The organism is Streptococcus infantis, from assembly GCF_018499575.1.
GTDB lineage: Bacteria > Bacillota > Bacilli > Lactobacillales > Streptococcaceae > Streptococcus > Streptococcus infantis_K.
The window spans coordinates 632,201-1,093,573 of sequence record NZ_JAHDAP010000001.1 but is presented as its reverse complement, the minus strand read 5'-3'; the positions used below and the strand labels follow the sequence as shown (position 1 = coordinate 1,093,573).

Here is a 461,373-nt window from a genome sequence, read left to right as displayed (position 1 = left end):
ATACAAGTAGACCTAGCCATCGCTACCTCTTGCGCCAATGCCAGTATATTATGGAAGAAATTAGTCTAGATGATATTGAAGCTCTACAGGCATTTCCCATGCACACACACCGCCAGTTTGGAAATCTGAAGGTAGGGATAAGCCATCATTTGCCGGATAAAAATTGGGGAAGAGAACTGATCCATCTTGGCAAGCAGGAGGATTTTGACCGTTTGGTAACCAATCCTGACTGTGATATTGCCATTTATGGGCATATTCATCAGCAATTTCTTCGCTATGGGAGTGGTGGTCAGCTTATCCTGAACCCAGGCTCAATTGGGCAACCATTCTTTTTATCAGCACATCTACGTGAGGATTTGCGGGCCCAGTATATGATTTTGGACTTTGATGAAAAAGGCTTGAAAGATATAGATTTTCGTCGTGTTGATTACGATGTTGAGTCAGAATTACAATTGGCTAGGGATTTGAAATTGCCCTACTATGAGGTATACTATGAAAGCTTAGTCAATGGAATCCACCATACCCACAATCAAGACTTGTTGCACGAAATCGCTCAAAGTCAAGGACATGATGTTGAATTGGATGACTGGCTTAGTCGTAACTCTTGACATTACAACTCTAGAAGGTATAATAAATATAAGAGAAGAATGAGCTTTGTTGATAATAAAGGAGGACTGCATGCAAATTTCAAGCCGATTTACCATTGCGACACATATGTTGGTAATCATTGCCCTAAAAGGGAAGGAAAGCAAGGTGACTAGTGATTTTCTAGCTAGTAGTGTTGGAGTCAATCCTGTTATTATCCGTAAAACCTTGTCCCAACTGAAAAAAGCAGACTTGATTTCCGTCGCGCGTGGAACTGGAGGGGCAGAGATTATCAAAAATCTTGAGGATATCAGTCTTTTGGATATTTATCAAGCGGTGGAATGCCTTGGAAAGACTGGTCAACTCTTTAGTTTCCATGATAATCCCAATCCTGACTGTCCTGTCGGAGCTAATATCCATGGGGTTTTGGATCAAAAACTAGATAAGATTCAGATGGCAATGGAGCAGGAATTGAGTCAAACAACTCTAGCTCAACTAGTAGCAGATGCAGAAATCAGAATACAAGAATAAATATGAAAATAATGAATACCTGAATGACTAAGCTCAAAAATCTAGTTATTTAGGTGTTTTTTGCTTTACTAAATATGCTAGACATCACCTAAAATAATCTGAAAATTTGGCAAGAATATGGTTTGAATATCAGGAGAAAAACATGAAATCATGTTATAATAAAACGATAGAATCGTAAGAAAGAGTGGATGAATTTTGATTATTCCAACTTATAATTGGCAATTTGCACCTCAAGTTGAGGATGCGGATTTTACAAAGATAGCCAAGAAAGCTGGGCTAGGGCCTGAAGCTGCTCGTTTATTATTTAGCCGCGGTATTAAGGATGAAGATCAGTTGTCTCGTTTTTTGACACCAACTCTAGATGATTTGCATGATCCTTATCTTCTCCACGATATGGACAAGGCAGTAAATCGTATTCGCCGTGCTATAGAGCAGGGTGAATTGATTCTCGTTTATGGAGACTACGATGCAGATGGGATGACATCAGCTTCAATCCTTAAAGAAACATTCGAACAATTAGGAGCCGAGTGCTTAGTCTATCTTCCTAATCGTTTTACAGATGGTTATGGTCCGAATGCCAGTGTCTACAAGTACTTCATTGAGCAACAAGGGATATCCTTGATTGTAACTGTTGATAATGGAGTTGCAGGTCATGAGGCTATTGACTTAGCTCAATCTATGGGTGTGGATGTTATAGTAACAGATCATCACTCCATGCCAGAAGTTTTACCAGATGCCTATGCAATTGTCCATCCTGAACATCCAGAAGCAGATTATCCCTTTAAACATTTGGCGGGTTGTGGAGTGGCTTTTAAACTAGCTTGTGCCCTCTTGGAGGAAGCGCAGGTTGAGTTGCTTGATTTGGTTGCTATTGGAACGATTGCTGATATGGTCAGTTTGACGGATGAAAATCGTATCATGGTTCAGTATGGTCTAGAGGTTTTACGCAATACCCAAAGAATTGGTCTTCAAGAATTATTTGAAATTGCAGGAATTTCTAGCAGAGATGTGACAGAAGAAACGGTTGGTTTTCAACTAGCACCGCGATTAAATGCCCTAGGACGCTTGGATGACCCCAATCCAGCCATTGAATTACTGACTGGTTTTGATGATGAAGAGGTGCATGAGATTGCCCTCATGATTCAAGAAAAAAATGAAGAACGTAAGGAAATCGTTCAAGCCATCTATGAAGAAGCTAAAAGCTTGGTAGACCCTAACAAAAGTGTTCAAGTTTTGGCCAAAGAAGGTTGGAATCCAGGAGTGCTTGGGATTGTAGCTGGACGCTTACTGGAAGAATTGGGACAAACGGTGATTGTTCTCAATATTGAAGATGGTCGTGCCAAGGGTAGTGCGCGGAGTATTGAAGCCGTCGATATCTTTGAAGCCTTGGACCCGCATCGGGAACTTTTTATCGCCTTTGGTGGGCATGCAGGCGCCGCAGGTATGACGCTCAAGGCTGAACAGCTAGACGCCTTATCGGAAATTTTAGAGACCTATGTAACAGACAAAGGAATAGATGCCAAAGGGAAGAGTACCTTATATCTAGATGAAGAATTAGATTTGGAAAATCTAAGTTTAGAAACGGTTAAAAGTTTTGAACGCTTAGCTCCTTTTGGAATGGACAACCAAAAACCTGTTTTTTATATTCGAGATTTTAAAGTTGAAAATGCTCGTTCTATGGGAGCAGGAGATAGTCATCTGAAATTGAAGATATCCAAAGGGACCGCAAGCTTTGAGGTAGTAGCATTTGGTCAAGGGCCAAAGGCTACAGAATTTTCTCAGGTAAAACAACTGGAATTGGCAGTTACCCTTTCTGTTAACCAATGGAATGGGCAAACAACCCTTCAGTTGATGATGGTTGATGCGCGTGTGGACGGTGTTCAACTCTTTAATATTCGTGGGAAGAGTGCAGCTCTACCAGATGGAGTATCGGTACTGGATTTTACAGGAAAATTGCCTGATATTTCCTTGAGTCCAGCAATCGTTGTCAAGAATCTCCCAGAAGATATCACTATTCTTAAAAACATTTTCCAACAGCATGATTTTTCAGCTGTTTATTTTAAAAATGATATTGATAAGCCCTACTATTTGACGGGCTATGGCACAAGAGAGCAATTCGCAAAGCTCTATAAGACGATCTATCAGTTCCCAGAATTCGATATTCGTTATAAACTCAAGGACTTATCAACCTATCTCAAAATTGAGCAAATCTTACTCGTCAAGATGATTCAAATTTTTGAAGAGCTTGGTTTTGTCACCATTGAAAATGGTGTGATGAGGGTTAATAAAGATGCGGCTAAACGGGATATTGCTGAAAGTCAGATTTATCAAAATCTCAAGAAAACTGTTAAAGACCAAGAAATGATGGCACTAGGTACAGTACAGGAAATCTATGATTTCTTGATGAAAGAATAAATACAAAGAGGCTGAAGTAACCTATTTCAGTCTCTTTTTGTAAGTGATTTTTAACTTTATGTAGTAAAAGTATACAGATTTGTAACATGACTACAACATAAATCTAAAACAACTGACATGTAAATCAGGTATGATTCTCTTATCAACATAAAAACTAAAAATTATCAATAAAATTTTAGGAGAAAATTGTTATGAAAAAAACAGTTGCTAAACTGACTCTTGGTTTAACATCTACAGCTATTTTAGCTACAGTTGGTGCTCAAACTGTTAGCGCAGACTCTTACGTTGTTCAAGACGGTGATTCATTTTTTGGTATTGCTGCTGCAAGTGGTATGGATCCTTATGAGTTGGCAGCTAATAATGGGAAAACCATTTTTGATACTATCCACCCAGGTGATGTGCTAGAAGTTAGCGGTCCAGCTCAACTTAGCTATTCATACCAAGCTCCTGCTTATGAAGTAACTAGCACTGTTAATGCAGTGGCAGGTGAGGATGTTGTTGTAAATACTCCTACAAACTATGGAAATTCTTATCCTGTTGGTCAGTGTACATGGGGCGTGAAAGAATTGGCTCCATGGGCGAGCAACTGGTGGGGAAATGCTAACACTTGGGCAATCTATGCTAGTGCACAAGGCTTTAAGACAGGAGATGTTCCTGTAGTAGGAGCAATCGCTGTTTGGGATGGCGGTGAATATGGCCACGTTGCTTATGTGACAGATGTACAAAGTGAAAGTTCTATCCAGGTATTGGAAGCAAACTATGATGGCAGTGGAACTCAACCAATCGGAAACTATCGTGGATGGTTTAATCCGACAGCATCAAGAGGTACTGTAAGATACATTTATCCAAACTAAAAATACTTTAAAAGATTTAGAGCTTCTAAATCTTTTTTTATGTACTCCGGCCTAGTTTTTAGGATTTTGGTCAGCTAGAAATTTCGGAGCTTCATTCGATTTAATCGTTTAATGATTTTAGACGAAATCTCAAAAAACCTATTTGATGATGAGTAGTGAATGATCTCTAGTTGAAATCCTATCTTCATTTTGAAAATTAGTAAAAAAATGGTATAATGAGAGGAAAAGATTCGGATAAAAGTATATTGAACTTTTAAAAAAAGAGAGTTGTGAAGGCTCTACAAACACGTTATAGTAATACTTCGGAGGGAAAATGACCAATATTAAATTAACAACTTTAGGCGGTGTTCGTGAAAATGGAAAAAACATGTACATCGCAGAAATTAACGACTCTATCTTCGTTTTAGATGCAGGTTTGAAATATCCTGAAAATGAACAGTTGGGTGTCGATGTCGTTATTCCAAATATGGAATATCTGTTTGAAAATAGCGACCGTATTGCAGGTGTCTTTTTAACGCACGGACATGCGGATGCGATTGGAGCTCTTCCTTATCTTTTGTCAGAAGTGAAAGTTCCTGTTTTTGGTTCAGAGTTGACCATCGAACTTGCTAAGCTTTTTGTTAAGGGAAATGATAGTGCTAAAAAATTCGATGATTTCCATGTTATTGATGAAAATACAGAAATCGACTTTGGCGGTACGGAGGTTTCCTTCTTCCGCACAACTCACTCTATCCCAGAAAGTCTGGGTGTCGTTTTAAAAACATCTGAAGGAAGTATCGTTTATACAGGGGACTTCAAATTTGACCAAACGGCTAGCGAATCTTATGCGACTGACTTTGGTCGTTTAGCAGAAATCGGTCGTGAAGGAGTTTTAGCTCTCCTAAGTGATTCAGCAAACGCAGACAGTAATATTCAAGTAGCCAGTGAAAGTGAAGTTGGTGATGAAATTACGCAAACCATTTCTGACTGGGATGGACGTATCATCGTAGCTGCCGTTGCAAGTAACCTTTCTCGTATTCAGCAGGTCTTTGACGCTGCTGCAGATACAGGTCGTCGCGTTGTTTTGACGGGATTTGATATTGAAAATATCGTTCGTACAGCTATTCGCTTGAAAAAATTGTCATTGGCTAACGAAAGTCTCTTGATTAAACCTAAAGATATGTCTCGTTTTGAAGACCACGAGTTAATCATCCTTGAAACTGGTCGTATGGGTGAACCGATTAATGGACTCCGTAAAATGTCAATCGGTCGTCACCGCTATGTTGAAATCAAAGATGGTGACTTGGTTTATATCGTTACAACACCATCAATCGCTAAAGAAGCTGTCATGGCACGGGTAGAAAACATGGTCTACCAAGCGGGTGGTATCGTAAAACCGATTACTCAAAGCTTGCGTGTATCAGGACATGGAAATGCGCGTGATCTGCAATTGATGATCAACCTTTTGCAACCCAAGTATCTTTTTCCTATCCAAGGGGAATACCGTGAATTGGATGCTCATGCCAAGGCTGCAATGGCTGTTGGTATGTTGCCAGAACGAATTTTTATCCCGAAAAAAGGTACAATCATGTCTTATGAACATGGAGATTTCGTTCCATCTGGTGCGGTTACTGCAGGAGATGTCTTGATTGACGGAAATGCCATTGGGGATGTTGGGAATGTCGTTCTTCGTGACCGTAAGGTCTTGTCAGAAGATGGTATTTTCATTGTGGCTATTACTGTTAACCGTCGCGAGAAGAAAATCATTGCCAAGGCTCGAGTGCATACACGTGGATTTGTCTACCTCAAGAAGAGTCGAGATATTCTGCGCGAAAGTACAGAGTTGGTGAATCAAACAGTTGAGGACTATCTCCAAGGTGAGGACTTTGACTGGGCTGACCTTAAAGGTAAGGTACGTGATCATTTGGCCAAGTTCCTCTTTGACCAAACCAAACGTCGTCCAGCCATTTTACCAGTAGTCATGGAAGCAAAATAAGGATTCAATAGCAAGAGAGAAAGTCGAGTTTCGGCTTTTTCTTATCTCAAACGAATAAGGAGCAAGTTATGGCAGTAATGAAGATTGAGTATTATTCAGAAGTTTTAGATATGGAGTGGGGTGTAAATGTTCTCTACCCTGATGCATCTCGGGTGACAGAACCAGACTCTACAGATATCCCTGTTCTCTATCTCCTTCATGGGATGTCAGGAAATCATAACAGTTGGCTTAAACGGACCAACGTAGAGCGCTTGGTGCGAGGAACCAATCTGATTGTTGTCCTGCCAAATACATGTAATGGCTGGTACACAGATACTCAGTATGGCTATAACTACTATACAGCTCTAGCGGAAGAACTACCTAAGGTGCTCAAACGCTTCTTTCCCAATATGACCAACAAACGAGAAAAGACCTTTATCGCTGGTTTATCAATGGGAGGCTACGGTTCCTTTAAGTTAGCACTGTCAACTGACCGTTTCTCACATGCAGCTAGTTTTTCTGGAGCACTTAGCTTCGAGGAGTTTTCTCCTGAGAGTCAAGATTTAGGAACGCGTGCTTACTGGAGAGGTGTGTTTGGCAAAGTTAATGATTGGGTGAATAGTCCTTACTCACTTGAAACCCTTGCTAAAAAGTCAGACAAGGAGACCAAACTTTGGTTTTGGTGTGGAGAACAAGATTATCTATATTCTGCTAATAATCTAGCAGTTAAAAATCTTAAGAAACTTGGTTTCGATGTGACCTATAGCCATAGTGCAGGAACTCATGAGTGGTATTATTGGGAAAAGCAATTGGAACGTTTTTTAACTACATTGCCAATCGATTTTGTTTTAGAAGAACGCTTGTCTTAATTTTAGCTTTCTTTCAGTTTGTTTTAGTAGAATAATAAACCTATCTTTAGAATGGAAATCCATGACTTAAAGATGGGTTCTTATTTTTTTGAGAAAGGTGGGCAAATTATGGGCTGGATTATTCGTGTTTTATATCGATTGTTACTAGGAATTTTGCGGATGTTTTGGCGCCTTGTATGGACGCTTATCTTCTTCATTCTCATCACTTTTGGGATTCTCTGGTATGTGACAGGTGATTTACCTGGGGCCTTCAATCAAATCAGTAAAATGGCTCAAGTCGGCCAAGCAGGCTGGGATCAATGGCAAGAAACTGGTAAATTGCAAGGTTTGTCTCAGACAGATCATCATCAAGATTCAGGCGCAAAATGGGCAAAAGCGCAAGCAAGGATCTATATTGATCCTCAAATGGATGCGACTTTTCAAAAGGCCTACGCAGAAGCTATTGCTAACTGGAATCAGACAGGAGCTTTTGACTTTGAGCTTGTAACAGAACCAGATCAGGCCACTATTTTCGCTACCGAAATGAATGATGGTTCGACAGCTGTAGCAGGTGAGGCGGAGAGTCAAACCAATCTCCTAACCAAACAATTCACTTCGGTGACTGTTCGCTTAAATCATTATTATCTATCCAATCCAAATTATGGCTATACCTATGAACGCATCTTGCATACGGCAGAACATGAGTTAGGACATGCTATTGGTTTGCAGCATACCAATGAAGTTTCAGTCATGCAACCGGCAGGGTCTTATTATGGTATTCAAGCTCAAGATGTAAAAGAGGTCCAAGAACTCTATGAGTCAGGAGATTAGGAAAACAGAGCTTCTTGATATGAGCAATGAGAGGTGCTTTTTGCTATAATGGAACTATGAATAACTTGATCAAATCAAAACTGGAGCTCTTGCCGAATAGCCCTGGTTGTTACATTCACAAAAATAAAAACGGTACGATCATCTATGTAGGGAAGGCCAAAAATCTGCGCAATCGGGTGCGGTCCTACTTTCGTGGAAGTCACGATACCAAGACAGAAGCCTTGGTGTCTGAAATTGTGGATTTTGAATTTATTGTTACAGAGTCTAATATTGAGGCTCTCCTTTTGGAGATTAATCTCATCAAGGAAAACAAGCCCAAATACAATATCATGCTCAAGGACGATAAGTCCTACCCTTTTATCAAAATCACCAATGAACGCTATCCTCGATTGATAATCACCCGTCAGGTTAAGAAGGACGGAGGCCTTTATTTTGGTCCTTATCCGGATGTGGGTGCGGCCAATGAAATCAAGCGACTTTTAGATCGGATTTTTCCTTTCCGCAAGTGTACTAATCCGCCTTCGAAGGTCTGTTTTTATTACCACATCGGCCAGTGTATGGCTCATACGGTTTGTCACAAGGATGAAGCTTATTTTAAAGTGATGTCCCAAGAAGTTTCTGATTTTCTCAAGGGGCAGGATGACAAAATCATTAACGAGCTCAAGGATAAGATGTCTTTGGCAGCCCAGAATATGGAGTTTGAGCGTGCAGCCGAATACCGTGATCTAATCCAGGCTATTGGGACTCTTCGTACCAAACAAAGAGTCATGACTAAGGACCTCCAGAACCGTGATGTCTTTGGTTATTATGTGGATAAGGGCTGGATGTGTGTACAGGTTTTCTTTGTCCGTCAGGGCAAATTGATTGAACGTGACGTCAATCTCTTTCCTTACTACAATGATCCAGATGAGGATTTTTTGACCTATGTGGGGCAGTTTTATCAAGAAAAATCTCACCTGATTCCCAATGAAATTTTGATTCCTCGGGACATTGATGAAGAGGCGGTTAAGGCCCTTGTCGATACCAAGGTCCTCAAACCCCAGCGAGGGGAGAAAAAGCAGCTTGTTAATCTAGCCATCAAAAACGCTCGTGTTAGTCTGGAGCAGAAATTTAATCTGCTGGAAAAATCAGTTGAGAAAACCCAGGGTGCTATTGAAAATCTTGGACGTCTTTTACAAATTCCGACCCCAGTTCGTATCGAGTCCTTTGATAACTCCAATATCATGGGGACCAGTCCTGTCTCTGCTATGGTTGTTTTTGTCAACGGAAAACCTAGCAAGAAAGATTATCGTAAGTACAAGATTAAGACAGTGGTCGGACCAGATGACTATGCTAGTATGCGAGAGGTTATTCGCAGACGTTATGGCCGAGTCCAACGAGATGGTCTGACACCGCCTGACTTAATCGTCATTGATGGGGGGCAAGGCCAGGTAAATATTGCTAAGCAAGTTATCCAAGAGGAACTAGGTTTGGATATTCCTATCGCAGGTCTTCAAAAGAATGACAAGCACCAAACTCATGAGTTGCTTTTTGGAGATCCGCTTGAAGTGGTAGAGTTGTCTCGGAATTCTCAGGAGTTTTTCCTCCTCCAACGCCTTCAAGATGAGGTGCACCGCTTTGCGATAACCTTCCACCGTCAATTGCGCTCCAAGAATTCTTTCTCCTCTCAATTAGATGGGATTGAAGGCTTGGGTCCAAAACGCAAGCAGAATTTAATGAAATATTTCAAATCTCTGACTAAAATTAAGGAAGCAAGCGTTGACGATATTGTCAATGTAGGAATACCAAGAACAGTTGCAGAGGCTGTTCATAGACAGTTAAATCCAGAAGCGAATTCAACACTGGCTCAAGTAGCTGAGAAGTCGGTTGAATATAAAGAATAAAGAAGCAGTGGAATGTTTTTGTTTTAGTGAGTGCAAGCTAGTCGGATTTGTGGTAAAATAGATAAGATATGACAAAAGAATTTCATCATGTAACAGTCATGCTCCATGAGACCATTGATATGCTAGATGTGAAGCCTGATGGCATTTACGTTGATGCAACCTTGGGTGGGGCAGGTCACAGCGAGTATTTGTTAAGTAAATTAAGCGAGAAAGGGCATTTGTATGCCTTTGACCAAGATCAAAACGCCATTGACAACGCGCAAAAACGTTTAGTGCCCTATATCGAAAAGGGAATGGTTACTTTTGTCAAGGATAATTTCCGTCATTTGAAGGAACGCTTAAATGACTTAGGCGTGACAGAGATTGATGGAATTTGTTATGACTTAGGGGTCTCTAGTCCGCAGTTAGATCAACGTGAACGTGGTTTTTCTTATAAAAAAGATGCACCACTAGATATGCGGATGAATCAGGAAGCTAGCTTGACCGCATATGAAGTTGTCAATCATTATGACTACCATGATTTGGTACGAATCTTTTTCAAATATGGAGAAGACAAGTTTTCTAAACAGATTGCGCGAAAAATCGAACAAGCACGTCAAGTAAAGCCAATCGAGACAACAACCGAATTGGCAGAGATTATCAAATCTGCCAAGCCTGCTAAGGAACTTAAGAAAAAAGGCCATCCGGCCAAGCAGATTTTCCAAGCCATTCGTATTGAAGTTAACGATGAGTTGGGAGCAGCTGATGAGTCTATTCAGCAAGCCATGGATATGCTGGCTCTAGATGGCAGAATATCAGTGATTACCTTCCATTCACTGGAAGATCGTTTGACGAAGCAACTATTTAAGGAAGCTTCGACGGTAGAGGTTCCAAAAGGATTACCTTTTATTCCAGATAATCTCAAACCTAAGATGGAATTAGTATCACGTAAACCAATCTTACCAAGCAAGGAAGAATTGGAAGCCAATAATCGTTCCCACTCAGCCAAGCTTCGAGTGGCAAGAAAAATTCACAAGTAAAGAGGAAAAAATGGCAGAAATCAGAGGAACAACGAGCCAATTGTTGCAAGCTCGTATAAAAAAATTTTCACGTGTTGAAAAGGCCTTTTACCTTTCAATTGCCATCACAGCCCTGGTCTTAGCAATTAGTATAGTCTATATGCAGACAAAACTTTTTCAAGTTCAGAGTGATTTGACAAAAGTCAATGCACAAATTGAAGAAAAAAAGACAGAGTTGGATGATGCCAAACAAGAAGTTAATGAATTGATCCGATCAGAACGTTTGACCGAAATTGCAAATTCTCAAGAGTTGCAATTGAATAATGAAAATATTCGATCAGCGGAGTAGTATATGAAATCCTGGAAAGAAAGAATCATACGCTTTGCCATTAAGAATCGTAAAACTCCAATGGAAAACCGCAGATTAGTAGGAAAAAATTTGAGCCTATTGGCTGTCTTTCTATTTGCTGTTTTTTTGGTTAATTTTGCGGTGATTATTGGTACAGGCACAAAATTTGGAGTCAATCTGGTTAAAGAAGCAAATAAAGTTCATCAAACGACTCTGACTGTTCCTGCTAAAAGAGGAACCATTTATGACCGTAATGGAACTCCCATCGCAGAAGATGCGACCTCTTATAATGTTTATGCTGTAATAGATAAAGACTATAAGTCAGCTAATGGTGATGTTCTTTATGTAGAAGAATCTCAGTACAATAAAGTGGCAGAAATTTTTCATAAATATTTAGATATGGAGGAGACTTACGTCAAAGACCAACTCTCTCAACCGAATCTCAAACAAGTTTCCTTTGGTTCTAAAGGAAATGGGATTACCTATGCTAATATGATGTCCATTAAACAGGACTTAGAATCTGCTAAGGTTGAGGGTATTAATTTTACGACTAGTCCAAATCGAAGTTATCCAAATGGGAAATTTGCCTCATCCTTTATTGGTTTAGCACAGTTACATGAAAATGAAGATGGCACGAAAAGTCTAATTGGGACATCTGGTATCGAGAGTTCCTTAAATAGTTTATTGGCAGGGACAGATGGTGTTATTACTTATGAAAAAGACCGTCTAGGTAATATTGTTCCTGGTACAGAACAAGTCACCCAACAGACCGTAAACGGGAAAGACGTCTATACGACCCTATCTAGTCCTTTGCAGTCCTTTATGGAAAGTCAAATGGATGCCTTCCAAGGAAAACTAAAAGGCAAGTATATGACTGCGACCTTGGTTAGTGCCAAGACAGGAGAAATTCTGGCCACGACTCAAAGACCGACCTTTGATGCTGATACCAAAGAAGGGATTACAGAGGACTTTGTCTGGCGTGATATCCTTTACCAAAGTAACTATGAACCAGGTTCAACCATGAAGGTCATGACCTTAGCAGCAGCTATAGATAACAACACCTTCCCTGGTGGAGAATACTTTAATAGTAGCGAATTAAAAATAGCAGATGCAACTATTAAGGACTGGGATGTGAATGATGGCTTATCAGCTGGAAGTATAATGACATACTCACAAGGTTTTGATCACTCGAGTAATGTCGGTATGACCTTGCTCCAGCAAAAAATGGGGGATGCCACTTGGTTGGATTATCTCAATCGCTTTAAGTTTGGGGTGCCGACGCGTTTTGGTATGCCTGATGAGTATGCTGGACAACTACCTGCAGATAATATTGTCGATATTGCCATGAGTTCTTTTGGTCAAGGGATTTCTGTTACTCAGACCCAGATGCTTCGTGCCTTTACAGCAATCGCTAATGATGGGGTCATGCTAGAGCCGAAGTTTATTAGTGCCCTCTATGATCCAAATGATCAGACTGTTCGTAAATCGCAGAGGGAGGTTGTAGGGAATCCTGTTTCTAAAGAAGCGGCTAGTCTGACTCGAGAAAATATGATTTTGGTTGGTACAGATCCTGTTTATGGTACAATGTACAATAAACTTACCGGTAAACCAATCGTTACTGTACCTGGTCAGACTGTTTCTGTAAAATCAGGAACAGCTCAAATTGCCGATGAGCAAAACGGAGGATATTTAGTTGGGAAAACCAATTATATCTTTTCTGTAGTAACCATGCATCCTTCTGAAAATCCTGATTTTATTCTTTACGTAACAGTTCAACAGCCAGAACACTTTTCTAACCCTTGGTTTGGAGAATTTGCTAATCCTATTCTTGAACGAGCTTCTGCCATGAAAGAATCTCTTAATCTTCAGTCTACAGCTAAAAATCTGGATCAAGTTACAACAACAACTAGTTATGCAATGCCAGCGACCAAGGACTATAGTCCGGGAGATATGGCAGAGGAACTGAGACGCAATCTTGTTCAACCAATCGTTATCGGTTCAGGAACAAAAATCAAGGACAGTTCAGTGGCAGAAGGAACCAATCTAGACGCTAATGAGCAAATCTTACTCCTTTCAGACAAGGTAGAAGAGATGCCTGACTTATATGGCTGGTCTAAGAAAAATGTTGAAACCTTTGCCAAATGGTTGAATCTTGAAGTTGAATTTGAAGGTACAGGAGAAATTGTTAAAAAACAAAGTGTTCGTTCTAATACAGCTTTAAAAAATATACAGAAAATAAAAATAACTTTAGGAGATTAGAATGCTAGTTTCTATCTTTCCTGGAATCCTTACTTTTGTTCTTACAGTGGTAGGAATTCCAGCTTTTATCCGTTTTTACCGTAAAGCACAGATTACTGGTCAACAGATGCATGAGGATGTTAAACAACACCAGGCAAAAGCTGGGACGCCGACAATGGGAGGGATTGTCTTCCTCGTAACAAGCGTTTTAGTTAGTTTAGTTCTTGCACTTTTAACTAATCAACTAACCAACAATGTTGGAATGATCCTCTTTATTCTCGTTTTGTATGGTTTGGTTGGCTTCTTAGATGATTTCCTCAAGGTTTTCCGTAAAATCAATGAAGGGCTCAATCCTAAACAAAAGCTCTTGCTTCAATTAGTAGGAGGAGTTATCTTCTATCTCTTTTATGAAAGAGGAGGGGATGTCTTAAATGTATTTGGATATCCATTGCACCTAGGCGTTCTTTACATTTTCTTTGCTCTCTTCTGGTTGGTTGGTTTTTCAAATGCTGTTAACTTGACTGACGGAATTGATGGCTTGGCAAGTATCTCAGTAGTGATTAGCCTATCTGCCTATGGAGTCATTGCTTATGTACAAAACCAATTGGATATTCTCCTAGTGATTCTTGCTATGATTGGTGGTCTTCTTGGTTTCTTTGTCTTTAACCATAAGCCTGCTAAAGTTTTTATGGGAGATGTCGGAAGTCTTGCTCTTGGAGGGATGTTGGCCGCTATTTCTATGGCATTGCACCAAGAATGGACGCTACTCCTGATTGGTATAGTCTATGTTTTTGAAACAACATCTGTCATGATGCAAGTTACCTACTTTAAGTTGTCTGGCGGGAAACGTATCTTTCGAATGACACCAGTTCATCACCATTTTGAGTTGGGTGGATTTTCTGGTAAAGGTCAGCCTTGGAGTGAGTGGAAAGTCGATTTCTTCTTCTGGGGAGTGGGCTTGCTTGCTAGTCTCGTCACCTTGGCTTTCATGTATTTATTCTAAAATAGAATATTGGAATATAAAAGAGAAGGATTTATACCCTTCTCTTTTTAGTTCCTATTTTCTTCAGTTGAGGAATCCTTTTCTCAAAAAAGTAAAATTATGATAAAATGGAAAAAAAGAAAGATGAAATGATGAGTTATTTTAAAAAGTATAGATTTGATAAAAGCAAGTTTAAGTTAGGGATGCGTACCTTTAAAACAGGAATCGCTGTTTTTTTGGTCCTCATGATTTTTGGTTTTTTTGGATGGAAGGGACTTCAGATTGGAGCTCTTACAGCCGTTTTTAGCTTGAGAGAAGACTTTGATAAGAGTGTCCACTTTGGGACATCACGTATTTTAGGGAATAGTATCGGTGGTTTTTATGCGCTGATGTTCTTTCTCTTGAACAACTTTTTTCATGGAGCCTTTTGGGTAACTCTCCTTGTGGTTCCGATATGTACCATGTTAACCATCATGACAAATGTTGCCATGAACAATAAGTCAGGGGTCATTGGGGGAGTTGCAGCCATGCTGATTATTACCCTATCAATTCCAAACGGAGAGACTGTTTTGTACGTGTTTGCTCGAGTTTTTGAGACTTTTATGGGAGTTTTTGTAGCAATTCTAGTAAATTATGATATTGATCGCTTGCGGAGTCTCATACAGAAAAAATAAAATAATGTCACAAAATATGACATAAACAATTGACGATTGATTTTTTTTAGACTATAATAGACAGAAAGAAGGAAGTGTACATGAAGGAAAAAGAATTTCGTCGCAATATGGCAGTTTTCCCCATTGGTAGTGTTATGAAGCTGACCGATCTTTCGGCGCGTCAAATTCGTTATTACGAAGATCAAGAGTTGATAAAACCTGATCGAAACGAAGGTAATCGCCGGATGTATTCTTTAAATGACATGGATCGGTTGCTTGAGATTAAGGATTATATCTCTGAAGGTCTGAACATTGCTGCTATCAAGAAAAAATATGCCGAACGTGAGGCGAAAGCCAAGAAACCAGTTAGTCAAACTGAGGTTCGTCGTGCCCTTCGGAATGAAGTTCTTCAACAAAGTCGCTTTGCTTCTCAACAATCACCTTTTGGTCGCGGTTAGGCAACCGCAAGTCGTCATATATAAGGAGAAAAACCATGCCAATCACAGCTGCAGATATTCGTCGTGAAGTTAAGGAAAAAAATGTAACCTTTATCCGTCTCATGTTTTCAGATATTTTGGGAACAATGAAAAACGTCGAAATTCCTGCTACAGATGAACAACTAGACAAGGTCTTGTCAAACAAGGCTATGTTTGATGGATCTTCTATTGAAGGGTTTGTTCGTATCAATGAATCAGATATGTACTTGTACCCTGACCTGGACACATGGACTGTCTTCCCTTGGGGAGATGAGAACGGTAGTGTCGCAGGATTGATCTGTGATGTCTATACAACAGAAGGAGAGCCATTTGCTGGAGATCCTCGAAGCAACCTTAAACGAGCTCTTCATCACATGGAGAAAGTTGGATTCAAATCTTTCAACCTTGGTCCGGAACCAGAATTCTTCCTATTCAAGCTTGATGAAAATGGAGACCCAACTCTTGAGGTGAATGACAAGGGTGGTTACTTTGATTTGGCACCTACAGACCTTGCTGATAACACTCGTCGTGAGATTGTAAATGTCTTGACTAAAATGGGATTTGAAGTAGAAGCCAGTCACCACGAAGTTGCCGTAGGTCAACATGAGATTGACTTTAAGTATGATGAAGTTCTTCGTGCTTGTGATAAGATTCAAATCTTTAAACTTGTTGTAAAGACAATTGCGCGTAAACATGGTTTGTATGCAACCTTTATGGCTAAACCAAAATTCGGTATCGCTGGTTCAGGAATGCACTGCAATATGTCCTTGTTTGATGATAAAGGGAACAACGCTTTCTTTGATCCAAATGATCCAAAAGGAATGCAATTGTCAGAAACAGCCTATCATTTCCTTGGTGGTTTGATCAAGCATGCCTACAACTACACAGCTATCATGAACCCGACCGTTAACTCATACAAACGTTTGGTTCCAGGGTATGAAGCACCTGTTTACATCGCTTGGGCTGGTCGTAACCGTTCACCGTTGGTGCGCGTTCCTGCTACTCGTGGAATGGGAACACGTTTGGAATTGCGCTCAGTAGACCCAATGGCAAACCCATATATCGCAATGGCTGTTCTTTTGGAAGTTGGTTTGCACGGTATTGAAAACAAAATCGAAGCACCAGCGCCAATCGAAGAAAACATCTATATCATGACTGCAGAAGAGCGTAAAGAGGCTGGTATCACAGACCTTCCATCAACTCTTCACAACGCTTTGAAGGCTTTGACAGAAGATGAAGTTGTTAAAGCAGCCCTAGGTGAACATATCTATACGAGCTTCCTTGAAGCTAAACGTATCGAGTGGGCGAGCTACGCAACCTTTGTCTCACAATGGGAAATTGACAACTACCTAGATCTTTATTAATGATGAATCAGAAAGATTGTCCGTTAGGACAATCTTTTTTTCTTGCAATTTATATCGAGGAGTGATATATTTTATATAACGAAGTGCGATATATCGAACTAAAGAGGAGGTCTGGTTAAATGGAATTAACTGATAAGATTAGACGGGTCTACCTTCCTATGACTGAAACGGGTTTTTATATTCTGTTCTGTCTGCAAAAGGAGAACCATGGCTATGGTATTAGCCAAAAGGTCAAGGAGATGACAGATTCACAGGTTTCCATTAGTCCTGGGACCATGTATGGAACCTTGTCAAAGATGGAAAAGGATGGTTTGATTTCCTTTGTTCGCGAAGAGGAAAAGAGAAAGATTTATCAGATAACTGACTTAGGCCGAAAAGTTTTAGAAATCGAAGTCAAACGTATTGAACGACTCTACAGAAACAGTCGGGAGGAAGGTTGATGGAAAAGAAAATTGTTTATCGGATTGTTACGATCGCTGATTATGAGAGGGAGGCAGTTTTTCTCGAAGAAATGCATGCTAAAGGCTGGAAGCTTAAGGAGTTAAGGTACTCTTACTTAGTAGTTGCGGTTAAGTATACTTTTGAAAAGTGCCAACCGGAGCAAGTGGCTTATCAGTTGGACTTTTATCCTATGAAAAAGTCAGAGAGAGCTTCCTATTTACAACTGTTTAAAGATTGTGGCTGGGAGCCAATTACAGACTTTAATGGTTTTTCCTACTTTAGAAAGCTTCGTTCTGGAATTGAGTCGGAGGCCGAGTTTGAAATTTATAATGACACGGCCGGGAAGTTAGCTATGGTCAAACGAATTTTAATAATGCGGATGCTTCCTATTTTGCTTCTCTTTTCAGCTCTACTACCGGTTTTCTTAAAATTCCTTAGTAGAGGTAGTGATTTCAGTTGGGAAATGTTGTTGATTGTCATAATAGATTGTGTTTTATTGATAGTTTTTGCGATTCAGATTTCTTATATTTTTTGGAGATTGTTTCAAAAGTGGAAAGAATTATCCGATATATAAAATCATGTATGTGTTCTAATTTGGAGGTCAGGCAATGAATAGCAAAGTACAATTTCGAATGTTTACCGTTTTTGATTTGGATAAGGTAGAAGATTATTTGCATGAGATGCATTTGCAAGGTTGGGAATTTAAATCAAATCGTTTTGGTTTGTTCCATTTTGAACAATGCCAACCAGATGATGTGATCTATCGTGTGTATAATACTAGCTACCTTAGAAAGAATGAGATGGTGTTGCAAAGTATTAAGGATAGAGGTTGGGAGTTTGTGGAGCGATGTCCTTATTCTGTTTTCCGAAAGGCAACTGGTGATATTGTTTCAAATGATCAATCTTTCATAGATAATCGACTTAGATGGGAAGGTGTGAAATCTGGACTTCGTTCATGTGTAGCTTCTATCTCTGGTGGTCTAGTTGTTTGTATGAGTCTGTTTCGTGAAAATCTTTCTCAGTCTTTCTTCATTATTTTTGCCCTATATGCTCTCATGATTTCTTATCTAATCTATAGTTTTTACAGACTTAAAAAGAAATATCTTAAGATTGTAAAATGATTTTCTAGGTCTCCAGACCGATTTTTAGCACTCTTGATAAAAGAGTGCTAATTTTTTGAGTTTTTGTCTTGACATTCTCTTTTAAGGGTGTATAATAGAATCATAAGTTAGCACTTGGATGTGTCGAGTGCTAAAAAGGATCTATCAGAGAGGAGTGGCGAGATGGTTACGGAACGTCAGCAGAATATTTTAAATCTGATTATTGACATCTTTACCAAAACGCATGAACCTGTTGGATCTAAAACCTTGCAAGAGTCTATCAACTCTAGTAGCGCTACCATTCGAAATGACATGGCAGCTCTAGAAAAGCAAGGTTTGCTTGAAAAGGCGCATACTTCCAGTGGTCGGATGCCGAGTGTGGCTGGTTTTCAATACTATGTCAAACACTCCCTATCCTTTGACCGTTTAGCTGAGAATCAAGTTTATGAGATTGTAAAAGCCTTTGATCAAGAGTTCTTCAAGCTTGAGGATATTCTTCAAGAGGCGACGAAAATCTTGTCAGACTTGAGTGGTTGTACGGTTGTAGCATTGGATGTAGAACCAAGTAGGCAGAAGCTGACGGCTTTTGATATCGTTGTTCTCGGGCAACATACAGCTCTTGCTGTTTTTACACTTGATGAGTCTAGAACAGTTACCAGTCAGTTTTTGATTCCGAGAAATTTCTTGCAGGAGGATTTAAATCGCCTTAAAACCATGATTCAAGAACGTTTCCTGGAACAGACTGTCTTGGATATTCACTACAAGATTCGGACAGAGATTCCGCAGATTATCCAACGTTACTTTACAACGACGGACAATGTTATGGATCTCGTCGAACATATTTTCAAAGAAATGTTCAATGAAAATATCGTAGTTTCTGGGAAAGTTAATCTCTTGAATTTTGCGAATCTAGCAGCCTATCAATTCTTTGATCATCCACAAAAGGTTGCTTTGGAGATTCGAGAAAATTTGATTGGCGATCAGATGCAAAGTGTCCGAGTTGCGGATAGCCAAGAATCCTGTTTAGCTGACTTAGCAGTGATTAGCAGTAAATTTCTAATCCCTTATCGTGGGTTGGGAATTCTGGCGATTATTGGTCCAGTTCATCTGGACTATCAACAATTGGTCAATCAACTCAATGTTGTCAATCGAGTTTTGACCATGAAGTTGACTGATTTTTACCGCTATCTCAGCAGTAATCACTATGAAGTGAATTAAGATTGAAATCATTAAAGGAGGCGAACATGTCCCAAGATATAAAAAATGAAGAAGTAAAAGAAGAGGAAGTTGTGGAAACAGTTGAAGAGGCAACTCCTGAGAAATCTGAATTGGACTTGGCTAATGAACGTGCCGAAGAATTCGAAAACAAATACCTTCGTGCCCATGCAGAAATGCAAAACATTCAGCGTCGTGCCAACGAAGAACGCCAACTCTTGCAACGCTATCGCAGCCAAGATTTGGCAAAAGCGATTCTGCCATCACTTGATAACCTTGAACGCGCCCTTGCAGTTGAAGGATTGACAGATGATGTTAAAAAAGGACTAGAAATGGTCCAAGAAAGCTTGATTCATGCTTTGAAAGAAGAAGGAATCGAAGAAATCGCAGCGGACGGAGAATTTGACCATAACTACCACATGGCCATTCAAACAGTGCCATCGGATGACGAGCATCCAGCAGACACCATCGCACAAGTCTTCCAAAAAGGCTACAAACTCCATGACCGCATCCTACGCCCAGCCATGGTAGTAGTATATAACTAGGCTAGAGAACTTTGAAAACCTTGTCCGAAACGACACTAAACTATGAAAGAAAGATAAGAAGCAAACCGGAGGCTTGCAAGGAAGATATTTCCCGCCGTGGTGAAAGTTTCAGTAGCATAAGCTACTGAAGCAGGGGATTTTTGAGACAATAGACTCAAAAATAAGTGATGAAATCCCGTAGGGAGTTGCTCACGTCCCCATCACTTAAGGGAAGTATCAAGAAAAATCAACATTAGAATTAAAATAACAAGGAGAAAAAACATATGTCTAAAATTATCGGTATTGACTTAGGTACAACAAACTCAGCAGTTGCAGTTCTTGAAGGAACTGAAAGCAAAATTATCGCAAACCCAGAAGGAAATCGTACAACTCCATCTGTAGTATCCTTCAAAAACGGTGAAATCATCGTTGGTGATGCTGCAAAACGTCAAGCAGTCACAAACCCAGATACAGTCATCTCTATCAAATCTAAGATGGGTACTTCTGAAAAAGTTTCTGCAAACGGTAAAGAATACACTCCACAAGAAATCTCAGCGATGATCCTTCAATACTTGAAAGGTTACGCTGAAGAATACCTTGGTGAAAAAGTAACCAAGGCTGTTATCACAGTTCCAGCTTACTTTAACGATGCCCAACGTCAAGCAACTAAAGACGCTGGGAAAATCGCTGGTCTTGAAGTAGAACGTATCGTCAACGAACCAACTGCAGCAGCTCTTGCTTACGGTTTGGATAAGACTGACAAAGAAGAAAAAATCTTGGTATTCGACCTTGGTGGTGGTACATTCGACGTATCTATCCTTGAATTGGGTGATGGTGTCTTTGATGTATTGGCAACTGCAGGGGATAACAAACTCGGTGGTGACGACTTTGACCAAAAAATCATCGACCACTTGGTTGCAGAATTCAAGAAAGAAAACGGCATCGACTTGTCAGCTGATAAGATGGCTCTTCAACGTTTGAAAGACGCAGCAGAAAAAGCCAAGAAAGACCTTTCTGGAGTGACTTCAACTCAAATTAGCTTGCCATTTATCACTGCTGGAGAAGCTGGACCTCTTCACTTGGAAATGACTTTGACTCGTGCCAAATTCGATGATTTGACTCGTGACCTTGTAGAACGTACTAAAACTCCAGTTCGCCAAGCCCTTTCAGATGCAGGTTTGAGCTTGTCAGAAATTGACGAAGTTATCCTTGTCGGTGGTTCAACTCGTATCCCAGCTGTTGTAGAAGCAGTTAAGGCTGAAACTGGTAAAGAACCAAACAAATCAGTGAACCCTGATGAAGTAGTTGCCATGGGTGCTGCTATCCAAGGTGGTGTGATCACTGGTGATGTGAAAGACGTTGTCCTTCTTGACGTAACGCCATTGTCACTTGGTATCGAAACAATGGGTGGTGTCTTCACAAAACTCATCGACCGCAACACAACAATTCCAACATCTAAATCACAAGTCTTCTCAACTGCAGCAGACAACCAACCAGCCGTTGATATCCACGTTCTTCAAGGTGAACGTCCAATGGCAGCAGATAACAAGACACTTGGACGTTTCCAATTAACTGATATCCCAGCTGCGCCTCGTGGTATCCCACAAATCGAAGTAACATTTGACATCGATAAGAACGGTATCGTATCTGTTAAGGCCAAAGATCTTGGAACTCAAAAAGAACAAACAATTGTTATCCAATCAAACTCAGGTTTGACAGACGAAGAAATCGACCGCATGATGAAAGATGCTGAAGCTAACGCTGAAGCAGATAAGAAACGTAAAGAAGAAGTTGACCTTCGTAACGAAGTAGACCAAGCAATCTTTGCGACTGAAAAGACTATCAAGGAAACTGAAGGTAAAGGCTTCGATGCAGAACGTGATGCTGCTCAAGCTGCCCTTGATGACCTTAAGAAAGCCCAAGAAGACAACAACTTGGAAGAAATGAAAGCAAAACTCGAAGCATTGAACGAAAAAGCTCAAGGACTTGCTGTTAAACTCTACGAACAAGCTGCAGCAGCCCAACAAGCTCAAGCAGGAGCAGAAGGCGCACAAGCAACAGGAAACGCAGGCGATGACGTCGTAGACGGAGAGTTTACGGAAAAATAAGATGTTGAGGCGTTTAAAAAACGAAAGAAAAATAGGAAGCCATCGCCTTGTGCGATGCACAAAAGATGGCTTATCTTTTTTCCGAAGTTTTTAGCCGAAACTCAGTTAAGCCTAACTCGTTAAGAATGACTAATCACTAAAGTGGTTGTTATTCTACGGCAATTGCTATGACGACTTGCCTGAACGTCGTAATGATAAAAAGAAATCCAGAGGTTGCAAACCAGCCTCTGTTTTTCGGTAAAATAGAGGATGTTGCGTATGAAAAAAGTACTTTGTATCATTTATCCTAATTTTTCTCTTTATGAGATAACCACTTTAACGAGTACTTTAGCTCTGTCTTTTGATATCACGATTGATTATGTAGCTTCTGAGCATTCAATGGTGGTTTCTGAGGATGGCTTGCCTTGTCAACCGACGAAAACATTGGATCAAATCTGTATAGAAGAGTATTCTTGTGTGATTTTGCCAGGAATGGTAAATATAGGTCCTGCTCTACAAGATGAGAAATTGATCTCGTTTTTGAGGGATCTTGGTGAGCAAGATATCCTAATTGCAGCCATTTCTTCAGCGCCCCTTTTATTGGCGAAAGCAGACTTGTTGAACGACACGAAATTTACAGGTGGAATTTGGCAAAACTTCTTTGATTATTTTGAATTTCTTCCACGTGAAAATTTCCAACCCAAACTGGTTGTGCAAGATAAACAAATCATTACGGCTATCGGTTTTGCACATCAAGAGTTTGCAAGAAAAGTGATTCTAAGCTTAGGATTGGCAGAGAACACGGACAACTATTTTAAAGAACAGAACGAGTATGCTGAAGAGGATTTAATATTTACTCTATCAGATGAAGAGTTTGATCAAGTGAAGCAGAATATAGAAAATAACCTCTAAAGATTTACATGAAAATTATAGAAAGGACAAAGAGTGTTCGCAACTGAACACGGGTTCCAAAATTTCTAATTTAATATAAAAGAAAGGGACAAAGAGCATTCGGGGAATTGAATCCGAGCTCTGAAGTTTCTTACTCAATAACAATGGAAAGGAACTGAACCCGACCTAAATTCTTGGAAAAAAGATAAATCTGTCTAGGAGCATCGCTCCTGCGTCAGATTTCCTATTTTTCAGTCGAATTTTACGGTCTTGGTATCTTAAATGAACAATACTGAATTTTATGACCGTTTGGGCGTTTCAAAGAATGCATCTCAAGATGAGATCAAGAAAGCCTATCGGAAATTATCTAAAAAATATCACCCAGATATCAACAAAGAGCCTGGTGCTGAGGAAAAGTACAAGGAAGTTCAAGAAGCCTATGAGACTTTGAGCGATGAACAGAAACGGGCTGCCTATGACCAATACGGTGCGGCTGGAGCCAACGGTGGCTTTGGTGGTGCAGGCGGTTTCGGTGGCTTCGATGGTGCAGGCGGTTTTGGTGGATTTGAAGATATCTTCTCAAGTTTTTTCGGCGGAGGCGGTTCTTCTCGCAATCCAAATGCTCCTCGTCAAGGTGATGACCTCCAGTATCGCGTCAATTTGACTTTTGAAGAGGCCATCTTTGGTACTGAAAAAGAAGTCAAATACAATCGTGAAGCCAGCTGTCGTACTTGTGATGGTTCAGGTGCTAAGCCTGGAACAAGTCCAGTTACTTGTGGACGTTGTCATGGTTCTGGTGTTATTAACGTTGATACTCAAACACCTCTTGGTATGATGCGCCGTCAAGTAACCTGTGATGTCTGTCATGGACGTGGAAAAGAAATCAAAGATCCATGTACAACCTGTCATGGAACAGGTCATGAAAAACAAGCCCACAGTGTCCACGTAAAAATTCCAGCAGGTGTCGAAACTGGTCAACAAATTCGTCTAGCTGGTCAAGGTGAGGCAGGCTTTAACGGCGGTCCTTATGGAGACTTGTATGTAGTAGTTTCTGTAGAAGCAAGCGATAAATTTGAACGTGAAGGAACAACTATTTTCTACAAGTTAAATCTCAATATTGTCCAAGCAGCCCTTGGAGATACAGTAGATATTCCAACAGTTCATGGGGATGTTGAGTTAGTCATCCCAGAAGGAACGCAGACTGGTAAAAAATTCCGCCTACGTGGCAAGGGAGCTCCAAGTCTTCGTGGTGGTGTTGTCGGTGACCAGTATGTGACTGTCAATGTCGTAACTCCAACAGGCTTGAACGAACGACAAAAAGCAGCCTTGAAAGAATTCGCAGCTGCAGGTGATTTGAAAGTCAATCCAAAGAAAAAAGGCTTCTTTGACCACATAAAAGATGCCTTTGAGGGTGAATAAAACATAAATTAAAAAGAGCCTTTAGGCTCTTTTTAGTTTTTTAACGTTGGGAAATGGAACTCCATTTAGTCTGCTACTCAGACGATTAATTGAGCAAGCCAGCTACATCCATCTCTTGAATGAGTTGTTTGAGTTCCGCTTCTTTACCAGGCTTCACGGTGACAGTATCGACATGCTTAATCGCAGAATTATCCTGAATATCCACCAAGGTCAAAGATTTTTCATAGAATGCGATACCCTTTTTTAGACTCTCTTGATCCTTCCAAGAGATTACGAGATAAGAATCCTTTGATTTCTTTCCGTTTTCTCGGAAATACTTCCCGCTTTCCTCCTCTAAAAATTGTATTAAACCATGATTGAACAAGTTGTCCTCTACTGTCCTATAGGAAATATCTCCTGTGTTTAAAACATAGACTTTGAGCCGGTTTTTAGTAAGATTTGGACTTTCTTTTAGGACAGGGTGACTATTGATAACCTCATCTGAGAAAGTCACATAAAAATCTAAGCCTCCCCCCTCGAATTGATAGCTTCCATTTGATTCTACTTTTTCAGGAGGCATGTCAAGGGAGATAAAGATTTGTTTTAAGGCTTCATTTCCTTCTCGAATGTCACTTGATGAGGCCTTGAAAAGATTAGCCACTAGTAGAAATGCTAGGGTTGCAAGAAGGCAGAGGCCACCAGAAATAATCAAGATGACTTTTAAAAACAGTTTCATTTTTAATCCCTCCCTTTTCTGTTAGGATTTGGTAATCCAAGGTGAATTTAAGGGGATATAAGAAAAGTTGGAAACTTTCTTTTTCTTAGTCTTCTTCAGTTTCTCGTAGTTCTTTTATCACAGCAAGTCTTGCTTGGAGGTCTTTTTCTAAGACTTTAAATTTGTAAGTGAGGTCTTCTTGATACTCCTTGATGACTTCTTTTTGTTGATTGATAATTTGTAAGCTATTTTGGATAACATCCAAATCACCATTGATTGCTTCAACGCGATCAGTTGTATCTAAAACTTCTTCAGTGATAACTTCACGATTTTTAACGAGGAGGTAAGATCCGACTGCAGATCCAGCAAAAAGTAGTAGATTTGATAGTTTCATAGGAACTCCTTAAGCGTTTTTGATAGTTTCAGCGACTTGAGCAAGCTTGTCAAAGTCAGGTTCATGGGCGATAAAGTCAATTTTTAGATCATCATCTGCACTATAACGAGGAACAAGGTGGACATGGGTATGAAAAACGGTTTGTCCAGCTACTTCTTCGCAGTTGGCGATGATATTCATACCCTTGGCTTTAGTAGCGGTCATGACTTTTTGTGCGACCAATGGAACCTTAGCAAACAGTTGGCTAGCGCTTGCTGCATCCATTTCTAAAAGATTGCGATGGTGTTCTTTGGGTACGACTAGGGTATGACCAGGGGTTACTTGAGAAATATCTAGGAAGGCAAGAACTTGTTCATCCTCATAAACCTTGGCTGCAGGTATTTCTCCTGCTAAAATCTTACAAAAAATACAATCTGACATAAAAACCACCTCTAGTGTATTGAATTTTGATATAATATAGCTACATTATACCAGATTCGGAGAAAATATGTTAGAAATTAAAAACCTGACAGGAGGCTATGTTCATGTACCTGTCTTGAAGGATGTATCTTTTACAGTAGAGAGTGGACAGTTGGTTGGTTTGATTGGCTTGAATGGTGCAGGTAAATCAACAACGATCAATGAGATTATCGGTCTCTTGACACCCTACAGTGGGGAGATTAAAATTGATGGTTTAACTCTGCGAGAGGATGCTACGAGCTATCGCAAGAAAATTGGTTATATCCCTGAAACTCCTAGCTTGTACGAGGAATTGACTCTCAGAGAACATATCGAGACAGTCGCTATGGCTTATGGTGTTGAACAGAGTATCGCTTTTGAACGTGTAGAGCCCCTTTTAAAAATGTTTCGTTTGGATCAAAAGTTGGATTGGTTCCCGGTTCATTTTTCAAAAGGGATGAAACAAAAGGTTATGATTATCTGTGTCTTTGTCGTTGATCCAAGTCTCTTTATCGTAGACGAACCTTTTCTTGGTCTGGATCCCTTGGCGATTTCAGACTTGATTCAACTTTTAGAAGCGGAAAAGAAAAAAGGAAAGTCGATCCTCATGAGTACCCATGTCCTTGATTCAGCTGAAAAAATGTGTGACTCTTTTGTCATTCTCCATAAAGGTCAAGTGAGGGCCAAAGGCAATCTCCAGCAACTTCGAGAAGCTTTTGCCATGCCAGATGCAAGTCTCAATGATATCTATTTGGCTCTGACCAAAGAGGAGGAACTATGAAGGACTTGTTTTTAAAACGAAAACAGGAATTTCGCAAGGAATGCTTGGGCTATCTCCGTTATGTGCTCAATGACCATTTTGTCTTGTTTTTGTTGGTTTTACTAGGATTTTTGGCTTATCAATACAACCAGTTACTGCAAGATTTTCCTGAAAATCATTTACCAATCTTATTTTTAATTGGAATTGTATCTGTTTTGCTCTTGTTTTGGGGTGGTATAGCGACCTATCTAGAAGCTCCTGACAAACTCTTCCTCTTGGTGGCTGAAGAGAAGGTAAAAGACCACATCAAAAAGCAATCTCTCCGATCGTTCATCTTTTGGCTTAGTGTTCAAACGATGCTCTTGCTATTGATTGCTCCCTTGTTCTTAGCCATGGGCTTAGGTCTACCGATTTTTGGAGTCTATCTCTTTGTCTTAGGGTTTGTAAAATATGTGATTTTTCGTCAAAAATCCAGTAAATTTTTTGTTGAAAATGGTCTTGATTGGGATTCTATCATTGCTCAAGAAAGTAAACGCAAGCAATTCTTGCTTCGCTTTTTTGCCCTCTTTACCCAGGTCAAGGGAATTTCAAACAGCGTTAAACGCCGAGCTTACCTGGACTTTATCCTTAAGGGCGTTCAGAAAGTACCAGGGAAAATCTGGCAGAACCTCTATCTTCGTTCCTATCTGAGAAATGGAGATTTATTCGCCCTTAGTCTGCGACTCATAATCCTATCTTTGACCGCTCTCATCTTCATTGAGCAATCTTGGATTGCAGTCGCAATTGTAATTTTATTCAATTATCTTTTGTTATTCCAGCTTCTAGCCCTCTATCATGCCTTTGACTATCAATATTTGACGCAATTATTTCCAGTAGGAAAGGGGCAAAAAGAACGAGGATTGAAGGAGATTTTGAGAGCGATTGGATTGTCTGTCTTGATCTTAGAAAGTCTTATAGGAATGCTTGTTTTTAAGGACAAAATCCTTATCTTCGTTCTTGTAGGAGCAGGTTTTGTATTGCAATTTCTTTATGTACCTTATCAACTGAGAAGATTGGTTGACGAATAGCATAAAAATTAGTAGAATAATAAGGAAACTTTATTCGGAGGAAAGAAATGGACTTGGGTGATATTGAGCTAACGCTAACCCCGATATCTGGGAAGAGCGGAAAAGCTTATATGGGAAGTTATCCTGATGGAAAACGTGTTTTTATAAAAATGAATACTTCTCCAATCCTGCCTGGTTTAGCTAGAGAGCAAATTGCACCACAATTGCTCTGGAGTCGTCGTTTACCAGACGGCCGTGATATGTCCGCTCAGGAATGGTTGACAGGAAAAATTTTGACGCCAAGTGATATGAACCGTAAACAAATTATCGATATTTTGACACGTTTACACTGTTCACGTCCCTTAATGACCCAGTTGACACGATTGGGATATGCAATGGAAACACCTTCGGATTTACTTCAGTCATGGGTAAACAAGGCTCCGGATGCTTTAAAAAACAACCAGTATCTACGTATGGTTTTAGGTGATTTGCGTGAGAATCTTCCTGGCTTTAGGGAAGACTATGCAACCATAGTCCATGGGGATGTCCGTCATAGCAACTGGTTTGAGACAGAGAGTGGCTTGATTTATTTAGTAGATTGGGATTCTGTTCGCTTGACTGATCGGATGTTTGATGTAGCCTATCTGCTCTGTCACTATATTCCAGAGTATCAGTGGCAAGAATGGCTTGCTAATTATGGCTATAAGTATAATCAAACTGTCTTGAATAAGTTATATTGGTATGCTCAACTGTCATTTTTGAGCCTCATTACCAAATACTATGAAAATCAAGATTTGGATAATGTCAATCGGGAGATCTATGCTTTGCGTACCTTCCGAGATAAGTATGGAAAGAAGAAATGAGAGTTAGAAATCGTAAAGGTGCAACAGAACTGTTAGAGGCTAATCCGCAGTATGTTGTTTTAAATCCCGCAGAAGCTAAAGGAAAGTGGCGAGATTTGTTTGGCAATGACAATCCAATCCATGTAGAGGTTGGTAGTGGCAAAGGAGCTTTCGTAACAGGAATGGCCAAACAAAATCCTGGCATCAACTATATCGGGATTGATATTCAGAAGTCTGTATTAAGCTATGCATTAGACAAGGTCTTAGAAGTTGGAGTTCCCAACATCAAACTTCTATGGGTTGATGGTTCAGAATTGACCAATTATTTTGAAGATGGTGAAATTGACCGCTTGTATTTGAATTTCTCGGATCCATGGCCTAAAAAACGCCATGAAAAGCGTCGTTTGACTTATAAGAGTTTCTTGGATACTTTCAAACGAATCTTGCCTGAACACGGTGAAATTCATTTCAAAACAGATAATCGTGGCTTGTTTGAATATAGCTTAGTGAGTTTTTCACAATATGGGATGAAACTTAATGGCGTTTGGCTAGATTTACATGCCAGCGACTTTGAAGGAAATGTCATGACTGAGTATGAACAAAAGTTCTCAAACAAGGGTCAAGTAATTTATAGAGTTGAAGCAGAATTTTAAGAAAAAGCTTGAAATCAGGCTATTTGAGTGCTTATGCTTTACATTAGTACTAAAAAGTGCTATACTATTATCAAGAATATAAGAAAGAGAGGCGGGGAGATATCTTCGCCTCTTGCTTATGAGGAGGTGGACGCAATCGCAACGATCGTTGAATTAGTCAGAGAAGTCGTAGAACCTGTTATTGAAGCTCCTTTTGAACTCGTAGATATCGAGTACGGAAAGATTGGCAGTGACATGATTCTTAGTATTTTTGTAGACAAGCCTGAAGGAATCACCTTGAATGATACAGCAGACTTGACTGAAATTATCAGTCCTGTTCTTGATACTATCAAGCCTGATCCCTTCCCAGAACAATATTTCCTAGAAATTACCAGTCCAGGATTGGAGCGTCCTTTGAAAACCAAGGAAGCAGTCGCTGGAGCGGTTGGGAAATACATCCATGTCGGGCTCTATCAAGCCATCGACAAGCAAAAGGTTTTTGAAGGAACCTTGTTGTCCTTTGAAGAGGACGAGTTGACTATGGAATATATGGATAAAACGCGCAAGAAAACAGTCCAAATTCCATATAACTTGGTATCAAAAGCACGTTTAGCAGTAAAATTATAGAAAAGAAAGGATAGCTTTTGAGAATTCAAAAGTAAAAAGAACATGAGTAAAGAAATGCTAGAGGCCTTCCGCATTTTGGAAGAAGACAAGGGAATCAAGAAAGAAGATATCATCGACGCAGTGGTAGAATCACTTCGTTCTGCTTACCGTAGACGCTATGGTCAATCAGATAGCGTAGCTATCGACTTCAACGAAAAAACAGGTGACTTTACAGTCTACACTGTCCGCGAAGTTGTTGATGAAGTATTTGATAGCCGTTTGGAAATTAGCTTGAAAGATGCTCTTGCCATTAATTCAGCCTATGAGCTTGGTGACAAAATCAAATTTGAAGAAGCACCAGGAGAGTTTGGTCGTGTAGCGGCTCAGTCTGCGAAACAAACCATTATGGAAAAAATGCGCAAGCAAACACGTGCCATTACCTACAATACTTACAAAGAGCATGAACAAGAAATTATGTCAGGTACAGTAGAACGTTTTGACAACCGTTTTATTTATGTCAACCTTGGCAGCATCGAAGCCCAATTGTCAAAACAAGACCAAATTCCTGGAGAAGTCTTTGCTTCCCACGATCGTATCGAAGTTTATGTCTACAAAGTCGAAGACAACCCTCGTGGAGTTAACGTCTTTGTAAGTCGTAGCCATCCAGAAATGATCAAACGTTTGATGGAACAAGAAATTCCAGAAGTATACGATGGAACTGTTGAAATCATGAGCGTAGCCCGTGAAGCAGGTGATCGTACAAAGGTTGCTGTTCGTAGTCACAATCCTAACGTGGATGCTATCGGAACAATCGTTGGACGCGGTGGTGCAAACATTAAGAAAATCACTAGCAAATTCCACCCAGCTCGCTACGATGCTAAGAGCGACCGCATGGTACCTGTAGAAGAAAACATCGATGTTATCGAATGGGTAGCAGATCCAGCTGAGTTTATTTACAATGCTATTGCTCCTGCTGAGGTTGACCAAGTTATCTTTGATGAAAATGACAGCAAACGTGCCTTGGTCGTTGTGCCAGATAACAAACTATCACTTGCAATCGGTCGTCGTGGACAAAACGTTCGCTTGGCAGCTCACTTGACTGGATACCGTATCGATATCAAGTCTGCAAGTGAATTTGAAGCTATGGAAGAAGCAGGTCAAGTTGATTTCGCTGACACAGAAGAATAAAAGCTGCAAGAGGAGGGAAAGATGAAAACAAGAAAAATCCCTTTGCGCAAGTCTGTTGTTTCTAATGAAGTGATCGATAAGCGAGATTTACTTCGTATTGTCAAGAACAAAGAAGGAGAGGTCTTTATCGACCCGACAGGCAAGGCTAATGGCCGTGGCGCTTATATCAAGCTAGACAATGCAGAAGCCTTAGAGGCTAAAAAGAAAAAAGTCTTTAACCGTAGCTTTAATATGGAAGTTGAAGAAAGCTTTTATGACGAGTTGATCGCCTATGTTGATCACAAAGTGAAAAGAAGAGAGTTAGGACTTGAATAAACAAAAAGTTAGTAATCTCTTGGGACTTGCTCAACGAGCAGGGAAAATTATCTCGGGTGAAGAAATGGTTGTCAAAGCCATTCAGGAACAGAAAGCCAAGCTGGTATTTCTAGCGCATGATGCTGCCCCCAACCTGACCAAGAAGATTCAAGATAAAAGTCACTATTATCAAGTAGAAGTTGTAACCGTGTTTTCAACACTGGAATTAAGCATAGCAGTTGGGAAATCAAGAAAGGTTTTAGCTGTGACAGATGCTGGATTTACAAAGAAAATGAGGTCTCTTATGGAATAGAAGAGGAGGACATGATTTGTCTAAGAAAAGATTGTACGAAATCGCAAAAGAACTTGGAAAAGAAAGTAAGGAAGTTGTAGCGCGTGCAAAAGAGTTGGGCTTGGAGGTGAAGAGCCACTCGTCAAGCGTTGAAGCTGATGCTGCTGAAAAAATCGTTGCTAGCTTTAAGCCTGCTGCCCCTAAAGCAGAAGCAAAACCTGTAGCACCAAAAGCAAGTGAAGCGAAGGTGGAAAAGAAATCTGAAACGCCAGCAACTCCAAAGGAAGAAAAAGTTGTAGCTGCAAGACCACAGAGTCGAAACTTTAAGGCGGAACGTGAAGCGCGTGCCAAAGAGCAAGCAGAACGACGCAAGCAAAATAAGGGTAACAACCGCGATCAACAACAAAACGGTAATCGTCAAAAGAACGATAACCGTAATGGTGGGAAACCTGGTCAAGGAAACCGTGACAATCGCCGTTTTAACGACCAAGGGAAGAAACCACAAGGCCAAGGAAATCGTGGCAATGATTATCGTCAACAAACTGATAATCGTCCAAACCAAGCTGGTCCTCGTATTGACTTTAAGGCTCGAGCAGCAGCTCTGAAGGCTGAGCAAAATGCAGAATACGCACGCTCAAGTGAGGAACGCTTCAAACAGTCTCAAGTTGCCAAAGAAGCCTTGGCTCAAGCTAATAAACGCAAGGAGCCAGAAGAAATCTTTGAGGAAGCTGCTAAACTAGCTGAACAAACTCAGCCAGTAGTTGAAGTAGCTCCTGTAGTCAAAGAGCCTGTAGTGGATACACGTCGTAAAAAGCAAGCTCGACCAGACAAAAATCGTGATGATTACGATCATGAAGAAGATGGTCCTAGAAAACAACAAAAGAATCGAAGTAGTCAGAATCAAGTGAGAAATCAAAGAAATAGTAACTGGAATAACAATAAGAAAAATAAAAAAGGCAACAAACAAAACAATCGTAATCAGGCTCCAAAACCTATTACAGAACGTAAATTCCATGAATTGCCAACAGAATTTGAGTATACAGATGGTATGACTGTTGCGGAAATCGCAAAACGTATCAAACGTGAACCAGCTGAGATTGTTAAGAAACTATTTATGATGGGCGTTATGGCCACTCAAAACCAATCTTTGGATGGGGAAACAATTGAACTCCTCATGGTTGATTACGGAATTGAAGCTAAACAAAAGGTTGAAGTGGACAATGCCGATATCGAACGTTTCTTCGTAGAAGATGATTATCTGAACGAGGATGAGTTGGTTGAACGTCCACCAGTTGTAACCATCATGGGACACGTTGACCATGGTAAAACAACTCTTTTGGATACTCTACGTAATTCACGTGTTGCGACAGGAGAAGCTGGTGGTATCACTCAGCATATCGGTGCCTATCAGATTGAGGAAAATGGTAAGAAGATTACCTTCCTTGATACACCAGGACACGCGGCCTTCACTTCCATGCGTGCACGTGGTGCTTCTGTTACCGACATTACTATCCTAGTCGTAGCGGCAGATGACGGGGTTATGCCTCAGACTATCGAAGCCATTAACCACTCAAAAGCAGCTAATGTTCCAATCATCGTTGCTATTAACAAGATTGATAAACCAGGTGCAAATCCAGAGCGCGTTATCGGTGAATTGGCTGAACACGGTGTTATGTCAACAGCTTGGGGTGGAGATTCTGAGTTTGTAGAGATCTCAGCTAAATTCAACCAAAATATCGATGAACTCTTGGAAACAGTTCTTCTTGTAGCTGAAATCCAAGAACTCAAAGCAGACCCAACCGTTCGTGCGATCGGTACCGTTATCGAAGCTCGTTTGGATAAAGGAAAAGGTGCGGTTGCGACCCTTCTTGTTCAACAAGGTACTTTGAATGTTCAAGACCCAATCGTTGTTGGTAATACTTTCGGACGTGTCCGTGCCATGACCAATGACCTTGGACGTCGTGTTAAGGTTGCGGGACCTTCAACACCAGTATCGATTACTGGTTTGAACGAAGCGCCAATGGCGGGTGACCACTTTGCTGTATACGAAGATGAAAAGTCTGCTCGTGCAGCTGGTGAAGAACGTGCCAAACGTGCTCTTATGAAGCAACGTCAAGCTACACAACGTGTTAGCCTTGAAAACCTCTTTGATACCCTTAAAGCTGGTGAACTTAAGTCTGTTAACGTCATCATCAAAGCTGACGTACAAGGTTCTGTTGAAGCCCTTTCTGCATCACTTCAAAAGATTGACGTGGAAGGTGTGAAAGTGACGATTGTTCACTCAGCAGTTGGTGCTATCAATGAATCTGACGTGACTCTTGCCGAAGCTTCAAATGCCTTTATCATTGGTTTCAACGTACGTCCTACACCGCAAGCTCGTCAACAAGCAGAAGCCGACGATGTAGAAATCCGTCTCCACAGCATTATCTACAAGGTTATCGAAGAGATGGAAGAAGCCATGAAAGGTATGCTTGATCCAGAATTTGAAGAAAAAGTTATCGGTGAAGCGATTATCCGTGAAACCTTCAAAGTATCTAAAGTCGGAACAATCGGTGGATTTATGGTTACGAGCGGTAAAGTTACCCGTGACTCTAAAGTCCGTGTTATTCGTGACGGTGTCGTTATTTACGATGGTGAACTTGCAAGCTTGAAACACTATAAAGATGACGTCAAAGAAGTTACAAACGGCCGTGAAGGTGGTCTTATGATTGATGGCTACAATGATATCAAGATGGATGATGTGATTGAAGCCTACGTCATGGAAGAAATTAAACGCTAATTATTTTTGCTCCTTTCTTAGGTGGTGTGGGACGCAAGCAAACCCAAGGTTTCATTGCTTATTTTTGAGCCTAGAGTCTCAAAAATCCCCAGTGATTGAACTGAATTATCAGCCCAATCACTTTCACCACGGCGAAAGAAGCAGATGATTTCAAATTGAACTTCGTTTCAATTTGAATTGAAAATCAATAAGTTTAAAAATAGCTAGGTCTGCTGGCCTAGCTTTTGATTCAATAGAGAGGAAGGAATAGCATGGGAAATCATTTCCGTACGGATCGTGTAGGCATGGAAATCAAACGTGAAGTCAATGAGATTTTACAAAAGAAAGTACGTGATCCACGTGTCCAAGGTGTGACCATCACAGATGTTCAGATGCTGGGAGACTTGTCAGTTGCCAAGGTTTATTACACCATTTTGAGTGATCTTGCTTCAGATAATCAAAAGGCCCAAATTGGCCTTGAAAAAGCAACCGGAACTATCAAACGTGAGCTTGGTCACAATTTGAAATTGTATAAAATTCCAGACTTGACCTTCGTCAAAGACGAATCCATCGAGTATGGAAACAAGATTGACGAAATGTTACGCAATCTGGATAAGAAATAAGAAAGAGGGGCAACCCTCTTTTTTGTTACTTTAAACATGATGATAGATTAATTAGTTGCCCTTCTTAAAAGTCGGTTAAAAAAATGTATAAATCTCTAATAGTATGATATGATAAAGCTTAACTTGAATATAAAATGGAGATATAGATGGCTAAACAAGATATAGCTATAAAAGTTTTGCAACAAGTTGTAAAGCTTCCTGTCGTGAAAGTAAATAGAGAAAAATTTTTAGTGGAGAAGTTCTCTAAAGAATTAGATAAGAAGGATATTGCCAAATTGTTAGAACAAGGTCCTCCTTCATTATTACCTCAGGAAACCTTAGATAGGGTAGCCAGGTCCTGCATAAAGGATAATGTTTTACGAGCAAGTGGAACATCTGTTCTAGCAGGTCTACCTGGAGGTATTCTAATGGCGCTTACTATTCCAACGGATGTAGCTCAGTTTTATGCTTTTTCCTTGAAATTAGCCCAAGAATTGGGATATATTTATGGATTTAATGATCTTTGGGCATCAAGAAATGACTTAGGTGAAGAAGCTAAAAACACACTATTACTTTATCTAGGGGTCATGCTTGGGGTAAACGGAGCAGGTGCCTTGCTTCGTTCTGGTGGTGTTACAGTCGCTAAACATGTAATGACCACAGTACCTCAGAAAGCCGTAGCCAAGGCTGGTTGGTACCCTATTTTAAAAAAGGTTATGAAAATTTTTGGGGTTACTCTTACAAGGAGAGGCTTGGCAAAGGGAATGGGAAAAGCGATTCCTATTCTAGGTGGGGTTATTTCAGGGGGATTAACCTATGCGACTATGAAACCCATGGGCGAAAGATTGCAAAAAGAATTATCCAAATTAGTTAACTATTCTGAAGTGCAATATCAAAATGATATGGCAATTATTCGAAAAGAGGCTGAGATAATCGAAGCTGACTGATATGAAGAAACTAGCAAGTCTTGTGTTGTTAGTTTTTTTAATCCCATTCCTTATGGTATAATAAAAGCAGTTAAATGATTAGAAATAGAGTCATGGAGGTTCTCATGGACAATATAATCGATGTATCAATTCCAGTTGCTGAAGTGGTAGACAAGCATCCAGAAGTTTTGGAAATCCTAGTAGAGCTTGGTTTCAAACCACTTGCAAATCCCTTGATGCGTAACACTGTTGGGCGAAAAGTCTCGCTCAAACAAGGTTCCAAGCTTGAGGGAACTCCTATGGATAAGATTGTGCGTACGCTTGAAGCAAATGGTTACGAAGTGATTGGGTTAGACTAATGGCAGATGAACGTATTCATATCCTGCGGGATATTTTATTAGAATTGCATAATGGAGCCTCTCCAGAGTCCGTTCAGGAACGTTTTGATGCAACCTTTACAGGTGTATCGGCCATCGAGATTTCCCTTATGGAGCATGAGTTGATGAACTCTGACTCAGGGGTTACATTTGAAGATGTCATGGAACTCTGTGATGTGCATGCTAATCTTTTTAAAAATGCTGTTAAGGGCGTAGAAGTTGAGGATACCGAGCATCCTGGTCACCCTGTGCGAATCTTTAAGGATGAAAATCTAGCTCTCCGTGCTGCTTTGATTCGAGTCCGTAGATTGTTAGATACTTATGAGTCTATGGAAGACGAGGAAATGCTGGCAGAGATGCGCAAGGGTTTGGTGCGTCAAATGGGGCTTGTTGGTCAATTTGACCGTCACTACCAGCGCAAGGAAGAACTCTTCTTTCCTATTATGGAGCGTTATGGACATGATTCGCCTCCAAAAGTCATGTGGGGAGTGGATGACCAAATCAGGGAACTCTTTCAAATAGCAATGGAGACAGTCAAATCCTTACCAGAGATACCAATTAGCACTGTAAAGGAAGCTTTTGAAGCTTTTGCGACAGAGTTTGAAAGTATGATTTTCAAGGAAGAATCTATCCTCCTCATGATTCTACTCGAATCCTTTACCCAGGATGACTGGATTCAGATTGCTGAGGAAAGTGATGCTTATGGCTATGCCATTATCCGTCCGTCTGAGAAATGGGTTCCTGAACGTCAAAGTTTTGTTGAGGAAAAGAGTGTAGAAGAACCAACTCAGCCAGAAACTGTAGATGGTCAAGTTCAACAAGTGATTGATACGCCAGAAGGTCAATTTACCATCACCTTCACACCTAAGGAAAAGGAAGCGGTAGTAGACCGCCATAGTCAACAGGCTTTTGGTAATGGCTATCTCTCAGTCGAACAGGCTAATCTTATTCTCAACCATCTGCCAATGGAAATTACCTTCGTTAATAAAGATGATATTTTCCAGTATTACAATGACAGTACGCCAGCAGACGAGATGATTTTCAAACGTACACCGTCTCAAGTTGGTCGCAATGTTGAGCTCTGTCATCCGCCCAAGTATTTGGACAAGGTAAAAACCATTATGAAAGGTCTTCGTGACGGGGTCAAGGACAAGTATGAGATGTGGTTCAAGTCCGAGTCACGAGGTAAGTTTGTCCATATCACCTATGCTGCGGTACACGATGAGAACGGGGAATTTCAAGGTGTGTTGGAATATGTTCAGGATATTCAACCCTACCGTGAGATTGATACAGACTACTATCGAGGAATAGAATAAGGAGAAACAATGAGTTACGAACAAGAATTTATGAAAGAATTTGAAGCCTGGGTCAATACCCAAATCATGATTAACGATATGGCACACAAGGAAAGTCAAAAGGTCTATGAAGAAGATCAAGATGAGCGCGCTAAAGATGCCATGATTCGCTACGAGAGTCGTTTGGATGCCTACCAGTTCTTACTAGGTAAATTTGAAAACTTCAAGGCAGGCAAGGGATTCCATGATTTACCAGAAGGCTTGTTTGGTGAGAGAAACTATTAATGTTTAGAAATTAGAAGGGGGAGTGGAACTCCCTTTTTCATTGTTCCTGGAGTCTTTTTGTGTTACAATGTTAGCATGAAAACGAAAAATATTATTAAAACAGGTTTGGTCGTGGCAGGTCTTGGAGCCCTTGCCTTTGGAGCTAAGAAAGTGGCTGATGACCACAAACTTATGAAGACGCAGGAAGAGTTAACTGCTATTGTACGTGACTACTTCTCAGAAATGGGTGAGATTGGGACTCTTTATGTCCAAGTGTACGAAAGTAGTCTAGAACGTCTTGTTGGTGGTGTTATTTTTGAAGATGGTCGTCACTATACCTTTGTCTACGAAGATGAAGATCTCATCTATGAGGAGGAAGTGTTATGATTTCTCCGAACAGTTTAGAAGAATTAGCGAATTTAGTAGAGCAGGATGGCAAGAAGGTCTTCCTTTTTGTTGCGGATTGGTGTGGTGACTGTCGCTATATCTACCCTGCCTTGCCAGAGATTGAAGAGAGCAATCCAGAGTTTACCTTTATACAGGTCGATCGTGATGACTACATGAAACTTGCGAAACTTTGGGATGTATACGGAATTCCAAGTCTGGTTGTTTTAGACAAGGACAAGGAGATTGGACGTTTTGTTAATCGAGACCGTAAAACAAAGGAAGAGATTAACCGCTTCTTAGCAGGATTAAAATAGGAGAAAAAATGATTTTTACATATAACAAAGAACATGTCGGTGATGTCCTTATGGTCATCGTGAAAAACAGTGGCGATGCCAAACTAGATGTTGAGCGTAAAGGCAATGTAGCACGTGTTTTCCTAAAGGAAACTGGTGAAACTGTTGCTTGGAATATTTTTGAAGTTTCTAGCTTGTTTGAGATTGAGAATCGTGGTCAAATTTTTTTGACTGACGACCAAGTAGCTCGTTTGAATCAAGAATTACAGGCGCAAGGATTTACTGAAGAAATCATCAACGACAAGGAACCAAAATTTGTGGTTGGTGAGATTGTAGAAATGGTTGCACATCCAGATAGTGACCACCTCAATATCTGTCAAGTTGCTGTTGGGAATGACAAGACAGTACAAATCGTTGCTGGTGCTCCCAATGCACGTGTTGGTTTGAAAACTATTGTTGCTCTTCCTGGAGCTATGATGCCAAAAGGCAATCTCATTTTCCCAGGGGAACTTCGTGGGGAAAAGAGTTTTGGAATGATGTGTAGTCCTCGTGAACTTGCCTTGCCAAATGCTCCACAAAGACGTGGGGTCATTGAATTGTCAGACGACCAAGTTGTTGGAACACCCTTTGACCCAGCTAAGCACTGGACTGCTTAATCAATGAAAGTTACCTATAATCTTTGACAGAGGGAAATAAGATGGCAAAAAATGTAGTCATTACAGGTGCAACATCAGGTATTGGTGAAGCCATTGCGCGTGCTTATCTAAAAGAAGGTGAGAATATCGTTCTTACAGGGCGTCGAACAGAAAGACTCAAAACTCTAAAAACTGAGTTCGCAGAAGCCTTTCCAAATCAAAAAGTCTGGACCTTTCCGTTAGATGTTACAGATATGAGCATGGTAAAGACTGTTTGTTCAGAAATTTTAGAGACTGTAGGTCAGATTGATATCTTGGTCAATAATGCTGGACTGGCTCTAGGTTTATCGCCTTATCAGGACTATGAAGAGTTGGATATGTTGACCATGCTGGATACCAATGTCAAGGGTTTAATGGCAGTTACACGCTGTCTCTTGCCTTCCATGGTAGCAGCTAATCAAGGGCATATCATCAATATGGGATCTACTGCAGGTATTTATGCCTATGCTGGAGCAGCGGTCTATTCAGCAACCAAGGCTGCAGTCAAAACTTTTTCAGACGGGCTTCGGATTGACACCATTGCGACAGATATCAAGGTGACCACTATTCAACCTGGTATTGTAGAAACTGATTTTTCAAAAGTCCGTTTCCATGGAGATGAGGCACGGGCGGCGACAGTCTATCAGGGACTCGAAGCTTTGCAGGCGCAAGATATCGCTGATACTGTAGTTTATGTGACCAGTCAACCACGACGAGTACAAATCACAGATATGACCATCATGGCTAATCAACAAGCAACTGGGTTTATGATTCATAGAGATTAATATTATTAAAAAAAGTTACAAATATTGTAACTTTTTTTATTTTCCTTCGAATAGATAAGTAGGAGGATGAAAAATGTATAATAAAGTTATCATGATTGGACGCTTGACGTCTACACCAGAATTGCACAAAACCAACAATGACAAGTCAGTTGCTCGTGCGACCATTGCCATTAACCGTCGTTTCAAGGATCAAAACGGGGAACGTGAAGCTGACTTCATCAATATCGTCGTCTGGGGCAAACTTGCTGAAACCTTGGCTAGCTATGCAAGCAAAGGCAGTCTTATTTCTGTAGATGGAGAGCTTCGTACCCGTAAGTTCGAGAAGAATGGTCAGACTAACTATGTGACCGAAGTTCTCGCCACAGGCTTCCAACTTTTAGAAAGTCGTGCCCAACGTGCTATGCGTGAAAATAATGCAGGCCAAGACTTAGCAGATCTGGTCTTGGAAGAGGAGGAACTTCCTTTCTAGGATCAATTATAGAAAAAAAGCTGGTTCGTTTATAGACCGGCTTTTTCTATTGTTTCTAGTTTTATTGTTCGGAAATTACTCCTTAAAATAGGTCAAAAAAATGTCCTTGTACAATAAAATCAAGCATTTTTTTTGAAAAAGTAGTAGAATAAAGTAATATATATTCAAAATTTTCAGAAAAGGAATGAAATTTGAAGGAAAATAAAGAGAAAAAAGAATTGTTGAAATGGATGATAAAGCGTATATTACTGCTGATTCCAGTGGTCTGTATTCTCTTTTGGATTTTTGGCCGTTGTCAAACAAGTGGCATCAAGGATCAGACTAAAATTGGTGTAACCTATATGACCATGAACAATGAGTTCTACAAAAGTATTCATTCGGAAATTAGTCGAATTTCCGATGAAAGAGGAGCTCTTGTTTGCGTCCGAGATCCAGAATTGGATGAAGAAAGGCAGAGCCAGCAGGTTGATGATTTTTGTGCTCAAAAGGTTGATGTGATTGTGATCAATCCGGTCAAGGGGGATAGCCAGTCCATTTTAACTGCTCTTGAAAAAGCTAGAAAACAAGGAATTAAAATCATTGCAGTCGATACCCAACTGAAAAATTTTAAGCCCGATGCAAGTATTGTATCCGATAACTACCAAGCGGGAGTATTGATTGCTAAAGAGCTCATGAAACGTTCCTCTAGCGCTCGGGTCCTCCTTTTGGAGCATAAAGGAACTGTCTCAGCAGATACGCGGATTCAGGGGTTTAAAGACACTATAGAGGGGCACAGTTCTTATCAGATTGTATCGGAACTAGAAACCAAGGGGCAAACGGAGATTGCCATGCCGGCTGTCCAGAATTTTTTACAATCAGGGGTTGAAATTGATACCTTGGTTGCCTTAAATGACCGCTCGGCTATAGGAGCTTTAGCTGCAATTAAGGAGCAAGGAAATAGCCAGTCCATTGCAATTTATGGAATCGATGGCTCACCAGATATGAAATCCTTGTTGCACTCGACGGATGATGTAGTGGGAACCGTTGCTCAATCTCCCTTGAAGATGGGAGACCGTGTTATGGAAGTTATCCAAGATATTTCTGAAGGGAAGAGCTATACCAAAGAGGTGATCATTCCAGTTGAAATGATGACAAAGGAAAACATTGATCAGTTTGATGTTAATGGGTGGCAGTAATGAGAAAGTTTAGAGGTGTTCGATACAGTTTGGCCATTCTTATGGTCGTGAATTTTATTGCTGTTATGCTCAACAGTATTATCTATCTTCAAGCAACCAACTATATCATCGCTCAACGCCAAGCCTCTCTATTATTGGAGCGCCTAGAGCGTATTCCTTTTGCTCCATCTACGACTTTTTGGTTGTCAGCAATCTTATTTGCTGGGATTGCCTTAATCTCAATGAGTCGTTATAGACCTCAAACAAGTCGATGGTCCATTTTTGATAAGAGGAATCTTCTGGAGATTTTCCTGATGCTACTGTTGATGTGGGTTCAGAACATAGCTTATAACGGGCTCATTCTCTTGGTTTTTGCGGATATCTTCTATGGTTCCAAAGAGTTGAATACCAAGAGAGATCGGAAGTATTGGTTTGCCTTTATCCTAGTGAGCTTCTTGATGCTCCTTGTAACCAATTCAGACGTCTTTTCGCTTTTCTTCCCGATTCCTTCTCTTGATACCTATATTCATTTTTATCCTGAATCTATCCGTATTTTGGCCTTTTTCTTAAAGAATTCCCTCTACGCCTTGAATATGGTACTCTTCATTATTTCACTTTTATTTTATATCATGAATGTCCTTGCGGAAAACCATGAAGTTGAACAAGAGCTGGCCATGGTGTTCAAGGTTAATACCGAGTTGAACAACTATATGGCCTTATCTGAGAAGATTGCAGAGGATCGGGAGCGCAAGCGGATTGCTCGGGAGATTCACGATACCTTGGGACACGCGTTAACAGGGATTTCAGCAGGTTTAGATGCTGTCGGGGTCTTGATTGATATCAATCCAAGTCGTGCCAAAGAGCAGGTAAAAAACGTATCAGAAGTCGTCCGTGAAGGAATCCAGGATGTGAGAGGCTCTCTCAATCGCCTTCGTCCAGGAGCCCTTGAGGGGCGAACTCTCAAAGATGCTTTAGAAAAGACAATCCGCGAGTACCAAATTCTTTCAAACTTGCAAGTTGATCTCAACTATGAATGGATTGATGTCGATATGGACGTCATGATTGAAGATACAATCTTTCGTGTGATACAAGAGTCCATGACTAATGCGGTTCGCCACGGTCATGCCAGCCACATGGACCTCCATTTTTTTGAGGACGAAGAAGATTACATGATTGAGTTGCAGGATAATGGAGTTGGGTTTGAAACCTTGACCTATGGCTACGGACTCAAACAGATGATGGAGCGTATTTCAATTCTAGGAGGCCAGCTTCAATTTGAAAGTCGCGATGGATTTTTCACACGTGTTAGTTTACCAAAATATAAAGAAGGGAGATAAGAGATGATGATAAAAGTAATGGTGGCGGATGACCAGTCCTTGATTCGAGAATCTCTAAAAATTATTTTGTCGGCCTACTCAGATATTGAAGTGGTAGCTACAGTGGAAGATGGGAATCATGTCTTGTCTAGCATTCCACACTCGCATCCGGATTTAATCTTAATGGATATTCGGATGCCAGGCATGGATGGGGTTTTGGCTACAAAAGAAGTAAAAGAGCACTATCCGGATATCAAAATTATTATTTTAACAACCTTTGACGATGATGAATTTATCTATAGTGCGCTCAAGTATGGTGCTTCAGGGTATCTCTTAAAAGGAGCCTCGACAGAGGAGCTTTATGAAGCTATTAAGGTGGTGCATCAGGGAGGAGCAATGATCAACCCTGATATCGCAAGCAAGGTCTTTCAAATTTTCTCACAAATGGCCAAATCAAATTTCTCTATTGCTGTGGATGAGGATAACGTTAAGGATTTGAGTACGACGGAATGGCGCATTATCCAAGAGATTGGCTATGGTGAGTCAAATAAAGAGATTGCGGCTAAACTCTTCTTATCAGAAGGAACTGTTCGTAATTACTTATCAACGATTTTGTCGAAATTAAACCTAAGAGATCGAACGCAATTAGCGATTTGGTCAGTCCAAACAGGAGTGACCCGACGTGATTTTTCAAAAGGAAATACGGAATGAAATTGAAGCGAAAGCAACTTTGTTTAGGGATTTGTCTCCTTTTTATGCTCTCTTTGAGTGCTGGTTTTTATTGGTGGAAACAGCAACCGACCGTCCTTCATATAGGAGTTTATGCAGGCTCTAGTTGGGATGTACCGACCAGTCAACGTTCCCATGCATTGGATCTTGCGATCCAAAAATTTGAAAAGTCCCATCCTAATGTCCGTGTGGAATATGAAAATGGAATTCCGCAGTCGGAATATTCAAACTGGCTCTCAGAAAAAATTGTATCAGGAAAGACCCCTGATGTGTTTATGGTTTCTGAGAAAGATTTGTCCTTATTGGCGGCACGTGGCGTTTTAGAAAAGTTAAACGGCTATATGAATAAAGAAGACCAAGTTGCTTTTTATCCTGTTGCATTTGAATCAGGTGTTTATCAGGGGCAAACCTATGCCTTGCCATATGAAAGTAATCCTATTTTGATGTGTGTCAATAAAGATTTGCTGGATAAAGAAGGCATTGAGGTTCCCAAAGAAGGTTGGAGCTTGGAAGAGTTCTATACAATTTGTAAAAAACTAACCAAAGATACCAATGGAGATGGTCAATTGGATCAGTTTGGGAGTACAGAATATACATGGAAAGAAGCTTTGGCAGCAAATGGGGGTAGTCTCTTTCAAGGTGGGATGCTCAAACTTACGGCTCCAGAAGTCAAAGAATCTTTGACTTTTTTACAAAAATTGGAAGAGCTGAATAAGAACTATAAGGTGAGTTCCAAGGATTTTGACCAAGGGAAAGTAGCGTTTTACCCCATGACCTTGGCTCAATATAGGACTTATAAACCTTATCCCTATCATGTTTCCAAATATTCCAACTTCACCTGGACCTGTATTCCTATGCCTGCTAAGTCAAAAACCACCAAGGCGACTTTGGTTACGACTACTTCTTTTGCCATGTCAGCTCGGACTCCTCATTCAAAGTTGGCTTGGGAATTGATGCAAGTGTTGACAGAGGATCCAGAAATCCAACAAACTCTTTTTGATGAATCTCAAGGGATTTCTGTCATGCCTGATGTAGTCAAGAGTCGTTCTAGTAAAGACCTTCTACAGGTAGATGATTTTGGCACGGACTCCTTAACCAATCAGACCTTGAATCGTATCATGGAACAAGCTGTTGAGAGTAGTCCCAAGAATGTATCCAAAGAAGTGTTAGAAAAGCTGGACTATTTGATTAGCAATGCTTTACGCAATCAGGATGTTGAGAATCGCCTGCCGCAAATTCAAAGGGAGATTGAAAGTAGTCTTCAGATAGGAGTTTAAAGAAAATAAGATGACATCGTGTCAAGTGACAGATGTCATTTTTTTGTTGCTAAATGTCATGTTTATAATGTGACATTTGACAATGTAAAAGCGCTTCCAAATAATCTACAATAGAGTCAAATAAAGGAGGCGTAGCAAAATGAAATACCTCATTTTAGTCAGTCATGGTGGATTGGCAGAAGGGCTAAAAACATCGCTAGCTATGTTTGCTGGTGACAAGATGAATCAGGTCATCGCAGTTGGACTTAAAGAAGGAAAATCCGTTGATGACTTTGCAGTTGATTTTAGAGAGAGCATTTCAGAATTGACAGCAGATGATTCTGTGCTGGTCTTGGCAGATATTGTAGGTGGTAGTCCATTAACCACGGCAGCCACTGTCCTAGAAGAAGCTGGAAAGCTAGATGGAGCTTTAATCCTTGGTGGGATGAACCTCACCATGGCCTTGACAGCAGTTGTGATGAAGGATGTGTTGGATGGAGACGATTTGTCAGCAACTATCTTATCAGAAGCACAATCTGCACTACAACCTTTTGAAGTTTCAGCCACTAGTGCTGAAGAAGATGATGACGATATTTAATAGGGAGGTACCTTATGGTAGTAACATTTGTACGGATTGATGACCGCATGATTCACGGTCAAACAGTCACACGCTGGGCAAAAGAAAAACCATGTGATGGTTTGATTGCCGTAAACGATGCAGCAGCATCAAACAAGGTTTTGATCCAAGCTTACAAAGGAGCATCAGACAAGAAAACCTTTGTATGGACAAAAGAAGCCTTTAAAGAAAAGTCAGCAAAAGTAACGGAATCTGACAGTCGGTATTTCTTGATTACCAAAAACCCAATCGATATGAAGGAAATTTTGGTGGATCAAGGTTTTGTCCCAGGAGATGTTAAAGAAATCATCGTTGGCCCTGCAAATGATCGACCTGGTGCAGTGAAATTGGGTAATAACCAATCTATCACACAGGAAGAAGCAGAAGCCTTTCAGGCTATCCAGGCAGCAGGATATAAGGTTAAATTCCAATTGTTGCCGGATGTCTCAATTGGTTACTGGGATGATTTCAAATCTAAATTTGGTTTTTAAACCTAACAGTTTTATTAGTTAGGTAAATAAATTTACAAACAAAAAGGAGCGTTTGTTATGACAATTTCATGGATTCAAGCAATCTTGCTTGCAGTTTTCGCCAGCTTGTCTTCAATGCCTGGTATGGGTGGTTCCAGTATCGGGAACTATACACTCGGTCGTCCCTTGATTGGTGGGTTGATCTCAGGTTTAATTCTTGGAGATGTGACAACCGGTATTATGGTCGGGGTTGCCCTTCAAGTCGTTTATATCGCCTTGGTAACACCTGGTGGAACCGTATCTGCCGACGTTCGTGCAATCTCTTATATCGGTGTTCCTCTTGCTATCTTGTTTGTGCATGCAAATCACATCACAGACGAAGCTGGAATTGCAGCAGCTGCAGCTCCAATCGGTGCAGCCGTTGGGACAATCGGTACTGTTCTTTTCTACGGTACAGCTACAATGAACTTGCTTTGGCAACATATTGGTTGGAAAGCCGTTGAAGAAGGAAACTTCAAAAAACTCTACGCAGTTGACTGGGTTTATCCTTGGATTTCTCACTTCCTCTTCTCTTTCCTTCCAACTATGATTATCACCAAATATGGTGAAAACATGGTTGATTTGATGAAACTTTACCTTCCTATGGATGGTTTCTGGATGAAAGCCCTCTTTACAGTTGGAGCCCTTCTCCCATGTGTCGGTATTGCTATATTGTTGAAACAAATTGTTACAAAAGCAACTGACTTCATTCCATTCTTTGTTGGATTTACTTTGGCTAAATCTCTAGGATTGAACTTGGTAGCTAGTGCTGTTGTTTCATTAATCTTTGCAGTAATCTACTATGAACTTGAAGTGATTAAATCTATGAAAGTAGCTCCGGCTGGAGTGGTGTACGTAGACGATGATGAGGAGGATATTTAAGATGGCTGATAGAAAGAAAATTTCAAAGAAAACATTAGCAAAAGCATTTCATCATTGGTATTATGGCCATTTGACTTGTTTCTCTCAAGAACACATGCAAACCTTCGGGTACTTAACTTCAATGCTTCCAATTGTAGAAGAGATGTATGATACAAAAGAAGAACAAAAAGATGCCATGCAAACCTATACCGCCTTCTTCAATACTGAACCACAACTTGGATCTCTTGTTGTAGGGATTACAGCTGGTTTGGAAGAAGCACGTGCAAATGGAGATGCAGTAGATGGTGAAACCATCAATGGGATGCGTGCTGGTTTGATGGGACCAATCGCTGGTATTGGTGACTCTTTGATCGTTGGTACCTTGATTCCAGTTCTTTTGGGGATTGCACTTGGTCTTTCAAAAGGTGGTAACGTCGCTGGTGCTATCTTCTACATCGTCGTGTGGAATTTCCTAGTCTACTTTGGTATGCGCTTTGCCTTCTTTAAAGGATATCAATTAGGGGATAAAGCCGTTGAATTTCTTGTAGGACCAAAAGGACAAGCTCTTCGTAAAGCGATCAGCGTTGTTGGTGGTATGGTTATTGGTGCCGTAGCAGCGACTTGGGTCTCTGTTACAACAGCACTCGAATTCAAAAATGCTAACGGAGAAGCCTTCCTTAAAATTCAAGAAAAGATTGATGGTGTTTATCCAGGTCTCTTGACAGCAACCTTCATCACTATTTGCTGGTGGTTGATGTCTAAGAAAAAAGTTTCACCAAACAAAGTCATGTTAATTCTAGTTGTTGTTGCCTTAATTGGTGTTGCTCTAGGTATCTTTGACCCACATCTTAATTACTAAGGTCAAGAGACCCCAATATTTACTAGTAAAAATTTTGAGAATGAAGTAGACTAATCTCCTTCTCTTACACTTCATTCTCAATTTTTATCAGGAGGATTTTCATGGTTACAAAACAAGAACTTGTTAATGGATATGAAACAGAAATTAAGTATCAACGCCACATGCTTGAAAATCTTGGTCGTTGGTTCAGTTTGCTCTTTATCACTGCTAGTATTGGTGTGGTATTGATTTATCTCTTTCATAGAAGTTTCCTCCCACTATTTATCTTCGGGATTTTTCTAGCCTTGGTTGGAATCTTGGGCATGGTTGTTTTTGGATATGGTATCTACCGCGGGCGGATCAATCTCCAAAAGGTTATCGATGATTTCAATCAAAAGTTGACGATTCTCAATTAATATTAAAGGAACATCTCTTTCATTTTTGAGGTGTTTTTTTCTTGACTATTTCTGACTAAGTGATACAATAGAACTATGGTTTAGCACTCGTGTGTAAAGAGTGCTAACAATATGATTATCTTATGGAGGAAAACAGATGTTGAAACCATTAGGAGACCGTGTGGTCTTGAAAATTGAAGAAAAAGAACAAACAGTTGGTGGCTTTGTCCTCGCAAAATCAGCCCAAGAAGAAACGAAAACAGCTAAAGTTGTAGCTACTGGGGAAGGTGTTCGCACCTTGAACGGTGATTTGGTCGCTCCAAGTGTAAAAGTTGGAGATCAGGTTTTGGTTGAAGCTCATGCAGGCATTGATGTCAAAGATGGGGATGAAAAATACATCATCGTAGGTGAAGCTAGCATCTTAGCAATTATCGAAGAATAGAAGGAGAAAGTAAGTATGGCAAAAGACATTAAATTTTCATCTGATGCACGTTCAGCAATGGTCCGTGGTGTTGATATCCTAGCTGATACAGTTAAAGTAACCTTGGGACCTAAAGGACGTAACGTTGTTCTTGAAAAATCATTCGGTTCACCATTGATTACCAATGATGGTGTAACAATCGCTAAAGAAATCGAACTAGAAGACCACTTTGAAAATATGGGTGCCAAATTGGTATCAGAAGTAGCTTCTAAAACCAATGATATTGCAGGTGACGGGACAACAACTGCAACTGTCTTGACTCAAGCAATTGTTCGTGAAGGGATTAAGAACGTTACTGCTGGAGCAAACCCAATTGGTATCCGCCGAGGGATTGAAGCAGCAGTTGCAACTGCTGTAGAAGCCTTGAAGAATAATGCCATTCCTGTTGCTAACAAAGAAGCGATTGCGCAGGTCGCTGCTGTATCATCTCGCTCTGAAAAAGTTGGTGAATACATCTCTGAAGCCATGGAAAAAGTTGGTAAAGATGGAGTTATCACTATTGAAGAATCACGTGGTATGGAAACAGAGCTTGAAGTTGTAGAAGGAATGCAATTTGACCGTGGTTATCTATCTCAGTACATGGTTACTGATAATGAAAAAATGGTTGCAGACCTTGAAAATCCATACATTTTAATTACTGACAAGAAAATTTCAAATATCCAAGAAATCTTGCCACTGCTAGAAAGTATTCTTCAAAGTAGCCGTCCGCTCTTGATTATTGCAGACGATGTTGATGGAGAAGCTCTACCAACTCTTGTCTTGAACAAGATTCGTGGGACTTTCAATGTCGTAGCTGTTAAGGCTCCTGGTTTCGGTGACCGTCGTAAAGCGATGTTGGAAGATATCGCCATCTTGACAGGTGGAACTGTTATCACAGAAGACCTTGGTCTTGAGTTGAAAGATGCTACTATTGAAGCGCTTGGTCAAGCAGCTAAAGTGTCTGTTGATAAAGATAGTACAGTCATTGTAGAAGGTGCAGGTAATCCTGAAGCAATTGCTAACCGTGTTGCTGTCATCAAATCACAAATTGAAACAACAACTTCAGAATTTGACCGTGAAAAACTCCAAGAACGCTTGGCTAAATTGTCAGGTGGAGTTGCTGTTATCAAGGTCGGTGCTGCAACAGAAACAGAATTGAAAGAAATGAAACTCCGCATCGAAGACGCCCTCAATGCGACTCGCGCAGCTGTTGAAGAAGGTATCGTTGCAGGTGGTGGTACTGCCCTTGTTAATGTTATCTCAGCTGTAGCTGCCTTGGAGTTAGAAGGTGATGAAGCAACAGGACGCAACATCGTGCTTCGTGCCTTAGAAGAGCCAGTTCGTCAAATTGCCTACAATGCAGGTTATGAAGGTTCAATTGTTATTGATCGTTTGAAAAATGCAGAGCTTGGAACAGGCTTCAATGCTGCAACAGGTGAATGGGTCAACATGATTGAAGCAGGAATTATCGATCCTGTTAAGGTTAGTCGTTCAGCCCTTCAGAACGCAGCTTCAGTAGCAAGTTTGATTCTAACGACAGAAGCAGTCGTAGCTAACAAACCAGAACCAGCTGCACCAGCGCCAGCTATGGATCCATCTATGATGGGTGGCTACTAAGAAATAAATAAAAACAGGTAGAATGAAAGATTTCTACCTGTTTCTTTTGAATTACTCAAAAAGAGGAAGCTCAGCCTCCTCTTTTTACATCTATTTAATTATGGTTTGATAACTTCAGCTCCACCCATATATGGACGAAGGACTTCAGGAATAGTAACAGAACCATCTTCGTTTTGATAGTTTTCAAGGATAGCAGCGACTGTACGTCCAACAGCAAGTCCAGAACCATTCAAAGTATGAAGAAGTTTAACCTTACCATCGGCTTCATCACGGTAACGAATTTGCGCACGACGTGCTTGGAAATCTTCTGTATTTGAACAGCTTGAGATTTCACGGTAGGTATTTTGCGCAGGGATCCATACTTCCAAGTCATAAGTCTTAGCAGCTGAGAAGCCCATGTCTCCTGTAGAAAGAGCCATGACACGGTATGGAAGGTTGAGTTTTTGAAGGATATTTTCAGCGTTAGCTGTCATCTTTTCAAGTTCTTCATATGATTCTTCAGGTTTAGCAAATTTCACCATTTCAACCTTGTGGAATTGGTGCAAACGGATCAATCCACGAGTATCGCGACCAGCTGAACCAGCTTCAGAACGGAATGATGGACTCATAGCAGTAAAGTAGATTGGCAAGTCTTTTCCGTCAAGGATTTCATCACGATAGTAGTTAGTCAAAGGGACTTCAGCAGTAGGAATGAGGACGTAGTTCGTATCTTTCAATTCAAACGTATCTTCTTTGAATTTTGGATATTGACCAGTACCGAACATAGAATCATGGTTGACCATGTAAGGTGTGATAACTTCCGTGTAACCTTCTTTTCCATGTTCATCCAACATAAAGTTATAGATGGCACGTTCCAAACGAGCTCCAAGTCCTTTATAGAAGAGGAAGCGAGCTCCAGTGACTTTTCCGCCACGTTCCCAGTCAAGAATACCAAGGTCTTCGCCAAGGTCCCAGTGAGCTTTTGGTTTGAAGCCAAACTCGCGAGGAGTGCCCCAACGGCGAACTTCTACGTTATCGTCTTCGTCTGCTCCAATAGGAACGCTATCAGCTGGGATGTTTGGAAGAGTAGTGGTAAATTCTGTCAATTTCGCATCAATTTCAGCTAATTCAGCGTCCAGAGCTTTTACTTCTGCAGAGAGGGTTTGCATGGCAGCAATCTTATCATCTGCATTTTCTTTATTGCGTTTAGCTTGGGCAATCTCAGCAGAAACTGTGTTACGGTCAGCCTTGAGCGTTTCAACCTTGACTAAGATATCACGACGTTTTGCATCGATTTCTTTCATCTCGTTCAAGATAGTAGCGTCTACACCACGTGTAGCGAGTTTTTTAGCGACAGCATCAAAGTCTGTACGAATTCGTTTAATATCTAGCATATAAACTCCTTTATGAAAAAACACACCTGACAAAGCGTTGGAGTGGCAGGGCCACGGTTCCATCCAACTTCACAGGTGTGCACTTGATTCTGTATTTGATTTAAAACAACGGTAGAATTTCAATTAAATCTTCTATCTGCTCGCAGCACCCGCAGACTTTCTGAAAGAAGGAAGTAACCTACTTATCCGTTTCTATGATTATACTAAACTTTCTATTTTTTTGCAAATAGATTTTTAATTTTTCGACCAATGATTTGGACTAAGGTAGGAAGCTTGACTACCTTGTCGTTTCCCAGTTTTTCACGAGCTATTTTAAGAATTTTTCCAGAGTCTTTTGAGGCGAAGAGGAATTTTCCTTGATCTGTAAAGATTTCAAAATGACGACTAACCTTGCGGCCTGAAACATTGGCTCCGATTTGATGAATGCTGGACCATGGGATTTGAATGTAATCTTCGACATTACGGTCCGCGTAAAATTCTAAAGCCTGATCTCCGACAAGAAATTTTCCAACCTTTCCTGAAATGGAAAGATAGGAAGTTCCAGTGGTTTGTATGTCAACGACTTTGTTGAGGGATTGTGCCATCTTTAGTCTTCCTTATTTTCGCCAAAAAATGCCTGATAAAGAGCCTTAATAGCTGCTTTCTCTTGATCTTTGTGGACAACGAACATGATAGAAACTTCGCTAGACCCTTGGGACATCATTTGGATGTTGATATTATTTTCAGACAAGGCGCGAGTAGCAGTAGCAGTTACCCCGATATGACGCTTCATCTTTTCACCAACAATCATAATGATAGAGAGGTCGTGTTCAATTTCAGCATGATCGACTTCTGCTTTTTGCACAAGTTGACGAAGGATTTCTTCTTCTTTAATAGGTGTCAATTCACGTGAACGCAAAATGACAGAAAGGTCATCGATACCAGTCGGCATATGTTCCCAACCGATATTTAAGTCTTCAAGAATTTGAAGTACCTTGCGACCAAAACCAATTTCGCGGTTCATAAGGTACTTAGACATATTGATGCTGACAAAGCCAGAGTCACCAGCAATTCCCACTACTGGGAATTTATCACTGCTATGTTGTAGTACGATACGAGTTCCTGGATGGTCAGGGTTATTGGTGTTCTTGATAACCAAAGGAATTTTCCCGCGGTAGGCTGGCAAGAGAGCTTCGTCATGGAGTACAGAAAATCCAGCATAAGCCAATTCGCGCATTTCACGGTAAGTCAATTCAGGGATTGAGTGTGGTTTATGAATAATACCAGGGTGTGCTGCAAAAATTCCGTCAACATCAGTAAAGTTCTCATAAAGATCTGCTTTAACCCCTGCAGCAATGATTGAACCTGTAATGTCAGATCCACCACGGGAGAAGGTACAAATTTGATTTTCTTTGGTGACACCGAAGAATCCAGGAATAACGAGGACTTCTGTGCCATTATTGAGTTCCTCGATTTTATCATAACTTGAAGGAATGATACGAGCATTTCCAGGTTCGCTTGTTACAACAATACCGGCTTCTCGCGGATGAACATAGCGTGCATCTAATCCATTTTGGTTGAAGTAAGCTGCGATTAGTTTAGCGTTATTATTTTCCCCTGCAGCGAGAAAAGTATCGTAAAGAAATTCGTTGTTTTCAATTGGAAGAGTAGCGAGAGCTCGGATACTTTTAGAAATTCGTTCTAAAACAGCAGGTTTAAGTCCTAGTTCACTAACCATTGCCGCATAACGATCGATAATCCAATTTTGGCTAGCACCGATATCGTTTCCTGCCACATAATCTCGATAATATTTAATCAAAGCATCCGTAACCTTGGTATCTTCGGCATCACGCTTTCCTGGTGCAGATACAACTACAAAACGACGCTCAGGGTCACTTTTTACAATGTCCAAAACCTTTTTCAACTGGCTTGCAGAGGCAAGTGAACTTCCTCCAAATTTTACAACCTTCATAAGAACTCCTCAGTTAGTATTTTATACGATTATAGCAGAAAGAAGGGCTTTTTTCAATCTGCAATAGGAAAGGATACATCTTATTAGACGCATAGACATGGTTAACTCAACCTAGCTATTTTAAGTATAGAAAATATTCTTTAAAAATCGGCTGATACACTTTTAATCGATTTTTGCTTGTGTAAATGGAAATAAAAAGATATACTTTGAAGATAAAATAATTTAATCAGCTTTTTAAATTAAAGGAGTGGCTATGAATCATATTATCTTTCAAATTCAAGACGATTTAGCGGTGATTACATTAAATCGTCCCGAGGTGGCAAATGGTTTCCATATTCCTATGTGTGAAGAAATTTTAGAAGCGCTGGAATTAGCTGAAAAGGACAATTCTGTATCATTTATTCTCATCAATGCAGCAGGCAAGGTATTTTCAGTCGGTGGAGACTTGGTTGAGATGAAACGTGCTGTCGATGAGGATGATATTGCTTCACTTGCACGAATTGCTGAATTAGTTAATACAATTTCTTATAAGATTAAACAGATTCCTAAGCCAGTTATCATGGAAGTTGACGGAGCAGTTGCTGGAGCCGCAGCAAATATGGCCTTAGCAGTTGATTTCTGTATTGCATCTGATAAAGCTAAATTCATCCAGGCTTTTGTAGGTGTGGGCTTAGCTCCTGATGCAGGTGGCTTATTCTTGCTTACACGATCTCTAGGTGCAACTCGAGCAACTCAATTAGCAATGACAGGCGAAGCTTTTACCGCTGAAAAAGCCTTTGAAGCAGGAGCTTTGTATCGCCTATGCACTAGTGAACAATTAGAAAAAACAAGAGAACAATTGTTGAAGAAGTTGAGACGTGGCTCTTCAAATTCCTATGCTGCGATTAAGAAACTTGTTTGGGAAAGTGAATTCAAGCAGTGGCATGAATATGCTCAACTTGAGTTGGAACTACAAAAATCACTATCCTATACGGAAGATTTTAAAGAAGGTGTTCGTGCACATTCTGAAAGAAGACGTCCAAAATTTATCGGGAAATAAAAAATACTTGCACTATTCTTTGAAGTTTGATATACTTTTTTTGTCAAATGTTTTGATTATTAAACTTTTTTTGATAAAGGAGGGAAGAGAAATGGACTACCAACAAGTCAATGACTATTTAACATCAATTTTTAACAACGTCCTAGTAATCGAGGAAGTAAGCTTGCGAGGTAGTCGTTTCAAGGATATCTCTATCAAAGAAATGCACACGATTGATGTGATTGGCAAGTATCCAGAAGTAACTCCAAGTCAAGTGTCCAAAGAATTGATGGTAACTCTAGGGACAGTGACAACAAGTTTAAACAATTTGGAGAGAAAAGGATACATCGAACGTATCCGTTCAGATAAAGATCGTCGTGTAGTTCATCTGCATTTGACAAAGAAAGGTCGACTCGTTCATCGTCTCCACAAACGTTTCCATAAGGCCATGGTCGAAAGAATTATCGAGGGCATGAGTCCTGAAGAAATTAGTGTTATGGGTAAAGGGTTGACGAATCTTTATCACTTTTTGGAGGATTTGAAGTAATGGCTTTTGCAAAAATAAGCCAGGTCGCTCATTATGCTCCAGAGCAGATTATCACTAACGAAGACTTGGCTCAGGTCATGGATACGAGTGATGAATGGATCTCAAGTCGGACAGGGATTAAAGAACGCCATATTTCCAAGACAGAATCAACAGGAGATTTGGCTACAGAGGTTGCAAAACAACTTCTAGAGAAGGCAGGGATTTCTGCTGAAGAATTAGATTTCATCATTCTAGCTACGATGACACCTGACTCCATGATGCCCTCAACCGCAGCTCGTGTTCAGGCAAGGATTGGCGCTCATAAGGCTTTTGCCTATGATTTAACAGCTGCTTGTAGTGGATTTGTTTTCGCCCTATCGACTGCAGAAAAGTTCATTTCTTCAGGAACATATCGTAAGGGTTTGGTTATCGGTAGTGAGACCATGTCAAAATCTTTGGATTGGTCTGACCGCTCAACAGCTGTCTTATTCGGAGATGGAGCTGGTGGAGTGCTACTTGAGGCAAGTGACCAAGAACATTTCTTAGCGGAAAGTCTCAATAGCGATGGTTCTCGCGGTGAGTGTCTCACTTATGGACAGACAGGATTGATTTCGCCATTTTCTATTCAAGAAGAACCAGATGCTTTCTTGAAGATGGATGGTAGAGCAGTTTTTGACTTTGCGATTCGAGACGTGGCTAAATCTATTAAAAAGACCATTGAAAAAAGTCCGATATCAGCAGAGGAATTAGATTTCCTCTTGCTTCATCAAGCCAATATTCGGATTTTAGATAAAATGGCTAGAAAAATTGGTGTAGACCGTGATAAGCTTCCTGCTAATATGATGAAGTATGGAAATACCAGTGCGGCAAGTATTCCGATTTTACTTTCTGAGTGTGTAGAAGAAGGGCTCATCCATTTGGATGGTAGCCAAAAAATTCTCTTGTCAGGTTTCGGTGGAGGTTTGACATGGGGCACACTTATTGTTACAATTTAGGTAATCATGTGGTGATCACATTGTTATAAAAAACTATTTATTTTAAAGGAGTCTATCATGGCAGTATTTGAAAAAGTACAAGAAATTATCGTTGAAGAACTTGGAAAAGATGCATCAGAAGTAACACTTGAATCTACTTTTGATGATTTGGATGCAGATTCATTGGACTTGTTCCAAGTAATCTCAGAAATCGAAGACGCTTTTGATATCCAAATCGAAGCTGAAGACAACTTGAAAACAGTTGGCGACTTGGTTGCTTACGTTGAAGAGCAAACAAAATAATTAGAATAAATAAAGAAGGAGTAGGGGAGACCCGCTCCCTCTTGTTTAGGTAATAGTTTGACCGTCAAATTATAATAAAGTCGAACTATTACGTAAGCAAGACTTATGGAGGCAATATGAAAACACGTATCACTGAACTATTAAATATTAAATATCCTATCTTCCAAGGTGGAATGGCCTGGGTGGCAGATGGCGATTTGGCTGGAGCTGTTTCAAAAGCTGGTGGTCTCGGAATCATTGGTGGAGGAAACGCACCTAAAGAAGTTGTTAAAGCTAATATCGATAAGATAAAATCTTTAACAGATAAACCTTTTGGTGTTAACATTATGCTTCTGTCTCCATTTGTAGATGATATTGTTGACCTCGTTATTGAAGAAGGGGTTAAGGTAGTCACAACTGGTGCAGGAAATCCAAGCAAATACATGGAGCGATTCCACGAAGCGGGGATTACCGTTATTCCTGTAGTCCCAAGTGTAGCTTTGGCGAAACGCATGGAAAAAATCGGTGCAGATGCCGTCATTGCTGAAGGTATGGAAGCCGGCGGACATATTGGTAAATTAACAACTATGACCTTGGTTCGCCAAGTTGCGGCGGCTGTTTCAATTCCTGTTATCGCTGCAGGTGGTATTGCAGACGGCGAGGGAGCTGCAGCTGGATTTATGCTTGGTGCGGAAGCTGTGCAAGTAGGAACTCGTTTTGTAGTTGCTAAAGAATCAAATGCTCATCCAAACTATAAAGCTAAGATTTTAAAAGCTCGTGATATCGATACAACTATTTCAGCACAACATTTTGGTCACGCAGTTCGTGCCATCAAAAATCAATTGACTCGTGATTTCGAGCAAGCTGAAAAAGATGCCTTTAAACAAGAAAATCCAGACTTAGAAATCTTTGAACAAATGGGCGCTGGAGCCTTAGCTAAGGCTGTTGTCCATGGTGACGTGGATGGTGGTTCAGTAATGGCCGGTCAGATTGCAGGTTTGGTATCGAAAGAAGAAACTGTTGAAGAAATCTTAAAAGATATCTACTATGGTGCAGCTGAGAAAATTCAAAAAGAAGCCGCTCGTTGGGCAGGAGTTACAAGAAATGACTAAAACAGCCTTTCTATTTGCAGGTCAAGGAGCTCAATACCTAGGAATGGGTCGCGAGCTCTATGACCAATATGCTATCGTCAAGGAAACAATCGATCAAGCTAGCCAAGTCTTGGGTTATGATCTCCGTGATTTGATTGATAATGATGAAACAAAGTTAAATCAGACTCGTTATACGCAACCAGCTATTTTAGCTACTTCAGTTGCAATTTACCGACTTCTAGAGGAAAAAGGTTACCAGCCTGATATGGTGGCAGGTTTGTCGCTTGGAGAATATTCAGCCCTTGTAGCTAGTGGCGCTTTGAATTTTGAAGATGCAGTGGCATTAGTTGCTAAACGTGGTGCTTATATGGAAGAAGCGGCACCCGCTGGTTCTGGTAAAATGGTAGCCGTACTCAATACTCCAGTTGAAGTTATTGAACAAGCTTGTAAAGAAGCTTCTCAACTTGGTGTTGTAACTCCAGCTAACTACAATACCCCAAGTCAAATTGTTATTGGTGGTGAGGTAGTTGCAGTAGATCGTGCAGTTGAACTTTTGCAGGAAGCGGGAGCAAAACGCTTGATTCCGCTAAATGTTTCTGGACCTTTCCATACAGCTTTATTGGAATCTGCTAGTCAAAAATTAGCTCAAGTCCTAGAAGATGTTGAGTTTAATGACTTTGCTTGTCCACTTGTTGGTAATACAGAAGCAAAGGTCATGGAAAAAGAACGAATTGCAGAACTCTTGACTCGTCAAGTTAAGGAACCTGTTCGTTTTTATGAAAGCATTGCAGTCATGCAAGAAGCTGGTGTAACTCGTTTTATCGAGATTGGCCCTGGGAAAGTCTTGTCAGGATTTGTCAAAAAAATTGATAAAACAGCTCAACTTGCTAATGTGGAAGATCAAGCGAGTCTACAAGCACTCTTAGAAAATTAGACTAATGTGGTAGAAGTTCTGAAAGGAGAAAAATGAAACTAAAACAGAAAAATGTCTTTATTACAGGCTCAAGTCGAGGAATTGGTCTTGCCATTGCTCATAAATTTGCTAGCTTGGGAGCTAACGTTGTCTTGAATAGTCGTGGTGAAATCTCCGAGGAGCTTCTAGACGAGTTTAAACCATACGGGGTGAAAGTTCTTACTATTTCTGGTGATGTATCTGACTTTGCAGACGCAAAACGCATGGTGGACCAAGCGATTGAAGAGTTAGGTTCAGTAGACGTCCTCGTTAATAATGCTGGGATTACTCAAGATACTCTCATGCTTAAGATGACAGAAGAAGATTTTGAAAAGGTCTTGAAAGTCAATCTAACGGGTGCTTTTAATATGACACAAGCGGTCTTGAAGCAGATGATAAAAGCTCGTGAAGGGGCCATTATCAATATGTCAAGTGTCGTTGGTTTGATGGGAAATATCGGTCAAGCGAACTACGCTGCATCTAAGGCTGGTCTAATTGGATTTACCAAATCGGTAGCACGTGAGGTGGCCAATCGTAATGTACGTGTCAATGCCATTGCACCAGGAATGATCGAATCAGATATGACTGCAGTCCTATCTGATAAGGTAAAAGATGCCATGCTGGCACAAATTCCGATGAAACAATTTGGTCAAGCTGAGCAAGTGGCAGAGGTCACAGCCTTTCTTGCAAGCCAAGATTATCTAACGGGACAAGTCATTGCAATTGATGGTGGACTTACCATGCAATAAGAGTTAAAATAGAGGTATGAAAATGAAACTAAATCGTGTAGTAGTAACAGGTTATGGATTAACATCTCCAATTGGGAATACGCCAGAAGAATTTTGGAACAGTTTAAAGAACGGAAAGATTGGGATTGGTGAAATCACCAAGTTTGATCACAGTGCTTTTGACGTCCATAATGCAGCAGAGATTAATGATTTTCCTTTTGACAAATATTTTGTAAAAAAAGATACTAATCGTTTTGATGATTATTCTTTGTATGCCTTGTATGCGGCCCAAGAAGCAGTAAACAATGCAAATCTTGACTTAGAGACGCTTGATAAAGACCGCTTCGGTGTCATCGTTGCATCAGGTATCGGTGGAATCAGAGAAATCGAAGATCAAGTGCTTCGACTTCACGAAAAAGGACCAAAACGTGTAAAACCATTGACACTTCCAAAAGCCTTGCCAAATATGGCAGCAGGGAATGTTGCTATGCGCTTTGGTGCCAATGGTATCTGTAAATCTATCAACACAGCTTGTGCTTCATCAAATGATGCTATCGGAGATGCCTTCCGTTCTATCAAATTTGGTTTCCAAGACATCATGCTCGTCGGTGGATCAGAATCTTCTATTACGCCATTTGCGATTGCTGGTTTCCAAGCCTTAACAGCTCTTTCAACAACAGAAGATCTAACTCGTGCTTCTATTCCATTTGACAAAGACCGTAATGGATTTGTTATGGGTGAAGGATCAGGTATGTTAGTCCTTGAAAGTTTAGAGCATGCTGAAAAACGCGGTGCAACTATCCTAGCTGAAGTTGTCGGTTACGGGAATACTTGTGATGCCTACCATATGACTTCACCGCATCCAGAAGGCCAAGGTGCTATTAAAGCTATCAAACTTGCTTTGGAGGAAGCTGAAATCACACCAGACCAAGTAGCTTATGTCAATGCTCACGGTACATCAACTCCTGCTAATGAAAAGGGAGAAAGTGGTGCTATCGTAGCAGTTCTTGGTAAGGAAGTACCTGTATCTTCAACCAAGTCATTTACAGGACACTTGCTCGGTGCAGCAGGTGCAGTTGAAGCTATTGCAACAATTGAAGCAATCCGTAACAACTATGTACCGATGACAGCTGGAACTACAGAATTGTCAGACTATATCGAAGCGAACGTTATCTATGGACAAGGCGTGGAACGTGAAATTCCTTATGCTATCTCAAACACCTTTGGATTTGGTGGGCATAATGCAGTTCTTGCTTTCAAACGTTGGGAGAATAAGTAAAGATGAATTTAAATGAAATCAAAGACTTGATGGCACAATTTGACCAGTCAAGCTTGAGAGAATTTTCTTATAAAAATGGAACGGATGAGTTGCTCTTTAGTAAGAATGAAGCAAAACTTATTTCAGAAACAAGTCCAACACCTCAACCAGTGGTTTCAGCAACTGAATTTACTGTTGCACCACAAACCCAAACTGTAGCTCCAGTTGTAGAAACAGTTTCAGAATCAGGTGCTGGTGAAGCTGTAGCCGAAGGGGACCTTGTAGAAAGTCCGCTTGTCGGAGTTGCATACTTGGCTGCCGGACCAGACAAACCTAATTTTGTTTCAGTCGGTGATGCTGTTAAAAAAGGTCAAACACTAGTCATTATCGAAGCTATGAAGGTCATGAATGAAATTCCAGCACCTAAAGATGGTGTTGTAACAGAAATTCTTGTTGAAAATGAAGAAATGGTTGAGTTCGGGAAAGGCTTGGTACGTATCAAATGATTGATATTCAAGGAATTAAAGAAGCTTTACCCCACCGCTATCCTATGCTTTTAGTGGATCGTGTTTTAGAAGTCAATGAAGATACAATCGTTGCCATTAAAAATGTAACGATTAATGAACCTTTCTTTAACGGACACTTCCCAGCTTATCCTGTGATGCCAGGCGTACTAATCATGGAAGCCTTAGCACAGACAGCAGGTGTTTTGGAACTTTCAAAACCTGAGAATAAAGGGAAGCTTGTCTTCTATGCTGGTATGGACAAAGTCAAATTTAAAAAGCAAGTTGTTCCTGGTGATCAGCTTGTCATGACAGCAACTTTTGTCAAACGTCGTGGCACAATCGCCGTAGTAGAAGCGAAGGCAGAAGTAGATGGTAAGCTTGCGGCGAGTGGTACTCTAACCTTTGCTATTGGAAACTAGGGAGGTTTTCCATGTTTCGTAAGATTTTAATTGCAAATCGTGGTGAAATTGCTGTTCGTATTATTCGTGCGGCACGAGAGTTAGGAATTGCTACAGTTGCTGTTTATTCGACTGCTGACAAGGAAGCTCTCCACACTCTTTTGGCTGATGAGGCTATCTGTATCGGTCCTGGGAAGGCTACAGAATCTTATCTGAACATCAATGCCATCCTATCAGCTGCGGTCTTGACTGAAGCTGAAGCTATTCACCCTGGATTTGGTTTTTTAAGTGAAAATTCCAAATTTGCAACTATGTGTGAAGAAGTCGGTATCAAATTTATCGGGCCATCAGCTCGAGTAATGGATGTCATGGGGGATAAAATCAATGCCCGTGCCCAAATGATTAAGGCTAATGTGCCCGTAATTCCAGGCTCAGATGGAGAAGTCCATACCGCAGAAGAGGCCCTTTCTATTGCCGAAAAAATTGGTTATCCAGTCATGCTGAAAGCTTCAGCTGGAGGTGGTGGTAAAGGAATTCGTAAGGTTGAAAAGGCAGAAGATCTCACATCAGCCTTTGAAACAGCCTCTAGCGAAGCCAAAGCAAACTTTGGTAATGGAGCTATGTACCTAGAGCGCGTGATTTATCCTGCCCGCCATATTGAAGTACAGATTCTTGCTGACCAAATGGGACATGTGATTCACCTAGGTGAACGTGACTGTTCGCTTCAACGAAATAACCAAAAGGTTTTAGAAGAAAGTCCTTCCATTGCTATTGGGAAAACACTTCGTAATGAAATCGGTGCTGCAGCAGTCCGTGCGGCGGAATCTGTTGGTTATGAAAATGCTGGGACCATTGAATTCCTACTAGATGAAGCAACTGGCAAATTCTACTTTATGGAGATGAATACGCGTGTCCAAGTGGAACACCCAGTAACTGAATTTGTTTCTGGAGTGGATATTGTTAAGGAACAAATCCGTATTGCAGCAGGTCAACCTTTGTCTCTGAAACAAGAAGACATTGTTCTAAAAGGACATGCTATTGAGTGTCGTATCAATGCGGAAAACCCAGCCTTTAATTTTGCACCAAGTCCTGGTAAGATTACCAATCTTTATCTACCAAGTGGTGGTGTTGGCTTGCGTGTTGATTCTGCAGTTTATCCAGGTTATACTATTCCGCCATACTATGATAGTATGATTGCTAAAATTATTGTTCATGGTGAAAATCGTTTTGATGCACTTATGAAAATGCAACGAGCTCTATATGAACTCGAAATTGAAGGGGTCGTTACCAATGCAGATTTCCAACTTGATTTGATTTCAGATCGTCGCGTGATAGCAGGGGACTACGATACTTCCTTCTTGATGGAAACTTTCTTACCACACTATCAAGAAAAAGAATAATATAAAAAGAGTATGAGACTGAAAAGGGGGATGTATGGCTCTATTTAGTAAAAAAGATAAATATATACGAATTAATCCCAATCGTTCGACTGTAAATCAACCTCAGATCAAGCCAGAGGTTCCAGATGAGCTCTTCTCCCAATGTCCAGGTTGCAAATATACGATTTACCAAAAGGACTTGGGGAGTGAGCGGATATGCCCTCACTGTGGCTATACCTTCCGTATTTCAGCTCAAGAGCGTTTAGCTTTAACCATTGATATGGGAAGCTTCTTAGAGATGTTTACTGGAATTGAAACGCAGGATCCCTTGAAATTTCCAGGCTATCAAAAGAAATTAGCCTCTATGCGTGAAAAAACTGGTCTTGATGAGGCTGTTGTCACAGGAACTGCTTTGATTAAGGGAGAAAAAGTTGCTCTCGGCATCATGGATTCTAATTTTATCATGGCATCCATGGGAACAGTCGTTGGTGAAAAAATCACAAGATTGTTTGAGTACGCAACAGCTGAAAAATTACCAGTCGTATTGTTTACAGCATCTGGTGGAGCACGTATGCAGGAAGGAATCATGAGTTTGATGCAGATGGCTAAGATTTCTGCTGCAGTTAAACGTCATTCCAATGCAGGTCTCTTTTATCTGACGATCCTTACGGATCCAACAACTGGGGGAGTGACAGCTTCCTTTGCTATGGAAGGTGATATCATCTTGGCAGAACCCCAAAGTTTGGTAGGTTTTGCTGGACGCCGTGTGATTGAAAATACCGTAAGGGAAGATTTGCCAGAGGATTTCCAGAAGGCAGAGTTTTTGTTAGAACATGGATTTGTGGATGCGATTGTTAAACGAAGAGAATTGCCAGATATGATTGCTCGATTAGTAAGGTTACATAAGGGGGATTGTTGATGAATATTGCAAAAATCGTCAGAGAAGCACGTGAACAAACCCGCTTAACTGCCTTGGACTTTGCAACAGGAATATTTGATGACTTTGTAGAACTACATGGGGATCGCTCTTTCAGAGATGATGGTGCTATTATTGGTGGTATCGGATGGTTGGGAGAACAAGCGGTAACTGTAGTCGGAATCCAAAAAGGTAAAAGCTTACAGGATAATTTGAACCGCAACTTTGGTCAACCTCATCCAGAAGGTTATCGAAAAGCTCTCCGCTTGATGAAACAAGCTGAAAAATTTGGTCGTCCAATTGTAACCTTTATCAATACCGCTGGTGCCTATCCAGGGGTCGGAGCAGAAGAACGTGGTCAAGGTGAAGCGATTGCCCGTAACCTCATGGAGATGAGCGACCTTAAGGTACCGATTATCGCTATGATTATCGGTGAAGGTGGTTCAGGAGGGGCTTTAGCTCTAGCGGTAGCAGATCGTGTCTGGATGTTGGAAAATTCGATCTATGCAGTTCTTAGTCCTGAGGGCTTTGCGTCTATCCTTTGGAAAGATGGCAGTCGTGCTATGGAAGCGGCTGAATTGATGAAAATAACCTCACATGAACTGTTGGAGATGGAAGTTGTAGATAAGGTTATTTCAGAGATAGGTCTCTCTACTAAAGAACTATTAGCTCGTGTAAAAAATGAACTTCAGACAGAAATTGAACAATTAAAACAATTACCGTTGGAGAAACTTTTGGAAGAGCGTTATCTACGCTTTAGAAAATATTAAAAAGAAAGCTAGAACTAAGAAATGGTTCTAGCTTTTTGGATTTTAAAAATACAATTCAGGATGAAAAATTGACTTTTGCAAAAGAAGTTGTTAATATAACAAAAGAAATATATGCTATAAAATTAAATCAACAAAGATTTTTTGGAGTGAATATGAAAAAACTAGGTCATTTGGGAATCTATACATTACTGGTATTCCTATCAATTTATCTGCTAGATTTCAGTAGTCTGTATCTAGCTAAGATGTTTGTCTGGGGTATGGATGGCTATTCTATTATTGTAGCAGTAGAGCAGCTAGCTCTTTTAGGACTATTATTCTATTGGCTTAAAAATAAAAAAATGCTCTATATTTTTGAGAAAAAGGGCTCGAAAAAATCCAGATTCTTTTACCTTGTAGTTAGTCTGGTGGCTGCTTATGTTGTCCGTCAGTTGTTAAGTGCTTTTTACTTACAGTTTAGTCGCTTCATTAATAATCACTATATCTTTGAAGATCTTCTTTCAGTCATATCCATCAGTGGGGAATCTACTATTTTAACGACTTGCTTCTCTTTTGTTTCAGTTGTCATTCTTGGGCCTCTATTAGAGGAGATAGTTCATAGAGGCTATTTTATGAATACTTTTTTCCCTAAGTCCAAATACTACTTGGATGTTATCTTATCAGCTCTTATCTTTGGGCTCAGTCATTTGGTATTGTCCCATCGTGATCCCTTTAGTTTGATGGTTTATAGTTTTTCTGGTCTTTTCTTTGCCCTAGTCTATCGTTGGACAAAGAATCTAAAAATCACAATCCTGTGCCATAGTTTTATGAACTTTCTCATTCATGCAGATTTCATCTGGTTGCTTCTTTCTAATTTAATCTATGATCGTTTTTTTAGATAGGAATAGGAGAAGACAAAGAAAAAAGTGTTTGATAGCTGTCAAACACTTTTTTCTTTATTTTTCTGTTACAAATTGACTGAGCAGTCCGTTAATGAAACGGGCTGATTTTTGATCTGAAAAGCTTTTTGCAAGCTCGATAGCTTCATTTACAGCTACAAGTTGAGGAGTATCAAAGGAAGTGATTTCGAAAACTCCTAAACGCAATAAATTCTTTTCAACTAAGGTTAACCGTTCAATCGTCCAACCAGACTTTAAATGCTGAGTGATTTGTTTGTCTAGTTCCTCTTTTTGAGCTTGAACACCAGATACAAGATCGATTAGGAAACTAGGGAGTTTTACCTCGTCGTCTTCTCGATCATGAGTATAGGCGAAGCGACAAGCAGTTTCAATATCAGAACCATATTCAAGACTCATCAGTGCTTGGAAGGCACATTTTCGTAGTTCGCGTCTAGATTCTAATAATGGACTAGTCATTGAGGAAGTCCTCATCAAATAAATCTTTCAATGCTGGTTTTGGTGTTTTATCTGGTGCAATACCAGCAACGTGAATATTCACCGCACTGAGTTCAACATCAGCCATATTACGAACGGCATCTTTTACAGCTTTTTGAATAGCCATTGCAACCTTAGGAACCTTAACACCATACTCAAGATAGAGATAGATATCAGCGGTTAATTCTTCTTCAGATTCTTTTAGATAGACGCCACGACCGAGTGAAAGTTTTGAAAGGGTGTCAGATACTGATTTGTTTGAAAAAGAGTGGACACCTTCTACTTTAGCAGTAGCGATAGCAATGATTTTTTCAAGTACACGTGGGGCGATAACGATTTCGCCTAATTGTTCTTCAATTCCCATAGAATGACCTCTTTCTAGAGATTAGGCACGAGAAACGTAAGTTCCTTCTGCAGTGTTGATAACGAGTTTTTGTCCTGCTTCGATGAAGTCTGGAACGTTGACAACAAGTCCAGTTTCCATTGTAGCTGGTTTACCAGAACCTGTAACAGTAGCACCTTTAATAGATGGTTGAGTTTCAGCAACTGTTAATTCGACAGTTGTAGGTACTGTCACACCGATTACTTCAGTTCCGTAAAATTGAATTTTAACTTCAGAGTTCTCAAGAATATAAAGCAATTCATTTTCAACATTTACAACTGGAATTTCATACTGGTCATATGTTTCAGTGTTCATGAAATAAGCTGTTTCATCCATTTTGTACAAGTATTGTGCTGGCACAGTTTCGATAATCGCTTGCTCAAATTTTTCCTCTGGACGGTAGCTTGTTTCAAATGTTGAACCAGTACGGACATCACGCAATTTCATACGCATGATCGTGTTTCCTTTACCTGGTTTGTGGTGGCTAGCTTCCAAAACGCGGATCAATTTTCCGTCAGCTGTTTCAAAGGTCATACCAGCTTTTAATTTACTTGCTTCAATCATGTTTTTACCTCTTTAATAAAATAATTTACTCTTTATTGTATCATAAGTCGTGAGATTTCTCAAATATCAGGGAAGTGAGATTAGTTGACAGGAACGATGTTTCCATCTTCGTCCTTAGTAACTAATACGTACTTGCCATCGACTTCAATGTAAAAGTTTTTGTTAGCGGTTTTTTCAGAGTTGGTAGCTTGTTCAGGATTGGTAGATTCTGCTACAGGAGTTGTCACTTCTTGACTAGTAGTTTCTTCCGTAGGAGTTGTCACTTCGGGATTGGTAGATTCTACTGAGTTAGCAGTCTGTTCAGGACTAACAGTTTGGGCTGGGCTAGCAACTTGTTCAGAATTTATAGTTTGTCTTGGAGTCAAAGGTTGGTTTGGATCAGCAGGTTGTGCTGGGATATTGCTTTGATTAGGATTCATAGGTTGAGCTTGTTGGTTGATTTGGCCACCGAGCGTTTGTCCTAGATTCATCCCCATAATCATGTTCATACCATTGCCGTTACCTTCATTATTAGCTGCAGCGATAAGAGCTTCGTTACGAGCACGACGTTCTTCAATTTCAATCGTGTTGTATTTCATAGCAACTAGTTCGCTATCAAGCTTACGAACAATTTCAAGACTTTCTTTGTCGTAGCTCAAGTCTTCAAGAAGGATATTGGTTGCTTCAATTCCATAAAGGCTAGTCCATACCTTATTGACTTCTTGTTTAGCGATTTCATTAAAAGCATCTTGATTAGCATTTAGGCTATAGATATCAACTCGATACTCATTGGTGAATTTTGAAATCGCAATCGCAATTTTAGGAGAGATATTTTGACGCAAAGTACCTTGAGCGATATCTTGAATAGTAAAAGGTTTATGTTCGTCAATTTGTTGACTGATAGAGCTAACGTAGAAAAGAACTGGATCAGAAATTTTAATATCATACAAACCGTAGAAACGGATGTTGAGCAATTGTTGGTAACGTTCACTGAAGTATTCCACAGCGTTTTGCGTGCCAAATTTGTTACCCGTAATCGGTTGGACACGGACAAAGATGATTTCTTGTTGAGTAACGACTTGACCAGCGAATGAAAAGCGATGCTTGAAGTTTTCCCAAGTTCCTCTTATTCCACCTTTTTCTAAAAGCCAAGCGTTGTCTCCAGAGCGCCATTCATGACTACCAGCTTCTAAAACATCACCAAGGAAAGTACCGTTATTTACAAGGATAGCAACGTAGCCTTGAGGGACAATGACAACAGAACCATCTGTAAGAAGTCCAGTATTTTGATTATTTTGTCTAGAAACTCCGTCAGGGTCTTTTGTAAGAAGAGTTCCTTTAACAGCTAACGCATCTGATGATACGTGTTCTGGAAGCACAACGGCTTCCTTATATTTACTATCATTAATACTATTAATTCCAGCAGATTTGGCAACATCAATAACTCCCATAATTTGCTCTTTGGCAACACGAATAAATCCCATAATTTCCTCCTAATTATATAGTTCGTCTTCATCCACAACATCATAGGTGTCAAGTACCCATTGGTTTGGACTACGGGTGATATCAGATCCGCAATAGTCACATTTGCTGATAGCTGATATTTTGAGTGGAGCGCCACAGTTTGGACAGCGGTCGCTAACAGCTTCCTCTTGAACAGTTGATTCAGTTTGGCTACCGTGTTTACGAATAAAGTTCATTTGGTAAACTGTAAATAAATCTTTTTGAGGGTCTCCCTCAATAACCTTACGAGTCTTGTCTTCGATGACATAGTCTCTCAAGGTAGATGATAAGATAACGACTAAAGTATCGTTTCCATCTGGATTACTGTTGAAATCTTTGATTCTAATATTTTCAACATAGACACGCTCCAAGACATTGGTTGTTTGGGATTGGATATAGTCTTCCAGTTGAGCACTATGTTGAGAATAGAGACTGGCACTCTCTAGAGAACGAACGGCATTCCAATCTTTTTTAGTCCAAGCAGCCTGCAACTGGATGTAGACTTCTTTAACCCATGAAGTGAAAGTAGAGGCGTCAAAGTTTGGATCATAATATCTAAGTCGATCAATAGCTTGGTTATTATGTTCAACCCTACGATGGCTAGTTGTTTCTGGTTGGTAGCTAGGAGTAGGCCTTCTATATGGTTTTGAATAAGAAGTATCTTGGTCGCTAAGGTACTTGATGAGCATGAAGAGTAAGAAAGCTCCTACACCAAACATGATAAGAATAGTCATTCCGGTCCCTAAAGAACCATCTGAACTTGAGTAACTACCACCAGAACGATAGCTACTTCTGTAAGAAGAACTACCGCCACTTGAACTACTTCGAGAACTGCTACTACTTCGAGAGCTGCTACTACTTCGAGAACTGCTACGACTAGAGCTACCACTTCGAGAATGGCCGACACCAGCATCGATTGATTGTAGGGGTGTCACAAAGAGAAGAAGCAAGCAAGTAGCGATTAGAGTATATAACTTTTTCATGTGTCTCCTAACTATGTGAGTACAGAGTGCAAGGCAGCAAGCTAGAATTTTATATCAGCTTGTGACAGTTATATTTAAATTATTCGATTAATCGTTTTTCAACTTAGCCAATTCTTGGGAAAGTAGTTTAAGAGCAACTTGTGGATTGGCTTGGCCCTTGGTTGCTTTCATGAGGAATCCTGTGAAGGCCTTGTCAGCGTTACGTTTTCCTGACTTGAAGTCAGCAACTGCGGCTTCGTTATCCGCAAAGACTTGGTGGATAATTGGAATCAAGACTTCAGGGTCTGAAATCTGTACCAAACCAGCTTTTTCGACGTATTCACGAGCACCGCCACCATTTTTGGCTAGGTGAACAAAAACTTTTTTGGCAATCTTAGATGAGATAGTACCGTCTTCGATGATGGCAATCATTTCAACTAAGTTTTCTGGAGTTAACTCGATTTGTTCTAGTGTCTTGCCTTCTGCATTCAAGAACTGAGCAACCTCGCCTTGGAGCCAGTTAGAGACTTGTTTGGCATCACCACCGAGGGCAACAGCTTTCTCAAAGAAGTCAGAAGTGACTTTATTTGCAGTTAACTGGCTAGCATCGTAGTCTGACAAACCAAGGTCAGATACGTAGCGAGCACGTCTTTCTTTTGGAAACTCTGGCAACTCTGTGCGCATTTCTTCAATCCACTCGTCTGAGATTTCAAAGAGTGGTAGGTCAGGTTCTGGGAAGTAACGATAGTCTGCAGCGCCTTCCTTAACACGCATGAGGATAGTAGCTTTATTAGCTTCATCGTAACGACGCGTTTCTTGGCGGATTTGACCACCTGAGCGAAGGATTTCAGCCTGGCGTTGGACTTCGTATTCAAGCCCCTTACGAACGTTTGAGAAGGAGTTGAGGTTTTTCAACTCTGTCTTGGTACCGAATTTCTCTTGACCATAAGGACGAAGGGAGATGTTGGCATCCACACGCATAGAACCTTCTTCCATCTTAACGTCAGAGATACCAGCGTATTGGATAACTTCCTTGAGGGCGGTTAGATAAGCGTAGGCTTCTTCTGGTGAACGCATGTCTGCTTCAGATACGATTTCAATCAAAGGCACCCCTTGACGGTTGAGGTCTACATAAGAGTAACCATCCGTACCGTGGGTGTTTTTACCAGCGTCTTCTTCCAAGTGGGCACGTTCGATACCGATTTTCTTAGTTGTACCATCTTCTAGTTCAACTTCAATCCAGCCCTTGTAACCGATTGGCTCATCAAACTGAGAAATTTGGTAGGCTTTTGGATTATCAGGATAGAAGTAGTTCTTGCGGTCAAAGTGCATCTTTTTATGAATGTCCATATTGAGGGCAAGAGCTGCCTTGATACCGGCATCAACAACCCCTTTATTGAGAACAGGTAGTACCCCAGGGAAAGACCAGTCAATCACGTTTGTATTGGCATTTTGGTCATTTCCAAAGTGGGCAGAAGTAGGTGAGAAGATTTTTGAATTGGTGTTGAGCTCTACGTGGACTTCAAGTCCAATGACTGTTTCAAAGTTCATTAGTTATCACCTCCAAAAATCACGGGTTGTTGTTTGTGGTAGTCTGTTGTTGCTTCAAAAGCAGCAGCAACTTGATAAATAGTCTCTTCTGAGTATTTAGGACCAATCAATTGCAAACCTACTGGTAGACCTTGAGCAAATCCTGCAGGAATCGAAATTCCTGGTAGACCAGCCAAGTTAACTGGGATTGTCAAGAGATCCGCCAAATACATAGCAACTGGATCGTGGTTGAGCGAATCCAAGTCAAAGGCTACGCTTGGAGCTGTTGGACCAAGGATGAGGTCATAATCTGCAAAGACTTTTTCGAAATCTTGGATAATAAGGGTACGAACTTGACCAGCTTTCTTGTAGTAGGCATCGTAGTAACCTGATGAAAGACTGAAAGTACCAAGCATAATCCGACGTTTGACTTCGTCACCAAATCCTTGGCTACGAGTGTTAACGTAAATCTCATCCAAGTTCTTAGCATCTTCTGCACGGAAACCATAGCGGATACCGTCAAATCGTTGCAAGTTTGATGATGCTTCTGATGAAGCGATAATGTAGTAGACTGCCACACCGTATTTAGAGTGAGGAAGGCTAACTTCTTCAACGATAGCACCGAGTTTTTCAAAGTGTTTAGCAGCACTCAGAATCGTTTCTTTAACCTCTGGGTCAATCCCTTCGCCAAGATATTCTTTAGGCAAAGCAATTTTCATGTCCTTGATGTCTTGACCGATTTTTGAAGTAAAGTCGGCAATGCGAACAGGGGCAGAAGTAGAGTCTTTAGCATCTTCGCTAGCAATAGCATTGAGCAAGAAGGCATTTTCCTTAACGGTTGGAGCGAAAGGTCCGATTTGATCGAGCGAGCTACCGAAGGCAATAAGACCGAAACGTGAAACTGTTCCATAGGTTGGTTTGAGACCAACAATCCCATTGAAGGCAGCAGGTTGGCGGATAGACCCACCAGTATCAGAACCAAGTGACAAGCGGACTTGTCCCGAAGCTACAGCTGCAGCAGAACCACTTGATGACCCACCAGGAACCTTGGTCTGGTCCCATGCATTTTTAGTAGCACCGTAGTGGGAAGTCTCACCTGATCCACCCATGGCAAACTCGTCCATGTTTGTTTTTCCAACAACGATCATGTCTTTAGCTTTTGCATTGGCAACAGCAGTTGCATCAAAGATAGGCTCGTAGTTATAGAGCATTTTTGAGGCAGCAGTTGTGAGGATGCCATCAGTAGAGATGTTATCCTTAACAGCTAGTGGAATTCCCGAAAGGACATTGTCAGCATCGATTCCAGCTTCATCAATAGCTTTAGCTTGAGCAAGAGCTTGATCTTCAGCTATAGTCACAAAGGCATTGATAGCCTCTTCACGCGCCTTGATATCTTCGATGGTTGCTTGCGTTAGTTCGGTTGCTGAAATTTCCTTAGAAACAAGGAGGTTGTGCAATTCTTCAATCGTTTTATTATTAAAAGTCATTAGGCATCTCCTCCATCATCTAGGATAGCTGGTACCTTGATGTAGTAATTATCTTTTTCAGGTACATTTTTAAATAAGAGGTCACGGTCTGTTCCTGCTTCGGCTACATCAGCTCGGAGAACAGTTTTACGGTCAGCCATAGTTGTAGTAGGTGCGACACCAGTTGTGTCGACTTCGCCTAGCAATTCGACCATATCAACAATTTTTGAGAGTGTTGTCGCAAATGTAGCAGTTTCTTCTTCTGAGAATTTTAATTTTGAAAGATTGGCAACGTGAGTCACCTCTTCTTGCGTAATTTTCATCTGATATCCTTTCGTGAAATGATGATTCTTTATCTGTTCTATTTTACCATATTTTCCCCTAAATAAGGCAAGTCAAGCTGAAAAGAAGTAGAAATTGAAAAATACTTTTTATTTCGATATAATAGTTGAAATTAGAAAATACAATTGCATGGGATTTTGGTATTCCAAAAAGGTAGAATTCTTTATGAATTACTGGAAGTTAAGGATGACACATGACAATTTGGGAATTGTTTTTTACCAGTAAAAAGACTGTCCCTCCTCATTTGGGAGTATGGTACTTTTTATTGCCAACATCATTGGTGCTTGTAGCGGCTTTATCGATTCGTTATGCAAGCTCTAAACGTTATCGAGATTTTTGGTATTGGGGACAATTGCTTCAACTGCTGATTATCAACGCATGGTATATTTCAGCGCGCCTACCGCTGTCTGAGGCCCTCCCTTTTTACCATAGTCGGATGGCTATGTGGATGATTCTTTTTGCCCCTAATAAGACGTTTTTAAAGCAATATTTTGCCTTAGTGGGAGTCTTTGGTTCTATCATGGCTTTAGTTTATCCAGTCTTTTATCCCTTTCCTTTTCCTCATGTCTCCTCGCTGAACAATGTTTTCGGACACTGGGCACTCTTAGCCAACTGTTTGATTTATCTTGTTAGATATTATGAGGTTGAAAAAGGGGATATTTGGAAAATATGCCAGATGACTTTTGGAGTCAATGCCATTATCTGTCTAGCCAACCTCTTGACAGGAGGGAATTACGGCTTTATGAGCAAACCCCCTGTGATTGGGGATCATGGCGTTTTGCTTAACTATTTGATAGTGACTAGTTTGATGACAGGGGCTCTCGTTCTTCTTAATCAACTTGTTAAATGTAAACATATAAACAGGCAAACAAAGACCTGAAATTTGTTACCATAAGGAGACTTTATGCATCATTTTTTTTCAACTGAATCAACTGCACCGCCTCCTATTCCGATTTTTTGGTATGGAGTGATGATAGGCCTTCTTGCATTATCTATTTATGGGTCTCTTACCTACTATAAAAATCCTAAATTTGTTAGATTGTTTAAGTGGATTCAAATAGCTCAACTGCTAGCTCTTTATACCTGGTATATAGGATTTAGCATTCCATTTTCTAACAGCCTACCTCTTTACCATTGCCGTTTGGCCATGTTTGCGGTTGTTTTCTTACCAGATAAATGTAAAACCAAGCAGTATTTTGCCCTAATGGGAGCCAGTGGCGCAGTATTTGCTTTGGGCTATCCCGTTTTTGATCCATATGATTTCCCTCATATCACTAGCTTTTCATTCTTGATAGGGCATTACGCTCTTTTAGTTAATTCTCTGGTTTATCTGATGAATCATTACGATAAAACCTTACTTAAAAAATATCAGATTATCGCCTACACGTTTATTCTCAATCTATTCTTGGTTGGGGTCAATCAAGTAACGGGTGGGAATTACGGGCTTTTGAATACGACGCCGTTTATTCCGGATGCTCCTATTTGGATAAAGTATCTGCTGGTTTCAATCATTCTATCTTCAGCCCTAGTACTCTTTGATATCTTGTTTAAGAAACGCTGGGAAAAGAAAATTTCTCTAGAAACAATTCATTTGTGAAGCGATATCGATATTAAGAGTAATCAATATAAATAATCAATAAAAGAATATAAAAAGCAGGTCAACTATCTTGGTCTGCTTTTCTTTTATAAGCGATTGAAAAACTCTCTAAAATCAGATATAATGGAGTGTTGAAAGGAATCTTAGAGTCCAATGTAACAAAGAGTGATTATCAATCGAAATAATTAAAAAAGTAGAAAGAAAGAGAAATATGACTATTCAAGAAGAAATTAAGAAACGCCGTACCTTTGCCATCATCTCTCACCCGGACGCGGGGAAGACAACCATTACTGAGCAGTTGCTCTACTTTGGAGGAGAGATTCGTGAGGCTGGTACTGTAAAAGGAAAGAAAACAGGGACTTTTGCCAAATCTGACTGGATGGATATTGAAAAACAACGTGGGATTTCGGTAACCTCATCTGTTATGCAGTTTGACTACGACGGAAAACGCGTCAACATCCTAGACACTCCAGGACACGAGGACTTCTCAGAGGATACCTATCGTACCTTGATGGCTGTGGATGCTGCGGTCATGGTAGTGGACTCTGCTAAGGGTATCGAGGCCCAAACCAAGAAATTGTTTGAGGTTGTCAAACACCGCGGTATTCCGGTCTTTACCTTTATGAACAAGCTGGACCGTGATGGACGTGAGCCATTGGACCTCTTGCAAGAATTGGAAGAAGTTCTAGGCATTGCTAGCTACCCGATGAACTGGCCGATTGGGATGGGGAAAGCCTTTGAGGGGCTCTATGATCTCTATAACCAACGCTTGGAACTCTATAAAGGGGATGAGCGTTTTGCTAGCCTAAAAGATGGAGACAAGCTCTTTGCTAGCAACCCATTCTATGAACAAGTAAAAGATGATATCGAACTGTTAAATGAAGCTGGGAATGAGTTTTCAGAGGAAGCTATTCTGGCTGGAGAATTGACACCAGTATTCTTTGGTTCAGCTTTGACGAACTTTGGTGTACAGACCTTCCTTGAAACCTTCCTCCAGTTTGCTCCGGAGCCACATGGCCACAAGAAGACAGACGGTGAACTTGTCGATCCTTATGATAAGGATTTCTCAGGCTTTGTCTTTAAAATCCAAGCCAACATGGATCCTCGTCACCGTGACCGCATCGCCTTTGTCCGTATCGTCTCTGGTGAATTCGAGCGTGGTATGAGTGTTAATCTCCCTCGTACTGGTAAAAGTGCTAAGTTGTCTAATGTCACTCAGTTTATGGCTGAAAGTCGTGAGAATGTAACTAATGCCGTAGCAGGAGATATCATCGGGGTTTACGATACTGGTACTTATCAGGTGGGAGATACTTTGACAGTTGGCAAAAACAAATTCGAATTTGAACCACTGCCAACCTTTACCCCTGAAATCTTCATGAAGGTATCTGCTAAGAACGTCATGAAGCAAAAATCCTTCCACAAGGGAATCGAGCAATTAGTACAAGAAGGAGCTATTCAGCTCTATACCAACTACCAAACAGGTGAATACATGCTAGGTGCCGTTGGTCAATTGCAGTTTGAAGTCTTCAAGCATCGGATGGAAAATGAGTACAATGCAGAAGTGGTTATGAGTCCAATGGGTAAAAAGACCGTTCGCTGGATCAAACCAGAAGACTTAGATGAGCGCATGTCTTCAAGTCGAAATATCTTGGCGAAGGATCGCTTTGACCAGCCTGTCTTCCTCTTTGAAAACGACTTTGCCCTCCGCTGGTTTGCGGACAAGTATCCAGACGTGGAGTTGGAAGAAAAAATGTGATTCAGTACCAACAATTGGAACTAAAGTTCCTAATTGTTGGACGCTAGCCGCTATTTTGCGGTCTAGCTAACTGCCTCACTAACTTAGTTTTACAAATGGAATCGATTTGTAAAACTAAGTGTCGTAATCTAATAAACGGTGACCGCTATGGCAGTTCACCTAAACGCTTCACTAGGAAAAGTCCACGAATGGTATCGATTCGTGGATTTTTTCGTCGTATCATTTAGGAGTGGATTAGCTTACTGTCACTATCTCCGTATTGTAACTTCTCACACCTAATTCGTGTTTCGTTCTTAAATAGACAAAAAAGACTAGAAATTAAATAGATTTCTAGTCTTTTTATTAGTAGTGGAACTTCTATTTATTGAAAAGCATCTATACCAACAACCTTGATAAGGAATGTAAGGAGGATAAGCAATAGAATGCTGACTCCATTATTCACTAGATGCAGTAAGATAGACATCTCAAGGCGTTTGGTGCGATAAGCAGTCCAAGTTAGTACAGCAGACATCCAGCCATAGATTAAGAAGGAAGGGAGATTATTTGGAATATGCGCTATAGTGAAAAGAAGCCAACCGAAAACATATCCAATTTTTTCGTATCCTTCGAAGAGCTTTTTAGGAATAATACCTCGACAGATAATTTCCTCACAAATAGGTGCCACGATTGCAACCACGAAAATGCTGGAAATTAGAGAACTTCCTGACATAATGCTATTAATAGCTTCTTGATTCGAAGTAGTTGTTTGCTTCAGAAGTTGCAACCAAATCGCACCAATCATATTTCCAGCGACAATGGCTACATAACTAAGGGCGATTCGAGGAGCATCATTGATAGTAAAGAGTTTCGATTTTAAATTTAATAACTTACTTTTGTGAGCACCGTATAAAAAGAGTGTAACAATAGCGGTAGAGACAAGCCCCACTATTAGAGATGACCAGATGGATCCAAGTTGAGTTCTTTGAAGTAACATTAAAGTCACGATAGGAACTTGCGATAGGCACATTGCTACAAGAAAGATTCCTAACCAAATCAATCGTTTACGATAATCTTTAAAAAAATTCATTCATATATCTCCTAAAAAATTTATTTCATTATAGCACACTTCTCACAGGAATTCTATTAACTACCAGAACATAAGTGTTGATAATACAAGTAAGATATTTCGAATGATGTGACTATAAAAGGATAAATCTTGTCTTAAGGTTTTAGGGAATAAAAAGTTTAGAAAGCTAGCTCCTAAAAGAATATAAAAGCCGACAGAAAGGATGGTTAAGGGATTGTGCAGAAAAAACAAACTAAAAAAGATAAGGGTTGTTAGCCTGCCTGTCTTTTTATGAGTTGGTAATTTTTTCCATTTGTTTAACGGCAGAAAAGTAGCAAGATCAAGTCCGAAAAGGAAAAAGAAAGAGATTAGTAACAAGTCCACTATTTCTTTTTGTAGTAGACTGTCAGTGTTTATGCTTTCAAATAAAATAAAACTTGCGCCAGCAACGTTAATGATAACCATGCTGCTATACAATAAAAAGAAGGATCGACTACGATTATGTAGCTGACTTTTCACATGATCATGTCCTGAGAGATAGTGGATAAATGTACAGATGGCTGCTAATAACAGTAAGAGAAGTAAAAAGTAAAAGCAGGATTGTTTGAGAGTTAAAACAATGCCAGGCAAAAATAAGCAACTACAGAATCCTAAGTATACCAAGGAAATCAATAAAAGAAGTTGGATTGATTTGTTCATTTTTTCCATATAATACCCCTACGTTTTTTTAAAATTATAACTAAAATGATTCACGAAAAATCAACTTTATCCCAAGTGTTATTTTTTGAATCTCAACTGTCTTTTAAAAAATCTTATCCAACAGAAAAAGCACCTCCTCTCGTTTGTTGAGGGATGTGCTTTTGATCATACAATTTCTAACGTTTAGACCAGGTTCGCTTCATAAAGAGTAGTATGATGGGATAAATTTCAAGACGTCCTGCAATCATTGCAAAGGATAGGAGGAGTTTTGAAAATGGACTAAAAATTGAGAAACTTGCAGTTGTTCCGAGTATTGGACCGATGTTGTTAAAACAACTGAAAACGGCACTCGTAACAATCATTAAATCGTTAGCATCTAAACTGATAATGAAAATTAAGCTGAGTAGAATCATGATGTAAACGACAAAGTACTTCAGAATCTTATGCTGGGTATCCTTATCGATGACCGTTTGGTTAACATGGAGAGTTAGAACACGGTGAGGGGAAATAGTTGATAAAAATTGATTTTTGGCAATTTTAGCTAGAATGACTCCACGCATAACTTTGAGACCACCAGCAGTAGATCCGGCAGAACCACCAATGGCCATCAATATCAGTAAGATATATTGAGAAAATAAAGGCCAATTGGTTATGTTTCCGTAACCGAAACCAGTTGTCGTAATGATATTAGAAACATGGAAGAAGGCCATCTCAAAGCTTTGCGAAACCCCACTATATAGGTGAAGTGTGTTAAGAGTAATGAGGCCAGTTGAAATGATTACAATCAAGAGATAAGCCCGAAGTTCCTCATCGAAAAAGAATTCTTTAAAACGACGAATCATGAGGTAGTAGTAGAGGTTGAAATTGATACCAAACATCAAAACCCCAATACTGGTTAGATAGGTAATGAGAGAACTGTGATAGTGGGCGATGCCATCATTATAAACAGTGAAGCCACCAGTCCCAGCCGTTCCCATAGCGATAACAAAACTATCGTAGAGTGGCATACCAGCGAGGTAATAGATCACTACAAAAAGGGCAAACATTGCCAGATACAGGATGTAAAGGATTTGTGCTGTGTTTTTTAGCTTAGATACCACCTTACCAAATACTGGTCCAGGAACCTCAGCCTTCATAACCTCAAGGTGACTATTTTTCGCATTGTCCATAATAGCTAGGGCAAAAACCAGCACCCCCATCCCTCCAATGAGGTGGGTGAAACTTCTCCAAAATAGAAGGGAACGACTTAATACTAAAACGTCATTTAAGATAGTTGCTCCCGTAGTAGTGAAGCCGGAACTAGTTTCGAAGAAGGCGTCGATAAAATTGGGTATTTGACCTGAAAAGACAAAGGGAAGGGAACCAAAGAAAGACCAGAGGATCCAACATAGAGCTACAATTAAGACTCCTTCTTTGGCATAGATGCGTTGTTTTTTAGGTTTACGGATGATTCCAAGTAGACCTAGGACAACAAGAATCCCGATGGTAGAGAAAAGAGCTGTAAAAACTTGACTAGATTCTTGATAGTAAAGAGCGATACCTACGGGAACTAATAGGAGTCCAGCTTCAATCAAGAGTAGTTTTGCAAGAAGAAAGCGTACCATACTTCTATTCATAGCTTACCTCTCTAACAAGTCATAAATCTTGGTGATATTTGAAAGCAAAGTGATAACCACTAGCTTATCACCGACCTGGAGTGTATCTTCTCCCGTTGGGAAGATCGTTTTTCCATTGCGGATAATAGCAGCAAGCAAGACATCTTTTTTGAGCTTCAATTGAGATAAAGGCTTGCCAGTCATTTTATTGGCTTCCTTGATTAGGAATTGAAGGGTTTCTACCTGGCCATTTGCTAGATGGTGCATCGCTTGAAGGTCAGAGTATTGCGCATTTACACGACCATGGATAAAGTGCATGATGGTATCAACAGCGATTGTTTTAGGGGTGATGATACTTGAGAAATCTGTCGCATGAATGATTTCCAATAGGCTTGTTCGGTTTACCTTAGTAATATTTTTCTGAACACCTATGTTATCCAAAAACATAGAGGTAATGATATTTTCCTCGTCGACTCCTGTCAAAGTGGCAACAGCATCGTAGTTTTGTGCACTTTCTTCCAAGAGGGTGTCCTTAGTTGTTCCATCTCCTTGTACGATGTAGAGTTTAGGGAATTTTTCGCTGAAAAATGCAGCTCTTTCAGGATTGACCTCAATAACCTTGGTATCGATACGACTGTCTTTTAACATACCTAAGAGATAGTAAGCGATTTTCCCGGCTCCTATGATGAGTAAACTTTTAACGACTCGAGATTTGATATAGTTGTGGAAGAGCATCATATCGACACGATTTCCTGTCACAAAGATACGGTCTTGATCTTCTAAAATCATATCTCCACTAGGAATCATGAGTTTGTGGTCTCGTTCGATAGCACAGACAATAACATTACCAAACTTTTTACGAAAATCAGCAATAGACATTTGACAAATATTACTATCATTTCGAACCTTGAATTCCATCAAACTGACCAAACCGCCTACAAAACGTTCAACAGAAAGAGCGTTGGGGAAGTCTATAATATTAGCGATAGCACGAGCTGCTAGGAGTTCAGGGTTTACAATGAGTGAAAATCCAAGAATATTTTTTTCTTTAAAGTAAGGGTTGGAATATTCAGGATTACGCACACGAACAATGGTTTCTTTTGCTCCCATTTTTTTAGCGAGAACAGCCGAAACCATGTTGACCTCGTCGTATTGAGTCATGGCAATGAAAATATCACAATCTTGAACATTGGCTGCTTCTAACATAGCGAAGTCAGCTCCGTTACCTGAGATACCCATAATGTCAAAACGGCTGGTCAAGTATTTGAGAACAGTTTCGTTCTGTTCAATTAAGACAACATCATGATTGTCAGCAACAAGTGAACGACAGAGGGCAGAACCTACTTTTCCTCCTCCGACAAGAATAATCTTCATAGTTAGTTAACCTACTTTTTCAATATGTCTCTATCATACCTTTTTTTAGAAAAAAAAGCACTCAACAACTGAATCTTTCCTTCTTTAATAAAGGGATTCGGTGGATTTGAAGGAATATTTTGCTTTATACAAAATCTATTTATGAAAAAAACTTGTTCCGAAAATTCTCAATCTAGGTAAATTCAAGGATATAGCTGCCTTAAAGTTAAATTTTTAACTTTTGTAAATATGCTTGTAAAAAAAATGAAAAAAATCAAGTCATTTCTATTGACAATCAGGCTGAAAGTGATATACTAAAACAGTAGTTTCGCTGATTTACTTCAAACCTGTTGTGAGGTAAGTTAACGATGCCTTAACCACGCTGTTTGCTGAGCTTGACTCCGGGCAGTGTGGCTATTTTTTTGCACCAGTGAGAGGAAGCAAGGCATGACAAATCACATTGTACTATTTGAACCCCAGATACCACAAAATACAGGTAATATTGCTCGTACTTGTGCAGCGACGAATGCACCCCTTCATATTATTAGACCTATGGGATTCCCAATTGATGATCGTAAAATGAAGCGAGCTGGGCTCGACTATTGGGACAAGCTTGAGATTTATTTCTATGATAGTTTAGATGAATTTATGGAAAAAATGAATGGTCAACTTTACCTGATTTCCAAATTTGCAGAAAAGGTCTACTCAGATGCAGACTTTACGGCAGAAGGGAGTCACTATTTTCTCTTTGGACGCGAAGATAAGGGCTTGCCTGAAGATTTTATGCGTGAACATCCAGAAAAAGCTCTCAGAATTCCTATGAATGATGAACATGTTCGTAGTCTGAATGTATCTAATACAGTATGTATGATTGTCTACGAGGCTCTCCGTCAGCAAAACTTTGCAGGCCTTGAATTAGTTCACACCTATGAAATGGATAAGTTGAAATAAAATAGTTATAAGATATCAAAAGCTTGCGCTTGCATGCTTTTTTTGTTATCATAAAAGGGTCTTCAGGGCTGGGTGAAATTCCCGACCGGCGGTGACTTTTACTAGCTATTTTGGCTTACTCGTCGTTGTCTTGTCTCGATATACTTTAGTATTATCTTTGACTGCGACGCCTAGATTAATCCAAAATATCTTCGTAAAAGAAGTCCGCGAGCGCAAGCTGATGTGGTGAGATTCCACAACCGACAGTATAGTCTGGATGGGAGAAGACGAAAGGATGGCTTTGTCTATTCTGCTTCATTATAATAGAAATAAAACCGGTTTCTTTGTAAGCTTAGGTTATTTTTTGAGATAGTTAAGAGAGTAGATAGAGAGAAACTTTCCAACTTCTTCTGATTTTATAGAAAATTGGAGGAACCTGTTATGACAAACACACGTCGACTTTCGACCATTGCAATTTTATCAGCACTTTCATTTGTGTTGATGTACTTTGACTTTCCGCTCTTGCCTGCGGCGTCCTTTTTGAGGATTGAATTCAGTATCTTACCTGTCCTTGTGGGCTTGGTGGTCTTGGATTTACCAGCAGCTTTAGGAGTGCTATTCCTTCGGTCCTTGCTGAAAATCCTTCTGAACAACCAAGGAGTTAGTACCTACATTGGTTTGCCGATGAATATCGTAGCCTTAGGAGTCTTTGTTCTTGCTTTTGGTCTGATTTGGAAAAAAGAGCGTACAACCATGCGTTTTGTCCTAGCTTCATTAGCCGGAACGATTGGTCTTACTATAGCGATGCTCGTTCTAAACTACGTTTATGCTGTACCTTTGTATGCAAAATTTGCTAACTTCGATATTGAGAATATTTTAGGACTTAGTAATTACTTGTTGACAATGGTCTTGCCATTTAATTTGATTGAAGGTCTTATTTTTGCCATCTCATTCTGGTTATTATTTGTCCTTCTAAAACCAACTTTGAAACGCTATGAAAAATAAACAAACATTTTTAACAAAGGGCTCTTTTGCCCTTTTACTATTTGTGATTCTGGGTTATGTAGTTAAGTTTTATCCAGAACAATTGATACCATTTGATTCGTCTATTCAGACAGCAATCCGTGGAGATTTACCAGCTATATTAACAACTATCTTTCGTGGAATTACTCGTCTGATTGACTTACCAATCGTTATTTCTTGGGCAATTCTATTGACTGTTATTTTTTATCTGAAAAAGTGGAAGTCAGAAAGCCTTTTAGTAGCTGGCAATCTTAGTTTGGCTGGAATTTTAATTGTGTCCTTAAAACACCTCTATCAACGTCCGCGACCAGATATTTTACATTTAGTGGAGGAAAAAGGATTTTCTTTCCCTAGTGGTCACTCGCTAGCAGTAACCCTCCTAATCGGTTCTCTAATTATCATTGTGGGACAGAGAGTGAAAGATAGGACTGTAAAGCTCATTCTCCAGATTTTACTGGGAATCTACCTAGTAAGTGTAATCATTTCCAGAGTCTATCTGGGAGTTCATTACCCATCAGATGTTCTTGCAAGTCTCTGTCTGGGTCTTGGAATTCTACTCATTGAATTTCCATTTTATGACAAACTTCGCTTTCAATGGCGCTTTACAGGCAAACAAAAGTAGGGTTTAACCCTTCTTGAGGAGATAAAAATGGAAGTCAAGATAAAAGATCTTCATCCGACCCAACTATACTTATCAGAAAAGAAGTTGCAAGATATCCAGATGCTTTATCAGTCGGTAGAAAAGCCAAGTATTAATCCAATCAGTGTTCTTGCATTTGGAGATCGGTTGCTGATTACAGATGGGCATCACAGAGCTTACCAAGCTTTGTTAGCTGGTCAAAATACGATTTCTGCTGAGTGGGATAAAGATGGTGGTAATGAACTATATCATCTCTATGCGCAAGTTTGCGAGGAAAGAAAGATATACTCTGTTCTGGATTTAAAAAATCGTATCATACCTCAAGATGAGTATGAAGCAAAATGGTACAATTGGTGTGATGGTTTTAATCAAGCAGCGAAGCAGTTGTTAGGAGCAAAAAAAGATGCCAAAGATTATTCAGATAGATGATTCCCTACGTCTAGTTCCCTATTTTTTAACAGATCATCGTGATGCAGCTTTATCCTGGTATCAAGATGTGGATTTGGTGGAACTGGTAGATGGCATTAGAATTCCCTATAGTTTGGAAAAATTAAATGCCATGTATTCCTATTTAGAGGAACACGGGGATTTGTTCTGGATTGAGTTTCGAGAAAAGGGAGAGTGGCTTCCGATTGGGGATGTCACCTTATCTCTGGAGAATATTCCTATTGTGATTGGTAATCCAACTTACCAGCATCAAGGACTTGGATGTAAGGTTTTGAAGACTTTGATTGATCTAGCTCGACAAAGAGGATGGAAAGAATTAAAAGTTCAGGAAATCTATGATTTCAATTATGCCTCCAGACGATGTTTTGAGTCCCTTGGATTTGTAGAAAGTGGAAGTACTGAAAAAGGGACAAGCCTGCTCTTAAAGCTGGACTCCTACAAAATTTAGTATCCCTTATAATCGCTCAAAACAGAGCGGTTTTTTGTTTGTAGTTCAGAACTCTTTCACGAAAGAAATAATAGCCAAATTCAGTAATAAAATTTCTCTAAAAATAGGATTTTTCTCTTGCATTTGAGATAGATTAGTGTATAATAGTAGGGTATGTGTAAAACATACTTGTGGGAGGTAAAAATCTCTAAATTACCGCCAAAACCACAAAGGAGGATTTAAAAATGGCTAAAAAAGTCGAAAAACTTGTAAAATTGCAAATCCCTGCTGGTAAAGCTACACCAGCTCCACCGGTTGGACCTGCTCTTGGTCAAGCTGGTATCAACATCATGGGATTCACAAAAGAGTTCAACGCTCGTACAGCTGACCAAGCTGGTATGATCATTCCAGTTGTTATCTCAGTATACGAAGATAAATCATTTACTTTCGTTACTAAAACACCACCAGCTGCTGTTCTTTTGAAAAAAGCTGCAGGTGTTGAAAAGGGATCAGGTACACCTAACAAAACTAAAGTTGCTACAGTTACTCGTGCACAAGTACAAGAAATTGCAGAAACTAAGATGCCAGATTTGAACGCTGCAAACATTGAGTCTGCAATGCGTATGATCGAAGGTACTGCTCGTTCTATGGGATTCACTGTTGTTGACTAATCAATAACTTCCCTATATAACCCGCAAGACTTCATCATTTCGAGAAGTGACGTGGGAGATGAAAATCGATTGAACCACTTACAAGGAGAATAGAAAATGGCTAAAAAAAGCAAACAACTTCGTGCTGCTCTTGAGAAAATCGACAGCACAAAAGCATACAGCGTAGAAGAAGCTGTAGCTCTTGCAAAAGAAACTAACTTTGCAAAATTTGACGCAACTGTAGAAGTTGCTTACAACTTGAACATCGACGTGAAAAAAGCTGACCAACAAATCCGTGGAGCAATGGTATTGCCAAACGGTACTGGTAAAACATCTCGCGTTCTTGTATTTGCACGTGGTGCAAAAGCTGAAGAAGCAAAAGCTGCTGGTGCAGACTTTGTTGGTGAAGACGACCTTGTTGCTAAAATCAACGACGGTTGGTTGGACTTTGACGTAGTTATCGCTACACCTGACATGATGGCTCTTGTTGGACGTCTTGGACGTGTCCTTGGACCACGTAACTTGATGCCAAACCCTAAAACTGGTACTGTAACAATGGATGTTGCTAAAGCAGTTGAAGAGTCTAAAGGTGGTAAAATCACTTACCGTGCTGACCGTGCTGGTATCGTACAAGCTATCATCGGTAAAGTTTCATTTGAAGCTGACAAGTTAGTTGAAAACTTCAAAGCATTCAACGAAACAATCCAAAAATCTAAACCAGCTACAGCAAAAGGAACTTACGTAACAAGCTTGACAATCACAACTACTCAAGGTGTTGGTATCAAGGTTGACGTTAACTCACTTTAATCAGTAAATAATCGAAAGGTTGAGACAAAATGTCTCAACCTTTTTCTATTAAAAACTAAAAATACGTATAATTTTTCGAATCAATTTGATATTGTAAAGTATCTAGATAGAAAATTCAGAAAATTTCTTCTTTTGTCTTGAAAATTTTTGAAAAAATGGTATTATAGAAACAAGTCATTTTAAGAGAACAGAAAGGGGAACAATGGAGAAAATCATTTTAGATTCACCAAAGTCGGGATCAGAACTTGTTTTGGAAACGCTCCGTGACCTAGGAATCGATACGATTTTTGGTTATCCAGGCGGGGCTGTATTGCCTTTATATGATGCTATTTATAATTTTAAAGGCATTCGCCATATTCTAGGTCGGCATGAACAAGGTTGTCTTCATGAAGCAGAAGGTTATGCTAAGTCAACAGGGAAACTTGGTGTCGCAGTCGTCACAAGTGGACCAGGAGCTACCAATGCCATTACTGGTATTGCAGATGCTATGAGTGACAGTGTTCCCCTTTTGGTCTTCACTGGTCAGGTGGCAAGAGCGGGAATCGGTAAGGATGCTTTCCAAGAAGCAGATATTGTTGGAATTACCATGCCGATTACCAAGTACAACTACCAGGTTCGAGAGACAGCGGATATCCCACGTGTGATCACAGAGGCCGTACATATTGCAACTACGGGTCGTCCAGGTCCAGTTGTTATTGACTTGCCAAAAGATGTTTCGGCTCTTGAAACGGACTTTGTCTATTCATCAGAAATAGATTTACCAAGTTATCAACCAACTCTTGAGCCTAATGAGATGCAAATCAAGAAGATCTTGAAGCAACTCTCTAAGGCTAAAAAACCTGTCTTGTTAGCTGGTGGTGGTATTAGTTATGCTGAAGCTGCTGCGGAGTTAAATGAATTTGCAGAGCGCTATCAAATTCCTGTTGTTACCAGTCTTTTGGGACAGGGTACAATTGCAACTAGCCATCCACTATTTTTGGGAATGGGTGGAATGCATGGTTCCTTTGCAGCTAATATCGCAATGACAGAAGCTGATTTTATGATTTCGATTGGTTGTCGTTTTGATGATCGTTTGACTGGTAATCCTAAGACATTTGCGAAGAATGCCAAAGTAGCGCATATCGATATCGATCCAGCAGAGATTGGTAAGATTATCGCTGTTGATATCCCAGTTGTTGGAGATGCGAAAAAGGCCTTGCAGCAGTTGCTAGCTGAGCCAATCGTTCGTAACAATACTGAAAAATGGATTGAAAAAGTTACCAAAGATAAGAATCGTGTTCGTTCTTATGATAAGAAGGAGCGTGTTGTCCAACCACAAGCAGTTATTGAACGTATAGGCGAATTGACTAAGGGTGATGCTATTGTCGTAACTGACGTCGGCCAACACCAAATGTGGACAGCTCAATACTATCCATACCAAAACGAGCGTCAACTCGTAACTTCAGGTGGTCTAGGAACCATGGGATTCGGAGTTCCTGCAGCCATTGGAGCAAAAATTGCCAATCCAGATAAGGAGGTCGTGCTCTTTGTCGGTGATGGTGGTTTCCAAATGACCAATCAGGAATTGGCAATCTTGAATATCTATAAGATTCCAATCAAGGTCATCATGCTCAATAACCACTCGCTTGGGATGGTTCGTCAATGGCAAGAAGCCTTCTATGAAGGACGAACATCAGAGTCGGTCTTCGATAGCCTCCCTGATTTCCAATTAATGGCGCAGGCTTACGGGATTAAAAATTATAAATTTGATAATCCTGAAACCTTAGAAAAGGATTTGGAAGTCATCTTGGAAGATGTACCAATGTTTATCGAGGTAGATATTTCTCGTAAAGAGCATGTTTTACCGATGGTACCAGCTGGTAAGAGTAATCATGAGATGTTGGGGGTGAAGTTTAATGCGTAGAATGTTAACAGCCAAACTTCAAAACCGGTCAGGAGTTCTCAATCGTTTTACCGGTGTCTTGTCTAGACGCCAAGTCAATATTGAGAGTATCTCGGTAGGGGCGACAGAAAATCCTAATGTGTCACGGATTACCATTATCATTGATGTTGCATCTCACGATGAAGTGGAGCAAATCATCAAACAACTCAACCGTCAGGTCGACGTGATTCGTGTCCGTGATATCACAGATAAACCGCACCTCGAGCGCGAAGTTATTTTGGTAAAGGTTGCAGCACCAGCTGAGAAGCGAGCAGAAATTTTAGCTATTATCCAGCCTTTCCGTGCAACTGTGGTCGATGTGGCTCCGAGCTCTATTACCGTTCAGATGACTGGGAATGCAGAAAAGAGTGAAGCTTTGATTCGGGTTATTCGACCATACGGTATCAAGAATATCGCTCGTACGGGTGCAACTGGTTTTACCCGCGATTAATACTCTTCGAAAATCAAATTCAAATCACGTCAGCTTTGCCTTGCCGTACTCAAGTACAGCCTGCGCCTAGCTTCCTAATTTGCTCTTTGATTTTCATTGAGTAAAAAATAACTTAAATTTGTTAAACCAGCCTAAAAGGCAATAAATATAGAAAAGAGAGAAAAACTATGGCAGTTCAAATGGAATACGAAAAAGATGTAAAAGTAGCAGCACTTGATGGTAAAAAAATCGCTGTTATCGGTTATGGTTCACAAGGTCATGCTCACGCTCAAAACTTGCGTGATTCAGGTCACGATGTGATTATCGGTGTTCGTCCAGGTAAATCTTTTGATAAAGCAAAAGAAGATGGTTTTGATACTTATACAGTAGCAGAAGCAACTAAATTGGCTGATGTTATCATGATTTTGGCACCAGACGAAATCCAACAAGAATTGTACGAAGCAGAAATTGCTCCAAACTTGGAAGCTGGGAATGCAGTTGGATTTGCGCATGGTTTCAATATCCACTTCGAATTCATCAAAGTTCCTGCAGATGTAGATGTCTTCATGTGTGCTCCTAAAGGACCAGGACACTTGGTACGTCGTACTTACGAAGAAGGATTTGGTGTTCCAGCACTTTACGCTGTCTACCAAGATGCAACAGGAAATGCTAAAAACATCGCTATGGACTGGTGTAAAGGTGTTGGTGCAGCACGCGTTGGTCTTTTGGAAACAACTTACAAAGAAGAAACCGAAGAAGATTTGTTTGGTGAACAAGCAGTTCTTTGTGGTGGTTTGACTGCCCTTATTGAAGCTGGTTTTGAAGTCTTGACTGAAGCTGGATATGCTCCAGAATTGGCTTACTTTGAAGTGCTTCACGAAATGAAACTCATCGTTGACTTGATCTACGAGGGTGGATTCAAGAAAATGCGTCAATCAATTTCTAACACAGCTGAATACGGTGACTACGTGTCAGGTCCACGTGTGATTACTGAACAAGTGAAAGAAAATATGAAAGCAGTTCTTGCTGATATCCAAAATGGTACATTTGCTAACGACTTTGTCAACGATTACAAAGCTGGACGTCCAAAATTGACTGCTTACCGTGAACAAGCAGCGAACCTTGAAATTGAAAAGGTTGGTGCAGAATTGCGTAAAGCAATGCCATTTGTTGGTAAAAACGACGATGACGCATTCAAAATCTACAACTAATTTTTGAGAATAAAAATAGAAGGCGAGTTGGGGGGTACCTAACCCGCTTTTTATCTTGAAAAAGAATCAAGGAGAAGATTATGCTTAGTGCAAAAGATGTGGTGAAGGCCCACAAGGTTCTGAGTGGTGTAGTAGTCAATACACCACTAGAATATGATCATTACTTATCAGAAAAATACGGAGCTAAAATTTATCTCAAAAAAGAAAATGCTCAACGAGTTCGGTCGTTTAAGATTCGAGGAGCTTATTATGCTATCTCACAATTGACTAAGGAAGAACGTGAGCGCGGAGTTGTCTGTGCTTCAGCTGGCAATCACGCTCAAGGTGTTGCCTACACTTGTAACGAGATGAAGATTCCTGCAACAATCTTTATGCCCATTACAACACCTCAACAAAAAATTGGTCAGGTTCGTTTCTTTGGTGGAGATTTTGTAACTATCAAATTGGTAGGAGATACCTTTGATGCTTCGGCTAAGGCAGCTCAAGAGTTTACAGTCGCTGAAAATCGTACCTTCATCGATCCTTTTGATGATCCTTATGTTCAAGCAGGACAAGGAACAGTAGCTTATGAAATTTTAGAAGAAGCGCGAAAAGAATCCATTGATTTTGATACTGTCTTGGTTCCTGTAGGAGGTGGAGGACTCATTGCAGGAGTTTCTACTTATATAAAGGAAACGAATCCTGCTATTGAAGTTCTTGGTGTAGAAGCTAACGGAGCTCGTTCCATGAAGGCGGCGTTTGAGGCTGGAGGTCCCGTTAAACTCAAAGAAATTGATAAGTTTGCAGACGGGATTGCTGTGCAGAAGGTTGGACAGTTGACCTATGAAGCAACCCGTAAAAATGTTGAAACGCTTATCGGAGTGGACGAAGGCTTAATCTCTGAGACCTTGATTGATCTTTATTCTAAACAAGGAATTGTAGCTGAGCCTGCTGGTGCTGCTAGTGTGGCGGCTCTGGAAGTACTGTCAGACTATATAAAAGGAAAGACCATTTGTTGCATTATCTCTGGAGGAAATAACGATATCAACCGTATGCCAGAGATGGAAGAGCGTGCCTTGATTTACGATGGTATCAAGCATTACTTTGTAGTCAACTTCCCACAACGTCCAGGGGCTCTTCGAGAATTTGTAAATGATATCTTGGGGCCAAATGATGATATCACTCGTTTTGAGTATATTAAACGTGCCAGCAAGGGAACAGGACCTGTCTTAATCGGGATTGCTCTTGCTAACAAGCATGATTATGCGGGCTTGATTCACCGAATGGAGAAATTTGATCCGTCTTATATTAACTTGAATGGGAATGAAACTCTATATAATATGCTTGTTTAATATCCTATAAAATTTTTATCATATCATTTGCCTAACCTATATATGAGTGCTATAATGTAAGTGAAGAAAGGGGGAGATTCCCATGGTTTTACAAGTTTTACTTGTTCTAGTGATTCTAATGCTTATTGTAGGAGCTGTGTTAGTGAGCTCTGTTTATGTCGTTCGTCAACAATCTGTTGCAATTATCGAACGATTTGGTAAGTATCAAAAGTTAAGTAATAGTGGTATTCATCTACGGGCACCATTTGGCATTGACAAAATTGCAGCTCGTGTGCAGCTACGCCTTTTACAAAGTGAGATCGTGGTTGAAACCAAAACCCAAGATAACGTTTTTGTGACTATGAATGTCGCAACTCAGTATCGTGTAAATGAGTTAAACGTTACAGACGCTTACTATAAATTGATGAGACCTGAAGCTCAAATCAAATCTTATATTGAAGATGCATTGCGCTCATCTGTTCCTAAGTTAACTTTGGATGAATTGTTTGAGAAAAAAGATGAAATTGCATTAGAAGTTCAAAAGCAAGTAGCGGAAGAAATGTCAACGTATGGGTATATTATCGTTAAGACGCTCATTACCAAAGTTGAGCCGGATGCAGAAGTCAAACAATCAATGAACGAGATTAATGCTGCCCAACGTAAGAGAGTGGCAGCTCAAGAATTGGCTGAAGCAGATAAAATTAAGATCGTTACAGCGGCAGAAGCTGAGGCAGAAAAAGATCGCCTCCATGGTGTGGGGATCGCAGAGCAGCGGAAAGCAATTGTTGATGGACTTGCTGATTCTATTAAAGAGTTAAAAGGAGCCAATGTCGAATTAACTGAAGAACAAATTATGTCAATCCTATTAACCAATCAGTATTTGGATACATTGAATAATTTTGCAGATAAACAAGGAAATAATACAATATTCTTGCCAGCAAATCCTAATGGAGTTGAAGATATTCGAACCCATATATTATCAGCTTTGAAAGCTAAATAATTACAATCTTAACGCAATAATGTTATTAATATATGTGTTTTAATTGACAAACACTATAAAAACATATAGAATGAGATTGCGTAAAGAAAAAAATAGGAGAATAACATGGCTAAGTCTAACTTTGAAAAAGTAGAAGCAGTTGTTAGCTGGGTTCGTGATAAGAAAATCACAGGCTATCGTATTTCTAAGGAAACGAATGCCCGTGAGATGTCTATCATTGCTTTGGCTCAAGGACGTGCAAAAGTTAAAAACATTTCCTTTGAAACAGCCCTCGGCTTAATTGATTTCTACAATAAAAATCATGAAAAATTTGAAGATTAGTCTTTGGATATAGGCAGGTTCGAAAAGAATCTGCCTTTTCATTTTTGGAAATAAAAAAAGACTGCCATTGCAGTCTTTCTTCTTATCGAAGATAGCGTTGTAAAAATTCTCTTGTACGTTCTTCTTTGGGATTAGTAAATAGATCTTCTGGTTTGCCTTCTTCTGCAATGACACCTTTATCCATAAAGATGACGCGGTTTGATACATCGCGAGCAAATTCCATTTCGTGGGTTACAACAATCATGGTCAAGCCTTCTTGAGCCAAATCTTGCATGATTTTGAGAACTTCACCGACCATTTCAGGGTCAAGAGCTGATGTAGGCTCATCAAAGAGAATGGCATCAGGATTCATAGAAAGTGCACGAGCAATGGCAACACGTTGCTTTTGACCACCAGAAAGTTGTTTAGGTTTTGCTTGCCAGTAACGTTCTCCCATGCCAACTTTTTCAAGATTCTCTTTAGCAACTTTCTCTGCTTCTGAGCGATCACGTTTGAGTACAGTTGTTTGGGCAACAATTGTATTTTCAAGCACGTTGAGATTTTCAAAAAGGTTGAAGGACTGAAAGACCATTCCTAGTTTTTCACGATAATGAGTGAGGTTATAGCCTTTTTCGAGGACGTTTTCGCCGTGATAAAGGATTTCACCTTCAGTTGGTGTTTCAAGTAAGTTGATTGAACGTAGGAAGGTTGATTTACCACTACCGGAACTTCCGATGATAGAAATAACTTCACCTTTATGAATAGTGAGAGAGATGTCTTTTAGGACCTCGTTTTGTCCATAGGATTTTTTGAGGTGTTTGATTTCAAGAATGGGTTGATTCATTATTTCAAATCCTCCGTTTGCATTTGGTTAGCACCTGTAGTATAGGTATCCATATCCATCCGTTTTTCGATATAGCGGAGGATACGTGTCACTGTAAAGGTGAGGACAAAGTAAATAACTGCGATGATGGTAAAGGTTTGGAAGTATTGGTAGGTTTGTGTCGCTACCGTATTTCCTGAGAAGTAAAGTTCTACAACAGAGATAACATTCAATACAGAAGTATCCTTGATATTGATAACAAACTCATTACCAGTTGCAGGTAGGATGTTGCGAACTACTTGAGGTAGAACGATCTTACGCATGGTTTGATTGTGAGTCATACCAAGTGCAGTTGCCGCTTCAAATTGTCCCTTGTCGACAGCCAAAATACCACCACGAACGATTTCGGTCATGTAGGCACCGGTATTAATCGAAACGATAAAGATAGCAGCGAGAGTGCGATCCAGGTTGATTCCGAATGCTTGAGCAGTTCCATAGTAGATAACCATAGATTGTACAATCATAGGTGTTCCACGGAAAATTTCAATATAGATATTGAGAATCCAACCAACTAGGTTTTGAATGACGTAAATAAATTGATTTTCAGATTGAGGTGCCGTACGGAAGACACCGATAGCAAGACCGATAACGAGACCAACGATGGTACCGATTATTGAAATTAAAAGTGTGATTCCAGCACCACGCAAGAGTTGCTGCCAGTTTTCAGTTAGAATTTTAGCAACTTGGCTAAAGAAATTACTACTGTTTTCTTCTGTCGTTGTAGATTCGGCAGGTTGCTCCTTTATCATACGGTCCATGAGCGCAACTTGCTCATCTTTAGAAATGGTTTCGATACTAGCGTTGATTTGGCTGATACGGTCATCATCTTTACGAAGACCGATAGCGATAGAGGTATCTTCTTCTCCAGTTTTAAAACCAGGTTCAGGTTGAATCATTTTGAACTTGGCGTTGGCTGACTCGGCAGTGAGAGCCTCAGGACGTTCAGAAACATAGGCGTCGATGACACCAGCTTCAAGAGCTTGACGCATTTGTGCAAAATCACCCATAGCTGTTTCTTTTTTAGCTCCTGGGATTTGTGAAATCAAATCATAAAGATAAACACCTTGTTGAGAAGTGATTTTAGCACCTTCAAAGTCATTTAAGCTAGTAGCATTAGCATAGCTAGAGTCTTTTTTCACTAAGAGAACAGGCTCACTAGTGTAGTAACTGCTTGAGAAGGCAATTTCTTGCTTACGTTCAGCAGTTGGGCTCATACCAGCAATAATCATATCGATCTTGCCAGAAGTCAGAGCTGGAACGAGTCCTTCCCATTTTGTTTTCACAATCAGTGGTTCTTTGCCGAGGTCTTTAGCGATTTTTTTTGCAATTTGAACATCATAACCATTAGCATATTGGTTTGTTCCATCAATCTTGACAGCGCCGTTACTGTCGTCGTCTTGAGTCCAGTTAAAAGGTGCGTAAGCTGCTTCCATCCCAATGCGTAAATATTCATCGGCTCGGACCTGGCTAACTAGTCCTAGAGTCAGGGCTAAGCTAGCAAGGATAGATAAGCATAATTTTTTCATGTTTTCTCCTATTTCTAGTCTAAAAATGGCTCCCTCTATTGTATCTAAAAATGGTAAGATTTTCAATACAAGTAAACCTTAAGTTCTAAAAAATGATATAATAGTGAAAAAACATGAAAGGGAATGTAAAATGAAAAAGAGATGGCTTCTTGCTCTGGTATTTACCTGTTTTCTATTTGTACCTCGTCTAGTTTTTGCAGTAGACTTCGATATTCTATCCTATAAAGGTGATTTGAATATTCATGCAGATAATACAGCGGTTTTCCAACAAACAATCACCTACCGTTTTAAAGACGATTTTAATGGTCAATTGATTGGACTCGGAAAAGCAGGGAAAATGCCCAACGGATTTGAAATTGACGATGAACCAACTGTCTTAGTATCCAAAAATGGCCAACTTGTTCAAGATGTCCTCTCATATACTAAGGAAGAAGAGGAAGGTTACAAGGTCACCATTTTTAATCCGGGAAATGCAGGAGATACTGTTCGGGTAACTGTTACTTGGCAATTGAAAAATCTTCTTTTCTTATATCAGGATATTGCTGAGCTGAATTGGCAACCACTGACAGATAGTTCAGGGGATATTAAAGATTTAGAATTTCGAGTAACATCGGACAAACCAGCCGAGAAACTCTTTTTCCATACCGGTAAACTCCTCAATGAGGGTAGTGTCGAAAAAGTAAACGATATTTATCGAGTGAAGATGAAAAATCTTCCTAGAAACCGTCAAGTTGAGCTACATGCCTATTGGCCGAGAGAAGCTTTCTCAAGTGCTCCAAGCCAAGGACTGGACGAAGATAATCTAAGTAACTTTAAAAGAGTTGAGGTAGAAATAAAGGCTGAAAAAGTCCAGGCCAATGTCATGATAAAATGGATTTTTCCAATCTTCTTTACGGCTCTGTTGCTAGTAACAATCCACTATTATAGAGAATTTCGTCAGCATACGACTCTTAAAAAGGTATATCCAAAGAATCATCGTCTCTACGAACCCCCAATGGACCTGCCTCCAATGGTTTTGGCAGAAGCAATCTATTCAACATCCTTAGAGGAAGTTAGCCCTCTAAATAAGCAGAAGTTTGGTAAGTTCAGCTTTGAACAACTAATCCAGGCAACCTTGTTAGATTTAGTCGATCGCGGACATTTATCCATTTTTCAAGGTGAAGAAGAGCCATGGATCAAAATTAACAGTGAAAAAGGCTTGTCTAATTTTGAGAAGGAATGCCTGCGGATGACTCTCTCTACAAATAAAGAGCTGGCTCTTTCAGACCTTTTCCCTGAGTATCAAGTTTCTTCAGTTTTGTTCCATGGAGCTAAGGAAGCTGATGAGAAGCATATTCGAGAATTCGGCTTACACCTCAAGCGTTCTTTCGAGAGACGACTTGAACGTATGCAAAGTTGTGTTCGAGACAAAGTGAACATTTTACGAATTCCAAGTTATTATCGTCCTTTGACGGAAAAAGAAAATAATCTTGTGAAAAAAATGAAAGTCTGTTCGGCTGTAACGGGTATTCTCGGCCTTCTCATCTTCTACTATAGCTTACAAACACATGGTTATTTTTCACTTCCTTTACTGTCACTCGGTTTAATGGGCTTGCTAGCTAGTGCTTTGGTTCATTTTGTGATTCGAGGACCGTCTCGTGATGGAGTCTTAAATGAAGAGGGAGCAGAAGCTTTTTATCTCTGGACAAGTTTTGAAAACATGCTTCGGGATATAGCTCATCTTGATAAGGCTGAACTAGAGAGCATTGCACTTTGGAATCGTCTTTTGGTCTATGCAACTCTCTATGGATACGCCAAGAAAGTGAATAAAATTATGAAGCTTCGCAATATCCAACTTGAAAATGCAGATATGAATCTTTATGTATCTGCTGGATGGGATAAACAGTTTCATACGTCTACTGCTCACATTCATCAATACACTTCGGTCGCAAATACAGCAAGTACCTTCTCTGTATCATCTGGAAGTGGTGGCTCTGGTGGAGGCTTCTCAGGCGGTGGCGGTGGAGGAAGTGTTGGTGCTTTCTAAAGAAAACTAAACACAGCCTTTAAAAGTATGATATAATGGAGGGTAGAAAAAGGAGAAATCTATGTATTTTATTGAAATTTTAAAATCAATCTTTTTTGGTATTGTTGAAGGAATTACGGAATGGTTGCCGATTTCAAGTACTGGCCACTTAATCTTAGCGGAAGAGTTTATCCAGTATAAAGATCAAAATGAAGCCTTCATGTCTATGTTTAATGTAGTTATTCAACTTGGTGCGATCTTAGCCGTTATGGTTATCTACTTTAACAAGCTGAATCCCTTCAAGCCAGGTAAGGATAAGGTACAAGTTCGTAAAACTTGGCAGTTATGGTCCAAAGTTTTTGTTGCGACTTTACCTCTGCTTCTAGTCTTTAAATTTGATGATTGGTTTGACACTCACTTTCACAATATGGTATCAGTAGCCATTATGTTGATTGTTTATGGGGTTGCCTTTATCTTTCTTGAAAAACGCAACAAAGCGCAAGCAATTGAGCCAACAGTCACTGAGTTAGACAAATTACCGTATAAAACAGCCCTCTATATTGGACTTTTCCAGGTCTTGGCCCTTTTGCCAGGTACTAGTCGTTCAGGTGCCACTATCGTAGGTGGTTTGTTGAACGGTACTAGTCGTTCAGTGGTGACTGAATTTACCTTCTATCTAGGAATTCCAGTTATGTTTGGAGCCAGCGCTTTGAAGATTTTTAAATTTATCAAAGCGGGAGAAGTGTTGAGCTTTGGTCAATTCTTCTTGCTCTTGGTAGCTATGGTAGTTGCTTTTGCAGTCAGCATGGTATCCATTCGTTTCTTAACTAGCTATGTCAAAAAACACGACTTTACGGTGTTTGGTAAATACCGTATCGTCCTTGGTAGTGTCTTACTACTTTATAGCTTTGTTCGTTTATTTGTATAAGAAAAAACCTTGAGGGGAGATTCCTTCAAGGTTTTTAAAATCCAGTCACAGTGACCCCCAATAAGCGAACCCCCTTGTCTTTATCACTCAGTGTTTCGTAGAGTTGGATAATGCTTTGAGCAATTTGTTCAGGGTCTTGCGTTTGCTGCTCTAAAGTTTTTCGTTTCGTCAAGGTGGAAAAATCAGAGTAGCGAATTTTTAAAATGACAATCTTTCCAGATTTCTCGTGTTTTTGAAGATTAAGGGCGACTTTTTCCGAAAGGAGACTTAGCTCTTTTTTGATATCTTCTTCTATGTTGAGAATTTTGCTGTAGGTTTTTTCTTTACCGATGGACTTACGGATACGATTTGATTTGACTGGAGAATTATCTATGCCACGAGCTTTACGGTATAGGTCAAATCCGAGGCGACCGAAACGATCAATAAGAGTAATTTCAGAGATTTCTAGGAGATCAGCTCCCGTAACTACACCCATATGATGCAATTTCTCGACTGTTTTCTTGCCTACACCGTGGAACTTAGCAATATCCATTTGTTTGAGAAAATCTTCAGCTTCATCAGGTAAAATGACAGTCAAACCTTTAGGTTTTTGATAGTCACTGGCCATTTTAGCTAGAAACTTATTGTAGGAAACTCCGGCAGAGGCGGTTAAGTACAATTCGTTCCAAATATCCTGCTGGATTAAACGTGCGATTTTAACAGCAGATTTAATACCAAGTTTGTTTTCAGTCACATCTAGATAGGCTTCATCGATACTCATAGGTTCGATTTTATCTGTATATCGTTTAAAAATAGCCCGAATCTGTTGACCAACTTCTCTATATTTTTCGTAGTTTCCTGAAATAAAAATAGCTTGAGGACAGCGTTCATAAGCCTCCTTAGAACTCATAGCCGAGTGGATCCCGAATGCTCTCGCTTCATAACTACAGGTTGAAACAACACCTCGACCACCTGTTTTCCTTGGATCGTTACCGATAACAACTGGTTTCCCTTTTAGTTTGGGATTGTCGCGAATTTCAACAGCAGCAAAAAAGGCATCCATGTCAATATGGATGATTTTACGAGATAAATCATTCATCAGTGGAAATATCAGCATGAAATGGCCTTTCTTTGATAGATTTGCTAGCTTTATTATACCCCTTTTCTGAAAAAATAGGAAATAGTCAACCCTTTTTCAAAACTATACTACAGTTTATAAGAAAAACGAAACTGTATTATAAAAGAAAGTGGTTAAAAAGTGTGATTTCACTTGTTGAAATCGTTTACTGTGTGTTATACTGAATATATGAATGTAACAGATGACTGTTACTAGAAAGATAAAAGAGGACATTAACATGGTTGTTAAGACAGTTGTTGAAGCACAGGACATTTTTGACAAAGCCTGGGAAGGCTTTAAAGGTGTTGACTGGAAAGAAAAAGCAAGTGTATCACGCTTTGTACAAGCTAACTACACACCTTATGATGGAGATGAAAGCTTCCTTGCAGGACCAACAGAACGTTCACTTCACATCAAAAAAATCGTAGAAGAAACTAAAGCACACTACGAAGAAACTCGTTTCCCAATGGACACTCGTCCAACTTCTATCGCTGACATCCCTGCAGGATTCATCGACAAAGAAAACGAATTGATTTATGGTATCCAAAACGACGAACTCTTCAAATTGAACTTCATGCCAAAAGGTGGTATCCGTATGGCAGAAACTACTTTGAAAGAAAATGGATACGAACCAGATCCAGCTGTTCACGAAATTTTCACTAAATACGTAACAACTGTTAACGACGGTATCTTCCGCGCTTACACTTCAAACATTCGTCGCGCTCGTCACGCTCACACTGTAACTGGTCTTCCAGATGCATACTCACGTGGACGTATCATTGGTGTTTACGCTCGTCTTGCTCTTTACGGTGCAGACTACTTGATGCAAGAAAAAGTAAACGACTGGAACTCAATTGAAGAAATCGATGAAGAAACAATCCGTCTTCGTGAAGAAATCAACCTTCAATACCAAGCATTGCAACAAGTTGTTCGCTTGGGTGACCTTTACGGAGTTGATGTTCGTAAGCCAGCGATGAACGTTAAAGAAGCTATCCAATGGGTAAACATTGCCTTCATGGCTGTCTGCCGTGTTATCAACGGTGCCGCTACATCTCTTGGACGTGTGCCAATCGTATTGGATATTTTTGCAGAACGTGACCTTGCTCGTGGTACATTTACTGAATCAGAAATCCAAGAATTTGTTGATGATTTCGTTATGAAACTTCGTACAGTTAAATTTGCTCGTACAAAAGCTTACGACCAATTGTACTCAGGTGACCCAACCTTCATCACAACTTCTATGGCTGGTATGGGTAACGATGGTCGTCACCGTGTTACTAAGATGGACTACCGTTTCTTGAATACTCTTGACAATATCGGTAACTCTCCAGAACCAAACTTGACAGTTCTTTGGACTGATAAATTGCCATACAACTTCCGTCGCTACTGTATGCACATGAGCCACAAACACTCTTCAATCCAATATGAAGGTGTTACAACAATGGCTAAAGACGGATACGGTGAAATGAGCTGTATCTCATGTTGTGTATCTCCACTTGACCCAGAAAACGAAGAACAACGTCACAACATCCAGTACTTCGGTGCTCGCGTTAACGTTCTTAAAGCTCTTCTTACTGGTTTGAACGGTGGTTACGACGATGTTCATAAAGACTACAAAGTATTTGACATCGAACCAATCCGCGACGAAGTTCTTGAATTCGAATCAGTTAAAGCTAACTTTGAAAAATCTCTTGACTGGTTGACTGACACTTACGTAGATGCTTTGAACATCATCCACTATATGACTGACAAGTACAACTATGAAGCTGTTCAAATGGCCTTCTTGCCAACTAAACAACGTGCTAACATGGGATTCGGTATCTGTGGATTCGCTAACACTGTTGATACATTGTCAGCTATCAAATACGCTACAGTTAAACCAATCCGTGACGAAAATGGCTACATCTACGATTACGAAACAATCGGTGAATACCCACGTTGGGGTGAAGATGACCCACGTTCAAACGAATTGGCAGAATGGTTGATCGAAGCTTACACAACTCGTCTACGTAGCCACAAACTTTACAAAGACGCAGAAGCTACTGTATCACTTTTGACAATCACATCTAACGTTGCTTACTCTAAACAAACTGGTAACTCACCAGTCCACAAAGGTGTATACCTCAACGAAGATGGTTCTGTGAACTTGTCTAAACTTGAATTCTTCTCACCAGGTGCGAACCCATCTAACAAAGCTAAAGGTGGATGGTTGCAAAACTTGAACTCACTTGCTAGCCTTGACTTTGGTTACGCAGCTGATGGTATCTCATTGACAACTCAAGTATCACCACGTGCTCTTGGTAAAACTCGTGACGAACAAGTTGATAACTTGGTAACAATCCTTGATGGTTACTTCGAAAACGGTGGACAACACGTTAACTTGAACGTTATGGACTTGAACGATGTTTACGAAAAGATCATGTCAGGTGAAGACGTAATCGTACGTATTTCAGGATACTGTGTAAATACTAAGTACCTCACTCCAGAACAAAAAACTGAATTGACACAACGTGTCTTCCACGAAGTTCTTTCAATGGATGATGCATTGAGCTAAGATTCATAAATAATAAATCAAAAACCAGTCAAAGTGACTGGTTTTTTGATATAAAAAAATATTTAAAAAAAATTGGTCAAAATTGGTCAAATCTATTGACTAATACTGACCAAAGTAGTATACTAAGAACATAGGATAAGAAAATCCTTAGAAAACCTTGATTTTAAGGTGATTTTGTAATTTATCTTAAGATCAAAGTATGGGTAAAACCTAGAAAAGAGGTACAACCTATGGTTAACATTAGTATTTTTAGAAGTCCAATTACAAAACTTGTATTGGATAAAGAAAAACCTGAAATTATACGTAGAGTAGCAAATAGCTAGTCTAAATTTTTTAAAACAAAGGTCAGAGAAAGTCAAAATGTTTTGACTAAATAAATTTGAAACAAACGAGGTATGAAATATGAATAACAACTTTAATAACTTTAACAACATGGATGATTTATTTAACCAATTAATGGGTGGTATGCGTGGATATAGTTCAGAAAACCGTCGTTACTTGATTAACGGTCGTGAAGTAACACCTGAAGAATTCGCTATTTACCGTCAAACCGGTCAACTTCCAAGCGAAGGAAGTGAACAAGCTCAGTACGTTCAAGGTAAAGGTATGAAACAAGATGGGATTCTTGCAAAACTTGGACGTAACTTAACAGCAGAAGCACGTGAAGGGAAGCTGGATCCGGTTATTGGACGTAACAAGGAAATTCAAGAAACATCTGAAATCCTTTCTCGTCGTACAAAGAATAACCCAGTTCTAGTAGGTGATGCTGGTGTTGGTAAAACGGCAGTAGTAGAAGGTTTGGCCCAAGCTATTGTGAATGGAGACGTTCCAGCAGCAATCAAGAACAAAGAAATCATTTCAATTGATATTTCTGGACTTGAAGCTGGTACTCAATACCGTGGTAGCTTTGAAGAAAACATTCAAAACTTGGTAAACGAGGTTAAAGAAGCTGGAAATATTATCCTCTTCTTCGATGAAATCCACCAAATCCTTGGTGCAGGTAGCACAGGGGATGGTCAAGGGTCTAAAGGTCTTGCTGATATCTTGAAACCAGCTCTTTCTCGTGGTGAATTGACAGTGATTGGGGCAACAACTCAAGATGAATATCGTAATACCATCTTGAAAAACGCAGCCCTTGCTCGTCGTTTCAACGAAGTGAAAGTTAATGCACCATCTGCAGAAGATACTTTCAAGATTCTTCAAGGTATTCGTGATCTTTATCAACAACACCACAACGTCATCTTGCCAGATGAAGTATTGAAAGCAGCTGTTGATTACTCTGTTCAATACATTCCACAACGTAGCTTGCCGGATAAGGCTATTGACCTTGTGGATGTGACAGCTGCTCACTTGGCAGCACAACATCCCGTGACAGATGTTCATGCAGTTGAGCACGAAATTCAAGCGGAAAAAACCAAACAAGAAGAAGCTGCCGCTAAAGAAGACTATGAAGCAGCCCTTAATGCTAAGGTTCGTATTGAAGAACTTGAAAAGAAAATTGCCAACCATACGGAAGACCATAAAGTAACAGCAACAATCAACGATGTGGCTGAATCAGTAGAACGGATGACGGGGATTCCAGTTTCTCAAATGGGTGCAACTGATATCGAACGTTTGAAAGATATGGGTCACCGTTTGCAAACCAAGGTTATCGGTCAAGATAAGGCCGTTGAAGCCGTAGCACGTGCTATTCGTCGGAACCGTGCAGGCTTTGACGAAGGCAACCGTCCAATCGGTAGCTTCCTCTTTGTAGGACCTACCGGTGTCGGTAAGACTGAGTTGGCTAAACAATTGGCCCTTGATATGTTCGGTACCAAAGATGCCATCATCCGTTTGGACATGTCAGAATACAGCGATCGTACAGCTGTATCTAAATTGATTGGTACCACTGCCGGCTACGTTGGTTACGATGACAACAACAATACCTTGACAGAACGTGTACGTCGCAATCCTTACTCAATCATCCTTCTTGACGAAATTGAAAAGGCAGATCCTCAAGTGATTACACTTCTCCTTCAAGTTTTGGATGATGGTCGTTTGACAGACGGTCAAGGAAACACGGTTAACTTCAAGAATACAGTGATTATCGCTACTTCAAACGCTGGATTTGGTTACGAAGCGAATTTGACAGAAGATGCGGACAAACCAGAACTCATGGATCGATTGAAACCTTACTTCCGTCCAGAATTCTTGAACCGTTTCAATGCTGTGATCGAATTCTCACACTTGAGCAAGGAAGATCTTTCTAAGATTGTTGATTTGATGTTAATTGATGTCAATAAAACCCTTTCTAAGAAAGAAATCGACTTGGCAGTTAGCGAAGCTGCTAAAGAATACATGACTGAAGAAGGATATGATGAAGTTATGGGTGTTCGTCCACTCCGTCGTGTGGTTGAACAACAAATCCGAGATAAAGTGACAGATTTCCACTTGGATAATCTTGATGCTAAACACCTAGAAGCTGACATGGAAGATGGTGTTTTGGTCATTCGTGAAAAAGCCTAAATCAAGTTTTGAAAATAAAAAAAGGAACCAGTTCAAAAGCTGGTTTCTTTTTTATTATTAGATGACATGACGTTCAAAGGCATCGTCTGAGATTCCTTGTTCCAAAATCAATTTTGCCCATTCCTTAGCTGAAAAGAGGCTGTGATCCTTGTAGTTTCCGCAAGATTCAATAGTTGTTCCTGGGACATCTTCCCAAGTTGTTGTTTCAGCGATTTCCTTTAGAGAATCCTTGATGACAGCTGCGATTTCAGCGCTAGAATGACGTCCCCACATAATCATATGGAACCCTGTTCGGCAACCAAATGGTGAACAATCGATCATACCGTCGATGCGAGTACGGATTAGCTTAGCCAAGAGGTGCTCAATAGTATGAAGTCCAGCAGTAGGGATAGAGTCCTCATTTGGTTGAACCAAGCGGATATCAAAGTTAGAAATGATATCTCCTTTCGGTCCAGTCTCTTCTCCAATCAAGCGGACATAAGGAGCTTTTACAATCGTATGATCTAGTTCAAAACTTTCAACAATAACTTCTTTTGACATGGCATTTCCTTTCAACTTTCTTATTTCATTATATCATAAAGATATAGTTGATAAACGGCTATAATAGAAATTTTCCTAAAAAGATTTTCATATTAGAAATAGAGGAAGAAAAAATTTTCAAATTAATTTGAAAAATTCTGAAAATTGTATTGACACTTGGCTGAAAAGGGACTATAATGTATAAAAAGTCAAAAAGGAGTTTATTATGAAATTTTCAAAAGTAATGGCCCTAGCAGGAGTGACTCTGTTAGCGTCAGGTGTTTTGGCAGCTTGTTCGGGTTCGGGCTCTAGTGCAAAAGGTGAGAAAACTTTTTCTTACGTTTATGAAACTGACCCAGACAACCTCAACTATTTGACAACTGGTAAAGCTGCAACTGCTAATATCACTAGTAACGTCATTGATGGTTTGATGGAAAATGACCGCTATGGGAACTTTGTGCCATCAATGGCAGAAGACTGGTCTGTATCTCAAGACGGTTTGACTTACACTTACAAAATCCGTAAAGATGCTAAGTGGTACACTTCTGAGGGTGAAGAATATGCGCCCGTGAAAGCTCAAGACTTTGTAACAGGTCTTAAATATGCAGCTGATAATAAGTCAGAAGCCCTTTATCTTGTTCAAGAATCCATTAAAGGTCTTGACGCTTATGTCAAAGGTGAAGTAAAAGACTTCTCAGAAGTTGGAATCAAGGCAGTTGATGATCAAACTGTTCAATATACTTTGAATAAACCAGAAAGCTTCTGGAACTCTAAGACAACCATGGGTATTCTTGCACCAGTCAATGAAGAATTCCTTACTTCTAAAGGAAGTGACTTTGCCAAAGCAACTGATCCAAGCAGTATTCTTTACAACGGTCCTTTCTTGTTGAAATCATTGGTAGCAAAATCTTCAGTAGAATTTGAAAAGAATCCAAACTACTGGGATAAGGACAATGTTCATATTGATAAAGTAAAACTATCATTCTGGGATGGTCAAGATACAGGCAAACTTGCAGACACCTTTAAGGATGGCGGCTTCTCAATGGCTCGTCTCTTCCCGACAAGTGCAGGATATCCTGAACTTGAAAAAGAGTTTAAGGATAACATCGTTTATACACCACAAGATTCTGCTACTTTCTTAGTTGGGACAAATATTGACCGTCAGTCTTACAAGTACACTTCTAAGACTACAGATGAGCAAAAGACATCAACTAAGAAAGCTCTCCTAAACAAAGACTTCCGTCAAGCCATCGCCTTTGGTTTTGATAGAACAGCTTATGCTTCTCAAGTTAATGGAGAAAGCGGAGCAAGCAAACTTCTTCGTAACTTGTTCGTACCACCAACATTTGTTCAAGCTGATGGTAAAAACTTTGGTGACTTAGTTAAAGAAAAATTGGTAACCTATGGTGACGAGTGGAAAGATGTGAATCTAGATGATGCTCAAGATGGTCTATACAATCCTGAAAAAGCGAAGGCAGAATTTGCTAAAGCTAAGACAGCTCTCCAAGCAGAGGGCGTTCAATTCCCAATTCATTTGGATATGCCAGTTGACCAAACTAATACTACAAAAGTTCAACGTGTTCAGTCATTGAAACAATCACTTGAAGCAACATTAGGAACTGACAATGTCGTTGTTGATATTCAACAACTTCAAAAAGATGAAGTCTTAAATGTTACCTACTTTGCTGAAACAGCTGCTGGAGAAGATTGGGATCTCTCAGATAACGTTGGATGGTCTCCAGACTACATTGACCCATCTACTTACCTTGATATCATCAAACCATCTGTTGGTGAAAATACTAAGACTTATCTAGGATTTGATGCTGGTACAAACAACGCTGCTGCCAAACAAGTTGGTTTGGAAGATTATGAAAAGATGGTTGTTGAAGCCGGAAACGAAAACACTGATGTTTCAAAACGTTATGATAAATATGCTGCGGCCCAAGCTTGGTTGACAGATAGCGCTTTGATTATTCCAACAACTTCTCAAACTGGACGTCCAATGTTGTCTAAGATGGTGCCATATACTCTTCCATTTGCATACTCAGGTAACAAGGGTATGAGTGAAGCCCTCTTGTACAAGTACCTTGAACTTCAAGATAAACCAGTAACTGCTGATGAATATCAAAAAGCTCAAGATAAATGGAAGAAAGAAAAAGAAGAATCTAATAAAAAAGCGCAAGAAGATCTTGCAAACCATGTAAAATAAAAGAAGATGGAGTTAGTGATTAACTCCATCTTTTGGTAAATAAAAACCTAGGAAGATGTTTCCTAGGTTTTTATTGATTATTGTTGTCCTTGAGAATTTTGATTTTGTTGAGGGTTTTGATTTGTATTTGGAGCAGTTGGATTCTGAGCGGTATTTGGGCTAGTAGTTTCAGCTACTGAAGTTTGATTTTCAGTTGTTGAGCTGGAAGCTGTTGTTGAGGATTGTTGAGTTGTTTGAGGGATCCAGTTACTACGAGCGCCGACTTTGAAGACATACTCACCATTACGATACAAGCCCTCAGGCATTGTCCAATCACCTGGGTGGTCATCCTCGGAAAGGTACTCCATCATTGAACGATAGATATTGGCAGCGACTCTAAATCCATCTCCTTTGATAGGAGTGAGACGGTTTGAATAACCTGTCCAAACAGCCATTGAATATTTGCGGGTATATCCTACAAACATTTCATCAGGTGCGACATACTGATCGGTTTTAATATGGTTTTCAATCTCTTCATCAGTATAGTTTGATGTACCAGTCTTACCTGCTTGTGGAAGCCATGAAATATAAGCATCTCGACCTATACCAGAGTATAATACTGTTTTCATCATTTCTGTCATCATATAGGCAGTTGTTTCTTTCATAGCGCGAGTACCTTGATCAGAGAACTCTTTTGAACTACCGTCACTGAAGACAATTTTATTGATGTACATTGGTTTATAATAGATACCACCGTTAGCGAAAGCAGCATAGGCAGCAGCCATTTTTTCACTACTTGCACCGTACTGTTTACCTGATTCGGTCGTATTACTTGAAATTGCGTTTGCGTATACCATGGTTGGATAATCAATGCCTAAACCATTTAGGAAACCTTTTGCTTTATCGAGTCCAACTCTATCGAGAGTTTCAACGGCTGGTACGTTACGAGATTGTTGGATAGCAGTTTGAAGGGTAATATTACCATAATACCCCCTATCCCAGTTATAAACAGGAATGTTAGTGCCTGGATAGTTGTACGGAACATCCTTCAGCATGTAGGCAGTAGAGTCATAAATGCCATATTCTAATGCAGGGGCATAGTCTGTGATTGGTTTCATGGTAGAACCCCAGTCACGGTTGGTTTCAACGGCTTGGTTAATACCAAAAGATACGTTGCTAGCTTGGTGGCGAGAGCCGAGTTGAGCAATAACCTTACCATTTGATACATCAATAATAGTAGAAGCTGCTTGGATTTCATCATCTGGATAGTTTACATATTCATCCGTGTTGTATACATCCCAAAGTCGTTTTTGAACGTCTTGGTCTACGTTAGTGTAGACATCCATTCCAGTAGTTAAAAGGTTGTAGCCTGTCTCTGTTTCAACTTGTTCAATCACTTCTTTGAGGTAATTGTCTAAGTATGGAGGATAGGAGTTGCTTCCTCTAAGACTTTGTAAACCATCAGTGATAGGTGTATTTATAGCCGTTTCATATTGTTCAGCTGTTAAATAGCCTTGCTTTTGCATCTCTGATAGGACTAGATTACGACGTTCTGTTGCTTCTTCTGGATGAGAATAAGGATCGTATTGGTTAGGTGCCTGTGGCATTCCGGCTAGAAGAGCAAGTTGTGGAATTGATAGGTCTTTTAAATCTTTACCATAGTAACTTTGAGCTGCAGTTTGCATTCCATAGTTACCATTTGACATGTATACTTTATTGATGTAATATGTCAAAATTTCCTGTTTGGTCGCAGTTCTTTCTAACTGAATAGCTAGCCAAGCTTCTTGGGCCTTACGTGCGATTGTTTGGTCTGATGATGATGTTGAAAAGTAAGTTAATTTTATCAACTGTTGCGTCAAGGTTGAACCACCTTGGAGGCCACCTCTACTAGTTAAGTTTCGCAGGAAAGCTCCAGCTATTCGAATGCTATCGATTCCTCTGTGATTAAAGAAGCGATGATCTTCAATTGATACTATTGCATTTACAAGTTCAATAGGAATGTCACTGCTTTGAGCATTAACACGACGCTCTGCTCCTAAGTCAGCAACCAATTCGTTTTTACTGTCGTAAATTTTACTTGAAGTTGTTGCGACAAGTTTGCTTTCAGAAAGTTCTGGTGCTTTAGATACATAGTAGAAGAAGACACTTCCACCAATCAATATTGCAGCAATAAAAGCTGCTAAAAATCCAATTCCTAGATATTTAGCAATGCGCCAGAAAAAATGTTTATTCATATTGTTTTACCACCTAGTAAATGTTGTTTGACGATATCGAGGTATGGTATTTGAGGAAAGGCTTGTTGCTCAATCACATAACCATGATCTCGAATATAATCAAGCGGCATTGATTTTTTTCCCATATCCTGATGATAAAAATGGATGAGGTCAATCGCCGGTAATAAATATGTCTCCTGATAAGAAGAAAAGTGGATTAAGACGAAGCATATACCCTTTTGTTCAAGAACCTGTTCCATATGCAGAATCTGATGAGAATGGAAGTTCTTCATCGGGAAAGCATTTTTTTGTCTGGTTTCCTTGGCTTCGAAATCGATATAAAATCCTTCATAAACACCCGAGTAGTCAGTAGTTGAAGCCTGTCTAAAATAGGCTTCGACAATTTTAGCGCGACTCCGTTGAGGGTAGTCGACTCGAACTATCTGAACTGGGGTTGGCTTTTTGTGAATGACTGCTATTCCATGTGATAGATAGTAGTCGTTCGTAGCATTTATCATCTTTTCAAAGCTCATCCCTCGATTTGCGAAATTTTTAGTTTGGGGCAGAGAAGTTTTACTTGGTTTAGATGAAAGTTTATGTGGATAGTTGACCATAATCCTCCTTATTGGTACAATAACATCACTCTATTATACCACAAAGGTCAACAGAAAGGGTGAAAAAATGCATACAGCCTTGGTTTTAGGATACTCAGCTTTTGATTTAGGATTGTTAAATGAAAAGGATATTCGGTTAAAAATTATCAAAAAAGCCATTCGTAGAGATTTGGAAAGATTAGCTGAGGAAGGGTTGAAATGGCTAGTTTTCACAGGCACTCTTGGTTTTGAACACTGGGTCTTAGAAGTAGCTAGAGACATGAAGGAGGCCTATGAATTTCAACTAGCGACTATTTTTGATTTTGAGACACATGGATCAAACTGGAATGAGGCTAACCAGGTCAAATTGAGTGATTTTAAACAGGTCGATTTTGTCAAATATGCCTATCCAACTTATGAGCACAAAGTCCAATTGAGAGATTATCAGATTTTTTTACTCGAAAATACAGATGGAGCCTATCTTTTTTACGATGAAGAAAATGAAACAAAACTGAGATTTTTTTACGAACTGATGAAAAAGAAAGACAACTATATGACAAAAAGATTAACATTTGAGGAATTAAACGAAATAGCCGAAAATTTTTCCGAAAATTGAGGCTTTGACCTTGCTTTTTGTTTGCCTTTTTTTATATAATAATACTAGTAACTGAGAATGGAGAGAGACATGGCAAGTATTATTTTTACAGCAAAGGATATTTTTGAGCAGGATTTCGGAAGAGAAGTACGTGGATACAGTAAAGCAGAGGTAGATGAATTCTTAGATGACGTTATCAAGGACTATGAAACCTATGCAGCGTTGGTTAAATCACTACGTTTGGAAGTCGCAGAATTGAAAGAGCAATTGGCGAACAAACCTCAGGCGGCACCTGTATCTGTAACGTCTGAACCTGCTGAGCTTGGAAGTACGACTTCTATGACTAATTTTGATATCCTGAAACGCTTGAATCGTCTTGAAAAAGAAGTATTTGGCAAACAAATTGTAGAAAATTCTGATTTCTAAGAATTATACAGTTGTGCAATTTTTGGATAATCGCGTGGAGAGTTTATCTTTTCATGAGGAAAGTCCATGCTAGCACAGGCTGTGATGCCTGTAGTGTTTGTGCTAGGCGAAACCATAAGCCTAGGGACGAGAAATCGTTACGGCGAGTGAATAGACTAAGTTTTCGGATATGTTTTAGTAGCTCTGAAAGTGCCACAGTGACGAAGTCTCTCTGGAAACAGAGAGAGTGGAACGCGGTAAACCCCTCAAGCTAGCAACCCAAATTTTGGTCGGGGCATGGAGTGCGCGGAAACGAACGTAGTACTCTGACTGCTAGCAGCTTCTAGCTGTTAGTGGTAGACAGATGATTATCGAAAGAAGTGGTCCTAGTCGCTTCTGGAACAAAACATGGCTTATAGAAAATTGCATATAGGTTGGGGCTGAGAAATTTTCTCAACCTCATTTTTTAAAGGTGAACAAGAGAAAGGTCTTTAAAGACTGACATGAAACAAACATTTAACTTAATAGCGACTGCTGCAGCAGGCTTAGAGGCTGTTGTAGGTCGTGAAGTGCGTGCACTTGGCTATGATTGTCAAGTTGAGAATGGTCGCGTTCGCTTTGAAGGAGATGTGAAGACAATTGTTGAAAGCAATCTGTGGCTACGAGCTGCTGATAGGATTAAGATTGTTGTTGGGACTTTTCCCGCAAAAACATTTGAAGAGCTTTTTCAAGGAGTTTTTGCCTTAGATTGGGAAAACTATCTTCCACTCGGAGCACGTTTCCCAATCTCTAAGGCTAAGTGTGTCAAATCAAAACTTCATAACGAACCGAGTGTCCAAGCTATTTCTAAAAAGGCAGTTGTCAAGAAATTGCAGAAACATTATGCTCGACCAGAAGGTGTTCCGCTGATGGAAAATGGTCCAGAGTTTAAAATAGAGGTTTCAATTCTTAAAGATATTGCGACTATCATGATTGACACGACAGGCTCTAGTCTTTTCAAACGAGGTTATCGTACTGAAAAAGGTGGTGCTCCTATTAAAGAGAACATGGCAGCTGCGATTTTGCAACTTTCTAACTGGTACCCTGATAAACCCTTGATTGATCCGACCTGCGGTTCAGGGACCTTCTGTATTGAGGCAGCTATGATTGCTCGTAATATGGCGCCAGGCTTACGCCGTTCGTTTGCTTTCGAGGATTGGAACTGGGTTAGCGACCGGTTAATTCAGCAAATTCGTACGGAAGCTAGCAAGAAGATTAATCGTGAAATTGAGCTAGACATCATGGGCTGTGATATCGATGGCCGCATGGTGGAAATTGCTAAGGCAAATGCTCAGGCTGCGGGAGTTTCTAAGGATATCCATTTTAAGCAGATGCGCGTGCAGGATTTGCGAACGGACAAGATCAATGGAGTTATTATTTCGAATCCACCGTATGGAGAACGCTTGTCAGATGATGCAGGAGTAACCAAGCTCTATGCTGAGATGGGAGAAGTATTTGCTCCCCTTAAAACATGGAGTAAATTTATCCTGACTAGTGATGAAGCTTTTGAAAGTAAATATGGTAGTCAGGCAGATAAAAAACGGAAACTCTATAACGGTACCTTGAAAGTTGATTTATATCAATATTTTGGTCAACGTGTGAAAAGGCAAGATGTTAAAAAAGAAAGGAATGCAGATGAGTAAGAAAAGACGCGATCGTCATCATAAAGGTGAGCAAGAATCTAAATTTGAATTTGAAGAGGCTAAAGATTTAACGGTTGGTCAGGCTATTCGCAAGAACGAAGAGGTCGAAGCAGGTGTGACTCCAGATGATACCATCTTAGACAAATATATCAAGCAACACCGTGAAGAAATCGAAGCAGACAAATTTGAAAATTTACAAACGAAAAAAGAGGAGTCTACTCAAAGCTTGGATGATATGATCCAGGAAGTGAGAGAAACTGCTGAACAAGAAAATACATTAAATCCGGATGAGGAAGCCATTGCACTTGCGGAAGCTGCAGAGACAACTGAAATTCTAGCTAAAGAAGTTGAAGAAGAGGAAACGAGAATTCTCGAGCAACCTTTTAAGGGTGAATTGGAAGCTGTTGAAATGACTGAGGTAGAAAACTCCGAAGTGGGAGTGGTTTATGAGGAAAATGAAGATCAGCTACAACCTTTTTCTCGTTCTACTGAAGTTGATGATGAACCAAAAAATAAAAAGAAATGGGCGATTTTGTCAGCCATTATTTTGCTATTCCTCTTGATTTTTGGAGGTGGCTATTACGTTTATCGTCAGATTGCGCGCTCTTCTCAAGAACTTCAAACTAAGGCTGCAGATTCAGACTTGGTAAGCAATCAGTCGGTCTATGAACAATTTAATGCGCTCTACGACACGTTTTATACTGATGAAAACAAAACAGCTCTTAAAAATAGCCAGTTTAGTCAACTGAATCAATTGAAGGAACTTCTAGATAAACTTGAAGGAGCGAGAGAACATACTCTAGCCAAATCAAAATATGATAGCTTAGAAACACAGATAAAAGCAATTCAAGAAGTAAATTCTCAATTTGAAACTCCAGCTATTACAGATGGTGTTTTGGATACAAATGCAAAAATCAAAGCGGATGCTAAATTTACAGATATCAAGACTGGTAATACAGAAATTGACAAACTTCTAGATAAAGCAATCAGTCTTGGTAAGAGTCAATTAGCAAGTACAACAACAAGTACAGCTTCAACGACTGCTGCTAGCCAAGAAGCTTCAAGTCCAACTACAGAAAGTAGTCCATCTACTTCAACAAATGAGACTGTGTCATCTACGAATGGTGGCTTGTCGAGCGAAGGCGTTAATTTGCAAAGAAGTGTTAGCCGAGTGCCGTATAATCAATCCGTAGTTAATGATACTAGTAATCCTGCTTGGACTTTTGCAGATGGTGTCCTTGAACGAATACTTGAGACATCCCGTGCACGTGGCTATATCACTGGAAACCAATATATCTTGGAACCTGTAAATATCGTTAATGGCAATGGTTATTACAACCTTTATAAACCAGATGGAACTTATCTCTTCACTCTAAACTGTAAGACAGGATACTTTGTTGGGAATGGTTCTGGCCATGCGGATGATTTAGACTACTAGTCAAATTGTTATAAAATTCTTTCTTTTCACAGATAAACGTGATAAAATAAAACATATTAAATAAGAGGAGTGTCACATGACAAAAGCAAACTTTGGTGTTGTTGGTATGGCCGTAATGGGTCGTAACCTTGCCCTTAATATCGAATCTCGAGGATACACAGTTGCTATCTATAACCGTAGTAAAGAAAAAACAGAAGATGTTGTTGCTTGCCATCCGGAAAAGAACTTTGTGCCAAGCTATGATATCGAAAGCTTCGTAAACTCAATCGAAAAACCACGTCGTATCATGCTCATGGTTCAAGCAGGACCTGGTACAGATGCGACAATTCAAGCCCTTCTTCCACACTTGGATAAAGGTGATATCTTGATCGATGGAGGGAATACTTTCTATAAAGATACCATCCGTCGTAACGAAGAATTGGCAAACTCTGATATCAACTTCATTGGTACAGGTGTTTCTGGTGGTGAAAAAGGTGCCCTTGAAGGTCCTTCTATCATGCCTGGTGGACAAAAAGAAGCCTATGAATTGGTAGCAGATGTTCTTGAAGAAATCTCTGCAAAAGCACCAGAAGATGGTAAACCATGTGTGACTTACATCGGTCCTGATGGAGCTGGTCACTATGTGAAAATGGTCCACAATGGTATCGAGTACGGGGATATGCAATTGATTGCAGAAAGCTATGATCTTATGCAACACTTGCTTGGCCTTTCAGCTCAAGACATGGCTGAAATCTTCACTGAATGGAACAAGGGTGAATTGGACAGCTACTTGATCGAAATCACTGCGGATATTCTTGGACGCAAAGACGACGAAGGTCAAGATGGACCAATCGTAGACTACATCTTGGATGCTGCAGGAAACAAGGGAACAGGTAAATGGACTAGCCAATCAGCTCTTGACCTTGGTGTGCCATTGTCACTGATTACTGAGTCGGTATTTGCGCGCTACATTTCAACTTATAAAGAAGAACGTGTACACGCTAGCAAGGTGCTTCCAAAACCAGCTGCTTTCAAATTTGAAGGAGACAAGGCTGAGTTGATTGAAAAGATCCGTCAAGCCCTTTACTTCTCAAAAATCATTTCTTACGCACAAGGTTTTGCGCAATTGCGTGTAGCTTCTAAAGAAAATAACTGGAACTTGCCATTTGCAGATATCGCATCTATCTGGCGCGCTGGATGTATCATCCGTTCTCGTTTCTTGCAAAAGATTACAGATGCTTACAGCCGTGATGCAGATCTTGCCAACCTTCTTTTGGATGAGTACTTCTTGGATGTAACAGCTAAGTACCAACAATCTGTTCGTGATATTGTTGCTCTTGCGGTTCAAGCTGGTGTACCAGTACCAACCTTCTCAGCAGCCATTACTTACTTTGATAGCTACCGTTCAGCTGACCTTCCAGCGAACTTGATCCAAGCACAACGTGATTACTTTGGTGCCCACACATACCAACGTAAAGACAAAGAAGGAACATTCCACTACTCTTGGTATGACGAAAAATAAGTAGGTCAGCCATGGGGAAACGGATTTTATTACTTGAGAAAGAAAGAAATCTAGCTCATTTTTTAAGTCTGGAACTCCAAAAAGAGCAATACCGAGTTGATCAGGTAGAAGAGGGACAAAAAGCCCTCTCCATGGCTCTTCAGACAGACTATGACTTGATTTTACTGAATGCTCATCTAGGGGATATGACAGCCCAGGATTTTGCAGAACAGTTGAGTCGGACTAAGCCAGCTTCGGTTATCATGGTCTTGGACCATAGAGAAGAATTGCAAGACCAAGTTGAAACAATCCAACGTTTTGCTGTTTCATATATCTACAAGCCAGTGATTATAGAAAATTTGGTAGAAAGAATTTCAGCCATTTTTCGAGGTCGGGACTTCATTGACCAACATTGTAGTCAGATGAAAGTTCCAACATCCTATCGGAATCTGCGTATGGATGTTGAACACCATACTGTCTATCGTGGTGATGAGATGATTGCTTTGACACGCCGCGAATATGATCTTTTAGCGACTCTTATGGGAAGCAAGAAGGTTTTAACTCGTGAGCAGTTGTTGGAAAGTGTTTGGAAGTATGAAAGTGCGACCGAAACCAATATCGTGGATGTTTATATCCGTTATCTACGTAGTAAACTTGACGTAAAAGGTCAAAAAAGCTATATCAAAACAGTTCGTGGTGTGGGTTACACCATGCAAGAATAGAAAAGCAGTTACAGAAATGCAACTGTTTTTTTTTGAGGATTGTATATATTGACATGTAGTTTAGTCTTTGCTACAATTGTTTTGGAGGAAACACGTATGAATTTTTTGAAAAAAATGATGCAAGTTAGCCTAACAGTATTTTTCTTTAGTCTGTTAGCAACAAATACAGTATTTGCAGATACTACAGGTGGTCAGTTTGTTGATAAGGACAGTAGAAAATATTATATAAAAGATGACCATAAAGCAATCTATTGGCATAAAATAGACGGTAAAACTTACTATTTTGGTGATAGTGGAGAAATGGTTGTCGGTTGGCAATACTTAGAAATTCCTGGGACGGGTTATCGTGATGATTTATTTGATAATCGTCCAGTCTTCGAAATTGGCCTTCAACAGAAGTGGTACTATTTTGATAAAAATGGGGTACTACAAGAGTTTGTTGGCTGGCAACAATTAGAGGCTAAGGATTCGTTAACTGTTGGCAAAAAGTATGGTGAAGGCTTTGAAGGTCCAGAAGTTCTTAAATTAGCAAACTACTACTTTAATCAAGATCATTCATTAAAAACAGGTTGGCTTTACGATCAGTCTAACTGGTATTATCTAGCTGAAACAGACATTAGTGGAGAAAGCTATCTTGGTGGTGAAAGACGTGCTGGCTGGATCAATGATAACTCAACTTGGTACTATCTAGATCCAACAACTGCTACAATGCAAACTGGTTGGCAATATCTTGGTAACAAGTGGTACTATCTTCGTTCATCAGGTGCTATGGCAACTGGCTGGTATCAAGAAGGATCAACTTGGTATTATCTTGATGTCCAAAACGGTGATATGAAAACAGGATGGGTTTCTATCAATGGCGATTGGTACTATCTTCGTTCATCAGGAGCTATGGCAACAGGCTGGCTTCAAGACGCTTCAACTTGGTACTATCTCAATGCAAGTAATGGCGATATGAAGACAGGCTGGTTCCAAGTCAATGGGAAATGGTACTATGCCTATAGTTCAGGTGCCCTAGCTGTGAATACTACTGTAGATGGTTACTACGTCAACTATAATGGTGAATGGGTTCAATAATGAAAGAGGCGATTGTGAAGGAAACAATCGCTTTTTTTGTGAAAATATAATAAAATAGAAAGGAATAAAGATCTAAAATGTTATCTAGAAACAGACGATTTTCGTCTGATAGTAGGATTAAATGACAAAAGAAGTTGGTGTCGGTCAGGCACATAGTAAAATTATTTTAATAGGAGAGCATGCAGTCGTTTACGGTTATCCAGCCATCTCTTTGCCTCTTTTAGAGGTTGAAGTGACTTGTCGGGTGGTTCCAGCAGCGACACCATGGCGTCTATTTGAAGAGGACACCTTGTCTATGGCAGTCTATGCTTCTCTCGAGTATCTGAATATCAAAGAAGCGTGCATTCGTTGTCAAATTGACTCGGCTATTCCTGAAAAACGCGGGATGGGGTCCTCAGCAGCCATTAGCATTGCAGCCATTCGTGCGGTATTTGATTATTTTGAAGCAGAACTTCCGTATGATGTGTTAGAAATCCTGGTCAATCGCGCTGAGATGATCGCCCATATGAACCCTAGTGGATTGGATGCCAAGACCTGCCTTAGTGATCAGCCTATTCGATTTATCAAGAATGTTGGCTTTAAAGAACTAGCCATGGACTTGTCGGCTTATCTGGTCATTGCAGATACAGGAGTCTATGGACATACTCGTGAAGCGATCCAAGTTGTACAGAGTAAGGGTAAGGATGCTTTACCTTTCTTGCATGCACTAGGAGAGTTGACCCAGCAAGCAGAAGAAGCCATAAAAACAAAAGATGCTGCGAAGCTGGGAGAAATTTTAACAAAAGCACATGGAAATCTAAAAGAAATAGGAGTCAGTAGTCCTGAGGCGGATGCCTTGGTTGAAACTGCTCTCCAACATGGGGCTCTAGGCGCTAAGATGAGTGGTGGTGGTCTAGGTGGATGTATCATTGCTTTGGCGGCTGACGATCGCCAAGCTCAAGATTTAGCAGAAAGATTAGAAGAGAAAGGAGCTGTTCAGACATGGATCGAAAGCCTGTAACAGTACGTTCCTATGCCAATATTGCTATTATCAAATATTGGGGGAAGAAAAAAGAAAAAGAGATGGTTCCTGCGACTAGTAGTATCTCTCTGACTTTAGAAAATATGTATACGGAGACGACACTTTCTCCTTTACCAGCAGATGCAACCGCAGATACTTTTTATATCAATGGTCAACTTCAAAACGAAGCAGAGCATGCCAAGATGAGTAAAATCATTGATCGCTACCGCCCTGAAGGAGCAGGTTTTGTTCGTATCGATACTAAGAACAATATGCCAACAGCAGCAGGTCTTTCTTCGAGTTCCAGTGGTTTGTCTGCTCTGGTTAAAGCTTGTAATGCATATTTCCAACTTGGGATGAATCGCAGAGAATTGGCTTTGGAAGCTAAGTTTGCATCGGGGTCTTCATCTCGTAGTTTTTATGGTCCCTTAGCAGCTTGGGACAAGGATAGTGGAGAGATTTACCCAGTTGAAACTGACTTGAAACTTGCTATGATTATGTTGGTCTTGGAAGACCAAAAAAAACCAATCTCTAGTCGAGATGGCATGAAGCTCTGTGTAGAAACTTCGACGACCTTTGAAGACTGGGTTCGTCAGTCTGAACAAGACTACAAGGATATGTTGGTCTACCTCAAGGAAAATGACTTTAAGAAAGTTGGAGAATTGACAGAGAAGAATGCCCTTGCTATGCATGCTACAACAAAGACTGCAACTCCAGCCTTCTCTTATCTGACAGATGCTAGTTATGAGGCTATGGATTTTGTTCGTCAGCTGAGGGAACAAGGAGAATCTTGCTACTTTACCATGGATGCGGGCCCTAATGTCAAGGTTCTTTGTCTAGAGAAAGACTTGGACCACCTAGCAGAACTCTTAGGTCAACGCTATCGCTTGATTGTATCAAAGACAAAGGATTTGAGCCAAGATGATGCTTGTTAAGACTTGTGGGAAACTCTATTGGGCTGGTGAATATGCCATTTTAGTGCCAGGTCAATTAGCCTTAATCAAAGCAATTCCTATCTATATGACGGCTGAGATTAAAGCGTCTGATGAGTATCGCCTTTACTCAGATATGTTTACTTATAGTGTGGATTTGCGCCCGGATGCTTCTTATGCCTTAATTCAAGAAACAGTCACTTTGGTGGAAGAGTATCTAACTGCACAGGGAGTTAAATTGCAGCCTTTTTCTTTAGACATTCGTGGGAAAATGGAGCGCGAGGGTAAGAAATTTGGTCTGGGTTCGAGTGGTAGCGTAGTTGTCTTGGTCATCAAGGCTATGCTTGCTTTCTATGAAAGACCAGCTGACCGAGAACTCTTGTTTAAATTAGCGAGTGCTGTACTTCTTAAACGTGGGGACAATGGCTCCATGGGGGACATTGCCTGTATCGTTTCTGAAGACCTAGTCCTCTATCAGTCATTTGACCGGGAGAAAGTGGCACATTGGCTAGAAAAGGAAGACTTACAGACTGGATTAGGTCGTGAGTGGGGCTTTTCAATCACGAGCGTTGAACCGGCTTTGGAATTTGACTTTCTGGTTGGTTGGACCAAGGAAGTGGCTGTATCTAGTCACATGGTCAAGCAAATTAAGAATCATATGGATGCCAGATTTTTGCAAGTTTCAAAGGAAACAGTCGCTACCTTAGTGAATGCTTTGCAGACAGGTCAAGAAGAAATAATTATTGAGCAACTAGAACAAGCTAGCCTGCTCTTAGAAGCCTTGAGTTCAGATATTTACACACCTTCGCTCAGACAACTAAAAAATGCTAGCCGAGGTTTGAAAGCTGTTGCGAAGAGTAGTGGTGCTGGTGGTGGAGACTGTGGTATCGCACTTAGCTTTGACCAAGATTCGACAATATTACTGGAAAAACGTTGGGCTGATTTAGGAATTGAGCTCTTGTATCAAGAAAGGATGGGACATGACGACAAATCGGAAGGATGAACACATCCGCTATGCCCTTGAACAAAAAAGTACTTATAATAGTTTTGATGAAGTTGAATTGATTCACTCCTCGCTACCCTTATATGACATAGAGGAAATTGACCTATCGACAGAATTTGCTGGTCGAAAATGGGATTTTCCCTTTTATATCAATGCTATGACAGGTGGGAGTGACAAGGGGAGAGAAATCAATCAAAAATTGGCTCAGGTGGCAGAGGCTTGTGAAATTTTATTTGTAACAGGTTCCTATAGTGCCGCCCTTAAGGATCCATCAGATGATTCTTTTTCAGTTAAAACTAGTCACCCTAACCTTCTTCTTGGGACCAACATTGGCTTGGACAAGCCAGTTGAATTGGGTCTACAAACAGTAAAAGAGATGAATCCCCTTCTCTTACAAGTTCATGTTAATGTCATGCAGGAATTGCTCATGCCAGAGGGTGAACGTCTATTTAGATTATGGCAGCATAATCTGAAAGATTATGCTGAGCAAATCTCCGTGCCACTTGTTTTAAAAGAGGTCGGCTTTGGTATGGATGTGAAGACCATTGCTAAGGCTTATGAGATGGGAATTCGAACAGTTGATTTGTCTGGTCGTGGCGGGACCAGCTTTGCTTATATTGAAAACCGTCGCAGTGGTCAACGTGACTACCTCAATGATTGGGGTCAATCGACCATGCAGGCTCTTCTGAATGCCCAAGACTGGAAAGACAAGATGGAACTGTTGGTTAGTGGGGGAGTTCGCAATCCACTAGATATCATCAAATGCTTGGTCTTTGGAGCCAAGGCAGTTGGTCTATCACGCACGATGTTAGAGCTGGTTGAGAATTACTCTGTTGATGTCGTGATTTCCATTGTTGAAGGATGGAAGGAAGAACTACGGTTGATTATGTGTGCCCTTAATTGTGCAAGGATTGAGGACTTGCAAGAGGTCGACTATCTCCTGTATGGAAAATTAAAAGAAGCAAAAGATCAAATGTAAGGAAAGAGATCGGGATTATAGTCCCGGTCTCTTTATCATTCCTCAGACTGATGTGACTTTTGGGATTTGTGATAAAATAAAGTAGAGAGGACGGTTACATGAGAAAATTTCAAATTTTTCTATTTATTGAAGCTTGTTTATTGACAGGAGCTCTGATTATGATGGTATCAGAGCATTTTTCCCGTTTTCTACTGATCTTGCTCTTGTTTTTACTGCTGATTCGATACTATACTGGAAAACAGGGCAATAATTCCATTTTAGTAGCAGTGAGCATCCTATTTTTCTTTATTATCATGCTCAATCCCTTTGTTATTTTAGCTATCTTTGTGGCCTTGATATACAGCCTTTTCTTGCTTTATCCCATGATGAATCAAGAAAGAGAAGATACCAACCTAGTCTTTGAAGATGTCATAACTGTAAAGAGGGAGAAAAATCGTTGGTTTGGAAATCTTCATCACTTCTCAAGCTACCAGACCTGTCGTTTTGATGATATTAATCTCTTTCGTCTTATGGGGAAAGATACTATTCATTTGGAGCATGTGATTTTGAGCAATCATGACAATGTCATCATCTTGAGAAAACTAGTAGGTACGACAAGAATTATCGTACCAGTGGATGTAGAAGTCAGCCTTAGTGTCAATTCTCTGTATGGAGATTTAACCTTCTTTGACCAGCCTAAACGTGCTTTACGGAATGAACAATTCCATCAAGAAACCAGAGACTATCTCAAGAGTCCTAAGAGTGTTAAGATTTTCTTAACAACCATGGTTGGAGATGTTGAGGTGGTGAGAGGATGAAAAAGCAACCCTATATTTTAATTGGACTCACCTCTGTTCTCTTTGTTGCTTTTCTATTTCGAAGCATTTTTAAGATCTTAGATTTGGAATGGACTTCTCTTTTCCAAGATTTAGAAAAGACAGAAAAAATCCTATTTCTAGCTTTGATGTTTAGTCTTGCTCTAGCCTTTTTATTGGTCTTGTTTTGGACAATGGTTGACGAAATTTCAAGAAGAAGAATCCAAGCAAATCTTAAAAATCTGCTGACTGGTAAAGAGATTAAAAGTCTTGGGGATGCCGACTTAGACGCAAGTTTTAAAAATTTATCAGGCAAGCTTGCTTTGTTGACAGAAGCTATTCAAAAAGCAGATAATCAAGCCTTGGTCAAGGAAGAGCAGGTTATTGAAAAGGAGCGCAAGCGAATTGCGCGTGACTTGCACGACACAGTTAGTCAGGAAATTTTTGCGGCCCATATGATGTTATCAGGACTCAGTCAACAAGCTTCCAGATTAGACAAAGAGAAGATGCAGACACAACTCCAGAGTGTGACAGCTATTTTGGAGACAGCCCAAAGAGATTTACGTATTCTACTTTTACATTTACGACCAATCGAACTGGAACAAAAGAGTCTGGTTGAGGGGATTCAGTTGCTTCTCAAAGAATTGGAAGAAAAAAGTGAACTCAAAGTCAGCTTTAAACATCAGGTAGACCAACTACCTAAAAAGATTGAGGAGCATGTCTTTCGTATCGTCCAAGAATTGTTCAGTAATACGCTTCGTCATGCCCAGGCTTCTTGTCTGGATGTTTATCTTTATCAAACGGAAACAGAGTTGCAGTTAAAGGTAGTAGACAATGGTCGTGGCTTTCAGCTAGGTGATGTTGATGAACTTAGCTATGGACTAAGGAATATCAAAGAACGAGTGGAAGATATGGCGGGGACCATCCAACTATTAACAGCGCCCAAGCAGGGGTTGGCAGTGGATATTCGTATACCCTTGCTGGATTGATGAACAAAAGGAAATAAAATGAAACTATTATTAGTAGATGACCACCAAATGGTGCGTCTTGGTTTAAAAAGTTATTTTGAATTACAAGATGGTGTAGAAGTTGTTGGAGAGGCAACTAATGGAGCTGAAGGGATTTCCATGGCTTTGGATCTTCGCCCCGATGTGATTGTGATGGATATTGTGATGCCAGAAGTCAACGGGATTGACGCAACACTAGCTATTCTCAAAGAATGGCCAGAGGCTAAAATCTTGATAGTGACCTCTTACCTAGACAATGAAAAAATCATGCCCGTTTTAAATGCGGGTGCTAAAGGCTATATGCTCAAGACATCAAGTGCTGATGAATTGTTCCATGCTGTTCAAAAGGTAGCGGCTGGAGAGTTAGCCATTGAACAAGAGGTGAGTAAGAAGGTGGAATACCACCGTAATCACGTCGAACTTCACGAAGAATTAACTGCCCGTGAACGAGATGTCCTTCAACTGATTGCAAAGGGGTATGAAAATCAGCGTATTGCTGATGAATTGTTCATCTCCCTCAAGACGGTGAAAACCCATGTTTCCAATATTCTTGCCAAACTTCAGGTCAGTGATCGTACCCAGGCAGCAGTTTATGCTTTTCAACATCATTTAGTGGGTTCTGATGAATTTTAGGGGAATAGAATGTAACTGAAGCATGGACGAAAAGCGCATCCATTACTTGAAAAAGTTCGCTACTATGTGGTATAATGGACTGTATTAAAAATTTTAAGGAGAAATGACAGAATGTCTGTATCATTTGAAAACAAAGAAACAAACCGTGGTGTCTTGACTTTCACTATCTCTCAAGACCAAATCAAACCAGAATTGGACCGTGTATTTAACTCAGTAAAGAAAACTCTTAACGTTCCAGGTTTCCGTAAAGGTCACCTTCCACGTCCTATCTTCGACCAAAAATTTGGTGAAGAAGCACTTTACCAAGATGCAATGAACGCTCTTTTGCCAGACGCTTATGAAGCAGCTGTTAAAGAAGCTGGTCTTGAAGTAGTTGCTCAACCAAAAATTGACGTAACTTCTATGGAAAAAGGTCAGGATTGGGTTATCACTGCAGAAGTTGTTACAAAACCTGAAGTAAAATTGGGTGAATACAAAAACCTTGAAGTATCAGTTGATGTAGATAAAGAAGTAACTGACGCTGATGTAGATGCACGTATCGAACGTGAACGCAACAACTTGGCTGAATTGGTGATCAAAGAAGGTGCTGCTGAAAACGGCGACACTGTTGTTATTGACTTCGTTGGTTCTATCGACGGTGTTGAATTTGACGGCGGAAAAGGTGAAAACTTCTCACTTGGACTTGGTTCAGGTCAATTCATCCCTGGTTTCGAAGACCAATTAGTTGGACATTCAGCTGGTGAAACTGTTGACGTTATCGTAACATTCCCAGAAGACTACCAAGCAGAAGACCTTGCTGGTAAAGAAGCTAAATTCGTAACAACTATCCACGAAGTTAAAGCTAAAGAAGTTCCAGCTCTTGACGATGAACTTGCAAAAGATATCGACGAAGAAGTTGAAACTCTTGACGAATTGAAAGAAAAATACCGCAAAGAATTAGCTGCTGCTAAAGAAGAAGCTTACACTGATGCCGTTGAAGGTGCAGCAATCGATAAAGCAGTTGAAAACGCTGAAATCGTAGAACTTCCAGAAGAAATGATCCACGAAGAAGTTCACCGCTCAGTAAATGAGTTCCTTGGAAACTTGCAACGTCAAGGTATCAACCCTGACATGTACTTCCAAATCACTGGAACTACTCAAGAAGACCTTCACAAACAATACGAAGCAGAAGCTGAGTCACGCACTAAGACTAACCTTGTTATCGAAGCAGTTGCGAAAGCTGAAGGATTTGACGCTACTGAAGAAGAAATCCAAAAAGAAATCGAGCAATTGGCTGCAGATTACAACATGGAAGTTGCCCAAGTACAAAGCTTGCTTTCAGCTGACATGTTGAAACACGATATCACAATCAAAAAAGCTGTTGAATTGATCACAAGCACTGCAACAGTAAAATAATCTGAAAAGATAAAAAACCACCGGATTCGGTGGTTTTTTTGTGCTTTATTTTCCGAAAAACTCCTCAAGGTCATCTTGGCTAATCCCAATCATGGCTGGGATATTAGTCCAGTTATCTTCAGTTAGTCTGTAAGATTGATGAGGGTTAATATGATTTGTGGGTTCGAGAATTGGCTCATTTACTTCTTCAGAGCTTTCAGTTAAGTCGCTGAAACGTTCAATCAGATAGGTTTTACGAGCTGTTCCGATATGTTTGGTCGCATAGTCAAAGGCTTGAAGTTCACCGAGTAGGATGAGTTTGCTTTTGGCCCGAGTAATAGCAGTGTAGATGAGATTACGCTCCAGCATGCGCTTGCTAGCACTAGTAATTGGAAGAATCACAACTGGAAACTCGCTCCCTTGTGACTTATGGATACTCATGGCATAGGCAAGACGGATCTTGTACCATTCATTTCGAGGATAGGAAACCTCGTTTCCATCAAAATCAATCATCATTTCATCTTGTTTGGACTCGGTGTATTTAGCAGGGATGAGGTCCGTAATGTAGCCTAGGTCTCCGTTAAAAACATTGACTTCTGCATCGTTGACCAGATGAATGACCTTATCTCCCGTACGATACTGAAATTGGCTTGCTTCAAAACTAATTTGTCCCTTTTGAAGAGGATTAAGTAGTTCTTGCATGAGTTGATTGATGGCATCGATTCCTGCTGCACCACGATACATAGGAGCCAGAACTTGGATGTCTCGAGCAGGGATACCACTTCTAATGGCTGCGTCTAGGATTTTTTCAATGGTAGCTGGGATATGATTACTAGCGATTTCAAAGTAGGAACGGTCTGCTTTTTTCTTGGTGAAATCTGCAGGCAAAATTCCCTGACGAATCTGACTAGCAAGGGTGACAATGGTTGATTCTTCGCTCTGACGATATATTCGTTCCAATCTCGTCTGCGGGATACTTGGAATCCGGAGTAAGTCAGCCAGAACTTGACCAGGGCTAACCGATGGCAACTGGTCACTATCTCCAACGATGAGAATTTTACTATTAGAGGAGATGTTTGAGAAGAGTTGATTGGCTAACCAGGTATCTACCATGGAAAACTCATCTACGATGATAAAGTCAGCATCTAGATAATCTTCCAAATGGCTTGTGTCGTCGTCACCAGTCATACCCAAGTGGCGGTGAATCGTTGCACTCGGCAAGCCTGTTAGTTCATTCATGCGACGAGCCGCACGACCAGTTGGAGCAGCAAGGAGAATCGGTAGATTACTTTTATTTCGAAGGTCCAGTCCTTCTAATAGAGCATAGACGGCAATAATCCCATTGATAACAGTGGTTTTACCTGTCCCAGGTCCGCCAGTCAGGATAAAGACCTTGTTTTGGATGGCATCGCAGATTGCCTGTTTTTGAATGGCATCGTATTGGATTCCTAATTCTTCCTCAACAGTTGCGATCTGCTCCTGGATGATTTTTATTTCATGTTTATTGGGTTCTTCTTTTTCAAGGATGCGAATGAGGTGATTGTGAATTCCCTCTTCAGCGAAAAAGAGGCTGTTGTCAAAGATTTTCGTATCAACTTGTTGGACTTTTTCTTCTTCAATGAGGTTGGACAGTTCTTGAGAAAGTTGACTTGGTTCCAGTTCTACAGGACGTGAGGATTCCAGTAGATCTAGAGTCTTTTCTAATAAGTCTCTAGCTTCAATATAAGTGTCGCCACTTTCCATGCAAGCGTTTAAAAGGCTATGAATAAGTCCTGCTCGGAAACGTTCGGGGGCCTGACTTTCAATGCCAAGTTCTTCTGCTAATTGGTCAGCGATGGTAAAGCCCAAGCCTTTGATATCCTCTACTAACTGATAAGGATAATTTTCAACAATATCGATGGTTTCCTCTTTATAAGTATCCTGGATTTGAATAGCTAATTTATTTGGAATCCCGTAGTTAGCAAGTTTGGCCAAGATCATTTCTGTACCGTAGTTGAGGCGGAGGGTAGAAACGAAGGCCTCACGACTTTTGGAAGATAGTCCTGAGATGGTTTCGAGCTTCTCAGGATGCTCCAGAATTTCATCGATGGTATTGTCTCCATAGAGTTCCACAATTTTTTGGGCAGTTTTAAGACCAATCCCTTTGAAGTGGCTACTTGAAAAATACTTGACTAATCCTTTACTAGTTGGCTTTGCTCGTTCGTAACGAGTCATTTGGAGTTGTTCCCCGTATTTGGAGTGTTGGACAATCTGCCCCCAAAAAGTGTATTCCTCTCCCTCAATGACATCAGCCATGGTCCCTGTAACAATGATTTCAAAATCATCAAAGTTTTCGGCATTGGTATCATCGATATCTAAAAGGAGAATACGGTAAAAGTTGCTGATATTTTCAAAAATAATACGTTCAATCGTACCTGTAAAATAAACTTCCATATAATTCCTTTACATTCATGAATGAGAGCAAATCATTCAGAATAGAATGAGAAGAGGCTGAGATTTAGATTTCTCGGCCTCTTAGTGTTCTTAAACTGTTCCAATACGTTTGAGTGGCCAGAAGCGGAATTTAGCCTCTCCGATGATATCTTTTGCTTTAAAGGTACCAACATGTCGACTATCGCTAGATACTAGACGGTCATCACCAAGTAGGAGGTATTGTCCCTCTGGAACAGTGAAGGTGAAACTAGTATTGAAATTAACATCTAAGGTAAAGGCCTCAGCTTTTTCAGCAAGGCTTCTAAAGTACTCACCTTTTTTTCCATCCCAGCTATCTCCAGCATAGGTAGATTGGAGTTTATCCTCTTTAAAGCGTTTGAGGTAATCTGCTAAATAAGGCTCATCAGTTTCTTGATCGTTGACGTAGAGCTTATCATTTTCGTAACGGATGGTATCACCTGGCAATCCGATGACCCGTTTCACAATATCTTTATTCCCCTCATCCTCATGAGCGACAACAATATCAAAGCGATCAATAGGGAGATGTTTGACAACAAAGAGAATTTCTCCATCAGCTAGAGTAGGATCCATAGAGTGTCCTTCTACACGGACATTGCTCCAGAGAAAGAGACGGCTGAGACCTATTAAGGCAATAATCAGGAAGAAAACTCCCCACTCTCTTATAAACGATTTTAAATATTTCATGGTATACCTCTATAGAAATTTTTTGGCTTTTTCAGTGTTTTTAAAATGCAGTTTGGCGCAGAAGTTGAGCCCCTTCATGCCATATGCTTGAAGGATTTGGCTAGCCACCTTGTCAGAAGCAGTTCCAGCACCACTTGGAAGTTGATAGCCCAGCTCTTTGCCTAGATTTTCAAGATTTTCTAGGAAGAGATCACGCGCAATGATAGAGCTAACTGCGACGGCTAGGTACTTGCCCTCAGCTTTTTCCTCTAGCGTGATTGGATTGGGAAAATGGTTGGCTTCATTTTTTAGATACTTTTCATAATTTTGTGAACTGGTAAAGGCATCGATAACAATTTTTTCAGGCTGAACTCCCTTTTGAAGAAGGAGAAAAATGGCCTGATTATGCAGAGCTACTTTGACGGAAACGGCATTGTAGCGCTCACCAATGACTTCGTTATACTTACTCGGAGAAAGTAGGAGTGCTTGATGTTGGATTTTTTCCTTCAGAAGGGGAGCAAGCTGACGAATCTTTTGGTCAGTCAGTGTTTTGGAATCCCCAACTCCGAGTTTTCTTAAAAAGTCATGCTGGTCAGGAGTCACAAATGACGCCACTACAGCCAGACCACCGAAGTAAGAACCATTTCCGACTTCATCTGTTCCGATTAAGGGGAAATTTTGCCCGCTAGCAACTTGCGCTACTTGATAACCAAAAAAGCTAGCATAGCTTTCAGCAGCTTCTCCTTGCAAGAGGACTTTCCCAGATGTATAGACAGAAACACTGGCTTGAGGAAGCTTTAAAAAGTAGCGAATATATGGATTTTTACTTGGAGCGAGGGCTTGTTCATGCTTTTGAACAAAAGCTTGAATGTCATTTTCACTCGGTGTTAATGTGATACTTGCCATAGTCTCTATTGTACCATAAAAGCAGTAGAATTGGTTAAAACTGACAAACTTAGTGAAATTTGGTATAATATCGTGAGGTGAATTTTATGGCAAATTTAAATCGATTCAAGTTTACATTTGGGAAAAAAACATTAACGCTGACAACTGAGCATGATAATCTTTTCATGGAGGAGATTGCTAAAGTTGCAACGGAAAAATATGAAGCAATCAAAGAACAAATGCCTGGAGCTGATGATGAGACAGTGGCGATTCTCTTAGCAGTCAACTGCTTGTCAACCCAGCTTAGCCGTGAGATTGAGTTTGATGATAAGGAGCAAGAGTTAGAATCGCTCCGTTATAAAGTGGTCGCTGCTAAACAAGAGCAGAGTAAGATAGGGGATTCCTTATGATTTCCATCCTACTCTTATTAATCCTTGCTTGGAGCTTTTATATCGGCTACCGCAGAGGAATTCTTTTACAAGCTTATTATCTTGTGGCTACGATTGTCTCAGCTTATTTTGCAAGCAACTATTACCTATCTTTAGGGCAAAAGTTCAATTTATTAATCCCTTATGCTAATCCGCAGGAAGGACAGGGAACTTACTTTTTCTCATCTGCTCAACTTTTCCAACTAGATAAGGTTTTTTACGCAGGAATTGGTTTTCTCTTAGCCTTTACAGTCTTTTACTGTATCGGGCGCTTGCTTGGTCTTTTTCTAAATCTAGTGCCGACCAAGATACTTGAAGGGAAATACTATCGTATCGCTGCAGGTGTGCTATCAGTCGGAGTAACCTTGTTTGTTCTCCAAATGATGCTAACGATCCTTGCGACTGTACCATTACAAATTGTTCAAAATTCACTTGAAAATAGCTTTGTAGCTAGACATATCATTCAAAGCATCCCAATCACAACTGGCTTGATTAAACAGCTTTGGGTTACTAAAATAATCGGATAACAAGGGCGGGAATCATTCCTAGCCTTTTGTTTACAATTTCGAAAAGTATGAGCTTGATTTAAAAAGGTGAAAAAAAAAGAAAAAGCATAACTTTTTTACTAAGGAAATAAGATGAATACAAAAATATTAGAAACGTTAGAATTTAATAAGGTCAAGGCTTTATTTGAGCCACATCTTTTGACGGAACAAGGGTTAGAGCAGTTAAAAGAACTTGTTCCGAGTGATAAAGGAGACAAGATTCAGCAAGCTTTTACTGAGATGAAGGAGATGCAAGAACTTTTTGTCGAGCATCCGCATTTCAGTATCTCAAGCACCAAAGACATTGCTGCAACCTGCAAACGTTTGGAGATGGGAGCAGACCTCAACATCGAGGAATTTCTCCTTCTCAAACGTGTCATTTTTGCCAGTCGTGAACTGAAAAACTTCTATGACAATCTTGAAAATGTGAGTTTGGACCACCTGGCCAATTGGTTTGAAAAACTTCATGATTTCCCGCATCTGCAGGGCAATCTCCAAGCCATCAATGAAGCTGGATTCATCGAGAATTTTGCTAGTGAAGATTTGGCGCGAATCCGTCGTAAAATCCACGACAGTGAGAGCCAAGTCCGTGATGTTTTGCAGGATCTTCTCAAACAAAAGGCGCAGATGTTGACAGAAGGCATTATCGCTAGTCGAAATGGTCGCCAAGTTCTTCCAGTCAAAAATACCTATCGAAACAAGATTGCTGGTGTTGTTCATGATATCTCTGCCAGTGGTAATACAGTCTATATCGAACCGCGTGAAGTGGTCAAGCTAAGTGAGGAGATTGCTAGTCTTCGTGCAGATGAACGCTATGAGATGTTGCGTATCCTTCAAGAACTTTCTGAGCGTGTACGGCCACACGCAGCTGAAATTGCAAATGATGCCTGGATTATTGGACATTTAGACTTGATTCGAGCAAAGGTCCGTTTTATCCAAGAGACAGGTGCAGTAGTTCCTCAAGTCTCTGAAGATCAGGAAATCCAACTCCTCCATGTTCGTCATCCCTTGGTGCAAAATGCCGTTGCAAATGATGTTCACTTCGGTAAGGAGCTAACAGCAATCGTTATCACTGGTCCCAATACGGGTGGTAAGACCATCATGCTAAAAACCTTAGGATTGACGCAATTGATGGCTCAGTCAGGTTTGCCGATTTTGGCGGATAAGGGAAGTCGTGTTGGAATTTTTGAGGAGGTCTTTGCGGATATCGGAGACGAACAATCCATCGAACAAAGCCTCTCAACCTTCTCTAGTCACATGACCAATATCGTAGACATCCTCGGTAAAGTCAACCAAAACTCCCTCTTGCTACTAGATGAGCTTGGAGCAGGTACAGATCCTCAGGAAGGAGCTGCCCTTGCCATGTCTATCCTAGAAGACTTGCGCTTGCGTCAGGTCAAGACCATGGCAACCACTCACTATCCTGAACTCAAGGCCTATGGGATTGAAACGGCTTATGTTCAGAACGCCAGCATGGAGTTTGATACAGCGAGCTTGCGACCAACCTATCGCTTTATGCAAGGAGTACCTGGTCGAAGCAACGCCTTTGAGATTGCTAAACGTCTAGGATTGTCAGAGGTCATTGTAGGTGACGCCAGCAAGCAGATCAACCAAGACAATGATGTCAATCGCATCATTGAGCAGTTGGAAGAGCAAACACTTGAAAGCCGGAAACGTCTTGAGAATATTCGTCAGGTCGAGCAAGAGAATCTCAAGATGAACCGTGCCCTTAAAAAACTCTACAACGAGTTCAATCGTGAAAAGGAAACAGAACTCAATAAGGCGCGTGAGCAAGCTGCTGAGATTGTTGAATTGGCTCTGGCAGAGAGTGATGATATTCTTAAAAATCTTCATAGTAAATCTCAACTCAAACCACATGAGATTATCGAAGCCAAGGCTAAGCTCAAAAAATTAGCCCCTGAAAAAGTTGACCTTTCTAAAAACAAGATTCTTCAAAAGGCTAAGAAGAAACGAGCTCCAAAAGTTGGGGATGATATTATCGTTTTAAGCTATGGTCAACGAGGTACCTTGACCAATCAGCTCAAGGATGGTCGTTGGGAAGCTCAGGTCGGCTTGATCAAGATGACGCTTGAAGAAAAAGAGTTTGACTTAGTTCAAGCGCAACAAGAAGCGCCTGTCAAGAAGAAACAAGTCAACGTGGTTAAACGTGCTGCAGGCAAAGGCCCACAAGCTCGACTAGACCTTCGTGGCAAACGCTACGAAGAAGCTATGGAAGCCTTGGATGCCTTCATCGATCAAGCCCTACTCAACAATATGGCTCAAGTCGATATTATCCATGGTATCGGTACAGGGGTCATCCGAGAAGGAGTAACCAAGTACCTACAAAGAAACAAGCAGGTCAAGAGCTTTGGCTATGCACCTCAAAATGCTGGAGGATCTGGAGCGACTATCGTTACCTTTAAAGGATAAGGAATCATCAAAAAAAACATAAAAGAGTACCTATCCCTTGATAAGTACTTTTTTTGATGAATCAATTTCAATTATTATTGTTAGTGAGTATTTTAAAAGGGGACAATAGTTTTATAGCCTAAAAAATGATGAAGGCTTGTCTAACTGAGCTTTATTTATGTTATACTGATAATAACATGATTATTGGAGGTTGGTATGAAAAAACTCCCCTTAGCCTTTTCAGGTTGCTTATTGGGATTGGCTGGTGCAGGAAATCTCATCTTGGATGTTTTTCCACTCTTATCGCAGGTCTTTAGTTTGTCAGGCTTGATTTTATGGTTTTATTTTTTATACAGTCATCTGCATCATTGGCAAGAAAGTAAACAGGAGTTGAAGAAAGCGCCTGTTTTATCGGCAACGGCACCCTTTCCTATGGCAGGGATGATCTTATCGACTTATTTGTTACGAATCTTACCCCTGAACATGAGCATTCTTGCGCAGATTCTCTGGTGGTTTGCTTTTCTTCTAGATGTAGGTTTAATCATCTACTTCACTAAAAATTATGTGCTGACCAAACCAAGAACGAGTGCAACGCCAAGTTGGACGGTTCTTTATGTGGGAATAGCAGTAGCAAGCTTGACCTACCCTGTGGTGGGTATTGTCGGGATTGCCTATGGGGCTTGGATTTTTGGTTTTATCTTAACCCTTATCCTTTACCCTTTGATTTATAAAGATTTGAAAAGAAATCCATTACCGCTGGCTTTACTGGGACAAGAAGGAATTTATTGCGCCCCCTTCTCGCTCCTTTTGGCAGCATTAGTGAGAGTAGGAGGATACAGTCTTCCTAGTTGGATTTTACTAGTTATGATCCTTGCATCACAGACCTTCTTTTTCTTTGTTCTTAGTCGCTTGCCAAGGATTTTAAAGCAAGGTTTCCAACCAGCCTTTTCAGCCCTAACCTTCCCAACCATCATAACGGCAACTTCATTGAAAATGGCCCAAGGTATTCTGCAGTTTTCGGTCCTCAACCTCCTCGTTTGGGCAGAAATTATCATTTGTTTAACAATCCTCATCTACGTATTAGTAGAGTATATACGATATTTAAGGAACTAAAAGAACCCCTAGCACGGAGAAGTGTTAGGGGTTTGATATTTGGTATATATTAAAAACCATTATTTTTATTGACTTCTGTAAAGAGCTGATAAAGAGTGTAGACGTAGATCAAACTAAAAATGATACAGATAGTTAGAAATAGGAGATATCTCCAATCCATGGGATTTGTTAAGAGTTGTGGTAAGCATACGAGAATAAAGCAGAGAGATGCGTTTAGAAGGCGTATTTTTTTGGATTTAATTTTCTGAAATCTCTGTCCCTTGTTCAAGACAGGAAGAGCTAACAGGAAGACTATCAGAAATGGACGTGTAATATGGCCATGAACTAAGAAAAAGGTTATAAAGATGCCGATTAAAATATGACTGAGCAGTAAATTTTGTAGTGATTTCATAAGTTTCCTCCTAATCGTCGTCGTGATCTTTTTTGGCTTTTCGAATGCGAAGCCAGACGACAAGTTGCATCATTAATCCGAAAAAGAAGGCTGCGAAAAGAATTGATGAAAAATGACCTAGATTGAAAAGAGAGTTGAAATAGTTCTTGCCATCATCCGTTAAGACATTGAGAAGTGGCATGCCAAAGAACATAAAGACTCCATATATAAGTCCAGCTTTAAGACCAGGGTAGCGCAATTGTTTTTGTTCTTTCTGGCTCAGCATATCAGGGTCGATAGCAGTAATACCTGTTTTTTTAGTTTGAATGCTGACATAGATAGCACAAACCATAGAAACCAGAAAAATGATGATTGGATAGCCAATGGCGACTATTTGAGGATATTTATAAGCAAGGACAAAGGGAATGAGATTACCAAATATCATCAGGTAAAAGAGGACCATAAAGACTTTATTTCCAATGCGATCCGCCTCGCGTCGTTTGTGTTCATCAAGTGGTCCAGAAATGCCATATGTGCGTTTAATCAGTTTTTCAGTAAAAGTTTCTTGTTTCATTTTCTTTTTCCTTTTTGTTAAAAATCATCTTCCCAAAAGAGACTATTAAGGTCCGTTTGGAGGGTACGAGCGAGATTGAGACAGAGTTCCAGGGTCGGATTGTACTTGTCGTTTTCAATCATGTTGATAGTTTGCCTCGAGACACCGATATCCTTAGCAAGTTCGAGTTGGGACATGCCCAGTTTCTTGCGAAATTCTTTTACACGATTCATGCTTCCTCCTTTTTATTTATGTCACATATATTTGACTATAGTATATTATTTTGGAAATAAAATGTCAACTATTTTTGACATATTTTTAAAAGAATCTTGGTGATAATATTTCCATTATAAAATCTTCTAGCGATTTTATGCTATAATGAAGAAAAGTACAGAATTATAAGAGTGAATTGGATAGACTGAAAACTATCCACTAAAGAAAGAGTAGAAAATGAAGCATAAGATTGCAATTTTATCAGATATTCATGGTAATACAACGGCCTTAGCTGGAGTGCTTGAGGACGCTAAAAATTTGGGAGCGACTGAATATTGGCTTCTGGGAGATATTTTTCTTCCTGGGCCGGGAGCGAATGACTTGGTAGCTCTTCTGAAAGACCTACCCATTACAGCATCCGTTCGAGGGAACTGGGATGATTGTGTATTAGAGGCGATAGATGGGCAATATGGTTTAGCGGATCCCGAAGAAATTCAGCTTCTCAGAATGACGCAGTTTTTGATGGAGCACCTAAACCCAGAGCATATTGATTGGTTGAGAAATCTACCTATGGTAGCCAAGAAAGAAGTTGAAGGCTTGCGTTTTTCTCTTTCTCATAATTTACCTGAGAAAAATTATGGTGGTGATTTGCTGGTTGAAAATGGTACAGAAAAATTTGACCAACTTTTAGATGAAGCTACAGATGTAGCCGTCTATGGTCATGTCCATAAACAACTTCTGCGTTATGGTAGTCAAGGTCAACAAATCATCAACCCAGGTTCGATTGGTATGCCTTATTTTAACTGGAAAGAGCTGAAAAATCACCGAGCCCAGTATGCCTTACTCGAAGTTGAAAATGGTGAGTTAGTCAATATTCAATTTCGTAAGGTTGCCTATGACTATGAAGCAGAGCTAGAATCAGCCAAGACCAAGGGCCTTCCTTTCATCGAAATGTATGAAGAACTACGACGTGAGGACAACTATCAAGGACATAATAGAGATTTGTTAGCTAGTTTAATTGAAAAACATGGATATGTAGAGGATGTCAAGAATTATTTTGATTTTTTGTAAAAGGTGCTTTAACGAACAGATACTAAATAAACGATTGGACTAGCCAATCGTTTTTAATATATCTTATTGTAATTCAGATGCATCTGGTAGGTAAGAACCACCGAGATAGGTCTTGCTGAGTTTCTCAAGGGTTCCGTCTTTGTAGAGTTCTTTGAGAACCTTGTCAAATTGTTCTTTAAATTCTTTTTCATCGCTTGCGAAGATAATGTAGTTATTTGGATTGTCATTGCTCTCCAAGTCAACTACGTTCAAGTCTAAGCCACGGTCTTGGATAATTTTTTGAACAGAAATTTTATCAAAGATTAGGAAATCAAACTCACCATTTGATAGGTCAGTAAGACGTTTAGCCACATCTTCACCAGAGTATTGGATGGTTGCAGGGTTGTCGGAATGGCTTTGATTCCAGTCCGTAACAACCTTGGCAGTAGAAGTTCCAGTGTCATCCTGGGTTGTTTTACCAGCGATATCTTGAAGAGAAGTAAGAGCCTTGTCTTTTCTGCTCACAAGCACCAAAGGATTTTTAGCAATTGGGAGTGAGTAGAGGTATTTGTCGGCTCTCTCTTTGGTATAGCTCAAGTTATTGGCAGCAGATTGGTAACGACCAGCATCAACTCCAGGGAAGATGCTCTCCCAAGCAGTTTTTTGAAATTCAATCTTGTATTGGTCCAATTTTTCATCAATCGCTTTTAAAACTTCAACATCATATCCAGTTAGTTTACCATCTTGTTCAAAGTCAAAAGGTGGAATATCTCCGGCAGTGGCTACGACAATGGTTTTAGGGCTAGCAGTGGAGGTTGAAGTGCTTTCCTGTTTGGCTTGTCCACAGGCAACCAATAAGGGACTGATGGCTAAGAATAAGAATAATTTTTTCATAAGAGTCTCCTTTACTTAATGGTATCTAGCTTACCAGACAATCAATCAAATATCCAATATATATTTTTTATAGAGGCGATAGAAAAATATTATAATTTCCAGTTTGAATTTGTCATCTAAAAGTCAACTCAAATCAGAAAAAGATAATTTAGTTCACGAATGAAAAATCTCTGCAAGCTCTTTCAGAATGTGGTAAAATGGAAGCAGTAGAAATAGAAAAGGAACTTGCTTATGAAATTTCTTGAGTTAAATAAAAAACGTCATGCGACTAAGCATTTTATTGATAAACCTGTTGATCCCAAGGATGTTCGAACAGCTATTGAAATCGCGACCTTGGCACCGAGCGCTCACAACAGTCAGCCTTGGAAGTTTGTCGTGGTTCGGGAGAAAAATGCTGAACTAGCAAAATTGGCTTACGGTTCAAACTTTGAGCAAGTCGCAACTGCCCCTGTAACCATTGCCTTGTTTACAGATACTGACCTAGCTAAACGTGCTCGCAAGATTGCCCGTGTTGGTGGAGCAAAGAACTTCTCAGAAGAACAGCTTCAGTACTTTATGAAAAATCTTCCAGCAGAGTTTGCGCGTTATAATGAACAACAAGTTAGTGACTATTTAGCCCTTAATGCAGGATTGGTTGCGATGAACTTGGTCCTTGCATTGACTGACCAGGGAATCGGTTCAAACATTATCCTTGGTTTTGATAAATCAAAAGCCAATGAAGTCTTGGAAATCGAAGAACGCTTCCGTCCAGAGCTCTTGATCACAGTAGGATACACAGACGAGAAGTTGGAACCAAGCTACCGCTTACCAGTAGATGAAATTATCGAAAAAAGATAGGAAGAAAACATGACAACAATTGATTTTACAGCAGAAGTAGAAAAACGCAAAGAAGCTCTCTTGGCTGACTTGTTTAGCCTTTTGGAAATTAATTCAGAACGCGATGACAGCAAGGCAGATGCTCAGCATCCATTTGGACCTGGTCCAGTAAAAGCTTTGGAGAAATTCCTTGAAATCGCAGACCGTGATGGTTATCCAACAAAAAATGTCGACAACTATGCAGGACATTTTGAGTTTGGTCAAGGGGAAGAAGTTCTTGGAATCTTTGCCCATATGGACGTAGTACCAGCAGGTAGCGGTTGGGACACTGATCCATACACTCCAACTATCAAAGATGGCCGTCTCTATGCTCGTGGAGCGTCAGATGACAAGGGACCAACTACAGCATGTTACTATGGTTTGAAAATCATCAAGGAACTTGGCCTTCCAACTTCTAAAAAAGTTCGCTTTATTGTCGGAACGGATGAAGAATCAGGTTGGGCAGACATGGACTACTACTTTGAACATGTAGGACTTGCGAAGCCAGACTTTGGTTTCTCTCCAGATGCTGAATTCCCAATCATTAATGGTGAAAAAGGGAATATCACAGAATACCTCCATTTTGCCGGTGAAAATACAGGTGCAGCTCGTCTTCGCAGCTTCACAGGTGGTTTGCGTGAAAATATGGTCCCTGAGTCAGCAACAGCAGTCGTTTCAGGAGACTTGGCTGATTTGCAAGCGAAACTAGATGCCTTTGTTGCAGAGCACAAGCTTAGAGGAGAAATTCAAGAAGAGAACGGCAAGTACAAGGTTACAATTATCGGTAAATCTGCTCACGGTGCTATGCCTGCTTCAGGTGTCAATGGTGCGACTTACCTTGCTCTCTTCCTTAGCCAGTTTGCCTTTGAAGGGCCTGCAAAAGACTACCTTGACATTGCTGGTAAGATTCTCTTGAATGACCACGAAGGGAAGAACTTGAAAGTTGCTCATGTGGATGAAAAGATGGGTGCCCTTTCTATGAATGCTGGTGTCTTCCGCTTTGACGAAGCAAGTGATGACAATACCATTGCCCTCAACTTCCGTTATCCAAAAGGAACAAACCCAGAGCAAATCAAGTCAGTTCTTGAAAACTTGCCTGTTGCTTCAGTGAGCTTGTCAGAACACGGACATACACCTCACTATGTACCAATGGAAGATCCACTTGTCCAAACCTTGTTGAGCGTGTATGAAAAACAAACAGGTCTTCAAGGGCATGAACAAGTCATCGGGGGCGGAACCTTTGGTCGTCTCTTGGAACGTGGTGTAGCCTATGGAGCTATGTTCCCAGACTCTATCGATACTATGCACCAAGCCAATGAATTTATCGCCTTGGACGATCTCTTCCGTGCAGCAGCCATCTATGCTGAAGCTATTTACGAATTGATCAAATAATGCTATAGAAGTCTGAGATTGTATGCTTGGACTTCTTTTTGGAGGGAAAACAGATGTCTCAAATCGAAAGAATTAAGAAAGCCATCATGGCGGATCCACAAAATGCCAGTTATACCGAGAAAGGTATTGAACCTCTATTTGCAGCCCCAAAGACAGCTCGTATCAACATCATTGGACAAGCACCTGGACTCAAAACCCAAGAAGCAGGACTTTACTGGAAGGATAAAAGTGGCGATCGCCTGCGAGATTGGTTGGGTGTGGATGAGGATACCTTTTACAATTCAGGTTATTTTGCAGTCATGCCCATGGATTTCTACTTTCCAGGACATGGGAAATCCGGTGACTTACCACCTAGACCTGGTTTTGCAGAAAAGTGGCACCCTAAAATTTTGAAAGAATTACCAGATATTCAGTTGACACTTTTGATTGGGCAGTATGCTCAGGCTTACTATCTGCATGAGAAAGTCAGTGGAAAGGTAACAGATCGTGTCCATCGATTTAAAGAGTATTTGCCAGATTATTTCCCTCTGGTACACCCATCACCTCGTAACCAAATCTGGATGAAGAAAAATCCGTGGTTTGAGGAAGAAGTCTTACCTGACTTGAAAGCTAGAATTCAAAAAATTCTTGGAGAATAAAAATGAAAGAAATTACTTTTAATGATTTTTACCAACTATACCAGAAAGAGTCGCTTTCTGTATTAGATGTGAGAGAAGTAGAGGAATTTGAGACTCTTCACTTGGAAGGCGCTCGTAATTTCCCTCTCAGCCAACTAGCTGATACTTATAAACAACTAGACAAGGATAACCTTTACTACGTGATTTGTAAATCAGGAATGCGTTCAGCACGCGCTTGTCAATTTTTAGCAGAACAAGGCTATGAGGTTATTAATGTTCTAGGTGGCATGGATGCCTTAGAATAAGAAAAATTTCCTTCGAGACCTTTACAAATGAGAAAGGAATCGAAGGATGTTTTTGTACTAAAATTCCGAAAATTGAAAACATTTTAGAATTATTTCGAGATAGCCTTTTCAAGCCTTTAAACATGTTATACTAAGAAAGTATTTTAATTTTATAAGGAGAGTTTATGGCTAAAAAAGGTGCTTTAACAGGATTGCTCCTGTTTGGAATATTTTTTGGAGCAGGTAACTTGATTTTCCCTCCAACTCTGGGTGCACAGTCTGGAGGTAACTTCCTCCCTGCCATTGCAGGATTTGTATTTTCGGGTGTCGGGATTGCCGTCTTAACCTTGATTATCGGGACCCTGAATCCAAAGGGTTATATCTATGAAATTTCTAAGAAAATTTCCCCATGGTTTGCGACAGTTTATCTAGCAGCCTTGTACTTGTCGATTGGTCCATTCTTTGCGATTCCGCGTACAGCAACAACATCGTTTGAAGTTGGGATAAGTCCACTTTTGGATCAAGCAGATAAAAGTCTAGGTTTGATAATTTTTACGGTTCTTTACTTTGTTGCAGCCTATCTCATTTCGCTGAATCCTTCAAAGATTTTGGATCGTATCGGTCGTGTCTTGACGCCAGTTTTTGCCCTCTTAATCGTTGTTCTCGTCATCCTTGGGGCCTTTAAATATGGTGGAAATGCACCACAAGTGGCTTCAGGAGCTTATCAGGCTTCAGCATTTGGAGCAGGATTCCTTGAAGGATATAACACTCTAGATGCTCTTGCTTCTGTTGCCTTCAGTGTAATCGCGGTTCAAACCATGAAACAACTTGGATTTTCAAGTAAAAAAGAATATATTTCAACTATTTGGGTAGTCGGAATTGTCGTTGCAATTGGATTTAGTGCCCTTTACATCGGCTTAGGTTTCCTTGGAAATCACTTCCCAGTAACAGAAGAAGCGATGAAGAGTGGGACTCCAGGAGTTTATATCTTGTCGCAAGCGACCCAAGAAATCTTTGGTTCTACTGCTCAGATTTTCCTTGCAGCTATGGTAACCGTTACTTGTTTTACAACGACTGTAGGGTTGATTGTATCGACTGCTGAGTTCTTTAATGGACGCTTCCCACAAATCAGCTATAAAGTTTATGCGACCGTCTTTACCTTGATTGGTTTTGCCATCGCAAATCTTGGTTTGAGTGCCATTATCAAGTACTCTGTTCCTGTTCTTGTTGTCTTATATCCTATCACGATGGCCATTGTCATGATTGTGATTGTGAACAAGTTTTTCGCTCTTTCTAAACCAGGCATGCAACTAACTGTTGCTATTGTTACAGCTATTGCCATTGCAAGTGTTTTAGGATCTACATTTAAGATTGAGGTCCTTGCAAACATCGTGAACGTTTTGCCATTTGCTAAGGCTTCATTGCCGTGGTTAGTGCCAGCGATTGTTGGAATCTTACTATCTCTTGTTCTTCCAAATAAGCAAAAGAGTGAACCTTTTGAGATGGAATAAAAAAACCTTGGCTTATGCCAAGGTTTTTTCAATTCCTCTTAGTTCGTTTGTTCTTTATAACCATGTTCTGTTAACATTTTCTTAGAGGCTTTAAAACTTACATTTTTTCCAACGCCTGAGTATTCTTCTGGTAAAGCTTTTCTAAGTTCGTCTATACTTGCAACTGAAAGGTCGATTTCAAGGTCTTGAACGACTTTACCGTCTTTAATCTCGACTGATAAAGTAACACCTTTGAGTCCTTTGTATCCTTTGTAGGTTTCTTCAATTAGGTTTTTTAAATCATCTGCATTATTGTTTAGGGCTTCAGGATCAGCAACGTTATGAGCGGTTTGTTTCACAACGTTATCACCGTCAACTGTATAGGTCAATGTTGACTGGATGCCTGGCTGAGAGTCATTTACAAAAGTAACAGTTTTTAGTTCGGATTTCTTTTCAGTTGTTTCAGCTTCAGTATTTTTTACCTCAGTTGTCTCTGCTTTTGAAGAGTTCGAAGTTGTTGATGCTTGTTTTGAACATCCCAACAAGAATGCCAACGGTAAGGCTAAGAGAAGTGTCGTTTTAAAATATTTGTTCATATTATTTCCTTTCATCATAAGAACTTTTTTTCATTATACCATAAAATACTTTTGCAATCAAAGTATAATCGTTTTTCCTTTTTGCACATACTAAAATGGGAAAAGTGATATAATGGTAGCAAGAGGTGAAGAAATGAATCAAACTGTAGAATATATTAAAGAACTAACTGCTATCGCATCCCCAACTGGTTTCACACGTGAAATTACGAATTATTTAGTTGAGACTCTTGAAAGACTAGGTTATCAACCAATTCGCACTGCTAAAGGTGGTGTTAATGTCACTGTTAAAGGTAAAAATGATGACAAACAACGTTATGTAACTGCCCATGTGGATACCTTGGGGGCTATTGTTCGTGCTGTTAAACCAGACGGTCGTCTCAAAATGGACCGTATCGGTGGCTATCCTTGGAATATGATTGAAGGAGAAAACTGTACGGTTCATGTAGCAAGTACAGGGAAAACTGTTTCAGGTACCATCTTGATCCACCAGACTTCTTGCCATGTCTACAAGGACGCTGGAACTGCTGAACGTACGCAAGACAATATGGAAGTTCGTTTGGATGAAAAAGTGACCAATGAAAAAGAAACACGCGCACTTGGTATTGAGGTTGGTGACTTTATCAGCTTTGATCCACGAACTGTCGTAACTGAGACAGGATTTATCAAATCGCGTCATTTGGATGATAAGGTCAGTGCAGCTATCCTTCTCAATCTCCTTAAGGTCTACAAAGAAGAAGGAGTTGAACTTCCTGTCACTACACATTTTGCTTTTTCAGTCTTTGAGGAAGTGGGGCATGGTGCTAACTCAAGTATTCCTAGTCAAGTTGTCGAATATCTAGCAGTAGATATGGGAGCAATGGGAGATGACCAGCAGACGGATGAATACACAGTGTCTATCTGTGTCAAAGATGCTTCAGGCCCTTACCACTATGAATTCCGTCAACATTTGGTTGCCTTAGCAAAAGACCAAGACATTCCATTTAAATTAGATATCTATCCATTTTACGGTTCGGATGCTTCTGCAGCTATGTCAGCTGGAGCAGAAGTCAAACACGCTCTTCTCGGAGCTGGGATTGAATCTAGCCATTCATACGAACGCACCCATATCGATTCTGTCGTAGCAACTGAACGCATGGTAGACGCTTATCTAAAGAGTGACTTGGTGGACTGATATGTGTTTGATTTGTCAACGAATTGATCTAATAAAATCTGGTGATAATCCCTACTTTGTAAAAGAACTGGAAACAGGCTATGTTGTCATCGGAGACCACCAGTATTTTGAAGGCTACACTTTATTCTTAGCCAAAGAACATGTCACAGAATTACATCATCTAGATCCAAGTGTCAGACTTCAATTTTTAGAGGAAATGAGTCTGGTGCAGGAAGCTGTTTCTAAAGCTTTTTCTGCTGAAAAGATGAATGTAGAGTTGTTAGGAAATGGAGATGCACATGCCCACTGGCATATTTTTCCGAGACGAGAGGGTGATATGAAGGGACACGGTCTTAATGGTCGTGGTCCAGTTTGGTGGGTTCCATGGGATGAAATGGTTGCTGAAGAATATCAGGTTAAGGGAAGCAAATTAGAAGGTTTGATTGCTACCTTATCTGATACTTTAGACCAAATGATAGAGATGAAAGGATAAAGAATGAAAAAAAGATACCTTGTATTATCAGGATTTCTAGCCTTGACATTGGCAGCTTGTTCACAAGAAAAATCGGCGACTTCTGACTCAAAAGCTTCTTCAGAGCAATCAACTGTACAAGAAGGAACTGTCGGCAGTCAATCTCAGGACGCTAGTCAAAAGAAAGCAGAAGTGGTTGACAAAGGAGATCACTACAGCATTCAAGGGAAGTACGATGAGATTGTAGTCGCGAATAAGCATTATCCTATGTCCAAAGACTATAATCCTGGAGAAAATCCTACAGCTAAAGCTCAGCTGATGAAACTCATTAAAGGAATGCAGGAAGCAGGTTTTCCAATTAGCGACCACTATAGTGGTTTTAGAAGTTATGAAACTCAAACTCAACTTTACCAAGATTATGTAAATAAAGATGGCAAGGCTGAAGCTGATCGCTATTCAGCAAGACCAGGTTATAGTGAACACCAAACTGGACTGGCTTTTGACCTTATTGGAACAAATGGAGATCTAGTCACTGAAGAAAAGGCAGCCCAATGGCTCTTAGATCATGCTGCTGACTATGGCTTTGTCGTTCGTTACCTCAAAGGTAAGGAAAAAGAAACAGGCTATATGGCTGAAGAATGGCACCTTCGTTATGTCGGAAAAGAAGCCAAAGAAATTGCTGCAAGTGGCCTCAGTTTAGAAGAGTATTATGGCTTTGAAGGTGGGGACTATGTTGATTAGTCGTAAAACATCTTGCAAGAATGTTTGAAATTTGATAAAATGAATATTAATTAAATAGGAATCTGCAAGACTAGTATCTCAGGAGAAGTATATCAGGGAGGAGAGCCGTGACTGAAAGCTCTCTATATGAAAGCTGGGTGAATTCACTTGCCTATGGATTCAGAAATAAAGGTCTGACTTGTCAGATAAAAACGGATGGTACCGCGTGTCAACGCTCCGAGTGGAGTTTTTGGCATGTGGTTTTCTTTTTATCTACGAGAGACTGATGGAGGAATTATGTCAACTATTGAAGAACAATTAAAAGCGCTTCGTGAAGAGACGCTAGCAAGCTTGAAGCAGATTACTGCTGAAAATGAAAAAGAAATGCAAGAATTGCGCGTCTCTGTCCTTGGTAAAAAAGGTTCTCTTACTGAAATTCTTAAAGGGATGAAAGATGTTTCAGCTGAAATGCGCCCTGTTATCGGAAAACACGTTAATGAAGCACGTGATGTTTTGACAGCTGCCTTTGAAGAAACAGCTAAGCTCTTGGAAGAAAAGAAAGTGGAAGCACAACTTGCCAGCGAGAGCATCGATGTGACGCTTCCAGGTCGCCCAGTTGCGACTGGTCACCGTCACGTTCTCACACAAACCAGTGAAGAAATCGAAGATATTTTCATCGGAATGGGTTACCAAGTCGTGGATGGATTTGAAGTTGAGCAAGACTACTATAACTTTGAACGTATGAACCTTCCAAAAGATCACCCAGCCCGTGATATGCAAGATACTTTCTATATCACTGAAGAAATCTTGCTTCGTACGCACACGTCTCCAGTTCAGGCGCGTGCTATGGATGCCCATGATTTTTCTAAAGGTCCTTTGAAGATGATCTCTCCAGGACGTGTATTCCGTCGTGATACGGACGATGCAACCCACAGTCACCAATTTCACCAAATCGAAGGTTTGGTTGTAGGGAAAAATATCTCTATGGCTGACCTTCAAGGAACGCTTCAGTTGATTGTGCAAAAGATGTTCGGTGAAGAGCGTCAAATCCGTCTTCGTCCATCTTATTTCCCATTCACAGAGCCATCTGTTGAGGTGGATGTTTCTTGCTTCAAGTGTGGTGGAGAAGGCTGTAACGTATGTAAGAAAACTGGTTGGATCGAGATTATGGGTGCAGGTATGGTTCACCCACGTGTCCTTGAAATGAGTGGTATCGATGCGACTGTTTACTCTGGATTTGCCTTTGGTCTTGGACAAGAGCGTGTAGCCATGCTCCGTTACGGAATCAACGATATCCGTGGCTTCTACCAAGGCGATGTCCGCTTTTCAGAACAGTTTAAATAAGATTGAAACCTGAAACACAATCCTAAACAGTCGTTCTTGTTTTCACATGGTATAGAAATAGAAATGACTGACTCGAAGAAAAAGAAAGGAATTGAAAAGGTCTTGCTTGGTGGGACCTTACAATCAGAATTATGTTAGTATCATACAAATGGTTAAAAGAATTGGTGGACATTGATGTGCCATCACAAGAGTTGGCTGAAAAAATGTCAACCACAGGGATTGAAGTAGAAGGTGTGGAATCGCCAGCTGCCGGTCTCTCAAAAATTGTCGTCGGAGAAGTCTTGTCTTGCGAAGATGTGCCAGAAACACACTTGCATGTCTGTCAAGTCAATGTGGGTGAAGAAGAAGCCCGCCAAATCGTCTGTGGAGCACCAAATGTGCGTACAGGCATCAAGGTTATGGTAGCTCTTCCGGGTGCTCGCATCGCGGATAACTACAAAATCAAAAAAGGGAAAATCCGTGGCTTAGAGTCACTAGGGATGATCTGTTCACTTGGTGAGTTGGGAATTTCTGACTCCGTTGTACCAAAGGAATTTGCTGATGGCATCCAAATCTTGCCAGATGATGCTGTTCCAGGTGAGGAAGTATTCTCATATCTCGACTTGGATGATGAAATCATCGAACTTTCAATCACACCAAACCGTGCAGATGCCCTTTCTATGCGTGGGGTTGCGTACGAAGTAGCAGCCATCTATGACAAGGCAGTCACCTTTAAAGAATTTACTTTAACAGAAACTACTGAAGCTGCAGCAGATGCTCTTTCTGTCAGCATTGACACAGATAAGGCACCATACTATGCAGCTCGTATCTTGGACAATGTGACCATCGCACCAAGTCCACAATGGTTGCAAAACCTCCTCATGAATGAGGGTATTCGTCCAATCAATAACGTGGTAGACGTGACCAACTATATCTTGCTCTACTTTGGTCAACCCATGCATGCCTTCGACTTGGATACCTTTGAAGGATCTGATATCCGTGTGCGTGAAGCGCGTGCTGGTGAAAAATTGGTGACCTTGGATGGGGAAGAACGTGACTTGGAAGCAACTGACTTAGTCATCACTGTTGCTGACAAACCAGTAGCCCTTGCAGGTGTTATGGGTGGTCAGGCTACAGAAATCTCTGAAAAATCTACTCGTGTTGTTCTTGAAGCAGCTGTCTTCAATGGCAAATCAATCCGTAAGACTAGCGGTCGCCTCAACCTTCGTTCAGAGTCTTCTTCTCGCTTTGAAAAAGGTATCAATGTGGCAACCGTTAATGAAGCCCTTGATGCGGCAGCGAGCATGATTGCTGAATTGGCCGGTGCGACTGTTCGTAAAGGTATCGTTTCAGCAGGACAGTTGGATACTTCTGATGTAGAAGTTTCTTCAACCCTTGCAGACGTTAACCGTGTCCTTGGTACGGAGCTTTCATACGCTGATGTAGAAGATGTCTTCCGTCGTCTTGGATTTGGTCTTTCTGGAAATGCTGAAAGCTTTACTGTCAGCGTGCCACGTCGCCGTTGGGATATCACTATCGAGGCGGATCTCTTTGAAGAAATCGCTCGTATCTATGGTTATGACCGCTTGCCAACTAGTCTTCCAAAAGATGATGGGACAGCCGGTGAATTGACTGCGACTCAAAAATTACGTCGTAAAGTTCGCACCATTGCTGAAGGTGCTGGATTGACTGAAATCATCACCTACGCTCTGACAACTCCTGAAAAAGCGGTTGAGTTCACTGTTCAACCAAGTCATTTGACAGAACTTATGTGGCCAATGACCGTGGACCGTTCAGTCCTCCGTCAAAATATGGTTTCAGGTATTTTGGATACAGTTGCCTACAACGTAGCTCGTAAGAACAAAGACTTGGCTCTCTACGAGATCGGAAAAGTCTTCGAGCAAACGGGTAATCCAAAGGAGGACTTGCCAAACGAAATCAACAGCTTTGCTTTTGCATTGACTGGTTTAGTTGCTGAAAAAGACTTCCAAACACCAGCAGTCCCTGTTGATTTCTTCTATGCCAAGGGAATTTTGGAAGCCCTCTTTGCTCGCTTGGGTCTTGAGGTGACTTATACAGCAACGCAAGAAATTAAGAGCCTCCACCCAGGACGTACAGCCTTGATTTCACTCGGTGACCAAGTTCTTGGTTTCCTCGGTCAAGTGCATCCAGTTACGGCCAAGGCTTATGATATTCCAGAGACTTATGTAGCTGAGCTTAACCTTTCAGCTATCGAAGCAGCCCTTCAACCAGCTGCTCCATTTGTGGAAATTACCAAGTTCCCAGCGGTGAGTCGTGATATCGCCCTTCTCCTCAAAGCTGAAGTCACTCACCAAGATGTAGTTGATGCCATCAAAGCTGCGGGTGTGAAACGCTTGACAGACATTAAACTCTTTGACGTCTTCTCAGGTGAAAAACTAGGTCTTGGTATGAAGTCTATGGCTTATAGCTTGACCTTCCAAAATCCAGAAGATAGCTTGACTGACGAAGAAGTCGCACGCTACATGGAAAAAATTCAAGCATCACTTGAAGAAAAAGTCCATGCGGAAGTACGCTAAAAACCTAAAAACCATCCCTAGGGATGGTTTTTTTATTTTTGTAAATGCCTAATATTGGAAAGAAGAATAAGGTTGAATCTGATTCGTTTTGAGATAAAAAATTCCTAGTAAATTCTACTAATAAAAATGTACATAAATCCTTGTAATGGCTAAAAAAAGGAGTATAATGAGGGTAAGATGAGTAGGAGGTGGCATATGTTAGAAGTCCGCAATCTTGAAAAAAGTTTTGGTCCTAAACAAGTTCTATTTGGTATAGATTTCCAAGCACGCCCAGGGCGTATTTTAGGTCTAGTTGGAAAAAATGGAGCAGGAAAGACCACTATTTTCCATAGTATTTTGAAATTTTTAGAGTATCAAGGTGAGATACAGTTTGATGGCCAGGCAATTCGTCAGGAAACCTATGCTCGGATTGGTTATCTACCAGAAGAACGTAGTCTCATGCCTAAGTTGACAGTTCTTGAACAAGTGCGTTATTTGGCAACCCTAAAAGGCATGGATGCAAAAGAAGTCAAAGAAAAACTTCCTCAATGGATGGAGAAGCTGGAAGTAAAGGGAAAATTGACAGACAAGATTAAGAGCCTCTCAAAAGGGAATCAACAAAAAATCCAGCTGATTATTACTTTAATGCATGAACCAGATTTGATTATCCTTGATGAACCCTTCAGTGGTTTGGATCCAGTCAATACCGAATTGCTTAAGCAGGTTATCCTGAAAGAAAAAGAACGTGGTGCAACCATTATTTTTTCAGATCATGTCATGACTAATGTCGAAGAGCTATGTGATGATATCCTTATGATTCGTGATGGGCGTGTCGTCTTGCATGGACCAGTCCAAGATGTTCGTAATCAATACGGCAAAACGCGACTCTTTGTTGCAAGTGAAAAGAGTCAGGAAGACTTGGAAAAACTCCCACATGTCATTCATGCTAGCTTAACCAAGCAGGGGATTTGGAAGCTCATCCTAGATGATGAGAATGCTGGACAAGAGCTCTTTGCTATCTTGACTCAAGGACACTATATTGCGACCTTTGACCAGCAAGCTCCGACAATTGATGAAATCTTTAAACTAGAATCAGGGGTGGAAGTATGAGAAATATGTTGGTTGTAATCAAAGAAACTTATCTACGTCATGTCAAATCCTGGAGTTTCTTCTTTATGGTAATCTCGCCTTTTCTCTTTATAGGCTTGTCTGGCGGAATTGGCTATCTCCAAGGTTCCTCTCTGGCTCAGAATAATAAGGTGGCAGTAGTTAGTTCGGTGCCTGCTGTCACAGAGAGTCTTAAATCGACCAATGGCATTAATTTTGACTATAAGGATGAAGCAAGCGCCCAAGAAGCTGTCAAGGATGAAAAAATCAAGGGCTATCTAACGATTGACCAAGAAGGTAGTGTCCTCAAGGCAGTCTATCACGGTGAAACCTCACTTGAAAGTGGTATAAAGTTAGCTGTGACAACTAAGTTGAATGAGCTCCAATACCAACTCAATCGTTCGGAGGCGCATTTATCCCAGGAACAGGAACAACACTTGGCACAAACGATTCAATTCACAGAGCAGATTGATGAAGCTAAGGAAAGTAAAAAGATGGTACAAACCTTTGCGGCGGCTGGACTGGGCTTCTTCCTTTATATGATCTTGATTACTTATGCCAGTGTCACTGCTCAAGAGGTAGCCAGTGAAAAAGGGACAAAAATTATGGAAGTGGTCTTCTCAAGTATTCGTGCTAGTCACTACTTTTACGCACGTATGATTGCCTTGCTTCTTGTCATTTTGACTCATATTGGTATTTATGTTGTAGGCGGACTTGGAGCAATTTTATTCTTTAAAGATATGCCTATCTTGGCCAATTCAGGTATTCTAAGCCACTTGGGAGAAGCTTTTTCGGTCAATACCTTGTTGTTTGTCTTGGTCAGTCTCTTTATGTATGTGGTCTTGGCAGCCTTTCTGGGTTCTATGGTTTCCCGCCCTGAAGATGCAGGAAAGGCCTTATCTCCGTTGATGATTTTGATAATAGCTGGTTTTGTTGGCGTTACTGCCCTAGGCGCTGCAGGAGACAATTTGATTTTGAAAATTGGATCTTATATCCCATTCATCTCAACCTTCTTTATGCCTTTCAGAGCTATTAATGGTTATGCAACTAGTTTAGAAGCATGGATTTCGCTTGCAATAACAGTTGTATTCGCCGTAACGGCAACAGCCTTTATAGGACGGATGTATGCCAGCCTAGTCCTCCAAACAGATGATCTAGGTGTCTGGAAAACCTTTAAACGAGCTTTAAGCTATAAATAAAGTAGCGGACCTGTGAGTGTATCTCCCAGGTCTTATATACTCTTCGAAAATCAAATTCAAACCACGTCAGCGTCGCCTTGCCGTACTCAAGTACAGCCTGTGGCTAGCTTCCTAGTTTGCTCTTTGATTTTCATTGAGTATTAATTAGCTGAAATATTTCACATGAATTTCTTCTAAACCTTTGACTAATAAAGAAAATTATCGTACAATAAAGAGTACATGATAAAATGAGACCAGAGTTTGTATGCTTTGGCGTTAGTAGTAAAAAATGAGGAGAAACACTTTGGAATTAGAAGTATTTGCTGGGCAAGAAAAAAGTGAACTATCTATGATTGAGGTGGCTCGTGCCATCTTGGAACAACGTGGTCGCGATCACGAGATGCATTTTAGCGATTTAGTTAATGAAATCCAAAACTATCTTGGTACCTCTAATAGCGATATTCGCGAAGCCCTACCTTTGTTCTATACAGAGTTGAACTTTGATGGTAGCTTTATCTCTCTTGGAGATAACAAATGGGGCCTTCGTTCATGGTATGGAGTAGATGAAATTGACGAAGAAATCATTGCACTTGAAGAAAGTGACGATGAAGAAGTAGCACCTAAGGCTAAGAAAAAACGTGTTAATGCCTTTATGGACGGAGATACGGATGCCATTGATTATGGTGCAGATGATCCTGAAGACGAAGATGCCTACGAAGAAGATCCAGCTCTTTCTTACGATGATGAAAATCCAGACGATGAGAAGAACGAAGTAGAAGCCTACGACGCTGAAATCAACGAAATTGCACCAGACGATCTTGGGGAAGATGTCGATCTTGTTGAAGAAGACGACGAAGATTCTGAGGAAGAGGAAGAATAATATAAAACAACAAGGAAATTTCCTTGTTGTTTTTCTTTTCTGCAGGAGAACTCTAAATCTAGCAAAGAGTGATATTTGACAAATGAGTCAAATTGGGGTAAGATATTGTTCGGGCACCTCTTTTGGAGGTCGGAGCTCCCTAGTTGTTAGGGAGCTATTTTTGTTTTTCCAGGTAAATGATCATCCTGGATTGTAGTTATCGGTGAAGGTCTTGTTTCCTATCTCCCCTTCTAGTGAACAGGATCTTGAACATTTTAGAAAGAGGAATCTATGTCTACGAAATATATTTTTGTAACTGGTGGTGTTGTATCGTCTATTGGGAAAGGAATTGTTGCAGCGAGCCTAGGACGATTATTGAAAAACCGTGGTTTGAAAGTAACCATTCAAAAATTTGACCCTTATATCAATATCGACCCAGGAACCATGAGTCCTTACCAGCACGGAGAAGTCTTTGTAACAGATGATGGGGCCGAAACAGATTTGGATTTGGGTCACTATGAACGTTTTATCGACATCAACCTCAATAAATACTCAAACGTGACAACTGGTAAAATCTACAGCGAAGTTCTTCGTAAAGAACGCCGTGGAGAGTATTTGGGTGCCACTGTCCAAGTCATTCCTCATATTACTGATGCCTTGAAAGAAAAAATCAAGCGTGCTGCTCTAACGACTGACTCTGATGTCATTATTACAGAAGTTGGTGGAACAGTCGGGGATATTGAATCCCTTCCATTCTTAGAGGCGCTTCGTCAGATGAAGGCAGATGTCGGTGCAGATAATGTTATGTATATCCACACAACCTTGCTTCCTTACCTCAAGGCAGCTGGTGAAATGAAGACAAAACCAACTCAACACTCTGTCAAAGAATTACGTGGTTTGGGAATCCAGCCTAATATGTTGGTCATCCGTACTGAAAAGCCAGCTGGACAAGGAATTAAAAATAAACTAGCCCAGTTCTGTGATGTGGCACCAGAAGCAGTTATCGAGTCATTGGACGTGGATCATCTTTACCAAATCCCACTTAATCTGCAAGCACAAGGCATGGATCAAATTGTCTGCGACCATTTGAAAATTGATGCACCTGCAGCAGATATGACAGAGTGGTCAGCTATGGTTGACAAGGTTATGAATCTCAAAAAACAAGTCAAGATTGCTCTTGTTGGTAAATATGTCGAGTTGCAAGATGCCTATATCTCTGTTGTCGAGGCTTTGAAGCACTCTGGTTATGCTAATGATGCAGAAGTGAAAATCAATTGGATCAATGCGAACGATGTGACAGCTGACAATGTAGCGGAACTCCTCTCTGACGCTGATGGTATTATCGTACCAGGTGGTTTCGGTCAACGTGGGACAGAAGGTAAGATTGAAGCCATTCGCTATGCTCGTGAAAATGATGTACCGATGCTGGGAGTCTGCTTGGGAATGCAGTTAACCTGTATCGAGTTTGCCCGTCATGTTTTAGGACTTGAAGGAGCTAATTCCGCAGAGCTTGATTCTGATACCAAATATCCTATCATTGACATTATGAGAGATCAGATTGATGTTGAGGATATGGGTGGAACCCTTCGTTTAGGGCTTTATCCGTCTAAGCTAAAACGTGGCTCTAAGGCGGCTGCAGCTTATCATAATAAAGAAGTGGTGCAACGTCGTCACCGTCACCGTTATGAGTTTAATAATGCCTTTCGTGAGCAGTTTGAAGGTGCAGGCTTTGTCTTTTCAGGAGTGTCACCAGACAATCGCTTGGTCGAAATTGTTGAAATCCCAGAAAACAAATTCTTTGTGGCTTGTCAGTACCATCCAGAGCTTTCAAGTCGTCCAAATCGTCCAGAAGAACTCTACACTGCTTTTGTAACAGCAGCTGTTGAAAATAGTAAATAGAAATAAAAGAACCTTTGGGAGTCATCTCAGAGGTTTTTAATTTGTTTTCAGTATTATGAAAATCTGGAAAATCAGCTCTGAATTTGGTAAGATAAGATTATGGATTTTGAAAAAATTGAACAAGCATATACCTATTTACTAGAAAATGTCCAAATCATCCAAAACGATTTGGCAACAAGTTTTTATGACGCCTTAATTGAACAAAATGGGATTTATCTAGATGGGCAAACCAATCTAGAGCAAGTCAAAAAAAATAACCTGGCCCTAAAACGATTGGCACTTCGAAAGGAGGAGTGGTTACGGACCTATCAATTTTTGTTAATGAAGGCAGCGCAAACAGAACCTCTTCAAGCCAATCACCAGTTCACTCCGGATGTGGTTGGTCACTTGATAATTTTTTTGATTGAGGAACTTTGGCCTGAAGAAGAGCTAAGTCTATTAGAGTTGGGCTCTGGTATGGGAATCCTGGGTGCTAGCTTGTTGACAACTATGAACAAAAAAGTAGACTACCTAGGGATTGAGATTGATGATCTCTTAATTGATTTGGCTGCGAGTATGGCGGAAGTTATGGATCTTCAAATGGGCTTTGTCCAAGGAGATGCGGTACGTCCACAAGTATTAAAAGAAAGTGATATCATTGTGAGCGACCTTCCTATTGGCTACTACCCAGATAATCAGATAGCTTCGCGTTACCAAGTTGCAGCTGAGGGGGAACATACCTATGCCCATCATTTGTTAATGGAACAATCGCTCAAGTATCTCAGAACAGGAGGCTATGCGATTTTTCTAGCTCCTAGCAATCTCTTGACGAGTCCTCAGAGCGACCTCTTGAAATCGTGGTTAATTGACCAGGCTCAATTAGTAGCTATCATAGCTTTACCAGAGGACCTTTTCGCTCAAGGAGCCCAGTCTAAAACCATTTTTGTCCTACAAAAGAAGACGGGAGAAGGCTTTGAACCATTTGTTTATCCACTTACCAGTCTCCATGACCCTGAAATTTTGATGGAATTTAAGGAAAATTTTCAAAATTGGTGTCAAGGGCATGAAATCTAGTGTAAATTTTGATATAATAGTTGAAAACGCTTAAAAAGGGGAATAAATTTATGACAAAAACCATTGCAATTAACGCTGGAAGCTCTAGCTTGAAATGGCAACTGTACCAAATGCCAGAAGAAAAGGTACTTGCAAAAGGTTTGATTGAGCGAATCGGATTGAAGGACTCTGTGTCAACAGTTAAGTTTGATGGTCGTTCTGAAGAACAAGTTCTTGATATCGAAAACCACACCTTGGCTGTAAAAATCTTGCTTGATGACCTGATTCGTTTTGAAATTATTAAATCTTATGATGAAATTACTGGTGTTGGACACCGCGTTGTTGCAGGTGGAGAATACTTCAAAGAGTCTACAGTAGTTGAAGGCGATGTCTTAGAAAAAATTGAAGAACTAGGTCTTCTTGCACCATTGCACAACCCTGCAAACGCTGCGGGTATTCGTGCCTTCAAAGAATTGTTGCCAGATATTACAAGTGTAGCAGTCTTTGATACATCATTCCACACTACAATGCCAGAAAAAGCATACCGTTATCCATTACCAACGAAGTACTATACAGAAAATAAGGTTCGTAAATATGGAGCACACGGTACAAGCCACCAGTACGTAGCCCAAGAAGCAGCAAAAGTTTTGGGACGTCCACTCGAAGAATTGAAATTGATCACTTGCCATATCGGTAACGGTGCTTCTATCACAGCTGTCAAGGGAGGTCAATCAATTGATACTTCTATGGGATTCACTCCACTTGCTGGAGTTATGATGGGAACAAGAACTGGTGATATTGACCCAGCTATCATTCCTTACTTGATGGAGCATACAGAAGACTTCAAGACTCCAGAGGATATTAGCCGTATTCTAAACCGTGAATCTGGTCTTCAAGCCGTTTCAGGTTTATCGAGTGACATGCGTGATGTTCAAAATGGTGTGAAGGAAGGCAATCACGATGCTATCCTTGCCTTTGAAATGTATGTTGACCGTATTCAAAAATATATTGGACAATACGTAGCAGTTCTAAACGGAGCAGACGCCATCATCTTTACTGCAGGTGTTGGAGAAAACGCAACGCTCGTCCGTGAGAAAGTCATCAATGGAATCTCTTGGTTCGGATGTGATGTGGACCCAGAGAAGAATGTCTTTGGAGTAACTGGAGATATCTCTACAGATGCAGCAAAAATTCGTGTACTTGTTATCCCAACTGATGAAGAACTTGTCATTGCTCGTGACGTTGAACGTTTGAAAAAATAAACGATCAAAAAATCGACCTCTCTTTAGAGAAGGTCGATTTTTTAATATTTCAAAAACACTTCACCATTTACTAAGCGAAACTTCGCCACTATTGAGCCAGATTTTTTCACCAGTAGTTAATTCTATCTGTAGTTGGCCCTGATCAGAAATATCGCATGCTTTTCCTGAGATTGTCTGCTGATCTTTCTTAAAAGAAATTTCTTTTCCTAAAACAATAGAGCGTTTTTTATAGAGATAAAGCAGTTCGTCTACATCTGTTTCGTAGAAACATTTCCAGATTTCAGCAATCAGTTCGTTTCGAGTGATTGGACTGTGTTGAGAGAATAAACTTCCAGCTTTCCCTTGTAAATTTTTTGGGAATTTAGCGATAGAAAAGTTGATACCAACCCCAATAATAACATCTGTGACCAGTCCGGTTTCGACAGAAGTGATGGCCTCGGTTAGGATACCGGCTACTTTTTTCTGATTTAGGTAGAGATCGTTCACCCACTTGATATCTAAATCAATCAGACAAAGGTTTTTAACAGCCTTATAAATTGCAGCTGCAGTCAAGAGTGTATAGGCTGGTAAATCTAGATAAGAGAGATTTGGCTTGAGGTGGAGAGACATGTAAATCCCACCTTGTTCTGGAGAATAGTAGGGGCGTTGGAACCGACCACGTCCCATCGTTTGGCCTGTTGATAGGTAGAGTGTGTCTCCTTTGGCACCAGTTTCCATGGCCTCCTTGGCATCACTCTGGGTTGATTTGGTGATAGGTTTAAATTGAACTGAGATGGGGCTATTGGCTTCTATTTCTTGAGGTAAGATTAGGTCACCATGAAGAAGTTTGTAGCCACGGTTTTTGATGCTGTCAATTTCTAAACCTTCTTGTTGGAGGCGCTGAATAGCCTTCCAAACAGAGGTGCGAGAGAGGTTTAATGTCTCAGCAATTTTTTCTCCACTTAAATAATCTATTTCGTTAGCTAAGATTTTGTAGACTTCTTGATAGGATTTCATACTAGGCCCTTTCTGCAACAACTAGATTTATTGTACCATATTTTTAAAAAAGGATGCGTGCTTTGAGAGGTATCTTAGTCTACTATAAAAATTTTACCTAATTTTAGTTAGGATGCCATGGACAAAGTGGTTTTCAAATCATTTGAAAAATGGTAAAATGTTTTAATAGTTTATTTATCTGTGTTTTTTAGCGCAGAGAGAAAGGATCTGTTGTGAAATCAATAGGTATCATTGAAAAGTTGAAAGGCTTGTCCAAGCAAGAACTAGTCTTGTTAGGTGTTATTCTAAGTATTTTCCTGCCTTTTTATATTTTCGTCATCATTTTTATTGCCTACTTAATAGGTCTCATATTTACAGGAGAGATGAAGGGAATCTTAAAACGATTAACCCACCATTCTATCTTACTCTTATTTATTGGTTATAGTGGTGCTATCTCACTTTTAGCACAAAATGTGATGGGAATTGTTGCTACTTTAGGGATGTTCCTCTTTGCGATTTTCTTTTATTATTATCAAGCTCATTTAACACCTAAGTTTTTCAGATTAGTATTACAATCGGTTTTGTCGCTTAGTGTGCTAGCATCAGTTTTTGCAGCCTTGGAGCATTTTCAAATTGTAAAGAAATTTGATTATACTTTCTTATCACCTAAGATGCAGGTCTGGCATCAGAACCGTGCAGAAGTAGCTTTCTTTAATCCTAATTATTACGGAATAATCTGTTGCTTCTGTATCATGATTGGATTTTACTTAATTAGTACGACTAGATTGAGATGGTTGAGAATTTTCTCTCTCATTGCGATTTTTGCGAATTTGTTTGGCTTGAATTTCACTCAAAATAGAACAGCTTTTCCAGCCATTATCTTTGCTGCGATTATTTATCTTTTCACTACCATTAAGAACTGGCGTGCCTTATGGCTAAGTATCGGAGTCTTTGGTGTTGGTCTAGCCTTTCTCTTTTCGAGTGATTTGGGAGTTCGAATGGGAACGCTTGATTCGTCTATGGAAGAACGAGTGTCTATCTGGAATGCAGGTATGGCCTTATTCAAACAAAATCCGTTCTGGGGTGAAGGTCCACTAACTTACATGCATTCGTACCCCCGTATCTTTGCTCCTTATCATGAACATGCGCATAGTATCTATATCGATACGATATTGAGTTACGGTGTAGTAGGAACAGTATTATTAGGGATTGCTTCTTCAAATCCAATCCGTATGTTGATTGATATGAGTCAAGTACCAAGTAAACGACCTATCCTTGGACTTTATCTTTCATTTTTAACAGTAGTTGCTGTACATGGAATTTTTGACCTGGCCCTCTTCTGGATTCAATCAGCCTTTATCTTCCTTCTAGTGATGTGTAGTTTACCACTCAAACATAGTATGGTTTCAGAACTTGTTGATTAATAAAAAAGAGAGTGGGACAGAAATCGGTCATTCGTTAGAATTCGATTTCGTCGTCCCACCTCCGCACAGTTGAGTAGGGCTGTAAAAGCTGATGAAATCAGCGTAGTAGAGCCCACTCGACCACTGCGTCTTGCTCGACAATCCAAAGACAATTAAGAGGCTAGGACTTTTGTCCCAGCCTCTTTTTTTAATTCAATTATTGAATAGCCTGTACCAAGTCATCAGCTTGTTTTTCTATAGAAGCAGCGACGCTATCTTCAAGGACTAGTTTACCATCTGCCCAAGCAGAATCATTGACACGAGCTGCGGTAAAATCACCAACGACTTGTGTACGGATAAATGGTAGAAGGTCTTTGTAGATTGCAAAGAGTTGATCGTGTCCTGCATTTGCTACAGAAGATACAGTCACAATCTTATCTTGAAGAGCAGAAGTTCCACGAGTGTTAGACAAGTCAATGGCGCGTGAAAGCCAATCTAGCAAGTTTTTCACTGTTCCAGGAATTGAGAAGTTATAGACTGGAGAAAAAATCCAGATTGCATCAGCAGCTTGAACTGCTTCACGAGCTTCAGCGACAGCTGGAAGAGTTGGGACTTCAAGGTCTTGGCTAAATAGAGGAATGGCTGAGTAGTCAAGATAGCTAACCTCAGCTTTGCCTTCAAGAGCTTTTTCAGCTTCTAGTGCCATTTGATGGTTGAATGAACCTTCACGAAGTGAGCCAACGATAAATAATACTTTTTTAGACATAGGGAATCTCCTTTAAATGTTAATCTTTTTATCAGAATCAATCTGTTGTCACAATACATGTTACAACAAAGCAAAATCATTTGCAAGGGATATGCTCAGAAAATTTTAAATTAATAAAGTGTAAGATTAAATTTAAGAATTGAGAATGATGACAAATCTATAAAATAAAGGATGGGGGCTTAATATCACTATTCTAAGAATGTATCGAAGGTTAAGGATGACCTCCTTAATTCACTTGTAATTCACTAGGATAGATGGTAAAATAGACGAGTGAAAAAGAGACAGAAAAAAGAAAAAAATTCCCTATTATTTCAGTACATTATTGGTATCACTTTGTTAACTCTAGTCATCACTTCTTCCTTTCTTTATTTGGTATGGCTCAGCATGAAGCCTTATCAAACTGCAAAGGTTGAAGGAGAGAAACTAGCTAAGCAGTATGCAAATCTAGAAACGGTTAGCCAGATTGATATCTTCAATGGTTTAGAAAGCTATTATAGTGTTCTTGGCCAAGATAAGAACCAGAAACCAGTTGCTGTCTTAATAGAGAAAAGTAGCAACAATATTTACGTATATCAACTAGAAAACGGTACTTCTCAAGAAAAAGCAGAAGCAGTTGTCAGAGAAAAAGGAGCAACTGAAATCGACAAGATTACCTTCGGACGCTACGCTGAAAAGCCTGTCTGGGAAATCAAGTCCGGAGGAGACTATTATCTGGTAGATTTTGAATCTGGCGCCTTAGTCGAAAAGGAGAAACAATGAAACTATCCAAGCGTGTCTTAGAAATGGAAGAAAGTGTCACTCTGGCTAGTGATGCAAGAGCAAAGAAGTTAAAGGCTGAAGGAAAAGACGTCCTTTTCTTGACTTTAGGTCAGCCTGATTTTCATACACCTGAAAATATTCAGGATGCTGCTGTTGCAGCTATTCGAGATGGACGTGCTTCTTTCTATACGGTGGCTTCGGGTTTGCCTGAATTGAAAGCAGCGGTTAATACTTATTTTGAACGTTATTATGGTTATTCTGTGGCGGCAAACGAAGTCACTTTTGCTACAGGTGCCAAGTTCTCCCTTTATACTTTCTTTATGGCTGTGATTAATCCAGGTGATGAGGTAATCATTCCTACTCCTTACTGGGTTAGCTATGGGGATCAGGTTAAGATGGCAGAAGGTGTTCCAGTCTTTGTTCAAGCCAAGGAAGACAATCACTTTAAAGTAACTGTAGAGCAATTAGAAGCAGCTCGCACAGATAAGACCAAAGTCTTGGTTCTTAACTCACCCTCTAATCCTACCGGTATGATCTACTCTCGTGAGGAATTATTAGCCATTGGAAATTGGGCAGTTGAACATGATATTCTCATCCTGGCCGATGATATTTATGGTCGTTTGGTCTATAACGGGAATGAGTTCATCCCAATCTCTAGTCTATCAGAAGCGATTCGCAACCAAACCATTGTCATTAACGGGGTATCAAAAGCCTACGCAATGACAGGTTGGCGTGTAGGTTATGCAGTGGGTGATCCAGAAATCATTGCTGCTATGAGCAAATTGACTGGTCAAACAACTTCAAATTTGACAGCAGTGTCTCAATATGCAACGATTGAAGCGCTAACTGGACCTCAAGATTCTGTAGAAATCATGCGCCAAGCCTTTGAAGAGCGTTTGAATACTATCTATCCACTCTTGTGTGAAGTTCCTGGCTTTGAGGTTGTCAAACCACAAGGAGCTTTCTATCTCTTCCCAAATGTCAAAAAAGCCATGGAGATGAAAGGTTATACCGATGTAACAGCATTTACAACGGCCATCCTTGAAGAGGTGGGGCTAGCCTTGATAACAGGAGCTGGATTTGGAGCACCAGAAAATGTCCGCCTCAGCTATGCGACAGACTTGGAAACTCTTAAGGAAGCCATTCGTCGTTTGCACCAATTTATGGAAAAATAAGAAGCTTAACCTCTGTCTTAATAACGGAGGTTTTTGTAGCTAAAAACTTATGAATTTCTATCAAACTAGCTAGCTATCAGCCATTATTTGTGGTACAATAATGAGTAATAATGTCTTTGGACAAGTTAAACGAATAAAGGAAGATAAATGATGACAAAACGTGTAACAATTATCGAAGTAAAAGACTACGTTGGCCAAGAAGTGACTATCGGTGCTTGGGTTGCTAACAAGTCAGGAAAAGGGAAAATTGCTTTCTTGCAATTGCGTGATGGAACAGCCTTTTTCCAAGGTGTAGCTTTTAAACCAAACTTTATCGAAAAATTTGGAGAAGAAGTAGGTCTTGAAAAATTTGACACCATCAAACGCCTAAGCCAAGAAACTTCTGTTTTTGTGACAGGGATTGTTAAAGAAGACGAGCGTTCTAAATTTGGGTACGAGTTGGATATTACAGACATCGAAGTTATCGGTGAATCTCAAGATTACCCAATCACTCCAAAAGAACATGGAACAGATTTCTTGATGGATAACCGTCACTTGTGGTTGCGTTCTCGCAAACAAGTAGCAGTGATGCAAATCCGCAATGCTATCATCTATGCAACTTATGAGTTCTTTGATAAGAACGGCTTCATGAAGTTTGATAGCCCAATTCTTTCAGGAAATGCTGCAGAAGACTCTACAGAGCTTTTTGAAACAGACTACTTTGGAACACCAGCTTACTTGAGTCAGTCAGGACAGCTTTATCTTGAAGCAGGTGCCATGGCCCTTGGTCGTGTCTTCGACTTTGGCCCAGTATTCCGTGCAGAGAAATCAAAAACTCGCCGTCACTTGACTGAGTTCTGGATGATGGATGCGGAGTACTCATACTTGACACATGACGAGTCACTTGATTTGCAGGAAGCTTATGTTAAAGCTTTGCTCCAAGGCGTTCTAGATCGTGCTCCTCAAGCTTTGGAAACCTTGGAACGTGATACAGAACTCTTGAAACGCTACATTACAGAGCCATTCAAACGCATCACTTACGATCAAGCGATTGATCTTTTGCAAGAGCATGAAAATGATGAAGATGCGGACTACGAACATCTCGAGCATGGAGATGATTTCGGTTCCCCACACGAAACTTGGATTTCAAACCACTTTGGCGTACCTACTTTCGTCATGAACTACCCAGCAGCTATCAAGGCCTTCTACATGAAACCAGTACCTGGTAACCCAGATCGCGTGCTTTGTGCAGACTTGCTCGCACCAGAAGGTTACGGAGAAATCATCGGTGGTTCTATGCGTGAGGAAGACTACGACGCCCTTGTCGCTAAGATGGAATCACTTGGAATGGATCGTACAGAATACGAATTCTACCTTGATCTTCGTAAATATGGTACCGTACCACACGGTGGATTTGGTATCGGTATCGAGCGTATGGTAACCTTTGCAGCTGGCACTAAACACATCCGTGAAGCTATTCCATTCCCACGTATGTTGCACCGTATCAAACCTTAATAACTATGAGGCTGGGACAGAAGTCCTAGCCTCTCAATTGTTTTTGGATTGTCGAGCAAGACGCAGTGGTTGAGTGGGCTCTACTACGCTGATTTCATCAGCTTTTACAGCCATACTCAACTGTGCGGAGGTGGGACGACGAAATTGAATTCTAACGAATTACCGATTTCTGTCCCACTCTCACTTTAAATGAAAGAGGTGGAGAAAATGTAGGCAACTTTCAGTAAGTCTTTTAGAAACAGTCATACTACATATTGAAAGAGAGAAAACAATGTTTAAAAGAACTTACAAACGCAATATTCCACTCCTAGCAGGACTGGAATTTACATCTTATTTTGGAATTACCAGTTTTTGGATTTTATTTTTCATTCAGAATGGTCTTTCCTTGCTTCAAATCGGTCTATTAGAGAGTATCTTTCATGGGACAAGTCTCTTGTGTGAAATCCCATCTGGTATGTTGGCCGATCGATTTAGCTACAAGACCAATCTCTATTTGGCTCGCTTGGCTAGTATTGTATCCTCTATCTTGATTTTGTTTGGTCAGGGGAATTTTTGGATCTATGCTCTTGCCATGATGGTCAATGCTTGGTCCTACAATTTTGACTCGGGGACCAGTACGGCATTCTTATATGATTCAGCTGTTGAAGCAGGTCAGAAGGACCGTTATCTTCAGATTTCTAGCTTTTTGTCTGGTGTGGCAGAAGTCACTCGAACTCTAGGTACAGTTGTGGCAGGCTTCTTTATTCACGGAGCATTGGCCTGGACCTATCTGATTGCTATAGGATTTTCACTTCTTTCTATAATCTTGATTTATTTCATGAAAGAACCAATGGCTAAGAGAGAGAAAAATGAAGTCTTAACCTTTAAAAGGATTGTCCTGCAAGTCAGAAAAGAATGGCAGGAAAAACCAGTACTCTTTTACTGGATGCTGACTTATCAGCTAGTAGGGACACTCATGTGTATGTTTTACTTTTATTATCAGCAGAAAGTAAGTGACTTAGCAGGATGGCAGGTTTCACTGGTTATGCTGAGTGGTAGTGTGTTAAATCTTATAGCAGTTTATGTAGCTAGTCAAATCGGGAAAAAATGGAATAGCAATCAAGTTTTTCCGATGCTTGTTGCACTGACGGGCTTGGCCTTGTTGTTGGTGTTTTCTGGGACACCCTTTGCCTTTCTTCTCGTATATCTTTTAACTGATACACTTTATGCAGTTTATCAGCCAATCTACTTCAATGATTTACAAGGTTATTTACCTTCCAGTGTACGAGCGACCATGCTTAGTATTAATTCTATGTTCTTTAGTTTATCTATGATTGTCATTTTCCCATTGACAGGTTGGATGATTGATCGTTGGGGTCTTGTAGCTGTCTTTTTAGTTCTAGGCCTTATCCTGCTTTTAACCTCCCCTATCTTAATAATCAGTCTGACAAGGATGGGTAAGCTATTAGATAAGGACTTAAAAACTGAATAAAGCACGAAACCCTATTTGCTCAAAGTATCATCCTGTGGTACAATAGCAAGAGGAAAAGGAGAAGAGTATGATCGATGTAGAAGAAATTCTAAGCAAGATGAATCCCAATCAAAAGATCAACTATGACCGTGTCATGCAAAAGATGGTCCAAGTTTGGGAAAAAAATGAAGAAAGACCAACTATTCTCATGCACGTTTGTTGTGCTCCCTGCAGTACCTACACTTTAGAGTATTTGACCAAGTATGCGGATGTGACCATTTATTTTGCAAATTCAAATATCCATCCCAAGGCTGAGTATCACAAGCGTGCCTATGTAACCAAAAAGTTTGTCAGTGATTTTAATGAGCGAACAGGAAATAATGTTCAATACCTAGAAGCACCCTATGAACCCAACGAATACCGTAAACTGGTTCGAGGTTTGGAAGAAGAACCTGAAGGTGGGGACCGTTGCAAGGTTTGCTTTGACTATCGTTTGGACAAGACAGCTCAAGTAGCTATGGACTTGGGCTTTGACTACTTTGGCTCAGCACTAACGATCAGTCCCCATAAAAATTCACAAACCATCAATAGTATCGGGATAGATGTGCAGAAAATTTACACCACTCATTATCTTCCAAGTGACTTTAAGAAAAATCAAGGTTACAAACGTTCTGTAGAGATGTGTGAAGAATATGATATCTATCGTCAATGTTACTGTGGCTGTGTCTATGCCGCTCAAGCACAGAATATTGACTTGGTACAGGTCAAGAAGGAAGCAACAGCCTTTATGGTAGATAAGGATATCGAAAAAGACTATTCGCATATCAAGTTCACTGTTACAAAGTTAGATATTTAAAGGGAAACCTGCCTAATGTGGCAGGTTTTTTGCTTATAAAAAAACGAGGTCAGGATTTTGTTCCTGACCTCTGACAACTTTACCGATTCTTTAGTTCTACGTAGCGTTTGTACCAAATGTTGACATAGGCTTCTGAGAAGGGACCTCGTTCATTGTTGATCCAATCAACAAGAATCTTAACATGCTCTTTCAAAATATAATCTAAATCATCAGGATAATTCATCTTACGCTTGTGACGTTCATACTCTTCGACGTCCAAGAGGCGTTTCTCGCCATCTGTAAAAACTTTAACATCTAAATCATAATCGATGTATTTTAAAGCTTCTTCATCTAGATAATAAGGGCTAGCCATGTTGCAGTAGTAGGAAATCCCATTATCACGAATCATAGCGATGATATTAAACCAATATTTTTTGTGAAAGTAAACAATAGCCGGTTCTCGAGTCACCCAACGACGACCGTCACTTTCGGTAACAAGTGTGTGGTCGTTGACGCCGATAATAGCGTTCTCTGTTGTTTTTAGTACCATGGTGTCTCTCCAAGTACGGTGGAGACTCCCATCATGCTTATAACTTTGAATTGTAATAAAGTCGCCTTCTTTTGGAAGTTTCATAACTAACCAACTTTCTACAATTTATAAGTTTATCGTTTACTATTGTATCACATTTTTATTTAAAGTTCTTAGTTTTTTCATGAAAAAGTTAAAGATATTCTCTGAGAGCGCTGGCTATATCCGAAAAATCATAGCCTTTTCTTGCTAAAACTTGTGTCAAACGTTGTTTCAGTTCGTATCCTTCATACTTTCGTGAATATTTCCGATATTGCTTGTCCAACTCTTTAAAAATTAGTTCCTGAACGGTTTCCTCTTCTATCTGGATATCCAGTTGGTCAAAGGCTGTTTTAGCTTCCGAGTAGGAAAACCCTTTGTTGGTAAGATTTTGGATTATCTTATCTTGTAGAGCGCGAGCAGGTAATTTTCCCTGGTATTTTTTCAATAGTTTTTCAGCCGTACGCTCAGCGACTTCTGTCAGATCAAATTCTTGTAAGACTTCTTGGATAATGGATTTGGCAACACCCTTTTGAGAGATTTTCTGTATCAACATATAGCTTCCCTTGTCACCAGATAGCTGATTGGAGTTGATAATAGCATAGGCATACTGACGGTCATTGATCCAGTTATCATCCTTTAGTGACTGGATGACTTGGGGGATGATTTTTTCATCAATTTCATGTTTGATTAGATAATCTCGGACTTCCTTTTCGGTACGCGCCTTGAAAGATAAGTGGTAGAGGGCTAGGTTTTTTCCGTAGGAAAATTGTGCGAAGGTCTGAATCTCTGTAAACTCTTCGGGACTAATTTCCTTATCCTTGGTCAACAGAAAGCGAACAATGGTATCCTCTGTAATGTAGCAGGTTTGGTCGCTATCAAGTTCTAGCAGATAAAGTCGTTTTTTCTTTTCTAGTTTTGTGATTTTCATGTTTCTATTATAGCGCATTTTGTGATAAGATAGGGATATGAATTTAAAAGTCAAACAAAAAATTCCATTAAAAATCAAGCGCATGGGGATTAACGGGGAAGGTATCGGATTTTATCAGAAAACCCTCGTTTTTGTCCCAGGTGCTCTCAAGGGTGAAGATATCTATTGTCAGGTGACTTCTGTTAAGCGTAACTACGTTGAGGCTAAACTGCTTGAGGTCAATAAAAAATCTAAGTTTCGAGTGGTTCCAGACTGTACTATTTATAATGAGTGTGGAGGCTGTCAAATTATGCACCTACACTATGACAAGCAGTTGGAATTCAAGACAGATCTTCTCCATCAAGCACTGAAGAAATTTGCCCCTGCAGGTTATGAAAACTTTGAGATTAGACCAACTATTGGCATGCAGAAACCAAAATATTATCGGGCTAAACTACAATTTCAGACACGAAATTTTAAAGGTCAAGTCAAGGCAGGTTTGTATGCTCAGAATTCCCATTATTTGGTCGAGTTAAAGGACTGTCTTGTTCAAGACAAGGAGACGCAAGCAATTGCTAATCGCATCGCTGAACTCTTGACTTACCATCAAATTCCGATTACGGATGAACGGAAAATCCTTGGGGTTCGGACCATCATGGTTCGTCGAGCACGGAAAACTGGGCAAGTCCAGATTATCATTGTGACCAATCGTCAATTGAATCTGACTCAATTTGTGAAAGACCTAGTCAAGGATTATCCTGAAGTAGTGACTGTCGCAGTCAATACCAATACTGCTAAAACTAGTGAGATTTATGGGAATAAGACAGAGATTATTTGGGGGCAGGATAGTATACGCGAGGGTGTATTAGACTATGAGTTTTCTCTTTCACCTCGAGCTTTCTATCAGCTCAATCCTGAACAGACGGAGATTCTATATAGTGAAGCCGTTAAGGCCTTGGCCGTGACTGAGGACGACCATCTGATCGATGCCTATTGTGGTGTTGGGACCATTGGTTTCGCTTTTGCTAAAAAAGTTAAAAGTTTGAGAGGGATGGATATTATTCCAGAAGCCATTGAGGATGCCAAAGAAAATGCTAAGCGCATGGGTTATACCAATACTCATTATGAAGCAGGGACTGCAGAAGAAGTTATCCCTCGTTGGTACAAGGAAGGCTATCGCGCCGATGCTTTGATAGTAGACCCGCCGCGTACTGGTTTAGATGATAAGCTCTTGGATACCATCGTCAAATACGCTCCTGAAAAGATGGTTTATGTATCCTGTAATGTGTCTACCTTGGCGCGTGATTTAGTCCGTTTGCTAGAGGTTTATGACCTGCATTATATCCAGTCCGTTGACATGTTTCCCCACACGGCTAGAACAGAAGCAGTGGTCAAATTAACGAGGCGTAAGTCAGCTTCCAAATAGAAAGAATAACTGGAAAGTTTTTGAAAAGAAGACTTTTAGTTACAGAGTAAGATTTGCAAGCTCCCTCTATTTATGATAAAATAAGTAGAAAATAAAATGAAAAAAGAGGTATGTGAAATGTCACGTAAACCATTTATCGCTGGTAACTGGAAAATGAACAAAAACCCAGAAGAAGCAAAAGCATTCGTTGAAGCTGTAGCATCAAAACTTCCTTCATCAGACCTTGTTGAAGCAGGTATCGCAGCTCCTGCAGTTGACTTGACAACTGTTCTTGCTGCTGCTAAAGGTTCAAACCTTAAAGTTGCTGCTCAAAACTGCTACTTTGAAAATGCAGGTGCTTTCACAGGTGAAACTAGCCCACAAGTTTTGAAAGAAATCGGTACTGACTACGTTGTTATCGGTCACTCAGAACGTCGTGACTACTTCCACGAAACAGACGAAGACATCAACAAAAAAGCAAAAGCAATCTTTGCGAACGGTATGCTTCCAATCATCTGTTGTGGTGAAAGCCTTGAAACTTACGAAGCTGGTAAAGCAGCAGAATTCGTAGGTGCTCAAGTTTCAGCTGCTCTTGCTGGATTGACTGCAGAACAAGTCGCTTCAACAGTTATCGCATACGAACCAATCTGGGCTATCGGTACTGGTAAATCAGCTTCACAAGACGACGCACAAAAAATGTGTAAAGTTGTTCGTGACGTTGTAGCTGCTGACTTCGGTCAAGAAGTAGCTGACAAAGTACGTGTTCAATACGGTGGTTCAGTAAAACCTGAAAATGTTGCTGAATACATGGCTTGTCCAGACGTTGATGGAGCTCTTGTTGGTGGTGCATCACTTGACCCAGAAAGCTTCTTGGCATTGCTTGACTTTGTAAAATAAGCCTCAAATATCTGAGACAGACAGTTTCCTCACTCGAGATTATGACTGCCTGTCTTCTTTTTGGTAAAATGGCGTGCGAAAGCACGCTCTTTTCTACGTTTCAATAGAAAAAGAAAGGAGAATTATGCTTTATATTTGGTCATATCTCAAGCGTTATCCCAAATGGCTAGTTTTAGACTTCCTAGGAGCTATTTTCTTTGTTATTGTCAATCTGGGTCTACCGACTGTTCTGGCCCGCATGATTGACCAGGGAATCAACCAAGGAGACAAGGATAAGCTCTATTTTTGGGCTATCATCATGTTGGTTATTATTGTCCTGGGAACATGTGGGCGGATTGTTCTAGCCTACGCTGCTAGTAAACTGACCACCAATATGGTTAAGGACATGCGAAATGATGTTTATGCTAAATTACAAGAGTATTCTCATCACGAATATGAACAAATCGGTGTATCTTCACTAGTTACTCGTATTACTAGTGATGCCTTTGTACTCATGCAGTTTGCAGAACAAACGCTTAAGTTGGGTGTTATCACACCCATGATGATGCTGTCAAGTATTCTCATGATTTTCTTGACGAGTCCTTCACTGGCCTGGATTGTAGCTTTTTCCGTACCTTTTCTAGCTGTTGTTGTCATTTATGTGGCGGTAAAAACGCGCCCCTTATCTGAAAAACAACAAAAAACACTGGACAAGATTAATCAGTATGTCCGTGAAAATTTGATGGGTTTGAGAGTGATTCGTGCCTTTGCTCGTGAAGACTTCCAAGAAAAACGTTTTGAAGAGAAAAATGCAATCTATGCGGATAATTCGAATCGCTTGTTTAAATTAACTGGTTTGACGGAACCGCTTTTTGTGCAAATTATTATTGCCATGATTGTGGCTATCGTTTGGTTTGCCCTTGATCCACTGAAGCATGGAAATTTGCAGATTGGGGATTTGGTTGCCTTTATCGAGTATAGTTTCCACGCTCTCTTATCCTTCCTCTTCTTGTCAAACCTCTTTACCATGTATCCACGTACGGCTGTATCTAGTGAGCGTTTGAAGGCAATCATGGACATGCCCATTTCCATTGATCCAAATGAGGATGGAATTCAAGAAACAGAAACTCATGGATATCTAGAATTTGATAATGTGACCTTTGCCTATCCTGGGGAAACAGAAAGCCCTGTTTTGCATAATATTTCCTTCACTGCTAAACCGGGAGAAACCATTGCATTTATCGGTTCAACTGGGTCAGGTAAGTCTACTCTAGTTCAATTGATTCCTCGTTTCTACGATGTTACGCTAGGGAAAATCAAGGTCGATGGTGTTGATGTCCGGGATTACCGTCTCAAATCACTCCGTCAGAAGATTGGATTTATTCCACAAAAGGCCTTGCTTTTTACTGGGACTATCGCAGACAATCTCCGTTACGGGAAAGAGGATGCCAGTCATGAGGACTTGCACCAAGCAGCAGATGTGGCCCAAGCCAAAGACTTTATCGAAAGTCGAGAAGAAGGTTTTGCGACGCATCTGGCAGAAGGCGGAAGCAACCTATCAGGTGGTCAGAAACAACGTTTGTCGATTGCACGAGCAGTCATCAAGGGTCCAGATATCTATATCTTTGATGATTCTTTCTCAGCCTTGGACTACCGTACAGATGCTATTTTGCGCCGTCGTCTCAAGGAAGTGACACAAGATGCTACGGTATTGATTGTTGCTCAACGTGTTGGAACTATCATGGATGCTGACCAGATTATCGTCCTTGATAAGGGTGAAATTGTTGGTCGTGGGCGTCATGAAGAATTGATGGAAACCAATGACATTTATCGAGAAATTGCTGAGTCGCAGTTGAAAAATGCGTCTCTAACAGAAGAATAGGAGGTAAAGGATGAAACAACAATCTAGTCTAGCTCGTCTATGGAGCTATTTAAAAGCCTACCGTTTTTCTGTTTTCTTTGCAGTTTTCTTGAAAATAGTCAGCGTCATTATGAGTGTTATCGAGCCATTCGTATTGGGGCTTGCTATCACTGAGTTAACCAGCAACCTCCTTGCCATGGCAAATGGTGTTGCAGGAGCGGGTATCAATACCAGCTATATCGCAGTAATTCTAGTGATTTATCTCCTGCGTGGTCTTCTCTATGAGTTGGGGTCATATTATTCAAACTACTTTATGACCAATGCGGTGCAGTCCATGATACAGGATTTGCGAAATGAAATGAGTGAAAAAATCAATCGTATTCCTGTGTCCTACTTTGATAAGCATCAGTTTGGAGATTTGTTAGGTCGTTTTACAAGTGACGTTGAAACTGTTTCGAACGCTCTACAACAATCTTTCTTACAGATTGTCAATGCAGTCTTTACCATTCTTTTTGTTATGGGAATGGTGCTCTATCTAAATATTCAGTTGGCCATCATTGTTATCTTGTCAATTCCGATAACTTATTTTGGGGCTAAAACAATTCTGAATCGTTCGCAACCATACTTTAAACAGCAGGCAGCCATTCTAGGACGTATGAATGGATTTGTACAGGAAAACTTGACAGGTTTCAATGTTCTAAAACTTTTCGGACGCGAAGAAAACTCTCAAGAGAGATTTGAGAAGATTACGGATGAATTGCAACAGGTTGGATTCAAGGCGAGCTTTATTTCAGGATTGATGATGCCTGCCTTACATATTGTATCTGACTTAACTTATCTGATAGTCGCTGTCCTAGGAGGATTGCAGGTAATCGCAGGACGCTTAACCATTGGTAATATGCAAGCTTTCGTTCAGTATGTGTGGCAGGTTAGTCAACCAATCCAAAATATCACTCAATTAGCGGGACAAATGCAAAGTGCTAAATCTTCGCTTGACCGCGTCTTTGAAGTTTTGGATGAACAGGAAGAAGTCCAAACCGCTGAACTGAAAGAACTAGCACCATTGACAGGTCAAGTTAGTTTCAAAAATGTCGATTTCCAATATGTGGAAAACAAACCATTGATTCGCAATTTTAATTTAGATGTTGAACCTGGAGAGATGGTAGCTATCGTTGGACCTACTGGAGCAGGGAAAACAACCTTGATTAACCTTCTCATGCGTTTTTACGATGTGACAGCTGGTGCCATTTTAGTGGATGGCCAAGATATTCGTGACTTGTCTCGTCAGGACTATCGTCGACAGTTTGGTATGGTCCTACAGGATGCCTGGCTCTATGAAGGCAGTATCAAGGAAAATCTTCGCTTTGGAAATCTTGAGGCAACAGATGACGAAATCGTTGAAGCAGCTAAGGCTGCCAATGTAGACCACTTTATCCGCACTCTTCCTGGCGGTTATAACATGGAAATGAACCAAGAATCAAGTAATATTTCTCTTGGTCAGAAACAGCTTTTAACCATTGCGCGTGCCCTCTTGGCAGATCCAAAAATTCTAATCCTTGATGAAGCGACATCATCAGTTGACACCCGTTTAGAACTCTTGATTCAAAAAGCTATGAAGCGTTTGATGAAGGGAAGAACAAGCTTTGTCATTGCACATCGACTTTCTACGATACAAGAAGCTGATAAGATATTGGTACTTAAAGATGGGCAGATTATCGAACAAGGAAATCATGAAAGTCTTTTAAACGCAAAAGGTTTCTATTATGACCTTTATCAAAGCCAATTTTCGAATAAAAACGGAGAAAATAGCTAGGATAAATAGCCACTCATTTTCTTAAATTATCAGTCAATTACAACTTTTTTAATATGGGTTAATTTTCTTGCTTTTGTCTACTAGGTGTAGTATACTGAGGTAGTAATCAATAAATATGGTTACAAAAATAATATTATGAGGTGAGAAAAATGGTTGAATTGAAAAAAGATGCATTAAAAGATGTAACAACATTATCTAAGACAGCTCCTGAAGCGCTAGTAAAAACAAAGGAAGTCTTGAATCAAGCCGTGGCTGACTTGTACGTAGCGCATATCGCTCTTCATCAAGTTCACTGGTACATGCGTGGACGTGGTTTTATGGTATGGCATCCTAAGATGGATGAATACATGGATAGCCTTGATGGTTACCTTGATGAAATCAGCGAACGCTTGATCACTCTTGGTGGCAAACCTTACTCTACTTTGACAGAATTCCTTCAACACAGTGAAATCGAAGAAGGAGCTGGAGAGTTCCGTAACGTAGAAGAAAGTTTGGAACGTGTCCTTGAAATTTATCGTTACCTTATCACTCTTTTCCAAAAAGCATTGGATGTAACAGATGAAGAAGGTGATGATGTAACCAATGATATCTTCGTTGGTGCTAAAGCTGACCTTGAAAAAACAGTCTGGATGCTTGCAGCAGAATTAGGACAAGCACCTGGTTTGTAAGATACAGTATTTTTCTAAAAATCCGTAGAAGTTTTCTACGGATTTTTTCTATTTCGGAGGGCGTTCCAAAACAGTCTTTTTTGAAGATTTTTGATAAAATAGAACTATCAATGAAAAGGATGAAAGCATGACAAAAAAAATCGTAGCCATCTGGGCTCAAGATGAAAAGGGTGTAATCGGAAAAGAGGATCGCTTACCATGGCATTTACCTGCAGAGTTAAAGCATTTTAAAGAAACAACCTTGAATCATGCCATTTTGATGGGGCGTGTCACCTTTGATGGAATGGGACGACGTTTACTTCCAGGACGTGAAACCCTGATTTTGACGCGTAATCCTGAAGAAATAATCGATGGCGCTCTGGTTTTCCAAAATGTTGAGCAGGTTTTAGACTGGTACCATCATCAGGATAAAAATCTCTATATCCTTGGTGGCAAGCAAATTTTTCAGCTTTTTGAACCTTACTTAGATGAGATTATTGTGACACAAATTCATGCTCAAGTTGAAGGGGATACTTATTTCCCGGAAGATTTTGACTTGACTGTTTTTGAGACTCTTGCAAGCAAATCTTATAGCAAAGATGAGAAAAATGCCTATGATTTCACCATCGAATATAGAAAGAGAAAGGAAGTCTAATGGAGCGCAGTATTTTTGGATTTTTTACAGCTCTTTTGTGTGCTGTCTGTCTTATAGCTGGAACACACGCTTTTCGTAAAAAGCGCTTTGGACTTGCTACTCTACTTTGGCTTAATGCTTTTACAAACCTGGTGAATAGCATTCATGCTTTTTATATGACCTTATTTTAGATAGAAAAATCATTTAGAACGGAAGGGAATCATGCCTACAAATAGGAAAAATGATATGATGGTTTATTGCTCATTTTGTGGCAAAAGCCAAGAAGAAGTTAAAAAAATAATCGCTGGGAATAATGCCTTTATCTGTAATGAATGTGTAGAGTTGGCCCAGGAAATTATTCGCGAGGAGTTGGCTGAGGAAGTTTTGGCAGACTTGTCTGAGGTACCAAAACCAATCGAACTCTTAAACATCTTGAACCACTATGTGATTGGTCAAGATCGTGCCAAACGTGCTCTGGCAGTGGCTGTATATAACCACTACAAACGCATCAATTTCCATGACACTCGCGAAGATCATGAAGATGTTGACTTGCAAAAATCAAACATTCTAATGATTGGCCCAACTGGCTCAGGGAAGACTTTCCTTGCTCAAACTCTCGCTAAAAGTTTGAATGTACCATTTGCTATTGCGGATGCAACAGCTCTTACTGAAGCTGGTTATGTGGGTGAAGACGTTGAAAATATCCTCCTCAAACTCTTGCAGGCAGCTGACTTTAACATTGAACGAGCAGAGCGTGGAATTATCTACGTAGACGAAATCGATAAGATTGCTAAGAAGAGCGAAAATGTTTCCATTACACGTGATGTTTCTGGTGAAGGTGTGCAACAAGCCCTCCTCAAGATTATCGAAGGTACAGTAGCAAGTGTTCCTCCACAAGGTGGACGTAAACATCCACAACAAGAAATGATTCAAGTAGATACCAAGAATATCCTCTTCATCGTGGGTGGTGCCTTTGATGGAATCGAAGAAATTGTCAAACAGCGTCTTGGTGAAAAAGTTATCGGTTTCGGACAAAATAACAAGGCTATTGACGAAAACAGTTCTTACATGCAAGAAATCATTGCAGAAGATATTCAGAAATTCGGTATTATTCCTGAATTAATTGGACGTTTGCCTGTTTTTGCAGCCTTGGAGCAGTTGACAGTAGATGACTTAGTTCGCATCTTGAAGGAACCAAGAAATGCCTTGGTCAAACAATACCAGACCTTGCTTTCATATGACGATGTTGAGCTTGAATTTGACGATGAAGCCCTTCAAGAGATTGCTAACAAAGCCATCGAACGTAAAACGGGTGCGCGTGGTCTTCGCTCAATTATCGAAGAAACCATGCTAGACGTTATGTTTGAGGTTCCAAGTCAAGAAAATGTGAAAGCTGTTCGTATCACAAAAGAAGCAGTTGACGGAACAGCTAAACCAATCCTAGAGACAGCCTAGAGGTGACTATGGAAATCAATACACACAATGCTGAGATTTTGCTGAGTGCAGCCAACAAGTCCCACTATCCAGAGGATGAACTTCCTGAGATTGCTCTGGCAGGTCGCTCAAATGTGGGGAAATCAAGCTTTATCAACACCATGCTCAATCGTAAGAATCTGGCTCGTACTTCTGGAAAACCAGGAAAAACACAACTACTCAATTTCTTTAATATTGATGACAAGATGCGTTTTGTGGATGTGCCTGGTTATGGTTATGCCCGTGTTTCCAAAAAGGAACGTGAAAAATGGGGTCGTATGATTGAGGAGTACTTGACTACTCGAGAAAATCTTCGAGCGATTGTTAGTCTCGTTGACCTTCGTCATGACCCGACAGCAGATGATGTACAGATGTACGAATTTCTTAAATATTACGAAATTCCTGTCATCATTGTGGCGACTAAGGCAGACAAGATTCCGCGTGGTAAATGGAACAAGCACGAATCAGCTATTAAAAAGAAATTAAACTTTGATCCAAGTGATGACTTTATCCTCTTTTCATCTGTGACAAAAGCAGGAATGGACCAAGCTTGGGACGCTATTTTAGAGAAATTGTGAGGAATACAGATGGCAAAAACAATTCATACAGATAAAGCTCCAAAGGCAATCGGACCGTACGTTCAAGGTAAAATCGTTGGCAACCTTTTGTTTGCTAGCGGTCAAGTTCCTCTATCTCCTGAAACTGGAGAAATCGTAGGAGAAACGATTCAAGAACAGACAGAACAAGTCTTGAAAAATATTGGAGCTATTTTGGCAGAAGCGGGAACAGATTTTGACCATGTGGTGAAAACAACTTGCTTCTTAAGCGATATGAACGATTTTGTACCTTTCAATGAGGTATACCAAACAGCCTTTAATAAGGAATTTCCAGCTCGTTCAGCTGTGGAAGTAGCTCGTCTTCCTCGCGATGTAAAAGTCGAAATTGAAGTCATCGCAGAGATTGGATAAGCTAGTTGAAGTTTGGTTCTTCCAAACTTCTTTTGATATAAGGAGACTATGATGACAATGAAACAACTTCACCTGGTGATTGTAACAGGGATGAGTGGTGCAGGGAAAACTGTAGCCATTCAATCCTTTGAAGATTTAGGATATTTTACCATTGATAATATGCCACCTGCCCTCTTGCCAAAGTTTTTACAGTTGGTAGAAACCAAGGATGATGACCACAAGTTAGCCCTAGTGGTGGACATGCGTAGTCGTTCTTTCTTTTCAGAGATTCAAGCTGTCTTGGATGAATTGGAAAATCAAGATGATTTAGACTTTAAAATCCTCTTTTTGGATGCGGCTGATAAGGAATTAGTGGCACGTTATAAGGAAACAAGAAGAAGTCACCCTCTAGCAGCAGATGGTCGTATTTTGGACGGTATCAAGCTGGAACGTGAACTCTTGGCTCCATTAAAAAATATGAGTCAAAACGTGGTAGACACGACAGAGTTAACACCTCGTGAACTCCGTAAGACCATTGCAGAGCAGTTTTCGGACCAAGAACAAACGCAATCTTTCCGTATTGAGGTCATGTCCTTTGGATTTAAATATGGAATTCCAATTGATGCCGATTTAGTATTTGATGTTCGTTTCTTGCCAAACCCTTATTATCTTCCAGAACTTCGTAACCAGACAGGTGAAGACCAGGCAGTTTATGACTATGTCATGAATCATAAGGAATCTGAAGATTTTTATCGTCATTTGTTAGCCTTGATTGAACCAATTCTACCAGGTTATAAAAAAGAAGGTAAGTCTGTTTTAACCATTGCAGTGGGTTGTACAGGTGGTCAACACCGAAGCGTTGCTTTTGCCAAGCGATTAGCAAATGATTTATCTAAAAATTGGCCTGTAAATGAAAGTCATCGTGATAAAGATCGAAGAAAGGAAACGGTAAACCGTTCATGAGAAAACCAAAAATTACAGTGATTGGTGGAGGAACCGGAATCCCTGTTATTTTAAATAGTCTACGGGAAAAGGATGTAGACATCGCAGCCATTGTAACCGTTGCTGATGATGGCGGTTCTTCGGGTGAACTTCGTAAAAACATTCAACAGTTAACACCACCAGGTGATTTGCGTAATGTTCTTGTGGCCATGTCAGATATGCCAAAATTCTATGAGAAGGTCTTTCAATACCGTTTTTCTGAGGATGCAGGTGCTTTTGCCGGTCATCCATTAGGAAACATTATCATAGCAGGACTTTCTGAAATGCAGGGTTCAACCTACAATGCCATGCAATTACTGAGTAAATTTTTCCATACGACAGGCAAAATTTTCCCATCAAGTGACCATCCTTTGACACTCCATGCTGTCTTCAAAGATGGATCAGAAGTAGCTGGGGAAAGTCACATCGCAGATCATCCAGGAATGATTGACCATGTCTATGTCACCAATACCCTGGATGATGAAAAGCCACAGGCAAGTCGCCGAGTTGTCAATACGATTCTTGAGAGTGATATGATTGTCTTGGGACCAGGTTCCCTCTTTACTTCGATTTTACCGAATATCGTTATTGAAGAAATTGGTCAGGCACTTCTGGAAACCAAGGCTGAAATTGCTTATGTCTGCAACATTATGACCCAGCGAGGAGAGACTGAGCATTTCTCAGATAGTGATCACGTAGAAGTCTTGCATCGTCATTTGGGACGCCCATTTATCGATACCGTACTTGTTAATATCGAAAAGGTTCCGAGAGATTATATGGATACCAACCGTTTTGATGAATATTTGGTGCAGGTTGAGCATGATTTTGAAGGTTTGCGTAAGCAAGTCCCACGTGTTATTTCATCCAACTTTCTACGCTTGGAAAATGGGGGAGCCTTTCACGATGGTGATTTAATCGTAGATGAGCTCATGCGTATCATACAGGTGAGAAAATGAGTTTTACAGTAGCAGTAAAAGAAGAAATTTTAAGTCAGCATCACCTAAGTCGACATGAATTATCAGCTATTATCAAGATGTCGGGTAGTATTGGTTTATCGAGCTCTGGTTTGACCTTGTCCGTCATTACAGAAAATGCTAAGTTAGCCCGTCATCTCTATGAATCGTTCTTACACTTTTATGGGATCAAGTCTGAGATTCGTCACCACCAGAGAAGCAATCTTCGAAAAAATCGTGTTTATACTGTTTTTACAGATGAGCGTGTTCAAGAACTGTTAGCGGATTTACGCTTAGCAGATTCTTTCTTTGGCTTGGAAACAGGGATTGACCCAGATATTTTAGGAGATGAGGAAGCGGGTCGTGCCTATCTCTGTGGTGCATTCTTAGCCAATGGAAGTATCAGAGATCCCGAGTCAGGCAAATATCAGTTAGAGATTAGTTCCGTTTATGTAGACCACGCCCAAGGGATTGCTTCGCTCTTGCAGCAATTTTTGCTAGACGCCAAAGTTATCGAACGAAAAAAAGGCGCGGTGACCTATCTTCAGCGAGCTGAAGATATTATGGATTTCCTGATTTTAGTGGGAGCCATGGAGGCGAGAGATACTTTTGAAGGCGTCAAGATTCTCCGAGAAACTCGAAATGATCTCAATCGTGCTAATAATGCAGAGACGGCTAATATTGCTCGTACAGTTTCTGCGAGTATGAGAACCATCAACAATATCAGTAAAATCAAAGATAGAATTGGTTTGGATAATCTTCCGGCAGATTTGCAGGAAGTAGCGCATTTACGTATCCAACATCCAGATTATTCTATCCAGCAATTGGCAGACAGTTTGACAAACCCTCTCACCAAAAGTGGTGTCAATCATCGACTGAGGAAGATCAACAAAATTGCAGATGAAATCTAAAACCACGAATCCTAGGATTCGTGGTTTTTTCTTATAGACTTGTAGAGTGTTTTGGTTGTACTTTTTGTTCTGGGTCAATGTAGTTAATGGCATTGTTGACAGCAGTAGGAGCTTCACCAAGTCCTGTCGCAATCAGGTCAATTTTACCTTCGTAGTAGCAGCAGTCACCGATAGCGTAAATTCCAGCCTGGCTTGATTCTTGCTTGCTATTGACAATAATCTTGTGACGATTCAGTTCTAATCCCCAATTTTTAAGATTACCAACTGATGATTTGAAGCCATAATTAACAAAGAGATGATCCAGTTCAAGGCTTTCGGCCTCATCGGATTTGACTTTTGTGATTTCGAGCTTGTCAAGAGTTTTTCCATCTCCAAGAAGTTGACTCGGCACAAATGGTGTTTTGATAGTCACAGAAGACTCTTGTAAGGCTTGTACACTATGCTCGAGGGCACGGAAGTTGTCTCTACGGTGAACCAGTGTAGTTGGAGCAATCTTTTCAAAAGCTAGGGCCCAATCCACAGCAGAGTCTCCTCCACCCAGGATGGTTACTTTCTTACCAGCATATTGTTGAATGTTAGAAACGTGATAATGGATATTTTCATAACTATCAACACCATCTAATTCCAATGGACGTGGTTTAAAAGCTCCACCTCCCATAGCGATAATGACAGCTTTACTACTATGAGTGCTTTTAGTAGTTGTAATCTTAAAAACATCATTCTCTTTTTCAATTTCAAGAACAGTTTCGTTGAGGTGAACAGGCGTCTCAAACCCTTCAAGTTGTTCCAACAAGCGATTCGTTAATTCTTCACCAGTGAGATTCGGGAAACCTGGGACATCAAGAATTTGTTTTTCAGGATAAAGGATGGCAGGTTGGCCACCTAATTGAGGAAGAGAGTCAATGATTTGTACTTTAGCTTGACGTAAATTTGCATAAAAGGCTGCGAAAAGACCAACTGGGCCACCCCCTATGATGGTAATATCATATAATTCAGACATGGTTTCTCCTTATTTCATTTTTATCATTTTATTCTATCATATTTTCTACTAATTTAAAATGAGGTAGGGGGGAGAAAATTTCCATTAAAAATGGTATAATGAAGAGAAGCTTTTTTGGAGAGGGGACACAGGATGAATTTTCAGCAATTATCTAATCTTCAATACTGGTCTAGTTTGTTTTCCAGTCCTTGGAGTATTGCGATAAATGTGATTGATATTCTAATCGTTGCTTATATCTTATATCAATTTACAAAATCAATTGCAGGAACCAAGATTATGATTCTGGTTCGAGGAGTTTTAGTTTTTATCTTAGCTCAGATTGCGGCTAATTTTTTGGGCTTGACAACTATTTCCTGGTTGATTAACCAATTGATTACTTATGGAGTTATCGCAGCGGTTGTTATCTTTTCTCCAGAAATTCGGACAGGTTTGGAACGATTAGGTCGAGCTACGGACTTCTTTTCAAATACTCCTATGAGTTCGGAAGAACAGATGATTCAGGCTTTTGTAAAATCGGTTGAGTATATGAGCCCGCGAAAGATTGGAGCTTTGGTAGCTGTTCAACGTGTGAGAACTTTGCAGGAGTACATCGTTACAGGAATTCCTTTGGATGCTAAGATTTCTGCTGAGTTATTAATTAACATCTTTATCCCTAATACACCTCTCCATGACGGTGCAGTCATTATCAGTGGAGATCGGATTGCAGTAACTTCTGCCTATTTACCACTGACTGAAAACACAGGTATTTCTAAAGAGTTCGGAACTCGTCACCGTGCAGCCATTGGATTATCCGAAGTTTCAGATGCCCTAACTTTTGTTGTATCAGAAGAAACCGGTGGTATATCTATTACCTACAACGGTGTCTTCAAACATGATTTAAGTTTGGAAGAATTCGAGGAAGAACTATGTCGTATATTGATTCCTAAGGATGTACAAGAGCCAAGCTTTAAAGAACGCCTATTAGGAGGGTGGAAAAATGAAAAGAAATAGTCTTTATATCATCTCCTCACTCCTCTTTGCATGTGTCCTATTTATCTATGCAACATCAATCAATTATCAAAACAATACAAATGCTAGACAAACTCGAACTGAAACCTATACCAATACGGTAGTTAATGTCCCGATTGATATTCAGTATGATAGTGACCAATATTTCATTAGTGGTTTTAGCTCAGAAGTAACGGTATTTTTGACGGGTTCAAATCGAGTCACCTTGGCTAGTGAGATGCAAGAGAGCACTCGTAAATTTAAAGTGACTGCTGATTTGACACAAGCTACAGAAGGAACGATTGAAGTTCCCTTGAACATTGAAAATCTTCCAAGTGGTTTGACAGCTGTCGCAACACCACAAAAAATCACAGTCAAGATTGGTAAGAAAGTCACTAAAAATAACGTACCAGTGGTTCCTCAAATCGATTCTAGTCAAATTGATGAGCGTATTATCATCGAACGTGTGACTGTTTCTGATGAAAAAGTTTCAGTAACTAGCGATGCGGATACACTGTCTAAGATTGATAGAATTGTAGCCGTTTTACCAACGAGTGAACAGATTACAGGAAACTACTCTGGATCAGTTCCCTTGCAAGCTGTGGATAAAAATGGTTCTGTCTTACCAACAGTTATCACACCTTTTGAAACGACTATGAAAGTCTCAACTAAAACTGTCAGAACAACAAGTAATACTTCGTCTACTGAAAACTCTTCAACGACAGCAGCAGAGACGAAGCCAGAATCTTAAATTAAAAAAATACTAGAAAAGGAATGTTAAAATGGGTAAATATTTTGGAACGGATGGAGTCCGCGGAGAAGCAAACGTAGAATTAACGCCAGAATTGGCCTTTAAATTGGGACGTTTCGGAGGATATGTCCTCAGTCAACATGCGACAGAAGCGCCTAAGGTTTTCGTAGGACGTGATACACGTATTTCAGGTCAAATGTTAGAATCAGCTCTCATTGCTGGTCTCCTTTCAGTTGGAATTCACGTTTATAAGCTTGGTGTTCTTGCAACACCAGCAGTAGCATACTTGGTTAAAACGGAGGGAGCAAGTGCAGGTGTCATGATTTCAGCTAGCCACAATCCAGCCCTTGATAATGGAATTAAATTCTTTGGTGGTGATGGCTTTAAACTTGACGATGACAAGGAAGCCGAAATCGAAGCCTTGCTTGATGCGAGTGAAGATACTCTTCCACGTCCAAGCGCTGAAGGTCTAGGTACTGTGGTTGATTATCCAGAAGGTTTGCGCAAGTATGAAGCTTATCTTGTTTCGACTGGAACAGCTCTTGAAGGGATGAAGGTAGCCTTGGATACTGCAAACGGCGCTGCTTCAACAAGTGCTCGACAAATTTTTGCAGACTTGGGCGCTCAAATCACTGTTATCGGAGAAACTCCAGATGGACTCAACATCAACTTGAACGTTGGTTCCACTCATCCAGAAGCCTTGCAAGAACTTGTGAAAGAAAGTCAATCTGCCATTGGTTTGGCCTTTGATGGTGATAGCGACCGTTTGATTGCTGTGGATGAAAATGGTGAAATTGTCGATGGCGACAAGATCATGTATATCATTGGGAAATACCTTTCTGAGAAAGGTCAATTGGCTCAAAATACGATTGTGACAACAGTTATGTCCAACCTTGGTTTTCATAAAGCCTTGGACCGTGAAGGCATTAATAAAGCTGTCACTGCTGTTGGAGACCGCTATGTAGTTGAAGAAATGAGAAAATCTGGCTACAATCTAGGTGGAGAACAATCAGGTCATGTTATTTTGATGGACTATAACACAACTGGTGATGGTCAGTTGTCAGCAGTTCAATTGACTAAGATTATGCAAGAATCAGGTAAGAGCTTGTCTCAGTTGGCTTCAGAGGTAACGATTTATCCTCAAAAATTGGTCAATATCCGTGTGGAAAATGCCATGAAAGAAAAAGCTATGGAAGTGCCAGCTATCAAGGCTATTATCGATAAGATGGAAGAAGAGATGGCTGGTAACGGCCGTATTCTCGTTCGCCCAAGTGGAACTGAACCACTCTTGCGAGTCATGGCTGAAGCACCAACAACTGAAGAAGTAGATTACTATGTGGATACCATCGCTGAAGTTGTGAAAGCAGAAATCGGAATTTAGGAAAGTTAGCAGAAAATAAGAAAATATGTTACAATGTCAAAGTAAATTGTAACCATGGAGAATATGATGAATTTAAAACGTGAACAAGAATTTGTTAGTCAGTATCACTTTGATGCTCGTAATTTTGAATGGGAAAATGAGAACGGAATTCCTGAAACAAAGGTTGATGTGAATTTCCAACTACTTCAACATGACCAAGAAAATCAGGTGACTTCTCTCGTAGTTGTTTTGAGCTTTATGATTGTCTTTGATAAATTTGTTATAAGTGGTACTATTTCTCAAGTAAACCACGTAGAAGGTCGCATCGTAGATCAACCAAGTGACTTCAGTCAAGAAGAAGTTGAGACGCTTGCTCGTCCTTCTTTGGATATGCTAAACCGTTTGACTTACGAAGTGACGGAAATCGCATTAGATTTACCAGGAATTAATTTGGAGTTTTAAAAATGAAATTAGCGGTCATAACAGACTCATCTGCTTTTCTACAAGCGGAAACCTTGCGGAAAGAAGACTTATTTGTGCTAGACATTCCTGTGAATATCGATGGACAGGAGTATGTTGAAGGTGTAAATCTAACCGCTCAAGAATTTTATGAAAAAATGGCTCGTTCATCTGAACTGCCGAAAACAAGTCAGCCAAGTATTGCTAAGTTAGATGAAATTTTGTCATCCTTGAAAGAAAAAGGTTATACTCATGTTTTGGGCCTCTTCCTTTCTTCTGGGATTTCAGGATTTCACCAGAATATCCAGTATATGATGGATGAGTTCGAAGGATTAACAATTGCTTTTCCTGATACTCGTATTACAAGTGCTCCACTAGGTTTTATGGTGGAAAGTGTTTTTCAGTGGGTTGAGCAGGGAGAAGATTTCGAGTCTATCTTAGAAAAGGTAACTGAACAGATTGAACATACTTCTGCCTTTATCATGGTGGATGACCTTGATCATCTAGTCAAAGGTGGTCGTTTGTCAAATGGCGCAGCTATTTTAGGAAACCTTCTGAGTATTAAACCAATCTTATATTTCAGTGATCAAGGTGTTATCGAAGTTTATGAGAAGGTTCGTACAGAGAAGAAAGCAACAAAACGCCTGGTTGAAATTGTCAAAGAAGCAACAAGTAACGGGAACTACCGAATTGTAGTGATTCATGGGAACGCCCCTCAAAAAGCAGCAGATTTGCGTCAGCTTTTGATAGATGGTGGAGTAGCTACAGATATTTCAATTGCAACCTTCGGTAGCGTCATCGGGACTCACCTTGGTGAAGGAAGTATTGCTTTGGGTTATACACCAATCGTCTAGATTGTTCTTACAGGCTTTGTATCTTAGAAATTGAACACGGACTATCTGCCTCTTGAAAAAAGATGCCTGTCTTGCCTTTCATGGGAAGTCAGCGCCATCCCCTATTTTTCATGGTCAGCTAACGTCCTTTGTATCTTAGCAATTGAACACGCCTGGAACCCTGTGTGAAAAAGATAGTTCTTCCAAGGAGTATCGACTCCTTAATCAGAACTCCTATTTTCACTTTGTGTTCTTACAGGCTTTGTATCTTAGACTGGAGTAGAGATGAGTATTCGAGTGATTATCGCAGGTTTTAAGGGGAGAATGGGTCAAGCTGCTTGTCAGATGGTTTTGTCTGATCCTGAATTGGAACTAGTAGCCGTTTTGGATCCTTTTGAGTCTGCATCTGACTGGCAGGGGATTCCTGTTTTCAACGATAAAAATGACTTAACAGGCTATGATGCGGATGTTTGGGTGGACTTTACTACCCCAGCTGTTGCCTATGAGAATACACGCTTTGCTCTTGAAAATGGCTTTGCTCCAGTCGTTGGAACAACAGGCTTCACTAGTCAAGAAATAGAAGAACTAAAAGATTTTTCACGTTCCAAAAACTTGGGTGGCTTGATTGCTCCTAACTTTGCCTTGGGTGCGGTCTTGCTCATGCAATTTGCGGCACAAGCAGCTAAATACTTTCCAAATGTGGAGATTATTGAGCTTCACCATGACAAGAAAAAAGATGCACCGAGTGGTACAGCTATTAAAACAGCTGAGTTGATGGCACAAGTTCGTGAGTCTATTCAACAAGGGGCACCTGATGAGGAAGAACTCATTGCTGGTGCGCGTGGTGCTAACTTTGATGGCATGCGTATACATTCGGTTCGCTTACCAGGATTGGTAGCCCATCAGGAAGTCATTTTTGGAAATCAGGGAGAAGGATTGACTCTGCGTCATGACTCCTATGATCGTAGCTCCTTCATGACAGGGGTGAATTTGGGAATCAAAGAAGTTGTCAAGCGTCATGAGCTTGTCTATGGATTAGAACACTTACTATGAAATTAACAAAAATGCCTTCTGAATTTCAGAAGGCTTTACCAGTATTAGAAAAAATTAAAGAAGCAGGATTCGAGGCTTATTTTGTAGGTGGATCTGTTAGGGATGCTCTACTCAATCGCCCCATCCATGATGTGGATATCGCGACTTCATCTTATCCTGAAGAGACTAAGCAGATTTTTCCACGCACAGCTGATATTGGCATTGAGCATGGGACCGTTTTGGTTTTAGATGGAGATGAAGAGTACGAAGTCACCACTTTTCGAACAGAGGATGTCTATGTAGACTATCGGAGACCAAGTTCTGTTTCTTTTGTTCGTTCACTCGAAGAAGATCTCAAACGCCGAGATTTTACAGTCAATGCCTTTGCCTTGGATGAGACAGGGGAAATCGTCGATTTATTTGATGGTCTCAAAGATTTAGAAAATCAGGTCCTACGTGCAGTTGGAGTTGCCAGTGAGCGTTTCAACGAAGATGCTCTGCGTATTATGCGTGGCTTTCGTTTTCAGGCTAGTCTTGGCTTTGAACTTGAAACTGAAACCTTTAAAGCCATGAAGTCTTTGACTCCTCTCTTGGAGAAAATCTCTGTGGAGCGTACTTTTGTCGAATTTGATAAACTTCTACTAGCTCCTCATTGGCAAGTAGGTTTATCTTCTATGATTGAGAGTCAAGCTTATAATTATCTTCCCGATATGGTAGGCAGTCATGAGAAACTCCAGTCTTTATTTGATTTAGAAAATGATTTTACTTTTGAATCTTCTGAACAAGCCTGGGCAGCACTTTTATGGGTTTTAGAAGTAGAAAATGCTCAACAATTTTTAAAACATTGGAAGACCTCACGCCAATTTGCCAAGCAGGTGCAGGATTTGCTGTCTATTTTGGCTCTCCGAGAAGAAGGGGAACTCGGCAAGCGTGATTGTTACCGTTTTGATTTGGACTTACTTCTACAGGCTGAAAATCTTCGCAAAGCTCAAGGGAAGAAAGTCAATCCGCAAGCAGTCACAGAAACCTACGAGAGTTTGACCATTCACGATAAGAAAGAGATGCAAATCAATGGAGGTATTCTCATCAAAGAGTACGGCTACCAGCCAGGTCCTGAATTAGGGGATGTTTTAGAAGAAATTGAGTATGCTATTGTGGATGGAGAATTGGGAAATGACCGTCAAGCCATCCATGCTTACCTAAGGGAGAGAAAATGAGTGATTTTATCGTTGAAAAACTAAGTAAATCCGTTGGTGATAAGACCGTTTTTAAGGATATTTCTTTTATCATCCACGACTTAGATCGTATCGGTCTAATTGGTGTCAATGGGACAGGAAAGACGACTTTATTAGATGTTCTTTCAGGTGTTTCAGGTTTTGATGGCGATATTAGCCCTTTTTCAGCAAAGAGTGATTACAAGATTGGTTACCTGACTCAAAATCCCGATTTTGATGATAGTAGGACTGTCTTGGATACTGTTTTATCTAGTGACCTCAAGGAAATCCAGTTGATTCGTGAGTATGAACTGCTTATGCTCAACTACAGTGAGGACAAGCAGTCGCGTCTAGAACGGGTCATGGCGGAGATGGATTCTCTCCAAGCATGGGAAATCGAAAGTCAGGTCAAGACTGTTCTCAGTAAACTAGGTATTCAAGAATTATCAACTCCTGTTGGAGCTTTGTCAGGTGGTCTTCGTAGACGGGTTCAATTGGCGCAAGTGCTTTTAGGAAATCATGATCTCTTGCTTCTTGATGAGCCAACAAACCATCTGGACATTGCAACCATCGAGTGGCTGACACTTTTCTTGAAGAATTCCAAGAAGACCGTCCTCTTCATCACCCACGATCGCTATTTCCTAGATGCTCTTTCTACGCGAATTTTTGAATTGGATAGAGGTGGATTAACAGAGTATCAGGGGAATTACCAAGATTATGTCCGTCTCAAGGCCGAACAGGATGAGCGCGATGCAGCTCTTCTTCACAAAAAGGAACAACTTTATAAGCAGGAATTGGCCTGGATGAGACGACAACCGCAAGCTCGTGCAACCAAGCAACAGGCTCGTATCAATCGTTTCCACGACCTGAAAAAGGAAGTTTTAGATACTAGTGTTGAAACAGACTTGACCATGAATTTTGAGACCAGTCGTATCGGTAAGAAGGTCATCGAGTTTAAGGATGTTTCCTTTGCCTATGAGAACAAGCCGATTTTACAAAATTTTAACCTTTTGGTACAAGCCAAAGACCGTATCGGAATCGTTGGGGATAATGGTGTAGGAAAGTCAACCCTTCTTAACCTTATTGCCGGCAGTCTTGAACCAACTGATGGACAAGTGATCATCGGTGAAACAGTACGCATTGCCTATTTTTCTCAACAAATCGAAGGATTGGATGAAAGTAAGCGGGTTATCAATTACCTGCAAGAAGTGGCAGAAGAGGTGAAGACTAGTGGTGGCTCTACAACTTCTATCGCTGAGTTGCTAGAGCAGTTCCTTTTCCCACGTTCAACGCACGGCACCTTGATTGAGAAGCTGTCAGGCGGAGAGAAGAAACGTCTTTATCTCCTCAAACTTCTCCTAGAAAAGCCCAATGTACTCTTATTAGACGAACCGACAAATGACTTAGACATTGCGACTTTGACAGTCTTGGAGAATTTCTTGCAAGGATTTGCAGGCCCAGTCTTGACAGTTAGCCACGACCGTTACTTCCTTGATAAGGTAGCAACCAAGATTCTTGCTTTTGAGAATGGAACCATTCGTCCTTTCTTTGGTCATTACACGGACTATCTGGATGAAAAGGCCTTTGAAGCAGAAGCGATAACGCAAAGTCAAAAGGTTGAAAAGGAAAAAGTCGTTAAAGTCCGAGAAGAGAAGAAACGAATGACCTACCAAGAAAAGCAGGAGTGGGCAAGCATTGAAGGCGATATAGAATCTTTGGAAAACCGTATCTCTGCCATCGAAGAAGAAATGCAGGCAAATGGCTCTGATTTTGGAAAACTAGCGACTCTTCAGAAAGAATTAGATGAGAAGAATGAAGCCTTGCTTGAAAAATATGAACGCTATGAATATTTAAGTGAGTTGGTATAATGGAAGAAACAATTTTTAAATGGAGTAGTAAGAAAATTGTTTTGAGCTTTGTTCTTTACCTACTAGAGTTGGCTCTTCTACTTTGGATACTTTCGTTTTTTCTGACCTATCCCGAAGAACCACCTGCGGGATTGGTGGCAATCATCCTCTTTATTGCTATTTTAATCATAATCGTTGGCTTGATTTTGTACCAACGTTTGCGACTTCTTTTTTCGGATAAAGAGTATTTGAAATGTACGGCTCAAGGATTTTACTATAAACCATTTCCGAAGAAAGACTGGCAGTTTTATTCCTGGGGACAAGTTGAAAACTTTGCCCTCACGAGAATTAAGGGTAGTAGAAATGCAAGGGATTTTTATATGATTGAGGTTCATTTTTATGACCAAAATCTTTTGAGAAGTACCTCTTTATGGGGACGTCTACGAAGTAGGTTTACTAGCAAGAAGAACTCTAACGTTATGAAAATTCCAATCTATTTACTAGATGTTGGCTTGCCAAAGAGAGTATTTGAAACCATGTCTTACTTTGAGCGAGAGTGGCGTATTGAACAAAATCGTCAACGGAATCAAAAATCTAAAAGTAAAAAGAAGGAAGGATTTTATTGATAGGTTAACCAGCTACTATTGAAGAACAAAGGGAAGTCTTGGACTAAGTTTCAAGGCTTCTTTCTATTTTGCTTTTTAAGGAATTATGGTATAATAGGGAGTAAAAACTTTAAAAGAAAGAAACGCTATGAACTTAAAAGATTACATTGCAAGTATTGAAAATTATCCACAAGAAGGAATTACTTTCCGTGATATTAGCCCATTGATGGCAGATGGAAATGCCTACAGTTATGCTGTTCGTGAAATTGTTCAATACGCTACTAACAAAAAGATCGATATGATCGTCGGTCCTGAAGCGCGTGGATTTATCGTGGGATGTCCAGTTGCTTTTGAGTTGGGAATTGGTTTTGCGCCTGTTCGCAAACCTGGAAAGTTGCCACGCGAAGTCATTTCAGCGGACTACGAAAAAGAATATGGGGTTGATACTTTGACCATGCACGCAGATGCTATCAAACCAGGTCAACGTGTTCTAATTGTAGACGATCTCTTGGCAACAGGTGGTACTGTTAAAGCAACCATCGAAATGATTGAAAAACTAGGTGGTATTGTAGCCGGTTGTGCCTTCTTGATTGAACTTGATGAACTTAAAGGTCGTGAAGCAATCGGAGATTACGATTATAAAGTTTTGATGCATTATTAATGAAAAACAGTCCCTAGGGCTGTTTTCTCTTCATCGGATATAAAAATAGGCTATATCTAGTTAGAGAAAAACTATAATTGAAAACTATATCTTCTTACAGTATAATAAAGGGAAGAAGTGTCATCAGCTGGATTATTCCATTTGATGACAGTCAGGTTACTTGAGTCCAGTATGATACAGTTAGGAGATTTCCATGCCGATTCGAATTGATAAAAAATTACCAGCAGTTGAGATTTTACAAACAGAAAATATTTTCGTCATGGATGATCAACGGGCGGCTCATCAGGATATCCGACCCTTGAAAATTCTTATTTTAAATCTAATGCCGCAAAAAATTGTAACAGAGACTCAACTCTTAAGACATTTAGCCAATACTCCTCTGCAATTAGATATTGATTTTTTATATATGGAAAGTCACCAGTCTAAAACAACTCGCTCAGAGCATATGGAGACTTTTTATAAGACCTTCTCGGAAGTCAAAGATGATTATTTCGATGGCTTGATTATCACAGGAGCTCCAGTTGAGCACCTTCCGTTTGAGGATGTTGACTATTGGCAAGAGTTTACCCAAGTTATCGATTGGTCCAAGACCCATGTCTTTTCAACCTTGCATATTTGTTGGGGAGCACAGGCAGGTCTATACTATCGCTATGGCGTAGATAAATACCAAATGGACCAGAAACTTTCTGGGATTTATCCTCAAGATGTTTTGAAAGAAGGTCATCTTCTACTGAGAGGTTTTGATGATTTATATGTATCCCCTCATTCTCGCCATACAGAAGTCCACAAAGAAGACATTCTGAATAAAACAAATCTAGAGATTTTAGCATCAGGAAAAGAGGTGGGAATCTCTATCCTTGCGAGTCGAGATTTGAGAGAAGTATATAGCTTTGGGCATTTAGAGTATGATCGCGATACGCTTGCAAAGGAATATTTTAGAGATCTAGATGCTGGTTTAGATCCACATATACCAGAAAATTATTTCAAAAATGATGACATTCATGAACTTCCATGTATGCGTTGGAGTTCATCTGCAGCCCTCTTTTTCAGTAACTGGGTAAATTATGCAGTTTACCAAGAAACGCCTTTTGAGTGGAAAAGTGTGGAAGATGATGTGTCTCATTTTGGATATTTATAAGAGGAATTATGACATATTTAGATGCTTTCAAATCAGGGAACTTAGTTTTACCAAGTGACCTGCTCTTAAACTACAATCAACTGTTCTCGTCAAGCGATGATTTCTTGGTTTGGCAATTCTTTTACCTACAAAATACAACAGCTTTAGGTGAATTGTCTCCAAGTCAGATTGCTGAAAAAATTGGCAAGCAAGTCACTGAAGTCAATCAAGCTATTTCACGCTTGACTGATAAGGGCTTGCTTCAATACCGAACCATTGAACTCAATGGTGAGATTGAAGTGATTTTCGATGCGACTCTTGCCTTGGAACGTCTGGACCAACTGTTTGGGAAGCAGGAAACAAGTCAGGTACAATCTGTACCAAATGACTTGAAGAGTTTGGTAGAAACCTTTCAACAGGAATTAGGTCGCCTCTTGAGTCCCTTTGAAATTGAAGATCTGGAAAAGAGTTTGAAAGAAGACGGAACTAGTGCAGACTTGATAAAAGAAGCCTTGCGTGAAGCTGTTTTGAATGGCAAGCCAAATTGGAAATACATCCAAGCAATCCTCCGCAACTGGCGCCATGAGGGGATTAAGAGTGTAGCCCAGGTGGAGGCGAAACGCCAGGAGAGAGAAGTGACTAATCCTCAAAATGTTCAAGTTTCATCCGATTTTAAAAATGCCATGGATCTATGGAAAGACTAATAATGAATAATAAAAAAACTTGCCAATCAGGCAAGTTTTTTTGTTCTTAATTAGCAAGTCCCCAAACACTTACAGAACGTTCAGCAACTGGGAAATTACCGTATCCTTCAGCATCAATAGTTACTTGATCAGAATGATTACCAAGTAAATCAACAAAGGTTCGTTCAGCCCATTCTGGGCCTACAAACATGGTTTTGGAATTGTCTTGAGCATTTGAGATAAGGACAGCGAGAGGTGTTTGGTTGTCTGCACCTGAACGAACCCAACCGATACAGTTAGGATCATCAAAGTAGTCATCTTGTTCTCCATAAGCCAACTCTTTTCGGATAGCAAGCAGACGGTCAAGGACATCTTTGAAGTCTTCTTGAGCATACTGACCAGAGATACCGTAGTAGTCTCCGTAAAAGACACATGGGAGGCCCTGTTCACGCAAAAGAATGAGAGCATAGGCTGCTGGTTTGAACCATTCTTCAACAGTAGATTCTAAGGCTTGTCCACGTTGAGTATCATGGTTATCGACAAAGGTTACAGCTCGCTCTGGTTTGACTTGAACTAAACTATCATCAAAAATGGTTCGTAAATCATAGTCAGATCTAGCCTGGCCTGCTTCAAAAAGATTCATATGAAGGCGGACATCGACAAGGTCAAAGCGCTCTTCAATCTTTTCGAGATAGTCAAGGTTGGCATCCTTATCGGGATTCCAGAATTCTCCAAAGACATAAAAGTCTTGTCCATATTTTTCTTTAATATCACGAATAAAATTACGCATAAAGAAAGAGTCAATATGCTTGACAGCATCTAAACGGAAACCTGTAACGCCTGTGGTTTCGATAAACCAGTCGGCCCAATCGTAGATATTTTGTATCACTTCTGGATGCTTGAAATCCAAGTCGGCATACATGAGGTAGTCATAGTTACCATTTTCATTATCGACTAATTCTTCGTGGGCCCAGCCTTTGTTGTCTCCTTGTATCAGATAGATCCCAGATTTACGGCGTTTAGCATCATAGTCAGTTCCCGTAAAATGGTACCAATGCCAGTGGAAGTCATTGTAGGTGTTTTGTCTCCCATCAAAGGTGAAACCAGTCCATCCGTTAATGGTAAAAGGCTCTCCAAGCTCGATTGTACGATCTTCAGGATCTACTTCGATAACCTGGAAGGATTCTAAATGGTCTGCAGCTGCCTTATGATTTAAGACGACATCAGCCATTGGTTGAATTCCATGTGATTTAAGTGTTTGAATAGCCTGAAGATAGTCTTCTTTGAAACCGTACTTGGTACGAACAGTCCCTTTTTGGTCAAATTCTCCAAGGTCAAATAAATCATAGACACCGTAGCCGACATCTTTTTCGTTGGTAGCTTTAAAGGCAGGTGGCATCCAGACATGGCTAATTCCTAGTTCGGCAAGATTCTCAGAATCAGAAGCGAGAAGTTCCCAGTGTTTTCCATCGTGGGGAAGATACCACTCAAAATACTGCATTAGGGTTTGATTTTTCATAGAAAGTCCTCATACTTAACAATTTGAGAATCATTTTACCACAAAGCAAGCAAATGCGCAAACGTTTGCGCTATAAAAATAGACCTCAGGATGTGAATGTCTATTTTTACGGTAATAGAATGAAATTTCTCAACACAAATGACCATTCTCGTTTAGAAATCAATCAAGCAGAAACAAAAAGCTTGGATTGTTCCTATGACATCAATGGAGAAATCACTTTCTATTTTGTGAATTTTCAACAAATTTGATATAATTGTATCTATGAATAAAGTATTCGTCAGTCGGCGTGTCGAAAAAAAGCTCCGCAAAGGTCAGGTTCTTTTGGAAGAAGTTGATTTTCCAGATTTATCTGAAACGGATCAGGAAGTTGAACTGTTCAACCAAAGCAATGAGTTTTTAGGGAAGGCTTATCTATCTCGTCAAAATAAGGGAATTGGTTGGTTTGTATCTAACCAGAAAATCTCTTTTAATCAAACCTTCTTTGAAAGTTTGTTTGAGCAAGCCAAACTAAAACGTTCAACCTACTATCAAGATGAGTTGACTACTGCCTTTCGTTTGTTTAATCAAGAAGGTGATGGTTTTGGTGGAATGACTGTGGACCTCTATGGGGATTATGTTGTTTTCTCTTGGTACAACTCCTATATTTATAGTCTTCGCCAAGAGATTATAGCAGCTTTTCATCAAGTTTTTCCAGAAGTCTTAGGTGCTTATGAAAAGATACGCTTTAAAGGTCTAAATTACGAGTCTGCTCATATCTATGGTCAAGAAGCTCCTGAATTTTTCACGATTCTTGAAAATGGAGTTCTTTACCAGGTCTTCATGAATGACGGTCTCATGACAGGAATTTTCTTGGACCAGCATGAAGTTCGTGGGAGTTTGGTTGATGGTCTAGCCATGGGGAAATCCTTACTCAATATGTTTTCCTATACAGCGGCCTTCTCAGTCGCTGCAGCTATGGGGGGAGCTAGTGAAACAACCTCTGTAGACCTAGCTAAACGGTCAAGAGAACTATCAGAAGCTCATTTTCATGCCAATGGTTTGAGTCTAGACAATCATCGACTGCTTGTCATGGATGTTTTTGAATACTTTAAATATGCTAAGAGGAAGGGTTTGAGCTACGATGTGATTGTTCTGGATCCGCCTAGTTTTGCCCGAAATAAAAAACAAACCTTCTCTGTAGCTAAGGATTATCATAAATTGATTTCCCAAAGCCTAGAGATTTTAAATCCAGGTGGAATCATTATTGCTAGTACTAATGCTGCTAATGTTTCCCGTCAAAAATTCACAGAACAAATCGACAAAGGATTTGCAGGTAGAAAATATCAGGTCCTTCAAAAGTATGGACTTCCAGCAGACTTTGTCTACAATGAAAAAGATGAAAGTAGTAATTACCTCAAAGTGATTACCATGAAGGTTAGTAAATGAAATTAATTGTTTCCGTAATGCCAAGAAGTTTAGAGGAGGCTCAGGCTATTGATGCGATGCGCTACCATGATGCCGATATCATCGAATGGCGAGCTGACTTCTTACCAAAGGAAGCTATTTTGCAGGTAGCACCAGCTATTTTCGAAAAATTTGCAGGACGTGAGCTTGTTTTTACCTTGCGTACTCGTGCTGAGGGTGGTCAAATTGAACTCTCTTCAGAAGAATATGTTCAAATTATCAAGGAAGTAGCCCAGCTTTATCAACCAGATTATATTGATTTTGAGTATTTTAGCTATAGGGATGTTTTTGAGGAAATGTTAGAATTTCCAAACCTTGTCTTGAGCTACCATAATTTCCAAGAAACACCTGAAAATCTAATGGAAATCTTGTCTGAGTTGACAAGTTTAAACCCTAAAGTTGTGAAAATCGCAGTTATGGCTCATACAGAACAAGATGTATTGGATTTGATGAACTTTACACGTGGCTTTAAAACATTGAACCCTGAACAAGAATATGTAACCATTTCTATGGGGAAAGTGGGTAAGGTCTCACGTATTACTTCGGATGTAACGGGCTCTAGCTGGTCTTTTGCAAGTCTGGATGAAGCCAGTGCTCCAGGACAGATTTCTCTATCTAGCATGAAAAAAATTCGGGAGATTCTAAATGAAGATTGATGGCTACACACGTTTAGCAGCTGTAGTCGCAAATCCCATCAAACACTCCGTTTCTCCCTTTATTCACAATAGCGCTTTTGAAGCAACAAATACTAACGGTGTTTATCTTGCTTGGGAAGTAGAGGCAACTGACTTGGCAGAAACAGTTGCCAATATTCGTCGCTATCAGATGTATGGAATCAATCTTTCTATGCCCTACAAGGAGCAAGTGATTCCTTATCTGGATGAGTTGAGCGAAGAAGCTCGTTTGATTGGTGCTGTCAATACAGTGGTGAATCGAGAAGGAACTTTAATCGGATATAACACAGATGGCAAGGGATTCTTTAAGAGCTTGCCTTCTTTTAAAATATCAGGGAAAAGAATGGTCTTGTTAGGAGCAGGTGGCGCAGCCAAGGCAATTTTGTCACAGGCAATCTTGGATGGAGTAGACCAGATTTCTGTCTTTGTACGCTCGGCTTCAATAGAAAAAACAAAACCTTACTTAGAAAAACTACAGCATGAAACAGGTTTTAGAGTAGAGTTGTTTGCCTTAGAAGATGTTTCTGAACTGCAAGCAAGGATAACTGATTCGGAATTACTGGTAAATGCGACCAGTGTGGGTATGGATGGAACCTCTCAGCCAATACCAACAAGTATTGTTTTACCAGAGAAAATACTGGTAGCAGATGTGATTTATCAACCCTTTGAAACACCATTTCTAAAGTGGGCAAGGAACCAGGGAAACCAATATATTAACGGCCTTGGGATGTTGCTCTACCAAGCTGCAGAAGCTTTTCGGTTGTGGACAGGTAAGGAAATGCCAACCGATCAAATCTGGGAATTACTAAAACAAAAGTATCAATAATGAAAAAGGAGAACTGCTATGAAAATCAAAATAGACCTTCCCCACCATCCTTATGATATTCAGATTGAAAAAGGATGCCTGTCTCAAGCAGGAAAATGGTTGCGGGAACTTTGGCGACCGCAAAAAGTCGTTATCATTACTGATAACCGTGTAGCTTCTCTCTATGCAGAAAAAGTTAAATTGAGCTTAGAGGATGCTGGTTTTCAAGTGGCAGTTTTTGACTTCCTAGAGGGTGAAGAGCGAAAAAATCTAACCACGGTTCAAAAAGCTTATGAATTTTTGGTCAAGCAAGATTTGACTCGTAGCGATGGTATCGTAGCTCTAGGTGGTGGAGTTGTTGGTGATTTGGCTGGTTTTGTAGCTTCAACTTACATGCGAGGTATTCACTTTGTTCAAATTCCGACCAGTTTGACTGCTCAAGTAGACTCTTCAATCGGTGGTAAGACAGGAGTAAATACTCCTTTTGCTAAGAATATGGTAGGAACTTTTACCCAACCAGACGGCGTTTTGATTGACCCAACTGTTCTTGAAACCTTAGGGAAGAGAGAATTGATTGAAGGAATGGGTGAAGTCATCAAGTATGGCTTAATTGAAGATCTAGAACTCTGGGACATATTATCTGAAATGGATGGTTCTGTAGAGAGTATTTTGGAACATTCAGAAAGTTTGATTGAGCATTCTTGCCAGGTCAAGCGCAAGATGGTAGTCGAGGATGAATTGGACAATGGTATTCGTCTGTATCTCAATTTTGGTCACACCATTGGCCATGCTATTGAAGCGACTGTTGGTTATGGACGAGTTATGCACGGTGAGGCAGTAGCGATGGGAATGGTTCAGGTCTCTAAGGTAGCCGAACAAAAAGGCCTCATGCCAGCTGGAATCACTCAGTCTATCCGAGAAATGTGTCAGAAATTTGGCCTTCCTGTTGATTATGAAAACTGGGATGTTGATAAGCTTTATCAGGCCTTGACTCATGATAAAAAAGCGCGTGGGAACACCATGAAATTAGTCTTGGTACCAGAACTTGGTTCAGCCACTATTCACCCCGTCTCACTCGAAGAAATGAAAGATTACTTGGTAAAATAAGGAGAATGTATGAGATATTTAACAGCAGGAGAATCACATGGTCCTCGTCTGACAGCAATTATTGAAGGAATTCCAGCAGGCCTTCCTTTGACTGCCGAGGATATCAATGAGGATCTCAAACGTCGCCAAGGTGGTTACGGTCGTGGTGGCCGCATGAAGATTGAGAGCGATCAGGTTGTTTTTACTTCTGGCGTTCGTCATGGAAAGACGACAGGTGCTCCAATTACCATGGATGTCATTAACAAAGACCATCAAAAGTGGCTGGATATCATGTCTGCAGAGGATATTGAAGACAAACTTAAAAGTAAACGAAAAATCACTCATCCTCGCCCAGGTCACGCTGACTTGGTAGGAGGCATCAAATACCGCTTTGATGATTTGCGAAATTCCCTGGAACGTTCATCTGCCCGTGAAACGACAATGCGGGTGGCAGTTGGGGCGGTGGCTAAACGTCTATTGGCTGAGCTTGATATCGAAATTGCTAATCATGTTGTTGTTTTTGGTGGCAAGGAAATCGATGTTCCAGAAAACTTGACAGTCGCAGAGATTAAGAAACTAGCTGCCCAGTCAGAAGTTTCTATCGTTAACCAAGAACGTGAGCAGGAGATCAAGGACTATATTGACCAAATCAAACGCGATGGTGATACCATTGGTGGAGTTGTTGAAACGGTTGTCGGTGGTGTTCCGGTTGGTCTGGGTTCATACGTCCAATGGGATCGAAAACTAGATGCAAGATTAGCTCAAGCAGTTGTCTCCATCAATGCTTTTAAGGGTGTGGAGTTTGGTCTTGGTTTTAAAGCAGGTTATCTCAAGGGTAGTCAAGTCATGGATGAAATCCTCTGGTCACAAGCAGATGGCTATACTCGTCGTACTAATAATCTTGGTGGTTTCGAAGGTGGTATGACCAATGGTCAACCGATTGTTGTCCGTGGGGTCATGAAACCAATTCCGACTCTCTATAAACCATTGATGAGTGTCGATATCGAAACCCATGAGCCTTATAAGGCAACGGTGGAGAGAAGTGATCCAACTGCTCTTCCAGCGGCTGGTGTCGTTATGGAAGCAGTCGTAGCAACGGTCTTGGCCCAAGAAATTCTAGAGAAATTCTCCTCTGATAATCTGGAAGAAATAAAAGAAGCTGTTGCTAATCATCGGGAGTATACAAAGAATTATTAAGGAGTTCTTATGGCAAAAACCATCTATATCGCAGGGCTTGGTTTGATTGGTGCTTCAATGGCACTGGGCATCAAAAGAGATCATCCTGATTATAAGATTTTGGGATACAATCGTAGTCAGGCGTCCAGAGATATTGCCTTGGAGCGAGGAATGATCGACCGTGCGACGGATGATTTTGCCAGTTTTGCTCCACTAGCGGATATGATTATTTTGACTCTTCCTATCCAGCAGACTCTTGCCTTTATCAAGGAGTTAGCCAAATTGGACTTGAAAGAAGGCGTCATTATTTCTGATGCTGGTTCAACCAAGTCAGCTATTGTGGCTACAGCTGAAAAATGTTTTGCTGATAAGTCTGTTCGCTTTGTGGGGGCCCATCCCATGGCAGGGAGCCACAAGACAGGAGCGGCCTCTGCAGATGTCAACCTCTTTGAAAATGCCTATTATATCTTCACGCCATCTAGTCTGACGACTCCGGATACACTTGAAGAAATGAAAGACTTGCTGTCTGGTCTACATGCACGTTTCATTGAAATCGACGCTGAAGAACATGACCGAGTGACTTCTCAAATTAGTCATTTTCCTCATATTTTGGCATCAGGCTTGATGGAACAAACTGCCAACTATGCTGAGCAGCATGAAATGGCCCGACATTTTGCAGCAGGTGGTTTTCGGGATATGACTCGAATCGCCGAAAGTGAGCCAGGTATGTGGACTTCTATCCTCTTATCCAATCGGGATACCATTGTTGAACGCATCGAGGATTTTAAGGAGCGTTTGGATGAGATTGGACAAGCTATCAGCAAGGGTGATGAAAACCAAATCTGGAACTTTTTCAATCAAGCGCGTGAGCAACGTCAAGCTATGGAAATCCATAAACGTGGAGGAGTAGATAGCTCATTTGATCTCTATGTAGATGTTCCCGATGAAGAAGATGTGATTTTACGCATCTTGGAATTGCTACGTGGAACTTCTTTGGTCAATATCCATATCAATGAGGAAAACCGTGAGGATGTTCACGGCATTCTGCAGATTTCATTCAAAAATGCTCAGGACTTGGAACGAGCTGAGCGCTTAATTACAGAAAATACGGACTACACAGTCGTTATCAAATAAGGAGGACAATTATGTCAAACATTTATGATAGTGCAAATGCACTTAGTCGCGGGCTACGTGAGTTGCCTGAATACAAGGCCGTTAAGGAAGCTAGAGATGCCATCCAAGCGGATGCAGAAGCTAGTAAGATTTTTGCGGATTACATTGCCTTTCAGCATGAAATCCAAGTCATGGCGCAAACTGGTCAAATTCCAGATGCTTCTTTCCAAGGAAAAATGGAAAACTTTGGCAAGCAGATTCAAGGTAACTCTCTCTTGTCAGAATTCTTTGCTAAACAGCAACAACTTTCTATCTACCTTTCTGATATTGAAAAAATTGTCTTTGAACCAATATCAGAACTTTTAAAATAAGAATTTACCTCATAAAGTCAGGAATTTTTAAGAAATTTCTGACTTTTTATGATAAAATAAGAAAAAGTATTGTCAGTATGAGGACTAGTATGAAGTTAAAAACAAACATTAAACACTTAAATGGTAGCATTCGCGTGCCAGGGGATAAGTCCATCAGTCATCGCTCGATTATTTTTGGAAGCTTAGCTGAGGGAGAAACCAAGGTTTATGATATCTTGCGTGGTGAAGATGTTCTCTCAACCATGCAAGTATTTCGTGACCTCGGTGTAGAAATTGAGGACAAGGACGGTGTCGTTACCATTCAAGGTGTTGGGATGGATGGATTGAAAGCACCTCAGAATGCCCTGGATATGGGGAATTCTGGGACGTCTATTCGTTTGATTTCAGGTGTCCTTGCTGGTGCAGACTTTGAAGTAGAGATGTTTGGAGATGATAGTCTTTCTAAACGCCCCATGGATCGTGTGACCCTTCCTTTGAAAAAAATGGGAGTGACCATTTCTGGTCAAACAGATCGAGACTTGCCACCATTACACTTAAAAGGAACAAAAAACTTAAGACCAATTCAATACGAATTGCCAATTGCTTCTGCCCAAGTCAAGTCAGCCTTGATTTTTGCAGCTTTGCAGGCTCAAGGCCAGTCACTCATTGTCGAGAAGGAGTGCACTCGTAACCATACAGAAGATATGCTGCGTCAATTTGGTGGAGACTTGAGTGTCGATGGGAAGAAAATCACTGTCCAGGGGCCACAGAAACTAAGTGGACAAAAGGTCGTGGTTCCAGGAGATATTTCTAGTGCAGCCTTTTGGTTGGTCGCTGGTTTGATTGTCTCAAATTCTCGTGTAGTGCTTAAGAATGTTGGTATTAACGAAACTCGTACAGGGATTATCGATGTTATCCGCGCTATGGGTGGAAAGTTAGAGATTTCTGATATTGATCCCATTGCTAAATCTGCAACCTTAACTGTTGAAACTTCAGATTTGAAGGGAACAGAAATTGGTGGAGTCTTAATTCCACGTTTAATTGATGAATTGCCGATTATCGCGCTCCTTGCTACCCAAGCTCAAGGTCAAACAGTTATCAAAGATGCAGAAGAACTCAAGGTTAAAGAAACAGATCGCATTCAAGTTGTCGCAGATGCTTTAAATAGCATGGGAGCAACTATTACTCCTACAGCAGACGGCATGATTATCAAAGGGAAATCTGCCCTCCATGGAGCCAAAGTCAACACCTTTGGAGACCACCGTATCGGTATGATGACAGCCATTGCGGCTCTCTTGGTTGCAGATGGAGAAGTTGAATTGGATCGAGCTGAAGCTATTAATACTAGCTATCCTAGCTTCTTTGATGATTTGGAGACTTTGATTCATGGCTAAGGTTCTATTAGGATTTATGGGTTCAGGGAAAACGACTATTGCTAGAAAGCTGGATTCTGACTTCGTAGATATGGATGCCTTGCTTGAAGAACGATTAGGTATGTCGATTGCTCGTTTCTTTGAAGAAAAAGGAGAAGCAGCCTTCCGTCAAGTGGAATCAGAAATTTTAGCTGACGTACTCAAAACGGACCAAGTCGTGTCAACTGGGGGAGGAGTAGTTATTTCTTCAAGAAATCGGGACTTGCTCAAACAAAATCTAGATAATATCTATCTAAAAGCAGATTTTGAGACCCTTTACCAACGAATTTCAGCCGATAAGGATAATCAACGTCCACTATTTTTAAAGAATAGCAAGGAAGAATTAGCTGCAATTTTTAAAGAAAGACAGGCTTGGTATGAGGAAGTCGCTAGTGAGGTTGTAGATGTATCAAGTTTAAACCCAGATGAAATTATAGAGGAACTGAAATGAAAATTGCCTATCTAGGTCCCAAAGGATCTTTTTCGCACCATGTAGTGCAAACGGCTTTTCCTCATGAGGAACTAGAGCCATTTTCAAATATTACAGATGTTATCAAGGCCTATGAACAGGGATTGGTAGATTATTCAGTAGTGCCAGTTGAAAACTCCATAGAAGGTAGTGTTCATGAAACCTTGGACTATCTTTTTCATCAGGCTCGAATTCAGGCTGTAGCAGAGATTGTTCAGCCCATCCATCAACAGCTAATGGCAGTGCCAGGCCAGTCTAGAATTGAAAAAATCTTTTCTCATCCACAGGCATTGGCTCAAGGGAAGAAATTTATCGATGAACATTATCCGAATGCTCAATTAGAAGTCACTGCCAGTACAGCTTACGCTGCGCGGTATGTTTCCGAACATCCGGATCAACCTTATGCAGCTATTGCTCCCAAGAGCTCTGCTGAGGAATATGGATTAGAATTAGTCGCTCAAGATATTCAAGAAATGGAAGCTAATTTCACGCGTTTTTGGGTTTTGGGACCTAACTTACCACAAATCCCCTTGAATGCAGATTCTGAAAAGATGAGCCTAGCCTTGACCTTGCCAGATAATCTACCTGGTGCATTATATAAGGCTCTATCTACCTTTGCTTGGCGGGGAATTGACTTGACGAAGATTGAGAGTCGTCCTCTAAAAACAGCACTGGGGGAATACTTTTTCATCATTGATGTGGACTATGCTGATAAAGAACTGGTCCACTTTGCTCAAAAAGAATTAGAAACGATTGGGATCCAGTATAAAGTACTCGGGGCTTACCCTATCTACACCATCAAAGACCACGGAAAGGAGAACCAATGAATAGAGAATATCCACTCACTCATCATGAAAAACTACGTTATGACTATCTCTTGAAGAATATTCACTATCTAAATGATAAAGAAAAGCGGGAGTTTGCCTTTTTACAAGCTAAATTGGACAAACCGCAACAAGAAGTTCGTCAGGTTTATCGTGAGGACTTGGAAGAATTCGAGGATTTGGAAGAACTCCCTCAAGAAGAATCTAATATAGGCCTTCCAACTTATGGCAAAAGAAGTCGCAGCTCTCGACGCAATGTGCCAAAGCAAAAAGTTAAGAAAGAAACAATCAAGAAGCCCAAAAAGAAAAGAGTTTTTCGATTTAAACGGATACTTGCTTGGCTAGGAATGCTGTTGCTTTGCGCAGTATTGGGAATGATTTTTATGTTCCTGAAAGGTTTTCAATCAGCCAATCCTAATAGTTCAAATAGATCAAAAGATGCCAAAGCCGCTCAAGTTGAAGTCTTTAATGGACAGGATACAAGAGATGGTGTCAATATTCTTATTTTAGGAACAGATGGCCGTATTGGTCAGAATAGTGCAGAAACACGGACCGATTCTATTATGGTTCTTAATGTAAGTGGCAAAGATAAAAAGCTTAAACTTGTAAGCTTTATGCGTGATAATCTAGTTTACATTGATGGCTATAGCCAAGTCATCAATGGTCAGAAACAAGTTGACCACAAGTTGAATTTAGCTTACGAATTGGGTGAACAAGAAGGAAAACAAGGGGCTGAAATGGTGCGTAAGGTCCTTAAAGATAATTTTGACTTAGATATCAAATACTATGCCCTTGTAGATTTCCAAGCTTTTGCGACTGCCATTGACACGCTTTTCCCTGATGGAGTGACCATTGATGCTCAGTTTTCAACTCTAAATGGAGTTCCAGTTACAGAAGCGACAGTTGGTGATGACTTGCATGCGACAGAAACAGAATCACCAACACAAACTATTAAAGCCGGAACGCAACAAATGAACGGATCCACTCTTTTGAACTATGCCCGTTTCCGTGATGATGATGAAGGGGACTATGGCCGTACTCGTAGACAGCAACAAGTCATGACTGCTGTTTTACAGCAAATTAAGGATCCTACAAAACTATTCACAGGTTCAGAAGCACTTGGTAAAGTATTCGCCATGACATCTACAAACATTCCTTATACCTTCTTATTGACCAACGGATTATCCGTACTTGAAGGAGGTCAGAACGGTATTGAGAGAATTACAGTACCTGAACTTGGAGACTGGGTAGATGACTATGATGTCTATGGAGGACAAGCACTCCGAGTGGATCAAAAAGCTTACCAGAATAAACTGGCTCAAATGGGATTCAGATAATAAATTAAAATCAAAGCTTGAAACATCCAACTAAATGGGTGTCTCGGGCTTTGATTTTTCACATAATCAGATGGATTTTTTGGCTATTTTTATGGTATAATGAAATGATGTAATTCTATAGAAGAGGATGAGAATGAGATGAGTGATTTAAAGGCAATTCAAGCCCGTAGCTTAGAAATGGCTGAATATTTTGTCGCCTTTTGTAAAGAACACGACTTGCTCTGCTATTTATGTGGGGGAGGAGCTATCGGAGCCTTACGAAATAAAGGCTTTATCCCTTGGGATGATGATTTGGACTTCTTTATGCCGCGAAAGGACTATGAAAAACTAGCAGAATTATGGCCTCAATATGCCGATGAGCGTTATTTCTTGTCAAAGAGTCACAAAGACTATGTGGACCGTAACCTCTTTATCACCATTCGAGATAAGGAAACAACTTGCATCAAACCCTATCAGCAGGATTTAGAGCTTCCTCATGGACTGGCTTTGGACGTTCTTCCCTTGGACTACTACCCTAAAAATCCAGCAGAGCGCAAGAAACAGGTCCGCTGGGCTTTGATTTATTCTCTATTTTGTGCACAAACCATTCCAGAAAAACATGGAGCTCTCATGAAGTGGGGTAGTACCATTTTACTAGGGTTGACTCCTAAATCGCTTCGCTATCGTCTCTGGAAAAAGGCTGAAAAAGAAATGACCAAGTATGGACCAGCTGAAAGTGATGGCATTACAGAATTATGCTCAGGTCCAGGCTACATGAAGAAAAAATATCCAATTCAAGCCTTTGAAGACAACATCTTCCTACCTTTCGAAGGAACAGAAATGCCTATTCCAGTTGGTTATGACGCTTATCTTAGCACAGCTTTTGGTGACTATATGACACCACCGCCTGCAGACAAGCAAGTACCTCACCACGATGCCATAATAGCAGATATGGATAAGAGTTATACAGAATATAAGGGAGAATACAATGCAAGAAAAAATTAGTATCATTGTTCCTGTATACAACGTAGAAAATTATCTTGAACGATGTGTTGAGTCGATTTTAAAGCAGACTTATACCAATTTTGAATTGCTTCTTATTAACGATGGTTCGACAGATAAAAGTGGTGAACTCTGTGATGAGCTAGCACTGAGAGATCAACGAATTCGAGTGATTCATAAAGAAAATGGTGGTTTGTCTGATGCTCGAAATAGAGGAATTGATGAAGCAAGTTCAGATTTAATTGGCTTTATTGATAGTGATGATTATATTGATGAAGATATGTACGAAACGCTCTACCGTCAATTAAGAGAGTCAAATGCAGATTTATCAATGTGCGGACACTACGATGTCTTTCATCAGATTCCTGAAAAACAAGTTTCAGAGATTAAAACTTGGAACCTTTCTTCAGAAGAAGCTATAAAAATGGTTATGGAAGCAAAGGTCTTATCAGTTACTGCTGTTAATAAATTATATAAAAAAGAGCTCTTTAATCATTTAAAATTTGAAGTTGGAAAAATTGCAGAAGATGCCTTTATTATGATTCGTTTACTGGATCAATGTCAGAAGGTTGTTGCGACTAATGAGAAGAAGTATTATTATGTCCATCGTGAAAATAGTATTACTACACAAAAATTCTCATTAAAATTTTTAAATGTGATTGAAGCCTATGAGCAAAATGCGAATATAATAAGAGAGCACTATCCCGCAATTGCTGATGTTGCAACGATGCGTTTAAATTGGGCGTATTTCTATGTTTTGGATCGCTTATTAGTCGATTCAGATTTTAGGGATAAGGCTTTAGAAGATAAATTGATAGCTTATCTGAAAAAGAATAGTATGAATATTTTACGTGATAGTAGATTCACCAATGCTAGAAAAATAAGTTTTTTAGCTCTACTATTCAGCAGAAAACTTTACACTAAGATTTTACTTCGTCAACATAACCGTTAGGAGAGAAAATGATTTCTATTATTGAGAAAAACTATTTTAAAATTAATCTGGTATTTTTATCAGTCATATCTTTTTATTGTATGGCGGGACTCATTGTTCCCCTTCAATTCATCTCTGCAAATAAATTTGTTACCCTAGGTATGACTCTTTTAGGAGTTTTATTAGGTTTATATAATTTCTTTGTAAAGAAAGCTTATTTATTTGTTAGAAAAATTGAGTACTTAATCATCTTTTTTGCCATGAATATTATCACAAGCTTACTGGTGATGAAGTATGGTTTTTCAACAAATATCAAGAACTTGGTAGTATTCTTTATTTATTTCTTTGCTATTTATCCAATTTTTCAAAGCTTTAGTAAAGAAAAATCTCGAATTTTGTTTGACTTATTCTTTTCTGTAATTACTGTTTCAAATACTGTTGGGGTTTTCTTTTCTCTTGTTCAATTTTTTATGTTAATTGGATATAGAGTCTTTGATTACAAAGGTTTGTTGATTCGTCAAGGATTCGTTGAATCACGCTTGTTTGGTATTTTAGCAAGTCCCAACTATCTTTCGATTATTTCCCTAATCATCATTATCTATTTATGGATGAGACTTTCTGTTTTCAACAAAATTGTTAAAACTCTAGCCATTTCTTCTATTGTTTTAAACTTTGCCTATATAGTTCTATCAGGTTCAAGAACGACATATATTTGTTTAGTGGTAGCAGCATTTCTTTATTCTTTGATAAAGTTTGAATATAGCAATAAGGCTAAATCATTTGTCACGGTATTATTAACAGTTGGGCTAGTATTTTTATCATATAACGGTGTAAAGTATAGCAGTGATTTGTATTTAAAAGCTCATTCTGCAGAAATTCAACTCAATAAAGAAAAAGGTGAAAACAATAATTTAACCTTGGAGAGAACGGATACTAGCGAAGAAAATATCTCTAATAATCGCTTTGCTATTTGGCAATCAACAGCTTCGTTCATTCCAAAGAGACCATTATTTGGTTACTCAGCAGGTAACTGGTATGAGTTAGGGAAAACTTATGATGCAAGTGCATATATCATTAAAGAGCATTACTTGACTCACAATGGATACTTAGAACTACTTTTCTATAATGGTATACTTGGTTTCCTACCTTTTGCTGCTTTCATGATTTCATTTATCTGGGCCAGCATCAAGAAATTCCTAAAAGACAAAAAGGATAAGATAACAGATAATGAGCTTGTTTCTGGTCTACTTATGACGGTTGTTATCTTAATTTCTAATTTGTTCTTGAGCTCAACTCTCTATGGTATTTCATTGTTGGGTTGTATTCTATTTCTAATCTCAGGCTATTATTTTTCTGTTATTTCTAAAAAGAGAGATGGATACAGAAGACTATCTGAAGAAGAGATCAAAGAAGTAGAATTAGGAGTGATGGATTACATTCATAATCTCTGTCAAAAAGAGAATATTAATTATTCTTTGGCTTATGGAACTCTATTAGGATCCGTTAGACATAAGGGGTATATTCCTTGGGATGATGATGTTGATATCTCTTTGAAACGTGATGAGTATAATAAGTTATACCAAGCAGTTCTACGGGACAATGATCCTATCTATAAAGTTGTTTCTTGGGAAAATGACGCTCGCTATCCTTATCCATTTTATCGAGTATATGATGCACGTACAGTTTATGAGAATAACTATATTGAAAATGATATCGATTTAGGAATTTGCGTGGATGTTTTCCCATTTGATTATTATGCTGATGTCAATAAAGAGATGGTTAAACTCGATACCTATCGCAGACTTTCTGTTTATACTCTCTATGGTATTCACAGTAAAAATGCCGGATTAAAGAATATTGTCAGATATTTATTAGTACTTGTTTTCCGTTTAACAAGAGTTAAAACTTGGAATAAAAAAATGAACCTTCTTTCAATGCAGGCTAATGATAGTGATTCTATTGATTATTTGATGGAAAATAAGAGAACTTCTACAAAATTTGAGAAGACGCTGCTTGATAAAGTAATGGATAGTCCATTCGAAGATAGAACCTACAAAATCCCTGAGGCTTCCCATCAAATCTTGTCAGCTATCTACGGTGATGATTTTATGGAAATTCCACCAGTTGAAAAACGAGTGAAACATGATGATTTTGTCGCTTATATAAAAGAGGTGTAAGACGTGTTACAATGGTTAAAAAGAAGTTTGGCGAGTCTTTTAGGGGACAAGAAGGACCTCATTAAGAACTTACCAATCATTAAAAGTCTCAATGACAAAGCGAACGTTGAATTAGACTCCAAAAGAAGTGAGTTGTTAAAAGACAACTTTGAAGAAATTCTTCAAACTATTTATAGTTCTCCTTTGAAAGATTATGATATTTGGTTGGATTTTGGGACTCTATTAGGCTTTTTTAGAGAGAATGATTTTATTAGCCATGACCTGGATATGGATTTTGGCATCATTATTCCAGATTATCAACGTTTTGTAGAGGATGAACAATATCTCTTGGAAAGAGGTTTCTCAAGAACCAAAGAATTTTACTACAATGAACAATTGGTAGAACTATCATACAGTTATAAAGGTTTGAATGTAGATCTTATTGTTTATGATAAAAAAGGGGAGACAATCTCCTCTGATACGATTTTCTTTATGATTAATGCTTTGGGAGTACCAACTCGTCATGAGGTCTATCATTACGAATTGCCATTCAGTCAATTACAAGTTGCTAACTTTAAGGGCGTAGATGTGAAAATTCCAGAGAATACAAGAGACTATATCAGTAACTTGTATGGAGCTGATTTTGAAACTCCAAATACCAATTATAACTGGAAAGAAAATCCAATCTATAAACAAGGTGATGCAAAAATGGCTAAAGTCTTTTTGATTAAATCATTTGGACACTAAAATAAATAAAAGAAATGAGCTGGATTTGATCCAGCTCATTTCTTTTATCTTTAATTATTTTTTAATGCTTCTATTTTTATATTTTTTCTTAAGTTTCAAAAAGATTAAAGCTATAGCAAGTGTGAATATAATAAATAGATAGTTTCTGTAATCTGAAAGGCTAACTCTTCCAGAATGATTCAGATGAAAAATACCAATCCATTTATTTTTACTAAGGATTCCATCATTTTCAAAATGATAACGATCCAACCACTCACCTTTAGCTGCTTTGCCATTTTCTTTAAAGTAATAGGTTTCTTTGGAATTAATTTCTTTCCAAGTGTTAGTTAGTATACCTGTATTTTTTTCAATATAGTATAGATTGTTCCCATCATCAACTAACCCTGTTTGAAGTTCTCCGTTTTGATTAAAATAAAACCAGTTTTTATCTATATATTTCCAACCAACTGCGACTGTACCAGAATCAAAAAAATAATACCAATTATCGTTGTGTTGTGTCCAACCATCTTCAGGAGCTTCATTTTTCCAATTTTTAAATTTTAGAATACCATCATTGGTATAAAATCCATAATGTGGGTATTTATCAGATACATCAGTAACATTTCCATTGTTGAATTCGAGAGAGATTGCTGCTCTATCTAGTTGTCCGGCATTTATAATGCTGATATTTTTTTGTTTAAGATATTCAGCGTATTTTTCTTCTACTGGTCTAATCCCTGTTTTTATAATTTTCTTAGGATTAAGTTTATCGACAAATTCTTTCGTATTAGATTTAGTTGTTTCTACGTGGTGATTAAATTTCATGACATCTACATGTCCAATCAAAGGTGCATATTTCTCTTCTAGATGTCTTTCAGTATTTTCTAAATCCCCTCCTAAGAAAATTTTTGTATTATTAATATTAACTATTGATAAAATTGAATTCAAATTATCATCATATACTTTCTTTAATGAGCCATCATTTTCGTATTCATTCTCATAATTTAATAAATCAATTTTTATATTTCCAAGGGTTAGGTGTGAATCTTTTTCAGAAATATCTTGAACAATGGTAGTATTTGTTTCTAGGGCAGCCTGTAAAGCTCGTTCATATCCATACAAATTATCCCAAAGTCCTGTTTTATCTGTGAGACGCTCATCACTATATTTTTTTATGTATATTTTTTGAGTAGGTATTGTTTTTAGAATATCGTGAGCTGCGCCAATATGATCGGAATGTGCATGGGTTATGATTATGAAATCGAAATTTTTAATACCTAATTGTTCAATATGAGATAATAATCTATCTTCAGTAATTGCTTTTGGATCTTTCTCAATTCCTGGTCTATCGGGGTATCTAGGGTTAGAACCGTCTGGATAAGAAAAATCATCTCCAGTATCTATCATTGCAAAATGTCCATTGCTTTCTAGTATCATGGCATCGGACCAATCAGCAACGGTTATGATATGAAGTCTATCATTTGCTAAAACTGGTTTTATTAAAGTAGCAAGGAATATAAAGATTGATATATATATATATATATATATGGTTTTTTGATCATGCTATCTCCTTATGAGTAGATTATAGTTCTTTTAATTTCTTTTAAGTTTGGCACGCACTAAATCAAGTGCATAGTGAAGGGTTTTATCCTTAATGATAAAGAGAGCGAAAGCATAATAGATAGCACATCCAGCAATTGTAGATACAACCATGCTTAGCATATTCATATTGACTGTATATGAATGAACTTGGAAGAGAAATTTAAAGATATAGTAAATTGGGATAAAGCCAAGTGACACGATTGTGTAACGAGCTAATGTTCCAAAAATTTCTTTTAAATCCAAGAGTTTATGCTTCAGAATGAAGCGGGTTTCAAGTAGAACGACGATTGCCTCAGCAATAATCGTTGTTCCGATGTAGTATGCAGGAGTAAAGATGTTGTTGAAAAGGAGTAGAGAGTTTAGGACTACATTGACACCACCACCAATAAAGTAAAAGGCTGTTAATCGGTTTTCGTGATCATTGATAAAGATGATTTGCTTTCCAAGGATTAATTCGATAGCCCAGATAATGGTTCGAAAGGCAAAGACGCTTGTAACAATTCCTGCTTCTATGTATTTATCAGAAGAATAGATAACAGTGGCATAAGTTCCTAAAACCATGATTCCGATACTAGTCGGAATTATAAGAAAGTAGAAAAGAGCTGCACCTTGGTTAACAAGATTTTTATACGAAGTGTAATCTTTTTTTCCTAAATAGTAACCAAGTCGAGGAATGCTGACATTGATGGCTCCACTGAGGACACTAGCAATCAGCATGACGATACTTGAGGCAATGGTATAGTAGGAGATGAAATTCTCGTCAGGACCCTTAGTGATGAACATACGGTCAAGCAGGGTATAGAGCATATTAGCATTTGCTAGAAGTAGCATAGTCATAAGAGGCTTAGAAGCTTTGAGAAGTTCGATGAACTCAATCTTAACAAAGGAAACCTCTCGTTTGATCCATAGGAAGCTAAGTAGATAGTTGATAATGGTTGTCGCACTCATGATTGTGGCATAAGGAACAATATCATCAGGTGTCTTAACGAAGGCGAAGATAGCAACCAACATTCCAATCCGAATAACGAGTGTTTTATAAAGGATAAATGAATAATTCTCGTAGGCTTCATTCATCCACTCGATATTCAGAAATTGGAAGAGGGCTTGGATTCCAAGGATATAGTAAAGGATTTTTAGATTGACAATACTAGTATCAAAATAAATAAAGAGGAAATAGATAGCAGTTGTTACAACTGAAGTAATGACTGAGATATAGAACAACTTAGAAAAGACATGATTAATCTTATTTTTGTCATCCTTTACTTTACTGATAGCTCGAATCCCATAATTGTAGATACCAAAAGCAGCTAGCGGAATAACAAAACTTGCCCAGGTGTTAGCTGTATTAAAGTAACCATAGTTTGATTTACTGAGAATTCGCGTTAGATAGGGATTGGTAATCAGGGGGAACACGATGTTTAAAATATTGACCAGCAAGCTAGCCAAAGCATTAACTTTTATATTTTTCATGAAATTTTCTTTCTTATATTCTAAACTAGATACTAGTATTATATCACATTCCAACGCCATTCTTTTGATAAAATCATTTAAATCTTGTATAATAGATAGAACTGAAAGTATGAGGTTACGAACTATGAAAATGAAACAAATCAGTGATACCACACTAAAAATCACGATGTCTTTAGAAGATTTGATGGATCGTGGAATGGAAATCGCAGACTTTCTCGTTCCACAAGAAAAAACAGAAGAGTTTTTCTATGCCATTCTGGATGAGTTAGAGATGCCAGACAGTTTCTTGGATACAGGTATGCTTAGCTTCCGAGTGACACCGAAGCCTGATAAGGTCGATGTCTTTGTAACCAAGTCTAAGATTGACCAAAATTTGGATTTTGAGGATTTGGCAGACCTTCCAGATATGGATGAGTTGGCGAAAATGTCTCCAGATGAGTTTTTGAAAACTTTGGAAAAAACCATGGCAGAGAAAACCAAGGAAGATATTGAAGCGATCCAATCTCTAGAGCAGGTTGAAAAAGAGGAAGAAGCAGCGATTGATGAAATTGCTGAGGTAGAAGAAGGAAAAAGAGAACCATATATCTACTACATCCTACGCTTTGACGACTTAACTAGTTTGGTTTCTTTTGCGAAAACAGTTGATTATCAAATGGAGACTTCAGAGCTTTACAAAATGAATGACCAATACTATCTAACAGTCTTGGTTGATGTAGAGGATCATCCAAGTCTTTATCCAGCTTGGTTATTGGCTCGCATGCGTGAATTTGCAGATGATAGTGATATCAGCCGTTCAGTTCTCCAAGAATACGGTCAAGTCATCATCAATCACGATGCTGTCCAAGGACTCCAAAAAGTTTGAAGTATTTGAAAAAAGACAGAGAAATAGAATTCTCTGTCTTTTTTGTTTTAGATTTGGATTTGGATTTGCTTAGTCTTAGACTATACGATAATTCTTGTAAACTCAATTGAGGTGCTATAGATAAATACTTTTTATCACGTCACTTAGCTTGCTAAAATAATGAAAAAACGATATCATAGAAAGAAATAAGCGAGGTAAAGTATGGACCAAGGACATTTACAAAAAGAGATAGAGGAAATCCTAGAAGATGTATTGGCAAAGGCTTCTCTCCATGAGGGGGCTCTCTTTGTTTTGGGCTTATCGTCCAGTGAGGTGATAGGAGGACACATCGGGGAAGCCTCTAGTCAAGAAATTGGAGAATTAATTGTTCAAAAAATATTAGAGATTCTGTCAGCGAAAGGTATCCATCTAGCAGTTCAAGGATGCGAACATGTTAATCGTGCCTTGGTAGTGGAACGAGAGGTTGCTATCAAATACAATCTCGAAATTGTGAGTGTTCTGCCGACTCTGCATGCGGGAGGTTCTGGTCAATTGGCGGCCTTTCGCTATATGAAAGACCCAGTTGAGGTCGAATTTATCAAAGCTGATGCAGGCCTTGATATTGGAGATACGGCTATAGGGATGCATATCAAGCATGTGCAAGTACCTATACGTCCAGTTTTAAAATCAATCGGCCATGCCCACGTAACTGCGCTCGCTAGTCGTCCAAAACTGATTGGAGGGGCGCGTGCTCAATACCCACAAGATTTTATAAGAAAAATATAGATAAAAGTTGAAAGCTCTCATCTGCTCAGCAGGTGGGAGCTTCCTTGTCATCAAGAAGCGTTATTAATTTCCGAGCAGATTTCAAGTATTTTTAGAAAGGTAGGTATATAATAGAATTACAAAGTGAATATCTATATTCATATAACGAATAGAGAAGGTGATGAAGATGAAAAAATGGCAAGCATCTGTATTTGTCTGCGCTAGTCTGGTCTGTCTATCGGCTTGTAAAAATCAGACGACGAACGAGGCTGATAGTCACAATGGAGACAAACAAGAGCAAGTTAGCTCTCAGGTAGCAAGAAAGGGAGAAGCGGTTGCAGACTTTGAACTAAGGGGAGTAGATGGGAAAACCTACCGTTTATCTGATTACAAGGGTAAAAAGGTCTATCTCAAATTTTGGGCATCTTGGTGCTCTATTTGTCTAGCCAGCCTCCCTGATACCGATGAACTTGCAAAAGAAGCAGGCGATGACTATGTTGTCTTGACAGTGGTTTCTCCTGGTCAAAAAGGCGAGCAAGCAGAAGAAGCCTTCAAAAAATGGTATCAAGGATTGGACTATAAAAATCTACCTGTCCTTCTAGATTCTTCAGGTAAACTTTTGGAAAGTTACGGAGTCCGTTCTTATCCGACTCAGGCCTTTATTGATAAAGAAGGCAAACTAGTCAAGACCCAGCCAGGTTTTATGGACAGAGAAACTATTTTACAGACGTTAAAAAGCATAGATTAGAGGCTTATCATGAATGATAAATTAAAAATAATTGTATTCATAGGAATTATCATTTTCCTTATTTTAGGAGTTTTATTTCTTTTGGAGAAAAGGAGCGCAAGCTACACAGATACCACTCAAATTGAGAAGGCAGCAGTTAGTCAGGGGCAACATGCTAAGAAAAATACTGAGCCAGATAAAAATGCTGACCTACATGAAATCTATTTAGCGGGAGGTTGTTTCTGGGGTGTTGAAGAGTATTTTTCACGAGTAGCAGGTGTGACAGATGCTGTTTCGGGCTATGCGAATGGTAGAGGAGAAACAACCCAGTATGAATTGATCGGCCAAACTGGGCATGCTGAGACTGTTCATGTGACCTATGATGCCAATCAAATCTCTTTAAAAGAAATTTTGCTCCATTATTTCCGTATTATCAATCCAACCAGTAAAAACAAGCAAGGTAATGACGTAGGAACCCAATATCGCACGGGAGTCTACTATACAGATGAGAAAGATTTAGAAGTCATCAATCAAGTCTTTGATCAAGTTTCTAAGAAGTATGACCAGCCTCTAGCTGTTGAAAAGGAAGCCTTAAGAAATTTTATCGTGGCTGAGGACTACCACCAAGACTATCTCCAAAAAAATCCTAATGGATACTGCCATATCAATGTCAATCAAGCATCCTATCCTGTCATTGATGCGAGTAAATATCCAAAACCAAGTGATGATGAATTAAAAAAACTCCTCTCTCCTGAGGAGTATGCTGTGACTCAAAACGGTCAAACAGAACGTGCTTTTTCAAATCGTTACTGGGATAAATTTGAAGCAGGTATTTATGTAGATGTGGCGACAGGTGAACCACTCTTTTCTTCGAAAGATAAATTTGAATCGGGCTGTGGTTGGCCTAGCTTTACTCAGCCTATCAGTCCAGATGTTGCGACCTACAAGGAAGACAAGTCTTATAATATGGTCAGAACAGAAGTCAGAAGCCGAACTGGTGATTCCCACTTAGGACATGTCTTTACAGACGGACCTCAGGACAAGGGAGGGCTTCGCTATTGTATTAACAGCCTGTCTATCCGTTTTATTTCTAAAGATCAAATGGAAGAAAAGGGTTATGGTTATTTGTTAGATTATGTTGAGTAAGTTATCTCAACCATATTAGTTAAAAAGCCAGATCTCCTGTTTGGGGTCTGGCTTTTATGGTATACTTAGGATATGCATAGAAAAACAGTGATTGATTTTAGGGCTTTGGGCGAGAGATATACCTTTACCCAGCCTATCAAAGAGTTAAAAACCAGAGATTTAGCAGAAGTGACGGACTTATTAGCTCAAGTGGAAAGCTATCAAGAGCAAGGCTATTATGTGGTAGGCTATGTTAGCTATGAGGCTGCACCTGCTTTTGAGGAGAAGTTAGCAGTACGCTCAGGTCCCTTGTTAGGAGAGTATCTCCTCTATTTCACCGTTCATGACAGCGTTGAAACATCCAGCATTCCTCTAGCTTATGAGGAGGTGGATTTGCCATCAAACTGGCAGGAAGTAACATCTCCAGAGGCCTATGAAAAGGCGATTAGACAAATTCACCATCATTTAAGACAAGGAGATACCTATCAGGTCAATTATACTGTCCAACTCAAGCAGGAGTTGTCTGTCAATCCTTTTGCTATCTACAATCGTATGGTGGTAGAGCAGGAAGCGGGATATAATGCTTACGTGGAGCATGATGATATGGCAGTGATTTCCATGAGTCCAGAACTCTTTTTTGAACAAAATGATCGTGAATTGACGACTCGCCCTATGAAGGGGACGACTAAACGTGGTTTGAATAACGATGACGACTTGAAAGAGGCGGCTTGGTTGGAGCAGGATCCAAAAAATCGTTCAGAAAACATGATGATAGTGGACCTTTTGCGCAATGACATGAATCGTCTGTCTGAAGTGGGTAGTGAGCATGTGGAGCGTTTATGCCAAGTAGAGCAGTATTCTACAGTTTGGCAGATGACTTCGACCATCAAGAGTCAGTTACGACCAGATGTTGACCTAGTTGAAATCTTCCGTTCGCTCTTTCCATGTGGCTCCATCACAGGAGCTCCCAAGATTGCGACCATGGAAATTATCAAGAACTTGGAACCACAAGCGCGTGGAGTATACTGTGGAACTGTTGGTCTCCTACTTCCTAATGGACGACGGATTTTCAATGTGGCTATTCGAACCATTCAACTGCATGGAGGGCATGCCATCTATGGTGTCGGAGGTGGCATCACTTGGGATAGTACTTGGGAGTCAGAATACCGTGAAGTCCATCAAAAGGCAGCTGTTCTTTACCGAAAACAGCCTCGTTTTCAGCTGATTACGACAGGGAAAATTAGCCAGAAAAAATTGCTCTTTGAAAAGCAACATCTAGAAAGATTGCAAAAGGCTAGTCGTTATTTTGCCTTTCCATTTGACCAAGAAGTTTTGAGACAAAAAATAGAGAAGGAGTTCCAGTCTTGTGACATCCGTCAGGACTACCGTTTGCGAATCAGTCTCAGCAAATCTGGAGCGATTGAAAATGAACGACAAGTATTAACTCCGCTTAGCCCTAGCTTCTGTCAGGCCAAGCTTTGTCTACAAGAAGCTGATTTGAAGCAGTCCTTTACCTACTTTAAGACGACATACCGACCACATTTGACAGTGGGAGAGCAGGAAATCATCTATCACACTGCTGATGGAAAATTGCTTGAAACCTCTATTGGGAATCTGGTCTTAAAAATGAATGGTAAGCTCTATACTCCACCTAGCACTCTTGGTATTTTACCAGGGATTTATCGTCAACACTTGCTTGAGAGTAGGCAGGCAGAAGAAAAGATCTTGACCGTAGAAGATTTGAAAGAAGCAGAGGTCATTTATGCTTGTAATGCAGTAAGGGGCTTATATGAGTTGTCAGTAAGGGAGAACTAAATGAAACTAATATTTTTACATGGTTTAGGACAGTCAGCAGATAGTTGGAAAGAAGTTCAGGATTTTCTTGCAGATTATCCCTCTGAAGCCCTAGAGTTATTTCCTTCCAGAGTTGCTAGCTATCAAGAAGCTAAGGAGCGCATTTATCAGCACTTATTAAAGGAGACAGAACCTTTTGTTCTAGTAGGTTTGTCCCTAGGGGCTGCACTTGCATTGGAACTTTCAAGTTATGATATACCAAATCTTCAGGTCTTGGTTTTGTCAGGTTGCCCACTGAAACTAGTTGGTAACATTCCTTTTTATATTCAGTTGCTGATATTTAAACTACTCCCCAAGAGGATATTTGAGAAACAGGGAGCAGATAAAGCTCTTATGGTTGGAGTTTCTGAGGAATTAAAAACACTTGATTTAAGGGAGATTGCACGGAATTGTCCCTATCCAAGCTTGTTAATTTGTGGTAGTCAGGATAAGCCTAATCTAAGTTCAATGAAAGCTATTCAAGAACTGATGCCAAATTCCCAGTTTCAGATCATCTCTGAGGGACCTCATGTCCTAAATAGAGCCAAACCAAAAGAGTTTGCAGAAATAACTAGAAGTTTTCTTGAATTGCAGAAATAAGTTTGATAAAATAATATGGAAGTTGATATTATCATAAAGGAGAAAAATATGAGTCAAAAGATTATCGGGATTGACCTTGGTGGGACTTCTATCAAGTTTGCAATTTTAACTCAAGAAGGAGAAATCCAAGAAAAATGGTCTATCAAGACTAACATTTTGGATGAAGGAAGCCATATCGTAGATGATATGATTGAATCTATTCAACATCGTTTTGAATTACTTGGATTGTCTGCAGCAGATTTCCAAGGGATTGGTATGGGTTCACCGGGTGTGGTTGACCGTGAAAATGGAACTGTTATCGGAGCCTATAACCTCAACTGGAAAACTCTTCAACCAATCAAAGAAAAGATGGAAAAAGCCTTGGGTATTCCATTCTTTATCGACAATGACGCTAACGTAGCTGCTCTTGGTGAGCGTTGGATGGGTGCTGGTGAAAACCAACCAGATGTTGTCTTTATGACACTTGGTACAGGTGTTGGTGGCGGTATCGTGGCAGAAGGAAAATTACTTCACGGTGTTGCAGGTGCTGCAGGTGAGCTTGGCCATATCACAGTTGATTTTGACCAACCAATCGCATGTACTTGTGGTAAAAAAGGATGTCTTGAGACAGTAGCCTCAGCAACAGGTATTGTCAATTTAACTCGTCGTTATGCAGATGAGTATGAAGGTGATGCAGCCTTAAAACGCTTGATCGACGATGGTGAAGAAGTAACCGCTAAAACTGTCTTTGACTTGGCAAAAGAAGGGGACGATCTCGCTTTGATCGTTTACCGTAATTTCTCACGTTACTTGGGAATCGCGTGTGCCAACATTGGTTCCATCCTAAATCCATCAACAATCGTTATCGGTGGTGGTGTATCGGCTGCAGGAGAATTCCTTCTTCAAGGCGTGCAAAAGGTTTATGATGAAAATACCTTCCCACAAGTTCGCACAACAACTAAGCTAGCTCTTGCGACTCTAGGAAATGACGCTGGAGTTATCGGAGCAGCATCTCTTGTCTTGCAATAAGAAGCAAAAGAAGGAGAAAATCACTATCTTGAAGCGAGTGATTTTCCTCCTTTCTTTTTTTATGCTATACTAGTTAAGAATAAACGTTGAGGAGAGAGTAAATGACAAAAGCAGATCAAATTTTTAAAGAAAATATTGAGCGAATTCTCAATGAAGGAGTCTTTTCAGAACAGGCTCGTCCCAAGTATAAGGATGGAACTGTTGCTAACTCTAAGTATGTGACTGGGGCTTTTGCAGAGTATGATTTGTCAAAGGGTGAATTTCCCATTACAACCCTACGTCCAATTGCCATCAAATCAGCTATCAAGGAAGTTCTTTGGATCTACCAAGACCAGTCCAATAGCCTAGAGGTTCTTAATGACAAGTACAATGTACACTACTGGAATGACTGGGAAGTGGGAGATACAGGGACAATTGGTGAGCGTTATGGGGCTGTGGTTAAGAAGCATGATATCATCAACAAAATCCTTAAGCAGTTGGAAGCTAATCCTTGGAACCGTCGCAATATCATCTCTCTCTGGGATTACCAAGCCTTTGAGGAAACAGATGGCCTTCTTCCATGTGCCTTCCAGACCATGTTTGATGTCCGTCGTGTAGATGGGAAAATTTATCTGGATACGACCTTGACTCAGCGTTCTAACGATATGCTGGTAGCTCATCACATCAATGCCATGCAATATGTGGCTCTTCAAATGATGATTGCTAAACATTTTGGTTGGAAAGTTGGAAAATTCTTCTACTTTATCAATAATCTTCACATCTATGATAATCAATTTGAACAAGCTCAGGAATTGCTCCGTCGTGAACCTTCAAATTGCCAACCGCGTTTGGTCTTGAATGTACCAGACAAGACAAACTTCTTTGATATTAAAGCAGAGGATTTTGAGTTGGTTGACTATGATCCTGTGAAACCGCAGTTGAAGTTTGATTTGGCTATTTAATAACATAAAAAGAAGTTGGAAAATCCAACTTCTTTTTTATTGATTAGCGTGATACACGACGGCGAGCTGCTTTTTTACGATTTTCTTCGATGAAAGCTGCTTTTTGTTCTTCTGGTTCAATCACTTTCTTTTTGAATGCGTATACTGCACCTGCAACAGCAGCAACAGTTCCTGCAACACCTGTTACGAGACCTTTAGCAAATCCTTTAGCCATGAGTCTTCCTCCTTTTATTTATAAATCAGACGGAAATAGCTTAAGAAATAGCATTTTTCTGCCTGTCCATTTTGTGATATAATAATAGTAACGAAAAAATGGGAATTTTTCAAGGAAAAACGATGAAAAGCAAAATAATTGTGATTGTTGGTCCAACTGCAGTTGGAAAGACTGCTCTCGCTATTGAAGTTGCTCAGCGATTCAATGGCGAAGTAGTTAGTGGAGATAGCCAACAGGTCTACCGAGGACTAGACATTGGAACAGCCAAGGCTAGTCCGGAGGAGCAGGCAACTGTCCCTCATCATTTAATCGATGTTAGAGATGTAACCGAGTCTTACTCGGCTTTTGATTTTGTTTCTGAAGCCAAGGCAGCCATTGAGGATATTCAAAGTCGTGGTAAGCTTGCTATTATCGCCGGTGGGACAGGACTTTACATCCAGAGTCTGCTAGAGGGGTATCATCTAGGTGGCGAGACACCTCATGAGGATATTTTAGCCTACCGTTCTAGCTTAGAGTCTTTTTCAGATGAGGTCTTAGCCCATCTGGTGGATCAAGCAGGCCTTGAAATTCCCCAATTTAATCGTCGTCGTGCCATGCGTGCCTTAGAAATTGCCCATTTTGCTCAAGACTTGGAAAATCAAGAAAGTTTATATGAACCACTGATTATTTGCTTGGATGATGAGCGTAGTCAGCTTTATGAGCGTATCAATCACCGAGTGGACCTGATGTTTGAAGCTGGACTTTTGGAGGAAGCTAAATGGTTGTTTGACCATTGTCCAGATGTGCAGGCTGCTAAAGGGATAGGTTATAAGGAACTCTTCCCTTATTTTCGTGGAGAGCAGTCCTTGGAAGAAGCTAGTGACAGCCTAAAACAGGCGACTCGCCGATTTGCCAAGCGCCAGTTGACCTGGTTCCGCAATCGCATGCAGGTGACCTTTTATCAGATAGGAGAATCTGGTGTGAAAGACCGCATTTTAAACCAGATTGAGGAGTTTTTAAATGATTGAAACGGAGAAAAAAGAGGAGCGAGTCCTGCTGATTGGAGTTGAACTCCAGGGCATGGATAATTTTGACCTCTCCATGGAGGAACTGGCTAGTTTAGCCAAGACAGCTGGGGCGGTCGTCGTCGATAGCTACAGACAAAAACGCGAAAAATACGACTCCAAGACCTTTGTTGGCTCTGGTAAGTTGGAAGAAATTGCTCAAATGGTGGACGCAGAAGAAATCACGACGGTCATCGTCAATAACCGTCTGACCCCTCGACAAAATGTCAATTTAGAGGAGGTCTTAGGTGTTAAAGTTATTGATCGTATGCAGTTAATTTTGGATATCTTTGCCATGAGAGCTCGCAGTCATGAAGGCAAGCTCCAAGTTCATCTTGCCCAGCTCAAGTACCTCTTGCCTCGTTTGGTTGGTCAGGGGATTATGCTTAGTCGTCAGGCAGGGGGGATTGGTTCCCGTGGTCCAGGTGAAAGTCAGCTAGAACTAAATCGTCGGAGCGTTCGCAACCAGATTACAGATATCGAACGCCAACTCAAGGTGGTTGAGAAAAATCGAGCGACAGTCAGAGAAAAACGTTTGGAGTCAAGCACCTTTAAGATTGGTTTGATTGGTTACACCAATGCTGGGAAGTCAACTATTATGAATACTTTGACCAGCAAGACCCAGTATGAAGCGGATGAGCTTTTTGCGACTCTTGATGCTACAACTAAAAGCATCCATCTGGGAGGGAATCTACAAGTAACTTTAACCGATACCGTTGGTTTTATTCAAGACCTACCGACAGAGTTGGTGTCTAGTTTCAAATCTACTCTAGAAGAAAGCAAGCATGTAGATCTCTTGGTTCATGTCATCGATGCCAGCAATCCTTACCATGAGGAACATGAAAAAACGGTCCTCTCCATCATGAAAGACTTGGATATGGAGGATATTCCTCGCTTGACCCTTTATAATAAAGCGGATTTAGTGGAGGACTTTACGCCTACTCAAACGCCATACGCTCTGATTTCGGCAAAGTCTAAAGATAGTCGAGAACAGTTGCAGACTTTATTGCTAGGTAAAATTAAGGAAATTTTTGAAGCATTTACCCTGCGCGTGCCTTTTTCTAAATCTTACAAGATTCATGATTTAGAAAGTGTTGCGATTCTAGAAGAACGTGACTACCAAGATGATGGTCAAGTCATCACAGGCTACATTTCTGAGAAAAACAAATGGAGATTAGAGGAATTTTATGACTGATATTAAAACATTAGCTCTCAAGTATGGTGGATATACGAGTCTGGACAAGGTCTATCTAGATCAGCTTTTAGCTGGTAGATCTGACCAGGAACAGCTAGCTCTCATCACTCCTCCACCCAGCGTAGTGAATGCCTACTTTGCAGAACTCTACCAAAAGAAGAGCCCTCAAGCCGCGACAGATTATTTTGCTGAATTGAGTCGGGAGTTGAATCTTTATAATACTGATCCAAGTTTCACTCTAGAAAACAAGCCCTTTATTCGCCTCAATCTATCTGGTAAATCCTTTGGATTTTGCTACGAAAAAGAAGGTCTTGGTCGCATTTTTTCAGAAGCTGAGGAAGTCATTACGGATGAATTACTCTTTGAGATTGCGCAAATTTTCCCTCATCAGCTCGTTTTTGAGGAGTCTGGCAACATCTACACGAAGGCTATCGGAGACGAAGAAGTTGTTAGCATGGAAAATCTCACAGCTTTAACTGACTTAGAGAACTTAGCAGATGGAAGAAAGCGATTAAAGGGATATAGCCAAGAGGATTTACTACAAGAAGCTAGAGCTTTTTCTGGCAAGCTGTATTATCGCTCTGAAAACAGAACTGCTATGTTATATATTGATTAATTAGAAAGTATCAAATGGATATTCAATTTTTAGGAACGGGGGCTGGTCAGCCCTCTAAAGCCCGCAATGTTTCAAGTCTCGCTCTGAAACTCTTGGACGAGATTAACGAAGTCTGGCTCTTTGACTGTGGAGAAGGAACGCAAAACCGTATTCTGGAAACCACAATTCGACCACGAAAGGTCAGCAAAATCTTTATCACCCATTTGCATGGAGATCATATCTTTGGTTTGCCTGGTTTTCTCTCAAGTCGTGCCTTTCAGGCCAATGAAGAGCAGACAGATTTGGAAATCTATGGCCCCCAAGGCATCAAATCTTTTGTTTTGACAAGTCTGCGTGTGTCTGGTTCACGTCTGCCTTATAAGATTCATTTTCATGAATTTGACCAAGATTCTCTAGGGAAAATTCTTGAAACTGATAAATTCACGGTTTATGCGGAAGAGTTGGATCACACTATTTTCTGTGTGGGTTATCGTGTCATGCAGAAAGACCTTGAAGGAACCTTGGATGCAGAAAAACTCAAGGCTGCTGGTGTGCCATTTGGACCGCTTTTTGGAAAAATTAAAAACGGTCAGGATGTCGTATTAGAGGACGGCACTGAGATCAAGGCAGCAGACTACATCTCAGCTCCACGTCCAGGTAAGATTATCACTATCTTGGGTGATACTCGAAAAACTAATGCCAGTGTGCGTCTGGCTGTCAATGCGGATGTCCTTGTCCATGAATCTACTTATGGCAAAGGGGATGAGAAAATTGCCCGCAATCATGGCCACTCAACCAATATGCAGGCTGCGCAAGTCGCAGTAGAAGCAGGAGCCAAACGACTCTTACTCAACCATATCAGCGCTCGTTTTCTTTCTAAGGATATCAGCCAGCTCAAGAAAGATGCGGCAACGATTTTTGAAAATGTCCATATGGTTAAAGACCTAGAAGAAGTGGAAATCTAGAAGATTGAGAAAGGAAAAGTATGTCTACTATTCTCATAACAGGAGCTAGTGGTGGTCTAGCCCAAGAAATGGTCAAACTTTTACCAGATGATCAACTCATTTTGCTTGGTAGAAATAAGGAAACATTAGCTCAATTATACGGAAACCATCCACATGCTGAATTGATTGAAATGGATATAACCGATGCTCAAGCCATAGAAGAGCTAGTAGCTGAACTCTACCAGCGTTATGGCAAGATTGATGTTTTAATTAACAACGCTGGCTACGGGATTTTTGATGAATTTGACAAGATTTCTTATCAAGATATTCATCAGATGTTTGAGGTTAATACCTTTGCTCTCATGAATCTGTCTCGTTTGGTTGGAACTCTTATGAAGGAGACTCGAAAAGGACATATCATCAATATCGTCAGCATGGCAGGATTGATAGCGACTAGCAAGTCCAGTCTCTACTCAGCGACCAAATTTGCGGCCATTGGTTTTTCAAATGCTTTACGTCTCGAACTCATGCCCTATGGTGTCTATGTGACAACGGTCAATCCAGGACCTATCCGTACAGGATTTTTTGACCAGGCAGACCCAGATGGGACCTACCTCAAATCGGTCGACCGCTTCCTACTGGAGCCAGATACAGTTGCGAAAAAAATCGTTAAGACCATAGGAAAAAATAAACGAGAGCTTAATCTTCCAGTCTTACTCAATCTAGCCCACAAGTTTTATACTCTCTTTCCTAAGCTGGCAGATAAGTTGGCAGGAGAAACCTTTAATTATAAGTGAGAAAGCTGTTCCCTTGAGGAAGGGCTTTTTGCTTTAATTAGGAGAAGTTGTTCATTAAAAATAATCCCTGAAAATACTGGTAGTTTATCCCTATTAGATAGCTTTGAGGTATAATAGAGATAAGAAAGTTCATCAGAAAAAAGAAGACCTAAATTAACTAGTTTGCCCTAGAAAATGGACTAGTTATAGTCGGAGGTTGACAATGGAATTATTGACAATTGACCAAATCATTTCCATTATTGAAGAAGAAACACAAGGACTTGCCCCTGAGATAAGTGAAGGAATTGTCCTGAGCCAAACAGATCTACCTGTGTCTGAACTGGATCGTTTGAAAAAACAACTGCAAATCCAAGATTTGGATCCGATTTTTAGGAAATATATTCTGGCTTATAACTGGGGGCAGGTCGGTTTTTTAAGTTACCAGTTTGGATATGGGGACGGCACTAGTCTTACTTGGCTGATCAATCGCAATTTGGAATACCATGATTACTCGACTCTACAAGAAAGTGGCTTGATCATCATTGCAAATGGAGATCCCTACACTATTTTGCTGGATTGTCAATCTGGGACTGTCTATGCTCTTGATGCAGAGATGACCTATGATGAAAAAATATGGCTGGCACCAGATTTTCTAGCATTTGTTAGAGCCATGGGAACGGCTCAATCTGCAGTTTGGAAGGATTGTGAAAGTGACTTCATCCACTTGATGACTAGAAAAGGCCATGAGTCCAGTTTGATATTCTGGCAGAGTCTGGTCGGATTTTATGGTTGAAAATAAAAGGAGCAGGTCATGGAATTTATAGTAGCTGAGGAGGGAATTCCTCAAAATATCGGATGTCAGGGAGCCTTGATTGCCTATTGTGGCAGTGAGATAGAATTTCATTATGAAACCGTGCCACCACACGGTGATGAGATTTTTTCTGCCAAGTTACCTTTGTTAGAACTTGAACTGCCCTTTTGGATCTATGGGAGAAATCTCATATTTTTAGATGCTTACTACCTCTTAGCAGAAACGGTTAAAAAAGGGACTTGGAATCCCATAACGACGATACTCATCAACATTCATATGGGGAAATACGCCAGCCTAGACCACTGGTACAATCATATATCTATTGAGCAAAACGGTCTTGAGTTGAAAAATGATTACGATGGACAAGTCCGGACTTTGAAAACTGTTGACAATCTTCATTGGCTTGCCCTAGATGCTAAATCAGAAGAAAGGAACTAAAGATGGCAAAGAAAAGAGTAACCTTACCGAAGGACTTTAATGAACTACTGACTGACGGCAATATTGACCAATTAAAGGCCGTGTATGACAAGTGTGAGTTGAATGCCCATGATGGAAGATTTAGCTTATGTACACCCTTGCATATGGGAGGAGTCCCGGATGAATTGGTTATCTGGCTGGTAGAAAAGGGCCTAGATATAAATGTCCCAGATTATTATGGAGCGACTCCTTTATACCGTCAAGCAATCTTGGGTAGAGATACAGTAAAACTCTTGTGTGAATTGGGGGCAGACATTGAAAAGCCCAATACCTATGGCGAGACCCCTCTACATATGGCAGCTGAATTTTTTCATCCTAGAACAGTCAAATTTTTAATTGACAAGGGAGCAAATGTCAATGTAGAGAATGATATGGGAAGAACTCCACTAGCTTCAGTCTTGATGGTTTGTCGGGGGATCTATATTGCCCAAACTGCTGAAATTGCCTCTATGTTACTAGAAGCAGGTGCTAAGAAAACCTCTAAAATGAAGGAAAGAGTTGAGCAAATCGGCAAGGATTTTGAATTTCATCGAGAAAGTATCCATCCTGACTACATAGAGGTTGCAGATAAAGGATTAGCAAAACTCTATGAGCTCTTTGACGTCAAGCCTGTAGAAAAACGCCTTACTCATGATGGAGTTTCACCGATTAAGCTAGTAGAAGGTTCCTGGGAGGAACAATATGAGCAACTTTGGTCCTTCTTAATCCCTTCGAGTGGGCCAGCCAAAACTGTTCAGGGAGAAGTTATCCGTATACCAGGTCGAGTCCGAGATGAACTGGATCGTAATGGTGGGGCAAACTGGGACAGGGATTACCGCAAGATGCTACAGGCTATGCCTCATTACCTGTCTTTAGGAAGCTCTCTTTCAGATCAAGAATTGGAAGAAATCAAGCAAGTCATTGCGCAAATCCATAGCAAAGAGAATGATGACGAGCCTCGCCTGGACCGCCTCTGCCAATTGGCTCTTGCATGGATTAAGCAAAATCCTAACCCAATTGACTTAAAAGAACCAAGTTATAATCGGTAAAAAGCATTGGAAGACAGATAAAATAAAGAAATCATGGTGGGATTATGCAACTAATTGACCAAGTTAAAAAAATAGAAACTTATATTTGTGAGTGTTTTGAAGACTGGGATTTGGATGATCCTGTAGAGGAAGGATATCTGGAAGATTATCAGGATATTTCTGGTGCTTCCGAGGAAGAGCTTCAAGGCTTTGAGGAAAGATTTGGTATTCGTCTACCTAGTGACTTCAAAGAGCTTTATAGCTATAAGAATGGGAGTAAATACCTCTCTATTTTACCTTGTGTGATTGACCAGAGAGATCTGACTTTTTCTCTCATGAGTCTACAGGAAATTGAGACTTGTAAAAAGTACTTTCAAAATAGAGATGCTCTGTTAACCGAATTTCCCGACTATTTTTCTAGTCAAGACCTGGAAAATATGCGTGATAGCAGGATTAAGCCTTATCTTTTTAATAAAAAATGGCTTCCTTTTGCCCAGTATTGTGACTCTTGTTATCTTATGCTGGATTTTGATCCAGACCAGGAGGGTCAGGAAGGGCAGATTATTTGCTACATCCATGATCCTGACCAAGTGATTTATGTAGCAGAGAGCCTTAGAAATCTGATTGAAGGGATAATGGATGAGATCATATGAACGGACAAATGTATCAAATAGCCTGTATCGTGGCAGCAGCTAGGAAGGCTTTGAAAAGTGGCAAAGAAATATGGTATAAGCCTGAAAAATATACAAATAAGATGAGTTTTCAAATTCTGCCGTCAGAAAAGGGGAAAGTTACGGAACTTTCTGTAACTGATTGGTTTGAACACCTTAAGGAAAAAGGTTTGAAGGACTTACAATTATTTTGCCCCATTTCAGTTGAAGACAGAGGTATTTTAGGTTTCTCCAATACAACACAGAGTTCAATTCTTTGTTTTTATAAAGATGGGAAGACAAGTTATTTCCTACCAAATTGGAAATCTGCTTCCCCAGTCAGGGGCTGGGATGTTACCTACACTGAGTATGAATGGGAAAGGCCTTTTCAAGACCTTCCCCACTATGAAAATAATATAGAAGAATTTAAGGACATATTGGCTCGTATGGAAGATTTAGCAAGTAAAATTGAATGTGAGAACTTTGCCAAAGTCTTTCACTCTGCTAGAAACTTTTTGCTAGATCCAGAATCTGGTAAAGGACTGGCAGAACCTCAAATTCCACCGCAACATCTAAGCATATTTAGAGCTACAAGTGCAGCTGATGTTTTTGGAGGAATGGGCTCCTGGAATGATGGTCCTGGATGGCTTGCACAAGACAAGGGACTGGGTCAAGTATACGATGAACTTTCAGATCAATTGCTAAGAAATATTAGATCAGCCATTCTATTTGCCATCAACGAGTGGTGATGGATTAGGAGGAAGAAAATGGGGAAGTTAAAGTTAAGCCTATTGAACAAATGGGAACTAGACAAGGACTACAATAGTGTTTTCAATTCTGTCATGTTACATGATGGTAGAGCCTTTGTATTGACCAGTGAGAAGGAAGCTTTTAATCGCTACTGTCTGCTAGAAGTGTCTCCTTTGGGAGTCAAGGAGATAGATGCTTGGGCTTGTGACCATGTTTGGGAGGAAGAGCCTATACTCTTTACAGATGGACAAAATATTGGCATCATCAAGGCTGGCAAGGAAATAATCTATTATACTGGTGATTTTTCTCATCCAGAAATCATTGCCATAAAGGATTCGCAAAGTATACTTCCTAAAAAGGCACAAGAGAGATATTTTCAAATAGTATCAGATAGCGACCAGATACCCGTGTGTTTTGAAGATCAAGTTTATACAAATCAGGCAAGAAACTTTGCCCTTTTAGAATTTGATAGAGAGAAAAAGCAGGCGAAGTGGACCACTTATTCGCATATTGATAAAAAAGCTTTAAACTACCACGACACGAACTCTGATGCTTGGCCTAAAATCGATAGTCTGAAATATTGGCAGCAAGAGCTCTATGCCTTTACCTCTGGAGAAAGTCAAACCTCTGTCAATAAATGGGGCATGGACTATTATGCCCTAGTTAAAATCTCTAGTGATGGTCGTATTATCGAAAAGTTATTAGAATCTGAACATTTAAAGGCTTTAGGCAAAAAAGCTGGTGTCAATGGAATTTTTACGGATTCGCCTTATCTTATCCTGAGCCCCCTATTTAAAAATGATGACTGGAAGGGCAAGCAAAAGCTATTTTCTCTGGCAACAAGAGAATTGTGCGATATAGCCTTGCCTAGAGGAATGAGTAAACACAAGGTTCAAAATATAACAGACAACTTTTGTTTAACCTTCCTGTACGACAGAGGATTAAAAGAACTTGCTCTTTGTCAGATTGACTAGGCTGTGAGGCTGAGTTTGGGAGCTTTTTATTGATAGGTGCTGATATTTCTTGATCAATCTGAGTATTTATTTTGACCTATTTTCTTGCGAAACTTGACCCAGTATTGCAATTTAACTTGTAAAATAGTATACTAGAAATATCGTTTATGAAAACGTTTGCGTTTTTATTGATTATAGGAGACAAGACATGGAATTAACAGCCATTTATCATAGACCAGAATCAGAGTATGCTTATCTTTACAAAGAAAATCAGTTGCATATCCGAATCAGAACAAAGAAAGATGATATTCAAAAGGTCATTTTGCATTATGGTGATCCCTTTATTTTCATTGAGGATAAGTATGAAGCCAAGAAGGAAATGACAAAAGTAACCTCAGATGCTTTATTTGATTATTGGCAGGTTACAGTGTCTGTTGATTTTGCACGGATTCAGTATCTCTTTGAACTTCTTGATACAGAAGGCCAGGGTGTCTACTATGGTGATAAGGGTTGTGTAGAATATACTCAAAAAAACTTGGATGCTGAAGGCAATGGTTTCAAACTTCCTTATATTCACGAAATCGATGGTTGCCAGGTTCCTAGTTGGGTTTCAGAAGCTGTTTGGTATCAGATTTTTCCAGAACGCTTTGCTAATGGAAATCCAAACCTAACTCCAGATGGAGCTCGAGAGTGGGATGCAGAGATTGCACCTGAAAGAGATGACTTTTTTGGTGGAGACTTGCAAGGGATTATCGATCATCTAGACTATCTAAAAGATTTGGGAATCACTGGGCTTTATCTCTGTCCGATTTTTGAAGCTACGACCAACCACAAATATGATACGACGGATTATTTTGAAATTGACCGTCACTTTGGAGACAAGGAAGTCTTTCGTAATCTAGTAGAGGAAGCTCATAAACGTGGCATTAAGATCATGCTTGATGCGGTGTTTAACCATATCGGTTATCAGTCGGCTCAGTGGCAAGATGTTCTGAAGAATGGAGAAAAGTCAGCTTATAAGGATTGGTTCCATATTCAAGAATTTCCAATTACTGAGGATAAACTGAAGAAGCCAAAAGAATTACCGTATCGTACCTTTGCCTTTGCTAGCTATATGCCTAAGTTAAATACAGCCAACCCGGAAGTTAAAGAATTTCTTTTAAGTGTTGCGACCTATTGGATTGAGAATTTTGATATTGATGCTTGGCGCTTGGACGTTGCCAATGAAATTGACCACCAGTTCTGGAGAGATTTCAGAAAGGCAGTTCTGGCTAAAAAGCCTGATTTGTATATTTTAGGTGAAATCTGGCATACATCTCAGCCTTGGCTAAAAGGGGATGAGTTCCATGCAGTTATGAACTACCCTCTTTCTGAAAGTATCAAGGATTATTTCTTGCGTCAGCATAAAAAGACGGAGCAGTTTATTTCAGAAATCAACAGCCAGTCTATGTACTACAAGCAACAAATCTCGGAAGTGATGTTTAACCTTTTAGACTCTCACGATACAGAGCGTATCCTCACGACCGCTAAAGGAAATATCCAGCATGTCAAGGCTGCTCTCGCCTTCCTCTATCTTCAAAAAGGGGCTCCTTGTATCTATTATGGAACAGAGCTGGCACTTAAAGGTGGACCAGATCCCGATTGCCGTCGTGTCATGCCTTGGGATCGTGTTTCTGGGGACAATGATATGCTGAATTTCATGAAGAAATTAATCAAGGTCCGTAAGGAAATTTCAAGCATTATTCAATATGGAATCAATAAGCTAGAAGAAGTGAAACCAGATATTCTTTCCTTGAAGTGGAGCTACGAAGGAAAAGAAGTTCAGGCTATCTTTAATCAGTCTAAGGAAAATTTTGTCTTGGATAGAGATTCAGTTGATTTAGCGAGTCATTGTCAAGTTAAGGAGGGACAACAAATCATCTTACCAGATGGATTTGTGGTTTATTTAGATTCGATTTAAACCGGTTTTTAACTCCAACACATGCTTGTTTTAAACTAGAAAGGAAAGACCGATGGAAAAACTTCAAGTTTCTGAAGAATGGTTGCAAAAATACCAAGAAATCAAACATATTTTGACCTCGTCTGTCAATTACGCAGAGTGTTTCGAGATGAAAGAAATAGACGGCAAGGAAGTCTTTGTCTTAGATATGGGGGAAGTGACCTTCCCAAGTGGAGAAATTTTAGTTAGGGATCCCTTGGTCTGGCTCCGTAGGAATGAAAAACCCTATTTAGAGACCGTTCCAAAAGGAACATTTCCTCTCAAAACCTTGGTAGTTAAAATCGAAGAAGATCATTATAGGTATGTTGCAACAAGAGTTCAATTTACAGATAAACTTCCAGTTGTTTACTATGAAGCTTTAACTGGTACTGAAAACCTGGATTCTGTTGAAGAAGATTCTTATTTTGGATTTTCAGTCGATGCAGGCTTGGCAACTATTGTCGATGTTGATACAAAAAATGCCTACTGTGATTTTGAAGAAAAATGGTATCAAGAAAATCCTGAAAAAAACATCTATGATGATTTTTTTCAGGAAATTTTTGCTCAAAATGCCATAGAACATCCCCTATATCAACGAGAAGGCGGTGATTGGATTAACTTTAAAATACCACATACAGACCTGACTATTCCAATGATTCAATCTGGTTTTGGAGATGGAAATTATCCTGTTTACTTTGGCTATGACAAGGATCATCAACTATGTGATGTGGTTATTGAGTATATCTATGTAGGATAAGGAGTTGGATAATGGCACTCAAGGAAGTTTATGATTATTTTCGTCACTATGATAAGGACACTTATCAAGTTGTCGCTTGCATGGGCAATGAACCATCGGAAGAAGATGTTCAGGATTTTGAAACTCAATATGGCATTCGTCTGCCAGAAGATTTCAGAGAATTCACCATGTCAGCTCTGGGAGGTCTCTTTATGGAAGTCAGGGAAGAGCTATGGCCAAGAGCCAAGGCTTACGATGTAGCACCATTTTGGACCTTCTGCCGAGGTATTAAGGTTTTTGGAATTGCAAATGGCATCCCAGATTTCTTAGATATTCGAATTAAAACCAAGGAATTACACGCTCTGGGCTTTGAGGATTATATTCCATTTCTGTCTGTCATCGGGGATGGAGATGTAATTTTCTGCTTTGATAAGGACAATCACATAGTAGCTTTGGATTGGTATAGCAGTGGAGAAACTGAAGAGCTTAATTGTGATTTTTCAGGACTTTTACTCCAGCAAATTGCAGAGCTAGAAGAACGTAAAAATGAAATGCTAAACATGTTAAAAGAAGGATAATCAGTAATCGAAGGTAAATTCAGAATAGTTTTTCAGTAACAGCTGTTTCTATAAGTGAAACAGCTGTTTTGATGTATTTTTCTAAATGTACATTCAGATTTTCAAAGTTTTCTACAAATTATAGAAAAAAGAATCAAAAGTATAATTTTTATAGGGATTCTATTGATGTTTCCTATATTATTTTATAGAATAGAAGTAATAAATACAACAAAAGTAAAGCGCTTTCGACAAAAATGGAAGCGGTTACTTAATAAGGAGAACCCTATGGGAAAAGATCATTGGAATCGTAAAAGTGTCTATAGCATCCGTAAATTCACGGTCGGGACATGCTCAGTGCTTATCGGGACATGCTCAGTCTTATTTGGAGCAAGTGTAGCTAGTGCAACCCCAGTTTCTGCTGATGAAACTCCAATTGCAGTTGCTACAGAAAAAGTGGAGAAAGAAACTCCTAAAGAGGAAGCTGTAGATTCAAAAGCTTCTGAACAACCTGTAACAAGAGAAACTGTCACTAGTGAAGCAGTTAGAACTGAACATGAAGTAGAGAAAAAAGAAGAGGCCCCAACTACTGAAGCTACTGCCGAGAAGAAAGAAACTTCCGATGTAGAGAAACAAGCTCCTGCTGTGACTCAAGATCAATCTGCACAAACAGAAAAGCCTGAGCTAAAACCTGCAACTAATGATGAGGTGAAGCAGTTGATTGAGGATAGAAAAGTTGAATTCAATCAAAACTGGCATTTCAAACTCAATGCCAATGCCAAAGATGCGGTCAAGCCAGATGCCGATGTTTCTAGTTGGAAGAAATTAGACCTTCCTCATGACTGGAGTATCTACAATGACTTTGACCATGACTCACCTGCCCAAAACGAAGGTGGCCAACTCAATGGTGGTGATGCTTGGTACCGTAAGACCTTTAAACTCGATGAAGAAGACCTCAATAAGAATGTTCGTATCACATTTGATGGGGTTTACATGGATTCTCAGGTTTATGTAAATGGACAGCTAGTTGGTCACTATCCAAATGGTTACAACCAATTCTCATATGACATCACTGACTATCTCCATAAAGACGGTCGCGAAAATGTCGTTGCAGTGCATGCCATTAATAAACAACCAAGTAGCCGTTGGTACTCAGGAAGCGGGATTTACCGTGATGTTACTCTTCAAGTCACAGATAAGGTTCATACTGAGAAAAATGGAACAACTATCTTAACACCAGACCTTGAAAAACAACAGAATGGCAAGGTTGATACTCATGTAACAAGTAAGATTGTCAATACTGATGATAAAGATCATGAAATTCTTGCTGAATACCAAATCATCGAACGTAATGGTCAAGCTGTAACTGATCTAGTTCGTACAGCTAGTCAAGTGTTGAAAGCTCATCAATCAGCTAGCTTAAATGCTATTTTACAAGTTGATAAACCAAAACTTTGGACAGTTCATAGCGACCAACCAGCTCTTTACGAATTGGTGACTCGTGTCTATCGTGATGGTCAATTGGTCGATGCTAAGAAGGACTTGTTTGGTTACCGTTATTACAACTGGACACCAAATGAAGGCTTCTCTTTGAATGGTGAACGCATTAAATTCCATGGTGTTTCTCTTCACCATGACCATGGAGCTCTAGGGGCTGAAGAAAACTATAAGGCAGAATACCGTCGTCTGAAACAAATGAAGGATATGGGTGTCAACTCTATCCGTACAACTCACAACCCAGCTAGTGAGCAAACTTTACAAATTGCCGCAGAGCTTGGTTTGTTGGTCCAAGAAGAAGCTTTCGATACTTGGTATGGTGGTAAGAAACAGTATGACTACGGTCGCTTCTTTGACAAAGATGCCACTCACCCAGATGCTAAGAAAGGTGAAAAATGGTCTGATTTTGACCTTCGTACCATGGTTGAACGAGGAAAGAACAACCCTGCTATCGTTATGTGGTCTATCGGTAATGAAATCGGTGAAGCAGACGGAAAACCTCGTTCTTTATCAACAGTTAAACGCTTGGTTCAAGTTATTAAGGCTGTTGATAAGACACGCTATGTCACTATGGGAGCAGATAAGTTCCGCTTTGGTGATGGTAGTGGTGACCATGAAAAGATTGCCAATGAACTTGATGCGGTTGGATTTAACTATTCAGAAGACAACTACAAGAAACTTCGTGCGAAACATCCAAATTGGTTGATTTACGGTTCTGAAACTTCCTCAGCTACTCGTACACGTGGAAGTTATTTCCGACCAGAACGTGAATTGGTCCACAGCAATCAGGCTTACCGTCATTACGAGCAATCAGACTACGGTAATGACCGTGTTGGCTGGGGTAAAACAGCTACTGCATCTTGGACTTTTGACCGTGACAATGCAGGTTATGCAGGTCAGTTCATCTGGACAGGTACGGACTATATCGGTGAACCTACTCCATGGCACAACCAAAACCACACACCAGTTAAGAGTTCTTACTTTGGTATCGTAGATACAGCAGGTATTCCAAAAAATGACTACTACTTGTACCAAAGCCAATGGGTTTCTGCTGAGAAGAAACCAATGGTTCACTTGCTTCCTCACTGGAACTGGGGAAATCCTACCCTAAAAGAGAATGTAGCGGATGCAGATGGTAATATTCCAGTCCGTGCCTATTCTAATGCGGCAAGTGTAGAACTATTCTTGAATGGTAATACTCTAGGCAAGAAGACATTTACTAAAAAACAAACAAGTGATGGACGTACTTACCAAGAGGGTGCTAAACCGAATGAACTTTACCTTGAATGGAAGGTTGCTTTTGAAGCTGGTACTTTAGAAGCAGTAGCTCGTGACGAAGCAGGTAATATCATTGCTCGTGATAAGATTGTGACTGCTGGAGAACCTGCAGGGGTTCGTTTGGTCAAAGAAGAAAATGCTATTGCAGCTGACGGAAAAGACCTTACTTATATCTACTACGAAATCGTTGATAGCAAAGGAAACGTAGTTCCAACTGCCAATAACCTAGTTCGCTTCCAGTTACATGGACAAGGTCAGATTGTCGGTGTGGACAACGGGGAACAAGCCAGCCGCGAACGTTACAAAGAACAAGCAGATGGTTCATGGATTCGCAAAGCCTTTAATGGTAAGGGTGTTGTGATTGTCAAATCAACGGAGCAAGCAGGGAAATTCACTTTGACTGCCCACTCTGATTTCTTGAAATCTGGTCAAACAACGATCTTCACAGGTAAAAAAGACCAAGCAGAAAAAACAGTTTTAGGAACAGAAGTGCCTAAAGTACGTACCGTTATTGGTCAAGAAGCGAAAATGCCTTCAAAAGTAGCATTTATTTATAGTGATGGTAGCCGTGAAAAACTTCCAGTAGAATGGTCAGCAGTTAATGTCAACGAACCTGGTATCTTTACTGTTAAAGGTGTGGCAAATGGTCGTGATGTAGAAGCGCGTGTTGAAGTCTTGGCCCTCGAAACAGAATTACCGGTAGTTAAGAGAATTGCACCAACTACAGATCTAAGTACGGTTGACCCATCTGTTACCTATGTATTGTCAGATGGTACTGTAGGAAGTTATGATGTTGATAAGTGGGAAGTTGCAGCAGAAGATCAAGCTAAATTAGCTATCCCAGGCTCTCGTATCCAAGCTAAAGGAATTTCAGGTGATGACCAAATCGATGCGACCTTTGTAGTCGCAGAAGGTCAAGCAGCTGCTCCAGTAGTACCGACTGTAACTGTAGCAGACCAGCCTGTAGAAGGGCTCTCAACGGATCAACCAGTTCTATACCATAAACTTGCTTATGGAACTGCTTTACCTGAAGTCAAAGCTTTAGCTGAAAATGCGCAAGTGACTGTTATTCAAGCTAACGAAGCAAATGGTATGCGTGCAAGTATTTATGTTCAACCAAATGATGGTGGAGCATTGCAAACTTACGCTATCCAGTTCTTGCAGGAAGCTCCGCAGATTGAACGTTTGAGCCTAGAAGTAGAAAATGCAGCTGCACTGAAAGAAGACCAAACAGTTGGTATCAAGGTATTGGCTCACTATCAAGATGGTACACAGGCAGAATTGAAGGCTGACAAGGTAAGCTTCTCTACATCAGGTCAAGGAGACGTAGCTGTTCGTAAAGGTATGCTTGAATTGCATAAACCTGGTCAAGTAACTTTGAAAGCTCAATTTGAAGGAGCAGAAGGTCAGATTGACTTGAACATCCAAGCAAACACTGAAAGCAAAGTTGTCCAAGCCATTCGTCCAGTTAGTGTTGTGACAGGTTTGAACCAAGAACCAAGTCTACCTGAGACAGTAACTGTAGAGTACGACAAAGGATTTCCAAAAGTTCACAAGGTGACTTGGCAAGCAATTGCTAAGGAAGACCTTGCTAAATACCACAGCTTTGATGTCCTAGGTAAAGTTGAAGGAATCGAAAACGAAGCTCATGCAAAAGTTTCTGTAGAAGGTATCATTGCAGTCGAAGAAGTGACGACAACAACTCCTGTTTCAGAAGCTCCTCAATTGCCAGAAAGTGTTCGTACTTACCACTCAAACGGCCAAGTATCTTCAGCTAAGGTGACTTGGGATGCTATTGACCCGAGCCAATATGCACAAGAAGGTAGCTTTACAGTGACAGGACATGTGGAAGGTACTCAACTACCAACCAAACTTCATGTTCGTGTGTCTGCTCAGACAGAAACTGGTGCTAACATTTCTGACCAGTGGACAGGTTCTGAGTTGCCACTTGCCTTTGCATCAGACTCAAATCCAAGCGACTCAGTAGCCAATGTTAATGACAAACTAATCTCATTTAACGACCAACCAGCAAACCGTTGGACTAACTGGAAACGTACAAGTGAAGCATCGGTAGGAATTCTCTTTGGTGATTCTGGTATCTTGTCTAAACGTTCGGTTGACAATCTCAATGTTGCCTTCCACGAAGACCACGGTGTTGGTGCACCTAAGTCTTATGTGATTGAATACTATGTAGGAAAAGATGTTCCAACAGTTCCTAAGAATCCAAGCTTTGTTGCTAGTGAAGACCATGTCTTTAACGATGATCGTAATTGGAAACAAGTGACAAATCTTAAAGCTCCAGATCAAGTGAGAGCTGGAGAAATGACCCACTTTAGCTTTGATAAAGTCAATACCTATGCAGTTCGTATCCGTATGGTTAGACCAGATGGTAAATGGGGAACTTCTATTACAGAAATGCAAGTCTTCTCTAAACAAGTAGCAGCAGCTAAGAAAGCTCAAGCTCAAATTCAAGTAGATGGAAAAGATTTGCCAAACTTTAACCCTGGCTTGACTGACTATTATTTAGAAGCTAAGGAAGACAAGGTACCAACTGTAACAGCAAGTGTATCAGATAATGGTATTGCTACAGTGATTCCAAGCGTACATGAAGGTGATCCAGTTCGTGTTGTTGTTAAGGCTGAAAATGGAGATATTCTAGGAGAGTACCGTCTACACTTTACAAATGATAAGGACTTGCTAGCAAGTAAACCTGTTGTTGCTGTGAAAACATCACGCTTGGTTGCTAAGGGGCATACACTTGAGTTACCTGCGAAAGTCGCTGTTTACTTCTCAGGTAAAGATGGCTATGAAGTCAAAGACTTGGCAGTTGAATGGGATGAAGTTCCAGCTGAAAATCTAGCGACTGCAGGTGAATTTACAGTTCGTGGTCGCGTTTTAGGTACTGATTTAACTGCTGAAGTAGCAGTACGTGTGACTGATAAACTCGGTGAAAACCTATCAGACAACCCTGATTTCGATGATGATAGCAACCGTTCATTTGCCTCAGCAACCAATGATATTGATCCAAATTCTCATGATCGTGTGGACTATGTTAACGATGGTTCTGATGATGAAACCCGTCGTTGGACCAACTGGTCTCCAACTCCATCTGATAATCCAGAAGTTTCAGTAGGGGTTATCTTTAGAGAAGCTGGCAAGATTGTTGAACGTACAGTCGCTGAAGGAAGCATTCGATTCTTCTCAGATGGCGGAACAGATGCGCCTTCTAAACTAGTCTTAGAGCGCTATGTGGGACCAGAATTTGATTCGCCAGAATACTACTCTAACTACCAACCATACGATCCAGAACACCCATTCAACACCCCTTCTAACTGGGAGAAAGTTGAATACCGTGCGGATCAAGAGATTCAAGCAGGAACGGATATCCATGTAACCTTTGCTCCAGTCAAAGCGAAGGCTATGAGATGGCGCATGGAAAGAAAAGCGGATACCAAGGGTGTAGCTATTACAGAGATGGCCTTTATCGCTCCAAGTGAGGAACCTAAGGATAGTACAGCTGCCAAACTTCTTGTGGATGGTAAAGAGATTGCTGACTTCTCTGAAGATCGTGTGGATTACCAAGTAACCTACCGTGGAAATCGTCCTAAAGTGACAGTAGAAGCTGGCGAGCAAGTTGCAGCAACTGTTGTTGATAGTGGTGACGACAAACTTCCAGTCTTGATCCATCTTGTTTCAGAAAGTGGTAAACACGTTAAGGAATACCGCATTCAATTGACGAAAGCAGATGTTGAAAGTGCTAAGACAGAACCAGCTGTACACGAAGTCCCAGAGTTTACAGGCGGTGTGAACGGAGAAGAGGCGGCTGTTCATGAAGTTCCAGAATTTACAGGCGGTGTGAATGGAGTTGAACCAGCAGTTTATGAAGTTCCAGAATACACTGGAGGCGCGAATGCAGTTGAAGCAGCAGTTCATGAAGTTCCAGAATACACTGGAGGTGTGAATGGAGTTGAACCAGCAGTTTATGAAGTTCCGGAATATACAGGAGGATCGAAGCTAGTTGCACCAGCAGTTCATGAAGTTCCAGAATACACTGGAGGTGTGAATGCAGTTGAAGCAGCTGTCAATGATGTCCCAGAGTATAAAGGTGGGGCTAATGCAGTCTTTGCAGCAGTTAACGATGTACCGGAATACACAGGTGGTGTAAACGGAGTTGAAGCAGCTGTCAATGATGTCCCAGAGTACAAAGATAATCAATCTCTTGTAGCTCTCGCTATGTCACAAGACAAGACTTATCAGGCACCTGCAAGTCGTCAAAATATTCTCCCAGAAACAGGTGCTAAGGAAAATGCTATTCTTGCAACAGCAGGTGTTATGGGAATGCTCCTAGGTTTGTTTGCAATGGGCAAGAGAAAAGACGAAGAATAAAATGATCTGACATTATGTTGATCATAGAGATTGGACTAACAATCCAAACTTAACTAAAAAAGTGGACAAACTAGTTTTCTGATAAACAGAATCTGGTCTTGTTCGCTTTTTTATTTCAAGACTCAATTGCAAAAGAAGATTGAGATGATTTTCTACAAAAACCAAACATCAAACTAGGAGAATTGCCTTATAGTCAATGAAAACCAAAGAGCAAACTAGGAAGCTAGCCGAAGGCTGTACTCGAGTACGGCAAGGCAAAGCTGACGTGGTTTGAAGAGTATTAGAAATAAGGTGAGTAAGGCAAGGTCATACTGGCCTGTTTTCAGTGCTTTTTAGAAGTTTAAAAATCTCTCTAAAGTCTACAAGGATAAGCTTTCTTTCTCTCCTCAAAAGAGTTATAATAAAGATGAAAATAGGGATAGAAGAGGAGGAGATAGGATGGCTTACATTGAAATGAAAAATAGCTATAAGAGATATCATACAGGAGACACAGAAATCGTAGCCAATCGTGATGTCAACTTCGAGATTGAAAAGGGAGAACTGGTCATTATCCTTGGTTCATCTGGAGCAGGAAAGTCAACAGTTTTGAATATTCTAGGCGGAATGGATATAAATGATGAAGGGCAAGTTTGGATTGACGGGACCAATATCTCGAATTTCACTTCTCATCAGAGAACCAACTATCGCAGAGATGATGTTGGCTTTGTCTTTCAATTTTATAATTTGGTTTCTAACTTGACTGCTAAGGAAAATGTCGAGCTAGCTTCAGAAATTGTTGCAGATGCCTTGGATCCTGAGCAGGTTTTAAAGGATGTTGGCTTAGGCCATCGTCTCAATAATTTTCCAGCCCAGCTATCTGGTGGCGAGCAACAACGGGTCTCCATTGCCCGAGCGGTGGCTAAAAATCCTAAAATTCTCCTTTGTGATGAGCCAACGGGAGCCTTGGATTACCAGACTGGTAAGCAGGTTCTAAAGATTCTTCAAGATATGTCACGTAAAAAAGGAGCCACCGTTATCATCGTGACTCATAATGCTTCGCTAGCTCCCATAGCTGATCGCGTGATTCAGATGCATGATGCTGGTGTCAAGAGCGTTGTTATCAATCCTCAACCACAGGATATTGATGATTTGGAGTACTGAGATGAAAAGAAAGACATATTGGAAAGACCTACTCCAGTCTTTCACAGGTTCAAAGGGACGGTTTTTATCCATCCTGACTCTGATGATGTTGGGGTCTTTGGCCTTGGTCGGTCTCAAGGTTGCTAGTCCCAATATGGAGCGAACAGCTTGGGATTATATTCAAAAAGCCAATCTGGCAGATATGTCCGTCATAGCAGATTATGGTCTAGATCAGGCAGACCAGGAAGAATTGCAAAATCTATCAGGAGCAGATGTCGAGTTTGGTTATATGACAGATTTGACTCTAGCAAACACCCAAGATGCCATACGGATATTTTCTAAGACAGACAAGATTTCAAAATTTGAGGTGATCCAAGGGCGTTTGCCTGAACAAGAGGATGAGTTAGCCTTGGCGGACTTTTGGAAAGATCGCTATCAGATTGGTCAAGTCATTTATTTGAGTCAAAAAAAGGGCAGTAATTCTCAATTAAAACGTGATAGTTATACTATTACAGGTTTTGTCCACTCTCCAGATATTTTTTCAAAAACGGATATGGGGAGTTCAGCTAGTGGCAATGGGAATCTAGCAGCCTACTGTGTCGTAACTGAAGATAATTTTAAGAGCTCTGTTTACACGATTGCCCGCTTGCGTTTTACTAGTCTAACAGATGTTAATCCTTTTTCCAGCGATTACGAAAAAAAGCTGGAGGCTGAAGAAGCGACTCTTAAGGAACAACTTGCTGATAATGGTCAAGCGCGGCTAGAGAAAATGAAGAAGGATGCTCAAGAGTCACTTGATGAAGGCAAGAAACAACTGGACGAGGCTGAAAGTAATTTGACAGCTGGCAAGAGTCGCCTACAGGAAATCGAAAGGCGCTTACAAGTTCAAGAAAATCAAGTGAGCCAACTACCAGAACCACAAAAAAGTCAAGCATCTAGTCAGTTAGAAGAAGCCAAAGAGCAACTCAAGCAGGAAAAGGAAAAGCTAAGCCAGGCTGAAAAGGATCTGTCGAGTGAAAAAGCTAAGTGGCAGACCAGTCAGGATGAGGTCAATGCTCTGATAGAGCCAAGCTATCATGTCTATAATCGAAAGAGTTCTCCAACTGGCCAAGGTTATCTCATGTATAGTAACTCGGCTATGAGTATTCGTTCCGTTGGTAATATCTTTCCAGTTGTTCTCTATGCCGTTGCAGCCATGGTTACTTTTACGACTATGACCCGTTTTGTAGACGAGGAAAGAACCAATGCTGGTATTTTCAAGGCTTTAGGCTACCATAGTAAAGATATCATTGCTAAGTTTGTGATTTATGGTCAGGTTGCTGGGACTCTAGGTACTTTTTTTGGAATTTTGATTGGTCATTACATCCTAGCACCTACTATTTCGCATATCATCACTGAGCGAATGATTGTTGGAGAAAGTCAGCAATATTTCTACTGGACCTATAGTTGCTTGGCTCTAGGGCTAAGCTTAGTAGCTAGTGTCTTACCTGCCTACCTTGTATCTCGTAGAGAGTTGCATGAAGAAGCAGCGCAATTATTACTACCCAAGCCACCAGTCAAGGGTTCTAAAATTCTCTTGGAGCGCATGACCTTTATCTGGTCTCATTTGAGCTTTACCCAAAAGGTAACTTCCCGCAACATTTTTCGTTACAAACAACGCATGCTGATGACCATTTTTGGAGTTGCAGGTTCAGTAGCTCTCCTCTTTGCAGGGCTTGGTATTCAATCCTCTGTGGTTGGAGTGGCTGACAGGCAGTTTAATGATTTGCAACAATATCAGATGATTCTCTCTGTCAATTCTCGAGCTTCATATTCTGATAAGGCAAGACTAGAAGAAAAATTGCAGAGTGATGAAGTTGAAAGCTATCGATTGATATACTCTAAGCAGATTGAGGAAAAGTATACTGGCAAGGCTGGAGTTCAGACAGTGACCATCATGGTAACGGATCAAGATGATCTGGCTCCCTTTGTCATCTTAGAAAAAAATGGGGAAAGACTGAGCTTATCTAACGGAGTTGTTCTGACTGAAAAATTAGCCCAGTTGGCAGGAGTTTCTGTTGGTGATAACTTTATCATAGATGGGAAAACCTTTAAGGTTGGAGCCATTACCGAACACTACGTGGGACATTTTGTTTATATGAATCAGGCTACCTATGAGGAAATTTATGGTCAAGCTCCCAAGATGAATACTTATCTGGTCCAACTCAAGGATAAAAGTGAAGCCAATACTGAAACCGTCGCAGGAGAATTTATGGACCAGGCAGCTGTCAGTGGCCTCGTTCAAAATGCCTCAACTATTCAGCTCTTTGAAAGTTTTGCTAATTCTCTGAATCATACCATGGCGATTTTGGTGCTAGTATCAGTGCTACTAGCCATTGTGATTCTCTATAATTTGACCAATATCAATGTTGCTGAACGGATTCGGGAACTCTCAACCATCAAAGTTCTTGGTTTTCATAACAAAGAAGTGACCCTTTACATCTATCGGGAGACCATCATACTGTCACTGGTTGGAATGATTTTAGGTCTAGTCTCAGGCTTTTATCTCCATCAATTTCTCATTCAAATGATTGCTCCTGGTACCTTCCGTTTTCAACCCAAGGTCGGTTGGGAAGTTTATCTCATCCCAGTTTTAGACGTTAGTGTCATTTTGACCATTCTAGGATTTTTTGTCAATCATTATCTCCGAAAGGTGGATATGTTAGAAGCCCTCAAATCTGTAGAATAGTTGGTAGAGGACAAAAAACAAATAAGAAAGCCCTTTGTGGCTTTTTTATTTTCATAAAAATGGTAAAATAGTAAGAGTAGAAATGGAGTTCTAGATATGAAACGAATTAATCAATTTGAAAATAAGAAAGTATTAGTCCTAGGTTTAGCCAAATCTGGTGAATCAGCTGCTCGTCTTTTGGACAAGCTAGGTGCTATCGTAACGGTTAATGATGGCAAGCCTTTTGAAGAAAATCCAGCAGCTCAGAGCCTTTTGGAAGAAGGCATCAAGGTTGTCACTGGTGGACATCCTTTGGAATTGTTAGATGAAGATTTTGCCCTCATGGTAAAAAATCCAGGAATTCCTTATAGCAATCCTATGATTGAAAAAGCCCTAGAAAAAGGTATTCCAGTATTGACAGAGGTTGAGCTGGCCTACTTGATTTCAGAGGCACCAATCGTCGGTATTACGGGTTCTAATGGTAAGACTACGACTACAACTATGATTGGAGAAGTTCTGACTGCTGCCGGGCAAAATGGACTCTTGTCTGGAAATATCGGTTATCCTGCTAGCCAAGTGGCTCAAACAGCGACTAATAAGGATACCCTTGTCATGGAGTTATCCTCTTTCCAATTGATGGGAATCCAGGAATTCCATCCTGAAATTGCTGTTATCACCAACCTTATGCCAACACATATTGACTATCACGGTTCTTTTGAAGCCTATGTGGCAGCTAAGTGGAATATTCAAAGCAATATGACAGCAGATGATTACTTAGTATTAAACTTCAACCAGGAATTAGCTAAAGAACTTGCTACAAAGACAAACGCGACTGTAGTACCATTCTCAACACTTGAAAAGGTTGACGGAGCTTATCTTGAAGATGGTCTTCTCTACTTCCGTGGAGAAAAGGTTATGGCAGCGGATGAAATCGGTGTTCCAGGTAGCCACAATGTGGAAAATGCTCTTGCAACCATTTCCGTTGCTAAACTTCGTGGTGTTGACAATGAAACGATCAAGGAAACCTTGTCAGCCTTTGGTGGTGTTAAGCACCGTCTCCAGTATGTAGATGAAATCAAGGGTGTTAAATTCTATAACGATAGCAAGTCAACCAATATCTTGGCAACTCAAAAAGCCTTGTCAGGATTCGATAATAGCAAGGTTATCTTGATAGCTGGTGGTTTGGACCGTGGCAATGAGTTTGACGAGTTGGTTCCGGATATTACTGGACTTAAGAAAATGGTCATCCTTGGTCAGTCTGCAGAGCGTGTGAAACATGCGGCGGATAAGGCTGGTGTTGCTTATGTCGATGCGACAGATATTGCTGATGCAACTCGCAAGGCTTATGAACTTGCAGAAGAGGGTGATGTCGTTCTCCTCAGTCCTGCTAACGCAAGCTGGGATATGTATGCTAACTTTGAAGTACGTGGAGATCTTTTCATCGACACTGTAGCGGAGTTAAAGGGATAATATGAAAAAAATAGTATTTACAGGTGGGGGAACAGTTGGACACGTTACCCTAAACCTTTTGTTAATGCCTAAGTTCATCGAAGATGGCTGGGAAGTCCACTATATTGGTGATAAACATGGAATTGAGCATCATGAAATTCTCAAATCAGGTTTAGATGTTACCTTCCATTCGATTGCAACAGGGAAATTGCGTCGTTATTTCTCATGGCAAAATATGGTTGACGTCTTTAAGGTTGCTTTTGGAATTCTACAATCGCTTTTTATCATGCTTCGAATTCGTCCCCAAGCCCTCTTTTCTAAGGGTGGATTTGTATCTGTTCCGCCTGTTATCGCAGCGCGAGTATGCAGAGTACCAGTCTTTATCCACGAGTCTGACCTCTCCATGGGCTTGGCCAATAAAATTGCCTATAAGTTTGCGACCAAGATGTACTCTACTTTCGAGCAAGCGTCTAGTCTCACTAAGGTAGAACATGTAGGAGCTGTGACCAAGGTTTCTGGTCCAGTTATGGAAGAACCTGAAGAAATGGTGGATATCCGTACTTCTTTCAACGACAAGTTACCAACTCTTCTCTTTGTTGGAGGTTCTGCTGGGGCGCGTGTCTTTAACCAACTAGTTACAGACCACAAGGAAGAACTGACTAGTCGCTATAATATCATCAACCTGACAGGAGATGCTAGTTTAAATGAACTAAGTTCAAACCTCTACCGTGTTGACTATGCGACGGAACTCTATCAACCACTCATGAATCTGGCTGATGTGGTCATCACTCGTGGTGGTGCCAATACTATTTTTGAACTCCTTGCTATGGCTAAATTGCACGTCATTGTGCCACTGGGTCGTGAAGCTAGCCGTGGAGATCAGATTGAAAATGCAGCCTATTTTGTGAAAAAAGGCTATGCTGAGGAGTTGCAAGAGAGTGACTTGACCTTGTCTACTTTGGAAGAAAAAGTAAATCAACTTTTGACCAACAAAGAGATCTATCAAAACACGATGAAGAATTCTCATGAATTAAAATCTGTGGCAGATTTTTATGAGCTACTAAAAAAAGATTTATCATAAGGAAAATTGATGTCAAAGGATAAAAAGAATCAAGACACTCAAGGCAAGGAATTGTCAGAGTGGCAAAAACGAAATCAAGAATATCTTCAAAAAAAGGCTGAAGAAGAAGCAAAACGAGCTGCGGAAGAAGCTCGTGAAAAAGAAGAAAAAGTATCAGAGTCATCTGATAGTACTCAAGAAGTGTCAGAATGGCAAAAACAACATCATGAGTATTTGAGTAAAAAAACAGAAGAAAAATCTACGAGTTCTGATGAAGTAGACCAAGAATCCGAAAAATCTGAAGAGAAGGATTCGGATACTAGCGATGAGACTTCAAATGAAGAGAAAGATTCGGAGAAAATTTCACAAGAAGACGCTAAGAGTCAGGATCAAGTAGAGAAAGAAAAAGTTGACGAAAAGGTTAAGAAACAGAAAAAGGTAAAAACCAAGAGTAAACCTCCAAAACCGGCCATTCCTTCTATACATATCTGGCGAGCAGTTACTATCCTCGTTCCTAGCTTTCTAATCTTATTCTTATCTATTTATCTTCTGAGCCCTCTGGCTACAATGAAACATATTGAGGTTATGGGTAACGTTCAGACAAGTGCAGACCAAGTTAGAGAAGCGTCTGGCATTCGTGACAGTGACTATACGATCAGCATACTCTTAAACAAAGATAAGCATGCGGAAATGGTTAAATCAAATCACTGGATCGAATCGGCAAAGATAGTTTATCAATTTCCAGTTCACTTCACCATTGAAGTGAAGGAATTTGGGATTGTAGCCTACTCTGTTTCTGGTGATAGTTATTATCCAATTTTATCAAGCGGAAGTATTGAATCAACTGCCGTTAGTTCTGACAACTTACCTGAGAAATACATATCTGTTTTATTTAACGATGAGGAACAGATAAAAACATTGATTTCTCAGCTAAATGAAGTTAGTCCAGAAATTAAGCAAGAGATTGAGAAGATTGAACTTGCACCAAGTAAGGTAACAAGTGACCTTCTAAAGATTACCATGTATGATACAGACGAGATTTTGGTGCCATTATCAGAACTAGGGAAGAAATTACCCTACTATAGTAAGATAAAACCACAGTTGACAGTACCTAGTGGTATTGACATGGAGGTCGGTATCTATAGCTATAGTCTAGTGGATAAGGCTCTGGATGACGAAAGAATCAAAGCCAAAGAAGAGGAAAAGAAGAAGCAGGAAGAAGAGAAGAAAAAACAAGCTGAGCAAGGAAATCAAGATCAAACAACACAGACGACTCAAACAACACATAGTCACTAAGTTTCAGATGATTTGTTCAGTTACTTGTTTTTACTTGACAAGTATTGCTTTAAATAATAGAATAGTAAAAAACCTTTAAAGCAGTCCAGAGAGGCAGCTAAGGTTAGACGGTGAAAGGGTGAATTCTACCCATTTTTCGTGGAACCTTGCTGTAGGCGGGTTCCTTTTTTCATGCTCTCTCGCTGACAAAGGTAAAAGGAGAAAAGTATGCGCGAATCTCGTCCGGTTATTGCTCTTGATTTTCCAAGCTTTGACGCAGTCAAGAAGTTTTTAGCACAATTTCCAGCAGAAGAGAGCCTCTATCTAAAGGTAGGTATGGAGCTCTATTACGCCACAGGTCCGGAGATTGTTTCTTATTTGAAAGACTTAGGTCACAGTGTCTTTCTGGATCTCAAACTTCATGATATTCCCAATACGGTTAAGTCAGCCATGAAGGTTTTGTCTCATCTGGGTGTTGACATGACCAATGTTCATGCCGCAGGTGGTGTAGAGATGATGAAGGCTGCGCGTGAAGGTCTTGGGAAAGAAGCCAAATTGATTGCTGTTACCCAGCTGACTTCAACTTCTGAAGAACAAATGAGAGACTTTCAAAATATTCAAACCAGTCTTCAAGAATCCGTCATTCATTATGCTAAGAAAACCGCTGAAGCGGGATTAGATGGTGTGGTTTGTTCAGCTCAAGAAGTAAAACTCATCAAAGAAGCTACCAGTCCAGAATTTATTTGCCTGACACCCGGCATTCGTCCATCAGGAGCTGCTGTTGGGGACCAAAAACGAGTCATGACACCAGCAGATGCCTATCAAATTGGTAGTGACTATATCGTTGTCGGACGCCCAATCACTCAAGCCACTGATCCAGTAGTAGCTTATCATGCTATCAAGGATGAATGGACACAAGACTGGAAATAAGAATAAAGTATAAAATACAAAGGAGAAACCATGACACTTGCTAAAGACATTGCTAGCCATCTATTGAAAATTCAAGCTGTTTACCTCAAACCAGAAGAGCCTTTCACTTGGGCATCAGGTATCAAGTCACCGATTTATACGGATAATCGTGTAACACTTGCCTACCCAGAGACACGTACCTTGATTGAAAATGGTTTTGTGGAAGCTATAAAGGCAGAATTCCCAGAAGTCGAAGTGATTGCAGGAACAGCGACTGCAGGTATTCCGCATGGTGCCATCATCGCTGACAAGATGAATCTGCCATTTGCCTATATCCGCAGCAAACCAAAAGATCATGGTGCTGGAAATCAAATTGAGGGTCGTGTAGCCCAAGGCCAAAAGATGGTCGTTGTCGAAGACCTCATTTCAACCGGTGGTTCTGTGCTTGAAGCTGTTGCAGCTGCCAAACGCGAAGGAGCAGATGTTCTTGGTGTTGTTGCCATTTTCAGCTATCAATTACCAAAAGCAGATAAAAACTTTGCAGATGCTGGTGTCAAACTAGTGACTCTTTCAAACTACAGCGAGCTCATTCACCTAGCCCAAGAAGAAGGCTACATTACACCAGAAGGACTCGACCTCCTAAAACGATTCAAAGAAGACCAAGAAAATTGGCAAGGATAACTTTTTTAGTGAAATGATTTAACCGATGTTTAACATCGGTTTTTTTAGTTGACAAATGTAGATTTTGAGAGTATACTGATAATTGTAATTGACAAATGTAGATTTTGGAGGTGTACTGATGCAGATTTCGGATGCAGAATGGCAGGTCATGAAGATTATCTGGATGCAGGGAGAACAGACTAGTACGGATCTTATAAAAGTATTAGAGAAAAGGTTCAGCTGGTCCAAGTCCACGATCCAGACACTCTTGGCCCGTTTGGTGGAGAAAGAATGTTTGACTCGGGAAAAACAGGGCAAGTCCTTTGTCTATTCGGCCCTTTTAACGCTAGATGATAGTAGGGGCTTAATGGTTCAGGATATCAAAGACAAGCTTTGTTCTCGAAGAATAAAGCTCTTGCTAGCTGATTTGATTGAAGAATGTGACTTTACCCTAGCCGACTTAGAAGGTTTGGAAGAAGTCATTTCAAAGAAAAAAGCAAGTGCTGTAACAGAAGTAAGATGTAATTGTATGTAAAGGAGACGCTATGTTAAATCTATTTGTATCTATTGTTGTTTTAGGAATGATTGCTTTTATCCTCTTTTGGTTTTTCAAAAAACCGCAAGAAGATGCTAAGAGAGCCCAACAAAAGAATGGCTATCAGGAGATTCGAGTGGAGGTCATGGGGGGCTATACTCCAGGAACCATTATCCTCAAAAAATCGCAACCTGCTCGCATTATTTTCGATCGAAAAGACCCTTCACCTTGCTTGGACCAAATCGTTTTTCCAGACTTTGGGGTGCATGCTGATTTACCTATGGGAGACCAATATGTGGTTGAGATTACTCCTGAAGAAACCGGGGAATTTGGCTTCTCTTGTGGAATGAACATGATGCACGGTAAGATGATTGTAGAATAGGAGAATGATATGACTGAAATTGTAAAAGCAAGTCTTGAAAATGGTGTCCAAAAAATCCGTATCACAGCAGACAAAGGCTATCATCCAGCCCATATTCAACTGCAAAAAGGGATTCCTGCTGAGATTACCTTTCATCGTGTGACACCATCAAACTGTTATAAAGAGATTCTCTTCGAAGAAGAAGGGATTCTAGAACCAATCGCTCAAGATGAGGAAAAAGTCATTCGCTTTACTCCTCAAGAATTGGGTGAGCACGAGTTTTCTTGTGGCATGAAGATGCAAAAGGGAACCTACACCGTTGTTGAAAAAACTAAAAAGTCCCTCAGTCTTTTACAACGTTTTTGGATTACTAGTATCTTTACTGTGCCTCTTGTGATTCTCATGATTGGGATGTCTACAGGAGGAATTAGTCACCAAGTCATGCGTTGGGGCACCTTTTTAGCCACAACACCCATTATGCTGGTAGCTGGAGTTCCATATATCAGAAGCGCCTGGGCTAGTTTTAAAAAGCACAATTCCAACATGGATACCTTGGTTGCTCTGGGAACCCTAGTGGCCTATTTCTATAGCTTAGTTGCCCTCTTCACTGGTCTGCCCGTTTACTTTGAAAGTGCTGCATTTATCCTCTTCTTCATTCTTTTGGGAGCAGTTTTTGAGGAAAAAATGCGAAAAAATACTTCGCAGGCAGTCGAAAAATTATTAGACCTACAAGCAAAAACAGCAGAGGTTTTGCGTGATGATGTTTATGTTCAAATACCTCTAGAACAAGTCAAAGTTGGGGATCTCATTCGCGTTCGACCAGGTGAAAAAATTGCCGTTGATGGTATTGTCTTAGAAGGTGAAACGAGTATTGATGAATCAATGGTGACTGGGGAAAGTATTCCAGTCGATAAATCAGTTGGAGATGCTGTCATTGGTTCAACCATCAATAATAGTGGTACGATCATCTTTAGAGCTGAAAAAGTGGGCTCTGAGACTATGTTGGCTCAGATTGTAGACTTTGTGAAGAAAGCGCAAACGAGTCGTGCTCCTATTCAAGATTTGACCGACAAGATTTCTGGAATTTTTGTACCAGCAGTTGTCATTTTAGGACTTCTTACTTTTTGGGTCTGGTTTGTTTTACTTGGAGATAGCTTTGTGACTTCTCTTCTTTATGGAGTAGCAGTTTTGATTATTGCCTGTCCTTGTGCACTAGGACTCGCGACACCGACAGCACTCATGGTTGGAACAGGACGAAGTGCCAAGATGGGGATTCTTCTCAAAAATGGTACAGTTTTACAGGAAATCCAAAAAGTCCAAACCATTGTTTTTGATAAGACAGGAACCTTGACCGAAGGGAAGCCAGTAGTGACAGATGTTATTGGTGATGAAAGAGAAGTGCTAAGTTTGGCCGCTTCACTGGAAGATGTATCTCAACACCCGCTAGCTCAAGCTATTGTTAATCGTGCATCTGAACTAGGAATTAGTCTTTACCCAGTGGAAAACTTCCAAGCCTCGCATGGAAAAGGTGTGACTGGGATTATTAATGGTAAACAAGTCTTGCTGGGTAATGCTAAACTTTTAGCTGACCTCAATATTCCACATGATTATCAAGAACGATTTGATTTGCTTGAGAAAGAAGCAAAAACAGTTGTCTTCCTATCCGTAGATGGTCAGTTAAAAGGCTTAATTGCCTTGCAGGATGTCCCTAAGGAAACTGCTCAAGAAGCTATTGCTAAATTGAAAAAACGTGGTCTTAGAACGGTCATGCTTACCGGAGATAATGCTGGAGTAGCCCATGCGATTGCAGAGCAAATTGGGATAGAAGAAGTGATTGCAAATGTCTTGCCAGAGGAAAAGGCACATGAAATTCACAAGCTTCAAAAGAAGGGCAAACTGGCCTTTGTTGGAGATGGTATCAATGATGCGCCGGCCCTCAGTGTAGCTGATGTCGGAATTGCCATGGGCTCTGGGACAGATATTGCCATTGAATCAGCAGATCTTGTCCTTACAACCAACAATTTACTAGGATTGGCACGTGCTTTTGATATGAGTAAGAAGACCTTTAATCGTATTCTACTCAATCTTTTCTGGGCTTCTATCTATAACCTCATTGGTATTCCGATTGCAGCAGGAGTGTTTTCTGGTCTTGGTTTGGTACTCAATCCAGAACTTGCAGGATTGGCCATGGCCTTTAGTTCAGTCTCTGTTTTAATTAGTTCTCTCATGCTCAATTTTTCTAAAGTCGATTAAAAAGGCGGTCTTAACCGCTTTTTTGCTATTCTAAAACAGATTTTCAAAACGGTTTCAATCTGTACTGTAATAGAGAATGAAGTTTTGTGAGCACATTCTTATGAAACTATAAGCAAATGTGATAAATTAGGAATGTAAATTTACTGAATCGTTTTCAAATAACATATAAAAGCGTTTTTTGTAAATATATGAAATTATTTTGAAGGAGAGTTATCATTATGACTCAAGGGAAAATTACTGCATCTGCAGCAATGCTCAACGTATTGAAAACATGGGGCGTAGATACTATCTACGGTATTCCATCAGGAACACTCAGCTCATTGATGGACGCTTTGGCTGAAGACAAAGATATCCGTTTCTTGCAAGTTCGCCACGAAGAAACAGGTGCTCTTGCAGCGGTTATGCAAGCTAAATTTGGCGGATCTATCGGTGTTGCAGTTGGTTCAGGTGGACCTGGTGCGACTCACTTGATCAACGGTGTTTACGATGCAGCTATGGATAACACTCCATTCCTTGCTATCCTTGGATCACGTCCTGTTAATGAATTGAACATGGATGCCTTCCAAGAGCTCAACCAAAACCCAATGTACAACGGTATCGCTGTATACAACAAACGTGTAGCTTACGCAGAGCAATTGCCAAAAGTAATCGACGAAGCTTGCCGTGCTGCCGTTTCTAAAAAAGGTCCAGCTGTCGTTGAAATTCCAGTAAACTTTGGTTTCCAAGAAATCGACGAAAACTCATACTACGGTTCAGGTTCATACGAGCGTTCGTTCATCGCTCCTGCTTTGAACGAAGTTGAAATCGACAAAGCTGTTGAAATTTTGAACAACGCTGAACGTCCAGTTATCTACGCTGGTTACGGTGGTGTTAAAGCTGGTGAAGTGATTACTGAATTGTCACGTAAAATCAAAGCCCCAATCATCACAACTGGTAAAAACTTCGAAGCTTTCGAATGGAACTACGAAGGTTTGACAGGTTCTGCTTACCGTGTTGGTTGGAAACCAGCCAACGAAGTTGTCTTTGAAGCAGACACAGTTCTTTTCCTTGGTTCAAACTTCCCATTTGCTGAAGTATACGAAGCATTCAAAAACACTGAAAAATTCATCCAAGTGGATATCGACCCTTACAAACTTGGTAAACGCCACGCTCTTGACGCTTCAATCCTTGGTGATGCAGGTCAAGCAGCTAAAGCTATCCTTGATAAAGTAAACCCAGTTGAGTCTACTCCATGGTGGCGTGCAAACGTGAAGAACAACCAAAACTGGCGCGATTACATGAACAAACTCGAAGGTAAAACTGAGGGTGAATTGCAATTGTATCAAGTTTACAATGCAATCAACAAGCATGCTGATCAAGACGCTATCTACTCAATCGACGTAGGTGACACTACTCAAACATCTACTCGTCACCTTCACATGACACCTAAGAACATGTGGCGTACATCTCCACTCTTTGCGACAATGGGTATTGCCCTTCCTGGTGGTATCGCTGCTAAGAAAGACAATCCAAATCGCCAAGTATGGAACATCATGGGTGACGGTGCATTCAACATGTGCTACCCAGACGTTATCACAAACGTTCAATACGATCTTCCAGTTATTAACGTGGTCTTCTCAAATGGTAAATATGCCTTCATCAAGGACAAATACGAAGACACAAACAAACACTTGTTTGGTTGTGACTTCCCTAATGCTGACTATGCGAAAATCGCTGAAGCGCAAGGTGCTGTAGGGTTCACTGTAAACCGTATCGAAGACATCGATGCAGTTGTTGCAGAAGCTGTTAAATTGAACAAAGAAGGTAAAACTGTTGTTATTGATGCTCACATCACACCAGACCGTCCACTTCCAGTAGAAGTACTTGAGTTGGATCCAAAACAACACTCAGAAGAAGCAATCAAAGCCTTCAAGGAAAAATACGAAGCTGAAGAGCTTGTACCATTCCGCCTCTTCTTAGAAGAAGAAGGATTGCAATCACGCGCAATTAAATAATTCCTCTTGTCGAAAATTAAATTTGAGATTTGTAGATTTCATTCTTTGATTTTCATAGAGAGAAACTTGAAAAGATCGGATTCATCCGGTCTTTTTATGGAGATAGTAAATGAATTTAAATCAAATAGATATCATCGTTTCAAATGTTCCCCAAGTCTGTGCTGACTTGGAGCATATCTTGGATAAAAAGGCAGATTATGCTGATGATAGTTTTTCTCAGTTCACGATTGGCAGTCATTGTCTCATGTTATCCCAAAAGCATTTGATTCCTTTGGAAAATTTTCAGTCAGGAATCATTCTACACATTGAGGTTGAGGATGTCGACCAGAACCAAAAGCGGTTAAAAGAGATTGGTGTCGAGATTTTACACGGTCCTTGTGAAACGGATTGGGGAACAGAGTCCTTATTAGTTAAAGGCCCTGCTGGTCTAGTGATTGATTTATATCGTATGAAATAGTATGCTTAGTCATTTGAAGTTAACCTTAATGATTCTTAAAACAGATTATGAGAATATGAACTATTAAAAGATCGGAGTCATCCGGTCTTTTTTTCTCCCATCTTTTCTGTTAAAATAGAGTCATCATCATGATATTTTAAGGAGAAAAAGATGCCAACAACATTCTTTCTATTATTTGGCTTAATGTCGTTAGGCTTTGCTGCCTTCACCTATTATATGTTCGATATTTTTATCTTTAGTAATTACAGAAATGCCAAGAGATGCACCGAAAGAACGGAAGGAGTTATTATCCGATATTCCTATGCTCTTTATAACGGAATTAGCCTGCCAGTTGTCGAGTACACTGTTGATGGGAACCGATACAAGGTTTTAGGGCCAAAATTTCGATATGCGATTTCAAATACAATCAGTAGTCCCGTAGGTTCAATCGTATCTGATGTCAAAATGGATAATTTTGAAGATGGGGAAATTCCTCAGGTTTTAAGATACAAGATTTATAGGAACAGTTTCATCTCTTTAACAAAATCACCTTTAATGGAACGATTTCCAATTGGAGGAAAGGTAACTGTTTATTATGATCCTAAGAAACCAAAACATTCCTATGTAGAAAGACCTTTAAAACCAGGTCCTTATGCATGGTTGTTCAAATTTTCTATCTATTTATTAGTTTTTCTGATGGTTGCTCTAGCTTTCTTTACGCTGTTTATTCTTCCAAATCTTATGAGATAGTAGTTTCTTGTAGATTTATCAAAAGTATGAAATCCATATCGTTACTATTTTTATAAAATCTTCTCCCTACTTTATAATCTGTGAAAAAGAGTTCAATTAGACCTAGCTTTTTGCTATAATGAGGGGAGAAAAATCAGACAGGAGAATAAGATGTCAGAACCATTATTTTTACATTCTGTAATGCAAGAAAAAATCTGGGGTGGGACTAAACTACGTGATGAGTTTGGCTACGACATTCCAAATGAAAAAATCGGAGAATACTGGGCAATTTCAGCTCATCCAAATGGAGTGTCTAAGGTAGCCAATGGCCGCTATCAAGGAACAGACCTCGCTACTTTGTATGCGGAACACCGTGAATTGTTTGGCAACCGTCCAGAGCCAGTATTTCCACTATTGACCAAAATCCTTGATGCCAATGACTGGCTCAGTGTTCAAGTTCATCCAGACGATGCTTATGGATTAGAGCATGAAGGCGAACTCGGAAAAACAGAGTGCTGGTACATTATCGCCGCGGATGAAGGTTCTGAGATTATCTATGGCCACAATGCCAAATCAAAAGAAGAACTCCGTCAGCAAATTGAAGACAAAAACTGGGATGCCTTGCTGACAAAGGTTCCCGTTAAGGCTGGGGATTTCTTCTATGTACCAAGTGGGACCATGCACGCTATCGGGGCAGGAATCTTGATTCTTGAGACGCAACAGTCTAGTGATACAACCTACCGTGTCTATGACTTTGACCGTAAGGACGATAATGGCAACTTGCGCGAGCTTCATCTTGAAAAATCCATCGATGTTTTGAACATTGGTGAGCCTGCTAATAGCCGTCCTGTGACTGTTAAAGCAGATGACCTACGTTCAACTCTTCTTGTATCAAATGATTTCTTCGCAGTTTACAAGTGGAAAATCACTGGAAAAGTTGACTTTGAAAAGACAGCTGACTATAGCTTGTTGAGCGTCTTGGCTGGCCAAGGGAAATTGACTGTAGACGGAAAGGAATATCCAATCCTAAAAGGTAGCCACTTTATCTTACCAAGTGATGTTGAAGCTTGGACCTTAGAAGGGCAAGGTTTGGAATTGATTGTTAGTCATCCATAAAAAGAAAAGACTCGAGGTTGATTCTCAAGTCTTTTTTTAACTTGGAATTCTCCGAATCTGAGGACAATAGGTCAAAGTTTGACAATGGCTTAGACCGATTATCTTCCCCAAATTTAAAAATAGTTAAACTTTTATAAAAAAATCTTGACTCTGACCTAAGGGGAGGGGTTATACTATCCTTGTAAGGAGGAAATCATGTACCAAATAAAAGAAGCTGCGCAGCTTTCAGGTGTCTCTGTCAAGACCCTGCACCACTATGACAAGATAGGACTCTTGGTCCCCTTAAAATCGGAAAACGGCTATCGAACCTATAGTCAAGAGGATTTGGAACGCCTTCAGGTTATTCTGTATTATAAGTATCTTGGCTTTTCTTTAGAAAAAATAGCAGAGCTGTTAAAGGAAGAAAGGAAAGATTTATTGCCACATTTGACTAGGCAGTTGGAGTATCTAACTCGAGAAAGGCAACATCTGGATACCTTGATTTCCACCTTGCAGAAAACCATTCAAGAACAAAAAGGAGAAAGAAAAATGACCATTGAGGAAAAATTCACTGGATTTAGCTATCAAGATCATCAAAAATACCAGCAAGAAGCGGTAGAGAAGTATGGACAAGAAGTCATGGATCAAGCACTAGAGCGACAAAAGGGTCGCGAAGATGAGTCTACGGTCGCCTTTAACCAAGTCTTTCAAACTTTGGCACAAAATCTTCAAGCTGGTTTACCTGCAACAGCAATTGAAAACCAAGAGCAAGCAGCCAAGCTCTTACAAGCCATTCGTACTTATGGATTTGACTGCTCTATTGAAGTCTTCGGATATATCGGTAAAGGATATGTCTACAACCCAGAGTTTAAGGAAAATATTGATAAATTTGGACCTGGAACAGCCCAGTACACATCAGATGTCATTGCTGCTTACGTTCAGACAAATGCAGAATAAATAGGCTAGGAATTTCCTAGCCTATTTATTACTTCAAGTCATAAAGCCAGTCGTCACCATCTTTATAGTAAAAGAACTCACTCAGATCTTCCTCTACAAATACACGAAGCATATCAGACATATCCTCAGTAGCTAGTTTTAATTGAGATAGATTTTCAAAATCCTCCCACCAGACTTTTCCTTCGTCTGAAGATTGTAGCTCACCAGTAAAGTGTTCTGTTTTGTAAAAGAGGACAACATAGCGATAATCTGCATCATCATACCAGTCTTTGATACCACAGAGTTGGGGTTTAGAAATGGTTAGACCAGTTTCTTCTTTCACTTCACGAATGACGGCATCGACAAAGGATTCACCACGTTCAACATGGCCACCAGGAAAAGTAATGCCAGGCCAGTCAGGACTAACTCGGTCTTGAACTAGAACTTTGTCTCCGTTTTTAATCATACACATGTTAACAAATTCTACTGCTTCTCTTCTGTTCATTTTTCACAACCTTTAATATTTTAATCATAATGTAGACTTCCTGCCACCCATCCGGTGCAGAGGGCAGAAGTAATGTTAAAGCCACCCGTGTGAGCATTGATATCTAGTACTTCACCAGCAAAGTGGAGGCCAGGTACCAGTTTACTTTCCAGTGTTTTTGGATTGATTTCCTTGAGACTAACACCACCTTTAGTTACAAAAGATTTTGCTAGAGACATTTTGCCATTTACAGGGATTTTGAGGGCTTTGATAGACTGGACAAGTTGCTCTAGTTCTTTTTCTGTTAGTTGTTTGACTTTTTCAGGGTATCCTTGGACAAAGAATTCTGCCAATCGTTCAGGGAGCAAAGTTTTTAAAGCATTTTTCAATGATTTTTCACGGTTTTCTTCAAGAAAATCTACTAAATCACCTTCAGAAAATTGTGGCAAGACATCCAAAGAAAGAACTTCGCCACCCTTGACAAAGCTAGACATGCGCAGAGCAGCAGGACCTGATAAACCAAAGTGGGTAAAGAGCAGATCATGGGTGATGACATGCTTGCCATAGCTTAGGGTCACATCGTCCAGTGAAATTCCTTGCAAGGCCTTATGCGGAAAATCCGTCAATAAAGGACTCTCGGCAGCTTCCAGCTCGGTAATAGTGTGTTTGAAGTGGCGAGCAATCTCATGGCCAAAGCCAGTAGATCCAGTCGAAGGATAGGATTTCCCACCAGTTGTGACAATGAGTTTATCACAAGTAAAGATCTGGTCTGCAGACTTAAGGACAAACTGGTCGTCTATCTTTTTAACCGAAACGATCTCCGTTTGAGTAGCAATTTGTCCACCAAGTTCAATGATTTTCTTTTCCAAAGCTTCAATAATGGTTCGCGATTTGTCGCTGGCTGGAAAAACGCGTCCGTGATCTTCGACCTTGAGTTTAACACCATTTTCTGTGAAAAAGTTGATGATATCATGGTTATCAAACTGGGAGAAGACACTGTATAGAAATCGCCCATTTCCAGGAATGCCATCGAGTAGATCGTCTAGAGTTCCGTTGTTGGTGACATTGCAACGACCACCACCTGTACCAGCTAATTTTTTTCCGAGTTTCCGATTTTTTTCAATGAGAAGGGTTTTCTGACCATAAAAGCTACTGGAAATTGTAGCCATCATACCAGCAGGGCCACCTCCAATGACAATAGTATCAAAATGTTTCATAAGAGTATTGTACCATAAAAAAACAAGAGATGATTAGACATCTCTTGTCAGATTTATTAGTTGATTTCGTATCCCATGAGGAGCCCGCCTTCTTCCGCATAGAAACTGCAGAGTCCAGAGGTTGGAAGAATCTTAATTTCAGCTTGCGGGTACTTTTCTCGCAAGAGTTCTGAGAGTTGTTGGCAGAATTTTTCATTGCTACGGTGAGCCATGACAATACGTCCACCAGCGTAGCCAGCTTTAATGATTTCTTCATATGCAGCTTGAAGGGACTTTTTAGCACCACGAGCTTTTTGGAGGAGTTCTAATGTTCCTGTTTCACTTGCTTCTCCAACCATTCGAATATTAAGTAGTCCGACAACCGCACCGATAAGCTTGCTCAAACGGCCATTTTTAACCAGATTATCTACTTTAGCAAGAACAAAAAGAAGTTTTGTTTTTTCTTGGTAAGCAGTAATTGCTTGGACAACTTCTTCAAATGATAATCCCTGTTCAATTAAGTCGTTTAGCTTTTCAACTAAGAGATCAACCTCTCCACCAGCTGAAAGGCTGTCAATCACAAGGATTTTAGTATCGGGATGGTCCTCAAGATAAATATTTTTTGCAAGTTGAGCACTGTTTTGGCTACCAGACAGAGTTCCTGTGATGGTCACTACAAAAATATGTTTGGCACCTTCAAATGCTCGTAAATAATCATCAGGACTAGGGCAAGCTGATTTAGAAGCTTCAGAAGTCGCATACATAGTTTCCATCATCTGATCAATATCCAGATTGGCATCATCGACAAAGACCTGGTCCGCTACTTGAATCGTTAATGGGACACTGACAAATTCAGTATCAAAAGCAGGATTTGCCAGTTGACGATAATCACAACCAGAGTCAGCTACAATCTTCCAAGTCATAGAAATTCTCCATCTTTATCACTTATACATTGACAAAGGTTCTGTCTTTTTTTACAATTATATCATGAAAGCCCTTGAAACAAAAGTAGTACCTCTCTGTTGTCACAAGTAGAAAGAAATTGTTATGTCTGAACGTAAAATATCTGAAAAATCGCTTGAAAATCTTAGAAAATCCAATCAAGAATCTAATTTGCTAACCAGAGAAGCGATTGAAACAGCTCTTTTGCAACTATTGGAGAAAAAGGAGTTAGCTAAGATTAGCATTTCTGAGCTAGTCAAACGTGCTGGCGTTTCTCGTGCAGCCTTTTATCGAAATTATGAATCCAAAGAAGAAATTTTAGAAAGTGTCTTTAAACGAAGCGTCCATAATATCATGGAGCAACTAAGCCATTACGATGTCAAGACGGATCTCTATCTAGTTTGGGTTCACCTCTTTAGAGAAGCTAAGAAAGAAGCCAAGGTTATTCAACTTGCCCTGGACTATCACTTAGAAAAAATCTTTGTGCAAGCCATGCAAGAATTTCTAGAAAAATACTATGGAAAATCAAAAGGAGTCAGCTCTTACCTGCATTCTTTTTGGAGTTCTGCTATCGTATCGGTTTTGCTAAAATGGATCAAGGATGGAATGAAGGTTCCTGCTGAAAAAATCGCAGATCTACGCCTGCCATTTTTCAAAAAATAAAACATGAGGAGAAATGCTATGACAGAAAAAAGACTAGCTTGGGATGAGTATTTTGCTGCTCAAGCCCTATTGATTGCCAATCGCTCAACCTGTAAACGTGCCAAGGTAGGAGCCGTTTTAGTTAAGGATAACAAGGTTATTTCAACAGGCTATAATGGTTCTGTATCAGGAACAGAGCATTGTATAGATCATGACTGTCTGGTGATTGAAGGCCACTGTGTCCGCACTCTTCATGCAGAGGTAAATGCTATTTTACAAGGGGCAGAGCGTGGCGTTCCAAAGGGCTTTACAGCCTACGTTACTCATTTTCCATGTCTCAACTGTACCAAGCAACTGTTGCAGGTGGGATGTGAACGTGTTGTTTATATCAATCAATACCGTATGGATGACTATGCCCAACACCTTTATCATGAAAAAGGAACGGAGTTGACTCATTTACCACTTGAAACAGTGCAAGCAGCTCTCCAAGAAGCTCACCTGATCTAGAATTTGTAAAAAAATAAATGGTTTAAAAAGCTTTTTAAGCCATTTTTTGATATAATAAGAAGAATAAATTGAAAGAAGGAATTCTGAAAATGGGAAAACTTGAAGTTATTAATCATCCACTGATTCAACACAAATTGTCAATCTTGCGTCGCACTGACACTTCTACAAAAGCTTTTCGTGAGTTAGTTAACGAGATTGCAATGTTGATGGGATATGAAGTACTTCGTGATCTTCCGCTTGAAGACGTTGAAATCGAAACACCTATCACAAAAACAGTTCAAAAGCAATTGGCTGGTAAAAAATTAGCGATTGTTCCAATCTTGCGTGCAGGTATTGGGATGGTTGATGGACTATTAAGCTTGGTTCCAGCAGCAAAAGTAGGACACATTGGTATGTACCGTGATGAAGAAACCCTTCAACCAGTAGAATACTTGGTAAAATTACCTGAAGATATCGACCAACGTCAAATCTTTGTGGTTGACCCTATGCTTGCAACAGGTGGTTCTGCAATCTTGGCTGTTGATTCCCTTAAAAAACGTGGGGCTTCAAACATCAAATTTGTCTGCCTGGTATCTGCTCCAGAAGGTGTAAAAGCTCTCCAAGAAGCTCACCCAGATGTAGAAATCTTTACTGCAGCTTTAGATGAACGTTTGAACGAACATGGCTATATTGTTCCAGGTCTTGGTGACGCAGGAGACCGCTTGTTCGGTACAAAATAAGATTCTAAGCATACACTAAAACTGTTCATTGGTTTTAGTCTTGAAAGGAGGTTGAATTTTTGTGTCTGTCTTTAGAATGGAGCAAAAATTTGACCTTTTTTGACCAAAGATATATAATAATCTTATTAACAAAGAAATTAGAAATCAAAAGGAGAAATGAATGATTCCTGTAGTTATTGAACAAACAAGTCGTGGAGAACGCTCGTATGACATTTACTCACGTCTTCTAAAAGATCGTATCATCATGTTGACTGGACCAGTCGAAGACAATATGGCAAACTCAGTCATCGCCCAATTGCTTTTCTTGGATGCCCAAGATAGTACAAAAGATATTTACCTTTATGTAAATACACCGGGTGGTTCTGTATCAGCTGGTTTGGCAATCGTTGATACCATGAACTTTATCAAGGCAGATGTTCAAACTATCGTCATGGGGATGGCTGCTTCAATGGGAACAATTATTGCTTCAAGTGGAGCAAAAGGCAAACGTTTCATGCTTCCAAATGCAGAATACATGATTCACCAACCAATGGGTGGTACAGGCGGTGGTACTCAACAGACTGATATGGCCATCGCTGCTGAACACTTGCTTAAAACTCGTAAGACTTTGGAGCAAATTCTAGCAGATAATTCTGGCAAATCTGTTGAGCAAATCCATAAAGATGCTGAACGTGATTACTGGATGAGTGCTCAAGAAACTCTTGAATATGGTTTCATTGATGAAATTATGGCTAATAATTCTTTGAGTTAATCTACTAAAGCAAGCTCGACTGAGCTTGTTTTTTTTGGTATAATAAAAGGAAGATTGTTAAAAGGAAGTTGAATTATGTTTCAAAAAGAAAATCGGTCCGGTCTGATTATCTACCTATACTATAATCGTGATGCAAAAAAACTGGCAAATTATGGCGATATTTGTTATCACTCTAAAAAACACCGGTATCTACAACTTTATGTCCCAACAGAAGAAGTAGAAGAGCTGGTAAATCGCTTAGGAAAAGAGAAATTTATCAAGAAAGTGAGACGATGTCATATCCAAGAATTAGAAACTCCTTTCGTTGGTAACCTCTATAAAAACACCGAAAACGTTATCATTTAAAAAAGTGAGAGAAACTTGTTGACAATTTTCTGATAATTCGGTATATTCTTAACATGTAATTTAAATTGAACTTAAAAAGGAGATAAACATGAAGAAAAAATTTGCATTATCACTTGTAGCTCTTGCAAGTACAGCTCTCTTAGCAGCTTGTGGGGAAGTGAAGTCAGGAGCTTCAAACACAACTGGTAACCCAATTGATGAAAAAGTTGTAAAAATTGGTTTCAACTTCGAAGAAACTGGTGCTGTAGCATCTTACGGTACATCTGAGCAAAAGGGTGCTCAACTTGCGGTTGATGAAATCAACGCAGCAGGTGGTATCGATGGAAAACAAATCGAAGTAGTTGATAAAGATAACAAATCTGAAACTGCTGAAGCTGCTTCTGTTTCAACAAACCTTGTGACTCAATCTAAGGTAGCAGCTATCGTAGGACCTGCGACTTCAGGTGCGACTGCAGCAGCAGTAGCAAATGCTACACAAGCTGGAGTCCCATTGATTTCTCCAAGTGCTACTCAAGACGGTTTGACAAAAGGTCAAGATTTCCTCTTCATCGGAACATTCCAAGATAGCTTCCAAGGGAAAATCATCTCAAACTACGTTTCAAATAAATTGAACGCTAAGAAAGTTGTCTTGTATACAGATAACTCAAGCGACTACGCTAAAGGTATTGCAAAATCTTTCCGTGATTCATTCACAGGTGAAATCGTAGCAGATGAAACATTTGTATCAGGTGATACAGATTTCCAAGCAGCTTTGACAAAAATCAAAGATAAAGACTTTGATGCTATCGTATTGCCAGGTTACTACACAGAAGCTGGTAAGATTGTAAACCAAGCTCGTGGTATGGGAATTGATAAACCAATCATCGGTGGTGATGGATTTAACGGTGCAGAATTTGTTCAACAAGCAACTGCTGAACGCGCATCAAATATCTACTTCATCTCAGGATTCTCAACTACTGTTGATGTTTCAGATAAAGCAAAAGCCTTCCTTGAAGCTTACCGTGCAAAATACAACGAAGATCCTTCAACATTTGCAGCTCTTGCTTATGACTCAGTTTACCTTGTAGCTAACGCAGCAAAAGGTGCAAAAACTTCAGTTGATCTCAAGAACAACCTTGCTAAAACACAAAACTTCGAAGGTGTTACAGGTCAAACAAGCTTTGATGCAGATCATAACACTGTGAAAACAGCCTTCATGATGACCATGAATAATGGTAAAGTAGATGCGGCAGAAGTCGTAAAACCTTAATTTTATAGATATTGTAAATGGGGAATGAGCTTTTACTCACTCCCTGTTTCGGTATTTATAAAGGGATTATTTTTTTACATAATCCTAAAAATAAAACATAGAAAGAGTGAACCATATGCTTCAACAACTTGTCAATGGTCTGATCTTGGGTAGTGTTTACGCCTTGCTAGCCCTGGGTTATACTATGGTTTATGGAATTATCAAGCTGATTAACTTTGCCCATGGTGATATTTATATGATGGGTGCTTTCATGGGTTATTTCTTGATCAATTCCCTACATTTAAATTTCTTTTTAGCCTTAATTTTATCTATGATTGGTTCAGCTATCCTCGGTGTTATCATTGAATTTTTAGCCTATCGTCCACTACGTCATTCCACTCGTATCTCTGTATTGATTACTGCTATCGGGGTATCCTTCTTGCTTGAGTATGGAATGGTCTATCTAGTAGGTGCCAATACACGTGCCTTCCCTCAAGCAATCCAAACAGTTCGTTATGACTTGGGTCCAATCAGTCTAACAAATATTCAATTGTTGATTTTGACTGTTTCGATTGTTTTGATGATTCTTTTGCAACTCATCGTGCAAAAAACAAAAATGGGGAAAGCCATGCGTGCCGTATCTGTAGATAGTGATGCAGCTCAATTGATGGGGATCAACGTAAACCGCACAATCAGTTTCACCTTTGCATTAGGATCAGCTCTGGCTGGTGCAGCAGGTGTCTTGATTGCCCTTTACTACAACTCTCTTGAACCATTGATGGGAATGACTCCGGGTATTAAATCATTCGTGGCTGCCGTTTTAGGTGGTATCGGTATTATTCCTGGTGCAGCTCTTGGAGGTTTTGTAATCGGACTATTGGAAACTTTTGCAACAGCCTTCGGAATGTCAGATTTCCGTGATGCTATCGTGTACGGAATCTTGCTATTGATTTTGATTGTTCGTCCAGCAGGTATCCTTGGTAAGAATGTGAAAGAGAAGGTGTAAACAATGAAAGAAAATTTAAAAGTTAATATTCTCTGGTTGCTCCTTTTGTTGCTTGGATATGGTGTGATTAGCTTATTAGTTTCGTTTGGTATTTTAAACCTTTTCCATATTCAGATTCTAGAACAAATCGGTATCAATATTATTCTTGCAGTAGGACTTAACCTTATCGTTGGTTTTTCTGGTCAATTTTCTCTTGGACATGCTGGGTTCATGGCTATCGGTGCCTATGCAGCAGCCATTATTGGTTCTAAATCTCCAACTTATGGTGCCTTTTTTGGAGCTATGTTGCTTGGTGCTATCATTGCTGGTTTGGTTGCCTTGGTCGTTGGAATTCCTACCCTTCGTTTGAAGGGGGACTACCTTGCAGTTGCGACACTTGGAGTTGCTGAAATTATCCGTATCCTAATCGTCAATGGTGGTGATTTAACAAACGGAGCCGCTGGTATCCTTGGTATTCCAAACTTTACTAATTGGCAAATGGTATACATTTTTGCCGTGATTACGACAATTGCAACGCTGAATTTCCTTCGTAGTCCAATCGGTCGTTTAACCTTGTCTGTTCGTGAAGATGAAATTGCAGCTGAATCTGTCGGGGTCAATACAACAAAAATCAAAATTATCGCATTTGTCTTTGGAGCTATGACTGCAAGTATTGCAGGTTCCCTTCAAGCTGGATTTATCGGTTCTGTTGTGCCAAAAGATTATAGCTTTATCAACTCTATCAACGTTTTAATTATCGTTGTATTTGGTGGTTTGGGATCAATTACAGGAGCAATTGTCGCTGCGATTGTTCTTGGTATTTTGAATATGTTCCTTCAAGACGTTGCTAGCGTTCGTATGATTATCTATGCTTTGGCCTTGGTACTCGTTATGATTTTCAGACCAGGTGGTCTTCTTGGAACATGGGAATTGAGCCTATCACGTCTCTTTAAAAAAGGTAAGAAGGAGGGACAAAACTAATGGCATTACTTGAAGTAAAAAATTTAACCAAGCATTTTGGTGGTTTGACAGCTGTTGGAGATGTAACTCTTGAATTGAATGAAGGTGAACTTGTTGGTTTGATTGGACCGAACGGAGCTGGGAAAACAACTCTTTTCAATTTGCTGACAGGTGTGTATGAACCAAGCGAAGGAACAGTAACCTTGGATGGTCACTTGTTAAATGGCAAGCAACCCTATAAAATTGCTGCTCTTGGTTTAGGACGTACTTTCCAAAACATTCGTCTCTTTAAAGACTTAACTGTATTAGACAATGTTCTCATTGCATTTAGCAACCATCATAAACAACATGTATTTGCTAGTTTTTTGCGTCTGCCAGCTTTTTACAAGAATGAAAAAGAATTAAAAGCCAAAGCCCTAGAACTACTAAATATCTTCGATTTAGATGGTGAGGCTGAAACTTTAGCTAAAAACTTAGCTTATGGTCAACAACGTCGTTTGGAAATTGTTCGCGCCCTTGCTACAGAGCCTAAAATCCTCTTCTTGGATGAGCCTGCAGCAGGTATGAATCCACAAGAAACTGCAGAATTAACTGAATTAATTCGTCGGATCAAGGATGAATTTAAAATCACCATCATGCTGATTGAACATGATATGAGCTTGGTCATGGAAGTTACTGAGCGTATCTATGTCCTTGAGTATGGTCGTTTGATTGCTCATGGTACACCAGATGAAATCAAGAGTAATAAACGTGTTATCGAAGCTTATCTTGGAGGTGAAGCCTAATGTCTATGTTAAAAGTTGAAAACCTCTCAGTACACTACGGTATGATTCAAGCTGTACGTGATGTGAGCTTTGAAGTCAATGAAGGAGAAGTTGTTTCTCTTATCGGTGCTAACGGTGCTGGTAAAACTACAATTCTTCGTACCCTATCAGGTCTTGTGCGTCCAAGTGCTGGTCGAATTGAATTTTTGGGACAAGAAATCCAAAAAATGCCTGCCCAAAAGATTGTAGCATCAGGTCTTTCACAAGTACCAGAAGGTCGTCACGTTTTCCCTGGCTTGACAGTTATGGAAAACTTAGAGATGGGTGCCTTTCTCAAGAAAAATCGTGAAGAAAATCAAGCAAACTTGAAAAAAGTCTTTTCACGCTTCCCACGTTTAGAAGAACGGAAGAACCAAGATGCGGCTACTCTATCTGGTGGTGAACAACAGATGCTTGCCATGGGACGTGCACTCATGTCAACGCCTAAACTTCTTTTATTAGATGAACCATCAATGGGACTTGCTCCGATTTTTATCCAAGAAATTTTTGATATCATTCAGGATATTCAAAAGCAAGGAACAACTGTTCTTCTGATTGAGCAAAATGCTAATAAAGCACTTGCAATCGCAGATCGAGGCTATGTTCTTGAAACAGGGAAGATTGTTCTTTCAGGAACAGGAAAAGAACTCGCAGCATCAGACGAAGTCAGAAAAGCATATCTAGGTGGCTAAAACAATCCAGTGGATTGTTTTAGTCGGCGGATAAAAATTGCGTCAGCAATTAACATCTAGTCTGGGAGACTAGTTTAGGTTGTGGATGGAGATTGCGCATGCAATCCCTCTATAGTCTGGGGGACCTTTTTAGTCGGCAGATAAGGATTGCGACGCAATTCAGACAAGTATAATAATAAGAGCTCTAGGTGGGGCTCTTTTTCGTAAAGTTCTCAGAGTTATCTGAATCTTGAAAAAGAAATGAAAGCGTTTGATAGCTTTCCGTAAAAAGTGTATAATAAAACTATAAACATAAAGGAGATTTCCGATGGCAGTTAAAGATTTTATGACACGAAAGGTCGTTTATATCAGTCCTGATACGACTGTAGCGCACGCTGCAGATTTGATGCGCGAGCAAGGTTTGCACCGTCTTCCTGTTATTGAGAATGATAAACTAGTTGGTTTAGTAACAGAGGGAACAATCGCTGAAGCTAGTCCTTCAAAAGCAACTAGTCTTTCAATCTTCGAGATGAATTACTTGCTTAATAAGACAAAGGTAAAAGATGTCATGATTCGTGATGTTGTTACTGTTTCAGGCTATGCAAGTTTAGAAGATGCAACTTATCTTATGCTTAAAAATAAGATTGGTATTTTACCAGTTGTTGATAATGGACAATTGTATGGAGTCATTACAGACCGAGATGTATTCAGTGCTTTTCTTGAAATCGCTGGTTATGGTGAAGAGGGAATTCGTGTTCGTTTTATCACTGAAAATGAAGTTGGGGTTCTAGGTAAGATAGTTTCTTTAATCGTTGAGGAGAATCTTAATATTTCTCATACTGTTAATATTCCACGTAAAGATGGCAAAATTGTTATTGAAGTTCAAATTGAAGGAACAGTTGATCTTAGTTCTTTGAAGAAGAAATTTGAAGAAGAGAATATTTTCGTAGATGAAATTACAAAAACTGCAGCAAAAAAACTCTAAAAAGTAAACTATTATTGTTTTACACTTGCGAAAAAAATTTTTTTCTAGTATAATAGTTTATTGTGAGCAAACCTCACTTACCCCATGCAAAGACTTGGGGTCATTAGACCAAAAGGAGGAACATATCAATGGCTAAATACGAAATTCTTTATATCATTCGTCCAAACATTGAAGAAGAAGCGAAAAACGCTTTGGTAGCACGTTTTGACTCTATCTTGACTGACAACGGTGCAACTGTTGTTGAATCAAAAGATTGGGAAAAACGTCGTCTTGCATACGAAATCCAAGATTTCCGTGAAGGACTTTACCACATCGTTAACGTTGAAGCAAACGATGACGTAGCTCTTAAAGAGTTTGACCGTCTTTCAAAAATCAACGCTGACATTCTTCGTCACATGATCGTCAAACTTGACGCGTAAGAAGGTAGATTATGATTAACAATGTTGTACTTGTAGGGCGTATGACACGTGACGCTGAGTTACGTTATACCCCATCAAATGTAGCAGTTGCGACTTTTACTCTTGCAGTAAACCGTACATTCAAGAGTCAAAACGGCGAACGTGAGGCTGATTTTATCAACGTCGTTATGTGGCGCCAACAGGCTGAAAATCTTGCTAATTGGGCTAAAAAAGGCTCTCTTGTTGGGATTACAGGCCGTATTCAGACTCGTAGTTACGATAACCAGCAAGGACAACGTGTCTACGTGACAGAAGTCGTAGCTGATAATTTCCAAATGTTGGAAAGCCGTAGTGCTCGTGAAGGACAAAGTGGTGGAGCTTATTCTGCACCAACTGCGAATCATGCAGCTTCTACAAATTCAGTACCAGACTTTTCACGTGATGAAAATCCATTTGGAGCAACCAATCCTTTGGATATTTCAGATGATGATTTACCATTCTAATGGACAATTAATACTATAAAGGAGAAAAAACATGGCTCAACAACGTCGTGGCGGATTCAAACGCCGTAAAAAAGTTGATTACATCGCAGCAAACAAAATTGAATATGTTGATTACAAAGATACTGAGCTTCTTAGCCGTTTCGTTTCAGAACGTGGGAAAATCCTTCCTCGTCGTGTAACTGGAACTTCAGCTAAAAACCAACGTAAAGTAACAACAGCTATCAAACGCGCTCGCGTAATGGCTTTGATGCCTTTCGTAAACGAAGATTAAAAAAAAAGACCCGGGTGGGTCTTTTTTTCAAGAGCATTGAAATGAGAGAGCGAGTTGGGGTCCGGGTGGACCTCTTTTTCAGGCCTCTGTTGGACAGAGCTACTTTTTGACCTAGTAAGCTCCTTTTTTCTTACTAGGTTTTTTCTTTTTATTATCGTGCTATAATGGTAGGACAAAGCTTTAAAGGAGCAGCTTATGAAGACGACATGTTCAATTAGAAAAATGCAAGAATCTGACATTAAAGATCTATCTCTAGGATTTATCAGCCAAGGTTGGCCAAGTAGAGAGGAGATTTTAACTCGATATTTTAAAGAGCAGGAAAGTGGAGAGAGGGAAGTGTTAATTGCTGACTTTACTAGTGCTGTAGCGGGCTACATTACTATTTTACCCGATGCTAAGCAGGGTCCCTTTGCTGGAAGGGCTCCGGAACTTTCAGATTTTAATGTCTTTGAGCCTTTTCAAAATCAAGGAATTGGAAACCTCTTGATGGAAGAGGCAGAAAGACGAGTAAAGCTTTTTTCAGACAAAGTGACGTTGGGTGTAGGTTTGCACTCAGGCTATGGACCTGCCCAGAGATTGTATATCAGACGGGGCTATATTCCAGATGGGACAGGTGTTTGGTATCGAAATCAACCCTTGAAAATGAATGCAACTAGCCAAAATAATGATGATTTGGTGTTGTATCTAGTAAAGGAATTCGGATAAGATACAAGGATTTTCTTGGGGATGTGGGATTTTTCTACTTTATGGTATAATGGAAAGAGTGAATTGAAGGAGGTATTATAATGGATGCCAAGTTAAGATACAAGGCTAAGAAGATTAAAATTATCTTTTTTGATATAGATGATACTTTACGAAATTCAAAGACAGGTTTTGTTTCAAGTACTATTCCAACAGTCTTTAAACAATTACGCCAAAAAGGAATCTTGACAGGAATTGCGACTGGTCGAGGCATTTTTGGTATCGTCCCAGAGATTAAAGCCCTCAAACCTGATTTCTTTGTAACTTTGAATGGTGCTTATATTGAGGACAAAAAAGGCAATGTCATTTATAGTAACAAAATTGCTAAAGATAAGGTTGAAGAGTATATTACTTGGACCAAAGAAGTTGGGATTGATTATGGTTTGGTGGGAAGTCATGCTGCTAAACTATCAAGGCGAACAGAGATGATTAGCCAGGCGATTGACCCGATTTATCCTGATTTAGAGGTGGACCCTGATTTTTACCAAAAAGAAGATATTTATCAGATGTGGACCTTTGAGGATCAGGGAGATGACTTGATGTTGCCTGAAAGTTTAGCATCGACTTTGCGTATGGTACGCTGGCATGAACATTCGTCAGATGTTGTACCAATTTCAGGTTCAAAAGCAGCTGGTGTAGCAAAAGTTGTAGAACATTTAGGTCTTAAACCTGAGAACGTCATGGTCTTTGGAGATGGACTGAACGATATGGAGCTCTTTGATTATGCAGGCATTAGCATCGCTATGGGTGTTTCTCATGACAAAATCAAAGAAAAAGCAGATTATATTACAAAAACATTAGAAGAAGATGGCATTTTTGATGCCTTAGAAGGATTTGGTATGGTAGAAAAAGAATTACATTTTCCACAAGTAGACATTGAAGCAGTAGAAGGTCCGATTGTGACTATTAAGACAAATCATGGGGATATGCGTGTCAAGCTTTTCCCTGATCACGCACCAAAAACAGTAGCCAACTTTATTGCTCTATCAAAAGATGGTTACTATGACGGTGTGATTTTCCACCGTATTATTAAAGATTTTATGATTCAAGGTGGAGACCCAACTGGTACTGGTATGGGTGGTGAATCTATCTATGGTGAGTCATTTGAGGACGAGTTTTCAGAAGAACTTTACAATGTGCGTGGAGCCCTTTCTATGGCCAATGCTGGACCAAATACAAATGGTAGCCAGTTCTTTATCGTGCAGAACCAACACTTGCCATATTCTAAAAAAGAAATTGCTCGTGGTGGTTGGCCAGAGCCAATTGCTGAGATTTATGCAGAACAAGGTGGAACTCCTCACCTAGACCGTCGTCATACTGTATTCGGTCAACTTGCGGATGAAGCTTCTTATGAAGTTCTGGATGCAATTGCAGGTGTCGAAACAGGTGCCATGGACAAGCCAGTTGAAGATGTCGTAATTGAAACTATTGAAATTGAGGACTAAAATGAAAATCGGTGATAAGCTAAATGGCCGAATTACTGGGATTCAGCCCTATGGAGCTTTTGTTGAGTTAGAAACAGGAGTGACAGGCCTGATTCATATTTCGGAGATTCGGACAGGATTTATCGAGAATATTTACGAGGTTTTAAAAATCGGTGATGAAGTCCAGGTACAGGTGGTAGATTTTGATGAATATACAGGGAAGGCTAGCCTTTCCATTCGTACCTTGGAAGAAGAAAAACATCAACTTCCTAGACGGAGACGTTTTTCGAATGATCGCATTAAACATGGATTCGCGCCGCTTGGCCGCATGATGCCTGTTTGGACTCGAGAAGCCTTGGAGCATTTAAAGAAAAACAGTAATTGATATCCCTCAAATCATTGTGATGTTATTATATTTTGTTATAATAGAAGTATGAACGAAGAACAATTATTAAAATCAGGAGAGCGCATTAACCAACTCTTCTCTACAGATATCAAGATTATTCAAAATAGAGAGGTTTTCAGCTATTCGGTGGATAGTGTTCTTCTGTCGCGTTTTCCACGTTTCCCTAAAAATGGGTTGATAGTAGATTTCTGTGCAGGTAATGGAGCTGTTGGACTATTTGCCAGTAGTCGTACCAAGGCTAAAATTCTATCTGTAGAAATTCAGGAACGTCTAGCTGATATGGCTGAACGGTCGGTTCGTTTAAATGGCTTAGAAGAGCAGATGCAGGTTATTTGTGATGATTTGAAGAACATGCCTAGCTACATTCAGGGGAGCAAGGTCGATTTGATTTTGTGCAATCCACCTTATTTTAAGGTGGACGCAAATTCTAATCTGAACGAAAGCGAGCATTACCTTTTAGCTCGGCATGAAATTACGACCAATCTCAAGGAAATTTGTCGTAGTGCCCAAAGTATTCTCAAATCAAACGGGCGTTTGGCAATGGTTCATCGTCCAGATAGATTATTAGATATCTTAGCTACACTCCAACAGCATAATCTAGCTCCAAAGCGCCTACAATTTGTTTACCCTAAACGGGAAAAGGAAGCCAATATGCTTTTGATTGAGGCTATCAAGGACGGTTCCACTAGTGGCTTTAAGGTTTTACCACCACTCATTGTTCATAATAGTGATGGTACTTATACACCAGAAATTCAAGAGATTTACTATGGTTCATAAGGCTTATATGTATGTGGTTGAGTGCCGTGATGGTTCCTACTATACAGGCTATACAACAGATGTCAAGAAACGAGTTGCTGTCCACAATAGTGGTAAAGGAGCCAAGTATACACGAGCTCGGTTGCCAGTTAAACTCATTTTTGCGGAAGGTTTTGATAGTAAGGAAGAAGCCATGTCTGCAGAAGCTCTTTTCAAACGTCAAACACGCTTGCAAAAAGAACATTATCTCAAAGAGTATCAAAATAAAAATTTAGTCAATACTTTTGACATGTAGCGAGGAGTCATTTGACTCCTCTTACTTTTGTCAAAAATTAAAAAAAATGCTACAATAAGGAGAATAAAGAAACGAGGTATTATCATGTCTAAGATTCTAGTATTTGGTCACCAAAATCCGGACTCAGATGCTATCGGTTCATCTGTAGCCTTTGCTTATCTTGCAAAAGAAGCTTATGGTTTGGATACAGAAGCAGTAGCTCTTGGAACTCCAAATGAAGAAACTGCTTTCGTATTGGACTATTTTGGTGTGGAAGCACCACGCGTGATCACATCAGCTAAAGCAGAAGGTGCAGAGCAAGTCATCTTAACAGACCACAATGAATTCCAACAATCTGTTTCAGATATCGCTGAAGTAGAAGTTTACGGTGTAGTGGACCACCACCGTGTGGCTAACTTTGAAACTGCTAGCCCACTTTACATGCGTTTGGAGCCAGTTGGATCAGCATCTTCTATCGTTTACCGCATGTTCAAAGAACACGGTGTAGCTGTTCCAAAAGAAATTGCAGGTTTGATGCTTTCAGGTTTGATTTCAGATACCCTTCTTTTGAAATCTCCAACAACTCACCCATCTGATAAGGTGATTGCGCCTGAATTGGCAGAATTGGCTGGTGTGAACTTGGAAGAATACGGTCTTTCAATGCTTAAGGCTGGTACAAATTTGGCAAGCAAATCTGCTGAAGAATTGATCGACATCGATGCTAAGACGTTTGAACTCAACGGAAATAATGTTCGTGTTGCCCAAGTTAATACAGTCGATATTGCTGAAGTATTGGAACGTCAAGCTGAAATCGAAGCAGCTATCCAAGCCGCAAATGCAGCTAATGGATACTCTGACTTTGTCTTGATGATTACAGACATCGTCAACTCAAACTCAGAAATTTTAGCCCTTGGTGCTAATATGGACAAGGTAGAAGCAGCTTTCAACTTCAAACTTGAAAACAACCACGCTTTCCTTCCAGGTGCTGTTTCACGTAAGAAACAAGTGGTACCACAATTGACTGAAAGCTTTAATGCTTAATGATAAAGGGGATAACCCATTGTTAAAAAGGAGTTTCGGCTCCTTTTTTGCTAGGAGGAGACCATGTTAGAATCTGGCGATTTGATTTTTGTGAGAGAAAATACGGAAATGGGGCAGGCCATCCAGGCATCAACTGGGAACTATAGCCATGTGGCTATCTTTTTAGACGGAAAGGTCTATCATGCTACGGCGGAAGGTGGCGTCCTAGCCCAGTCACCTGAAGATTTCTTTGAAGCTGAGAAGGTATATGACCTATACCGCTATGCAGAGATTGATGACAAAGAAGTCAAAAAGCGAGCAGAAAACCTTTTAGGTGCTCCCTACAATGCTTCCTTTTATCCAAATGGAGATGGTTTCTATTGTTCCCAGTTCATCGCTGAACTACTTCCTATCTTTGAGACCATTCCCATGAAGTTTGGTGAAGGAGAACAAGAGATTAGTTCGTTTTGGGAAGATTACTACCGAGAACTAGGACTAACTGCGCCTCTGAATCAGCCAGGAACCAATCCCAGTCAGTTGGCCCAGTCTCCCCGTCTACAGTTTAAAGAAAGATATACGGATGATTACAATTATTAATCCCACACGCTTGACGCGTCAGCCTTTTTTTAAGGACTTGATCAACTATCTAGACCAGCAGGATGATGTAATTTTGCGGCAGATCAAGGCTCAATTTCCAGATCAGCCAGTGGACAAGATGATGGAGGAATATATTAAAGCGGGCCTCATCCTTCGAGAAAATAAACGCTATTATCTCAATCTCCCTTTTCTAGAGTCTACAGAATCTCTTGAACTAGACCAGGAAGTTTTTGTGAGAGATGATAGTCCAATCTATCAAGAAATCTTAGGGAAACATTTTCAGACTGAATTGCGCAATCAAACCAATGCAGCTATTTTAGAAGAGTATACGGATTTTGCAAGGGAAAAGATGACCTTGTCTAATTACTTTTACAAGGTCAAGCACCAATATCCGCTGACAAAAGAACAGCAGAGACTGTATGACATTTTAGGAGACGTCAATCCCGAGTATGCTCTCAAGTATATGACAACCTTCTTGCTCAAGTTTCTCAAAAAATATGAAGTCCAGCAAAAGCGCAGAGACATCTTTGTCGATAGTTTAGAAGTCTTAGGATATATCCGAAAAAATGATGAAGGCAAATATGAATTAGCAGTGGACTTGGACAAGGAAAGACTGATATTTATGAAACAATAGAAAAGGCTAGGAAAATTTCCTAGCCTCGTTTCGTTTGACTATAGATAACGTTCTGCAACAGCCGCATCACCTGGATAATCTTCTTTCTTACCTTGAATGATTTGGTAGCAATCAGCACCTTTACCAGCGATAATGATAGCATCTTCAGCTTGGCTCGTAATAGTCATAGCAGCCTTGATGGCTTGCTCACGGTCAGCAATCATTTCAACAGGATGATGGATATAGCTACTGATTTCATCTGCAATGGCCATTGGATCTTCGTAGTTTGGATCATCAGCTGTTAGGAATACTTGAATTTCAGGATGTTGATTGAGGAGAAGTCCAAAGTCCTTACGACGGCTTTCTCCCTTGTTTCCAGTAGAACCAAGGACTAGAGCAATTTTTCCAGTTTGATGAGTTTCAACAACTGAGATTAATTTTTTCAGACTATCACCGTTATGTGCGTAGTCAATGAATACTTTTGCGCCATTTTTCTGAGTGAGGACTTCCATACGACCAGGAACGCGAGTTGCTGCGATCCCTTTTTTGATGTCTTCTAGACTAGCCCCTAGACGAAGACAAGCGAGTCCAGCTGCAATAGCATTTTCTTGGTTGAAGTATCCAATTAACTGGATATCATAATCTCCAGCTAATTTACCAGTAGCTGAGAAGCTAAAGGCTTTGGAGTTCTCGATTTGATTATCAGATTGGCTACCATAGAAGTCATGGTCTTGATGTTCTACTTGTTCTTTCAGTACAGAGAAGTGATCCATATCACTATTGATGATAACTGCTCGGCTATTTTTCATCAAGAGACGCTTGTGGTAGAAGTAGTCTTCAAAGGTTGGATGCTCAATCGGTCCAATATGGTCTGGTGTGATGTTGAGAAAAACTCCCACGTCGAAAGTTAAACCATACACTCGATTTACCAGATATGCTTGGCTGGAAACTTCCATTACCAGATGAGTTCTACCATTCTTAACCGCTTGAGCCATCATATCAAAGAGATCAATATTTTCAGGTGTTGAGAAGGAAGATTTAAAGAAAGTCTTACCATCTAAAGTTGTATTCATTGTTGACAAGAGAGCTGTTGGGTAGCGTTGGGACAAGATATGATAGGCAAAGTAAGCCGCTGTTGTTTTTCCTTTAGTTCCAGTGAAAGCAAGAATTTTGAGTTTATTCTGAGGGTTGCCATAAAATTCCATGGCAATCAAACTCATGGCTTTCTTGATATTGTTAACAACAATAACAGGAATACCAACTTCATAGTCCTGCTCTGCCACGTACCAACCAAGCCCTTGTGAGATAGCTGAAAACAGATATTCTTTTTTAAAGGCAGCTCCTTTGGCAAAAAATAGAGTATTTTCTTTGGTTGTTCGGCTATCATAACTAATGCTATCAAAAATAACATCGCTGTAGTTATAGTGGTAATGTCCTTGGTCGATAATCTCACGGAAGAGACCATCTTTCTTTAAAATATCTAATATAGTTTCAATCTTTATCATACTTTCTATTGTAAACTGAAAGTCTGAATTTTACAAGTAACAAGGAAAAGTTTATAATGGAAGATAAGGAACATTTCCTAGTTATTAAAAATGAATGAGGAAGTTATGTCTAACGAAAATAATCATCAGCAGGCCCAGATGTTACGAGGGACTGCCTGGCTAACAGCAAGTAACTTTATTAGTCGCCTGCTCGGAGCTATTTACATTATTCCCTGGTATATCTGGATGGGGACTTATGCTGCAACGGCTAACGGTCTCTTTACCATGGGTTATAATATCTACGCCTGGTTCTTGTTGATTTCGACAGCAGGTATCCCAGTTGCAGTTGCTAAGCAGGTCGCTAAATACAATACCATGCATGAGGAAGAGCATAGTTTTGCCCTGATTCGGAGCTTCTTAGGCTTTATGACTGTATTGGGTCTTGCCTTTGCTTTGGTTTTATATCTCTTTGCGCCTTGGTTGGCAGATCTTTCCGGTGTAGGGAAGGACTTGATTCCCATTATGCAAAGTCTAGCTTGGGCTGTCTTGATTTTCCCGTCTATGAGTGTGATTCGTGGATTTTTCCAAGGAATGAATAATCTCAAACCTTATGCTATGAGTCAAATTGCTGAACAGGTTATCCGAGTCATTTGGATGCTCTTAGCGACTTTTATCATCATGAAGCTCGGTTCGAAAGATTATCTAGCAGCAGTCACCCAATCTACCTTTGCAGCCTTTGTGGGAATGGTGGCTAGTTTTGCAGTCTTGATCTATTTCCTTTACAAAGAGGGATTGCTTCAAAAAGTTTTTGAAACGCGAGATAAGATTGATAGTAAAGGTCTCTTGGTAGATACGATTAAGGAAGCTATTCCCTTTATTATAACTGGTTCAGCTATTCAACTCTTCCAAATCTTAGACCAGATGACCTTTATCAATAGCATGAAGTGGTTTACCAACTACAGTAATGAAGACTTAGTTGTCATGTTTTCTTATTTCTCTGCCAATCCAAATAAAATCACCATGATTCTCATATCGGTTGGAGTTTCGATTGGTAGTGTTGGTTTACCTCTCTTGACGGAGAACTATGTCAAGGGTGATTTGCCAGCAGCTTCTCGCTTGGTACAAGATAGTATCACGATGCTCTTCTTATTCCTGATACCTGCAACAGTTGGAGTCGTAATGGTGGGAGAACCACTCTATACAGTCTTTTACGGTAAGCCAGACGGCTTGGCAATGGGCTTGTTTGTCTTTGCGGTCTTGCAGTCAACAATTTTAGGTTTGTACATGGTCTTGTCACCAATGCTTCAGGCTATGTTCCGTAACCGCAAGGCAGTCTTGTATTTTGTGTATGGCTCAATTGCTAAGATTGTTTTGCAATTGCCATCGATAGCTATTTTCCATAGTTATGGTCCTCTCATTTCAACGACAATCGGTCTCATCATACCAATTGTTTTGATGTACCGTGAAATTTGTCGGATTACTGGAGCTCGTCGTAAGGTTATCTTGAAGAGAACAATTCTAGTCACTATTTTGACACTAGTGATGTTTATCCTAGTAGGCTTCTTACAATGGATTCTTGGATTTGTCTTCCAACCAACTGGTCGTTTCTGGAGTTTCCTCTATGTCGCCTTGATCGGTACAATCGGTGGAGGCCTCTATGGCTTCATGACTCTCTATACTCGACTTTTGGATAAGGTCATTGGACAGGCAAAAGCTAACCAGTTGCGAGCACAATTAAAATTATCATAATAGTTTATAAATAAAACGAACAATTTGAACTTTTTACGTAAAAAAAGTCTAAATTGTTCTTTTTTTCTTAAAAAAATACAAAAAAATATAAAAAATGTAGAAAAATATAAATTTTAGAGCATAATCACTTGACTAAAAAAAACAATAGCTGTATAATGATACAAATATTTAAATTTGGAGGTTCTGTTTATGAAAAAGTCTAAGGCAAAATATCTGACGCTAGCAGGCGTTGCCCTAAGTGCCGGTCTGCTATTGGCGGCTTGTAGCAACTCAGCTAGTTCTACAAAGACATATAATTATGTATATGGTAATGACCCCTCAAGTCTTAACTATCTCCTAGAAAACCGTGCAACAACAGGTGATGTTGTGACAAACTTGGTTGATGGTTTGATGGAAAATGATCAATACGGGAACTACATTCCTTCATTGGCAGAAGATTGGACTGTTTCCAAAGATGGTTTGACTTATACTTACAAACTTCGTAAGGACGCCAAATGGTATACAGCAGATGGTGAAGAGTATGCACCAGTGACAGCACAAGATTTTGTGACAGGATTGAAGTATGCTGCGGATAAAAATTCAGAAGCCTTGTATCTAGTGCAAGATTCTGTTGCTGGTTTGGCAGACTATGTTAGCGGAAAAACTACAGACTTTTCAACAGTTGGAGTAAAAGCTATTGACGACCAGACTGTTCAATATACTTTGACTCAACCAGAACCTTATTGGAATTCAAAAACAACTGCAACTATTCTGTTCCCAGTAAATGCTGATTTCTTGAACTCAAAAGGAGATGATTTCGGTAAGGTGGACCCATCAAATATCTTGTATAATGGTCCGTTTATTCTCAAATCATTCACTTCGAAATCTGTTCTTGAATACAAGAAAAATCCAAACTATTGGGATGCAAAAAATGTATTTGTAGATGATGTCAAGTTGACTTACTATGATGGAAGCGACCAAGATGCGCTTGTTCGTAACTTTAGCGAAGGTGTTTATAGTTTTGCTCGTCTCTATCCAAATAGTTCAAGTTTTGCAGGTGTACAAGAGAAATACAAGGATAATATCATCTATAGTATGCAAGATGCGACTTCTTTCTACTTTAACTTCAATCTAGATAGAAAATCATATAATCACACATCAAAAACGACAGATGCTGAAAAGACAGCCCAACAAGAAGCTGTTTTGAATAAATCGTTCCGTCAAGCTATGAACTTTGCCTATGACCGTACTGCCTATGGAGCTCAGTCACAAGGGGAAGAGGGAGCAACTAAGATTATCAGAAACTTGCTCGTTCCACCGTCATTTGTAACCCTCGATGGTAAAGATTTTGGTGATGTCGTAGCTTCTAAGATGGTTAACTACGGTCAAGTTTGGAAAAATGTGAACTTTGCTGATGCACAAGATGCTTACTATAATGCCGACAAGGCCAAAGAAGTCTTTGCACAAGCTAAGAAAGAATTGGAAGCTAAGGGCGTTCAATTCCCAATTCACCTAGATTTACCAGTTGATCAAACCTTCAAAAAAGGTGTCCAAGAGGCAAGTTCATTTAAGCAATCTATCGAGTCAGTCTTGGGTGCAGATAATGTCGTTATCGATATTCAAATGCTTAGCACAGAAGAAATGGATAGTATTGGTTATCTTGCAAACACAGCTGCTCAAAAAGACTACGACCTCTACAATGGTGGTTGGGGACCAGACTATCAAGATCCATCAACCTATCTTGATACTCTAAGTCTGACAAGTGGTGGTTCATTGCAAAACCTTGGTTTGGAACCAGGAGAAGCAAATGCCAAAGCAAACGCGGTTGGTTTGGATACTTATACTAAGATGTTGGAAGAAGCTAATGCTGAACAAGATTTGAACAAACGTTATGATAAGTACGCTGAAGCACAAGCTTGGTTGGTGGATAGTGCCCTCACACTTCCGAACGTATCTAAAGGTGGTACACCAGGAATCAGAAAAACAGTCCCATTCTCTGCTGCCTTCTCTCAAGCAGGAAATAAAGGTGTTGAATCCTACAAATATGTTAAACTGCAAGATAAAGTTGTTACAACGGCCGAGTATGAAGAAGCTAGACAAAAATGGCTGAAAGAAAAAGAAGAATCTAATAAAAAAGCTCAAGAAGATCTAGCTAAACACGTTAAGTAGGGACTCTAAATGTAAAAACGGTAACCTTTAATTAGGTTATCGTTTTTCATATAGTTTGAAACTATAACTGGCTCTTGAAAACAAGAAAACGAAGGTTCCAAAATAAGTGGTACAATAGTTAGTATAGATTTGGAGGTAACGTATGAGCAAATCATTTCACATTAACACAATTTTAGCACAAGCAGGTATCAAGTCTGATGAGGCAACGGGAGCTTTGGTAACTCCACTCCACTTTTCAACGACTTATCAGCATCCAGAATTCGGTCAATCAACTGGATTTGACTATACACGTACTAAAAACCCAACTCGTAGTAAAGCAGAGGAAGTCTTGGCTGCCATTGAATCCGCCAACTATGCTTTGGCAACTAGTTCAGGTATGTCTGCGATTGTCTTGGCCTTTAGTGTCTTTCCAGTAGGAAGCAAAGTTTTGGCTGTCCGTGACCTTTACGGTGGTTCTTTCCGCTGGTTCAATCAAGTTGAGCAAGAAGGACGTTTCCACTTTACCTATGCTAATACAGAAGAAGAGTTGATTGCTGAGCTAGAAAAGGATGTGGATGTACTTTATATCGAAACACCAACCAACCCTTTAATGTTGGAATTTGATATTGAAAAATTATCAAAATTAGCTCATGCTAAAGGTGCTAAGGTTGTCGTAGACAATACCTTCTACAGTCCGATTTACCAACGTCCAATTGAAGATGGAGCAGATATTGTTCTTCATTCAGCAACAAAATACCTTGCGGGACATAATGATGTGCTAGCTGGTGTAGTTGTGACAGATAGTGCTGATTTATACGAAAAACTCTTTTACAATCTCAATACGACAGGGGCTGTTTTGTCACCATTTGATAGTTATCAATTGATTCGTGGTCTGAAGACCTTGTCACTTCGTATGGAGCGCTCAACTGCTAATGCCCAAGAAATTGTAGCCTTTTTAGAGCAATCACCTGCTGTCAAAGAAGTTTTGTATACAGGACGCGGGGGAATGATTTCCTTTAAGGTAGCAGATGAGAAGCGTATTCCTCATATCTTAAATACTTTGAAAGTATTCTCGTTTGCTGAAAGCTTAGGTGGTGTAGAAAGCCTGATTACCTATCCAACCACTCAAACCCATGCAGACATTCCTGCAGATGTTCGTCATTCTTATGGACTGACAGATGACCTCTTGCGCTTGTCTATTGGGATTGAGGATGCTAGAGATTTGATTGAAGACTTGCGTCAAGCCTTGGAAGGATAAAATTATGGGAAAATATGATTTTACGACCTTGCCCAATCGTTTTGGACATCATACCTATAAATGGAAAGAAGCAGAGACTGACCGTCAAGTATTGCCAGCCTGGATTGCAGACATGGATTTTGAGGTTTTACCAGAGATTCGTCAGACAGTTCATGATTATGCAGAGCAATTAGTCTATGGCTATACCTATGCTAGTGATGGATTGATTGAAGCAGTTCAAGACTGGGAAGAAAAACACCATGGTTATCGCTTTGATAAGGATTCCCTGGTCTTTATCGAAGGAGTAGTACCAGCCATTTCAACAGCCATTCAAGCCTTTACCAAAGAGGGTGAAGCAGTGCTCATTAACACTCCCGTATATCCACCTTTTGCTCGGAGCATTAAGCTCAATAATCGTAGATTGATCACCAATTCTCTAGTGGAAAAAGATGGACTCTTTGAGATTGACTTTGATCAATTAGAAAAAGAATTTGTCGAAGAGGATGTGAAACTTTATGTTCTTTGTAATCCTCATAATCCTGGTGGACGAGTTTGGGAGAAAGAAGTCTTGGAAAAGATTGGACAACTGTGCAAAAAACATGGTGTTTTGCTAGTATCTGATGAGATTCACCAAGATTTAGCCTTGTTTGGAAATAAACACCAGTCATTCAATACGGTAAATGACGATTTTAAAGAATTTTCACTGATTTTAAGCAGTGCTACCAAAACATTTAACATTGCCGGAACGAAAAATTCTTACGCTATTATCGAGAATCCAAAGTTGAGACTTGCTTTCCAAAAACGTCAGCTAGCCAATAATCAACATGAAATCTCAGGTTTGGGATATTTGGCAACAGAAACTGCCTATCGCTATGGAGAGGATTGGTTGACAGAACTCAAAGAACTGATTGAGAAGCATATCAATTATGTAGTGGATTTGTTTGGAAAAGAAACTAAAATTAAGGTCATGAAACCTCAAGGAACTTATCTCATTTGGCTTGATTTTTCAGCCTATGATATAAACGATGACGAGCTAAGAAGTCTCTTAAGAGATGAGGCCAAGGTTATCCTGAACAGAGGCTTAGACTTTGGTGAAGAAGGAGCCCTCCACGCTCGCTTAAATGTGGCCATGCCTACATCTGTCTTGGAAGAAGTTTGCCAACGAATGCTGGTCACTTTTTCAAATAAATAAAAACTAGCCTTTTAGGAGAAAAGTCTTCCTAGAAGGCTATTTTCATAGGCAGAAATATGGTATAATTAAGAGATAAAGTAAAGGGGAAACTATGGCTAAATTGATTCCAGGGAAACTTCGAATGGAGGGAGTAGCACTCTACGAAACTGGTAAGATTGAAATCGTTAAAGAACAAGACCATTATATCTATGCGCGTGTAGCAAATGAAGAAATTCGCTATAGTTTGGATGATGATTTAATTTTTTGTGCATGTGATTTTTTCAAAAAAAGAGGTTACTGTGTTCATTTGGCAGCACTGGAAACTTACTTTAAAAATGACCAGCTAGGACAGAAAATCTTGCTTAACTTGGAGGCTAATCAGGAAGAGAAAGAGACTGTTGAGTCACAGGTAACTATTGGAGGGAATTTTTTAGAATCAATCCAACTTCCAAGTCAGGCTGATAAATATCAGCTTTCTGCTCAAGGACAGGTGGAAGCAGGGACTAATCGCATTGTCTGGACGTTAAGGGTTGGTCTTTCTCAACAAGAAAAGTTTTATGTGATTAGAGATATCCCTCTTTTCTTAAAAGTTATTGAGGCTAACAAACCTTACATGATAGGAAAAAGTTACGAGTCTTCTTTAAGATTTGAGCACTTTGATAAAGGCAGCCAGGAAGTCTTGAATTTCTTACTAGGTTTGGTTGTCGAGAAGGTTGAGTACACTATTTTTTTCCCAAATCAAGGACGACACCTCTATTTCCCTAAGTCTCTTTTTGAACAGGGTGCTAGCCTACTGATGGGTTTAAGTGTATTTCAATTTGATCATCAGCTTTCGACATATCACCATCTTCTTTTCCAGGATTTTGATGGTCAAGCAGGCTTATTTTCTTTTCAGATTGAAGAAAAATCCAACTATTATGAGATGGAAATTTCTGAACGGGCAGGAATCAATTTCTTTTATAGAGGACAAGTACTATTCTCAAAAGGAACTTTTTATCTCTTGTCAAAAGAACAGGCCAGCTTGTTAGATACATTAAGAAAAGTGCCTTTGGACAGTAGCGGCAAAAAGATTTTACAATTTGATACCAGCGATCGAGATCGCTTAGCATCAACCTTATCACGCTTTAAAAACCTTGGAACAGTTGATATTCCTGATGGTCTTAAAATCCACTCTTTCCGTCCTTCTTTCTACATGGAACGAGAAGAAGATGGTTCCATTCGTCTAGATATGCAGTTTCAATATGAAACTTGCTTAGTTAGGAACCGTAATGAACTAGAGAATCTCCCTTTTGCTAGTGATATTCAACTAGAGAAACAGATTTTTCAGTTGGCTCTATCAGCAGGATTTGAAGCGGAATTTCAATCGTGGCGTCAAAGTCTAAAAGCAGAAGGTGTCCATGCTTTCTTTCAGGAAGTTTTACCAGCCTTTGCAGCCCTTGGAGAATTAAAGATTTCAGAGAGCCTACAAGATCTTTATCGGGTTCAGAAGCCTCAAGTTCAGATATCTTCGAAGGGAATTCTTTTAGAAATTCAATTTGATTTTCAGGATATTGATCAAGAAGAAATCAATCGCGCGATGAAAGCCTTAGTCGCAAAGCAAGATTATTATATCAGTCCCTCTAATCAGGTCTATTATTTCGATGAACAGACCAAGCGTATTCGTCAGGATCTAGAGGATTTAGGAATTGAAGAGATGGAGAGTGATTCTTTCCATGCTCGTAAATCTTTAGCTTATACACTTTCCTATCTATTTAAGGACCAGGATCAAGTTACATTTACTGAAGAATTCCGACATTTGGCACATGATTTAACGCATCCAGAAGATTTTCCAATGAAACCTCTGAATATCAAAGCAGAACTCAGAGACTATCAGAAAAAGGGAATTCAATGGCTTCAAATGCTTCACCATTATGGATTTGGTGGAGTTTTAGCAGATGATATGGGGCTTGGCAAGACCCTGCAAGCTATCGCTTTTCTAAGTAGCCAGCTTCAAGACAATACCCGTGTCTTAATTCTTGCTCCATCTGGTTTGATTTATAACTGGGCTGATGAATTTGAAAAATTTGCACCTCATTTAGATGTAGCTGTTGTACATGGATTGAAACCTTATCGTGAGACTGTTTTAGCAGAAAATCATCAGATTTATCTGACGAGTTATGCCACTTTCCGTCAGGATAGTGACAGTTACAAGCGGATGTCTTTTGACTTTCTATTTTTGGATGAAGCCCAAGTGATGAAAAATGCCCAAACCAAAATTGCTAAGATTTTGAGAAAGTTTGTGGTTCCATCAGTTTTTGCTCTTTCTGGAACACCAATTGAAAATAATCTAGGGGAATTATGGTCTATCTTTCAAATTGTCTTGCCAGGGCTTCTACCAGCAAAAAAAGACTTTATGAAATTACCAGCCGATAGAGTTGCTCAGTTTATTAAACCGTTTGTGATGCGTCGGAAAAAAGGGGATGTCCTTACTGAACTACCTGATTTGATCGAAGTGGTTTATAAGAATGAACTGGAAGATGAGCAAAAAGCCATTTATCTAGCTCAATTGCAACAGATGCAAGAACGCTTGGTGCAAGTAACTGAGTCAGAATTTCAACGAAATCGTGTCGAAATTTTAACGGGTCTCATGCGTCTCCGTCAGATTTGTGATACTCCGGCCTTATTCATGAAGGATTATAAGGGGGATAGCGGAAAGCTTGATAGTTTACGAGATCTGCTCAGTCAAATTGCTGAGGGAAATCATCGTGTACTCATCTTCTCTCAATTTAGGGGGATGTTGGACCGCATCGAAGAGGAGTTGCCACAGCTTGGTTTAACTTCCTTTAAGATTACAGGTTCAACTCCCTCACAGGAACGCCAAGAAATGACCAAAGCTTTTAACCAAGGGGAATGCGATGTATTTTTGATTTCTCTAAAAGCTGGTGGAGTTGGTCTCAATCTTACTGGTGCGGACACTGTTGTTCTGGTCGACTTATGGTGGAATCCAGCAGTTGAATCGCAGGCTATTGGTAGGGCTCATCGTATGGGACAAGAACAAGCTGTTGAAGTTTATCGACTAGTAACTCGAGGAACAATTGAAGAAAAGATTCAAGAGTTACAAGAGCAGAAAAGAAATCTGGTCTCAGAAGTATTAGATGGAACAGAGTCTCGTGGAAGTCTCACGCTTACTGAAATTCAAGAAATATTAGGAATTTCTGAACCCAAGACTTGAAAAATCAAGACTTTACGCTATAATGGAGTATTGAAAGGGAATAAAAATGAAACAAGAAAGATTTCCAATAGTGTCAGATGATGAAATTATGCTGACAGAGATGCCATTTATGAACTTATATGATGAGTCGGATTTGATTAGTAATATCAAGGGAGACTACCAGGACAAAAACTACTTGGAATGGTCACCAATTACGACAGAAAAAAAGTCGCCGATTCAAGCATCAGATAAACGGATTGAAAAAAAGGAAAAATCCTACGCTGAACTGGCTCGTGAGGAAGCAAGAGCTGATTTGAAACGGAAACGTTCAGCAAAGTATTTGACCCAAGATGTTAGTTTTACCAAACGTTATAAACCTTCAAATAATGTTGTAAGGCAGGCAAATCAGCCAACAGCTCCTTTCCAAAAGGAAAATCCTGGTGAGCTTACCAAATATAGTGAAAAATTAACTCAAAGCCATTATATTTTAGCTGAAACTGCTCCTCAGATGCAACAAACGACTAAAGAAGAGCAACTTGGACCTAAGAAAAATAATTATGATTTTTTAAAGAAAAGCCAAATTTATAACAAAAAAGAACATCAATCAGAAAAAGAACGTAAAATTGCTCAAGAGTTAAACTTGACAAATATGACAGAGTAAAGGGGAAAAAGATGGCAAAAACCTATCATTTTATCGGAATTAAAGGATCAGGAATGAGTGCCTTGGCCTTGATGTTGCACCAAATGGGGCATAAGGTGCAAGGGTCTGACGTAGAGAAATACTATTTTACACAACGAGGATTAGAGCAAGCAGGGATCAAGATTTTGCCTTTTGATGAGAAAAATCTTCAAGGGGATCTAGAAATCATTGCTGGGAATGCCTTTCGTCCAGATAACAATGTTGAAATTGCTTATGCAGACAAGAATGGACTAAGCTATAAACGTTATCATGAATTTCTTGGTAGCTTTATGCGTGACTTTATCAGCATGGGTGTTGCTGGAGCACACGGTAAGACTTCAACAACAGGTATGCTTTCTCACGTTTTGTCACACATCACTGATACAAGCTATCTAATTGGAGATGGTACAGGTCGTGGTTCTGAAAATGCCAAGTATTTTGTCTTCGAATCAGACGAGTACGAGCGTCATTTCATGCCATATCACCCAGAGTACTCTATTATTACTAATATCGACTTTGACCATCCTGACTATTTCACAAGCTTAGAGGATGTCTTCAACGCCTTCAATGATTATGCTAAACAAATTACTAAAGGTTTGTTTATCTACGGTGAGGATGCTGAGTTGCGTAAGATTACGGCAAATGCACCAATCTACTATTATGGTTTTGAAGCTGAAGGAAATGACTTTGTAGCTAGCGATTTTCTTCGTTCAACAACTGGTTCAACCTTTACAGTTCATTTCCGTGGACAAGAGTTAGGTCAATTCCACATTCCAACCTTCGGTCGTCATAACATCATGAATGCCACAGCAGTCATTGGTTTGCTTTATACTGCTGGTTTTGATTTGAATTTGGTGCGTGAACACTTGAAGACTTTTGGTGGAGTAAAACGTCGCTTTACAGAAAAGATTGTCAATGATACAGTTATTATCGATGACTTTGCTCACCATCCAACTGAGATCATTGCGACCTTGGATGCAGCTCGTCAGAAATACCCAAGCAAGGAAATTGTTGCTATCTTCCAACCACATACCTTTACTCGAACAATTGCCTTATTGGATGATTTTGCCCAAGCCTTGAATCAAGCTGATGCAGTCTACCTAGCACAAATCTACGGATCAGCTCGTGAAGTTGACCATGGTGATGTTAAGGTTGAAGATTTAGCAGCCAAGATTCATAAAAAACACCAAGTCATCACTGTTGAAAATGTTTCTCCTCTTCTAGACCATGATAATGCTGTCTATGTCTTCATGGGAGCTGGAGATATTCAAACTTACGAATACTCATTCGAGCGTCTCTTGTCTAATTTGACAAGCAATGTTCAATAAGGAAGATTATGGAATTTCCAATTAAAATTCGGGAAGCTCAGCGATCAGATATTGATCAGATTTGCTTGATACAAGAAAGTAATTCAAACTTCCTAGAAAACATGAATAGAGAAATAATAGAAGAACGTATCCGTAATCATGCGGATACGTTTCTATTAGCTTGTCTTGATGATCAGGTAGTTGCTTATATTTCAGCGACAGTTCTTGCTACATCCTCAGTAAGTAGATGGATAGTAGAGATGGCAGATGGAGAAGCTATTAGTAATAGAAATCTTGTGATTGATGGCTTATCTGTTCATCCGGATTATCAAGGGCAAGGATTTGGAACCTTGCTGCTGGCGGCCTTGAAACAAGTTGCTCTTCAACAAAATTGTCTCGGTATTTATCTTCTTTGCAAGGATGAATTGCTGTCTTATTTTGAGATGAATGAATTTATGGAGCAAGGAATAGTAGACGTGGGAGTCAGCAATGAAGTTAATTTTCTCATGTGGTGGAAGAATCCCTTTCATAAGGAGGAGCTATGATTATTCGACAAGCTAGACTTAGTGATTTAGACCGTATTTTAGAGATTGAACTAGAAAATTTTTCAATCGAAGAAGCCATTCCTCGTTCTGTTTTTGAAGCCCACCTAAAAGAGATTCAGACTAGTTTTTTAGTGGCTGAAAAAGAAGGGGAGATACTCGGTTATATTGAAGGACCAGTAGTCCCTCACCGTTATTTGCAAGATCAGTCTTTCACTGAGGAAATAAAAGACCACAGTCATAAGAAAGGTGGTTATATTTCTGTAACTTGTCTGTCTATAGCTAAAGAAGCTCAATCTCTAGGGCTAGGAAGAAAACTACTGACTGCTCTTAAAGAAGTGGCTCTTAAGCATGAACGAGAGGGAATCAATCTAACTTGCCATGACTACCTGATTGAATACTATGAGAAGCATGGTTTTGTCAATGAAGGGAAGTCTAAATCCCAATTTGCAGGCAAAGAATGGTATGATATGGTCTGGGAAAACAAGAATTAGTGATTGGAAAGGCTTCTAAGGTTGCTTTTCTCAAGTTTTTAAGATATAATATTAAGGATTATCAACAAGGAGGTAAATACCTTTGAGCGAAAATTCAAATGAAGAAAAGTTGAGTTTTAAAGAGCAAATTTTGCGAGACTTAGAACGATTAAAGAAAGAGGAAAGTTTAACAGAACAAACAGATGACCTCTTTTCAAATTTGATGAACTCTTCTGATATAAAAACAGAAGAACGAGTAATAACTCCAGAAGAAGAGCTGATTGCTAATTCTGTTTCAACCGTTGAACAATTGATTGAGAACGCACCTGCTGTTCCACCTCGTCCAGATCTAAAAGAAGAGGTTACAGAGGAAATTGCAGAAGAAGCATCAGTTGAGTTACCTCAATCAGTCTCAGATAAAGATGAAATGAATTCAATACCAACTAAGGTTTCAGTTTCTTATCGTACATTTGATACTGCTTCCGAAGACAAAGAAGCAGTAAACCTAGCGCCTCACAAGGAAGAATTGACAAATCACGAAGCTACTGAAGAAGCAGAACTTCCTAGAAGAAGTCGGAGAGAAACTGTGAAACCAGCCAAGAAAAAGAAGAAATCCCGCTTAAAAGGATTTTTAGTGACAGTTTTGGTATTACTCATTCTATTTGGTGCTGGCGGTTTCTTTGGTCTTCGCTATGCTGAATCAGCTTTGCAACCAGTGGATCCAAATTCTAAACAATATATGACTGTTCAGATTCCAGACGGATCTAATGTTCAAGAAATTGGTTCAACTTTGGAAAAATCAGGTGTCATTAAAAATGGTTTGGTCTTTACACTTTATGCCAAGTATAAAAACTACACTGGATTGAAGTCTGGCTATTATAATCTACAAAAGAGTATGAGTGTTGAGGATGTCATTAAAGAGTTGCAAAAAGGTGGGACACCTGAACCTCAAGAGGTTACACTTGCAAACTTGACTATTCCAGAGGGATATACATTAGAGCAAATTGCTCAAACTGTTGGCCAACTTCAAGGGGACTTTAAAGAACCTTTGACAGCGGAAGCATTCTTGGCCAAAGTTCAGGATGAGAACTTTATTGCTCAAGAGGTTGCCAAATATCCAAATCTTCTTGAAAGCTTACCTACAAAAGATAGTGGTGTTCGTTATCGCTTAGAAGGATATCTTTTCCCTGCGACTTATACGATTAAAGAAAATACAACTGTTGAAAGTTTAATTGATTCAATGCTTGCAGCTATGGATAAGAACCTTTCTTCACATTATGCTGCTATTAAGGAAAAGAACCTAACCGTAAATGAGCTCTTGACAATTGCATCACTTGTTGAGAAAGAAGGGGCTAAGACAGAGGATCGTAAGCTGATTGCTGGTGTATTCTATAATCGTTTGAATCTTGGTATGCCACTTCAAAGTAATATCGCTATCCTTTATGCTGAAGGAAAACTTGGTCAAAACATCAGTCTTTCTGATGATGCGGCTATTGATACATCTATTGATTCACCATACAATGACTATACAAAAGTAGGTCTAATGCCTGGTCCGGTTGATAGCCCAAGCTTGGATGCGATCGAATCAAGTATCAATCAGACAAAGAGTGACTATCTCTACTTTGTGGCCAATGTTCAAGATGGTAAAGTTTACTATGCAACAACACTAGAAGAACATGAACGCAATGTTCAAGAACATATCAATAGTAAATTAAACCAATCAAATAGCACAAACTAAAATTATGTGGTTTTCCACATAATTTTGCTTTAAAGCATATATTTATTAATTCAATTAAAAGAAAGTTGAGAAAAATGGTAGAAAAAACTTATCCAATGACCTTGGAAGAAAAGGAAAAACTTGAAAAAGAATTAGAAGAATTGAAATTAGTACGTCGTCCAGAAGTTGTAGAACGTATCAAGATTGCTCGTTCATATGGTGATTTGTCAGAAAACAGTGAGTATGAAGCAGCTAAGGACGAGCAAGCCTTCGTTGAGGGACAAATCTCAAGTCTAGAGACTAAGATTCGTTACGCAGAAATCGTTAACAGCGATGCCGTTGCAAAAAATGAAGTTGCTATCGGAAAAACTGTAACAATTCAAGAAGTTGGAGAAGACGAAAAGGAAGTATACATTATCGTTGGTTCAGCTGGTGCAGATGCCTTTGCAGGAAAAGTATCAAATGAAAGCCCAATTGGTCAAGCATTGATTGGTAAGAAAAAAGGTGATGTTGTTACAATCGAAACACCTGCTGGAAGCTATGATGTTAAAATCTTAAAGGTTGAAAAAACCGCTTAATAGTCTAAAAAGAAGGAGTTGATTTAGAGAAAGCGTTTCCTATCACTCCTTTTCTTAATGTTAAAAACTTAAGGAGACAAGATGAATTCAGAAAAAAAGCACAAAAAGAAGAGTAAAATGGAGCGAGGCCTAACCAATCGCCATGTTCAGGTTATGGCCATCGCCGGTACAATCGGAACAGGATTATTTCTCGGGGCAGGTCGCTCGATTAGTTTAACAGGGCCTTCGATTGTTTTAGTTTATATGATTACTGGTGGTTTTATGTATCTCATGATGCGAGCTATCGGAGAGATGTTGTACCAGGACCCAGAGCAACATACCTTTATCAATTTTATTACTCGTTATCTAGGTAAGGGCTGGGGCTATTTCTCAGTTTGGTCTTATTGGTTATCGGTGATCTTTATCGGAATGGCTGAGATTACAGCCATCTCGCACTATGTTCAGTTTTGGTTTCCATCCTGGCCATCTTGGTTGATTCAGGTTGTCTTTCTAACAATTTTAGGACTAGTCAATCTGATTGCCGTTAAAATCTTTGGTGAAGTGGAATTTTGGTTTGCCATGATTAAAATTGTGGCTATTCTTGCCATGATTGCGACAGGTGTTTTTATGGTTTTGACCGGCTTTGAAACTCCTTATGGTTCAGCAAGCCTGACAAATATTAGTGAGCATTTCTCCCTTTTCCCAAATGGTGGTATGAACTTTGTCATGGCCTTCCAGATGGTTTTCTTTGCCTACTTGATGATTGAATTTATCGGTGTTACTACATCTGAAACTAAGGATCCAAGAAAAGTATTGCCTAAGGCTGTTAAGGAAATTCCTTTACGAATTATCTTCTTCTACGGTGGAGCTCTCTTAGCTATTATGTCTATTATTCCTTGGCGTGAGCTTTCTGCAGCAGATTCACCATTTGTAACGGTATTTGAACTTGTTGGTCTTAAGTGGGCGGCTGCTTTGATTAACTTTGTTGTCTTGACTTCAGCAGCGTCAGCATTAAATTCAACCCTTTACTCAACAGGTCGTCACTTGTATCAGATTGCCCATGATTCACCAAATCGTTTCTTGAAAGCTATTAAGGCAGATACCCTCTCACGCCACAATGTTCCTCAGAATGCAATCATTGCTTCTGCCGTATTAATTGGTTTTGCAGCCTTCATCAATGTACTTCCGGGTGTATCAGATGCCTTTGCTTTGATTACAGCTTCTTCATCAGGTGTTTATATTGCCATCTACATCTTGATTATGGTAGCCCATCTCAAGTATCGTAAGTCTAAAGACTTTATGGCAGATGGCTATCTCATGCCCCAATATCGCTTGCTAAATCCTCTGACTATGCTCTTCTTTATCTTTGTATTTGGAACTCTCTTCTTACAAGAATCAACTGTAATGGGAGCTCGAGGTTCAGCAATCTGGATTGTTGCTTTTGGTATTTATAGCCAATGGAAGTTTAGAAAATAAGTCAGAAGCTCATCAACTTAGGTTGGTGAGTTTTTTAGTTTGACAGTTCTTTAAAATAGGAATATAATCAAGGCGTTAGTTGTCTTCGAGGAGGTTTGGATGCACATTCGATTGGAGAATACAGAGTCTCAGAAAGCACAAGAAATAGGGAATTTGATTCGCTCTTATAATCGTTCCAAAAGGGAAGCAGCTGAAAGTGAGCCACTTAACCTTTACGTTGAAGATGATAGCGGTGAACTCCTGGCTGGTTTAGTAGCAGAGACCTTTGGAAATTGGCTAGAAATCGAGTATTTATTTGTGAAAGAAGACTTGCGAGGACAAGGAATTGGCTCCCAACTATTGCAGCGAGCAGAAAGTGAAGCTAAGAAGAGAAATTGTCGCTACGTTTTTGTGAATACGTATCAGTTTCAAGCGCCAGCCTTCTATCAGAAACATGGTTACCAGGAAGTCTTTACCTTAAAAGACTACCCCTGCACTGGACAAAGGCACTATTATCAAAAAGATTTATAAACAGACATTGGACGCTTAAAAAAATTGTTCACAGAATGATGGAGGTAGGTTGATGGATATCGTACTGGATATGGGTAATGTTCTACTAGAATGGAACAAGGATAAGATTTTGAAATCTGTAGCTAAAACCCAGAAAGATTATCTAATTTTAGACAAGGCGATTTTCCAGTCGGGACTCTGGGAAAGATTGGACCTGGGGACCTTGACTCGAGAAGAATTGGTTGATAAGGTTCTTTCCCTGTTAGGAGATTGCTATCAGAAAAAGGTTGAAGAAGTCATTTGGAACTGGCCTGCCTATATCGATATTTACACGGAAGTCTTTCCACTTCTTGCACGTTTAAAGGAAAATGGCCATCGTATTTTTGTCCTATCTAATACCTCACCAGTTTTTTATGAATTATTGAAAAATCAACTAGCACCTCTAGAAAAGATTTTAGATGGGTTTGTTCTTTCCTGTGATATTATGGCTATCAAACCTGATCGAAAAATGTTTGAAGAAATTCTCCGTAAATATCAGTTGGCCCCAGCAAATTGTGTCTTTCTTGATGATATAGCAGACAACACTAAGGTAGCTGAAAGCCTAGGCATCAAAGCCTATCAAGTCAAACAGAGAAGTGACGTTGTAGATATTTTGAAAAAATTTGAATAAGCAGAAAACTCTCTATCATTTAGCTGATAGAGAGTTTTTTGTTAAAAAAATCGCACAAAATGACAGATATATATTGCATAATGTAAAATATATGATATAATAAAGTTGAAAAAGAAGCGCGACTTTTAAAATTAAGGAGGAGGTTACAAGTGGCTAAGAATTTAAAATTAAAACTAGCTCGAGTAGAGCTTGATATGACACAAGGTGACTTGGCAGAAGCTGTCGGGGTTACGCGCCAGACTATCGGCTTGATAGAAGCTGGAAAGTATAATCCCTCGCTTTCGCTTTGCCAGTCTATTTGCAGATGCTTAGGGAAAACTTTAGACCAATTATTTTGGGAGGAAGAAGATGAAAAATAAATTTTATTATTATCAATTATTAGACGAAAGAGAAGAACAACTGATGAATAAAGCTAGTGCAGAGAGTTTTCATATCTCTATCGGATTGTTGTTTCTAGCTTATTTCATAGCAGTGTTAGCACCAAGCCTTTTTAATCCAAGTATGCTTCTCGTTATTATTATCATAGGGACTTTTTACTTTTTCACCCGTGCTCGCAATCTCGGTGTGACCTACTATAGTCGTTTTCATTTTACAATTTTAGGTTGCCTATTATTAACTCTAGTGATTACAGCTACCTTGATGCTACAAAACTACCAGTTCAATATCGAAATTTATCAGCATAATCCTCTACATTTTAAATACATTTTTGCTTGGGTATTTACCTATATCTTTTATCTTCCTTGGGTATTTATTGGAAACTTAGGTTTGAAAAGTTATGGTGAATGGGCTCAGAAAAAGTATGAAAAAGATATGGATAAGCTCGAGAGCATGGAATAGCTTGTTAGCTTTTTATCAATATTGAGAAAATGTGTTATAATAGTACTAATTTATGAGAAAAGAAGAAACATTTTCATCTTTTTACAAATAGGGAAGAAGGACAGTATATGTACCCAGATGATAGTTTAACTTTGCACACTGATTTGTATCAAATTAACATGATGCAAGTTTACTTCGACCAAGGCATTCATAACAAGAAAGCAGTTTTTGAAGTTTATTTCCGCCAACAACCTTTCAAAAATGGTTATGCTGTATTTGCAGGTTTGGAACGAATTGTGAAATACCTTGAAAACCTGCGCTTTTCTGAGAGTGATATTGCTTATTTGGAATCGCTTGGTTATCATGGCGCCTTCTTGGAATATCTCCGTAATCTCAAGATGGAATTGACTGTACGTTCTGCTCAAGAAGGTGACTTGGTATTTGCCAATGAACCGATCGTTCAAGTGGAGGGACCTTTGGCTCAGTGTCAATTGGTAGAAACAGCACTTTTGAACATCGTCAACTTTCAAACCTTGATTGCAACCAAGGCTGCTCGCATTCGTTCAGTCATTGAAGATGAGCCTTTGATGGAGTTCGGTACACGTCGTGCACAAGAAATGGATGCAGCTATCTGGGGAACTCGTGCCGCTGTTATTGGTGGTGCTGATGGAACCAGTAATGTCCGTGCAGGGAAACTCTTTGGCATCCCTGTTTTAGGAACACATGCCCATGCCTTGGTTCAAGTCTATGGAAATGACTATCAGGCTTTCAAAGCTTATGCCTCAACTCACAAAAACTGTGTCTTCCTAGTGGATACCTACGATACTCTTCGTATCGGTGTTCCAGCAGCGATTCAGGTTGCGCGTGAACTTGGTGACAAGATTAATTTTCTTGGTGTCCGCATTGACTCTGGAGATATCGCCTATATTTCTAAAAAAGTTCGTCAACAACTGGATGAGGCTGGATTTACAGATGCTAAGATCTATGCATCCAATGACCTTGATGAAAATACCATTCTTAACCTCAAGATGCAAAAAGCTAAGATTGACGTATGGGGTGTAGGTACTAAGTTAATTACTGCTTATGACCAACCTGCTCTTGGCGCAGTCTATAAAATTGTGTCTATTGAAGATGAAAATGGTCATATGCGCAATACCATCAAACTATCAAGCAATGCTGAAAAAGTTTCTACACCTGGTAAGAAACAGGTTTGGCGTATTACCAGTCGTGAAAAAGGCAAGTCAGAAGGTGACTACATTACCTATGATGGTGTCGATGTTGCTAGTATGACAGAAATCAAGATGTTCCATCCAACCTATACTTACATCAAGAAAACTGTCCGCAATTTTGATGCCGTTCCTCTTTTGGTGGACATCTTCAAGGACGGTAAGCTGGTCTATGATTTACCGAGTCTACCTGAGATTCAGGCCTATGCTCGTAAAGAATTTGATAAACTTTGGGACGAGTACAAACGTGTTCTGAACCCACAACATTATCCAGTAGACTTGGCACATGATATTTGGCAAGACAAGATGGACTTGATTGATAAGATGCGTAAGGAAGCTCTAGGCGAAGGAGAAGAAGAATGAGTTTGCAAGAGACCATTATCCAACAATTAGGTGTTAAGCCAGTTATTGATGCCCAGGAAGAAATCCGTCGTTCGATTGACTTTTTAAAACGATATTTAAAGAAGCATCCATTCCTGAAAACCTTTGTATTAGGTATTTCTGGAGGTCAAGACTCGACTTTAGCTGGGCGTCTTGCACAACTAGCTATGGAAGAAATGCGAGCTGAAACAGGAGATGATTCTTATCAATTTATCGCTGTTCGCCTGCCTTACGGGGTGCAAGCTGACGAGGATGATGCTCAAAAAGCACTTGCTTTTATCCAGCCAGATGTGAGCTTGGTCGTTAATATCAAGGACTCTGCAGATGCTATGACAGCAGCAGTTAAAGCAACAGGTAGTCCTGTTTCAGATTTCAACAAGGGGAATATCAAGGCTCGTAGTCGTATGATTGCCCAATATGCCCTTGCGGGTGCCCATAGCGGAGCAGTTATTGGTACTGACCATGCTGCAGAAAATGTCACAGGTTTCTTTACCAAGTTTGGTGACGGTGGTGCAGATATTCTCCCACTTTATCGCCTCAATAAACGCCAAGGGAAACAACTCTTGAAGGAACTTGGAGCTGATCCAGTACTTTATGAAAAAGTTCCAACAGCAGATTTGGAAGAAGAAAAACCAGGTATTGCAGATGAAGTAGCCTTGGGAGTCACTTACAATCAAATCGATGATTACCTCGAAGGTAAGCAAGTAAACCCAGAAGCGCAAGCAACCATTGAAAAATGGTGGCATAAAGGCCAACACAAACGCCACCTACCAATCACCGTGTTTGATACGTTTTGGGAGTGAGACAGAAATCGGTAACTCGAAGAGTTCGATTTCATAGTCTCACCCCCGCAAGGCTGACTAGGCTTGAAAAAGCTTGATAAAGCGTATTTCAAGTCAGACAGCTACTGCGTCATGAAATTAGAGGAAACTGTTGTTTTCTCAATGTTTATGAGTAAAGTGTTTTTACCCCGAGTCTGAAAATACAAAAGCGAAGAAGGTCCGGAGGACCTTTTTCACTTTATAACTTGAAATAGGAGACTGAGATAGGTCAATGCAAGTTTGAGCCCATCCATAAAATAGAAAGAGAGTTAGCATTATGAAAGCACTAGGTACACAACCTATAGAAACTGAACGATTGATTTTGAGGAGATTTGTAAAAAATGACGCTCAAGCCATGTTTGAGAATTGGGCTTCTCGTCTAGATAATCTAACTTATGTTACTTGGGATCCACACCTGAATGTCGAACAGACTCAAAACTCTATTGACAAATGGGTAGCATCCTACGACAATCCTAACTATTACAAATGGGCCATTTGTCTAAAAAATAATCCAGACCACGTTATTGGAGATATTAGTCTTGTCAGTGTTGATGAAACAAACTCTAGCTGTGAAATCGGATATATTTTAGGGATGGACTACTGGGGACGAGGAATTGTGACAGAAGCCCTGAAGGCTGTTTTATCATACTGTTTGGATGAGATTAGATTTAAAGAGGTTAATGCTTGCTATGCAAGCTTAAATCCCGCCTCTGGTCGTGTGATGGAAAAGGCGGGTATGACTTTTTGGAAGACAATTCCAAATGCAGTTGAACGAAAAGGTTATATCGCTGATAAAATTTATTATCAAATCAAAAAATAAGATGGAAAAGTTAAGCTTTTCCATCTTATTTTTTATAAAATACTTTTTAATCAAAGTAAAGCAAATCTTTGCTGGTACTTGTAAAGAGATCAAAGCCATCCTTAGTGACAACACCGCAGTCTTCGATACGCACACCGACTTTACCAGGGATGTAGATACCTGGTTCAACTGAGAAGCACATGCCTTCTTCGATGACCATGTCATTTCCTTCCATGATTGATGGAAATTCGTGAACATCCATACCGATACCATGGCCGAGACGGTGGTTGAAGTACTCACCGTAGCCAGCTTTTTCGATCACTTCACGAGCTGCGCGGTCTACTTCATGGGCTGTGACACCAGGTTTGATAAAGTCAAGGGCAGCTTGTTGAGCTTCTAGAGTCAAGTTGTAAATATCCTTCTTGAATTGGTCTGGTTTCCCGACAGCAACCGTACGAGTCATATCTGATGCATAACCATTGACCATCACACCAAGGTCAAAGAGGAGAAGGGCGTTATTTTCAATCTTATTGGCTCCAGGGATACCGTGTGGGTTTGCAGCGTTGTCGCCAGTTAAGACCATGGTATCAAAGCTCATTTCATAACCTTCGCGTTTCATAGCAAAGTCGATTTGGGCAATGATATCAGTTTCAGTATTGTCAAGAGAGATATTGTCAAAACCAACCTTGACGGATTTATCTGCATAGACACCTGCTACCATCATCTTTTGCACTTCGTCAGCTGACTTGATCAAGCGCATCCGTTGGATCAGTGGAGTCAAGTTTTCAAACTCAGCAGTTTCGAAGACAGTTTTCAAACCGTGATATTTAGTCAAGATGAGGTTATCAAACTCAACTGCTACACGTTTGAAATCAAATTGTGGCAAGGCATTTTGGATTTTTTTCCAAGGGTCTTCAGAGTCCACATAACCAACGACTGGGAAAGAAACAGTGCTAGTTGCACGCTCAACCTCAAGTGCTGGAACAAAGAGAAGCGGTTCCTGATCTGCAAGGACAAAAAGGAACATTTGACGTTCGTGTGGATCACTGTAAAAGCCAGTGAGGTAATTAATTGTGACGGGGTCAGATACGACAGCGACGTCTAGCTTTTCGGATTCAAGATATGTTAGGATTTGTTGTAATTTAGACATATGCTACCTTCTTTCTACCCCTCTATTTTTGCAAAAATTAGTAGAAAATGCAAGGGAGAAGGGGAAAAGAGCCTAAAAAAATTCCAATTGCCGAAGCATATTGGAATCTAATGATTAGTTGAATTCTGCCTTACTTTTCACATCGTTGTATTCTTCAGCGACTTCTTGGCTCAGAATATCCTCATAAGCAGGAAGGACGATGTCTTGACCGTATTTTTTCTTAAGAGCAGTAGTGACCAAGCGATAGGCTAGATTTGCATTGCGGGATAAAATAGGTCCGTGGAAATAAGAACCGAAGACATTTTTATAGTGAACACCTTCACCGATTTTCTCTTCGTTATTTCCATTTCCGTAAACAACCTGTCCCAGTGGTTTTTGGTCATCTGAGAGGAAGGTGCGACCTTGGTGGTTCTCAAATCCATAGTAGGTTTCATCGAATTCTTCATTATGAATTTTAATATCACCGATAAAGCGGTTATTGGTTTGGTTGAGTGTGTAGTGTCCCATAACACCGAGGCCTTCGATGCGTCTTCCGGAAGCCTCTATATAATATTGGCCCAATAGTTGGAAGCCACCGCAGATAGCAAGAACAACACCATCATTTTGGATAAAGTTATCGATACTTTCTTTTTTGGTAGGCAAATCACCAGCAATGATACTCTGTTCAAAGTCTTGACCACCACCGAAAAAGGCGATGTCGTAGTGGTTTTCATCAAAGTCATCATGGAGAGAAACGATGTCAACTGTTACATGAGCCCCAAGTTTTTCAGCTACGTACTTGAGCATAAGGATATTTCCATTATCTCCGTAGGTGTTCATGAGGTTACCATAGAGGTGGGCGATATTCAGCTGGTATGGATAGTTGCCGTCTTTTGAGGAAAGTGAAGTATAAACCATTAGTTCATCTCCTTTCTAACAAGCTGACGATTGGCTAGTAATTCTCGGAATTCTAGCATAGCCGTATAAGTCGCAAGGATATAAGCATGCTTGCAGTCTTGAGCTTCAATCGTTTTAAGGACTTGTTCCAAGCTACTTGTTTCAGTGATTTTATCAGCTGGATAGCCAGTGACACGAAGACGACGAGCGATTTCAGAATGACGTACTCCACCAGCATTGATTTCTGGAATATCCATGTCAGTTATTTGTTCAAAGTCAGCATCCCAAATCCAGCTAGTATCAATCCCGTCTGCATAGTTGGCATTGAGGAGAACAGATAGACTAAATGGATAAGGAGCTAGTTTGATCATTTCGATGGCCTGGGTAGCACCAACGGGATTTTTAATAAGAACCAGCGTACATTCCTTGTCACCGATATGGAAGGTTTCTTGGCGTCCAAAAACTGCACGGCTCTTATCGAATCCTTGCTTAATCAATTGAGAATCAGCGCCTAAGTAACAGGCGATAGCAACCGCAGCCAGAGCATTGTAGATGTTGTAGAGACCACCGATTTGAATACCATATTCCTGACCGTCAATAACAAAGCGAGAGCGATTGTTAGTCAATTCAACCAATTCTGTCAGACGGTAATCCAAATTAGGACGCTTGCATCCACAATTTTCACAGATATAAGCTCCCAAGTTGGCATAGGTATTGAGCTCATATTTTAAGATGCTTTGACATTCAGGGCAGAGAATACCTTCAGTATTATAGTGAGCAAGTTGCGCTGGACCTTTTTCTAGATCAAAACCAAAATACTGAACAGGATTTGGAATAGCTGGCTTGTAGAAAAGCGGACTATCCCCGTTCAGCAGAACAGTAGCAGTAGGAACTTTTCGAATAGCATCCAAAATCATCTTGTAGGTTGTATAGATCTCCCCATAGCGGTCCATCTGATCGCGGAAGATATTGGTGATGACGAAAAGACTAGGCTGGATGTAATCACAGATATGTGAGAGACTAGCTTCGTCGATTTCAAGGACTGCAATATTTTTTCCAGTTTTTGAAGATTTTGCAGTTAAGAAAGTCGTTGTAATCCCTGTAATCATGTTAGCACCACTAGGATTCGTTAAAACTTGACCATAAATTTCCTTTAGGATACCGACAGTGAGAGCGGTCGTCAAGGTTTTCCCATTGGTACCAGTTACCACAACAATCTCGTAGTTCTTAGCTAAATGTTGTAAAATATCTTTATCAAATTGAAGGGCAAGTTTTCCAGGGAGCGTACTTCCACGTCCAAGACGACTCAAAATAAAATGAGAAGAACGCCCAGCAAGAAGGCCCAAAGTAGTTTTTAATTTCATGTTTCTATTATATCATAAAAGAAGGAAAACACAGATTTGAGATTTCGCAGAAGTAAAAACAGCCCAAAGAGGGCTGTTAGTTAAGATGAGACTTCAACTTAAATCGCAAACAAGTCATTCAAGTTTTCAGCCAAGGTTGGGTGAGTGAAGATTTGTTTTGTGAAGTAAGTGTAAGGAATCTTGTTGTCCATGGCAACAGTAATGATGTTGATGATTTCTTGAGAACCTTCTGAGAAGATAGTTGCACCGATAATTTCTTTGGTTTCAGTGTTGACAACTGCTTTGAAGGCTCCACGAAGATCTCCATTTACATGACCACGAGGCATTGCAGCAACAGGGATTTCCTTCACAGCGTATGGAAGTTTCAAATCAGCTACTTGGTTTTCAGTCAAACCAATTTGTGAAAGTGGTGGTGTGATGAACATAGTATTTGGTACATTGCGACGGTCTTCAAGTGTGTAGTTACCATCTCCTTCAAGGTAGCTGTAGACGACACGGAAGTCATCAAGTGAAATGTAAGTAAATTGAAGCCCACCGTTGACATCTCCGACCGCAAAGACACCTGGAACATTTGTTTGACAGTGTTTATCGACCTTGATTGCACCATGTTCAGTTAGTTCTATATCTGTATTTTCAAGTTGAAGAGGTTCCACATTTGGTTTACGTCCAGTTGCATAGAGTAGGGCGTCAAAACGGTATGTTTCATTCTCTGTCACAACAAGGACTTGGTCACCGTCGTTTTTGATTTCAGTAGTATGGACATTTTGAAGTAGTTCAATGCCATCTTCTTCCATGTATTGTTTAGCAAGAGCAGCAATAGAAGGTTCTGCGCGAGGTAGGAAAGTATCTAAAGCATCTAAGACTGTTACCTTGCTTCCGAGTTTGTTGAAAAGACCTGCAAATTCAAGACCGATATTTCCACCACCAAGAATTCCAAGTTTTTCTGGTAATTGATCTAAGTTTTGGATACCAGTTGAATCATAGACGTTCTTGCTTGTAGCAAGTCCAGGGATTGGCAAGACGTTTGAAACAGCACCAGTGTTGATGACGATTATTTCAGCAGTCAGTTCTTTCTTTTCATCACCAGCTTGGATTTCGATGACTTTGTTTGAAAGGAAGTGAGCTTCCGCATCAAAGATATCAACGCCAGTACCAGCAATGGTAGCATAGTTTTTACCGTTGAGGCGTGTAGTAACAGTGTTTTTAGTAGCCATGACCTCATCAAATGACAAGTCCTTTTCTGCGGCAACTAATAAGGTTTTAGTTGGAATACAACCGATGTTGATACAAGTTCCGCCGTACATGGCCTTGTTGCGCTCGATAAGAGCTACTTTTTTTCCAGCATAAGCTAGCTTAGCAGCCAGAGTTTTACCTGCCTTACCAAATCCAATGACAATTAAATCGTATGTTAACATTTTTAAATCCTCCTGTTTGATTTTCATTCTAGCACAAGAAAAAAACTTTTGCACAAATCTGCTACGGGAAAAAATATTGGTCTAAAATAGTCTCATGAAAGCTTTTGGGAAACAAGTTTAAAAAATAGAAAAATCGTTTACATGATTTAATCAGGTGGTTAGACTATCTTTTGACCTTCTCTTGTGTTATACTAGATAAGTTGCAAAAATGCAGTACTTTTCTTTCGTGGAAAAGAAGCAACACGGTCTTTCATAAAAGCTATGAAAGTACGTCATGACAAGAAAAGTATAAACTAAGCGCTATAGGATGGCTTCGCACCATCTTTAGAAAGAAGAATAACGTGAAATTTAATGAATTTAATCTTTCTGCCGATTTGTTGGCAGAAGTTGATAAAGCAGGATTTGTAGAAGCAAGTCCCATCCAAGAGCAAACCATTCCTTTAGCTCTTGAAGGGAAAGATGTGATCGGACAAGCTCAAACTGGTACAGGGAAAACTGCAGCTTTCGGCTTGCCAACCCTTGAAAAAATTCGTACAGAAGAAGCAACTATCCAAGCTTTGGTCATTGCACCAACTCGTGAATTGGCTGTTCAAAGTCAAGAAGAACTTTTCCGCTTTGGTCGTAGTAAGGGTGTGAAAGTCCGTTCAGTATACGGTGGTTCAAGTATTGAAAAACAAATCAAGGCTCTTAAATCAGGGGCTCATATCGTAGTAGGAACACCAGGTCGTCTCCTTGACTTGATTAAACGCAAGGCCTTGAAATTGCAAGATATTGAAACTCTTATCCTTGATGAAGCGGACGAAATGCTCAACATGGGCTTCCTTGAAGATATTGAAGCCATAATCTCCCGTGTCCCAGAAAATCGTCAAACCTTGCTCTTTTCAGCAACCATGCCTGAAGCCATCAAACGCATCGGTGTTCAGTTCATGAAAAATCCTGAGCACGTCAAGATTGCTGCCAAAGAGTTAACAACAGAACTAGTTGATCAGTACTATATCCGTGTTAAGGAACAAGAAAAATTTGATACCATGACTCGACTCATGGATGTGGAGCAGCCAGAACTTGCAATTGTATTTGGTCGTACCAAACGTCGTGTGGATGAGTTGACTCGTGGTCTTAAAATCCGTGGTTTCCGAGCAGAAGGGATTCATGGAGATTTGGATCAAAACAAACGTCTTCGTGTCCTACGTGATTTCAAAAACGGTAACCTCGATGTCCTCGTTGCAACAGACGTTGCAGCTCGAGGTTTGGATATTTCTGGTGTGACTCATGTCTACAACTATGATATTCCACAAGATCCAGAGAGCTATGTACACCGTATCGGTCGTACAGGTCGTGCAGGGAAGTCAGGTCAGTCCATTACTTTCGTAGCACCAAATGAGATGGGCTATCTCCAAATCATCGAGAACTTGACTAAGAAACGCATGAAAGGTCTCAAGCCTGCGACAGCAGAAGAAGCCTTCCAAGCCAAAAAACAAGTCGCTCTCAAGAAGATTGAACGTGATTTTGCTGATGAAGCCATTCGTGGAAACTTCGAGAAATTCGCAAAAGACGCTCGTAAACTTGCTGCAGAATTCAGCCAAGAAGAATTGGCTATGTACATCCTTAGCTTGACGGTTCAGGATCCAGATAGTCTTCCAGAAGTTGAAATTGCGCGTGAAAAGCCATTGCCATTTAAACCATCTGGTGGTGGATTTGGCGGAAAAGGCAAGTCTAGTCGTGGTGGCCGTCGTGGGGATGATCGACGAGATCGTGATCGCCGTGGCAATGGTCGTCATGATGACTATCGTAAAGGTGGACGCTCAAACGACCGCTTTGATAAAGAGAAGCGTTACCGTAAGGACAATAAAAAACCACGCAATACTTCAAGCGAGAAGAAAACAGGCTTTGTGATTCGTAACAAAGGAGATAAATAACAAAAAAAGCGGTTCACTGAGGTGGATCGCTTTTATATATAAGGAGACCGAGAGTCATATAAACATTCATACGAGAATTTAGATTTATAAATTTGTTATCTTGTAATATTATCTTATCAAAAAAATAAAACGCTGTCAATAAGAAAAATGAAAAAATTAGCAAAAATTTTCCAATAGTCATGAATTGCAATTCAATAAACAATTTTCAGATAATTGTTGAAGTAGTCAGAATTTTATGATATAATGAAAGCGATTATATGCGAGGTAAATAATGGTACATTTATTAGAAAAAACAAGAAAAATCACATCAATCCTAAAGCGTTCTGAGGAGAAGTTGCAAGATGATCTTCCCTACAATGCAATTACGCGTCAATTGGCAGATATCATTGATTGCAACGCCTGCATTTTAAATAGTAAAGGACGTCTCTTGGGATATTTCATGCGCTACAAGACCAATAATGACCGTGTAGAGCAATTTTTCCAATCAAAAATTTTCCCTGATGAATATATTCAAGCAGCAAACATGATTTATGATACGGAGTCTAACCTTCCAGTGGAACATGATTTGAGTGTTTTTCCAACTGAAAGTCGTTCAGACTTTCCAGATGGTTTGACAACGATTGCTCCAATTCATGTCTCAGGTATTCGCTTGGGTTCTTTGATTATTTGGCGAAATGATAAGAAGTTTGAAGAAGATGATTTGATTCTTATTGAGATTGCCAGCACTGTAGTAGGGATTCAACTCTTGAATTTCCAACGCGAGGAAGATGAGAAAAATATTCGTCGTCGTACTGCTGTAACGATGGCGGTCAACACACTTTCTTACTCTGAACTTAGAGCAGTATCGGCTATTTTAGCTGAATTAAATGGTAATGAAGGTCAATTAACAGCTTCAGTCATTGCAGACCGTATTGGTATCACTCGCTCTGTAATTGTGAATGCCCTTCGTAAACTTGAATCTGCAGGGATTATTGAAAGTCGTTCTCTTGGGATGAAAGGAACCTATCTCAAAGTTTTAATTCCAGATATTTTTGAAGAAGTGAAAAAGAGGGACTATTAATGGCTAAGGCACTGATTTCAATTGATTATACAGAAGATTTCGTTGCGGATCATGGGAAATTAACTGCGGGAGCTCCGGCTCAAGCAATATCCGATCCTATCTATCGGGTGACCCAAAAGGCTTTTGAACGTGGAGACTATATCTTTTTTACAATCGATGCCCATGAAGAAAATGATGTTTTTCATCCTGAAAGTAAACTATTCCCGCCCCATAATATTATTGGGACTAGTGGCCGAAATTTATTTGGTAAACTAGCCGAGTTTTATCAGGAACATGCTGATGATAGTCGTGTTTTCTGGATGGACAAACGTCACTATTCGGCTTTTTCTGGAACAGATTTGGATATCCGTCTCAGAGAGCGTGGTGTGGATACTGTTATCCTAACAGGAGTTCTGACTGATATCTGTGTTTTGCATACGGCGATTGATGCCTACAATCTTGGTTATCAGATTGAAGTAGTCAAACCAGCTGTAGCATCTATTTGGCCTGAAAATCATGCCTTTGCACTTGGACATTTTAAGAATACACTTGGTGCAAAATTGCTTGATGAAAATTTGCTTGAAATTACAGAATAATACATTTCAAGATGAAAAAATCTGAAAAAAGTCTTGACAATTTTTTTCAAAGTTGATATACTAGTAAAGTAATCGACGCGGGGATGGCGGAATTGGCAGACGCGCAGGACTAAGGATCCTGTGACCGCTTTAGGTCGTGAGGGTTCAAGTCCCTCTCTCCGCATAGGATAAGAGCTAGCATTGCTAGCTCTTTATTTTTTTATAAAAAAGAGGCCGGGACAAAAGTCCTAGCCTCTCAATTGTTTTTGGATTGTCGAGCAAGACGCAGTGGTTGAGTGGGCTCTACTACGCTGATTTCATCAGCTTTTACAGCCCTACTCAACTGTGCGGAGGTGGGACGACGAAATCGAATTCTAACGAATTACCGATTTCTGTCCCACTCTCTTTTTTTGTAATTTCATAAACATTTCATATTTGAATATTATAATGGTTTTACAAATATGGAGGTGCTATATGAATCCCACTCAAAGAGCTTGGGCTTACGTCAGCAGAAAACGGCTTAGAAGTTTCATATTATTCTTGATTCTATTTGTCTTATTGGCTGGAATATCTGCTTGTCTGACGCTCATGAAGTCCAACAAAACAGTAGAGAATAATCTCTACCGCTCCTTGAATACATCTTTTTTTATTAAAAGAATGGAGCCGGATCAAACCTTTCAGCTGTCTCAACTAGATGACCTTAAAAAAATAAAGGGACTTGAGGAGATTTTCCCAGAGCTAGAAACAATAGCTAAGTTGACTGACAACGAAGTAGTTACTGGAGAACAAAGTATCCAAAGGGATGATCTGACAGAAGCTGAAAAAAATCTTATCAGTTTAATTGCTTTGAAAGATTCATCCAAGGATGTTTCCTTTACGAGCTCTGCCTTTACCCTTAAAGAAGGAAGACATATCGAAAAAGGGGATAAGCAGAAAATATTGGTCCACGAGGAATTGGCTAAGAAGAATAACCTAAAACTTGGGGATAAGATTAGTCTAAATCCTGGTCAAGTAGAAGCTGGTAGTGGACAAAGTCTAGACTATGAAATCGTTGGTATATTCTCAGGTAAAAAACAAGAGAAATTTACTGGTCTTAGCTCAGACTTTAGTGAAAATACAGTTTATACAGATTATGAAAGTAGCCAAACTCTTCTTGGAAATAAGGATGCTCAAGTCACTGCCGCTCGTTTCTATCTAGAAAATCCAAAAGAAATGGACAGTATCATTCAAGAGATTGAAAAGTTATCTCTGGAAACGAAAGGTTATCAAGTCGAAAAGGAAAATAAGGCTTTTGAACAAATCAAGGATTCAGTTTCGACCTTCCAAACCTTCTTACAAATTTTCCTCTATGGCATTATGATTGCTGGTGTAGGAGCGTTGGTCTTGGTCTTGTCCCTTTGGTTACGAGAGCGTGTCTACGAAGTTGGTATTTTATTGGCACTAGGTAAGGGAAAAGGAGCAATCTTTAGTCAATTCTGCCTAGAAGTCATTTTGGTTTCATTGGCATCTATTCTGCCTGCATTTGTGGCTGGGAATGCCATTACTTCCTATCTCTTGAAGACTGTACTAGCAAGTGGCGACCAAGCTGCCCTACAAGATACTCTGTCAAAAGCAACGAATCTTTCAACAAGTCTTCTATCATTTGGAGAATCTTATATTTTCTTACTTATGATCAGCTGCTTGTCAGTTGCACTTTGTTTCCTATTTTTATTTAGAAAATCACCGAAAGAAATTTTATCATCTATTAGTTAATGAAGGAGAAATCATGACTTTACTACAATTACAAGATCTTACTTATCGTTACAAGAACACTGCAGAAGCAGTATTATATAAAATCAATTACGATTTTGAACCTGGTAAGTTTTATAGTATTATCGGAGAATCAGGAGCTGGGAAGTCAACACTCTTGTCTCTCTTAGCAGGACTTGATAGCCCAGTCGAAGGTGCTATTAAGTTTGATGGTAAAGACATTCGTGAACAAGGTTATTCCTATCACCGTATGCACCATATCTCTCTGGTTTTCCAAAACTATAACTTGATTGATTATCTTTCTCCATTGGAAAATATCCGCTTGGTTAATAAAAAAGCCAGCAAGGATACTCTTCTTGAACTTGGTTTAGATGAAAGTCAAATCAAGCGGAATGTTCTCCAATTATCAGGTGGGCAACAACAACGTGTTGCCATTGCTCGTAGCCTTGTATCTGAAGCACCAGTGATTTTAGCAGATGAACCAACAGGGAACCTAGATCCTAAGACAGCTGGGGATATCATCGATTTACTCAAATCTCTTGCTGAGAAAACAGGCAAGTGTGTCATAGTTGTGACCCACAGCAAGGAAGTAGCACAGGCGTCAGATATTACACTTGAATTGAAGGATAAGAAATTGACTGAAAAATAGAGTCTACTTCTTAAACTTTTGGAATTGCTTTAGTAATATATTAAGTAATTATAAACGAAGTGATTCTTAAACAGTTATTTCCCGCTATAGTGGTATCCTAGATAATAACTTTGTTATTATCTAGGACGGTATTTTTGAGACAGATGGCTCAAAAATTAGGGATGAAATTCTAAAATGAAGTTGCTCCCGTCCGCACTATTTAAGGGAAATAAAGAAATATAAAAACATATAAGCGAAGTAAATCTAGAAAGGAATCTTATGTTACACAACGCATTTGCCTATGTCACAAGAAAATTTTTTAAGTCTATTGTGATCTTTCTTATCATTCTCTTGATGGCTAGTTTGAGTTTGGTCGGCTTGTCTATCAAGGGAGCGACAGCCAAGGCTTCTCAAGAAACCTTTAAAAATATCACCAATAGTTTCTCCATGCAAATCAACCGCAGGGTCAATCAAGGAACTCCACGTGGTGCTGGGAATATCAAGGGTGAAGATATCAAAAAAATTACCGAGAATAAGGCCATTGAATCCTACATCAAACGAATTAATGCTATCGGTGATTTGACAGGCTATGAATTGATTGAAACGCCTGAAACCAAGAAAAATCTAACTCCAGATCGTGCTCAACGTTTCGGAAGTAGTTTAATGATAACAGGAGTCAATGACTCTTCTAAAGAAGACAAGTTTGTATCAGGAGCATACAAATTGGTCGAAGGGGAGCATTTAACCAAGGATGATAAATACCAGATTCTCATGCACAAAGACTTGGCTGCAAAACATGGCTGGAAGGTCGGAGACAAGGTCAAGCTGGACTCCAATATCTACGATGCAGATAATGAAAAAGGAGCCAAGGAAACAGTAGAAGTAACAATCAAAGGACTTTTTGATGGACATAACAAATCTGCTGTGACCTATTCACAGGAACTGTATGAGAATACAGCCATCACAGATATTCACACAGCTGCCCAACTCTATGGTTATACTGAAGATACTGCTATTTACGGAGATGCAACCTTCTTTGTAGCTGGAGATAAGAACCTAGATAGTGTCATGCAAGAAATTGCCTCTATCAACGGTATTAACTGGAAAATGTATAGCTTGATTAAGAGTTCATCTAACTACCCTGCCCTTGAACAATCGATCTCAGGTATGTACAAGATGGCTAATCTTCTCTTCTGGGGTAGCTTGAGCTTCTCAGTTCTTCTACTTGCTCTCTTGCTTACACTTTGGATTAACGCCCGTCGGAAAGAGGTTGGAATTCTCCTTTCGATTGGTCTTAAACAGGGAAGAATCTTAGGACATTTTATCACAGAAGCAGTTATGATTGCTATTCCAGCACTTATTTCAGCTTACTTCCTAGCCAACTATACGGCTCGTGCCATTGGAAATACAGTTCTTGCAAATGTCACATCAGATGTGGCTAAGCAAGCTAGTAAGGCAGCCCAAGCCTCTAATCTTGGTGGTGGTGCAGAAGTTGACGGCTTTAGTAAGACACTTTCAAGTCTGGATATTTCCATTCAACCATCTGACTTTGCTATCGTTTTTGTACTTGGTTTGGTTCTAGTAGTGCTAGTTATGGCACTTGCTTCAAGTAATCTCCTCTTTAAACAACCAAAAGAACTCTTGTTGGATAGTGAATAAAAAAACCTGCTACCTATTCTCACTCAAATGAGATATAATATAGGTAGCATTTTTGATAGAAAAGGATTTATATGAAGATTCTAATTGTAGAAGATGAAGACATGATCCGTGAGGGAATTAGTGACTATTTGACGGATTGTGGTTATGAAACCATTCAGGCAAGAGATGGAGAAGAAGCTCTAGAACAATTTTCCAATCATCAAGTAGACTTGGTTCTCTTGGATATTCAAATGCCTAAACTTAATGGTTTAGAGGTTTTGTCTGAAATCCGTAAAAACAGTCAAGTTCCGGTTTTGATGTTGACAGCCTTTCAGGACGAAGAATATAAGATGAGTGCTTTTGCTGCTTTAGCAGATGGTTATTTGGAAAAGCCTTTTTCCCTATCCTTGTTAAAGGTACGAGTGGATGCCATCTTCAAACGTCATTATGATACTGGTCGAATATTTACCTATAGGGACACCGAGGTTGACTTTGACAGTTATAGCGCAAAAGTAGCTGGTCAAGAAGTTGCAGTGAATGCAAAAGAACTGGAAATTTTAGACTATCTGGTCAAAAATGAAGGACGAGCCTTAACGCGGTCGCAGATTATCGATGCTGTATGGAAGGTGACAGATGAGGTCCCTTTTGACAGAGTGATCGATGTCTATATCAAGGAACTGCGGAAAAAATTGGATTTAGACTGTATTCTTACCGTGCGCAATGTTGGTTATAAATTGGAGAGAAAATGAAACGCTCAGGTTTATTTAAAAAGATTTTTGTCTATACCTTCTCGGTATTTTCTACCTTGGTCATTTGTTTGCATTTGGCTATCTATTTCCTTTTTCCTCCGATCTATCTCAGTCATCGTCAGGAAAGTGTTGGGCAGAAGGCCACAGAAATTGCACAATCCCTTCAAGGAAAGGATAGTCAAGCCATTCAGGAAGTTCTTGAACTCTATTCTCAAAGCAGTGATATTAAGGGAGCCATTATGGGAGAGATGACCCCAGATAAGTTGGAGGTCAATGACAATCTTCCTATTGATAAACAAAGACAAACAGCCTCCTTGGTTATTGAGGAAAGAGAAATTGAGACCAAGGATGGTCAGACTATGACCTTGCAGTTTTTAGCTTCTATGGATTTGCAAAAAGAAGCAGAAGAAATCAGTCTTCAGTTTTTGCCTTATACTTTATTGGCGTCGTTCATCATTTCGCTCCTCATCGCCTTTATCTATGCTAGAACCATTGTGGCTCCTATTTTGGAAATCAAACGAGTGACTCGACGGATGATGGATTTGGATACAGAAGTGAGGTTGCGCGTGGATTCTAAAGATGAAATTGGTGATCTTAAAGAACAAATCAATAGCCTTTATCAGCATCTCTTAAATGTTATTGCGGATTTGCATGACAAGAACGAGGCCATCCTCCAACTGGAAAAGATGAAGGTTGAGTTTTTGCGAGGAGCTTCTCACGAACTGAAAACACCTCTTGCGAGTCTGAAGATTCTTTTAGAAAATATGCAAGCCAATATTGGGCGCTATAAAGATAGAGACCATTATCTAGGAGTCTCTCTAGGAATTGTAGATGATTTGAGTCACCACGTTCAGCAAATCCTCTCCCTTTCTTCAGTGCAGGAGTTGCGAGACAAGAAGGAAGAAATCAACCTTCTTGAAATGACCGATCTTCTTTTAAAGGATTATGATTTATTAGCCAAAGAGAGAGAAATCTCAGTCGTGAATCAACTGACTGACCAACAAACTTATCTAAATCCTTCGGTACTCAAGCTCATTCTTTCCAACCTCATCAGCAATGCGGTGAAACACTCTGTTCAAGGTGGTTATTTAAAAATTGGAGCAGAAGATGGTTGGATGATTATTGAGAACGCCTGTACACCTGAGGAGCAAGATAAATTTGAACAGTCCTTTACGACTTCGAGTCGACAAAGTAAGGGAGCTGGCTTGGGACTCTTCGTCGTTAAAAGTTTATTGGAAAACGAAGAAATTGACTATCGATTTGAACGATATGAAGACCACTTGATCTTTTATATGAACCTGCCTTAGAACAAGGAAGGGAACAAATAGGAAAAGGTTTACATATTTTAAAATAGAAGAAATTCAATTCAAACTACAGGAAAAACTAGCTTTTTTTGTTAAAAAGTGATAAAATGAACAATGTAAATGGGATATCCCATAAAAATATACAGGAGGCCTGATAAAATGGCAATCGTTTCAGCAGAAAAATTTGTCCAAGCAGCTCGTGACAACGGTTATGCAGTTGGTGGATTTAACACAAACAACCTTGAGTGGACTCAAGCTATCTTGCGCGCAGCAGAAGCTAAAAAAGCTCCAGTTTTGATCCAAACTTCAATGGGTGCTGCTAAATACATGGGTGGTTATAAAGTTGCTCGCAACTTGATCGCTAACCTTGTTGAATCAATGGGTATCACTGTACCAGTAGCTATCCACCTTGACCACGGTCACTACGAAGATGCACTTGAGTGTATCCAAGTTGGTTATACTTCAGTTATGTTTGACGGTTCACACCTTCCAGTTGAAGAAAACCTTGAAAAAGCTCGTAAAGTTGTAGAATTTGCGCATGCAAATGGTGTATCAGTAGAAGCTGAAGTTGGTACTATTGGTGGTGAAGAAGATGGAATCATCGGTGATGGTGAATTGGCTCCAATCGAAGATGCTAAAGCAATGGTTGCAACTGGTATCGACTTCTTGGCAGCTGGTATCGGTAACATCCACGGTCCTTACCCAGCAAACTGGAAAGGTCTTCATCTTGATCACTTGCAAAAATTGACTGAAGCTGTACCAGGTTTCCCAATCGTATTGCACGGTGGTTCAGGTATTCCTGATGATCAAATCCAAGCAGCTATCAAACTTGGTGTTGCTAAAGTTAACGTTAACACTGAATGCCAAATCGCATTCGCTAACGCAACTCGTAAATTTGCTCGTGACTACGAAGCAAACGAAGCAGAATACGACAAGAAGAAACTCTTCGACCCACGTAAATTCTTGGCTGACGGTGTAAAAGCTATCCAAGCATCAGTTGAAGAACGTATCGACGTATTCGGTTCAGAAGGTAAAGCTTAATCTAGCTTAACCATACAAAACAGAAACCTGCCCCTGAGGGTGGGTTTTCTCATTTTTCAACTCTTCTCAACCTTATTTAAAAAGTGATATAATGAGGATGGAGAGAATCATTTAGTGATTTTTTGGGTAAAACTAGCTTTTTAATCAACTTTTGAAAGGAAAAATAGCTATGATATTCGATCAGTCCTTACAAGCCTACCTTCATGAAGTAGATGATGTTCTTGTGGCTTGGGAAGAAAAACCAAGTGTGAATTTTGAGGTGGGAGCTCAGTTGCTTGCATCCAATTACCATAGAAACAGGTCTCGTATTCTTGCATTTATATTGCCTCATTTACAAGAATTTTATGGTCATTTCACAGATGAAGAAGCTACTGAAAAATTGGGTAAACCCATCATCGAGCCAGAAAGACAAACCGTTACTTTCTGCGATCAAACTTTTGATGATATTCATATCTTTTCTTTTGACTATCAGGGGCAGGCATTTGAGTGTCTGGAGAATTTTACCATTGATGGTTAAGGTCTGTTTTCAGTTTAAAGTTTAAAAAGAAGGGGAGAGATTGATGAGTACTGCTGATTTTATCTTTATTGAGAGTAAAGAACACATATTCCTAGATTTACAAGCCTTTTGTACTGCTTTGAGAGAAGAATTCCCAGGTATTATAATCAGAGAAAGGACTAACCCTGAAAAAGCTTACTCGCTTTCTTGGGATTATCAAAGTCCTCAGCTTACCTTGGAAAGTTCTTTGAGTAGCAAGAAAAATATTTTTGTGATAAATTACTTTGATTCAACAAACAGGTTACAAGATTATGCATCCTATATCATCTGGCTTCGGAAATGGTTTCCAGCTGAAGAAAAGGTTTCCTTTTGTGATGAAGGCTATGAGTATGTGTTTGAACTTCCTAGTGATTTATCCCAAGAGGAGTTGGAAAACTACTTACGAACAAGATTTGATGAGTGAAGAAGAAGTTCGCAAACGAAATATAGAAAACTGGAGAAGAACCATCCCTAAGTTGCTAAAAGATTCTAATTTTTGTACAATAATGCTATGAAAAAACTAAAAAAATGTTGCCTTGGCTTTATTAGTTTCATTCTTTTGTTTCTAACGGCTACATTTATCTTTCACCGTATTAGTCTAGAAAAAGAACAAGCCTCACTAACACCTATGGGTCAAAGAGTTCTTGTCAATGGGCATCAAATGAATGTCTACGTTGAAGGGGATGGTCCAGAGACTATAGTCGTTCTCTCAGGTGCCGGTATTGCTTCTCCAATCTTGGACTTTAAGAATGTGTCGGATTCCTTATCGAAAAGATACAAGGTAGTCATCGTGGAGCGAGCGGGATATGGTTATAGTGATGATAGCAATCATTCAAGAGATGTGATGGAGGTTTTGTCTGAGACTCGTCAAGCTCTTTCTCAGGCTAATGTCACAGGGCCTTTTATCATTTTGTCTCATTCTATGGCTAGTCTTGAGAGTCTGGCTTGGCAGGAAAAATATCCTGATGAAGTGAAAGCCTTGATTGGTCTGGATTGGGCACTGCCAGCTAGTTATGAAGATTTAAAGGATAATAAGGCATTGCTTACTGTGGCTTATTGGAGCAGTAAGATTGGCTTATTACGCTATTTCCCTGAGTCCTTTTATATAAAAAATCCAACTCTGACTGAAGCTGAACGACAACAATATAAATTACTAGCATATAAGCAGTTGATATCACAAGCTATGCTTCATGAATCCCGTATGGTAAAGGAAAATGCCAAGAAAGTTCCCTCTAGCATCAATCCCAAAATCCCTACCTTACTACTGGTTTCTAACGGTCAAGATACAAGCTTTAGTCAATCTGAATGGAAGCGCTACGCAGAGAAGTTTGCTAGTGAACAGTCTAATGTGAAAGTCATCTATATGGATGCACCACACGACCTTTATCATTATCAAAGTCATGAAATAGTTTCTCAGATTGAAGATTTTTTAAAGAGGAATTGAGGGATAGAAATCATTTTAGACTGATGACAATCATTAAATGTTGAAGGATTAATAGTAGAATCGTTAATTTTTTGATTAAAAAAATTCTTTTTCTTTACAACAAACCTGCCCCTGAGGGTAGGTTTTTTGGTGTTTTAAGAGAGAAATCTCACATTTCACAATCTATAAGAAAACGCTTGCATTCCTTTTTTTATTGGATTATAATAGGTTGGTATAAATCCTTCTGAACTAATAAGATTGAGAAGGTGTAGAAAGTAAGGATTTAGAATTTTTGTAGTCAAAAATACAATGTTGTTTCTTACTAAAGGGAGATAGATATGGCAATGATAGAAGTGCAACATCTTCAGAAAAATTTTGTGAAGACAGTCAAGGAACCGGGCTTAAAGGGGGCTTTGCGTTCCTTTATTCATCCTGAAAAGCAGACATTTGAAGCGGTTAAGGATTTGACATTTGAGGTTCCAAAAGGGCAGATTTTAGGATTTATTGGGGCAAATGGTGCTGGGAAGTCAACCACCATTAAAATGCTGACCGGAATTTTGAAACCGACATCTGGTTTTTGTCGGATTAATGGCAAGATTCCACAGGATAATCGCCAAGATTATGTCAAGGATATTGGAGTCGTTTTCGGACAACGCACCCAGCTATGGTGGGATTTGGCCCTGCAAGAGACTTACACGGTTTTGAAGGAGATTTACGATGTCCCGGACTCGCTCTTTCACAAGCGCATGGACTTTTTGAATGAAGTTTTGGATTTGAAGGACTTTATCAAGGATCCTGTTCGGACTCTTTCACTAGGTCAACGGATGCGGGCGGATATTGCGGCTTCCTTGCTTCACAATCCCAAGGTTCTCTTTTTAGATGAGCCGACTATTGGGTTGGATGTGTCGGTCAAGGATAACATTCGTCGGGCTATCACCCAGATCAATCAGGAGGAAGAAACAACCATTCTTTTGACCACTCATGATTTGAGTGATATTGAGCAACTTTGTGATCGGATTTTTATGATTGATAAGGGGCAAGAGATTTTTGATGGAACGGTTAGCCAACTCAAGGAAACCTTTGGAAAGATGAAGACTCTCTCCTTCGATCTGACGCCAGGTCAAAGTCATCTCATCTCTCACTATGAAGGCTTGCCTGATATGTCCATTGATAGACAAGGAAATAACCTGACTATTGAATTTGATAGTTCCCGCTACCAATCAGCCGATATTATCAAGCAAACCTTATCTGATTTTGAGGTCCGTGATTTGAAGATGGTAGATACGGATATTGAAGATATTATCCGTCGCTTCTATCGAAAGGAGCTCTAAGATGGTCAAATTGTGGAGACGTTATAAACCCTTTATCAATGCAGGGATTCAAGAGTTGATTAGCTATCGAGTCAACTTTATTCTTTATCGGATTGGCGATGTCATGGGTGCTTTTGTGGCCTTTTATCTCTGGAAGGCTGTCTTTGATTCCTCCCAGGAGCCTTTGATTCAGGGCTTCAGTATGGCGGATATCACCCTCTACATCATCATGAGTTTTGTGACTAATCTTCTGACTAGGTCGGATTCTTCCTTTATGATTGGTGATGAGGTCAAGGATGGTTCCATTATCATGCGCTTGCTGAGACCAGTGCATTTTGCGGCCTCTTACCTTTTCACTGAACTTGGCTCCAAGTGGTTGATTTTTATCTCTGTTGGACTGCCATTTTTAAGTGTCATTGTTTTGATGAAAATCTTATCTGGGCAAGGGATTGTAGAAGTGCTGGGACTAACTACCCTTTATCTTTTTAGCTTAACGCTGGCCTATCTGATTAACTTTTTCTTTAATATCTGCTTTGGATTTTCAGCCTTTGTATTTAAAAATCTTTGGGGTTCCAACCTACTTAAGACTTCCATAGTGGCCTTTATGTCTGGGAGTTTGATTCCCTTGGCTTTCTTTCCAAAGGTGGTTTCAGCTATTCTCTCCTTCTTGCCTTTTTCATCTTTGATTTACACTCCGGTTATGATCATTGTTGGGAAATACGATGCTAGTCAGATTCTTCAAGCACTTTTGCTTCAGCTTTTCTGGCTTATAGTGATGGTGGGCTTGTCTCAGTTGATTTGGAAACGAGTCCAGTCATTTATCACCATTCAGGGAGGTTAGTATGAAAAAATATCAACGCATGCATCTGATTTTTATCAGACAGTACATCAAGCAAATCATGGAATACAAGGTAGATTTTGTGGTTGGTGTGTTGGGAGTCTTTCTGACTCAAGGCCTGAACCTCTTGTTTCTCAATGTCATCTTTCAACATATCCCCTCCTTAGAAGGCTGGACCTTTCAAGAGATAGCCTTTATCTATGGTTTTTCCTTGATTCCTAAGGGATTGGACCATCTCTTTTTTGACAATCTCTGGGCTTTAGGTCAACGACTAGTTCGAAAAGGGGAGTTTGACAAGTATCTGACTCGTCCTATCAATCCTCTCTTTCACATCCTCGTTGAGACCTTTCAGATTGATGCCTTGGGTGAACTTTTGGTCGGTGGAATTTTACTAGCGACAACGGCGACTAGCATTGCTTGGACTCTTCCAAAATTCCTGATTTTTCTAGTTTGTATTCCTTTTGCGACCTTGATTTATACTTCCTTAAAAATTGCTACAGCCAGTATCGCTTTTTGGACCAAGCAGTCAGGTGCCATGATTTACATTTTCTATATGTTTAATGATTTTGCCAAGTACCCGATTTCCATTTACAATTCGCTCCTTCGTTGGTTAATTAGCTTTATTGTACCTTTCGCCTTTACGGCCTACTATCCTGCCGGCTATTTCTTGCAAGGCAAGGATGGACTCTTTAATATTGGTGGTTTGATTCTGATTTCTCTTATCTTCTTTTGCATCTCTCTGAAACTCTGGGATAGGGGATTAGACGCTTACGAAAGTGCAGGCTCGTAAGAGCTAAAGTAAGACTAAAATCAAGAAAGGAACTTATGATGCTTGTTATTAAAGAAGTTAAGGATGAAGAGCAAAAAATGGCAGTTGTCGCTGAGGTTTTAAAGGATTTGCCAGAATGGTTTGGAATACCAGAAAGCACGCAAGCCTACATCGAAGGAGCCAAGGACTTGAAGGTGTGGGGCGCCTTTCAGGAGAGTGATTTGCTTGGCTTTGTAAGCTTGTCCTATTCTAGTGAAGATTGTGCAGAGATTGATTGTCTCGGTGTAAAAAAAGCTCATCAAGGAAGAGGAATTGGAAGTCAGTTGCTTGCTACTTTAGAAAGTGAAGCACGCAAAAACGTTGATTATTTACAAGTGAAAACAGTAGCAGAAGGCTCTAATAAAGATTATGATCGAACAAATGTCTTTTATCGCAGTCTTGGCTTTAAAAAATTAGAGATTTTTCCACAACTTTGGGGGCCTCAAAATCCTTGTCAGATTTTGATTAAAAAGATGGGTTAAGAATTCCTTGACATCCTTCCTTATAGTGCTATACTATAAGGGTAATCGCCGATTTAGCTCAGTTGGTAGAGCACCGCACTCGTAACGCGAAGGTCACAGGTTCGATCCCTGCAATCCTATATAATGAAAAACACTGAAGATTCAGTGTTTTTTTGTTAGTTTTTAACTAGCAAACCCCTCATATCAAGCGCTTGTATGGTATAATAATGGAAAACGTTAACATTGATTTTTAAGGTAGTTCTATCATGTTGGAATACCAAATAAAAAAGTTATGAGTGCTCTACAAGTTTAATCTGAAAGGGATATAAGAAAAGGGAGTAGAATGAAAATTTCTGGTACAAGGTCTATCATCACATTTGACTATGAAAATGGTTATGTTTTAAAAGCGAAGGGAGAATTGTTAACCGATGGTAGTTTTACTGTATATAGGTCAAGTCTACAGAATTGGGAGCCACCGTACAACCACATTCGTATCACGCAGAACGAGATAGATAAACTTGTCAAGGAAGTGCAGTCCATGATGAGTAAGCAAACAATACAGATCGAATTTATCTGAGTTAGAGTAGGAGAGTAACATGATAAAATTTGAAGATAAATTTATGGAAATTCAGGTTAGCATGATTTCATTAGCAATGGAATATGTCCAAAATCAAGCAGAAAAAGTATATATCTATGCGATAGCGGACAGTTTGTATAGTTTTAATCTCTTCTATGAGATTAAGGGAAATATTGTACACAAACACTTAGTAAATGATTATTTACCTAAAGACTCTCATGTTGATATTAGTTTACAAACTGCCTTGTTAAAGGAAGGTATCAAGGATGTAGAGGCAATGATTGATATTTGCAAAGAATATGACCGTGAACACCCAACTGAAATGTGGTTGATTTATGATGCTCAGAAAAACAGCCTTGATAGTCGCTATAGCTATGAAGGGCGTTATGACAAGGATGAAGAATTGCTTCCACGACTAGAATTTGAAAAATGGTTTGAGGAAGTAAAAAACAAGCAACTATAGGAGAAGAAGATGTCCCAATTTGAAGATAAATTTATGGAAGTTCAAGTTAGCATGATTTCACTAGCAATGGAATATGTCCAAAATCAAGCAGAAAAAGTATACATTTATTGTATCTCTGAAGAAGCGTTACTTTCTTTTGATGTTTTTTATAAAATTAATGGAACTGTGACAAAAATGTATGCGGTGAATGAAATTTTAAATAAAAAAGTAGATACTTCAAAAAATATGATGGTAGCAGTACAACGGTTTGGTCTTGAAGATATACAGAAAATGCTTGATGTTTGCCAAGAATATGACCGTGAACACCCAACTGAGATGTGGTTGATTTATGATGCCAAGAAAAACAGTCTTGATAGTCGCTATAGTTATGAAGGGCGTTATGACAAGGATGAGGAATTGATTCCACGTCTAGAGTTTGAAAAATGGTTTGAGGAAGTAAAAGGCGAGAAAATGTAGGAGAAGAAAATATGCCACAACAAGAACAATCAGTCATCTATCCACTGCCAACTGATGCGTTATTACAGAAAAGAGAAGTTGCGTGGAAAGTTCAATTACCTGACGATTATAAGAATTTTATAATGAGAAAAAATGGTTTTCGTCCTTCTAAAAATTTATTTTCTTTAAAAAATAGGTCCTTTTTGATTGAACGATTCTTGTGTGTATTAGAAAACACAAAAGACAATCCACTAGGCGTGTATGACATTGATGTTGTAATGTCCCAACTGGATGAACGTTTGTTTGTTCATGAAGATATTTTGGGATTTGAGTTGGTCCCCATAGCAGCATTGTTTAGCGGTGACTTTATTTGTCTAAACTATATTGAGAATCCCGAAAATCCAAGCATTTGTATCTGGTACCACGAGGAATCGTATGAGTTGGAGCCTACTATAGAGTTTGTAGCTAATAACTTTACAGAGTTTTTAGCTATGTTACAAGATTAGTTATGTAATGGATGGATATTGATTTAGAACGAAAACGTCGAGGATTGATAAAGTGAGGGCTATAAATGAGCGAAGGTTACTTATCTATAAGAGAGAGTCTAGGCTATCAGAATGTCAAGAAAGCGTTAGAGCAAGTTTTTTCGATAGATCTTGATACGATTGCCATTCATGAAGGAGAAGATGAAAATTTTAATTTTCCCTTCGTGTATAAGGGTTATCATATGACGATGGGGATATCATCAACCGGTAAAAATAGGCAATTGGAAGCTGGAGAGGGTGGCTTGTTTAACATTTGGTTCACTCAAACTGATGAGCAAAGATTTTCCATCACCTTTTTATCCAAGATAATCGATGATAAGAGCCTAAAAAGAGTGTATGGACGTGATAGAAAGTCAGTCGAACAAACCTTGCAATTATTGAAAGACTTTCTAGATTCAGATAGAGCGGAAGTTTTATTAAAGAATTGACCAAATAGATTTTAAAGAAAATGATTTCTTTGAGGAGAATAATATTATGGAATTAAATGAAACTGGGAAGTTTGCTATAGAAACGAGCAGAATGTTTCGAACTTATTTTGGGAAGAGAGTGGATGATACATGCATATACGACATAGTTGAGGAACCCAATCATCGTGCGTTTAAAATTGATTTTAAGGCATATGATTACTTTACTATTGAATTTGATTATGAGAATGACCTGTGCGAGTTCTTCATTGTCTTAACGAAAGAAGTGAAGCTATCCCTTACTAAAGAGCCAGCTGTATATAGCAAAATAATAGATTGGGATAGTTATTTAAAAGGAATCAAGGATGAGCTCGAACTCCGAATTCCGGATAAGTTTTTAAAAGCCAAGGGTTGGTTGTAAGAGAAAAGGAGGAATCGAATGGAAGACAATAAAATGCTTCGACTAGCAGAAGAGACGAGAGAAAAAATCAAAAGTGTATTTGGTGATCGCATCACTGAGCCAAAAATTGTGGATGTTGTTGAGTATTTACCTTATCAGCGATTTGGAATTCGGTTTGTTGCGTATGATTATTATTTAATATTCTTCAACTATGATAGAGGATTTTGTAGCTTTTCTCTTTTTGTAGGTGAGCGATACGGAGCCTCTTTGAATGGTGGTAAAAGTATGGTCGGCTTTGGTGAAATAAAAGATTGGGATAGCTACTTAAAAGAAATTATGGCGGAAATCGAGCTTCATATTCCCGACAAGTTTTTAAAAGCCAAGGGATGGTATAAAAGAAGAGGTATATTGCAATGTTTGAAAGTCAAATGGATTTTTTAGCGGATGAATTCTGCGATATATTGGATAGAGTTTTTGCCAAGCGAATTGGAACATTTTGTATATACGATATAGTTGACGAACCCAATCATCAAACTTTTAAAATAGATTTTAAGGCTTACGATTACTTCGCGATTGAATTTGATTATGAAAATGACATGTGTGAATTCTTCATTGTTTTAACGAAAGAAGTGAAGGTGTCAATCACTAAAGAACCAGCTGTTTACAGCCAGATAACAGATTGGGACAGCTACTTAAAAGAAATTATGGCGGAAATCGAGCTTCGCATTCCCGACAAGTTTTTAAAAGCAAAGGGTTGGTTGTAGACTGAAACTCTTTGAGGAGAAAATATGTACGCGATATATAAAGGCATTAGATATTCAGCTGAACAATTTGCTGGTGAAAGCAAAATTACATTGCATAGCAAATCTCAAGATGAAGGCTTTGAAGCATATGTTTCTAAAATAAGTGGTCGAGTGTTTAAAGATCATTTTGTCAAAAAAGTCAAGATAGAGGAGCTAGACTATCTATACAGTATTCATTATGAAATTCAATATAAGGGCCATTCTTTTGATGTTAGTAGTGGGATGATTCGAAGAAATATTGAGAAAGATTGGTTTGAAATAATACCAAGCGCCAACCAAAATCAAATAAAGGATGAGTTGGGATTCAAGCAGATAAACAAATTAGAATGGGCAAAAGAGATTAGCCGAAAAGACATTGAAGTATTAAAAATAATCGAAACACCTTTAGGAATCTTTAAAGATCAGGGAGTTAAGGTCAAAAGTTTAGAAGGCCAAGATATTGATGATTTTTTAAATTCTATTGAAAAGTAAAGTTTTGATGCTGTATCACCTTTGACATAGCATGTGAGGAACTTGTTTATATACTATGAGTTGAGGGAATTTTTAGAATTAACCAATGGAGTAAATAAATGCAGGCATACAAATTGAAAAATAAAGAAAACTATCAAAATTTTGTAAAAGACTATCGTGAAATAATGAAGGAAGGGAAAGAAGCAGAAACATTTCTTGGAGAGGATATTAGGTATCGTTTTCAACAACGCAACTCAATGATAACAGAATACACTGATATTCAGGTGTTGATGGAATATTGTTTATTCCCTCTATATGTAGAAGGTGATAAAGATATAGAGAAAAGGACATTTGAGATATTAAAAGAGTTCTCTTTAAGTATTGATGAAAAGAAAATATGGCAAGTTACAGAATATTTATTGCTTCAAGATTTTATTCTGGCGGAATATAAGCCCCTTCCTTTTGAAATTGATACAAGAAAATTAGTTCCTCTTATACTTGATACAATAGAAAAACTTCCTAACGAGTTAAAAACTAGTGGATATTATGGTCGATTAATTGGAAATATTAAATCAATTCCTTCTTTCAAGTATTATGAGGTGGAAAAGGTAGAGAAGATTCTTAAGGAATTCAAGGAAAAATATGACAATCCACCTAAAGTAGTAGAGTCTATTAAAGAAGTTGAGGAAATTGAACTAGACGTTACAAGCATCGATGCGATGGGCGTCTCTGATGATCATCTAGAGTTGTTGTTGATTGATGAAAACAAATGGATTGAGTCATTAGAAGAGGAACATCTCTTGAAACTTCAAGAAAAACTCAACAACTACATCTACTTCCTCGAAAGCAAGCAGTATGTGGCACGATATGGCGATAGTTTTGACAAAAAAGTTATCCATATCACCTTCCAATATTCTCCATCGGATAATGGACTAGCCTTTCTCGCAGCTGTTCAGAAAGTGTTACAACCGACGGATATGAGCTTGAAAGTGGAATTGCCTGAGTGATAAAGAGCTTAGAATTCCATTAATAAGGCAAAAAAAGAGTTAAAGTGAAGGTTAGTCAAAAAATAAGTTAGTCACTATTTTGACCAAATATTGACCGACCACTCTTGAAAGTGTTGATATAACAGCGATTGTTAGGGTTTTTAATAACCCTGCAATCGGCAGACTAAAAGAAGTCCTCTTGGACTTCTTTTTTCCTTTTTATTAATTTCTGACCACATAGTCTATCATGACTACCACATAGGCAAAAGCTATTGTTTGTGATTTTTATTTTTGTTATAGTAGTAATTGTCAAGGGGAGATAAAGCTTCCTAACAAAATAGAAAATGAGGTTATATCATGAAAAAAGTATTAGGTATCGGATTTTTAGTCGTTGCAGCAGTAGTCTTGTATTTTGGTTTGGTTGGATGGCCAAGTTTGGATGTTAATATCTGGGCACTCTTTCCAGTAGGTCTATTTCTATTTTTCACTCTTGAAAATCTAGTCAAAAAAGATTATAAGGCCAGTCTCATGAGCTTGATCATTGCCTTTATCATCGCCAATGCCATTCTTGATATCTTGCCACTTTCAAGTGGTTTAGTTATCGGTGCTGGTGTGCTAGCTTGTGTGGGAATTGGATTTCTCTTTCCTGACGCTAATAAGAAAGAAGCATAATACAAAAAAAGCCTCGAGATTTCTCGAGGTTTTTTCTTTATTTGCCTGCGTAATATTTTTGAATACCTTTGACAATACCTGCCACCAATCTATTTTGGTAAGCATCGCTACGAATTTGTTGGTTTTCGTTGAAATTGTCAATGTAACCAAGCTCCAATAGAACAGCTGGTTTATCCGTTTCTCGAAGGACAGCAAAGCTACTTTGGAGGAGACCTGCATCCTTGGCACCTGTTTCAGCTAGAAGAGAATAGTGGATATCAGCAGCCAGGCGATTACTTTCACTGATACGATCAGGATGGTTATGCCAGTATGGATTAATCTTAGAGCGATAGCCCGGGTCGTCTTCGTAAGAATAGGTCTGAATTCCAGAACGGTTAGAAGCAGGAGCTCCACTAGCATTGAAGTGAATACTTATGAAGATATCTGAGTTAGTATTATTGACCATTTTTGAACGTTCAGTAATAAAGTCAACATAGACATCACTATCTCTCGAAGAAAGAACGGTATAACCAAGACCTTCTAGCTCTTTGCGTAGTTTTTTGTAAACTTGCATAGTGAGGTCTTTTTCATTCGTGTTATAGTAAACAGCACCAGGATCTTTACCACCGTGTCCTGGATCTAAGAAAACAGTCTTCGTGTATTTTCCTTTTTCAAACCCACGACTTACTGGAACTTCACCAATCCATTTTCCATTACTTTGGAACTGATGTGCTTTTCCATCGATTTTACGAGTTCCTGTGACATAGACACCATTTTCATCTAGATAGTAACGGGCATTGTAGTAGCTGTCGTCAATCCATTCACTCTTAGCCATGTAACCACCTGACTTGAGGTAGTATGAGCCAATCCATTCACGCGCTGCATAAGTACCACCTGATTTCAAGTAAAACCAGCTATTATAGTTTTTATCGAAAATCCATTCTTTCTCAGCCATGGCACCGCTAGCTTTTAGGTAGTAGCTCCCTTCCCATTGATTACTTGCCATAGTGGCATCTTTATTAAAGTAGTACCAAGTACCACCAATTTTATCCCACTTATTTTTACTTAATTTGCCAGAAGCTTGGGCATAGTACCATTTACCATCTTGTTTGACCCAAGCGCTCTCGGCCATAGCCCCACTATTGGTAAAGAGATAATCGTCAAAAATGGTGTTGCTGAGCATGATACCGTCTTTATCAAAGTAGTACCATACACCGCCAATCTTTTTCCAGTCTTGTTTAACGATTTTTCCAGATGGATTAGCATAATACCATTTATCTTTAATTTTAGCCCAGCCACTATCGACCATACCCCCGCTACTAGTCAGGATGTATCCATCATAAATCGTATCACTGAGCATGATACCGTCCTTATCGAAGTAGTACCATTTACCGTGAATTTTTTTCCAATTGACAGCAGCCTTGTTGGCCTCATAGAAGCGCCAGATATTTTCTTCAAATACCCAACCATTTTTTTTGACTTCTGGCGCTTTTGTCTCTTCTTTTTTGTCTGAACTTGTACTTGGAGTTGTAGTAGATGTTGTAGGCAGGCTTGAACTTGCCTCAGTAGAAGGAACTGCTTCCTTCGTTTCAACCTTGTTAGTTGTTGTAGGCTGTTGCGTTGTTTCTGCTGTAGTAGTTTGTAGGTGTTTTTCTTCAGCAAAAGCTGAGTTTGTTGCGAATCCTAGAAAAGAAAGCGTGATGGCACTTGCCAAGAGCGTTTTTTTCACTTGTTTTATCTCCTATTTTTTTAATAATCTCTTTTTGAAATGTCATTAGAAAAGCACCTCATGTGGAAAACTTGTCGCCAACTGTTGAGGTGCTGGCATGCTTTGTATTATTTCATCATAAAGATTTGAACAATCATAATGATGTAGATGAGCAATGTGAGTAGAAATCCAGCTCTCCAAAAGAATTTAAGGAATTTTGGATAATAAAAGCTACGTTTTTTGCTTAGGAAGAAAAAGGCTAGAATAATGGCCAGTAAAGATAGGGCTGCCCCCAAAATGGGAAGTTGATTATGGGTAAAAACTTTATCACTGATTAAATAATATTCAAAAATTAGAAAAGGAAAAGCCAAATCAGCAAAGTTAATTCCCCTTTTCTTTAACTTAAAAAATCTACTAAAGATAATAGCCAAAGCCAAGGTTAGTACCAAAAGCAAGACGGAAGCGAGTTTCATTAAAATCATAACAATATTGTATCATAAAATTTGAATAAAAGGAAAGCATATTCCTTGATTTAACAGTGTTTTTCTAAAAATTTTTGTTTAGAAACTGATTTTTTATACTAACTTGAGCATCAATGAGATTCACACTGCTAAACGAGAATAGTTTGAACCTTCATGATAAATCTTTTTTATGGTGACAATAAAAAATATATATTAGTCAGGAGAGAAGAATCGTAGTAGAATGAGTAGCAAATAAAACAAAGGAGTTTCTTATGAAATTAGTTACTTTATGGTCAAAACTCTCACTAGGCATTCAATTATTGGTGGCTTTGGTCTTGGGGGTTATCGCTGCCCTTATCTGGCCACAATTTGCAGGCTTTTATCAATTTTTAGGTCAAGCTTTTATTAAATTGATCAATATGGTTATCATTCCGCTAATCTTCCCAACCATCGTTGTTGCAGTAGCTGGAGTTATCGGAAAAAAATCTTTCGGAAAAATCTTGACCAAGAGTTTGGTTTACTTTTTTGCCGTAACAACTGCCATTACTCTTTTGTTTGTATTTGCTAGTTACTATTTAGGATTTGGTCAAGGAGTGAATATTGGTCAAACTGGTGGAAACCTTGATGGGATTGCTAACAATGTCAAGTTCAGCGAATTTTTACTTGGTTTCATTCCATCAAATATTGTCAAATCTCTTTCAGATGGCGCTCTATTGCCAATTATCGTTTTTGCCATCTTTCTTGGTTACGGAATTGGGAATCTTAAGACTGATAAATCTCAGAAGATTATTGAAGGTTTCCAAATCTGGATTGAAGCCATTTATAAGATTGTCGCAGTGATTGTTAAATTATCACCAATTGGAATTTTTGGATTTATCGCCAAAGATGTTGCAACTACGGGTGTCGACAAGTTGATTGGACTAGGTCAGTTTGTAATTGGAACTTATTTGGCTTATACTGTTTTGGTTCTCCTTATTTTCCCTTTGATTGCTGTATTCTTTAAAGTTCCGTATTTATCAGCCTTTCGTGAAAATTGGAGTCTTTTGACTCTGGCTTTTATTACTGGTAGTTCTAGTGTTGTCTTGCCATCACTTCTTAAAGATTTGAAAAAACAGGGGCATGACGAGCACACGATTGATTTAGTTGTTCCTTTAGGATATACTTTTAACTTAGAAGGAGCCGCAGTTTATTTCTCAGTTGCGACAATCTTTATTGCCCATGCCTACGGCATTCAACTATCATTATCAAGTCTTTTGTTTACTGTTTTATTGTTGACCTTGATTGGAAAAACTGCAGCAACTGTACCATCAGGAGCTATCGTAGTTCTGCTAGCTGCAGCACCTCAATTGGGCTTGCCAGTTGAAGGAGTGGCCTTGATTTTTGCAGTTGATTTCTTTGTTAATGCAGGCCGTACCATGATCAATGTTTTGGGTCAAATCTTAACAGTCAGCGTTATCGAAAAAACAGAAGGATATATTTTGGAAGAAGAAAAGGAAAGCCAATTATCAGTCAGCTTTTCTTAAGGAGATATGAAAAATGAGTGAAGCAAAAGTTTATGTGATTCATGAGAATCTAGAATGGACCCAGCATTTGGTCAAATGGTTGGAAGAATTAGAAGTCCCTTATGAACTATGGGATTTGTCTAGTGGGATTTTAGATTTGCAAAGCCCACCGCCACAAGGGATCTTTTACAATCGCATGTCTGCGTCTTCTCATACCAGAGGACATCGCTATGCGCCAGAATTTACAGAGCAGGTGATTACCTGGCTAGAAGCACACGGACGCAAAGTTGTGAATGGTACTGGCGCTATCAATCTTGAAATCAGTAAAGTTAAACAATATTTGAAGTTAAACGAGTCTGGTATTGAAACGCCTGCGACAGTTGCAGTTTTGGGTCAAGAAAATATCATTGAAGCAGCAAGAAAATTAAACATTTATCCTTTGATTACCAAGCACAATCGAGCAGGTAAGGGATTAGGCGTTCAACTCTTCCAAAATGAAGAGGAACTAGAAGCTTATGTCAATAGTCCCCTCTTTGAACCTTCAGTGGACGGGATTACCTTGTTACAAGCCTACATCAAACCAAGTGATGGACGTATCCGTCGTTCAGAGTTTATCAATCAACAGTTCCTCTATACTGTTTCGATTGATTCTTCAGATGGTTTCCAACTTTGTCCAGCAGATGGTTGTCAAATCGGTAAGCGACCAGAACAACTGGAAACGTCTGAAAAATTCCAGATTACAGAACCTCTACCAGATTCTCGAAGAGAGGCTTATGAGAATTTCCTGAAAAATGCTCAGATTGAAGTTGCTGCTATTGAATGGGTTCAGTCAGAGAGTGGAGACATTTATGTCTATGATGTAAATACCAACACCAACTACAATCCTACAGCAGAAAAAAATGCCAATATTTTTGCTCACCAACACTTGGCTCAGTATCTAAAAACAGAATTGCAAGCCCTCACTAGTGGACAATAAAGTAGGAAATTCAAAAATCCCCCAGTATCAAATGACTGGGGGATTGATTTGTTTATACTCTTCGAAAATCTCTTCAAACCACGTCAGTTTCGCCTTGCCGTAGGTTGCTCTTTGATTTTCATTGAGTATTAATCGATAAAAACTATTGATTTGCTTTAAAGTCTGGATCCTTCAAACTTTGAACACTAGCATTGATGACTGCACCGATAATTAATATCTTGGCAATGATAATGAACCAGAACATTATAACAACAACGACGATAGAACTGAAAAATCTGACGTCGACGAGATAGTTGACATAATTGTTGAAATAGGCTGCAAAGATGTTTAATAAAGCAATAGTGGTAACTAGTACAAACAAACTTCCAGGTATGACATATCGAATCCGACTGACTTTAACATTTGGTAGGAAATAATAGAGCATAATCACGATAGCAAAAAGGAAGGCGTAGATCAGCGGACCTGTAAAATCTTGTAGATAGGAAAACAGAGTGCTTTCGGATTTCCAGTAGTTTTTAAGCAGGTCCAATAACATATGGCCGAACATACTGAGGAATAAGGCAAGCGCAAAGAGAATTTGAAGGCCAAAGCTAACCAAGAGACTCATCAGCTGGTGTGAGATAATTCCTCTATTTTTTGCTACTCCATAGGCTTTATTAAAGGCCTTCTGAAGAAAATTCATGGATTTGGAGAAAGTCCAAAGAGCTGATAAGATAGCAAAACTTAGTAAACCTGTTGATGGTTGAGTCAGAACTTCTCTGACAATTTTTGCAACAACTTCATAGATTGTATTTGGCAAAAATTCCTTGATTGTTAATAGAAAGTTGGAGATGGGAATTTGAAAGTAGGGTAAAATGTTGACTACAATCATGAGCAAAGGGAAGATTGAAATTAACCAATAGTAGGCAACAGCAACGCTAGTTAGCTCACTATCAGAGGCTTGATAGTAGTGCAAAAAAGCTTTTAATAAGGGTCTATCAGTCAGCTGTTTCCACAACTTTTTCATTTCATAATCCTCCAACTTTCTTTCTGTCTTGTTTGGTATAGACTTTAATTTCTTCGAACTAATTCCATCATATCGTAAGGTAAGGTATTAGCTGATTCTTTCAAGGAATAGGTTTCTAAATTATTGACATTTTGGCGAAGTTTTTTGGCATACTGGGCTGAGATGAGTTTTTGAGCTTCGTATTCAAAGATACACTTACGCTCAAGGTAGTAACCTCTGAGCATTTCATCAATATTATTGGGTTTGATACGATTGATAACCCGTTCCACAAAGGCTCCACTAGTAATATGACTGGTTTCGCGGAGACGAGATTCCTGCATAAAGCTGATTAAAGAACTCTTATAAATCCCTTTAAGGTTTTCCAAACTTTCGATAATAATTTCTGTGTTGGCTAGGTAGAGTTCAGCAATCTGGTCATAATCAATGGCAAGAAGTTTCTGGTTTTCTTTGTCTTTCCATGAACGGAAGGTTTTTCCAAATGTGAGCAATTCATGAAGTAGAAAACGAAGAATGCGTATGGTGACAAGGAAGTAGTAGGTTAGTCGAGAAGCAAAGTTTCGCTTAATATTTTTCTCCATATTTTTCAAGTAGCGTTGGTAGACACGATAAGCACGATCTCCAATCTTTCCTTCTTCATAGGCTTGTTCCAAACCATCGCTTTCAACACTGAGAATCAAGAGTTTAAGAGCTTCCCAGTCCTCCTGAATTTCTTTGTTTTCTTGATTAAGAATAAGATTTTCAATACGTCCATGATAATTGTCAATAGCCGCATAGAGTGGAACCTTGTTTTTTGTGTTCTCTAAATCCTTCTCTAATTCCATGGCGACATCGTTTAAGATAGCGATGTGCATGAGCTGATCCTTAGATGGTTCTTTCTCTTCAGAAAGGTGCGGGAGTACTAGTAATCCCGTCAGGAAACTTACCAGGGTTACGCCAGCTACGAGGAAGAGTAGAAGAGGGTATTCTTGTTCCAGATTAGACGGTATCAAAAGGATAGTGGCAATGGATACAGTTCCCTTCACACCAGAAAAGGTAAGGAGGAGCATGTCTTTGACATATTTGTTTAAACTTTTATGAAGCTTCTTAATCCGAAATGCGTAAAATCCATAGATCATGACAAAGCGGATAGCAAAAAGCAGGAAGGTCAAGAGAAAAACGCTGACTAAGAGAAGCACTTTGTTGTAAAATGCACTCTTAAGAATTGGTTCCGCGATCATTTCCAGTTCCATCCCAAGAATGACAAAGACTGAACCATTGAGCATAAAGGTTACAGTCTGCCAAACAGTCTCAGTAACTGTATCAACTTGCGCTTCAAGGAGATTTATTTTCTTGAAACGACTGGCTTTCAGAATCCCAGCAACAACAACGGCGATGATGCCTGAGACATGAAGCTCTTCAGCAATGAAAAAAGTTAAGAGAGGTAAACTGAGTTCCAATAAGAGTTCACTTGCTATATCCGTTGCACGAACACTGAGTAGAAAGCTATGGAGGAAGCGATTGATTAAGGCTGTTATAAGCCCAACTGCAAATCCTCCAACAATGGAAATAGCTAATGAAGTTCCGGCTTGGGTAAGTGAGAATGTTCCTGTTGTCCAAGCGATGAGAGCCATCCGAAAGGCTACTAGTCCAGAAGCATCATTAAGAAGACCTTCCCCTTTTAGGATATTAGAAACCCGCTTCGGGAAGGTAAAACGTTGAGAAAGGGAAGCGAAGGCAACTAGGTCAGTAGGGCCTAAAGCTGCACCAACTGCTACGCAGGCGGCTAATGGTAAGCTAGCCCAAAGGACATGAGCGAGTCCCCCCATGCTTAGGGCTGAAACAAAGATAACTGGAAAAATCAAAAAGAGGACAATCCGCCAGTGTTTGAGGATGGAGGTAATGTCTGCTTCTTGAGCCTCTCGGAATAGTAGTGGGCCAATGACTAAAGCTAGAAATAACTCAGTATCTAAGTGATATTGGTTGTTAGGTAAACAAAGGCCAAGCCCAATTCCCAGCAAAATCTGAATCAGAGGCATGGGTAAAAAAGGAAGCAGCTTGTTGGTTGTACTAGAAACAATGAGAACTAGTAAAAAAACCAAGAGATAAAAAAGTAAATTCATTTTCCACCTCCCTATTTTTGTTTACAACAATTTTCAAAAAGTTCCTTTTGTTCTTGGATTTTTTGATCAATTTTTGAGCAGTCCTTATGCTCGATTTTCTTCTGACAACGTTCCATTTCAAGTGAAATCATTTTTTTCTTGATTTTCAGCATTTTTTTGCTCATATGGGCCTCATCCAACATACCAACTGCACGTTCGTGTTGGGTTGATTCGACGAATTTGTGACGAAGAGTTTCGATTTTATCTTTTAGGTATTGTTTATCCATGTCGATACCTTTCTAATTTTTCAATCATAACTAAAAATGGTGGATGGTTAATTTGGTTGAGGGTGCGATAGATAGTAGCAGTATATTCTTGTTGCGGTAACTGACTGACATAATCCATGACTGCATCCCGTTCGATATCTCCACCTTCATGCCCGTAATAAATCATGATAGCTATTCGTCCGCCTTTAACGAGCATTTGACAGAGCTTTTCAAGTGCCTCGATGGTTGTTTGAGGCATAGTAATGATAGACTTATCAGCAGAAGGAAGGTAACCTAGATTAAAGATAGCAGCCTTGACTTCCCTTACAAACTGATCCACAGTCTCATGCCCCTGCAAGATTAACTCTACATTGGTGAAGCCAGCTTCTAGTAGGCGTTGACTAGTCTTTTCTAGAGCTTGTTCCTGTATGTCAAAAGCATAGACTTGTTTCGCTAACTTGGCAAGAAAAAGGGTATCATAGCCATTTCCCATGGTCGCATCAACGACAATATCTTCTTGGGTGATGACTTGGGCAAGAAAATCATGCGCCATTTCAAGTGGTCTTTTCATTGTCAAACTCCTGTTTTACAGCCTTGCATCCTTGAACACTACCTCGACGTCTCATTTCAGTTTCAATGCTATTTAGAACTTCCCATTTATTGAGACTCCACATAGGACCAATCAACATATCTCTAGGTGCATCTCCTGTAATCCTGTGGATGACGACATGTTTGGGAATGATTTCCAATTGGTCACAAATGACCTTGACATATTCGTCCTGACTCATCAGTTGCAAGCGTCCTTCGTGGTAATCTCGTTGCATACGCGTATTGGTCATGAGGTGAAGTAGGTGAAGTTTAATCCCTTGAATATCATTGTCAGTCACACAGCGGCGAACATTTTCCACCATCATCTCATGAGTTTCACCTGGTAGACCATTAATCAAATGGGCTACAATCTCAATCTTAGGGTATTTTCTCAAGCGCTTGACCGTTTCCACGTAGAGTTCATAGGAGTGGGCACGGTTAATCAATTCAGAAGTTGCTTCATATGTAGTTTGTAAACCTAACTCTACAGTGACGTGCATTCGTTCTGACAGTTCTGCCAAATATTGGATAGTCTCATCGGGTAGACAGTCTGGTCGAGTTCCAATATTGATGCCAACGACACCTGGTTCGTTGATGGCTTGCTCATAACGTTCACGAATCACATCCAGCTTTTCATGTGTATTTGTGAAATTTTGGAAATAAACCAAATACTTTTTGACATCAGGCCATTTACGATGCATAAAGTCAATCTCTTTATAGAATTGATCGCGAATAGGAGCATCAGGAGCAACGATTGCATCTCCAGATCCAGAAACCGTACAAAAAGTACAGCCCCCATGTGCTACAGTTCCATCGCGATTGGGACAATCAAATCCAGCGTCGATAGGGACTTTAAATGTTTTTTCTCCGAATAAATTTCGATAATAATCGTTCAAGGTATTATAGGATTTCATAGGTAATATTATATCAGAAAACACTAGTAAACTCAAAGTCAGTAAACGATGGAAGAGAAGTAAGGAACTTTGAATATCAAAAAATCTTATATAAATACTTTACAAAAAAATTTAAAGTGGTATAATAGAGGTGTGATTGGTGCAAACGTTTTCGTAAATCGTTTGCATTGAAATAAAAATAAGGAGATTTGAATGATGAAAGATACATTCAAAAATGTTTTGTCTTTCGAGTTTTGGCAAAAATTCGGTAAGGCTCTAATGGTGGTTATCGCTGTTATGCCGGCTGCTGGTTTGATGATTTCAATCGGTAAGTCGCTTGCATTGATTGACCCAAATCTTGCTCCACTTGTTATTACAGGTGGAATTCTTGAGCAAATCGGTTGGGGAGTTATCGGTAACCTACATATCTTATTTGCTCTTGCTATCGGTGGTAGCTGGGCTAAAGAACGTGCAGGTGGTGCTTTTGCAGCAGGACTTGCCTTTATCTTAATCAACCGTATCACTGGTACAATCTTTAGTGTAAGCAGTGATATGTTGAAAGATCCTAATGCTATGGTTTCAACAATCTTTGGTAACTCTATCAAGGTTTCTGATTATTTCATCAGTGTGTTTGAAGCTCCAGCATTGAACATGGGTGTGTTTGTAGGGATTATTTCTGGTTTTGTAGGGGCAACTGCCTTTAACAAATACTATAACTTCCGTAAGCTTCCTGATGCACTTTCATTCTTTAACGGAAAACGTTTTGTACCTTTTGTAGTTATCCTTCGCTCAGCAATCGCTGCAATCCTTCTTTCAATCTTTTGGCCTCTTGTTCAAACAGGTATCAACAACTTTGGTATCTGGATTGCCAATTCACAAGAAACAGCTCCAGTTCTAGCACCATTCTTGTATGGTACTTTGGAACGTTTGCTCTTGCCATTCGGACTTCACCACATGTTGACTATCCCAATGAACTATACAGCTCTTGGTGGTACTTATGATGTCATGACTGGTGCAGCAAAAGGAACTCAAGTATTTGGTCAAGATCCACTTTGGCTTGCATGGGTAACAGACCTTGTAAACCTTAAAGGAACAGATCCAGACCAATACCAACACCTTCTTACAACTGTAACTCCAGCTCGTTTCAAAGTTGGACAAATGATCGGTTCATTCGGAATCTTGATGGGTGTCATCGTTGCGATTTACCGTAACGTTGACCCAGATAAGAAACACCAATACAAAGGTATGATGATTGCGACAGCTCTTGCAACATTCCTTACAGGGGTTACTGAACCAATCGAGTATATGTTCATGTTCATCGCAACACCTCTTTACCTTGTCTACGCTCTTGTTCAAGGTGCTGCCTTTGCAATGGCTGATATTGTTCACCTTCGTGTGCATTCATTTGGTTCAATCGAATTCTTGACTCGTACTCCACTAGCTATCAATGCTGGTCTTGGTATGGATATTGTGAACTTTATCTGGGTGACAGTACTCTTTGGCGTTATCATGTACTTCATCGCTAACTTCATGATTAAGAAATTCAACTACGCAACTCCAGGACGTAACGGAAACTACGAAAATGCCGAAGGTTCATCAGAATCTGAAGCTACTGGTGAGTCAAAAGTTGCAGAAGCTTCTCAAGCTGTTAACATCATCAACCTTCTTGGTGGACGTGCTAACATCGTCGATGTGGATGCATGTATGACTCGTCTTCGTGTTACTGTAAAAGACGCTGAAAAAGTTGGAACAGAAGAACAATGGAAATCAGAAGGAGCTATGGGACTTGTCATGAAAGGACAAGGTGTCCAAGCTATCTACGGACCTAAAGCAGACGTTTTGAAATCAGATATCCAAGATCTTCTTGACTCAGGTGAAGTAATTCCTGAAACTCTTCCAAGTCAAATGGCAGCAGCTCAACAAGATGCTGTTGTATACAAAGGTGTAACCGAAGAAGTTTACTCAGTTGCGGATGGTCAAGTTATCGAATTGGAACAAGTTAAGGATCCTGTCTTCTCACAAAAAATGATGGGTGATGGATTTGCAGTGGAACCATCAAATGGAAACATTGTATCTCCAGTTTCAGGTACGGTATCAAGTATCTTCCCAACTAAACATGCTCTTGGTATTGTGACTCCAGATGGTCTTGAAGTTCTTGTTCACATTGGTTTGGACACAGTAAGTCTTGAAGGAAAACCATTTACAGTTCGTGTTACTGAAGGACAACAGGTTGCTGCGGGTGATCTTCTTGTCACAGCTGACTTGGGTGCTATCCGTGACGCTGGTCGTGAAACTACAACTGTGGTTGTCTTCACAAATGGTGATGCGATTAAATCAGTTAAATTAGAACAAACCGGTTCTCTTGCAGCTAACACAGCAGTTGCGAAAGTAGAATTGTAATCGATTAGGGGTTGGAATCTATTTCCAACCTCTTGTTTATAGGAGAAAAGTATGAAGTTTTTAACACTCAATACTCATAGTTGGATGGAAAAAAATCCTGAAGAAAAATTTCAGCTCTTGTTACAAGATATCCTTGAAAACAGCTATGATTTGATTTGTTTTCAGGAAATCAACCAAGAAATTACTTCAGAGCAAGTAGAAGCGGGCCCGCTATATCATCCGTTACCTTCAGCAGAACCCATTCACCAAGACCATTATGTGCGTCTTTTGGTAGAGAAACTAGCTGAAAAAGGTCACAAATATTATTGGACCTGGGCCTACAACCATATCGGTTATGATCGTTATCATGAGGGTGTGGCCATTCTATCTAAAACACCAATTGAGGCGCGTGAAATTTTAGTTTCAGATGTAGATGATCCAACTGATTATCACACTCGTCGAGTTGCATTAGCTGAAACAGTAGTGGAAGGCAAAGAGCTTGCAGTTGCGAGTGTGCATCTTTCTTGGTGGAATAAAGGTTTCCAAGAGGAGTGGGCACGCTTTGAAGCAGTTCTGAAAGAATTGAACAAGACTCTCTTGTTAGCTGGTGATTTCAATAATCCTGCAGGTCAAGAGGGTTACCAAGCTATTCTTGCCAGTCCACTAGACTTACAAGATGCATTTGAAGTTGCAAAAGACAGAAGCGGTAGCTATACTGTTCCTCCTGAAATTGATGGTTGGAAGGGTAACAGTGAACCTCTAAGGATAGATTATGTCTTTACGACAAAGGATATAGAGGTAGAAAACTTACAAGTAGTTTTTGATGGTCAGAAAAGTCCACAAGTTAGTGATCACTACGGCCTTCAAGCAATACTTTCTTGGAAGAACTAAGAAAGTATTTTACTAAAATATAACAAGCCCCCCTTTTGATAACGAAGGGGGGTTACTGATTCAAAGGGTTAATATAGTTAAAGTTTTTAGTTGAATAACTTGTAAAATAGAATAAAATCCTTTAAAATAAAAAGTGTTGGAGGAATTTATGAATGTAAATCAAATTGTGCGTATGATCCCGACGCTAAAGGTAAATAATAGAAGATTAAATGAATTGTTTTATATCGAAACCTTGGGTATGAAACCCCTGCTTGAGGAGTCTGCTTTTCTATCTCTAGGAGACCAGTCAGGCATTGAAAAAATGGTTTTAGAAGAATCACCGAGTATGAGAAGCCGTAAGGTTGAAGGGACCAAAAAATTAGCTAGATTGATTGTAAAAGTAGAGAATCCATCTGAGATTGAAGCACTACTTGCTAGAATGGGTAAAATCCCTCAATTATACAAAGGAACCAAAGGGTATGCTTTTGAAGTTCTTTCTCCAGAAGGGGACCTAGTCCTTATCCATGCAGAAGATGATATCAAAGACTTGAAAAAGGTTGATGAAACAGTCGCTTTTTCAAATGATGAAAAACTGCAGTATTTGACAGCATTTGATATTTCAGTGGAGATTAACTTGCCTGAAGAGACGACAAGCCTCCTTGAAAAAGAGGAAATCGAAAATGGGCTAGCTTTTAAACAAGCCCAAGGTAGTGATTTGCTGGTTGACAATAATGTAACTTGGGACTTGTCTATGTTGAAATTCCAAGTACAAACACTTGACTTAGCTAATCTTCGTCAACGTTTTGAAACTGTAGGCTACTTTGTACCAAAGTCTGAAAAGTTTTTCCTAACCAAGGATACCAACAATATTGAATTGTGGTTTGAAGAAGTATGAAACAAGAAATCATTCAAAAAATAGAGCAACAAATTGAGGCAGGGATTTATCCTGGTGCCTCTTTTGCGTATTATCAGGATGGTGTTTGGTCTGACTGGTACCTGGGAGTAGCCAATCCAGAAACAGCTGAAAAAACTCGTGAGGGTTTGGTCTATGATTTGGCTAGTGTGAGTAAGGTTGTTGGCGTAGGAACCGTCTTAACCTTCTTGTGGAAGCAAGACAAGATAGAGCTCGATCAATCCATAAAGACCTATCTTCCAGAGGCGGATTATCCAGACATCACCATTCGACAATTGCTAACGCATGCGACAGATTTGGATCCTTATATACCTAACAGAGATCAGCTCTCAGCGGACCAACTAAGAGAAGCCATGTTTCATTTGAATCGCCGAGAGAAGAGAGCTTTTTTATACTCGGATGTGCACTTTCTCTTACTCGGTTTTCTCTTAGAGAACTACTTTGAGAAGGACTTAGACCAGATTTTACAAGAGCAAGTTTTAGATCCATGGAAGATGAAGGGAACTCAGTTTGGACCAGTTAGCAGTGCTGTTCCAACTGTTCAGGGACAGAAGGCAGGAGTGGTGCATGATCCCAAGGCTCGTTTACTAGGTAGACATGCCGGGAGTGCTGGCTTATTTTCAACTGTTAAAGATTTGAAAATCTTCCTAGAGCATTATTTACAGGATGATTTTGCTGCAGGATTAAGCCAGAATTTTTCAGATTTGAGTGATAAGGAACGATCCTTGGCCTGGAATCTTGAAGGTGATTGGCTAGACCATACAGGCTATACTGGAACTTTTATTATGTGGAATCGCAAGAAGCAGGAAGCAGCTATTTTCTTGTCCAATAGAACTTACGAAAAAGACGAGCGTGCGCAGTGGATCATAGACCGTAATCAGGTCATGGACCTAATTCGTGAAGCAGACTAGGGAGGAAGTATGTCAAAAGCTCTGAAAGGAACTCTTTTTACAGTGATTGCTGGTATTGCTTGGGGCTTGTCTGGGACCAGCGGACAGTACCTAATGGTTCATGGGATATCGGCTCTAGTCCTAACCAATATCCGTTTAATTATTGCAGGTCTCCTCTTAGTTCTTTTATCGTATATTAAGTCCAAAGAGCAATTTCTAGCTTTTTTAAAGGATCAATCAAGTCTGTTTTCTCTCTTACTATTTTCTTTATTTGGCCTCTTTCTGAATCAATTGGCTTATTTATCGGCTATTCAGGAGACAAATGCTGGCACAGCGACGGTTCTTCAGTATGTCTGTCCTGTTGGAATTCTTGCTTACACATGTATAAAGGATAAGGTAGCACCTACTATAGCCGAAATCCTTTCTATGATTTTAGCAATAGGTGGAACCTTTTTAATTGCGACTCACGGTCAGTTGGATCAGCTCTCTATGACACCAGCAGGTCTCTTTTGGGGATTGTTTTCTGCTTTAACCTATGCTCTTTATATTATTTTACCTATTAAACTCATTCAAAAGTGGGGGAGCATTTTGGTCATTGGTGTCGGAATGACCATCTCTGGGTTTGTAGCAGTGCCATTTACTGGGATTATTGGTGCTCGTTTACCGATGTCTTTTGATATTTTTCTAGCCTTTTCGGGAATCATTCTTATTGGAACAGTATTTGCCTACACAGCCTTTCTTAAGGGAGCCAGTATGATCGGTCCAGTCAAATCTAGTCTTTTGGCCTCTATTGAGCCAATATCTGCAGTCTTTTTTGCTTTTATGATTATGGGAGATATTTTTTATCCTGTAGACTTTCTTGGTATGGCAATGATTCTATTAGCTGTGACTATTATTTCGTTAAAGGATTTAATGCTAGAAAAGAAAAACAGGTCTATTTAAAGGCAGAACAACCTGATAAAAAGGTTGTTTTTTATGTTCTAGCATCAATTAAATTAATTTTAAGATTGAAAGTTTATAATGGCTTTATCAAATACAAAGTTTTATGGAGGAAATATGAATTTTATCCAGAGTATTCATCCTACTAAACCTTTAAGATACTTAAAATGGTTTGATATCTTAATCATCACTGTTTTAATGTTTGGAGAGTTTATCATTCGATCCACCCAGCAATTTATGGAGAGTCTATCACCTTCGACTGTGACGAGCGTTGCAGAAACTACAACAAATGTAGCAAGCGATGGGGCAGCTTATTCAAGTAATTTTACTTTTCAATTGATCATGTTAGGGATTACTTTCCTCTATCTCTTGATTCGAAACTATGATTTTAAACAACTTCCCATCCGCTTGTCATGGTCGGTTTTCATTTGGGTTCCCCTTATTTTTGCTGTAGTTGGGATCTTCGGTGATATTATTACAACTCTCAGTGGCGAGTACAATTATTTTAATCCTCAACTGCTCCCTTTTATAGACCCTATGGAAATCATTAGAAAATTCATGGCCTTAACTCCAATGGCTATTGGCTATGCTCTGCTAAATGGTTTTTACGAAGAATTTTTCTTCTTAGGATTACTGACTTCAGTAAAAGAAAAGCATCAGTGGCTGGTTTTAGTATATTCGGTCATCATACGGATTTCATTCCATACCTATCAAGGATTACTCTGGGCCTTGGTTATTGGTCTTGTTTATGGACTATTCTATTATTTCTTGTACAAGTATCTAGTCAAGAACTTACTGCCATTCTTTCTCATGCATGCTCTTGCAGATATGTTCGGATCCAGTCTTTTATATCTCTTGATTGCTTGGAGGACTTAAGAAAAAAATCCACTCGAATGAGTGGATTTTTTTATGAATACATTTTAGTCTTTGTTCTCGTATGGCAAGATCAAGTTTAGGATAATACCTGTCATAGCTGAGAGGGCAGTACCAGAAAGTGTAACTGGACCGAGTTTAAGGATCGCTCCACCAAGTCCAAGTACTAACATGGCACTTGCGATGATCAAGTTACGCATTTGTCCAAAGTCAACGCGCTCTTTAATCAAAACTTTCAAACCGTTGCTGGCGATAACCCCGTAAAGAAGGATTGACATACCACCAAGTACGGCGTTAGGGATTGTAGAAATCAAGGCTGTGAATTTTCCAAGGAAGCTTAGGGCAATTGCGATAAAGGCAGCGTTACGGATAACTGAGACCGAAGCGATACGAGTCATACCGATAACCCCTGTGTTTTCACCGTAAGTAGTATTGGCTGGTCCACCGAGGAAGGCAGATACAGATGTTGCGATTCCGTCACCAAGAAGGGTACGGTGAAGACCAGGATCTTTCAAGAATTGGCGGCCACAGATTTGACTCAAGACCGTGTGGTCTCCGATATGTTCAGAAATTGTTACAATAGCAATTGGTAGGATTGCAATTGTTTCAGGACCGAAGTATAGGTTATATTCTTTGAAGGCACCACCTGTGCTAAATGGTAGGTAGAAACCAGGAACTTCAAACCAGTTAGCTTGAAGAACAGGTGTGAAGTCTACTAGACCAAGAAAGACTGCAAAGATATATCCACCGATAATGGCAAAGAGGAAAGGAATGATACGAAGGAATCCTTTTCCTTTTGTATTGATAAAAGCAGCGATGAGGAAGGTAACTACTGCTACAAGAGCATTTTTCCAGTTGCCATCAGCAACAAGACCAGCATTTGTTACAGCTGAGCCTGCAAGACCAAGACCGATAACGATAATCATAGGTCCGATAACGATTGGAGGCAAGAGTGTATCAATCCATTTTGTACCAGCAAAACGGATGATAGTTGAAACAAGAACGTAGATTAAACCAGTCAAGATAACCCCTGTTTGAGCAGCAGAGACATCGCCGCCCAATTCCTTCATAGCAAGAGCCATTGCAGTGATGAAGGCAAAAGAAGAACCGAGATAGACTGGAACTTTAAAGCCGGTGGAAATCATGTAAATCAGTGTTCCGACACCTGATGCAAAAAGGGCAACAGATACAGGCATTCCCAAAATCAGTGGCACCAAGATGGTCGCACCAAACATGGCGAAAACGTGCTGGAAACTGAGTAGAATTCCCTTACCAAAAGAAGGACGTTGGTCAACGTCGAGTAACAAATCAACAGTTGATTCTTGTTTCATAAATACCTCACTTTTTGGGCATCAAAAAAGAGCCCATTATTTTACAGCAATAGGCTCTCAGAGTAAGACATCTTTAAAAAGAGGATTATCTCATTCCTAAAGAATTTCATATATTTCTACGCCTTCGTCACCTCACGGGATGACATTAAAAACCTTTGCTTAGGATAGTATAGCAGAAAAAATTCGTTTTGTAAACGAATTTTTCCTGAGCCTTGAAATGAGAAAGCGAGGTGAGATTTTGTAAATCATTTTTTCCCGAGCCAAGAAACAAAGACGCGAGGTATGATTTTGTAAATCATTTTTTCCCGAGCCTTGAAATGAGAAAGCGAGGCAAGATTTTGTGGTATATTTTTAAAATTTTTAAAGTGGGCGTTTATTTGGCATGCCCGCCTTACGGGGATATTTGTTTGGAGTTTCCTTTTTCTTTTCAACCACAGTGATGTAGCGAGGGTCACCATTAGGAAGTGTGTAGCTGATGTTGTCTTCAACTTTACTAAAGAGAAGGTTGAGAGCATTTTTGGATTCTGTCAATTCCTCAGGGGCATTACTGGCCTTAAGGGCCAAAAGTTTTCCACCAACTTTAAGATAGGGAATGGTTAACTCAGAGAGAACCTGCATGCGGGCAACCGCGCGTGCTGTTACAATGTCAAATTGGGCACGGAAATTCTTGTCTTGGGCAAAGTCTTCTGCGCGTCCATGGTAGAAATGAACCCCTTCTAAATCAAGTTCCTCAGCCAGAAGCTGAAGGAAGTTAATGCGCTTATTCAGTGAATCAATGATGGTCACATCTAGCTGAGGGTAGAGAATCTTCATAGGGAGACTTGGGAATCCTGCACCAGCGCCAATATCAAGTAACTTAATTTCTTGGTTTTCTATCAACCCTTGTAGGATAGGAGCGATGGAATCATAAAAGTGTTTAAGGTAAACCTCTTCCTTTTCAGTAATTGCAGTCAAGTTGATTTTTTCATTCCACTCGACTAAGAGTTCGAAATAGCGCTCAAATTGAAATTTTTGCTGTTCAGTAAGATTAATATTCTGTTGGTCAAGTAGTGAGTAAAAAGTTTCTGGTTTCATAGTTATATCCTTCTTGTATATCATCTTATTTTACCACAAAAACATGGAAATTTGATATACTTGTACTAATCTAAAAGCAGAAAGGAATAAGATTATGACTTGGATTATTCTTGGAGTTTCGGCTCTGATTGTTATTTTTTTGATTGTTAGCTATAACGGTTTGGTGAAAAATCGTATGCAGACCAAGGAAGCTTGGAGTCAGATTGATGTTCAGTTGAAGCGTCGAAATGATCTCTTACCAAACTTAATTGAAACAGTAAAAGGTTATGCTAAATACGAAAGTTCTACTCTTGAAAAGGTGACTGAACTCCGTAGACAAGTAGCTGCAGCAACTACACCTGCAGAAGCCATGAAAGCTAGTGATGCACTGACTCGTCAGATATCTGGTATCTTTGCGGTTGCAGAGAACTATCCTGACTTGAAGGCTAGTGGCAACTTTGCTCACTTACAAGAAGAACTGACTAACACAGAAAACAAAATATCATATTCTCGCCAACTTTATAACAGTGTCGTTAGCAACTACAATGTTAAATTAGAAACCTTCCCAAGTAATCTGGTTGCGGCTATCTTTGGCTTCAAGGCAGCGGATTTCCTTCAGACTCCAGAAGAAGAAAAGGCTGTTCCTAGAGTTGATTTTAGTGGTTTAGGTGACTAAGATGCTGTACAAACAAATCGCTAGTAATAAACGCAAAACTTGGGTTTTATTAATTATTTTCTTTCTTTTGTTAGCTATTGTAGGTTATGCAGTTGGATATCTTTTCATGAACTCAGGATTTGGGGGCGTGACTATAGCCATGATTATCGGTTTCATCTATGCCTTGACCATGATTTTTCAATCTACAGAGATTGTCATGAGTATGAATGGTGCGCGTGAAGTTGACAGGAATGAAGAACCTGTTCTCTATCATGTTGTTGAGGATATGGCTATGGTGGCGCAAATTCCTATGCCACGAGTTTATGTAATTGATGACCCGGGTTTGAATGCTTTCGCCACAGGTTCGAATCCTCAAAATGCTGCTGTTGCAGCGACATCAGGACTTCTAGAGATCATGAATCGTGAGGAATTAGAAGCTGTAATCGGGCATGAAGTTAGTCATATTCGCAACTTAGATATTCGAATCTCTACCATTGCTGTTGCTCTTGCCAGTGCCATTACCCTTTTATCTAGTATGGCTGGTCGTATGATGTGGTGGGGTGGAGCATCACGTAGTAGAAGAAATAGTGACCGTGACAGTGGAGGACTTGAAGTGATTATGTTAGTCATTTCTCTCCTAGCCATAGTTTTGGCACCTCTTGCAGCAACTTTGGTACAGTTAGCCATTTCTCGCCAACGAGAATTTCTAGCAGATGCCTCAAGTGTAGAATTGACTCGTAATCCCCAAGGGATGATTAATGCTTTACAAAAATTAGACAATAGTCAACCCATGAGTCATCATGTGGATGATGCTAGTAGTGCACTTTATATTAACGATCCTCAAAAGAGAGGCTTCTTAAAAAAACTATTCTATACCCATCCACCCATTTCAGAACGAATTGAGCGTTTGAAACATATGTAAAAAACATCCAGAGGTTTTCCTCTGGATGTTTTATTTCCAAAAGTTAAAGTTCTTGTAAATCAACTACTTCTAAACCATGCTCTGTCAGACTATAGATACTCGTACAGACCTCTTTTAAGAAACGTCGATCATGCGAAACAGTGACCAGACCACCAGGATAATTGGCAAAGAGTTTTCTGATTTCTGGTTGAGAAGTTGGAGAAAAATTTCGTGTGGGTTCATCCAGAAGGAGAAAGTTTGGTTTTCGCAGCACTAAATTCAAAAGAAGGAGTTTACCTTGTTGACCTCCAGATAAAGAGTGGATTTGGGGGTGCATCTCTGGATAGCTGAAATTAAGACTGGCTAAGTGAGATTGGATTTTCTGTATTTCCTCTTTGTGTCCAGTTTGGCTGAGAAATTCTACTGGGGATAGATTCAATTGCAGTGTTTCTTGGTAGTCTTGTGGCATAAATCCAAGCGAAATCTCTCTTTTGCCACTTAGTAGTTGATGTAACTTTGCTAAAAGAGTGGATTTGCCAACGCCATTTGGACCGATAATGCCGATTTTTTCTTGACCACGGACAGTTAATTGTAGCCCCTGAGCCAAAATTCGCTCGCCAATAGATAAAGTCTCATTTTCCAGTCGAACTAAGACTTTTGAAGCCGCTAATGGCTCTATATCTGAAAAGAAAAGTTGGATTTGTTCCTCTTCAAGTGGCTTTTGGGTCATGGACTGAGCTGCTTTTTCGTAGCGTTTTTCTTGAGAAAGAACATTTTTCATCTTTTTAGCCAGTAGTCGCCCGACAGTACTATCTTTAGTGTTACGTAAAGCAGTTTCTACGTTTTGCTTAACTCGGCGATGCTTTTCCATGGTTTTTTCATAGACTCGTTGGTCATTAGCAGCTTGCTGGCTTTGTCTAGCAAAATTAGCCTTTCTCTGTTCACTATAGCAATCATAATCTAAATGTTCGACTAGGGTTTCAGCTTCCTTTCGATGCTTGACTAGTCGTAAGTGGATAATGGTGTCTGCCGTTTGAGAGAGAAAGTCTTCATCATGAGAAATGAAAATAACTGTTTGCCTAAGCTTCTGTATCTGACCTTTTAGCCAATCAATCGTCTCAAGATCTAGGTCGTTTGAAGGTTCATCTAAAAATAGAATCTCAAAGGGTTTAGCCAACTCATGGATGAGCTGAATTTTTAAGGCTTCGCCTCCTGATAAATTGCCAATCTCTTGGTCACTAGAAAAACGATTGCTATCAAAATGCAATTCCTCAGCCAAGCGATAGAGAATGCTGTAGTCCAAATCAGTAGACTCTAAAAAGAAGTAGTCCTGTAAAGATTTTTTCTTCAGTTCTTCAGGGAGATGCTGGGGAATGTAGGCCAGAGACTGAAGGTCAGACTGAATGTCTCCCTTGATAGAGAAATCAGCTAATTTTTCTCCCATTAAAGTTTTAAGTAAGGTTGATTTTCCATTTCCTTCTTCACCGATAATAGCGACCTTTTCTCCGTCTTGGATAGTCATATTTAAATCGGAAATAAGGTCTCTTAAATCTTTGTTTTGTGTGATGGTCAGATGATTGATTTTTATCATATTGTTACCCTTTCTAGAATGTCCATAGTGCATAACAAAAAGCTCTACTTTACCTAGTAGAGCCAATTGTCTATGTCAAAAAATCCTCTTTTAAAAGGGCTGAAAATCCAGCAGAAAAAAGAGCGCACAAAAAGAGACAGAAACAAGATCTACTAAATAAAGGTCCTTTATTTGATAGACTTAGTTGTTCATGTCTCCCTTACCTCCGAGTATTGTTGGAATCATCATACTCTTTTTGAAAAAATTTGTCAAGATTTAGACAGAAAATCCTCTATTTTTAAAGACCAAAAACAGGTCCATAAAGTGTCAACGTATGTTTAACGTGATCGTAGTGGAACTTGTCATAGTTTCGCCAAGCAGTGCGGGCATGGTCATTTAATTTCAGTGAACCAAGTCCAATCAAAAGACTAGTCCGTTGGTAAAAAGTTTCCAGTTCAATTAAGATGGCGTTGTCTAGTTCGTCAGCTTTTTTAAGTGCTCTGAGAATTTCGTCTATATTTTGCTGTAAGCGTAGATCATCTGGCAATCCCTGTTTACAACTTTGTATTGTTTGGTTTAATTTTGAAACGAGCTGATAGGCTTCTGTTAAAAGAGCTTTGTCTTCCATATGAGCGTCCTCCTTTGCTCATGTATTGATGCCTATAGTATAGCACAAAAAATAAATTTGTCATAATAAATATATCAAAAAAACACAGAAAGATGTTTTAAAAGTTTAGAGGCTTTACTTGGCCTCCTTTCATGGTATAATCAAGTGAGTAAATCTTTATGGAGGAAGTATGAAATTAAATATTCAAGAAGTTCGTAAGCAGCCTGAAGGTTTGTATTTTGAGCAAACTCTAGACCTGTCAGCTGACTTACGTGAGCGTAACCAAGAAATTTTAGATGTAAAAGATATTGTCGCAGTAGGAAAAGTTCAGTACGAAGACCGTATGTATTTCCTAGATTATCAACTATCTTACATTATAGTTCTTGCTTCTAGCCGTAGTATGGAACCTGTTGAGTTAGCAGAGTCTTATCCAGTGACAGAAGTCTTTATGGAAGGTGCTACTAATCATCTGGACCAAGAAGTTCTTGATGATGACTTGGTTTTACCTATCGAAAATGGTGAAATCGACCTGGCTGAAAGTGTTTCGGATAATATCTTGCTAAACATTCCAATCAAGGTCTTAACGGCAGAAGAAGAAGCAGGTCAGGGATTTGTTTCTGGAAATGATTGGCAAATCATGACTGAGGAAGAATATCAAGCTCAACAAGCAGTCAAGAAAGAAGAAAGTAGTCCTTTTGCAGGTTTACAAGGACTGTTTGATGGAGACGAATAGATGGTTTTATCCAAGAAACGTGCCCGTCATGTCATTGAGGAAATTATAGCTCTTTTTCCAGATGCAAAACCTAGTCTAGATTTTCGCAATCATTTTGAACTTTTAGTTGCAGTTATGTTGTCTGCTCAGACGACAGATGCGGCAGTAAACAAGGCGACTCCAGCTCTTTTTGAAGCCTTCCCTACGCCTCAAGCCATGGCGGACGCAAGTGAGAGTGACATTGCTAAACATATTTCTCGTTTAGGTCTGTATCGAAATAAAGCAAAATTTCTTAAAAAATGTGCGCAACAGTTATTAGAAGATTTTGATGGTCAAGTTCCTCAGACTAGAGAAGAATTAGAAAGTTTGGCGGGAGTTGGGCGTAAAACGGCTAATGTAGTCATGAGTGTGGGTTTTGGAATTCCAGCTTTTGCGGTAGATACCCATGTGGAGCGCATTTGCAAACACCATGACATTGTTAAAAAATCAGCTACACCATTAGAAGTTGAAAAACGTGTCATGGATGTCTTGCCACCAGAAAAGTGGTTGGCGGCGCATCAGGCCATGATTTACTTTGGTCGTGCTATCTGTCATCCCAAAAATCCAGAATGCGAACACTATCCACAGTTATACGATTTTAGTTCATTATAAGGCCAAACATTGAATGTTTTTACTTGCTTTGCACTAGGCTTTGTGATATAGTAAGGACAATAAAATATTCCTTTAAACCTGTCCCGTGAGGCAGGCAAGGAGCTCGGTAAAGTAGAAGGGTAAGTCTATACTGTTTGCAGTATGGCTCGCTTAGTTATACATTCTCAAGTCTCCTTGTGTAAGGAGACTTTTCTTTTTGGAGGTTTGTCATGAAGACAAAAGAAGTTGTAGACGAATTAACCGTCAAGCGAGCAATTACGCGTATCACTTATGAAATTATCGAACGCAACAAAGATTTGAATAAAATCATTTTAGCGGGAATTAAAACACGTGGTGTCTTTATTGCTCACCGTATCCAAGAACGTTTGGAACAATTGGAAAATATCTCAGTTCCTGTTGTTGAACTAGATACAAAACCTTTCCGTGACGATGTCAAAAGTGGGGAGGATACTTCATTAGTTTCTGTCGATGTGACAGACCGCGAAGTTATCTTAGTGGATGATGTTCTTTACACAGGTCGTACAATCCGTGCTGCTATTGATAACATTGTCGGACATGGTCGCCCAGCGCGCGTGAGTCTTGCGGTACTAGTTGACCGTGGACACAGAGAATTGCCAATTCGTCCAGATTACGTAGGGAAAAATATTCCAACCAGTCGTTCTGAAGAAATCATCGTTGAGATGACAGAACTTGATGGCCAAGATAGAGTTTTGATTACTGAAGAAGCTTAATAGCTAAAGGAGTAGCCATGTCAGAAAATCAACAAGCACTCAAACATGTGGTGTCCATGGAAGATCTCACTGTGGATCAGGTTATGAAATTGATTAAACGAGGGATCGAGTTTAAAAACGGTGCTCAGTTACCCTACGAAGACCATCCTATTGTTTCCAATCTTTTCTTTGAAAATTCGACAAGAACGCATAAGTCTTTCGAAGTTGCTGAGATTAAATTGGGATTGGAGCGACTGGACTTTGATGTGAATACAAGCTCAGTCAACAAGGGGGAGACACTCTATGATACAATCCTTACCTTGTCTGCTCTTGGTGTAGATGTCTGCGTTATTCGTCATCCAGAGGTTGATTACTACAGAGAATTGATTGCGAGTCCAACCATTACGACATCGATTATCAATGGTGGTGATGGATCAGGGCAACATCCTAGCCAGAGCTTGCTTGATTTGATGACAATTTACCAAGAATTTGGTCGTTTTGAAGGGCTCAAGGTTGCGATTGCTGGTGATTTGGACCATTCACGTGTGGCTAAGTCCAATATGCAAATTCTGAAGCGCTTGGGAGCGGAACTTTACTTTGCAGGACCTGAGGAATGGAGAAGTCAAGAGTTTGCAGACTACGGACAGTTTGTAACCATTGATGAGATTGTTGATCAGGTGGATGTTCTGATGTTGCTTCGAGTTCAACATGAACGTCACGAAAGTGGAGCGATCTTCTCAAAGGAAGGCTATCATGCTCAACATGGCTTGAACCAAGAGCGCTACAATCGCTTAAAAGAAAAAGCAATCATTATGCATCCGGCTCCAGTGAATCGAGATGTAGAAATTGCTGACCACTTGGTTGAGGCACCAAAATCACGCATTGTCCAACAAATGACCAATGGGGTCTTTGTTCGAATGGCAATTTTAGAATCCGTATTGGCAAGTAGAAAAGCCAAATAAGACACAAAACGTTAAAAGACGCCAGTGAGCGTCCACGAGAGGTGAAAATATGACAAAAAGACTTCTAGTTTTAGAAGATGGCACAATTTTTGAAGGTAAGGCCTTTGGTGCAGATATTGATGTGACAGGGGAAATTGTCTTTAACACAGGTATGACAGGCTATCAAGAATCCATTACTGACCAGTCTTATAATGGGCAAATCTTGACCTTCACTTATCCACTAGTTGGGAATTATGGGATTAACCGTGATGACTACGAATCTATCAGTCCTACTTGTAAGGGAGTTGTAGTTTTCGAAGAGGCACGTAAAGCTAGCAACTGGCGTAATCAAATGACCTTGGATGAATTCTTGAAAGCAAAGAAAATTCCTGGTATTTCAGGAATTGATACTCGTGCACTCACAAAGATTATCCGTAAACATGGAACCATGCGAGCAACTCTAACACACGCTGGCGATAGTATTGACCACATTACGGACCAACTTCAAGCGACTGTCTTACCAACTGACAATATCAGACAAGTTTCTACCAAGACTTCTTATCCTGCTCCAGGAGTTGGATTAAGTGTTGTTCTTGTTGATTTTGGACTAAAACATTCTATTTTACGAGAACTATCTAAACGTGATTGTAACGTAACTGTAGTTCCATATACAACTACAGCTGAGGAAATCTTGCATTTAAATCCTGATGGAGTTATGTTGTCAAATGGGCCTGGGAATCCAGAAGATGTACCAGAAGCTCTTGATATGATTCGTGGGATTCTCGGGAAAATTCCAATCTTTGGAATCTGTATGGGGCACCAACTCTTTGCCATGGCAAATGGTGCGAAGACCTATAAAATGAAGTTTGGTCACCGTGGCTTTAACCACGCTGTACGTGAAATTGCAACTGGGCGCGTGGACTTCACTAGTCAAAATCATGGTTATGCAGTTAGCCGTGAGAATTTACCAGAGCACTTAATCATCACCCATGAAGAAATCAATGACAAGTCAGTCGAAGGTGTACGCCACAGATACCAACCAGGTTTCTCTGTGCAATTCCACCCAGACGCAGCTCCTGGACCACATGATGCAAGTTATCTATTTGATGAATTCATCGAGATGATGGAAGTTTTCAAACAAGCAAACTAAAGACGAGTGAGAAATCGTCGGAGAATTTATGGAATTGAACACGGACGGAAAGCTCGGAATTTAGATAAACCAACAAGGATAGAAATCCTTCTATGGTTTCCTAAAATTCAGTCGCTTTCTTATCGTCCTTTGTATCTTATTTAATGTCGCTCTGTGAGGCGACGAATAGAAAGGAGAAGATACATTGTTCGCGGAAGTGAACACGCCCTAAGAACTGTGTGAAAAAGATAAACATTGATTTGACGCTGAAGGCGTCTGCACCAAGTTTCCTATTTTCACTGTGTTCTTGACGGGCTTTGTATCATAAACTATGCCTAAACGTACTGATATTCAAAAAATTATGGTGATTGGTTCTGGTCCAATTATTATTGGTCAGGCTGCTGAGTTTGACTATGCTGGAACCCAGGCCTGCTTGTCTTTGAAAGAAGAGGGGTATGAGGTTGTCTTGGTAAACTCAAACCCTGCAACCATCATGACTGATAAGGAAATTGCAGACAAGGTCTACATCGAGCCAATCACACTTGAGTTTGTGACTCGTATTCTCCGTAAGGAACGTCCAGATGCTTTGCTTCCAACTCTTGGGGGGCAAACAGGGCTTAATATGGCCATGGAATTGTCTAAAAACGGAATCTTAGATGAGCTTGGAGTAGAACTTCTCGGTACTAAATTGTCTGCCATTGACCAAGCTGAGGACCGTGATCTCTTTAAACAATTGATGGAAGAGCTGAAACAGCCGATTCCAGAATCTGAAATTGTAAATACAGTTGAAGAAGCAGTTGCCTTTGCTGCGACGATTGGATACCCCGTTATCGTCCGTCCTGCCTTCACTCTTGGTGGTACCGGTGGTGGTATGTGTGCCAACGAGGAAGAGTTACGTGAAATTGCTGAAAATGGTTTGAAATTGTCACCTGTTACCCAGTGTTTGATTGAGCGTTCTATTGCAGGTTTCAAGGAAATCGAGTATGAGGTCATGCGTGACTCAGCTGACAATGCCCTTGTTGTATGTAACATGGAAAACTTTGACCCAGTTGGGATTCACACAGGGGACTCCATCGTATTTGCCCCAGCGCAAACCATGTCAGACTATGAAAACCAAATGCTTCGTGACGCCAGCTTGAGCATTATCCGCGCTCTTAAGATTGAAGGTGGATGTAACGTTCAGTTGGCACTTGATCCGCATAGCTTTAAGTACTATGTCATCGAAGTAAATCCTCGTGTATCTCGTTCTTCAGCTCTTGCCTCTAAGGCAACAGGTTATCCAATTGCTAAATTGGCTGCTAAGATTGCAGTAGGGTTGACCTTGGATGAAGTTATTAATCCTGTTACAGGTTCAACTTATGCCATGTTTGAGCCAGCCCTTGACTACGTTGTTGCCAAGATTCCACGTTTCCCATTTGATAAATTTGAAAAGGGTGAACGTCGTCTCGGTACCCAGATGAAGGCAACTGGAGAAGTCATGGCCATCGGTCGTAACATTGAGGAATCTCTCCTTAAAGCTTGTCGCTCGCTTGAAATTGGAGTTCACCACAATGAAATGCCTGAGCTTGCAGATGTTTCAGATGATGCCTTGATTGAAAAAGTTGTCAAAGCACAAGATGACCGTCTCTTCTACGTATCAGAAGCCATTCGTCGCGGTTATACACCTGAAGAGATTGCAGATTTGACTAAGATTGATATCTTCTATCTAGATAAACTCTTGCATATCTTTGAGATTGAGCAAAAATTGGGCGCACATCCTCAGGATGTCGATGTCCTGAAAACAGCAAAACTCAATGGTTTCTCAGATCGTAAGATTGCTGAACTCTGGAATACTACAGCTGACCAAGTTCGCCAATTACGTTTGGAAAACAAGATTGTCCCAGTTTACAAGATGGTTGATACTTGTGCAGCAGAGTTTGAATCAGAAACTCCATACTTCTATTCTACTTATGGTTGGGAAAATGAATCGATCAAGTCTGATAAGGAATCTGTTCTAGTCTTGGGTTCTGGTCCAATCCGTATCGGTCAAGGTGTGGAGTTTGACTACGCAACTGTTCACTCTGTTAAGGCAATCCAAGCTGCTGGCTATGAAGCTATCATCATGAACTCAAACCCAGAGACAGTTTCAACAGACTTCTCTGTATCTGATAAACTCTACTTTGAACCATTGACATTCGAAGATGTTATGAATGTTATCGATTTAGAGCAACCAAAAGGTGTTATCGTTCAGTTTGGTGGTCAAACAGCTATCAACCTTGCTGAGCCATTGGCAAAAGCTGGTGTAACTATCCTTGGTACTCAAGTTGCTGACCTAGACCGTGCCGAAGACCGTGACCTCTTTGAGCAAGCTCTCAAAGACTTGGATATTCCACAGCCACCTGGCCAGACCGCAACCAATGAAGAAGAAGCGGTGCTTGCAGCTCGTAAGATTGGTTTCCCAGTTCTCGTTCGTCCTTCTTATGTCTTGGGTGGACGTGCCATGGAAATTGTAGAGAATGAAGATGATCTTCGTTCTTACATGCGTACTGCGGTTAAGGCAAGTCCAGACCATCCAGTTCTTGTCGACTCTTATATCGTTGGACAAGAATGTGAAGTTGATGCCATCTCAGACGGACAAAATGTTCTCATTCCAGGTATCATGGAACATATCGAACGTGCCGGTGTCCACTCAGGTGACTCAATGGCTGTTTACCCTCCACAAACCTTGTCTCAAAAGGTACAAGACACGATTGCAGATTACACTAAGCGTCTGGCAATTGGCCTCAACTGTCTTGGTATGATGAACATTCAGTTTGTTATCAAGGATGAGAAAGTCTACGTTATCGAAGTAAACCCTCGTGCCAGCCGTACTGTTCCATTCCTTTCAAAAGTAACCAATATCCCAATGGCTCAGGTAGCAACTAAGTTGATTCTCGGTCAAAGTCTCGAAGAACTTGGTTACCAAGATGGACTTTACCCTGAAAGTACTCGCGTTCATATCAAGGCGCCAGTCTTCTCCTTTACCAAGCTAGCTAAGGTAGACAGCCTTCTTGGCCCTGAAATGAAGTCAACAGGGGAAGTTATGGGATCAGATACTACCCTTGAAAAAGCTCTCTACAAGGCCTTTGAAGCTTCTTATCTTCACTTGCCAACCTTTGGGAATGTTGTCTTCACTATCGCAGATGATGCAAAAGAAGAAGCACTAGATTTGGCTCGTCGTTTCCAAAATATTGGCTACGGAATCCTTGCTACTGAAGGAACTGCAGAGTTCTTTGCAAGTCATGGATTGCAGGCACAACTCGTTGGAAAGATTGGTCATGATGAACACGATATTCCAAGCTACGTCCGCAAAGGAAAAATTCAAGCAATCATCAATACAGTTGGTACCAAACGGACAGCTGATGAAGATGGTGAGCAAATCAGACGTTCAGCAATTGAACATGGAGTTCCACTATTTACAGCTCTAGACACAGCAGATGCGATGTTAAAAGTTTTAGAAAGCAGAAGTTTTGTTACAGAGGCTATCTAGGATTAAAAAGATTCTCGTAAGAGAATCTTTTTTTGTTGAAAGCGTTGCTATCATTTTTCACAAAAAATTATATGTAAAACCAACGCATGAGTAAATATATAAAAATAGTATAATTTTAGATTTATTTATTTAAAAAAATAGACATAATATAGGATAATGTACATTTACATATAAGTATATATAATAAATTAGAGTAGGTTTAAAAGGTCTAAAATATAACGAAGTAAACGATTTCAAGAGCGCATAATTATTTGAAGTTAGGTAAGACTTATGGTATGATAGAATTGCTAAAGCGTGAGAAAAATATTGTATCCTATGTTCAGATATGGTATAATTTCTTCTGCTGATAGTAAAAAAATATAAAAGGAGAATATATCCAAATGATAAGAAAGGAACAACAACGTTTTTCTTTGCGGAAATATAAAGTAGGTGTTGCATCCGTATTTTTAGGAACAACCCTTAGCTTTATGCTGGCAAATGGTGGTGCGGTAAAAGCTTCTGAACTTCCTACGCAACCAAGTTCTGAAGAGAAGACAGAGTTGGTGAAAAAGGATAGTGGTAGCGAGGATTCCTCTAAGAAGGAAGTGAATGTTGTCGAAAATGTTGCAACAACTGAGCTTGCTGAAACAAAAAAGGTTGAAGAAGCAAAACCAGCATCTGAGGTTAAAACAGAAGATCCTAAATCTGAACCAGTGTCTTCAGAAAAAGCAGAAGAGGCAAAACCAGCAACAACTGAAGGCGGAGTTACTGCAGAAGAAACTGCTAAACCAGCAGAAAAAGCAGAAGAAGCAAAACCAGAAGTTGCTGAAGGAGAAACTAAAAAAGAAGAAAAAGCAGCAGCAGAGAAAGCAGCTGCAACTGAAGCAAAACCAGCAATAGATGAATCAAACAAACCAAGAGTACGTAGTCGTCGTGCCACTACTGACGAAGCTGTTACTGGAGATCACAACACTAAACCAGTAAGTGTTAGCACTTATTTAAAAGATGGGGAAACTGTTGATCCATCTATTACTAATCCTAACGGGGCAACTGTTAAGTCTCAAGACATACCAGCTGCTTACGCTAGAAAAGAAGGAGATTGGTATACATACAGTATTGTAGATTTGACCAAATTTAACGAACGTTATAATACAAATTACTATACACGTGCTTATAAGAAATTTGATACTTCAACAGATACAATTGTTGAATTGATTGATAAAACGAATGGGAATGTAGTAGAAACAAAAACAATTACAGCAACAAGTGGTATTCAAAAATTCAATACTACTAAAACTGCTTCTAAGGGAGAATTGACTTGGCAAGTTGATTACAACCCAGGTACAGGAACAGGTCCTGGTAAAATAGACCAACCATTTATCCAATTAGGTTATGAAGTTGGAGCAAGTATCCAAGCTTTAGTAAACCCTAAGAATGAAGCTGAACAAAAATTATATCAAGATGTATATAATGCACGTACATCTACAGATGTTATTAATGTTGTAGAGCCGGCTTATAACGGGCGTACGATTACTGATACAAATGCTAAAATTCCATTAGTTGTAGAAAAAACAACTTACTACAGAGTAGTTGATAAAAACAACACTACATTTAACGCTGGTAAAACTAATCCAACAGTTCAAGATTATGAGCCAAATGGTAATGAAGTTGACTTAGCCAAATACACAACTAAAGCCATGGAAGGACAAAATTTCACAGCGTCTGGCGAGCGTCAATTTGATGGCTACAAATTGTATCAAACAGCAGATCCAGATTCAACATCTGGTTATGTAAGCCGTCCTTACAAAGTTGGAACTAAATTCATGGACGCAGAACGTGCAGGAATCAAACGGATTAAAGAAATCGTTGGTGAAGATGGAACTGTTGTTGTTCGTGTTTATCTTCTAGATCCAAAACAACAAAGTAAACGTTCTGATGGTACATTGAGCACTGATGGCTACATGTTGCTAGCAGAAACCAAGCCGATTAAACCAGGAAAAGCAAATACAGAAGACTTGGTAGTTAAGAAGTCTCCACTTTATACTATTCCTTTCACTGATTCAAAAGGTGTGAATCATCCAAATGGTGTAGAAGTTTCATTTGATTTTCAAAATGCTGCTGGATACACGCCTAAGAAAACTGTATTCGTACCATTTTTAGGGGACAATATTGGTCACCTTTCACCAAATAGCCAATTAGTAAATGGTGCATATGTACAAATCGGTACCAACGTTGACTTGCTTAACTCTTTGACACCGTACAAACAACCTGTTTACTACTATGTCAAACAAGAACCAGTTGAAGTGACTCCAGAAGTTGCAAAACAATTGGATGGACGCGTTTTGACAGATGGTGAGTTTACGTTCAAATTAACAGAAGAGAAAAGTACTCCTGACAAGCACGAAGAAACAGTTACTAATAAAGGTGGCAAAGCTACATTCAGCAAACTTACCTTTAACAAAGTTGGTACTTATAAATACAAGATCACTGAACAAAAAGGTTCTGATACTAACGTTGACTACGATGCAATGACTGTTACCATGACAGTTACTGTAACTGAGAACGCTCAAGGTGATTTACAAGCTTCAGTTAAATACAGTGCTGAAGGTGGATTCAAATCAAGTGATGATGATAAAATCTTCAACAACTATGTTGTAGCTCCTGTTAAAGTGAAATTTGACTTCACTAAGAAATTGGCTGGTCGTGAACTTAAAGATGGCGAATTCAAGTTCATCCTTAAAGATACAAACGGTCAAGAAGTTGAAACTGTAGCTAACAAAAAAGATGGAACTGTAACATTTACTGAATTGTCATTTGACAATACGAAGATTGGTACACATACCTATACTGTAGAAGAAGTTATTCCAGCAACGAAAGAAGTTGGTATGACTTACGATACGATGAAGGCAACTATTACAGTTAAGGTTGCTAAGAACGGTCATACACTTACTACAGTAACAAGCGTATCATCAACTGGTGGTGTAGATGATAACGGTGCATCAACTGATGGTAAGGAAGATAAAGTATTCAACAACAAAATCACTCCTCCTGAAACACCTGTTTTCCAACCAGAAAAATTTGTACTCAACAAAGAAAAGTATGACATCACTGGTACTAAATTAGTTGATGATGACAACGAGTTGACTAATGAGTATACAGAAACCAATGCAGATCCGTATGCTGATAAAACTACGAACAACGAAGCAGAAAATATCAATACTAAGACCGTTGAACGTGGTGAGAAATTAGTTTACCAAGTATGGTTAGATACTAGAAACTTCTCAGATAAGAATAACATCCAATCTGTTGGTATCTCTGATACTTATGACGCTGAAAAAGTAACAGTTAATGCTGCTGATATTAAGGCATATGATAGTGTAACTGGCCAAGATGTAACTGCTAAGTTTGACATTAAGGTTGAAAATGGTGTCATCACAGCAACTTCTAAAGCTTCTATGAACAAGTCTTTAGGTGATGCTGATAATACTCAAGTTATCGACACAACTAAATTCGCCTTTGGTCGCTACTATAAATTTGATATCCCAGCCACTGTCAAAGCAGATGTTAAGGCAGGAGCTGATATTGAGAATAAGGCCAACCAAATCGTTCATGTCTACAACCCAGTAAGCAAATCAGTAGAAACACCTGAAAAACCAACTCAGAAACGTGTGAACAGTGTACCAATCACTGCAGAATTCAACTTCACAAAACGTTTGGAAGGTCGTGAGCTTAAAGCTGGCGAATTTACATTTGAGTTGAAAGACAGCGACAATGTTGTGATTGCGACTGCAACCAACGATGCAGATGGTAAGATTAAATTCTCTCCAGTAGAGTACACAAATAAAGCTGGTAAAAAAGTCACTGCCCTTAAATACAAGAAGGGTCAAGAAGGTACTTACACTTACTCTGTAACAGAGGTGAAAGGTACAGACGCAACTGTCACTTACGATACTATGAAGGCAGAAGTAACTGTAACAGTATCACACGACGGAACAGCAAAAGCATTGATTGCTAACGTAACTGAACCAACTGACAAAGAGTTCAACAATACAGTAACTCCTCCAACAGAACCTAAGTTCCAACCAGAGAAGTATGTATTGAATGAAGCAAAATACTCAATCACTGATAACAAACTTCTTGATGATGATTCTGAGTTGACTGATAAATATGGTGAAACAAATACTGATCCATATGTTGATGGAACTTCAAACAACGAAGCAGCAAACATCAATACCAAGACTGTTAACCGCAGAGATAAGATCTACTATCAAGTATGGTTGGATACAACTAAATTCTCAGCAACTAACAAAGAAAACGTTCAATCAGTAGGAATCACTGATGACTTCGATGAAACGAAGGTTGATGTCGTTGCTTCTGAAATTAAAGCTTACGATTCAGTAACTGGCGCTGATGTGACTGACAAGTTCGACATCAAGGTTGAAAATGGTGTGATGACTGCAACTCTTAAAGCTGGCTTCACCAAGTCACTTGGAGACGCAGACAATACTCAAATCATTGACACAACAAAATTTGCATTTGAACGTTACTACAAATTTGATATCCCAGCAACTGTTAAAGCAGACGTTGCAGGTGGAGTAGACATCGAAAATACTGCGGCTCAAGTAGTGAACTACTACAACCCATCTACGAAGAAAGTTGAAAAACCAAGCAAACCAACTGAAAAACGTGTAAACTCAGTACCAATCTCTATTGAATTCAACTTCACTAAACGTCTAGAAGGACGTGAATTGAAAGAAAACGAATTCAGCTTTGTATTGAAAGATTCAAATGGTAAAGAAGTTGAAACTGTAACCAACGACAAAGATGGTAATGTGAAATTCTCAGCTCTTACATTCAAGAAGGGTCAAGAAGGCGTACACAACTACACTGTTGAAGAGGTTGCAGGTACAGATGCTACTGTGACATACGACACAATGAAAGCAACTGTAACCATCACAGTTAAACACGACGGAACAGCTAAAGCTTTGGTAGCTAAACTTGGCGATATCGCTGATAAAGAGTTTAACAACGTGGTAACACCACCAACTGAACCTAAGTTCCAACCAGAGAAGTATGTATTGGATACAGCTAAGTTCTCAATTACTGATAACAAACTTCTTGATGATGATGCAGAGTTGACAGACAAGTACGGAGATACCAATAAAGATCCATACACAGATAAGACTGACAACAACGAAGCAGAAAACATTAATACAAAGACTGTTAAGCGTGGAGCTAAGCTCTACTACCAAGTATGGCTTGATACTACTAAGTTCGACGCTAACAACAAGGATAACATCCAATCAGTAAGTATTTCTGATGACTTCGATGAAACTAAGGTTGATGTAGATGCTTCAGCTATCAAGGCTTACGATTCAATAACTGGCGCTGATGTGACTGACAAGTTCGACATCAAGGTTGAAAATGGTGTTATGACCGCAACTCTTAAAGCTGGCTTCACTAAGTCACTTGGAGACGCAGACGATACACAAATCATCGACACAACTAAATTCGAGTTTGGTCGCTACTATAAATTCGATATCCCAGCCACTGTTAAAACAGACGTTGAAGGTGGAGTAGACATCGAAAATACAGCAGCGCAAATTGTAAACTACTACAACCCATCTACGAAGAAAGTTGAAAAACCAGAAAAACCAACTGAAAAACGTGTCAACTCAGTTCCAATTGAAGTCGAATTCAACTTCACTAAGAAACTCGAGGGCCGTGAGTTGAAAGCTGGCGAGTTTAGCTTCGTATTGAAAGACTCTAAAGGTACTGAAATCGAAACAGTTCAGAACGACAAAGACGGAAACGTTAAGTTCAAAGCCATTGAATACAAGAAAGGCGAAGAAGGCACTTACAAGTACACAATTGAAGAAGTTAAAGGATCTGACGCGACAGTCACATACGACTCTATGAAGGCTGAAGTAACAGTAGTAGTTGAACACAAAGGTACAGCTAAAGCACTTGTGAAGACAGTAACAGACGCTCCAGATAAAGAGTTCAATAACACTGTAACTCCACCAGAAGAACCTAAGTTCCAACCAGAGAAATATGTATTGGATACAGCTAAATTCTCAATTACGGATAACAAGCTTCTGGATGATGATAAAGAGTTGACTGATAAAGTAGCTGATACCAACAAAGACCCATATGTGGACAAAGTTGATAATAATGAAGCACAAAATATCAATACTCAAACACTCCACAAAGGTGATAAGGTTGTTTACCAAGTATGGTTGGATACAACTAAATTCACAGAAGCTCACAATATCCAATCTGTTGGTATTACAGATAAATATGACATCGAAAACTTGGATGTTAATGTAGCCGATATTAAAGCTTATGATTCAGTAACTGGTGAAGATGTTACAGCTAAGTTTGATATCTCAATTGTGGATGGTGTCATTACTGCTACATCTAAGGCTGATTTGACTAAGTCACTTGGAGATGCAGAAAATACTCAAGTAATCGACACTGCTAAATTAGCATTTGGACGTTACTACAAGTTTGATATTCTTGCACGAATCAAGGATACTGCTAAGGAAGGTGTAGATATTGAAAATACAGCTTCTCAAATCGTTCACCAATACGATCCAACTAAGAAATCAGTTGAAAAACCAGAAAAACCAACTGAAAAACGTGTTGTAAATATTCCAGTTAAAGTTGAATTCAACTTCACTAAGAAATTGGAAGGTCGTGCGTTGAAAGCTGGTGAATTCAGCTTCGTATTGAAAGACAAAGATGGTAACGTGATTGAAACCGTAAGCAATGATGCTGAAGGTAAAATCAAGTTCTCAGCTCTTGAATTCAAACGTGGTCAAGAAGGCACTTATATCTATCATGTAGAAGAAGTGAAAGGTACAGAGGCTGGAGTTGAGTACGATAAGATGGTAGCGACTGTTGGAGTTACTGTAACTAAGGATGGTAAAGTGTTGACTCTTACTTCACAAATGCCTGAAGATACTGAGTTTAACAACAAGGTAACACCGTCAACACCGCCAACACCGCCAACACCGCCAACACCACCAACACCACCAACACCACCAACACCACCAACACCACCAACACCACCAACACCACCAACACCACCAACACCACCGACACCACCAACACCACCAACACCACCGACACCACCGACACCACCGACACCGCCAACACCACCAATAACGCCACCAACTCCTGAAAAACCTAAAGGTCGTGAGTTGCCAAATACTGGTGAGCAATCTAAAGTTGGATTAGTTGCTCTAGGTGTGGCCCTTGGTCTAGTAGGTCTTGGTTTAATTGCAAAACCAAAAAGACGTGAAGACTAAGATTGAGATAACATCAATATTTTGGTATTGAAATAGCAATTTTAGCTCTAAAATGAAGAGGCCTTGCTCTTACGAGCAAAGCCTCTTTGTTATTTTCTAAAAAAACCCGAGGACTTATTCCTTGGGTTTTTAAAATTATAGTAGTTTAATCTTGTTTCTTTTTATAACCGACAAGACCTGCAAATCCAGTGAGAAAAGCAAAACCAAGAAATGCTAATTGGGAATTTTGCTCTCCCGTTGCAGGTAGCTGACTACCAGGTTTAATCAAAGTTTTTTCTGATTGTATTGACTCTTTTTGGCGTTCAGAACCTTGAACTTGAGTTTGAGGTTGAGGTTGGGGTTTAGGTTGAGGTTTAGGTTGAGGTTTAGGTTGAGGTTTAGGTTGAGGTTTAGGTTGAGGTTTAGGTTGAGGTTTAGGTTGAGGTTTAGGTTGAGGTTTAGGTTGAGGTTTAGGTTGAGGTTTAGGTTGAGGTTGGGGTTTAGGTTTAGGTTGAGGTTTAGGAGTTTGTAATTCTTTGACTCTATATTCAAAAATCAAATCTGTAGTTCCTACTCCGACTTTGCCTGATTGTTGTGCACTGCTAATACGTTCGTATGTTTGACCATTATAAGAAATTTCGTCCGGTGCAAGAGCAATGTAGGCAGAACCGTTATCTGCATTTGAAGCAATAACGACAGCTGGTTGCAATTCAGTTGTGGTGTTTTGAAGGACAAATCGTGCTATTACATTTCCTGTAGCAAGTTTGTAGTCATAAATTACTGTTTTACTTCCCTTAGATACTGTTCCTGAAACATCAGCAGAACCCTCACGATGACCAACTAAATTATAGACTAGACCGTCTTTGGTAATGACTTTTGGTGCATCTGTAGTATAGTTCGTACCAAAGTCTGCATTTTCAAAAACTGTTTGAGAGTCTTGTAGTTCTGTATTGCTACCTGCAATGAGGAAGAGTACAGTCACTGTTCCTTGAGAAATGGTATAAGTAATTGGTGTATCAATAGTGGCAGAAGTTGCAGTCGGAAGAAGGTAACCCTTAGTTTCATCAAGTGGGTCTACGAAGGTTAAGACTTTTCCAGTTGCATCTTTAGGTTCTAATCCTTCAATATATGGCAGAGTTGCAGTTGGCGCTGAAATAGCAGTTGGATTGGAAGGATCATTGAGATAAGGAATCTCCTTAATAGCATTTGATGGTTCTTTTCCTGATGCATAACTAATTGCATAAACACCGACTGGTCGGTAGACAACAATATCAGAAATGTCATCTGATTCAGCTAGGATCCCAGTATGAGTTCCAGATCTCTTAAGATCAGGAGTGATTGTTGCATTTGATTCTTCAGATACGATAACATATCCGTTTTTGACTGGATTTTCATAATCTGCGAAAGTAGTGCCGTCTTTAGGTTCCCAATCTTCAAGTGTAGTTTCTCCACTTACCAAATTGATAGTCCCTTTGCGGCTAAAGCTTAAACTATCTGTTTTTGAAGTGATGCCAGCTTCTTGACGATTGTGTCCATTCTTATCTTCAATCACATATGTGATGGTACGAGTCACTGTTTCAGATAAATGATTGAGATCACTAATAGATTTTCCATTTGGAGCTTTAGGAGTTGGATAGAGGCTGCCATCAGTATCTCCTGGAACAACTTGACCAACTTGAATTGGCTGTGTCTCAGAAAAATCTACGATTTTTGGAGCAAAGCGAACAATGAATTCTTGTACGCCATCATCATTAATGTTTGAAGCATCTCGGTCAAATTTTGCTTGTCCATTTTTATCAAATTCGTTCTCAACTAGTTTATAACCTTGCTTCAAATATTTAGCAATCGTATCTTTTGTTGAGTAGTCAATTTTTTCACCAGTATGACCAACAAAGTCTTTTGAACGTTCCAGTTCTTTACCAGTTTCATCTTGATAAATTAAACGGGCAACCTCATTGAGTTTGACATAGAGCATATCCCACACATCAAGGCTAGGAACATCAATTGCAGCCATCCATTGTCCCGCACCGCTATCGTAATATACGTTGGCAGTAGTTTCACGAAGTTTAATATTATACTTTCCTTCTACAGCATCTGGGGTAGCCCAGTAAATGCTAGCGTGTTCAGCCTGATCTTTTGAAATTCTACCGAGTGGAACAAAGGCTTGGATGTTAGTCAGTTTGGTAGTGGAATTAACAGCACTATTCCATTTGTTTTCAGTAATTCCAACTAAATTAATTAAATGAGCAATTCGATCGCCGGTCTTCGTTTCTTTTGTGATGGTATAAACGGTACCTGGTTGAACACTGTCTGAATTATCAAGATTAGAACCGATAAAGTTTCCATCTACAAGAACATTTGTATTGTCACCGATGCGACGAGTATCATGTGCTAAGGTTTCGCGCCCACGAAGGAGTTCCTGATAAGCAACGATGAATTCTTGGTAGTTGAATTCTGCATTCGCAAAATCAGCATTGACTGGTAAGTTTTGATTGAGGTACCATTCCGCCTGAATAACACCAAAACCTTTTTCGTCTTGAGAGGTATTGAGAGCAGCAGTTGTCATATGATAACCACCACTTGCTGCAATAATTGCATCTGTTAGCAATTCATTATCTTTACTGAGTTTTGCTGCATGTTTTTCACGATGTGTATAAGCAGCAATAATTGGAGATTTTCCGTTGTATAAATCTCGCATACGCTCAGTCAAGCGTGTTAAGGCTTGGTAGGTAGAATCATGGGCGATGCTATCTCCCCAAACTTCCGCGTATGGTGCAGAAACATTTGTTTTTCCTAATCGATCAGCATCTCCAGTAGAGATATCGTTGATCATAAAGTCATAGCCTTCTTTTTTGAGGGCCTCTGTTGCAGCTGCGGCTAGTTTTGGATAGTTTTCACTTAAAGAGAAAGCTTTTCCAGGTTCGTTAACTTTTTCAACCAAGTTAGTCCCCATAGTGTCCCCTTGCCAACCATCGAATCCGCCTTCTTTCATGGCTTTTAACATCACATTGATGATAAAGTTTTGCCAGTTCGGATCTCCTGGATCAAGAAATTGTTGGATGTCTGTTGCTGTAATATCACCAGTCTTTCCAAAGTTGAAGTGATCTTGCAAGTTGCGTACGATAGCACTTTTTACTTGGTCTGGGATTTTTTCATCAAGAGACACAGCGTAAATCATATTATAAAGCATAGCTTTAGCACCAGTCGAATGGACATGAGAAACCAACTCTTTTACAGCTTCTGTGTCAATAACCGGTAAGTATGTTTTACGTTTTTCGGGATCTGTTTCACCTTTCGGAATCAAGAAAGTAGCCCAATCTTGTGTGAATCGTTCAACATTAGCTGGGAATGGGTTGGCAGGTGTATTATAAACGTCATAGAAGAAGTAGTTATTGATGTGCATATTGGCCAATTGGTCAATACTATTTTTATATCCTTCCACTTGCTCTTTAGTGATAGAATTGTGATTGTCTTTTGAACCTGCTACAACACCATAACGTGGATATACTGTCCAATCATCTTCGACTGATAGACCAGCTACTTTGTGAAATTCTTGTTTTCCATCAGCATTCTTTCCAATAATATCAATGAGATAACCAGAATTTGGAGAGAAAACAGAGTTTGGAATGACAAGTGAATTTCCTGGAGCATTTTTCAACTCATAAATAACTTTGTCTAAATGAGACACTGTCAAATCAGACGAAGTTACGTCAGGATTATTGATTGAGATGCTAACATCCTCCCCACTTTTATATGTGGCCTTATTAAATGTTACATCGTTTTGGATTTTTGGTGTGTTATAAGTGCTTGTTGCCACTGAAGTACTACGAGTTGTTGGTTCAGTTGCACTTGCAGTTTGAGGCAAAGATGATGTCTCTTCACTTGAAGAAGTCTTTGGGGTTTCCTCACTAGTTGTTGTAGTAGGTTGCTCACTAGTGGTCTCCTCACTAGTTGTTGTAGTAGGTTGCTCACTAGTGGTCTCAGTACTAGTGGCTGGTTGACTTGATGTAGTTACGTTTGTAGATAAAGTTGTAGTTGAAGCAACTTCATCTGCCATAGCAACAGAACTTAACATTAAAGAACCAAAGACCGTAATCATAGATACAAGTACTTTATTCCGCTTACGGAAATAGCCGTGACCTTTTTCTTGAGAAAAGTTATTTGAAGATTTCATTATATCCCCCAATCATTAAATTTTGTTAGTTGAAATTATACGACATATCATAGGAAAATGTCAACAAAAACGTAAATTTTTTGAAATCAAAATGAAAAAACCCTGAAAATAAAGTGAAAAAAGTTTGAAAAAATATATAAAAATACTTGACTTTTTAAATTATTTTTGTTACGATTTTTCTGACTTCGAAGAACAAAAATTCTTTTTGCTTGAGAAGCATAAAAAAAACATTTAAAAAGGAGTTTGTCATGTCATCGTTAAAGAATAATAAAACGATTAAATATGCCTTGAGAAAAACCTCAGTTGCCTTTGGTTCTGTTGCAGTTGCAACAGTGATTGCTGTTGCAGGTATTGCTACAGTATCTGCCGATGAAACTTCATCAGCAACTACACCTGTTACTTCAACTACAACAGTAGCTGGAGAAGAAACAAAAGAAGTTGCGGTTCCAGAGAAGTTGGAAGAAGCTAAAACTGCTGCCACAAATGAAGGTCTTGAAGTTAAAGAAACTGAGACTAAAAAGCAAGATTCAGAGGAAGCTGCTGCTAAAGATTACGAAAAACAAGTTACTGATATTAATAAAACTGTAGCTGATTATAAAGCTGAAGTGGCAGCAAATCAAGAAGCTTACGAAAAAGAAAAAGCTGAAGTTGATGCTAAAAATGCTGCTACACAAGCAAACTACGATAAAGAGCTTGCTGCTTACAACGAAAAACTTACTGCTTACAAAAAAGAATTGACTGAAAAAACAGCAGAAAAAACAGCAGTAGAAAAAAGTAATGAAGAAGCACGTGTTGCTTATGAAAAAGCGCTTGAAGAGTATAACACAGCTCTTGCAGCATATAATGCATCTGTAAAAGCAAATCAAGAAGCTACTGAAAGCAATAAATTAGCTCAAGCAGAGTATGAAGCTAAATTAGCTGACTACAAAACTAAAAAAGCTGCTTATGATGAAGCACAAGCTGCTTACTTGATTGAACTTGAAATTTACAACAAGAAAAAAGCACATTACGATGATGCTAAAGATGCCTTCAATAAGATGGTTGCAGAGCGTGGTGGAAATCCTGAGAAGTACAAACAAGATTTGACATTCCTCTCTGAAGAACTTGCTGATGGCGAAACAACTAAAATCACACACCAAACAACTGGATTAACAACTTACTTGACAAAAGAAGGTCAATCTCGTATGTACGGTGATGGTAAAGCTACTAAAATGTATGAAACAAAGAATCTACAAGATTCTGATTTGACAACTACAAACCCATATGCCAACAATGAAATTGAGTGGGGAGTTGTAAAAGTCGGAGATAAATTTGATGTGACATACACAGGACTTACTCAAGCTAAAATTGTAAAAGGTAGCGAAGAAAAACGTATTGCAAAAGTTGTTTATAAATACGAAGTGAAGAGCCTTCCATCATCAGATGGGAAAGGAATCGTTCAAATTTATAACGATCCAGCTGTTACAATGACAATTGGTAGCTCAACAGATACTGAAAACCCAGTTACAGTTGGTGTTGACATTGAGTTTTATGATGAAAATGACCAATTGATTGATTTGTCACAACATAATGCAATCCTTGCCCTTAACTCACTTAATCACTGGAATGGTGCATCTTATGTTGAAAATGACAAACCTCGTCCTCTAGTTGTTGAAGCTAAAGATAGCGAAGGCAATACAGTTCGTGGAACTTGGGATCCATATTCAGACGGAAGTGAACCAAAACTTGATGGTGCGGATGTCGTTGTGAAAAGCGGAAAAGCTGACTTCGGTAGTGCAGAAGTTGATATCAATGCTGATAATCCTTTGAAAATTGTTGCTCAAAAAGCAACATGGGTTGATGATGCCTTCAAAGTAACTGAAGAAACAGTAGTTGATGCTACAACAGTGAACGCATCTGGTGGCGGAAATGGTCACTCAGTTGGTACTGAAGATTACACATTCGGTGATAAATCAGACGTTATCGGTTCTTACACTGTAGACGCTACATCAGGTGTTTTGAGATACACACCAAAAATGAAACACCAAGATACTCCTCACGTTGAGTCTGTAAACATTGGTGACAAAGAGTTTATCAAACTTCCAAATTCAAGTGTAGACCAAGATTCATCGACAAAAGAAGTATTTGCTAAAGAACAAAACCAATACATGGATCAAGGTGCTACATTTAATGCAGACTCTTCAAGTGAAACTAAGGGTTGGGATGATCCTAAGAGCCCTTACCTTTACTATGGTGGTGCTGCTGTTATTTTGAAAGATGGTCATCTTGAATTTACAGCAAAAGGTGCTAACGCAACAGGCGAAGCAACTCTCTATTGGTTCTCTATCAACTCAAACGTTGGCTTCCCTCAAGATCCAGGTGAAGAGCCAGTTAAACCAACAGAACCAACACCTCCAGTTAAACCTGAAAAACCAGAATTGACAGAAGTTCCAACTGTTAAAGAAAAACCAGTTCCACCGACAGAACCAGAATATAAAACTGTACCTGTCTTACCAAGTGAACCGGTTAAACCAGAAGCACCTGAGTTGCTTAAGGATCCTGTTAAGAAAGAAACAGAAAAACCAGCTGTTGAATGGAATAAAAATGTTGTAGTTATCAAGAAAGATGAAAAACCACAACCTAAGCCAGAACCAAAACACGAACCAAAACCAGAACCATCTAAGAAATCATTACCAAATACTGGTTCAGTTGAACAATCATTCATGACATATTCAGCACTTGTAGGTTTAGCTACTGCAGGTTATGCTTTGTCAAGAAAGAAAAAAGAAGACTAATCCATTCTGACAATTAAAAGAGAAGACAAGTTTAGTCTTCTCTTTTTTTACTCAACATCATCCTATAAAATTTAAAATATTAAACCGTTTTCACTTGACAAAAATTGGTCTATACCATATAATAAAATAAAGAAATATGGAGGAACAATTATGAAAGTTATTCAAGTGAAAAATCCTGAAGAAGGTGGAAAAGTAGCTTTTGAAATTTTAAAAGAAAAGTTAGCAAACGGTGCTCAAACATTAGGGCTTGCGACTGGTAGCAGCCCACTTGAATTTTACGGGGAAATCGTTAAAAGTGACCTTGATTTTTCAAATCTTACTAGTGTAAACTTGGACGAGTACGTAGGTCTTGATGGGGATAATCCTCAATCTTATCGTTACTTTATGCAAGAAAATCTCTTCAATAAAAAGCCATTTAAGCAAAGCTTTTTACCTCGTGGTGTCAAAGATAATGCAGAAGAAGAGGTAGAACGCTATAATCAAATTCTTGCTGACCATCCAGTTGATTTGCAAATTTTGGGAATCGGTCGAAACGGTCACATTGGCTTTAATGAACCAGGAACTCCGTTTGATAGTGAAACTCATCTTGTAGATCTTGATCAATCAACTATTGAAGCAAACGCTCGATTCTTTGATAAGATTGAAGATGTACCAACACAAGCTATCTCAATGGGAATTAAAAATATTCTAGATGCAAAATCTATTCTTCTCTTTGCTTATGGTGAATCTAAGGCTGAAGCCATCGCTGGAACTGTTGAAGGCCCAGTTACTGAAAGTCTTCCAGCAAGTAGTTTGCAAAACCATCCGGACGTAACTATTATCGCGGATGCTGGAGCATTAAGCCTATTAAAGAATTAAAAAATGTCATTCTATCATTTGAGCTATTCAAACAATTCGTTTGGATGGCTTTTTTCTAAACAGTACTAAGTTAAAAATGCAGAACACGATAAGAAATAAATAGTATAAATACTTTAAATAATATAAAAAATGTTTTTAGAACACAATGAAAATATAAAATTATTATTTTGTCATTATATTTCAAATTATTTTATGATTAGAACTAGACTTTAGTAAAAAATACTGGTATACTGAACTCGTTTACTGTTAAAACCATTAAATTTAAGGAGAACATTTAAGGTGAATAAGAAAAAAATTACATTTTTTTCGTTGATGATTTGCGTATTTACTGTTCTATTTTCTCTTAGCTTGAGCAAAGCTTTTGCAGAAAATACAACCAGTGGCAAGACTGTTGACACAATTACTTCACTCAATATTACGAATGAAAAAGGTGGTAATCTTGATAAAGATTTGCAGCAGTGGGTTACATTTAAGCTAAATGCAAATTATGACTTAACAGATAAAAATGTTAAAGCTGGCGATACAACTACAGTTGATTTATCAGATTTTCTATATATAGAATCCCAAAACTTTGAAATTCGTGATGAGAAAACAAATGAAATTATTGCAAATGCTCAGATTGATGAAACAAAAAAACATATCGTCTTAACCTATACTGATTATGTTGAAAAACACTCTGATACCAAAGGTTCTTTCTATGTCTATACTCGAGTAGATTTCCAAAAACATCCTGAAGAAGGAGAAATCCCTGTCGAGGTTACAATTAATGGGAAAACACAAGTAGTTGGAAAAGTTAACTTCACCGGTGTTGGAGATGGAAATCCTGTGTTACTTTCTAAAACAGGATGGGTAAGTAGTGAGGATCAAAAGACTCTTTCATATACCATCTCAATCAACCGTACTAAGGAAAGTCTTCAAAATGCTACAGTAGAAGATACATTGAAGTTTTCTAATGCAACTTATATCAAAGATAGCATTCGTGTAATCAAAGGTAAGTTTGATTATGTCAATGGTCTTTGGGAATTTACTGATAGAACAGATGTAACAGACCAACATACTGTTACAGTAAGTGAAGATGGCCAGTCATTTGTTATTGAACTTGGTGATATCACAGAAAATGACCAATACCGCATTGAATATAATGTTCAAGCCAATTATTCACCGGCAGACGGAGAAGTATTAAATAATGATGCTGTCCTAAAAGGTAAAGGAAAGGCCGTTAAATATGTTGAGCAATCTACTGTCGTTCAAGTAGCAGGTGGTTCTGGGGTTGGATACGTATTTACGATTAATATTCATAAAGTTGACGATGAAAATCAACCAGTAGCTGGTGCTAAGTTTAAAGTCGTACGACAAGCTAATAATCAAGTTATTGGAGAATATGTTACAGATGCTGAAGGAAAAATTACAGTAACTGGTCTTTTAAAAGATAAGTATATTCTCACAGAGGTTGAAGCGCCAAAAGGTTATGTTATTAATGCTGCAGATACAGAAGTAAATGCAACAGATTTTGGAGCAGATAAGTCAGTTACGAAAACAATTGTCAATCCAAAAGAACAAACCACAACAACTTCAACAACAACGACCACAGAAGAGCCGGCGACTACTTCAACGACAACAACGACAGAAGAGCCAACGACTACTTCAACGACAACAACGACAGAAGAGCCAACGACTACTTCAACGACAACAACGACAGAAGAGCCAACGACTACTTCAACGACAACAACGACAGAAGAGCCAACGACTACTTCAACGACAACAACGACAGAAGAGCCAACGACTACTTCAACGACAACAACGACAGAAGAGCCAACGACTACTTCGACAACGACAACAACAGAAGAGCCAACGACTACTTCGACAACGACAACAACAGAAGAGCTAACAACAACTTCAACGACAACAACAACTTCAAAACCAGATGTTCCTGGTACGACTACAACTGAGGAAAAACCAAAACTTCCAAATACTGGGGAGTCTACTAGTTTAGCACTAGTTATTGCAGGTGTTGTGATGTTTGCAAGTGCTCTAGTTCTGAAAAAGAATTCTTCTAAATAATTGATTTAGAACAACTATAATTTTTAAAAGAGGCCTCTAATGTCCTCTTTTTTTATGAATAAAATGAATAGATTGCACCATTTTTTCTTGACAATTTATATCATTCCATGTAAAATAGAATAGATCTTGAACTTGAAGGGAGTGAAAAAAATGTCTAAAACAGTAGTACGTAAGAATGAATCTCTTGACGATGCACTTCGTCGTTTCAAACGTGCGGTTACTAAAGCTGGTACTCTTCAAGAAACACGCAAACGTGAATTCTATGAAAAACCTTCTGTAAAACGTAAACGTAAATCAGAAGCAGCTCGTAAACGTAAAAAATTCTAATTGAAGTGAAAGACTAGACTTGTCTAGTCTTTTTTGTATTCTTAAGACCCGAATAATTTTACATGTTTCAATGATTATTTAGGAATTGGATAAAAATCAAACTTAAGGGTGTAATAACTGAATATTATAACTCTATTTACTTTTATTTGACATTTAAAACAATCATTCGTTTTAGTTGATATTAATTGAAAAATATAGTAAAATCATGTTAAAATAGTGTAATTTTACACGGAGGTAAATAGGGATGAAAAACCAGAAAAGGTTTGGAAAATTATTGATCACTTTGTTGTCTACTGGAGTGCTTTTGGCTGCGCTTCAAAGTCAAGAAATTATCACTGCTGAAGAAACAACGACAGCTGAGCAAATTTCTACAACAAGTGCTGAAGCTGTAACAACTACAGAAACTCCTGCACGTGAAGCTAGAGAAGTAGCTGCAGAAGTGACTGGTACCATAAAAAACCATGACATTAAATACTTTGAATACTATACAGATGTAGACCTTTCTTTTTCAATTACAGAAGATGATGTGAAAGAAGGCGACTATGTTACAGTTACATTAGAAAACGTCGCTATCTTAAATCAATTAAATGGCAAGGATGTCACTTACGAAGGTAAGACAATTGGTAAAATTTCAATTGTTTCGTTTGAAAACGTCAATAAAGCACGTCAAGGTTCAAACGATACAGCTCAAATGCGACAAGCTCAATTGGAATCAACACGCGCGACATTAAAAATTACATTTACGAAAGCTATTGAAGCTGAAAAACCAGATGTATTGAAACAGGTCAAGTTCCAAATTAAATCAGATAACGCTTATAATGGAGCTGTAATCGCAAATAAAGACTACACTTTAAACCAAGTGATTAAAGTGGGGTCTTCTTCTGTGACAAGTACAGTAGATATTCCGAAAGTAGAACAATTTGCAACCGATACAAACTCAATTAACATGCCACCTTCTGGAAATACAATTAAGTTCAATGCAGATGGCTCATATGAAACATATACAGAATTCCAAGTTCGTGGAAGTGAAGGTATGAAAGTTGGTTCAACTGTTGAGTTAGAATTCAATGATGCTTCAGGTATCGAGTGGAAAACAAGTGGTGATACTGCACTCAAAGTAGGAGATACATTTACTTCAAGATTTATCTTGCCTGTATATAGTACATATGAAGTCAATGAATATGGCGCATATGTATTCCCGACAGGTGTTGAGCCAACATTCAAAGTTACTTCTATCTCTGAAAAGAAAATAACAATGGAAATGATTTCAGGAGATGTTCCAAAAGAATTAGGTGTATTCTTCGGTGTTGGTCAAAACCGTATTAATATCATCGATAAATCTAAGATTGATCTTGAAAAAATGCAATATGATGTTTCGAAAGTAGCTACGGCAACTATTGATGGGAAAGATTCAAAGGGTATCTATATTTACCGTATCATCAATGACTCTGCAGGTGCACAATTAGTTCTTGATACGCTTGTCACAGACTACAAAGATATCGATACAAAAGAAAATCTTAAACCACAGGATAAGGGTTGGAAAGATCCGGCTACTATTGATGGTTATGAGTTTGTAAAAACAGAAAAAGATCGTGAAGGAAATCGTATCCACTGGTATAAAAAAGTAGAACAAACAACAACGACTACTACAACAACCCAAGAGCCAACAACGACTACCACTACAACGACAGTTGAGCCAACAACAACCACAACTACAACTACAACAACCCAAGAGCCAACAACAACCACGACTACAACGACAGGTGGGCCAACTACAACAACCACAACAACCCAAGAGCCAACAACCACTACAACAACATCTGAGTCAACAACGACTACAACAACAGGTGAGACAACTCCAGGTAAATCAAGCGAAGAAACAACTTCAGGCAAAACAACTGAAGAAACAAAACCTGAGACTACGTCTACAACAGTTGAACCTAAAAAAGAATTACCAAATACAGGTTCTAAAGAATCATTGTTTGCAACAGGTGTAGCACTCTTGGTAGCTGGTCTTGGAGTATTGGGTTTAAAGAAAAAAGATAACTAAAGTCCATTATTTATGATTTAATTAAACTGTTAAAAAATTAGAAGGGATTAGGCAATATTTCATTGTCTAGTCCCTTTTTTGTATGGTTCAAATATTATCAGTCAAATAAATAGCGTAAACACTGTTAAAAAAACGAACTTCCAGCTACAATTTGATATAATGGTAGAGAGAACTCAATTGAAGGAGGAATATATGTCGGTTTCAGTAAAAGAAGTAATTGAGAAGCTTAGACTGGACATTGTCTATGGCGAACCTGAATTACTGGAAAAGGAAATCAATACTGCAGATATAACGAGACCAGGTCTTGAAATGACAGGCTATTTTGATTACTACACTCCAGAGCGGATTCAACTGTTGGGAATGAAGGAGTGGTCTTACCTGATCAGCATGTCTTCTCACAACCGTTATACTGTTTTGAGAAAAATGTTCCAGCCAGAAACACCAGCAGTTATTGTTGCACGTGGTCTAGTTGTTCCTGAAGAAATGTTAAAGGCTGCTAGAGAATGTAAAATTGCAATCTTAACAAGTCGTACAGCTACAAGTCGTCTCTCAGGCGAATTGTCTAGTTATCTTGACTCTCGCTTAGCTGAACGCGCAAGCGTACATGGTGTTTTGATGGATATCTATGGTATGGGTGTTCTGATTCAAGGAGATAGCGGTATTGGTAAGAGTGAGACTGGTCTTGAGCTCGTAAAACGTGGCCATCGTTTAGTCGCAGATGATCGTGTAGATATCTATTCTAAGGATGAGATGACACTTTGGGGAGAACCTGCTGAAATTTTGAAACATTTGTTAGAAATTCGTGGAGTTGGTATCATTGACGTCATGAGCCTTTATGGAGCTAGTGCTGTTAAGGATTCTTCACAGGTTCAGTTGGCTGTCTATCTAGAAAATTACGATACAAATAAGGTCTTTGACCGCTTGGGGAACAATGCTGAAGAGTTGGTAATTTCAGGTGTTTCTATTCCGCGTATTCGAATTCCTGTAAAAACAGGACGTAATATCTCTGTGGTCATCGAAGCTGCTGCCATGAACTATCGTTCTAAGGAAATGGGCTTTGATGCGACACGTCTCTTTGAAGAAAGATTGACGAAACTAATTGAAAAGAATGAGGTGCAAAATGATTGATCCAGTTGCTTTTCAAATTGGTCCGTTAGCTATTAGATGGTATGCACTCTGTATCGTTTCTGGCCTTATCTTAGCGGTATATTTAGCAAGTAAAGAAGCGCCTAAAAAGAATATCTTATCGGAAGATATTCTGGACTTTATCTTAATTGCCTTTCCTTTGTCAATCATCGGCGCGAGACTGTACTATGTCATTTTTAGATTTGACTATTATAGTCAACATTTAGGAGAGATATTTGCTGTCTGGAATGGTGGTCTTGCGATTTATGGTGGTTTAATTACTGGAGCGATTGTACTCTATATTTTCGCTGATCGTAGATTGATCAACACGTGGGACTTCTTAGATATAGCAGCTCCGAGCGTTATGATTGCTCAGAGCCTTGGACGATGGGGGAACTTCTTTAACCAAGAAGCATACGGTGCAGTTGTTGAAAATCTTAACTACTTGCCTGGTTTTATTAAGAATCAGATGTATATTGATGGCTCATATCGCCAACCAACCTTCCTGTACGAATCTGTTTGGAACCTGATTGGTTTTAGTTTAATTGTTATTTTTAGACGCCGATTAAAGGGTATTCGTCGTGGTCATATCACAGCTTTTTATCTAATTTGGTATGGATTTGGGCGTATGATTATCGAAGGCATGCGCACAGATAGTCTCATGTTCTTAGGAATTCGAGTATCTCAGTTATTATCCGTCTTCTTAATTGGTCTTGGAATTTATATTATTATTTATCAAAACCGAAAAAAAGCACCATTTTATAATGTAAAAAAGGAGAATTAAAATGTTAGAAGTTGCTTATATTCTTGTGGCTATCGCCTTGATTGTATTTATAGTTTATTTGATTATTACGCTTCAAAAAGTTGGACGTGTAATCGATGAAACTGAAAATACTGTTAAAACGCTAACTTCAGATGTAAATGTTACTCTACATCACACAAACGAGCTTCTTGCCAAAGTCAATGTTCTTGCTGATGATATCAATGTCAAAGTTGCAACCATTGATCCACTCTTTACAGCAGTAGCAGATCTTTCTGTTTCTGTCTCTGATTTAAATGAGCAGGCTCGTGTGTTGAGTAAAAAAGCATCATCTGCAGGTTCAAAAACATTAAAGACTAGTGCAGGTTTGTCTGCCGTTCGTTTTGCAAGTAAATTTTTTAAAAAATAAAAAGGAGATAACTCATGGGTAAATTATCATCAATCCTTTTAGGAACTGTTTCAGGTGTGGCTGTTGCCTTGTTTTTAACAAGTGAAAAAGGGAAACGCGTTACGAGTCAAGCACAAGACTTTTTAGAAGATCTGAAAGAAGATCCAGAATACGCAAAAGAACAAGTCTGTGAAAAGCTGACTGATGTCAAAGATCAAACCAAAGAATTTGTTCTTAAAACTAAGGAACAAATCGAATCTGGGGAAATTACGATTGATACAGTCCTAGATAAAGCAAAATACCATGCTCAACAAGCGGCTGAAGCTTCAAAAGAGACCTTGAACAATCTCAAGGAACAATTGGAAGAAAAAGTAGTTGTTGAAGAGCAAGAAGACGGTCAAGAAATCGTCATCGAAATCGAAGAAGACTAAAATAGAATCACTATTCTTGATTTTCTATAGAATCAGGAATGGTGATTTTTTTCTTGAGGGAAGTCTTTGTGGTATAATAAATACTATGCAGAAGAAACCAACATCAGCTTATGTGCACATCCCCTTTTGTACACAAATCTGTTATTATTGTGACTTTTCTAAGGTCTTTATTAAAAATCAACCGGTAGATAGCTATCTAGAGCATCTCTTAGAAGAGTTTGCTTCTTATGATATTCAAAAGTTGCGTACTCTCTATATTGGAGGAGGGACACCGACAGCCTTGTCTGCTTCACAATTGGAAGTTTTATTAGACGGTTTGACTAGGAATCTGGATTTGTCTGTTTTAGAAGAATTAACCATAGAGGCCAATCCTGGTGATTTGGATGAGGACAAGATTGGAGTTTTAAAGAATTCAGCTGTCAATCGTGTTTCACTAGGTGTGCAAACATTTGATGATAAAATGCTGAAAAAAATTGGTCGAAGCCATTTGGAAAAAGATATCTATGAAAATATAGATCGTCTTAAATTAGCAGGATTTGATAATATTTCTATTGATTTGATTTACGCTCTTCCCGGTCAAACTATGGAACAAGTAAAGGATAATGTTGCCAAGGCCATCGCTTTGGACATTCCCCATATGAGTCTCTATAGTTTGATTTTGGAAAATCATACGGTCTTTATGAATCGCATGCGGCGTGGAAAGTTACCACTTCCTAAAGAAGAAGTAGAAGCTGAGATGTTCGAATATATCATTGCTGTATTAGAGCGGGCTGGTTTTGAGCATTACGAAATTTCAAATTTTTCAAAACCAGGTTTTGAAAGTCGTCATAACCTTATGTACTGGGATAATGCCGAGTATTATGGTATCGGCGCAGGAGCTTCAGGTTATGTCAATGGTGTTCGCTATAAAAATCATGGGCCTATCCGCCATTATTTGAAGGCAGTAGAAGAGGGAAATGCCCGAATTACAGAGGAACATTTAACTTTGCGAGAGCAGATGGAAGAAGAGATGTTTCTTGGCCTTCGTAAGAAGTCTGGTGTTTCCATGACACGATTTGAAGAAAAATTTGAGCGGTCTTTCGATGGACTTTATGGAGAAATTGTCAGAGATTTGGTTCAACAGGGGCTTATGCTGGTTGACGGTGACCGAGTGAGAATGACGAAGAGAGGTCTCTTTTTAGGAGATACAGTAGCAGAAAGATTTATATTGGAGTAGAATTATGGGCTTAACTTATCAAATGAAGATGAAAATTCCTTTCGATATGGCTGACATGAACGGTCATATCAAGCTACCAGATGTGATTTTGTTATCTTTGCAGGTATCAGGAATGCAGTCAATTGAACTGGGAGTAAGTGACAAGGATGTTTTAGAACAGTACAATCTAGTCTGGATTATCACAGATTATGACATCGATGTGGTTCGTTTGCCTCGTTTTGCTGAGGAGATTACGATTGAAACAGAAGCCTTGACTTATAACCGTCTTTTTTGCTATCGCCGATTTACCATTTACGATGAAACTGGTCAAGAAATCATCCACATGGTAGCTACCTTTGTCCTCATGGATCGTGAGAGTCGAAAGGTTCACCCTGTAGAACCAGAAATTGTTGCCCCTTATCAATCTGAGTTTTCTAAAAAACTGATACGTGGGCCAAAATATGAGGAGCTAGAAGATGCAATCAGCAAGGACTATCATGTTCGTTTTTACGACTTGGATATGAATGGGCATGTCAATAATAGCAAATACCTAGATTGGGTCTTTGAGGTTATGGGAGCAGATTTTCTGACCAACCATATCCCTAAAAAAATCAACCTCAAATATGTCAAGGAAGTTCGACCAGGTGGAATGATTACTTCTAGTTATGATTTAAATGGGTTAGAGAGTAATCACCAAGTTACAAGTGATGGCGATATCAATGCTCAGGCAAAGATAATCTGGCAAGAAATTAACAAAGATTAGAAAGAAAATGTATGACTTATAAAGGCTATTTAATCGATTTAGACGGAACAATTTATAAGGGAAAAGACAGAATACCAGCGGGAGAAGCTTTTGTTCACGAGTTACAAAAGAGAGAGATTCCCTATCTTTTTGTAACAAACAACACCACTCGTACACCTGAAAGTGTCCAAGAGATGTTAGCCAATCAGTTTAACATCGATACACCTGTATCAACTATCTATACTGCAACCTTGGCGACTATTGATTACATGAATGATCTAGGACTTGAAAAGACAGTCTATGTCATCGGAGAAGCAGGGCTTAAGGAAGCGATTCAAGCAGCAGGCTACGTGGAAGATAAAGAAAATCCAGCCTATGTGGTTGTTGGTCTAGACTGGCAAGTAGACTATGAAAAATTTGCTACGGCAACCCTAGCTATCCATAAAGGTGCTCACTTTATCGGTACTAACCCAGATTTAAATATTCCAACTGAACGTGGTCTTTTGCCTGGTGCTGGTTCACTGATTACTCTTCTCGAAGCAGCAACTCGCGTAAAACCAGTTTATATTGGGAAGCCAAACGCTATTATTATGGATAAGGCTGTCGAGCACTTAGGACTTGAGCGCCAAGAAATTGTCATGGTCGGGGACAATTATCTGACTGATATTCGAGCTGGTATTGACAATGGAATTCCGAGCCTTTTGGTGACGACAGGGTTTACAAAACCTGAAGAAGTAGCTGATTTACCAATCGCGCCAACCCATGTCCTCTCAAGTCTTGCGGAGTGGAATTTCGATGAAAACTAAGTTTACTTTTGGTGGGAGTCTTCTCTTTCTTCTCTCCCTTGCCATTTTATTGACCATTTATCTAGCTTGGTTGGTTTACCCTCTGGAGATTTCTTGGTTAAACCTGACCAGCAGTATTCCTTTCCAATCTCAGACCATCCAGCATAACTTTAATGTTTTGATGGATTATTTGACCAATCCATTGAATCAAGTATTGGCAATGCCGGATTTTCCATCGTCTGCTTCTGGGCTCCATCATTTTGCAGTTGTGAAGGGACTCTTCCATCTGACTCAAGGTGTAGCGATAGTTACTCTACCGATTTTTTATCTTTTTTGGAAGCAGGTCATTCAGAAAGGGTTTCTGTCTCTTTATCGCAGAGGTCTTTTGATCATGCTTTCTCTACCTTTGGTTCTTGGTTTAGTTGGTGTTTTCATTGGATTTGAACAGTTCTTTACTTTATTCCATCAGATACTTTTTGTAGGTGATGATACCTGGCTGTTTGATCCTGCAAAAGATCCAGTTATTCTCATCCTACCAGAGAATTTTTTCTTGCATGCCTTTCTCCTATTTTTCTGCTTGTATGAACTGCTTTTTGGTTTCATGTATCTACTAAGTTGGAAAAAATTACCGAAAAAAGAATAAATGCATAAAATTGTTTTAAATAATTGTACGAAAAACCTATTTTTCTTTAAAAAGTAGGTTTTTTTACGGAAATAACTAGTCAAGCGCTTTATTTTTTTGTATAATAGAGTAAGAAAAGTATGCAAAGAAGAGAATAGCATGATTACACTATTTTTATCACCGAGTTGTACATCATGTCGTAAGGCAAAGGCCTGGCTTGATAATCATAAAGTGCCTTTCCAAGAGCACAATATTATGACCAGTCCTTTATCAAGAAAAGAACTGCAACACATTCTTTCCTTGACCGAAAACGGTACCGATGACATCATTTCAACTCGTTCAAAAATTTTCCAAAAGTTAAATATCGATGTGGAAAGTATCTCGGTGACAGAGTTGCTTAATTTAATTGAGCAATATCCTAGTCTTTTGCGTCGTCCAATCATCATTGATGATAAACGGATGCAGATTGGCTTTAATGAAGATGAGATTCGTGCATTTCTTCCTCGTAGTTACCGCAAGCAAGAATTGAAAGAAGCTACTTTGAGAGCTGGTATTAATTAGATGAATAAACAGTATAGTTACCCACTAGATTTGTCGTGGAGCACTGAAGAACTTGCTTCAGTGCTTTCTTTTTTTAATGATGTTGAAGCTGCCTATGAGACACAGGTAGATGCTAAGAAACTTTTAGATTCCTACAAGGTATTCAAGTCAGTCGTTCCAAGTAAGAGCGAAGAAAAGCGTTTGGGACGTGAATTTGAATCAGTTAGTGGATATTCTTTCTACCGAGCAGTCCAGTTGGCCAAAGAAAAAGGAGAAGGGAAGATTTCACTTGGAAAATAAATTTATATTTGCCAAAGAAATTGTCAGGGAAGCTGGGGAATACATTCTCCAACATATGAAAGAAGAACTCCATGTTGAGAGAAAGTCTTCCCCTACAGATTTGGTAACGAAGTTAGATAAAGAAGTTCAAACCTTACTCATTGAGAAAATACGGTCTCGCTATCCGAATGATCAGTTCTGTGCGGAAGAAGGCTGCCTGCGTGCAGCAGTAGGGAAAGGTTCTGTGTGGATTATTGATCCCATTGATGGTACCAACAACTTCGTCGCTCAAGGTGAAGACTTTGCTGTTATGCTGGCCTATTTTGAGGACGGTGTTGGTAAGTTTGGGATTATCTATGATGTTATGAAGGGTGATTGCTACCATGGTGGAGGGGACTTCCCGCCCTGTCGCAATGATGAATCTTTACCAGCATTTAAAAAGAAACCGTTGAGAGAATTTTTGGTAGCTGGTAATTCTGGAATGTTAGCGACTAACGAATGGGGCTTAGCAGATTTGGGAAACGCTGCACTTGGTACACGAGTTTATGGCAGCGCCGCTATTAGTTTTGCCAAGGTGCTATCAGGTAGACTTTTAACTTATATCACTTATTTACAACCTTGGGATTATGCGGCTGCAAGTATTCTAGGTGAGAGTTTGGGTTATAAGGTTTTTACGATTGCTGGTGAGAAAGTCGATTTTCAAACACGACAGGCCGTTATGATGGTGCCAGTCGAGATGAAAGATGAGATTCAATCCTATATCTATGAAAGGAAATAAACCTACATGCAATTTCCAGATGGATTTGTAAAAAAATATGAAACAATATTGGGAGATGAGGCAAGAGCTTTTCTTGCCTCTTTTGATGATGAAGCTGTTTCTGCCTTTCGTATCAATCCCTTAAAAGAAAGACAGCTTTCTTTTTCAGATGCTATTCCCAATACACCCTGGGGCTACTATGGGAAGGTTTCAGGCAAATCACCAGAACATGTAACTGGCTTGGTCTATTCCCAAGAACCTGCTGCACAAATGGTTGCACAAGTAGCTCAGCCAAGACCAGGTATGAAGGTACTGGACTTAGCAGCAGCACCAGGTGGGAAATCAACTCAGCTGGCAGCTTATCTTGCTGGTGAGGGGATTTTAGTTTCTAATGAAATTTCAAACAAACGAGCGAAAGTCTTGGTTGAAAATATGGAACGCTTTGGTGCGACTAATGTCGTTGTAACCAATGAATCTGCAGAACGCTTGGCCACGGTTTTTAAAGGGTACTTTGACCTGATTGTTTTAGATGCGCCATGCTCAGGAGAAGGTATGTTTCGTAAGCAACCTGACGCTATGGATTATTGGAGTGAAGATTACCCTAGCCAATGTGCAAACCTACAGCGTGAAATTCTAGAGGATGCAGTAACGATGTTGGCTGATGGTGGTCGACTTGTCTACTCTACTTGTACTTGGGCTCCAGAAGAAAATGAGGAAATCATTCACTGGCTTCTAGATAACTATGATTTTGAATTGATTCCAATCGAACATATCAATGGTATGATCCCAGGGATTGATTTGCCTGAAACAGCTCGGATGTATCCACATCATTTTAAGGGAGAAGGTCAGTTTGTTGCCCATCTTCAGTTTAAGGGACAAAACAAACCTGGGAAGTTCAAGCCTTCTAAGACGAATCTCAGTCGTGAACAGTTGAGTTTGTGGCAAGATTTTGAGAAGAAGCATTTAAAAGAAAAACTACTAGGAGTTCTACAAGTTTTTGGGGACCAACTTTATCTCTTACCAGAAGTCCTACCAGATATTAGTAAACTTAAGATAGCTCGTAATGGTCTTCATCTTGGAACTTTTAAGAAAAAACGCTTTGAGCCAAGTTTTGCTCTTGGATTAGCTTTGAAACCGAGTCAAGTCAAGCAAACGATTGAAATTCTTCAAGAAGACTTTGGCAAATACGTAGCAGGTGAAACGGTGCAATTGGAGCAAAATTTTAGTAATGGTTGGTACCAAGTTTTGGTAGGCGGTAATGGTTTTGGTTTTGCAAAAGTGACTGGAAATACTCTGAAGAACTACTTCCCTAAAGGATTGAGGTTTCAGGTGAAAAACTAGTCAAAATCAGTATTCTATGTTATAGTGGAAGTATGGATTTTTCGTGAGATTATTAGGAATTTAGGACGTAAATCCAAGCTATTCATCATTATTTTCAAGGAGACAAATAGTGAAAAAATTTAAAAAACTCACCCTCTCTCTTGCGACTCTTTTACTTGCTGGTTCACTGGCAGGGTGTGCAAGTTGGATTGATCGTGGGGAATCTATGACTGCTGTTGGGTCAACGGCCCTCCAACCTTTAGTCGAGGCTGCAGCAGATGAATTTGCATCAGCTAATATTGGTAAAACAGTTAACGTTCAAGGTGGTGGTTCTGGTACTGGTCTGTCTCAAGTCCAGTCAGGAGCAGTAGACGTTGGGAACTCTGATGTATTTGCGGAGGAGAAAGATGGTATCGATGCCACAGCCCTAGTTGACCACAAGGTAGCTGTTGCGGGTATAGCTGTTATCATCAACAAAGAAGTAAATGTTGATAACCTAACAACAGAACAGCTCCGACAAATCTTTACAGGAGAAATTACCAACTGGAAAGAAGTTGGCGGTAAGGATTTAGCAATCTCAATCATCAACCGAGCAGCTAGCTCAGGTTCTCGTGCGACCTTTGACAGTGTAATCATGAATGGTCAGTCAGCGATTCAAAGTCAGGAGCAAGATTCAAACGGAATGGTAAAGTCCATCGTTTCTCAAACACCGGGTGCCATTTCCTACCTAGCCTTTGCCTATGTTGATGACTCAGTAGCGACTATCAAACTCAATGGTTATGAGCCAAACTCAGAAAACGTTACAACGAATAATTGGCCATTGTGGTCTTATGAACACATGTATACCCTTGGTGAGCCAAATGAATTGGTTGCCGAATTCCTAAACTTTGTTCTTTCGGACGAAGCTCAGAATGGAATTGTTAAAGGAATGGGCTATATTTCTGTCAAGGAAATGAAAGTCGAAAAAGATGCTGCAGGTACTGTGACAGCGCTAGAAGGGAGCCAATAATGAATCAAGAAGAATTATCAAAAAAATTGCTCTCTCCTTCAAAAAACTCTCGTCTTGAGAAATTAGGAAAAGGGCTAACCTTTGCCTGCCTATCTTTGATTGTCATCATCGTTGCTATGATTTTGATCTTCGTGGCTCAGAAAGGCTTATCGACCTTCTTTGTCAATGGTGTGAATATCTTTGATTTTCTTTTTGGTGCAACTTGGAATCCGTCAGGTAAACAATTTGGTGCCCTTCCAATGATTTTAGGTTCCTTTATTGTTACCATCCTGTCAGCTCTTATTGCAACACCATTTGCCATTGGAGCTGCAGTCTTTATGACAGAAGTATCACCAAAAGGAGCCAAGATTTTGCAACCAGCTATTGAACTTCTAGTAGGGATTCCTTCGGTAGTTTACGGATTTATCGGTTTACAAGTCGTCGTTCCGTTTGTTCGTACTGTCTTTGGTGGAACAGGTTTTGGTATTTTATCAGGTATCTTTGTTCTCTTCGTTATGATCTTGCCAACTGTTACCTTCATGACAACTGATAGCTTACGTGCAGTTCCTCGTCATTATCGTGAAGCTAGTTTGGCTATGGGTGCAACCCGCTGGCAAACAATCTGGCGTGTAACCTTGAAGGCGGCACGTTCAGGTATTTTTACGGCAGTAGTTTTCGGAATGGCGCGTGCCTTTGGTGAAGCCCTTGCGATTCAGATGGTCGTTGGTAACTCAGCAGTTATCCCAACTTCATTAACGACACCAGCAGCGACTTTAACATCCGTTTTGACTATGGGAATCGGAAATACTGTCATGGGAACTGTTGATAATAATGTTCTCTGGTCACTGGCCTTAGTATTGCTTTTGATGAGTTTGGCCTTTAACAGTGTGATTAAATTGATTACGAAAGAAAGAGGAAAGAAAAACTATGCACGCTAAGAAATTAGATAAACTTGCTACAGCTGTCCTCTACACCATTGCAGGAATCATTGTGACCATTTTGGCTTCCTTGATTCTTTATATCTTGGTTCGAGGCTTGCCACATGTTTCTTGGTCATTCTTGACAGGGAAATCATCTTCTTATCAAGCAGGTGGTGGTATTGGGATTCAGCTTTATAATTCCTTTTTCCTCTTAGTAATTACCTTATTAATCTCTGTGCCTTTATCAATGGGAGCTGGAATTTTCCTAGCAGAGTATGCCAAAAAAGGTCGTATTACAAATTTTGTTCGTACCTGTATTGAAATCCTGTCATCTCTACCATCCGTCGTTGTGGGACTCTTTGGTTACCTGATCTTTGTAGTCCAGTTTGAGTATGGATTTTCCATTATTTCAGGTGCCTTGGCTTTAACAGTCTTTAATCTTCCACAAATGACACGTAACGTTGAAGACAGTTTGAAACACGTTCACCATACGCAACGTGAAGCTGGTTTGGCGCTTGGCCTCTCTCGTTGGGAAACAGTCCTTCATGTGGTTATTCCTGAAGCTCTTCCCGGGATTGTAACTGGGATTGTGCTTGCATCAGGTCGTATCTTTGGAGAAGCTGCAGCCCTTATCTACACAGCAGGTCAATCTGCACCAGCTCTTGATTGGTCTAACTGGAATGTTTTCAGCGTAACTAGTCCAATCTCAATCTTCCGTCAAGCAGAAACCTTGGCTGTCCATATCTGGAAAGTCAATAGTGAAGGAACCATTCCTGATGGAACTCTGGTTTCAGCAGGTTCTGCAGCGGTGCTCCTCATCTTTATCTTGATCTTTAACTTTGGAGCACGTAAACTCGGAAGCTATCTACATAAGAAATTAACTGCTGCCTAAAGGAGAAGCCATGTCAAAATATAATTGGGATGAAAGGCATATCATTACTTTTCCAGAAGAAAAAGTGGCCCTCTCTACGAAGGATTTACATGTTTACTACGGTAAGAATGAATCCATCAAGGGCGTGGATATGCAATTCGAAAAAAATAAAATTACTGCCTTGATTGGTCCGTCAGGTTCTGGGAAATCAACCTACCTACGTAGTCTCAATCGTATGAACGATACTATTGATATTGCTAAGGTTACAGGCCAAATCCTCTACCAAGGAATTGACGTCAACCGTCCTGAAATCAATGTCTATGAAATGCGTAAGCATATTGGAATGGTTTTTCAACGTCCAAACCCATTTGCTAAATCAATCTACCGCAACATCACCTTTGCACACGAACGTGCAGGCGTTAAGGACAAGAAGGTTCTTGATGAAATTGTAGAAACCTCTCTTCGCCAGGCTGCCCTCTGGGATCAGGTCAAAGATGACCTTCATAAGTCAGCCTTGATGCTTTCAGGTGGTCAACAGCAACGTCTCTGTATCGCTCGTGCTATCTCAGTAAAACCAGACATCCTCTTGATGGATGAGCCGGCATCAGCCTTGGATCCGATTGCGACAGCTCAGCTGGAAGAAACCATGTTGGAGTTGAAGAAGGATTTTACCATTATTATCGTAACCCACAGTATGCAACAGGCTGCGCGTGCAAGTGACTATACTGGATTTTTCTACTTGGGTGATTTAATCGAGTATGATAAAACTGCTAATATTTTCCAAAATGCTAAGCTACAGTCAACCAATGACTATGTAACTGGACACTTTGGTTAGAAAGGAAACAGTATGACAGAACCGATTTTGCAGATTAAAGACCTGTCTGTTTATTACAATAAAAAGAAGGCTTTGAATAGTGTTTCCTTATCATTTCAACCCAAGGAAATTACAGCCCTTATCGGTCCCTCTGGATCTGGGAAATCAACACTTCTAAAGGCTATTAACCGTATGGGTGACCTTAATCCTGAAGTGACCACTACTGGATCAGTGGTTTATAATGGGCACAATATCTATAGTCCACGCACCGATACAGTTGAATTACGTAAGGAAATCGGAATGGTCTTCCAACAACCTAATCCATTCCCAATGTCAATCTACGAAAATGTTGTTTACGGTCTCCGTATCAATGGGGAAAAAGACAAGCAGGTCTTGGATGAAGCAGTGGAGAAGGCTTTACAGCGTGCTTCAATCTGGGATGAAGTTAAGGATCGCTTGCATGACTCTGCTATAGGTCTTTCAGGTGGTCAACAGCAACGTGTTTGTGTAGCCCGTGTCTTGGCGACTAGTCCAAAGATTATTCTTTTGGATGAGCCAACCTCAGCTTTAGACCCTATCTCAGCTGGAAAAATCGAAGAAACCCTATATAGCCTCAAGGACATGTACACCATGCTCTTGGTTACTCGTTCCATGCAGCAAGCATCTCGAATCTCTGATAAAACAGGCTTTTTCCTTAATGGAGATTTGATAGAATTTAACGATACCAAGGAAATGTTCCTCTATCCTCAAAATAAAGAAACTGAGGACTACATTTCAGGTAAATTTGGATAAGGAGAAAAAGATGTTACGATCTCAATTTGAAGAAGATTTAGAGAAATTGCACAACCAATTCTACGCAATGGGACAAGAGGTCCTTTCGCAAATCAATCGTACCGTACGTGCTTTTGTCACCCATGACCGTGACTTGGCAAAAGAAGTTATCGAGCAAGACTCAGAAGTCAATGAATACGAATTGAAACTGGAAAAGAAATCATTTGAAATCATTGCCCTTCAACAGCCAGTTTCTCAAGACTTGCGTACAGTCCTAACAGTTTTAAAGGCTGTTTCTGACTTGGAACGTATGGGAGACCATGCTGTGTCCATCGCTGAGGCAACCATTCGTATGAAGGGAGAAGAGCGCATCCCTGCCGTAGAAGAAGAAATTAAAAAGATGGGACGTGATGTGAAAGATTTCGTGGAAACAACCCTCGAACTTTACCTGAACGGATCTGTTGATAAGGCCTACGAAGTTGCTTCTATGGATGAAAAAATTAACCATTACTTTGAAAATATTCGTGATCTTGCAACTGATGAAATCAGAAAGAACCCAGAAGCTATCGTCACAGGTCGTGATTACTTCCAAGTGATTTCATACTTGGAGCGCATCGGTGACTATGCTAAGAATATCTGTGAATGGGTTGTTTACTTTGAAACAGGTAAGATTGTAGAATTGTAAAATTGATTAAATATACACAAAATAGGAGCTGAAAGTGAATAAAAGCTCCTTTTTTGATAAATAAAATGAGAAAATTAAATATTTATAAAGTTTTCTCTTGACAAACAAATCTAGTGGAGTTATAATTATACAAAATCAACAGAGAGGTTGTTTATTTATGAAATTTAAAAAATGGATATTTGTATTATGTAGTTTTCTTGCAAGTTTCTTTTTAGTAGCATGTCAATCGTCTAGCTCAAGCTCACAGTCTGCAGTAGAGGCTATCAAACAAAAAGGGAAATTAGTGGTCGCAACTAGTCCAGACTATGCACCTTTTGAGTTTCAAGCTTTAGTGGATGGCAAAAACCAAGTTGTAGGTGCTGATATTGATATGGCACAAGCAATCGCTGATGAACTTGGAGTGAAATTGGAAATTTCAAGCATGAGTTTTGATAATGTCTTGACCAGTCTTCAAACTGGGAAAGCGGATTTGGCTATTGCGGGAATCAGTGCAACTGAAGAAAGAAAAGAAGTTTTCGATTTCTCAATTCCTTACTATGAAAACAAAATTAGCTTTCTTATTAGAAAGTCTGACCTTGAAAAATACAAGGATTTGGATTCTCTAGCAAGCGCAAATATCGCTGCTCAAAAAGGAACTGTTCCAGAATCAATGGTTAAAGACCAACTTCCAAAAGCACAGTTGACTTCATTGACCAATATGGGAGAAGCAGTTAATGAGCTTCAATCAGGTAAGGTTGATGCTGTTCATATGGATGAACCAGTTGCTCTAAGCTATGCAACGAAGAATTCTGACTTGGCTGTTGCTACAGTAAGCTTGACCATGAAAGAAGGCGAAGCAAATGCTGTAGCTATCAAAAAAGGCAATTCAGATTTGAAGGAAGTAGTAGATAAGGTCATCCAAAAATTGAAAGATGACGGTACTTATCAAACATATCTTGAAAAAGCTGCCAAGCTAACAGAAGTAGAACAATAAAAAATAACAGAGTTGGTTTTTAATCCAGCTCTGTTTTTAAGTAGTTTAGTGTTGCTTCAAGATTTTCTAAAGGTACCTTAGCAAATTGATAAGGACAAGTTTCAATGTAGGATGATTCAAAAAAGTCGAGATTTAAAGGACTATGTTTGAGACTTGCAATCTTAGGATAGTCTCTAAGATCAAGTAAGACTCCATCATGGAGTGGATAGATTGGCAAGGAAATGGGATAAGCTTTTAAAAGTTTCTGAACCTGATCCTGACTTTTTTCTTGTAGTGTCAATCTTGCTACTCTATTTTTTTCAAAGAGTTGACTATCAATATAGAGTGATAAAGCCTTTTGCATAATGAGGTTGTTATCATAGTCCAGAATGTTTTTATAGGTGACAAAAGCTTCTTTCATAACATTTGGAAGTATGAGAGCAGTGATTCGAAGAGCGGGAAATATACTGGTTGAAAAAGACTTAATGTAGATAACCAAATCATTTTGATCAAGATAATGAAAGGTTTGTCCCATTTTAGGATCTAGATCTCCCAGATAATCATCTTCAACGATATAAATCTGATATTTAGCAGCCAAGTCAAGAATAGCACGTTTCTCCTCTTCAGAATATGAATGACCCAGAGGATAGTGGATTCGAGGAATGGTGTAGAAAAATTTAATGTTACCACTTTTAAAATGTTTCTCAAGTTCTTTCAGGTCAATGCCATCCACACGACGTTCAATGGTTTGATAGGGAATATTTTGAGCCAGCAGAAGTTGGTTCATTCGGTGATAGGTTGGTTGTTCGACCAGTATTTCTTGGCCCTTACCTGGAAAGTCAATTTGAGAAAGAATAAACAGTGCTTGCTGGGTTCCAGTTGTCATGACTAATTGATCGGGTTTACTATAGATAGCTTGGTCAAACAGTAGTTTCTGAACAGACTGTCGTAATTCTTCTAAACCCTCTTGGTGTTCATAGTAGTTGTAGAGATAATTTTCTCGACCGATCAAGCTTTCATTGACACAAAGACGAAAATCATCATAGGCAGCAGCATGTTCGTCATTGACCGAGATAACGAGGTCTTCGTGGCTAGCTTGTTGTTCTAAAACATAATAGCCACTTTGAGGTTTGGAGTATATGTATTTCTCGTATCGGAGTTCCAAAAGTGCACGCTGTACCGTATCTTTACTGCAGTGGAAGTCTTGACTGAGTTTACGGATAGAAGGTAGACGACTTCCTGTTTGAAGTTTTCCTGATTCTATCTCTGCTTTTAGATAGTGAACAACTTGTTCGTACTTGCTTTCTTGCTTCATTCCAGCCCTCTTTTGATTTTGTTACATTGTACCTTTTTTTTAGACGTTTGGCAATGTTATACTCTTCGAAAATCTCTTCAAACCACATCAGCTTCACCTTGCCGTATGTATGGGATACTGACTACGTCAGTTCTATCTACAACCTCAAAACAGTGTTTTGAGCAACCTGTGGCTAGTTTCCTAGTTTGCTCTTTGATTTTCATTGAGTTTTAAACAGCAGTCTAGCGTTCAATTCTAAGAAGAAATGTGATATACTTAGTAAGTAAAATTTTCAAAGAAGAGTGAGATGATAAAGGTGCAAGAACCAGTTAAATTATTCCAATACAATACCTTGGGAGCCTTGATGGCTGGACTATACGGTGGGACCATGACCGTTGGTGAGTTGCTTGAACATGGGGATTTAGGACTAGGAACCTTGGACTCTATTGATGGAGAACTGATTGTCTTGGATGGGAAAGCCTATCAAGCTAAGGGTTCAGGGGATAAGCCTGAAATCGTAGAAGTTTCACCAGACGCACTGATTCCTTATGCGGCAGTTGTCCCCCACCAAGCAGAAGTTATTTTCCGTCAGCGTTTTGAGATGACTGATAAGGAACTAGAAAAACGAATTGAATCCTACTATGATGGGGAAAATCTTTTCCGTTCGATTAAAATTCATGGTGATTTTAAACACATGCATGTTCGCATGATTCCCAAATCAACATCCGAAACAAAGTTCGCTGAGGTTGCGACTCATCAGCCTGAATATAGTTGCGAAAATGTCTCTGGGACTATCGTTGGATTCTGGACACCTGAAATTTTCCATGGTGTCAGTGTTGCAGGCTATCATTTGCACTTTATCTCAGATGACCTAACCTTTGGTGGTCACGTTATGGACTTTGTCATCAAGGAAGGAATCGTAGAGGTTGGAGCTGTCGATCAGTTGGATCAACGTTTCCCTGTCCAGGATCGTCAGTACCTCTTTGCTAAGTTCAATGTTGATGAGATGAAAAAAGATATCGATCAGGCTGAATAAAAGGAGAAAAGTATGAAAATTCATGTAATAATCACAATGATAGCTTTATTTGTAATTCTCATAGCTGCCATTTGGTTCTCAAAAAAGAAGTACAAGATTAACCTTTCAGTTTTAGGCCTTGGGGCAGTCGCATTTTTTGTCTCATCTCAGGTACTGGAGAAAATTGTTCACCTTATCGTTCTTCATCCACAAAAAGATGGAACCATTTCGCTTATGCAGGAGCATCCTTTTCTATATGTCCTTTATGGAATCACTATGGCAGCTTTCTTTGAAGAAACGGCGCGCCTTGTCTTCTTTAAATGGTTAGAGAAGAAGAGAGCTTTGAAAGATTCGGATGCCCTCGCCTATGGACTTGGTCATGGTGGCTTGGAATTGCTCTACCTCGGAGTGGGGAGCTTGATTAGTCTTTTGATCCTCTTTTCGTTATTAGAGTCTTCAAATCCAGATTTGGCAAATATCCTTCCCCAAAATACACTTGAAACAGTTCAATCTCTATCTGGATGGCAGGTTTATTTACTAGGTGTTGAGCGTGTGCTTGCTCTGATTATGCAAATCGGTCTCACTTTCTGGGTTTATCAAGCAGTTCGTCAAAAGAATTGGATTTATCTAGCAACTGCTTATGGCTTACATGCCTTCTTTGATTTGGCTCCGAGTCTATCTCAGGTTGGTTGGATTTCAAATCCGCTTCTAGTCGAAGGGTTGTTAGCAGTGGAAGTTGTCCTATTTGTATACTTTACAAAAACAATCTTATATAAAAAATAATCATGCAAAAGAGGTCTAACCTCTTTTTTATCTGTATGGATAAAAAAGCTCATCAAATCATCGAAAAATGCTCCTAAAAATGGTATAATAGAATGTATTTTATAAAAGGAAGAGTAAAATGACTGTATTAGATAAAATAAATGAAACCTTAAAAGGAATCGATATTCGTTTCGATGAGCCCTTAAAATCTTATGCCTATACAAAAGTCGGAGGAGAGGCAGATTACTTGGTTTTTCCTCGCAATCGTTATGAGATGGCCCGTGTGGTGAAGTTTGCCAATCAAGAAAATATCCCTTGGATGGTTCTCGGAAATGCCAGTAATATTATCGTCCGAGAAGGCGGAGTTCGTGGCTTTGTCATTATGTGTGACAAGCTCAACAATGTTTCGGTCGATGGTTATACCATTGAAGCGGAAGCTGGAGCTAACTTGATCGAAACAACTCGCATTGCTCTTCGTCATAGTTTGACTGGATTTGAGTTTGCATGTGGCATTCCTGGAAGTGTCGGTGGCGCTGTTTTTATGAACGCTGGTGCCTACGGTGGTGAGATTGCACATATCCTGCAATCCTGTCAGGTCTTGACAAAGGAAGGTGAAATTGAGACTTTATCAGTCAAAGATTTAGCCTTTGGTTATCGTCATTCAGCTATTCAAGATTCTGGAGCAGTTGTCTTATCAGCTAAATTCTCACTTTCTCCTGGGAATTATGAGACAATCAAACAAGAAATGGATCGCTTGACCCACCTTCGGGAACTCAAACAACCTTTGGAATATCCATCATGTGGTTCTGTCTTTAAACGTCCAGTCGGGCATTTTGCAGGACAATTGATTTCAGAAGCTGGTTTGAAGGGCTACCGTATCGGTGGTGTTGAAGTCTCAGAAAAACATGCAGGCTTTATGATTAATGTAGCCGATGGGACCGCAAGAGATTATGAAGACTTAATTGAGTCTGTCATTGAAAAAGTTAAAGAACATTCTGGTGTTACCTTAGAGCGAGAGGTTCGCATTTTGGGTGAACACGAATAACATTATTTTTACATATTATTCAAAGATTGGGATTTTATTGCTAGATAAAAGGTTTAGGACGTTTTATTTCCGACACTTGTTTTTAGCATGCTAACAAGGTCCCAATTTGTTATTTTACGAAGAAGAAGGAATTTAGAGGAATTGAAAAAACCAATTATCGAATTCAGAAACGTTTCTAAAGTTTTTGAAGATAGTGACACTACGGTTCTCAAGGATATTAACTTTGAGTTGGAAGAAGGAAAATTTTATACACTGCTAGGAGCTTCTGGTTCAGGGAAATCAACCATTCTCAATATCATCGCAGGTTTGTTGGATGCAACGACGGGTGATATTTTGTTGGATGGCATAAGAATCAATGATATCCCTACTAATAAGCGCGATGTTCACACAGTTTTCCAATCTTATGCCTTGTTCCCACATATGAATGTCTTTGAAAATGTGGCCTTTCCATTGCGATTGCGTAAGGTCGATAAAAAAGAAATCGAACAACGTGTCTTAGAAGTCCTCAAGATGGTACAGCTTGAAGGATATGAAAAACGTTCGATCCGCAGGCTATCTGGAGGGCAACGCCAGCGTGTGGCTATTGCCCGTGCTATCATCAACCAACCTCGTGTTGTACTCTTGGATGAGCCCTTGTCAGCGCTTGACTTGAAGTTGCGGACAGACATGCAATACGAACTCCGTGAACTCCAACAACGCTTGGGCATTACCTTTGTTTTTGTTACCCACGATCAGGAAGAAGCCCTGGCCATGAGTGACTGGATTTTCGTTATGAATGACGGTGAAATCGTTCAGTCTGGGACACCAGTTGATATCTACGACGAGCCTATCAACCACTTTGTAGCCACCTTTATCGGTGAATCAAACATCCTGCCAGGAACTATGATTGAGGACTACTTGGTTGAGTTCAATGGCAAACGATTTGAAGCGGTCGATGGTGGGATGAAACCAAATGAACCAGTCGAAGTCGTCATTCGTCCAGAGGACTTGCGTATTACTCTTCCTGAAGAAGGAAAGCTCCAAGTTAAGGTCGATACGCAGCTCTTCCGTGGGGTTCACTATGAGATTATCGCCTATGATGAACTTGGCAATGAATGGATGATTCATTCGACTCGTAAGGCCATCGTTGGTGAGGAAATCGGTCTGGACTTTGAACCAGAAGACATCCACATCATGCGTCTCAATGAAACAGAAGAAGAGTTCGATGCTCGTATCGAAGAATACGTAGAAATCGAAGAGCATGAAGCAGGTTTGATCAACGCTATCGAGGAGGAAAGAGATGAAGAAAACAACCTCTAAACTCTTTGTAGTGCCCTACATGCTTTGGATTGCACTCTTCGTATTGGCACCCTTGGTCTTGATTTTTGGACAATCCTTTTTCAACATCGAAGGCCAGTTCAGTTTAGAAAACTATAAATCCTATTTCGCGTCGCAAAACTTAACCTATCTTAAAATGAGTTTTAATTCGGTTCTTTATGCTGGGATTGTAACTCTAGTGACACTCTTGATCAGCTATCCAACAGCCCTCTTTTTGACCCGTCTCAAACACCGTCAACTATGGCTCATGCTGATTATCTTGCCAACTTGGATCAACCTACTGCTCAAGGCCTATGCCTTTATTGGAATTTTTGGTCAAAATGGCTCCATTAACCAATTCTTGGAATTTATCGGAATTGGTTCGCAACAGTTGCTCTTTACGGATTTCTCATTTATCTTTGTCGCAAGCTACATCGAGCTTCCATTTATGATTTTGCCCATCTTCAATGTTCTGGATGATATGGATAACAATCTCATCAATGCCAGCTATGACCTCGGTGCAACCAAGTGGGAAACCTTCCGCCATGTCATCTTCCCTCTGTCAATGAACGGGGTTCGAAGCGGAGTCCAATCTGTCTTTATCCCAAGTTTGAGTCTTTTCATGTTAACTCGTTTGATCGGTGGGAACCGAGTGATTACTTTGGGGACTGCCATCGAGCAGAACTTCCTGACTAATGACAACTATGGTATGGGTTCAACCATTGGTGTTGTTCTTATCTTGACCATGTTCATTACTATGTGGGTGACTAAGGAAAGGAGAGAACGATGAAAAAATTATCGAATCTTTATCTAACCTTTGTCTTTATCGTCCTTTATTTGCCAATCTTTTACCTGATCGGATATGCCTTCAATGCCGGTGATGATATGAATAGCTTTACAGGTTTTAGTTTGTCTCACTTTGAAACCATGTTTGGTGATGGAAGGCTCATGCTGATTTTGGTTCAAACCTTTTTACTAGCCTTTCTATCAGCCTTGATTGCGACAGTGATTGGAACTTTTGGGGCTATCTATATCTACCAATCACGCAAAAAATACCAAGAAGCTTTTCTATCTCTTAATAACATTTTGATGGTTGCACCAGACGTTATGATTGGTGCCAGCTTCTTGATTCTCTTTACACAGCTCAAGTTTTCACTTGGTTTTCTGACGGTTCTTTCCAGTCACGTTGCCTTCTCGATTCCAATCGTAGTGCTCATGGTCTTGCCTCGATTGAAAGAGATGAATGGGGATATGATTCATGCAGCCTATGACCTTGGGGCTAGTCAGTTCCAAATGTTCAAGGAAATTATGCTCCCTTACCTAACACCTTCAATCATCGCAGGCTACTTTATGGCTTTCACCTATTCATTAGATGACTTTGCTGTGACCTTCTTTGTAACGGGAAATGGTTTTTCAACCTTGTCAGTTGAGATCTACTCTCGAGCTCGTAAGGGAATTTCTTTAGAAATCAATGCTCTTTCAGCCTTGGTCTTTCTCTTTAGTATTATCCTGGTTGTCGGATATTACTTTATTTCACGTGAGAAGGAGGAGCAAGCATGAAACGACTCTATTCATTTTTAGCAGGAATTTTAGCGATTATCCTTGTCTTATGGGGAATTTCTTACCATCTTGATAGTAAAATCAATAGTCGTGATAGTCAAAAATTGGTCATCTACAACTGGGGAGACTATATCGATCCTGAACTTCTAGAGAAATTTACAGAAGAAACGGGAATCCAAGTTCAGTACGAAACCTTTGATTCTAACGAAGCCATGTACACGAAAATCAAGCAAGGTGGAACAACCTATGATATTGCCATCCCAAGTGAATACATGATCAACAAGATGAAGGACGAAGATCTTCTAGTTCCACTTGATTATAGTAAGATTGAGGGAATTGAGAATATTGGTCCAGAGTTTCTCAACCAGTCATTTGACCCAAACAACAAGTACTCTATCCCATACTTCTGGGGAACTTTGGGAATTGTCTACAATGAAACCATGGTAGAAGAAGCACCTGAACATTGGGATGACCTCTGGAAACCAGAATACAAGGATTCGATCATGCTCTTTGATGGGGCGCGTGAGGTGCTTGGTTTAGGTCTTAACTCATTAGGCTATAGCCTCAACTCTAAAAATCCACAGCAGTTGGAGGAAACGGTCGATAAGCTCTACAAGCTAACTCCAAATATCAAGGCTATTGTAGCCGATGAGATGAAAGGTTACATGATTCAGAACAATGCTGCCATTGGTGTGACTTTCTCAGGTGAAGCTAGTCAGATGTTGGAAAAGAATCCTAACCTCAAATATGTCGTTCCGACAGAAGCAAGTAACCTCTGGTTTGATAACATGGTTATTCCTAAAACTGTCAAGAACCAAGATGCAGCTTATGCTTTCATCAACTTCATGTTGAAGCCTGAAAATGCTCTAAAAAATGCTGAGTATGTTGGCTATTCAACACCAAACAATGCTGCTAAGGAAATGCTCCCTGAAGAGACAAAAGAGGACAAGTCCTTCTATCCAGATGCAGATACAATGAAACACCTAGAAGTTTATGAAAAATTTGACCATAAATGGACAGGAATCTACAGTGACCTCTTCCTACAGTTTAAGATGTATCGGAAGTAGGAGATTTTTGCTGTCGGAAATAATTTCAATTAAATTAAAATAAAACCTGGCTATTAGTAACTAATAAAGTTTCTATAGCTAGGTTTTATGATGGTTATAAGTGGTAACTAGTAATAATTTCTGAATCGTGCTATAATTTTTCTAATCTTAAAGAATTTATCTTTTTATAGAAAAAGTGATTTGGAAACTATTTGTAGGAGTATTATGTTTATTTCGTTTACTTATTGTGGAGTTGCATGTGGAATCCTTTCCATTGATAATAAATTTTATATAGGAATTGATCCTGATTTATCTCCCAAAGGAACTTTAGTTCAGTTTAAAGGATTTGTGTCCGAGAAACAAACTAATGTCAATAATGATAAGTCTCTTCTTAATAAAGTTGATGTATGGCTAATAACTCATGGTCATCAAGATCATTTAGATGATGTTGGCAAAGGATACCTGAAGGACAAAACGGTCATTTCTCCTAACAGAAAAATTACAGAAGGATTGTCATGTTTAAAAAATATAGTTTTAAAATGGGGAGAAGAGCAATATTTTTCTGTTGATGAGTATGAAATTGCTATTAAAGCTATACCAGCTTATCATGCGAGTAATTTTATAATGCAAAAAATAGTTGGGAAAGTTAATGGTTATCAAATAACAATCACAAGTCCATTGCAAACTAAAATAATCTATTTTACAGGTGACACGATTTTATATCCAAGATTGACTGATTTTGTTCCCAAAAACATTGATGCTATTTTTGTAAATCTTGGAGCCGTTAAATCAGATTCATTTGGTGGTCCATTCACAATGAATTTAAAGATGTTACAACAATTAGAATCTATACTTCAGCCCCAAAATATCTATCCAATTCATATTGACGATTATAGTCATTACCAGACGACAAAAAAAGAAGTTGAAGATGCTAAATATAAAACTCTTTCTGTAGGCGAGACGATTAGCATCTAGCTTTCAGAATTTATTGCTTGATGCAGTATCTTTAAGATGATAAATCTTGACGAACCTTTCCAAAAACGGTATAATACTAGAGTTGAGAATTGGTTTTCTCTCCATCTTAGTTCAGAGAATTGGCGGTGCTGCGAGCCATCTAAGATAGAAAATCATGCTACTCAATCGAACAATTGCATAAGAATCAAAGAATGACAAGTTCATTGAATGAAGGTGGTACCGCGGTTTTTCGCCCTTCGTGATATGGATTTGTCTTTTATTTTTGGAGGTACTTATGAGAAGATTTCTTGTCAAACAAAAATTTCGCCTAGGTGGTGAACGCTTTGATATCAAGGATGAAATGGGCAATGTCGCCTATCAGGTTGAAGGTTCATTTTTTAAGATTCCAAAGACTTTTACCATCTACGATGCAGTTGGTGAACAAGTCAGTGGAATTAGTAAAGAAATTCTTACCTTCATGCCACGCTTTGAGATTCAACTCAGTAATGGAGATCATTTTTATATCCGAAAGAAGTTGACTTTCTTCAAAGATAAGTATGAGTTTGACAACCTCGGTCTTCGTATCGAAGGAAATATCTGGGATTTAAACTTTAAACTCCTCGATGATCGTGATCAAGTGATTGCGGAGATTGCTAAGGAACTCTTCCATTTAACTTCTACCTATACCGTGACAGTCTACGACGAATCTTATGCAGACCTAGTCATTTCCCTCTGTGTCGCTATCGACTATGTAGAAATGCTAGAAAGAGACTCAAATTAGTAAAAAGGAGATACAAATGAAACAATTATCTAGTGCACAAGTCCGCCAAATGTGGCTTGATTTCTGGGCGACCAAAGGTCACTCGGTAGAACCATCTGTTAGCTTGGTTCCAGTAAACGATCCAACCCTTTTGTGGATCAACTCAGGGGTAGCAACTCTTAAGAAATACTTTGATGGAACTATTATTCCTGAAAATCCACGAATTACCAATGCGCAAAAGGCTATCCGTACCAACGATATTGAAAACGTAGGGAAGACGGCGCGTCACCATACCATGTTTGAAATGTTGGGAAACTTCTCAATTGGGGATTACTTCCGTGACGAAGCCATTACTTGGGCTTATGAACTTTTGACAAGTCCTGAGTGGTTTGACTTCCCTAAAGACAAACTTTACATGACTTATTATCCAGATGACAAGGATTCATACAACCGCTGGATTGAAGTGGGAGTAGATCCAAGTCACTTGATCCCAATTGAAGACAACTTCTGGGAAATCGGTGCAGGACCTTCTGGACCTGATACAGAAATCTTCTTCGACCGTGGAGAAGCCTTTGACCCAGAAAACATCGGTCTTCGTCTTCTTGCAGAAGATATCGAAAATGACCGTTATATCGAAATCTGGAACATCGTTTTGTCACAATTTAACGCTGACCCAGCTGTTCCTCGTAGCGAGTACAAGGAATTGCCACACAAAAACATTGATACGGGCGCTGGTTTGGAGCGTTTGGTGGCAGTTATCCAAGGGGCTAAGACAAACTTTGAAACAGACCTCTTCATGCCGATCATTCGTGAAGTGGAGAAATTGTCTGGTAAGGTTTATGACCAAGATGGCGACAACATGAGCTTTAAAGTTATCGCTGACCACATCCGTTCTCTTTCATTTGCTATCGGTGATGGTGCCCTTCCTGGAAATGAAGGTCGTGGTTATGTCCTTCGTCGTCTTCTCCGTCGTGCTTCTATGCATGGTCAAAAATTGGGTATCAATGAGCCTTTCCTTTACAAACTCGTTCCAACTGTTGGAAAAATCATGGAAAGCTACTACCCAGAAGTTCTTGAAAAACGTGACTTTATTGAGAAAATCGTTAAGAGCGAAGAAGAGTCATTTGCTCGTACCCTTCACTCAGGTCAACACTTTGCCCAGGGTATCGTAGCAGACTTGAAAGAAAAAGGACAATCTGTCATTGCTGGTCAAGATGTCTTTAAACTCTATGATACATACGGATTTCCAGTAGAGTTGACAGAAGAAATCGCTGAAGAAGCAGGAATGACTGTAGACCGTGAAGGCTTCGAAGCAGCCATGAAGGAACAACAAGAACGTGCGCGTGCGTCTGCTGTCAAAGGCGGATCTATGGGTATGCAGAACGAAACCCTTCAAAACATTACTGTTGAGAGTGTCTTCAACTACAATGCTAGCCAATTGCCTTCTAAGTTGGTGGCTATCGTAGCTGATAATGCAGAAGTAGAAAGTGTATCAGAAGGAACTGCTTCACTGATCTTTGCAGAAACACCATTCTACGCTGAAATGGGTGGACAAGTTGCGGACCACGGTCAAATCTTGGATGCTCAAGGAAACGTAGTAGCGACTGTGACAGACGTTCAAAAAGCACCAAATGGACAAGCTCTTCATACCGTTGAAGTTCATGCTCCACTTGCTTTAAACCAAGAATATACTTTGACCATCGATAGCAATCGTCGTCATCGTGTCATGAAGAACCACACAGCAACTCACTTGCTCCATGCAGCTCTTCACAATATCCTTGGTCACCATGCAACTCAAGCAGGATCACTCAACGAAGTAGAATTCCTTCGCTTTGACTTCACCCACTTCCAAGCTGTAACTCCTGAAGAATTGCGCGCTATTGAGCAACAAGTCAATGAAAAGATCTGGGAAGCTATCGCAGTGGAAACAGTTGAGACAGATATTGACACAGCTAAAGAAATGGGAGCTATGGCCCTCTTTGGTGAGAAATACGGTAAGGAAGTACGTGTTGTAACCATTGGTGACTACTCAGTTGAACTTTGTGGTGGTACTCACGTAGGTAACACTTCTGAAATCGGTCTCTTCAAGATTGTTAAAGAAGAAGGGATTGGATCAGGAACTCGTCGTATCTTGGCAGTGACTGGTAAGGAAGCCTTTGAAGCTTATCGTGAACAAGAAGATGCTCTGAAAGCAGTCGCAGCAACCTTGAAAGCACCTCAACTCAAGGAAGTTCCTCATAAGGTGGAAGGTCTTCAAGAGCAACTCCGTCAATTGCAAAAAGAAAATGCAGAATTGAAGGAAAAAGCGGCAGCAGCGGCAGCAGGCGATGTCTTCAAGAATGTTCAAGAAGCAAACGGCCACCGTTACATTGCGAGCCAAGTTTCTGTTTCAGATGCAGGTGCTCTTCGTACCTTTGCAGATAACTGGAAGCAAAAAGACTACTCTGATGTGCTTGTTCTTGTCGCAGCCATCGGTGACAAGGTCAACCTTCTTGTAGCCAGCAAGACAAAAGACATCCACGCAGGTAACTTGGTTAAAGAATTAGCTCCAATCGTTGATGGACGTGGTGGTGGTAAACCAGACATGGCCATGGCAGGAGGAAGCAACCAAGCGAAGATCCAAGAATTGTTGGATGCCGTAGCAAGTAAATTGTAATCATTTAATACCTATCCATTTGGATAGGTATTTTTCTGTGAATAAGAAAAACTCCTCACATGGGATGTGAGGAGTTATATGCTTTCTAAAAATTAAACCAGACCTTGGGCAATCATAGCATTTGCTACATTTTCAAAGGCTGCGATATTAGCACCTGCAAGGTAATCAGTACCAAGACCATATGTTTCAGCAGTTGTTTTAGCTGTGTTGAAGATGTTGGTCATGATGTCTTTGAGACGTCCATCAACTTCTTCACGAGTCCATGAAAGTCGAAGACTGTTTTGGCTCATTTCAAGAGCTGATACAGCAACACCACCAGCATTGGCCGCTTTGGCAGGTCCGTAAAGGATTCCATTTTCTTTGTAAACTTTGATAGCTTCAAGGTCGCTAGGCATGTTAGCTCCTTCAGAGACACAGATAACTCCTTGAGCAACCAAGCGTTTCGCAGCTTCACCGTTGATCTCATTTTGAGTTGCACATGGAAGGGCGATATCATAGTTGCCAGCGTAAGTCCATACAGAACCTTCGTGGTAAGTAGCAGTTGGTTTTTCTGCTGCGTATTCAGTCAAACGAGCACGACGTTTTTCTTTAACATCTGTAAGAAGGTCAAAATCGATACCATTTTCGTCGATGACATAGCCATTTGAGTCAGATACAGAGATAACAGTTGCACCAAGTTCAGTCGCTTTTTGAAGAGCGTATTGGGCTACGTTACCAGAACCTGAAATCACGACTTTCTTACCAGCAAAGCTGTTGCCGTTTGCTTTAAGCATTTCTTCAGTATAGTAAACCAAACCGTAACCAGTTGCTTCTGGACGGATCAAGCTACCACCGAAACCAAGAGGTTTACCAGTCAAGACACCGGCATCAAATTGGTTGAGGCGTTTGTATTGACCGTAGAGGTAACCAATCTCACGTCCACCAACACCGATATCACCAGCAGGTACGTCAAGAGATGGTCCGATGTATTTTTGCAATTCAGTCATGAAGCTTTGGCAGAAGCGCATCACTTCAGCATCAGTCTTGCCTTTGGGATCGAAGTCTGATCCACCTTTACCTCCACCGATAGGAAGTCCAGTCAAGACATTTTTAAAAATTTGTTCAAATCCTAGGAATTTCAAAATCCCTTGGTTTACAGTTGGGTGGAAACGAAGTCCGCCTTTATATGGTCCAACAGCTGAGTTAAATTGAACACGATAACCACGGTTCACTTGAACTTTACCGTCACGGTCAACCCAAGGAACACGGAAAGAAATCACGCGCTCAGGCTCAGTGATACGTGCCAAGATATTTTCTTCGATATACTCAGGGTGTTTTTCAAAGACAGGCTCCAATGTGCTGAAGAATTCTTCAACCGCCTGGAGAAATTCAGCCTCATGCCCGTTACGAGCTTTTACAGTTTCAAACACGCTTTGGATATATTCTTTAGCAGATGTCATATCGTTCTCCTTTATGTTGTCATATTTTATTACATGAGACATTATAGCAGAAAAATTTTTCAGTGTAAAGGATAAAACACAAATTTTCTAAAAATTCTTTCAATTTGAATCAGCTCCTTTTTTTAGATGAATCTGCACAGCTTTTTATAGACCCACTTTTATGAAAGGGGTCCTGTCAAAGTATGGTATAATAGTAGAGATATAAAGGAATTCGGAGGAATAGAATCATGGTATCAACTAAAACACAGATTGCTGGTTTTGAATTTGATAATTGCTTGATGAATGCAGCAGGAGTTGCTTGTATGACCATTGAGGAGTTGGAAGGTGTCAAAAATTCAGCAGCAGGAACTTTTGTCACAAAAACAGCAACCTTGGAATTTCGTCAGGGAAATCCTGAACCACGTTATCAAGATGTTCCACTAGGTTCTATTAACTCGATGGGCCTCCCAAATAATGGTTTAGACTATTACTTAAAGTATCTATTGGAATTACAAGAAAAAGAACCAAACCGTACCTTCTTTTTATCATTGGTTGGAATGTCTCCAGAGGAAACTCACACTATTTTGAAAAAGGTTCAAGAGAGTGATTTTCGTGGTCTAACTGAACTCAATCTCTCATGCCCAAATGTTCCTGGTAAACCACAGATTGCCTATGACTTTGAAACTACAGATCGTATCTTATCAGAAGTCTTTGAGTATTTTACAAAACCTCTAGGAATTAAGCTTCCACCTTATTTTGATATTGTACATTTTGATCAAGCAGCAGCTATTTTTAACAAATATCCACTTAAGTTTGTCAATTGTGTCAACTCTATCGGAAATGGTCTTTATATTCAAGATGAGTCAGTCGTGATTCGTCCTAAGAATGGTTTTGGTGGGATTGGTGGAGAATACATCAAACCAACGGCCCTTGCTAATGTTCATGCCTTTTATCAACGTTTAAATCCTCACATTCAAATTATCGGAACTGGTGGAGTCTTAACCGGTCGTGATGCCTTTGAACATATCCTTTGTGGTGCCAGCATGGTGCAAGTAGGAACTACCCTTCATAAAGAAGGAGTCGGTGCTTTTGAGCGTATTACCAAGGAACTCAAAGAAATCATGGTGGAAAAAGGTTACGAAAGCCTAGAGGATTTCCGTGGGAAATTGAATTATATGGATTAAATAGAAGCTAAACTAACAAGAAAGGAGAAAAGATGCTAGCCATAGAAGAAAGCCGAAAGCTATCCTTAGCGAACCTTCCTAGTTTGACCCTGTTTACAGGGGCTGATCAAGGCCAGTACGACATCATGAAAACTCAGGTTCTAAAGCAAATCGGATACGATCCTGCAGATTTGAATTTTGCTTATTTTGACATGAAAGAAGTAGACTACAAAAGCTTGGAGCTAGAGTTGGTCAGTCTTCCTTTCTTTGCGGATGAAAAAATCGTGATCCTAGATCACTTTGTGGATATTACAACTGCTAAAAAACGCTATCTAACTGATGATGAGCTCAAGGCCTTTGAAGACTATCTGGAAAATCCTGTACCCTCAAGTAAATTAGTAATCTTTGCTGAAGGCAAGTTAGACAGTAAGAGACGTTTGGTCAAATTGCTCAAGAGAGATGCAACTGTGTTTGAGGCTCTTGAACCTAAAGAGCAAGAGTTGCGAGCCTATTTTCAAAAGTGGGCTCAGGAACAAGAACTTTCCTTTGATGGAAAATCTTTTGAACAGTTGCTTATCAAATCTAGTTTTCAATTCAGTGAAATTCAGAAAAACTTGCTCTTCTTACAGTCTTATAAGGATAGTGGTCTGATAACAGAAAAAGATATTGTTGAAGCCATACCAAAGACTTTGCAGGATAATATCTTTGATCTAACCCAATTGATTTTAGGGAAGAAGATCGATCAGGCTCGTGATTTAGTAAAAGATTTGACCTTGCAGGGAGAAGATGAGATTAAACTGATTGCCATTATGCTGGGGCAGTTCAGACTCTATACACAAGTGAAAATTTTACAAGAGTCTGGTCAGACAGAGACTCAGATGGTTAGCAATTTAGGTCACTATCTTGGTCGTAATCCTAACCCCTATCAAATCAAGTTTGCCCTCCGTGACACGCGAGAATTGTCCTTGAATTTCTTACAGGATTCCATTCGTTATCTTATCCAAGCAGATTATCAAATTAAGACTGGTGTTTACGAAAAAGGCTACCTGTTTGAGAAGGCTTTGTTGCAAATTGCAAGCCAATCAAATTGAGCAAATAACTTGAAAAAATAGGTTGTTTGCGTTATCATTTTTATATAAAAAGAAAAAGAGGTATTACAGATGGCTATTATCTTACCAGATCTTCCATACGCTTACGATGCATTGGAACCATACATTGATGCTGAAACAATGCACTTGCACCATGACAAACACCACCAAACATACGTAAACAACGCAAATGCAGCTCTTGAAAAACACCCTGAAATTGGTGAAGACCTCGAAGCATTGCTTGCTGACGTAGACTCTATCCCAGCTGATATCCGTCAAGCTCTTATCAACAACGGTGGTGGACACTTGAACCACGCTCTTTTCTGGGAATTGATGACTCCTGAAAAGACAGCTCCTTCAGCAGAACTTGCAGCAGCAATCGATGAAGCTTTTGGTTCATTCGAAGAATTCCAAGCAGCCTTCACTGCAGCAGCAACAACTCGTTTCGGTTCTGGATGGGCATGGTTGGTTGTTAACAAAGAAGGTAAACTTGAAGTGACTTCAACAGCAAACCAAGACACACCAATCTCAGAAGGTAAGAAACCAATCTTGGGCTTGGACGTTTGGGAACATGCTTACTACGTAAAATACCGCAACGTTCGTCCTGATTACATCAAAGCTTTCTTCTCAGTGATTAACTGGAATAAAGTAGATGAACTTTACGCAGCAGCTAAATAATATGAACACTAACACCTTTGGTTAGAATTTTATCTAACTTGAAAGGTGTTTTTTGTTTGCTTGGATTAGAAGTGTCTGTCTCATGATTTTCCTTTGTTGGATAGGCTTGATTTATGGTATAATGATAAGATAGAAATCGAAGGAGAAATCATGAATATTCAACAATTACGCTACGTTGTGGCTATTGCTAATAGTGGTACTTTTCGTGAAGCAGCTGAGAAGATGTACGTTAGCCAACCGAGTCTATCTATTTCTGTAAGAGACTTGGAAAAAGAGCTCGGCTTCAAGATTTTTCGCAGAACCAGTTCTGGAACTTTCCTTACTCGTCGCGGTATGGAATTTTATGAAAAGGCACAAGAATTGGTCAAAGGATTTGATGTTTTCCAGAACCAGTATGCCAATCCTGAAGAGGAAAAGGATGAGTTTTCAATAGCCAGCCAGCACTATGATTTCTTGCCACCGACTATCACAACTTTTTCTCAACGGTACCCAGACTATAAAAATTTCCGTATTTTTGAATCTACAACTGTTCAGATTTTGGATGAAGTAGCCCAAGGTCATAGTGAGATTGGGATTATTTACCTCAATAATCAAAACCAAAAGGGTATCATGCAACGGGTTGAAAAGTTAGGCCTTGAAGTGATTGAGTTGATTCCTTTCCAGACGCATATTTATCTTCGTGAAGGTCACCCTTTAGCTAAGAAAAAAGAGTTGGTTATGGAGGATTTAGTTGATTTGCCAACAGTTCGTTTCACACAAGAGAAGGATGAATATCTCTATTACTCAGAAAACTTTGTGGATACAAGTGCTAGCTCTCAGATGTTTAACGTAACAGACCGCGCTACTTTAAATGGAATTCTTGAAAGAACAAATGCTTATGCGACTGGTTCTGGATTCTTAGATAGCGATAGTGTGAACGGAATCACCGTTATTCCTCTAAATGATAATCTCAATAATCGCATGGTTTATGTGAAACGTGAGGAAGTAGACTTGAGCCAAGCGGGAACCTTATTTGTAGAAGTTATGCAAGAGTATTTTGATCAGAAGAGGAAAGCATGAAAAAAAGAGGACTAGTAGTATGGATTATAGGATCCTTAATCCTATTCGACCAATTGGTAAAGTCTTATGTCGTTAAGACTATTGCTCTTGGTGAAATCAAGTCATGGATCCCAAATCTAGTTAGTTTAACCTATCTGCAAAATAGAGGAGCTGCCTTTTCGATGCTCCAAGATCAACAGTGGTTTTTTGCAGTGATTACCCTGGTAGTCATGGTTGGAGCTATCTGGTATCTACATAAGCATATAGAGGATTCCTCCTGGACAGTCTTTGGATTGATTTTGATTATTGCAGGTGGCCTTGGGAACTTTATCGATCGCATCAGTCAAGGATTTGTCGTGGATATGTTCCACTTAGACTTTATCAATTTTGCGATTTTCAATGTGGCTGATAGTTATCTGACAGTAGGAGTAGTGGTGTTATTGCTTGCAATGCTAAAAGAGGAAATGAATGGAAATTAAAATTGAAACCGGCGGGGTACGTTTAGATAAGGCTTTGTCTGATTTGACAGAATTGTCTCGTAGTCTCGCCAATGAACAAATCAAGTCTGGTCAGGTCTTGGTCAATGGACAGGTAAAAAAAGCTAAATACTCGGTTCAAGAAGGGGATATTATCACTTATCAAGTTCCAGAACCAGAAGCTTTAGAGTATGTGGCGGAAGATATTCCATTAGAAATCATTTATCAAGATGAGGATGTAGCAGTAGTTAACAAGCCTCAAGGGATGGTTGTTCATCCAAGCGCTGGTCATACTAGTGGTACCTTGGTTAATGCCCTCATGTATCATATCAAGGACCTATCAGGCATTAATGGTGTATTGCGTCCAGGGATTGTTCATCGTATTGATAAGGATACGTCAGGCCTCTTGATGATTGCTAAAAATGATGAAGCGCATATGGCACTGGCTCAAGAATTGAAGGATAAGAAGTCTCTTCGAAAGTATTGGGCTATTGTTCACGGTAATCTCCCAAATGACCGTGGAGTCATCGAGGCACCAATCGGACGTAGCGAAAAAGACCGTAAGAAACAAGCTGTGACTGCCAAAGGAAAACCAGCAGTGACACGCTTCCAAGTCTTGGAACGCTTTGGTGATTATACTTTATTAGAGTTGCAACTGGAAACAGGGCGGACTCATCAAATTCGTGTACACATGGCTTACATCGGTCATCCTGTTGCTGGAGATGAGGTCTATGGTCCTCGTAAAACTTTGAAAGGTCATGGGCAGTTTCTCCACGCTAAGACACTTGGATTTACCCATCCAAGAACGGGTGAAACCATGGAATTTACTTCCGATATTCCAGCTATCTTTAAAGATACTTTGGAAAAACTACGAAATAACTAAAAAAGGACTCAACTGAGTCCTTTTTATTTGCGTTTTTTTAATGGTTATTTATATTGTTTAATAAAGTCGATATTGCATCTATTATATCTGTTTTTTGTGGCTCTGGAAGCTGTTCAAGTTGACTGATGATGTTTTCAATTTCTTTGCTTTGGATTGGGAAATCAAAGTTGAAAAAAGTTTTTTCATCTACTTCAAGAGCAGTTAGAATTTTATTCAGTGTTTGTATTTGAAAATTATATTTCTCATTTTCGATGTTATGAATATGTTTAGAACCCAATCCAGCCAATTCAGATAGTTTCTCTTGACTTAATCCTTTTTTAAGGCGTAAGTATCTAATTCTTTTTGCAATAAATGTTTGTAAGTTATTTTGATTCATATTTTTTTACCTTCACCTATTATTGTAAAGATAAAAATTATAAATAATAAGTAGCACAAATTACACTTAAAATAATAATAAGTGTTGAATATTACACTAATAAATGATAAAATAATATAATGAAACTATAAAAAATCACTCAATAAGTGATTAAAGGAGAAATTGATGAAGAAATTGCAAATTCTGACAACTACAGCAGTTATTGGACTTGCATCAGCTGCTATTCCTACATTAGCTCAAGAAGCTAACACTGATGTAGATACGACAACAAGTGTAAATGAACCAGCTCTTGTTGAAAAGCCAACTATTGAAAAATCATCAGATGTAAAACTAGCTCTTGATGCTCAAAAGAAAGTTGTAGACCAAACTAAAGAACAACTTACTGATGCTCAAGCTAAAGCTGATGAAGCTAACAAACAAGTGTCTAACGCTCATTCAAAAGTAGCAAAAGCTACTGAAGACGTTAAACACGCTGAAGAAGTTGCTTCTAAGGCTACGCCTGAAAATATTGAAGCTAATAAAGCGGCCCAAAAAGCTAATCTTTCTGACCAAGAAGCCAACACTAAAGAAACAGCTACTGCTGATTCAAACATTGCAACTCAAACTGAAGCTGTAAACACTGCTAAGACAGATGTAGCTAACGCTGAACAAGCACTTACTGATGCTAATGCTAATGTTTCTGCTAAAGAAACTCAAGTTCAATCTGCTAAAGATGCAATTTCAGGAACTGGACTTGCTCAAGCTGAAGATAAACTTGAACAAGCTAAAGCTGAAACTAAGGGTGCTGAAAAAAATGTCGCTCTTGCAGAAACAGCATTAACTGATGCTAAGAAAGCTGATGAAAAACGTCAAGAAGCTATTGATAACGCTCAAAACGACGTTGACGCTAAAACAACTTCAATTAACAAAACTAAAGATAACCTTGCTTCAGCTACTCAAAAAGCTAATGATACATCATCAACACTTACTAAAGCTAAAGATAAACTTAATACAGCTACAAAAGCTTTGGATAGCGTTGATATTGTCAAAATTCCAGACTTGACTCAATTCAAAGAAGATATCGCTTCAGGTGATAATGACTTTATGACTGACTCTGGTGCTAAAGTAATTGAAAACACAGAAGTTTCAATTGGTAAAAACGCTAAAAATCAACCAATTGATATTGACAATCTAACTCAAGCACAAAAAGAAGAAATTTCTCACTTGTATGTTGAAGGATTGAAACAAATCCGTGAACAATTAAAAGACAATAGTAAATATCTTGTTGCATCAAAAGAAAACACTGGTGTCACAAAAGAAGCTATTTCGTTTGCTAGTGAAAAAGCTAAAGCTTATAAAGAACGTGGTAAGAGTCCACTTACACACGGACACATTACGGGCGGAGTTGAAAACCTAGCTCGTCTAGGTAAAAAGAAAAACTTCCAAAACATGCATGATTTGAAAGAAGCTGTTGCTAATGCATTATTAGGAACATCATTTGCTGACGCTCATGCAGAATGGGGACACTTAAAAGCTAACCTTGACGGTGCGTCAAAGGTTGGACTTGATGTTGCAAACATCAACGGTGATTACTGGTTAGTAATTGTGTTTAGTGGTGCGGGTAAACCACTCACTAACCCAACAAATGCTGAAGCTATCCAGAAAGCATATGAAGACGCTAAAGCTGAAAAAGCTAAAGCTCAAACCGCTTCAGAAAAAGCTAACGATGCTCTCAAACAAGCATCAACTGACTACGCTAACGCTTTAGAACTTAAAACTTCAGCAGAAAAGACATTGGCTGATGCTACTGCAACACCAATTCAAACAACTGTTGCTGAAAACAACTTGCGTCTTGCAAAACTTGCTCTTGAAAGTGCACAAAAACGTCAAGCTGAAGCTCAAAAAGCAGTTGATAACTTCTCTGCTGACCTTGCTTCTAAGAAACAAGCTCTTGATGATGCTAAATCAGATCTTGAATCAGCTAAACGTGTTCAAGAACAAAAAGTTCAAGCTCTTGCTGATGCAAAAACTGAACTTAAAACTCAAGAATCAAAACTTGAAGCTCTTAAAGCTCAAAAAGCTAAATTGGTTGAAGAAAAAAACCGTTTAGTTGAAGAGGCTAAAGCTCTTGCTGAAGTATTAAAAGGTTATGTTGAAGCACCAATCAATTTGGCTAAAGCTCAAACAACATTAGCTGAAAAACAAGATGTACTTAAAAATGCTGAAGCTAAAGCTAAAAGCGCAAAAAATCTTGTTGAAGCGATTAAAACAACACTTAAAACTGAACAAACTAAACTTGATGAAATTCAAAGTAAATTTGACAAACTTCAAGATTTGGAAGAAAAAGCAAAAGATAATGTCATTGCAACATTGCCTGACGGCACAATTGTTGCTATTCCTAATGGAGCACCAATTGCTGATGAACTTCCTGAATTTGACATTAACAGTTTGAACAGAGCGCTTGACGATAATAAGGCAGTCACTATTGATGACAAAGGCAATGTTACTGTTAATGGTCAAGCCTACACAAGTCAGCAACAAGCATCAAGTAAGCCAATTTATTCACGAGTAGAGCGAGCAAAAACACTGCCGGAGACGGGTGAACAATCAAATATTGCTTTAATCGCTTTAGGTGCTATTCTGGGTGCATTTGGGATTGCAACATTACGAAAAAAACGATAAAATATTAAGAAATCTTCTTACTATAGAGAGTAAGAAGATTTTTGGGATTGTAAATTGATATTTGATGAAATAATTTCTTGAAGGAGTTTTTATGAAAAATAAGGTAGCTTTCTTAGTTTTATTCGGTTCGGTACTTTTATTGACTGCATGTTCAGGAAAACCAGAAAAAACAGAGTTAACATCTCAAACAAGCGAAGTAAGCACTACATCTACAACTGAGAATGAGTTGAAACCAGAGGAACAATACGCGTCGATTATTGAAAAATTTGAGAAGTTGACCACTAACGGTAATGATGCGCTTAAATCAGCAGTAGAGGGAACAGAAGCTCAAGAGGCTATGGTAATGAATTACTTAGCTCAAATAAAAGAAAATGGGCACACAAAAAAATATGCTTTTTATGACATTAACAATGATAAAACCCAGGAACTTCTAATTGGTGATTCAGAGTTTATCATAGCCATATACACATTGAAAGATGGGAAACCAGTTTTTGTAAAAGGAGCAGGTACTGGTGGTGGATCAATGCGAAGTAGTCTAACGATTTACAAAGACGGAACGTTACAGTATTTAGCTGGTCAAGGTACTGATCCAAACTGGGAAGCAATCTCTTATCAATTAAAAGATGGGAAATTAGAAGAAATTGTGAAGAAAGATTTTAAACAGTTTCAAGGGAATGAACCAGCAGAAGTTTTAGGTATTTCATCTGAAAAAGTTGATTTTAAACAAGTGACTTGGAACGACTTTAAACAAAATACTAGTAAAGATAAAGAGGATGTTACAAAAGAAACACAATCAACATTAAAAGCTGATATTTCTTCTGTTTTTTCTGGAGATGTATCTAGCATTGAAGGGAATTGGACTAATAGCAGCGGAGAAACTGTTACAATTACAAGTAAAGAAATAAAACACCACAAGGGTAAACAAGGAACATTCCAAGTAACTGCCTTTCGTAAAAATCCAGAGTTACCTCTTTTGACATTGAACTTAGAAGAATCTAATCCTTATGGGCCTCTCTCATATGTATTGATTCCTGCTGGCAATCCTGCCTACTCAAATAACGGTGAATCTGATGCGACAAAGGACCGTTTAATCGAAGCTTCGACGATTAGTCAATCAGCAGTTATTTCACCAGAAAGTTTCTTTTATAGATAATTAGAATAAAAAGGACTCAACTGAGTCCTTTTTATTTGCGTTTTTTCTTAGCTTTTTTCATTTTATTAGCCATACGTTTCATGGATTGCTTCATAGCGAATTCTCCGATTTTACCCTTGAGACCTCCACCGAGCATCTGGCTCATATCTGGCATTCCAGCTCCTCCAAGAGTGGACATATCAGGCATACCACCTTGTCCCATCATGCCTTCAAGGGCTGACATATCCATGCCGCCAGGCATATTCTTAGGAAGGTTATTAGGGTTGATGCCCATTTGTTTCATCATCTTGTTCATATCACCAGACATGACACCTTGCATGAGTTGCTTGGCTTGGTTAAAGTCTTTGATGAACTTGTTGACTTCGATAAAGGTATTTCCAGAACCTGCAGCGATACGACGACGACGGCTTGGTGTTAGTAAATCTGGATTTTCACGTTCTTCAGGGGTCATAGAAGAGACGATGGCACGTTTGCGAGCAATTTGGCGCTCATCCACCTTCATGTTTTGAAGGGCAGGATTGTTGGCCATGCCTGGAATCATTTTGAGTAAATCTTCCATTGGCCCCATATTTTGTACCTGATCCAACTGATCGATGAAATCGTTGAAATCGAAGGTGTTTTCTCGCATCTTTTCAGCCATTTCAATGGCTTTTTGCTCATCGTATTCTTGGGAAGCTTTTTCAATCAGAGTCAGCATATCTCCCATACCGAGAATACGGCTGGCCATACGGTCAGGGTGGAAGGTTTCAATGTCGGTAATCTTCTCACCAGTACCAGTGAATTTGATTGGTTTTCCTGTGATATGACGAACAGAAAGGGCCGCACCACCACGAGTGTCACCGTCAATCTTTGTAAGGATAACACCAGTAACTTCTAATTGATCGTTAAATTCACGTGCAACGTTGGCAGCTTCCTGACCAATCATGGCATCGATGACCAAGAGAATTTCATTTGGTTGAGCCAAGGCTTTAACGTCACGGAGCTCATTCATGAGAAGCTCGTCAATTTGTAAACGACCGGCCGTATCAATCAAGACATAGTCGTTGTGGTTGGCTTTAGCTTGCTCCAAACCTTGGCGAACAATCTCAACTGCAGGAACTTCAGTCCCAAGAGCAAAGACAGGAACATCAATTTGTTGTCCCAGTGTTTTGAGCTGGTCAATAGCAGCAGGGCGATAGATGTCGGCCGCAATCATTAAAGGACGAGCATCCTCTTCCTTTTTAAGTTTGTTAGCAAGTTTACCCGCAAAAGTTGTTTTACCAGCCCCTTGCAAACCGACCATCATGATAATAGTTGGGATTTTTGGAGACTTGATAATCTCAGCTGTATCTGAACCAAGAACTGCGGTTAACTCTTCATTTACAATCTTGATGATTTGTTGGGCTGGATTGAGGGTATCAATCACTTCATGCCCAATGGCACGTTCACGAACCTTTTTGATAAAGTCCTTGACTACAGGAAGAGCAACGTCGGCCTCTAAAAGAGCTAGACGAATTTCCTTGGTTGCTTCTTGGATATCGCTCTCGGTGATTTTTCCTTTTTTACGTAAATTTTTAAAGACGTTCTGCAAACGTTCTGTTAAATTTTCAAATGCCATATTTATTCCTCTTATTCTCTATTGTCAATACTTGTTAAAATCTCAACTTGCTCTTGTAGAAAAGCATCTTCTGGATAACGCTCCAAAATCTGATCGAAAATCTGACTGCGAACAATGTAGTCAGAGTACATATGAAGCTTCATTTCATAATCTTCCAGTATTTTTTCTGTACGTTTGATATTGTCATAAACAGCTTGGCGACTAACGCCGAATTCTTCAGCGATTTCAGCTAAACTATAGTCATCTGCATAGTAGAGTTCGATATAGTTCATCTGCTTATCAGTCAAAAGGGCTGCATAAAATTCAAACAGAGCATTCATTCGATTGGTTTTTTCAATTTCCATAAGATTTATTATACCAAAAAATAGGCTAGACTGCTAGTAATGGATTGATTTTAGAGATAAGTGAGAAAAAGTCGTTTTAACGGTTATTTTCTGACTATGAATCCTTTTTTTGGTATAATGGAGTGTATTGTAATGTTTTAGAAAGAGGTTCTTATGAAAGAATTAGAAACCGTGTTAGAGCAACGTTTTGAGCTTGTTTTTTCAGATAAACAATTACTTGAAACTGCTTTTACTCATACTAGTTACGCAAATGAGCACCGCCTCTTAAAAATTTCACACAATGAACGCTTGGAATTCTTAGGAGACGCTGTTCTGCAATTATTGATTTCAGAATATCTGTACAAGAAATATCCTAAAAAACCAGAAGGTGATTTATCTAAACTTCGTGCCATGATTGTTCGCGAAGAGAGTTTAGCTGGTTTTGCGCGTGATTGCCAGTTTGATCAGTTTATCAAGCTAGGCAAAGGAGAAGAAAAATCAGGTGGTCGCAATCGTGATACCATCTTGGGTGATGCCTTTGAAGCCTTTTTGGGCGCCCTCCTTTTAGATAAGGGTCTGGCTAGTGTTAAGGAATTTATCTATCAAGTCATGATACCAAAGGTTGAAGCTGGTGATTTTGAAATGATTAAAGACTACAAGACTCACCTCCAGGAATTGCTTCAAGTAAATGGGGACGTTGATATTCGTTATCAGGTGATTTCGGAAAATGGACCTGCCCATGATAAGATGTTTGAGGTGGAAGTCCTTGTCGAAGGGAAGAGTCTAGGTACTGGTCAAGGACGATCTAAAAAATTGGCCGAGCAAGAAGCCGCTAAAAATGCAGTTGAGGAAGGGCTGGATTCATGTATTTAAAAGAAATTGAAATCCAAGGGTTTAAATCCTTTGCTGACAAGACCAAGGTTGTATTTGACCAAGGAGTAACAGCAGTTGTAGGACCTAATGGTTCTGGAAAATCAAACATCACGGAAAGTCTGCGTTGGGCACTAGGTGAATCTAGTGTAAAAAGCCTACGTGGTGGGAAGATGCCTGATGTCATCTTTGCAGGAACAGAAAGTAGAAAACCATTAAACTATGCTTCTGTAGTTGTTACTCTAGATAACCAGGACGGCTTTATCAAGGATGCAGGCCAGGAAATTAAGGTAGAGCGTCACATCTATCGTACGGGAGATAGCGAGTACAAGATTGACGGCAAAAAAGTCCGTCTTCGTGATATTCATGACCTTTTCTTAGATACTGGTCTTGGGCGCGATTCCTTCTCTATTATTTCCCAAGGGAAGGTCGAAGAAATTTTTAATTCCAAACCTGAGGAGCGTCGGGCTATTTTTGAAGAAGCGGCCGGAGTCTTGAAGTATAAGACTCGTCGAAAAGAGACAGAAAGTAAACTGCAACAAACTCAAGACAATTTAGACCGCTTGGAAGATATCATCTATGAGTTAGACAATCAAATCAAGCCCTTAGAAAAGCAAGCAGCTACAGCTCGTAAATTTATAGAAATAGATGGTCAGCGTAAGGCTATCTACTTGGATGTTTTGGTTGCACAAATTCAAGCCAGTAAAGCTGAATTGGATTTAACAGAAGAAGAATTAAACCAAGTTCAAGAACTTTTGACGAACTACTATCAAAAACGTGAAGAATTAGAGGAAGAAAACCAAACTCTTAAAAAGAAACGTCATGATTTGCAAGCTGAAATGTCAAAAGACCAGTCCACACTGATGGATTTGACTGGTCTAATCAGTGAGTTAGAGCGTAAGTTAGCCTTGTCAAAACTGGAAACAGAACAAGTCGCTCTCAATCAACAAGAAGCTCAAGCACGATTAGCTAGTTTGGACGAAAAGAGAAATGCTCTCATTCAGGAGAAGGAAGAAAAAGAAGCAAATCTCAGTCAGTTAGAAGAAAATTTAGCGGTCAATACTAAGGAACTCAATCGTTTAGAAGCAGAGTTATTAGCTTTTTCTGATGATCCAGATCAAATGATTGAGCAATTGCGTGAACGTTTCGTGGCTTTCTTACAGGAAGAAGCGGATGTCTCTAACCAATTGACACGGATTGAGAATGACCTTGAAAATAGTCGCCAACAGACTCAAAAGCAAGAAGAACAATTAGAATCCTTGAAGGAACAATTGGCTTCTGCCAAGTCCAAGGCTAGTGAGCAAGAGCTTGCCCTTAAATCAGCTAAAGAAGAAGTACAAAGCTTACTTGCTGACTATCAGACCAATGCTAAGCAAGAAGAAGAACAAAAGCAGGCTTATCAAAGTCAGCAAAATCAACTCTTTGACCGTTTGGATAATCTGAAAAACAAACAGGCCAAGGCGCAAAGTTTGGAAAACATTCTTAAGAACCATAGCAATTTTTATGCGGGTGTTAAGAGTGTTCTCCAAGAAAAAAATCGCTTGGGTGGTATTATCGGGGCAGTCAGTGAACATTTAACCTTTGATGTTCGTTATCAGACAGCTCTTGAAATTGCACTTGGTGCAAGTAGCCAACACATCATCGTTGAAGACGAACAGGCAGCGACTAAAGCTATCGACTTCCTTAAACGAAATCGAGCTGGTCGTGCGACTTTCCTACCTTTGACAACCATTAAGGCTCGTAGCATTTCAGGTCAGAATCAAGATGTGATTGCCTCAAGTCCTGGTTTTCTTGGTATGGCAGATGAATTGGTGACATTTGATAGCAAGCTTGAAGCTATCTTTAAAAATCTGCTAGCTACTACAGCTATCTTTGATACAGTTGAGCATGCGCGTGATGCTGCTCGTAAGGTACGCTATCAAGTTCGTATGGTAACGCTAGACGGTACAGAACTACGAACAGGTGGTTCATATGCTGGTGGGGCCAATCGTCAAAATAACAGCATTTTCATCAAGCCTGAATTGGAGCAGTTGCAAAAAGAGATTGCTCAAGAAGAAAAACTTCTTCGCCAAGAGGAAGAAAATCTGAAGTCAGTTCAAGAATCCTTGAATGAACTTAGCCAAACTTTGGAGACTATTAAGTCCCAGGGAGAGCAAGCTCGTATCCAGGAACAAGGCTTATATCTGGCTTATCAACAAACTAGCCAGCAGGTCGAAGAACTTGAAACCCTTCTAGAACTTCAGGAAAAAGAATTAAATAACCTCAGAGGTGGAGATTGGCAAGCTGAAAAGGAAAAATGCCAAGAACGTCTTGCAGTTATTTCAACTGAAAAGCAAAAGCTGGAATCTGAAATCGAAGAAATCAAGTCCAATAAAAATGCTATTCAGGAACGCTACCAAAACTTGCAGGATAAACTTTCTCAAGAACGTCTGTTCAAAACAGAAATGATAGGGCGAAAACGTTACGAAGTTGCGGATATTGAACGGATTAACAAAGAACTTGAGAACCTCAATATCGAACAAGAAGAGATTGAACGTCTTTTGCAAGAAAAAGTAGACAATCTTGAAAAAGTTGATACAGAACTTTTGACCAAGCAGGAAGCAGAAGCCAAGAGTCAGAAGGAAGAAATTCAACAAGGATTGATTCGTAAGCAGTTTGAACTAGACGACATTGAGGGACAACTGGATGATATTGCCAGTCATTTAGAACAAGCTCGTCAGCAAAATGAAGAATTGATTCGTAAGCAAACACGAGCAGAAGCGACCAAGGAGAAGATTACGGATCGCCTTCGCTATCTTCAAAGTCAATTGACTGAAGAATATCAGATTAGCTATACAGAAGCTTTGGAACAAGCTAATCCGTTAGAAGATTTAGCGATCGCTGAACAAAAGGTTAAGGATTTGGAAAAATCCATTCGTTCACTTGGTCCGGTCAATTTGGATGCCATTGAACAGTTTGATGAAGTGCACGAACGTTTAGAATTCTTGAATAGTCAGCGAGATGACATTCTTTCTGCTAAAAACTTACTTCTTGAGACCATTACAGAGATGAATGATGAAGTGAAAGAGCGCTTTAAGTCAACATTCGAAGCCATTCGGGAGTCCTTTAAAGTTACCTTTAAGCAGATGTTTGGTGGTGGTCAAGCAGACCTAATCCTGACAGAAGGAGATTTATTGACTGCAGGTGTCGAAATCTCTGTGCAACCACCAGGTAAGAAAATCCAATCCCTCAACCTCATGAGTGGTGGGGAGAAGGCTTTGTCAGCTCTAGCTTTGCTCTTCTCAATCATTCGTGTTAAGACCATTCCATTTGTAATACTAGATGAGGTAGAGGCCGCACTCGATGAGGCTAACGTTAAGCGTTTTGGTGATTATCTCAATCGATTTGATAAGGACAGCCAGTTTATCGTCGTTACCCACCGTAAGGGAACCATGGCAGCAGCAGACTCTATCTATGGGGTGACCATGCAAGAATCTGGTGTATCTAAGATTGTCTCTGTTAAACTAAAAGATTTAGAGAATATGGATGCTTAGTTTGTTTTCAATATGTAATTTCAAGTTAGAGCATGTAGAATGACCTTCAAGAAGTCGGAAAGGTTACAAAAATAAATTGAGGAGCTTATATGGATTTTGATCTATTCCTAATGATCTGTAATTATGTTGGGACTATAGCCTTTGCGGCGTCAGGAGCCATCAAAGGATTTGGTAAACGTTTAGACATTTTTGGGATTAGTTTATTGGCAATTGTAACGGCAGTAGGCGGTGGGATTTTGAGAGATTCTATTATCAGTCGTTTTCCTTCCGCTCTCGCAGATCCTGGACCGATTTATGTCTCTATCTTTGTAGCAGTCATCATGTATGTCTTTGTGACTTCAAAACAAGCCAATGCAAGTCAAGAAAAAAAATTCTACAAGTGGCTGAGAGAAGCTTATCTTATCTTTGACTCGATTGGCTTAATTATCTTCTCTCTAATTGGAGCTACAGCTTTAGCTGATAGTAAATTGAATTTGATGTCTGCAGGGATTTTGGCCTGTTTAACGGGAGCAGGTGGTGGTATTATCCGAGACCTCCTGATCAATGAAGTTCCAAGTGTCCTAAAAGAAGACATCTATGCCCTTCTATCTTTTGTAATTGGCGTTATTTATTACTGGTTGGCCTTTGTCCTCCATTTTCCAAGAATTACTGCCTTTATCATTCTCTCAATTGTTGGTTTTGTGATTCGACTCTGTATTATTAAGTTTAAGCTCTCTTTGCCAAATATGGATAAGAGAACCTTGAACTGATGAATAAACGAAACTTATTTTATATAGGCGTCTAATCTCATATGGATTAGGCGCTATTTTATTTTTTTGCAAATACGGGAAATATTTGATGAAATTAATATTTTTTGATATTATATCTAAAATTTAAAATAAGATAGGAGCAGCAATGAGTAATTTGAAACATTCAGTTGATTTTATTAAAGAAATAGAGAAATTGAAGTCAGTAACAAGATTTAATAGAACCCTTGATGGACGGTTTGAAAATAGTGCTGAGCATTCTTGGCAAGGTGCGATAGCTGCTATAGTTCTTCAAGATTATTATCCTGAAAAATTGAATATGGAGAAGGTCATTTCTATGTTATTGATTCATGATTTAGGTGAGATTTATGCCGGAGATACTTGGGTTTTTGATAATGAAAAAAAGGTTCATTCTCATGATAGAGAGCTAGAATCTATAGAAAAAACAATGAGCCTCCTTCCAAAAGAGAGATATTTGAATATGAAAAATTTGTGGTTGGAATTTGAAAAAGGTCAGAGTGCTGAAGCAAGATATGCAAGAGTGATCGATGCATTGGTACCACTGATAAATCACTTAGAAGTTTCAGAATTAAATTATAACCCTGATAATATCAGTGCAGACATGGTATTAGAAAAGAAAAAGTTCATAAAAAGTGAATCAGAAGAATTATGGAAACTGACGGAAGATTTGATTCAGGAAAGTGTAGAGAAGGGCTTATATTTATAATAACAATTGTCCCTAGGGGTTGATTTATAGAAGACAAGGACGTGTCAATTCAGCACGTCTTTTTTTACTTTTTCTATGGTATAATAGAAGATAGATTTACAACTGGAGAATATGAGTATTTATGATTAAACTAGTCGCAACTGATATGGACGGGACTTTTCTAGATGAAGCTGGCCAATTTGATATGGAGCGTTTAAAAAAGCTTCTCCATTCTTATAAAGAAAAAGGAATCTACTTTGCTGTAGCATCAGGTCGTGGTCTCTTATCACTTGAAAAGCATTTTGCGGATGTTAAAGATGAGATTATTTTCATTGCTGAAAATGGGAGTCTGGTTCGTTTTCATGGACAAGACCTCTATGAAGCGACCATGCCTAGAGATTTTTACCTATCAACTTTTGAAAAGCTAAAGACTTCACCTTATTTCGATGAGAAGAAGATGCTCTTGACTGGTAAGAAAGCTTGCTATGTTTTAGATACTGTAGATGAAACCTATCTCATGTTTAGTCATCATTACAATGAAAATATCCAAAAAATAGCTAGTCTTGAAGATATCACAGATGAGATTTTCAAATTCACAACTAACTTTACAGAAGAGACAGTTGAAGCCGGAGAAGCTTGGGTCAATGAACATGTGCCTGGTGTTAAGGCTATGACGACTGGTTTTGAATCCATTGATATTGTTCTTGATTATGTGGACAAGGGAGTTGCGATTGTCGAATTGGCTAAGAAGTTAAATCTGAATATGGATCAAGTGATGGCCTTCGGTGACAATCTCAATGACCTTCACATGATGCAGGTTGTAGGACACCCGGTCGCACCTGAAAATGCTCGCCCAGAAATTCTAGAACTTGCTGAAACAGTTATCGGTCACCACAAAGACCAGTCAGTTATTGCTTATATGGAGGGATTGTAATGACGGATATTAAATTAATCGCATTGGACTTGGATGGAACTTTGCTAACGACAGATAAGAAATTGACTGATCGTACCAAGGCAACTTTAAAGGCTGCGCGTGAACAAGGGGTCAAGGTAGTCCTAACAACTGGACGTCCCCTCAAGGCCATGGATTTCTTCCTTAAAGAGCTTGGTACAGATGGGCATGAGGATGAGTATACCATTACTTTTAATGGTGGTTTGGTTCAGAAAAATACGGGTGAGATCCTTGATAAGACAGTTTTTTCTATTGATGATGTGACGCGTATTTATGAAGAAACTGAAAAACTAGGAATCCCATTAGATGCCATTTCAGAAGGAACAGTCTATCAAATCCAATCTGACCAAGAAAGTTTATATGCCCAGTTTAACCCGGCTCTAACGTTTGTACCAATTGCTTTTGAAGACTTGTCTAGTCAGGTGACCTACAATAAATGCGTGACAGCCTTTCCTCAGGAGCCTTTGGATGCGGCTATTCAGAAGATTTCACCAGAATTATTTGACCAGTATGAGATTTTTAAATCTCGTGAACTCTTGCTAGAATGGTCACCAAAAAATGTCCATAAGGCGACTGGTTTAGCTAAACTGATTGAGCACCTAGGGATTGATCAAAGTCAGGTGATGGCCTGCGGAGATGAGGCTAATGACCTTTCGATGATTGAGTGGGCCGGTCTTGGTGTCGCTATGCAAAATGCTGTTCCAGCAGTAAAGGCTGTGTCAAATGTAGTGACACCAATGACCAATGACGAGGAAGCTGTTGCCTGGGCAATTGAAAAATACGTACTGAAGGAGAATTAAAGGATGGGATTATTTGACCGTTTATTTGGAAAAATAGAAGAACCAAAGATTGAAGATGTTGTCAAAGAGGCTCTAGAAAACATTGATTTATCGGATGATAGCGAACAAACTGAGCTACCAGTAACTGAAGACATCCAAACTAAAGAGCCTGTAGAAGACAACTTACCAGAAGAAGACCAGGAAGAAATCGACAATGGCTCATCTGAAACAGAGGTTGTAGAAGAACCTATCATTGAGCCAGTTGACGAAGTTGACTTTTCTCAAGATGAACCAATTCAAATCGAAGAGGCAGACAGTCCTCAAGAGGAATTGACTCATGTTGAAGAAGTAACTTTAAGTGAAAGTGTTGAGGAAGATGCTGATCAAACTCAATCAAACGAGACAGAAGTTGAAATCACTGAAGAACTTGAACCAGAGACGACCGAGGAAGTGGAAGAAGATCTAGCAATTGAGGAAACCCCTCAGGTCGAAGAGACTGTACAGGAAAAGTATGATCGCAGTCTCAAGAAAACTCGTACAGGATTTGGTGCCCGTTTAAATGCCTTTTTTGCTAATTTTCGCTCAGTTGATGAAGAATTTTTTGAAGAACTAGAAGAACTACTGATCATGAGTGATGTTGGTGTTCAGGTAGCTTCAAATCTTACTGAAGAGTTGCGTTATGAAGCTAAACTTGAGAATGCTAAAAAACCAGAAGCCCTTCGTCGTGTCATCATTGAGAAATTGGTGGAGCTTTACGAGAAAGATGGAAACTACAATGAAAGCATCAACTTCCAAGATGGTTTGACAGTCATGCTCTTTGTAGGTGTCAATGGAGTCGGGAAAACAACTTCTATCGGGAAATTGGCACACCGTTACAAACAAGCTGGTAAAAAGGTTATGCTTGTTGCTGCTGATACCTTCCGTGCGGGTGCGGTTGCTCAGTTAGCTGAATGGGGTCGTCGTGTAGATGTTCCTGTTGTAACAGGTCCTGAGAAAGCTGATCCAGCCAGCGTTGTCTTTGATGGGATGGAGCGAGCAGTAGCAGAAGGTATTGATATTTTGATGATAGATACAGCAGGCCGTCTGCAAAACAAAGAAAACTTGATGGCAGAGTTGGAAAAGATTGGTCGTATTATCAAACGTGTCGTGCCAGAAGCCCCTCATGAAACCTTCCTAGCTTTGGATGCTTCAACAGGACAAAATGCTCTTGTACAAGCTAAAGAGTTTTCAAAAATTACTCCTGTTACTGGGATTGTATTAACTAAGATTGATGGAACTGCCCGAGGTGGTGTTGTTTTGGCTATCCGTGAGGAACTTAATATTCCTGTTAAGCTGATTGGTTTTGGTGAAAAAATCGATGATATCGGTGAGTTCAATTCTGAAAACTTTATGAAGGGTCTTCTAGAAGGTCTGATATAGAAGAAAATCCTGCAAGAATTCTTGCAGGATTGTTTTTAATTATTCTAGTCGACCATCCTTACGATAGGCGATATCTGGTTGCCAAGTCCATTGAGCTCCGTATTTTTCAAGCAAATCAAAGCTAGCTTGAGGTCCCATGGTACCAGCCTTGTAGTCATGAAGGGGAGCACCGTTTTCAGCCCAAAGCTTCTCAATACGGTCAATTAATTTCCATGATGCACTCACTTCATCCCAGTGGCTAAAGTTTGTTGAGTTATTGTTCAAAACATCATAGATCAGTTTTTCATATGGGTCTGGTGAAGCACCTGTAGCAGTCGCATCTGTTCGATAGTCAAGAGAATTTGGCGCGAGGCTAAACTCTTCCCCTACCTTTTTACCGTTAAGGCTGAGAGAGAATCCTTCAGTCGGTTGGATATAGATGGTAAGCACATTCGGTGCTAGGGGTTCTCCAAAAATGGAATCCATTTGTTTGAAGACAATGTTTACGTGTGTTCCTTTTTCAGTTAGGCGTTTACCTGTACGGAAGAAGAAAGGTACACCACGGAAACGATCAGTATCTACAAAGAAGGTACCTGAAGCAAAGGTTTCTGTCATAGATTCAGGGTTTACATTTGGTTCACTGCGGTAAGAAATGTATTTCATACCATCAACTTTACCAGAACGATATTGACCACGGATAAAGTGTTCTTTCAATTCTTCATCTGAAGGATGATAAAGGTTCTTGAAGACTTTGATTTTCTCCGCACGAATGTCATCCTTTGTAAAGCTTGCTGGCTTGTCCATAGCAAGGAGTGACAGAAGTTGGAGGGTATGGTTTTGAACCATGTCACGAAGAGCACCTGATTCATCATAGTAGCCACCACGCTCTTCAACACCTAGACGTTCTGCAAAGGTGATCTGAACATTATCGATATGCTCACGATTCCAAACATTTTCAAAAATCATATTGGCAAAGCGAATAGCAAAGATGCTTTGAATCATTTCCTTACCAAGATAATGGTCGATACGGAAAATTTGTTCTTCGTCAAATGTTGCTAGGAGTTCTTCATTTAGTTTGCTTGCAGTAGCATAGTCTGTACCGAAAGGTTTCTCAACAATCAAACGTTCAAAGCCTTTACCGTCAACGATTTGCTCTGACTTGAGGTGTTTAGCGATGGTACCAAAAAATTGTGGTGCCATTGAGAGGAAGAAGAGTTTGTTGTGGTCAGCTTGATATTTTTCGTTTAACTCAGCTTGAAGCTTGCGTAATTCGATATAGTGTTCGGTATCATTAACGTCGTGACTTTGATAGTAAAAATGACTAGCAAATGCTTGAGCCTCTTCTACGCTATCTGCCAAATCTAAAATGGATTCGACTACAACAGACTCAAAATATTCCTTACTCCAAGGTCTACGAGCAGTTCCAATAACAGCAAAATGATCAGACAAATTACCTGATTTATAAAGTCTAAAAAGTGAAGGGTAGAGCTTGCGTTTAGCCAAATCTCCACTAGCACCGAAAATTGTAACAATAACTTTAGATGACATCCAGCTACCTAATTTCTATTTACTTCCCTAGATATCCTAGGTGTGAGGAATTCCTCGATTATATACCCTCTATTTTATCATAATTTTCTAAAAAATCCAAAATTCCAATACAAGTAACAAAAAAACTGCAAGGTGTCCCTTGCAGTTTTTCTAGGCGTTTAGAACCTTGTCTAAAAATTCTTTTAGACGAGGATGTTGTGGGTTATCAAATATTTGATCAGGTGTCCCATCTTCTAGGAATTCACCGTCTGCTGTAAAGATAACTCGATTAGCAACCTTACGAGCAAATCCCATTTCGTGGGTTACGATAATCATGGTCATGCCTTGTTCAGCCAACTCTTTCATAACGTTCAGAACATCGCCGACCATCTCAGGGTCAAGGGCAGAAGTTGGTTCGTCAAAGAGCATAATATCAGGGTTCATTGCTAAACCGCGAGCGATAGCCACACGTTGTTTTTGACCACCGGAGAGGCTTTCAGGATTTGCATTAGCTTTATCAGCCAATCCAACTTTTTCAAGGAGTTCCATACCCAATTTTTCAGCTTCAGCCTTGGTCATTAACTTATGTTCTACAGGAGCAAAAGTGATATTTTCCAAAACAGTCATATGTGGGAAGAGATTAAAGTGTTGAAACACCATTCCGATATTTTCACGAACATGGTCCACGTTGGTAGATTTATCCGTCAAATCATAGCCGTTAACTGTAATAGTTCCTTTTGTTCCTTCCTCTAGAAGATTTAGGCTACGCAAGAAAGTAGATTTACCAGAACCTGAGGGACCGATAATGCAGACAACATCTCCTTCGTAGAATTTTGCTGAAATTCCTTTAAGAACTTTGTTTTTACCATAATGTTTATGTAAATTATGAACGTCAATTTTTAACTTAGCCATTATTGAATCCTCTTTTCTAAGCGTTTTGCAAGTCTAGTAAGAAGAGTGATAATCACAAGGTAGAAGACTGCGAGAATTGCATACATTTTGAAACTTTGGTAGTTACGGGCGATGATGATTTTACCAGTTTGGAAGAGTTCGACCAGACCGATGGCAGATACAATCGTTGTATCTTTAAGAGTGATAACAAATTGGTTAACGAAGTTTGGAAGCATGAGCTTGGTTGCTTGTGGCAAGACAATCTTACGCATGGTTTTACTGTAAGAGATACCAAGGCTTCGACTAGCTTCCATTTGTCCAACAGGTACGGCCTTAATACCACCACGAACAATTTCAGCGATGTAGGCAGCTGAGTTTAGGGAAAGTGCAATTGTACCAGCGACAAAGTCGTTGATTGGACTTTGTTGACCTGTAAGAGATTCGATAAAGTTTGGAATCCCCCAGAAAATGAAAGCAGCAAGAATCATCAATGGAATACCACGGATAACGTCAACGAAAATCTCTGAAATCATACGGAGGGATTTATATGGGCTGACACTAAACATCCCAAAGATAATTCCGATGAAAATCGCAATTACAAATGAAAGAAGTGCTAATGAGAGAGTAATACCAAGTCCGCTGAGAAGTTGTTTGTAGTTGTTTTTCAACAAGCCCCAAATAGTCGTTTCATCAGCAGTTGAGGTTGTGGTAGTAGAATTGCTTGCTAGATATTTATCTAGAATTTTTTGGAATTCTCCATTCGCCTTAAGGTTTGCGAGTCCCTTGTTAAACTTCTCTAGCAATTCTGGATTGCTTCCTTTTTTGACAGCAAAGGCAGTTTCTCCAATTGGTGTACCTTCGATTGGTGTTTTTAATTTTTGTCCTTGGCTGATAGAATATTTAATAACAGGCTCATCGTCCATGACGGCATCAATTGAACCAGTATTTAAACTATCATACATAGATGCAGCATCTGAAAAAGTTTTGATTTTGTAACCGTATTTGCTTTGGTTCTCTGTTAGGAAGCTTTGTGAAGCTGTACCATTCTTGACACCTACAGTCTTACCGTTCAAATCTTCATAAGAAGAAATGGTACTTGATTCTTTAACACCGAGGATAGTATTTGCTGTATAGTAAGAATCTGAGAAATCGAAAGTTTCTTTACGGGCATCAGTTACAGACATTCCTGCAATGACACCGTCTGCTTGTCCAGATTGAACAGCGTTAATAGCTGCGTCAAAGCCAGGGTTGGTAATTTCAATCTCAAAACCTTGGTCTTTGGCAATAGCCTTGATGAGATCCATATCGATACCAGTGTACTGGTTACTTGAGTCTTGAAAAACAAAAGGTGCAAAAGATGAGTCGCTGGCGATAACATATTTGGTTTTCTCAGTATCAGCTTTTACGAGCCCTAATGAGAAAATAGGAAATAAAATTAGCAAACATGCTAGGATTTTTTTCTTCATGTGATGTCTCCTTTCAGGGTATTTTCAAATTATAGCAGAAAAAATTAAATCCGGCAAATATTTTATATTTCTATGTAAGAAGATATAACATAGAATAAGGTAAGGTGGTCTGTTGAGAAAAAGAAACTCTTTCCTTTTTATGGTAAAATAGAAGGATAGAAAATGTGTATGAGGCTATTATGATAAATCGAATTACAGATAATAAATTTAAACTAGTATCAAAATACCAACCTTCAGGAGATCAACCACAAGCGATTGAGCAGTTGGTCGATAATATCGAGGGTGGCGAGAAGGCTCAGATTCTGATGGGGGCGACGGGTACAGGGAAAACCTATACCATGAGTCAGGTCATTTCTAAAGTCAATAAACCAACTTTGGTTATTGCCCACAATAAGACTCTGGCCGGTCAGCTCTATGGGGAGTTCAAGGAATTTTTCCCTGAAAATGCAGTCGAGTACTTCGTATCTTACTATGATTATTACCAGCCAGAGGCCTATGTCCCTTCTAGCGATACCTACATTGAGAAGGATAGTTCGGTCAATGATGAAATTGACAAGCTTCGTCACTCAGCAACTTCAGCTCTCTTGGAGCGGAATGATGTTATCATTGTGGCATCAGTTTCTTGTATCTATGGATTGGGTTCCCCTAAAGAATATGCTGATAGTGTGGTAAGTTTGCGTCCGGGTCTTGAGATTTCTCGAGATAAACTGCTTAATGACTTGGTGGACATTCAGTTCGAGCGCAATGACATTGACTTCCAACGTGGTAGATTTCGTGTACGTGGAGATGTGGTGGAGATTTTCCCAGCCTCTCGTGATGAGCATGCCTTTCGAGTTGAGTTTTTCGGGGATGAGATTGACCGTATCCGTGAAGTCGAAGCTCTAACTGGTCAAGTTCTGGGCGAAGTGGATCATTTGGCGATTTTCCCAGCCACTCACTTTGTGACCAATGATGACCACATGGAAGTAGCTATTGCTAAGATTGAGGCTGAGTTGGAGGAGCAGTTAGCTATCTTTGAGAAGGAAGGTAAACTCCTCGAAGCGCAACGCTTGAAACAGCGTACAGAGTACGATATCGAGATGCTTCGTGAGATGGGCTATACAAACGGCGTTGAAAACTATTCCCGTCACATGGATGGACGGAGCGAAGGAGAGCCACCGTACACCCTTCTTGATTTCTTCCCGGATGATTTTTTGATTATGATTGATGAGAGCCACATGACCATGGGACAAATCAAGGGCATGTACAATGGTGACCGTTCTCGTAAGGAAATGTTGGTGAATTATGGTTTCCGTTTGCCATCTGCCTTGGATAATCGTCCTCTCCGTCGTGAAGAGTTTGAAAGTCATGTTCACCAGATCGTCTATGTTTCAGCGACACCTGGTGATTATGAACACGAGCAGACTGATACCGTTATTGAGCAAATCATTCGTCCGACTGGTCTTTTGGATCCAGAAGTAGAAGTCCGTCCAACTATGGGACAAATTGATGATCTTTTGGGTGAAATCAATGCCCGTGTTGAAAAGAACGAACGTACCTTTATTACAACCTTGACCAAGAAAATGGCTGAAGACTTGACTGACTATTTCAAAGAAATGGGAATCAAGGTCAAATATATGCACTCGGATATCAAGACTTTAGAGCGAACAGAGATTATCCGTGACCTGCGTTTGGGTGTTTTTGATGTCTTGGTCGGAATTAACCTCCTTCGTGAAGGGATTGATGTTCCAGAGGTAAGTTTGGTTGCTATTCTCGATGCTGACAAGGAAGGTTTCCTTCGTAATGAGCGTGGACTCATTCAGACCATCGGTCGTGCTGCCCGAAATAGCGAGGGGCATGTCATCATGTATGCGGACACTATGACGCAGTCTATGCAATGTGCCATTGATGAAACGGCTCGCCGTCGTAAAATCCAGATGGCCTATAATGAAGAACATGGTATTGTACCTCAGACAATCAAGAAAGAAATCCGTGACCTGATTTCTGTCACAAAAGCTGTGGCTAAGGAAGAGGATAAGGAAGTCGATATCAATAGCCTCAATAAACAAGAACGTAAAGACCTTGTCAAGAAACTAGAAAAACAAATGCAAGAAGCCGTCGAAGTGCTTGATTTCGAGTTAGCAGCTCAAATACGTGATATGATGTTGGAAGTCAAGGCGTTGGATTGAGGAATAAATATGATCGATTTAAGAAAATTAATTGAAGAAGATTTGGTGTCTTTGTGGGAAATTGCTTATTCACAATCTAATCCAATTTGGAAGCAGTATGATGCTCCCTATTATGACGATTATCAGCATTTTCCTAATTTTCAAGAATTTAAACTCCAAAAATCAGAATCTACTCTAAACAACTCAAATCGCCTTGGCATTTTTGTTGATGATAAACTAGTTGGGACTGTTTCGCGCTACTGGGTATGTAAACAAACAAGATGGATGGAATTGGGAATTTGTATTTATGATAACAAATTTTGGAACTCTGGAATTGGAAAAGCTGCTATGCTACAGTGGATAGATCGGACATTTCAGGATTACTTGGAGTTGGAGCATCTTGGTTTGACAACTTGGTCAGGAAATTTTGGTATGATGAAATTGGCTGAGAAATTAAGAATGAAAAAAGAAGCTCATATTCCAAAAGTTCGTTATTATCAAGGCAAATATTTTGATAGTATTAAATATGGCATTTTGAGAGAAGAATGGGAGGAAGCAAATGGTCATCACTGTCAAACAGATGGAAACTCCTGAAGAGATAGAAGGTAAGTCCCTTGTTCACTGGCAAACGTGGAGAGAGGCTTATGACGATCTTTTGCCTCCAGAATTTCAGGAGACTATGACATTAGATAGATGTCGTTTTTTTAGTCAAAAGTATCCAGAAAATACCTTGATTGCTATGGATGGAAAGCAGGTCGTTGGATTTATCAGCTATGGAAACTTTCGTGATGAGACTATTCAAGCTGGTGAAATTATTGCTTTATATGTCTTAAAAGACTATTATGGAAAAGGTATTGCTCAGAAATTAATGAAGGAAGCTTTGAGGACTCTTGATCATTTTTCTGAAATTTATTTATGGGTATTGAAAGATAATAAGCGAGCCATTGCTTTCTATCAAAAAATGGGTTTTACTGTTGATGGCCAAGAACAAATACTTGAACTAGGAAAACCTGTTAAGGAATTGCGGATGGTGTGTTCTTCAAATAAAGATTCCTAAAGACGTATCTATCAATATTTGAACTATTATCAATTAATCGAGTTTAAAGAGTGAAAGAGATAGAATGAAGCAAAGAGATGAAGGAGAGAACTTATGAAAATTCTAGTTATCAATGGACATCCTGATAAGGAAAGTTACTGCCAGGCTATTTTTCAAACCATTGTAAACAATATTGACACAATGCATCATGAGCTTGAAATCATCAATCTCAATGAAGAGGACTTTGACCCTGTCCTTCGCTACGGCTATCGAAAACGGATGGATGAAGATCCCTTTATCCTTCGTTCCCAAGAATTAATCCAGTGGTCAGACCATTTTATCTTTGTCTATCCCATCTGGTGGAGTAGTATGCCGAGTCTTCTGAAAGGTTGGATTGATCGGGTCTTTACACCGGGGATTGCCTACTCGGCCAATAATCAGGGCAGCTTTATCTGGAATTATCTCAGAGGTAAGCAGTTTAAAAAGTTATTAAAAGGGAAAACGGCCTGTATTTATGCGACCTCGATGGCGCCTACTTGGTGGTACAAAATCTTTTCAGGTCCTATCAACATTCCAGATAGCTATGGCATCTCTATTTTGAAAAATGCGGTCTTGAATCACTGTGGAATTAAAACTAAGCGCGTGTGCGTACTAGGTGAAGTTGGACGGGATGTGAATACAGCAAGTATGCGTGAAGAACATCTCCAAAAAGTAGCAGAAGAAGTTAAAAAATTATCATGAAACAAGATAATAAAAAAGAGAAAAAATCAAAAAAACTCTATATGCCAAATCGAAAAATGAGCTGGCTAGATAAAGTAAAATTGTGGTTGCTACAGCATTCAAAAATAGCTTTTCTATTAGATTGTAGTGTATTTTGGTTCTCAGCTATCGGGTTATTTTATTTGTTGCTTGGAACAACTTTTGTTCCAAAACCATATCAAAACTTCAATTATGTCTTTCCACTTATTATGAATCTAATATTCTTAGTGAATATACTTTATCAGGGTATTTTTAGAGATAATTTCGATGGAATGACTAGAGTCCAAGATTTTGCAAATCCATTCTTGTACCTAAATGGAGTAGGTTTGTTGTTTCACACTTTCTTTGGAATAATGGGTAGAAATAGAAAGTCTATTCCTCCCTTACTAACCTTAGATCACCGCTACATCTGGTTTCCAATTCTTACTTATATAACCTTCTTCTTAGTGGCTGCTTTGATCATTTTGATTGCCAAGCATATTGAAAAGAAAAAGGGAAAAGAAGAAAATAGGGAAAATCCACACAAATGAAAAAGAATAAAAGAAATTCAAATACAAAAAAGAATCTCTCAATGAAAGAAAGTTTTCATCTTTGGCTAGATTCTCATAAATTTTTAGGATTCTTCTTGATCCTCGGTCTTATCCTAGCAATAGGACTAAGTTTGAATCTAATTTTTGAAAGTCTTCCTATTCCTTCACCATACAGAGATATCAACTATAGTTTTCCAATATATATAAATCTTTTTTGCCTGGTATATCAATTCTTTGACTATTGGTTCCTAGACTTGACTAGGACAAGAATGACGATAAAAAGATATGCAGATTTATTTATCTATCTTAATAGTATCGGTTTAATAGTTCATCTCTTTATTGGGATTGGTGGGAAAAATAGTAAAGGGATTTTACCTTCTCTCTTATCTCTAGATCACCGCTACATCTGGTTTCCAATTCTTACTTATATAACCTTCTTCTTAGTGGCTACTTTGATTATTTTAATTTCCAAATATGTTAAAAAGAAAAGGAGTTAATCATGCTGAAACATCTGACTGTATTTAGGGTAATTTACCTTTCGTGCCTGGTATTTGTACTGATTCATTTTATCTTAGGATTGTTTGGTTTAGCTTTTACACCAATTTTATGGAATATCTGGTTCTTTGGCCTCTGCCTAACCTTATTTATTCAGCCGTGGACCATCTTTTATAAAACGAGGATTTTTCAATGGCATCATCTGATTTTTCAAGCTCTCAGTGGATTTTTCGCTCTTTTAATCTGGTTAATGATATTCTTTTTCCTATCTTTCATTCCAGACTCATCCATACCTATCAGTATAGACTATCAAGTTAATAGTAAAGACAAAGAGATAAGAATTAATAGGGGTTTTTTTCTTGATGATATTCGTGAATATCACGACTTGATTAATCCTTTGATTATGAAGTCTAAAATTAAGTACAAGATAGAAAATTATTATTAGAAAGTGAGTCCTATGTCTCGAGCGCAATTAACCATTCTTACCAATATTTGTATGATTGAAGACCTTGAAAAGCAGCGCGTGGTCATGCAGTATCGTTCACCCGAAAGCAATCGCTGGTCTGGCTATGCTTTTCCAGGAGGCCATGTTGAAGATGGAGAGGCTTTTGCAGAGTCAGTTATTCGTGAAATATACGAGGAAACAGGTCTGACAATCCAAAATCCTCAACTTGTCGGCATTAAAAATTGGCCCTTAGATACAGGAGAGCGTTATATTGTCTTTTGTTATAAGGCGACTGAGTTCTCAGGTACCCTTCGTTCCTCAGATGAAGGAGAAGTTTACTGGGTACAAAAAGACCAGATTCCAAATTTGAATCTGGCCTATGATATGTTACCCTTGATGGAAATGATGGAAGCACCTGACAAGTCGGAATTTTTCTACCGTCGTCGTACAGAAGACGGATGGGAAAAGAAAACTTTTTAATCCTTTACCAAATACCCTAACTTGTCCAAGGCTTTCTCGATATAGAGAAGGTCTTGTTTATTTTCTGCTTCAATCAAATGATAATGGACGCCATCTGTTAATTCAGATAAGGGTCTAAAGTCTGAGGTCTTGACTTGGTTTAAAAAATGCTCGACATCCCTACGGCAACTTAGTTTGAGGAGGGTTTCGATTTCTCCGTAAACAGGATGATCTATCTGGATATTTTGAACTCGTCCACCATTATCAACAATGGCAAGGAGTTCTTGTTCCATATCTTCTTCTTTGTGTTTAACTTTAAAAAGTTTATGTACATAAGAATTTGATTTACTTTCCTTATAGATATATCCACGATTGGTTGATAAGATAGGAGCACCATCTGCACGAAGAACAGCAATGTCCTGAACAATAATCTGGCGAGTGACATGAAAATGTTCTGCTAAACTTTGGCCGTTTAGAGGTTTTTGTGATTCCTTTAGAAGTTGTAAGAGGGCTTCTTTTCTATTTTTTGTCATAGTCTCTTTCTTAATGGCGTTTTTTTAGTGCTTTATAAACAGCTAAGGCTAAGTAATAGTCTATCATACTATGGATAATAGTACCAAATCCAACCAATACAAACAAGACATAGAACATATTTTTTAGGTCTGTTCCTGTACTAGCGTAAAAGATGATACAAGCCAACACTTCAGCAATAGCGTGAACCAAACCGAGTACAAAGTTAAAAATCAAAGAAGATTTAGGATTATCCAAGGTTTGAGGGTATTTTTGAAGATAGAAAGCTCCAAGAGTTCCAAAGAAGATATGTGAGAGAGCTCGAAGGACGATGACAATTGGGTAACCCGCCAAAAGGAAGCCGATACTTGAACCCACGATTACAAAGATAGCCATCCATGGTGAGAGAAACATAGCAATAAAAATGGCTACGTGACTTCCTAGAGTATAAGAAGCTGGAGGAATAACTAGTTTAAAGGGCATGAATAAGGGGATGAGGATAGCGATAGCTGTCAGTAATGCGGTTACGGTCATGAATTGGGTTTTCTTTTGTGTGTTCATAATAACTCCTTTTTATCTGTATATACAGTTGTATAGTACACTAAAATTTTAAACTAGTCAAGGAGTAAATTGCATTTCTGAAGAAAAATAGTTAAACTATAGTAAAGTATCTTAGTAAATGGAGAGTTAAGATGATTGATATTGTATATCCGATTTTTGTTATTCATTATTTAGCCAAACAGAAAAAAACAGGAATAATAGTATCGACATTTACTACGTTTACAGCCTATAGTTTTTTGCTGATCTCCCTCATTAAAATTACTTTTGGATCGATAGCACTAATGGTTTTCAGTATACCCATTTTTGGTTTTCTCTTTTTTAGTGTTATTGGGGAAATATTTCTACATATTAGTATTATTTATGGAATCACCTTGCTTTTTTTGTCATTATCTATTTATATAGACGGTCATAAAAATAGCCAAGCTATTCAGAACACACACTCCACACCATTTATGTTTTATCTACTAATGTTATCTTTTCATGCACTCTTAATCTATACTAACTTAGTTCCAATTCTTTCTATTCAATGAAAAATCTAAGTATTTTCTTTATTAAAAAAGCAGCAGAAGAAGGACAAATAATTAAAAAAATTTTTTGAGAAAAAGACTTGCTTTGAAATGACAGATATGGTATACTTATAAACGGTTTGAAAAAACTGCCTAAGACAGTAGGGGAGCTCGACTCATAAATATCCTACCGAGGACAAAACGTATCATGTAAAAAGAAGCGTATTGTACTTTCGTGTCTAGGTTTGGGCGCGTTTTTCTTTTGGAAAAATTCCCCAAGCAAAATAATTACGGAGGTGAACACACTAATGAGTGAAGCAATTATTGCTAAGAAAGCGGAACTAGTTGACGTAGTAGCTGAGAAAATGAAAGCTGCTGCATCAATCGTCGTTGTAGACGCTCGTGGTTTGACAGTTGAACAAGATACAGTTCTTCGTCGTGAGCTTCGTGGAAGCGAAGTTGAGTATAAAGTTATTAAAAACTCAATCTTACGTCGTGCAGCTGAAAAAGCTGGTCTTGAAGATCTTGCATCTGTTTTTGTTGGACCATCTGCAGTAGCATTTTCTAACGAAGATGTTATCGCACCAGCGAAAATCTTGAACGACTTTGCTAAAAACGCTGACGCACTTGAAATCAAAGGTGGTGCAATCGAAGGCGCTGTCGCATCTAAAGAAGAAATCGTTGCTCTTGCAACTCTTCCAAACCGCGAAGGACTCCTTTCTATGCTCCTTTCTGTACTTCAAGCGCCAGTGCGCAACGTTGCTCTTGCAGTCAAAGCGGTTGCAGACAACAAAGAAGACGCAGCTTAATCTTAAGCTACGCAGCGTAGCCTAGCTACAAAAGATAACAAAATTAAATTTAAACATATTTGGAGGAAATAACAATGGCATTGAACATTGAAAACATTATTGCTGAAATTAAAGAAGCTTCAATCCTTGAATTGAACGACCTTGTAAAAGCTATCGAAGAAGAATTTGGTGTAACTGCAGCTGCTCCTGTAGCTGTTGCTGCAGCTGGTGCTGCTGACGCTGGTGCTGCTAAAGACTCATTTGACGTTGAATTGACAGCTGCTGGTGACAAAAAAGTTGGCGTTATCAAAGTTGTACGTGAAATCACTGGTCTTGGACTTAAAGAAGCTAAAGAACTTGTTGATGGTGCACCAGGTGTCATCAAAGAAGGCGTTCCAACTGCAGAAGCTGAAGAAATCAAAGCTAAATTGGAAGAAGCTGGAGCTTCAGTTACTCTTAAATAATAGAGCGACTACATTTGTAGCTTAAAAACATGATTAAACCGCTATTCTTAGGAGTAGCGGTTTTTCTTTTTGTTCTAGAAGGGGCATAAGAGCAATAGTTGTTTTATCATGAGATTATTTAGTAGTGATTCCTTATGTAAAAAATTTACTTTTTAATTCCTTTTTGTTATAATAGATGACAAGAAAGAATATCTTATCAGTAGATCCTAAGCGAGCCTGTGGTAGTGGGAGTCAGGTGGTTAAGAGATAAGTGTGGCGCTTTTGGTATTTTAATAAAGATAATGAAGTAATAAATTAGGGTGGAACCGCGTTTTTGACGCCCCTAGGTCACTTGACTTAGGAGCAAAGACACGGTTTTTTTGTTTTCTGAGTTGAGTGCATAAAAAATATAAAGGAGTAAAATATGTCTAAAAAATTGACATTCCACTGCGTCAGTGGCAGAGACCTCCTTACAGTCGGACTGCACCACGCTCAGCACTAGGGTGCCTGAGCTAAACGCAGTACTAACTCGTCTTGCCTCGTATAATCGACGAGGCAGACTCATGTCGCAATAATTTATAATAAAGGAGTAAATAATGTCTAAAAAACTAACCTTTCAAGAGATTATCTTGACTTTACAACAATACTGGAATGACCAGGGTTGTATGCTTATGCAGGCTTATGACAACGAAAAGGGTGCAGGTACAATGAGTCCGTATACTTTTCTTCGTGCTATTGGTCCTGAGCCATGGAATGCGGCTTATGTAGAGCCATCACGTCGTCCAGCAGACGGTCGTTATGGGGAAAACCCAAACCGTCTCTACCAACACCACCAATTCCAAGTGGTCATGAAACCATCACCATCAAACATTCAAGAACTTTACCTTGAGTCATTGGAAAAATTGGGGATCAATCCTTTGGAACACGATATTCGTTTCGTTGAAGATAACTGGGAAAACCCATCAACTGGATCTGCAGGTCTTGGTTGGGAAGTTTGGCTTGACGGTATGGAAATCACACAGTTTACTTATTTCCAACAGGTCGGTGGCTTGGCAACTGGTCCTGTAACTGCTGAGGTGACTTATGGATTGGAACGCTTAGCTTCTTATATCCAAGAAGTAGATTCTGTTTACGATATTGAGTGGGCTCCAGGAGTTAAATACGGAGAAATCTTCCTTCAGCCAGAATACGAACACTCAAAATACAGCTTTGAAGTTTCAGATCAAGATATGCTTCTTTCTAACTTCGAGAAATTCGAAAAAGAAGCAGGACGTGCTTTGGAGTTAGGGCTTGTTCACCCAGCCTACGACTACGTTTTGAAATGTTCACATACCTTTAACTTGCTTGATGCTCGCGGAGCTGTGTCTGTTACAGAACGTGCCGGTTATATCGCTCGCATCCGTAACTTGGCCCGTGTTGTAGCCAAGACCTTCGTAGCAGAACGTAAGAAACTCGGTTACCCACTTCTCGACGAAACCACACGTGCAAAACTCCTAGCAGAAGAGGAAGAGTAAACAGAGTTACAAGAATAAAAAAGGCTAACAAAATGAGCCTACGTAGCCACCTAGTGGCAAGTCGAAGACTTGCTAAAGGGATAGGCACTGCCGTACTGCTTGATGGGGATTTTTGAAACCTTAGGTTCAAAAATCAGTTGACTAAATCCACTTTGATGAGACTGTTGGAAATTTATGTCAAGGAGACATAGGATTTTCCTACAGCCTCACAAAGTTAGTTAGTGACGTCCCCAGTACCTAAGGTGCCTGTCAAAAAGAAGAAGATGTAAAGGAAAAAACATGACAAAAAACTTATTAGTAGAATTAGGACTTGAAGAGCTACCAGCCTACGTTGTCACACCAAGTGAAAAACAACTGGGTGAAAAAATGGCAGCCTTCTTAAATGAGAACCGCCTTTCATACGAAGGAATTCAAACCTTCTCGACTCCACGTCGTTTGGCTGTTCGCGTTCTTGGTTTAGCAGACCAACAAACAGATTTGACTGAAGATTTTAAAGGACCTTCTAAGAAAATTGCCTTGGATGCTGATGGAAACTTCTCAAAAGCTGCCCAAGGATTTGTCCGTGGAAAAGGCTTGACGGTAGATGATATTGAATTCCGTGAAATCAAAGGTGAAGAATATGTCTATGTAACTAAACATGAAGCTGGAAAACCAGCCGAGGAAGTTTTAGCAGGAATTCCAGAAGTTTTAGCTGGTTTAAGTTTTCCTGTCAGCATGCACTGGGCAAATAATACCTTTGAATACATCCGTCCAGTTCACACGTTGACTGTTCTTTTGGATGATAAAGCTCTTGATATGGATTTCCTTGATATTCATTCAGGCAGAGTCAGTCGAGGTCATCGCTTCCTTGGACATGAAGTTGAAATCCGTCACGCTGATAGTTATGAAGAAGACTTACGAAAAGTCTATGTCATTGCTGATAGCATTGAACGCGAAAATATGATTCGTGAACAAATCAAGGCTATCGAAGCAGAACAAGGAGTTCAAGTACAGATTGATGAAGGGCTTTTGAATGAAGTCTTGAATCTGGTTGAATACCCAACAGCCTTTATTGGTAATTTTGATCCTAAATACCTTGAAGTTCCAGAAGAAGTTTTAGTGACTTCAATGGAAACTCACCAACGCTACTTTGTTGTACGTGACCTTGAAGGAAATCTAAAACCAAACTTCATTTCTGTCCGCAATGGGAATGCCGAACACTTGGAAAATGTCATCCGAGGAAATGAGAAAGTCTTAGTTGCACGTCTGGAAGACGGAGAATTCTTCTGGCGTGAAGACCAAAAATTGAAGATTGAAGATCTTGTAGCCAAGTTATCGCATGTAACTTTCCATGAAAAGATTGGTTCACTTCGTGAGCATATGATTCGTACTGGGCAAATTGCTATCCTGTTAGCAGAAAAAGCTGGCTTATCAGTAGATGAAACACTTGATCTTGCTCGTGCTGCAGCCATTTATAAGTTTGACCTCTTAACTGGTATGGTTGGTGAATTTGATGAGCTTCAAGGAATCATGGGTGAGAAGTACGCTCTTCTTGCAGGAGAAAATGCTGCAGTGGCGCAAGCTATTCGTGAGCACTATCTTCCAGATTCAGCTGAGGGAGCTCTCCCTGAATCTAAAGTAGGAGCTATTCTTGCACTAGCTGATAAATTAGATACTCTCTTATCTTTCTTCTCTGTTGGTTTGATTCCATCTGGTTCAAACGACCCTTATGCCCTCCGTCGTGCAACACAAGGGATTGTTCGTATCTTAGAAGAATTCGGTTGGAATATTCCAATGGACGAGTTGATTGCAAGCCTTTATGCCTTATCGTTTGATAGTTTAACCTACGATAACCAAGAAGAAGTGCTGAACTTTATCAAAGCTCGTGTTGATAAGATGATGGGTTCTACTGCAAAAGATATCAAAGAAGCTGTTCTTGCAAGTTCAAACTTTGTTGTTTCAGATATGATTGAAGCAGCAGAAGCCTTAACTGAAGCAGCAAAATCTGAAGATTATAAATCATCAGTTGAGTCTCTATCTCGTGCCTTTAACTTGGCAGAAAAAGCAGAAGGATCAGTCAAAGTCGATTCAAATCTCTTTGAAAATGAACAAGAAAGAGAACTTACTCAAGCAGTAGAAAGTCTTGAATTGAAAGGTTCAGCTAGCGATAAATTAGCACAGCTATTTGCTCTTAGTCCAGTTATTGATGGATTCTTTGACAATACCATGGTTATGGCAGAGGATGTTGATGTTAAGAATAATCGTTTGGCTATTCTTGCTGAACTTGTGAATAAAGCAAAAACAGTGGCTGCTTTTAATCGTCTTAATACAAAATAGTAATTGAAAAATAGATTGGAGGTCAAAATATGACACCAGAAAAAATCGCTCGTATTAATGAACTTGCTAAAAAGAAAAAAACAGAAGGCTTGACTGCGGAAGAAAAAGTAGAACAAGCCAAACTTCGTGAGGAATATATCGAAGGTTATCGTCGTTCAGTACGTCACCACATTGAAGGAATCAAAATCGTCGATGAAGATGGTAATGATGTGACTCCTGAAAAACTTCGTCAAGTACAACGCGAAAAAGGTTTACACGGCCGTAGTCTTGATGATCCGAATTCATAAATAAAAAAATCTCGGTTTGTGAGTGCGAACCGAGATTTCTATTATAAAAAAGGAACCATTTTGGGTTCCTTTTAGTTAGTTATTAGTTACTTGCACCAGAAGTAGCATCAGCAGCTCCGTGGCCACCATCACCATGTCCTCCAGCGTCAGATGCACCAGAAGTAGCATCAGCATCACCGTGACCTCCAGCAGCAGGAGCAAAAGGTCCGCTACCGCCTACCAAACGTTGACCAGTTTCTTTCAAGTACCAGTCAAGCCATGGTTGGAAGTTAAAGACAATTTCATTGATACCAGCATATGATCCATCAGGATAGTACATAGCTTGGTAGTTGTGAGTATTGATAACACCTGCAGGTGAACCAGGAACAATTGTACGTACGTATTCTTGGTTGCCATTGCGAAGTGTACCAATAACCCACTCAACGTTTTTCATACGTGCAGGTGGAAGTGATCCGTGAACTGTTGACATACGGCTACCAGATTGAGGTGGTACACGTTTCGCAAACATTGTTTCTGGATCTTGGTGAGCGTTGTTGTAGTAGAGGAATTGGTTGTTGTCATCAGCATATGTCAATTCAAAAGGCATAGCTTTCAAGAACATATCGATTTGGTTAACTGTAAGGATACCATGGTCAAGTTTAACGTATGTATCACCTGAAACAGCACCTGTAATTTCTGCAACTTTTTCTACCCATTCTGGATCATCAGGGTCAACCTCTGTAATAGTTGTGGCAATTGGTTTTCCACAATCCAAGTCTTCTGGTTCAATTGGTTTTGGTTTTTTCAAATTAGATACGACTCCTACATATTTGACAAAGTTATCTAAGCAAGTTTCAAGGAATTTAACAGTTCCTTCGTTAATAATATTTCCTTTTGCATCAAAAGCTTCTTTGGCTTTTCCAAGAAGGAACTCATTACCTGGTAATGTGTAGGCATTTACTCCTGGTGCATCAAGAATTTTACGAAGGTGAACTTGAGCACGTGAAGTTCCTTGATCGTAGTATGAAGCACCCACAATCATAACTGGTTTGTTTTCAAATGGATGAACTTCGTATGAAAGCCATTCAAGGACTGACTTAAGTGAAGCAGAAATAGTGTGGTTGTGCTCTGGAGTAGCAATAATCACACCATCAGCTCGAGTAATTTTGTTGTAAAGAAGGCGCAACTGGAAGCTCTCGTCCCATTTTTCGTCTTGGTTAAACATTGGAACTTCATCGATTTCCAAAACTTCTAGTTCAAATTTAAATTTAAACTGACGGCGGATGAACTCCAAGAGTTTGCGGTTATATGATTGATCGTAGTTTGATCCAACAAGTCCAACAAATTTCATTCTTTCGATCTCCTATCTTACAAATTTTCCCAATCAAAATCTTCAGCATCTTTGCGAAGAAGCTCTTGTGCGTTACGCAATTTCTCAGTAACTTTAACAAAGATACGGAAGTCATCAAAGATGGCATCCAATTTCTTGATGACATCAAGATCTACCAAGTCACCATTTTGATCAAATGCTTGAAGAGAATGTGAAAGCAAGAATTCATCTGGGAGAACATTTGCTTTGATTTCAGGAGCATTAAGAATTTGACGAAGTTGCAATTGAGCACGTGATGAACCGAGTGTACCATATGAAGCACCTGTAATCATGACAGGTTTGTTCAAAAGTGGGAATACACCATATGAAATCCAAGCAAGAGCGCTCATAAGAACAGCTGGGATTGAGTGGTCGTATTCTGGAGTACCGATAATAACTCCATCAGCAGCTTCGATTTTAGCAGCGATTTCCGTAGCTTCAGCTGGGATTTGTTTGTCAGCTGGTTTGTTAAATACAGGTAGATCTTTAATTTCTACCAATTCGATTTCTGCTTTATCAGCAAAGTGTTTCTGCATATATTGAAGCAGTTGGCGGTTTGTGGAACGTTTTGAGTTAGTTCCTACAATAGCAATAAGTTTAAGCATGGGCTTTCCTTTCTCTTTTTGCATTATTAATTATTTATCGTTGGATACCAGATGAACAAGCTAAGCGTCCATCTTTGTCAATGAGGATGGCTTCGATACCATCAATATTTTCGACTTGCCACATAATAGAGGCGCTACGTTCGCCAAATAATCGTGTGGTCCATATCTCGCCGTCAACAGAGCGGTCAGATATAATGGTTAAACTAGCTAAATCCGTTTCAAGAGGATAACCTGTTTCACTATCGAAAATGTGATGATAATCCTTGCCATTGATTTCAAGATGCCGTTCATAAATCCCAGATGTAACCACTGATTTTCCAGTAATAGACAAGGTCATAAGGTGATTACCACGTGGATTGTTTGGATCTTGAATGCCGATTTGCCACGGACGTCCATCTTTTGATTGGTTGTTCCCAATTGTGAGGATGTTTCCTCCAAGATTAATAAGAGCAGAAGTGACGCCGTTTTCTTTCAAGAAAGCTGCAACCTTATCTGCACTGTACCCCTTTGCTAAACACCCCAAGTCGATTTTCATTCCCTTTTTTTCTAGGAAAACTGTAGAATTGACTGAATCGAGTTTAATAAAATGAGGGTTTATTAGTGGTAAGGCTGAAGCGATTTCTTCAGGGCTTGCAACCTTTGCATCGGAAAAACCGATACGCCAGGTTTGAACCAAAGGTCCTATACTAATATTGAGATGACTTTTAGGTGCTAGACTGTGTTCCAGACCTAATGAAATGAGTTCATACAAATCAGGATGGACTTTAACTGGGGCAATACCTGCCTGATAGTTAATTTCCATTAATTCGGATTCAGAACTGTTAGCGTTGAAGCGAAATTCAAGTTCCTTTAGCAAATCAAAAGCTTGACGGAGAAGATTGTCCGCTTGTTCATGGACTAAGGAAATAGTAATCGTAGTTCCCATTAATCGCTCAGATGATGAACTGAGAGACAAAGAATCAACTCCCTTCAAATCACTCGGAAATAGCTACAAATCTTGAATGTATCACAATTTAAGAATTTATATTTCATTTCCATATAAATAGAATATCATAAAGTCAGCGTTTTCACAAATTATTTTTTACAAAAAGTCAAGAAATATGCTTGCAAGAATTTAAAAATGTCAAAAAGCTATGATAAGGCTTTGAAAACGAGTTAACATATATTTCAAAAAGTTTCTTAAATAACATCAAACGGGTTAAAAATCTTGAAAACGTTCACAGATAATGGTATACTTGAAAGGTAAATAAAAAAATAAAGGTAGGATTTATCTTATGAGTAAAATCGTAGTCGTGGGTGCTAACCACGCTGGAACTGCATGTATCAACACTATGTTGGACAACTTTGGAAACGAAAACGAAATCGTTGTATTTGACCAAAACTCAAACATTTCATTCCTTGGATGTGGAATGGCTCTTTGGATTGGTGAGCAAATCGACGGTCCTGAAGGATTGTTCTACTCTGATAAAGAAAAATTGGAAGCAAAAGGTGCTAAAGTTTACATGAACTCACCAGTTCTTTCAATTGACTATGACAATAAAGTTGTTACTGCTGAAGTTGACGGTAAAGAACACAAAGAATCATATGACAAATTGATCTTCGCAACTGGTTCAACTCCAATCTTGCCGCCAATTGAAGGTGTTGAAATTGTTAAAGGGAACCGTGAGTTTAAAGCAACTCTTGAAAACGTACAATTCGTTAAATTGTATCAAAATGCTGAAGAAGTTATCAACAAACTTGCTGATAAGAGCAAACACCTTGAACGTATCGCTGTTGTAGGTGGTGGTTACATCGGAGTTGAGCTTGCTGAAGCTTTCGAACGTCTTGGAAAAGAAGTTGTTCTTGTTGATATCGTTGATACTGTATTGAACGGATACTATGACAAAGACTTCACACAAATGATGGCTAAAAACTTGGAAGACCACAACATCCGTTTGGCACTTGGTCAAACTGTTAAAGCTATCGAAGGTGATGGTAAAGTAGAACGCTTGGTAACTGACAAAGAAACATTTGATGTGGATATGGTTGTTCTTGCAGTTGGATTCCGTCCAAACACAGCTCTTGCTGACGGTAAGATTGAACTCTTCCGTAACGGTGCCTTCCTTGTAGACAAGAAACAAGAAACTTCAATTCCAGGTGTATACGCTGTTGGTGACTGCGCGACTGTTTATGATAACGCTCGTAAAGACACTAGCTACATCGCACTTGCTTCAAACGCTGTACGTACAGGTATCGTAGGTGCTTTCAACGCTTGTGGACATGAACTTGAAGGAATCGGTGTTCAAGGATCAAATGGTATTTCTATCTATGGTCTTCACATGGTTTCAACTGGTTTGACACTTGAAAAAGCAAAAGCTGCAGGTTACAACGCAACTGAAACTGGATTTAACGACCTTCAAAAACCAGAATTTATGAAACATGACAACTATGAAGTAGCTATCAAGATCGTCTTTGATAAAGACAGCCGTGAAATCCTTGGTGCTCAAATGGTATCTCGTGATTCAGCAATTAGCATGGGAATTCACATGTTCTCACTTGCAATTCAAGAACACGTTACAATTGATAAATTAGCATTGACAGACCTATTCTTCTTGCCACACTTCAATAAACCATACAACTACATCACAATGGCTGCACTTACAGCGGAAAAATAATTGATGATATGCCATTAAAAAAGTAACTTCAACTATTGAAGTTACTTTTTTTATTTTAAGGTTAAGAAACTTCGTCTCTAGCTGGGAAAGTGAAGCCTTCTCCAAGAATTTCATGGGCTTCCGTGATAGTGATAAAGGCCATCGGATCAACTGTATGAATCATTTCTTTCATCTTGACAATTTCATTTCTTGCGACAATACAGTAAATAATTTTTAAGTCCTTTTTGCTATAGTAGCCTTGTCCTGAGATAAAGGTAACACCACGACCGAGTTCTTCGTTGATTTTATCGGCTAATTCCATCGGTTTTTGAGTGATAATCATAAATCCTTTTCCAGCATATCCACCCTCACCGATTAAGTCAATAACTCTTGAAATGATGAAGTCAAATAAGAGAGTATAGGTTACAAGACGTAGGTCGTGGAAGATAATTAAAATCAACATTAGAATCAGAAAATCAAGTCCAAAAAGCAATTTTCCAACAGAGATATTGGTGTATTTATTAAGGATACGAGCGACGATATCAGTGCCACCAGTTGTTCCACCCGCGTTGAAAATAACACCAAGTCCAACACCTAGGAGGACACCAGCTACTAAAGCAACCACAACCAAATCACCTTCAAGGTTAAACTGAAGAGGAATCTTCTCAAAGATAGCTAACCAGACGGAGACGGCAATAGTTCCAAGTAGACTAGAATATAGTGATCTTAGTCCAAATATTTTCCAAGCTAGTAGGAAGAGAGGGATATTAATCAAGATATTCATCAGCGAAATAGGGATATTAAAGAGATAGTAGGTAATCAAGGTTATCCCTGTTGCTCCACCTTCGAACAAGTGATGTGGAACAACAAAATAAGTAAGTCCGAAGGCGAAGATAGCAGCTCCGAATATAATAGTTAAAGTTGATTTAATATGCCGTAGCATTGAGCTCCCCTCCTATTTTTGTGTAAAAGTGAAGTAATAATATTTTTAAAATAAGACTGATATTACAACTTCATGGATTCAATTTTCTCGGAATCAGGTGTAACACGTAAGGTTTTTTGTCCTGTATAGGTGACAAAACCAGGTTTTCCACCAGTTGGTTTATTTAGTTTTTTAACCTCAATCATATCCACTTGAACGAGATTAGAAAGACGTCCTTTCGAATAGTAGGCAGCAAGTTCAGCAGCATCCGTCTTGACTTCATCAGAGGGATTCAGGTTACCTGAGATGACGACGTGGCTTCCTGGAATATCCTTAGCGTGGAACCAAAGTTCATCTTTTCGTGCCATCTTAAAGGTTAATTCTTCGTTTTGAAGATTGTTTCGTCCAACGAGAATAATGGTTTTACCGTCACTAGCCAGATATTTCTCTGGCTTTTTACGTTTTTGAATTTTCTCTCGCTGCCGTCTTCTAATGAAGCCAGTTTGAATTAATTCTTCACGAATTTCAGCAATTTCATCGAGTCCAGCTTGGTTGAGAACTGTCTCCACGCTTTCCAGATAAAGAATAGTAGATTTTGTTTCTTCGATTAGTTCGGTTAGATATTTAACAGCCTCTTTTAACTTCTGATATCGCTTAAAATACTTTTGAGCATTTTGGCTAGGTGTTAAGGCCTTATCAAGCGCGATTGTAATTGGCTGATTGGTGTAATAATTGTCTAAGACGACTTGGTCTTGGTCATTTGGAACTTGATGTAGAAAAGTTGTTAGTAACTCACCTTTTTGTCGGAACTCCTCAGCATTTTCAGTGGCAAGCAGTTCTTTTTCTTGCTTCTTAAGCTTTTGACGATTCTTTTGCAGTTCATTTTCAACTCGGCGAATGAGTTCGCTAGCCTGTTGCTTCACCCTATCACGTTCGGCTTTGTCTTTGTAATAGACATCAAGTAGTTGAGAAAGGCTTGAAAAATCTACGTCTAATTTATTGGAAAATGGTACACAAGAGAATGATTTATCCGTTAAGCAAGGGTTGGTTTCTTGCTTAAAAAAGTTTCGAAAATTGGCTAGTTTATCACTAAGCAGTTGTCTTTCTAACTCGGTTGCCGTATCACGACCTAGACCTTGAAAAAGGCTTTGAAGGTTTCTAGCTGTCAATTCTTGTGTCTGTAGAATTTCAAACAATTTTTCATCCTTGATGGTAAAAGGATTGAGAGCCTCTGTACTTGGTGGGGCGATGTAAGTTGCACCAGGTAGGAGAGTCCGGTAACTATTTTGAGAGAAACCAATATGTTTAATCACCTCAAGAATTTTGTTGCTAGACTTGTCTACGAGAAGAATATTACTATGTTTCCCCATAATCTCAATGATAAGTGTTGCCTGAATATCATCACCAATCTCGTTCTTGTTAGAAACAGTGATTTCAACAATTCTATCATTTTCAATCTGCTCAATAGATTCGATGACTGCCCCCTGTAAATATTTCCTCAATACCATGATAAAGGTTGAAGGTTGAGCAGGATTTTCAAAAGTCGTGTCTGTCAACTGTATGCGACCAAATACAGGATGTGCAGAAAGGAGCAAGCGATGACTTTGACGGTTGCTACGGATTTGAAGGACCAATTCTTGGTCAAAAGGTTGATTGATCTTTTGGATGCGGCCATTTAGTAGTTCTGTCTGCAATTCCTCAACCATGTGGTGTAAAAAAAATCCATCAAATGACATGGTTCTCTCCTTATGAATGTATTCCATAGTATTATATCAAAAAGGTAGAATAAAATCATAGAAATATGGTATAATAAAGCCAAGTAAAGAGAATCGAGAAACGCATGTATATTGAAATGGTAGATGAAACTGGTCAGGTTTCTAAAGAAATTTTAAAGCAAACACAAGAAATTTTGGAATTTGCTGCGAAAAAGATTGGAAAAGAAGACAAGGAGATGGCAGTCACTTTCGTGACCAATGAACGCAGTCATGAACTCAATCTAGAGTTTCGTGATACTGATCGTCCAACAGACGTTATTAGTCTTGAATACAAACCTGAATTAGAGATTACCTTTGACGAAGATGATTTGGCAGAAGATCCTGACTTAGCAGAAATGATGTCAGAATTTGATTCTTATATCGGCGAGTTATTCATTTCAATTGATAAAGCGCATGAGCAAGCTGAAGAGTACGGTCATAGTTTTGAACGTGAAATGGGCTTTTTAGCTGTGCACGGTTTTTTACACATAAACGGTTATGATCACTACACTCCGGAAGAAGAAGCGGAGATGTTCGGTTTACAAGAAGAAATTTTAACAGCCTATGGACTTACAAGACAATAAACGAAAATGGAAGAATCGCGACTTGCTTTCAAGTTTAGATTTTGCCCTGACAGGTATTTTTACTGCCATAAAAGAAGAGCGTAATATGAGAAAGCATGCGGTGACTTCTCTCTTAGTTCTACTTGCAGGCATTGTTTTTCAGGTTTCCAGAATTGAATGGCTCTTTCTCCTATTAAGCATTTTTTTAGTAATTGCTTTTGAGATTTTGAATTCTGCTATTGAAAATGTAGTGGATTTGGCTAGCCATTATCACTTCGATATGCTTGCAAAGAAGGCTAAAGACATGGCTGCAGGTGCAGTTCTTGTTGTGTCTTTATTTGCTGCAGTGACTGGACTTATCATTTTCATCCCTAGGATTTGGGATTTGCTATTTTAAACATTATAGAGGTAACTATGACATTTAAATCAGGCTTTGTAGCCATTTTAGGACGTCCCAATGTTGGGAAGTCAACTTTTTTGAATCATGTCATGGGGCAAAAAATTGCCATCATGAGTGACAAGGCGCAGACAACGCGCAACAAGATTATGGGAATCTACACGACCGATAAGGAACAGATTGTCTTTATCGATACGCCGGGAATTCACAAACCTAAGACAGCTCTTGGAGATTTCATGGTAGAGTCAGCCTATAGCACTCTTCGTGAAGTCGATACCGTTCTCTTTATGGTTCCTGCTGATGAACCACGTGGGAAGGGTGACGATATGATTATCGAACGACTCAAAGCTGCTAAGGTTCCTGTGATTCTCGTGGTAAACAAGATTGACAAGGTGCACCCAGACCAACTTTTGGCTCAAATCGATGATTTCCGTAATCAAATGGACTTTAAGGAAATTGTTCCGATTTCAGCCTTGCAAGGAAATAATGTTTCGCGTTTGATTGATATTTTGAGCGAAAACTTAGAAGAAGGTTTCCAATATTTCCCAGCCGATCAAATCACAGACCACCCAGAGCGCTTCCTAGTATCAGAGATGATTCGTGAGAAAGTTTTACACTTAACTCGTGAAGAAATTCCACACTCAGTTGCGGTAGTGGTAGACTCTATGAAACGTGATAAGGAGACAGACAAGGTTCATATCCGAGCAACCATTATGGTCGAGCGTGATAGCCAAAAAGGAATTATTATCGGTAAAGGCGGTGCCATGCTCAAGAAAATTGGAACCATGGCTCGTAAAGATATCGAACTCATGTTAGGAGACAAGGTCTTCCTAGAAACATGGGTCAAGGTTAAGAAAAATTGGCGCGATAAGAAATTAGATCTTGCCGATTTTGGTTACAACGAAAAAGAATATTAAAAAAACTCTTTAAGAGAGTTTTTTAGTATAACTGAATAATAATGGAGAATAATAAATGTCAGAGCAGTTAATTCAAAATAGTATTTTTTCCACACCAGTAATATTTGATAAATATGAATGTTATAGTATTGGTGCAACAACTGTTAATAAATTGATTAAATCAAATATTATTAAGAATGTAAATCTAAAGAGAAGTCTTGGGAATAAAAAACCAGATGTTTTAATTCTAGATGATAATAAGAACGTAATTATCTATGTTGAGCAAAAGATACCAAGTAAATTTAAGAGTGATAAGGATATTGAAGAAGCGATTAAACAAGAGATAGATGTTGCTAAAGCTTTGGGTTCACTTATTTATATTGTAAGCGACGGTGATTCTTTTATTTGGATTAATCCTAAAAACGGGGAAAAGATTTTAGATGAGAATGGAAATGAAATTAATTTAGCGATAAAGCCAAAAGAAAATGGCAAACAAATTGTCAAGTTCATTAATGATATTTCATTATCTATTTCTGAAACAAATAATCAGATATTGAAAAAGGAATTTTTAGATCCTACTGATTTAGCTCAAAAGATTAATCGAATTTTAAAGAATTTAACTTTTGCATCAGCAAAGATGTCTTTATATACTTTTGTTGAGTTGTTTCTCTTTAAATATTTATCTGATATTGGTGTTTTAAATGGAGAAAATAGTTTTGAATATATTGTTTCTTTATATGAAAAAGAAGGATGTTCTACCGCCTACGTCTTAGGAAAATATCTAGAAGGTGCTAGAGAGACAATGGTTAAACTGTTTCCAAAAGGTATAGATGGGACAAGCATTATCAATGGTCAAGTTTTTCATATTGAAAGAGATGAACAAAACGAATTTGTCAGCGTAGATAATACGGATACAGTATTTAAATCTGTTATTTTAGAATTTGAAAAATACGATAAAAAATATGGGAAATTCTTAAATATAAGTAAAGACTTCAAGTCAAAACTGTTTGAAACCTTCATGAAAAATAGTGATGACAAGAGTGATATGGGGCAGTTTTTTACACCATTAAAAATAGTAGACGAAATGGTTTCTATGGTAGATATTTCTGAGGGAATGACTATTTGTGATCCTGCTTGTGGTGTTGGTAAGTTTTTGCTTGAAGCAGTTGAAAAACGTATAGAAGATAGTTATAGCTACTCTAAAGGAAAGTTAACTTCTAAAATTCGATTTTTTGGCTATGACAAGATGATGTCTGATAAAGACGATATCACAATTATTCTTGCTAAAGCTAATACGTTAATTTATTTTTCTGAACTATTCCAGCAAAATAATAGTTTTAAAGACGTGCAAACAATTGCGAAAACACTATTAAATGATTCATTCTACTTACATAAGAGTATGTTAGGTACTCTGGAAAATCTGGAAGAAAATAGATACGACCTAATTTTAGCAAACCCTCCTTATTATCAAAGTAAGGAAATGTCAGAAATGGCCAAAGATAGGGATATTTATAAGTATGGTGGTAGTGGTGTTGAAGCTCTCTTTTTAGAGTGGATTATGCGTTCCGTAAAACATGGTGGTGTAGCCAATATTGTTTTACCGGATGGTATTTTTTCTAATCATGCAAATAAAAAGTTAAAAGAAAAGTTAAAAGAACTCTTTTTTATCGACGCTTTGATTTCTTTACCAGTTAACGCTTTTTTCAACACACCTAAAAAAACCTACATTTTAACCATTCGTAAGAAAAAAGAGATTGATATTGAAAATAATATCGTACAAGATTATCCTGTTTTCACCTATATTGCAGGTAGTATTGGTGAAACCTTAGATGTTTATCGATTTGATTCTGAAGAAAATGACTTAAAGCAAGCTGTCATCAAGTATAATTATTATCGCCAACATCAAGATAGAAATAATCTACAAGAACCGATTAAATCCCATCTTTTAAATGACTCTAGACTAAAATTACTTCCGATTGAGGAATTAGATAGTAAGAAGAGTTGGATTATTGAAAATTGGTGGTCTGAAGAAGAAAAGATTGCTATTGGTCTAAAAAAAGAAAGACAAGTCGTTTCGATTGATGAATTCCAAGCAATGATTGATGATATGATTTCTCTTATGCAAGATTTCAAGGAGGAGTTAGAATGGTTGAAATAAGAAGCAAACTTGTAACACTTTCAGAACTATTTACCAATAAAAGAGGAAATAGTAAGTATACGAAAGCTTACGTTAATAAAAATACTGGTGAGTTTGAAGTTTACACTGGTTCAACTAAAACTTCCTTTGGATTTATAGATACTTATGAATATGAATCTCCTCATTTAACCTATACAACAGATGGAGAGTATGCAGGAACTCTGGAAATTTTACAAGGTAAATACAATGTTGGGGGACACAGAGCTATTTTAATAAGTAAAGTGGATAATTTATCCTTATCTTATTTTAAATATGTTTTTCAAAGTATATTCTATAATTCTGTAAAACGTGGTGATGTTCCATCATTAGCTTGGTCTCAAATCAAAGATATAAGAGTTAGCATTCCAGTTACTGAAGATGGAGAATTCGACCTTAAAAAACAAGAAGAAATTGTTCGTAAGTTTGAATTAATTGAAGCACGCAAAGCAGAATTAGCTGAAAAAATTGAGGTAATCAAGTCTGTAAATGTAGATATTATGTCGGGAGAGACTCCTAAGACTACCTCAATTAAAGTTGCAGATTTATTTGACTTAACCATCTCAACAAATTCTTCTAAATTTACCAAGACATTTGTGAAAGAAAATCCAGGCGATATACCAGTTTATGGTGCTAGTAGTGATAACTTACCAAGTTATGGTTATGTGAAAGACAATGCTGTAATTGTGGGCAGAGATGGAAAACGTGAATTTCCTGTTCGCTATTTTGAAAACTGCTTGACTTACAATATAGATGGTCTTGCAGGTTATATTTTTTATCACGAGGGTCGCTTTAGTTTAAGTGAAAAAGTACGCCCGTTAGTTATAAGAGAAGAATATGCGAGTGAGGTTAACCCTATATACTTGAAACAAGTTTTAGAACCAATTTTTCGTTCCCATGTTAAAGGGAGAAAAGGAGAAAATGGTAAAAATGAGTATACGAAGTTAAATGCGTCTATGATAGAAAATTTAGAGGTTGTGCTTCCTCTTACCTCTTCAGGGGAAATTGACCTTGAAAAGCAAAATCAGATTGTACAAAATTCTCAAACAATCCTTGAAATGAAAAAAAATATTGAGAAGCAAGGATATCAGTTTATTCAATCGAATCTGGACTTTAATTCGAACGGCGTTCCATATATATATATATATATATAACCTTGGCTGAATTGTTTGATTTGAAACGTGGTTTTAGTAAATATACTAAAAAATATTGCTTGGATAACAAGGGGAAGTATCCTGTCTACTCAGCTAATAATTCTGTTCCCCTTGGCTACCGAAATGATTTTGATTTTGATGGTTGTTATGCTACAATCTCTGTCAATGGTATAGCTGGAAAGATAACTTTAATAGATGATAAGTTTTCTTTGAATGCGGATAGAATGATTTTAATTCCTAAACAGGAAAAAACAAACATTGATTATATTGCTTATAATTTAGAACCTCTTTTAAGACAACAGGTTAAGGGAAGAAGTGGTGAAAATGGTAGAAATGAGTATACCAAAATAGAAAGAAATGTAATTTTGGATACTAAAATTCCTATTCCTTTTAATCGCTTTGGTGAAATTGATTTAGAGATACAAAAGGATATAGTAGAAAAAAATTATAAATTAAAAAATATAAAAACTGTCTTAGGAGAAGAAGTTGAAAAATTATTGCAATTTGAATTGAAATTTTAAGAAGGAGGATCTATGCCTGAATTACCAGAGGTCGAAACGGTTCGACGTGGACTAGAAAAATTGATTCTGGGGAAGAAGATTTCAAACATTGACATTCGTTACCCCAAGATGATTAAAACTGATTTGCCTGAATTTCAGAAGGAAATGCCTGGTCAAGTCATTCAAAGAATGGGACGTCGTGGCAAGTATCTACTTTTCTATTTATCCGACAAAGTTCTAATCTCTCATTTGAGAATGGAAGGCAAGTATTTTTATTATCCAGACCAAGTTCCAGAACGTAAACACGCCCATGTGTTGATTCATTTTGAGGATGGCGGAACTTTAGTCTATGAGGATGTCCGTAAATTTGGTACCTTGGAACTGTTAGCACCCGAACTCTTGGATTCTTACTTTATTTCAAAAAAACTTGGTCCGGAACCGACTGAGCAAGATTTTGATTTAGGAAGTTTTAAACTTGCCTTGAAAAAGTCTAAAAAACCAATCAAATCACATCTTCTCGACCAGACTTTGGTTACAGGATTAGGTAATATCTATGTTGATGAAGTTCTTTGGAGAGCGAAGGTTCATCCTTCTAGAACTTCTAATAGTTTAAGCTCCCAAGAGGCTAGAAAAGTCCATGATGAAACCATTAAGGTTCTAGGACAGGCCGTTGAAAAGGGCGGGTCCACTATCCGAACCTATACCAATGCTTTTGGAGAAGATGGCACCATGCAGGAATTTCATCAAGTCTATGACAAAACGGGGCAAGCTTGTTCGCGTTGCGGAGCTATTATCGAAAAGATTCAACTTGGTGGTCGTGGAACTCACTTTTGTCCTAAGTGTCAAAGGAGGAAGTAATGGCTAAAATCATTGGAATTACTGGAGGCATTGCATCTGGGAAGTCAACTGTTACAAATTTTCTTAGACACAAAGGGTTTAAAGTCGTTGACGCGGATGCCCTTGTGCACCAACTACAAAAACCAGGTGGACGTCTATATCAAATTTTAGTGGAGCACTTTGGGGAGAAAATCCTTCTTGAGAATGGTGAACTGAATCGCCCCATTCTTGCTAGCCTTATTTTTTCGAAGCCCGAAGAGCAGGAATGGTCTAGGAGGACCCAAGGAGAAATTATTCGTGAGGAGTTAGTTGCATTACGAAATCAGTTGGTTCGGACTGAAGCACTCTTTTTCATGGATATTCCCCTGCTTTTTGAGCAGAACTATGCTTCCTGGTTTGACGAAACTTGGTTAGTCTATGTAAATCGTGATGTTCAATTGGAGCGATTAATGAGACGGGATCAAATTTCAAAAGAAGGAGCCGAATCCCGTTTAAACTCTCAATGGCCTTTAGAAAGAAAAATTAGTCTGGCTAGCCACAGTCTAGATAATAATGGAAATCAAGAACAGCTGATAGCTCAGGTAGTTCAGTTGCTTGATGAAATGTGTCTATAAATCAACTTTGTTAGGAAGGAGAATTTTGGTATTGTTTGTTCAAGTCATCTTAGATTAAAATAGTATCAAATACAAAAATCTAGTGCGTGTAAAAATTAATCTAAAATGCTCCTCTTGTGGCAGCATGAATTATCTAACCAGTAAGAACTCTAAAACACATCCAGATAAGATTGAAGTCTTAAAGTATTGTCCCAAAGAAAGAAAAGTGACTCTACATCTTGAATCTAAGTAGAAATTATGGTAGAATAATAGGGATTTTAAGGAGTTTGATATGTATAACCTATTATTAACCATTTTATTAGTATTATCTGTTGTGATTGTGATTGCAATTTTTATGCAACCAACTAAAAATCAATCTAGCAATGTATTTGATGCCAGCTCAGGTGATTTGTTTGAACGTAGCAAAGCGCGTGGTTTTGAAGCCGTAATGCAACGTTTGACAGGAATCTTAGTCTTTTTCTGGCTAGCCATTGCCTTAGCATTGACGGTATTATCAAGTAGATAAGAAAATAATGGGCGAGACTGGGTCTTTGCCTATTTTTATTTTTGAAAGAAATAAGGTTTTACGCCAAAAAGAAAAAATTTAACAATCTAGAAAGAAAACATGAAAGATAGAATAAAAGAATATTTAAAAGAAAAGGGACGAGTCACTGTAAATGACTTGGCTCAAGCTCTTGGAAAGGATGGTTCCAAGGACTTTCGAGAGCTCATTAAAACCTTGTCCCTGATGGAAAGGAAGCACCAAATTCGCTTTGAAGAAGATGGTAGTCTCACCTTGGACCAAAAGAAGAAACACGAGATTACTCTTAAAGGAACTTTTCATGCCCACAAAAATGGCTTTGGTTTTGTAAGCCTAGAAGGGGAAGAAGATGACCTTTTTGTAGGAAAAAATGATGTTAACTATGCCATTGATGGCGATACTGTTGAAATTGTAATTAAGAAGATTGCAGACCGACAGAAAGGTACAGCAGCTGAAGCTAAGATTATTGATATTTTAGAACACAGTTTGACGACGGTTGTCGGTCAAATCGTTCTTGATGAGGAAAAACCCAAGTATGCGGGTTATATCCGTTCTAAAAATCAAAAGATTAGTCAACCTATCTATGTTAAGAAGCCAGCTATTCAATTAGACGGTACAGAAGTTCTCAAGGTCTTTATTGATAAGTACCCAAGTAAGAAACACGATTTCTTTGTTGCCAGTGTCTTAGATGTGGTTGGACATTCTACAGATGCAGGGATTGATGTCCTCGAGGTCTTGGAATCAATGGACATTGTATCCGAGTTTCCAGAAGCTGTTCTCAAAGAAGCTGAGAGTGTTCCGGATGCTCCATCAGAGAAAGATATGGAAGGTCGCTTAGATCTGAGGGATGAAATTACATTTACTATAGATGGTGCGGATGCTAAGGACTTAGATGATGCTGTTCACATAAAGCCATTGAAGAATGGTAATTTTGAACTAGGAGTTCATATTGCGGATGTTTCTTACTATGTGACAGAGGGATCTGCTCTAGATAAGGAAGCCCTCAATCGTGCGACTTCTGTTTATGTGACAGACCGTGTAGTTCCAATGCTGCCAGAGCGTCTTTCAAACGGTATCTGTTCTCTTAACCCTCAAGTGGACCGCTTGACTCAATCTGCTATTATGGAGATTGATAAAAATGGTCGTGTTCGTAATTATACGATTACACAGACTGTTATCAAGACAAGCTACCGTATGACCTATAGTGATGTCAATGACATCCTAGCAGGTGATGAAGAGAAGAGACAAGAGTATAAGAAAATTGTTTCTAGCATCGAACTCATGGCCAAGCTTCATGAAATTCTTGAAGATATGCGGATTAAGCGTGGAGCTCTAAATTTTGATACCAATGAAGCTAAAATATTGGTTGATAAGAAAGGGAAACCAGTAGATATTGTTCTTCGTCATCGTGGGACTGCTGAACGTATGATTGAGTCCTTTATGTTGATTGCTAATGAAACAGTTGCTGAGCATTTTAGCAAGCTTGATTTACCTTTCATCTATCGTATCCATGAGGAACCTAAAGCTGAGAAAGTTCAGAAGTTTATTGATTACGCTTCTAGTTTTGGCTTACGAATCTACGGAACTGCTAGTGAGATTAGTCAAGAAGTCCTCCAAGATATCATGCGCGCCGTTGAGGAAGAACCTTACGCGGATGTATTGTCGATGATGCTTTTGCGTTCGATGCAACAGGCTCGTTATTCTGAGCATAATCACGGTCACTATGGATTAGCTGCAGACTACTACACTCACTTTACCAGTCCGATTCGCCGTTATCCGGACCTCCTTGTTCACCGTATGATTCGTGACTATGGACGTTCTAAAGAAGTAGCGGAGCATTTTGAACAGGTCATTCCAGAGATTGCAACTCAATCTTCAAATCGTGAGCGTCGTGCCATCGAGGCAGAGCGCGAAGTCGAGGCTATGAAAAAAGCTGAATACATGGAAGATTATGTTGGTGAAGAGTATGATGCTGTTGTATCAAGTATCGTCAAATTTGGTCTTTTTGTTGAATTACCAAATACAGTCGAAGGTTTAATTCACATTACTAATTTGCCTGAGTTCTATCATTTTAACGAACGTGATTTAACCCTTCGTGGGGAGAAATCAGGAATTACTTTCCGAATTGGTCAGCAGATACGTATTCGTGTTGAAAGAGCTGATAAGATGACTGGTGAGATTGATTTTTCTTTTATCCCAAGCGAGTTTGATGTCATTGAGAAAGGTTTAAAACCGTCTGGCCGCAAGGATAGAGGTCGTCGTTCTGATAAGAAAGAAGACAAGAAAAAAGCTGGTCGCTCAAGTGATAGGCGCAAGCATTCATCAAAAGACAAGAAGAAAAAAAGCAAGAAACCTTTTTATAAGGAAGTAGCAAAGAAAGGAGCCAAGCATGGCAAAGGGCGAGGGAAAGGTCGTCGCGCAAAATAAAAAGGCGCACCACGACTATACAATCGTAGATACGCTAGAAGCAGGAATGGTCCTAACAGGAACTGAAATCAAGAGTGTTCGAGCAGCCCGCATCAATCTGAAAGATGGGTTTGCCCAGGTTAAGAATGGGGAAGTTTGGCTGAGTAATGTCCATATCGCTCCTTATGAAGAGGGCAACATCTGGAACCAGGAGCCAGAACGTCGTCGTAAACTTCTCCTTCATAAAAAGCAAATCCAGAAATTGGAGCAAGAAACTAAAGGAACAGGTATGACCTTGGTTCCTCTTAAAGTTTATATCAAAGATGGCTATGCCAAGTTACTTTTAGGACTTGCAAAAGGGAAACACGATTACGATAAACGTGAGTCTATCAAACGTCGTGAGCAAAATCGTGATATTGCGCGTGTTATGAAAGCTGTTAACCATCGATAGAAAGAGTGTAGAATATGGAAAAACTAGTTGCCTACAAACGCATGCCTGTCTGGAATAAAGACACTATGCCAGAGGCTGTTCAAAGAAAACACAATACTAAGGTCGGAACCTGGGGCAAGATTACCGTATTAAAAGGGACTCTTAAGTTTATTGAATTGACTGAAGAGGGAGAAGTTATAGCTGAGCACCTCTTTGAAGCAGGTGCTGATAATCCTATGGCACAACCTCAAGCTTGGCACAGAGTAGAAGCTGCTACAGATGATGTGGAGTGGTATTTGGAATTTTATTGTAAACCAGAGGATTATTTCCCAAAGAAATACAATAGCAATCCAGTTCATTCGGAAGTCCTAGAAGCTATGCAGACGGTCAAACCATGTAAGGCACTAGACCTAGGCTGTGGGCATGGTAGAAATGCACTCTTTTTAGCTCAACATGGATTTGATGTTACAGCAGTGGATCAAAATGAGCTATCCCTTGAAATCTTGCAAAGCATCGTAGAGCAAGAAGATTTAGAGATGCCTGTTGGTCTCTACGATATCAATTCAGCTAGCATTGGTCAAACTTACGATTTTATCGTATCAACGGTTGTGCTCATGTTTTTACAAGCAGATCGTATTCCGTCTATCATTCAAAATATGCAAGAACAAACCTCTATCGGTGGCTATAATTTGATTGTTTGTGCTATGGATACAGAGGATTACCCATGTTCTGTTAATTTCCCATTCACCTTTAAAGAGGGGGAGTTGGCAAATTACTACAAGGACTGGGAATTGGTTAAGTACAATGAAAATCCAGGGCATTTACATCGTCGTGACGAAAACGGCAATCGTATCCAACTACGCTTTGCGACCATGTTGGCTAAAAAAGTAAAATAAATGAAAAAGAGGCTAGGACAAAAGTCCTAGCCTCTCAATTGTCTTTGGATTGTCGAGCAAGACGCAGTGGTTGAGTGGGTTCTACTATGCTGATTTCATCAGCTCTTACAGCCCTACTCAACTGTGCGGAGGTGGGACGACGAAATCGAATTCTAACGAATGACCGATTTCTGTCCCACTCTCTTTTTCGTTTCCTAAATAATCATTGGGAAGTCTTATTTTATGCTATACTAGAAGTATAAGGTACCTAAAAACTATATAAGTATCCGGATGATAAAAAGAATTCTTATCAGCTACCAATTCTTATAAATCGTTTCTGCTCTAGGAGGTCACAATATGCCTAGTCTTTTAATTGAACTATACGACCGTCATACCATTGAAAAAAATGTCTACCAAGCTTTTGTCAGTGATTGTGATGAGATTTTATACCTTTCTACTAGAAAAATTGCTGAGGAAGATAAGCTATCCTTGAAGCATTTTCTAATGGAACAAGTTCCACACTTAAAACAAGTACATTTTCGACAATTCCACCTAGAAAATATCTGCCAGGAATTAGACGTATTTATCAATGATTTTGAGTCAGTGACCATCGATGTTTTTGGTGGAGATAATCTATTAGCAATAGTTCTATATCAGTATGGTTTGGAGAAAGGTATTCCCATTATTGCTATGGATGTTGAACAAGGAAGGCAGTATTCCTGGGATAGGGGTAACATAAAGGATAAAGATTTAGCTATCCCAAGTTTATCCATTGAACAATTGATAGCTTTACGTGGTGGAAAAGTCCTTAAATCAAGAAGACCTCAGCATTCTAATAAGCAAGTGCTAGCTATAAAAAAATTGGCCAAATATGCAATCGAAAATCCTGAAAAATGGTATCAGATTACCCAATTCTTTGCACTGGCAAAAACAAATGATTTTCACGCGGAAACTGCCAAAGTTTTAGGAAGTAACGGGAAAACTTACTCCTATCCCACTGCATTGATTCCTTTATTGATAGAAGCTAATTTACTAAAGATAGAAGAGGAAACATCTGATAGTGTCTCTTATACATTTCCGAGTTCAGAAGCACAGTTGCTTTGTAGAACCAAGGGGCATATCTTAGAGCTCTATATTTATCTACTTGCTTTAGAATCGGGGTATTTTGATGAATGTATGATTGGTGCTGAAATTGACTGGAATGGCATTTTCCCAGAAGTAGATAATGTTCAGAATGAAATTGATGTAGTCCTTCGAAAAGATTACTCTGTTGTATTCATATCTTGTAAAATGACTGATTTATCAGTTGAAGCTATCAACGAGCTCGAAGTTTATGCCAATCATTTTGCAGGAGATAATTGTTTAAAATTGATTGTATGCTCCGGCAGGATTAATCCTGTTTTTAGCAATCGTTGTCAAGAATATGGTGTTTCCATCATTAAACATGATCAGATATCAAATCTCATTCCCATGTTGCAGAAATGTTTGAAGAACAAACGGAAGTGATACTAGATGTTATAGTGAAGAAGAGTCTGGGATAATAGTTCTAGACTCTCAATTGTCTTTGGATTGTCGAGCAAGACGCAGTGGTTGAGTGGGCTCTACTACGCTTATTTCATCAGCTTTTACAGCCCTACTCAACTGTGCGGAGGTGGGACGATGAAATCGAATTCTAACAAATTACCGATTTCTGTCCCACTCTCTTTTCTTATCCTTTTCGAATAAAGTAGAAAAGGAGAGTTTATGTTTTTAGCTAGAGATAAAAAAGGTCATTTAATCAACGCGTTAGAGAATGAAGTAAAGAAACAAGCTTATTATTGTCCAGCTTGCGGAACGAGTGTTCGCTTGAAAAACGGAAAAAATGTAAGAACTCATTTTGCGCATGAAAGTTTAAAAAGTTGTGATTTTTATCATGAGAATGAAGGACCAGAACATTTAGAGAATAAGGTTGCACTTTTTAATTGGGCTAAGAAAGATGCTGAAGTAGAAATGGAATATCCGATTCCTGAACTTAAGCAAATCGCAGATATCCTCATCAATAAGCAATTAGCTATTGAGGTTCAATGCAGTCACTTGTCTTCTAAACTGTTGCAGGAGAGAAGTAATGGTTATAGAGATTCTGGAATTCAAGTATTATGGTTGCTCGGTGAAAAGCTCTGGTTGAAAGAGCGCCTGACTAAACTTCAGAGAGATTTTCTTTATTTCAGTAATAATATGGGATTTCATCTCTGGGAATTAGACCATAAAAAACAAGTTTTGAGACTCAAGTATCTACTCCATCAAGATTTGAAAGGGAAACTCCACTATCAGGTCAAGGAATTTTCTTATGGCAAAGGGAATCTTCTTGAAATCTTACGGAGTCCTTATCAGCAACAAGCCCTTATCACTTTTTCAGTTGAGCAGGACAGGAAGATTTGTCATTACATTCAAAAACAACTCTATTATCAAAATCCCTATTGGATGAAGAAGCAAGCCCAAGCTTACTTAAGAGGAGAGAACTTATTAAATTTGAAGCCTCAGGACTGGTATCCCCAAGTAAGGCCGATAGAAAATGGTCATTTTTGTCAAATAAATCAAAATCTAAATGATTATTTTCGTAACTTTCAGGCCTATTATGAACGGAATCCTAAAAAACAGCAACAAAAGCTCTATCCACCTGCCTTTTATCAGCAATATTTCTCGAAAAATATGGTAAAATAGAAAGGATGGAGGAAATTTATGGTATTACAACGAAATGAAATCAATGAAAAAGATACATGGGATCTATCAACAATCTTTGAAACAGACCAAAAATGGGAAGAAGAACTAGCTCTTTTGACCGAAGAGACAAAACAAGCAGCTAGTCTTGAGGGGCATCTCTTGGACAGTGCAGAAAGCCTTCTTAACATTACAGAGCGTTATCTGGACTTGAGTCGTCGTCTTGAAAAACTCTATGTCTACGCACATATGAAAAACGACCAAGATACACGAGTTGCTAAATATCAAGAATACTATGCAAAAGCAATGACTCTTTATAGTCAACTTGACCAGGTATTCTCTTTCTATGAGCCAGAATTTATGGCAATTACCGAAGACCAGTACCAAAACTTCTTATCAGAAGAACCAAAACTTCAGCCTTATAAACACTACTTTGATAAACTCTTGCAAAATAAGGACCATGTCCTTTCACAACGTGAAGAAGAGTTATTAGCAGGTGCTGGTGAAATCTTTGGAGCAGCTAGTGAAACTTTCGCTATCTTAGACAATGCGGATATTGTCTTTCCACTAGTGAAAGATGAAGATGGTAACGAGGTACAGTTGTCACACGGTGTCTATATGCGCTTAGTAGAATCTAAGAACCGTGAAGTTCGTCGTGGTGCATATGAAGCACTATACTCTACCTATGAGCAATACCAACATACCTACGCTAAAACATTGCAGACCAATGTCAAAGTGCAAAACTATCGTGCTAAGGTTCGTAACTACAAGAGTGCGCGTGAAGCAGCTCTTGCAGCCAACTTTGTACCAGAGAGTGTCTATGACAACTTAGTATCTGCTGTTCGTAAGCATTTGCCACTCTTACATCGTTATCTGGCTCTTCGCTCAAAAATCTTTGGTATTCCAGATCTTAAGATGTACGACGTCTATACTCCATTGTCTTCAATAGAATACAGTTTTACTTATGAGGAAGCCTTGAAGAAGGCAGAAGAAGCTTTGGCTGTTCTTGGTGAGGATTACTTGAGTCGTGTGAAACGAGCTTTCAGTGAACGTTGGATAGATGTGTATGAAAATCAAGGTAAGCGTTCAGGTGCATATTCTGGTGGGTCATACGATACCAACGCCTTTATGCTTCTTAACTGGCAGGACAATCTAGATAATCTATTTACTCTTGTCCATGAAACTGGTCATAGTATGCACTCTAGCTATACTCGTGAAACCCAGCCTTATGTCTATGGAGATTACTCAATCTTCTTGGCAGAGATTGCTTCAACAACTAATGAGAATATCCTAACAGAAAAACTGCTAGAGGAAGTTCAAGATGATGCAACTCGCTTTGCAATCTTAAACAACTTCCTAGATGGCTTCCGTGGTACAGTCTTCCGTCAAACTCAGTTCGCTGAATTTGAACACGCAATCCACCAAGCTGATCAAAATGGTGAGGTCTTGACAAGCGAGTTCTTAAACAATCTCTATGCTGACTTGAACCAAGAATATTACGGCTTGAGCAAGGAAGACAATCCTCAAATTCAGTACGAGTGGGCTCGTATCCCTCATTTCTACTATAATTATTATGTATATCAATATTCAACAGGCTTTGCAGCAGCTTCGGCCTTAGCTGAAAAGATTGTTCACGGTAGCCAAGAAGATCGTGACCGTTATATTGAATACCTCAAGGCAGGTAAGTCAGATTATCCACTTAATATCATGCGAAAAGCTGGTGTTGACATGGAAAAAGAAGACTATCTCAATGATGCCTTTGCTGTCTTTGAACGACGTTTGGACGAGTTTGAAGCCCTAGTTGACAAATTAGGACTGGCATAAGATGGTTGAGTCATACAGTAAAAATGCCAATCATAACATGCGGCGTCCTGTTGTTAAGGATGAGATTGTGGAATTTATGCGCCACAGACAAGAGCAGGTGACTGGTTCTTTAAAAGAACTAGAAAACTTTGCTCGCAAGGAGAATATTCCTATCATTCCTCATGAAACAGTCGCTT

Annotated in this window: 450 protein-coding genes, 1 tRNA gene, 1 other RNA gene, 1 pseudogene, 1 riboswitch and 1 other annotated feature (2 of these 455 only partly in view); of the genes and pseudogenes, 377 read left to right on the top strand and 76 right to left on the bottom strand. The window is 39.5% G+C overall.

The annotated features are described in order from the left end of the window. The 23 genes from KJR31_RS05360 to dnaJ form a co-directional block, all read left to right on the top strand. Positions 1 to 608, top strand: partial view of a metallophosphoesterase family protein gene (locus KJR31_RS05360; protein WP_214262410.1) — the 3' portion only. It extends 232 nt beyond the left edge of the window; the window shows 608 of its 840 coding nt (coding positions 233-840); its start codon lies beyond the left edge, outside the window; it ends in the stop codon at positions 606 to 608. A gap of 70 nt (positions 609 to 678) precedes the next feature. Then, the gene (locus KJR31_RS05355; protein WP_214262409.1) at positions 679 to 1,116 is read left to right on the top strand and encodes an Rrf2 family transcriptional regulator; all 438 of its coding nucleotides are present in this window, start codon (positions 679 to 681) and stop codon (positions 1,114 to 1,116) included. A gap of 195 nt (positions 1,117 to 1,311) precedes the next feature. Further along, positions 1,312 to 3,531 carry a single-stranded-DNA-specific exonuclease RecJ gene (recJ, locus tag KJR31_RS05350; RefSeq protein ID WP_214262408.1) on the top strand — a complete coding sequence of 740 codons (2,220 nt, stop codon included), beginning with the start codon at positions 1,312 to 1,314 and terminating at the stop codon, positions 3,529 to 3,531. A gap of 191 nt (positions 3,532 to 3,722) precedes the next feature. Next, positions 3,723 to 4,385, top strand: a complete 663-nt coding sequence (locus tag KJR31_RS05345; protein ID WP_214262407.1) for a COG3942 and LysM peptidoglycan-binding domain-containing protein — start codon at positions 3,723 to 3,725, stop codon at positions 4,383 to 4,385. A 313-nt stretch (positions 4,386 to 4,698) separates the two neighbouring features. Then, positions 4,699 to 6,360 carry a ribonuclease J gene (locus KJR31_RS05340; RefSeq protein WP_214262406.1) on the top strand — a complete coding sequence of 554 codons (1,662 nt, stop codon included), beginning with the start codon at positions 4,699 to 4,701 and terminating at the stop codon, positions 6,358 to 6,360. Between the two features lie 68 nt (positions 6,361 to 6,428). Beyond that, positions 6,429 to 7,208: an alpha/beta hydrolase gene (locus tag KJR31_RS05335; protein ID WP_214262405.1), complete on the top strand. Its 780-nt coding sequence runs from the start codon at positions 6,429 to 6,431 to the stop codon at positions 7,206 to 7,208. A 108-nt stretch (positions 7,209 to 7,316) separates the two neighbouring features. Next, positions 7,317 to 8,018 carry a M57 family metalloprotease gene (locus tag KJR31_RS05330; protein WP_214262527.1) on the top strand — a complete coding sequence of 234 codons (702 nt, stop codon included), beginning with the start codon at positions 7,317 to 7,319 and terminating at the stop codon, positions 8,016 to 8,018. Between the two features lie 56 nt (positions 8,019 to 8,074). Then, entirely contained in the window at positions 8,075 to 9,901 is a 1,827-nt protein-coding gene (uvrC, locus tag KJR31_RS05325; protein ID WP_214262404.1) for an excinuclease ABC subunit UvrC, read from the top strand. Between the two features lie 68 nt (positions 9,902 to 9,969). After that, positions 9,970 to 10,920 (top strand): 16S rRNA (cytosine(1402)-N(4))-methyltransferase RsmH, encoded by a 951-nt coding sequence (gene rsmH, locus KJR31_RS05320; protein ID WP_214262403.1) that lies wholly within the window; start codon positions 9,970 to 9,972, stop codon positions 10,918 to 10,920. Between the two features lie 10 nt (positions 10,921 to 10,930). Further along, entirely contained in the window at positions 10,931 to 11,248 is a 318-nt protein-coding gene (gene ftsL / locus KJR31_RS05315; protein WP_214262402.1) for a cell division protein FtsL, read from the top strand. 3 nt (positions 11,249 to 11,251) lie between these two features. Next, the gene (gene pbp2X, locus KJR31_RS05310) at positions 11,252 to 13,507 is read left to right on the top strand and encodes a penicillin-binding protein PBP2X (protein ID WP_214262401.1); all 2,256 of its coding nucleotides are present in this window, start codon (positions 11,252 to 11,254) and stop codon (positions 13,505 to 13,507) included. Position 13,508: 1 nt separating this feature from the next. Further along, positions 13,509 to 14,489, top strand: coding sequence for a phospho-N-acetylmuramoyl-pentapeptide-transferase (gene mraY, locus KJR31_RS05305; RefSeq protein WP_214262400.1), 981 nt, complete (start codon positions 13,509 to 13,511; stop codon positions 14,487 to 14,489). Positions 14,490 to 14,620: 131 nt separating this feature from the next. Beyond that, positions 14,621 to 15,142, top strand: coding sequence for an FUSC family protein (locus KJR31_RS05300; protein WP_214262526.1), 522 nt, complete (start codon positions 14,621 to 14,623; stop codon positions 15,140 to 15,142). An 80-nt stretch (positions 15,143 to 15,222) separates the two neighbouring features. Further along, a complete protein-coding gene (glnR, locus tag KJR31_RS05295; RefSeq protein WP_000659542.1) occupies positions 15,223 to 15,579 on the top strand; it encodes a transcriptional repressor GlnR in 357 nt (118 codons plus the stop codon). Between the two features lie 35 nt (positions 15,580 to 15,614). Continuing rightward, the gene (gene glnA, locus KJR31_RS05290) at positions 15,615 to 16,961 is read left to right on the top strand and encodes a type I glutamate--ammonia ligase (protein ID WP_214262399.1); all 1,347 of its coding nucleotides are present in this window, start codon (positions 15,615 to 15,617) and stop codon (positions 16,959 to 16,961) included. 119 nt (positions 16,962 to 17,080) lie between these two features. Further along, complete coding sequence (locus KJR31_RS05285; RefSeq protein WP_214262398.1) at positions 17,081 to 17,401, top strand: PadR family transcriptional regulator; 321 nt, start codon at positions 17,081 to 17,083, stop codon at positions 17,399 to 17,401. Then, complete coding sequence (locus KJR31_RS05280) at positions 17,401 to 17,976, top strand: DUF2812 domain-containing protein (protein WP_214262397.1); 576 nt, start codon at positions 17,401 to 17,403, stop codon at positions 17,974 to 17,976. The genes KJR31_RS05285 and KJR31_RS05280 overlap by 1 nt, the downstream gene beginning before the upstream one ends. Positions 17,977 to 18,010: 34 nt before the next feature. Beyond that, positions 18,011 to 18,523 (top strand): DUF2812 domain-containing protein, encoded by a 513-nt coding sequence (locus KJR31_RS05275; RefSeq protein WP_214262396.1) that lies wholly within the window; start codon positions 18,011 to 18,013, stop codon positions 18,521 to 18,523. A gap of 162 nt (positions 18,524 to 18,685) precedes the next feature. Further along, complete coding sequence (hrcA, locus tag KJR31_RS05270; RefSeq protein ID WP_214262395.1) at positions 18,686 to 19,720, top strand: heat-inducible transcriptional repressor HrcA; 1,035 nt, start codon at positions 18,686 to 18,688, stop codon at positions 19,718 to 19,720. A gap of 26 nt (positions 19,721 to 19,746) precedes the next feature. After that, on the top strand, positions 19,747 to 20,262 hold the full coding sequence (grpE, locus tag KJR31_RS05265) for a nucleotide exchange factor GrpE (protein WP_214262394.1): 516 nt from the start codon (positions 19,747 to 19,749) through the stop codon (positions 20,260 to 20,262). Between the two features lie 263 nt (positions 20,263 to 20,525). Beyond that, on the top strand, positions 20,526 to 22,349 hold the full coding sequence (dnaK, locus tag KJR31_RS05260; protein WP_214262393.1) for a molecular chaperone DnaK: 1,824 nt from the start codon (positions 20,526 to 20,528) through the stop codon (positions 22,347 to 22,349). A gap of 258 nt (positions 22,350 to 22,607) precedes the next feature. Continuing rightward, complete coding sequence (locus KJR31_RS05255; protein WP_214262392.1) at positions 22,608 to 23,240, top strand: DJ-1/PfpI family protein; 633 nt, start codon at positions 22,608 to 22,610, stop codon at positions 23,238 to 23,240. Between the two features lie 261 nt (positions 23,241 to 23,501). Next, complete coding sequence (gene dnaJ / locus KJR31_RS05250) at positions 23,502 to 24,638, top strand: molecular chaperone DnaJ (protein ID WP_214262391.1); 1,137 nt, start codon at positions 23,502 to 23,504, stop codon at positions 24,636 to 24,638. Positions 24,639 to 24,723: 85 nt separating this feature from the next. Here dnaJ and KJR31_RS05245 read toward each other — a convergent pair whose 3' ends face one another. From KJR31_RS05245 to KJR31_RS05235, 3 genes are all read right to left on the bottom strand, one after another. After that, complete coding sequence (locus KJR31_RS05245) at positions 24,724 to 25,353, bottom strand: hypothetical protein (RefSeq protein ID WP_214262390.1); 630 nt, start codon at positions 25,351 to 25,353, stop codon at positions 24,724 to 24,726. An 85-nt stretch (positions 25,354 to 25,438) separates the two neighbouring features. After that, complete coding sequence (locus tag KJR31_RS05240) at positions 25,439 to 25,726, bottom strand: hypothetical protein (RefSeq protein ID WP_214262389.1); 288 nt, start codon at positions 25,724 to 25,726, stop codon at positions 25,439 to 25,441. A 9-nt stretch (positions 25,727 to 25,735) separates the two neighbouring features. Next, on the bottom strand, positions 25,736 to 26,146 hold the full coding sequence (locus tag KJR31_RS05235) for an HIT family protein (protein ID WP_214262388.1): 411 nt from the start codon (positions 26,144 to 26,146) through the stop codon (positions 25,736 to 25,738). Positions 26,147 to 26,213: 67 nt separating this feature from the next. Between KJR31_RS05235 and KJR31_RS05230 the strand changes: the two genes are divergently transcribed. From KJR31_RS05230 to groL, 30 genes are all read left to right on the top strand, one after another. Continuing rightward, on the top strand, positions 26,214 to 26,945 hold the full coding sequence (locus tag KJR31_RS05230) for an ABC transporter ATP-binding protein (protein WP_214262387.1): 732 nt from the start codon (positions 26,214 to 26,216) through the stop codon (positions 26,943 to 26,945). Then, entirely contained in the window at positions 26,942 to 27,991 is a 1,050-nt protein-coding gene (locus KJR31_RS05225; RefSeq protein WP_214262386.1) for an ABC transporter permease, read from the top strand. Before KJR31_RS05230 ends, KJR31_RS05225 begins: the two co-directional genes overlap by 4 nt. 47 nt (positions 27,992 to 28,038) lie before the next feature. After that, complete coding sequence (gene ccrZ / locus KJR31_RS05220; protein ID WP_214262385.1) at positions 28,039 to 28,833, top strand: cell cycle regulator CcrZ; 795 nt, start codon at positions 28,039 to 28,041, stop codon at positions 28,831 to 28,833. Further along, positions 28,830 to 29,465 carry a tRNA (guanosine(46)-N7)-methyltransferase TrmB gene (gene trmB, locus KJR31_RS05215; RefSeq protein WP_214262384.1) on the top strand — a complete coding sequence of 212 codons (636 nt, stop codon included), beginning with the start codon at positions 28,830 to 28,832 and terminating at the stop codon, positions 29,463 to 29,465. The genes ccrZ and trmB overlap by 4 nt, the downstream gene beginning before the upstream one ends. Positions 29,466 to 29,591: 126 nt before the next feature. Continuing rightward, entirely contained in the window at positions 29,592 to 30,071 is a 480-nt protein-coding gene (rimP, locus tag KJR31_RS05210; protein WP_004251813.1) for a ribosome maturation factor RimP, read from the top strand. A gap of 42 nt (positions 30,072 to 30,113) precedes the next feature. Beyond that, complete coding sequence (nusA, locus tag KJR31_RS05205; protein ID WP_214262383.1) at positions 30,114 to 31,238, top strand: transcription termination factor NusA; 1,125 nt, start codon at positions 30,114 to 30,116, stop codon at positions 31,236 to 31,238. A 21-nt stretch (positions 31,239 to 31,259) separates the two neighbouring features. Then, positions 31,260 to 31,553 carry an RNase P modulator RnpM gene (gene rnpM / locus KJR31_RS05200; protein ID WP_006144965.1) on the top strand — a complete coding sequence of 98 codons (294 nt, stop codon included), beginning with the start codon at positions 31,260 to 31,262 and terminating at the stop codon, positions 31,551 to 31,553. Continuing rightward, positions 31,546 to 31,845: a YlxQ-related RNA-binding protein gene (locus KJR31_RS05195; protein ID WP_178895425.1), complete on the top strand. Its 300-nt coding sequence runs from the start codon at positions 31,546 to 31,548 to the stop codon at positions 31,843 to 31,845. The genes rnpM and KJR31_RS05195 overlap by 8 nt, the downstream gene beginning before the upstream one ends. Positions 31,846 to 31,861: 16 nt before the next feature. Then, positions 31,862 to 34,603, top strand: a complete 2,742-nt coding sequence (gene infB, locus KJR31_RS05190; protein WP_214262382.1) for a translation initiation factor IF-2 — start codon at positions 31,862 to 31,864, stop codon at positions 34,601 to 34,603. A 251-nt stretch (positions 34,604 to 34,854) separates the two neighbouring features. Next, positions 34,855 to 35,205 carry a 30S ribosome-binding factor RbfA gene (gene rbfA, locus KJR31_RS05185; RefSeq protein WP_214262381.1) on the top strand — a complete coding sequence of 117 codons (351 nt, stop codon included), beginning with the start codon at positions 34,855 to 34,857 and terminating at the stop codon, positions 35,203 to 35,205. A 146-nt stretch (positions 35,206 to 35,351) separates the two neighbouring features. Beyond that, positions 35,352 to 36,131, top strand: coding sequence for a hypothetical protein (locus KJR31_RS05180; protein ID WP_214262380.1), 780 nt, complete (start codon positions 35,352 to 35,354; stop codon positions 36,129 to 36,131). 104 nt (positions 36,132 to 36,235) lie between these two features. Then, positions 36,236 to 36,469, top strand: coding sequence for a DUF1858 domain-containing protein (locus KJR31_RS05175; protein ID WP_000368739.1), 234 nt, complete (start codon positions 36,236 to 36,238; stop codon positions 36,467 to 36,469). After that, positions 36,469 to 37,803 (top strand): DUF438 domain-containing protein, encoded by a 1,335-nt coding sequence (locus tag KJR31_RS05170; protein ID WP_214262379.1) that lies wholly within the window; start codon positions 36,469 to 36,471, stop codon positions 37,801 to 37,803. Before KJR31_RS05175 ends, KJR31_RS05170 begins: the two co-directional genes overlap by 1 nt. Before the next feature lie 9 nt (positions 37,804 to 37,812). After that, positions 37,813 to 38,067, top strand: coding sequence for a DUF1912 family protein (locus tag KJR31_RS05165; protein WP_000119707.1), 255 nt, complete (start codon positions 37,813 to 37,815; stop codon positions 38,065 to 38,067). A gap of 75 nt (positions 38,068 to 38,142) precedes the next feature. Then, complete coding sequence (locus KJR31_RS05160; protein WP_024053819.1) at positions 38,143 to 38,433, top strand: DUF4651 domain-containing protein; 291 nt, start codon at positions 38,143 to 38,145, stop codon at positions 38,431 to 38,433. Beyond that, positions 38,430 to 38,747 carry a thioredoxin family protein gene (locus tag KJR31_RS05155; protein WP_214262378.1) on the top strand — a complete coding sequence of 106 codons (318 nt, stop codon included), beginning with the start codon at positions 38,430 to 38,432 and terminating at the stop codon, positions 38,745 to 38,747. Before KJR31_RS05160 ends, KJR31_RS05155 begins: the two co-directional genes overlap by 4 nt. 8 nt (positions 38,748 to 38,755) lie before the next feature. After that, entirely contained in the window at positions 38,756 to 39,382 is a 627-nt protein-coding gene (ytpR, locus tag KJR31_RS05150; RefSeq protein WP_214262377.1) for a YtpR family tRNA-binding protein, read from the top strand. Positions 39,383 to 39,423: 41 nt separating this feature from the next. Continuing rightward, positions 39,424 to 40,185, top strand: a complete 762-nt coding sequence (locus tag KJR31_RS05145; protein ID WP_214262376.1) for an SDR family NAD(P)-dependent oxidoreductase — start codon at positions 39,424 to 39,426, stop codon at positions 40,183 to 40,185. A 73-nt stretch (positions 40,186 to 40,258) separates the two neighbouring features. Next, positions 40,259 to 40,654 carry a single-stranded DNA-binding protein gene (locus KJR31_RS05140; RefSeq protein ID WP_075566369.1) on the top strand — a complete coding sequence of 132 codons (396 nt, stop codon included), beginning with the start codon at positions 40,259 to 40,261 and terminating at the stop codon, positions 40,652 to 40,654. Positions 40,655 to 40,884: 230 nt separating this feature from the next. Further along, positions 40,885 to 41,829 (top strand): substrate-binding domain-containing protein, encoded by a 945-nt coding sequence (locus tag KJR31_RS05135; protein ID WP_434223046.1) that lies wholly within the window; start codon positions 40,885 to 40,887, stop codon positions 41,827 to 41,829. Beyond that, positions 41,829 to 43,145, top strand: coding sequence for a sensor histidine kinase (locus tag KJR31_RS05130; RefSeq protein WP_214262374.1), 1,317 nt, complete (start codon positions 41,829 to 41,831; stop codon positions 43,143 to 43,145). Before KJR31_RS05135 ends, KJR31_RS05130 begins: the two co-directional genes overlap by 1 nt. Before the next feature lie 6 nt (positions 43,146 to 43,151). Continuing rightward, on the top strand, positions 43,152 to 43,835 hold the full coding sequence (locus KJR31_RS05125; RefSeq protein WP_004251853.1) for a response regulator transcription factor: 684 nt from the start codon (positions 43,152 to 43,154) through the stop codon (positions 43,833 to 43,835). Next, on the top strand, positions 43,832 to 45,130 hold the full coding sequence (locus KJR31_RS05120; RefSeq protein WP_214262373.1) for an ABC transporter substrate-binding protein: 1,299 nt from the start codon (positions 43,832 to 43,834) through the stop codon (positions 45,128 to 45,130). Before KJR31_RS05125 ends, KJR31_RS05120 begins: the two co-directional genes overlap by 4 nt. A 139-nt stretch (positions 45,131 to 45,269) precedes the next feature. Next, positions 45,270 to 45,707, top strand: a complete 438-nt coding sequence (locus KJR31_RS05115; RefSeq protein ID WP_214262372.1) for a PTS sugar transporter subunit IIA — start codon at positions 45,270 to 45,272, stop codon at positions 45,705 to 45,707. Positions 45,708 to 45,721: 14 nt separating this feature from the next. Beyond that, positions 45,722 to 46,216, top strand: coding sequence for a PTS system mannose/fructose/N-acetylgalactosamine-transporter subunit IIB (locus KJR31_RS05110; protein WP_000261775.1), 495 nt, complete (start codon positions 45,722 to 45,724; stop codon positions 46,214 to 46,216). A gap of 57 nt (positions 46,217 to 46,273) precedes the next feature. After that, positions 46,274 to 47,116, top strand: a complete 843-nt coding sequence (locus tag KJR31_RS05105) for a PTS mannose/fructose/sorbose/N-acetylgalactosamine transporter subunit IIC (RefSeq protein ID WP_214262371.1) — start codon at positions 46,274 to 46,276, stop codon at positions 47,114 to 47,116. Next, positions 47,100 to 47,954, top strand: a complete 855-nt coding sequence (locus KJR31_RS05100) for a PTS system mannose/fructose/sorbose family transporter subunit IID (protein ID WP_029689583.1) — start codon at positions 47,100 to 47,102, stop codon at positions 47,952 to 47,954. Before KJR31_RS05105 ends, KJR31_RS05100 begins: the two co-directional genes overlap by 17 nt. A 101-nt stretch (positions 47,955 to 48,055) precedes the next feature. Then, positions 48,056 to 48,349, top strand: coding sequence for a DUF202 domain-containing protein (locus KJR31_RS05095; RefSeq protein WP_214262370.1), 294 nt, complete (start codon positions 48,056 to 48,058; stop codon positions 48,347 to 48,349). A 136-nt stretch (positions 48,350 to 48,485) separates the two neighbouring features. Continuing rightward, complete coding sequence (groES, locus tag KJR31_RS05090) at positions 48,486 to 48,770, top strand: co-chaperone GroES (RefSeq protein WP_214262369.1); 285 nt, start codon at positions 48,486 to 48,488, stop codon at positions 48,768 to 48,770. A gap of 15 nt (positions 48,771 to 48,785) precedes the next feature. Beyond that, positions 48,786 to 50,405, top strand: a complete 1,620-nt coding sequence (gene groL, locus KJR31_RS05085) for a chaperonin GroEL (protein WP_214262368.1) — start codon at positions 48,786 to 48,788, stop codon at positions 50,403 to 50,405. 98 nt (positions 50,406 to 50,503) lie between these two features. Here groL and serS read toward each other — a convergent pair whose 3' ends face one another. From serS to KJR31_RS05070, 3 genes are all read right to left on the bottom strand, one after another. Beyond that, positions 50,504 to 51,778, bottom strand: a complete 1,275-nt coding sequence (serS, locus tag KJR31_RS05080; RefSeq protein ID WP_214262367.1) for a serine--tRNA ligase — start codon at positions 51,776 to 51,778, stop codon at positions 50,504 to 50,506. Positions 51,779 to 51,990: 212 nt separating this feature from the next. Continuing rightward, a complete protein-coding gene (locus tag KJR31_RS05075) occupies positions 51,991 to 52,362 on the bottom strand; it encodes a DUF956 family protein (protein ID WP_214262366.1) in 372 nt (123 codons plus the stop codon). A 2-nt stretch (positions 52,363 to 52,364) separates the two neighbouring features. Then, a complete protein-coding gene (locus KJR31_RS05070; RefSeq protein ID WP_214262365.1) occupies positions 52,365 to 53,729 on the bottom strand; it encodes an aspartate kinase in 1,365 nt (454 codons plus the stop codon). A 253-nt stretch (positions 53,730 to 53,982) separates the two neighbouring features. Here KJR31_RS05070 and KJR31_RS05065 point away from each other — a divergent pair, with 253 nt between their 5' ends. From KJR31_RS05065 to KJR31_RS05000, 14 genes are all read left to right on the top strand, one after another. Beyond that, complete coding sequence (locus tag KJR31_RS05065) at positions 53,983 to 54,768, top strand: enoyl-CoA hydratase (protein ID WP_214262364.1); 786 nt, start codon at positions 53,983 to 53,985, stop codon at positions 54,766 to 54,768. Positions 54,769 to 54,859: 91 nt separating this feature from the next. Then, positions 54,860 to 55,294 (top strand): fatty acid biosynthesis transcriptional regulator FabT, encoded by a 435-nt coding sequence (fabT, locus tag KJR31_RS05060; protein ID WP_214262363.1) that lies wholly within the window; start codon positions 54,860 to 54,862, stop codon positions 55,292 to 55,294. Then, positions 55,294 to 56,268, top strand: a complete 975-nt coding sequence (locus KJR31_RS05055) for a beta-ketoacyl-ACP synthase III (protein ID WP_214262362.1) — start codon at positions 55,294 to 55,296, stop codon at positions 56,266 to 56,268. Before fabT ends, KJR31_RS05055 begins: the two co-directional genes overlap by 1 nt. 57 nt (positions 56,269 to 56,325) lie before the next feature. Continuing rightward, positions 56,326 to 56,550, top strand: a complete 225-nt coding sequence (locus tag KJR31_RS05050; protein WP_000257840.1) for an acyl carrier protein — start codon at positions 56,326 to 56,328, stop codon at positions 56,548 to 56,550. Between the two features lie 116 nt (positions 56,551 to 56,666). After that, on the top strand, positions 56,667 to 57,641 hold the full coding sequence (gene fabK / locus KJR31_RS05045) for an enoyl-[acyl-carrier-protein] reductase FabK (protein WP_016466762.1): 975 nt from the start codon (positions 56,667 to 56,669) through the stop codon (positions 57,639 to 57,641). After that, positions 57,634 to 58,554: an ACP S-malonyltransferase gene (fabD, locus tag KJR31_RS05040; RefSeq protein ID WP_214262361.1), complete on the top strand. Its 921-nt coding sequence runs from the start codon at positions 57,634 to 57,636 to the stop codon at positions 58,552 to 58,554. Before fabK ends, fabD begins: the two co-directional genes overlap by 8 nt. Positions 58,555 to 58,586: 32 nt before the next feature. Then, on the top strand, positions 58,587 to 59,321 hold the full coding sequence (gene fabG, locus KJR31_RS05035; protein ID WP_214262360.1) for a 3-oxoacyl-[acyl-carrier-protein] reductase: 735 nt from the start codon (positions 58,587 to 58,589) through the stop codon (positions 59,319 to 59,321). Positions 59,322 to 59,343: 22 nt separating this feature from the next. Beyond that, the gene (gene fabF / locus KJR31_RS05030) at positions 59,344 to 60,579 is read left to right on the top strand and encodes a beta-ketoacyl-ACP synthase II (protein ID WP_214262525.1); all 1,236 of its coding nucleotides are present in this window, start codon (positions 59,344 to 59,346) and stop codon (positions 60,577 to 60,579) included. A gap of 2 nt (positions 60,580 to 60,581) precedes the next feature. Next, positions 60,582 to 61,064 carry an acetyl-CoA carboxylase biotin carboxyl carrier protein gene (gene accB, locus KJR31_RS05025; RefSeq protein WP_214262359.1) on the top strand — a complete coding sequence of 161 codons (483 nt, stop codon included), beginning with the start codon at positions 60,582 to 60,584 and terminating at the stop codon, positions 61,062 to 61,064. After that, positions 61,061 to 61,483, top strand: a complete 423-nt coding sequence (gene fabZ, locus KJR31_RS05020) for a 3-hydroxyacyl-ACP dehydratase FabZ (protein WP_214262358.1) — start codon at positions 61,061 to 61,063, stop codon at positions 61,481 to 61,483. The genes accB and fabZ overlap by 4 nt, the downstream gene beginning before the upstream one ends. Before the next feature lie 11 nt (positions 61,484 to 61,494). Beyond that, complete coding sequence (gene accC, locus KJR31_RS05015) at positions 61,495 to 62,862, top strand: acetyl-CoA carboxylase biotin carboxylase subunit (RefSeq protein WP_214262357.1); 1,368 nt, start codon at positions 61,495 to 61,497, stop codon at positions 62,860 to 62,862. Between the two features lie 34 nt (positions 62,863 to 62,896). Further along, positions 62,897 to 63,760: an acetyl-CoA carboxylase, carboxyltransferase subunit beta gene (gene accD, locus KJR31_RS05010; protein WP_214262356.1), complete on the top strand. Its 864-nt coding sequence runs from the start codon at positions 62,897 to 62,899 to the stop codon at positions 63,758 to 63,760. After that, complete coding sequence (locus KJR31_RS05005) at positions 63,760 to 64,527, top strand: acetyl-CoA carboxylase carboxyl transferase subunit alpha (RefSeq protein WP_214262355.1); 768 nt, start codon at positions 63,760 to 63,762, stop codon at positions 64,525 to 64,527. The genes accD and KJR31_RS05005 overlap by 1 nt, the downstream gene beginning before the upstream one ends. Before the next feature lie 152 nt (positions 64,528 to 64,679). Then, entirely contained in the window at positions 64,680 to 65,405 is a 726-nt protein-coding gene (locus KJR31_RS05000; protein ID WP_214262354.1) for a CPBP family intramembrane glutamic endopeptidase, read from the top strand. A 54-nt stretch (positions 65,406 to 65,459) separates the two neighbouring features. Here the strand turns inward: KJR31_RS05000 and nusB are convergent, their stop codons facing one another. The 8 genes from nusB to gatC all read right to left on the bottom strand — a co-directional run bounded on the left by nusB (position 65,460) and on the right by gatC (position 72,606). Next, complete coding sequence (gene nusB, locus KJR31_RS04995; protein ID WP_214262353.1) at positions 65,460 to 65,879, bottom strand: transcription antitermination factor NusB; 420 nt, start codon at positions 65,877 to 65,879, stop codon at positions 65,460 to 65,462. Continuing rightward, the gene (locus KJR31_RS04990) at positions 65,872 to 66,261 is read right to left on the bottom strand and encodes an Asp23/Gls24 family envelope stress response protein (protein WP_214262352.1); all 390 of its coding nucleotides are present in this window, start codon (positions 66,259 to 66,261) and stop codon (positions 65,872 to 65,874) included. Before KJR31_RS04990 ends, nusB begins: the two co-directional genes overlap by 8 nt. A 21-nt stretch (positions 66,262 to 66,282) precedes the next feature. Then, positions 66,283 to 66,843 (bottom strand): elongation factor P, encoded by a 561-nt coding sequence (efp, locus tag KJR31_RS04985; protein ID WP_006150235.1) that lies wholly within the window; start codon positions 66,841 to 66,843, stop codon positions 66,283 to 66,285. A gap of 80 nt (positions 66,844 to 66,923) precedes the next feature. Then, entirely contained in the window at positions 66,924 to 68,306 is a 1,383-nt protein-coding gene (locus tag KJR31_RS04980; RefSeq protein WP_214262351.1) for an SPFH domain-containing protein, read from the bottom strand. A 9-nt stretch (positions 68,307 to 68,315) separates the two neighbouring features. Next, entirely contained in the window at positions 68,316 to 69,308 is a 993-nt protein-coding gene (locus KJR31_RS04975; protein ID WP_214262350.1) for a zinc-ribbon domain-containing transport protein, read from the bottom strand. Between the two features lie 87 nt (positions 69,309 to 69,395). Continuing rightward, a complete protein-coding gene (gene gatB / locus KJR31_RS04970) occupies positions 69,396 to 70,838 on the bottom strand; it encodes an Asp-tRNA(Asn)/Glu-tRNA(Gln) amidotransferase subunit GatB (RefSeq protein WP_214262349.1) in 1,443 nt (480 codons plus the stop codon). Next, positions 70,838 to 72,304 carry an Asp-tRNA(Asn)/Glu-tRNA(Gln) amidotransferase subunit GatA gene (gene gatA / locus KJR31_RS04965; protein WP_214262348.1) on the bottom strand — a complete coding sequence of 489 codons (1,467 nt, stop codon included), beginning with the start codon at positions 72,302 to 72,304 and terminating at the stop codon, positions 70,838 to 70,840. The genes gatB and gatA overlap by 1 nt, the downstream gene beginning before the upstream one ends. Continuing rightward, a complete protein-coding gene (gene gatC / locus KJR31_RS04960) occupies positions 72,304 to 72,606 on the bottom strand; it encodes an Asp-tRNA(Asn)/Glu-tRNA(Gln) amidotransferase subunit GatC (RefSeq protein WP_214262347.1) in 303 nt (100 codons plus the stop codon). Before gatC ends, gatA begins: the two co-directional genes overlap by 1 nt. Positions 72,607 to 72,818: 212 nt before the next feature. Between gatC and KJR31_RS04955 the strand changes: the two genes are divergently transcribed. From KJR31_RS04955 to KJR31_RS04945, 3 genes are all read left to right on the top strand, one after another. Continuing rightward, entirely contained in the window at positions 72,819 to 73,505 is a 687-nt protein-coding gene (locus KJR31_RS04955; RefSeq protein WP_214262346.1) for a YwaF family protein, read from the top strand. Positions 73,506 to 73,529: 24 nt separating this feature from the next. Beyond that, positions 73,530 to 74,222, top strand: a complete 693-nt coding sequence (locus tag KJR31_RS04950) for a YwaF family protein (protein WP_214262345.1) — start codon at positions 73,530 to 73,532, stop codon at positions 74,220 to 74,222. Positions 74,223 to 74,433: 211 nt separating this feature from the next. Further along, a complete protein-coding gene (locus KJR31_RS04945) occupies positions 74,434 to 75,978 on the top strand; it encodes a peptide chain release factor 3 (RefSeq protein ID WP_214262344.1) in 1,545 nt (514 codons plus the stop codon). Between the two features lie 361 nt (positions 75,979 to 76,339). Here KJR31_RS04945 and KJR31_RS04940 read toward each other — a convergent pair whose 3' ends face one another. From KJR31_RS04940 to trkA, 4 genes are all read right to left on the bottom strand, one after another. Beyond that, a complete protein-coding gene (locus tag KJR31_RS04940) occupies positions 76,340 to 76,951 on the bottom strand; it encodes a CPBP family intramembrane glutamic endopeptidase (RefSeq protein ID WP_250319677.1) in 612 nt (203 codons plus the stop codon). 153 nt (positions 76,952 to 77,104) lie between these two features. Further along, the gene (locus KJR31_RS04935; protein WP_214262342.1) at positions 77,105 to 77,731 is read right to left on the bottom strand and encodes a hypothetical protein; all 627 of its coding nucleotides are present in this window, start codon (positions 77,729 to 77,731) and stop codon (positions 77,105 to 77,107) included. A 167-nt stretch (positions 77,732 to 77,898) separates the two neighbouring features. Further along, positions 77,899 to 79,338: a TrkH family potassium uptake protein gene (locus tag KJR31_RS04930; RefSeq protein ID WP_214262341.1), complete on the bottom strand. Its 1,440-nt coding sequence runs from the start codon at positions 79,336 to 79,338 to the stop codon at positions 77,899 to 77,901. A 3-nt stretch (positions 79,339 to 79,341) separates the two neighbouring features. Further along, complete coding sequence (gene trkA / locus KJR31_RS04925; RefSeq protein WP_214262340.1) at positions 79,342 to 80,691, bottom strand: Trk system potassium transporter TrkA; 1,350 nt, start codon at positions 80,689 to 80,691, stop codon at positions 79,342 to 79,344. Positions 80,692 to 81,117: 426 nt separating this feature from the next. On the opposite strand from trkA, the gene KJR31_RS04920 reads away from it, so the two are divergent. The 13 genes from KJR31_RS04920 (at position 81,118) to KJR31_RS04860 (ending at position 91,787) form a co-directional block, all read left to right on the top strand. After that, positions 81,118 to 81,621, top strand: coding sequence for a tRNA (cytidine(34)-2'-O)-methyltransferase (locus KJR31_RS04920; protein ID WP_214262339.1), 504 nt, complete (start codon positions 81,118 to 81,120; stop codon positions 81,619 to 81,621). Positions 81,622 to 81,675: 54 nt separating this feature from the next. Further along, positions 81,676 to 81,893: riboswitch (FMN riboswitch) on the top strand. Between the two features lie 148 nt (positions 81,894 to 82,041). After that, complete coding sequence (locus KJR31_RS04915) at positions 82,042 to 82,605, top strand: ECF transporter S component (protein WP_214262338.1); 564 nt, start codon at positions 82,042 to 82,044, stop codon at positions 82,603 to 82,605. Further along, positions 82,595 to 83,245 carry a phosphatase PAP2 family protein gene (locus tag KJR31_RS04910; RefSeq protein ID WP_214262337.1) on the top strand — a complete coding sequence of 217 codons (651 nt, stop codon included), beginning with the start codon at positions 82,595 to 82,597 and terminating at the stop codon, positions 83,243 to 83,245. Before KJR31_RS04915 ends, KJR31_RS04910 begins: the two co-directional genes overlap by 11 nt. A gap of 27 nt (positions 83,246 to 83,272) precedes the next feature. Continuing rightward, on the top strand, positions 83,273 to 83,692 hold the full coding sequence (locus tag KJR31_RS04905) for a ParB N-terminal domain-containing protein (protein ID WP_214262336.1): 420 nt from the start codon (positions 83,273 to 83,275) through the stop codon (positions 83,690 to 83,692). Next, complete coding sequence (locus KJR31_RS04900; protein WP_214262335.1) at positions 83,667 to 84,158, top strand: GNAT family N-acetyltransferase; 492 nt, start codon at positions 83,667 to 83,669, stop codon at positions 84,156 to 84,158. The genes KJR31_RS04905 and KJR31_RS04900 overlap by 26 nt, the downstream gene beginning before the upstream one ends. Positions 84,159 to 84,382: 224 nt before the next feature. Then, positions 84,383 to 84,808: a 50S ribosomal protein L11 gene (gene rplK / locus KJR31_RS04895; RefSeq protein ID WP_001085808.1), complete on the top strand. Its 426-nt coding sequence runs from the start codon at positions 84,383 to 84,385 to the stop codon at positions 84,806 to 84,808. 96 nt (positions 84,809 to 84,904) lie between these two features. Then, entirely contained in the window at positions 84,905 to 85,594 is a 690-nt protein-coding gene (rplA, locus tag KJR31_RS04890) for a 50S ribosomal protein L1 (RefSeq protein WP_178895389.1), read from the top strand. Positions 85,595 to 85,796: 202 nt separating this feature from the next. After that, on the top strand, positions 85,797 to 87,497 hold the full coding sequence (locus KJR31_RS04885) for an acetolactate synthase large subunit (protein WP_214262334.1): 1,701 nt from the start codon (positions 85,797 to 85,799) through the stop codon (positions 87,495 to 87,497). Beyond that, positions 87,490 to 87,966, top strand: coding sequence for an acetolactate synthase small subunit (ilvN, locus tag KJR31_RS04880; protein ID WP_214262333.1), 477 nt, complete (start codon positions 87,490 to 87,492; stop codon positions 87,964 to 87,966). The genes KJR31_RS04885 and ilvN overlap by 8 nt, the downstream gene beginning before the upstream one ends. Positions 87,967 to 88,133: 167 nt before the next feature. Further along, entirely contained in the window at positions 88,134 to 89,156 is a 1,023-nt protein-coding gene (ilvC, locus tag KJR31_RS04875) for a ketol-acid reductoisomerase (RefSeq protein WP_006147961.1), read from the top strand. Positions 89,157 to 89,236: 80 nt separating this feature from the next. Then, positions 89,237 to 90,487, top strand: coding sequence for a threonine ammonia-lyase IlvA (gene ilvA, locus KJR31_RS04870; protein ID WP_178895386.1), 1,251 nt, complete (start codon positions 89,237 to 89,239; stop codon positions 90,485 to 90,487). A gap of 82 nt (positions 90,488 to 90,569) precedes the next feature. Continuing rightward, positions 90,570 to 91,466 carry an SPFH domain-containing protein gene (locus tag KJR31_RS04865; RefSeq protein ID WP_178895385.1) on the top strand — a complete coding sequence of 299 codons (897 nt, stop codon included), beginning with the start codon at positions 90,570 to 90,572 and terminating at the stop codon, positions 91,464 to 91,466. A 105-nt stretch (positions 91,467 to 91,571) separates the two neighbouring features. Continuing rightward, positions 91,572 to 91,787: a hypothetical protein gene (locus KJR31_RS04860; RefSeq protein ID WP_004251963.1), complete on the top strand. Its 216-nt coding sequence runs from the start codon at positions 91,572 to 91,574 to the stop codon at positions 91,785 to 91,787. A gap of 82 nt (positions 91,788 to 91,869) precedes the next feature. Here KJR31_RS04860 and KJR31_RS04855 read toward each other — a convergent pair whose 3' ends face one another. Both KJR31_RS04855 and KJR31_RS04850 read right to left on the bottom strand, forming a co-directional pair. Then, a complete protein-coding gene (locus KJR31_RS04855; protein ID WP_214262332.1) occupies positions 91,870 to 92,610 on the bottom strand; it encodes an amino acid ABC transporter ATP-binding protein in 741 nt (246 codons plus the stop codon). Continuing rightward, positions 92,610 to 94,175 (bottom strand): ABC transporter substrate-binding protein/permease, encoded by a 1,566-nt coding sequence (locus KJR31_RS04850; RefSeq protein WP_214262331.1) that lies wholly within the window; start codon positions 94,173 to 94,175, stop codon positions 92,610 to 92,612. Before KJR31_RS04850 ends, KJR31_RS04855 begins: the two co-directional genes overlap by 1 nt. Before the next feature lie 130 nt (positions 94,176 to 94,305). On the opposite strand from KJR31_RS04850, the gene KJR31_RS04845 reads away from it, so the two are divergent. Further along, entirely contained in the window at positions 94,306 to 96,201 is a 1,896-nt protein-coding gene (locus KJR31_RS04845; protein WP_214262330.1) for a DUF2207 domain-containing protein, read from the top strand. Positions 96,202 to 96,262: 61 nt separating this feature from the next. Further along, positions 96,263 to 97,108, top strand: a complete 846-nt coding sequence (locus tag KJR31_RS04840; protein WP_214262329.1) for an undecaprenyl-diphosphate phosphatase — start codon at positions 96,263 to 96,265, stop codon at positions 97,106 to 97,108. A 34-nt stretch (positions 97,109 to 97,142) separates the two neighbouring features. Here KJR31_RS04840 and dinB read toward each other — a convergent pair whose 3' ends face one another. Continuing rightward, positions 97,143 to 98,204 (bottom strand): DNA polymerase IV, encoded by a 1,062-nt coding sequence (gene dinB / locus KJR31_RS04835; protein ID WP_214262328.1) that lies wholly within the window; start codon positions 98,202 to 98,204, stop codon positions 97,143 to 97,145. Positions 98,205 to 98,442: 238 nt separating this feature from the next. On the opposite strand from dinB, the gene pflB reads away from it, so the two are divergent. After that, positions 98,443 to 100,758 (top strand): formate C-acetyltransferase, encoded by a 2,316-nt coding sequence (pflB, locus tag KJR31_RS04830; protein ID WP_049527379.1) that lies wholly within the window; start codon positions 98,443 to 98,445, stop codon positions 100,756 to 100,758. 402 nt (positions 100,759 to 101,160) lie between these two features. Further along, complete coding sequence (locus tag KJR31_RS04825; RefSeq protein ID WP_214262327.1) at positions 101,161 to 103,263, top strand: AAA family ATPase; 2,103 nt, start codon at positions 101,161 to 101,163, stop codon at positions 103,261 to 103,263. 57 nt (positions 103,264 to 103,320) lie between these two features. Here the strand turns inward: KJR31_RS04825 and KJR31_RS04820 are convergent, their stop codons facing one another. Continuing rightward, positions 103,321 to 103,803 carry an S-ribosylhomocysteine lyase gene (locus KJR31_RS04820; RefSeq protein WP_178895378.1) on the bottom strand — a complete coding sequence of 161 codons (483 nt, stop codon included), beginning with the start codon at positions 103,801 to 103,803 and terminating at the stop codon, positions 103,321 to 103,323. Positions 103,804 to 104,008: 205 nt separating this feature from the next. Here KJR31_RS04820 and KJR31_RS04815 point away from each other — a divergent pair, with 205 nt between their 5' ends. Next, positions 104,009 to 105,991 carry a peptide ABC transporter substrate-binding protein gene (locus tag KJR31_RS04815; RefSeq protein WP_214262326.1) on the top strand — a complete coding sequence of 661 codons (1,983 nt, stop codon included), beginning with the start codon at positions 104,009 to 104,011 and terminating at the stop codon, positions 105,989 to 105,991. 77 nt (positions 105,992 to 106,068) lie between these two features. Here the strand turns inward: KJR31_RS04815 and pbp1a are convergent, their stop codons facing one another. Further along, the gene (gene pbp1a / locus KJR31_RS04810; protein ID WP_214262325.1) at positions 106,069 to 108,204 is read right to left on the bottom strand and encodes a penicillin-binding protein PBP1A; all 2,136 of its coding nucleotides are present in this window, start codon (positions 108,202 to 108,204) and stop codon (positions 106,069 to 106,071) included. After that, entirely contained in the window at positions 108,201 to 108,797 is a 597-nt protein-coding gene (gene recU / locus KJR31_RS04805) for a Holliday junction resolvase RecU (RefSeq protein ID WP_178895375.1), read from the bottom strand. Before recU ends, pbp1a begins: the two co-directional genes overlap by 4 nt. Positions 108,798 to 108,864: 67 nt before the next feature. Here recU and KJR31_RS04800 point away from each other — a divergent pair, with 67 nt between their 5' ends. From KJR31_RS04800 to tig, 16 genes are all read left to right on the top strand, one after another. Then, the gene (locus KJR31_RS04800) at positions 108,865 to 109,392 is read left to right on the top strand and encodes a DUF1273 domain-containing protein (RefSeq protein WP_214262324.1); all 528 of its coding nucleotides are present in this window, start codon (positions 108,865 to 108,867) and stop codon (positions 109,390 to 109,392) included. Positions 109,393 to 109,461: 69 nt separating this feature from the next. Further along, positions 109,462 to 109,797, top strand: coding sequence for a cell division regulator GpsB (gpsB, locus tag KJR31_RS04795; RefSeq protein WP_006150353.1), 336 nt, complete (start codon positions 109,462 to 109,464; stop codon positions 109,795 to 109,797). An 18-nt stretch (positions 109,798 to 109,815) separates the two neighbouring features. Further along, positions 109,816 to 110,197, top strand: an RNA gene (gene rnpB / locus KJR31_RS04790) — RNase P RNA component class B. An 82-nt stretch (positions 110,198 to 110,279) separates the two neighbouring features. Continuing rightward, positions 110,280 to 111,458 carry a THUMP domain-containing class I SAM-dependent RNA methyltransferase gene (locus KJR31_RS04785; protein WP_214262323.1) on the top strand — a complete coding sequence of 393 codons (1,179 nt, stop codon included), beginning with the start codon at positions 110,280 to 110,282 and terminating at the stop codon, positions 111,456 to 111,458. After that, entirely contained in the window at positions 111,451 to 112,896 is a 1,446-nt protein-coding gene (gene mapZ / locus KJR31_RS04780; protein ID WP_214262322.1) for a cell division site-positioning protein MapZ, read from the top strand. The genes KJR31_RS04785 and mapZ overlap by 8 nt, the downstream gene beginning before the upstream one ends. A 76-nt stretch (positions 112,897 to 112,972) precedes the next feature. Then, positions 112,973 to 114,397, top strand: a complete 1,425-nt coding sequence (gndA, locus tag KJR31_RS04775) for an NADP-dependent phosphogluconate dehydrogenase (protein ID WP_214262321.1) — start codon at positions 112,973 to 112,975, stop codon at positions 114,395 to 114,397. 11 nt (positions 114,398 to 114,408) lie between these two features. Continuing rightward, complete coding sequence (locus KJR31_RS04770; RefSeq protein WP_214262320.1) at positions 114,409 to 115,098, top strand: response regulator transcription factor; 690 nt, start codon at positions 114,409 to 114,411, stop codon at positions 115,096 to 115,098. A 96-nt stretch (positions 115,099 to 115,194) separates the two neighbouring features. Beyond that, positions 115,195 to 116,175 carry an N-acetylmuramoyl-L-alanine amidase family protein gene (locus KJR31_RS08610; RefSeq protein WP_214262319.1) on the top strand — a complete coding sequence of 327 codons (981 nt, stop codon included), beginning with the start codon at positions 115,195 to 115,197 and terminating at the stop codon, positions 116,173 to 116,175. Between the two features lie 121 nt (positions 116,176 to 116,296). Then, positions 116,297 to 117,175 carry a mevalonate kinase gene (gene mvk, locus KJR31_RS04760; RefSeq protein WP_214262318.1) on the top strand — a complete coding sequence of 293 codons (879 nt, stop codon included), beginning with the start codon at positions 116,297 to 116,299 and terminating at the stop codon, positions 117,173 to 117,175. Beyond that, positions 117,157 to 118,110 carry a diphosphomevalonate decarboxylase gene (gene mvaD, locus KJR31_RS04755; protein WP_214262317.1) on the top strand — a complete coding sequence of 318 codons (954 nt, stop codon included), beginning with the start codon at positions 117,157 to 117,159 and terminating at the stop codon, positions 118,108 to 118,110. Before mvk ends, mvaD begins: the two co-directional genes overlap by 19 nt. Beyond that, entirely contained in the window at positions 118,097 to 119,110 is a 1,014-nt protein-coding gene (locus tag KJR31_RS04750; RefSeq protein WP_214262316.1) for a phosphomevalonate kinase, read from the top strand. The genes mvaD and KJR31_RS04750 overlap by 14 nt, the downstream gene beginning before the upstream one ends. Continuing rightward, positions 119,088 to 120,089 (top strand): type 2 isopentenyl-diphosphate Delta-isomerase, encoded by a 1,002-nt coding sequence (fni, locus tag KJR31_RS04745; protein WP_214262315.1) that lies wholly within the window; start codon positions 119,088 to 119,090, stop codon positions 120,087 to 120,089. Before KJR31_RS04750 ends, fni begins: the two co-directional genes overlap by 23 nt. Before the next feature lie 98 nt (positions 120,090 to 120,187). Beyond that, a complete protein-coding gene (gene liaF / locus KJR31_RS04740; protein WP_214262314.1) occupies positions 120,188 to 120,886 on the top strand; it encodes a cell wall-active antibiotics response protein LiaF in 699 nt (232 codons plus the stop codon). Further along, positions 120,883 to 121,872 carry a sensor histidine kinase gene (locus KJR31_RS04735; protein WP_214262313.1) on the top strand — a complete coding sequence of 330 codons (990 nt, stop codon included), beginning with the start codon at positions 120,883 to 120,885 and terminating at the stop codon, positions 121,870 to 121,872. Before liaF ends, KJR31_RS04735 begins: the two co-directional genes overlap by 4 nt. 18 nt (positions 121,873 to 121,890) lie before the next feature. Beyond that, positions 121,891 to 122,523, top strand: coding sequence for a response regulator transcription factor (locus KJR31_RS04730; protein WP_214262312.1), 633 nt, complete (start codon positions 121,891 to 121,893; stop codon positions 122,521 to 122,523). A gap of 111 nt (positions 122,524 to 122,634) precedes the next feature. Next, positions 122,635 to 123,918, top strand: a complete 1,284-nt coding sequence (tig, locus tag KJR31_RS04725; protein WP_214262311.1) for a trigger factor — start codon at positions 122,635 to 122,637, stop codon at positions 123,916 to 123,918. 45 nt (positions 123,919 to 123,963) lie between these two features. Here tig and recD2 read toward each other — a convergent pair whose 3' ends face one another. The 3 genes from recD2 to rnhC form a co-directional block, all read right to left on the bottom strand. Beyond that, positions 123,964 to 126,330: an SF1B family DNA helicase RecD2 gene (recD2, locus tag KJR31_RS04720; protein ID WP_214262310.1), complete on the bottom strand. Its 2,367-nt coding sequence runs from the start codon at positions 126,328 to 126,330 to the stop codon at positions 123,964 to 123,966. Between the two features lie 90 nt (positions 126,331 to 126,420). Continuing rightward, entirely contained in the window at positions 126,421 to 127,035 is a 615-nt protein-coding gene (gene lepB, locus KJR31_RS04715; RefSeq protein WP_214262309.1) for a signal peptidase I, read from the bottom strand. A 9-nt stretch (positions 127,036 to 127,044) separates the two neighbouring features. After that, positions 127,045 to 127,920 carry a ribonuclease HIII gene (gene rnhC, locus KJR31_RS04710; RefSeq protein ID WP_214262308.1) on the bottom strand — a complete coding sequence of 292 codons (876 nt, stop codon included), beginning with the start codon at positions 127,918 to 127,920 and terminating at the stop codon, positions 127,045 to 127,047. Positions 127,921 to 128,006: 86 nt separating this feature from the next. Between rnhC and zapA the strand changes: the two genes are divergently transcribed. The 4 genes from zapA (at position 128,007) to KJR31_RS04690 (ending at position 132,394) form a co-directional block, all read left to right on the top strand. Further along, positions 128,007 to 128,309, top strand: coding sequence for a cell division protein ZapA (zapA, locus tag KJR31_RS04705; RefSeq protein ID WP_214262307.1), 303 nt, complete (start codon positions 128,007 to 128,009; stop codon positions 128,307 to 128,309). Next, positions 128,306 to 128,854 carry a CvpA family protein gene (locus tag KJR31_RS04700; protein ID WP_214262306.1) on the top strand — a complete coding sequence of 183 codons (549 nt, stop codon included), beginning with the start codon at positions 128,306 to 128,308 and terminating at the stop codon, positions 128,852 to 128,854. Before zapA ends, KJR31_RS04700 begins: the two co-directional genes overlap by 4 nt. Positions 128,855 to 128,965: 111 nt before the next feature. Further along, positions 128,966 to 131,302, top strand: a complete 2,337-nt coding sequence (locus tag KJR31_RS04695) for an endonuclease MutS2 (protein WP_214262305.1) — start codon at positions 128,966 to 128,968, stop codon at positions 131,300 to 131,302. 195 nt (positions 131,303 to 131,497) lie between these two features. Then, positions 131,498 to 132,394 carry a TDT family transporter gene (locus KJR31_RS04690; protein ID WP_214262304.1) on the top strand — a complete coding sequence of 299 codons (897 nt, stop codon included), beginning with the start codon at positions 131,498 to 131,500 and terminating at the stop codon, positions 132,392 to 132,394. A gap of 49 nt (positions 132,395 to 132,443) precedes the next feature. On the opposite strand, the gene KJR31_RS08555 is transcribed toward KJR31_RS04690, so the two are convergent. Genes KJR31_RS08555 through KJR31_RS04680 form a run of 3 tightly spaced genes read right to left on the bottom strand, consistent with a single transcriptional unit; the run spans position 132,444 to position 133,550 of the window. Next, positions 132,444 to 132,785 (bottom strand): hypothetical protein, encoded by a 342-nt coding sequence (locus KJR31_RS08555; protein ID WP_250319676.1) that lies wholly within the window; start codon positions 132,783 to 132,785, stop codon positions 132,444 to 132,446. A gap of 10 nt (positions 132,786 to 132,795) precedes the next feature. Further along, positions 132,796 to 133,338 (bottom strand): DUF3278 domain-containing protein, encoded by a 543-nt coding sequence (locus KJR31_RS04685; RefSeq protein ID WP_214262303.1) that lies wholly within the window; start codon positions 133,336 to 133,338, stop codon positions 132,796 to 132,798. A gap of 17 nt (positions 133,339 to 133,355) precedes the next feature. Beyond that, positions 133,356 to 133,550, bottom strand: a complete 195-nt coding sequence (locus tag KJR31_RS04680) for a helix-turn-helix transcriptional regulator (RefSeq protein WP_214262302.1) — start codon at positions 133,548 to 133,550, stop codon at positions 133,356 to 133,358. Between the two features lie 217 nt (positions 133,551 to 133,767). Here KJR31_RS04680 and KJR31_RS04675 point away from each other — a divergent pair, with 217 nt between their 5' ends. Continuing rightward, complete coding sequence (locus KJR31_RS04675) at positions 133,768 to 134,601, top strand: metallophosphoesterase family protein (protein ID WP_214262301.1); 834 nt, start codon at positions 133,768 to 133,770, stop codon at positions 134,599 to 134,601. A gap of 63 nt (positions 134,602 to 134,664) precedes the next feature. Here KJR31_RS04675 and KJR31_RS04670 read toward each other — a convergent pair whose 3' ends face one another. After that, entirely contained in the window at positions 134,665 to 135,474 is an 810-nt protein-coding gene (locus KJR31_RS04670; RefSeq protein WP_214262300.1) for an amino acid ABC transporter substrate-binding protein, read from the bottom strand. 231 nt (positions 135,475 to 135,705) lie between these two features. Here KJR31_RS04670 and KJR31_RS04665 point away from each other — a divergent pair, with 231 nt between their 5' ends. The 5 genes from KJR31_RS04665 (at position 135,706) to brnQ (ending at position 140,133) form a co-directional block, all read left to right on the top strand. Continuing rightward, positions 135,706 to 136,311 carry a nitroreductase family protein gene (locus KJR31_RS04665; RefSeq protein WP_214262299.1) on the top strand — a complete coding sequence of 202 codons (606 nt, stop codon included), beginning with the start codon at positions 135,706 to 135,708 and terminating at the stop codon, positions 136,309 to 136,311. 9 nt (positions 136,312 to 136,320) lie between these two features. Then, positions 136,321 to 137,721, top strand: coding sequence for a dipeptidase PepV (gene pepV, locus KJR31_RS04660; protein WP_214262298.1), 1,401 nt, complete (start codon positions 136,321 to 136,323; stop codon positions 137,719 to 137,721). A 53-nt stretch (positions 137,722 to 137,774) separates the two neighbouring features. Next, positions 137,775 to 138,359, top strand: coding sequence for a uracil-DNA glycosylase family protein (locus KJR31_RS04655; protein WP_214262297.1), 585 nt, complete (start codon positions 137,775 to 137,777; stop codon positions 138,357 to 138,359). Positions 138,360 to 138,361: 2 nt separating this feature from the next. Then, positions 138,362 to 138,643, top strand: a complete 282-nt coding sequence (locus KJR31_RS04650) for a rhodanese-like domain-containing protein (protein WP_214262296.1) — start codon at positions 138,362 to 138,364, stop codon at positions 138,641 to 138,643. A gap of 164 nt (positions 138,644 to 138,807) precedes the next feature. Next, positions 138,808 to 140,133, top strand: a complete 1,326-nt coding sequence (gene brnQ / locus KJR31_RS04645; RefSeq protein ID WP_214262295.1) for a branched-chain amino acid transport system II carrier protein — start codon at positions 138,808 to 138,810, stop codon at positions 140,131 to 140,133. A 38-nt stretch (positions 140,134 to 140,171) separates the two neighbouring features. Here the strand turns inward: brnQ and KJR31_RS04640 are convergent, their stop codons facing one another. Beyond that, positions 140,172 to 140,708: a DUF1307 domain-containing protein gene (locus tag KJR31_RS04640; RefSeq protein ID WP_214262294.1), complete on the bottom strand. Its 537-nt coding sequence runs from the start codon at positions 140,706 to 140,708 to the stop codon at positions 140,172 to 140,174. A 133-nt stretch (positions 140,709 to 140,841) separates the two neighbouring features. Between KJR31_RS04640 and KJR31_RS04635 the strand changes: the two genes are divergently transcribed. From KJR31_RS04635 to KJR31_RS04585, 11 genes are all read left to right on the top strand, one after another. After that, positions 140,842 to 141,879, top strand: coding sequence for a M42 family metallopeptidase (locus tag KJR31_RS04635; protein WP_214262524.1), 1,038 nt, complete (start codon positions 140,842 to 140,844; stop codon positions 141,877 to 141,879). A 1-nt stretch (position 141,880) separates the two neighbouring features. Next, positions 141,881 to 142,351, top strand: coding sequence for an HIT family protein (locus tag KJR31_RS04630; protein ID WP_214262293.1), 471 nt, complete (start codon positions 141,881 to 141,883; stop codon positions 142,349 to 142,351). Positions 142,352 to 142,354: 3 nt separating this feature from the next. Further along, on the top strand, positions 142,355 to 143,071 hold the full coding sequence (ldcB, locus tag KJR31_RS04625; protein WP_214262292.1) for an LD-carboxypeptidase LdcB/DacB: 717 nt from the start codon (positions 142,355 to 142,357) through the stop codon (positions 143,069 to 143,071). Positions 143,072 to 143,347: 276 nt separating this feature from the next. Further along, on the top strand, positions 143,348 to 144,394 hold the full coding sequence (gene pheS / locus KJR31_RS04620; protein ID WP_214262291.1) for a phenylalanine--tRNA ligase subunit alpha: 1,047 nt from the start codon (positions 143,348 to 143,350) through the stop codon (positions 144,392 to 144,394). 131 nt (positions 144,395 to 144,525) lie between these two features. After that, complete coding sequence (gene pheT, locus KJR31_RS04615) at positions 144,526 to 146,931, top strand: phenylalanine--tRNA ligase subunit beta (protein WP_214262290.1); 2,406 nt, start codon at positions 144,526 to 144,528, stop codon at positions 146,929 to 146,931. A gap of 195 nt (positions 146,932 to 147,126) precedes the next feature. Then, complete coding sequence (locus KJR31_RS04610) at positions 147,127 to 148,020, top strand: ABC transporter ATP-binding protein (protein WP_214262289.1); 894 nt, start codon at positions 147,127 to 147,129, stop codon at positions 148,018 to 148,020. Next, positions 148,017 to 149,216: an ABC transporter permease gene (locus KJR31_RS04605; protein ID WP_214262288.1), complete on the top strand. Its 1,200-nt coding sequence runs from the start codon at positions 148,017 to 148,019 to the stop codon at positions 149,214 to 149,216. The genes KJR31_RS04610 and KJR31_RS04605 overlap by 4 nt, the downstream gene beginning before the upstream one ends. A 283-nt stretch (positions 149,217 to 149,499) precedes the next feature. Further along, complete coding sequence (gene rpoE, locus KJR31_RS04600) at positions 149,500 to 150,075, top strand: DNA-directed RNA polymerase subunit delta (RefSeq protein WP_006148015.1); 576 nt, start codon at positions 149,500 to 149,502, stop codon at positions 150,073 to 150,075. Between the two features lie 270 nt (positions 150,076 to 150,345). Further along, a complete protein-coding gene (locus KJR31_RS04595; protein WP_214262286.1) occupies positions 150,346 to 151,953 on the top strand; it encodes a CTP synthase in 1,608 nt (535 codons plus the stop codon). Positions 151,954 to 152,052: 99 nt separating this feature from the next. Next, positions 152,053 to 153,006, top strand: a complete 954-nt coding sequence (locus KJR31_RS04590; RefSeq protein WP_214262285.1) for a class I SAM-dependent methyltransferase — start codon at positions 152,053 to 152,055, stop codon at positions 153,004 to 153,006. Positions 153,007 to 153,056: 50 nt separating this feature from the next. After that, positions 153,057 to 154,247, top strand: a complete 1,191-nt coding sequence (locus KJR31_RS04585; RefSeq protein WP_214262284.1) for an acetate kinase — start codon at positions 153,057 to 153,059, stop codon at positions 154,245 to 154,247. Between the two features lie 60 nt (positions 154,248 to 154,307). Here the strand turns inward: KJR31_RS04585 and birA are convergent, their stop codons facing one another. Next, positions 154,308 to 155,243: a bifunctional biotin--[acetyl-CoA-carboxylase] ligase/biotin operon repressor BirA gene (birA, locus tag KJR31_RS04580; protein WP_214262283.1), complete on the bottom strand. Its 936-nt coding sequence runs from the start codon at positions 155,241 to 155,243 to the stop codon at positions 154,308 to 154,310. Between the two features lie 212 nt (positions 155,244 to 155,455). Here birA and KJR31_RS04575 point away from each other — a divergent pair, with 212 nt between their 5' ends. After that, positions 155,456 to 156,646 carry an O-antigen ligase family protein gene (locus tag KJR31_RS04575; protein ID WP_214262282.1) on the top strand — a complete coding sequence of 397 codons (1,191 nt, stop codon included), beginning with the start codon at positions 155,456 to 155,458 and terminating at the stop codon, positions 156,644 to 156,646. 196 nt (positions 156,647 to 156,842) lie between these two features. Here the strand turns inward: KJR31_RS04575 and KJR31_RS04570 are convergent, their stop codons facing one another. After that, a complete protein-coding gene (locus tag KJR31_RS04570; protein ID WP_214262281.1) occupies positions 156,843 to 157,391 on the bottom strand; it encodes an NADPH-dependent FMN reductase in 549 nt (182 codons plus the stop codon). A gap of 270 nt (positions 157,392 to 157,661) precedes the next feature. On the opposite strand from KJR31_RS04570, the gene KJR31_RS04565 reads away from it, so the two are divergent. From KJR31_RS04565 to KJR31_RS04545, 5 genes are all read left to right on the top strand, one after another. Next, a complete protein-coding gene (locus KJR31_RS04565) occupies positions 157,662 to 158,150 on the top strand; it encodes a DUF5590 domain-containing protein (protein ID WP_214262280.1) in 489 nt (162 codons plus the stop codon). Beyond that, entirely contained in the window at positions 158,147 to 159,325 is a 1,179-nt protein-coding gene (locus KJR31_RS04560; protein WP_214262279.1) for a pyridoxal phosphate-dependent aminotransferase, read from the top strand. Before KJR31_RS04565 ends, KJR31_RS04560 begins: the two co-directional genes overlap by 4 nt. Positions 159,326 to 159,475: 150 nt before the next feature. Continuing rightward, entirely contained in the window at positions 159,476 to 160,819 is a 1,344-nt protein-coding gene (asnS, locus tag KJR31_RS04555) for an asparagine--tRNA ligase (protein ID WP_434223050.1), read from the top strand. A 271-nt stretch (positions 160,820 to 161,090) separates the two neighbouring features. Further along, on the top strand, positions 161,091 to 162,290 hold the full coding sequence (locus KJR31_RS04550) for an MFS transporter (RefSeq protein WP_214262277.1): 1,200 nt from the start codon (positions 161,091 to 161,093) through the stop codon (positions 162,288 to 162,290). Between the two features lie 67 nt (positions 162,291 to 162,357). Next, positions 162,358 to 163,125 carry an epoxyqueuosine reductase QueH gene (locus KJR31_RS04545; protein ID WP_214262276.1) on the top strand — a complete coding sequence of 256 codons (768 nt, stop codon included), beginning with the start codon at positions 162,358 to 162,360 and terminating at the stop codon, positions 163,123 to 163,125. A gap of 79 nt (positions 163,126 to 163,204) precedes the next feature. Here the strand turns inward: KJR31_RS04545 and ntdP are convergent, their stop codons facing one another. Together ntdP and recX are read right to left on the bottom strand one after the other, a co-directional pair. Further along, positions 163,205 to 163,738 (bottom strand): nucleoside tri-diphosphate phosphatase, encoded by a 534-nt coding sequence (gene ntdP, locus KJR31_RS04540; RefSeq protein ID WP_004252157.1) that lies wholly within the window; start codon positions 163,736 to 163,738, stop codon positions 163,205 to 163,207. 88 nt (positions 163,739 to 163,826) lie between these two features. Next, a complete protein-coding gene (gene recX / locus KJR31_RS04535) occupies positions 163,827 to 164,603 on the bottom strand; it encodes a recombination regulator RecX (RefSeq protein ID WP_214262275.1) in 777 nt (258 codons plus the stop codon). 37 nt (positions 164,604 to 164,640) lie between these two features. Between recX and rlmD the strand changes: the two genes are divergently transcribed. The 13 genes from rlmD to whiA all read left to right on the top strand — a co-directional run bounded on the left by rlmD (position 164,641) and on the right by whiA (position 177,083). Next, positions 164,641 to 166,008, top strand: coding sequence for a 23S rRNA (uracil(1939)-C(5))-methyltransferase RlmD (rlmD, locus tag KJR31_RS04530; RefSeq protein WP_214262274.1), 1,368 nt, complete (start codon positions 164,641 to 164,643; stop codon positions 166,006 to 166,008). A 117-nt stretch (positions 166,009 to 166,125) separates the two neighbouring features. Continuing rightward, the gene (tpiA, locus tag KJR31_RS04525) at positions 166,126 to 166,884 is read left to right on the top strand and encodes a triose-phosphate isomerase (RefSeq protein WP_006150433.1); all 759 of its coding nucleotides are present in this window, start codon (positions 166,126 to 166,128) and stop codon (positions 166,882 to 166,884) included. A gap of 124 nt (positions 166,885 to 167,008) precedes the next feature. Further along, the gene (locus KJR31_RS04520) at positions 167,009 to 168,745 is read left to right on the top strand and encodes an ABC transporter ATP-binding protein (protein WP_214262273.1); all 1,737 of its coding nucleotides are present in this window, start codon (positions 167,009 to 167,011) and stop codon (positions 168,743 to 168,745) included. A gap of 10 nt (positions 168,746 to 168,755) precedes the next feature. Continuing rightward, positions 168,756 to 170,537 (top strand): ABC transporter ATP-binding protein, encoded by a 1,782-nt coding sequence (locus KJR31_RS04515; protein ID WP_214262272.1) that lies wholly within the window; start codon positions 168,756 to 168,758, stop codon positions 170,535 to 170,537. Between the two features lie 149 nt (positions 170,538 to 170,686). Further along, positions 170,687 to 171,205 carry a Dps family protein gene (locus KJR31_RS04510; RefSeq protein WP_214262271.1) on the top strand — a complete coding sequence of 173 codons (519 nt, stop codon included), beginning with the start codon at positions 170,687 to 170,689 and terminating at the stop codon, positions 171,203 to 171,205. A 127-nt stretch (positions 171,206 to 171,332) separates the two neighbouring features. Next, on the top strand, positions 171,333 to 171,839 hold the full coding sequence (locus KJR31_RS04505; RefSeq protein WP_214262270.1) for a dihydrofolate reductase: 507 nt from the start codon (positions 171,333 to 171,335) through the stop codon (positions 171,837 to 171,839). Next, positions 171,839 to 172,009, top strand: coding sequence for a hypothetical protein (locus tag KJR31_RS04500; protein ID WP_214262269.1), 171 nt, complete (start codon positions 171,839 to 171,841; stop codon positions 172,007 to 172,009). Before KJR31_RS04505 ends, KJR31_RS04500 begins: the two co-directional genes overlap by 1 nt. A gap of 31 nt (positions 172,010 to 172,040) precedes the next feature. Then, on the top strand, positions 172,041 to 173,273 hold the full coding sequence (clpX, locus tag KJR31_RS04495) for an ATP-dependent Clp protease ATP-binding subunit ClpX (RefSeq protein WP_214262268.1): 1,233 nt from the start codon (positions 172,041 to 172,043) through the stop codon (positions 173,271 to 173,273). Positions 173,274 to 173,281: 8 nt separating this feature from the next. Next, positions 173,282 to 173,869 carry a ribosome biogenesis GTP-binding protein YihA/YsxC gene (gene yihA, locus KJR31_RS04490; RefSeq protein WP_214262267.1) on the top strand — a complete coding sequence of 196 codons (588 nt, stop codon included), beginning with the start codon at positions 173,282 to 173,284 and terminating at the stop codon, positions 173,867 to 173,869. 9 nt (positions 173,870 to 173,878) lie between these two features. After that, positions 173,879 to 174,259 carry a RidA family protein gene (locus KJR31_RS04485; RefSeq protein WP_001140424.1) on the top strand — a complete coding sequence of 127 codons (381 nt, stop codon included), beginning with the start codon at positions 173,879 to 173,881 and terminating at the stop codon, positions 174,257 to 174,259. 51 nt (positions 174,260 to 174,310) lie between these two features. Continuing rightward, positions 174,311 to 175,201: an RNase adapter RapZ gene (rapZ, locus tag KJR31_RS04480; RefSeq protein WP_214262266.1), complete on the top strand. Its 891-nt coding sequence runs from the start codon at positions 174,311 to 174,313 to the stop codon at positions 175,199 to 175,201. Continuing rightward, positions 175,198 to 176,175, top strand: coding sequence for a YvcK family protein (locus tag KJR31_RS04475; RefSeq protein ID WP_214262265.1), 978 nt, complete (start codon positions 175,198 to 175,200; stop codon positions 176,173 to 176,175). The genes rapZ and KJR31_RS04475 overlap by 4 nt, the downstream gene beginning before the upstream one ends. Continuing rightward, positions 176,172 to 177,083 (top strand): DNA-binding protein WhiA, encoded by a 912-nt coding sequence (whiA, locus tag KJR31_RS04470; RefSeq protein WP_214262264.1) that lies wholly within the window; start codon positions 176,172 to 176,174, stop codon positions 177,081 to 177,083. Before KJR31_RS04475 ends, whiA begins: the two co-directional genes overlap by 4 nt. Before the next feature lie 31 nt (positions 177,084 to 177,114). Here the strand turns inward: whiA and KJR31_RS04465 are convergent, their stop codons facing one another. Next, positions 177,115 to 178,083 (bottom strand): NAD(P)/FAD-dependent oxidoreductase, encoded by a 969-nt coding sequence (locus tag KJR31_RS04465; protein WP_214262263.1) that lies wholly within the window; start codon positions 178,081 to 178,083, stop codon positions 177,115 to 177,117. Between the two features lie 132 nt (positions 178,084 to 178,215). Here KJR31_RS04465 and cdaA point away from each other — a divergent pair, with 132 nt between their 5' ends. The 12 genes from cdaA to KJR31_RS04405 all read left to right on the top strand — a co-directional run bounded on the left by cdaA (position 178,216) and on the right by KJR31_RS04405 (position 189,653). Continuing rightward, positions 178,216 to 179,073, top strand: a complete 858-nt coding sequence (cdaA, locus tag KJR31_RS04460; protein WP_214262262.1) for a diadenylate cyclase CdaA — start codon at positions 178,216 to 178,218, stop codon at positions 179,071 to 179,073. Then, entirely contained in the window at positions 179,060 to 179,821 is a 762-nt protein-coding gene (locus tag KJR31_RS04455) for a CdaR family protein (RefSeq protein WP_214262261.1), read from the top strand. The genes cdaA and KJR31_RS04455 overlap by 14 nt, the downstream gene beginning before the upstream one ends. A 31-nt stretch (positions 179,822 to 179,852) precedes the next feature. After that, positions 179,853 to 181,202 carry a phosphoglucosamine mutase gene (gene glmM / locus KJR31_RS04450; protein ID WP_214262260.1) on the top strand — a complete coding sequence of 450 codons (1,350 nt, stop codon included), beginning with the start codon at positions 179,853 to 179,855 and terminating at the stop codon, positions 181,200 to 181,202. Positions 181,203 to 181,268: 66 nt separating this feature from the next. After that, the gene (locus tag KJR31_RS04445) at positions 181,269 to 181,643 is read left to right on the top strand and encodes a DUF1149 family protein (RefSeq protein ID WP_004252208.1); all 375 of its coding nucleotides are present in this window, start codon (positions 181,269 to 181,271) and stop codon (positions 181,641 to 181,643) included. 2 nt (positions 181,644 to 181,645) lie between these two features. Beyond that, complete coding sequence (locus KJR31_RS04440) at positions 181,646 to 182,494, top strand: DegV family protein (RefSeq protein WP_214262259.1); 849 nt, start codon at positions 181,646 to 181,648, stop codon at positions 182,492 to 182,494. Positions 182,495 to 182,758: 264 nt separating this feature from the next. After that, the gene (dapB, locus tag KJR31_RS04435; RefSeq protein ID WP_214262258.1) at positions 182,759 to 183,526 is read left to right on the top strand and encodes a 4-hydroxy-tetrahydrodipicolinate reductase; all 768 of its coding nucleotides are present in this window, start codon (positions 182,759 to 182,761) and stop codon (positions 183,524 to 183,526) included. Next, positions 183,523 to 184,722, top strand: coding sequence for a CCA tRNA nucleotidyltransferase (locus KJR31_RS04430; RefSeq protein ID WP_214262257.1), 1,200 nt, complete (start codon positions 183,523 to 183,525; stop codon positions 184,720 to 184,722). Before dapB ends, KJR31_RS04430 begins: the two co-directional genes overlap by 4 nt. Continuing rightward, positions 184,719 to 186,587, top strand: coding sequence for an ABC-F family ATP-binding cassette domain-containing protein (locus KJR31_RS04425; RefSeq protein ID WP_214262256.1), 1,869 nt, complete (start codon positions 184,719 to 184,721; stop codon positions 186,585 to 186,587). The genes KJR31_RS04430 and KJR31_RS04425 overlap by 4 nt, the downstream gene beginning before the upstream one ends. Continuing rightward, positions 186,587 to 187,192: a hypothetical protein gene (locus KJR31_RS04420; RefSeq protein ID WP_214262255.1), complete on the top strand. Its 606-nt coding sequence runs from the start codon at positions 186,587 to 186,589 to the stop codon at positions 187,190 to 187,192. Before KJR31_RS04425 ends, KJR31_RS04420 begins: the two co-directional genes overlap by 1 nt. Before the next feature lie 127 nt (positions 187,193 to 187,319). Further along, positions 187,320 to 187,832: an adenine phosphoribosyltransferase gene (locus tag KJR31_RS04415; RefSeq protein WP_214262254.1), complete on the top strand. Its 513-nt coding sequence runs from the start codon at positions 187,320 to 187,322 to the stop codon at positions 187,830 to 187,832. A 193-nt stretch (positions 187,833 to 188,025) separates the two neighbouring features. Further along, the gene (gene metA, locus KJR31_RS04410; RefSeq protein ID WP_214262253.1) at positions 188,026 to 188,970 is read left to right on the top strand and encodes a homoserine O-acetyltransferase MetA; all 945 of its coding nucleotides are present in this window, start codon (positions 188,026 to 188,028) and stop codon (positions 188,968 to 188,970) included. Positions 188,971 to 188,978: 8 nt separating this feature from the next. Continuing rightward, a complete protein-coding gene (locus KJR31_RS04405; protein ID WP_214262252.1) occupies positions 188,979 to 189,653 on the top strand; it encodes a DnaD domain-containing protein in 675 nt (224 codons plus the stop codon). Positions 189,654 to 189,699: 46 nt separating this feature from the next. Here the strand turns inward: KJR31_RS04405 and KJR31_RS04400 are convergent, their stop codons facing one another. Next, positions 189,700 to 191,151, bottom strand: coding sequence for an alpha-amylase (locus KJR31_RS04400; RefSeq protein WP_214262251.1), 1,452 nt, complete (start codon positions 191,149 to 191,151; stop codon positions 189,700 to 189,702). A 261-nt stretch (positions 191,152 to 191,412) separates the two neighbouring features. Between KJR31_RS04400 and KJR31_RS04395 the strand changes: the two genes are divergently transcribed. From KJR31_RS04395 to KJR31_RS04325, 15 genes are all read left to right on the top strand, one after another. Then, positions 191,413 to 192,576 (top strand): class I SAM-dependent rRNA methyltransferase, encoded by a 1,164-nt coding sequence (locus KJR31_RS04395; RefSeq protein ID WP_214262250.1) that lies wholly within the window; start codon positions 191,413 to 191,415, stop codon positions 192,574 to 192,576. Continuing rightward, entirely contained in the window at positions 192,573 to 193,250 is a 678-nt protein-coding gene (gene aroD, locus KJR31_RS04390; RefSeq protein ID WP_214262249.1) for a type I 3-dehydroquinate dehydratase, read from the top strand. Before KJR31_RS04395 ends, aroD begins: the two co-directional genes overlap by 4 nt. Then, a complete protein-coding gene (locus tag KJR31_RS04385) occupies positions 193,240 to 194,094 on the top strand; it encodes a shikimate dehydrogenase (RefSeq protein WP_214262248.1) in 855 nt (284 codons plus the stop codon). Before aroD ends, KJR31_RS04385 begins: the two co-directional genes overlap by 11 nt. Before the next feature lie 18 nt (positions 194,095 to 194,112). Continuing rightward, positions 194,113 to 195,180 (top strand): 3-dehydroquinate synthase, encoded by a 1,068-nt coding sequence (gene aroB, locus KJR31_RS04380; RefSeq protein ID WP_214262247.1) that lies wholly within the window; start codon positions 194,113 to 194,115, stop codon positions 195,178 to 195,180. Between the two features lie 9 nt (positions 195,181 to 195,189). Then, positions 195,190 to 196,356, top strand: a complete 1,167-nt coding sequence (aroC, locus tag KJR31_RS04375; RefSeq protein ID WP_214262246.1) for a chorismate synthase — start codon at positions 195,190 to 195,192, stop codon at positions 196,354 to 196,356. A gap of 9 nt (positions 196,357 to 196,365) precedes the next feature. Next, entirely contained in the window at positions 196,366 to 197,469 is a 1,104-nt protein-coding gene (locus tag KJR31_RS04370) for a prephenate dehydrogenase (protein ID WP_214262245.1), read from the top strand. An 11-nt stretch (positions 197,470 to 197,480) separates the two neighbouring features. Continuing rightward, positions 197,481 to 197,819 carry a YlbF/YmcA family competence regulator gene (locus KJR31_RS04365; RefSeq protein ID WP_214262244.1) on the top strand — a complete coding sequence of 113 codons (339 nt, stop codon included), beginning with the start codon at positions 197,481 to 197,483 and terminating at the stop codon, positions 197,817 to 197,819. An 89-nt stretch (positions 197,820 to 197,908) separates the two neighbouring features. Further along, a complete protein-coding gene (gene aroA, locus KJR31_RS04360) occupies positions 197,909 to 199,192 on the top strand; it encodes a 3-phosphoshikimate 1-carboxyvinyltransferase (protein ID WP_214262243.1) in 1,284 nt (427 codons plus the stop codon). Further along, a complete protein-coding gene (locus tag KJR31_RS04355; RefSeq protein WP_214262242.1) occupies positions 199,185 to 199,661 on the top strand; it encodes a shikimate kinase in 477 nt (158 codons plus the stop codon). Before aroA ends, KJR31_RS04355 begins: the two co-directional genes overlap by 8 nt. After that, positions 199,658 to 200,506, top strand: a complete 849-nt coding sequence (gene pheA, locus KJR31_RS04350; protein ID WP_214262241.1) for a prephenate dehydratase — start codon at positions 199,658 to 199,660, stop codon at positions 200,504 to 200,506. The genes KJR31_RS04355 and pheA overlap by 4 nt, the downstream gene beginning before the upstream one ends. Beyond that, the gene (locus tag KJR31_RS04345; protein WP_214262240.1) at positions 200,503 to 201,840 is read left to right on the top strand and encodes an LCP family protein; all 1,338 of its coding nucleotides are present in this window, start codon (positions 200,503 to 200,505) and stop codon (positions 201,838 to 201,840) included. The genes pheA and KJR31_RS04345 overlap by 4 nt, the downstream gene beginning before the upstream one ends. Positions 201,841 to 201,978: 138 nt before the next feature. Next, entirely contained in the window at positions 201,979 to 202,824 is an 846-nt protein-coding gene (locus tag KJR31_RS04340) for a LicD family protein (RefSeq protein WP_214262239.1), read from the top strand. Beyond that, positions 202,808 to 203,773: a glycosyltransferase family 2 protein gene (locus KJR31_RS04335; RefSeq protein WP_214262238.1), complete on the top strand. Its 966-nt coding sequence runs from the start codon at positions 202,808 to 202,810 to the stop codon at positions 203,771 to 203,773. Before KJR31_RS04340 ends, KJR31_RS04335 begins: the two co-directional genes overlap by 17 nt. Positions 203,774 to 203,781: 8 nt before the next feature. Next, positions 203,782 to 205,929 (top strand): LicD family protein, encoded by a 2,148-nt coding sequence (locus KJR31_RS04330; RefSeq protein ID WP_214262237.1) that lies wholly within the window; start codon positions 203,782 to 203,784, stop codon positions 205,927 to 205,929. Between the two features lie 3 nt (positions 205,930 to 205,932). Then, entirely contained in the window at positions 205,933 to 206,655 is a 723-nt protein-coding gene (locus KJR31_RS04325) for a LicD family protein (protein ID WP_214262236.1), read from the top strand. Between the two features lie 54 nt (positions 206,656 to 206,709). Here KJR31_RS04325 and KJR31_RS04320 read toward each other — a convergent pair whose 3' ends face one another. Both KJR31_RS04320 and KJR31_RS04315 read right to left on the bottom strand, forming a co-directional pair. Continuing rightward, entirely contained in the window at positions 206,710 to 208,071 is a 1,362-nt protein-coding gene (locus KJR31_RS04320; RefSeq protein WP_284444655.1) for a ComEC/Rec2 family competence protein, read from the bottom strand. Between the two features lie 156 nt (positions 208,072 to 208,227). Further along, complete coding sequence (locus tag KJR31_RS04315; RefSeq protein WP_214262234.1) at positions 208,228 to 209,706, bottom strand: oligosaccharide flippase family protein; 1,479 nt, start codon at positions 209,704 to 209,706, stop codon at positions 208,228 to 208,230. A gap of 124 nt (positions 209,707 to 209,830) precedes the next feature. On the opposite strand from KJR31_RS04315, the gene mecA reads away from it, so the two are divergent. The 8 genes from mecA to KJR31_RS04275 all read left to right on the top strand — a co-directional run bounded on the left by mecA (position 209,831) and on the right by KJR31_RS04275 (position 217,546). Then, positions 209,831 to 210,568, top strand: coding sequence for an adaptor protein MecA (mecA, locus tag KJR31_RS04310; protein ID WP_214262233.1), 738 nt, complete (start codon positions 209,831 to 209,833; stop codon positions 210,566 to 210,568). A gap of 201 nt (positions 210,569 to 210,769) precedes the next feature. Continuing rightward, entirely contained in the window at positions 210,770 to 211,333 is a 564-nt protein-coding gene (locus tag KJR31_RS04305; RefSeq protein ID WP_214262232.1) for a TIGR01440 family protein, read from the top strand. 166 nt (positions 211,334 to 211,499) lie between these two features. After that, positions 211,500 to 212,060: a TlpA family protein disulfide reductase gene (locus tag KJR31_RS04300; RefSeq protein ID WP_214262231.1), complete on the top strand. Its 561-nt coding sequence runs from the start codon at positions 211,500 to 211,502 to the stop codon at positions 212,058 to 212,060. Positions 212,061 to 212,069: 9 nt separating this feature from the next. After that, the gene (gene msrB / locus KJR31_RS04295; RefSeq protein WP_214262230.1) at positions 212,070 to 213,185 is read left to right on the top strand and encodes a peptide-methionine (R)-S-oxide reductase MsrB; all 1,116 of its coding nucleotides are present in this window, start codon (positions 212,070 to 212,072) and stop codon (positions 213,183 to 213,185) included. Between the two features lie 72 nt (positions 213,186 to 213,257). Further along, the gene (gene pabB, locus KJR31_RS04290) at positions 213,258 to 214,979 is read left to right on the top strand and encodes an aminodeoxychorismate synthase component I (protein ID WP_214262229.1); all 1,722 of its coding nucleotides are present in this window, start codon (positions 213,258 to 213,260) and stop codon (positions 214,977 to 214,979) included. Continuing rightward, the gene (locus tag KJR31_RS04285) at positions 214,980 to 215,597 is read left to right on the top strand and encodes an alpha/beta fold hydrolase (RefSeq protein ID WP_214262228.1); all 618 of its coding nucleotides are present in this window, start codon (positions 214,980 to 214,982) and stop codon (positions 215,595 to 215,597) included. A 48-nt stretch (positions 215,598 to 215,645) separates the two neighbouring features. After that, the gene (locus tag KJR31_RS04280) at positions 215,646 to 216,605 is read left to right on the top strand and encodes an ROK family glucokinase (RefSeq protein ID WP_214262227.1); all 960 of its coding nucleotides are present in this window, start codon (positions 215,646 to 215,648) and stop codon (positions 216,603 to 216,605) included. Positions 216,606 to 216,706: 101 nt separating this feature from the next. Next, positions 216,707 to 217,546, top strand: coding sequence for a thymidylate synthase (locus KJR31_RS04275; RefSeq protein ID WP_214262226.1), 840 nt, complete (start codon positions 216,707 to 216,709; stop codon positions 217,544 to 217,546). 43 nt (positions 217,547 to 217,589) lie between these two features. On the opposite strand, the gene KJR31_RS04270 is transcribed toward KJR31_RS04275, so the two are convergent. Continuing rightward, positions 217,590 to 217,760 (bottom strand): DUF3042 family protein, encoded by a 171-nt coding sequence (locus KJR31_RS04270; RefSeq protein ID WP_001051780.1) that lies wholly within the window; start codon positions 217,758 to 217,760, stop codon positions 217,590 to 217,592. Between the two features lie 122 nt (positions 217,761 to 217,882). Here KJR31_RS04270 and miaA point away from each other — a divergent pair, with 122 nt between their 5' ends. From miaA to KJR31_RS04120, 31 genes and pseudogenes are all read left to right on the top strand, one after another. Then, entirely contained in the window at positions 217,883 to 218,767 is an 885-nt protein-coding gene (gene miaA / locus KJR31_RS04265) for a tRNA (adenosine(37)-N6)-dimethylallyltransferase MiaA (protein WP_214262225.1), read from the top strand. Beyond that, positions 218,760 to 219,998, top strand: a complete 1,239-nt coding sequence (hflX, locus tag KJR31_RS04260) for a GTPase HflX (RefSeq protein WP_214262224.1) — start codon at positions 218,760 to 218,762, stop codon at positions 219,996 to 219,998. The genes miaA and hflX overlap by 8 nt, the downstream gene beginning before the upstream one ends. Continuing rightward, positions 219,991 to 220,614: a cystathionine beta-lyase gene (locus KJR31_RS04255; protein WP_214262223.1), complete on the top strand. Its 624-nt coding sequence runs from the start codon at positions 219,991 to 219,993 to the stop codon at positions 220,612 to 220,614. Before hflX ends, KJR31_RS04255 begins: the two co-directional genes overlap by 8 nt. Before the next feature lie 14 nt (positions 220,615 to 220,628). Next, on the top strand, positions 220,629 to 221,558 hold the full coding sequence (gene rnz / locus KJR31_RS04250; RefSeq protein ID WP_214262222.1) for a ribonuclease Z: 930 nt from the start codon (positions 220,629 to 220,631) through the stop codon (positions 221,556 to 221,558). Between the two features lie 20 nt (positions 221,559 to 221,578). Next, complete coding sequence (locus tag KJR31_RS04245; RefSeq protein ID WP_214262221.1) at positions 221,579 to 222,334, top strand: SDR family NAD(P)-dependent oxidoreductase; 756 nt, start codon at positions 221,579 to 221,581, stop codon at positions 222,332 to 222,334. A 202-nt stretch (positions 222,335 to 222,536) separates the two neighbouring features. Then, positions 222,537 to 223,106 carry an SMI1/KNR4 family protein gene (locus KJR31_RS04240; RefSeq protein ID WP_214262220.1) on the top strand — a complete coding sequence of 190 codons (570 nt, stop codon included), beginning with the start codon at positions 222,537 to 222,539 and terminating at the stop codon, positions 223,104 to 223,106. A gap of 18 nt (positions 223,107 to 223,124) precedes the next feature. Beyond that, positions 223,125 to 223,562: a hypothetical protein gene (locus KJR31_RS04235; RefSeq protein WP_214262219.1), complete on the top strand. Its 438-nt coding sequence runs from the start codon at positions 223,125 to 223,127 to the stop codon at positions 223,560 to 223,562. Positions 223,563 to 223,564: 2 nt separating this feature from the next. Next, positions 223,565 to 224,629 (top strand): ankyrin repeat domain-containing protein, encoded by a 1,065-nt coding sequence (locus KJR31_RS04230; RefSeq protein WP_214262218.1) that lies wholly within the window; start codon positions 223,565 to 223,567, stop codon positions 224,627 to 224,629. 44 nt (positions 224,630 to 224,673) lie between these two features. Then, positions 224,674 to 225,261, top strand: a complete 588-nt coding sequence (locus tag KJR31_RS04225) for an SMI1/KNR4 family protein (RefSeq protein WP_214262217.1) — start codon at positions 224,674 to 224,676, stop codon at positions 225,259 to 225,261. Then, positions 225,258 to 226,007, top strand: a complete 750-nt coding sequence (locus KJR31_RS04220) for a hypothetical protein (protein WP_214262216.1) — start codon at positions 225,258 to 225,260, stop codon at positions 226,005 to 226,007. The genes KJR31_RS04225 and KJR31_RS04220 overlap by 4 nt, the downstream gene beginning before the upstream one ends. 18 nt (positions 226,008 to 226,025) lie before the next feature. Continuing rightward, the gene (locus tag KJR31_RS04215; protein ID WP_214262215.1) at positions 226,026 to 226,982 is read left to right on the top strand and encodes a hypothetical protein; all 957 of its coding nucleotides are present in this window, start codon (positions 226,026 to 226,028) and stop codon (positions 226,980 to 226,982) included. 187 nt (positions 226,983 to 227,169) lie between these two features. Further along, complete coding sequence (locus KJR31_RS04210) at positions 227,170 to 228,921, top strand: glycoside hydrolase family 13 protein (protein ID WP_214262214.1); 1,752 nt, start codon at positions 227,170 to 227,172, stop codon at positions 228,919 to 228,921. 52 nt (positions 228,922 to 228,973) lie between these two features. Further along, entirely contained in the window at positions 228,974 to 229,696 is a 723-nt protein-coding gene (locus tag KJR31_RS04205) for a DUF4241 domain-containing protein (RefSeq protein WP_214262213.1), read from the top strand. 11 nt (positions 229,697 to 229,707) lie between these two features. Further along, complete coding sequence (locus tag KJR31_RS04200) at positions 229,708 to 230,253, top strand: SMI1/KNR4 family protein (protein ID WP_214262212.1); 546 nt, start codon at positions 229,708 to 229,710, stop codon at positions 230,251 to 230,253. A 264-nt stretch (positions 230,254 to 230,517) separates the two neighbouring features. Next, a pseudogene (gene bgaA / locus KJR31_RS04195) lies at positions 230,518 to 236,874 on the top strand (LPXTG-anchored adhesin/beta-galactosidase BgaA); the annotation flags it as partial. 87 nt (positions 236,875 to 236,961) lie between these two features. Then, the gene (locus KJR31_RS08635) at positions 236,962 to 237,390 is read left to right on the top strand and encodes an SIALI-17 repeat-containing surface protein (protein WP_434223049.1); all 429 of its coding nucleotides are present in this window, start codon (positions 236,962 to 236,964) and stop codon (positions 237,388 to 237,390) included. A gap of 438 nt (positions 237,391 to 237,828) precedes the next feature. Continuing rightward, positions 237,829 to 238,530 (top strand): ABC transporter ATP-binding protein, encoded by a 702-nt coding sequence (locus KJR31_RS04190; RefSeq protein ID WP_214262210.1) that lies wholly within the window; start codon positions 237,829 to 237,831, stop codon positions 238,528 to 238,530. A gap of 1 nt (position 238,531) precedes the next feature. Next, positions 238,532 to 241,237, top strand: a complete 2,706-nt coding sequence (locus tag KJR31_RS04185) for an ABC transporter permease (protein WP_214262209.1) — start codon at positions 238,532 to 238,534, stop codon at positions 241,235 to 241,237. A 96-nt stretch (positions 241,238 to 241,333) separates the two neighbouring features. Further along, positions 241,334 to 242,686, top strand: coding sequence for a UDP-N-acetylmuramoyl-L-alanine--D-glutamate ligase (murD, locus tag KJR31_RS04180; protein ID WP_214262208.1), 1,353 nt, complete (start codon positions 241,334 to 241,336; stop codon positions 242,684 to 242,686). A gap of 1 nt (position 242,687) precedes the next feature. Next, positions 242,688 to 243,746: a UDP-N-acetylglucosamine--N-acetylmuramyl-(pentapeptide) pyrophosphoryl-undecaprenol N-acetylglucosamine transferase gene (locus KJR31_RS04175; RefSeq protein WP_214262207.1), complete on the top strand. Its 1,059-nt coding sequence runs from the start codon at positions 242,688 to 242,690 to the stop codon at positions 243,744 to 243,746. Positions 243,747 to 243,755: 9 nt separating this feature from the next. Then, positions 243,756 to 245,021: a cell division protein FtsQ/DivIB gene (locus KJR31_RS04170; RefSeq protein WP_214262206.1), complete on the top strand. Its 1,266-nt coding sequence runs from the start codon at positions 243,756 to 243,758 to the stop codon at positions 245,019 to 245,021. Between the two features lie 207 nt (positions 245,022 to 245,228). Then, a complete protein-coding gene (gene pyrF, locus KJR31_RS04165; RefSeq protein WP_214262205.1) occupies positions 245,229 to 245,930 on the top strand; it encodes an orotidine-5'-phosphate decarboxylase in 702 nt (233 codons plus the stop codon). 30 nt (positions 245,931 to 245,960) lie between these two features. Beyond that, positions 245,961 to 246,590 (top strand): orotate phosphoribosyltransferase, encoded by a 630-nt coding sequence (pyrE, locus tag KJR31_RS04160; protein WP_214262204.1) that lies wholly within the window; start codon positions 245,961 to 245,963, stop codon positions 246,588 to 246,590. A gap of 118 nt (positions 246,591 to 246,708) precedes the next feature. Continuing rightward, positions 246,709 to 247,104: a CopY/TcrY family copper transport repressor gene (locus tag KJR31_RS04155; RefSeq protein WP_045763230.1), complete on the top strand. Its 396-nt coding sequence runs from the start codon at positions 246,709 to 246,711 to the stop codon at positions 247,102 to 247,104. 10 nt (positions 247,105 to 247,114) lie between these two features. Further along, complete coding sequence (locus KJR31_RS04150) at positions 247,115 to 247,486, top strand: cupredoxin domain-containing protein (RefSeq protein WP_214262203.1); 372 nt, start codon at positions 247,115 to 247,117, stop codon at positions 247,484 to 247,486. Positions 247,487 to 247,495: 9 nt separating this feature from the next. Further along, positions 247,496 to 249,718, top strand: coding sequence for a heavy metal translocating P-type ATPase (locus tag KJR31_RS04145; RefSeq protein ID WP_214262202.1), 2,223 nt, complete (start codon positions 247,496 to 247,498; stop codon positions 249,716 to 249,718). Between the two features lie 218 nt (positions 249,719 to 249,936). Next, complete coding sequence (gene spxB / locus KJR31_RS04140; RefSeq protein WP_214262201.1) at positions 249,937 to 251,712, top strand: pyruvate oxidase; 1,776 nt, start codon at positions 249,937 to 249,939, stop codon at positions 251,710 to 251,712. A gap of 109 nt (positions 251,713 to 251,821) precedes the next feature. Beyond that, a complete protein-coding gene (locus tag KJR31_RS04135) occupies positions 251,822 to 252,169 on the top strand; it encodes a VOC family protein (protein ID WP_214262200.1) in 348 nt (115 codons plus the stop codon). Positions 252,170 to 252,319: 150 nt separating this feature from the next. Beyond that, positions 252,320 to 252,898, top strand: a complete 579-nt coding sequence (locus KJR31_RS04130) for a DUF3592 domain-containing protein (protein ID WP_214262199.1) — start codon at positions 252,320 to 252,322, stop codon at positions 252,896 to 252,898. A gap of 150 nt (positions 252,899 to 253,048) precedes the next feature. Next, complete coding sequence (manA, locus tag KJR31_RS04125) at positions 253,049 to 253,993, top strand: mannose-6-phosphate isomerase, class I (protein WP_214262198.1); 945 nt, start codon at positions 253,049 to 253,051, stop codon at positions 253,991 to 253,993. Between the two features lie 195 nt (positions 253,994 to 254,188). Beyond that, positions 254,189 to 254,929, top strand: coding sequence for a MerR family transcriptional regulator (locus KJR31_RS04120; protein ID WP_214262197.1), 741 nt, complete (start codon positions 254,189 to 254,191; stop codon positions 254,927 to 254,929). A 28-nt stretch (positions 254,930 to 254,957) separates the two neighbouring features. On the opposite strand, the gene KJR31_RS04115 is transcribed toward KJR31_RS04120, so the two are convergent. The 3 genes from KJR31_RS04115 to KJR31_RS04105 are packed head-to-tail and all read right to left on the bottom strand — an operon-like array spanning position 254,958 to position 257,511. Beyond that, positions 254,958 to 255,413, bottom strand: a complete 456-nt coding sequence (locus KJR31_RS04115) for an 8-oxo-dGTP diphosphatase (RefSeq protein ID WP_214262196.1) — start codon at positions 255,411 to 255,413, stop codon at positions 254,958 to 254,960. A gap of 20 nt (positions 255,414 to 255,433) precedes the next feature. After that, on the bottom strand, positions 255,434 to 256,609 hold the full coding sequence (locus tag KJR31_RS04110) for an NAD(P)/FAD-dependent oxidoreductase (RefSeq protein WP_214262195.1): 1,176 nt from the start codon (positions 256,607 to 256,609) through the stop codon (positions 255,434 to 255,436). 56 nt (positions 256,610 to 256,665) lie between these two features. Further along, positions 256,666 to 257,511, bottom strand: a complete 846-nt coding sequence (locus KJR31_RS04105) for a DegV family protein (RefSeq protein ID WP_214262194.1) — start codon at positions 257,509 to 257,511, stop codon at positions 256,666 to 256,668. Positions 257,512 to 257,635: 124 nt separating this feature from the next. On the opposite strand from KJR31_RS04105, the gene KJR31_RS04100 reads away from it, so the two are divergent. From KJR31_RS04100 to KJR31_RS03995, 22 genes are all read left to right on the top strand, one after another. After that, the gene (locus KJR31_RS04100) at positions 257,636 to 258,193 is read left to right on the top strand and encodes a TetR/AcrR family transcriptional regulator (RefSeq protein WP_070677977.1); all 558 of its coding nucleotides are present in this window, start codon (positions 257,636 to 257,638) and stop codon (positions 258,191 to 258,193) included. Positions 258,194 to 258,211: 18 nt separating this feature from the next. Further along, positions 258,212 to 258,679: a deoxycytidylate deaminase gene (locus KJR31_RS04095; protein ID WP_214262193.1), complete on the top strand. Its 468-nt coding sequence runs from the start codon at positions 258,212 to 258,214 to the stop codon at positions 258,677 to 258,679. Between the two features lie 89 nt (positions 258,680 to 258,768). Next, positions 258,769 to 259,398: a uracil phosphoribosyltransferase gene (upp, locus tag KJR31_RS04090; RefSeq protein ID WP_006150334.1), complete on the top strand. Its 630-nt coding sequence runs from the start codon at positions 258,769 to 258,771 to the stop codon at positions 259,396 to 259,398. A 160-nt stretch (positions 259,399 to 259,558) separates the two neighbouring features. Beyond that, entirely contained in the window at positions 259,559 to 260,149 is a 591-nt protein-coding gene (gene clpP / locus KJR31_RS04085; RefSeq protein WP_214262192.1) for an ATP-dependent Clp protease proteolytic subunit ClpP, read from the top strand. Between the two features lie 75 nt (positions 260,150 to 260,224). After that, positions 260,225 to 260,494 carry a YlbG family protein gene (locus KJR31_RS04080; RefSeq protein ID WP_214262191.1) on the top strand — a complete coding sequence of 90 codons (270 nt, stop codon included), beginning with the start codon at positions 260,225 to 260,227 and terminating at the stop codon, positions 260,492 to 260,494. An 88-nt stretch (positions 260,495 to 260,582) separates the two neighbouring features. After that, positions 260,583 to 261,743, top strand: coding sequence for an ABC transporter substrate-binding protein (locus tag KJR31_RS04075; protein ID WP_214262190.1), 1,161 nt, complete (start codon positions 260,583 to 260,585; stop codon positions 261,741 to 261,743). 115 nt (positions 261,744 to 261,858) lie between these two features. Next, the gene (locus KJR31_RS04070; protein ID WP_214262189.1) at positions 261,859 to 262,728 is read left to right on the top strand and encodes a branched-chain amino acid ABC transporter permease; all 870 of its coding nucleotides are present in this window, start codon (positions 261,859 to 261,861) and stop codon (positions 262,726 to 262,728) included. A gap of 3 nt (positions 262,729 to 262,731) precedes the next feature. Next, a complete protein-coding gene (locus KJR31_RS04065) occupies positions 262,732 to 263,688 on the top strand; it encodes a branched-chain amino acid ABC transporter permease (RefSeq protein WP_004252374.1) in 957 nt (318 codons plus the stop codon). Further along, positions 263,688 to 264,452, top strand: a complete 765-nt coding sequence (locus KJR31_RS04060) for an ABC transporter ATP-binding protein (RefSeq protein ID WP_214262188.1) — start codon at positions 263,688 to 263,690, stop codon at positions 264,450 to 264,452. The genes KJR31_RS04065 and KJR31_RS04060 overlap by 1 nt, the downstream gene beginning before the upstream one ends. Next, the gene (locus KJR31_RS04055) at positions 264,452 to 265,162 is read left to right on the top strand and encodes an ABC transporter ATP-binding protein (RefSeq protein WP_214262187.1); all 711 of its coding nucleotides are present in this window, start codon (positions 264,452 to 264,454) and stop codon (positions 265,160 to 265,162) included. Before KJR31_RS04060 ends, KJR31_RS04055 begins: the two co-directional genes overlap by 1 nt. Positions 265,163 to 265,469: 307 nt before the next feature. Beyond that, positions 265,470 to 266,126: a CBS domain-containing protein gene (locus KJR31_RS04050; RefSeq protein ID WP_214262186.1), complete on the top strand. Its 657-nt coding sequence runs from the start codon at positions 265,470 to 265,472 to the stop codon at positions 266,124 to 266,126. A gap of 128 nt (positions 266,127 to 266,254) precedes the next feature. Beyond that, entirely contained in the window at positions 266,255 to 266,545 is a 291-nt protein-coding gene (rpsF, locus tag KJR31_RS04045) for a 30S ribosomal protein S6 (RefSeq protein ID WP_001151775.1), read from the top strand. Between the two features lie 11 nt (positions 266,546 to 266,556). Then, positions 266,557 to 267,027 carry a single-stranded DNA-binding protein gene (locus tag KJR31_RS04040; protein WP_214262185.1) on the top strand — a complete coding sequence of 157 codons (471 nt, stop codon included), beginning with the start codon at positions 266,557 to 266,559 and terminating at the stop codon, positions 267,025 to 267,027. 31 nt (positions 267,028 to 267,058) lie between these two features. Beyond that, on the top strand, positions 267,059 to 267,298 hold the full coding sequence (gene rpsR, locus KJR31_RS04035) for a 30S ribosomal protein S18 (RefSeq protein ID WP_000068664.1): 240 nt from the start codon (positions 267,059 to 267,061) through the stop codon (positions 267,296 to 267,298). A 195-nt stretch (positions 267,299 to 267,493) separates the two neighbouring features. Beyond that, entirely contained in the window at positions 267,494 to 268,003 is a 510-nt protein-coding gene (locus tag KJR31_RS04030) for a GNAT family N-acetyltransferase (protein WP_214262184.1), read from the top strand. Positions 268,004 to 268,083: 80 nt separating this feature from the next. Next, complete coding sequence (locus tag KJR31_RS04025; RefSeq protein WP_214262183.1) at positions 268,084 to 269,484, top strand: bifunctional Cof-type HAD-IIB family hydrolase/peptidylprolyl isomerase; 1,401 nt, start codon at positions 268,084 to 268,086, stop codon at positions 269,482 to 269,484. 1 nt (position 269,485) lies between these two features. After that, on the top strand, positions 269,486 to 269,848 hold the full coding sequence (locus tag KJR31_RS04020; RefSeq protein ID WP_004252382.1) for a S1 RNA-binding domain-containing protein: 363 nt from the start codon (positions 269,486 to 269,488) through the stop codon (positions 269,846 to 269,848). Positions 269,849 to 269,896: 48 nt separating this feature from the next. Beyond that, entirely contained in the window at positions 269,897 to 270,646 is a 750-nt protein-coding gene (locus KJR31_RS04015; RefSeq protein WP_214262182.1) for a tRNA1(Val) (adenine(37)-N6)-methyltransferase, read from the top strand. After that, on the top strand, positions 270,636 to 270,920 hold the full coding sequence (locus KJR31_RS04010; RefSeq protein WP_214262181.1) for a GIY-YIG nuclease family protein: 285 nt from the start codon (positions 270,636 to 270,638) through the stop codon (positions 270,918 to 270,920). The genes KJR31_RS04015 and KJR31_RS04010 overlap by 11 nt, the downstream gene beginning before the upstream one ends. A gap of 84 nt (positions 270,921 to 271,004) precedes the next feature. Next, positions 271,005 to 271,940 carry a manganese-dependent inorganic pyrophosphatase gene (locus KJR31_RS04005; protein WP_214262180.1) on the top strand — a complete coding sequence of 312 codons (936 nt, stop codon included), beginning with the start codon at positions 271,005 to 271,007 and terminating at the stop codon, positions 271,938 to 271,940. 63 nt (positions 271,941 to 272,003) lie between these two features. Next, positions 272,004 to 272,516 carry a YiiX/YebB-like N1pC/P60 family cysteine hydrolase gene (locus KJR31_RS04000; protein WP_214262179.1) on the top strand — a complete coding sequence of 171 codons (513 nt, stop codon included), beginning with the start codon at positions 272,004 to 272,006 and terminating at the stop codon, positions 272,514 to 272,516. Further along, positions 272,500 to 273,150, top strand: a complete 651-nt coding sequence (locus KJR31_RS03995) for a DUF1803 domain-containing protein (RefSeq protein WP_214262178.1) — start codon at positions 272,500 to 272,502, stop codon at positions 273,148 to 273,150. Before KJR31_RS04000 ends, KJR31_RS03995 begins: the two co-directional genes overlap by 17 nt. A gap of 38 nt (positions 273,151 to 273,188) precedes the next feature. On the opposite strand, the gene KJR31_RS03990 is transcribed toward KJR31_RS03995, so the two are convergent. Next, positions 273,189 to 274,634 (bottom strand): UDP-N-acetylmuramoyl-L-alanyl-D-glutamate--L-lysine ligase, encoded by a 1,446-nt coding sequence (locus KJR31_RS03990; protein WP_214262177.1) that lies wholly within the window; start codon positions 274,632 to 274,634, stop codon positions 273,189 to 273,191. Between the two features lie 105 nt (positions 274,635 to 274,739). Between KJR31_RS03990 and KJR31_RS03985 the strand changes: the two genes are divergently transcribed. The 19 genes from KJR31_RS03985 (at position 274,740) to KJR31_RS03895 (ending at position 296,061) form a co-directional block, all read left to right on the top strand. Further along, positions 274,740 to 276,362: a putative polysaccharide biosynthesis protein gene (locus KJR31_RS03985; protein ID WP_214262176.1), complete on the top strand. Its 1,623-nt coding sequence runs from the start codon at positions 274,740 to 274,742 to the stop codon at positions 276,360 to 276,362. 189 nt (positions 276,363 to 276,551) lie between these two features. After that, a complete protein-coding gene (locus tag KJR31_RS03980; protein ID WP_214262175.1) occupies positions 276,552 to 278,510 on the top strand; it encodes a peptide ABC transporter substrate-binding protein in 1,959 nt (652 codons plus the stop codon). Positions 278,511 to 278,652: 142 nt separating this feature from the next. Next, positions 278,653 to 279,747, top strand: a complete 1,095-nt coding sequence (locus KJR31_RS03975; RefSeq protein ID WP_214262174.1) for a cystathionine gamma-synthase — start codon at positions 278,653 to 278,655, stop codon at positions 279,745 to 279,747. Positions 279,748 to 279,751: 4 nt separating this feature from the next. After that, a complete protein-coding gene (locus KJR31_RS03970) occupies positions 279,752 to 280,918 on the top strand; it encodes a MalY/PatB family protein (protein ID WP_214262173.1) in 1,167 nt (388 codons plus the stop codon). A 91-nt stretch (positions 280,919 to 281,009) separates the two neighbouring features. Beyond that, positions 281,010 to 284,108: a DEAD/DEAH box helicase gene (locus tag KJR31_RS03965; protein WP_214262172.1), complete on the top strand. Its 3,099-nt coding sequence runs from the start codon at positions 281,010 to 281,012 to the stop codon at positions 284,106 to 284,108. A gap of 46 nt (positions 284,109 to 284,154) precedes the next feature. After that, on the top strand, positions 284,155 to 284,748 hold the full coding sequence (locus tag KJR31_RS03960; protein WP_214262171.1) for a cystathionine gamma-synthase: 594 nt from the start codon (positions 284,155 to 284,157) through the stop codon (positions 284,746 to 284,748). Positions 284,749 to 284,759: 11 nt separating this feature from the next. Continuing rightward, the gene (gene murC / locus KJR31_RS03955) at positions 284,760 to 286,094 is read left to right on the top strand and encodes a UDP-N-acetylmuramate--L-alanine ligase (RefSeq protein WP_214262170.1); all 1,335 of its coding nucleotides are present in this window, start codon (positions 284,760 to 284,762) and stop codon (positions 286,092 to 286,094) included. Between the two features lie 8 nt (positions 286,095 to 286,102). Beyond that, on the top strand, positions 286,103 to 286,618 hold the full coding sequence (locus KJR31_RS03950) for a GNAT family N-acetyltransferase (RefSeq protein ID WP_214262169.1): 516 nt from the start codon (positions 286,103 to 286,105) through the stop codon (positions 286,616 to 286,618). Then, positions 286,615 to 287,109 carry a GNAT family N-acetyltransferase gene (locus tag KJR31_RS03945; RefSeq protein ID WP_214262168.1) on the top strand — a complete coding sequence of 165 codons (495 nt, stop codon included), beginning with the start codon at positions 286,615 to 286,617 and terminating at the stop codon, positions 287,107 to 287,109. The genes KJR31_RS03950 and KJR31_RS03945 overlap by 4 nt, the downstream gene beginning before the upstream one ends. Positions 287,110 to 287,191: 82 nt before the next feature. Beyond that, a complete protein-coding gene (gene mltG / locus KJR31_RS03940; protein WP_214262167.1) occupies positions 287,192 to 288,826 on the top strand; it encodes an endolytic transglycosylase MltG in 1,635 nt (544 codons plus the stop codon). 74 nt (positions 288,827 to 288,900) lie between these two features. Next, a complete protein-coding gene (gene greA / locus KJR31_RS03935; protein WP_006148148.1) occupies positions 288,901 to 289,383 on the top strand; it encodes a transcription elongation factor GreA in 483 nt (160 codons plus the stop codon). An 81-nt stretch (positions 289,384 to 289,464) separates the two neighbouring features. Next, on the top strand, positions 289,465 to 290,838 hold the full coding sequence (locus tag KJR31_RS03930; RefSeq protein WP_214262166.1) for an amino acid permease: 1,374 nt from the start codon (positions 289,465 to 289,467) through the stop codon (positions 290,836 to 290,838). A gap of 99 nt (positions 290,839 to 290,937) precedes the next feature. Beyond that, complete coding sequence (locus tag KJR31_RS03925) at positions 290,938 to 291,348, top strand: GNAT family N-acetyltransferase (protein WP_214262165.1); 411 nt, start codon at positions 290,938 to 290,940, stop codon at positions 291,346 to 291,348. A 52-nt stretch (positions 291,349 to 291,400) separates the two neighbouring features. Then, positions 291,401 to 291,997: an HAD family hydrolase gene (locus KJR31_RS03920; protein WP_214262164.1), complete on the top strand. Its 597-nt coding sequence runs from the start codon at positions 291,401 to 291,403 to the stop codon at positions 291,995 to 291,997. 149 nt (positions 291,998 to 292,146) lie between these two features. Continuing rightward, positions 292,147 to 292,356 (top strand): helix-turn-helix transcriptional regulator, encoded by a 210-nt coding sequence (locus KJR31_RS03915; protein WP_001107501.1) that lies wholly within the window; start codon positions 292,147 to 292,149, stop codon positions 292,354 to 292,356. Continuing rightward, a complete protein-coding gene (locus tag KJR31_RS03910; RefSeq protein WP_214262163.1) occupies positions 292,346 to 292,834 on the top strand; it encodes a DUF6773 family protein in 489 nt (162 codons plus the stop codon). Before KJR31_RS03915 ends, KJR31_RS03910 begins: the two co-directional genes overlap by 11 nt. A gap of 107 nt (positions 292,835 to 292,941) precedes the next feature. Beyond that, complete coding sequence (locus tag KJR31_RS03905; RefSeq protein ID WP_214262162.1) at positions 292,942 to 294,402, top strand: nicotinate phosphoribosyltransferase; 1,461 nt, start codon at positions 292,942 to 292,944, stop codon at positions 294,400 to 294,402. Continuing rightward, positions 294,399 to 295,223: an ammonia-dependent NAD(+) synthetase gene (nadE, locus tag KJR31_RS03900; protein WP_214262161.1), complete on the top strand. Its 825-nt coding sequence runs from the start codon at positions 294,399 to 294,401 to the stop codon at positions 295,221 to 295,223. Before KJR31_RS03905 ends, nadE begins: the two co-directional genes overlap by 4 nt. A 295-nt stretch (positions 295,224 to 295,518) precedes the next feature. Continuing rightward, positions 295,519 to 296,061: a GNAT family N-acetyltransferase gene (locus KJR31_RS03895; RefSeq protein ID WP_214262160.1), complete on the top strand. Its 543-nt coding sequence runs from the start codon at positions 295,519 to 295,521 to the stop codon at positions 296,059 to 296,061. A gap of 46 nt (positions 296,062 to 296,107) precedes the next feature. Here the strand turns inward: KJR31_RS03895 and KJR31_RS03890 are convergent, their stop codons facing one another. From KJR31_RS03890 to KJR31_RS03875, 4 genes are all read right to left on the bottom strand, one after another. After that, the gene (locus KJR31_RS03890) at positions 296,108 to 297,190 is read right to left on the bottom strand and encodes a M24 family metallopeptidase (RefSeq protein ID WP_214262159.1); all 1,083 of its coding nucleotides are present in this window, start codon (positions 297,188 to 297,190) and stop codon (positions 296,108 to 296,110) included. A gap of 114 nt (positions 297,191 to 297,304) precedes the next feature. Continuing rightward, complete coding sequence (gene gatD / locus KJR31_RS03885; RefSeq protein WP_214262158.1) at positions 297,305 to 298,087, bottom strand: lipid II isoglutaminyl synthase subunit GatD; 783 nt, start codon at positions 298,085 to 298,087, stop codon at positions 297,305 to 297,307. Further along, positions 298,087 to 299,430, bottom strand: coding sequence for a lipid II isoglutaminyl synthase subunit MurT (gene murT, locus KJR31_RS03880; RefSeq protein WP_214262157.1), 1,344 nt, complete (start codon positions 299,428 to 299,430; stop codon positions 298,087 to 298,089). Before murT ends, gatD begins: the two co-directional genes overlap by 1 nt. A 98-nt stretch (positions 299,431 to 299,528) precedes the next feature. Further along, positions 299,529 to 300,845, bottom strand: coding sequence for an FAD-containing oxidoreductase (locus KJR31_RS03875; RefSeq protein WP_214262156.1), 1,317 nt, complete (start codon positions 300,843 to 300,845; stop codon positions 299,529 to 299,531). A 341-nt stretch (positions 300,846 to 301,186) separates the two neighbouring features. Here KJR31_RS03875 and KJR31_RS03870 point away from each other — a divergent pair, with 341 nt between their 5' ends. The 28 genes from KJR31_RS03870 (at position 301,187) to KJR31_RS03735 (ending at position 322,594) form a co-directional block, all read left to right on the top strand. Further along, positions 301,187 to 302,761 carry a DEAD/DEAH box helicase gene (locus tag KJR31_RS03870; RefSeq protein WP_214262155.1) on the top strand — a complete coding sequence of 525 codons (1,575 nt, stop codon included), beginning with the start codon at positions 301,187 to 301,189 and terminating at the stop codon, positions 302,759 to 302,761. Positions 302,762 to 303,032: 271 nt separating this feature from the next. Further along, entirely contained in the window at positions 303,033 to 303,821 is a 789-nt protein-coding gene (codY, locus tag KJR31_RS03865) for a GTP-sensing pleiotropic transcriptional regulator CodY (protein ID WP_214262154.1), read from the top strand. After that, positions 303,821 to 304,396, top strand: coding sequence for a cysteine hydrolase family protein (locus KJR31_RS03860; RefSeq protein WP_214262153.1), 576 nt, complete (start codon positions 303,821 to 303,823; stop codon positions 304,394 to 304,396). Before codY ends, KJR31_RS03860 begins: the two co-directional genes overlap by 1 nt. Positions 304,397 to 304,473: 77 nt before the next feature. Continuing rightward, a tRNA-Leu gene (locus tag KJR31_RS03855) sits at positions 304,474 to 304,559 on the top strand. A 290-nt stretch (positions 304,560 to 304,849) separates the two neighbouring features. Beyond that, positions 304,850 to 306,127, top strand: coding sequence for an ABC transporter permease (locus KJR31_RS03850; RefSeq protein WP_214262152.1), 1,278 nt, complete (start codon positions 304,850 to 304,852; stop codon positions 306,125 to 306,127). A 13-nt stretch (positions 306,128 to 306,140) separates the two neighbouring features. Continuing rightward, positions 306,141 to 306,773 (top strand): ABC transporter ATP-binding subunit Vex2, encoded by a 633-nt coding sequence (gene vex2, locus KJR31_RS03845; RefSeq protein ID WP_214262151.1) that lies wholly within the window; start codon positions 306,141 to 306,143, stop codon positions 306,771 to 306,773. Positions 306,774 to 307,031: 258 nt separating this feature from the next. Next, positions 307,032 to 308,411, top strand: a complete 1,380-nt coding sequence (gene vex3 / locus KJR31_RS03840; protein ID WP_214262150.1) for an ABC transporter permease subunit Vex3 — start codon at positions 307,032 to 307,034, stop codon at positions 308,409 to 308,411. A 71-nt stretch (positions 308,412 to 308,482) separates the two neighbouring features. Then, positions 308,483 to 309,139: a response regulator transcription factor gene (locus tag KJR31_RS03835; RefSeq protein WP_214262149.1), complete on the top strand. Its 657-nt coding sequence runs from the start codon at positions 308,483 to 308,485 to the stop codon at positions 309,137 to 309,139. Next, positions 309,136 to 310,446: a sensor histidine kinase VncS gene (gene vncS / locus KJR31_RS03830; protein ID WP_214262148.1), complete on the top strand. Its 1,311-nt coding sequence runs from the start codon at positions 309,136 to 309,138 to the stop codon at positions 310,444 to 310,446. The genes KJR31_RS03835 and vncS overlap by 4 nt, the downstream gene beginning before the upstream one ends. Positions 310,447 to 310,602: 156 nt before the next feature. After that, entirely contained in the window at positions 310,603 to 311,484 is an 882-nt protein-coding gene (locus KJR31_RS03825) for a class II fructose-bisphosphate aldolase (protein WP_001019005.1), read from the top strand. Between the two features lie 169 nt (positions 311,485 to 311,653). Next, a complete protein-coding gene (locus KJR31_RS03820; RefSeq protein WP_214262147.1) occupies positions 311,654 to 312,001 on the top strand; it encodes a hypothetical protein in 348 nt (115 codons plus the stop codon). A 43-nt stretch (positions 312,002 to 312,044) separates the two neighbouring features. Further along, entirely contained in the window at positions 312,045 to 312,443 is a 399-nt protein-coding gene (locus KJR31_RS03815) for a hypothetical protein (protein WP_214262146.1), read from the top strand. Positions 312,444 to 312,530: 87 nt separating this feature from the next. Continuing rightward, positions 312,531 to 313,463 carry an alpha/beta fold hydrolase gene (locus tag KJR31_RS03810; protein ID WP_214262145.1) on the top strand — a complete coding sequence of 311 codons (933 nt, stop codon included), beginning with the start codon at positions 312,531 to 312,533 and terminating at the stop codon, positions 313,461 to 313,463. A gap of 317 nt (positions 313,464 to 313,780) precedes the next feature. Then, complete coding sequence (locus KJR31_RS03805; RefSeq protein ID WP_214262144.1) at positions 313,781 to 314,773, top strand: ABC transporter ATP-binding protein; 993 nt, start codon at positions 313,781 to 313,783, stop codon at positions 314,771 to 314,773. Position 314,774: 1 nt separating this feature from the next. Continuing rightward, positions 314,775 to 315,593: an ABC transporter permease gene (locus KJR31_RS03800; protein ID WP_214262143.1), complete on the top strand. Its 819-nt coding sequence runs from the start codon at positions 314,775 to 314,777 to the stop codon at positions 315,591 to 315,593. Position 315,594: 1 nt separating this feature from the next. Then, entirely contained in the window at positions 315,595 to 316,380 is a 786-nt protein-coding gene (locus KJR31_RS03795) for an ABC transporter permease (RefSeq protein ID WP_214262142.1), read from the top strand. A 38-nt stretch (positions 316,381 to 316,418) separates the two neighbouring features. Beyond that, positions 316,419 to 316,880, top strand: coding sequence for a GNAT family N-acetyltransferase (locus tag KJR31_RS03790; RefSeq protein WP_214262523.1), 462 nt, complete (start codon positions 316,419 to 316,421; stop codon positions 316,878 to 316,880). A 322-nt stretch (positions 316,881 to 317,202) separates the two neighbouring features. Beyond that, positions 317,203 to 317,436: an Imm74 family immunity protein gene (locus KJR31_RS03785; protein WP_214262141.1), complete on the top strand. Its 234-nt coding sequence runs from the start codon at positions 317,203 to 317,205 to the stop codon at positions 317,434 to 317,436. Positions 317,437 to 317,455: 19 nt separating this feature from the next. Further along, the gene (locus KJR31_RS03780) at positions 317,456 to 317,899 is read left to right on the top strand and encodes a hypothetical protein (protein WP_214262140.1); all 444 of its coding nucleotides are present in this window, start codon (positions 317,456 to 317,458) and stop codon (positions 317,897 to 317,899) included. A 9-nt stretch (positions 317,900 to 317,908) separates the two neighbouring features. After that, positions 317,909 to 318,355 carry a hypothetical protein gene (locus KJR31_RS03775; protein ID WP_214262139.1) on the top strand — a complete coding sequence of 149 codons (447 nt, stop codon included), beginning with the start codon at positions 317,909 to 317,911 and terminating at the stop codon, positions 318,353 to 318,355. Positions 318,356 to 318,366: 11 nt separating this feature from the next. Continuing rightward, positions 318,367 to 318,840 carry an SMI1/KNR4 family protein gene (locus KJR31_RS03770; protein WP_214262138.1) on the top strand — a complete coding sequence of 158 codons (474 nt, stop codon included), beginning with the start codon at positions 318,367 to 318,369 and terminating at the stop codon, positions 318,838 to 318,840. Between the two features lie 65 nt (positions 318,841 to 318,905). Continuing rightward, positions 318,906 to 319,307 carry a hypothetical protein gene (locus KJR31_RS03765; protein ID WP_214262137.1) on the top strand — a complete coding sequence of 134 codons (402 nt, stop codon included), beginning with the start codon at positions 318,906 to 318,908 and terminating at the stop codon, positions 319,305 to 319,307. 46 nt (positions 319,308 to 319,353) lie between these two features. Continuing rightward, positions 319,354 to 319,704 (top strand): hypothetical protein, encoded by a 351-nt coding sequence (locus KJR31_RS03760; RefSeq protein WP_214262136.1) that lies wholly within the window; start codon positions 319,354 to 319,356, stop codon positions 319,702 to 319,704. An 18-nt stretch (positions 319,705 to 319,722) separates the two neighbouring features. Further along, complete coding sequence (locus tag KJR31_RS03755; RefSeq protein ID WP_214262135.1) at positions 319,723 to 320,124, top strand: hypothetical protein; 402 nt, start codon at positions 319,723 to 319,725, stop codon at positions 320,122 to 320,124. After that, entirely contained in the window at positions 320,097 to 320,447 is a 351-nt protein-coding gene (locus KJR31_RS03750) for a hypothetical protein (protein ID WP_214262134.1), read from the top strand. The genes KJR31_RS03755 and KJR31_RS03750 overlap by 28 nt, the downstream gene beginning before the upstream one ends. Positions 320,448 to 320,471: 24 nt before the next feature. Beyond that, the gene (locus tag KJR31_RS03745) at positions 320,472 to 320,957 is read left to right on the top strand and encodes a hypothetical protein (protein ID WP_214262133.1); all 486 of its coding nucleotides are present in this window, start codon (positions 320,472 to 320,474) and stop codon (positions 320,955 to 320,957) included. Between the two features lie 98 nt (positions 320,958 to 321,055). Next, positions 321,056 to 321,943, top strand: coding sequence for an NAD glycohydrolase inhibitor (ifs, locus tag KJR31_RS03740; protein ID WP_214262132.1), 888 nt, complete (start codon positions 321,056 to 321,058; stop codon positions 321,941 to 321,943). Between the two features lie 336 nt (positions 321,944 to 322,279). Then, positions 322,280 to 322,594 carry a hypothetical protein gene (locus tag KJR31_RS03735; protein WP_214262131.1) on the top strand — a complete coding sequence of 105 codons (315 nt, stop codon included), beginning with the start codon at positions 322,280 to 322,282 and terminating at the stop codon, positions 322,592 to 322,594. Between the two features lie 37 nt (positions 322,595 to 322,631). Here KJR31_RS03735 and KJR31_RS03730 read toward each other — a convergent pair whose 3' ends face one another. Both KJR31_RS03730 and KJR31_RS03725 read right to left on the bottom strand, forming a co-directional pair. Then, a complete protein-coding gene (locus tag KJR31_RS03730) occupies positions 322,632 to 324,302 on the bottom strand; it encodes an N-acetylmuramoyl-L-alanine amidase (protein ID WP_214262130.1) in 1,671 nt (556 codons plus the stop codon). Between the two features lie 107 nt (positions 324,303 to 324,409). Next, positions 324,410 to 324,769, bottom strand: a complete 360-nt coding sequence (locus KJR31_RS03725) for a DUF3397 domain-containing protein (protein ID WP_214262522.1) — start codon at positions 324,767 to 324,769, stop codon at positions 324,410 to 324,412. Positions 324,770 to 325,014: 245 nt separating this feature from the next. Here KJR31_RS03725 and KJR31_RS03720 point away from each other — a divergent pair, with 245 nt between their 5' ends. Next, a complete protein-coding gene (locus tag KJR31_RS03720; RefSeq protein WP_214262129.1) occupies positions 325,015 to 326,265 on the top strand; it encodes a dicarboxylate/amino acid:cation symporter in 1,251 nt (416 codons plus the stop codon). A gap of 13 nt (positions 326,266 to 326,278) precedes the next feature. Then, positions 326,279 to 327,220: an ATP-grasp domain-containing protein gene (locus KJR31_RS03715; RefSeq protein WP_214262128.1), complete on the top strand. Its 942-nt coding sequence runs from the start codon at positions 326,279 to 326,281 to the stop codon at positions 327,218 to 327,220. Positions 327,221 to 327,362: 142 nt separating this feature from the next. On the opposite strand, the gene KJR31_RS03710 is transcribed toward KJR31_RS03715, so the two are convergent. Genes KJR31_RS03710 through KJR31_RS03690 form a run of 5 tightly spaced genes read right to left on the bottom strand, consistent with a single transcriptional unit; the run spans position 327,363 to position 332,072 of the window. Beyond that, positions 327,363 to 328,226, bottom strand: coding sequence for a YihY/virulence factor BrkB family protein (locus KJR31_RS03710; protein WP_214262127.1), 864 nt, complete (start codon positions 328,224 to 328,226; stop codon positions 327,363 to 327,365). Between the two features lie 44 nt (positions 328,227 to 328,270). After that, positions 328,271 to 330,325: a cation:proton antiporter gene (locus KJR31_RS03705; RefSeq protein WP_214262126.1), complete on the bottom strand. Its 2,055-nt coding sequence runs from the start codon at positions 330,323 to 330,325 to the stop codon at positions 328,271 to 328,273. Between the two features lie 11 nt (positions 330,326 to 330,336). Next, positions 330,337 to 330,591: a hypothetical protein gene (locus KJR31_RS03700; protein ID WP_214262125.1), complete on the bottom strand. Its 255-nt coding sequence runs from the start codon at positions 330,589 to 330,591 to the stop codon at positions 330,337 to 330,339. Then, entirely contained in the window at positions 330,584 to 331,141 is a 558-nt protein-coding gene (locus KJR31_RS03695) for a tRNA (mnm(5)s(2)U34)-methyltransferase (RefSeq protein ID WP_214262124.1), read from the bottom strand. The genes KJR31_RS03700 and KJR31_RS03695 overlap by 8 nt, the downstream gene beginning before the upstream one ends. Beyond that, on the bottom strand, positions 331,125 to 332,072 hold the full coding sequence (locus KJR31_RS03690) for a TIGR01212 family radical SAM protein (protein WP_250319674.1): 948 nt from the start codon (positions 332,070 to 332,072) through the stop codon (positions 331,125 to 331,127). Before KJR31_RS03690 ends, KJR31_RS03695 begins: the two co-directional genes overlap by 17 nt. A 192-nt stretch (positions 332,073 to 332,264) precedes the next feature. Between KJR31_RS03690 and KJR31_RS03685 the strand changes: the two genes are divergently transcribed. From KJR31_RS03685 to KJR31_RS03660, 6 genes are all read left to right on the top strand, one after another. Beyond that, entirely contained in the window at positions 332,265 to 334,451 is a 2,187-nt protein-coding gene (locus KJR31_RS03685) for a PTS transporter subunit IIBC (protein ID WP_214262123.1), read from the top strand. Between the two features lie 51 nt (positions 334,452 to 334,502). After that, positions 334,503 to 335,321 carry an endonuclease/exonuclease/phosphatase family protein gene (locus KJR31_RS03680; RefSeq protein WP_214262122.1) on the top strand — a complete coding sequence of 273 codons (819 nt, stop codon included), beginning with the start codon at positions 334,503 to 334,505 and terminating at the stop codon, positions 335,319 to 335,321. Between the two features lie 148 nt (positions 335,322 to 335,469). Beyond that, positions 335,470 to 336,195 carry a CppA N-terminal domain-containing protein gene (locus KJR31_RS03675; protein ID WP_214262121.1) on the top strand — a complete coding sequence of 242 codons (726 nt, stop codon included), beginning with the start codon at positions 335,470 to 335,472 and terminating at the stop codon, positions 336,193 to 336,195. Next, positions 336,192 to 337,124 carry a serine hydrolase domain-containing protein gene (locus KJR31_RS03670; protein ID WP_214262120.1) on the top strand — a complete coding sequence of 311 codons (933 nt, stop codon included), beginning with the start codon at positions 336,192 to 336,194 and terminating at the stop codon, positions 337,122 to 337,124. The genes KJR31_RS03675 and KJR31_RS03670 overlap by 4 nt, the downstream gene beginning before the upstream one ends. Before the next feature lie 9 nt (positions 337,125 to 337,133). Continuing rightward, complete coding sequence (locus KJR31_RS03665) at positions 337,134 to 338,045, top strand: DMT family transporter (protein WP_214262119.1); 912 nt, start codon at positions 337,134 to 337,136, stop codon at positions 338,043 to 338,045. A gap of 114 nt (positions 338,046 to 338,159) precedes the next feature. Beyond that, positions 338,160 to 338,918, top strand: a complete 759-nt coding sequence (locus tag KJR31_RS03660) for a CPBP family intramembrane glutamic endopeptidase (RefSeq protein ID WP_214262118.1) — start codon at positions 338,160 to 338,162, stop codon at positions 338,916 to 338,918. A 44-nt stretch (positions 338,919 to 338,962) separates the two neighbouring features. On the opposite strand, the gene KJR31_RS03655 is transcribed toward KJR31_RS03660, so the two are convergent. Next, positions 338,963 to 340,246, bottom strand: coding sequence for a uracil-xanthine permease family protein (locus KJR31_RS03655; RefSeq protein ID WP_214262117.1), 1,284 nt, complete (start codon positions 340,244 to 340,246; stop codon positions 338,963 to 338,965). A 360-nt stretch (positions 340,247 to 340,606) separates the two neighbouring features. Further along, complete coding sequence (gene rsmG, locus KJR31_RS03650) at positions 340,607 to 341,320, bottom strand: 16S rRNA (guanine(527)-N(7))-methyltransferase RsmG (protein ID WP_214262116.1); 714 nt, start codon at positions 341,318 to 341,320, stop codon at positions 340,607 to 340,609. Between the two features lie 94 nt (positions 341,321 to 341,414). Here rsmG and KJR31_RS03645 point away from each other — a divergent pair, with 94 nt between their 5' ends. Together KJR31_RS03645 and htpX are read left to right on the top strand one after the other, a co-directional pair. Further along, on the top strand, positions 341,415 to 341,975 hold the full coding sequence (locus tag KJR31_RS03645; RefSeq protein ID WP_214262115.1) for a LemA family protein: 561 nt from the start codon (positions 341,415 to 341,417) through the stop codon (positions 341,973 to 341,975). A 1-nt stretch (position 341,976) separates the two neighbouring features. Next, the gene (htpX, locus tag KJR31_RS03640; RefSeq protein WP_214262114.1) at positions 341,977 to 342,876 is read left to right on the top strand and encodes a zinc metalloprotease HtpX; all 900 of its coding nucleotides are present in this window, start codon (positions 341,977 to 341,979) and stop codon (positions 342,874 to 342,876) included. A gap of 43 nt (positions 342,877 to 342,919) precedes the next feature. Here htpX and KJR31_RS03635 read toward each other — a convergent pair whose 3' ends face one another. Both KJR31_RS03635 and KJR31_RS03630 read right to left on the bottom strand, forming a co-directional pair. Beyond that, on the bottom strand, positions 342,920 to 344,479 hold the full coding sequence (locus tag KJR31_RS03635) for an ATP-binding cassette domain-containing protein (RefSeq protein ID WP_214262113.1): 1,560 nt from the start codon (positions 344,477 to 344,479) through the stop codon (positions 342,920 to 342,922). Between the two features lie 244 nt (positions 344,480 to 344,723). Further along, the gene (locus tag KJR31_RS03630) at positions 344,724 to 345,053 is read right to left on the bottom strand and encodes a helicase BlpT (RefSeq protein WP_214262112.1); all 330 of its coding nucleotides are present in this window, start codon (positions 345,051 to 345,053) and stop codon (positions 344,724 to 344,726) included. 169 nt (positions 345,054 to 345,222) lie between these two features. On the opposite strand from KJR31_RS03630, the gene KJR31_RS03625 reads away from it, so the two are divergent. The 7 genes from KJR31_RS03625 to KJR31_RS03595 all read left to right on the top strand — a co-directional run bounded on the left by KJR31_RS03625 (position 345,223) and on the right by KJR31_RS03595 (position 359,975). Beyond that, positions 345,223 to 345,765: a YceD family protein gene (locus KJR31_RS03625; RefSeq protein WP_214262111.1), complete on the top strand. Its 543-nt coding sequence runs from the start codon at positions 345,223 to 345,225 to the stop codon at positions 345,763 to 345,765. Then, complete coding sequence (nth, locus tag KJR31_RS03620; RefSeq protein WP_036753407.1) at positions 345,766 to 346,395, top strand: endonuclease III; 630 nt, start codon at positions 345,766 to 345,768, stop codon at positions 346,393 to 346,395. Positions 346,396 to 346,604: 209 nt separating this feature from the next. Then, on the top strand, positions 346,605 to 347,126 hold the full coding sequence (gene pyrR / locus KJR31_RS03615; protein WP_214262110.1) for a bifunctional pyr operon transcriptional regulator/uracil phosphoribosyltransferase PyrR: 522 nt from the start codon (positions 346,605 to 346,607) through the stop codon (positions 347,124 to 347,126). Between the two features lie 17 nt (positions 347,127 to 347,143). Further along, a complete protein-coding gene (locus KJR31_RS03610; RefSeq protein ID WP_214262109.1) occupies positions 347,144 to 348,067 on the top strand; it encodes an aspartate carbamoyltransferase catalytic subunit in 924 nt (307 codons plus the stop codon). A gap of 49 nt (positions 348,068 to 348,116) precedes the next feature. Next, a complete protein-coding gene (locus tag KJR31_RS03605; protein ID WP_214262108.1) occupies positions 348,117 to 349,196 on the top strand; it encodes a carbamoyl phosphate synthase small subunit in 1,080 nt (359 codons plus the stop codon). A gap of 310 nt (positions 349,197 to 349,506) precedes the next feature. Beyond that, the gene (gene carB, locus KJR31_RS03600; protein WP_214262107.1) at positions 349,507 to 352,683 is read left to right on the top strand and encodes a carbamoyl-phosphate synthase large subunit; all 3,177 of its coding nucleotides are present in this window, start codon (positions 349,507 to 349,509) and stop codon (positions 352,681 to 352,683) included. A gap of 380 nt (positions 352,684 to 353,063) precedes the next feature. Then, complete coding sequence (locus tag KJR31_RS03595) at positions 353,064 to 359,975, top strand: SspB-related isopeptide-forming adhesin (protein WP_214262106.1); 6,912 nt, start codon at positions 353,064 to 353,066, stop codon at positions 359,973 to 359,975. Positions 359,976 to 360,120: 145 nt separating this feature from the next. Here the strand turns inward: KJR31_RS03595 and KJR31_RS03590 are convergent, their stop codons facing one another. Continuing rightward, positions 360,121 to 364,128 carry a glycoside hydrolase family 66 protein gene (locus KJR31_RS03590; RefSeq protein ID WP_214262105.1) on the bottom strand — a complete coding sequence of 1,336 codons (4,008 nt, stop codon included), beginning with the start codon at positions 364,126 to 364,128 and terminating at the stop codon, positions 360,121 to 360,123. 248 nt (positions 364,129 to 364,376) lie between these two features. Between KJR31_RS03590 and KJR31_RS03585 the strand changes: the two genes are divergently transcribed. The 24 genes from KJR31_RS03585 (at position 364,377) to KJR31_RS03470 (ending at position 387,164) form a co-directional block, all read left to right on the top strand. Then, positions 364,377 to 366,902 (top strand): GbpC/Spa domain-containing protein, encoded by a 2,526-nt coding sequence (locus tag KJR31_RS03585; protein WP_214262104.1) that lies wholly within the window; start codon positions 364,377 to 364,379, stop codon positions 366,900 to 366,902. A 150-nt stretch (positions 366,903 to 367,052) separates the two neighbouring features. Continuing rightward, on the top strand, positions 367,053 to 367,760 hold the full coding sequence (locus KJR31_RS03580) for a glucosamine-6-phosphate deaminase (RefSeq protein ID WP_214262103.1): 708 nt from the start codon (positions 367,053 to 367,055) through the stop codon (positions 367,758 to 367,760). A gap of 312 nt (positions 367,761 to 368,072) precedes the next feature. Further along, the gene (locus tag KJR31_RS03575) at positions 368,073 to 369,821 is read left to right on the top strand and encodes an LPXTG cell wall anchor domain-containing protein (protein ID WP_214262102.1); all 1,749 of its coding nucleotides are present in this window, start codon (positions 368,073 to 368,075) and stop codon (positions 369,819 to 369,821) included. A gap of 150 nt (positions 369,822 to 369,971) precedes the next feature. Continuing rightward, positions 369,972 to 370,148, top strand: coding sequence for a 30S ribosomal protein S21 (rpsU, locus tag KJR31_RS03570; protein WP_000048054.1), 177 nt, complete (start codon positions 369,972 to 369,974; stop codon positions 370,146 to 370,148). Between the two features lie 244 nt (positions 370,149 to 370,392). After that, entirely contained in the window at positions 370,393 to 372,198 is a 1,806-nt protein-coding gene (locus KJR31_RS03565) for an LPXTG cell wall anchor domain-containing protein (RefSeq protein WP_214262101.1), read from the top strand. Positions 372,199 to 372,390: 192 nt separating this feature from the next. Next, positions 372,391 to 373,326 carry an HPr(Ser) kinase/phosphatase gene (gene hprK / locus KJR31_RS03560; protein ID WP_214262100.1) on the top strand — a complete coding sequence of 312 codons (936 nt, stop codon included), beginning with the start codon at positions 372,391 to 372,393 and terminating at the stop codon, positions 373,324 to 373,326. Further along, positions 373,319 to 374,107, top strand: coding sequence for a prolipoprotein diacylglyceryl transferase (gene lgt / locus KJR31_RS03555; protein ID WP_214262099.1), 789 nt, complete (start codon positions 373,319 to 373,321; stop codon positions 374,105 to 374,107). Before hprK ends, lgt begins: the two co-directional genes overlap by 8 nt. 1 nt (position 374,108) lies before the next feature. Then, positions 374,109 to 374,492 (top strand): DUF948 domain-containing protein, encoded by a 384-nt coding sequence (locus tag KJR31_RS03550; RefSeq protein WP_214262098.1) that lies wholly within the window; start codon positions 374,109 to 374,111, stop codon positions 374,490 to 374,492. Between the two features lie 14 nt (positions 374,493 to 374,506). Further along, the gene (locus KJR31_RS03545) at positions 374,507 to 374,902 is read left to right on the top strand and encodes a YtxH domain-containing protein (RefSeq protein ID WP_214262097.1); all 396 of its coding nucleotides are present in this window, start codon (positions 374,507 to 374,509) and stop codon (positions 374,900 to 374,902) included. An 85-nt stretch (positions 374,903 to 374,987) separates the two neighbouring features. After that, positions 374,988 to 376,118 carry a radical SAM family heme chaperone HemW gene (gene hemW / locus KJR31_RS03540; protein WP_214262096.1) on the top strand — a complete coding sequence of 377 codons (1,131 nt, stop codon included), beginning with the start codon at positions 374,988 to 374,990 and terminating at the stop codon, positions 376,116 to 376,118. A 4-nt stretch (positions 376,119 to 376,122) separates the two neighbouring features. Further along, on the top strand, positions 376,123 to 376,860 hold the full coding sequence (locus tag KJR31_RS03535) for an acyl-[acyl-carrier-protein] thioesterase (protein WP_214262095.1): 738 nt from the start codon (positions 376,123 to 376,125) through the stop codon (positions 376,858 to 376,860). A gap of 11 nt (positions 376,861 to 376,871) precedes the next feature. Continuing rightward, complete coding sequence (locus KJR31_RS03530) at positions 376,872 to 377,645, top strand: TIGR01457 family HAD-type hydrolase (RefSeq protein WP_045615608.1); 774 nt, start codon at positions 376,872 to 376,874, stop codon at positions 377,643 to 377,645. Beyond that, positions 377,635 to 378,267, top strand: a complete 633-nt coding sequence (locus tag KJR31_RS03525; RefSeq protein ID WP_214262094.1) for a TIGR01906 family membrane protein — start codon at positions 377,635 to 377,637, stop codon at positions 378,265 to 378,267. The genes KJR31_RS03530 and KJR31_RS03525 overlap by 11 nt, the downstream gene beginning before the upstream one ends. 138 nt (positions 378,268 to 378,405) lie before the next feature. Further along, a complete protein-coding gene (locus KJR31_RS03520) occupies positions 378,406 to 378,807 on the top strand; it encodes a Spx/MgsR family RNA polymerase-binding regulatory protein (protein WP_006148218.1) in 402 nt (133 codons plus the stop codon). Then, on the top strand, positions 378,808 to 379,086 hold the full coding sequence (locus tag KJR31_RS03515; protein WP_004252549.1) for a UPF0223 family protein: 279 nt from the start codon (positions 378,808 to 378,810) through the stop codon (positions 379,084 to 379,086). It begins immediately after the preceding gene. Continuing rightward, complete coding sequence (locus tag KJR31_RS03510; protein ID WP_214262093.1) at positions 379,076 to 379,843, top strand: inositol monophosphatase family protein; 768 nt, start codon at positions 379,076 to 379,078, stop codon at positions 379,841 to 379,843. The genes KJR31_RS03515 and KJR31_RS03510 overlap by 11 nt, the downstream gene beginning before the upstream one ends. A 6-nt stretch (positions 379,844 to 379,849) precedes the next feature. Continuing rightward, positions 379,850 to 381,163, top strand: coding sequence for an RsmF rRNA methyltransferase first C-terminal domain-containing protein (locus KJR31_RS03505; protein WP_214262092.1), 1,314 nt, complete (start codon positions 379,850 to 379,852; stop codon positions 381,161 to 381,163). A 109-nt stretch (positions 381,164 to 381,272) separates the two neighbouring features. Beyond that, on the top strand, positions 381,273 to 382,151 hold the full coding sequence (locus KJR31_RS03500) for a phosphate ABC transporter substrate-binding protein PstS (protein ID WP_214262091.1): 879 nt from the start codon (positions 381,273 to 381,275) through the stop codon (positions 382,149 to 382,151). Next, complete coding sequence (pstC, locus tag KJR31_RS03495; protein ID WP_142557702.1) at positions 382,151 to 383,068, top strand: phosphate ABC transporter permease subunit PstC; 918 nt, start codon at positions 382,151 to 382,153, stop codon at positions 383,066 to 383,068. The genes KJR31_RS03500 and pstC overlap by 1 nt, the downstream gene beginning before the upstream one ends. Next, the gene (pstA, locus tag KJR31_RS03490) at positions 383,058 to 383,942 is read left to right on the top strand and encodes a phosphate ABC transporter permease PstA (RefSeq protein ID WP_214262090.1); all 885 of its coding nucleotides are present in this window, start codon (positions 383,058 to 383,060) and stop codon (positions 383,940 to 383,942) included. Before pstC ends, pstA begins: the two co-directional genes overlap by 11 nt. A gap of 10 nt (positions 383,943 to 383,952) precedes the next feature. Continuing rightward, a complete protein-coding gene (gene pstB, locus KJR31_RS03485; protein WP_214262089.1) occupies positions 383,953 to 384,756 on the top strand; it encodes a phosphate ABC transporter ATP-binding protein PstB in 804 nt (267 codons plus the stop codon). A gap of 12 nt (positions 384,757 to 384,768) precedes the next feature. Continuing rightward, complete coding sequence (gene pstB / locus KJR31_RS03480) at positions 384,769 to 385,527, top strand: phosphate ABC transporter ATP-binding protein PstB (RefSeq protein WP_214262088.1); 759 nt, start codon at positions 384,769 to 384,771, stop codon at positions 385,525 to 385,527. A 10-nt stretch (positions 385,528 to 385,537) separates the two neighbouring features. Continuing rightward, positions 385,538 to 386,191, top strand: a complete 654-nt coding sequence (phoU, locus tag KJR31_RS03475) for a phosphate signaling complex protein PhoU (protein ID WP_214262087.1) — start codon at positions 385,538 to 385,540, stop codon at positions 386,189 to 386,191. Between the two features lie 157 nt (positions 386,192 to 386,348). Next, on the top strand, positions 386,349 to 387,164 hold the full coding sequence (locus KJR31_RS03470) for an ABC transporter substrate-binding protein (protein WP_214262086.1): 816 nt from the start codon (positions 386,349 to 386,351) through the stop codon (positions 387,162 to 387,164). 19 nt (positions 387,165 to 387,183) lie between these two features. On the opposite strand, the gene KJR31_RS03465 is transcribed toward KJR31_RS03470, so the two are convergent. After that, on the bottom strand, positions 387,184 to 388,458 hold the full coding sequence (locus tag KJR31_RS03465) for a PLP-dependent aminotransferase family protein (protein ID WP_214262085.1): 1,275 nt from the start codon (positions 388,456 to 388,458) through the stop codon (positions 387,184 to 387,186). A 286-nt stretch (positions 388,459 to 388,744) separates the two neighbouring features. On the opposite strand from KJR31_RS03465, the gene budA reads away from it, so the two are divergent. The 10 genes from budA to alaS all read left to right on the top strand — a co-directional run bounded on the left by budA (position 388,745) and on the right by alaS (position 399,531). Further along, positions 388,745 to 389,473 carry an acetolactate decarboxylase gene (gene budA / locus KJR31_RS03460; protein ID WP_214262084.1) on the top strand — a complete coding sequence of 243 codons (729 nt, stop codon included), beginning with the start codon at positions 388,745 to 388,747 and terminating at the stop codon, positions 389,471 to 389,473. Between the two features lie 12 nt (positions 389,474 to 389,485). After that, positions 389,486 to 390,235 (top strand): YhfC family intramembrane metalloprotease, encoded by a 750-nt coding sequence (locus tag KJR31_RS03455; RefSeq protein ID WP_214262083.1) that lies wholly within the window; start codon positions 389,486 to 389,488, stop codon positions 390,233 to 390,235. 118 nt (positions 390,236 to 390,353) lie between these two features. After that, entirely contained in the window at positions 390,354 to 391,259 is a 906-nt protein-coding gene (murB, locus tag KJR31_RS03450; RefSeq protein ID WP_214262082.1) for a UDP-N-acetylmuramate dehydrogenase, read from the top strand. Between the two features lie 141 nt (positions 391,260 to 391,400). Continuing rightward, a complete protein-coding gene (locus KJR31_RS03445) occupies positions 391,401 to 392,558 on the top strand; it encodes an ABC transporter ATP-binding protein (RefSeq protein WP_214262081.1) in 1,158 nt (385 codons plus the stop codon). Further along, on the top strand, positions 392,539 to 393,345 hold the full coding sequence (locus KJR31_RS03440; RefSeq protein WP_000754116.1) for an ABC transporter permease: 807 nt from the start codon (positions 392,539 to 392,541) through the stop codon (positions 393,343 to 393,345). The genes KJR31_RS03445 and KJR31_RS03440 overlap by 20 nt, the downstream gene beginning before the upstream one ends. Further along, entirely contained in the window at positions 393,342 to 394,115 is a 774-nt protein-coding gene (locus KJR31_RS03435) for an ABC transporter permease (RefSeq protein ID WP_214262080.1), read from the top strand. The genes KJR31_RS03440 and KJR31_RS03435 overlap by 4 nt, the downstream gene beginning before the upstream one ends. Next, positions 394,112 to 395,182, top strand: coding sequence for an ABC transporter substrate-binding protein (locus tag KJR31_RS03430; protein WP_214262079.1), 1,071 nt, complete (start codon positions 394,112 to 394,114; stop codon positions 395,180 to 395,182). Before KJR31_RS03435 ends, KJR31_RS03430 begins: the two co-directional genes overlap by 4 nt. Before the next feature lie 204 nt (positions 395,183 to 395,386). Further along, positions 395,387 to 396,136, top strand: coding sequence for an MBL fold metallo-hydrolase (locus tag KJR31_RS03425; protein ID WP_214262078.1), 750 nt, complete (start codon positions 395,387 to 395,389; stop codon positions 396,134 to 396,136). Between the two features lie 274 nt (positions 396,137 to 396,410). Beyond that, positions 396,411 to 396,896: an LURP-one-related/scramblase family protein gene (locus KJR31_RS03420; protein WP_214262077.1), complete on the top strand. Its 486-nt coding sequence runs from the start codon at positions 396,411 to 396,413 to the stop codon at positions 396,894 to 396,896. A 16-nt stretch (positions 396,897 to 396,912) separates the two neighbouring features. Further along, complete coding sequence (alaS, locus tag KJR31_RS03415) at positions 396,913 to 399,531, top strand: alanine--tRNA ligase (protein ID WP_214262076.1); 2,619 nt, start codon at positions 396,913 to 396,915, stop codon at positions 399,529 to 399,531. A gap of 92 nt (positions 399,532 to 399,623) precedes the next feature. Here the strand turns inward: alaS and gdhA are convergent, their stop codons facing one another. Next, positions 399,624 to 400,970, bottom strand: coding sequence for an NADP-specific glutamate dehydrogenase (gene gdhA / locus KJR31_RS03410; protein WP_214262075.1), 1,347 nt, complete (start codon positions 400,968 to 400,970; stop codon positions 399,624 to 399,626). A 227-nt stretch (positions 400,971 to 401,197) separates the two neighbouring features. Between gdhA and KJR31_RS03405 the strand changes: the two genes are divergently transcribed. The 6 genes from KJR31_RS03405 to KJR31_RS03380 all read left to right on the top strand — a co-directional run bounded on the left by KJR31_RS03405 (position 401,198) and on the right by KJR31_RS03380 (position 406,275). Then, positions 401,198 to 402,133, top strand: coding sequence for a dihydroorotate oxidase (locus KJR31_RS03405; RefSeq protein WP_214262074.1), 936 nt, complete (start codon positions 401,198 to 401,200; stop codon positions 402,131 to 402,133). Between the two features lie 32 nt (positions 402,134 to 402,165). After that, complete coding sequence (gene holA, locus KJR31_RS03400; RefSeq protein ID WP_214262073.1) at positions 402,166 to 403,203, top strand: DNA polymerase III subunit delta; 1,038 nt, start codon at positions 402,166 to 402,168, stop codon at positions 403,201 to 403,203. Between the two features lie 69 nt (positions 403,204 to 403,272). Further along, complete coding sequence (gene sodA, locus KJR31_RS03395; RefSeq protein ID WP_214262072.1) at positions 403,273 to 403,878, top strand: superoxide dismutase SodA; 606 nt, start codon at positions 403,273 to 403,275, stop codon at positions 403,876 to 403,878. A gap of 150 nt (positions 403,879 to 404,028) precedes the next feature. Further along, positions 404,029 to 404,937 (top strand): LysR family transcriptional regulator, encoded by a 909-nt coding sequence (locus KJR31_RS03390; protein WP_214262071.1) that lies wholly within the window; start codon positions 404,029 to 404,031, stop codon positions 404,935 to 404,937. Next, the gene (lspA, locus tag KJR31_RS03385; protein WP_214262070.1) at positions 404,934 to 405,395 is read left to right on the top strand and encodes a signal peptidase II; all 462 of its coding nucleotides are present in this window, start codon (positions 404,934 to 404,936) and stop codon (positions 405,393 to 405,395) included. The genes KJR31_RS03390 and lspA overlap by 4 nt, the downstream gene beginning before the upstream one ends. After that, positions 405,385 to 406,275 (top strand): RluA family pseudouridine synthase, encoded by an 891-nt coding sequence (locus KJR31_RS03380; protein ID WP_214262069.1) that lies wholly within the window; start codon positions 405,385 to 405,387, stop codon positions 406,273 to 406,275. Before lspA ends, KJR31_RS03380 begins: the two co-directional genes overlap by 11 nt. 37 nt (positions 406,276 to 406,312) lie before the next feature. Here KJR31_RS03380 and KJR31_RS03375 read toward each other — a convergent pair whose 3' ends face one another. Beyond that, a complete protein-coding gene (locus KJR31_RS03375; protein ID WP_214262068.1) occupies positions 406,313 to 406,651 on the bottom strand; it encodes a helix-turn-helix domain-containing protein in 339 nt (112 codons plus the stop codon). 165 nt (positions 406,652 to 406,816) lie between these two features. Here KJR31_RS03375 and KJR31_RS03370 point away from each other — a divergent pair, with 165 nt between their 5' ends. Further along, positions 406,817 to 409,312, top strand: a complete 2,496-nt coding sequence (locus tag KJR31_RS03370; RefSeq protein ID WP_214262067.1) for an SEC10/PgrA surface exclusion domain-containing protein — start codon at positions 406,817 to 406,819, stop codon at positions 409,310 to 409,312. Positions 409,313 to 409,403: 91 nt separating this feature from the next. Next, positions 409,404 to 410,465, top strand: a complete 1,062-nt coding sequence (locus KJR31_RS03365; protein WP_214262066.1) for a DUF6287 domain-containing protein — start codon at positions 409,404 to 409,406, stop codon at positions 410,463 to 410,465. Between the two features lie 31 nt (positions 410,466 to 410,496). Here KJR31_RS03365 and ffh read toward each other — a convergent pair whose 3' ends face one another. Both ffh and KJR31_RS03355 read right to left on the bottom strand, forming a co-directional pair. Next, positions 410,497 to 412,062 (bottom strand): signal recognition particle protein, encoded by a 1,566-nt coding sequence (gene ffh / locus KJR31_RS03360; RefSeq protein WP_214262065.1) that lies wholly within the window; start codon positions 412,060 to 412,062, stop codon positions 410,497 to 410,499. 11 nt (positions 412,063 to 412,073) lie between these two features. After that, positions 412,074 to 412,406 carry a putative DNA-binding protein gene (locus tag KJR31_RS03355; RefSeq protein ID WP_125374075.1) on the bottom strand — a complete coding sequence of 111 codons (333 nt, stop codon included), beginning with the start codon at positions 412,404 to 412,406 and terminating at the stop codon, positions 412,074 to 412,076. A gap of 153 nt (positions 412,407 to 412,559) precedes the next feature. On the opposite strand from KJR31_RS03355, the gene rnc reads away from it, so the two are divergent. The 7 genes from rnc (at position 412,560) to ftsY (ending at position 421,390) form a co-directional block, all read left to right on the top strand. After that, positions 412,560 to 413,258: a ribonuclease III gene (gene rnc / locus KJR31_RS03350; protein WP_214262064.1), complete on the top strand. Its 699-nt coding sequence runs from the start codon at positions 412,560 to 412,562 to the stop codon at positions 413,256 to 413,258. Continuing rightward, positions 413,249 to 416,788, top strand: a complete 3,540-nt coding sequence (gene smc / locus KJR31_RS03345; protein ID WP_214262063.1) for a chromosome segregation protein SMC — start codon at positions 413,249 to 413,251, stop codon at positions 416,786 to 416,788. Before rnc ends, smc begins: the two co-directional genes overlap by 10 nt. An 89-nt stretch (positions 416,789 to 416,877) precedes the next feature. Further along, positions 416,878 to 417,537 carry a trimeric intracellular cation channel family protein gene (locus tag KJR31_RS03340; protein WP_214262062.1) on the top strand — a complete coding sequence of 220 codons (660 nt, stop codon included), beginning with the start codon at positions 416,878 to 416,880 and terminating at the stop codon, positions 417,535 to 417,537. Between the two features lie 145 nt (positions 417,538 to 417,682). Then, complete coding sequence (locus KJR31_RS03335; protein ID WP_214262061.1) at positions 417,683 to 418,261, top strand: HD domain-containing protein; 579 nt, start codon at positions 417,683 to 417,685, stop codon at positions 418,259 to 418,261. A 121-nt stretch (positions 418,262 to 418,382) separates the two neighbouring features. Beyond that, positions 418,383 to 419,174 (top strand): Cof-type HAD-IIB family hydrolase, encoded by a 792-nt coding sequence (locus KJR31_RS03330; RefSeq protein ID WP_214262060.1) that lies wholly within the window; start codon positions 418,383 to 418,385, stop codon positions 419,172 to 419,174. After that, positions 419,174 to 419,992 (top strand): Cof-type HAD-IIB family hydrolase, encoded by an 819-nt coding sequence (locus tag KJR31_RS03325; RefSeq protein WP_214262059.1) that lies wholly within the window; start codon positions 419,174 to 419,176, stop codon positions 419,990 to 419,992. Before KJR31_RS03330 ends, KJR31_RS03325 begins: the two co-directional genes overlap by 1 nt. Positions 419,993 to 419,995: 3 nt before the next feature. Continuing rightward, positions 419,996 to 421,390 carry a signal recognition particle-docking protein FtsY gene (gene ftsY, locus KJR31_RS03320; RefSeq protein ID WP_214262058.1) on the top strand — a complete coding sequence of 465 codons (1,395 nt, stop codon included), beginning with the start codon at positions 419,996 to 419,998 and terminating at the stop codon, positions 421,388 to 421,390. A 39-nt stretch (positions 421,391 to 421,429) separates the two neighbouring features. On the opposite strand, the gene zwf is transcribed toward ftsY, so the two are convergent. The 3 genes from zwf to KJR31_RS03305 form a co-directional block, all read right to left on the bottom strand. Then, positions 421,430 to 422,917, bottom strand: a complete 1,488-nt coding sequence (zwf, locus tag KJR31_RS03315; RefSeq protein ID WP_214262057.1) for a glucose-6-phosphate dehydrogenase — start codon at positions 422,915 to 422,917, stop codon at positions 421,430 to 421,432. Between the two features lie 150 nt (positions 422,918 to 423,067). Then, the gene (locus KJR31_RS03310; RefSeq protein ID WP_214262056.1) at positions 423,068 to 423,808 is read right to left on the bottom strand and encodes an amino acid ABC transporter ATP-binding protein; all 741 of its coding nucleotides are present in this window, start codon (positions 423,806 to 423,808) and stop codon (positions 423,068 to 423,070) included. After that, positions 423,808 to 425,253 (bottom strand): amino acid ABC transporter substrate-binding protein/permease, encoded by a 1,446-nt coding sequence (locus KJR31_RS03305; RefSeq protein ID WP_214262055.1) that lies wholly within the window; start codon positions 425,251 to 425,253, stop codon positions 423,808 to 423,810. The genes KJR31_RS03310 and KJR31_RS03305 overlap by 1 nt, the downstream gene beginning before the upstream one ends. 179 nt (positions 425,254 to 425,432) lie before the next feature. Between KJR31_RS03305 and uvrB the strand changes: the two genes are divergently transcribed. The 8 genes from uvrB to KJR31_RS03265 all read left to right on the top strand — a co-directional run bounded on the left by uvrB (position 425,433) and on the right by KJR31_RS03265 (position 431,145). After that, complete coding sequence (gene uvrB / locus KJR31_RS03300; protein ID WP_214262054.1) at positions 425,433 to 427,421, top strand: excinuclease ABC subunit UvrB; 1,989 nt, start codon at positions 425,433 to 425,435, stop codon at positions 427,419 to 427,421. 9 nt (positions 427,422 to 427,430) lie between these two features. Further along, on the top strand, positions 427,431 to 427,994 hold the full coding sequence (locus KJR31_RS03295) for a GNAT family N-acetyltransferase (RefSeq protein WP_075567382.1): 564 nt from the start codon (positions 427,431 to 427,433) through the stop codon (positions 427,992 to 427,994). Further along, on the top strand, positions 427,960 to 428,457 hold the full coding sequence (locus tag KJR31_RS03290) for a GNAT family N-acetyltransferase (protein ID WP_214262053.1): 498 nt from the start codon (positions 427,960 to 427,962) through the stop codon (positions 428,455 to 428,457). The genes KJR31_RS03295 and KJR31_RS03290 overlap by 35 nt, the downstream gene beginning before the upstream one ends. Before the next feature lie 93 nt (positions 428,458 to 428,550). After that, positions 428,551 to 429,177, top strand: coding sequence for an NAD(P)H-dependent oxidoreductase (locus KJR31_RS03285; protein WP_214262052.1), 627 nt, complete (start codon positions 428,551 to 428,553; stop codon positions 429,175 to 429,177). Next, the gene (locus tag KJR31_RS03280) at positions 429,174 to 429,725 is read left to right on the top strand and encodes a hypothetical protein (RefSeq protein ID WP_214262051.1); all 552 of its coding nucleotides are present in this window, start codon (positions 429,174 to 429,176) and stop codon (positions 429,723 to 429,725) included. Before KJR31_RS03285 ends, KJR31_RS03280 begins: the two co-directional genes overlap by 4 nt. 269 nt (positions 429,726 to 429,994) lie before the next feature. Then, the gene (locus KJR31_RS03275) at positions 429,995 to 430,222 is read left to right on the top strand and encodes a hypothetical protein (RefSeq protein WP_214262050.1); all 228 of its coding nucleotides are present in this window, start codon (positions 429,995 to 429,997) and stop codon (positions 430,220 to 430,222) included. Between the two features lie 2 nt (positions 430,223 to 430,224). Next, positions 430,225 to 430,665, top strand: coding sequence for a hypothetical protein (locus tag KJR31_RS03270; RefSeq protein WP_214262049.1), 441 nt, complete (start codon positions 430,225 to 430,227; stop codon positions 430,663 to 430,665). Between the two features lie 12 nt (positions 430,666 to 430,677). Continuing rightward, complete coding sequence (locus KJR31_RS03265) at positions 430,678 to 431,145, top strand: 8-oxo-dGTP diphosphatase (protein WP_214262048.1); 468 nt, start codon at positions 430,678 to 430,680, stop codon at positions 431,143 to 431,145. Here KJR31_RS03265 and KJR31_RS03260 read toward each other — a convergent pair. Both KJR31_RS03260 and KJR31_RS03255 read right to left on the bottom strand, forming a co-directional pair. Then, positions 431,142 to 431,657, bottom strand: coding sequence for a transcription repressor NadR (locus KJR31_RS03260; RefSeq protein WP_214262047.1), 516 nt, complete (start codon positions 431,655 to 431,657; stop codon positions 431,142 to 431,144). The two genes, KJR31_RS03265 and KJR31_RS03260, sit on opposite strands and share 4 nt — an antisense overlap. Before the next feature lie 10 nt (positions 431,658 to 431,667). Beyond that, a complete protein-coding gene (locus KJR31_RS03255; RefSeq protein WP_214262046.1) occupies positions 431,668 to 432,195 on the bottom strand; it encodes an ECF transporter S component in 528 nt (175 codons plus the stop codon). 131 nt (positions 432,196 to 432,326) lie between these two features. Between KJR31_RS03255 and KJR31_RS03250 the strand changes: the two genes are divergently transcribed. The 6 genes from KJR31_RS03250 (at position 432,327) to KJR31_RS03225 (ending at position 438,049) form a co-directional block, all read left to right on the top strand. Further along, positions 432,327 to 432,725 carry a hypothetical protein gene (locus KJR31_RS03250; protein ID WP_214262045.1) on the top strand — a complete coding sequence of 133 codons (399 nt, stop codon included), beginning with the start codon at positions 432,327 to 432,329 and terminating at the stop codon, positions 432,723 to 432,725. Between the two features lie 110 nt (positions 432,726 to 432,835). Further along, positions 432,836 to 432,971 (top strand) — a sequence feature (ribosomal protein L10 leader region). A 38-nt stretch (positions 432,972 to 433,009) separates the two neighbouring features. Then, complete coding sequence (rplJ, locus tag KJR31_RS03245; RefSeq protein ID WP_049530475.1) at positions 433,010 to 433,510, top strand: 50S ribosomal protein L10; 501 nt, start codon at positions 433,010 to 433,012, stop codon at positions 433,508 to 433,510. Between the two features lie 74 nt (positions 433,511 to 433,584). Next, positions 433,585 to 433,953 (top strand): 50S ribosomal protein L7/L12, encoded by a 369-nt coding sequence (rplL, locus tag KJR31_RS03240; RefSeq protein WP_001196964.1) that lies wholly within the window; start codon positions 433,585 to 433,587, stop codon positions 433,951 to 433,953. Between the two features lie 575 nt (positions 433,954 to 434,528). After that, positions 434,529 to 435,446: a glycine--tRNA ligase subunit alpha gene (glyQ, locus tag KJR31_RS03235; RefSeq protein WP_214262044.1), complete on the top strand. Its 918-nt coding sequence runs from the start codon at positions 434,529 to 434,531 to the stop codon at positions 435,444 to 435,446. A 279-nt stretch (positions 435,447 to 435,725) separates the two neighbouring features. Then, complete coding sequence (glyS, locus tag KJR31_RS03230; protein WP_214262043.1) at positions 435,726 to 437,762, top strand: glycine--tRNA ligase subunit beta; 2,037 nt, start codon at positions 435,726 to 435,728, stop codon at positions 437,760 to 437,762. 29 nt (positions 437,763 to 437,791) lie between these two features. Continuing rightward, entirely contained in the window at positions 437,792 to 438,049 is a 258-nt protein-coding gene (locus KJR31_RS03225) for a DUF896 family protein (protein ID WP_000187071.1), read from the top strand. A gap of 82 nt (positions 438,050 to 438,131) precedes the next feature. On the opposite strand, the gene KJR31_RS03220 is transcribed toward KJR31_RS03225, so the two are convergent. Genes KJR31_RS03220 through KJR31_RS03210 form a run of 3 tightly spaced genes read right to left on the bottom strand, consistent with a single transcriptional unit; the run spans position 438,132 to position 440,957 of the window. Further along, on the bottom strand, positions 438,132 to 439,379 hold the full coding sequence (locus KJR31_RS03220) for an NAD(P)H-dependent oxidoreductase (protein ID WP_004252639.1): 1,248 nt from the start codon (positions 439,377 to 439,379) through the stop codon (positions 438,132 to 438,134). A 17-nt stretch (positions 439,380 to 439,396) separates the two neighbouring features. Next, positions 439,397 to 440,002 (bottom strand): NADPH-dependent FMN reductase, encoded by a 606-nt coding sequence (locus KJR31_RS03215; RefSeq protein WP_004252640.1) that lies wholly within the window; start codon positions 440,000 to 440,002, stop codon positions 439,397 to 439,399. 34 nt (positions 440,003 to 440,036) lie between these two features. Continuing rightward, entirely contained in the window at positions 440,037 to 440,957 is a 921-nt protein-coding gene (locus KJR31_RS03210; RefSeq protein WP_214262042.1) for an FAD:protein FMN transferase, read from the bottom strand. A 319-nt stretch (positions 440,958 to 441,276) separates the two neighbouring features. On the opposite strand from KJR31_RS03210, the gene nox reads away from it, so the two are divergent. Then, the gene (nox, locus tag KJR31_RS03205; RefSeq protein ID WP_214262041.1) at positions 441,277 to 442,656 is read left to right on the top strand and encodes a H2O-forming NADH oxidase; all 1,380 of its coding nucleotides are present in this window, start codon (positions 441,277 to 441,279) and stop codon (positions 442,654 to 442,656) included. A gap of 61 nt (positions 442,657 to 442,717) precedes the next feature. Here nox and KJR31_RS03200 read toward each other — a convergent pair whose 3' ends face one another. Together KJR31_RS03200 and KJR31_RS03195 are read right to left on the bottom strand one after the other, a co-directional pair. After that, complete coding sequence (locus tag KJR31_RS03200) at positions 442,718 to 443,578, bottom strand: YitT family protein (RefSeq protein ID WP_214262040.1); 861 nt, start codon at positions 443,576 to 443,578, stop codon at positions 442,718 to 442,720. A gap of 62 nt (positions 443,579 to 443,640) precedes the next feature. Continuing rightward, positions 443,641 to 445,293 carry an Rqc2 family fibronectin-binding protein gene (locus KJR31_RS03195; RefSeq protein WP_214262039.1) on the bottom strand — a complete coding sequence of 551 codons (1,653 nt, stop codon included), beginning with the start codon at positions 445,291 to 445,293 and terminating at the stop codon, positions 443,641 to 443,643. Between the two features lie 104 nt (positions 445,294 to 445,397). Between KJR31_RS03195 and ybeY the strand changes: the two genes are divergently transcribed. The 17 genes from ybeY to KJR31_RS03110 form a co-directional block, all read left to right on the top strand. Continuing rightward, positions 445,398 to 445,895 (top strand): rRNA maturation RNase YbeY, encoded by a 498-nt coding sequence (ybeY, locus tag KJR31_RS03190; RefSeq protein WP_214262038.1) that lies wholly within the window; start codon positions 445,398 to 445,400, stop codon positions 445,893 to 445,895. After that, positions 445,876 to 446,271 (top strand): diacylglycerol kinase family protein, encoded by a 396-nt coding sequence (locus KJR31_RS03185; protein ID WP_214262037.1) that lies wholly within the window; start codon positions 445,876 to 445,878, stop codon positions 446,269 to 446,271. Before ybeY ends, KJR31_RS03185 begins: the two co-directional genes overlap by 20 nt. A 17-nt stretch (positions 446,272 to 446,288) precedes the next feature. Continuing rightward, positions 446,289 to 447,188 carry a GTPase Era gene (gene era, locus KJR31_RS03180; protein ID WP_214262036.1) on the top strand — a complete coding sequence of 300 codons (900 nt, stop codon included), beginning with the start codon at positions 446,289 to 446,291 and terminating at the stop codon, positions 447,186 to 447,188. 55 nt (positions 447,189 to 447,243) lie between these two features. Beyond that, positions 447,244 to 449,325, top strand: a complete 2,082-nt coding sequence (locus KJR31_RS03175; protein ID WP_214262035.1) for an HsdM family class I SAM-dependent methyltransferase — start codon at positions 447,244 to 447,246, stop codon at positions 449,323 to 449,325. Continuing rightward, on the top strand, positions 449,313 to 450,494 hold the full coding sequence (locus tag KJR31_RS03170; RefSeq protein ID WP_214262034.1) for a restriction endonuclease subunit S: 1,182 nt from the start codon (positions 449,313 to 449,315) through the stop codon (positions 450,492 to 450,494). Before KJR31_RS03175 ends, KJR31_RS03170 begins: the two co-directional genes overlap by 13 nt. A 2-nt stretch (positions 450,495 to 450,496) precedes the next feature. Continuing rightward, entirely contained in the window at positions 450,497 to 451,015 is a 519-nt protein-coding gene (locus KJR31_RS03165; protein ID WP_214262033.1) for a restriction endonuclease subunit S, read from the top strand. Between the two features lie 12 nt (positions 451,016 to 451,027). Continuing rightward, positions 451,028 to 451,852 (top strand): DNA-formamidopyrimidine glycosylase, encoded by an 825-nt coding sequence (mutM, locus tag KJR31_RS03160; RefSeq protein ID WP_214262032.1) that lies wholly within the window; start codon positions 451,028 to 451,030, stop codon positions 451,850 to 451,852. Beyond that, positions 451,852 to 452,445, top strand: coding sequence for a dephospho-CoA kinase (gene coaE, locus KJR31_RS03155; protein WP_214262031.1), 594 nt, complete (start codon positions 451,852 to 451,854; stop codon positions 452,443 to 452,445). The genes mutM and coaE overlap by 1 nt, the downstream gene beginning before the upstream one ends. 82 nt (positions 452,446 to 452,527) lie before the next feature. After that, positions 452,528 to 452,677, top strand: a complete 150-nt coding sequence (rpmG, locus tag KJR31_RS03150) for a 50S ribosomal protein L33 (RefSeq protein ID WP_007519517.1) — start codon at positions 452,528 to 452,530, stop codon at positions 452,675 to 452,677. A gap of 39 nt (positions 452,678 to 452,716) precedes the next feature. After that, a complete protein-coding gene (gene secG, locus KJR31_RS03145; RefSeq protein ID WP_000282517.1) occupies positions 452,717 to 452,950 on the top strand; it encodes a preprotein translocase subunit SecG in 234 nt (77 codons plus the stop codon). A 99-nt stretch (positions 452,951 to 453,049) separates the two neighbouring features. Further along, positions 453,050 to 455,392, top strand: a complete 2,343-nt coding sequence (gene rnr / locus KJR31_RS03140) for a ribonuclease R (protein WP_214262030.1) — start codon at positions 453,050 to 453,052, stop codon at positions 455,390 to 455,392. Further along, positions 455,355 to 455,822, top strand: coding sequence for an SsrA-binding protein SmpB (gene smpB / locus KJR31_RS03135; RefSeq protein ID WP_006150623.1), 468 nt, complete (start codon positions 455,355 to 455,357; stop codon positions 455,820 to 455,822). Before rnr ends, smpB begins: the two co-directional genes overlap by 38 nt. Before the next feature lie 14 nt (positions 455,823 to 455,836). Further along, positions 455,837 to 456,697, top strand: a complete 861-nt coding sequence (gene tehB, locus KJR31_RS03130) for an SAM-dependent methyltransferase TehB (protein ID WP_214262029.1) — start codon at positions 455,837 to 455,839, stop codon at positions 456,695 to 456,697. Between the two features lie 336 nt (positions 456,698 to 457,033). Further along, entirely contained in the window at positions 457,034 to 458,182 is a 1,149-nt protein-coding gene (locus KJR31_RS03125; protein ID WP_214262028.1) for a Card1-like endonuclease domain-containing protein, read from the top strand. Between the two features lie 237 nt (positions 458,183 to 458,419). Continuing rightward, positions 458,420 to 459,376 carry a competence protein CoiA gene (locus KJR31_RS03120; protein ID WP_214262027.1) on the top strand — a complete coding sequence of 319 codons (957 nt, stop codon included), beginning with the start codon at positions 458,420 to 458,422 and terminating at the stop codon, positions 459,374 to 459,376. An 18-nt stretch (positions 459,377 to 459,394) separates the two neighbouring features. Further along, positions 459,395 to 461,197 (top strand): oligoendopeptidase F, encoded by a 1,803-nt coding sequence (gene pepF / locus KJR31_RS03115; RefSeq protein ID WP_214262026.1) that lies wholly within the window; start codon positions 459,395 to 459,397, stop codon positions 461,195 to 461,197. Between the two features lies 1 nt (position 461,198). Then, on the top strand, positions 461,199 to 461,373 hold the 5' portion of the coding sequence (locus tag KJR31_RS03110) for an O-methyltransferase (RefSeq protein ID WP_214262025.1). The gene runs 539 nt beyond the window's last position; only the first 175 of its 714 coding nucleotides appear in the window; the start codon lies at positions 461,199 to 461,201; its stop codon lies beyond the right edge, outside the window.

Coding starts and splice junctions, on each gene's coding strand:
- KJR31_RS05355 (WP_214262409.1), top strand. CDS start 679: ATGCAAATTTCAAGCCGATTTACCATTGCGACACATATGTTGGTAATC.
- KJR31_RS05345 (WP_214262407.1), top strand. CDS start 3,723: ATGAAAAAAACAGTTGCTAAACTGACTCTTGGTTTAACATCTACAGCT.
- KJR31_RS05340 (WP_214262406.1), top strand. CDS start 4,699: ATGACCAATATTAAATTAACAACTTTAGGCGGTGTTCGTGAAAATGGA.
- KJR31_RS05335 (WP_214262405.1), top strand. CDS start 6,429: ATGGCAGTAATGAAGATTGAGTATTATTCAGAAGTTTTAGATATGGAG.
- KJR31_RS05330 (WP_214262527.1), top strand. CDS start 7,317: ATGGGCTGGATTATTCGTGTTTTATATCGATTGTTACTAGGAATTTTG.
- uvrC (WP_214262404.1), top strand. CDS start 8,075: ATGAATAACTTGATCAAATCAAAACTGGAGCTCTTGCCGAATAGCCCT.
- rsmH (WP_214262403.1), top strand. CDS start 9,970: ATGACAAAAGAATTTCATCATGTAACAGTCATGCTCCATGAGACCATT.
- ftsL (WP_214262402.1), top strand. CDS start 10,931: ATGGCAGAAATCAGAGGAACAACGAGCCAATTGTTGCAAGCTCGTATA.
- pbp2X (WP_214262401.1), top strand. CDS start 11,252: ATGAAATCCTGGAAAGAAAGAATCATACGCTTTGCCATTAAGAATCGT.
- mraY (WP_214262400.1), top strand. CDS start 13,509: ATGCTAGTTTCTATCTTTCCTGGAATCCTTACTTTTGTTCTTACAGTG.
- KJR31_RS05300 (WP_214262526.1), top strand. CDS start 14,621: ATGAGTTATTTTAAAAAGTATAGATTTGATAAAAGCAAGTTTAAGTTA.
- glnR (WP_000659542.1), top strand. CDS start 15,223: ATGAAGGAAAAAGAATTTCGTCGCAATATGGCAGTTTTCCCCATTGGT.
- glnA (WP_214262399.1), top strand. CDS start 15,615: ATGCCAATCACAGCTGCAGATATTCGTCGTGAAGTTAAGGAAAAAAAT.
- KJR31_RS05285 (WP_214262398.1), top strand. CDS start 17,081: ATGGAATTAACTGATAAGATTAGACGGGTCTACCTTCCTATGACTGAA.
- KJR31_RS05280 (WP_214262397.1), top strand. CDS start 17,401: ATGGAAAAGAAAATTGTTTATCGGATTGTTACGATCGCTGATTATGAG.
- KJR31_RS05275 (WP_214262396.1), top strand. CDS start 18,011: ATGAATAGCAAAGTACAATTTCGAATGTTTACCGTTTTTGATTTGGAT.
- hrcA (WP_214262395.1), top strand. CDS start 18,686: ATGGTTACGGAACGTCAGCAGAATATTTTAAATCTGATTATTGACATC.
- grpE (WP_214262394.1), top strand. CDS start 19,747: ATGTCCCAAGATATAAAAAATGAAGAAGTAAAAGAAGAGGAAGTTGTG.
- dnaK (WP_214262393.1), top strand. CDS start 20,526: ATGTCTAAAATTATCGGTATTGACTTAGGTACAACAAACTCAGCAGTT.
- KJR31_RS05255 (WP_214262392.1), top strand. CDS start 22,608: ATGAAAAAAGTACTTTGTATCATTTATCCTAATTTTTCTCTTTATGAG.
- dnaJ (WP_214262391.1), top strand. CDS start 23,502: ATGAACAATACTGAATTTTATGACCGTTTGGGCGTTTCAAAGAATGCA.
- KJR31_RS05245 (WP_214262390.1), bottom strand. CDS start 25,353: ATGAAACTGTTTTTAAAAGTCATCTTGATTATTTCTGGTGGCCTCTGC.
- KJR31_RS05240 (WP_214262389.1), bottom strand. CDS start 25,726: ATGAAACTATCAAATCTACTACTTTTTGCTGGATCTGCAGTCGGATCT.
- KJR31_RS05235 (WP_214262388.1), bottom strand. CDS start 26,146: ATGTCAGATTGTATTTTTTGTAAGATTTTAGCAGGAGAAATACCTGCA.
- KJR31_RS05230 (WP_214262387.1), top strand. CDS start 26,214: ATGTTAGAAATTAAAAACCTGACAGGAGGCTATGTTCATGTACCTGTC.
- KJR31_RS05225 (WP_214262386.1), top strand. CDS start 26,942: ATGAAGGACTTGTTTTTAAAACGAAAACAGGAATTTCGCAAGGAATGC.
- ccrZ (WP_214262385.1), top strand. CDS start 28,039: ATGGACTTGGGTGATATTGAGCTAACGCTAACCCCGATATCTGGGAAG.
- trmB (WP_214262384.1), top strand. CDS start 28,830: ATGAGAGTTAGAAATCGTAAAGGTGCAACAGAACTGTTAGAGGCTAAT.
- nusA (WP_214262383.1), top strand. CDS start 30,114: ATGAGTAAAGAAATGCTAGAGGCCTTCCGCATTTTGGAAGAAGACAAG.
- rnpM (WP_006144965.1), top strand. CDS start 31,260: ATGAAAACAAGAAAAATCCCTTTGCGCAAGTCTGTTGTTTCTAATGAA.
- rbfA (WP_214262381.1), top strand. CDS start 34,855: ATGGGAAATCATTTCCGTACGGATCGTGTAGGCATGGAAATCAAACGT.
- KJR31_RS05180 (WP_214262380.1), top strand. CDS start 35,352: ATGGCTAAACAAGATATAGCTATAAAAGTTTTGCAACAAGTTGTAAAG.
- KJR31_RS05175 (WP_000368739.1), top strand. CDS start 36,236: ATGGACAATATAATCGATGTATCAATTCCAGTTGCTGAAGTGGTAGAC.
- KJR31_RS05170 (WP_214262379.1), top strand. CDS start 36,469: ATGGCAGATGAACGTATTCATATCCTGCGGGATATTTTATTAGAATTG.
- KJR31_RS05165 (WP_000119707.1), top strand. CDS start 37,813: ATGAGTTACGAACAAGAATTTATGAAAGAATTTGAAGCCTGGGTCAAT.
- KJR31_RS05160 (WP_024053819.1), top strand. CDS start 38,143: ATGAAAACGAAAAATATTATTAAAACAGGTTTGGTCGTGGCAGGTCTT.
- KJR31_RS05155 (WP_214262378.1), top strand. CDS start 38,430: ATGATTTCTCCGAACAGTTTAGAAGAATTAGCGAATTTAGTAGAGCAG.
- ytpR (WP_214262377.1), top strand. CDS start 38,756: ATGATTTTTACATATAACAAAGAACATGTCGGTGATGTCCTTATGGTC.
- KJR31_RS05145 (WP_214262376.1), top strand. CDS start 39,424: ATGGCAAAAAATGTAGTCATTACAGGTGCAACATCAGGTATTGGTGAA.
- KJR31_RS05140 (WP_075566369.1), top strand. CDS start 40,259: ATGTATAATAAAGTTATCATGATTGGACGCTTGACGTCTACACCAGAA.
- KJR31_RS05135 (WP_434223046.1), top strand. CDS start 40,885: ATGATAAAGCGTATATTACTGCTGATTCCAGTGGTCTGTATTCTCTTT.
- KJR31_RS05130 (WP_214262374.1), top strand. CDS start 41,829: ATGAGAAAGTTTAGAGGTGTTCGATACAGTTTGGCCATTCTTATGGTC.
- KJR31_RS05125 (WP_004251853.1), top strand. CDS start 43,152: ATGATAAAAGTAATGGTGGCGGATGACCAGTCCTTGATTCGAGAATCT.
- KJR31_RS05120 (WP_214262373.1), top strand. CDS start 43,832: ATGAAATTGAAGCGAAAGCAACTTTGTTTAGGGATTTGTCTCCTTTTT.
- KJR31_RS05115 (WP_214262372.1), top strand. CDS start 45,270: ATGAAATACCTCATTTTAGTCAGTCATGGTGGATTGGCAGAAGGGCTA.
- KJR31_RS05110 (WP_000261775.1), top strand. CDS start 45,722: ATGGTAGTAACATTTGTACGGATTGATGACCGCATGATTCACGGTCAA.
- KJR31_RS05105 (WP_214262371.1), top strand. CDS start 46,274: ATGACAATTTCATGGATTCAAGCAATCTTGCTTGCAGTTTTCGCCAGC.
- KJR31_RS05100 (WP_029689583.1), top strand. CDS start 47,100: ATGAGGAGGATATTTAAGATGGCTGATAGAAAGAAAATTTCAAAGAAA.
- KJR31_RS05095 (WP_214262370.1), top strand. CDS start 48,056: ATGGTTACAAAACAAGAACTTGTTAATGGATATGAAACAGAAATTAAG.
- groES (WP_214262369.1), top strand. CDS start 48,486: ATGTTGAAACCATTAGGAGACCGTGTGGTCTTGAAAATTGAAGAAAAA.
- groL (WP_214262368.1), top strand. CDS start 48,786: ATGGCAAAAGACATTAAATTTTCATCTGATGCACGTTCAGCAATGGTC.
- serS (WP_214262367.1), bottom strand. CDS start 51,778: ATGCTAGATATTAAACGAATTCGTACAGACTTTGATGCTGTCGCTAAA.
- KJR31_RS05075 (WP_214262366.1), bottom strand. CDS start 52,362: ATGGCACAATCCCTCAACAAAGTCGTTGACATACAAACCACTGGAACT.
- KJR31_RS05070 (WP_214262365.1), bottom strand. CDS start 53,729: ATGAAGGTTGTAAAATTTGGAGGAAGTTCACTTGCCTCTGCAAGCCAG.
- KJR31_RS05065 (WP_214262364.1), top strand. CDS start 53,983: ATGAATCATATTATCTTTCAAATTCAAGACGATTTAGCGGTGATTACA.
- fabT (WP_214262363.1), top strand. CDS start 54,860: ATGGACTACCAACAAGTCAATGACTATTTAACATCAATTTTTAACAAC.
- KJR31_RS05055 (WP_214262362.1), top strand. CDS start 55,294: ATGGCTTTTGCAAAAATAAGCCAGGTCGCTCATTATGCTCCAGAGCAG.
- KJR31_RS05050 (WP_000257840.1), top strand. CDS start 56,326: ATGGCAGTATTTGAAAAAGTACAAGAAATTATCGTTGAAGAACTTGGA.
- fabK (WP_016466762.1), top strand. CDS start 56,667: ATGAAAACACGTATCACTGAACTATTAAATATTAAATATCCTATCTTC.
- fabD (WP_214262361.1), top strand. CDS start 57,634: ATGACTAAAACAGCCTTTCTATTTGCAGGTCAAGGAGCTCAATACCTA.
- fabG (WP_214262360.1), top strand. CDS start 58,587: ATGAAACTAAAACAGAAAAATGTCTTTATTACAGGCTCAAGTCGAGGA.
- fabF (WP_214262525.1), top strand. CDS start 59,344: ATGAAACTAAATCGTGTAGTAGTAACAGGTTATGGATTAACATCTCCA.
- accB (WP_214262359.1), top strand. CDS start 60,582: ATGAATTTAAATGAAATCAAAGACTTGATGGCACAATTTGACCAGTCA.
- fabZ (WP_214262358.1), top strand. CDS start 61,061: ATGATTGATATTCAAGGAATTAAAGAAGCTTTACCCCACCGCTATCCT.
- accC (WP_214262357.1), top strand. CDS start 61,495: ATGTTTCGTAAGATTTTAATTGCAAATCGTGGTGAAATTGCTGTTCGT.
- accD (WP_214262356.1), top strand. CDS start 62,897: ATGGCTCTATTTAGTAAAAAAGATAAATATATACGAATTAATCCCAAT.
- KJR31_RS05005 (WP_214262355.1), top strand. CDS start 63,760: ATGAATATTGCAAAAATCGTCAGAGAAGCACGTGAACAAACCCGCTTA.
- KJR31_RS05000 (WP_214262354.1), top strand. CDS start 64,680: ATGAAAAAACTAGGTCATTTGGGAATCTATACATTACTGGTATTCCTA.
- nusB (WP_214262353.1), bottom strand. CDS start 65,879: ATGACTAGTCCATTATTAGAATCTAGACGCGAACTACGAAAATGTGCC.
- KJR31_RS04990 (WP_214262352.1), bottom strand. CDS start 66,261: ATGGGAATTGAAGAACAATTAGGCGAAATCGTTATCGCCCCACGTGTA.
- efp (WP_006150235.1), bottom strand. CDS start 66,843: ATGATTGAAGCAAGTAAATTAAAAGCTGGTATGACCTTTGAAACAGCT.
- KJR31_RS04980 (WP_214262351.1), bottom strand. CDS start 68,306: ATGGGATTTATTCGTGTTGCCAAAGAGCAAATTATGGGAGTTATTGAT.
- KJR31_RS04975 (WP_214262350.1), bottom strand. CDS start 69,308: ATGAAAAAGTTATATACTCTAATCGCTACTTGCTTGCTTCTTCTCTTT.
- gatB (WP_214262349.1), bottom strand. CDS start 70,838: ATGAACTTTGAAACAGTCATTGGACTTGAAGTCCACGTAGAGCTCAAC.
- gatA (WP_214262348.1), bottom strand. CDS start 72,304: ATGACTTTTAATAATAAAACGATTGAAGAATTGCACAACCTCCTTGTT.
- gatC (WP_214262347.1), bottom strand. CDS start 72,606: ATGAAAATTACGCAAGAAGAGGTGACTCACGTTGCCAATCTTTCAAAA.
- KJR31_RS04955 (WP_214262346.1), top strand. CDS start 72,819: ATGACAATTTGGGAATTGTTTTTTACCAGTAAAAAGACTGTCCCTCCT.
- KJR31_RS04950 (WP_214262345.1), top strand. CDS start 73,530: ATGCATCATTTTTTTTCAACTGAATCAACTGCACCGCCTCCTATTCCG.
- KJR31_RS04945 (WP_214262344.1), top strand. CDS start 74,434: ATGACTATTCAAGAAGAAATTAAGAAACGCCGTACCTTTGCCATCATC.
- KJR31_RS04940 (WP_250319677.1), bottom strand. CDS start 76,951: ATGTTACTTCAAAGAACTCAACTTGGATCCATCTGGTCATCTCTAATA.
- KJR31_RS04935 (WP_214262342.1), bottom strand. CDS start 77,731: ATGGAAAAAATGAACAAATCAATCCAACTTCTTTTATTGATTTCCTTG.
- KJR31_RS04930 (WP_214262341.1), bottom strand. CDS start 79,338: ATGAATAGAAGTATGGTACGCTTTCTTCTTGCAAAACTACTCTTGATT.
- trkA (WP_214262340.1), bottom strand. CDS start 80,691: ATGAAGATTATTCTTGTCGGAGGAGGAAAAGTAGGTTCTGCCCTCTGT.
- KJR31_RS04920 (WP_214262339.1), top strand. CDS start 81,118: ATGACAAATCACATTGTACTATTTGAACCCCAGATACCACAAAATACA.
- KJR31_RS04915 (WP_214262338.1), top strand. CDS start 82,042: ATGACAAACACACGTCGACTTTCGACCATTGCAATTTTATCAGCACTT.
- KJR31_RS04910 (WP_214262337.1), top strand. CDS start 82,595: ATGAAAAATAAACAAACATTTTTAACAAAGGGCTCTTTTGCCCTTTTA.
- KJR31_RS04905 (WP_214262336.1), top strand. CDS start 83,273: ATGGAAGTCAAGATAAAAGATCTTCATCCGACCCAACTATACTTATCA.
- KJR31_RS04900 (WP_214262335.1), top strand. CDS start 83,667: ATGCCAAAGATTATTCAGATAGATGATTCCCTACGTCTAGTTCCCTAT.
- rplK (WP_001085808.1), top strand. CDS start 84,383: ATGGCTAAAAAAGTCGAAAAACTTGTAAAATTGCAAATCCCTGCTGGT.
- rplA (WP_178895389.1), top strand. CDS start 84,905: ATGGCTAAAAAAAGCAAACAACTTCGTGCTGCTCTTGAGAAAATCGAC.
- KJR31_RS04885 (WP_214262334.1), top strand. CDS start 85,797: ATGGAGAAAATCATTTTAGATTCACCAAAGTCGGGATCAGAACTTGTT.
- ilvN (WP_214262333.1), top strand. CDS start 87,490: ATGCGTAGAATGTTAACAGCCAAACTTCAAAACCGGTCAGGAGTTCTC.
- ilvC (WP_006147961.1), top strand. CDS start 88,134: ATGGCAGTTCAAATGGAATACGAAAAAGATGTAAAAGTAGCAGCACTT.
- ilvA (WP_178895386.1), top strand. CDS start 89,237: ATGCTTAGTGCAAAAGATGTGGTGAAGGCCCACAAGGTTCTGAGTGGT.
- KJR31_RS04865 (WP_178895385.1), top strand. CDS start 90,570: ATGGTTTTACAAGTTTTACTTGTTCTAGTGATTCTAATGCTTATTGTA.
- KJR31_RS04860 (WP_004251963.1), top strand. CDS start 91,572: ATGGCTAAGTCTAACTTTGAAAAAGTAGAAGCAGTTGTTAGCTGGGTT.
- KJR31_RS04855 (WP_214262332.1), bottom strand. CDS start 92,610: ATGAATCAACCCATTCTTGAAATCAAACACCTCAAAAAATCCTATGGA.
- KJR31_RS04850 (WP_214262331.1), bottom strand. CDS start 94,175: ATGAAAAAATTATGCTTATCTATCCTTGCTAGCTTAGCCCTGACTCTA.
- KJR31_RS04845 (WP_214262330.1), top strand. CDS start 94,306: ATGAAAAAGAGATGGCTTCTTGCTCTGGTATTTACCTGTTTTCTATTT.
- KJR31_RS04840 (WP_214262329.1), top strand. CDS start 96,263: ATGTATTTTATTGAAATTTTAAAATCAATCTTTTTTGGTATTGTTGAA.
- dinB (WP_214262328.1), bottom strand. CDS start 98,204: ATGCTGATATTTCCACTGATGAATGATTTATCTCGTAAAATCATCCAT.
- pflB (WP_049527379.1), top strand. CDS start 98,443: ATGGTTGTTAAGACAGTTGTTGAAGCACAGGACATTTTTGACAAAGCC.
- KJR31_RS04825 (WP_214262327.1), top strand. CDS start 101,161: ATGAATAACAACTTTAATAACTTTAACAACATGGATGATTTATTTAAC.
- KJR31_RS04820 (WP_178895378.1), bottom strand. CDS start 103,803: ATGTCAAAAGAAGTTATTGTTGAAAGTTTTGAACTAGATCATACGATT.
- KJR31_RS04815 (WP_214262326.1), top strand. CDS start 104,009: ATGAAATTTTCAAAAGTAATGGCCCTAGCAGGAGTGACTCTGTTAGCG.
- pbp1a (WP_214262325.1), bottom strand. CDS start 108,204: ATGAATAAACATTTTTTCTGGCGCATTGCTAAATATCTAGGAATTGGA.
- recU (WP_178895375.1), bottom strand. CDS start 108,797: ATGGTCAACTATCCACATAAACTTTCATCTAAACCAAGTAAAACTTCT.
- KJR31_RS04800 (WP_214262324.1), top strand. CDS start 108,865: ATGCATACAGCCTTGGTTTTAGGATACTCAGCTTTTGATTTAGGATTG.
- gpsB (WP_006150353.1), top strand. CDS start 109,462: ATGGCAAGTATTATTTTTACAGCAAAGGATATTTTTGAGCAGGATTTC.
- KJR31_RS04785 (WP_214262323.1), top strand. CDS start 110,280: ATGAAACAAACATTTAACTTAATAGCGACTGCTGCAGCAGGCTTAGAG.
- mapZ (WP_214262322.1), top strand. CDS start 111,451: ATGAGTAAGAAAAGACGCGATCGTCATCATAAAGGTGAGCAAGAATCT.
- gndA (WP_214262321.1), top strand. CDS start 112,973: ATGACAAAAGCAAACTTTGGTGTTGTTGGTATGGCCGTAATGGGTCGT.
- KJR31_RS04770 (WP_214262320.1), top strand. CDS start 114,409: ATGGGGAAACGGATTTTATTACTTGAGAAAGAAAGAAATCTAGCTCAT.
- KJR31_RS08610 (WP_214262319.1), top strand. CDS start 115,195: ATGAATTTTTTGAAAAAAATGATGCAAGTTAGCCTAACAGTATTTTTC.
- mvk (WP_214262318.1), top strand. CDS start 116,297: ATGACAAAAGAAGTTGGTGTCGGTCAGGCACATAGTAAAATTATTTTA.
- mvaD (WP_214262317.1), top strand. CDS start 117,157: ATGGATCGAAAGCCTGTAACAGTACGTTCCTATGCCAATATTGCTATT.
- KJR31_RS04750 (WP_214262316.1), top strand. CDS start 118,097: ATGATGCTTGTTAAGACTTGTGGGAAACTCTATTGGGCTGGTGAATAT.
- fni (WP_214262315.1), top strand. CDS start 119,088: ATGACGACAAATCGGAAGGATGAACACATCCGCTATGCCCTTGAACAA.
- liaF (WP_214262314.1), top strand. CDS start 120,188: ATGAGAAAATTTCAAATTTTTCTATTTATTGAAGCTTGTTTATTGACA.
- KJR31_RS04735 (WP_214262313.1), top strand. CDS start 120,883: ATGAAAAAGCAACCCTATATTTTAATTGGACTCACCTCTGTTCTCTTT.
- KJR31_RS04730 (WP_214262312.1), top strand. CDS start 121,891: ATGAAACTATTATTAGTAGATGACCACCAAATGGTGCGTCTTGGTTTA.
- tig (WP_214262311.1), top strand. CDS start 122,635: ATGTCTGTATCATTTGAAAACAAAGAAACAAACCGTGGTGTCTTGACT.
- recD2 (WP_214262310.1), bottom strand. CDS start 126,330: ATGGAAGTTTATTTTACAGGTACGATTGAACGTATTATTTTTGAAAAT.
- lepB (WP_214262309.1), bottom strand. CDS start 127,035: ATGAAATATTTAAAATCGTTTATAAGAGAGTGGGGAGTTTTCTTCCTG.
- rnhC (WP_214262308.1), bottom strand. CDS start 127,920: ATGGCAAGTATCACATTAACACCGAGTGAAAATGACATTCAAGCTTTT.
- zapA (WP_214262307.1), top strand. CDS start 128,007: ATGGCAAATTTAAATCGATTCAAGTTTACATTTGGGAAAAAAACATTA.
- KJR31_RS04700 (WP_214262306.1), top strand. CDS start 128,306: ATGATTTCCATCCTACTCTTATTAATCCTTGCTTGGAGCTTTTATATC.
- KJR31_RS04695 (WP_214262305.1), top strand. CDS start 128,966: ATGAATACAAAAATATTAGAAACGTTAGAATTTAATAAGGTCAAGGCT.
- KJR31_RS04690 (WP_214262304.1), top strand. CDS start 131,498: ATGAAAAAACTCCCCTTAGCCTTTTCAGGTTGCTTATTGGGATTGGCT.
- KJR31_RS08555 (WP_250319676.1), bottom strand. CDS start 132,785: ATGAAATCACTACAAAATTTACTGCTCAGTCATATTTTAATCGGCATC.
- KJR31_RS04685 (WP_214262303.1), bottom strand. CDS start 133,338: ATGAAACAAGAAACTTTTACTGAAAAACTGATTAAACGCACATATGGC.
- KJR31_RS04680 (WP_214262302.1), bottom strand. CDS start 133,550: ATGAATCGTGTAAAAGAATTTCGCAAGAAACTGGGCATGTCCCAACTC.
- KJR31_RS04675 (WP_214262301.1), top strand. CDS start 133,768: ATGAAGCATAAGATTGCAATTTTATCAGATATTCATGGTAATACAACG.
- KJR31_RS04670 (WP_214262300.1), bottom strand. CDS start 135,474: ATGAAAAAATTATTCTTATTCTTAGCCATCAGTCCCTTATTGGTTGCC.
- KJR31_RS04665 (WP_214262299.1), top strand. CDS start 135,706: ATGAAATTTCTTGAGTTAAATAAAAAACGTCATGCGACTAAGCATTTT.
- pepV (WP_214262298.1), top strand. CDS start 136,321: ATGACAACAATTGATTTTACAGCAGAAGTAGAAAAACGCAAAGAAGCT.
- KJR31_RS04655 (WP_214262297.1), top strand. CDS start 137,775: ATGTCTCAAATCGAAAGAATTAAGAAAGCCATCATGGCGGATCCACAA.
- KJR31_RS04650 (WP_214262296.1), top strand. CDS start 138,362: ATGAAAGAAATTACTTTTAATGATTTTTACCAACTATACCAGAAAGAG.
- brnQ (WP_214262295.1), top strand. CDS start 138,808: ATGGCTAAAAAAGGTGCTTTAACAGGATTGCTCCTGTTTGGAATATTT.
- KJR31_RS04640 (WP_214262294.1), bottom strand. CDS start 140,708: ATGAACAAATATTTTAAAACGACACTTCTCTTAGCCTTACCGTTGGCA.
- KJR31_RS04635 (WP_214262524.1), top strand. CDS start 140,842: ATGAATCAAACTGTAGAATATATTAAAGAACTAACTGCTATCGCATCC.
- KJR31_RS04630 (WP_214262293.1), top strand. CDS start 141,881: ATGTGTTTGATTTGTCAACGAATTGATCTAATAAAATCTGGTGATAAT.
- ldcB (WP_214262292.1), top strand. CDS start 142,355: ATGAAAAAAAGATACCTTGTATTATCAGGATTTCTAGCCTTGACATTG.
- pheS (WP_214262291.1), top strand. CDS start 143,348: ATGTCAACTATTGAAGAACAATTAAAAGCGCTTCGTGAAGAGACGCTA.
- pheT (WP_214262290.1), top strand. CDS start 144,526: ATGTTAGTATCATACAAATGGTTAAAAGAATTGGTGGACATTGATGTG.
- KJR31_RS04610 (WP_214262289.1), top strand. CDS start 147,127: ATGTTAGAAGTCCGCAATCTTGAAAAAAGTTTTGGTCCTAAACAAGTT.
- KJR31_RS04605 (WP_214262288.1), top strand. CDS start 148,017: ATGAGAAATATGTTGGTTGTAATCAAAGAAACTTATCTACGTCATGTC.
- KJR31_RS04595 (WP_214262286.1), top strand. CDS start 150,346: ATGTCTACGAAATATATTTTTGTAACTGGTGGTGTTGTATCGTCTATT.
- KJR31_RS04590 (WP_214262285.1), top strand. CDS start 152,053: ATGGATTTTGAAAAAATTGAACAAGCATATACCTATTTACTAGAAAAT.
- KJR31_RS04585 (WP_214262284.1), top strand. CDS start 153,057: ATGACAAAAACCATTGCAATTAACGCTGGAAGCTCTAGCTTGAAATGG.
- birA (WP_214262283.1), bottom strand. CDS start 155,243: ATGAAATCCTATCAAGAAGTCTACAAAATCTTAGCTAACGAAATAGAT.
- KJR31_RS04570 (WP_214262281.1), bottom strand. CDS start 157,391: ATGTCTAAAAAAGTATTATTTATCGTTGGCTCACTTCGTGAAGGTTCA.
- KJR31_RS04560 (WP_214262279.1), top strand. CDS start 158,147: ATGAAACTATCCAAGCGTGTCTTAGAAATGGAAGAAAGTGTCACTCTG.
- asnS (WP_434223050.1), top strand. CDS start 159,476: ATGACAAAACGTGTAACAATTATCGAAGTAAAAGACTACGTTGGCCAA.
- KJR31_RS04550 (WP_214262277.1), top strand. CDS start 161,091: ATGTTTAAAAGAACTTACAAACGCAATATTCCACTCCTAGCAGGACTG.
- KJR31_RS04545 (WP_214262276.1), top strand. CDS start 162,358: ATGATCGATGTAGAAGAAATTCTAAGCAAGATGAATCCCAATCAAAAG.
- ntdP (WP_004252157.1), bottom strand. CDS start 163,738: ATGAAACTTCCAAAAGAAGGCGACTTTATTACAATTCAAAGTTATAAG.
- recX (WP_214262275.1), bottom strand. CDS start 164,603: ATGAAAATCACAAAACTAGAAAAGAAAAAACGACTTTATCTGCTAGAA.
- rlmD (WP_214262274.1), top strand. CDS start 164,641: ATGAATTTAAAAGTCAAACAAAAAATTCCATTAAAAATCAAGCGCATG.
- tpiA (WP_006150433.1), top strand. CDS start 166,126: ATGTCACGTAAACCATTTATCGCTGGTAACTGGAAAATGAACAAAAAC.
- KJR31_RS04520 (WP_214262273.1), top strand. CDS start 167,009: ATGCTTTATATTTGGTCATATCTCAAGCGTTATCCCAAATGGCTAGTT.
- KJR31_RS04515 (WP_214262272.1), top strand. CDS start 168,756: ATGAAACAACAATCTAGTCTAGCTCGTCTATGGAGCTATTTAAAAGCC.
- KJR31_RS04510 (WP_214262271.1), top strand. CDS start 170,687: ATGGTTGAATTGAAAAAAGATGCATTAAAAGATGTAACAACATTATCT.
- KJR31_RS04505 (WP_214262270.1), top strand. CDS start 171,333: ATGACAAAAAAAATCGTAGCCATCTGGGCTCAAGATGAAAAGGGTGTA.
- KJR31_RS04500 (WP_214262269.1), top strand. CDS start 171,839: ATGGAGCGCAGTATTTTTGGATTTTTTACAGCTCTTTTGTGTGCTGTC.
- clpX (WP_214262268.1), top strand. CDS start 172,041: ATGCCTACAAATAGGAAAAATGATATGATGGTTTATTGCTCATTTTGT.
- yihA (WP_214262267.1), top strand. CDS start 173,282: ATGGAAATCAATACACACAATGCTGAGATTTTGCTGAGTGCAGCCAAC.
- KJR31_RS04485 (WP_001140424.1), top strand. CDS start 173,879: ATGGCAAAAACAATTCATACAGATAAAGCTCCAAAGGCAATCGGACCG.
- rapZ (WP_214262266.1), top strand. CDS start 174,311: ATGACAATGAAACAACTTCACCTGGTGATTGTAACAGGGATGAGTGGT.
- KJR31_RS04475 (WP_214262265.1), top strand. CDS start 175,198: ATGAGAAAACCAAAAATTACAGTGATTGGTGGAGGAACCGGAATCCCT.
- whiA (WP_214262264.1), top strand. CDS start 176,172: ATGAGTTTTACAGTAGCAGTAAAAGAAGAAATTTTAAGTCAGCATCAC.
- KJR31_RS04465 (WP_214262263.1), bottom strand. CDS start 178,083: ATGTCTGAATTATATGATATTACCATCATAGGGGGTGGCCCAGTTGGT.
- cdaA (WP_214262262.1), top strand. CDS start 178,216: ATGAATTTTCAGCAATTATCTAATCTTCAATACTGGTCTAGTTTGTTT.
- KJR31_RS04455 (WP_214262261.1), top strand. CDS start 179,060: ATGAAAAGAAATAGTCTTTATATCATCTCCTCACTCCTCTTTGCATGT.
- glmM (WP_214262260.1), top strand. CDS start 179,853: ATGGGTAAATATTTTGGAACGGATGGAGTCCGCGGAGAAGCAAACGTA.
- KJR31_RS04445 (WP_004252208.1), top strand. CDS start 181,269: ATGAATTTAAAACGTGAACAAGAATTTGTTAGTCAGTATCACTTTGAT.
- KJR31_RS04440 (WP_214262259.1), top strand. CDS start 181,646: ATGAAATTAGCGGTCATAACAGACTCATCTGCTTTTCTACAAGCGGAA.
- dapB (WP_214262258.1), top strand. CDS start 182,759: ATGAGTATTCGAGTGATTATCGCAGGTTTTAAGGGGAGAATGGGTCAA.
- KJR31_RS04430 (WP_214262257.1), top strand. CDS start 183,523: ATGAAATTAACAAAAATGCCTTCTGAATTTCAGAAGGCTTTACCAGTA.
- KJR31_RS04425 (WP_214262256.1), top strand. CDS start 184,719: ATGAGTGATTTTATCGTTGAAAAACTAAGTAAATCCGTTGGTGATAAG.
- KJR31_RS04420 (WP_214262255.1), top strand. CDS start 186,587: ATGGAAGAAACAATTTTTAAATGGAGTAGTAAGAAAATTGTTTTGAGC.
- KJR31_RS04415 (WP_214262254.1), top strand. CDS start 187,320: ATGAACTTAAAAGATTACATTGCAAGTATTGAAAATTATCCACAAGAA.
- metA (WP_214262253.1), top strand. CDS start 188,026: ATGCCGATTCGAATTGATAAAAAATTACCAGCAGTTGAGATTTTACAA.
- KJR31_RS04405 (WP_214262252.1), top strand. CDS start 188,979: ATGACATATTTAGATGCTTTCAAATCAGGGAACTTAGTTTTACCAAGT.
- KJR31_RS04400 (WP_214262251.1), bottom strand. CDS start 191,151: ATGAAAAATCAAACCCTAATGCAGTATTTTGAGTGGTATCTTCCCCAC.
- KJR31_RS04395 (WP_214262250.1), top strand. CDS start 191,413: ATGAATAAAGTATTCGTCAGTCGGCGTGTCGAAAAAAAGCTCCGCAAA.
- aroD (WP_214262249.1), top strand. CDS start 192,573: ATGAAATTAATTGTTTCCGTAATGCCAAGAAGTTTAGAGGAGGCTCAG.
- KJR31_RS04385 (WP_214262248.1), top strand. CDS start 193,240: ATGAAGATTGATGGCTACACACGTTTAGCAGCTGTAGTCGCAAATCCC.
- aroB (WP_214262247.1), top strand. CDS start 194,113: ATGAAAATCAAAATAGACCTTCCCCACCATCCTTATGATATTCAGATT.
- aroC (WP_214262246.1), top strand. CDS start 195,190: ATGAGATATTTAACAGCAGGAGAATCACATGGTCCTCGTCTGACAGCA.
- KJR31_RS04370 (WP_214262245.1), top strand. CDS start 196,366: ATGGCAAAAACCATCTATATCGCAGGGCTTGGTTTGATTGGTGCTTCA.
- KJR31_RS04365 (WP_214262244.1), top strand. CDS start 197,481: ATGTCAAACATTTATGATAGTGCAAATGCACTTAGTCGCGGGCTACGT.
- aroA (WP_214262243.1), top strand. CDS start 197,909: ATGAAGTTAAAAACAAACATTAAACACTTAAATGGTAGCATTCGCGTG.
- KJR31_RS04355 (WP_214262242.1), top strand. CDS start 199,185: ATGGCTAAGGTTCTATTAGGATTTATGGGTTCAGGGAAAACGACTATT.
- pheA (WP_214262241.1), top strand. CDS start 199,658: ATGAAAATTGCCTATCTAGGTCCCAAAGGATCTTTTTCGCACCATGTA.
- KJR31_RS04345 (WP_214262240.1), top strand. CDS start 200,503: ATGAATAGAGAATATCCACTCACTCATCATGAAAAACTACGTTATGAC.
- KJR31_RS04340 (WP_214262239.1), top strand. CDS start 201,979: ATGAGTGATTTAAAGGCAATTCAAGCCCGTAGCTTAGAAATGGCTGAA.
- KJR31_RS04335 (WP_214262238.1), top strand. CDS start 202,808: ATGCAAGAAAAAATTAGTATCATTGTTCCTGTATACAACGTAGAAAAT.
- KJR31_RS04330 (WP_214262237.1), top strand. CDS start 203,782: ATGATTTCTATTATTGAGAAAAACTATTTTAAAATTAATCTGGTATTT.
- KJR31_RS04320 (WP_284444655.1), bottom strand. CDS start 208,071: ATGATACTAGAAAGCAATGGACATTTTGCAATGATAGATACTGGAGAT.
- KJR31_RS04315 (WP_214262234.1), bottom strand. CDS start 209,706: ATGAAAAATATAAAAGTTAATGCTTTGGCTAGCTTGCTGGTCAATATT.
- mecA (WP_214262233.1), top strand. CDS start 209,831: ATGAAAATGAAACAAATCAGTGATACCACACTAAAAATCACGATGTCT.
- KJR31_RS04305 (WP_214262232.1), top strand. CDS start 210,770: ATGGACCAAGGACATTTACAAAAAGAGATAGAGGAAATCCTAGAAGAT.
- KJR31_RS04300 (WP_214262231.1), top strand. CDS start 211,500: ATGAAAAAATGGCAAGCATCTGTATTTGTCTGCGCTAGTCTGGTCTGT.
- msrB (WP_214262230.1), top strand. CDS start 212,070: ATGAATGATAAATTAAAAATAATTGTATTCATAGGAATTATCATTTTC.
- pabB (WP_214262229.1), top strand. CDS start 213,258: ATGCATAGAAAAACAGTGATTGATTTTAGGGCTTTGGGCGAGAGATAT.
- KJR31_RS04285 (WP_214262228.1), top strand. CDS start 214,980: ATGAAACTAATATTTTTACATGGTTTAGGACAGTCAGCAGATAGTTGG.
- KJR31_RS04280 (WP_214262227.1), top strand. CDS start 215,646: ATGAGTCAAAAGATTATCGGGATTGACCTTGGTGGGACTTCTATCAAG.
- KJR31_RS04275 (WP_214262226.1), top strand. CDS start 216,707: ATGACAAAAGCAGATCAAATTTTTAAAGAAAATATTGAGCGAATTCTC.
- KJR31_RS04270 (WP_001051780.1), bottom strand. CDS start 217,760: ATGGCTAAAGGATTTGCTAAAGGTCTCGTAACAGGTGTTGCAGGAACT.
- miaA (WP_214262225.1), top strand. CDS start 217,883: ATGAAAAGCAAAATAATTGTGATTGTTGGTCCAACTGCAGTTGGAAAG.
- hflX (WP_214262224.1), top strand. CDS start 218,760: ATGATTGAAACGGAGAAAAAAGAGGAGCGAGTCCTGCTGATTGGAGTT.
- KJR31_RS04255 (WP_214262223.1), top strand. CDS start 219,991: ATGACTGATATTAAAACATTAGCTCTCAAGTATGGTGGATATACGAGT.
- rnz (WP_214262222.1), top strand. CDS start 220,629: ATGGATATTCAATTTTTAGGAACGGGGGCTGGTCAGCCCTCTAAAGCC.
- KJR31_RS04245 (WP_214262221.1), top strand. CDS start 221,579: ATGTCTACTATTCTCATAACAGGAGCTAGTGGTGGTCTAGCCCAAGAA.
- KJR31_RS04240 (WP_214262220.1), top strand. CDS start 222,537: ATGGAATTATTGACAATTGACCAAATCATTTCCATTATTGAAGAAGAA.
- KJR31_RS04235 (WP_214262219.1), top strand. CDS start 223,125: ATGGAATTTATAGTAGCTGAGGAGGGAATTCCTCAAAATATCGGATGT.
- KJR31_RS04230 (WP_214262218.1), top strand. CDS start 223,565: ATGGCAAAGAAAAGAGTAACCTTACCGAAGGACTTTAATGAACTACTG.
- KJR31_RS04225 (WP_214262217.1), top strand. CDS start 224,674: ATGCAACTAATTGACCAAGTTAAAAAAATAGAAACTTATATTTGTGAG.
- KJR31_RS04220 (WP_214262216.1), top strand. CDS start 225,258: ATGAACGGACAAATGTATCAAATAGCCTGTATCGTGGCAGCAGCTAGG.
- KJR31_RS04215 (WP_214262215.1), top strand. CDS start 226,026: ATGGGGAAGTTAAAGTTAAGCCTATTGAACAAATGGGAACTAGACAAG.
- KJR31_RS04210 (WP_214262214.1), top strand. CDS start 227,170: ATGGAATTAACAGCCATTTATCATAGACCAGAATCAGAGTATGCTTAT.
- KJR31_RS04205 (WP_214262213.1), top strand. CDS start 228,974: ATGGAAAAACTTCAAGTTTCTGAAGAATGGTTGCAAAAATACCAAGAA.
- KJR31_RS04200 (WP_214262212.1), top strand. CDS start 229,708: ATGGCACTCAAGGAAGTTTATGATTATTTTCGTCACTATGATAAGGAC.
- KJR31_RS04190 (WP_214262210.1), top strand. CDS start 237,829: ATGGCTTACATTGAAATGAAAAATAGCTATAAGAGATATCATACAGGA.
- KJR31_RS04185 (WP_214262209.1), top strand. CDS start 238,532: ATGAAAAGAAAGACATATTGGAAAGACCTACTCCAGTCTTTCACAGGT.
- murD (WP_214262208.1), top strand. CDS start 241,334: ATGAAACGAATTAATCAATTTGAAAATAAGAAAGTATTAGTCCTAGGT.
- KJR31_RS04175 (WP_214262207.1), top strand. CDS start 242,688: ATGAAAAAAATAGTATTTACAGGTGGGGGAACAGTTGGACACGTTACC.
- KJR31_RS04170 (WP_214262206.1), top strand. CDS start 243,756: ATGTCAAAGGATAAAAAGAATCAAGACACTCAAGGCAAGGAATTGTCA.
- pyrF (WP_214262205.1), top strand. CDS start 245,229: ATGCGCGAATCTCGTCCGGTTATTGCTCTTGATTTTCCAAGCTTTGAC.
- pyrE (WP_214262204.1), top strand. CDS start 245,961: ATGACACTTGCTAAAGACATTGCTAGCCATCTATTGAAAATTCAAGCT.
- KJR31_RS04155 (WP_045763230.1), top strand. CDS start 246,709: ATGCAGATTTCGGATGCAGAATGGCAGGTCATGAAGATTATCTGGATG.
- KJR31_RS04150 (WP_214262203.1), top strand. CDS start 247,115: ATGTTAAATCTATTTGTATCTATTGTTGTTTTAGGAATGATTGCTTTT.
- KJR31_RS04145 (WP_214262202.1), top strand. CDS start 247,496: ATGACTGAAATTGTAAAAGCAAGTCTTGAAAATGGTGTCCAAAAAATC.
- spxB (WP_214262201.1), top strand. CDS start 249,937: ATGACTCAAGGGAAAATTACTGCATCTGCAGCAATGCTCAACGTATTG.
- KJR31_RS04135 (WP_214262200.1), top strand. CDS start 251,822: ATGAATTTAAATCAAATAGATATCATCGTTTCAAATGTTCCCCAAGTC.
- KJR31_RS04130 (WP_214262199.1), top strand. CDS start 252,320: ATGCCAACAACATTCTTTCTATTATTTGGCTTAATGTCGTTAGGCTTT.
- manA (WP_214262198.1), top strand. CDS start 253,049: ATGTCAGAACCATTATTTTTACATTCTGTAATGCAAGAAAAAATCTGG.
- KJR31_RS04120 (WP_214262197.1), top strand. CDS start 254,189: ATGTACCAAATAAAAGAAGCTGCGCAGCTTTCAGGTGTCTCTGTCAAG.
- KJR31_RS04115 (WP_214262196.1), bottom strand. CDS start 255,413: ATGAACAGAAGAGAAGCAGTAGAATTTGTTAACATGTGTATGATTAAA.
- KJR31_RS04110 (WP_214262195.1), bottom strand. CDS start 256,609: ATGAAACATTTTGATACTATTGTCATTGGAGGTGGCCCTGCTGGTATG.
- KJR31_RS04105 (WP_214262194.1), bottom strand. CDS start 257,511: ATGACTTGGAAGATTGTAGCTGACTCTGGTTGTGATTATCGTCAACTG.
- KJR31_RS04100 (WP_070677977.1), top strand. CDS start 257,636: ATGTCTGAACGTAAAATATCTGAAAAATCGCTTGAAAATCTTAGAAAA.
- KJR31_RS04095 (WP_214262193.1), top strand. CDS start 258,212: ATGACAGAAAAAAGACTAGCTTGGGATGAGTATTTTGCTGCTCAAGCC.
- upp (WP_006150334.1), top strand. CDS start 258,769: ATGGGAAAACTTGAAGTTATTAATCATCCACTGATTCAACACAAATTG.
- clpP (WP_214262192.1), top strand. CDS start 259,559: ATGATTCCTGTAGTTATTGAACAAACAAGTCGTGGAGAACGCTCGTAT.
- KJR31_RS04080 (WP_214262191.1), top strand. CDS start 260,225: ATGTTTCAAAAAGAAAATCGGTCCGGTCTGATTATCTACCTATACTAT.
- KJR31_RS04075 (WP_214262190.1), top strand. CDS start 260,583: ATGAAGAAAAAATTTGCATTATCACTTGTAGCTCTTGCAAGTACAGCT.
- KJR31_RS04070 (WP_214262189.1), top strand. CDS start 261,859: ATGCTTCAACAACTTGTCAATGGTCTGATCTTGGGTAGTGTTTACGCC.
- KJR31_RS04065 (WP_004252374.1), top strand. CDS start 262,732: ATGAAAGAAAATTTAAAAGTTAATATTCTCTGGTTGCTCCTTTTGTTG.
- KJR31_RS04060 (WP_214262188.1), top strand. CDS start 263,688: ATGGCATTACTTGAAGTAAAAAATTTAACCAAGCATTTTGGTGGTTTG.
- KJR31_RS04055 (WP_214262187.1), top strand. CDS start 264,452: ATGTCTATGTTAAAAGTTGAAAACCTCTCAGTACACTACGGTATGATT.
- KJR31_RS04050 (WP_214262186.1), top strand. CDS start 265,470: ATGGCAGTTAAAGATTTTATGACACGAAAGGTCGTTTATATCAGTCCT.
- rpsF (WP_001151775.1), top strand. CDS start 266,255: ATGGCTAAATACGAAATTCTTTATATCATTCGTCCAAACATTGAAGAA.
- KJR31_RS04040 (WP_214262185.1), top strand. CDS start 266,557: ATGATTAACAATGTTGTACTTGTAGGGCGTATGACACGTGACGCTGAG.
- rpsR (WP_000068664.1), top strand. CDS start 267,059: ATGGCTCAACAACGTCGTGGCGGATTCAAACGCCGTAAAAAAGTTGAT.
- KJR31_RS04030 (WP_214262184.1), top strand. CDS start 267,494: ATGAAGACGACATGTTCAATTAGAAAAATGCAAGAATCTGACATTAAA.
- KJR31_RS04025 (WP_214262183.1), top strand. CDS start 268,084: ATGGATGCCAAGTTAAGATACAAGGCTAAGAAGATTAAAATTATCTTT.
- KJR31_RS04020 (WP_004252382.1), top strand. CDS start 269,486: ATGAAAATCGGTGATAAGCTAAATGGCCGAATTACTGGGATTCAGCCC.
- KJR31_RS04015 (WP_214262182.1), top strand. CDS start 269,897: ATGAACGAAGAACAATTATTAAAATCAGGAGAGCGCATTAACCAACTC.
- KJR31_RS04010 (WP_214262181.1), top strand. CDS start 270,636: ATGGTTCATAAGGCTTATATGTATGTGGTTGAGTGCCGTGATGGTTCC.
- KJR31_RS04005 (WP_214262180.1), top strand. CDS start 271,005: ATGTCTAAGATTCTAGTATTTGGTCACCAAAATCCGGACTCAGATGCT.
- KJR31_RS04000 (WP_214262179.1), top strand. CDS start 272,004: ATGTTAGAATCTGGCGATTTGATTTTTGTGAGAGAAAATACGGAAATG.
- KJR31_RS03995 (WP_214262178.1), top strand. CDS start 272,500: ATGATTACAATTATTAATCCCACACGCTTGACGCGTCAGCCTTTTTTT.
- KJR31_RS03990 (WP_214262177.1), bottom strand. CDS start 274,634: ATGATAAAGATTGAAACTATATTAGATATTTTAAAGAAAGATGGTCTC.
- KJR31_RS03985 (WP_214262176.1), top strand. CDS start 274,740: ATGTCTAACGAAAATAATCATCAGCAGGCCCAGATGTTACGAGGGACT.
- KJR31_RS03980 (WP_214262175.1), top strand. CDS start 276,552: ATGAAAAAGTCTAAGGCAAAATATCTGACGCTAGCAGGCGTTGCCCTA.
- KJR31_RS03975 (WP_214262174.1), top strand. CDS start 278,653: ATGAGCAAATCATTTCACATTAACACAATTTTAGCACAAGCAGGTATC.
- KJR31_RS03970 (WP_214262173.1), top strand. CDS start 279,752: ATGGGAAAATATGATTTTACGACCTTGCCCAATCGTTTTGGACATCAT.
- KJR31_RS03965 (WP_214262172.1), top strand. CDS start 281,010: ATGGCTAAATTGATTCCAGGGAAACTTCGAATGGAGGGAGTAGCACTC.
- KJR31_RS03960 (WP_214262171.1), top strand. CDS start 284,155: ATGAAACAAGAAAGATTTCCAATAGTGTCAGATGATGAAATTATGCTG.
- murC (WP_214262170.1), top strand. CDS start 284,760: ATGGCAAAAACCTATCATTTTATCGGAATTAAAGGATCAGGAATGAGT.
- KJR31_RS03950 (WP_214262169.1), top strand. CDS start 286,103: ATGGAATTTCCAATTAAAATTCGGGAAGCTCAGCGATCAGATATTGAT.
- KJR31_RS03945 (WP_214262168.1), top strand. CDS start 286,615: ATGATTATTCGACAAGCTAGACTTAGTGATTTAGACCGTATTTTAGAG.
- greA (WP_006148148.1), top strand. CDS start 288,901: ATGGTAGAAAAAACTTATCCAATGACCTTGGAAGAAAAGGAAAAACTT.
- KJR31_RS03930 (WP_214262166.1), top strand. CDS start 289,465: ATGAATTCAGAAAAAAAGCACAAAAAGAAGAGTAAAATGGAGCGAGGC.
- KJR31_RS03925 (WP_214262165.1), top strand. CDS start 290,938: ATGCACATTCGATTGGAGAATACAGAGTCTCAGAAAGCACAAGAAATA.
- KJR31_RS03920 (WP_214262164.1), top strand. CDS start 291,401: ATGGATATCGTACTGGATATGGGTAATGTTCTACTAGAATGGAACAAG.
- KJR31_RS03910 (WP_214262163.1), top strand. CDS start 292,346: ATGAAAAATAAATTTTATTATTATCAATTATTAGACGAAAGAGAAGAA.
- KJR31_RS03905 (WP_214262162.1), top strand. CDS start 292,942: ATGTACCCAGATGATAGTTTAACTTTGCACACTGATTTGTATCAAATT.
- nadE (WP_214262161.1), top strand. CDS start 294,399: ATGAGTTTGCAAGAGACCATTATCCAACAATTAGGTGTTAAGCCAGTT.
- KJR31_RS03895 (WP_214262160.1), top strand. CDS start 295,519: ATGAAAGCACTAGGTACACAACCTATAGAAACTGAACGATTGATTTTG.
- KJR31_RS03890 (WP_214262159.1), bottom strand. CDS start 297,190: ATGTCTAAATTACAACAAATCCTAACATATCTTGAATCCGAAAAGCTA.
- gatD (WP_214262158.1), bottom strand. CDS start 298,087: ATGGTTTATACTTCACTTTCCTCAAAAGACGGCAACTATCCATACCAG.
- murT (WP_214262157.1), bottom strand. CDS start 299,430: ATGAAATTAAAAACTACTTTGGGCCTTCTTGCTGGGCGTTCTTCTCAT.
- KJR31_RS03875 (WP_214262156.1), bottom strand. CDS start 300,845: ATGTTAACATACGATTTAATTGTCATTGGATTTGGTAAGGCAGGTAAA.
- codY (WP_214262154.1), top strand. CDS start 303,033: ATGGTACATTTATTAGAAAAAACAAGAAAAATCACATCAATCCTAAAG.
- KJR31_RS03860 (WP_214262153.1), top strand. CDS start 303,821: ATGGCTAAGGCACTGATTTCAATTGATTATACAGAAGATTTCGTTGCG.
- KJR31_RS03850 (WP_214262152.1), top strand. CDS start 304,850: ATGAATCCCACTCAAAGAGCTTGGGCTTACGTCAGCAGAAAACGGCTT.
- vex2 (WP_214262151.1), top strand. CDS start 306,141: ATGACTTTACTACAATTACAAGATCTTACTTATCGTTACAAGAACACT.
- vex3 (WP_214262150.1), top strand. CDS start 307,032: ATGTTACACAACGCATTTGCCTATGTCACAAGAAAATTTTTTAAGTCT.
- KJR31_RS03835 (WP_214262149.1), top strand. CDS start 308,483: ATGAAGATTCTAATTGTAGAAGATGAAGACATGATCCGTGAGGGAATT.
- vncS (WP_214262148.1), top strand. CDS start 309,136: ATGAAACGCTCAGGTTTATTTAAAAAGATTTTTGTCTATACCTTCTCG.
- KJR31_RS03825 (WP_001019005.1), top strand. CDS start 310,603: ATGGCAATCGTTTCAGCAGAAAAATTTGTCCAAGCAGCTCGTGACAAC.
- KJR31_RS03820 (WP_214262147.1), top strand. CDS start 311,654: ATGATATTCGATCAGTCCTTACAAGCCTACCTTCATGAAGTAGATGAT.
- KJR31_RS03815 (WP_214262146.1), top strand. CDS start 312,045: ATGAGTACTGCTGATTTTATCTTTATTGAGAGTAAAGAACACATATTC.
- KJR31_RS03810 (WP_214262145.1), top strand. CDS start 312,531: ATGAAAAAACTAAAAAAATGTTGCCTTGGCTTTATTAGTTTCATTCTT.
- KJR31_RS03805 (WP_214262144.1), top strand. CDS start 313,781: ATGGCAATGATAGAAGTGCAACATCTTCAGAAAAATTTTGTGAAGACA.
- KJR31_RS03800 (WP_214262143.1), top strand. CDS start 314,775: ATGGTCAAATTGTGGAGACGTTATAAACCCTTTATCAATGCAGGGATT.
- KJR31_RS03795 (WP_214262142.1), top strand. CDS start 315,595: ATGAAAAAATATCAACGCATGCATCTGATTTTTATCAGACAGTACATC.
- KJR31_RS03790 (WP_214262523.1), top strand. CDS start 316,419: ATGCTTGTTATTAAAGAAGTTAAGGATGAAGAGCAAAAAATGGCAGTT.
- KJR31_RS03785 (WP_214262141.1), top strand. CDS start 317,203: ATGAAAATTTCTGGTACAAGGTCTATCATCACATTTGACTATGAAAAT.
- KJR31_RS03780 (WP_214262140.1), top strand. CDS start 317,456: ATGATAAAATTTGAAGATAAATTTATGGAAATTCAGGTTAGCATGATT.
- KJR31_RS03775 (WP_214262139.1), top strand. CDS start 317,909: ATGTCCCAATTTGAAGATAAATTTATGGAAGTTCAAGTTAGCATGATT.
- KJR31_RS03770 (WP_214262138.1), top strand. CDS start 318,367: ATGCCACAACAAGAACAATCAGTCATCTATCCACTGCCAACTGATGCG.
- KJR31_RS03765 (WP_214262137.1), top strand. CDS start 318,906: ATGAGCGAAGGTTACTTATCTATAAGAGAGAGTCTAGGCTATCAGAAT.
- KJR31_RS03760 (WP_214262136.1), top strand. CDS start 319,354: ATGGAATTAAATGAAACTGGGAAGTTTGCTATAGAAACGAGCAGAATG.
- KJR31_RS03755 (WP_214262135.1), top strand. CDS start 319,723: ATGGAAGACAATAAAATGCTTCGACTAGCAGAAGAGACGAGAGAAAAA.
- KJR31_RS03750 (WP_214262134.1), top strand. CDS start 320,097: ATGTTTGAAAGTCAAATGGATTTTTTAGCGGATGAATTCTGCGATATA.
- KJR31_RS03745 (WP_214262133.1), top strand. CDS start 320,472: ATGTACGCGATATATAAAGGCATTAGATATTCAGCTGAACAATTTGCT.
- ifs (WP_214262132.1), top strand. CDS start 321,056: ATGCAGGCATACAAATTGAAAAATAAAGAAAACTATCAAAATTTTGTA.
- KJR31_RS03735 (WP_214262131.1), top strand. CDS start 322,280: ATGAAAAAAGTATTAGGTATCGGATTTTTAGTCGTTGCAGCAGTAGTC.
- KJR31_RS03720 (WP_214262129.1), top strand. CDS start 325,015: ATGAAATTAGTTACTTTATGGTCAAAACTCTCACTAGGCATTCAATTA.
- KJR31_RS03715 (WP_214262128.1), top strand. CDS start 326,279: ATGAGTGAAGCAAAAGTTTATGTGATTCATGAGAATCTAGAATGGACC.
- KJR31_RS03710 (WP_214262127.1), bottom strand. CDS start 328,226: ATGAAAAAGTTGTGGAAACAGCTGACTGATAGACCCTTATTAAAAGCT.
- KJR31_RS03705 (WP_214262126.1), bottom strand. CDS start 330,325: ATGAATTTACTTTTTTATCTCTTGGTTTTTTTACTAGTTCTCATTGTT.
- KJR31_RS03700 (WP_214262125.1), bottom strand. CDS start 330,591: ATGGATAAACAATACCTAAAAGATAAAATCGAAACTCTTCGTCACAAA.
- KJR31_RS03695 (WP_214262124.1), bottom strand. CDS start 331,141: ATGAAAAGACCACTTGAAATGGCGCATGATTTTCTTGCCCAAGTCATC.
- KJR31_RS03690 (WP_250319674.1), bottom strand. CDS start 332,072: ATGAAATCCTATAATACCTTGAACGATTATTATCGAAATTTATTCGGA.
- KJR31_RS03685 (WP_214262123.1), top strand. CDS start 332,265: ATGATGAAAGATACATTCAAAAATGTTTTGTCTTTCGAGTTTTGGCAA.
- KJR31_RS03680 (WP_214262122.1), top strand. CDS start 334,503: ATGAAGTTTTTAACACTCAATACTCATAGTTGGATGGAAAAAAATCCT.
- KJR31_RS03675 (WP_214262121.1), top strand. CDS start 335,470: ATGAATGTAAATCAAATTGTGCGTATGATCCCGACGCTAAAGGTAAAT.
- KJR31_RS03670 (WP_214262120.1), top strand. CDS start 336,192: ATGAAACAAGAAATCATTCAAAAAATAGAGCAACAAATTGAGGCAGGG.
- KJR31_RS03665 (WP_214262119.1), top strand. CDS start 337,134: ATGTCAAAAGCTCTGAAAGGAACTCTTTTTACAGTGATTGCTGGTATT.
- KJR31_RS03660 (WP_214262118.1), top strand. CDS start 338,160: ATGAATTTTATCCAGAGTATTCATCCTACTAAACCTTTAAGATACTTA.
- KJR31_RS03655 (WP_214262117.1), bottom strand. CDS start 340,246: ATGAAACAAGAATCAACTGTTGATTTGTTACTCGACGTTGACCAACGT.
- rsmG (WP_214262116.1), bottom strand. CDS start 341,320: ATGAAACCAGAAACTTTTTACTCACTACTTGACCAACAGAATATTAAT.
- KJR31_RS03645 (WP_214262115.1), top strand. CDS start 341,415: ATGACTTGGATTATTCTTGGAGTTTCGGCTCTGATTGTTATTTTTTTG.
- htpX (WP_214262114.1), top strand. CDS start 341,977: ATGCTGTACAAACAAATCGCTAGTAATAAACGCAAAACTTGGGTTTTA.
- KJR31_RS03635 (WP_214262113.1), bottom strand. CDS start 344,479: ATGCACTATGGACATTCTAGAAAGGGTAACAATATGATAAAAATCAAT.
- KJR31_RS03630 (WP_214262112.1), bottom strand. CDS start 345,053: ATGGAAGACAAAGCTCTTTTAACAGAAGCCTATCAGCTCGTTTCAAAA.
- KJR31_RS03625 (WP_214262111.1), top strand. CDS start 345,223: ATGAAATTAAATATTCAAGAAGTTCGTAAGCAGCCTGAAGGTTTGTAT.
- nth (WP_036753407.1), top strand. CDS start 345,766: ATGGTTTTATCCAAGAAACGTGCCCGTCATGTCATTGAGGAAATTATA.
- pyrR (WP_214262110.1), top strand. CDS start 346,605: ATGAAGACAAAAGAAGTTGTAGACGAATTAACCGTCAAGCGAGCAATT.
- KJR31_RS03610 (WP_214262109.1), top strand. CDS start 347,144: ATGTCAGAAAATCAACAAGCACTCAAACATGTGGTGTCCATGGAAGAT.
- KJR31_RS03605 (WP_214262108.1), top strand. CDS start 348,117: ATGACAAAAAGACTTCTAGTTTTAGAAGATGGCACAATTTTTGAAGGT.
- carB (WP_214262107.1), top strand. CDS start 349,507: ATGCCTAAACGTACTGATATTCAAAAAATTATGGTGATTGGTTCTGGT.
- KJR31_RS03595 (WP_214262106.1), top strand. CDS start 353,064: ATGATAAGAAAGGAACAACAACGTTTTTCTTTGCGGAAATATAAAGTA.
- KJR31_RS03590 (WP_214262105.1), bottom strand. CDS start 364,128: ATGAAATCTTCAAATAACTTTTCTCAAGAAAAAGGTCACGGCTATTTC.
- KJR31_RS03585 (WP_214262104.1), top strand. CDS start 364,377: ATGTCATCGTTAAAGAATAATAAAACGATTAAATATGCCTTGAGAAAA.
- KJR31_RS03580 (WP_214262103.1), top strand. CDS start 367,053: ATGAAAGTTATTCAAGTGAAAAATCCTGAAGAAGGTGGAAAAGTAGCT.
- KJR31_RS03575 (WP_214262102.1), top strand. CDS start 368,073: ATGATTTGCGTATTTACTGTTCTATTTTCTCTTAGCTTGAGCAAAGCT.
- rpsU (WP_000048054.1), top strand. CDS start 369,972: ATGTCTAAAACAGTAGTACGTAAGAATGAATCTCTTGACGATGCACTT.
- KJR31_RS03565 (WP_214262101.1), top strand. CDS start 370,393: ATGAAAAACCAGAAAAGGTTTGGAAAATTATTGATCACTTTGTTGTCT.
- hprK (WP_214262100.1), top strand. CDS start 372,391: ATGTCGGTTTCAGTAAAAGAAGTAATTGAGAAGCTTAGACTGGACATT.
- lgt (WP_214262099.1), top strand. CDS start 373,319: ATGATTGATCCAGTTGCTTTTCAAATTGGTCCGTTAGCTATTAGATGG.
- KJR31_RS03550 (WP_214262098.1), top strand. CDS start 374,109: ATGTTAGAAGTTGCTTATATTCTTGTGGCTATCGCCTTGATTGTATTT.
- KJR31_RS03545 (WP_214262097.1), top strand. CDS start 374,507: ATGGGTAAATTATCATCAATCCTTTTAGGAACTGTTTCAGGTGTGGCT.
- hemW (WP_214262096.1), top strand. CDS start 374,988: ATGCAGAAGAAACCAACATCAGCTTATGTGCACATCCCCTTTTGTACA.
- KJR31_RS03535 (WP_214262095.1), top strand. CDS start 376,123: ATGGGCTTAACTTATCAAATGAAGATGAAAATTCCTTTCGATATGGCT.
- KJR31_RS03530 (WP_045615608.1), top strand. CDS start 376,872: ATGACTTATAAAGGCTATTTAATCGATTTAGACGGAACAATTTATAAG.
- KJR31_RS03525 (WP_214262094.1), top strand. CDS start 377,635: ATGAAAACTAAGTTTACTTTTGGTGGGAGTCTTCTCTTTCTTCTCTCC.
- KJR31_RS03520 (WP_006148218.1), top strand. CDS start 378,406: ATGATTACACTATTTTTATCACCGAGTTGTACATCATGTCGTAAGGCA.
- KJR31_RS03515 (WP_004252549.1), top strand. CDS start 378,808: ATGAATAAACAGTATAGTTACCCACTAGATTTGTCGTGGAGCACTGAA.
- KJR31_RS03505 (WP_214262092.1), top strand. CDS start 379,850: ATGCAATTTCCAGATGGATTTGTAAAAAAATATGAAACAATATTGGGA.
- pstC (WP_142557702.1), top strand. CDS start 382,151: ATGAATCAAGAAGAATTATCAAAAAAATTGCTCTCTCCTTCAAAAAAC.
- pstA (WP_214262090.1), top strand. CDS start 383,058: ATGCACGCTAAGAAATTAGATAAACTTGCTACAGCTGTCCTCTACACC.
- pstB (WP_214262089.1), top strand. CDS start 383,953: ATGTCAAAATATAATTGGGATGAAAGGCATATCATTACTTTTCCAGAA.
- pstB (WP_214262088.1), top strand. CDS start 384,769: ATGACAGAACCGATTTTGCAGATTAAAGACCTGTCTGTTTATTACAAT.
- phoU (WP_214262087.1), top strand. CDS start 385,538: ATGTTACGATCTCAATTTGAAGAAGATTTAGAGAAATTGCACAACCAA.
- KJR31_RS03470 (WP_214262086.1), top strand. CDS start 386,349: ATGAAATTTAAAAAATGGATATTTGTATTATGTAGTTTTCTTGCAAGT.
- KJR31_RS03465 (WP_214262085.1), bottom strand. CDS start 388,458: ATGAAGCAAGAAAGCAAGTACGAACAAGTTGTTCACTATCTAAAAGCA.
- budA (WP_214262084.1), top strand. CDS start 388,745: ATGATAAAGGTGCAAGAACCAGTTAAATTATTCCAATACAATACCTTG.
- KJR31_RS03455 (WP_214262083.1), top strand. CDS start 389,486: ATGAAAATTCATGTAATAATCACAATGATAGCTTTATTTGTAATTCTC.
- murB (WP_214262082.1), top strand. CDS start 390,354: ATGACTGTATTAGATAAAATAAATGAAACCTTAAAAGGAATCGATATT.
- KJR31_RS03440 (WP_000754116.1), top strand. CDS start 392,539: ATGAAGAAAACAACCTCTAAACTCTTTGTAGTGCCCTACATGCTTTGG.
- KJR31_RS03435 (WP_214262080.1), top strand. CDS start 393,342: ATGAAAAAATTATCGAATCTTTATCTAACCTTTGTCTTTATCGTCCTT.
- KJR31_RS03430 (WP_214262079.1), top strand. CDS start 394,112: ATGAAACGACTCTATTCATTTTTAGCAGGAATTTTAGCGATTATCCTT.
- KJR31_RS03425 (WP_214262078.1), top strand. CDS start 395,387: ATGTTTATTTCGTTTACTTATTGTGGAGTTGCATGTGGAATCCTTTCC.
- KJR31_RS03420 (WP_214262077.1), top strand. CDS start 396,411: ATGAGAAGATTTCTTGTCAAACAAAAATTTCGCCTAGGTGGTGAACGC.
- alaS (WP_214262076.1), top strand. CDS start 396,913: ATGAAACAATTATCTAGTGCACAAGTCCGCCAAATGTGGCTTGATTTC.
- gdhA (WP_214262075.1), bottom strand. CDS start 400,970: ATGACATCTGCTAAAGAATATATCCAAAGCGTGTTTGAAACTGTAAAA.
- KJR31_RS03405 (WP_214262074.1), top strand. CDS start 401,198: ATGGTATCAACTAAAACACAGATTGCTGGTTTTGAATTTGATAATTGC.
- holA (WP_214262073.1), top strand. CDS start 402,166: ATGCTAGCCATAGAAGAAAGCCGAAAGCTATCCTTAGCGAACCTTCCT.
- sodA (WP_214262072.1), top strand. CDS start 403,273: ATGGCTATTATCTTACCAGATCTTCCATACGCTTACGATGCATTGGAA.
- KJR31_RS03390 (WP_214262071.1), top strand. CDS start 404,029: ATGAATATTCAACAATTACGCTACGTTGTGGCTATTGCTAATAGTGGT.
- lspA (WP_214262070.1), top strand. CDS start 404,934: ATGAAAAAAAGAGGACTAGTAGTATGGATTATAGGATCCTTAATCCTA.
- KJR31_RS03380 (WP_214262069.1), top strand. CDS start 405,385: ATGGAAATTAAAATTGAAACCGGCGGGGTACGTTTAGATAAGGCTTTG.
- KJR31_RS03375 (WP_214262068.1), bottom strand. CDS start 406,651: ATGAATCAAAATAACTTACAAACATTTATTGCAAAAAGAATTAGATAC.
- KJR31_RS03370 (WP_214262067.1), top strand. CDS start 406,817: ATGAAGAAATTGCAAATTCTGACAACTACAGCAGTTATTGGACTTGCA.
- KJR31_RS03365 (WP_214262066.1), top strand. CDS start 409,404: ATGAAAAATAAGGTAGCTTTCTTAGTTTTATTCGGTTCGGTACTTTTA.
- ffh (WP_214262065.1), bottom strand. CDS start 412,062: ATGGCATTTGAAAATTTAACAGAACGTTTGCAGAACGTCTTTAAAAAT.
- KJR31_RS03355 (WP_125374075.1), bottom strand. CDS start 412,406: ATGGAAATTGAAAAAACCAATCGAATGAATGCTCTGTTTGAATTTTAT.
- rnc (WP_214262064.1), top strand. CDS start 412,560: ATGAAAGAATTAGAAACCGTGTTAGAGCAACGTTTTGAGCTTGTTTTT.
- smc (WP_214262063.1), top strand. CDS start 413,249: ATGTATTTAAAAGAAATTGAAATCCAAGGGTTTAAATCCTTTGCTGAC.
- KJR31_RS03340 (WP_214262062.1), top strand. CDS start 416,878: ATGGATTTTGATCTATTCCTAATGATCTGTAATTATGTTGGGACTATA.
- KJR31_RS03335 (WP_214262061.1), top strand. CDS start 417,683: ATGAGTAATTTGAAACATTCAGTTGATTTTATTAAAGAAATAGAGAAA.
- KJR31_RS03330 (WP_214262060.1), top strand. CDS start 418,383: ATGATTAAACTAGTCGCAACTGATATGGACGGGACTTTTCTAGATGAA.
- KJR31_RS03325 (WP_214262059.1), top strand. CDS start 419,174: ATGACGGATATTAAATTAATCGCATTGGACTTGGATGGAACTTTGCTA.
- ftsY (WP_214262058.1), top strand. CDS start 419,996: ATGGGATTATTTGACCGTTTATTTGGAAAAATAGAAGAACCAAAGATT.
- zwf (WP_214262057.1), bottom strand. CDS start 422,917: ATGTCATCTAAAGTTATTGTTACAATTTTCGGTGCTAGTGGAGATTTG.
- KJR31_RS03310 (WP_214262056.1), bottom strand. CDS start 423,808: ATGGCTAAGTTAAAAATTGACGTTCATAATTTACATAAACATTATGGT.
- KJR31_RS03305 (WP_214262055.1), bottom strand. CDS start 425,253: ATGAAGAAAAAAATCCTAGCATGTTTGCTAATTTTATTTCCTATTTTC.
- uvrB (WP_214262054.1), top strand. CDS start 425,433: ATGATAAATCGAATTACAGATAATAAATTTAAACTAGTATCAAAATAC.
- KJR31_RS03295 (WP_075567382.1), top strand. CDS start 427,431: ATGATCGATTTAAGAAAATTAATTGAAGAAGATTTGGTGTCTTTGTGG.
- KJR31_RS03290 (WP_214262053.1), top strand. CDS start 427,960: ATGGTCATCACTGTCAAACAGATGGAAACTCCTGAAGAGATAGAAGGT.
- KJR31_RS03285 (WP_214262052.1), top strand. CDS start 428,551: ATGAAAATTCTAGTTATCAATGGACATCCTGATAAGGAAAGTTACTGC.
- KJR31_RS03280 (WP_214262051.1), top strand. CDS start 429,174: ATGAAACAAGATAATAAAAAAGAGAAAAAATCAAAAAAACTCTATATG.
- KJR31_RS03275 (WP_214262050.1), top strand. CDS start 429,995: ATGACGATAAAAAGATATGCAGATTTATTTATCTATCTTAATAGTATC.
- KJR31_RS03270 (WP_214262049.1), top strand. CDS start 430,225: ATGCTGAAACATCTGACTGTATTTAGGGTAATTTACCTTTCGTGCCTG.
- KJR31_RS03265 (WP_214262048.1), top strand. CDS start 430,678: ATGTCTCGAGCGCAATTAACCATTCTTACCAATATTTGTATGATTGAA.
- KJR31_RS03260 (WP_214262047.1), bottom strand. CDS start 431,657: ATGACAAAAAATAGAAAAGAAGCCCTCTTACAACTTCTAAAGGAATCA.
- KJR31_RS03255 (WP_214262046.1), bottom strand. CDS start 432,195: ATGAACACACAAAAGAAAACCCAATTCATGACCGTAACCGCATTACTG.
- KJR31_RS03250 (WP_214262045.1), top strand. CDS start 432,327: ATGATTGATATTGTATATCCGATTTTTGTTATTCATTATTTAGCCAAA.
- rplJ (WP_049530475.1), top strand. CDS start 433,010: ATGAGTGAAGCAATTATTGCTAAGAAAGCGGAACTAGTTGACGTAGTA.
- rplL (WP_001196964.1), top strand. CDS start 433,585: ATGGCATTGAACATTGAAAACATTATTGCTGAAATTAAAGAAGCTTCA.
- glyQ (WP_214262044.1), top strand. CDS start 434,529: ATGTCTAAAAAACTAACCTTTCAAGAGATTATCTTGACTTTACAACAA.
- glyS (WP_214262043.1), top strand. CDS start 435,726: ATGACAAAAAACTTATTAGTAGAATTAGGACTTGAAGAGCTACCAGCC.
- KJR31_RS03225 (WP_000187071.1), top strand. CDS start 437,792: ATGACACCAGAAAAAATCGCTCGTATTAATGAACTTGCTAAAAAGAAA.
- KJR31_RS03220 (WP_004252639.1), bottom strand. CDS start 439,379: ATGAAATTTGTTGGACTTGTTGGATCAAACTACGATCAATCATATAAC.
- KJR31_RS03215 (WP_004252640.1), bottom strand. CDS start 440,002: ATGCTTAAACTTATTGCTATTGTAGGAACTAACTCAAAACGTTCCACA.
- nox (WP_214262041.1), top strand. CDS start 441,277: ATGAGTAAAATCGTAGTCGTGGGTGCTAACCACGCTGGAACTGCATGT.
- KJR31_RS03200 (WP_214262040.1), bottom strand. CDS start 443,578: ATGCTACGGCATATTAAATCAACTTTAACTATTATATTCGGAGCTGCT.
- KJR31_RS03195 (WP_214262039.1), bottom strand. CDS start 445,293: ATGTCATTTGATGGATTTTTTTTACACCACATGGTTGAGGAATTGCAG.
- ybeY (WP_214262038.1), top strand. CDS start 445,398: ATGTATATTGAAATGGTAGATGAAACTGGTCAGGTTTCTAAAGAAATT.
- KJR31_RS03185 (WP_214262037.1), top strand. CDS start 445,876: ATGGACTTACAAGACAATAAACGAAAATGGAAGAATCGCGACTTGCTT.
- era (WP_214262036.1), top strand. CDS start 446,289: ATGACATTTAAATCAGGCTTTGTAGCCATTTTAGGACGTCCCAATGTT.
- KJR31_RS03175 (WP_214262035.1), top strand. CDS start 447,244: ATGTCAGAGCAGTTAATTCAAAATAGTATTTTTTCCACACCAGTAATA.
- KJR31_RS03170 (WP_214262034.1), top strand. CDS start 449,313: ATGGTTGAAATAAGAAGCAAACTTGTAACACTTTCAGAACTATTTACC.
- mutM (WP_214262032.1), top strand. CDS start 451,028: ATGCCTGAATTACCAGAGGTCGAAACGGTTCGACGTGGACTAGAAAAA.
- coaE (WP_214262031.1), top strand. CDS start 451,852: ATGGCTAAAATCATTGGAATTACTGGAGGCATTGCATCTGGGAAGTCA.
- secG (WP_000282517.1), top strand. CDS start 452,717: ATGTATAACCTATTATTAACCATTTTATTAGTATTATCTGTTGTGATT.
- rnr (WP_214262030.1), top strand. CDS start 453,050: ATGAAAGATAGAATAAAAGAATATTTAAAAGAAAAGGGACGAGTCACT.
- smpB (WP_006150623.1), top strand. CDS start 455,355: ATGGCAAAGGGCGAGGGAAAGGTCGTCGCGCAAAATAAAAAGGCGCAC.
- tehB (WP_214262029.1), top strand. CDS start 455,837: ATGGAAAAACTAGTTGCCTACAAACGCATGCCTGTCTGGAATAAAGAC.
- KJR31_RS03125 (WP_214262028.1), top strand. CDS start 457,034: ATGCCTAGTCTTTTAATTGAACTATACGACCGTCATACCATTGAAAAA.
- KJR31_RS03120 (WP_214262027.1), top strand. CDS start 458,420: ATGTTTTTAGCTAGAGATAAAAAAGGTCATTTAATCAACGCGTTAGAG.
- pepF (WP_214262026.1), top strand. CDS start 459,395: ATGGTATTACAACGAAATGAAATCAATGAAAAAGATACATGGGATCTA.